Origin of the sequence: Sphingomonas trueperi (assembly GCF_011927635.1) — a bacterium.
In the GTDB taxonomy this organism is placed as follows: domain Bacteria; phylum Pseudomonadota; class Alphaproteobacteria; order Sphingomonadales; family Sphingomonadaceae; genus Sphingomonas; species Sphingomonas trueperi.
On the sequence record NZ_JAATJB010000002.1, the window covers coordinates 109,228 to 522,151 of the forward strand.

The 412,924-nt window shown below is 67.6% G+C and carries 413 protein-coding genes, 5 tRNA genes and 5 riboswitches (1 of these 423 cut by a window edge); of the genes, 222 read left to right on the plus strand and 196 right to left on the minus strand.

The features are described 5' to 3' along the window. From GGR89_RS03750 to dnaK, 4 genes are all read right to left on the minus strand, one after another. Positions 1 to 7: the beginning of a PRC-barrel domain-containing protein gene (locus GGR89_RS03750; protein WP_125974053.1), read on the minus strand. It extends 371 nt beyond the left edge of the window; only the first 7 of its 378 coding nucleotides appear in the window; it begins with the start codon at positions 5 to 7; the stop codon falls past the left edge of the window. 524 nt (positions 8 to 531) lie between these two features. Then, entirely contained in the window at positions 532 to 1,200 is a 669-nt protein-coding gene (locus tag GGR89_RS03755) for a spermidine synthase (RefSeq protein ID WP_125974051.1), read from the minus strand. A gap of 19 nt (positions 1,201 to 1,219) precedes the next feature. Beyond that, positions 1,220 to 2,338, minus strand: a complete 1,119-nt coding sequence (gene dnaJ / locus GGR89_RS03760; RefSeq protein ID WP_125974049.1) for a molecular chaperone DnaJ — start codon at positions 2,336 to 2,338, stop codon at positions 1,220 to 1,222. 123 nt (positions 2,339 to 2,461) lie between these two features. Further along, positions 2,462 to 4,384 (minus strand): molecular chaperone DnaK, encoded by a 1,923-nt coding sequence (gene dnaK / locus GGR89_RS03765; protein WP_125974047.1) that lies wholly within the window; start codon positions 4,382 to 4,384, stop codon positions 2,462 to 2,464. A gap of 243 nt (positions 4,385 to 4,627) precedes the next feature. Between dnaK and GGR89_RS03770 the strand changes: the two genes are divergently transcribed. Then, positions 4,628 to 4,999, plus strand: coding sequence for a copper chaperone PCu(A)C (locus GGR89_RS03770; protein ID WP_241213495.1), 372 nt, complete (start codon positions 4,628 to 4,630; stop codon positions 4,997 to 4,999). Between the two features lie 374 nt (positions 5,000 to 5,373). On the opposite strand, the gene GGR89_RS03775 is transcribed toward GGR89_RS03770, so the two are convergent. Beyond that, positions 5,374 to 6,114 (minus strand): TorF family putative porin, encoded by a 741-nt coding sequence (locus GGR89_RS03775; protein ID WP_125974043.1) that lies wholly within the window; start codon positions 6,112 to 6,114, stop codon positions 5,374 to 5,376. After that, entirely contained in the window at positions 6,114 to 6,539 is a 426-nt protein-coding gene (locus GGR89_RS03780; protein WP_125974041.1) for a hypothetical protein, read from the minus strand. The genes GGR89_RS03775 and GGR89_RS03780 overlap by 1 nt, the downstream gene beginning before the upstream one ends. 190 nt (positions 6,540 to 6,729) lie before the next feature. Here GGR89_RS03780 and fumC point away from each other — a divergent pair, with 190 nt between their 5' ends. From fumC to gmk, 3 genes are all read left to right on the plus strand, one after another. After that, positions 6,730 to 8,121, plus strand: a complete 1,392-nt coding sequence (gene fumC / locus GGR89_RS03785) for a class II fumarate hydratase (protein ID WP_125974039.1) — start codon at positions 6,730 to 6,732, stop codon at positions 8,119 to 8,121. Between the two features lie 65 nt (positions 8,122 to 8,186). Then, positions 8,187 to 8,405 (plus strand): hypothetical protein, encoded by a 219-nt coding sequence (locus GGR89_RS03790; RefSeq protein WP_125974037.1) that lies wholly within the window; start codon positions 8,187 to 8,189, stop codon positions 8,403 to 8,405. A 56-nt stretch (positions 8,406 to 8,461) separates the two neighbouring features. After that, positions 8,462 to 9,148, plus strand: a complete 687-nt coding sequence (gene gmk, locus GGR89_RS03795; protein WP_125974035.1) for a guanylate kinase — start codon at positions 8,462 to 8,464, stop codon at positions 9,146 to 9,148. A 6-nt stretch (positions 9,149 to 9,154) separates the two neighbouring features. Here gmk and GGR89_RS03800 read toward each other — a convergent pair whose 3' ends face one another. The 5 genes from GGR89_RS03800 to crcB (GGR89_RS03820) form a co-directional block, all read right to left on the minus strand. After that, complete coding sequence (locus tag GGR89_RS03800; protein ID WP_125974033.1) at positions 9,155 to 9,832, minus strand: ATP12 family chaperone protein; 678 nt, start codon at positions 9,830 to 9,832, stop codon at positions 9,155 to 9,157. Further along, positions 9,829 to 10,050: a hypothetical protein gene (locus GGR89_RS03805; RefSeq protein WP_125974031.1), complete on the minus strand. Its 222-nt coding sequence runs from the start codon at positions 10,048 to 10,050 to the stop codon at positions 9,829 to 9,831. Before GGR89_RS03805 ends, GGR89_RS03800 begins: the two co-directional genes overlap by 4 nt. Then, positions 10,047 to 10,706 (minus strand): HAD-IA family hydrolase, encoded by a 660-nt coding sequence (locus GGR89_RS03810; RefSeq protein WP_125974029.1) that lies wholly within the window; start codon positions 10,704 to 10,706, stop codon positions 10,047 to 10,049. The genes GGR89_RS03805 and GGR89_RS03810 overlap by 4 nt, the downstream gene beginning before the upstream one ends. Before the next feature lie 141 nt (positions 10,707 to 10,847). Next, positions 10,848 to 11,954, minus strand: a complete 1,107-nt coding sequence (locus GGR89_RS03815; protein ID WP_125974027.1) for an RluA family pseudouridine synthase — start codon at positions 11,952 to 11,954, stop codon at positions 10,848 to 10,850. Further along, a complete protein-coding gene (gene crcB / locus GGR89_RS03820) occupies positions 11,951 to 12,331 on the minus strand; it encodes a fluoride efflux transporter CrcB (protein WP_125974025.1) in 381 nt (126 codons plus the stop codon). Before crcB (GGR89_RS03820) ends, GGR89_RS03815 begins: the two co-directional genes overlap by 4 nt. Positions 12,332 to 12,942: 611 nt before the next feature. On the opposite strand from crcB (GGR89_RS03820), the gene GGR89_RS03825 reads away from it, so the two are divergent. Beyond that, the gene (locus tag GGR89_RS03825; protein ID WP_125974023.1) at positions 12,943 to 13,191 is read left to right on the plus strand and encodes a hypothetical protein; all 249 of its coding nucleotides are present in this window, start codon (positions 12,943 to 12,945) and stop codon (positions 13,189 to 13,191) included. A gap of 684 nt (positions 13,192 to 13,875) precedes the next feature. Then, positions 13,876 to 14,103 (plus strand): hypothetical protein, encoded by a 228-nt coding sequence (locus GGR89_RS03830; protein WP_125974019.1) that lies wholly within the window; start codon positions 13,876 to 13,878, stop codon positions 14,101 to 14,103. A 250-nt stretch (positions 14,104 to 14,353) separates the two neighbouring features. Here the strand turns inward: GGR89_RS03830 and GGR89_RS03835 are convergent, their stop codons facing one another. After that, on the minus strand, positions 14,354 to 14,890 hold the full coding sequence (locus tag GGR89_RS03835; RefSeq protein ID WP_125974017.1) for a glycine zipper 2TM domain-containing protein: 537 nt from the start codon (positions 14,888 to 14,890) through the stop codon (positions 14,354 to 14,356). A gap of 83 nt (positions 14,891 to 14,973) precedes the next feature. Continuing rightward, positions 14,974 to 15,816 carry a class I mannose-6-phosphate isomerase gene (locus GGR89_RS03840; protein ID WP_125974015.1) on the minus strand — a complete coding sequence of 281 codons (843 nt, stop codon included), beginning with the start codon at positions 15,814 to 15,816 and terminating at the stop codon, positions 14,974 to 14,976. Between the two features lie 123 nt (positions 15,817 to 15,939). Here GGR89_RS03840 and GGR89_RS03845 point away from each other — a divergent pair, with 123 nt between their 5' ends. From GGR89_RS03845 to GGR89_RS03855, 3 genes are all read left to right on the plus strand, one after another. Beyond that, the gene (locus tag GGR89_RS03845; protein WP_125974013.1) at positions 15,940 to 16,764 is read left to right on the plus strand and encodes an outer membrane protein assembly factor BamD; all 825 of its coding nucleotides are present in this window, start codon (positions 15,940 to 15,942) and stop codon (positions 16,762 to 16,764) included. A 43-nt stretch (positions 16,765 to 16,807) separates the two neighbouring features. After that, positions 16,808 to 18,469 (plus strand): DNA repair protein RecN, encoded by a 1,662-nt coding sequence (gene recN, locus GGR89_RS03850; RefSeq protein WP_125974011.1) that lies wholly within the window; start codon positions 16,808 to 16,810, stop codon positions 18,467 to 18,469. Between the two features lie 132 nt (positions 18,470 to 18,601). Then, on the plus strand, positions 18,602 to 18,931 hold the full coding sequence (locus GGR89_RS03855; protein WP_125974009.1) for a hypothetical protein: 330 nt from the start codon (positions 18,602 to 18,604) through the stop codon (positions 18,929 to 18,931). Between the two features lie 371 nt (positions 18,932 to 19,302). Here GGR89_RS03855 and GGR89_RS22575 read toward each other — a convergent pair whose 3' ends face one another. From GGR89_RS22575 to GGR89_RS03875, 4 genes are all read right to left on the minus strand, one after another. After that, positions 19,303 to 19,836, minus strand: a complete 534-nt coding sequence (locus tag GGR89_RS22575; RefSeq protein ID WP_125974007.1) for a hypothetical protein — start codon at positions 19,834 to 19,836, stop codon at positions 19,303 to 19,305. Positions 19,837 to 19,914: 78 nt separating this feature from the next. After that, positions 19,915 to 20,067, minus strand: a complete 153-nt coding sequence (locus tag GGR89_RS03865; RefSeq protein ID WP_164521862.1) for a hypothetical protein — start codon at positions 20,065 to 20,067, stop codon at positions 19,915 to 19,917. A 47-nt stretch (positions 20,068 to 20,114) separates the two neighbouring features. Further along, the gene (locus tag GGR89_RS03870; protein ID WP_125974005.1) at positions 20,115 to 21,293 is read right to left on the minus strand and encodes a glycosyltransferase; all 1,179 of its coding nucleotides are present in this window, start codon (positions 21,291 to 21,293) and stop codon (positions 20,115 to 20,117) included. 42 nt (positions 21,294 to 21,335) lie between these two features. Then, positions 21,336 to 21,704 (minus strand): glycine zipper 2TM domain-containing protein, encoded by a 369-nt coding sequence (locus GGR89_RS03875; RefSeq protein ID WP_125974003.1) that lies wholly within the window; start codon positions 21,702 to 21,704, stop codon positions 21,336 to 21,338. Positions 21,705 to 21,804: 100 nt separating this feature from the next. Here GGR89_RS03875 and GGR89_RS03880 point away from each other — a divergent pair, with 100 nt between their 5' ends. Both GGR89_RS03880 and GGR89_RS03885 read left to right on the plus strand, forming a co-directional pair. Beyond that, on the plus strand, positions 21,805 to 22,233 hold the full coding sequence (locus GGR89_RS03880) for a cupin domain-containing protein (RefSeq protein ID WP_241217857.1): 429 nt from the start codon (positions 21,805 to 21,807) through the stop codon (positions 22,231 to 22,233). A 432-nt stretch (positions 22,234 to 22,665) separates the two neighbouring features. Next, on the plus strand, positions 22,666 to 23,067 hold the full coding sequence (locus GGR89_RS03885) for a low affinity iron permease family protein (protein ID WP_125973999.1): 402 nt from the start codon (positions 22,666 to 22,668) through the stop codon (positions 23,065 to 23,067). A 6-nt stretch (positions 23,068 to 23,073) separates the two neighbouring features. On the opposite strand, the gene GGR89_RS03890 is transcribed toward GGR89_RS03885, so the two are convergent. From GGR89_RS03890 to GGR89_RS03905, 4 genes are all read right to left on the minus strand, one after another. After that, positions 23,074 to 23,916 carry an ABC transporter substrate-binding protein gene (locus GGR89_RS03890; RefSeq protein WP_125973997.1) on the minus strand — a complete coding sequence of 281 codons (843 nt, stop codon included), beginning with the start codon at positions 23,914 to 23,916 and terminating at the stop codon, positions 23,074 to 23,076. Beyond that, the gene (locus GGR89_RS03895) at positions 23,916 to 25,763 is read right to left on the minus strand and encodes a TonB-dependent receptor plug domain-containing protein (RefSeq protein ID WP_125973995.1); all 1,848 of its coding nucleotides are present in this window, start codon (positions 25,761 to 25,763) and stop codon (positions 23,916 to 23,918) included. The genes GGR89_RS03890 and GGR89_RS03895 overlap by 1 nt, the downstream gene beginning before the upstream one ends. Before the next feature lie 101 nt (positions 25,764 to 25,864). Next, positions 25,865 to 26,061: riboswitch (cobalamin riboswitch) on the minus strand. A gap of 37 nt (positions 26,062 to 26,098) precedes the next feature. Then, on the minus strand, positions 26,099 to 26,986 hold the full coding sequence (locus GGR89_RS03900) for a bestrophin family protein (protein ID WP_125973993.1): 888 nt from the start codon (positions 26,984 to 26,986) through the stop codon (positions 26,099 to 26,101). 37 nt (positions 26,987 to 27,023) lie between these two features. Next, positions 27,024 to 27,191 carry a hypothetical protein gene (locus GGR89_RS03905; protein ID WP_241217853.1) on the minus strand — a complete coding sequence of 56 codons (168 nt, stop codon included), beginning with the start codon at positions 27,189 to 27,191 and terminating at the stop codon, positions 27,024 to 27,026. A 282-nt stretch (positions 27,192 to 27,473) separates the two neighbouring features. Between GGR89_RS03905 and GGR89_RS03910 the strand changes: the two genes are divergently transcribed. After that, positions 27,474 to 28,091 carry a DUF4142 domain-containing protein gene (locus GGR89_RS03910; protein WP_125973989.1) on the plus strand — a complete coding sequence of 206 codons (618 nt, stop codon included), beginning with the start codon at positions 27,474 to 27,476 and terminating at the stop codon, positions 28,089 to 28,091. A gap of 18 nt (positions 28,092 to 28,109) precedes the next feature. On the opposite strand, the gene GGR89_RS03915 is transcribed toward GGR89_RS03910, so the two are convergent. After that, complete coding sequence (locus GGR89_RS03915) at positions 28,110 to 28,550, minus strand: bactofilin family protein (protein WP_125974140.1); 441 nt, start codon at positions 28,548 to 28,550, stop codon at positions 28,110 to 28,112. A gap of 299 nt (positions 28,551 to 28,849) precedes the next feature. Here GGR89_RS03915 and rpsL point away from each other — a divergent pair, with 299 nt between their 5' ends. The 36 genes from rpsL to GGR89_RS04090 all read left to right on the plus strand — a co-directional run bounded on the left by rpsL (position 28,850) and on the right by GGR89_RS04090 (position 53,896). Continuing rightward, positions 28,850 to 29,221, plus strand: a complete 372-nt coding sequence (rpsL, locus tag GGR89_RS03920) for a 30S ribosomal protein S12 (protein WP_010545715.1) — start codon at positions 28,850 to 28,852, stop codon at positions 29,219 to 29,221. 63 nt (positions 29,222 to 29,284) lie between these two features. Further along, positions 29,285 to 29,755 carry a 30S ribosomal protein S7 gene (rpsG, locus tag GGR89_RS03925; protein WP_010545716.1) on the plus strand — a complete coding sequence of 157 codons (471 nt, stop codon included), beginning with the start codon at positions 29,285 to 29,287 and terminating at the stop codon, positions 29,753 to 29,755. A gap of 66 nt (positions 29,756 to 29,821) precedes the next feature. Further along, a complete protein-coding gene (gene fusA, locus GGR89_RS03930; protein ID WP_125973987.1) occupies positions 29,822 to 31,918 on the plus strand; it encodes an elongation factor G in 2,097 nt (698 codons plus the stop codon). A gap of 81 nt (positions 31,919 to 31,999) precedes the next feature. Then, a complete protein-coding gene (tuf, locus tag GGR89_RS03935) occupies positions 32,000 to 33,193 on the plus strand; it encodes an elongation factor Tu (RefSeq protein ID WP_010545718.1) in 1,194 nt (397 codons plus the stop codon). A gap of 270 nt (positions 33,194 to 33,463) precedes the next feature. Next, a complete protein-coding gene (rpsJ, locus tag GGR89_RS03940) occupies positions 33,464 to 33,775 on the plus strand; it encodes a 30S ribosomal protein S10 (RefSeq protein ID WP_010545719.1) in 312 nt (103 codons plus the stop codon). A gap of 364 nt (positions 33,776 to 34,139) precedes the next feature. Then, a complete protein-coding gene (gene rplC / locus GGR89_RS03945; RefSeq protein WP_010545720.1) occupies positions 34,140 to 34,889 on the plus strand; it encodes a 50S ribosomal protein L3 in 750 nt (249 codons plus the stop codon). After that, positions 34,890 to 35,516 carry a 50S ribosomal protein L4 gene (gene rplD, locus GGR89_RS03950; RefSeq protein ID WP_064313339.1) on the plus strand — a complete coding sequence of 209 codons (627 nt, stop codon included), beginning with the start codon at positions 34,890 to 34,892 and terminating at the stop codon, positions 35,514 to 35,516. After that, positions 35,509 to 35,820, plus strand: a complete 312-nt coding sequence (locus GGR89_RS03955; protein WP_010545722.1) for a 50S ribosomal protein L23 — start codon at positions 35,509 to 35,511, stop codon at positions 35,818 to 35,820. Before rplD ends, GGR89_RS03955 begins: the two co-directional genes overlap by 8 nt. 4 nt (positions 35,821 to 35,824) lie before the next feature. Beyond that, positions 35,825 to 36,676 carry a 50S ribosomal protein L2 gene (gene rplB, locus GGR89_RS03960; protein ID WP_125973985.1) on the plus strand — a complete coding sequence of 284 codons (852 nt, stop codon included), beginning with the start codon at positions 35,825 to 35,827 and terminating at the stop codon, positions 36,674 to 36,676. 3 nt (positions 36,677 to 36,679) lie between these two features. After that, on the plus strand, positions 36,680 to 36,958 hold the full coding sequence (gene rpsS, locus GGR89_RS03965) for a 30S ribosomal protein S19 (RefSeq protein WP_010545724.1): 279 nt from the start codon (positions 36,680 to 36,682) through the stop codon (positions 36,956 to 36,958). Next, complete coding sequence (gene rplV / locus GGR89_RS03970; protein WP_010545725.1) at positions 36,958 to 37,335, plus strand: 50S ribosomal protein L22; 378 nt, start codon at positions 36,958 to 36,960, stop codon at positions 37,333 to 37,335. The genes rpsS and rplV overlap by 1 nt, the downstream gene beginning before the upstream one ends. Beyond that, positions 37,335 to 38,045, plus strand: a complete 711-nt coding sequence (gene rpsC, locus GGR89_RS03975; protein WP_010545726.1) for a 30S ribosomal protein S3 — start codon at positions 37,335 to 37,337, stop codon at positions 38,043 to 38,045. Before rplV ends, rpsC begins: the two co-directional genes overlap by 1 nt. 16 nt (positions 38,046 to 38,061) lie before the next feature. Next, complete coding sequence (gene rplP, locus GGR89_RS03980; protein WP_064313338.1) at positions 38,062 to 38,493, plus strand: 50S ribosomal protein L16; 432 nt, start codon at positions 38,062 to 38,064, stop codon at positions 38,491 to 38,493. A 5-nt stretch (positions 38,494 to 38,498) separates the two neighbouring features. Continuing rightward, positions 38,499 to 38,702: a 50S ribosomal protein L29 gene (rpmC, locus tag GGR89_RS03985; protein ID WP_010545728.1), complete on the plus strand. Its 204-nt coding sequence runs from the start codon at positions 38,499 to 38,501 to the stop codon at positions 38,700 to 38,702. A gap of 13 nt (positions 38,703 to 38,715) precedes the next feature. Further along, positions 38,716 to 38,982, plus strand: a complete 267-nt coding sequence (gene rpsQ / locus GGR89_RS03990) for a 30S ribosomal protein S17 (RefSeq protein WP_064313337.1) — start codon at positions 38,716 to 38,718, stop codon at positions 38,980 to 38,982. A 142-nt stretch (positions 38,983 to 39,124) separates the two neighbouring features. Next, positions 39,125 to 39,493 (plus strand): 50S ribosomal protein L14, encoded by a 369-nt coding sequence (gene rplN / locus GGR89_RS03995; protein ID WP_010545730.1) that lies wholly within the window; start codon positions 39,125 to 39,127, stop codon positions 39,491 to 39,493. Continuing rightward, positions 39,493 to 39,810, plus strand: coding sequence for a 50S ribosomal protein L24 (gene rplX, locus GGR89_RS04000; protein WP_064313336.1), 318 nt, complete (start codon positions 39,493 to 39,495; stop codon positions 39,808 to 39,810). The genes rplN and rplX overlap by 1 nt, the downstream gene beginning before the upstream one ends. Beyond that, complete coding sequence (rplE, locus tag GGR89_RS04005) at positions 39,803 to 40,384, plus strand: 50S ribosomal protein L5 (protein ID WP_010545732.1); 582 nt, start codon at positions 39,803 to 39,805, stop codon at positions 40,382 to 40,384. Before rplX ends, rplE begins: the two co-directional genes overlap by 8 nt. Positions 40,385 to 40,403: 19 nt before the next feature. Next, positions 40,404 to 40,709, plus strand: coding sequence for a 30S ribosomal protein S14 (rpsN, locus tag GGR89_RS04010; protein ID WP_010545733.1), 306 nt, complete (start codon positions 40,404 to 40,406; stop codon positions 40,707 to 40,709). Between the two features lie 12 nt (positions 40,710 to 40,721). Beyond that, entirely contained in the window at positions 40,722 to 41,117 is a 396-nt protein-coding gene (gene rpsH / locus GGR89_RS04015; protein ID WP_010545734.1) for a 30S ribosomal protein S8, read from the plus strand. Continuing rightward, positions 41,117 to 41,650, plus strand: a complete 534-nt coding sequence (gene rplF / locus GGR89_RS04020) for a 50S ribosomal protein L6 (RefSeq protein ID WP_010545735.1) — start codon at positions 41,117 to 41,119, stop codon at positions 41,648 to 41,650. The genes rpsH and rplF overlap by 1 nt, the downstream gene beginning before the upstream one ends. Then, positions 41,650 to 42,009 carry a 50S ribosomal protein L18 gene (rplR, locus tag GGR89_RS04025; protein ID WP_174539078.1) on the plus strand — a complete coding sequence of 120 codons (360 nt, stop codon included), beginning with the start codon at positions 41,650 to 41,652 and terminating at the stop codon, positions 42,007 to 42,009. Before rplF ends, rplR begins: the two co-directional genes overlap by 1 nt. 1 nt (position 42,010) lies before the next feature. Continuing rightward, on the plus strand, positions 42,011 to 42,751 hold the full coding sequence (rpsE, locus tag GGR89_RS04030) for a 30S ribosomal protein S5 (protein ID WP_064313333.1): 741 nt from the start codon (positions 42,011 to 42,013) through the stop codon (positions 42,749 to 42,751). A gap of 6 nt (positions 42,752 to 42,757) precedes the next feature. Continuing rightward, entirely contained in the window at positions 42,758 to 42,937 is a 180-nt protein-coding gene (rpmD, locus tag GGR89_RS04035; RefSeq protein WP_019369689.1) for a 50S ribosomal protein L30, read from the plus strand. A 148-nt stretch (positions 42,938 to 43,085) separates the two neighbouring features. Next, a complete protein-coding gene (locus GGR89_RS04040) occupies positions 43,086 to 44,387 on the plus strand; it encodes a cation:proton antiporter (RefSeq protein WP_125973983.1) in 1,302 nt (433 codons plus the stop codon). A gap of 137 nt (positions 44,388 to 44,524) precedes the next feature. Continuing rightward, complete coding sequence (rplO, locus tag GGR89_RS04045; protein ID WP_084583901.1) at positions 44,525 to 45,055, plus strand: 50S ribosomal protein L15; 531 nt, start codon at positions 44,525 to 44,527, stop codon at positions 45,053 to 45,055. A gap of 319 nt (positions 45,056 to 45,374) precedes the next feature. Further along, positions 45,375 to 46,739 (plus strand): preprotein translocase subunit SecY, encoded by a 1,365-nt coding sequence (gene secY, locus GGR89_RS04050; RefSeq protein WP_125973981.1) that lies wholly within the window; start codon positions 45,375 to 45,377, stop codon positions 46,737 to 46,739. A gap of 30 nt (positions 46,740 to 46,769) precedes the next feature. Further along, positions 46,770 to 47,423 (plus strand): adenylate kinase, encoded by a 654-nt coding sequence (locus tag GGR89_RS04055; protein WP_125973979.1) that lies wholly within the window; start codon positions 46,770 to 46,772, stop codon positions 47,421 to 47,423. Between the two features lie 116 nt (positions 47,424 to 47,539). Beyond that, positions 47,540 to 47,803, plus strand: a complete 264-nt coding sequence (locus GGR89_RS04060) for a hypothetical protein (RefSeq protein ID WP_125973977.1) — start codon at positions 47,540 to 47,542, stop codon at positions 47,801 to 47,803. A 449-nt stretch (positions 47,804 to 48,252) separates the two neighbouring features. Further along, on the plus strand, positions 48,253 to 48,621 hold the full coding sequence (gene rpsM, locus GGR89_RS04065) for a 30S ribosomal protein S13 (protein WP_010545744.1): 369 nt from the start codon (positions 48,253 to 48,255) through the stop codon (positions 48,619 to 48,621). A gap of 79 nt (positions 48,622 to 48,700) precedes the next feature. After that, positions 48,701 to 49,090 carry a 30S ribosomal protein S11 gene (rpsK, locus tag GGR89_RS04070; protein ID WP_019368402.1) on the plus strand — a complete coding sequence of 130 codons (390 nt, stop codon included), beginning with the start codon at positions 48,701 to 48,703 and terminating at the stop codon, positions 49,088 to 49,090. 99 nt (positions 49,091 to 49,189) lie between these two features. Then, positions 49,190 to 50,257: a DNA-directed RNA polymerase subunit alpha gene (locus GGR89_RS04075; protein ID WP_010545746.1), complete on the plus strand. Its 1,068-nt coding sequence runs from the start codon at positions 49,190 to 49,192 to the stop codon at positions 50,255 to 50,257. Positions 50,258 to 50,478: 221 nt separating this feature from the next. Further along, the gene (gene rplQ / locus GGR89_RS04080; RefSeq protein ID WP_125973975.1) at positions 50,479 to 50,901 is read left to right on the plus strand and encodes a 50S ribosomal protein L17; all 423 of its coding nucleotides are present in this window, start codon (positions 50,479 to 50,481) and stop codon (positions 50,899 to 50,901) included. A 181-nt stretch (positions 50,902 to 51,082) separates the two neighbouring features. After that, positions 51,083 to 51,211, plus strand: coding sequence for a hypothetical protein (locus GGR89_RS22580; protein WP_277600094.1), 129 nt, complete (start codon positions 51,083 to 51,085; stop codon positions 51,209 to 51,211). A 50-nt stretch (positions 51,212 to 51,261) separates the two neighbouring features. After that, the gene (locus GGR89_RS04085; RefSeq protein ID WP_125973973.1) at positions 51,262 to 53,403 is read left to right on the plus strand and encodes a prolyl oligopeptidase family serine peptidase; all 2,142 of its coding nucleotides are present in this window, start codon (positions 51,262 to 51,264) and stop codon (positions 53,401 to 53,403) included. Positions 53,404 to 53,419: 16 nt separating this feature from the next. Beyond that, on the plus strand, positions 53,420 to 53,896 hold the full coding sequence (locus GGR89_RS04090; protein ID WP_125973971.1) for a vgr related protein: 477 nt from the start codon (positions 53,420 to 53,422) through the stop codon (positions 53,894 to 53,896). 154 nt (positions 53,897 to 54,050) lie between these two features. On the opposite strand, the gene GGR89_RS04095 is transcribed toward GGR89_RS04090, so the two are convergent. Both GGR89_RS04095 and GGR89_RS04100 read right to left on the minus strand, forming a co-directional pair. Then, entirely contained in the window at positions 54,051 to 54,434 is a 384-nt protein-coding gene (locus tag GGR89_RS04095) for a VOC family protein (RefSeq protein ID WP_125973969.1), read from the minus strand. Between the two features lie 16 nt (positions 54,435 to 54,450). Beyond that, complete coding sequence (locus tag GGR89_RS04100) at positions 54,451 to 57,198, minus strand: [protein-PII] uridylyltransferase (RefSeq protein WP_125973967.1); 2,748 nt, start codon at positions 57,196 to 57,198, stop codon at positions 54,451 to 54,453. 181 nt (positions 57,199 to 57,379) lie between these two features. On the opposite strand from GGR89_RS04100, the gene GGR89_RS04105 reads away from it, so the two are divergent. The 4 genes from GGR89_RS04105 to GGR89_RS04120 all read left to right on the plus strand — a co-directional run bounded on the left by GGR89_RS04105 (position 57,380) and on the right by GGR89_RS04120 (position 59,379). After that, positions 57,380 to 57,841: a hypothetical protein gene (locus GGR89_RS04105; RefSeq protein WP_125973965.1), complete on the plus strand. Its 462-nt coding sequence runs from the start codon at positions 57,380 to 57,382 to the stop codon at positions 57,839 to 57,841. Between the two features lie 68 nt (positions 57,842 to 57,909). Further along, positions 57,910 to 58,404: a hypothetical protein gene (locus GGR89_RS22005; RefSeq protein ID WP_206431234.1), complete on the plus strand. Its 495-nt coding sequence runs from the start codon at positions 57,910 to 57,912 to the stop codon at positions 58,402 to 58,404. An 86-nt stretch (positions 58,405 to 58,490) separates the two neighbouring features. After that, positions 58,491 to 58,901, plus strand: coding sequence for a glycine zipper 2TM domain-containing protein (locus GGR89_RS04115; protein ID WP_125973963.1), 411 nt, complete (start codon positions 58,491 to 58,493; stop codon positions 58,899 to 58,901). A gap of 52 nt (positions 58,902 to 58,953) precedes the next feature. Next, entirely contained in the window at positions 58,954 to 59,379 is a 426-nt protein-coding gene (locus tag GGR89_RS04120; protein ID WP_125973961.1) for an OsmC family protein, read from the plus strand. Between the two features lie 64 nt (positions 59,380 to 59,443). On the opposite strand, the gene GGR89_RS04125 is transcribed toward GGR89_RS04120, so the two are convergent. The 3 genes from GGR89_RS04125 to GGR89_RS04135 are packed head-to-tail and all read right to left on the minus strand — an operon-like array spanning position 59,444 to position 62,537. Next, entirely contained in the window at positions 59,444 to 60,175 is a 732-nt protein-coding gene (locus GGR89_RS04125) for a hypothetical protein (protein WP_241217851.1), read from the minus strand. 11 nt (positions 60,176 to 60,186) lie between these two features. Further along, the gene (gene rlmB, locus GGR89_RS04130; RefSeq protein ID WP_125973959.1) at positions 60,187 to 60,933 is read right to left on the minus strand and encodes a 23S rRNA (guanosine(2251)-2'-O)-methyltransferase RlmB; all 747 of its coding nucleotides are present in this window, start codon (positions 60,931 to 60,933) and stop codon (positions 60,187 to 60,189) included. Continuing rightward, positions 60,933 to 62,537, minus strand: a complete 1,605-nt coding sequence (locus GGR89_RS04135) for a M20/M25/M40 family metallo-hydrolase (RefSeq protein ID WP_125973957.1) — start codon at positions 62,535 to 62,537, stop codon at positions 60,933 to 60,935. Before GGR89_RS04135 ends, rlmB begins: the two co-directional genes overlap by 1 nt. A 122-nt stretch (positions 62,538 to 62,659) precedes the next feature. Between GGR89_RS04135 and GGR89_RS04140 the strand changes: the two genes are divergently transcribed. Continuing rightward, a tRNA-Tyr gene (locus tag GGR89_RS04140) sits at positions 62,660 to 62,746 on the plus strand. A gap of 68 nt (positions 62,747 to 62,814) precedes the next feature. Here GGR89_RS04140 and GGR89_RS04145 read toward each other — a convergent pair. Then, positions 62,815 to 63,015, minus strand: coding sequence for a hypothetical protein (locus GGR89_RS04145; protein WP_125973955.1), 201 nt, complete (start codon positions 63,013 to 63,015; stop codon positions 62,815 to 62,817). 208 nt (positions 63,016 to 63,223) lie between these two features. Between GGR89_RS04145 and GGR89_RS04150 the strand changes: the two genes are divergently transcribed. Continuing rightward, positions 63,224 to 63,373: a hypothetical protein gene (locus GGR89_RS04150; RefSeq protein ID WP_164521861.1), complete on the plus strand. Its 150-nt coding sequence runs from the start codon at positions 63,224 to 63,226 to the stop codon at positions 63,371 to 63,373. Here the strand turns inward: GGR89_RS04150 and GGR89_RS04155 are convergent. The 3 genes from GGR89_RS04155 to rph all read right to left on the minus strand — a co-directional run bounded on the left by GGR89_RS04155 (position 63,336) and on the right by rph (position 65,315). After that, entirely contained in the window at positions 63,336 to 63,806 is a 471-nt protein-coding gene (locus GGR89_RS04155; protein ID WP_241213567.1) for a transcriptional regulator, read from the minus strand. The two genes, GGR89_RS04150 and GGR89_RS04155, sit on opposite strands and share 38 nt — an antisense overlap. Positions 63,807 to 63,933: 127 nt before the next feature. Then, entirely contained in the window at positions 63,934 to 64,605 is a 672-nt protein-coding gene (rdgB, locus tag GGR89_RS04160) for an RdgB/HAM1 family non-canonical purine NTP pyrophosphatase (protein ID WP_125973951.1), read from the minus strand. Then, positions 64,602 to 65,315, minus strand: a complete 714-nt coding sequence (rph, locus tag GGR89_RS04165) for a ribonuclease PH (RefSeq protein WP_125973949.1) — start codon at positions 65,313 to 65,315, stop codon at positions 64,602 to 64,604. Before rph ends, rdgB begins: the two co-directional genes overlap by 4 nt. Before the next feature lie 90 nt (positions 65,316 to 65,405). Here rph and GGR89_RS04170 point away from each other — a divergent pair, with 90 nt between their 5' ends. From GGR89_RS04170 to GGR89_RS04190, 5 genes are all read left to right on the plus strand, one after another. Next, the gene (locus tag GGR89_RS04170; RefSeq protein ID WP_125973947.1) at positions 65,406 to 65,990 is read left to right on the plus strand and encodes a DUF6438 domain-containing protein; all 585 of its coding nucleotides are present in this window, start codon (positions 65,406 to 65,408) and stop codon (positions 65,988 to 65,990) included. Between the two features lie 35 nt (positions 65,991 to 66,025). After that, positions 66,026 to 67,069, plus strand: coding sequence for a heat-inducible transcriptional repressor HrcA (hrcA, locus tag GGR89_RS04175; RefSeq protein ID WP_125973945.1), 1,044 nt, complete (start codon positions 66,026 to 66,028; stop codon positions 67,067 to 67,069). A gap of 15 nt (positions 67,070 to 67,084) precedes the next feature. After that, the gene (gene grpE, locus GGR89_RS04180; protein ID WP_125973943.1) at positions 67,085 to 67,642 is read left to right on the plus strand and encodes a nucleotide exchange factor GrpE; all 558 of its coding nucleotides are present in this window, start codon (positions 67,085 to 67,087) and stop codon (positions 67,640 to 67,642) included. A 231-nt stretch (positions 67,643 to 67,873) separates the two neighbouring features. After that, complete coding sequence (locus GGR89_RS04185; RefSeq protein WP_125973941.1) at positions 67,874 to 68,086, plus strand: cold-shock protein; 213 nt, start codon at positions 67,874 to 67,876, stop codon at positions 68,084 to 68,086. A gap of 83 nt (positions 68,087 to 68,169) precedes the next feature. After that, positions 68,170 to 68,367, plus strand: a complete 198-nt coding sequence (locus tag GGR89_RS04190) for a hypothetical protein (protein WP_125973939.1) — start codon at positions 68,170 to 68,172, stop codon at positions 68,365 to 68,367. A 10-nt stretch (positions 68,368 to 68,377) separates the two neighbouring features. On the opposite strand, the gene GGR89_RS04195 is transcribed toward GGR89_RS04190, so the two are convergent. From GGR89_RS04195 to relB, 5 genes are all read right to left on the minus strand, one after another. Next, a complete protein-coding gene (locus tag GGR89_RS04195; protein WP_125973937.1) occupies positions 68,378 to 68,824 on the minus strand; it encodes a DUF1003 domain-containing protein in 447 nt (148 codons plus the stop codon). A gap of 61 nt (positions 68,825 to 68,885) precedes the next feature. Beyond that, the gene (locus tag GGR89_RS04200) at positions 68,886 to 70,433 is read right to left on the minus strand and encodes a hypothetical protein (protein WP_167712759.1); all 1,548 of its coding nucleotides are present in this window, start codon (positions 70,431 to 70,433) and stop codon (positions 68,886 to 68,888) included. A 340-nt stretch (positions 70,434 to 70,773) separates the two neighbouring features. After that, positions 70,774 to 71,169 (minus strand): cupin domain-containing protein, encoded by a 396-nt coding sequence (locus tag GGR89_RS04205; RefSeq protein WP_125978207.1) that lies wholly within the window; start codon positions 71,167 to 71,169, stop codon positions 70,774 to 70,776. 5 nt (positions 71,170 to 71,174) lie between these two features. Then, positions 71,175 to 71,450: a type II toxin-antitoxin system RelE/ParE family toxin gene (locus tag GGR89_RS04210; RefSeq protein ID WP_206434343.1), complete on the minus strand. Its 276-nt coding sequence runs from the start codon at positions 71,448 to 71,450 to the stop codon at positions 71,175 to 71,177. Continuing rightward, entirely contained in the window at positions 71,450 to 71,626 is a 177-nt protein-coding gene (gene relB, locus GGR89_RS04215) for a type II toxin-antitoxin system RelB family antitoxin (RefSeq protein WP_125978211.1), read from the minus strand. The genes GGR89_RS04210 and relB overlap by 1 nt, the downstream gene beginning before the upstream one ends. A gap of 140 nt (positions 71,627 to 71,766) precedes the next feature. Between relB and GGR89_RS04220 the strand changes: the two genes are divergently transcribed. Together GGR89_RS04220 and GGR89_RS04225 are read left to right on the plus strand one after the other, a co-directional pair. Further along, positions 71,767 to 72,813 carry a hypothetical protein gene (locus GGR89_RS04220; RefSeq protein WP_125978213.1) on the plus strand — a complete coding sequence of 349 codons (1,047 nt, stop codon included), beginning with the start codon at positions 71,767 to 71,769 and terminating at the stop codon, positions 72,811 to 72,813. Further along, positions 72,810 to 73,439: a GTP pyrophosphokinase gene (locus GGR89_RS04225; RefSeq protein WP_125978215.1), complete on the plus strand. Its 630-nt coding sequence runs from the start codon at positions 72,810 to 72,812 to the stop codon at positions 73,437 to 73,439. The genes GGR89_RS04220 and GGR89_RS04225 overlap by 4 nt, the downstream gene beginning before the upstream one ends. Positions 73,440 to 73,494: 55 nt before the next feature. Here GGR89_RS04225 and uvrA read toward each other — a convergent pair whose 3' ends face one another. The 5 genes from uvrA to GGR89_RS04250 form a co-directional block, all read right to left on the minus strand. Further along, positions 73,495 to 76,494 carry an excinuclease ABC subunit UvrA gene (gene uvrA, locus GGR89_RS04230; protein ID WP_167712761.1) on the minus strand — a complete coding sequence of 1,000 codons (3,000 nt, stop codon included), beginning with the start codon at positions 76,492 to 76,494 and terminating at the stop codon, positions 73,495 to 73,497. Positions 76,495 to 76,603: 109 nt separating this feature from the next. Next, a complete protein-coding gene (locus tag GGR89_RS04235) occupies positions 76,604 to 78,448 on the minus strand; it encodes a transferrin-binding protein-like solute binding protein (RefSeq protein WP_167712763.1) in 1,845 nt (614 codons plus the stop codon). Between the two features lie 524 nt (positions 78,449 to 78,972). Further along, positions 78,973 to 80,349: a globin-coupled sensor protein gene (locus GGR89_RS22755; RefSeq protein ID WP_125978221.1), complete on the minus strand. Its 1,377-nt coding sequence runs from the start codon at positions 80,347 to 80,349 to the stop codon at positions 78,973 to 78,975. Positions 80,350 to 80,488: 139 nt separating this feature from the next. Continuing rightward, positions 80,489 to 81,802 (minus strand): surface lipoprotein assembly modifier, encoded by a 1,314-nt coding sequence (locus GGR89_RS04245; RefSeq protein WP_125978223.1) that lies wholly within the window; start codon positions 81,800 to 81,802, stop codon positions 80,489 to 80,491. Further along, a complete protein-coding gene (locus GGR89_RS04250; RefSeq protein WP_167712765.1) occupies positions 81,799 to 84,390 on the minus strand; it encodes a transferrin-binding protein-like solute binding protein in 2,592 nt (863 codons plus the stop codon). Before GGR89_RS04250 ends, GGR89_RS04245 begins: the two co-directional genes overlap by 4 nt. A gap of 139 nt (positions 84,391 to 84,529) precedes the next feature. On the opposite strand from GGR89_RS04250, the gene GGR89_RS04255 reads away from it, so the two are divergent. Both GGR89_RS04255 and GGR89_RS04260 read left to right on the plus strand, forming a co-directional pair. Further along, on the plus strand, positions 84,530 to 85,909 hold the full coding sequence (locus tag GGR89_RS04255; protein WP_167712767.1) for a hypothetical protein: 1,380 nt from the start codon (positions 84,530 to 84,532) through the stop codon (positions 85,907 to 85,909). Between the two features lie 168 nt (positions 85,910 to 86,077). Beyond that, on the plus strand, positions 86,078 to 86,740 hold the full coding sequence (locus GGR89_RS04260; RefSeq protein ID WP_125975599.1) for a hypothetical protein: 663 nt from the start codon (positions 86,078 to 86,080) through the stop codon (positions 86,738 to 86,740). 96 nt (positions 86,741 to 86,836) lie between these two features. Here the strand turns inward: GGR89_RS04260 and GGR89_RS04265 are convergent, their stop codons facing one another. Beyond that, a complete protein-coding gene (locus tag GGR89_RS04265) occupies positions 86,837 to 87,919 on the minus strand; it encodes a glycine-rich domain-containing protein (RefSeq protein ID WP_125975602.1) in 1,083 nt (360 codons plus the stop codon). Between the two features lie 274 nt (positions 87,920 to 88,193). Here GGR89_RS04265 and GGR89_RS04270 point away from each other — a divergent pair, with 274 nt between their 5' ends. Both GGR89_RS04270 and GGR89_RS04275 read left to right on the plus strand, forming a co-directional pair. Continuing rightward, positions 88,194 to 88,838 carry a response regulator transcription factor gene (locus tag GGR89_RS04270; RefSeq protein ID WP_125975604.1) on the plus strand — a complete coding sequence of 215 codons (645 nt, stop codon included), beginning with the start codon at positions 88,194 to 88,196 and terminating at the stop codon, positions 88,836 to 88,838. Between the two features lie 96 nt (positions 88,839 to 88,934). Continuing rightward, positions 88,935 to 89,294, plus strand: coding sequence for a response regulator transcription factor (locus GGR89_RS04275; RefSeq protein ID WP_164521804.1), 360 nt, complete (start codon positions 88,935 to 88,937; stop codon positions 89,292 to 89,294). Between the two features lie 135 nt (positions 89,295 to 89,429). Here GGR89_RS04275 and GGR89_RS04280 read toward each other — a convergent pair whose 3' ends face one another. Both GGR89_RS04280 and purL read right to left on the minus strand, forming a co-directional pair. Further along, complete coding sequence (locus GGR89_RS04280; RefSeq protein WP_125975608.1) at positions 89,430 to 91,001, minus strand: sensor histidine kinase; 1,572 nt, start codon at positions 90,999 to 91,001, stop codon at positions 89,430 to 89,432. A 280-nt stretch (positions 91,002 to 91,281) separates the two neighbouring features. Continuing rightward, a complete protein-coding gene (gene purL / locus GGR89_RS04285; protein WP_125975610.1) occupies positions 91,282 to 93,516 on the minus strand; it encodes a phosphoribosylformylglycinamidine synthase subunit PurL in 2,235 nt (744 codons plus the stop codon). 97 nt (positions 93,517 to 93,613) lie between these two features. Here purL and GGR89_RS04290 point away from each other — a divergent pair, with 97 nt between their 5' ends. Then, complete coding sequence (locus GGR89_RS04290; RefSeq protein ID WP_125975612.1) at positions 93,614 to 93,988, plus strand: PAS domain-containing protein; 375 nt, start codon at positions 93,614 to 93,616, stop codon at positions 93,986 to 93,988. Between the two features lie 3 nt (positions 93,989 to 93,991). On the opposite strand, the gene GGR89_RS04295 is transcribed toward GGR89_RS04290, so the two are convergent. The 3 genes from GGR89_RS04295 to GGR89_RS04305 all read right to left on the minus strand — a co-directional run bounded on the left by GGR89_RS04295 (position 93,992) and on the right by GGR89_RS04305 (position 95,670). After that, entirely contained in the window at positions 93,992 to 94,693 is a 702-nt protein-coding gene (locus GGR89_RS04295; protein ID WP_125975613.1) for an LrgB family protein, read from the minus strand. Further along, positions 94,690 to 95,058 carry a CidA/LrgA family protein gene (locus GGR89_RS04300; protein WP_342449830.1) on the minus strand — a complete coding sequence of 123 codons (369 nt, stop codon included), beginning with the start codon at positions 95,056 to 95,058 and terminating at the stop codon, positions 94,690 to 94,692. Before GGR89_RS04300 ends, GGR89_RS04295 begins: the two co-directional genes overlap by 4 nt. 207 nt (positions 95,059 to 95,265) lie before the next feature. Next, entirely contained in the window at positions 95,266 to 95,670 is a 405-nt protein-coding gene (locus GGR89_RS04305; protein WP_125975618.1) for a winged helix-turn-helix transcriptional regulator, read from the minus strand. A gap of 88 nt (positions 95,671 to 95,758) precedes the next feature. Between GGR89_RS04305 and GGR89_RS04310 the strand changes: the two genes are divergently transcribed. Further along, the gene (locus GGR89_RS04310; RefSeq protein WP_125975620.1) at positions 95,759 to 96,607 is read left to right on the plus strand and encodes an NAD(P)H-binding protein; all 849 of its coding nucleotides are present in this window, start codon (positions 95,759 to 95,761) and stop codon (positions 96,605 to 96,607) included. A 168-nt stretch (positions 96,608 to 96,775) separates the two neighbouring features. On the opposite strand, the gene arsC is transcribed toward GGR89_RS04310, so the two are convergent. The 4 genes from arsC to aroQ are packed head-to-tail and all read right to left on the minus strand — an operon-like array spanning position 96,776 to position 99,444. Beyond that, positions 96,776 to 97,111 (minus strand): arsenate reductase (glutaredoxin), encoded by a 336-nt coding sequence (gene arsC / locus GGR89_RS04315; RefSeq protein ID WP_125975622.1) that lies wholly within the window; start codon positions 97,109 to 97,111, stop codon positions 96,776 to 96,778. Then, positions 97,108 to 98,472: an acetyl-CoA carboxylase biotin carboxylase subunit gene (gene accC / locus GGR89_RS04320; RefSeq protein WP_125975624.1), complete on the minus strand. Its 1,365-nt coding sequence runs from the start codon at positions 98,470 to 98,472 to the stop codon at positions 97,108 to 97,110. The genes arsC and accC overlap by 4 nt, the downstream gene beginning before the upstream one ends. A gap of 10 nt (positions 98,473 to 98,482) precedes the next feature. After that, positions 98,483 to 98,965 (minus strand): acetyl-CoA carboxylase biotin carboxyl carrier protein, encoded by a 483-nt coding sequence (accB, locus tag GGR89_RS04325; RefSeq protein WP_125975626.1) that lies wholly within the window; start codon positions 98,963 to 98,965, stop codon positions 98,483 to 98,485. A gap of 44 nt (positions 98,966 to 99,009) precedes the next feature. Continuing rightward, a complete protein-coding gene (gene aroQ, locus GGR89_RS04330; RefSeq protein WP_125975628.1) occupies positions 99,010 to 99,444 on the minus strand; it encodes a type II 3-dehydroquinate dehydratase in 435 nt (144 codons plus the stop codon). Positions 99,445 to 99,523: 79 nt separating this feature from the next. Here aroQ and thiS point away from each other — a divergent pair, with 79 nt between their 5' ends. The 3 genes from thiS (at position 99,524) to GGR89_RS04345 (ending at position 101,556) form a co-directional block, all read left to right on the plus strand. Next, positions 99,524 to 100,528 carry a sulfur carrier protein ThiS gene (gene thiS, locus GGR89_RS04335; RefSeq protein ID WP_125975630.1) on the plus strand — a complete coding sequence of 335 codons (1,005 nt, stop codon included), beginning with the start codon at positions 99,524 to 99,526 and terminating at the stop codon, positions 100,526 to 100,528. Beyond that, positions 100,528 to 101,295 carry an alpha/beta hydrolase gene (locus GGR89_RS04340; RefSeq protein WP_125975632.1) on the plus strand — a complete coding sequence of 256 codons (768 nt, stop codon included), beginning with the start codon at positions 100,528 to 100,530 and terminating at the stop codon, positions 101,293 to 101,295. The genes thiS and GGR89_RS04340 overlap by 1 nt, the downstream gene beginning before the upstream one ends. Before the next feature lie 90 nt (positions 101,296 to 101,385). After that, positions 101,386 to 101,556, plus strand: coding sequence for a CsbD family protein (locus tag GGR89_RS04345; protein ID WP_066719684.1), 171 nt, complete (start codon positions 101,386 to 101,388; stop codon positions 101,554 to 101,556). 266 nt (positions 101,557 to 101,822) lie between these two features. On the opposite strand, the gene GGR89_RS04350 is transcribed toward GGR89_RS04345, so the two are convergent. From GGR89_RS04350 to GGR89_RS04360, 3 genes are all read right to left on the minus strand, one after another. Then, the gene (locus GGR89_RS04350; RefSeq protein WP_125975634.1) at positions 101,823 to 102,080 is read right to left on the minus strand and encodes a hypothetical protein; all 258 of its coding nucleotides are present in this window, start codon (positions 102,078 to 102,080) and stop codon (positions 101,823 to 101,825) included. 44 nt (positions 102,081 to 102,124) lie between these two features. Continuing rightward, the gene (locus GGR89_RS04355; RefSeq protein ID WP_125975636.1) at positions 102,125 to 103,780 is read right to left on the minus strand and encodes a thiamine pyrophosphate-binding protein; all 1,656 of its coding nucleotides are present in this window, start codon (positions 103,778 to 103,780) and stop codon (positions 102,125 to 102,127) included. 155 nt (positions 103,781 to 103,935) lie between these two features. Continuing rightward, positions 103,936 to 104,466: an outer membrane protein gene (locus tag GGR89_RS04360; RefSeq protein ID WP_125975639.1), complete on the minus strand. Its 531-nt coding sequence runs from the start codon at positions 104,464 to 104,466 to the stop codon at positions 103,936 to 103,938. Positions 104,467 to 104,707: 241 nt separating this feature from the next. On the opposite strand from GGR89_RS04360, the gene GGR89_RS04365 reads away from it, so the two are divergent. From GGR89_RS04365 to GGR89_RS04375, 3 genes are read left to right on the plus strand one after another with little or no spacing between them, the layout of a single operon-like run. Next, entirely contained in the window at positions 104,708 to 105,415 is a 708-nt protein-coding gene (locus tag GGR89_RS04365) for a CoA transferase subunit A (RefSeq protein ID WP_125975641.1), read from the plus strand. Next, entirely contained in the window at positions 105,412 to 106,287 is an 876-nt protein-coding gene (locus tag GGR89_RS04370; protein WP_206434290.1) for a 5'-nucleotidase, lipoprotein e(P4) family, read from the plus strand. Before GGR89_RS04365 ends, GGR89_RS04370 begins: the two co-directional genes overlap by 4 nt. Then, a complete protein-coding gene (locus GGR89_RS04375) occupies positions 106,287 to 106,937 on the plus strand; it encodes a CoA transferase subunit B (RefSeq protein ID WP_125975642.1) in 651 nt (216 codons plus the stop codon). Before GGR89_RS04370 ends, GGR89_RS04375 begins: the two co-directional genes overlap by 1 nt. Before the next feature lie 369 nt (positions 106,938 to 107,306). Here the strand turns inward: GGR89_RS04375 and GGR89_RS04380 are convergent, their stop codons facing one another. From GGR89_RS04380 to ispH, 5 genes are all read right to left on the minus strand, one after another. Beyond that, the gene (locus GGR89_RS04380; RefSeq protein WP_125975644.1) at positions 107,307 to 107,774 is read right to left on the minus strand and encodes a VOC family protein; all 468 of its coding nucleotides are present in this window, start codon (positions 107,772 to 107,774) and stop codon (positions 107,307 to 107,309) included. A gap of 64 nt (positions 107,775 to 107,838) precedes the next feature. Then, positions 107,839 to 108,099, minus strand: a complete 261-nt coding sequence (locus tag GGR89_RS04385; protein ID WP_125975646.1) for a hypothetical protein — start codon at positions 108,097 to 108,099, stop codon at positions 107,839 to 107,841. After that, positions 108,099 to 108,545 (minus strand): ribonuclease HI, encoded by a 447-nt coding sequence (gene rnhA / locus GGR89_RS04390; RefSeq protein WP_125975648.1) that lies wholly within the window; start codon positions 108,543 to 108,545, stop codon positions 108,099 to 108,101. The genes GGR89_RS04385 and rnhA overlap by 1 nt, the downstream gene beginning before the upstream one ends. Beyond that, positions 108,542 to 109,498, minus strand: coding sequence for a homoserine kinase (gene thrB / locus GGR89_RS04395; protein WP_125975650.1), 957 nt, complete (start codon positions 109,496 to 109,498; stop codon positions 108,542 to 108,544). Before thrB ends, rnhA begins: the two co-directional genes overlap by 4 nt. Continuing rightward, positions 109,498 to 110,451: a 4-hydroxy-3-methylbut-2-enyl diphosphate reductase gene (gene ispH / locus GGR89_RS04400; RefSeq protein ID WP_125975652.1), complete on the minus strand. Its 954-nt coding sequence runs from the start codon at positions 110,449 to 110,451 to the stop codon at positions 109,498 to 109,500. Before ispH ends, thrB begins: the two co-directional genes overlap by 1 nt. Before the next feature lie 122 nt (positions 110,452 to 110,573). Between ispH and GGR89_RS04405 the strand changes: the two genes are divergently transcribed. From GGR89_RS04405 to GGR89_RS04440, 8 genes are all read left to right on the plus strand, one after another. After that, on the plus strand, positions 110,574 to 111,212 hold the full coding sequence (locus GGR89_RS04405; protein ID WP_125975654.1) for a hypothetical protein: 639 nt from the start codon (positions 110,574 to 110,576) through the stop codon (positions 111,210 to 111,212). Positions 111,213 to 111,463: 251 nt separating this feature from the next. Next, a riboswitch (glycine riboswitch) is annotated at positions 111,464 to 111,554 on the plus strand. 166 nt (positions 111,555 to 111,720) lie between these two features. Continuing rightward, positions 111,721 to 112,881, plus strand: a complete 1,161-nt coding sequence (gcvT, locus tag GGR89_RS04410; protein ID WP_125975656.1) for a glycine cleavage system aminomethyltransferase GcvT — start codon at positions 111,721 to 111,723, stop codon at positions 112,879 to 112,881. A 1-nt stretch (position 112,882) separates the two neighbouring features. Beyond that, the gene (gcvH, locus tag GGR89_RS04415; protein ID WP_125975658.1) at positions 112,883 to 113,254 is read left to right on the plus strand and encodes a glycine cleavage system protein GcvH; all 372 of its coding nucleotides are present in this window, start codon (positions 112,883 to 112,885) and stop codon (positions 113,252 to 113,254) included. Positions 113,255 to 113,524: 270 nt separating this feature from the next. Beyond that, a complete protein-coding gene (gene gcvPA / locus GGR89_RS04420) occupies positions 113,525 to 114,883 on the plus strand; it encodes an aminomethyl-transferring glycine dehydrogenase subunit GcvPA (RefSeq protein WP_125975660.1) in 1,359 nt (452 codons plus the stop codon). Further along, on the plus strand, positions 114,880 to 116,454 hold the full coding sequence (gcvPB, locus tag GGR89_RS04425; RefSeq protein WP_125975662.1) for an aminomethyl-transferring glycine dehydrogenase subunit GcvPB: 1,575 nt from the start codon (positions 114,880 to 114,882) through the stop codon (positions 116,452 to 116,454). The genes gcvPA and gcvPB overlap by 4 nt, the downstream gene beginning before the upstream one ends. Positions 116,455 to 116,695: 241 nt before the next feature. Beyond that, the gene (locus GGR89_RS04430; RefSeq protein ID WP_125975664.1) at positions 116,696 to 119,035 is read left to right on the plus strand and encodes a S9 family peptidase; all 2,340 of its coding nucleotides are present in this window, start codon (positions 116,696 to 116,698) and stop codon (positions 119,033 to 119,035) included. Positions 119,036 to 119,153: 118 nt separating this feature from the next. Next, entirely contained in the window at positions 119,154 to 119,657 is a 504-nt protein-coding gene (locus tag GGR89_RS04435; RefSeq protein WP_125975666.1) for a CcdC protein domain-containing protein, read from the plus strand. Next, positions 119,654 to 120,283: a DUF938 domain-containing protein gene (locus tag GGR89_RS04440; RefSeq protein ID WP_125975668.1), complete on the plus strand. Its 630-nt coding sequence runs from the start codon at positions 119,654 to 119,656 to the stop codon at positions 120,281 to 120,283. Before GGR89_RS04435 ends, GGR89_RS04440 begins: the two co-directional genes overlap by 4 nt. On the opposite strand, the gene GGR89_RS04445 is transcribed toward GGR89_RS04440, so the two are convergent. The 7 genes from GGR89_RS04445 to GGR89_RS04475 all read right to left on the minus strand — a co-directional run bounded on the left by GGR89_RS04445 (position 120,258) and on the right by GGR89_RS04475 (position 126,780). Next, the gene (locus tag GGR89_RS04445) at positions 120,258 to 121,166 is read right to left on the minus strand and encodes a DMT family transporter (protein WP_125975670.1); all 909 of its coding nucleotides are present in this window, start codon (positions 121,164 to 121,166) and stop codon (positions 120,258 to 120,260) included. The genes GGR89_RS04440 and GGR89_RS04445 overlap by 26 nt on opposite strands. Before the next feature lie 57 nt (positions 121,167 to 121,223). Then, positions 121,224 to 121,736, minus strand: a complete 513-nt coding sequence (locus GGR89_RS04450; protein ID WP_167712769.1) for a hypothetical protein — start codon at positions 121,734 to 121,736, stop codon at positions 121,224 to 121,226. A 125-nt stretch (positions 121,737 to 121,861) separates the two neighbouring features. Continuing rightward, a complete protein-coding gene (gene rfbD, locus GGR89_RS04455) occupies positions 121,862 to 122,743 on the minus strand; it encodes a dTDP-4-dehydrorhamnose reductase (RefSeq protein ID WP_125975674.1) in 882 nt (293 codons plus the stop codon). After that, positions 122,743 to 123,807 (minus strand): dTDP-glucose 4,6-dehydratase, encoded by a 1,065-nt coding sequence (gene rfbB / locus GGR89_RS04460; protein WP_125975676.1) that lies wholly within the window; start codon positions 123,805 to 123,807, stop codon positions 122,743 to 122,745. Before rfbB ends, rfbD begins: the two co-directional genes overlap by 1 nt. Positions 123,808 to 123,810: 3 nt before the next feature. After that, positions 123,811 to 124,377, minus strand: a complete 567-nt coding sequence (gene rfbC / locus GGR89_RS04465) for a dTDP-4-dehydrorhamnose 3,5-epimerase (protein ID WP_125975678.1) — start codon at positions 124,375 to 124,377, stop codon at positions 123,811 to 123,813. Continuing rightward, positions 124,374 to 125,252, minus strand: a complete 879-nt coding sequence (rfbA, locus tag GGR89_RS04470) for a glucose-1-phosphate thymidylyltransferase RfbA (RefSeq protein ID WP_126001860.1) — start codon at positions 125,250 to 125,252, stop codon at positions 124,374 to 124,376. Before rfbA ends, rfbC begins: the two co-directional genes overlap by 4 nt. A gap of 115 nt (positions 125,253 to 125,367) precedes the next feature. After that, positions 125,368 to 126,780: an exopolysaccharide biosynthesis polyprenyl glycosylphosphotransferase gene (locus GGR89_RS04475; RefSeq protein ID WP_125975682.1), complete on the minus strand. Its 1,413-nt coding sequence runs from the start codon at positions 126,778 to 126,780 to the stop codon at positions 125,368 to 125,370. 577 nt (positions 126,781 to 127,357) lie between these two features. Between GGR89_RS04475 and GGR89_RS04480 the strand changes: the two genes are divergently transcribed. Then, complete coding sequence (locus GGR89_RS04480) at positions 127,358 to 129,544, plus strand: type I secretion system permease/ATPase (protein ID WP_125975684.1); 2,187 nt, start codon at positions 127,358 to 127,360, stop codon at positions 129,542 to 129,544. Then, positions 129,541 to 130,944 carry an HlyD family type I secretion periplasmic adaptor subunit gene (locus GGR89_RS04485; protein ID WP_125975686.1) on the plus strand — a complete coding sequence of 468 codons (1,404 nt, stop codon included), beginning with the start codon at positions 129,541 to 129,543 and terminating at the stop codon, positions 130,942 to 130,944. Before GGR89_RS04480 ends, GGR89_RS04485 begins: the two co-directional genes overlap by 4 nt. Positions 130,945 to 130,994: 50 nt before the next feature. Here GGR89_RS04485 and GGR89_RS04490 read toward each other — a convergent pair whose 3' ends face one another. Continuing rightward, on the minus strand, positions 130,995 to 131,759 hold the full coding sequence (locus GGR89_RS04490) for an SDR family NAD(P)-dependent oxidoreductase (RefSeq protein ID WP_125975688.1): 765 nt from the start codon (positions 131,757 to 131,759) through the stop codon (positions 130,995 to 130,997). A gap of 232 nt (positions 131,760 to 131,991) precedes the next feature. Here GGR89_RS04490 and GGR89_RS04495 point away from each other — a divergent pair, with 232 nt between their 5' ends. From GGR89_RS04495 to lysA, 4 genes are read left to right on the plus strand one after another with little or no spacing between them, the layout of a single operon-like run. Beyond that, a complete protein-coding gene (locus GGR89_RS04495) occupies positions 131,992 to 132,258 on the plus strand; it encodes a hypothetical protein (RefSeq protein WP_125975690.1) in 267 nt (88 codons plus the stop codon). A 10-nt stretch (positions 132,259 to 132,268) separates the two neighbouring features. After that, positions 132,269 to 132,781 carry an SAM-dependent methyltransferase gene (locus GGR89_RS04500; protein WP_125975692.1) on the plus strand — a complete coding sequence of 171 codons (513 nt, stop codon included), beginning with the start codon at positions 132,269 to 132,271 and terminating at the stop codon, positions 132,779 to 132,781. Continuing rightward, positions 132,778 to 133,044 (plus strand): hypothetical protein, encoded by a 267-nt coding sequence (locus GGR89_RS04505; RefSeq protein WP_125975694.1) that lies wholly within the window; start codon positions 132,778 to 132,780, stop codon positions 133,042 to 133,044. The genes GGR89_RS04500 and GGR89_RS04505 overlap by 4 nt, the downstream gene beginning before the upstream one ends. 30 nt (positions 133,045 to 133,074) lie before the next feature. Next, complete coding sequence (gene lysA / locus GGR89_RS04510) at positions 133,075 to 134,361, plus strand: diaminopimelate decarboxylase (RefSeq protein WP_125975696.1); 1,287 nt, start codon at positions 133,075 to 133,077, stop codon at positions 134,359 to 134,361. Between the two features lie 43 nt (positions 134,362 to 134,404). Here the strand turns inward: lysA and epsI are convergent, their stop codons facing one another. From epsI to GGR89_RS04540, 6 genes are read right to left on the minus strand one after another with little or no spacing between them, the layout of a single operon-like run. Next, positions 134,405 to 135,115 (minus strand): exosortase-associated protein EpsI, V-type, encoded by a 711-nt coding sequence (epsI, locus tag GGR89_RS04515; protein WP_125975698.1) that lies wholly within the window; start codon positions 135,113 to 135,115, stop codon positions 134,405 to 134,407. Further along, positions 135,099 to 135,983 carry an exosortase V gene (xrtV, locus tag GGR89_RS04520; protein ID WP_125975700.1) on the minus strand — a complete coding sequence of 295 codons (885 nt, stop codon included), beginning with the start codon at positions 135,981 to 135,983 and terminating at the stop codon, positions 135,099 to 135,101. Before xrtV ends, epsI begins: the two co-directional genes overlap by 17 nt. 10 nt (positions 135,984 to 135,993) lie before the next feature. Continuing rightward, positions 135,994 to 136,704: a CpsD/CapB family tyrosine-protein kinase gene (locus GGR89_RS04525; RefSeq protein WP_125975702.1), complete on the minus strand. Its 711-nt coding sequence runs from the start codon at positions 136,702 to 136,704 to the stop codon at positions 135,994 to 135,996. After that, complete coding sequence (locus tag GGR89_RS22760) at positions 136,704 to 138,044, minus strand: GNVR domain-containing protein (RefSeq protein WP_125975704.1); 1,341 nt, start codon at positions 138,042 to 138,044, stop codon at positions 136,704 to 136,706. Before GGR89_RS22760 ends, GGR89_RS04525 begins: the two co-directional genes overlap by 1 nt. 34 nt (positions 138,045 to 138,078) lie before the next feature. Further along, positions 138,079 to 138,960 carry an SLBB domain-containing protein gene (locus GGR89_RS04535; RefSeq protein ID WP_241217950.1) on the minus strand — a complete coding sequence of 294 codons (882 nt, stop codon included), beginning with the start codon at positions 138,958 to 138,960 and terminating at the stop codon, positions 138,079 to 138,081. 35 nt (positions 138,961 to 138,995) lie between these two features. Beyond that, positions 138,996 to 140,195 (minus strand): outer membrane beta-barrel protein, encoded by a 1,200-nt coding sequence (locus GGR89_RS04540; RefSeq protein WP_241213484.1) that lies wholly within the window; start codon positions 140,193 to 140,195, stop codon positions 138,996 to 138,998. A 363-nt stretch (positions 140,196 to 140,558) separates the two neighbouring features. On the opposite strand from GGR89_RS04540, the gene GGR89_RS04545 reads away from it, so the two are divergent. Together GGR89_RS04545 and GGR89_RS04550 are read left to right on the plus strand one after the other, a co-directional pair. Next, positions 140,559 to 140,810 carry an XrtV sorting system accessory protein gene (locus GGR89_RS04545; protein ID WP_167712770.1) on the plus strand — a complete coding sequence of 84 codons (252 nt, stop codon included), beginning with the start codon at positions 140,559 to 140,561 and terminating at the stop codon, positions 140,808 to 140,810. Between the two features lie 94 nt (positions 140,811 to 140,904). Next, complete coding sequence (locus GGR89_RS04550) at positions 140,905 to 142,296, plus strand: ATP-binding protein (protein ID WP_126001867.1); 1,392 nt, start codon at positions 140,905 to 140,907, stop codon at positions 142,294 to 142,296. A 43-nt stretch (positions 142,297 to 142,339) separates the two neighbouring features. Here GGR89_RS04550 and GGR89_RS04555 read toward each other — a convergent pair whose 3' ends face one another. Further along, positions 142,340 to 143,206 carry a glycosyltransferase family 2 protein gene (locus GGR89_RS04555; RefSeq protein WP_125975710.1) on the minus strand — a complete coding sequence of 289 codons (867 nt, stop codon included), beginning with the start codon at positions 143,204 to 143,206 and terminating at the stop codon, positions 142,340 to 142,342. After that, positions 143,203 to 144,252, minus strand: coding sequence for a beta-1,4-glucuronosyltransferase WelK (welK, locus tag GGR89_RS04560; RefSeq protein ID WP_125975712.1), 1,050 nt, complete (start codon positions 144,250 to 144,252; stop codon positions 143,203 to 143,205). Before welK ends, GGR89_RS04555 begins: the two co-directional genes overlap by 4 nt. Before the next feature lie 137 nt (positions 144,253 to 144,389). Between welK and GGR89_RS04565 the strand changes: the two genes are divergently transcribed. Continuing rightward, positions 144,390 to 145,274 (plus strand): EpsD family peptidyl-prolyl cis-trans isomerase, encoded by an 885-nt coding sequence (locus GGR89_RS04565; RefSeq protein ID WP_125975714.1) that lies wholly within the window; start codon positions 144,390 to 144,392, stop codon positions 145,272 to 145,274. A 55-nt stretch (positions 145,275 to 145,329) separates the two neighbouring features. On the opposite strand, the gene GGR89_RS04570 is transcribed toward GGR89_RS04565, so the two are convergent. Continuing rightward, entirely contained in the window at positions 145,330 to 146,283 is a 954-nt protein-coding gene (locus GGR89_RS04570) for a glycosyltransferase family 2 protein (RefSeq protein ID WP_125975716.1), read from the minus strand. Positions 146,284 to 146,509: 226 nt separating this feature from the next. Between GGR89_RS04570 and GGR89_RS04575 the strand changes: the two genes are divergently transcribed. From GGR89_RS04575 to GGR89_RS04605, 7 genes are all read left to right on the plus strand, one after another. After that, positions 146,510 to 148,528: a LamG-like jellyroll fold domain-containing protein gene (locus GGR89_RS04575; RefSeq protein ID WP_125975718.1), complete on the plus strand. Its 2,019-nt coding sequence runs from the start codon at positions 146,510 to 146,512 to the stop codon at positions 148,526 to 148,528. A gap of 108 nt (positions 148,529 to 148,636) precedes the next feature. After that, positions 148,637 to 149,887 (plus strand): oligosaccharide flippase family protein, encoded by a 1,251-nt coding sequence (locus GGR89_RS04580; protein ID WP_241213485.1) that lies wholly within the window; start codon positions 148,637 to 148,639, stop codon positions 149,885 to 149,887. Positions 149,888 to 149,909: 22 nt separating this feature from the next. Continuing rightward, positions 149,910 to 151,559 carry an O-antigen ligase family protein gene (locus GGR89_RS04585; protein ID WP_125975720.1) on the plus strand — a complete coding sequence of 550 codons (1,650 nt, stop codon included), beginning with the start codon at positions 149,910 to 149,912 and terminating at the stop codon, positions 151,557 to 151,559. A gap of 30 nt (positions 151,560 to 151,589) precedes the next feature. Next, the gene (locus GGR89_RS04590) at positions 151,590 to 153,932 is read left to right on the plus strand and encodes a hypothetical protein (protein ID WP_125975722.1); all 2,343 of its coding nucleotides are present in this window, start codon (positions 151,590 to 151,592) and stop codon (positions 153,930 to 153,932) included. A gap of 54 nt (positions 153,933 to 153,986) precedes the next feature. Beyond that, positions 153,987 to 155,519, plus strand: a complete 1,533-nt coding sequence (locus GGR89_RS04595; RefSeq protein ID WP_125975724.1) for an aminoacyl--tRNA ligase-related protein — start codon at positions 153,987 to 153,989, stop codon at positions 155,517 to 155,519. Positions 155,520 to 155,720: 201 nt separating this feature from the next. After that, on the plus strand, positions 155,721 to 157,004 hold the full coding sequence (locus GGR89_RS04600) for a glycosyltransferase (protein WP_125975726.1): 1,284 nt from the start codon (positions 155,721 to 155,723) through the stop codon (positions 157,002 to 157,004). Between the two features lie 252 nt (positions 157,005 to 157,256). Further along, complete coding sequence (locus GGR89_RS04605; RefSeq protein ID WP_125975728.1) at positions 157,257 to 158,039, plus strand: arginyltransferase; 783 nt, start codon at positions 157,257 to 157,259, stop codon at positions 158,037 to 158,039. 150 nt (positions 158,040 to 158,189) lie between these two features. Here the strand turns inward: GGR89_RS04605 and GGR89_RS04610 are convergent, their stop codons facing one another. The 3 genes from GGR89_RS04610 to GGR89_RS04620 form a co-directional block, all read right to left on the minus strand. Continuing rightward, positions 158,190 to 158,999: a transglutaminase family protein gene (locus tag GGR89_RS04610; protein ID WP_125975730.1), complete on the minus strand. Its 810-nt coding sequence runs from the start codon at positions 158,997 to 158,999 to the stop codon at positions 158,190 to 158,192. Then, positions 158,999 to 159,934, minus strand: a complete 936-nt coding sequence (locus tag GGR89_RS04615; RefSeq protein WP_206431189.1) for an alpha-E domain-containing protein — start codon at positions 159,932 to 159,934, stop codon at positions 158,999 to 159,001. Before GGR89_RS04615 ends, GGR89_RS04610 begins: the two co-directional genes overlap by 1 nt. 154 nt (positions 159,935 to 160,088) lie before the next feature. Beyond that, complete coding sequence (locus tag GGR89_RS04620; RefSeq protein ID WP_125975734.1) at positions 160,089 to 161,525, minus strand: circularly permuted type 2 ATP-grasp protein; 1,437 nt, start codon at positions 161,523 to 161,525, stop codon at positions 160,089 to 160,091. A 128-nt stretch (positions 161,526 to 161,653) separates the two neighbouring features. Here GGR89_RS04620 and GGR89_RS04625 point away from each other — a divergent pair, with 128 nt between their 5' ends. Beyond that, positions 161,654 to 162,553, plus strand: a complete 900-nt coding sequence (locus GGR89_RS04625) for a right-handed parallel beta-helix repeat-containing protein (RefSeq protein ID WP_125975736.1) — start codon at positions 161,654 to 161,656, stop codon at positions 162,551 to 162,553. A 51-nt stretch (positions 162,554 to 162,604) separates the two neighbouring features. Here the strand turns inward: GGR89_RS04625 and GGR89_RS04630 are convergent, their stop codons facing one another. Then, the gene (locus GGR89_RS04630; RefSeq protein ID WP_125975739.1) at positions 162,605 to 164,242 is read right to left on the minus strand and encodes an alkaline phosphatase family protein; all 1,638 of its coding nucleotides are present in this window, start codon (positions 164,240 to 164,242) and stop codon (positions 162,605 to 162,607) included. A gap of 80 nt (positions 164,243 to 164,322) precedes the next feature. Between GGR89_RS04630 and GGR89_RS04635 the strand changes: the two genes are divergently transcribed. Continuing rightward, positions 164,323 to 166,341 (plus strand): protein-disulfide reductase DsbD family protein, encoded by a 2,019-nt coding sequence (locus GGR89_RS04635; RefSeq protein WP_125975741.1) that lies wholly within the window; start codon positions 164,323 to 164,325, stop codon positions 166,339 to 166,341. A 135-nt stretch (positions 166,342 to 166,476) separates the two neighbouring features. Here GGR89_RS04635 and mmsB read toward each other — a convergent pair whose 3' ends face one another. From mmsB to GGR89_RS04655, 4 genes are all read right to left on the minus strand, one after another. Next, on the minus strand, positions 166,477 to 167,352 hold the full coding sequence (gene mmsB / locus GGR89_RS04640) for a 3-hydroxyisobutyrate dehydrogenase (protein ID WP_125975743.1): 876 nt from the start codon (positions 167,350 to 167,352) through the stop codon (positions 166,477 to 166,479). A 133-nt stretch (positions 167,353 to 167,485) separates the two neighbouring features. Continuing rightward, the gene (locus GGR89_RS04645) at positions 167,486 to 168,262 is read right to left on the minus strand and encodes an enoyl-CoA hydratase (protein ID WP_125975745.1); all 777 of its coding nucleotides are present in this window, start codon (positions 168,260 to 168,262) and stop codon (positions 167,486 to 167,488) included. 12 nt (positions 168,263 to 168,274) lie between these two features. Further along, positions 168,275 to 169,309 carry an enoyl-CoA hydratase/isomerase family protein gene (locus GGR89_RS04650; protein WP_125975747.1) on the minus strand — a complete coding sequence of 345 codons (1,035 nt, stop codon included), beginning with the start codon at positions 169,307 to 169,309 and terminating at the stop codon, positions 168,275 to 168,277. A gap of 323 nt (positions 169,310 to 169,632) precedes the next feature. Further along, positions 169,633 to 170,778 carry an acyl-CoA dehydrogenase family protein gene (locus GGR89_RS04655; protein WP_125975749.1) on the minus strand — a complete coding sequence of 382 codons (1,146 nt, stop codon included), beginning with the start codon at positions 170,776 to 170,778 and terminating at the stop codon, positions 169,633 to 169,635. 128 nt (positions 170,779 to 170,906) lie between these two features. On the opposite strand from GGR89_RS04655, the gene GGR89_RS04660 reads away from it, so the two are divergent. Further along, a complete protein-coding gene (locus tag GGR89_RS04660; protein WP_241217953.1) occupies positions 170,907 to 171,224 on the plus strand; it encodes a GIY-YIG nuclease family protein in 318 nt (105 codons plus the stop codon). Positions 171,225 to 171,367: 143 nt separating this feature from the next. Here GGR89_RS04660 and GGR89_RS04665 read toward each other — a convergent pair whose 3' ends face one another. Continuing rightward, entirely contained in the window at positions 171,368 to 172,867 is a 1,500-nt protein-coding gene (locus GGR89_RS04665) for a CoA-acylating methylmalonate-semialdehyde dehydrogenase (protein ID WP_125975751.1), read from the minus strand. A gap of 292 nt (positions 172,868 to 173,159) precedes the next feature. Here GGR89_RS04665 and GGR89_RS04670 point away from each other — a divergent pair, with 292 nt between their 5' ends. Genes GGR89_RS04670 through GGR89_RS04680 form a run of 3 tightly spaced genes read left to right on the plus strand, consistent with a single transcriptional unit; the run spans position 173,160 to position 174,782 of the window. Then, positions 173,160 to 173,990: a TIGR00266 family protein gene (locus GGR89_RS04670; RefSeq protein ID WP_125975753.1), complete on the plus strand. Its 831-nt coding sequence runs from the start codon at positions 173,160 to 173,162 to the stop codon at positions 173,988 to 173,990. Beyond that, positions 173,977 to 174,543 (plus strand): GNAT family N-acetyltransferase, encoded by a 567-nt coding sequence (locus GGR89_RS04675; RefSeq protein ID WP_125975755.1) that lies wholly within the window; start codon positions 173,977 to 173,979, stop codon positions 174,541 to 174,543. The genes GGR89_RS04670 and GGR89_RS04675 overlap by 14 nt, the downstream gene beginning before the upstream one ends. Then, entirely contained in the window at positions 174,522 to 174,782 is a 261-nt protein-coding gene (locus tag GGR89_RS04680) for a hypothetical protein (RefSeq protein WP_125975757.1), read from the plus strand. Before GGR89_RS04675 ends, GGR89_RS04680 begins: the two co-directional genes overlap by 22 nt. A 3-nt stretch (positions 174,783 to 174,785) precedes the next feature. Here GGR89_RS04680 and GGR89_RS04685 read toward each other — a convergent pair whose 3' ends face one another. Next, complete coding sequence (locus GGR89_RS04685; RefSeq protein ID WP_125975759.1) at positions 174,786 to 176,108, minus strand: serine hydrolase; 1,323 nt, start codon at positions 176,106 to 176,108, stop codon at positions 174,786 to 174,788. Positions 176,109 to 176,175: 67 nt separating this feature from the next. Continuing rightward, positions 176,176 to 178,152 (minus strand): DNA topoisomerase IV subunit B, encoded by a 1,977-nt coding sequence (gene parE / locus GGR89_RS04690; protein ID WP_125975761.1) that lies wholly within the window; start codon positions 178,150 to 178,152, stop codon positions 176,176 to 176,178. A 214-nt stretch (positions 178,153 to 178,366) separates the two neighbouring features. On the opposite strand from parE, the gene GGR89_RS04695 reads away from it, so the two are divergent. Further along, positions 178,367 to 179,983, plus strand: coding sequence for a catalase (locus GGR89_RS04695; RefSeq protein ID WP_125975775.1), 1,617 nt, complete (start codon positions 178,367 to 178,369; stop codon positions 179,981 to 179,983). A 65-nt stretch (positions 179,984 to 180,048) separates the two neighbouring features. Next, on the plus strand, positions 180,049 to 180,618 hold the full coding sequence (locus GGR89_RS04700) for an ankyrin repeat domain-containing protein (protein ID WP_125975763.1): 570 nt from the start codon (positions 180,049 to 180,051) through the stop codon (positions 180,616 to 180,618). Between the two features lie 78 nt (positions 180,619 to 180,696). Here the strand turns inward: GGR89_RS04700 and GGR89_RS04705 are convergent, their stop codons facing one another. Further along, positions 180,697 to 181,428 carry a GcrA family cell cycle regulator gene (locus GGR89_RS04705; protein ID WP_167712772.1) on the minus strand — a complete coding sequence of 244 codons (732 nt, stop codon included), beginning with the start codon at positions 181,426 to 181,428 and terminating at the stop codon, positions 180,697 to 180,699. 52 nt (positions 181,429 to 181,480) lie between these two features. On the opposite strand from GGR89_RS04705, the gene GGR89_RS04710 reads away from it, so the two are divergent. The 5 genes from GGR89_RS04710 (at position 181,481) to argF (ending at position 187,642) form a co-directional block, all read left to right on the plus strand. Further along, complete coding sequence (locus GGR89_RS04710; protein ID WP_125978410.1) at positions 181,481 to 182,320, plus strand: ABC transporter permease; 840 nt, start codon at positions 181,481 to 181,483, stop codon at positions 182,318 to 182,320. A gap of 59 nt (positions 182,321 to 182,379) precedes the next feature. Continuing rightward, complete coding sequence (locus tag GGR89_RS04715; RefSeq protein ID WP_125978412.1) at positions 182,380 to 183,747, plus strand: HD-GYP domain-containing protein; 1,368 nt, start codon at positions 182,380 to 182,382, stop codon at positions 183,745 to 183,747. 69 nt (positions 183,748 to 183,816) lie between these two features. After that, positions 183,817 to 185,253, plus strand: a complete 1,437-nt coding sequence (locus GGR89_RS04720) for a patatin-like phospholipase family protein (RefSeq protein ID WP_125977916.1) — start codon at positions 183,817 to 183,819, stop codon at positions 185,251 to 185,253. A gap of 120 nt (positions 185,254 to 185,373) precedes the next feature. Next, on the plus strand, positions 185,374 to 186,570 hold the full coding sequence (locus GGR89_RS04725) for an aspartate aminotransferase family protein (protein WP_125977918.1): 1,197 nt from the start codon (positions 185,374 to 185,376) through the stop codon (positions 186,568 to 186,570). A gap of 154 nt (positions 186,571 to 186,724) precedes the next feature. Continuing rightward, positions 186,725 to 187,642: an ornithine carbamoyltransferase gene (gene argF / locus GGR89_RS04730; protein ID WP_125977920.1), complete on the plus strand. Its 918-nt coding sequence runs from the start codon at positions 186,725 to 186,727 to the stop codon at positions 187,640 to 187,642. Positions 187,643 to 187,689: 47 nt separating this feature from the next. Here the strand turns inward: argF and GGR89_RS04735 are convergent, their stop codons facing one another. After that, a complete protein-coding gene (locus GGR89_RS04735; protein ID WP_125977922.1) occupies positions 187,690 to 188,445 on the minus strand; it encodes a hypothetical protein in 756 nt (251 codons plus the stop codon). 331 nt (positions 188,446 to 188,776) lie between these two features. Here GGR89_RS04735 and GGR89_RS04740 point away from each other — a divergent pair, with 331 nt between their 5' ends. The 8 genes from GGR89_RS04740 to queE all read left to right on the plus strand — a co-directional run bounded on the left by GGR89_RS04740 (position 188,777) and on the right by queE (position 192,926). Beyond that, positions 188,777 to 188,983, plus strand: a complete 207-nt coding sequence (locus tag GGR89_RS04740; RefSeq protein WP_093294641.1) for a cold-shock protein — start codon at positions 188,777 to 188,779, stop codon at positions 188,981 to 188,983. A gap of 89 nt (positions 188,984 to 189,072) precedes the next feature. Then, a complete protein-coding gene (locus tag GGR89_RS04745; RefSeq protein WP_125977924.1) occupies positions 189,073 to 189,291 on the plus strand; it encodes a hypothetical protein in 219 nt (72 codons plus the stop codon). Positions 189,292 to 189,294: 3 nt separating this feature from the next. After that, entirely contained in the window at positions 189,295 to 189,636 is a 342-nt protein-coding gene (locus tag GGR89_RS04750) for a DUF6481 family protein (protein ID WP_125977926.1), read from the plus strand. A 51-nt stretch (positions 189,637 to 189,687) separates the two neighbouring features. Continuing rightward, positions 189,688 to 189,816, plus strand: a complete 129-nt coding sequence (locus GGR89_RS22595; protein WP_277600124.1) for a hypothetical protein — start codon at positions 189,688 to 189,690, stop codon at positions 189,814 to 189,816. A 215-nt stretch (positions 189,817 to 190,031) separates the two neighbouring features. Further along, positions 190,032 to 190,958, plus strand: coding sequence for an Hsp33 family molecular chaperone HslO (gene hslO, locus GGR89_RS04755; protein ID WP_125977928.1), 927 nt, complete (start codon positions 190,032 to 190,034; stop codon positions 190,956 to 190,958). 79 nt (positions 190,959 to 191,037) lie between these two features. Continuing rightward, complete coding sequence (locus GGR89_RS04760) at positions 191,038 to 191,457, plus strand: hypothetical protein (RefSeq protein WP_164521907.1); 420 nt, start codon at positions 191,038 to 191,040, stop codon at positions 191,455 to 191,457. Positions 191,458 to 191,604: 147 nt separating this feature from the next. After that, positions 191,605 to 192,297 carry a 7-cyano-7-deazaguanine synthase QueC gene (gene queC / locus GGR89_RS04765; protein ID WP_125977930.1) on the plus strand — a complete coding sequence of 231 codons (693 nt, stop codon included), beginning with the start codon at positions 191,605 to 191,607 and terminating at the stop codon, positions 192,295 to 192,297. Further along, positions 192,294 to 192,926 (plus strand): 7-carboxy-7-deazaguanine synthase, encoded by a 633-nt coding sequence (queE, locus tag GGR89_RS04770; RefSeq protein WP_125977932.1) that lies wholly within the window; start codon positions 192,294 to 192,296, stop codon positions 192,924 to 192,926. Before queC ends, queE begins: the two co-directional genes overlap by 4 nt. A 241-nt stretch (positions 192,927 to 193,167) precedes the next feature. Here the strand turns inward: queE and GGR89_RS04775 are convergent, their stop codons facing one another. From GGR89_RS04775 to lipB, 3 genes are all read right to left on the minus strand, one after another. Continuing rightward, the gene (locus GGR89_RS04775; RefSeq protein ID WP_241213629.1) at positions 193,168 to 193,818 is read right to left on the minus strand and encodes a hypothetical protein; all 651 of its coding nucleotides are present in this window, start codon (positions 193,816 to 193,818) and stop codon (positions 193,168 to 193,170) included. 204 nt (positions 193,819 to 194,022) lie between these two features. Beyond that, the gene (locus tag GGR89_RS04780; RefSeq protein ID WP_093294052.1) at positions 194,023 to 194,250 is read right to left on the minus strand and encodes a hypothetical protein; all 228 of its coding nucleotides are present in this window, start codon (positions 194,248 to 194,250) and stop codon (positions 194,023 to 194,025) included. Between the two features lie 104 nt (positions 194,251 to 194,354). After that, a complete protein-coding gene (gene lipB, locus GGR89_RS04785; protein ID WP_125977936.1) occupies positions 194,355 to 194,999 on the minus strand; it encodes a lipoyl(octanoyl) transferase LipB in 645 nt (214 codons plus the stop codon). A gap of 100 nt (positions 195,000 to 195,099) precedes the next feature. Between lipB and GGR89_RS04790 the strand changes: the two genes are divergently transcribed. Beyond that, entirely contained in the window at positions 195,100 to 195,924 is an 825-nt protein-coding gene (locus tag GGR89_RS04790) for a hypothetical protein (RefSeq protein ID WP_125977938.1), read from the plus strand. Then, positions 195,921 to 196,664, plus strand: coding sequence for a hypothetical protein (locus GGR89_RS04795; RefSeq protein WP_125977940.1), 744 nt, complete (start codon positions 195,921 to 195,923; stop codon positions 196,662 to 196,664). Before GGR89_RS04790 ends, GGR89_RS04795 begins: the two co-directional genes overlap by 4 nt. Here GGR89_RS04795 and GGR89_RS04800 read toward each other — a convergent pair. The 3 genes from GGR89_RS04800 to GGR89_RS04810 are packed head-to-tail and all read right to left on the minus strand — an operon-like array spanning position 196,631 to position 198,514. Continuing rightward, the gene (locus GGR89_RS04800) at positions 196,631 to 197,227 is read right to left on the minus strand and encodes a GNAT family N-acetyltransferase (RefSeq protein WP_125977942.1); all 597 of its coding nucleotides are present in this window, start codon (positions 197,225 to 197,227) and stop codon (positions 196,631 to 196,633) included. The two genes, GGR89_RS04795 and GGR89_RS04800, sit on opposite strands and share 34 nt — an antisense overlap. 4 nt (positions 197,228 to 197,231) lie before the next feature. Then, positions 197,232 to 198,074: an oxygen-dependent coproporphyrinogen oxidase gene (hemF, locus tag GGR89_RS04805; protein ID WP_125977944.1), complete on the minus strand. Its 843-nt coding sequence runs from the start codon at positions 198,072 to 198,074 to the stop codon at positions 197,232 to 197,234. After that, complete coding sequence (locus GGR89_RS04810; protein ID WP_125977956.1) at positions 198,071 to 198,514, minus strand: tRNA (cytidine(34)-2'-O)-methyltransferase; 444 nt, start codon at positions 198,512 to 198,514, stop codon at positions 198,071 to 198,073. Before GGR89_RS04810 ends, hemF begins: the two co-directional genes overlap by 4 nt. 204 nt (positions 198,515 to 198,718) lie before the next feature. Here GGR89_RS04810 and petA point away from each other — a divergent pair, with 204 nt between their 5' ends. From petA to GGR89_RS04840, 6 genes are all read left to right on the plus strand, one after another. Then, on the plus strand, positions 198,719 to 199,303 hold the full coding sequence (gene petA, locus GGR89_RS04815) for a ubiquinol-cytochrome c reductase iron-sulfur subunit (RefSeq protein ID WP_206431273.1): 585 nt from the start codon (positions 198,719 to 198,721) through the stop codon (positions 199,301 to 199,303). Positions 199,304 to 199,315: 12 nt separating this feature from the next. Next, on the plus strand, positions 199,316 to 200,605 hold the full coding sequence (locus tag GGR89_RS04820) for a cytochrome b (RefSeq protein ID WP_125977946.1): 1,290 nt from the start codon (positions 199,316 to 199,318) through the stop codon (positions 200,603 to 200,605). A 14-nt stretch (positions 200,606 to 200,619) separates the two neighbouring features. After that, positions 200,620 to 201,456 carry a cytochrome c1 gene (locus tag GGR89_RS04825; RefSeq protein ID WP_125977948.1) on the plus strand — a complete coding sequence of 279 codons (837 nt, stop codon included), beginning with the start codon at positions 200,620 to 200,622 and terminating at the stop codon, positions 201,454 to 201,456. After that, complete coding sequence (locus GGR89_RS04830) at positions 201,456 to 201,998, plus strand: adenine phosphoribosyltransferase (RefSeq protein ID WP_125977950.1); 543 nt, start codon at positions 201,456 to 201,458, stop codon at positions 201,996 to 201,998. Before GGR89_RS04825 ends, GGR89_RS04830 begins: the two co-directional genes overlap by 1 nt. 94 nt (positions 201,999 to 202,092) lie before the next feature. Continuing rightward, complete coding sequence (locus tag GGR89_RS04835; protein WP_125977952.1) at positions 202,093 to 202,440, plus strand: hypothetical protein; 348 nt, start codon at positions 202,093 to 202,095, stop codon at positions 202,438 to 202,440. Between the two features lie 206 nt (positions 202,441 to 202,646). Further along, positions 202,647 to 203,318, plus strand: coding sequence for a TylF/MycF/NovP-related O-methyltransferase (locus GGR89_RS04840; RefSeq protein WP_241218073.1), 672 nt, complete (start codon positions 202,647 to 202,649; stop codon positions 203,316 to 203,318). 26 nt (positions 203,319 to 203,344) lie between these two features. Here the strand turns inward: GGR89_RS04840 and GGR89_RS04845 are convergent, their stop codons facing one another. The 4 genes from GGR89_RS04845 to GGR89_RS04860 are packed head-to-tail and all read right to left on the minus strand — an operon-like array spanning position 203,345 to position 207,232. Then, complete coding sequence (locus tag GGR89_RS04845; protein WP_125977962.1) at positions 203,345 to 203,794, minus strand: MaoC family dehydratase; 450 nt, start codon at positions 203,792 to 203,794, stop codon at positions 203,345 to 203,347. A 42-nt stretch (positions 203,795 to 203,836) separates the two neighbouring features. Then, a complete protein-coding gene (locus GGR89_RS04850) occupies positions 203,837 to 205,102 on the minus strand; it encodes an alkaline phosphatase family protein (protein WP_167712774.1) in 1,266 nt (421 codons plus the stop codon). Between the two features lie 48 nt (positions 205,103 to 205,150). Beyond that, positions 205,151 to 206,470, minus strand: coding sequence for a hypothetical protein (locus tag GGR89_RS04855; RefSeq protein WP_241217809.1), 1,320 nt, complete (start codon positions 206,468 to 206,470; stop codon positions 205,151 to 205,153). Positions 206,471 to 206,473: 3 nt separating this feature from the next. Beyond that, positions 206,474 to 207,232 carry a glutaredoxin family protein gene (locus tag GGR89_RS04860; RefSeq protein WP_126002717.1) on the minus strand — a complete coding sequence of 253 codons (759 nt, stop codon included), beginning with the start codon at positions 207,230 to 207,232 and terminating at the stop codon, positions 206,474 to 206,476. A 58-nt stretch (positions 207,233 to 207,290) separates the two neighbouring features. Here GGR89_RS04860 and GGR89_RS04865 point away from each other — a divergent pair, with 58 nt between their 5' ends. Further along, on the plus strand, positions 207,291 to 207,689 hold the full coding sequence (locus GGR89_RS04865) for a MerR family DNA-binding protein (RefSeq protein WP_125972890.1): 399 nt from the start codon (positions 207,291 to 207,293) through the stop codon (positions 207,687 to 207,689). Positions 207,690 to 207,765: 76 nt separating this feature from the next. Here the strand turns inward: GGR89_RS04865 and GGR89_RS04870 are convergent, their stop codons facing one another. Further along, entirely contained in the window at positions 207,766 to 209,532 is a 1,767-nt protein-coding gene (locus tag GGR89_RS04870) for a methyl-accepting chemotaxis protein (protein ID WP_164521906.1), read from the minus strand. Between the two features lie 236 nt (positions 209,533 to 209,768). On the opposite strand from GGR89_RS04870, the gene GGR89_RS04875 reads away from it, so the two are divergent. Beyond that, positions 209,769 to 211,208: a sensor histidine kinase gene (locus GGR89_RS04875; RefSeq protein WP_241213626.1), complete on the plus strand. Its 1,440-nt coding sequence runs from the start codon at positions 209,769 to 209,771 to the stop codon at positions 211,206 to 211,208. Positions 211,209 to 211,212: 4 nt separating this feature from the next. Continuing rightward, complete coding sequence (locus GGR89_RS04880) at positions 211,213 to 211,554, plus strand: response regulator (RefSeq protein WP_125972886.1); 342 nt, start codon at positions 211,213 to 211,215, stop codon at positions 211,552 to 211,554. A 122-nt stretch (positions 211,555 to 211,676) separates the two neighbouring features. Here the strand turns inward: GGR89_RS04880 and ychF are convergent, their stop codons facing one another. Beyond that, on the minus strand, positions 211,677 to 212,774 hold the full coding sequence (ychF, locus tag GGR89_RS04885) for a redox-regulated ATPase YchF (RefSeq protein WP_125972884.1): 1,098 nt from the start codon (positions 212,772 to 212,774) through the stop codon (positions 211,677 to 211,679). A gap of 178 nt (positions 212,775 to 212,952) precedes the next feature. Here ychF and GGR89_RS04890 point away from each other — a divergent pair, with 178 nt between their 5' ends. Continuing rightward, on the plus strand, positions 212,953 to 213,966 hold the full coding sequence (locus tag GGR89_RS04890; RefSeq protein WP_125972882.1) for a transferrin-binding protein-like solute binding protein: 1,014 nt from the start codon (positions 212,953 to 212,955) through the stop codon (positions 213,964 to 213,966). A gap of 52 nt (positions 213,967 to 214,018) precedes the next feature. Here the strand turns inward: GGR89_RS04890 and GGR89_RS04895 are convergent, their stop codons facing one another. The 3 genes from GGR89_RS04895 to GGR89_RS04905 form a co-directional block, all read right to left on the minus strand. Further along, positions 214,019 to 214,468: an NIPSNAP family protein gene (locus GGR89_RS04895; RefSeq protein WP_125972880.1), complete on the minus strand. Its 450-nt coding sequence runs from the start codon at positions 214,466 to 214,468 to the stop codon at positions 214,019 to 214,021. A gap of 96 nt (positions 214,469 to 214,564) precedes the next feature. After that, the gene (pth, locus tag GGR89_RS04900) at positions 214,565 to 215,134 is read right to left on the minus strand and encodes an aminoacyl-tRNA hydrolase (RefSeq protein ID WP_125972878.1); all 570 of its coding nucleotides are present in this window, start codon (positions 215,132 to 215,134) and stop codon (positions 214,565 to 214,567) included. 81 nt (positions 215,135 to 215,215) lie between these two features. Next, positions 215,216 to 215,818 carry a 50S ribosomal protein L25/general stress protein Ctc gene (locus GGR89_RS04905; RefSeq protein ID WP_125972876.1) on the minus strand — a complete coding sequence of 201 codons (603 nt, stop codon included), beginning with the start codon at positions 215,816 to 215,818 and terminating at the stop codon, positions 215,216 to 215,218. Positions 215,819 to 216,376: 558 nt separating this feature from the next. Between GGR89_RS04905 and GGR89_RS22600 the strand changes: the two genes are divergently transcribed. The 6 genes from GGR89_RS22600 (at position 216,377) to GGR89_RS04935 (ending at position 221,587) form a co-directional block, all read left to right on the plus strand. Next, a complete protein-coding gene (locus GGR89_RS22600) occupies positions 216,377 to 216,793 on the plus strand; it encodes an acyltransferase (RefSeq protein ID WP_280740960.1) in 417 nt (138 codons plus the stop codon). Positions 216,794 to 216,823: 30 nt separating this feature from the next. After that, positions 216,824 to 217,057, plus strand: a complete 234-nt coding sequence (locus GGR89_RS04915; protein ID WP_093294009.1) for an acyl carrier protein — start codon at positions 216,824 to 216,826, stop codon at positions 217,055 to 217,057. Further along, a complete protein-coding gene (locus GGR89_RS04920) occupies positions 217,041 to 217,799 on the plus strand; it encodes an SDR family NAD(P)-dependent oxidoreductase (RefSeq protein ID WP_206431238.1) in 759 nt (252 codons plus the stop codon). Before GGR89_RS04915 ends, GGR89_RS04920 begins: the two co-directional genes overlap by 17 nt. Positions 217,800 to 217,803: 4 nt before the next feature. After that, entirely contained in the window at positions 217,804 to 219,177 is a 1,374-nt protein-coding gene (locus GGR89_RS04925) for an AMP-binding protein (protein ID WP_125972870.1), read from the plus strand. Positions 219,178 to 219,260: 83 nt separating this feature from the next. Continuing rightward, a complete protein-coding gene (locus GGR89_RS04930; protein ID WP_125972868.1) occupies positions 219,261 to 220,334 on the plus strand; it encodes a LuxE/PaaK family acyltransferase in 1,074 nt (357 codons plus the stop codon). A gap of 32 nt (positions 220,335 to 220,366) precedes the next feature. Beyond that, a complete protein-coding gene (locus GGR89_RS04935) occupies positions 220,367 to 221,587 on the plus strand; it encodes an acyl-CoA reductase (RefSeq protein WP_125972866.1) in 1,221 nt (406 codons plus the stop codon). 20 nt (positions 221,588 to 221,607) lie between these two features. Here GGR89_RS04935 and GGR89_RS04940 read toward each other — a convergent pair whose 3' ends face one another. Then, positions 221,608 to 222,471 carry a TraB/GumN family protein gene (locus tag GGR89_RS04940; RefSeq protein ID WP_125972864.1) on the minus strand — a complete coding sequence of 288 codons (864 nt, stop codon included), beginning with the start codon at positions 222,469 to 222,471 and terminating at the stop codon, positions 221,608 to 221,610. A 297-nt stretch (positions 222,472 to 222,768) separates the two neighbouring features. Between GGR89_RS04940 and GGR89_RS04945 the strand changes: the two genes are divergently transcribed. The 4 genes from GGR89_RS04945 (at position 222,769) to GGR89_RS04960 (ending at position 228,915) form a co-directional block, all read left to right on the plus strand. Then, complete coding sequence (locus tag GGR89_RS04945; protein WP_125972922.1) at positions 222,769 to 223,608, plus strand: glycine--tRNA ligase subunit alpha; 840 nt, start codon at positions 222,769 to 222,771, stop codon at positions 223,606 to 223,608. Continuing rightward, positions 223,605 to 225,608, plus strand: a complete 2,004-nt coding sequence (gene glyS / locus GGR89_RS04950) for a glycine--tRNA ligase subunit beta (protein WP_125972862.1) — start codon at positions 223,605 to 223,607, stop codon at positions 225,606 to 225,608. Before GGR89_RS04945 ends, glyS begins: the two co-directional genes overlap by 4 nt. 161 nt (positions 225,609 to 225,769) lie before the next feature. Then, positions 225,770 to 228,433: a pyruvate, phosphate dikinase gene (ppdK, locus tag GGR89_RS04955; RefSeq protein WP_125972860.1), complete on the plus strand. Its 2,664-nt coding sequence runs from the start codon at positions 225,770 to 225,772 to the stop codon at positions 228,431 to 228,433. Continuing rightward, positions 228,433 to 228,915 (plus strand): chorismate--pyruvate lyase family protein, encoded by a 483-nt coding sequence (locus tag GGR89_RS04960; RefSeq protein ID WP_125972857.1) that lies wholly within the window; start codon positions 228,433 to 228,435, stop codon positions 228,913 to 228,915. Before ppdK ends, GGR89_RS04960 begins: the two co-directional genes overlap by 1 nt. Before the next feature lie 53 nt (positions 228,916 to 228,968). Here GGR89_RS04960 and GGR89_RS04965 read toward each other — a convergent pair whose 3' ends face one another. From GGR89_RS04965 to GGR89_RS05010, 10 genes are all read right to left on the minus strand, one after another. Next, positions 228,969 to 229,721: an SDR family oxidoreductase gene (locus tag GGR89_RS04965; RefSeq protein WP_125972855.1), complete on the minus strand. Its 753-nt coding sequence runs from the start codon at positions 229,719 to 229,721 to the stop codon at positions 228,969 to 228,971. Between the two features lie 157 nt (positions 229,722 to 229,878). Further along, complete coding sequence (locus GGR89_RS04970) at positions 229,879 to 232,515, minus strand: TonB-dependent receptor (RefSeq protein ID WP_245201568.1); 2,637 nt, start codon at positions 232,513 to 232,515, stop codon at positions 229,879 to 229,881. Positions 232,516 to 232,970: 455 nt separating this feature from the next. Beyond that, the gene (locus GGR89_RS04975; RefSeq protein WP_125972851.1) at positions 232,971 to 233,519 is read right to left on the minus strand and encodes a hypothetical protein; all 549 of its coding nucleotides are present in this window, start codon (positions 233,517 to 233,519) and stop codon (positions 232,971 to 232,973) included. A 59-nt stretch (positions 233,520 to 233,578) separates the two neighbouring features. Then, positions 233,579 to 234,571: a type II secretion system F family protein gene (locus tag GGR89_RS04980; protein ID WP_125972849.1), complete on the minus strand. Its 993-nt coding sequence runs from the start codon at positions 234,569 to 234,571 to the stop codon at positions 233,579 to 233,581. A 5-nt stretch (positions 234,572 to 234,576) separates the two neighbouring features. Further along, the gene (locus GGR89_RS04985; RefSeq protein WP_125972847.1) at positions 234,577 to 235,557 is read right to left on the minus strand and encodes a type II secretion system F family protein; all 981 of its coding nucleotides are present in this window, start codon (positions 235,555 to 235,557) and stop codon (positions 234,577 to 234,579) included. A gap of 4 nt (positions 235,558 to 235,561) precedes the next feature. After that, a complete protein-coding gene (locus GGR89_RS04990) occupies positions 235,562 to 236,836 on the minus strand; it encodes a CpaE/TadZ family protein (RefSeq protein ID WP_125972845.1) in 1,275 nt (424 codons plus the stop codon). Further along, positions 236,833 to 237,462: a CpaD family pilus assembly lipoprotein gene (locus GGR89_RS04995; protein ID WP_342449831.1), complete on the minus strand. Its 630-nt coding sequence runs from the start codon at positions 237,460 to 237,462 to the stop codon at positions 236,833 to 236,835. The genes GGR89_RS04990 and GGR89_RS04995 overlap by 4 nt, the downstream gene beginning before the upstream one ends. 26 nt (positions 237,463 to 237,488) lie before the next feature. Continuing rightward, positions 237,489 to 239,069 (minus strand): type II and III secretion system protein family protein, encoded by a 1,581-nt coding sequence (locus GGR89_RS05000; protein ID WP_125972841.1) that lies wholly within the window; start codon positions 239,067 to 239,069, stop codon positions 237,489 to 237,491. A gap of 1 nt (position 239,070) precedes the next feature. After that, positions 239,071 to 240,108: a Flp pilus assembly protein CpaB gene (gene cpaB, locus GGR89_RS05005; protein WP_125972839.1), complete on the minus strand. Its 1,038-nt coding sequence runs from the start codon at positions 240,106 to 240,108 to the stop codon at positions 239,071 to 239,073. Between the two features lie 56 nt (positions 240,109 to 240,164). Continuing rightward, positions 240,165 to 240,638 carry a prepilin peptidase gene (locus GGR89_RS05010; RefSeq protein ID WP_206434257.1) on the minus strand — a complete coding sequence of 158 codons (474 nt, stop codon included), beginning with the start codon at positions 240,636 to 240,638 and terminating at the stop codon, positions 240,165 to 240,167. Positions 240,639 to 240,686: 48 nt separating this feature from the next. Here GGR89_RS05010 and GGR89_RS05015 point away from each other — a divergent pair, with 48 nt between their 5' ends. From GGR89_RS05015 to GGR89_RS05050, 8 genes are all read left to right on the plus strand, one after another. Next, complete coding sequence (locus tag GGR89_RS05015) at positions 240,687 to 241,625, plus strand: alpha/beta fold hydrolase (protein WP_125972837.1); 939 nt, start codon at positions 240,687 to 240,689, stop codon at positions 241,623 to 241,625. Beyond that, positions 241,622 to 242,695 carry an NAD(P)/FAD-dependent oxidoreductase gene (locus tag GGR89_RS05020; RefSeq protein WP_125972835.1) on the plus strand — a complete coding sequence of 358 codons (1,074 nt, stop codon included), beginning with the start codon at positions 241,622 to 241,624 and terminating at the stop codon, positions 242,693 to 242,695. The genes GGR89_RS05015 and GGR89_RS05020 overlap by 4 nt, the downstream gene beginning before the upstream one ends. 54 nt (positions 242,696 to 242,749) lie before the next feature. Next, positions 242,750 to 243,520, plus strand: coding sequence for a FadR/GntR family transcriptional regulator (locus GGR89_RS05025; protein ID WP_125972833.1), 771 nt, complete (start codon positions 242,750 to 242,752; stop codon positions 243,518 to 243,520). A 95-nt stretch (positions 243,521 to 243,615) separates the two neighbouring features. Further along, positions 243,616 to 244,026 (plus strand): acyl-CoA thioesterase, encoded by a 411-nt coding sequence (locus GGR89_RS05030; RefSeq protein WP_125972831.1) that lies wholly within the window; start codon positions 243,616 to 243,618, stop codon positions 244,024 to 244,026. A gap of 31 nt (positions 244,027 to 244,057) precedes the next feature. After that, positions 244,058 to 244,735 carry a ferritin-like domain-containing protein gene (locus GGR89_RS05035; protein ID WP_125972829.1) on the plus strand — a complete coding sequence of 226 codons (678 nt, stop codon included), beginning with the start codon at positions 244,058 to 244,060 and terminating at the stop codon, positions 244,733 to 244,735. Positions 244,736 to 244,799: 64 nt separating this feature from the next. Next, complete coding sequence (locus GGR89_RS05040; protein WP_125972827.1) at positions 244,800 to 245,762, plus strand: bile acid:sodium symporter family protein; 963 nt, start codon at positions 244,800 to 244,802, stop codon at positions 245,760 to 245,762. Beyond that, complete coding sequence (locus GGR89_RS05045) at positions 245,762 to 246,718, plus strand: NAD-dependent epimerase/dehydratase family protein (protein WP_125972825.1); 957 nt, start codon at positions 245,762 to 245,764, stop codon at positions 246,716 to 246,718. Before GGR89_RS05040 ends, GGR89_RS05045 begins: the two co-directional genes overlap by 1 nt. A 368-nt stretch (positions 246,719 to 247,086) precedes the next feature. Further along, positions 247,087 to 250,047, plus strand: coding sequence for a TonB-dependent receptor plug domain-containing protein (locus GGR89_RS05050; RefSeq protein ID WP_206434256.1), 2,961 nt, complete (start codon positions 247,087 to 247,089; stop codon positions 250,045 to 250,047). Positions 250,048 to 250,146: 99 nt separating this feature from the next. On the opposite strand, the gene grxD is transcribed toward GGR89_RS05050, so the two are convergent. The 9 genes from grxD to leuC form a co-directional block, all read right to left on the minus strand. After that, on the minus strand, positions 250,147 to 250,479 hold the full coding sequence (grxD, locus tag GGR89_RS05055) for a Grx4 family monothiol glutaredoxin (RefSeq protein ID WP_084582175.1): 333 nt from the start codon (positions 250,477 to 250,479) through the stop codon (positions 250,147 to 250,149). A 3-nt stretch (positions 250,480 to 250,482) separates the two neighbouring features. Further along, positions 250,483 to 250,722: a BolA family protein gene (locus GGR89_RS05060; RefSeq protein WP_064313164.1), complete on the minus strand. Its 240-nt coding sequence runs from the start codon at positions 250,720 to 250,722 to the stop codon at positions 250,483 to 250,485. 1 nt (position 250,723) lies between these two features. Beyond that, complete coding sequence (locus GGR89_RS05065) at positions 250,724 to 251,047, minus strand: DUF1476 domain-containing protein (protein ID WP_125972823.1); 324 nt, start codon at positions 251,045 to 251,047, stop codon at positions 250,724 to 250,726. 219 nt (positions 251,048 to 251,266) lie between these two features. Beyond that, complete coding sequence (locus GGR89_RS05070; RefSeq protein ID WP_167712776.1) at positions 251,267 to 251,419, minus strand: hypothetical protein; 153 nt, start codon at positions 251,417 to 251,419, stop codon at positions 251,267 to 251,269. A 40-nt stretch (positions 251,420 to 251,459) separates the two neighbouring features. Continuing rightward, positions 251,460 to 251,744 (minus strand): hypothetical protein, encoded by a 285-nt coding sequence (locus GGR89_RS05075; RefSeq protein ID WP_125972821.1) that lies wholly within the window; start codon positions 251,742 to 251,744, stop codon positions 251,460 to 251,462. Between the two features lie 74 nt (positions 251,745 to 251,818). Then, positions 251,819 to 252,820: an NADPH:quinone oxidoreductase family protein gene (locus GGR89_RS05080; RefSeq protein ID WP_206434255.1), complete on the minus strand. Its 1,002-nt coding sequence runs from the start codon at positions 252,818 to 252,820 to the stop codon at positions 251,819 to 251,821. Continuing rightward, positions 252,783 to 253,412: a 3-isopropylmalate dehydratase small subunit gene (gene leuD, locus GGR89_RS05085; protein WP_125972819.1), complete on the minus strand. Its 630-nt coding sequence runs from the start codon at positions 253,410 to 253,412 to the stop codon at positions 252,783 to 252,785. Before leuD ends, GGR89_RS05080 begins: the two co-directional genes overlap by 38 nt. Positions 253,413 to 253,511: 99 nt before the next feature. Continuing rightward, positions 253,512 to 253,652 (minus strand): hypothetical protein, encoded by a 141-nt coding sequence (locus GGR89_RS05090; RefSeq protein WP_157105662.1) that lies wholly within the window; start codon positions 253,650 to 253,652, stop codon positions 253,512 to 253,514. 20 nt (positions 253,653 to 253,672) lie between these two features. Then, the gene (gene leuC / locus GGR89_RS05095; protein ID WP_125972817.1) at positions 253,673 to 255,115 is read right to left on the minus strand and encodes a 3-isopropylmalate dehydratase large subunit; all 1,443 of its coding nucleotides are present in this window, start codon (positions 255,113 to 255,115) and stop codon (positions 253,673 to 253,675) included. A 400-nt stretch (positions 255,116 to 255,515) separates the two neighbouring features. On the opposite strand from leuC, the gene GGR89_RS05100 reads away from it, so the two are divergent. The 5 genes from GGR89_RS05100 (at position 255,516) to nadA (ending at position 260,426) form a co-directional block, all read left to right on the plus strand. Further along, positions 255,516 to 255,884, plus strand: coding sequence for a BlaI/MecI/CopY family transcriptional regulator (locus GGR89_RS05100; protein ID WP_125972815.1), 369 nt, complete (start codon positions 255,516 to 255,518; stop codon positions 255,882 to 255,884). Beyond that, a complete protein-coding gene (locus GGR89_RS05105; protein WP_125972813.1) occupies positions 255,881 to 257,524 on the plus strand; it encodes a M56 family metallopeptidase in 1,644 nt (547 codons plus the stop codon). The genes GGR89_RS05100 and GGR89_RS05105 overlap by 4 nt, the downstream gene beginning before the upstream one ends. Before the next feature lie 136 nt (positions 257,525 to 257,660). Continuing rightward, positions 257,661 to 258,527 carry an MBL fold metallo-hydrolase gene (locus tag GGR89_RS05110; protein WP_125972811.1) on the plus strand — a complete coding sequence of 289 codons (867 nt, stop codon included), beginning with the start codon at positions 257,661 to 257,663 and terminating at the stop codon, positions 258,525 to 258,527. Positions 258,528 to 258,689: 162 nt separating this feature from the next. Continuing rightward, positions 258,690 to 259,373 carry a hypothetical protein gene (locus GGR89_RS05115; protein WP_241217808.1) on the plus strand — a complete coding sequence of 228 codons (684 nt, stop codon included), beginning with the start codon at positions 258,690 to 258,692 and terminating at the stop codon, positions 259,371 to 259,373. A 51-nt stretch (positions 259,374 to 259,424) separates the two neighbouring features. Then, positions 259,425 to 260,426, plus strand: a complete 1,002-nt coding sequence (gene nadA / locus GGR89_RS05120) for a quinolinate synthase NadA (RefSeq protein ID WP_125972809.1) — start codon at positions 259,425 to 259,427, stop codon at positions 260,424 to 260,426. Positions 260,427 to 260,430: 4 nt separating this feature from the next. Here nadA and GGR89_RS05125 read toward each other — a convergent pair whose 3' ends face one another. After that, positions 260,431 to 260,832, minus strand: a complete 402-nt coding sequence (locus GGR89_RS05125; RefSeq protein ID WP_125972807.1) for a helix-turn-helix domain-containing protein — start codon at positions 260,830 to 260,832, stop codon at positions 260,431 to 260,433. Positions 260,833 to 260,977: 145 nt separating this feature from the next. On the opposite strand from GGR89_RS05125, the gene GGR89_RS05130 reads away from it, so the two are divergent. The 4 genes from GGR89_RS05130 to GGR89_RS05145 are packed head-to-tail and all read left to right on the plus strand — an operon-like array spanning position 260,978 to position 263,923. Then, on the plus strand, positions 260,978 to 261,940 hold the full coding sequence (locus tag GGR89_RS05130) for a helix-turn-helix domain-containing protein (protein ID WP_241213191.1): 963 nt from the start codon (positions 260,978 to 260,980) through the stop codon (positions 261,938 to 261,940). Positions 261,941 to 261,972: 32 nt separating this feature from the next. Beyond that, positions 261,973 to 262,818, plus strand: coding sequence for a carboxylating nicotinate-nucleotide diphosphorylase (nadC, locus tag GGR89_RS05135; protein ID WP_125972803.1), 846 nt, complete (start codon positions 261,973 to 261,975; stop codon positions 262,816 to 262,818). A gap of 11 nt (positions 262,819 to 262,829) precedes the next feature. Then, complete coding sequence (locus tag GGR89_RS05140; RefSeq protein WP_125972801.1) at positions 262,830 to 263,546, plus strand: ribonuclease T2 family protein; 717 nt, start codon at positions 262,830 to 262,832, stop codon at positions 263,544 to 263,546. Then, positions 263,543 to 263,923: a putative quinol monooxygenase gene (locus GGR89_RS05145; protein WP_125972799.1), complete on the plus strand. Its 381-nt coding sequence runs from the start codon at positions 263,543 to 263,545 to the stop codon at positions 263,921 to 263,923. The genes GGR89_RS05140 and GGR89_RS05145 overlap by 4 nt, the downstream gene beginning before the upstream one ends. Positions 263,924 to 263,965: 42 nt before the next feature. Here GGR89_RS05145 and GGR89_RS05150 read toward each other — a convergent pair whose 3' ends face one another. Both GGR89_RS05150 and GGR89_RS05155 read right to left on the minus strand, forming a co-directional pair. Further along, entirely contained in the window at positions 263,966 to 264,385 is a 420-nt protein-coding gene (locus GGR89_RS05150) for a DUF4112 domain-containing protein (RefSeq protein WP_125972797.1), read from the minus strand. Between the two features lie 9 nt (positions 264,386 to 264,394). Then, positions 264,395 to 265,855, minus strand: coding sequence for an ABC transporter substrate-binding protein (locus GGR89_RS05155; protein WP_125972795.1), 1,461 nt, complete (start codon positions 265,853 to 265,855; stop codon positions 264,395 to 264,397). 101 nt (positions 265,856 to 265,956) lie between these two features. On the opposite strand from GGR89_RS05155, the gene GGR89_RS05160 reads away from it, so the two are divergent. Next, positions 265,957 to 266,460 carry an NUDIX domain-containing protein gene (locus GGR89_RS05160; RefSeq protein WP_125972793.1) on the plus strand — a complete coding sequence of 168 codons (504 nt, stop codon included), beginning with the start codon at positions 265,957 to 265,959 and terminating at the stop codon, positions 266,458 to 266,460. A gap of 94 nt (positions 266,461 to 266,554) precedes the next feature. On the opposite strand, the gene GGR89_RS05165 is transcribed toward GGR89_RS05160, so the two are convergent. The 5 genes from GGR89_RS05165 to aroA all read right to left on the minus strand — a co-directional run bounded on the left by GGR89_RS05165 (position 266,555) and on the right by aroA (position 271,166). After that, a tRNA-Leu gene (locus tag GGR89_RS05165) sits at positions 266,555 to 266,641 on the minus strand. Positions 266,642 to 266,688: 47 nt separating this feature from the next. Continuing rightward, a complete protein-coding gene (locus GGR89_RS05170) occupies positions 266,689 to 266,967 on the minus strand; it encodes an integration host factor subunit beta (RefSeq protein ID WP_066719245.1) in 279 nt (92 codons plus the stop codon). A gap of 184 nt (positions 266,968 to 267,151) precedes the next feature. Then, complete coding sequence (rpsA, locus tag GGR89_RS05175) at positions 267,152 to 268,864, minus strand: 30S ribosomal protein S1 (protein WP_121074891.1); 1,713 nt, start codon at positions 268,862 to 268,864, stop codon at positions 267,152 to 267,154. 288 nt (positions 268,865 to 269,152) lie between these two features. Further along, entirely contained in the window at positions 269,153 to 269,779 is a 627-nt protein-coding gene (locus GGR89_RS05180; RefSeq protein WP_125972791.1) for a (d)CMP kinase, read from the minus strand. A 58-nt stretch (positions 269,780 to 269,837) separates the two neighbouring features. After that, the gene (gene aroA / locus GGR89_RS05185) at positions 269,838 to 271,166 is read right to left on the minus strand and encodes a 3-phosphoshikimate 1-carboxyvinyltransferase (RefSeq protein ID WP_125972789.1); all 1,329 of its coding nucleotides are present in this window, start codon (positions 271,164 to 271,166) and stop codon (positions 269,838 to 269,840) included. Between the two features lie 104 nt (positions 271,167 to 271,270). Here aroA and GGR89_RS05190 point away from each other — a divergent pair, with 104 nt between their 5' ends. The 4 genes from GGR89_RS05190 (at position 271,271) to GGR89_RS05205 (ending at position 273,800) form a co-directional block, all read left to right on the plus strand. Next, positions 271,271 to 271,597: a TIGR02300 family protein gene (locus GGR89_RS05190; RefSeq protein ID WP_121074901.1), complete on the plus strand. Its 327-nt coding sequence runs from the start codon at positions 271,271 to 271,273 to the stop codon at positions 271,595 to 271,597. Between the two features lie 82 nt (positions 271,598 to 271,679). Further along, a tRNA-Ala gene (locus GGR89_RS05195) sits at positions 271,680 to 271,755 on the plus strand. Positions 271,756 to 272,424: 669 nt separating this feature from the next. Further along, positions 272,425 to 273,255: an alpha/beta fold hydrolase gene (locus GGR89_RS05200; protein ID WP_125972912.1), complete on the plus strand. Its 831-nt coding sequence runs from the start codon at positions 272,425 to 272,427 to the stop codon at positions 273,253 to 273,255. A gap of 128 nt (positions 273,256 to 273,383) precedes the next feature. After that, entirely contained in the window at positions 273,384 to 273,800 is a 417-nt protein-coding gene (locus GGR89_RS05205) for a flagellar basal body rod protein FlgC (RefSeq protein ID WP_125972787.1), read from the plus strand. Positions 273,801 to 274,026: 226 nt separating this feature from the next. Here the strand turns inward: GGR89_RS05205 and GGR89_RS05210 are convergent, their stop codons facing one another. Continuing rightward, a complete protein-coding gene (locus GGR89_RS05210) occupies positions 274,027 to 274,452 on the minus strand; it encodes an organic hydroperoxide resistance protein (RefSeq protein ID WP_125972783.1) in 426 nt (141 codons plus the stop codon). A gap of 140 nt (positions 274,453 to 274,592) precedes the next feature. On the opposite strand from GGR89_RS05210, the gene GGR89_RS05215 reads away from it, so the two are divergent. The 3 genes from GGR89_RS05215 to GGR89_RS05225 all read left to right on the plus strand — a co-directional run bounded on the left by GGR89_RS05215 (position 274,593) and on the right by GGR89_RS05225 (position 278,697). Further along, entirely contained in the window at positions 274,593 to 275,024 is a 432-nt protein-coding gene (locus tag GGR89_RS05215; RefSeq protein WP_125972781.1) for a MarR family winged helix-turn-helix transcriptional regulator, read from the plus strand. 228 nt (positions 275,025 to 275,252) lie between these two features. Next, entirely contained in the window at positions 275,253 to 276,863 is a 1,611-nt protein-coding gene (locus GGR89_RS05220) for an NAD(P)/FAD-dependent oxidoreductase (protein ID WP_125972779.1), read from the plus strand. 70 nt (positions 276,864 to 276,933) lie between these two features. Continuing rightward, a complete protein-coding gene (locus tag GGR89_RS05225) occupies positions 276,934 to 278,697 on the plus strand; it encodes an EAL domain-containing protein (protein WP_167712778.1) in 1,764 nt (587 codons plus the stop codon). Between the two features lie 48 nt (positions 278,698 to 278,745). On the opposite strand, the gene GGR89_RS05230 is transcribed toward GGR89_RS05225, so the two are convergent. After that, complete coding sequence (locus tag GGR89_RS05230; RefSeq protein WP_125972775.1) at positions 278,746 to 280,524, minus strand: ABC transporter transmembrane domain-containing protein; 1,779 nt, start codon at positions 280,522 to 280,524, stop codon at positions 278,746 to 278,748. 154 nt (positions 280,525 to 280,678) lie between these two features. Between GGR89_RS05230 and GGR89_RS05235 the strand changes: the two genes are divergently transcribed. Further along, entirely contained in the window at positions 280,679 to 281,911 is a 1,233-nt protein-coding gene (locus tag GGR89_RS05235) for a polyhydroxyalkanoate depolymerase (protein ID WP_125972773.1), read from the plus strand. 167 nt (positions 281,912 to 282,078) lie between these two features. Here GGR89_RS05235 and putA read toward each other — a convergent pair whose 3' ends face one another. Next, positions 282,079 to 285,087 carry a bifunctional proline dehydrogenase/L-glutamate gamma-semialdehyde dehydrogenase PutA gene (putA, locus tag GGR89_RS05240; RefSeq protein ID WP_241217810.1) on the minus strand — a complete coding sequence of 1,003 codons (3,009 nt, stop codon included), beginning with the start codon at positions 285,085 to 285,087 and terminating at the stop codon, positions 282,079 to 282,081. 157 nt (positions 285,088 to 285,244) lie between these two features. Here putA and GGR89_RS05245 point away from each other — a divergent pair, with 157 nt between their 5' ends. From GGR89_RS05245 to GGR89_RS05270, 6 genes are all read left to right on the plus strand, one after another. Continuing rightward, positions 285,245 to 285,676, plus strand: a complete 432-nt coding sequence (locus GGR89_RS05245) for a MaoC family dehydratase (RefSeq protein WP_125972910.1) — start codon at positions 285,245 to 285,247, stop codon at positions 285,674 to 285,676. A 47-nt stretch (positions 285,677 to 285,723) separates the two neighbouring features. Further along, the gene (locus tag GGR89_RS05250; protein WP_126000793.1) at positions 285,724 to 286,899 is read left to right on the plus strand and encodes an acetyl-CoA C-acyltransferase; all 1,176 of its coding nucleotides are present in this window, start codon (positions 285,724 to 285,726) and stop codon (positions 286,897 to 286,899) included. A 41-nt stretch (positions 286,900 to 286,940) separates the two neighbouring features. Continuing rightward, complete coding sequence (locus GGR89_RS05255) at positions 286,941 to 287,432, plus strand: DUF805 domain-containing protein (protein WP_241213197.1); 492 nt, start codon at positions 286,941 to 286,943, stop codon at positions 287,430 to 287,432. Between the two features lie 112 nt (positions 287,433 to 287,544). Beyond that, complete coding sequence (locus GGR89_RS05260) at positions 287,545 to 288,495, plus strand: glucokinase (RefSeq protein ID WP_125972767.1); 951 nt, start codon at positions 287,545 to 287,547, stop codon at positions 288,493 to 288,495. A 46-nt stretch (positions 288,496 to 288,541) separates the two neighbouring features. Next, positions 288,542 to 289,021 (plus strand): pyridoxamine 5'-phosphate oxidase family protein, encoded by a 480-nt coding sequence (locus GGR89_RS05265; RefSeq protein ID WP_125972765.1) that lies wholly within the window; start codon positions 288,542 to 288,544, stop codon positions 289,019 to 289,021. A gap of 42 nt (positions 289,022 to 289,063) precedes the next feature. Continuing rightward, positions 289,064 to 289,432 carry a YkvA family protein gene (locus tag GGR89_RS05270; protein ID WP_125972763.1) on the plus strand — a complete coding sequence of 123 codons (369 nt, stop codon included), beginning with the start codon at positions 289,064 to 289,066 and terminating at the stop codon, positions 289,430 to 289,432. A 141-nt stretch (positions 289,433 to 289,573) separates the two neighbouring features. On the opposite strand, the gene GGR89_RS05275 is transcribed toward GGR89_RS05270, so the two are convergent. After that, a complete protein-coding gene (locus GGR89_RS05275) occupies positions 289,574 to 290,740 on the minus strand; it encodes a mechanosensitive ion channel family protein (RefSeq protein WP_125972761.1) in 1,167 nt (388 codons plus the stop codon). A gap of 9 nt (positions 290,741 to 290,749) precedes the next feature. After that, the gene (locus tag GGR89_RS05280) at positions 290,750 to 291,766 is read right to left on the minus strand and encodes a DNA topoisomerase IB (RefSeq protein ID WP_125972759.1); all 1,017 of its coding nucleotides are present in this window, start codon (positions 291,764 to 291,766) and stop codon (positions 290,750 to 290,752) included. A 119-nt stretch (positions 291,767 to 291,885) separates the two neighbouring features. Between GGR89_RS05280 and GGR89_RS05285 the strand changes: the two genes are divergently transcribed. Beyond that, on the plus strand, positions 291,886 to 292,437 hold the full coding sequence (locus GGR89_RS05285) for a type 1 glutamine amidotransferase domain-containing protein (RefSeq protein ID WP_125972757.1): 552 nt from the start codon (positions 291,886 to 291,888) through the stop codon (positions 292,435 to 292,437). On the opposite strand, the gene GGR89_RS05290 is transcribed toward GGR89_RS05285, so the two are convergent. Genes GGR89_RS05290 through GGR89_RS05300 form a run of 3 tightly spaced genes read right to left on the minus strand, consistent with a single transcriptional unit; the run spans position 292,388 to position 294,955 of the window. After that, positions 292,388 to 293,473 carry an acyltransferase family protein gene (locus GGR89_RS05290; RefSeq protein WP_125972755.1) on the minus strand — a complete coding sequence of 362 codons (1,086 nt, stop codon included), beginning with the start codon at positions 293,471 to 293,473 and terminating at the stop codon, positions 292,388 to 292,390. The genes GGR89_RS05285 and GGR89_RS05290 overlap by 50 nt on opposite strands. After that, positions 293,470 to 294,819, minus strand: a complete 1,350-nt coding sequence (locus GGR89_RS05295) for a putative O-glycosylation ligase, exosortase A system-associated (RefSeq protein ID WP_125972753.1) — start codon at positions 294,817 to 294,819, stop codon at positions 293,470 to 293,472. Before GGR89_RS05295 ends, GGR89_RS05290 begins: the two co-directional genes overlap by 4 nt. Beyond that, positions 294,812 to 294,955, minus strand: a complete 144-nt coding sequence (locus GGR89_RS05300; RefSeq protein WP_164521687.1) for a hypothetical protein — start codon at positions 294,953 to 294,955, stop codon at positions 294,812 to 294,814. The genes GGR89_RS05295 and GGR89_RS05300 overlap by 8 nt, the downstream gene beginning before the upstream one ends. Before the next feature lie 82 nt (positions 294,956 to 295,037). Here GGR89_RS05300 and GGR89_RS05305 point away from each other — a divergent pair, with 82 nt between their 5' ends. Continuing rightward, positions 295,038 to 296,240, plus strand: a complete 1,203-nt coding sequence (locus GGR89_RS05305; protein ID WP_125972751.1) for a TIGR04063 family PEP-CTERM/XrtA system glycosyltransferase — start codon at positions 295,038 to 295,040, stop codon at positions 296,238 to 296,240. Between the two features lie 34 nt (positions 296,241 to 296,274). Further along, positions 296,275 to 296,973: a hypothetical protein gene (locus GGR89_RS05310; protein WP_125972749.1), complete on the plus strand. Its 699-nt coding sequence runs from the start codon at positions 296,275 to 296,277 to the stop codon at positions 296,971 to 296,973. 7 nt (positions 296,974 to 296,980) lie between these two features. On the opposite strand, the gene GGR89_RS05315 is transcribed toward GGR89_RS05310, so the two are convergent. Together GGR89_RS05315 and GGR89_RS05320 are read right to left on the minus strand one after the other, a co-directional pair. Beyond that, complete coding sequence (locus tag GGR89_RS05315) at positions 296,981 to 297,307, minus strand: hypothetical protein (RefSeq protein ID WP_241217807.1); 327 nt, start codon at positions 297,305 to 297,307, stop codon at positions 296,981 to 296,983. Continuing rightward, entirely contained in the window at positions 297,250 to 297,480 is a 231-nt protein-coding gene (locus tag GGR89_RS05320) for a hypothetical protein (RefSeq protein ID WP_342449832.1), read from the minus strand. The genes GGR89_RS05315 and GGR89_RS05320 overlap by 58 nt, the downstream gene beginning before the upstream one ends. A gap of 88 nt (positions 297,481 to 297,568) precedes the next feature. Here GGR89_RS05320 and GGR89_RS05325 point away from each other — a divergent pair, with 88 nt between their 5' ends. Together GGR89_RS05325 and GGR89_RS05330 are read left to right on the plus strand one after the other, a co-directional pair. Next, the gene (locus tag GGR89_RS05325; RefSeq protein WP_125972747.1) at positions 297,569 to 298,186 is read left to right on the plus strand and encodes a S24 family peptidase; all 618 of its coding nucleotides are present in this window, start codon (positions 297,569 to 297,571) and stop codon (positions 298,184 to 298,186) included. Then, positions 298,183 to 298,803, plus strand: coding sequence for a class I SAM-dependent methyltransferase (locus GGR89_RS05330; protein ID WP_125972745.1), 621 nt, complete (start codon positions 298,183 to 298,185; stop codon positions 298,801 to 298,803). The genes GGR89_RS05325 and GGR89_RS05330 overlap by 4 nt, the downstream gene beginning before the upstream one ends. Positions 298,804 to 298,833: 30 nt before the next feature. On the opposite strand, the gene GGR89_RS05335 is transcribed toward GGR89_RS05330, so the two are convergent. The 5 genes from GGR89_RS05335 to GGR89_RS22605 form a co-directional block, all read right to left on the minus strand. Next, on the minus strand, positions 298,834 to 300,861 hold the full coding sequence (locus GGR89_RS05335) for a M13 family metallopeptidase (RefSeq protein ID WP_125972743.1): 2,028 nt from the start codon (positions 300,859 to 300,861) through the stop codon (positions 298,834 to 298,836). A 134-nt stretch (positions 300,862 to 300,995) separates the two neighbouring features. Then, positions 300,996 to 302,159 carry an NF038132 family protein gene (locus GGR89_RS05340; RefSeq protein WP_125972741.1) on the minus strand — a complete coding sequence of 388 codons (1,164 nt, stop codon included), beginning with the start codon at positions 302,157 to 302,159 and terminating at the stop codon, positions 300,996 to 300,998. 314 nt (positions 302,160 to 302,473) lie between these two features. Further along, positions 302,474 to 303,886 (minus strand): type I glutamate--ammonia ligase, encoded by a 1,413-nt coding sequence (gene glnA / locus GGR89_RS05345; protein WP_125972739.1) that lies wholly within the window; start codon positions 303,884 to 303,886, stop codon positions 302,474 to 302,476. 92 nt (positions 303,887 to 303,978) lie between these two features. Continuing rightward, positions 303,979 to 304,317, minus strand: coding sequence for a P-II family nitrogen regulator (locus GGR89_RS05350; RefSeq protein WP_010544265.1), 339 nt, complete (start codon positions 304,315 to 304,317; stop codon positions 303,979 to 303,981). 167 nt (positions 304,318 to 304,484) lie between these two features. Beyond that, on the minus strand, positions 304,485 to 305,792 hold the full coding sequence (locus tag GGR89_RS22605) for a methyl-accepting chemotaxis protein (protein ID WP_125972737.1): 1,308 nt from the start codon (positions 305,790 to 305,792) through the stop codon (positions 304,485 to 304,487). Between the two features lie 167 nt (positions 305,793 to 305,959). Between GGR89_RS22605 and GGR89_RS05360 the strand changes: the two genes are divergently transcribed. Both GGR89_RS05360 and GGR89_RS05365 read left to right on the plus strand, forming a co-directional pair. Continuing rightward, a complete protein-coding gene (locus tag GGR89_RS05360; protein ID WP_125972735.1) occupies positions 305,960 to 306,199 on the plus strand; it encodes a hypothetical protein in 240 nt (79 codons plus the stop codon). Positions 306,200 to 306,326: 127 nt separating this feature from the next. Continuing rightward, positions 306,327 to 307,142, plus strand: coding sequence for a ferredoxin--NADP reductase (locus GGR89_RS05365; protein ID WP_125972733.1), 816 nt, complete (start codon positions 306,327 to 306,329; stop codon positions 307,140 to 307,142). A gap of 170 nt (positions 307,143 to 307,312) precedes the next feature. Here GGR89_RS05365 and GGR89_RS05370 read toward each other — a convergent pair whose 3' ends face one another. Both GGR89_RS05370 and map read right to left on the minus strand, forming a co-directional pair. Next, positions 307,313 to 308,365, minus strand: a complete 1,053-nt coding sequence (locus tag GGR89_RS05370; RefSeq protein WP_125972731.1) for a threonine aldolase family protein — start codon at positions 308,363 to 308,365, stop codon at positions 307,313 to 307,315. A 51-nt stretch (positions 308,366 to 308,416) separates the two neighbouring features. Continuing rightward, positions 308,417 to 308,527: riboswitch (SAM-I-IV-variant riboswitch) on the minus strand. 179 nt (positions 308,528 to 308,706) lie between these two features. After that, positions 308,707 to 309,531 carry a type I methionyl aminopeptidase gene (gene map / locus GGR89_RS05375; RefSeq protein ID WP_125972729.1) on the minus strand — a complete coding sequence of 275 codons (825 nt, stop codon included), beginning with the start codon at positions 309,529 to 309,531 and terminating at the stop codon, positions 308,707 to 308,709. A 55-nt stretch (positions 309,532 to 309,586) separates the two neighbouring features. Between map and GGR89_RS05380 the strand changes: the two genes are divergently transcribed. Together GGR89_RS05380 and GGR89_RS05385 are read left to right on the plus strand one after the other, a co-directional pair. After that, the gene (locus tag GGR89_RS05380) at positions 309,587 to 310,090 is read left to right on the plus strand and encodes a GFA family protein (protein ID WP_125972727.1); all 504 of its coding nucleotides are present in this window, start codon (positions 309,587 to 309,589) and stop codon (positions 310,088 to 310,090) included. Next, the gene (locus GGR89_RS05385; protein ID WP_125972725.1) at positions 310,090 to 310,845 is read left to right on the plus strand and encodes a competence/damage-inducible protein A; all 756 of its coding nucleotides are present in this window, start codon (positions 310,090 to 310,092) and stop codon (positions 310,843 to 310,845) included. The genes GGR89_RS05380 and GGR89_RS05385 overlap by 1 nt, the downstream gene beginning before the upstream one ends. 109 nt (positions 310,846 to 310,954) lie before the next feature. Here GGR89_RS05385 and GGR89_RS05390 read toward each other — a convergent pair whose 3' ends face one another. The 5 genes from GGR89_RS05390 to GGR89_RS05410 all read right to left on the minus strand — a co-directional run bounded on the left by GGR89_RS05390 (position 310,955) and on the right by GGR89_RS05410 (position 317,786). Beyond that, positions 310,955 to 313,864, minus strand: coding sequence for a TonB-dependent receptor domain-containing protein (locus tag GGR89_RS05390; protein ID WP_241217805.1), 2,910 nt, complete (start codon positions 313,862 to 313,864; stop codon positions 310,955 to 310,957). Between the two features lie 314 nt (positions 313,865 to 314,178). Continuing rightward, entirely contained in the window at positions 314,179 to 315,108 is a 930-nt protein-coding gene (locus GGR89_RS05395; RefSeq protein ID WP_125972723.1) for a bifunctional riboflavin kinase/FAD synthetase, read from the minus strand. Positions 315,109 to 315,352: 244 nt separating this feature from the next. After that, positions 315,353 to 316,522 carry a dipeptidase gene (locus GGR89_RS05400; protein ID WP_125972721.1) on the minus strand — a complete coding sequence of 390 codons (1,170 nt, stop codon included), beginning with the start codon at positions 316,520 to 316,522 and terminating at the stop codon, positions 315,353 to 315,355. Continuing rightward, complete coding sequence (locus GGR89_RS05405) at positions 316,519 to 316,995, minus strand: dihydrofolate reductase (protein ID WP_125972719.1); 477 nt, start codon at positions 316,993 to 316,995, stop codon at positions 316,519 to 316,521. Before GGR89_RS05405 ends, GGR89_RS05400 begins: the two co-directional genes overlap by 4 nt. Continuing rightward, a complete protein-coding gene (locus tag GGR89_RS05410) occupies positions 316,992 to 317,786 on the minus strand; it encodes a thymidylate synthase (protein ID WP_125972717.1) in 795 nt (264 codons plus the stop codon). Before GGR89_RS05410 ends, GGR89_RS05405 begins: the two co-directional genes overlap by 4 nt. A gap of 115 nt (positions 317,787 to 317,901) precedes the next feature. Here GGR89_RS05410 and GGR89_RS05415 point away from each other — a divergent pair, with 115 nt between their 5' ends. Continuing rightward, positions 317,902 to 318,294, plus strand: coding sequence for a JAB domain-containing protein (locus GGR89_RS05415; RefSeq protein ID WP_125972715.1), 393 nt, complete (start codon positions 317,902 to 317,904; stop codon positions 318,292 to 318,294). 109 nt (positions 318,295 to 318,403) lie between these two features. Here the strand turns inward: GGR89_RS05415 and GGR89_RS05420 are convergent, their stop codons facing one another. Beyond that, entirely contained in the window at positions 318,404 to 319,663 is a 1,260-nt protein-coding gene (locus tag GGR89_RS05420; RefSeq protein WP_241217804.1) for an aminotransferase class V-fold PLP-dependent enzyme, read from the minus strand. Between the two features lie 131 nt (positions 319,664 to 319,794). Between GGR89_RS05420 and GGR89_RS05425 the strand changes: the two genes are divergently transcribed. From GGR89_RS05425 to crcB (GGR89_RS05445), 5 genes are all read left to right on the plus strand, one after another. Further along, on the plus strand, positions 319,795 to 322,350 hold the full coding sequence (locus tag GGR89_RS05425) for a TonB-dependent receptor plug domain-containing protein (RefSeq protein WP_125972711.1): 2,556 nt from the start codon (positions 319,795 to 319,797) through the stop codon (positions 322,348 to 322,350). A gap of 61 nt (positions 322,351 to 322,411) precedes the next feature. Then, positions 322,412 to 322,488: riboswitch (Fluoride riboswitch) on the plus strand. A gap of 23 nt (positions 322,489 to 322,511) precedes the next feature. Beyond that, positions 322,512 to 323,924 (plus strand): voltage-gated chloride channel family protein, encoded by a 1,413-nt coding sequence (locus tag GGR89_RS05430; RefSeq protein WP_125972709.1) that lies wholly within the window; start codon positions 322,512 to 322,514, stop codon positions 323,922 to 323,924. 27 nt (positions 323,925 to 323,951) lie between these two features. Beyond that, positions 323,952 to 324,767: a universal stress protein gene (locus GGR89_RS05435; RefSeq protein WP_241217803.1), complete on the plus strand. Its 816-nt coding sequence runs from the start codon at positions 323,952 to 323,954 to the stop codon at positions 324,765 to 324,767. Positions 324,768 to 324,782: 15 nt separating this feature from the next. Further along, the gene (locus GGR89_RS05440) at positions 324,783 to 325,043 is read left to right on the plus strand and encodes a hypothetical protein (protein ID WP_125972707.1); all 261 of its coding nucleotides are present in this window, start codon (positions 324,783 to 324,785) and stop codon (positions 325,041 to 325,043) included. Positions 325,044 to 325,046: 3 nt separating this feature from the next. Continuing rightward, the gene (crcB, locus tag GGR89_RS05445; RefSeq protein WP_241213216.1) at positions 325,047 to 325,433 is read left to right on the plus strand and encodes a fluoride efflux transporter CrcB; all 387 of its coding nucleotides are present in this window, start codon (positions 325,047 to 325,049) and stop codon (positions 325,431 to 325,433) included. Positions 325,434 to 325,584: 151 nt separating this feature from the next. On the opposite strand, the gene GGR89_RS05450 is transcribed toward crcB (GGR89_RS05445), so the two are convergent. The 5 genes from GGR89_RS05450 to GGR89_RS05470 all read right to left on the minus strand — a co-directional run bounded on the left by GGR89_RS05450 (position 325,585) and on the right by GGR89_RS05470 (position 333,498). After that, positions 325,585 to 326,991, minus strand: coding sequence for an efflux transporter outer membrane subunit (locus GGR89_RS05450; protein ID WP_125972705.1), 1,407 nt, complete (start codon positions 326,989 to 326,991; stop codon positions 325,585 to 325,587). Beyond that, entirely contained in the window at positions 326,984 to 328,147 is a 1,164-nt protein-coding gene (locus GGR89_RS05455; RefSeq protein WP_125972703.1) for an efflux RND transporter periplasmic adaptor subunit, read from the minus strand. Before GGR89_RS05455 ends, GGR89_RS05450 begins: the two co-directional genes overlap by 8 nt. Further along, positions 328,137 to 331,355: an efflux RND transporter permease subunit gene (locus GGR89_RS05460; RefSeq protein ID WP_125972701.1), complete on the minus strand. Its 3,219-nt coding sequence runs from the start codon at positions 331,353 to 331,355 to the stop codon at positions 328,137 to 328,139. The genes GGR89_RS05455 and GGR89_RS05460 overlap by 11 nt, the downstream gene beginning before the upstream one ends. Before the next feature lie 123 nt (positions 331,356 to 331,478). Further along, complete coding sequence (locus tag GGR89_RS05465; RefSeq protein WP_125972699.1) at positions 331,479 to 332,834, minus strand: sensor histidine kinase; 1,356 nt, start codon at positions 332,832 to 332,834, stop codon at positions 331,479 to 331,481. After that, on the minus strand, positions 332,824 to 333,498 hold the full coding sequence (locus GGR89_RS05470; RefSeq protein WP_125972697.1) for a response regulator transcription factor: 675 nt from the start codon (positions 333,496 to 333,498) through the stop codon (positions 332,824 to 332,826). Before GGR89_RS05470 ends, GGR89_RS05465 begins: the two co-directional genes overlap by 11 nt. Positions 333,499 to 334,240: 742 nt before the next feature. Here GGR89_RS05470 and GGR89_RS05480 point away from each other — a divergent pair. Continuing rightward, positions 334,241 to 336,442 carry a TonB-dependent hemoglobin/transferrin/lactoferrin family receptor gene (locus GGR89_RS05480; protein WP_125972695.1) on the plus strand — a complete coding sequence of 734 codons (2,202 nt, stop codon included), beginning with the start codon at positions 334,241 to 334,243 and terminating at the stop codon, positions 336,440 to 336,442. A gap of 17 nt (positions 336,443 to 336,459) precedes the next feature. Continuing rightward, complete coding sequence (locus tag GGR89_RS05485) at positions 336,460 to 337,443, plus strand: DUF6607 family protein (protein ID WP_125972693.1); 984 nt, start codon at positions 336,460 to 336,462, stop codon at positions 337,441 to 337,443. A 371-nt stretch (positions 337,444 to 337,814) separates the two neighbouring features. Here the strand turns inward: GGR89_RS05485 and GGR89_RS05490 are convergent, their stop codons facing one another. The 3 genes from GGR89_RS05490 to GGR89_RS05500 all read right to left on the minus strand — a co-directional run bounded on the left by GGR89_RS05490 (position 337,815) and on the right by GGR89_RS05500 (position 341,269). After that, entirely contained in the window at positions 337,815 to 338,054 is a 240-nt protein-coding gene (locus GGR89_RS05490; RefSeq protein ID WP_209092119.1) for an Arm DNA-binding domain-containing protein, read from the minus strand. Positions 338,055 to 338,259: 205 nt separating this feature from the next. Continuing rightward, positions 338,260 to 338,333, minus strand: a tRNA-Gly gene (locus tag GGR89_RS05495). A 179-nt stretch (positions 338,334 to 338,512) separates the two neighbouring features. Next, positions 338,513 to 341,269, minus strand: a complete 2,757-nt coding sequence (locus GGR89_RS05500) for a TonB-dependent receptor (protein WP_125972689.1) — start codon at positions 341,267 to 341,269, stop codon at positions 338,513 to 338,515. On the opposite strand from GGR89_RS05500, the gene GGR89_RS05505 reads away from it, so the two are divergent. The 5 genes from GGR89_RS05505 to GGR89_RS05525 all read left to right on the plus strand — a co-directional run bounded on the left by GGR89_RS05505 (position 341,253) and on the right by GGR89_RS05525 (position 345,327). Further along, on the plus strand, positions 341,253 to 341,510 hold the full coding sequence (locus GGR89_RS05505) for a hypothetical protein (protein ID WP_125972687.1): 258 nt from the start codon (positions 341,253 to 341,255) through the stop codon (positions 341,508 to 341,510). The two genes, GGR89_RS05500 and GGR89_RS05505, sit on opposite strands and share 17 nt — an antisense overlap. Positions 341,511 to 341,650: 140 nt before the next feature. Beyond that, complete coding sequence (locus GGR89_RS05510; RefSeq protein ID WP_125972685.1) at positions 341,651 to 342,871, plus strand: NAD(P)/FAD-dependent oxidoreductase; 1,221 nt, start codon at positions 341,651 to 341,653, stop codon at positions 342,869 to 342,871. A gap of 57 nt (positions 342,872 to 342,928) precedes the next feature. Then, the gene (locus GGR89_RS05515; RefSeq protein ID WP_125972683.1) at positions 342,929 to 343,702 is read left to right on the plus strand and encodes an enoyl-CoA hydratase-related protein; all 774 of its coding nucleotides are present in this window, start codon (positions 342,929 to 342,931) and stop codon (positions 343,700 to 343,702) included. Positions 343,703 to 343,741: 39 nt separating this feature from the next. Beyond that, positions 343,742 to 344,584, plus strand: a complete 843-nt coding sequence (locus GGR89_RS05520) for a diacylglycerol/lipid kinase family protein (RefSeq protein WP_125972681.1) — start codon at positions 343,742 to 343,744, stop codon at positions 344,582 to 344,584. Continuing rightward, positions 344,581 to 345,327, plus strand: a complete 747-nt coding sequence (locus GGR89_RS05525; protein WP_125972679.1) for a metallophosphoesterase family protein — start codon at positions 344,581 to 344,583, stop codon at positions 345,325 to 345,327. The genes GGR89_RS05520 and GGR89_RS05525 overlap by 4 nt, the downstream gene beginning before the upstream one ends. Here GGR89_RS05525 and GGR89_RS05530 read toward each other — a convergent pair. The 12 genes from GGR89_RS05530 to GGR89_RS05585 all read right to left on the minus strand — a co-directional run bounded on the left by GGR89_RS05530 (position 345,324) and on the right by GGR89_RS05585 (position 356,090). Continuing rightward, positions 345,324 to 346,679, minus strand: a complete 1,356-nt coding sequence (locus tag GGR89_RS05530; protein WP_125972677.1) for a DUF1501 domain-containing protein — start codon at positions 346,677 to 346,679, stop codon at positions 345,324 to 345,326. The two genes, GGR89_RS05525 and GGR89_RS05530, sit on opposite strands and share 4 nt — an antisense overlap. A 12-nt stretch (positions 346,680 to 346,691) precedes the next feature. Continuing rightward, positions 346,692 to 348,380 carry a DUF1800 domain-containing protein gene (locus GGR89_RS05535; protein WP_125972675.1) on the minus strand — a complete coding sequence of 563 codons (1,689 nt, stop codon included), beginning with the start codon at positions 348,378 to 348,380 and terminating at the stop codon, positions 346,692 to 346,694. Positions 348,381 to 348,801: 421 nt separating this feature from the next. After that, positions 348,802 to 349,371: a 30S ribosomal protein S9 gene (gene rpsI / locus GGR89_RS05540; RefSeq protein ID WP_064310032.1), complete on the minus strand. Its 570-nt coding sequence runs from the start codon at positions 349,369 to 349,371 to the stop codon at positions 348,802 to 348,804. After that, the gene (gene rplM, locus GGR89_RS05545) at positions 349,371 to 349,850 is read right to left on the minus strand and encodes a 50S ribosomal protein L13 (protein WP_084253420.1); all 480 of its coding nucleotides are present in this window, start codon (positions 349,848 to 349,850) and stop codon (positions 349,371 to 349,373) included. The genes rpsI and rplM overlap by 1 nt, the downstream gene beginning before the upstream one ends. A 136-nt stretch (positions 349,851 to 349,986) precedes the next feature. After that, on the minus strand, positions 349,987 to 350,301 hold the full coding sequence (cutA, locus tag GGR89_RS05550) for a divalent-cation tolerance protein CutA (RefSeq protein WP_125972673.1): 315 nt from the start codon (positions 350,299 to 350,301) through the stop codon (positions 349,987 to 349,989). Further along, the gene (locus tag GGR89_RS05555; RefSeq protein WP_125972671.1) at positions 350,298 to 351,326 is read right to left on the minus strand and encodes a COX15/CtaA family protein; all 1,029 of its coding nucleotides are present in this window, start codon (positions 351,324 to 351,326) and stop codon (positions 350,298 to 350,300) included. The genes cutA and GGR89_RS05555 overlap by 4 nt, the downstream gene beginning before the upstream one ends. 42 nt (positions 351,327 to 351,368) lie before the next feature. Continuing rightward, the gene (locus tag GGR89_RS05560; protein WP_125972669.1) at positions 351,369 to 351,593 is read right to left on the minus strand and encodes a hypothetical protein; all 225 of its coding nucleotides are present in this window, start codon (positions 351,591 to 351,593) and stop codon (positions 351,369 to 351,371) included. After that, a complete protein-coding gene (locus GGR89_RS05565; protein ID WP_125972667.1) occupies positions 351,590 to 351,961 on the minus strand; it encodes a plasmid mobilization protein in 372 nt (123 codons plus the stop codon). The genes GGR89_RS05560 and GGR89_RS05565 overlap by 4 nt, the downstream gene beginning before the upstream one ends. A 225-nt stretch (positions 351,962 to 352,186) precedes the next feature. Beyond that, complete coding sequence (gene dxs / locus GGR89_RS05570; protein WP_125972665.1) at positions 352,187 to 354,112, minus strand: 1-deoxy-D-xylulose-5-phosphate synthase; 1,926 nt, start codon at positions 354,110 to 354,112, stop codon at positions 352,187 to 352,189. Between the two features lie 51 nt (positions 354,113 to 354,163). Beyond that, positions 354,164 to 354,622: a Fur family transcriptional regulator gene (locus GGR89_RS05575; RefSeq protein WP_121075235.1), complete on the minus strand. Its 459-nt coding sequence runs from the start codon at positions 354,620 to 354,622 to the stop codon at positions 354,164 to 354,166. 53 nt (positions 354,623 to 354,675) lie between these two features. Beyond that, complete coding sequence (locus tag GGR89_RS05580) at positions 354,676 to 355,062, minus strand: MerC domain-containing protein (RefSeq protein ID WP_241217802.1); 387 nt, start codon at positions 355,060 to 355,062, stop codon at positions 354,676 to 354,678. Between the two features lie 305 nt (positions 355,063 to 355,367). Then, positions 355,368 to 356,090: an RBBP9/YdeN family alpha/beta hydrolase gene (locus tag GGR89_RS05585; RefSeq protein ID WP_125972661.1), complete on the minus strand. Its 723-nt coding sequence runs from the start codon at positions 356,088 to 356,090 to the stop codon at positions 355,368 to 355,370. A 136-nt stretch (positions 356,091 to 356,226) separates the two neighbouring features. Between GGR89_RS05585 and GGR89_RS05590 the strand changes: the two genes are divergently transcribed. Beyond that, entirely contained in the window at positions 356,227 to 356,967 is a 741-nt protein-coding gene (locus GGR89_RS05590; protein WP_125972660.1) for a TlyA family RNA methyltransferase, read from the plus strand. Here the strand turns inward: GGR89_RS05590 and GGR89_RS05595 are convergent. Next, on the minus strand, positions 356,964 to 357,737 hold the full coding sequence (locus tag GGR89_RS05595) for a TSUP family transporter (RefSeq protein ID WP_125972658.1): 774 nt from the start codon (positions 357,735 to 357,737) through the stop codon (positions 356,964 to 356,966). The genes GGR89_RS05590 and GGR89_RS05595 overlap by 4 nt on opposite strands. Before the next feature lie 161 nt (positions 357,738 to 357,898). Here GGR89_RS05595 and GGR89_RS05600 point away from each other — a divergent pair, with 161 nt between their 5' ends. From GGR89_RS05600 to GGR89_RS05620, 5 genes are all read left to right on the plus strand, one after another. Continuing rightward, a complete protein-coding gene (locus tag GGR89_RS05600) occupies positions 357,899 to 358,462 on the plus strand; it encodes a TspO/MBR family protein (protein WP_125972656.1) in 564 nt (187 codons plus the stop codon). Positions 358,463 to 358,476: 14 nt separating this feature from the next. Further along, the gene (locus tag GGR89_RS05605) at positions 358,477 to 358,737 is read left to right on the plus strand and encodes an accessory factor UbiK family protein (RefSeq protein WP_125972654.1); all 261 of its coding nucleotides are present in this window, start codon (positions 358,477 to 358,479) and stop codon (positions 358,735 to 358,737) included. Positions 358,738 to 358,849: 112 nt separating this feature from the next. Then, entirely contained in the window at positions 358,850 to 359,359 is a 510-nt protein-coding gene (locus tag GGR89_RS05610; protein WP_010544228.1) for a type III secretion system chaperone family protein, read from the plus strand. A gap of 1 nt (position 359,360) precedes the next feature. Further along, positions 359,361 to 360,164 carry a pyrroline-5-carboxylate reductase gene (gene proC, locus GGR89_RS05615; protein WP_125972652.1) on the plus strand — a complete coding sequence of 268 codons (804 nt, stop codon included), beginning with the start codon at positions 359,361 to 359,363 and terminating at the stop codon, positions 360,162 to 360,164. Between the two features lie 72 nt (positions 360,165 to 360,236). Beyond that, positions 360,237 to 360,851 carry a hemerythrin domain-containing protein gene (locus tag GGR89_RS05620; protein ID WP_125972650.1) on the plus strand — a complete coding sequence of 205 codons (615 nt, stop codon included), beginning with the start codon at positions 360,237 to 360,239 and terminating at the stop codon, positions 360,849 to 360,851. A 22-nt stretch (positions 360,852 to 360,873) separates the two neighbouring features. On the opposite strand, the gene GGR89_RS05625 is transcribed toward GGR89_RS05620, so the two are convergent. Further along, positions 360,874 to 361,359, minus strand: a complete 486-nt coding sequence (locus GGR89_RS05625; RefSeq protein ID WP_125972648.1) for a MarR family transcriptional regulator — start codon at positions 361,357 to 361,359, stop codon at positions 360,874 to 360,876. Positions 361,360 to 361,428: 69 nt separating this feature from the next. Here GGR89_RS05625 and GGR89_RS05630 point away from each other — a divergent pair, with 69 nt between their 5' ends. Together GGR89_RS05630 and GGR89_RS05635 are read left to right on the plus strand one after the other, a co-directional pair. Then, positions 361,429 to 362,526: a branched-chain amino acid aminotransferase gene (locus tag GGR89_RS05630; RefSeq protein ID WP_125972646.1), complete on the plus strand. Its 1,098-nt coding sequence runs from the start codon at positions 361,429 to 361,431 to the stop codon at positions 362,524 to 362,526. A 23-nt stretch (positions 362,527 to 362,549) separates the two neighbouring features. Beyond that, positions 362,550 to 362,624 (plus strand) — tRNA-Gln (locus GGR89_RS05635). A 56-nt stretch (positions 362,625 to 362,680) separates the two neighbouring features. Here the strand turns inward: GGR89_RS05635 and GGR89_RS05640 are convergent. The 9 genes from GGR89_RS05640 to GGR89_RS05680 are packed head-to-tail and all read right to left on the minus strand — an operon-like array spanning position 362,681 to position 371,320. Then, complete coding sequence (locus GGR89_RS05640) at positions 362,681 to 364,354, minus strand: GMC family oxidoreductase (RefSeq protein ID WP_125972644.1); 1,674 nt, start codon at positions 364,352 to 364,354, stop codon at positions 362,681 to 362,683. Between the two features lie 31 nt (positions 364,355 to 364,385). Continuing rightward, on the minus strand, positions 364,386 to 365,231 hold the full coding sequence (locus GGR89_RS05645; RefSeq protein ID WP_125972642.1) for a sugar phosphate isomerase/epimerase family protein: 846 nt from the start codon (positions 365,229 to 365,231) through the stop codon (positions 364,386 to 364,388). Then, positions 365,228 to 365,791, minus strand: a complete 564-nt coding sequence (locus GGR89_RS05650) for a gluconate 2-dehydrogenase subunit 3 family protein (RefSeq protein WP_125972640.1) — start codon at positions 365,789 to 365,791, stop codon at positions 365,228 to 365,230. The genes GGR89_RS05645 and GGR89_RS05650 overlap by 4 nt, the downstream gene beginning before the upstream one ends. Continuing rightward, entirely contained in the window at positions 365,788 to 366,618 is an 831-nt protein-coding gene (locus tag GGR89_RS05655; protein WP_125972638.1) for a 3-keto-disaccharide hydrolase, read from the minus strand. Before GGR89_RS05655 ends, GGR89_RS05650 begins: the two co-directional genes overlap by 4 nt. A gap of 14 nt (positions 366,619 to 366,632) precedes the next feature. Then, positions 366,633 to 367,535, minus strand: a complete 903-nt coding sequence (locus GGR89_RS05660; protein ID WP_125972636.1) for a hydroxypyruvate isomerase family protein — start codon at positions 367,533 to 367,535, stop codon at positions 366,633 to 366,635. Next, positions 367,532 to 367,897 carry a c-type cytochrome gene (locus tag GGR89_RS05665; RefSeq protein WP_125972634.1) on the minus strand — a complete coding sequence of 122 codons (366 nt, stop codon included), beginning with the start codon at positions 367,895 to 367,897 and terminating at the stop codon, positions 367,532 to 367,534. Before GGR89_RS05665 ends, GGR89_RS05660 begins: the two co-directional genes overlap by 4 nt. Further along, on the minus strand, positions 367,894 to 369,039 hold the full coding sequence (locus tag GGR89_RS05670) for a Gfo/Idh/MocA family protein (protein ID WP_125972632.1): 1,146 nt from the start codon (positions 369,037 to 369,039) through the stop codon (positions 367,894 to 367,896). The genes GGR89_RS05665 and GGR89_RS05670 overlap by 4 nt, the downstream gene beginning before the upstream one ends. After that, positions 369,036 to 370,100, minus strand: coding sequence for a sugar phosphate isomerase/epimerase family protein (locus GGR89_RS05675; protein ID WP_125972630.1), 1,065 nt, complete (start codon positions 370,098 to 370,100; stop codon positions 369,036 to 369,038). The genes GGR89_RS05670 and GGR89_RS05675 overlap by 4 nt, the downstream gene beginning before the upstream one ends. Next, positions 370,097 to 371,320 carry an MFS transporter gene (locus tag GGR89_RS05680; RefSeq protein ID WP_125972628.1) on the minus strand — a complete coding sequence of 408 codons (1,224 nt, stop codon included), beginning with the start codon at positions 371,318 to 371,320 and terminating at the stop codon, positions 370,097 to 370,099. The genes GGR89_RS05675 and GGR89_RS05680 overlap by 4 nt, the downstream gene beginning before the upstream one ends. 175 nt (positions 371,321 to 371,495) lie before the next feature. On the opposite strand from GGR89_RS05680, the gene GGR89_RS05685 reads away from it, so the two are divergent. The 4 genes from GGR89_RS05685 (at position 371,496) to GGR89_RS05700 (ending at position 376,271) form a co-directional block, all read left to right on the plus strand. Next, on the plus strand, positions 371,496 to 372,503 hold the full coding sequence (locus GGR89_RS05685; protein ID WP_125972626.1) for a LacI family DNA-binding transcriptional regulator: 1,008 nt from the start codon (positions 371,496 to 371,498) through the stop codon (positions 372,501 to 372,503). Between the two features lie 67 nt (positions 372,504 to 372,570). Then, positions 372,571 to 373,497 carry a VOC family protein gene (locus GGR89_RS05690; RefSeq protein WP_241217801.1) on the plus strand — a complete coding sequence of 309 codons (927 nt, stop codon included), beginning with the start codon at positions 372,571 to 372,573 and terminating at the stop codon, positions 373,495 to 373,497. 123 nt (positions 373,498 to 373,620) lie between these two features. Next, positions 373,621 to 374,646 (plus strand): helix-turn-helix domain-containing protein, encoded by a 1,026-nt coding sequence (locus GGR89_RS05695; RefSeq protein ID WP_164542612.1) that lies wholly within the window; start codon positions 373,621 to 373,623, stop codon positions 374,644 to 374,646. Between the two features lie 167 nt (positions 374,647 to 374,813). Continuing rightward, entirely contained in the window at positions 374,814 to 376,271 is a 1,458-nt protein-coding gene (locus GGR89_RS05700; protein WP_125972622.1) for a carbohydrate porin, read from the plus strand. Positions 376,272 to 376,319: 48 nt separating this feature from the next. Here GGR89_RS05700 and glpK read toward each other — a convergent pair whose 3' ends face one another. Next, positions 376,320 to 377,804: a glycerol kinase GlpK gene (gene glpK, locus GGR89_RS05705; protein ID WP_125972620.1), complete on the minus strand. Its 1,485-nt coding sequence runs from the start codon at positions 377,802 to 377,804 to the stop codon at positions 376,320 to 376,322. A 112-nt stretch (positions 377,805 to 377,916) separates the two neighbouring features. On the opposite strand from glpK, the gene GGR89_RS05710 reads away from it, so the two are divergent. From GGR89_RS05710 to GGR89_RS05745, 8 genes are all read left to right on the plus strand, one after another. Beyond that, complete coding sequence (locus GGR89_RS05710; RefSeq protein ID WP_125972618.1) at positions 377,917 to 379,443, plus strand: glycerol-3-phosphate dehydrogenase; 1,527 nt, start codon at positions 377,917 to 377,919, stop codon at positions 379,441 to 379,443. After that, on the plus strand, positions 379,443 to 380,225 hold the full coding sequence (locus GGR89_RS05715; protein ID WP_125972616.1) for a DeoR/GlpR family DNA-binding transcription regulator: 783 nt from the start codon (positions 379,443 to 379,445) through the stop codon (positions 380,223 to 380,225). Before GGR89_RS05710 ends, GGR89_RS05715 begins: the two co-directional genes overlap by 1 nt. 84 nt (positions 380,226 to 380,309) lie before the next feature. Next, the gene (locus GGR89_RS05720) at positions 380,310 to 381,566 is read left to right on the plus strand and encodes an MFS transporter (RefSeq protein ID WP_125972614.1); all 1,257 of its coding nucleotides are present in this window, start codon (positions 380,310 to 380,312) and stop codon (positions 381,564 to 381,566) included. Then, positions 381,563 to 383,950: a glycoside hydrolase family 31 protein gene (locus tag GGR89_RS05725; RefSeq protein WP_125972612.1), complete on the plus strand. Its 2,388-nt coding sequence runs from the start codon at positions 381,563 to 381,565 to the stop codon at positions 383,948 to 383,950. The genes GGR89_RS05720 and GGR89_RS05725 overlap by 4 nt, the downstream gene beginning before the upstream one ends. A 113-nt stretch (positions 383,951 to 384,063) precedes the next feature. Further along, positions 384,064 to 386,358 (plus strand): TonB-dependent receptor, encoded by a 2,295-nt coding sequence (locus GGR89_RS05730; RefSeq protein WP_241217800.1) that lies wholly within the window; start codon positions 384,064 to 384,066, stop codon positions 386,356 to 386,358. A gap of 263 nt (positions 386,359 to 386,621) precedes the next feature. Beyond that, on the plus strand, positions 386,622 to 388,937 hold the full coding sequence (locus GGR89_RS05735) for a TonB-dependent receptor (protein WP_125972610.1): 2,316 nt from the start codon (positions 386,622 to 386,624) through the stop codon (positions 388,935 to 388,937). Between the two features lie 250 nt (positions 388,938 to 389,187). Beyond that, entirely contained in the window at positions 389,188 to 391,470 is a 2,283-nt protein-coding gene (locus GGR89_RS05740; protein ID WP_125972608.1) for a TonB-dependent receptor, read from the plus strand. Positions 391,471 to 391,529: 59 nt separating this feature from the next. Further along, on the plus strand, positions 391,530 to 392,849 hold the full coding sequence (locus GGR89_RS05745; RefSeq protein ID WP_125972606.1) for an alpha/beta hydrolase family protein: 1,320 nt from the start codon (positions 391,530 to 391,532) through the stop codon (positions 392,847 to 392,849). Between the two features lie 6 nt (positions 392,850 to 392,855). Here the strand turns inward: GGR89_RS05745 and GGR89_RS05750 are convergent, their stop codons facing one another. Both GGR89_RS05750 and GGR89_RS05755 read right to left on the minus strand, forming a co-directional pair. After that, on the minus strand, positions 392,856 to 394,241 hold the full coding sequence (locus tag GGR89_RS05750) for an L-serine ammonia-lyase (protein ID WP_125972604.1): 1,386 nt from the start codon (positions 394,239 to 394,241) through the stop codon (positions 392,856 to 392,858). Positions 394,242 to 394,343: 102 nt separating this feature from the next. Continuing rightward, positions 394,344 to 394,434: riboswitch (glycine riboswitch) on the minus strand. Positions 394,435 to 394,461: 27 nt separating this feature from the next. Then, entirely contained in the window at positions 394,462 to 395,139 is a 678-nt protein-coding gene (locus GGR89_RS05755) for an HAD-IA family hydrolase (protein ID WP_206434253.1), read from the minus strand. Positions 395,140 to 395,224: 85 nt separating this feature from the next. On the opposite strand from GGR89_RS05755, the gene glmU reads away from it, so the two are divergent. The 3 genes from glmU (at position 395,225) to glmS (ending at position 398,814) form a co-directional block, all read left to right on the plus strand. Next, the gene (glmU, locus tag GGR89_RS05760; protein WP_125972600.1) at positions 395,225 to 396,577 is read left to right on the plus strand and encodes a bifunctional UDP-N-acetylglucosamine diphosphorylase/glucosamine-1-phosphate N-acetyltransferase GlmU; all 1,353 of its coding nucleotides are present in this window, start codon (positions 395,225 to 395,227) and stop codon (positions 396,575 to 396,577) included. Further along, positions 396,574 to 396,885, plus strand: coding sequence for a hypothetical protein (locus GGR89_RS05765; protein ID WP_125972598.1), 312 nt, complete (start codon positions 396,574 to 396,576; stop codon positions 396,883 to 396,885). Before glmU ends, GGR89_RS05765 begins: the two co-directional genes overlap by 4 nt. Before the next feature lie 105 nt (positions 396,886 to 396,990). Next, the gene (glmS, locus tag GGR89_RS05770) at positions 396,991 to 398,814 is read left to right on the plus strand and encodes a glutamine--fructose-6-phosphate transaminase (isomerizing) (RefSeq protein WP_125972596.1); all 1,824 of its coding nucleotides are present in this window, start codon (positions 396,991 to 396,993) and stop codon (positions 398,812 to 398,814) included. 135 nt (positions 398,815 to 398,949) lie between these two features. Here glmS and GGR89_RS05775 read toward each other — a convergent pair whose 3' ends face one another. Beyond that, a complete protein-coding gene (locus GGR89_RS05775) occupies positions 398,950 to 399,099 on the minus strand; it encodes a hypothetical protein (RefSeq protein ID WP_164542611.1) in 150 nt (49 codons plus the stop codon). Between the two features lie 595 nt (positions 399,100 to 399,694). Between GGR89_RS05775 and GGR89_RS05780 the strand changes: the two genes are divergently transcribed. From GGR89_RS05780 to GGR89_RS05795, 4 genes are all read left to right on the plus strand, one after another. Further along, the gene (locus GGR89_RS05780; RefSeq protein WP_125972594.1) at positions 399,695 to 400,123 is read left to right on the plus strand and encodes a DUF983 domain-containing protein; all 429 of its coding nucleotides are present in this window, start codon (positions 399,695 to 399,697) and stop codon (positions 400,121 to 400,123) included. Between the two features lie 135 nt (positions 400,124 to 400,258). Next, positions 400,259 to 401,641 (plus strand): aminotransferase-like domain-containing protein, encoded by a 1,383-nt coding sequence (locus tag GGR89_RS05785; protein ID WP_125972592.1) that lies wholly within the window; start codon positions 400,259 to 400,261, stop codon positions 401,639 to 401,641. Between the two features lie 205 nt (positions 401,642 to 401,846). Continuing rightward, the gene (locus GGR89_RS05790; RefSeq protein WP_125972590.1) at positions 401,847 to 402,623 is read left to right on the plus strand and encodes a DUF2334 domain-containing protein; all 777 of its coding nucleotides are present in this window, start codon (positions 401,847 to 401,849) and stop codon (positions 402,621 to 402,623) included. Then, positions 402,623 to 403,792 (plus strand): glycosyltransferase, encoded by a 1,170-nt coding sequence (locus GGR89_RS05795; protein WP_125972588.1) that lies wholly within the window; start codon positions 402,623 to 402,625, stop codon positions 403,790 to 403,792. The genes GGR89_RS05790 and GGR89_RS05795 overlap by 1 nt, the downstream gene beginning before the upstream one ends. An 18-nt stretch (positions 403,793 to 403,810) precedes the next feature. On the opposite strand, the gene GGR89_RS05800 is transcribed toward GGR89_RS05795, so the two are convergent. Continuing rightward, a complete protein-coding gene (locus GGR89_RS05800) occupies positions 403,811 to 404,443 on the minus strand; it encodes a twin-arginine translocation pathway signal protein (protein WP_125972586.1) in 633 nt (210 codons plus the stop codon). A 74-nt stretch (positions 404,444 to 404,517) separates the two neighbouring features. Then, on the minus strand, positions 404,518 to 405,738 hold the full coding sequence (locus tag GGR89_RS05805; protein WP_125972584.1) for a histidine-type phosphatase: 1,221 nt from the start codon (positions 405,736 to 405,738) through the stop codon (positions 404,518 to 404,520). Between the two features lie 232 nt (positions 405,739 to 405,970). Here GGR89_RS05805 and GGR89_RS05810 point away from each other — a divergent pair, with 232 nt between their 5' ends. Continuing rightward, positions 405,971 to 408,763, plus strand: a complete 2,793-nt coding sequence (locus GGR89_RS05810) for a TonB-dependent receptor (protein WP_125972582.1) — start codon at positions 405,971 to 405,973, stop codon at positions 408,761 to 408,763. Positions 408,764 to 409,050: 287 nt separating this feature from the next. On the opposite strand, the gene GGR89_RS05815 is transcribed toward GGR89_RS05810, so the two are convergent. From GGR89_RS05815 to GGR89_RS05830, 4 genes are all read right to left on the minus strand, one after another. Continuing rightward, positions 409,051 to 409,794 carry a 3'(2'),5'-bisphosphate nucleotidase CysQ gene (locus tag GGR89_RS05815; RefSeq protein WP_125972580.1) on the minus strand — a complete coding sequence of 248 codons (744 nt, stop codon included), beginning with the start codon at positions 409,792 to 409,794 and terminating at the stop codon, positions 409,051 to 409,053. Then, a complete protein-coding gene (cysN, locus tag GGR89_RS05820; protein ID WP_125972578.1) occupies positions 409,776 to 411,689 on the minus strand; it encodes a sulfate adenylyltransferase subunit CysN in 1,914 nt (637 codons plus the stop codon). The genes GGR89_RS05815 and cysN overlap by 19 nt, the downstream gene beginning before the upstream one ends. Continuing rightward, complete coding sequence (gene cysD / locus GGR89_RS05825; RefSeq protein WP_167712780.1) at positions 411,689 to 412,627, minus strand: sulfate adenylyltransferase subunit CysD; 939 nt, start codon at positions 412,625 to 412,627, stop codon at positions 411,689 to 411,691. The genes cysN and cysD overlap by 1 nt, the downstream gene beginning before the upstream one ends. 102 nt (positions 412,628 to 412,729) lie before the next feature. After that, a partial coding sequence (locus tag GGR89_RS05830; protein WP_245201569.1) for a UDP binding domain-containing protein occupies positions 412,730 to 412,924 on the minus strand: 195 nt, incomplete at its 5' end.

Sequence of the window (412,924 nt, forward strand, 5' to 3'; positions counted from 1 at the left end):
CGGACATGGTCGGACTTCCTTCTGGGACGTGCGCCCTTCGGAATGCACGAGGCGGGGATGTCGTTCCGCAGACGGGATGACCCGAGGGTGGTTTTGGGGAGGCAAGCCGTCGGTTGTGGTTGGATTTGGTGCGAAGCGGTCTTTCACCCGCGTCGAGCTATCTCAGATTCCAACCAGTGAATGCGCTTATTCCATCGCTTTGCCATTTTAGTTGAGGGGGCAATACTTTGACGAGAGCGCGAGCGATCAAGCTCCGCGTGAAGCTCTGAGAGGCTGAGCCGCTCCAATTCCTCGTCGCGGTGTGGAACACCTGATTGCTTTCCCATCTATTCAATCTGCCGTCATTCGCGAATGACCTCAACTGGGACGGCAGCTGACAGGAGCTCACGTGTCTCCGGGAAGCCACAAGCCGTGCGCCTGCGCAAGCAGGAGCCCAGGGCGGCTAGGCCAGTGCCTTTGGCCTTTCGCAGGAGCGCGGGTGTTGCCGTCGAATAGGCGGAGACGAGGCGCGGATACCCGGCGCCGGACGTTTTACCGCCGCTTGCCGAACCAGATGACGTGCCGGGGGCCCTTGCCGTTTTGCCGGGCGCGGACGGCGACTTCTTCCACCAGGAACCCGCTGTCGCGCATGCGGCGGGCGAAGGCAGGGTCGGGCGCCGCCGACCACACCGCGAGGATGCCGCCCGGGCGGAGCGCCTGGCGCGCGGAATCGAGGCCGCGCATCGAATAGAGGCTGTCGTTGCCGACGCGGGTCAGCCCGTCGGGGCCGTTGTCGACGTCGAGCAGGATCGCGTCATAGGCATTCTGCCCGTCGGCGATCACCCGGCCGACATCGTCGAACACCAGCTTCACGCGCGGATCGTCCAGACACCCGTTGGTGAGCGCCGCCATCGGGCCGCGCGCCCAGTCGACGATCTTGGGGACCAGCTCGGCGACCGTGACCCTGGCGTTGCCGCCCAGCACCGCCAGTGCGGCGCGCAGCGTGAAGCCCATGCCATAGCCGCCGATCAGCACCCGCGCCTCGCGCTTGCCGAGCCGTTCGAGCGTCATCACCGCCAGCGCTTCTTCCGAACCGCTCATCCGGCTGTTCATCAGCTCGTTGCGTTCGAGCACGATCATGTGATCGTCGCCCCGGCGGAACAGCCGCAGCGGTTCGCCGCCGGGGACGTCGGCGGTGTCGAGCAGTTCGCGGGGGGTCATGCGAGGAAGGCGCCCGGCATCAACCGAGCGCCGCCTTCAGCTTGGCGAAGAAGCCGCTCGACTGCGGGCATTCCTCGCCCGTCTCGGTCTTGCGGAATTCCTCGAGCAGCTCGCGCTGCTTGGCGGTGAGCTTAGTCGGCGTCTCCACTTCCAGCCGCACGACCAGGTCGCCGCGGCCGCGGCCCTGGAGCACCGGCATGCCGGCGCCGCGATGGCGCATCTCGCGGCCGGACTGGGTGCCGGCATGGATCTTGATCACATGCTCCTCGCCGTCGAGGCCCGGGATGCGGATCTCGCCGCCCAGCGACGCGGTGGTGAAGCTGATCGGCGCATTGGCGTACAGCGTCGTGCCCTGCCGCTCGTAGAGCGAATGGCGCGTCACGTGGAGGAAGATGTAGAGATCGCCTGCGGGCGCCCCGCGCGCGCCGGCCTCGCCCTCGCCGGTCAGGCGGATGCGGGTGCCTTCGTCGACGCCGGGCGGAATCTCGATCTTGAGCGTCTTGGTCTTGTCGGTCCGGCCCTCGCCGCGGCAGGTGCGGCAGGGTTCGGCGATCACCTCGCCGGCGCCGTGGCAGGTCGGGCAGGTACGCTCGACCATGAAGAAGCCTTGCTGCGCGCGCACCTTGCCGTGGCCGGCGCAGGTGGTGCAGGTCTTGGCCTTGGTGCCGGGCGTGGCGCCCGAGCCGTTGCAGCTGTCGCAGGGGCCCGAGACGTCGATGGTGATGTCGGTCGAATGGCCGTGGAACGCCTGTTCGAGCGAGATTTCCATGTCGTAGCGCAGGTCCGCGCCGCGCCGCTGGGGCCGGCCGCCGCCGCGCCCGCCGCCCATGAACTCGCCGAACACGCTTTCGAAAATGTCGCTGAACGCGCCGAAATCGCCCTGGCCGCCGCCATGGCCGCCGCCGCCGTTCTGGAAGGCGGCATGGCCGAAGCGGTCATAGGCCGCGCGCTTCTGGGGGTCCTTCAGGCAGTCATAGGCTTCGCTGATCGCCTTGAACTTGGCCTCGGAATCCTTGCACCCGGCATTCTTGTCCGGGTGATACTTCATCGCGAGCTTGCGGTAGGACGACTTGATCGTCGCATCGTCCGCGGTGCGCTCGACTTCGAGCAGTTCGTAATAATCGACTTCGGTGGTCATCCAGCAAGCCCTCTCCCCATCAAGGGACAGGGAGAGAGATCAGGCCGATGCGGGATCGCATCGACCATGCCCGCTCCCCCCGTCCCCGGCCCTCTCCCGATAAGGGAGAGGGAGGGGCGTTCGTTACGCCTTGTTGTCGTCCACTTCCGAGAACTCGGCGTCGACCACTTCCTCAGCCCCGGCTTCGCCGCCGGCCGCGGCACCCGCGTTCGGCGAGGCGTTTTCGGCAGCCTGCTTCTCGTAGATCGCCTGGCCGAGCTTCATCGCCACCTGGGCGAGGTTCTGGGCCTTGGCGGTCATCGCATCGGCATCGCCGCTCTCGATCGCCGACTTGGTCTCGGCGATCGCCGCCTCGATCTCGCCCTTCAGCGCCGCGTCGACCTTGTCGCCATTCTCCTGGAGCTGGCGCTCCGTCGTGTGGACGAGGCTCTCGGCGTTGTTCTTGGCTTCCGCCGCGGCACGCCGCTTCTTGTCCTCTTCGGCGAACTTCTCGGCATCGCGCACCATCTGCTCGATGTCGGCGTCGTTCAGGCCGCCCGAGGCCTGGATGCGGATCTGCTGCTCCTTGCCGGTGCCCTTGTCCTTGGCCGACACGTTGACGATGCCGTTGGCGTCGATGTCGAAGGTGACTTCGATCTGCGGCACGCCGCGCGGCGCCGGCGGGATGCCGACCAGGTCGAACTGGCCGAGCAGCTTGTTGTCGGCCGCCATCTCGCGCTCGCCCTGGAAGACGCGGATCGTCACCGCCTGCTGATTGTCGTCAGCGGTGGAATAGACCTGCGACTTCTTGGTCGGGATCGTGGTGTTGCGGTCGATCATGCGGGTGAACACGCCGCCCAGCGTCTCGATGCCGAGGCTCAGCGGAGTCACGTCGAGCAGCAGCACGTCCTTGACGTCGCCCTGCAGCACGCCGGCCTGGATCGCCGCGCCGATGGCGACGACTTCGTCCGGGTTCACGCCGGTGTGCGGCTCCTTGCCGAAGAAGTCCTTCACGACCTGACGGACCTTGGGCATGCGGGTCATGCCGCCGACGAGCACGACTTCGTCGATCGCATCGGCCTTGACGCCCGCATCGGCCAGCGCCTTGCGGCACGGCTCGAGGGTACGCTGGATCAGGTCGTCGACCAGACGCTCCAGATCGGCGCGGGTGATCGTCTCCACCAGGTGCAGCGGGGTGGTCGCGCCACCTTCCATGCGGGCGGTGATGAAGGGCAGGTTGATCTCGGTCGTCGCAGCCGACGACAGCTCGATCTTCGCCTTCTCGGCCGATTCCTTCAGCCGCTGCAGCGCCAGCTTGTCGGTGCGGAGGTCGAGGCCTTCCTTCTTCTTGAACTGGTCGGCCAGGTAATCGACGATCTTGTTGTCGAAGTCCTCACCGCCGAGGAAGGTATCCCCGTTCGTCGCCTTCACTTCGAACACGCCGTCGCCGATTTCCAGCACGGAGATGTCGAAGGTGCCGCCGCCAAGGTCATAGACCACGATGGTCTTGTTGTTGTCCTTGTCGAGGCCATAGGCGAGCGCGGCCGCGGTCGGCTCGTTGATGATGCGCAGCACTTCGAGGCCCGCGATCTTGCCGGCGTCCTTGGTCGCCTGGCGCTGGGCGTCGTTGAAATAGGCCGGCACGGTGATGACGGCCTGCGTCACGCTCTCGCCGAGGTACGATTCGGCGGTTTCCTTCATCTTCTGCAGGATGAAGGCCGAGATCTGCGACGGGCTGTATTCTTCGCCGCCGGCCTTGACCCAGGCGTCGCCGTTCGAGCCGCGCGCGATCGTGTAGGGCACCAGCTCGGTGTCCTTCTTGGTCACGGGGTCGTCGAAGCGGCGGCCGATCAGGCGCTTCACTGCGAAGATGGTGTTGTCCGGGTTGGTCACCGCCTGGCGCTTGGCCGGCTGGCCGATCAGACGCTCGCCATCCTTGGCGAAGGCGACGATCGACGGCGTGGTGCGTGCGCCTTCGACATTCTCGATGACCTTGGGCTTGCCGCCTTCCATCACCGCAACGCAGCTGTTGGTCGTGCCCAGGTCGATACCGATAACTTTAGCCATGGTCCTCGTTGGCCCCCACAATCGAAACAAAAGGGTTCATAAGCGTTATCCGGATGCCGGCCCCAGAAGAGGCGACCGCCGTCCAGATGTCCGAGGGGGGATATAGGTGCGTCGTGCCTTGCCGCAAGACGCCCGGGTTTCTACAAGATTTCCCAAATCAAAGAGGGAGGATGCCGAATGCGCACTCTGGCGGGACTTGTAGCGGTTCTAGGGCTGGGGGCGTGTTCGCCCCAGGCGGATGGCGTGAAGGTAGACGGCGCCTGGATTCGGCTGCCCGCCGTGGCAGGCCAGCCCGGGGCGGCCTATTTCACGCTGCATGGCGGTCGCGAGGCGGAGACGCTGGTCAGCGTCTCGACTCGCGCGGCGGACAAGGCGGAGATTCACGAGAGCATCAAGGATGCCGCGGGCATGGCGAAGATGACCCAGCTCGCCAGCCTCGACCTGCCGGTCGGCGCCGAGGTGAAGTTCGCGCCGGGCGGCAAGCATGTCATGCTGTTCGGGCTGGTGCCGAACGTCCATGCCGGCGAGAAGGTGCCGCTGACGCTCCACTTCGCCAGCGGGCACGAGGCGACGGTGGTGGCCGATGTCGCCGTGCCGGGTGCCGAGCAGCGGTAGGCTTGAACGCCCTCTCCCCGCCGGGGAGAGGGAGGGCCCCGCCGCCGCAGGCGGTGGGAGGGAGAGGGGCATTGCGAGGCATTGCCTCGCGCGGCAGCTGCGCAGCCGCTCACCCTCTCCAAGCTTCGCTAGGCGCTGAAGCGCCAAGCTCATCTATCCTCCCCCTCGAGGCGGAGGGCAATCGCATATGGCCAAGGACTCCCGTCATCCCGGCGGAAGCCGGGATCCATTGGCGCTGATGCCACGGTTCTTTCCCCCATCGCACAGGGCAATGGATCCCGGCTTCCGCCGGGATGACGATGGTTTTCGATGCACCGATATCCTTCGGGTTCAAATGCGATAGCCCTGCCCTCGAGGGGGAGGATAGATGGCGCTCAGAACGAAAGCCGTGCCCGCCCCAGCACGCGGTTGCCGCTGTGCCGCAGGTCCGCATAGGGCGACGACATTGCGCGATTGGTGTCGATGTCGGTTCCGACATAGTCGACCCCCAGCGTCAGCGGCCCGCTGACATGCTCCACCCCAATCCGCCAATCGGTATAGTCGCCGGTGGGGCGCAGCCGCGCAGCGCGAAGGTCGTCGGTGCTGCCGGTGGTGTGGCCGATCGAGCCGGACACGGTGAACGGCGTCGACGGCACGCCCACCGCGGCGCCTGCATGCAGATAGAGATTGTCTCCGCCGATCGGCCCCTGGTCCGGCGCGTAGGTCGCGCCGCCGTTCAGCTGCAGCGGCCCGAGCGAGAACCTGCCGTCCGCGCCGACCTCGACATAGTCCATGTTGCGCGCTGCGCCCGTGAAGACATGGCCGGTGACGAACCCGCGCAGCTTGAACAGGCCGATGTCGAAGCCGCGACCGGCTTCCAGATCGAACACCGTGTCGGCACCGGCGTGGCGGCGCGATTCGCGCACCATCGCCACGCGCGCCGAAGCGTCGAAGCCGAGGATGCCGGCGGAGAGGTCGCCCGAGGCGCTCAGCTGGTTCTCGCTCCAGCTGAGGCCGCGGCGGCTCTCGTCGGTCGAGAGTTCGACGCCGCCCGAAACCTTGGGCAGCACCTGGGCCTGGGCCGCGAGCGGAAGGGCGAGCGCGGCGCAGGCGGCAACGGCAATGGGGATACGCATCAGGTGTTTACACGTCCTATCTGATCGAGTTCGGCGCGCAGCATCTCGGCATCCTGGCTGGCCAGCGCCTCGACCGCGCCTCGCATGTCCTTGGTGGCGCTGGCAACATCCTTCGCGATCACCGCGCGGTTGGCGGTGCACCAGCCGGGACGGCTGCCGGCCGCGACGCTTTCCTGGCGCAGCGCGCGCTGGAGCGTGCCGGCGCTGTGGCGCGCCTGGCGATCGACCACCAGATCGGCCTCCCAGCGGCAGCGCAACGTCGAGGCGCGGCCGCCGGGGCCTGCGACGCCGAGCTGCTGGTGGCGAACATCGACCCGCATGCGATAGTCGGCATGGACCGGGCCGCTGTCATGGTCGATGCGCACGCTGTGCGCGATTTCGGAAAAGGGGGCGGCGAGCAGCAGCCCCAGAATCAACGGGATCATGGCTCTTCTCCTGCGGTTGCCCCGACTGTTGTCGCCGGTGGCACGGCGTCTTTGCGCGACGCCTTCGCCGGAATGCAAGTTACCAAGTGTTTCCGGGGCCTTGGCCGGCGCCGCTGAAATGCCGACCCTCGGACGGGTTGTGGGGCGGGGCGGGAGGCTTACATCGCGCACAAACCAAGCGGAGAAGCACATGACCGGCACGCGCACCGAAACCGATTCGATCGGCGCGATCGAAGTTCCCGCCGACGCCTATTGGGGCGCACAGACCCAGCGATCGATCCAGAATTTCCCGTTCGGGCCCGAGGAGCGGATGCCGATCGGCATCGTCCATGCCCAGGCGATCGTGAAGCAGGCCGCGGCGCGGGTGAACGTCAAGCACGGGCTCGACCCCAAGATCGCCGAGGTGATCGACCGGGTCGCGCAGGAAGTGATCGACGGCAAGCTCGACGACCAGTTCCCGCTGGTGATCTGGCAGACCGGCAGCGGCACCCAGACCAACATGAACGTCAACGAGGTGATCGCCGGCCGCGCCAACGAGATCCTCACCGGCAAGCGGGGCGGCAAGAGCCCGATCCACCCCAATGATCACGTCAACATGGCGCAGTCGTCCAACGACAGCTTCCCGACCGCGCTGCACATCGCCGCCGCCCGCGCGGTGACGCTCGACCTGTTCCCGGCGCTGGAGCGGCTGCACACGTCGCTCGACCGCAAGGCGAAGGATTGGGACCACATCGTCAAGATCGGCCGCACCCATCTGCAGGACGCGACGCCGCTGACGCTCGGCCAGGAATTCTCCGGCTATGCGGCGATGCTCGCCTCGGCGCGGGCGCGGTTCCAGAGCGTGCTCGAGCTCGACATCTTCAAGCTGGCGCTGGGCGGCACCGCCGTGGGCACCGGGCTCAATTCGCCGCCGGGCTATGCCGAGGACGTGGCGGCGGAGATCGCCAAGATCACCGGGCTGCCCTTCGTCTCGGCACCCAACAAGTTCGAGATGCTGGCGACCAAGGACCAGCTGGTGAACCTGTCGGGGGTCTGCAACACGCTGGCGGTGTCGCTCACCAAGATCGCCAACGACATCCGCCTGCTAGGCTCCGGCCCGCGCTCGGGGCTCGGCGAGCTGGAGCTGCCGGCGAACGAGCCGGGCAGCTCGATCATGCCGGGCAAGGTCAACCCCACGCAGAGCGAGTCGCTGACGATGGTCGCGGCCCAGGTGATCGGCAACCACGCCGCCGTCACCGTCGGCGGCATGCAGGGCCATTTCGAGCTCAACGTGTTCAAGCCCCTGATCGGCGCCAATGTGCTGCGCTCGATCACCCTCATGTCGGTGGGCATGACCAACTTCGCCGAGCGCGCGGTGGACGGCGCGGTGGCGAACGAAGCGCGGATCAGGGAGCTGGTCGATCGCTCGCTGATGCTGGTGACCGCGCTCGCCCCGGCGATCGGGTATGATGCGGCGGCAAAGATCGCCAAGAATGCGCATGAGAAAGGCCTTACCTTGAAGGAATCGGGCCTGGCGCTCGGCCTTGTCGACAGCGCGACCTTCGATAAGTTCGTGAAGCCGGAGACGATGATCGGCCGTTGACCGGCTGCGGCGAGCGGCGGGAACGCAGCCGCCGCAACGCCGTTCTTGCGGGGAAGGAGAAGACGATGATCGGCAAGTTGATTGCAGGCTGGATCGGCAGCAAGATCGACCGGCGCGACGGCGAAGGCGGCGCAGTGGGCGCGGCGGTCGGCGTCGCGACCTGGGAAGTCGCCAAGCGGGTGGTGCCGGCGGCGTTCGTGCTCGGCGCGGGCGCGGTGGGCGCGGCCTATCTCAAGCGCAAGCTCAGCACCGAGCACGGTCCCGATACGGGCCTTGGCGCCTAAGCCGCGAAACGGTGCCCGGGCTTGACGGCCCGGGTGCCGCTACGCCAAAGGCCCGCATGGCCCATACGCACCAGAACGACCCGCATGGATTCCATCGCCGCGGGGTTTTGTTTGTCCTTTCCTCGCCCTCGGGTGCCGGCAAGTCGACCATCGCTCGCAAGCTGCTGGCAGCCGAGCCCGATCTCGCCGTCTCCGTCTCGGTAACCACGCGCGAACCGCGGCCGGGCGAAGTGAACGGGGTCGACTATACGTTCGTCAGCGTCGACCGGTTCCGCGAGATGGTCTCGCAGCACCATTTCATCGAGTGGGCGCACGTTTTCAAGCATCGCTACGGCACGCCCAAGGGCCCGGTCGACGCGGTGCTCGCCACCGGTCGCGACATGCTGTTCGACATCGACTGGCAGGGTGCGCAGCAGCTGCACCAGACGATGGGCGGCGACGTGGTCCGCGTGTTCATCCTGCCGCCGTCGATGGCCGAGCTGCACCGCCGCCTCGAAGGTCGGCAAACCGATTCGCCCGACGTGATTGCCCACCGCATGGCGCGCGCCTCGAACGAGGTGAGCCACTGGGACGGCTATGACTATGTCCTGGTCAACGACGATGCCGACAAGTGCTTCGAGGCGGTCCACACCATCCTCAAGGCCGAGCGCCTGAAGCGCTCGCGCCAGACCGGCCTGATCGGCTTCATCCGCGGCCTGATGAAGCGCGGCGACCCCACCGGGGAATCCTCGGACGTCCTTTGAGGCTTCTCAAAGGAGGCTAAGGAACCGCGCTGCCGCGTCGAAGTCGGCGCGGCGGACGTTGCGGGCGCGGGTGGCTAGTTCGTCCTCGCCCCATTGCTCGGCCTGCCAGTTCTCGTCGAGCTGGGCGGCACGCCATATCGTCTCGCGATCGGCCGCGCCTTCGAGCAGCGCGAGCGCCGCGACCAGCGAGCCGCTGATCGTCACCAGCGGGCTCAGCGCCGCCAGCCGGAACGGGTCGAGCGCGGCGACCACCTCGTTCAGCCGCGCGATCGTCGCGGGCGGTTGCGGGCGGTGCATGATGCCGGCGGTCGTCTCGAAATGCACATCGTAGCGGGTCCGCGCCCAGTCGAGCAGCGGGTCCCATTGCGCGGCCTGGCGCTCGACCAGCGGCTCGGGCAGCTCGGCGCGGTAGCAGAGCAGGTCGCTCTCGCCGTAGCGGGCGAGGTCTGCCGCGAAGGGAGCCGGGTTCGGTGCGATCTGGTCGATCGCTGCATTGGTGAGCCCGGTGAGCGGCATCGCGCGCGGATCGAGTTCCTCGCCGACACTTCGCCATTCCTCCGCCACGGCCTCGGCGAGTTGCGGCGTCGGCAGTATCAGCGGCGCGCGGTCGGGGGTGCGGACGGGGCGCCCATCGAGTTCGATTGCGCCTCCGACGATCGTCACGGTCTTCCAGAAACGTTTCATGCTTCGGGGGGTGTCCTCCAGCGGCGGGCGAGCATCCTAGGGATCGCCGCCATTACCCAGAACGCGGCGAGCATCAGCGCGATGCCCAGCATGGTCTGCTCGGTGGTTGTGGCGCGGCCCAGGATAAGCAGCGCCAGCACGGCGCCGGCGACGCCAACGCAATTCGCGCCCATCATCAGAAAATAGCGGTTGCGCGCAAGGCGATCGGCGTCGATCACAATCTCTCCAGATATGCCGGGATCGCCGACGCATGCTCCACGACCCGCACCGCGCCGGCCGCGTGCAGATCATGGGGAGTGTGGTAGCCCCATGCAACACCCAAGGGATGCGCATTGGCGGCGACCGCCATCGCCATGTCGAAGCTGGTGTCGCCGATCATCACCGTCGTCTCGGGCGCCGCGCCGGCCTCGGCGATCGCGGTCTCGATCATCGACGGGTGCGGCTTGGAGGGGTGGCGGTCGGCGGTCTGTAGCGTGACGAAGCGCTGGCGCAGCCCATGTGCCTCCAGCACGCGGATCAGCCCGCGATCGGACTTGCCGGTGGCGACGCCGAGCAGCCAGCCATTCGCATCCAGCGTCTCGATCGCCTCCAGAATGCCGTCATAGAGCGGCTCATCCTCGATATGGCCCGCGGTACGCAGTGCGAAATAGGCGCGCTTATATTCCTCGGCGAGGTGGCGGTGGAGATCGTCCTCCGCGTCCGGCAGCAGCTGGGCGATCGCCTCGACCAGGCTCAGGCCGACGATGCGACGGATCGCCGCATGCGCCGGGGGCTCGAGCTTCTGGCCGGTGAAGCAATGCTCCATAGCGAGGCAGATGCTCGCCTGGCTGTCGACCAGCGTACCGTCGCAATCGAACAAGGCGAGGCGGTTCATGCGGAGGTGCTCACCAGATCGCGGTCATCCCGGCGGAAGCCGGGATCCATTCGCCACTCGGCAACAGCAAAAGCCGTAACGGCGACCCCAATGGATCCCGGCTTTCGCCGGATGACGAAGGTAGCGGAGGCACGCGCACGCCTACTTCGCCTGTCCCCGGCCCCGCCGTTCGCCGCGGCGTTCCTTGCGGTAGTTCTTGGCGTGGGCCTTGGCCTTTTGCTTGAGCAGTTCCTTGCTCATCGGCGGCGGGCCGTCGTCGATCTCCAGCGCGTTGCCCACCGCCAGGTCGAAGCCCAGCGTGTGCATCGACTCCGCGAAATGGTGCGGCAGCTCGGCGCGGACGTCGATCCGGCCGCCATCGGGATGGTCGATGCGGATGCGGCGTGCGTGCAGATGCATCTTGCGGCTGATGCCGCCGGTGAGAAACGCCTCCTGCAGCCCGTATTTGCCATCGCCGACGATCGGGTGGCCGATCGCCGCCATATGGACGCGCAGCTGGTGGGTGCGGCCGGTGAACGGCTGGAGCTCGACCCAGGCGCAGCGGTTGCCCGCCTGCTCGATTACCCGGTAGCGGGTGCGGGCGGGCTGGCCTTCTTCGGTGTCCACCTGCATCTTCTCGCCGCCGGTGCCCGGCTGCTTGCCGATCGGCAGCTCGATGAAGCCGTCCTCGATCTCCGGCACGCCCATCACCAGCGCCCAGTAGATCTTGCGCGCGGTGCGGCTGGAAAAGCTCTTCGAGAAGAACGCCGCCGCCCGCGCCGAACGCGCGATCAGCAGCGCGCCCGAGGTGTCCTTGTCGAGCCGGTGGACCAGCTTGGGCCGGCCTTCCGCCTCGAACTGCAGCGCATCGAGCAGGCCGTCGACATGCTCGAACGTCTTGGTGCCTCCCTGCGTCGCGAGGCCCGGCGGCTTGTTGAGCACGATCGCCTGCGCATCGCGGTGGATGACCATGGACTGTGCGAGCTCGGTCTGCTCGGCGCTGAGCGGCGGACGGTTCGACTTGGGGCGCAGGGCGGTCGCGGGCTTGGCGGGCTCCGCCGGGGGGACGCGGATCGTCTGGCCTTCGGCGATGCGGTCGCCGGGCTGGGCGCGCGCGCCGTCGACGCGGAGCTGGCCGGTCCGCGCCCAACGCGAGACGATGTTGAAGCTCACGTCCGGCAGGTGCCGCTTGAACCAGCGATCGAGCCGAATGCCGTCATCGTCGAGGCCGACGACGAACTGGCGGACATCGGTCTCGGCGCCGCTCATGCCGTCACCGCCCGGGCCAGCGTCATGCCGATGGCGACCGCGCCGATCGCGCCGATCACCGAGGCGAGGACATAGCCCAGCGCCGTCAGCACGTCGCCGCGCTCGATCATCGCAAAAGTTTCGAGCGAGAAGGAGGAGAAGGTGGTGAAGCCGCCGAGCACGCCGACGCCGAGCAGCAGCCGCGCCTGTTCGGCCTCTTCGCCGAAGCGCAGCAGGCCGGCGCCGAGCAGCCCCATCAGGAAGCCGCCGACGATATTGACGGCGAGGGTCCCCCAGGGGAAGACCGGGCCGAGCAGGGCGACGCCGGCGCGGCCAACGCCGTAGCGGGCCGCGGAGCCGATGGCCCCGCCGAGCATCACGAGAAAAAGATTGGGCATGCCGCGCCCCTAGCGCGAATCGGGGCAAAGGGGAAGTTTCGGGGTGGGCGGCTATCGGTGGGCCCAAAACGGCCGCTGCTGCGGCCGCCAGTCGCAGGCCTAAGTTCACAAAGTTCACGCATATGCGCACTTCGACAAGGGGCAGATCGGGACTTGCGAGCGCGCAAAGTTGCCAAAGTTCACATGCACGCGCGTTCACCTATGCGCGCGAGCAGGTGCACTCGTACCACCAGAGCGAGCGATGCGCGCGTCCGCGAGACGTGCTCTCGCCGTGGACGGGCAGGGGAGAAGCCGGACCTTGTCAAAGAGCGGCGCCGGACTGCGGCTAACATGCGTACATATAGGGAACATTTCCAAAGGGACAAGCGTGTAATTTGAAGGCGGCCGCGCTTGTGCGGCCACCCGCAGATGCCGTTTCGCTCAGGTAATGTTCGGAGTGTCGGAGCGGGCGATCGTTAAGCAGCGCGCGGTACCAGTTACTGGTCGTCACCTTCGCGCTTTCCTGGTCGAACCTAAGAAGGATACCGGTTGGTTGCGGCAGCAATTGGATCATGCGGGGTTTCACGGAACGTACCCCAAGCGACAACCGATCTGGCGGAAGGAGTGTTGGTGTGAGTGCGAGAGATCACTCTGCGGGACGAGAGATCGTCGATTGCGTGGACGAGGGCCTGCATAGCGGCGCGACCGTCCAGCTCTATCTCCGGGCGCGCTCCGAGCCGATCGCTATCGTTCGGATCAACAAGAGCCAGTTTTCCGTCCGCGTCTACACGCAGAGCGGGGAGTTCTTCGATTTCGCGTACAGCGCCATCGAGGGCGCGAAGTACAAACGCCTGCCGACGATGGACCTGTCGGGCGTCTGAAGCGATGGGGTTGAGGCGCACGTCGCGCGGATGACGCGGATGCGGTGAATGGCAGGGATTGGGTGGAGAGCGGTCATTGGCCCGGCGGGATCGGTGCCATTGAAATCAGTCTCTCGACCACGATTTCGCGAGACGTCATTCCCATGTGGCCGAACGATCCGGGACAGAGCGAACGCCGACCCTCAAACGTTACGGCGAACTCTCGCGGCCTCTCCCCCCGCATGGATTCGGTCACAGCCTGCGGCTCATTGTTTACTTTCAACCACGTCATAGCTTTACGCGCTCCACTCGGCGATGAGCCAAAATATGACGCCTCAAGATCCGTGTACCAGAAGCCTGCAATTCGCTCAGTTTTGCTGAACGGAAAACACACTGTGTCGCCGACGTAGTGACCTGTGTTAAGATCGCCTTGATAGCATCTCTCGACAATCAGCTTAATGTTTTGGGCATCAGCGCAATTGGCGAGGCGCGGAACGGAGCCGTGGCAACCTGATAGTGCCATAATTGAAAGCGTCATGAGCCAGCGCATCTGTTGAACGTGCGGGAGATTTCGTTGGTCCGCAACTGGGCGATAGCGGACGAACGGCCTGTCTCTCCCGACGCAGATCGCGATTACACCCGCATGCAAATATCTAAATGCGTTCTACCTTGATAACACACCTCGGTCATCCCACATCCGCCCTCATGCTGAACGCACTTTCGCTGCTGATCGGGCTGGTGGCGCTGCCCTTTGCGCTGGTGGGGATCATCCCGTTCCCCTTCGTGCCGCTGGTCAACTGGATCGCCTTCCCGATCGCGGTTGCCGGCACGGTGGTGGGGATGCTATCGCGCGGGACGGCGGGGCGGAATATCAATCTGCTGATCCTGATCATCAGCGGGGTGCGGCTGATGCTGACCGGCGGGTTCATCTAATCGCTGCCCGCGGCGGGTCGATCTGCTGACCCACACGCCGTCATCCCGGCGGAAGCCGGGATCCATTTGCCTCTATGCACCCGCTCTTGCCGCGACGGCGTGCCAATGGATTCCGGCTTTCGCCGGAATGACGGTTTGATTGGAAGGGCGCGTCCATCCTGACGCGCTTCGATCTTTCTGACGCGCGTCGATCGCGCACAAACAAAAAGGGCCCGGCGAACCGGGCCCCCTTCGTGCAGGCCGTCCGACCTCAGCGGCAGCGGACGTTGCCGCGGTCGACCGAGTTACCGAGCGCTCCGCCCGCCGCTGCGCCGAGCAGCGTGCCGAGCGTCGCATTGCCACCCGAGGACAGCGCGTTGCCCAGCAGGCCGCCGGCGATGCCGCCCACGATCAGGCCGGTCGTGCCGTCGTTGCGACGGCAGTAATAGCGGCCATCGTTACCGCGGTAGATGCGGTCGTTCCGGGTCAGGCGGCGCTCCTGATAATAGCGGCCGTCGCGATAATAGCGGTCGGCATAATAGCGGCGCTCGCCCGCGGGCAGGCGGTTATAGTCGTAGTTGCGATAGCGGCGCCAATCGCGCTGCCACTGGCGGTTGTCGGCGCGCGAAGCCTGACGGATGTCCTGGCGGCAGTCGCGCAGCTCGCGGCGATATTCGCCGCGGCTATCCGCGTGCCGCAGATCGCGGCGGCAATCCTGGCGTGCATCGCGCTCGCGGGGGCCCTGCGCCATGGCGGGCACCGCGGTTACCGTCAGCGCCGCCGCAGCGGCAACGAACAACATGCGCATCGTGACATTTCCTTGTCGTTATCGATGCGTGCCGAACGTGCCGGCGCGACGGCAGGTTGCGTGAATATGAAACTACGTTCGGTTCATTCGGCGTCCATCGACGGGACACGCGTGTCGCCGGGATAGGCGAACAGCAGGTCGCTGCCCACGCCAGCCTCCAGTTCGATATGGCCTTCGACCGTCAGGCATTCGCCCGCCTTGAAGGCGATGCCGTCGACCACGCCTTCGCCCTTTACCGGGATCAGCCAGCCGGTGGTGCCTTCCGGCAGGTCGAAGCGGCGATGCCCGCCTTCCCAGCGCTCGAGCACGAACTTGGGGCCTTCGACCAGGATGGTGCGGTTGGGCGCGACCGCACCCGGCATCGGGTGCGGCACGAAGGGCACGGGCTCGGCGACCGCGATGCCCGCGTCCAGGTGCAGCTCGCGCGGGCGGCCGTAATCATAGAGGCGATAGGTGGTCTCGCTGTTCTGCTGGACCTCGATCAGGGTGATTCCCGCGCCGATCGCGTGCACCGTGCCCGAGGCCGAGTAGAAAAAGTCGCCGGCCTTGACCGGCTTCCAGTCGAGCATGTCCTCGATCGAGCCGTCGAGCGCACCGGCGCGCAGTTCCTCGCGGGTGTAGGGCTTCTTCGTGCCCAGCGCGATCGTCGAATCGGGTTGTGCGTCAAGGATCACCCAGCATTCGTCCTTGCCGCGCGGCAGGCCGGCGGCGTGCGCCTGCTCGTCGTTCGGGTGGACCTGCACCGACAATTTCTCGCTGGTGAACAGATACTTGATCAGCAGATCGGGGGTGCTGTCGCCCGGCGTCTGGAACCAGACCTCGCCGACCGGATCGCCGTCCTTGGCGGGATCGGCGAAGCCCGGATACAGGGTGTGGCGGCCCCAGGGTTTTTCGACGCGGTGGGTGGCGAGAAGCGTGGCGGGCACGGAAGATCCCCTTCGATGACGGTACGGAAATGCCAGCGCATGTGGCCCGAAGCAGGTTCCGCCGCAATCCCGCCCCGAAAAGGATTGTTTGCAGCCACGGCCCCGGTCTAAGAACCCCGCCATATGCGTAGTCCTCTGCCTCGCGCGCTTGCGTTCGCGCTCCTTCCGGTGTTCGCCCTTTCCGTCGCCGGCTGCGCCAAGCGCGGCGGGGTGAAGGATCTTCCCTATGTCGCCCGCGACGTCGGCACCCTGTACAGCACGGCCAAGCAGAAGCTGGACCAGCACCAGTACAAGCTTGCCGCCGCGCTGTTCGACGAAGTCGAGCGCCAGCACCCCTATTCGGTGTGGGCGCGGCGTGCGCAGCTGATGGGTGCGTTCAGCTATTATCTGAACCGGGATTATGCGCAGGCGATCTCGTCGGCGCAGCGCTTCCTGGCGGTCCACCCCGGCAACCGCGATGCGCCCTATGCCTATTATCTGGTCGGCATCTCCTATTACGAGCAGATCAGCGACGTCACGCGCGACCAGAAGATCACCCAGCAGGCGCTCGATTCGCTCGGCGAGCTGATTCGCCGCTATCCGAACTCGAAATACGCCGCCGACGCGCGGCTGAAGCTCGACCTGGTCCGCGACCACCTCGCCGGCAAGGAAATGGAAATCGGCCGTTTTTACGAGAAGCGCGGCCAGTGGCTGGCGGCGGCGCTGCGCTTCCGCAACGTGGTCGACAATTACCAGATGACCACCCACGTCCCCGAATCGTTGATGCGCCTGACCGAGAGCTATCTGGCGATGGGCGTGCCGGAGGAGGCCAACAAGGCCGCCGCGGTGCTCGGCGCCAATTATCCGGGCACCGACTGGTACAAGCATGCCTACGAGCTGATGCAGGAAAACCAGGACAAGGTGGCGGCTGCCGCCAAGGCCGGCCCGCCGCCCAAGCCCGCGAGCTAAAAGCACTTTCGTTCTTCTCCTGTTCCTGCGATAGGGGGCCGCGATGCTGACCGCGCTATCCATTCGCGACGTGGTGCTGATCGAGGCGCTGGACCTGGAGTTCGGCGAAGGGCTCGGCGTGCTGACCGGCGAGACCGGGGCTGGCAAGTCGATCCTGCTCGACGCATTGGGGCTGGCGCTGGGCGCGCGCGCCGATAGCGGGCTGGTCCGCAGCGGCGCGAGCCAGGCGGTGGTGGTGGCGAGCTTCGTCCCGCCCGCCGCCGACGGCGAGATCGCCAACCTTTTCGCGCAGAACGGCATGGAGCTGGAGCCGGGCGAGCCGCTGCTCGTCCGCCGGCTGGTCAAGGCCGATGGCGGCAGCCGCGCGTTCGTCAACGACCAGCCTGCGTCCGCGGGCTTCCTTCGAGAGCTGGCGCCGCACCTGGTCGAAATTCACGGCCAGCATGACGACCGCGGGTTGCTCAACCCGCGCGGGCACCGGCTGCTGCTCGATTCCTTCGGGCGCTGCGACACAGGCCCGGTGGCGATCGCGCACCGCGCCTGGCGCGCGGCCGAGGATGCGCTGGCGGTGGCGCGGGCCGAGCAAGACAGTGCCGAGCGCGACCGCGAATGGCTGGAGCATGCCGTCACCGAACTCGCCGCGCTCGCGCCCGAGGAAGGCGAGGAGGAGCGGCTCGCCGAGCGCCGTGCGTCGATGCAGCGGGGCGAGAAGATCGCGACGGATCTGCAGGGCATCGCCGATCTGCTCGAAGGCTCCGACGGCGGGCTGGCGCGGCTGCGGCAGGCGGCGCGGATACTGGAGCGTGTGTCCGACGATCACGAAGCGCTGGCGGAGGCGCTGGCGGCGATCGATCGCGCGATCACCGAAGGCAGCGAGGCGCAGGCACAGGTCGATGCCGCGGCCGAGGCGCTGGCCTTCGATCCCGCCGCGCTGGAGGCCGACGAGGCGCGGCTGTTCGAGCTCCGCGCCGTCGCCCGCAAGCATCGCGTACAGCCGGACGACCTTCCCGCGCTGCTCGCCGAGCTGTCCGGCCGGATGGAACGGCTGAGCAGCGGCGGCGCGGGCATCGCCAGGCTGGAGAAGGCGGCGGCGGCGGCCCATGCCAGCTATCGCGAGGCGGCGCAGACGCTCTCCGCGATGCGCACCATGGCGGCGGCGCGGCTCGATGCGGCGGTGGCGGCCGAGCTCAAGCCGCTCAAGCTCGATGCCGCCCGCTTCCGCACCGTGGTCGAGCCGCTCGACGAGCACCAGTGGAGCGCCGCCGGCATGGACAGGGTGGAGTTCGAGGTCTCGACCAACCCCGGCGCGCCGTTCGCGCCGCTGATGAAGATCGCCAGCGGCGGCGAACTCTCGCGCTTCATCCTCGCGATGAAGGTGGCGCTGGCGGAGGAAGGCGGGGCGCGGACGCTGATCTTCGACGAGATCGATCGCGGCGTTGGCGGCGCGGTCGCCGATGCGATCGGCGAGCGGCTGGCGCGGCTGGCCCAGGGCTCGCAGCTGCTGGTGGTGACGCACAGCCCGCAGGTCGCGGCACGCGGGGCGCGGCATCTGCTGATCGCCAAGCGCCACGACGGCATCGTCACCCGCACCGGCGTCACCCCGCTGAGCCCCGAGCAGCGGCGCGAGGAAATCGCGCGGATGCTCTCGGGCGCCGAGATTACCCCCGAGGCCCGCGCCCAGGCGGAACGGCTGCTCGCCGCCTGAACCTGAACGAAGGTTGCAGGCTTGCGACAATTGGTGACGCAAAACCGCAGGGGGTGGGACAAAATCGCGACATCGGCGTTCCACAACGGCTCTCGACCGCAGGGGCGGTCTCGTCGAAGTGAGGAGTATCCGATGAAGAAGTTCATGCTGCTGATCGCAGGCCTTGGTGTCGCCACCGCTGCCGTTCCTGCATCGGCGCAGCCGGGCTGGCAGGCCATCAACGCCCGTCAGGATCGCATCGAGCAGCGCATCAACCAGGGCATCCGCTCGGGTTCGCTGAGCCGCCGCGAGGCGACGCAGATCCGCAACGAGTATCGCGGCCTGGTGCGCCTCGAGGCCCGCTATCGCGCCTCGCGCCCCGGCCTGACCCTGCAGGAGCGCCGCGATCTCGACCGCCGCTACGACGCGCTGTCGGCCAAGATCCGCTACGAAAAGCACGATCGCAACAACCGCCGCCGCTGATCGCGGCGGCTAACCAGCGAGACGGGCCTCGCCGCATGGCGGGGCCCGTTTTCTATGGGAATTTCGGAAAACCCCTTTCCGTCATTCCGGCGAAAGCCGGAATCCATTCGCCACTCGTTAGTAGCTGGAGCCCACACGGAGACCCCAATGGATCCCGGCTTTCGCCGGGATGACGATGTGGCAAGGCGGCGCGGGTCACCCCCGCAGCGGGGCGATCCGCTGGAGCAGCAGCCGCCACAAGGGAATCGTCGCCAGCGTCATCTGCGAGGCGAAGGGCAGCACCGGCGCCACCCGGAAGAACCATAAGAACGGCACAGTGCGTCTAGCGCTTGGTTGTTATGCCGTGTCCCGGTGTCCCGGCAATCAGGCGATCAGCTCTCCGTCTTGGGCGGCGTGCGGCGGGTGCGCGGCTTGGTGGTGGTGTCTGCCTTCTTGCGGGTACGCCGCGGCGGCGGTGCCTTGGCGGGCTTGGCGGGCGCCGCCTCGGTGGCGACGGGCGCCGCGGGCGTGGCCGCGGCCTTCTCGACGGCAGCGGGCTTGCGGGGGCGACGTACCGGCGCGGGCTTGCCGGCGGCGGCAGCCTCGGGCGCGGCGGCGGGCTTGCGGATGCGCTTCACGGCCGGCTTGGCGGGGGTTGCCGCCGCTTCGGCCGCAGCCGGTGCGGGCGTGGCGTCTGGGGCGGGCGCCGGTTCGGCTGGGGTCTCGGCCTTGCCGCCGTCGCCCTTGATCCGTTGGGCGAGCGCGACCAGGCCGGAGGCGAGCAGATCGGCGATGACCGGATGCTTGGCGAGGGCGGTGAGCTGGCGGCGGGCATCCTTGGGCAGCTTGATGCCGTCGATCACCTTGGGCAGGAACGACGTCTTCTTGTCGTCCTTCTTCGCCTTCTTCTCTTTCTTGCCGGCCATGCCGCACCTCCCTCTCTGGGTGAAGCGGCCAGCTTCCGCCAAGCGATTCGCGCTGTCAACGTTTGGCGGCGGACGCGCTCAGTGCTGGGTGGGGCCGTCGGCTTCCCATTCGAAGACGATGTCGAAATCGGTCTCGGCCGGCGCGGTGGCGGCGCGACGCAGCCGGCGCGGCGGCTGCGCGGCCGGGGAGGGGCGTCGGCGCGGCGATCGATAGGGCTTGGGCTTCTGCATCACGGGCTCCTTCAGCCCCCCGCAGCTACGAACCCCTGCAGATACGCTCAGGTTCCGCGACGTCGGGCGACGAGCCGTTCGAGGTGCCGGTGCAATCGTTCGCTGTTTGCCTCCCAGGTGAACGGGGCGGCGATACGGCGAACATCCTCGGGGGCAGGGGGGGCGGCGAGCAGCTGGGCAATGCCGGCGGCGAGCGCGGCGGGGGTGCGCGCGACGATGCGCCCAGCACTGGGCGACGTCACCACCTGCCGCGCGCCGCCGACATCGGGGATGACGATCGGCGTCCCGCTTGCCAGCGCCTCGAGCCAGGCATTGGCGAGTCCTTCGGAGGCGGAGGCGAGCGCCATCACATCGGCGGCGGCGAGCAGGTCGGCGATGGAATCGGGGGGAAGCGGGCCGCACAGTCGGATGCGCTCGCCGCAGCCCAGCGCCGCTATGCGGGCGGCGAGGCGATCGGCCTCCGGTCCCTGGCCGGCGATGGCGAGATGGACGCCGGGCAGGCCGGCGACTGCGTCGATCAGCAGGTCGTGCCCCTTGAGCGGGATCAGCGCGCCGACCGAGGCGACCAGTGGTCCCGCGATCCCCAGCGCGCGCTTGGCGGCGGCGCGGTCGCGCGGGGCGAAGCGGGCGAGGTCGACGCCGGTGACGATGCAGTCGGTCCGCTCGGCCGGCATGCCAAGCGCGAGCATTTCGTCGCGCAGTGCCAGTGATACCGAGAGCAGCCCGTCGGCTGCCTGTCCCGCCCGCACGATCTGGCGGGCGATGGCGGGGCGCCGGGTCCATTGGTGGATGTCGGAGCCCCGGGCCTTGATCGACACCGGCACGCCGAACGCCTTGCCCAGCGCGATCGCGGCTGGGCCATCCGGAAAGAAGAACTCGCCGTTGATCACGTCGAAGCGGAAGGCGCGGCGCAGGTCGGTGAGCGCCGGGCGGAGCGCGCGGGCGAGCATCGCGGCATGGAAGCGGCCGCCGGTGCCGGGCAGATTGAGGAAGCGCGGGCGGTGGACGGCGAGGCCGTTCCAATCCTCGCGCGCGGGCTGATCGGCGAGCGCGGCATAGCGCGGGTGACGATCGAGCGGGAAAGGCGGCAACCCGCGGGGAGCGACCACCCGAACCTCCACCCCGTCCCGCGCCGCGAGCGCCCGGGTCTGGCGCTCGACGAAGATGCCGAAATTCGGGCGCGCGGCATCCGGGAACAGGGTGGAGAGGATCAGGACACGAAGCATGCCCCGGGGTGTCTAGCACCCCGGGGTTAATGCTTCAGCGCATCAGCGGCAGTTGCTGCCGCCCTTTTCGATCGCGCGACCGGCCAGCGCGCCGGCGACGCCGCCGAGCAGGGTGCCGGCCATGCGGTCGCCGTCGGTGTCGATGGTGCGGCCGAGCAGCGCGCCGCCGACCGCACCGACCACGGTGCCGGTGGTGCCGTCGGGCTTGCGGCAATAGCGGCGGCCGTCGCGGCCGCGCCACTCGCGATAGGCGTAGCGGCGATTGTCATGGCGATAGCGGCGGTCGTCATGGCCGCGATAATAACGGTCCTGGCCGATCGATGCCTTGGCCTCGGCCTGGGTGGCGGGCAGCACGACCGCCGCGGGAATGGCGAGCGCCGCGGCGCTGAGCGAAAGCAGAAGGGTACGCATGGGATACTCCCCGAGTTGTTGTTGATGAAACGAACGTGTCGGGTTTAATCCCGGTTGCATGAACCCAATACTACGTCGCGTTCAGGCAGGAGGCAGGCAGTTGAACGAGGCGCGGGCGATCATCGAGAGACTGGGGCTGGCGGCGCATCCCGAGGGCGGCTGGTATCGCGAGACGTGGCGGGCCCCTGCCGAGGGGGAAAGGCGCTCGCCGGGGACGGGGATCCTGTTCCTGCTGGAGGCGGGGCAGCGCTCGCACTGGCACCGGGTGGATGCCGATGAGCTGTGGCTTTGGCACGCCGGATCGCCGCTCGACCTGCTGATCGAAGATGCGGACGGGGCAATCGGACGGGTGGTGCTGGGCGGCGGGGTGCTGGAGGGTCAAGTGCCGCAGGCCCGCGTGCCCGCCGGTCGCTGGCAGGCGACCGAGGCGCCGCACGGCTGGGGGCTGGTCAGCTGCGTGGTGGTGCCGGGCTTCGACTTTGCCGGCTTCGAGCTCGCCGCGCCCGGCTGGGCGCCGCCGGGCGCCTGACTCGGATTTATCCCCGTTATCCACAGTATCAACAGGCATTACCGCTTGGTGCGACTCGCCCGCGGTGAGACCCTCAGACCTGTAAGAAGGCTGGTGCCGCGGAGGGAAACCGAAGCAATATCAGTGTCTTGCGAGCTGGTGTCGGTGCTGGTGCCGCAAGGAAACCGCTCGACCCGGCAGGTACGCGACGATCGCCCCTCCCGGTGGCGGTTCGCGTGCCGAACCGGCGATCGTCTCCCTGCCGGGGCGGTTGCCGCAGGCCGCCGATGGGCCGGGCGATGTGCTTCGGCGCACCACCCGACCGGCCGGCGACATGGGGGGCTGGCGGCAGCGCCGGCCCCCCTTTAGCGTCCTCACACCGCGGTATAGCCCCGATTGGCAAGCGCCCGCCGCGCGCGCATAGCGGCGCGGCCACGGATCGGGAGCATCGGCTTGGGACGGATTTTCGAACGGTTCGCGCAGAGCGTCGCGGCATGGGCGGGGCGCCCGCCGGCCTTCGTCCTCGCCTTCCTGGTTATCATCGTCTGGGGGGTAAGCGGGCCGGTGTTCCACTGGTCGGACACCTGGCAGCTGGTGATCAACACCGGCACCACCATCGTTACCTTCCTGATGGTGTTCCTGATCCAGAATGCGCAGAACCGCGACGCCGCCGCGCTGCAGGCCAAGCTGGACGAAGTGATCCGCGCGATCGCCGAGGCGCGCAACGAGTTCATCGGCATCGAGCATCTCAGCGAAAAGCAGCTGCTCGACATCCGCGACCGGCTGGAGCGCGAGTTCGGCGCGGCCGATCCGGCGCGGCACGAGTCGATCGAGAAGGTGCTTTCGCGCCGCTGAGGCGGCTTAGCGCACTTGCCGGCGGATCTCGGCGAGGCGGGCGAGCGCGGCGGGGATCACCGGGCCGCCGCAATTGACCAGCTGGCGCGCGAACTGCGCCTGGGTGACCTTGAGGCCGGTCTCGGCGATGGCGCGCTTGCGCAGGATCGCGGCGCGCGAATCGCTGTCGTGCCCGGCGCCTTCGGGAGCGAGCATCACGCGGGGCGGGTCAGCGATCACCCGCTCCATCGGCAGATGGCCGGTATGGGTGAGGCCATAATGCGCCGCCTGGTTGGAGAAGCCGGTAGTGGTCATCAGGTCGTCGAGCAGCGTCTGGCCGCCGGTGACGAGGTTGCCGCCGATCCACAGCAGGGCGGGGGCCTTGGGACCGGTCCAGCGGGCGGCGGCCATCGCAGCGTCGATCCGGGCGTTGAGCGCGGCGCCCTTGGCGGGTGTGCCCAGGGCGGCGGCGAGTTCGGTCACCTGCGCCTTGCTGTCGGCGATCGACGGCGGGATGCCGAGGTAGAGCACCTTCAGCCCGGCGCGGGCAAAGGCCTCGCGGGTCGAGGGCGCGGTGAAGCTGCTGGCGATCACCAGATCGGGCTTGAGGCCGATCACTTCCTCCGCCGTGCCGTTGTTGCCGCGGAAGCGGCGGGCGACGTCGAGCGGGATCGAGGTGGAGTCGGGCGCTTGCGAATAATGGCTGATCGCGGCGATCCGCGACGGCGGGACCAGTTCCAGCAGCGTCGCATCGGCGCAGGGGTTCATCGAGACGATGCCCCCGCCGCCTTGGGATGGTGGCGCCGCGCAGCCCGCCAGCCCCAGGCAGGCGAGCCCAAGGCAGACGAGGAACGCGGCGCCGAACCTCACTAGAAGCGCACCCGCACGCCGCCAAAGGCAGCGCGGCCGTAGGTGCCGTAGCCGGTGATCTGCTGGTAGCGCACGTCGCCGATATTATCGACGCGGCCATAGACCGAAAGCAGCTTCGTCACCGGCATCTCCGCCCGCACGCCGGCCAGCGCATAGCCGTCGATCGGGGTCCGGTTGCCGACATCGTTGAAGCTGTCGCCCACCATGGTCACCGTGCCGCCGATCGCCAGCCCGAAGGGGAAGCGATAGTCGGCCGAGACATTGGCGGTATCGCGCGGGCGGCGCGGCAGGTCGTTGCCGCGATAGTCGGCGCTGCGATTCTCCGAGAAGACGTGCGTCACGTTCGCCCGCACCGTCAGCGCCTGCACCGGCTGGAGCAGCGCTTCGAGCTCCACGCCCTGGGCGCGGGTCTTGTTGAGGTTGTAATAGGTCGAGGTGTCGAAGTTGTAATCGATCTGGTTGTCCGAATCGCGGTGGAACCAGGTTGCGCCCAGCGCGACTTTGCCGCCGGCCAGCGTCTGGCGCACGCCGGCTTCGTAGCTCCTGGTGGTCTCGGGGCGGAGGGCGCGATCGCCATAGGCGCTGTAGAGCTGGTAGAGCGTCGGCGCCTTGAAGCCTTCGCCGAAGCTCGCGTGCAGCACGGTGCCGGCGGTGGCGCGCACGGCGAGATCGGCGTTCCAGGTCCAGTGGCCGCCGAAGGTATCGTGGTCGTCGTGGCGGACGCCGCCAGTCAGCGTCACGGGTGCTACCGGCGTGACGATCGCCTGGCCGTAGACGCTGGTGATGCCCACCGAGTAGCGCCCCCCGCTGCCGAAGCCCTCGTCATAGCGGATGCGGCTCTGCTCATGCTCGGCGCCGAACACCAGGCGGAGCTGCTCGGCCAGCGTCGCGTCGCCCTGATAGGTGTAGCGCTCGGCGCGGCCGCGATACCGGTACGCGATCGACGAATCTTCATTGTAGCCGTCGCGGTGGATGTCGGAGAGGGTGAAGCCCAGCCGGTTGTGGAGCTTGCCGCCGAACGCCTCGTTCTTAAGCCCGGCATAGCCGTAGAGCTCCTGGGTCTTGGCATATTCGCCCGTGTCGCCAAAGGCGTAGGTTGGCGGGGCATAGCCGTCGAGATCGACCTTGCTGTCGGCATAATAGCCGCGCAGGTCGAGCGCGAGGCCGGGGGCCAGCTGCACCTCGACATTGCCGGTCGCGCCGACCTGGCGATAGCCGTCCGCCTCCTTGCCGTTCGCGGCCGCCGAAATGCCGTCGGTGGTGAGATAGCCCGCGGTCAGCCCGGCGGTGATGCGGTCGTTGCCGCCGGCGATCGCCGCGTTGCCGTTGAACGTGCCGAACGACCCGCCCTCGGCATTGCCGCGCACGTGCAGCCCCTGCGCGCCCTGCAGCGTGGTGACGTTGACCACGCCGCCGATCGCCTGGCTGCCCCAGATCACCGAATTGGGCCCGCGCAGCACCTCGACGCGCTCGACCGATCCGGCGAGCAGGCTGGCGAAGTTGTACGCCCCGCCGGTGGCGGAGGGGTCGGCCACGCGAATGCCGTCGATCAGCACCAGCGTCTGGTCGCTCTGCGCGCCGCGGATGCTGAGCGCGGTCGCGGTGCCGAGTCCGCCGTTGCGCACGGCGGTGACGCCCGGGGTTGTGGCGAGCAGGTCCGAGAGCGCGACGGTCTGGCGCTGCTCGATCTCGTCGCGGTCGATGGTGGTGATCGACCGCCCGACGGTGTCGGCGCGCTGGGCGACGCCGCTGGCGACGACGACGATGCGGTCGTCGTCGGGATCGGCATGGGCGACGAGCGGCGCGAGCGCGGCGGTGGCGAACAGGGAAAGCTTGCAGAAGTTCATTTCAGACACCCGAGATGGGGGAGCGCGATGCTCCCGCATGGTTTGGTGTCGCTCACACGGGGATTTCAGCCCCGATCACCCGGTGCACCCCGCCCGCGTGAAGGAATCGACCGTAGCGGGCAGGTCTCCTGGCTCCCGGGTCGTCGCAGGCACGCCGCCTTCCCGGAAGCATGCGGCTCCAGTGGCAGATTGGCGCGCCGGCTCACCGGCTACAGTTGCGGGGGCAGCGCCGGACTCTGGACCGGCTTCCCTTTTCACCCTCCCGTCGGGGGAAGGCACCCGTTACCCGGCGGCCTTTAGCGGCAAGCAGGGCAGGGCGGCAAGCCGCTGCGACATCACCACAGCACGCCGGCCTTGTCGGGTGTTGCCGGTTCGGGGGCGGGGTCGCCGATCGATTGCAGCAGGTCGATCTCGATCGTGCGGCACATGGAATTGAGCGGCAGGTCGTGCACGGTGTTGGCGAACGGGTCGACGAGGTCGTCGCCGATCGCGAGCACCGCCAGGAACATCAGTCCGGCGATCGTCGAGCCGAGGGGCGTCGCCACGCCCAGCGTCTCGACCAGCCCGATCGGCAGCAGCACGCAGAAGATATGGGTGAAGGCGGTCGGCACGAAGCGGAATTGCATCGGCAGCGGCGTGTTCTTCAGCCGCTCCATGCCGCCCTGGGCATTGGCGATGTCGACCAGCACGCTTTCCATCGAATGCTGCTGCATCGGATTGATCCAGCCCTTGGACCGCGCGATCTCGATCCGCCGGCCGGTGCCGTCCACGATGCCGTTGGCGATGTTGGTGCGGGCCAGCGCATAGTCGGCCTCGCCCCGCGAGAGGAAGCGCAGTACCTCCTGGTCCGCCGGCTGGCGGCGCAGCTGGCAGCGCAGCGCATTCACATAGGCGACCTGGCGCAGCACGATGGTACGCTTGAGATCCACCGCCTCGCCGTCGGGCAGGTAGTTGCGCGCCATCCGCGCCAGGTTGCGGCTGGCGTTGATCATCAGCCCCCACAGTCCGCGGCCTTCCCACCAGCGCTGATAGGCGGAGTTGGAGCGGAAGCCGAGGAACAGCGCCAGCACCGATCCGAACAGCGTCAGCGGCAACGACGGCGCGCGGAACGGCAGCACGAAATAGACGATGGTGACGATGACGTCCCAGAGGAACAGCAGCGCCAGCGGCATCCAGATTTCGCGGAGGACCTGTTTGGCGCGGGGGGCGGTGGTGACGATCATGGGCGGACTATACGCGCGAGAAGGTTTGTAGGTCCGCTCAGCCGTCGTTCCGGTCGGGCGCGGGGCTCGCCGCGTGCGACATCGCCGCGGCGGTGCCGCTCGCGGGGCGCAGGTGGAACCATTCGGGGCGATCGATCGCGATCAGGAAAGCGAGCGTGCCCAGCCCGAACAGCAGCAGCGCGATCGAGCTTCGCAGGCGTTCCATGCGGCGGGTTCGTTCATCCTGGTGCATTGTGGGCGTCCTTTTGCAGGTGAGGCGCCACAGCTAAGGATCGATTTTAACCGATAAATGGATGCAAAGTAACGTAAGTTTGCGCGCTGCATCAATCGCGCTGCGCTGCACCAATTTGTCGATGAATCGTGCGGCGCCGGCGCCAACAATTCGACGAATTTCATAACTTATGATGTTAACTCAAGCAGATAAGATGTTTGCTTCGGAACGCGGCCGGGGGCGGGGCGTTCGGTCCCGGAAACCCTGGAGGCCTGTATGATGAAGAAGCACCTGTTGATCCTGAGCGCCGCCCCGATCTTCGCGCTCGCCGCCTGCGGCGGCAACAGCAACGGCGGCACCGATGCCATGAACAGCGGCGACACCGTTACCAACGTTCCCGCCGGCGAGACCTCCATGGGCGACAATATGGGCGGCATGAACGGCATGGACGGCAACGCCATGGCCGCCACGCCGATGACCGGCCAGGACTTCGCCAACACGGTGGCGGCGAGCGACGCCTATGAGATCGCCGCCGGCAAGCTCGCCCAGCAAAAGGCGACGGCGAGCGACCTGAAGGATTTCGGCAAGCAGATGGTGGAGGACCACACCAAGTCCACCGCGATGCTGAAGACCGCAGGCAGCAAGGCCAGCCCGGCGATCACCCCGGCGCCGGCGATGACCGACGAGCAGCAGGCGAACCTGCAGACGCTGCAGTCGGCGACCGGCACCGCGTTCGATACGGCGTACAAGAGCCAGCAGGTCGTCGCGCACCAGAAGGCGCTCGCGGCGGTGCAGGCCTATGCGGGTGGCGGGGACGTGGCGCAGCTGCGCGACTTCGCGAAGGATGCGGAGCCCGTGATCTCCAAGCACTACGACATGATCAAGGGCATGTAAGAGCCGGGGGAAGCGGCCTCAGGCCGCTTCCTCGCTCGCCTTGATCAGCACCGGCGGCGCGACCGTGGCGGTCGCGCCGCCGATATGCTTGAGCCGGCCGTCGATATGGCCGCCCTGTTCGACCATGATCGTCTCATACTCGACGTCGCCGGTGATCCGTGCGGTGCGCTCGATCGTGAGCTGGCGGGCGCGCACCGATCCCTCGACGGCCCCGGCGAGCCGGGCGTCCTCGGCCTCGACTCGGCCGAAGATCTGGCTCTCGGCGCCCTGGACCAGGCTGCCGCAGCGGACGTCGCCCTCGATCCGCCCGTCGATATGCAGGTCCGAGGTGGCGACAAGGTTGCCGGTGATGACGATGTCGGCGCCGAGCACCGAGAACTGCCCGCGCCGGGCATTGCCCTGCGCCGCGCTTGCCGAGGCGCTGTTGCGATCCTCCCGATTGCGATTACCGTTGAACATGCGCGACACCCCCATGCGGAACCCATTCGGCACGCGGGCTAGCACAGCTGCCGCCGGGGATCAGCCCCTGGAAAGGGTTAACGCCGGCGCTGCGTCGGCTTGGGGGCGGCGCTGTTGACCGGATCGCCGCGCATCGGTATAGGCCGCCCGGTTCCGGGTAGGGCGATTCCTGCCTTGGGTACAAAGAGCTGAACGTTGCTGGAGACGCAATCGCCCGGGGGGCTGAGGCCTTCGGGGCTTTTTCGTATTCTGTCCAACAGGGCTCCAGCAAAGTAACCATCTGAAAGGTGAAGGGCTTCATGCCGACGATTAACCAGCTGGTCCGCAAGGGCCGCGAACCGCAGAAGGCCAAGTCCAAGGTCCCTGCGATGGAACAGAACCCGCAGAAGCGCGGTGTCTGCACCCGCGTGTACACGACGACCCCGAAGAAGCCGAACTCGGCGCTTCGCAAGGTGGCCAAGGTCCGTCTGACCAACAGCCGCGAAGTCATCAGCTACATCCCGGGCGAAGGCCACAACCTGCAGGAGCACTCGGTGGTGCTCATCCGCGGTGGCCGTGTGCGCGACCTTCCCGGCGTCCGCTACCATGTCCTTCGCGGCGTGCTCGATACGCAGGGCGTCAAGGATCGCAAGCAGAGCCGTTCGAAGTACGGCGCGAAGCGTCCGAAGTAATCAGGCCATAGTAAGCCCCGGACATGTTCCGGATCGGCTGAAGATCAGAAGGAATTAGTTGAGATGGCACGTCGTCGTCGTCCCGAAAAGCGGGAAATCCTGCCCGATCCCGTCTATGGGGATCAGGTCCTGTCGAAGTTCATGAATTCGGTCATGCTGGATGGCAAGAAGGCAGTCGCGGAAGCGATCGTCTATGGCGCCCTCCAGACCGTCGAGCAGCGCGCCAAGCGCGAGCCGATCGGCGTCTTCCATGACGCGCTGAACAACGTGAAGCCCGGCATCGAAGTCCGCAGCCGCCGCGTCGGCGGTGCGACCTACCAGGTTCCGGTCGAAGTCCGTCCGGAGCGTGCGCAGGCGCTCGCGATCCGCTGGCTGATCGCCTCGGCCCGCAACCGCAGCGAGCACACCATGGCCGCCCGTCTTTCGGGTGAGCTGATGGATGCGGCGAACAACCGCGGCAACGCGGTGAAGAAGCGCGAAGACACGCACCGCATGGCGGAAGCGAACCGCGCCTTCAGCCACTACCGCTGGTAACTTTCGACCCTACATATTGGGGAGCCGGACGGTCCGGCTCCCCAAATTTTCAAGGAAACCACGATCATGGCCCGCAGCCATCCGCTCGAGCGTTACCGCAACATCGGCATCATGGCCCATATCGACGCCGGTAAGACGACCACGACCGAGCGTATCCTTTATTACACCGGCAAGTCCTACAAGATCGGCGAAGTGCACGAAGGCACCGCGACGATGGACTGGATGGAGCAGGAGCAGGAGCGCGGGATCACGATCACGTCCGCTGCTACCACCTGCTTCTGGCGCGCCCAGGACGGCAAGGGCGAAGAGCACCGGATCAACATCATCGACACCCCCGGCCACGTCGACTTCACCATCGAAGTCGAGCGTTCGCTGCGTGTGCTCGACGGTGCGGTCGCGTGCTTCGACGGCGTTGCCGGCGTTGAGCCGCAGTCCGAAACCGTGTGGCGCCAGGCCGACAAGTACGGCGTGCCGCGCATGTGCTTCGTCAACAAGCTCGACCGCACCGGCGCCGACTTCTATTTCTGCGTGAACTCGATCATCGACCGCCTCGGCGCGCGTCCGGCGGTGCTGTATCTCCCGATCGGCATCGAGGGCGGCTTCAAGGGTCTCGTCGACCTGGTCGAGAACCGCGCGATCATCTGGCTCGAGGAGAGCCTGGGCGCGAAGTTCGAATATCAGGAGATTCCGGCGGATCTCGCCGAGAAGGCCGCGAAGTATCGCAGCGACCTGATCGAGATGGCCGTCGAGCTCGACGACGCGCTTATGGAAGCCTATCTCGAGGGCAACGAGCCGAGCGTCGCCGACCTCAAGCGTCTGATCCGCAAGGGCACGCTCGAGATGGCGTTCGTGCCGGTGATCTGCGGCTCGGCGTTCAAGAACAAGGGCGTGCAGCCCCTGCTCGACGCCGTGATCGACTATCTGCCGAGCCCGCTCGACGTTCCGGCGATCAAGGGCGTCAAGCTCGACGGCGAGACGCCGGACGAGCGTCCGTCCTCGGACACCGAGCCGTTCGCGGCGCTGGCGTTCAAGATCATGAACGACCCGTTCGTCGGCACCCTGACCTTCGCGCGCATCTATTCGGGCAAGCTCGAAGCGGCCACCACCGTGATGAACTCGGTGAAGGACAAGAAGGAAAAGGTCGGCCGCATGCTGCTGATGCATGCGAACAGCCGTGAGGACATCCAGGAAGCCTATGCGGGCGACATCGTCGCTCTCGCCGGCCTCAAGGATACCACGACCGGTGACACGCTCTGCGCGCAGAACGCCCCGATCATCCTCGAGCGGATGGAATTCCCCGAGCCCGTGATCGAGCTGTCGGTGGAGCCGAAGACCAAGGCGGACCAGGAAAAGATGGGCGTCGCGCTCAATCGCCTTGCCCGCGAGGACCCGTCGTTCCGCGTCTCGTCCGACTCGGAGAGCGGCCAGACCATCATCAAGGGCATGGGCGAGCTCCATCTCGAGATCCTGGTCGACCGCATGAAGCGCGAGTTCAAGGTCGAGGCCAATGTCGGCGCGCCGCAGGTGGCGTATCGCGAATATCTCGCGAAGCCGGTCGACATCGACTACACGCACAAGAAGCAGTCGGGCGGCACCGGCCAGTTCGGTCGCGTCAAGGTCAAGCTGACGCCGGGCGAGCGTGGTTCGGGCATCGTCTTCAAGGACGAGATCAAGGGCGGTAACATTCCGAAGGAATATATCCCCGCGATCGAAAAGGGCTTCCGCGAGACGGCGGCTACGGGCTCGCTGGTCGGCTTCCCGATCATCGACTTCGAAGTGCTGCTGTATGACGGTGCGTACCACGACGTCGACTCGTCGGCGCTTGCGTTCGAAATCACCGCCCGTGCAGCGATGCGCGAAGCGGCGCAGAAGGCCGGCATCAAGCTGCTCGAGCCGATCATGAAGGTCGAAGTCGTCACCCCGGAAGACTATCTGGGCGACGTCATCGGCGACATGAACAGCCGTCGTGGCCAGATCCAGGGCACGGACACCCGCGGTAACGCGCAGGCCGTCACTGCCATGGTGCCGCTGGCGAACATGTTCGGCTATGTGAACGCGCTTCGCTCGTTCACCCAGGGCCGTGCGCAGTACACGATGCAGTTCTCGCACTATGACGAGGTGCCCGCCAACGTCGCCGACGAAGTGAAGGCAAAGCTGGCGTAATCGGAAAACAGCCGCTATGGGGCCGCGTTCTCGCGAGTCCCCATGGCGGCACGGGAAATTGAATCAGAAGGTAGGAAGACAATGGCGAAGGCAAAGTTCGATCGGAGCAAACCGCACCTCAACATCGGCACCATCGGTCACGTCGACCATGGCAAGACGTCGCTGACGGCTGCGATCACGAAGATCCTGGCGGAGAACGTTGCGGGCAACGCAGCGGTCGATTTCGCGAACATCGACAAGGCTCCGGAAGAGCGCGAGCGCGGCATCACCATCTCGACCGCGCACGTCGAGTATGAGACGAACAGCCGTCACTATGCGCACGTCGACTGCCCGGGTCACGCCGACTACGTGAAGAACATGATCACCGGCGCAGCGCAGATGGACGGCGCGATCCTGGTGGTGGCAGCGACCGACGGTCCGATGCCGCAGACCAAGGAGCACATCCTGCTCGCCCGTCAGGTCGGCGTGCCGACCATGGTCGTGTTCCTCAACAAGTGCGACCTGGTCGACGACGAGGAAATCCTCGAGCTGGTCGAAATGGAAATCCGCGAAGAGCTCTCCAAGCGTGAGTTCGACGGCGACAACATTCCGATCATCCGTGGTTCGGCGACCGCTGCTCTGAACGGCACCGACGACAAGCTGGGCAAGGACGCCATTCTGGCGCTCATGGCCGCTGTCGACGAGTCGATCCCGGAGCCGGAGCGTCCGCTCGACAAGCCGTTCATGATGCCGATCGAAGACGTGTTCTCGATCTCGGGTCGCGGCACCGTGGTGACCGGCCGTGTCGAAACCGGCATCATCAAGGTTGGTGAAGAAGTCGAGATCGTCGGCATCCACGACACCCGCAAGACCACCGTCACGGGCGTCGAAATGTTCCGCAAGCTGCTCGACCAGGGCCAGGCCGGCGACAACGTCGGTGCGCTGCTGCGCGGCGTCGCTCGCGACGAGGTGGAGCGTGGTCAGGTTCTGGCGAAGCCGGGCTCGATCAAGCCGCACACCGAGTTCAAGTCGGAAGTGTACGTCCTGTCGAAGGACGAGGGTGGCCGTCACACGCCGTTCTTCGCGAACTATCGCCCGCAGTTCTACTTCCGTACCACGGACGTGACCGGCACCGTCGAGCTGCCCGAGGGCACCGAGATGGTGATGCCGGGCGACAACATCGCCCTCGGCGTCAAGCTGATCGCGCCGATCGCCATGGACGTCGGCCAGCGCTTCACCATCCGTGAAGGCGGTCGTACCGTCGGCGCGGGCGTGGTTGCCTCGATCGACAAGTAAGCATTTGCGGGCCTCGGCCCGCCGGTGACTGCAAAAAGGTTCCGCCCGGCACTCAGAAAATGAGTGTCGGGCGGTTGCCTTTTTATAGAAGGCCCGTTAAAGGCGCGCCCTTCGAGTTTTGAGTTCAACAGCAAGAGGCGGCCATCCAGCCGCCGTTCCGGTTCAACCGGCGCCGCCCGAATCGCTCTAGCAAGCGGATGGGGCAGGGGCCGGGGCTTCGCCGGGATGGCAATTGGGTGCGTTGCCCCGCTCTTTCGCATCGGTAGGACCATGGAAACGCAGAATATCCGCATTCGCCTCAAGGCGTTCGATCACCGCGTGCTCGATCAGGCTGCCGGCGACATTGCCGACACCGCCCGCCGTACCGGCGCCCTCATCCGTGGCCCCATCCCGCTCCCGACTCACATCGATAAGTTCACGGTCAACCGTGGCCCGCACATCGATAAGAAGTCGCGCGAGCAGTTCGAGACGCGCACCTACAAGCGCATGCTCGACATCGTTCAGCCGACCCCGCAGACCGTGGACGCGCTCATGAAGCTCGACCTGGCCGCCGGCGTCGACGTCGAGATCAAGCTGGCCTGAGCCGGCTGACGCCCCCGCGCTTCGCGGGGGCTTTTGGCGTTCACCCTTTAATGCGGTGGACATGGAAGCCTAGCTGACGTAAAGGCGCCGCTTCCACGAGATTCGCGGCTCCGCATGCGGAGTCGCCATCCTCCTCGACCGGATCGTTTCCCGATCCAACGCAAGGAGTGGCGGGCCGACCAGGTCCGCAGCGACAAGGGATACCGCCGGCGGCTTTCGAGTGGCCGGGCCTGCGTCCCCCGTCTCTTCCACCGCAAGGTGGAGGTTCAGCCCGGACGGGGGCTTCGCAGTAAAACATTCAGGGTTGGACACGCACCCGCGGGAATGGTCCCGGGGGTGCCTCTGTAATAGGAGCAACAGGCCGATGCGCACTGGCGTTATCGCGAAGAAGATGGGGATGACCCGCCTGTTCCAGGACGACGGCCGGCACGTGCCGGTGACCGTTCTGGCACTGGAAGGCGTCCAGGTGGTCGCACAGCGCACCACCGAAAAGGATGGCTATGTGGCCGTTCAGGTCGGCGCCGGCACGGCGAAGGCCAAGAACGTCGCCAAGCCGCAGCGCGGCCACTTCGGCAAGGCCGAAGTCGAGCCGAAGGCAATCCTCTGCGAATTCCGCGTCGAGGAAGATGGTCTGCTGGACGTGGGCGCCGAGATCTCGGCCGACCATTTCGTCGCGGGCCAGCTGGTCGACGTGTCGGGCCGTACCCAGGGTAAGGGTTTCGCCGGCGCCATGAAGCGTTGGGGCTTTGGCGGTCTGCGCGCCACCCACGGCGTTTCCGTCTCGCACCGTTCGCACGGTTCGACCGGTAACCGCCAGGATCCGGGTCGCGTCTTCAAGAACAAGAAGATGGCCGGTCACATGGGCGACCGCAATCGCACCCAGCAGAATCTGGAAGTGGTCGGCACCGATGCCGAGCGCGGCCTGATCTTCGTCAAGGGTTCGGTTCCGGGCTCGAAGGGCGGCTGGCTGATCGTGAAGGACGCCGTCAAGGTCGCCCGTCACGCCGAAGCGCCGTACCCCGCCGGTCTGAAGACCGTCGCGAACAGCAACGAGGCTCCCGCCGAAGCGCCCGCCGTGGCCGCTCCGGAAGCCACCGAAGGCCAGGAGGGCTAAGTGAAGGTCAAGGTTCAAACCCTCGACGCCGCCGAGAAGGGCGATATCGAGCTCAACGACGAGATCTTCGGTCTCGATCCGCGCGCCGACATCCTGCACCGCGTCGTCACCTGGCAGCTCGAGAAGCGTCGCGGCACTGCCCGTGGCACCCGCGAGCGTTCGGACGTTGCGCGTTCGGGCAAGAAGTGGGGCCGCCAGAAGGGCGGTGGTACCGCCCGTCACGGCGATCGCCGCGCGCCGGTGTTCATCGGCGGTGGTAAGGCGCACGGTGCCCGTGTTCGCGACTTCAATCCGTCGCTGAACAAGAAGATCCGCGCGCTGGGCCTGAAGATGGCGCTGTCGAGCCACGCCAAGGCGGGTTCGCTGATCGTCATGGACAGCCTGGTCGTCGAGAACGGCAAGACCAAGGTCCTGGCCGGCAACCTCGAGAAGCTGGGCTTCGGCAAGAAGGCCCTGGTGATCGATGGCGACACCATCGAGAACAGCTTCGCGCTGGCGGCAGGCAACCTGCACCAGGTGGACGTGCTGCCGGCGATCGGCGCCAACGTCTACGACATCCTGAAGAGCGACACGCTGGTCCTGACCCGCGCTGCCGTCGAGAAGCTGGAGGCGCGCTTCAATGGCTAAGCAGTCCAAGCCGGTCGACATCCGTCACTACGACGTGGTGCTCGCCCCGCACATCACCGAAAAGTCGACGCTCGTCTCCGAGGCGAACGCCGTGGTCTTCAAGGTCGCCAACGACGCGACCAAGCCGGAGATCAAGGCTGCCGTCGAGGCGCTGTTCAACGTCAAGGTCACCGGCGTGAACACCCTCGTCCAGAAGGGCAAGACCAAGAAGTGGAAGGGCGCGCCCTACCGCCGTTCGGACTTTAAGAAAGCGGTCGTGACGCTCGCCCAGGGCGAACAGATCGACGTGACCACGGGGATCTGAGACCATGGCGCTCAAGAACTATAATCCGACGTCGCCTGGCGTCCGCGGGCTGATCCTGATCGACCGCTCGCAGCTCTTCAAGGGTCGCCCCGTCAAGGCGCTGACCGAAGGCAAGACGAAGACCGGCGGCCGTAACAACAAGGGCCATGTCACCTCGCGTGGCATCGGCGGCGGTCACAAGCAGCGCTATCGCATCGTCGATTTCAAGCGCCGCCTGTGGGACGTCGAAGGCGCCGTCGAGCGGATCGAGTATGACCCGAACCGCACCGCCTTCATCGCGCTGATCAACTACGGCGCCGACGAAGCCGGCAAGGATCGTCTGGCCTACATCATCGCGCCGCAGCGTCTCGCTGTCGGCGACAAGGTGATCGCGGGCAAGAAGACCGACGTGAAGCCGGGCAACGCCATGGAGCTGGGCCAGATGCCGGTCGGCACCATCGTCCACAATGTGGAGATGAAGCCGGGCAAGGGCGGTCAGATCGCCCGCTCTGCCGGTGCGTACGTCCAGGTCGTCGGTCGTGACCGCGGCATGGTGATCGTGCGTCTGGGCTCGGGTGAGCAGCGCTACATCCACGCCGCCTGCATGGCGACGGTGGGTGCGGTGTCGAACCCCGACAACCAGAACCAGAACTTCGGCAAGGCCGGTCGTAGCCGCTGGCAGGGTGCGCGTCCGCTCACCCGCGGTGTCGCGAAGAACCCGGTCGACCACCCGCACGGCGGTGGTGAAGGCCGTACCTCGGGCGGCCGTCACCCGGTTACCCCGTGGGGCAAGCCGACCAAGGGTGCGCGCACCCGCCACAACAAGGCGACGGACAAGATGATCATCCGTTCGCGTCACGCGAAGAAGAAGGGCTGATAGATGGCTCGCTCCGTATGGAAGGGTCCGTTCGTGGACCTGCACCTTCTCAAGAAGGCAGAAGCCGCCCAGGATCAGGGCACGCGCGCTGGTCCGATCAAGACCTGGTCGCGTCGCTCGACGATCCTCCCGCAGTTCGTTGGTCTGACGTTCAACGTCTACAACGGCCGCAAGTTCGTGCCGGTGTCGGTCAACGAGGAAATGGTCGGCATGAAGCTCGGCGAGTTCGCGCCGACCCGCTTCTTCCCCGGCCACGCCGCCGACAAGAAGGGTAAGCGCTAATGAGCAAGCAGGCAGCCCCCCGTAAGGTCGGCGACAAGGAAGCCCTTGCCGTCGCCACCCAGATCCGTGGTTCGGCCCAGAAGCTGAACCTGGTTGCCGGTCTGATCCGTGGCCGCACCGCCGCGGAAGCGATGAACATCCTCGCCTTCTCGAAGAAGGCGATGGCGGTCGACGCCCGCAAGGTGCTGGCTTCGGCCATCGCCAACGCCGAGAACAACCACAACCTCGACGTCGACGCGCTCGTCGTCGCCGAGGCCTCGGTCGGCAAGTCGATCACGATGAAGCGCTTCGCGACGCGCGGCCGTGGCAAGTCCACCCGCATCCTGAAGCCGTTCAGCCGTCTGCGCATCGTCGTGCGCGAGCAGGAAGAAGCATAATGGGTCAGAAGAGCAATCCCATCGGTCTGCGCCTGCAGATCAACCGCACCTGGGACAGCCGCTGGTTCGCGGAAGGCCATGACTATGGCCGTCTGCTACTGGAGGACCTCAAGATCCGCAAGTTCATCCTCAAGACGCTGCCGCAGGCCGCGATCTCGAAGGTGGTCATCGAGCGTCCGGCCAAGCTGTGCCGCATCTCGATCTTCGCGGCGCGTCCCGGCGTGATCATCGGCAAGAAGGGCGCGGACATCGAGAAGCTGCGCAAGACGCTCGGCGCGATGACCTCGTCCGACGTCTCGCTCAACATCGTCGAGATCCGCAAGCCGGAAGTCGATGCGAAGCTCGTCGCGCAGGGCGTGGCGGACCAGCTGGAGCGCCGTATCGCGTTCCGTCGTGCGATGAAGCGCGCGGTGCAGTCGGCACTCCGTCTCGGCGCCGAGGGCATTCGTATCACCTGCGCCGGCCGTCTGGGCGGCGCGGAAATCGCCCGCACCGAATGGTACCGTGAAGGCCGCGTTCCGCTGCACACGCTGCGCGCGAACGTCGACTATGCCGAGGCCGAAGCCCACACCGCCTATGGCGTGTGCGGCGTGAAGGTCTGGATCTTCAAGGGCGAAATCCTCGGTCACGATCCGATGGCGCAGGACCGGCTGAACCTCGAGGCGCAGACCTCGGGCGTGCGCCCGTCGCGCGACGATCATCGCCGCTAAGGACTAGGACAGAACAATGCTGCAACCGAAGCGCACCAAGTTCCGTAAGGCCTTCAAGGGCCGCATCCATGGCGACGCCAAGGGTGGTACGGCGCTCAACTTCGGCTCCTATGGCCTGAAGGCGATGGAGCCCGAGCGGATCACCGCGCGCCAGATCGAGGCGGCTCGCCGCGCGATCACGCGTCACATCAAGCGTCAGGGTCGTCTCTGGATCCGCATCTTCCCGGATGTTCCGGTTTCGTCGAAGCCCGCCGAAGTCCGCATGGGCTCGGGCAAGGGTTCGCCGGAATTCTGGGTCGCCCGCGTCAAGCCGGGCCGCATCCTGTTCGAGCTGGACGGCGTTCCCGGCCCGCTCGCCGCGGAAGCGTTCGAGCGCGCCGCGATGAAGCTGCCGATCAAGACCAAGGTCGTCGCTCGCCTCGGCGACACGACGCACCTGGAGGGCTGAGAGAAATGACCAAGGCAACCGACTTTCGGGCCAACACCGACGACCAGCTCGCCGAGCAGCTGGGCAACCTGAAGCGCGAGCAGTTCAACCTGCGCTTCCAGGCCGCCACCAGCCAGCTCGAGAAGCCGACCCGCGTGCGGGAAGTGCGTCGCGACATCGCCCGTATCAAGACGCTGCAGAACGAGCGCTCGCGCTCGACTGCCAAGTAAGAGGACCGAGACCATGCCGAAGCGCGTGCTGACCGGAAATGTCGTCTCGGACAAGGGCGACAAGACCGTGGTGGTTCTGGTGGAGCGTAAGGTGAAGCACCCGCTCTACGGGAAGATCATCCGCCGCTCGAAGAAGTACCACGCCCATGACGAGGCGAATGAGTACAAGGCCGGCGAGACCGTGCGCATCGAAGAGACTGCGCCGATCTCCAAGCTGAAGACCTGGAAGGTGATCGGGCGGGTCGATACCCACGCGACGCCGAACACGGTCGACGCATAATCGTCATCTCCGCTCTTGCGGAGAACTCGAGTTGCGGTCATAGGCCGCCGCTTTGGTGCCCCGGCCGTGAGGCCGGGGTGACGCATTAGAAACGGAACCACCGGGCGCGTCCCGGCAGGCCAAACGAGAAGGAACCGGATCGATGATCCAGATGCAGTCCAATCTCGACGTCGCTGACAACAGCGGCGCGAAGCGGGTGCAGTGCATCAAGGTGCTGGGCGGGTCGAAGCGTCGCTTCGCCGGCGTGGGCGACGTCATCGTCGTCAGCATCAAGGAAGCCGCTCCCCGCGGCAAGGTTAAGAAGGGCGACGTCCACCGCGCGGTTATCGTCCGCACGGCGAAGGACATCCGCCGCACCGACGGCTCGGTGATCCGTTTCGACGGTAATGCTGCCGTGCTGGTCAACAAGAACGAGGAGCCGATCGGCACCCGTATCTTTGGCCCGGTGGTCCGCGAGCTCCGCTCGAAGGGCTTCATGAAGATCATTTCGCTCGCCCCCGAGGTGCTGTGATGGCTGCTGCCAAGATCAAGAAGGGCGACAAGGTCGTTGTCCTGTCCGGCAAGGACAAGGGCAAGACCGGTGAGGTCGTCAAGTCGCTGCCGAAGGACGACAAGGTCGTCGTTTCCGGCGTGAACATCGCCGTTCGCCACAAGAAGCCGACCCAGGGCGAGCCCCAGGGTGGCCTGGTGCGTATCGAAGCGCCGCTGCATGTCTCGAAGGTCGCGCACGTGACCGCCGACGGCAAGCCGACCCGCGTCCGCTTCGAAGAACGTGACGGCAAGAAGGTTCGCGTCGCCGTCAAGACCGGGGAGGTCATCAATGGCTGACAAGTACACGCCTCGCCTGCGCAAGCTCTATGACGAGCAGATCGTCAAGGCGATGACCGAGAAGTTCGGCTACAAGAACGTCATGGAAATTCCGCGCATCGAAAAGATCGTGCTGAACATGGGCGTTGGTGAAGCCACCCAGGACAAGAAGAAGGTCGAGCAGGCCGCTTCTGAAATGGAACTGATCGCCGGCCAGAAGCCCGTCGTGACCAAGGCGAAGAAGTCGATCGCGCAGTTCAAGCTGCGTGAAGGCATGCCGATCGGCGCGAAGGTTACCCTTCGTCGTGAGCGCATGTACGAGTTCCTCGATCGTTTCATCACGATCGCGCTCCCGCGTGTCCGCGACTTCCGCGGCCTGAACCCGAAGTCGTTCGACGGCCGTGGCAACTATGCCTGCGGCCTGAAGGAACAGCTCGTGTTCCCCGAAATCAACTATGACCGCATCGACAAGGTGCGCGGCATGGACGTGATCGTTACCACCACTGCCAAGACGGATGACGAGGCTCGCGAGCTTCTCCGTCTCTTCGGTTTCCCGTTCCCGCAGGCGGACGGCGAAACGAAGCAGGCGGCGTAAGGAAGGAAGAACTTAAGTCATGGCGAAACTGAGTTCGATCAACAAGAACGAGCGTCGCAAGCAGCTGGTGAAGAAGTATGCCGGCAAGTATGCGAAGCTCAAGGCGATTGCGAACGACGAAAGCCTGGATGAGACCGAGCGTCTCATCGCACGGCTCAAGATGGCCGAGATTCCCCGCAACGGGAACCCGACCCGCATTCGCAACCGGTGTGAGCTGACGGGTCGTCCCCGCGCTTATTACCGCAAGTTCCGTCTCGCACGTGTCATGCTGCGCGATCTGGCCAACAAGGGCCTGATCCCGGGTGTCACGAAGTCGAGCTGGTAAAGGACACGCAAGATGGCAGTGACCGATCCCCTGGGTGACATGCTCACCCGCATCCGCAACGGTCAGCGCGCGCGCAAGGACTCCGTCCTCACGCCGGCGTCGAAGTTGCGTGTCCGTGTCCTCGACGTGCTTCAGCGCGAGGGCTATATCCGTGGCTACAGCGAAGAGCAGATGGGCCCCGCGGCCGGCATCCGCATCGAGCTGAAGTATTTCGAGGGCCAGCCGGCGATCAAGCACGTCGCGCGCATCTCGAAGCCCGGCCGCCGTGTCTATTCGGGTTCGCAGGAGCTTCCGCGCGTCCGCAACGGCCTCGGCATCACGATCGTCTCGACGCCTCGCGGCGTTCTGTCCGACGCCGAAGCGCGCGAACAGAATGTCGGCGGCGAAGTGCTGGCGGAGGTGTTCTGATGAGCCGCATCGGTAAGAAGCCGGTTCCCGTCCCCGCGGGCGTGACCGCGAACATCGACGGCGGGCAGATCTCGGTGAAGGGGCCCAAGGGCACCCTCACCATGCCGCTCGCGGACGACATCAAGTACGAGCTCACCGACGGCGGCATCTCGGTGCAGCCGGCGAACGAGACCAAGCGCGCCCGTGCCTTCTGGGGCATGCAGCGTACCCTGGTGCAGAACCTCGTCACCGGCGTGACCACCGGCTTCACCAAGAAGCTGCTGATCACCGGCGTGGGCTACCGCGCTGCCTCGCAGGGCAAGGTCCTGAAGCTGCAGCTCGGCTATTCGCACGACGTCAACTTCGACATCCCGGAAGGGATCGAGATCAAGACGCCGGATCAGACCACGGTCGAGATCTCGGGCATCGACAAGCAGAAGGTCGGCCAGGTGGCCGCGGAAATCCGCCGTTGGCGCAAGCCGGAGCCCTATAAGGGCAAGGGCATCAAGTACGATGGCGAATTCATCTTCCGCAAGGAAGGGAAGAAGAAGTGATCAGCACCAAGGGTCTTTCGCTTTTCGAAAAGCGTCGTCGCCGCAACCGTACCGCGCTGCGTGCGCGGGCCGGTGGCCGTCCTCGTCTGTCGATCCATCGCTCGGGCAAGCACATCTATGCCCAGGTGATCGACGACGCCGCAGGTCGCACCGTCGCCTCGGCTTCCACGCTCGAGAAGGACGTGCGTGGCCAGACCGGCGCCACGATCGCCGCGGCACAGGAAGTGGGCAAGCGCGTTGCCGAGGCCGCCAAGGCCGCCGGCATCACCCAGGTCGTCTTCGACCGCGGTGGCTTCCTCTACCATGGTCGCGTCAAGGCGCTGGCGGATGCCGCGCGTGAGAGCGGATTGGAGTTCTAAGATGGCCGATGAAATCAACACGACCGAAGCACCGGTCGAGGCGCAGGACGCCGGCCAGGCGGCTCCCGACCAGCAGCAGCAGGGTCGTGGTTCGCGTGGCGGCCGTGGCCGTGGCGGCCCGGGCGGCGGCGGTGACAACCGCGGCCGTGGCGGTCGCGATGGCAACCGTGGTCGCCGCGACGATCGTCGCGGTGGTCCGCAGGACGACGGTGGCGAGGAGCTGATTGAAAAGCTCGTCCACATCAACCGCGTCTCGAAGACGGTGAAGGGCGGCAAGCGCTTCGGCTTCGCAGCGCTCGTCGTCGTCGGCGACGGCAAGGGCCGTGTCGGCTTCGGTCATGGCAAGGCGCGCGAAGTGCCGGAAGCCATCTCGAAGGCGACCGCTTCGGCGAAGAAGGCGATGATCCGCGTTCCGCTGAAGGAAGGCCGCACGCTCCACCACGATGGCAACGGCCATTTCGGCGCAGGCCGCGTGACCGTCCGTTCGGCGCCCCAGGGTACCGGCATCATCGCCGGCGGCCCGATGCGCGCGATCTTCGAATCGCTGGGCGTGGCCGATGTGGTGACCAAGTCTGTCGGCACCTCGAACCCGTACAACATGATCCGCGCCACGTTCGAGGCACTGGGTGAGCAGACTTCGCCGAAGTCGGTCGCGCAGCGCCGTGGCAAGAAGATCGCCGACCTGCTCGGCCGCGGTGGTTCGCAGACCGCCGAGGCGGACGCTGCGGCCGTTACGGAGTAAACGATCATGGCGAAGATCAAGATCAAGCAGATCGGCTCGCCGATCCGCCGCACCAAGGATCAGCGCGCCACGCTGATCGGCCTTGGCCTCAACAAGATGCACAAGGTTTCGGAGCTGGAAGACAGCCCCGAGGTCCGCGGCATGATCCGCAAGCTGCCGCACATGGTGGAAGTGATCGAGGGCTGAGCCTTCGGTCTGCCGAGCCAGGCGACAAAACGAAAAGGGCGGTGGGCAACCACCGCCCTTTTTCGTTGTGACCGACGGAGAGGGGCGGGGCGGCGTGCAAATCGCCGCCGGCGAGGACCGATCCGCTACCCCGATCGCTTATCCAGCGATGAACGCCACTGCTCTGTTTCCAGACCCGTACATCCTGATCCTGACGGGGTTGGGCGTGCTTATCGCGCTGGTCGCGTGGCTGCCTTTGGCGCTGCGGCGGTTGCCGTTGTCGCTTCCGATCGTCTGCATTGCCATCGGGGCGGGTATCTTCCTGCTCCCCGGCGTGACGCTGCGCCCGCTGCCCTGGCGCTATCCCGAGATCACCGAGCGCTTCACCGAGCTGATCGTGATCATCGCGCTGATGGGTGCCGGGCTGAAGATCGACCGCCTGTTCGGCGTGCGGCGCTGGGCCTGCACCTGGCGGCTGATCGGTGTAACGATGCCGCTCAGCATCCTCGCCATCGCCATGCTCGCAGGATGGGCGCTCGGCTTGCCGATCGCGATAGCGCTGCTGCTGGCGGCCAGTCTCGCGCCGACAGACCCCGTATTGGCAGCGGATGTCCAGGTGGGGCCGCCGAGGACCGGCGAGGAGGACGAGGTTCGGTTCGGGCTGACGTCGGAGGCCGGTGTCAACGACGGTGCGGCCTTCCCGTTCGTCCACTTGGCCGTCATGCTCGCTGCTGCCACCGCGTCCGGGACGCCGTGGCTCGTGGAATGGCTCACCTATCGGGTGGCCTGGGAAATCGTGGGGGGTGTGGTCGCGGGATGGCTGGTCGGCCGCGCTTTTGGTTGGGTCACCTTCCACATCCAGGCAGAGACCAAGCTGGCGAGGACCGGGGACGGTCTGATCGCCCTGTCCGCCACCTTCGTTTCCTACGGCCTCACCGAGGCGATCCACGTCTATGGCTTCCTGGCGGTCTTCGTAACCGCGCTCACCTTCCGCCATGCCCACCGGGAGCATGATCTACATCACGAGATGCACACCATCATCGAGCAGGTGGAGCGGCTAGTGATGATGATCCTGCTGATCCTGTTCGGCGGTGCCCTGGTGAGCGGCTTGCTGGCGGCGGTGACCTGGATCGATGCCGCCGTTGCCGCAGTGATCCTGCTGGTGATCCGGCCCCTCTGCGGCTGGATCGGCCTGCTGGGATATCCCGCCGATGCGGGAGAGAAATGGACGCTGGCGTTCTTCGGGATCCGCGGAGTGGGAACGATCTACTACCTCGCATATGGCCTGAATCACATGGAGGTGGCCGATGCAGGGCGGCTTTGGGGCCTGGTCGGTCTCGTCGTATTCTTCTCGATCCTGCTGCATGGCCTGACGGTGACGCCGATCATGCGCTCGCTGGACCGATGGCATGGCCGGGATCCGGATGCCGCGGGTGCCCCACCGGGGCTGCAGGGGCCTGCGCACGACTGATCGGCTGAAGCCCGTGCCCCGATCGATGCGAACCGGCTCCGCAAGGGTCAAACAAGAGTCGACATTCCCCCCGCTCGCCGCTATGAGCCCGCGCTTCCCATCAACGCGCGACAAAAGCGAAAGCGAGTGCACACATCATGAAGCTGAACGAACTCAACGACAACCAGGGCGCCCGTCATCGCCGTATGCGCATCGGCCGTGGTATCGGCTCGGGCAAGGGCAAGACCGGTGGCCGCGGCGTCAAGGGTCAGAAGAGCCGCGAAGGCGTCTCGATCAAGGGCTTCGAGGGCGGTCAGATGCCGCTCCACATGCGTCTGCCGAAGCGCGGCTTCAACAACATCTTCGCCAAGGACTATGCCGAGGTGAACCTGGGCGAGATCCAGAAGGCCGTCGATTCGGGCAAGCTGACCGGCACCGACATCGATCACGCCGCGCTGAAGGCCGCCGGCCTGGCCCGTGGCGGCAAGGACGGCGTCCGCCTGCTCGGCAAGGGTTCGCTCACCGCGAAGCTGAACTTCACCGTCGCCGGCGTTTCCGCCGGTGCGCGTGAGGCGGTCGAGAAGGCCGGTGGCTCGGTCACCGTGCCGGAGATCGTTCCGGCTGCCGAGAAGCACAAGGCGAAGCACCGCACGGCCCAGGCCGCTGCCAAGGCCGCCAAGCAGGGCTGACGACATGCGAAGGCGGGGCTCCCAAGGCTCCGCCTTCCTTCGTGCTGGGCTGGTGCGCGTCGCTGAAGACGCCGCTTCCCTCGTTTCCGTCATCCCGGCGAAAGCCGGGATCCATTCGCCGCTCCGTTGCGGCAAGCGCCGATACGGTGGCCCCAATGGATTCCGGCTTTCGCCGGAATGACGAAGGATGGGGCGAAGGTCGGTGCAGGTGCCGGTTCCCTTCCGCGCCCGCAGCCATTAGACAAGCCGCGCACAACCCCTATATGCGACTCCGCAGGGCGGGGGAGCGCCCGTCACTTATCCGGGACGAAGATACGAAATGGCATCCGCAGCCGACCAGCTGGCCTCCAGCATCAATCTGGCGAAGTTCAGCAAGGCCACCGACCTCAAGAAGCGCCTGTGGTTCACCCTCGGCGCGCTGATCGTCTTCCGCATGCTGAGCTATGTGCCGCTGCCGGGTATCGACCCGACCGCGCTCGGCCTGCTCGCGCAGCAGACCCAGGGCGGCGTGCTCGACTTCTTCAACAACTTCACCGGCGGCGCGCTGTCGCGCATGTCGATCGTGGCGATGGGCGTGATGCCCTACATCACCGCGTCGATCGTCGTGCAGCTTGCCTCGTCGCTGTCGCCGCAGCTGGCGGCGATCAAGAAGGAAGGCGAGAGCGGCCGCAAGCGGCTGAACCAGTACACCCGCTACGGCACCGTGCTGCTCACCGCCATCCAGGGCTATTTCCTGGTGCAGGGCCTCGAGGCTGCCGGCGCCGCTAACGGTCTCAGCCCGGTCGTCGAACCCGGCATCGCCTTCACCATAACCGCCGTGGTCAGCCTGATCGGCGGCACCATGTTCCTGATGTGGATCGGCGAGCAGATCACCAGCCGCGGCATCGGCAACGGCATTTCGCTGATCATCATGGCCGGCATCGTCGCCCGCCTGCCGGTGACGCTGGTCCAGCTGTTCGAGAGCGGCCGTTCGGGCTCGATCGATCCGCTGCGCCTGATCTTCGTGATCGTCTGCGTCGCCGCGCTCGTGCTGTTCATCTGCTTCATGGAGCGCGCCCAGCGCCGCATCCTGATCCAGTATCCGAAGCGTCAGACCGCGCGCGGCGTCCAGGCCGAGCGCAGCCACCTGCCGCTCAAGCTCAACACCGCCGGCGTGATCCCCCCGATCTTCGCCTCGTCGCTGCTGCTGCTGCCGCTGACGATCACCCAGTTCGCCGGCCAGGCCGCGAGCGGCGACAGCTGGTGGGGCGACCTGATCGCGAACCTGAACATCTGGCTGCGCCACGGTTCGCCGATCTACATGTCGCTCTATGCGGCCGGCATCATTTTCTTCTCGTTCTTCTACACGGCGGTGGTCTTCAACCCCGAGGAGACGGCGGACAATCTGAAGCGCTATGGCGGCTTCGTCCCCGGCATCCGCCCGGGCAAGAACACCGAGCTGTATTTCGACTATGTGCTGACCCGCATCACCGTGATCGGTGCAGCCTATCTGACCATCATCTGCCTGCTGCCGGAATGGGCGTTCTCCGCGATGAGCATCCCGTTCCTGATGGGCGGCACTAGCCTTCTCATCGTCGTCAACGTAACCATGGACACGGTGACGCAGATCCAGTCGCACCTGCTGGCCCACCAGTATGGCGACCTGATCAAGAAGGCGAAGCTCAAGGGCGGCCGCGCGCGCTGATCGGCGCGGCGGCACAAGGGGAGGTACCTGTTGAACATCATCCTGTTGGGTCCGCCGGGGGCCGGTAAGGGCACCCAGGCGAAGCGTCTCGAGACCGAGCGCGGCATGGTGCAGCTGTCCACGGGCGACATGCTGCGCGCCGCGGTGAAGGCGGGGACGCCCACGGGCCTGAAGGCCAAGGCAGTGATGGAGGCGGGCCAGCTCGTCTCCGACGCAATCGTCTCGGGGATCATCGGCGAGCGGCTCGACATGGCCGACACCGAGAAGGGTGCGATCTTCGACGGCTATCCGCGCACCTATGCGCAGGCCGAGTCGCTGGATGGGCTGCTCGCCGAGCGCGGCCGCAAGCTTGACTATGTGATCGAGCTGCTCGTTAACGAAGAGGCGCTGGTCGATCGCGTCGAGGGCCGCTTCACCTGTGCGAAGTGCGGCGAGGGCTATCACGACAAGTACAAGCTGCCCAAGGCGGACGGCGTGTGCGATGTGTGCGGTTCGACCGAGTTCAAGCGCCGCCCCGACGACAATGCCGAGACGGTGCGCACCCGCATGGCGGAGTACCGCGCCAAGACCGCGCCGATCCTGCCCTTCTACGAGGAGAAGGGGCTGGTCCGGCGAGTCGACGGCATGGCCGATATCGACGAAGTGACGCGGCAGATCGCCGCGGTGCTCGACGGGCAGGGATAAAGACAAGGGCGGGGGAAACCCCGCCCTTTTTGATTCGTGGGGGCGCTTAGTCGGCTCCCGGCCCAGAACGCGACATTGATCGAGCGGGTCTCTTCGTCGTACATTCAACCTCCGCGATGCAGAAAGAAACGATGCCGCTCTACACGTACGTCATGTCTTATGATGGCAGAACGAAGGTGTTTCAGGACAGAAGCAGCAACTATACCGGCTTCTTACTCGCACCGATTTCTTCCTCATTTCCCGAATTGAAGCCCGCCTTTGGCGATCTCGTGAGAATGACACCCAAGCCTGTGCCGGGTGTTGCAAAGGCTTGGGGTTGCACCTTGGACATCTCAGGCAAGCCGTTCAATCTCCACGTCGTGGAAACACGCGAGAAGTAGGCTCGTAACGTCCGCTTCCCACCCAAAAATCGCCGTCATCCCGGCGAAAGCCGGGATCCATTCGCCGCTCCGTCGCGGCAAAAGCCGATAGCGAGGCCCCAATGGACCCCGGCTTTCGCCGGGGTGACAGCGGGAGGGCTGCAATGCCACTCTTCCTAGCAACTTGTGTTAGCCCCATCCCCCTATCCGAAACGGGACGCGCTTCGCCGCCGCGCCCCTCACCGCGCTTGGCGCGCCGGGAACCTTGCTATATAAGGAGGGTTCAGCATTTTCCGGCTCCGCGGCGCTTGACAGTTCGCCTGCGGCCCCGTATCTCGCCCAACTTCCGGAACAGTAGATTACGGCGGCGCTCCATCGCGTGCGTCGTGCCGCTGCATTTCGGAAGGCAACGCTACGAGATGGGGCGCCGCTGCCATGCAGTGCCTCGTGGAGCTGGGAGAATATATTTCATGGCACGTATTGCGGGTGTTAACATCCCGACCAACAAGCGCGTCGTCATCGCGCTGCAGTATATCCACGGCATCGGCCCCGCAAAGGCCAAGGAACTCACCACGCAGCTCGGCATCGCGCCGGAGCGCCGCGTGCAGGACCTGAGCGACCAGGAAGTGCTGCAGATCCGCGAAGCGATCGACGCCGGCTACACCGTGGAAGGTGATCTTCGTCGCCAGGTGGCGATGAACATCAAGCGCCTGATGGACCTGGCCTGCTATCGCGGCCTGCGTCACCGCAAGGGCCTGCCGGTCCGCGGCCAGCGCACGCACACCAATGCGCGCACCCGCAAGGGCAAGGCCAAGCCGATCGCCGGCAAGAAGAAGTAAGCAGCGCTCCCCAGCGCGCACTTCTTCCCCCGAGGCCTCGCGCCTCCAGGCACCAAGCTTCTAGGTCAGGAAATTCCAAATGGCACGTGAACCGCAGCGTATTCGCCGTCGCGAACGCAAGAACATCACCGCCGGCGTCGCGCATGTGAACGCCAGCTTCAACAACACCATGATCACCATCACCGACGCGCAGGGCAACGCGATCAGCTGGTCGTCGGCGGGCATGATGGGCTTCAAGGGCTCGCGCAAGTCGACCCCGTATGCCGCGCAGGTCGCCGCCGAAGACGCCGGCCGCAAGGCCGCCGAGCACGGCGTTCGCACCCTCGAGGTCGAAGTCAAGGGTCCGGGTTCGGGCCGTGAGTCGGCGCTGCGCGCGCTGCAGGCGGTCGGCTTCCAGATCACCTCGATCCGCGACGTGACGGCGATCCCCCATAACGGCGTGCGGCCGTCGAAGCGTCGCCGCGTCTAAACGTCCTGCTTGCACCGCGGGCCCTGAGGCGGGTCTCGCGGTCTTGCAGTAAATACCTGGCGGGGAATGCCTCTTCCCCGCCCAACATGAGGAAAGCCCGTGTCGGTCAACGCTAAGAACTGGCAGGAACTCAAGAAGCCCAACGGCCTCGAGAAGAAGCCCGGTGGCGATCCCAAGCGGAAGTCGACGTTCGTCGCCGAGCCGCTGGAGCGGGGCTTCGGCCTCACCCTCGGCAACGCGCTGCGCCGCGTGCTGCTGTCGTCGCTGCAGGGCGCGGCAGTCACCTCGATCAAGATCGAGAACGTGCTGCACGAATTCTCGTCGCTCGCCGGCGTGCGCGAGGACGTGACCGACATCGTCCTCAATGTGAAGCAGATCGCGCTCAAGATGCAGGGCGAAGGCCCGAAGCGTCTGCAGCTGTCGGCCACCGGCCCGGCGGAAGTGAAGGCGGGCGACATCGCGGTTTCGGGCGACATCGAAGTGATGAACCCCGAGCTGGTGATCTGCCATCTCGACGACGGCGCGACCCTGAACATGGAACTGACCGCGGACGTGGGTAAGGGCTATGTGCCCGCTACCGCGAACCGCCCGGCGGATGCGCCGATCGGCCTGATCCCGGTCGATGCGCTGTTCAGCCCGGTGCGCCAGGTGTCCTACAAGGTCGAGAACACCCGCGTCGGCCAGGAGCTCGATTACGACAAGCTCACGCTGACCGTCGAGACTGACGGCACGGTGACCCCGGAGGACTCGCTGGCCTACGCCGCGCGGATCCTGCAGGACCAGCTGGCGCTGTTCGTCCACTTCGACGACTCGTCGATCACCCGGGCGGCCCCGGTCGGCATGGCGCCGGCAGCGGCTCCGGCGGAAGGTGGCGCAGGCGATGCCGCGCAGATCAACCGCTACCTGCTCAAGAAGGTCGACGAGCTCGAGCTTTCGGTGCGCTCGGCCAACTGCCTCAAGAACGACAACATCATCTATATCGGCGATCTGGTCCAGAAGACCGAAGCCGAGATGCTGCGCACGCCGAACTTCGGCCGCAAGTCGCTCAACGAGATCAAGGAAGTCCTCTCCAGCATGGGCTTGCGCCTCGGCATGGAAATCCCGGGCTGGCCGCCCGAGAACATCGAGGAAATGGCCAAGAAGCTCGAGCAGGAGATCATGGGCTGAGCCGCACGCGGGTAGCGCGAGCTACCCGCGAGACGGCGATAGCCCGGCCGGCGAGCCGGTAACGGCTCGACCGACGACGCGGCTTCGCCGCGTCGGGCCGGCACAGGAAGTTCGGCGCAAGCCTCGACTTCCTACACTTAGGGTTTTGGGCGGTGGCCCTTCTCGCACCGCCTGGTCTGGGGTTCCGTCGAACGGCCCCTTAACGAACGAAGGAAAGAACCATGCGCCATCGCGTCGGCGGCCGTAAGCTTCAGCGTACCTCGGCCCACCGTATTGCCCTGTTCCGCAACATGAGCGCCGCGCTCATCAAGCACGAGCAGATCACCACCACCGTCGCCAAGGCGAAGGAACTGCGCCCGTACGTCGAGAAGCTGATCACCCTCGCCAAGAAGGGTGGCCTGTCCAACCGTCGTCTGGCCCATGCGCGCCTGATGGACGACGCCCAGCTGGTGAAGCTGTTCGACGTGCTGGCAGCGCGCTACGCCGATCGCAACGGCGGCTACACCCGCATTATCAAGGCCGGCATCCGCGCCTCGGACGCGTCGCCGATGGCGATCATCGAGTTCGTCGACCGCGACGTCTCGGCCAAGGGTCAGGATTCGGGTCCGGTGCTGTCGGACGAGGAGTTCGACGACGCCGCCTGATCGGCGCTTCGTTGGGAACGAACCGGGGAAGGGCGGTCGCGATGCGGCCGCCCTTTTCTTTTGGGCAGGTTTTCTTACCGCCACCCAAGTTTCGTTTCGCTTGCAATCCATCGCACGCTCCCCATCTCCGCGCCCGAACAACAGGGTGCGCCGCCGCGTCTGGCGGCGCTGGAGAACTACCATGTCTCGCAAGTCCAACCGGGTGCGCAGGTCCGCGCCCATCGATGTCGGCGCGTGGATCGCCGCGCTGCTGGCGCTGTCGCCGCTTGCCGCCTTTGCCTGGGCGATCGAGCTTACCGGCTTTGCTTGAGCCGGGGCACCAGGCTGCCTAGGGTAGGCGCATTCTTTGGGAGCCCCTGAATGCGCCGTGCATTGATCCTGCCTTTACTCTTCGCCAGCCCCGCCTTCGCCCAGACCACCAAGCCGGAGACCAATGCGCCGATGTCCAACTTCGCCTATCCCGAAACCCGCCGCGTCGACGTGGTGGATGAACAGTTCGGGGTGAAGGTTGCCGATCCCTATCGCTGGCTGGAAAACGACGTCCGCAACGACAAGGAGGTCGCGGCCTGGGTCGAGGCCGAGAACAAGGTCACCGACGCCTATCTGGCGACGCTGCCGGGGCGTGACACGCTCAAGGCGCGGATCAAGCAGCTGTTCGATTATGAGCGCTTCGGCCTGCCCGAGCAGAAGGGCGGGCGCTATTTCTACGCGCACAATAGCGGCCTGCAGAACCAGGCGGTGCTGTTCGTCCGCGATGGCCTGAACGGCCAGGGCCGCGTGCTGATCGATCCCAATGGCTGGTCGAAGGACGGGGCCACCGCGCTCGCCGAATGGCTGCCGAGCGAGGACGGCAAGCTGCTCGCCTATTCGATCCAGGACGGCGGCACCGACTGGCGCACGATCAAGGTGCTCGACGTCGCCACCGGCAAGGACACGGGCGACACGGTCAGCTGGGCCAAGTTCACCATGGGCGTGGCCTGGGCCAAGGACGGTAGCGGCTTCTTCTACTCGCGCTATCCCGAGCCGCCGGCGGACGCCAAGTTCCAGGCGCTCAACGAGAATCACCGCGTCTATTTCCACAAGCTCGGCACCCAGCAGAGCGCCGACCGGCTGGTCTACGAAACCCCGGCGACGCCCAGGCAGAGCCATTATGCCGGCATCACCGATGACGGCCGCTATCTGGTGATCACGACCAGCGAGGGCACCGACAACAAGAACCTCGTCCACATCGTCGATCTGCAGGATCCCGCCTGGAAGGCGAAGACGGTCATCGGCACGCTCGAGCATGACTGGTCGGCGATCGGCAATGTCGGCACCAAGTTCTGGTTCGCGACCGACGATGGCGCGCCCCGCCAGCGGATCGTCACCATCGATCTTGCCGATCCGGCGCTGACCCCGCACGAGGTGGTGCCCGAGCAGAAGGAGACGCTGGCCGGCCAGTCGATCGTGGGCGACCGGCTGATCCTCAGCTACATGGTCGATGCCGCCACCGAGGTGCGCCGCTACACGCTGGACGGCAAGGCCGACGGCAAGGTGGCCCTCCCCGGCATCGGCACCGCGAGCGGGTTCGGCGGGCATCCGCACGAGGGCGAGACCTTCTTCGCCTTCACCAGCTTCAACTATCCGACCACGATCTTCCGCTACGACGTGAAGACCGGCAAGGCCGAGCCCTGGGCAAGCCCCAAGGTCGCGTTCAACCCGCAGGACTATGCGGTCGAGCAGCGCTTCTATGCCTCGAAGGACGGCACCAGGGTGCCGATGTTCATCGTCCGCAAGAAGAGCGTCACCGGCCCCGCGCCGACGATCCTCTACGGCTATGGCGGGTTCAACATCCCGATCACCCCGGGATTCTCGGCGGGCCGGCTGGCCTGGCTGGAGCAGGGCGGCGTGTTCGTCGTGGCGAACATCCGCGGCGGCGGCGAGTACGGCAAGGCCTGGCACGACGGCGGCCGCCTCGCCAACAAGCAGAACGTGTTCGACGATTTCATCGGCGCGGGCGAGTATCTGATCAAGCAAGGCATCACCGGCAAGGGCCAGCTGGCGATCCAGGGCGGATCGAACGGCGGCCTGCTGGTCGGTGCGGTGACCAACCAGCGCCCGGACCTGTTCGCCGCCGCGCTGCCGGCAGTGGGCGTGATGGACATGACCCGCTTCGACCGGTTCACCGCCGGGCGCTACTGGGTCGACGATTATGGCTATCCGTCAAAGGAAGCGGACTTCAAGCGGCTGTTTGCCTATTCGCCCTATCACAACATCAGGAGCGGCGTGGACTATCCCGCCATTCTGGTGAGCACGGCGGATACCGACGACCGCGTGGTGCCCGGCCACAGCTTCAAGTACACGGCGGCGCTGCAGCATGCCCAGATCGGCGACCGCCCGCACCTGATCCGCATCGAGACCCGCGCCGGCCATGGCTCGGGCAAGCCGACCGACAAGGTGATCGAGGAAACCGCCGACCTCTGGGCGTTCGCCGCCAAGTGGACGGGGCTTTCGATCAAGTAAGCAGGGAAGGGCGGCCATGTCCGGCGACGACGCGCGACAGGGCCGCCCCCTCACCGATGCCGAGCGCGCGCTGGCCCGCGGCATGTTCGGCGATGCGATCGACCTCGATCCGGTGCGGATTTTCCGGCGGAAATGGTTTCCCTTCCAGCCGCGGAACGTGACGATGGCGCCGCGCGGGCATCTCCACTTCCATCCGGCGGGGGAGGCCTATCGGGACTGTTTCGCCAGCGCGGGGCTGGGGCTGCAGGGGCATCTGATCCACGAGCTGGTGCATGTCTGGCAGCACCAGCAGGGCCTGAACCTGGTGCTGCGTCGGCACCCGTTCTGCCGCTACCACTACAGCATCAAGGCGGGCTGGACGCTGACGCGCTACGGCATCGAGCAGCAGGCCGAGATCGTCCGCCACGTGTTTCTGCTGCGCCAGGGTGCGACGGTGCCGGGGGCGCTGCCGTTGGCGACGCTGGAGTCGATCCTGCCGTTCGGGACGGGGTAGCCGCGGCGGGTAGCCGCGTCGAACGCTACATGCCGTCATCCCGGCGAAAGCCGGGATCCAGTCGCCTCTCCGCCTGAGCAAGAGCCGCGACGGAGACCCCAATGGATCCCGGCGTTCGCCGGGATGACGATGGTGGAGGCGGCGGCGCTTTCCGCTACTCCGCCGGCGGCTCCCACAGCTCGATCGGATTGCCCTCCGGATCATGGATTCGGGCGAAGCGGCCGGTCTCCGGCGTGTCCCATTCGGCCCGCGTCTCGATGGCGACGCCCGCGGCGTTGAGCTGCTCGAGCAGCCCGTCGAGGTCGATCACCCGCAGGTTGAGCATCACCTGTTTGTCACCGGCGTAGTAGGTGGTGTCCGCCTGGAACGGCTGGAAGATGACGCCGCCGGGCTCGGGGTACCAGAACCAGGGGCTCGCCTGGCCGCTGGGATCGGTGCCGCAGCCGCCGCCGACGCCCAGCATCTCCTGGTACCAGCTCTTCAGCCCTTCCGGATCCTGTGCGCGAAAGAAAAACCCGCCCAGCCCCACTACCGGCATGTTGGTCCCCCCCCGATCAGGCGGCCTGGGCAACCTCCTCGCCGGCCGCGGCCTCCAGCAGGCGCCGCTCGATCGTCTTGAGTCGCGACGTCGAGCTGATCTTATCGCCGATCAGGTCGGTCAGATAGAAGGTATCGACCGCGCGCTCTCCGTACGTCGCGACATGCGCCGAGTGGATCGTCACCTTCGACTGGAACAGCGCATTGGCGAGACTGTAGAGCAAGGCTGGCCGATCGCGCGCATTGACTTCGATGACGGTGAAGCGGTTCGACGCCTTGTTGTCGATGAACACATTGGGTTCGATCGAGAAGGCGTCGGCGCGCAGGCGCACCGGCGCCTTGGTCTTGAGCCGTTCGGAGAGCCGCGCGCGGTTGGCCAGCGCATCGGCGATGCCGGTCTTGAGCCGGGTAAGCCGCGCTTCCTCGTCGAAGGGCTGGCCGAACGGGTCCTGGACGAGAAAATTGTCGAGCGCCATGCCGTCGCGCGTCGTGTGGATGCGCGCGTCGATGATATTGCCGCCGGCGACGTGGATGGCGCCGGCGATGCGGTAGAACAGGCCGGGATGGTCGGCGGCATAGACCGTGACCAGCGTCGCACCGCGATCGGGATAGACCTGCGCCTCGACGTGCAGCGTCGCGTCTCCCGCCGCGGCGACCATCGCGGCGTTGCGTTCCAGCACGTCGATCGGCTCGGCGATCCAGTAGCTTTCGGTGAAGCGGCGCTTGAACGCCTCGAACTTGGCGGGCGTCCAGCCGAGGGCGGCGGCCAGCTCCTCCTGCTTGGCGGCGATCCGTTCGGTGCGGCCGCGCTGCTTGTGGCCGAGCCGCAGCACTTCCTCGGCGGCTTCGTACAGCCCGCCAAGCAGCTGGCGCTTCCAGCCGTTCCACACGCCGGGGCCGACCGCGCGGATGTCGACCACGGTCAGCGCCAGCAGCATGCGGAGGCGCTCGGCGCTCTGCACCTGGGCGGTAAAGTCGAGGATGGTCTTGAAGTCGGCGAGGTCGCGCTTGAAGGCGGTGGCGGACATCAGCAGGTGCCAGCGGACCAGCCACGCCACCATCTCGGTCTCACCCGGCGTCAGGCCGAGGCGCGGGCAAAGCCGCTCCGCCACTTCGGCACCCAGGATCGAATGGTCGCCGCTGCGGCCCTTGGCGATGTCGTGCAGCAGCACCGCCACGTACAGCGCACGGCGCGAGGCGAGCTGGTGGAGGATGCCGCTGGCGAGCGGATGGTCTTCCTTGAGCTGCCCCTTCTCGATCTTGCTGAGCAGCCCGATCGCGCGGATCGAATGCTCGTCCACCGTGTAGTGATGGTACATGTCGAACTGCATCTGCGCGACGACACGGCCGAAGTCGGGCACGAAGCGGCCGAACACGCCCGCCTCGTTCATCCAGCGCAGCACCGTTTCCGGATCGCGCGGGGAGGTCAGCACGTCGAGGAACAGCGCGTTGGCGCGCGGGTCGGTGCGGACGTCGTCGACCAGCTTGGCGTCGCGCGCGGCGGCGCGCATCGCCAGTGGGTGGATCTCCACCTCGTGCAGGTCGGCGAGCGCGAACAGCTCGATCAGGCGGACGGGATCCTCGCGGAAGAAGGTGTCGCGCGGCAGCGCCAGCCGACCGCGCTCGAGCACGAAGCCCTTGAGCTTGCGCCGCCCGCGCCACAGCGCCGGGAAGCCGAAGCGCCGGCCGCGCGCGGCGAACTTCTCGTCGAGATGAGCGAGGAACACGCCGGTGAGGTCCCCCACCACCTTCGCCTGGAGGAAATAGTAGCGCATGAAGCGCTCGACCTTGGACATGCCCGGTCGGTCGGCGAAGCGCATCCGCTCGGCGATCTCGCGCTGGACGTCGAAGGTGAGGCGATCCTCGGGGCGGTTGGTGATCAGGTGGAGCTGGCAGCGCACCGCCCAGAGGAAATTCTCGGCGCGGCGGAACTGGCGATACTCCGCCGGCGTCAGCAGCCCGGCCTCGACCAGCTCGGCAGGCTCGCGCACATTGTAGGCGAACTTGCCGATCCAGAAGAGCGTGTGGAGATCGCGCAGGCCGCCCTTGCCCTCCTTCACATTGGGTTCGACGACATAGCGGCTGTCGCCCATCTTCTTGTGGCGGGCGTTGCGTTCCTCGAGCTTGGCGGTGATGAAGCCGCGCGCGCTGTCGGCCTGGACCTCGGCCTTGAAGCGCCGCGCCGCCTCGTCATACAGCTCGGTATCGCCCCAGACATAGCGCGCCTCGACCAGTGCGGTGCAGACGGTGACGTCGGCCTTGGCCTGGCGCACCATCTCGTCCAGCGAACGCGACGAATGCCCCACCTTCAGCCGCATGTCCCACAGCGAATAGAGCATCGATTCGATCACCTGCTCGCTCCAGCCGGTGACCTTCCAGGGGGTGAGGAAGCCGATATCGATATCTGAATGCGGCGCCATTTCGCCGCGGCCATAGCCGCCCACCGCGATCAGCGTCATCCGCTCGGCGGCGGTGGGATTGGCATTGGGATGGAGCCGCTCGACGGTGAAGTCCCATAGCAGGCGCAGGATCTGGTCGGTGAGGAAGGCGCCCGCCGCGGCGGCTTCGAGGCCACGCGAGGGGTGTTCGGCGAGGCGGCGGGCAATCTCCGCCTGGCCGGTGGCGAGGACGGCCTTGAGCTCGGTGGCCCCCGCCTGGCGCAGCGCGGCGGTGTCGCGGGCCTCCAGCGCGGCGAGGCGTTCGGCGACGGCACGGCGATCGATCAGGGCGCGGCGGTGGGGCACGGAAGCGAAGCGGGTCGGCATGGGGAGTCAGATAGGAGGAATTGGGAGGAAGTTCACGCGGGAAGGGGTGGGGGGCGCATTTCTCTTCTTAAGCCCCTCCCCTGCAGGGGAGGGGCTATTGCTTGCTGTGCCGTCTAAGCGGGAACAAAAGCTGTGCTGCTCGGTAGGGCGGGGCAACCTCATGCGGAGACGCCGTTTGCCCTTGAAGACCCGCTCCATCGCTGCGGCGCTGCTGCTCCTCGCACCGCTGGCCGCCTGCAACAGCCCGCAGGTCGCCGACACCACCGCGACGGCGAACGTCGACTCACCGCTCGTCGCAACCCCCAGCCCCGCGCCGGTGCCCATCGACACGCCTGTGGCGAAGGACGAAGCCGCGCCGCGCTCCGCCGCCAGGCGATGCCGCTTCGAGGTCGACGGCAAGACGCTGCTCGACGGGCAGTGCCAGGTCTATCCGATGGGGGACGGCGGCTACACCCTCAACACCTGGAGCGCCGGCAAGCCCGCCCAGTCGCACTTCGCCGTGGTCACCACCCGCGCCGACGGCATGGCCGATGCGACCTGGAATGCCGATCCCGACGACGACAGGGCTGGCGATCCGCTGGGCACCGTCACCCGCAAGGATGGCTGCTGGGTGAACCAACGCACCCGCATTTGCGTCCGCTGATCGCGCATCGCTCGGAACACCCCCGCATCCCGGCCCGTTGACCGTGCCGTAACCGAAAGGAGATTTCGATGGCCACCGCCAGCAAGACGCCCAAGACCCCCACGCCGCGCAAGCGCACGCCCAAGGCCGCGACCGCGGCTGCGGCTGCCGGCACCAAGCCGGAGCCGGCGGCTGCAAAGCCTGCCCCCAAGGCTCGCCCGAAGCGGGCGCCCAGGGCAGCCGCGCCGGCGACCACGGTCCGGAAGCGCTCGACGCTAGGACGGACCGGCATTGCGGCCATCGCTGCCGCCGGGCTGGGCGCAGTCGGTGCGATTGCGTTCGGCACGCTGTGGAATCGCCGCGCTGGTGCGGCGGAGTCGGGCACGGTGCCGACCGACCTGATGGGCGACAGCCATCCCGATGGCAGCCAGCGCGCGATCGAGCAGTTCCGCCCCGATCCGACTGCGTCGATCCCGGCGAACGAGCGCGAGGCCTTCGCGCCCGCGCTGGCCGGTGGCTCGGCGCCGACGCTGGTCGCCGGCCAGGCCGACGAGCTTCGCCGCAACGACGCAGCACCTTCCTGATCCTCCCCGGATCGGCACGGCCGCGCAACCTTCCGCGCGGCCGCGCATTGCCCACGCACATCAACATGGATCAGGAGAGAGACAAGATGCGCATCTTCGCTCTGAGCATGGTCGCTGCGGCGACGCTGGTTTCCGGCTGCGCCGAAGGCGGCTACGGTCTCGGCAATGCCGGCGACCGCGGTTATCGCCAGTATGACTATAACCGTCCGGACCCGGCCTATAACGGCTATTATGCCGACCGTTATTATCGCGAGAATCCGCGCGCCCGCGAGCGTCGCCTGTCGCAGAATGATCGCGTCTATCGCGGCCAGGACGGCCGCTATTATTGCCGCCGCAACGACGGCACCACCGGCCTGATCGTCGGCGGCGTGGCCGGCGGCCTGCTGGGCAACGTGATCGCGCCGGGCGGATCGCAGACGCTGGGTACGCTGCTCGGCGCCGCGGCAGGCGCGGCCGCGGGGCGCTCGATCGATCGCAACAACGTCACGTGCAAGTGATACAAGCGGGCCGGGGTCGATTCCCCGGCCCGTGCCTTTTGAGGAGCCTGCCATGACCACCCGCACCGCCACCGCCCGTTATGAAGGTTTCGGCAAGGCCGGCAAAGGCCAGCTGACCAGCCCGTCGGGCGTGCTGGAGGCGACGCCCTACAGCTTCAACACCCGCTTCGGCGACGAAAAGGGCACCAATCCGGAAGAGCTGATCGCGGCGGCGCATGCCGGCTGCTTCACCATGGCGCTGAGCTTCGCGCTCGCCCAGGCGGGGTTCAGCGACGGCACGCTCGAGACGACGGCGGCCGTGAAGCTGGAGCAGGATGGCGACGGCTTCACCATCACCCGTTCGGACCTGAAGCTGCGCGCCGAAGTGCCCGGCATCAGCGAGGAGCAGTTCGAGGCGCTCGCCAAGGGCGCCGAGGCGAACTGCCCGGTCTCGAAGCTGCTCAAGGCCCAGATCGCCCTGGAGTGGGAACTGGCCTGAACCCTATCCCCAAAGGGGTGTGGAGAGGGCGGGCGGGTGCGTATCGCACCCGCCCGTTTTCGTATCAGCGCAATGGCGCCACGCGCAGCGACGCCATCGGGGCGTCCTTGGTCCGGGTGTCCACCTTCCAGATGATCACCTTCTCGCTGCCGACGGTTTCGGCACCGGCCTCGTTGTTCTGGCTGATCACCTCGGCATCGGTGGTGAGGGTGAAGGTCCCCTCCATGCGATCGGCCGCCTCCTCGCCTGCGGACATGCCGGCGCCCATGCCGCCCAGGCCCGCCGCCTCGCTCTTCTGCCGGGCGAAGCCCTGCGCCTTCACGCGCACCGCATCCTTGCCGCGCAGCTCGATTGCGATCCAGGGCAGGATGATCTCATTGTCCTGGTTGTACGGGTAGACGAACGCGTGATCGAGCACACCCGACAGCGCGAAATCGACATAGAAGATGCCGTTGCCGCGATAGTCGACGCTGCGATAGCCGGCCTCCTTGGCCAGCTCGACCGCGAGCTTGCGATATTCCTCGTCGCGCTTCACTTGCTCGGCCGCCTTGACCTTGGCCGGATCGGCCGAGCCGTTCTTGCCCTTCTTGCCGCCCTCTTCCTCGGCGATCTTCAGGAAGTCGCCGCCCAACCCCTTGAGGTCGAGGGCGACGACTTCACCCTTGTAGGTGAAGGTGAAGCTGCGATCGCGGTGGATGGTCAGCGCGGATTCGAACTTGCCGGGCACGAACAGGCAACTCGCCAGCACCAGCGGGGCGAGCAGCACCAGCGCCAGCGTCCGCAGCATCCTGGACATGCGTGTGCTCCTCAGCCGCGCGTGTTGACCGCGTAGAGCGCCACGGCCGCGGCGTTCGACACGTTCAGGCTTTCCACCTTGGGCGAGATCGGCAGGCGGGCAAGCTGGTCGCAATGCGCCTCGGTATTCTGGCGCATGCCTTCGCCCTCGGCGCCCAGCACCAGCGCCACGCGGCCTTCGCCCATCACCTCGCCCAGCGTCGCCTTGGCATGGCCGGTGAGGCCGACGCGCCAGAAGCCGGCCTCGGCAATCTCGTCGAGCGCGCGTGACAGGTTCACCACGCGCACCCAGGGCACCACTTCCAGCGTCCCCGCCGCCGACCGGGCGAGGGTGCCGGTCTCGGGCGGCGCGTGTCGGTCCTGGGTGACGATGCCGAGCGCGTCGAACGCCGCTGCCGAGCGCAGGATCGCGCCGACATTGTGCGGATCGGTCACCTGGTCGAGCACCAGCAGCGGGCGCTTGTCCTCCGCACCCTGTTCGAGAAGATCCCCGAGCCAGATCTCCTCGAGCGGATCGACCTCGGCCACCAGCCCCTGGTGCGGCGCGTCGGACGGCACGAGGCGGCCGAGATCGGCCGCGTCGGCATAGGTGATCGGGATGACCGGGGGCAGGTCCAGCGCCGACAGCGCCTCGCGCGTGCCCCAGATCTTGCGCACCGTCCGCTCGGGGTTGGCGAGCGCCGCGAGCACCGCGTGGCGGCCGTAGAAGCGCGGCCGCGATGCGGATGCCTGGCTGGGACGATGGCCTCGACGTTTCATCAGTGTGCGGACTCCGGGAAGGGATAGAATTGATCGGCCGGGGTCGGCGCGGTCGCAAGCGGCGCGCGCGGCAGCGGCTGATCGCTGTTGGCGGCGTTGATCAGGAATGCGGCGAGGATGGTTGCGCCCTGGCGCATATCGTCGGCCTTCAGATGATCGAACGTATCGACGTCCGTATGATGTACCATGGAGCCATAGTCGAGGGGGTCCTGGATGAACTGGAACGCCGGGATACCCACCGCGTCGAAGAAGACATGGTCGGTGCTGCCGGTGCGGCGCGCGGAAACCAGGGTCGCGCCCATCGTGTGGAATGGCGTGAACCACTGCTCGAAGATCGGCATCACCGCGGTGTTGCCCTGCGCATAGATGCCGCGGATCTTGCCCGAGCCGTTGTCGAGGTTGAAATAGGCGGCGAGCTTGCCGTGGTCCGGGCCGGGCGTGATCGGGAAGGCGCGGCTCCACGTCATGTAGCGAACGATGCCGCCCGCGCTGGGATCGACCGGGCGCTTGGCGATGTGCGCCTCGACATAGGCCATCGAGCCGAGCAGACCCTGTTCCTCGCCCGCCCAAAGGGCGAAGCGGATCGCGCGCTTGGTCTTGATACCCGAGGCGCGGATGATGCGAGCGGCCTCCATCACCATCGCGCTGCCGGCGGCGTTGTCGGCCGCGCCGTCACCCATCGCCCAGCTGTCGAGATGCGCGCCGGCCATCACATAGCCCGCCTTGGGATCGGTGCCGGGGATGTCGGCGAGGATGTTGTAGCCCTTGGTATCGCTGTCGTCGAAGCGGTTGACCGCGTCTATCTCCAGCGTCGGCTTGGCCCCCATCTTGGCGAGGCGGGCGAGGCGGCGATAGTCTTCCGCCGCGATCTCGATGCCCGGCAGGGTACCCGACTGGCCGACCTGGAACTGGCTGTTCTGGCCATGGACCAGCTTGCCGTTGCGGCTGGACATGATCGCATAGCCGATCGCGCCCTCTGCCTTGAGGAAGGCGTCGCGCTTGCCCGCGAAGGTGTAGCGGGCAGGGTTGAAGGGGCGTTCGCCGTCGCCGTTGGGGAGGTCGTAGAAGTCGCGCTTGGCCAGTTCCTCGACGCTCCAGCGCTTGAACGGTGCTTCGGTGGGGTCCTCGATGTCCTTGGGCTCGGTGATCAGTACCACCTTGCCCTTCAGCTTGCCCTTGTACTGGGCGAAGGCGGCCTCGTCGGCGAGCGGGGCGAGCACGACCTCGCCGGTGATCGCGCCACTGGTGCCGGGGGTCCAGGGCAGGGGGGCGGCGATCAGCTGGAGCGGGCGGGGGGCGACCATGCGCACCGCCAGTTTCTCGTTCGACCAGCCCCGACCGAACTCGAAGCCTTCCTTGTGGACGTTGACCAGGCCCCATTCGCGGAACTTGGCCTGGGTCCAGTCCTCGGCCCTGCGGATGCCAGGCGAGTTGGTGAGGCGCGCACCGATCACGTCGGTGAGGTACTGCGCGATTCGCATCACCTCCGAATGGTTGGTGCCCTGGTCGATCACGCGGTCGGTCGCGCTGGTCTGGATCGTCTGGGCGGCGATCGGTGCGCTGGCGAGCAGCGCGGCGGTAAGAGCAAGGACGGTGCGACGCATATGTTATCCCCCCAAAAAGTGAAGGCGGGACGCTATGCGCGCAAAAGAGTGCACGCAAGGCGTTGACAGGCCCGCTTCGCTTCGGCATTGGGCCCACCTCGCTCGCAAGCGGCGGTCTCCATGGATAGGTGGCCGAGTGGTTAAAGGCAGCAGACTGTAAATCTGCCGGGCTTCGCCCTACGGTGGTTCGAATCCATCCCTATCCACCACCGCCGCTGCGAGCGATACTCCCTTCGGGATCGCGAACAGTGGACCCCGCGGATCACGCCAGGCGCGATCAGCGGTTGCCGTACAGCGCCAGCGTCCGGTCGCGATACTCGATCAGCTGCAGAAGGTGATCGAGCTCGCAGATCTGCTGCGCCGGCGCGCCTTCGCGGATGGCCGTCTCAATCCGATCGAGCAGATAGCGTGCGCTGCCGGTACCATGGGTGAGGTAGATGGCTTCGGCGCGCTCCAGGAGTGTAGAAAGCGGCGTCACGGGCCTTCCTTGCGGCAAAGCAGAGTTAATATCCAAAACGGATATAGTCAGGCAATGCACAAAGGCTTGCGATCGCATTGCGCGATGCACTAGGTGTGTCCCGCGTCGGGAATATTCCTGACTTGTCCGTGCGTACCCGAAAATCCAATACGGATATAAAGATACGCGAGTTTTTGAAAAAATGGACGAACGGGGCGCAGGTATCGAGATGGTGTGCACGCACCTGGTGGACGCGATCGCGCTGCTCGACCTTCTGGGCGAGGATGCCGAGGCCGCCAACATCTCACTGTCGCTCGAGCGACTGACGACCAAATACGGGGTTACGGCGTCGTCGGGTGCGCTGCGCGATCCAGGATGAGGTCGAAATAGCGGTCCAGCGCCGCGCCCGTTTTCTCGGTCAGTTCCAAGTAGGTGAAGCGCCGGTCGGTCGCGAGGCTGCGCTTGTGGATCATGCCGCGCCGGGCGAGCGCGTTGATCCAGCGCAGTGCGGTGGTGGTCGGCACGCCGGAGGCGGTGCAAGCCGCCGAGGTCGACACGTCCTTGCCGTCGGCGCGGCTGACATAGAGCGTCAGCAGGATGTTGAACGCCGGGTCAGCGAACAGATCCTTCGCGACTTCGCGTTCCAGCAGCGAGCGGCCCCAGAGAATCATCCGGGCGAGTTGCAGGCGGCCGAACGAACCAGCCGGCGATTCGCTGGCCGCCGCAGGAGCTTCGCCGGCGAACTGCGTGAAAAGTCGCTTGATTTCGCTCAGCCGCGCATCGACTTCATCGAATAGTTCGGTGCCGCGCACCCCCAATTTTTCCTCCATCGTCGCCCGTGCTTAGGCAGCGATCGTTACTCGATCAACATATGGACGTCGTTAGGATAGCTTAAACCTTCGCTCCCATGAATATCGTCGCAGCCGAAACAGACCCGCCTCAGAAGACCGATGCGACCAATTGGCGAAATGCGTCGGCACGGTGGCTCATGCCATGTTTCGCCGCCGGCTCCATTTCGCCAAACGTTTCCGCAAACCCCTGCGGTACGAACATCGGATCATAGCCGAAGCCCTTTTCACCACGCGGCGGCCAGACGAGGTCGCCATGGACCCGCCCCTCGAACCATTCGACATGCCCGTCCGGCCAGGCAAGCGCCAGCGCGCAGACGAAATGGGCGGCGCGGCTGGTCTCGGGCGGGAGTGCCGCCAGCTTGTCCTCGACCCGCTGCATCGCCAAGCGGAAGTCGCGGCCCTCGAACGGGGCGACGGGCTCAAGCCCGTCCATCCCCGGCGCCGCCATGCCCCAGCGGGCGGAGTAAATGCCGGGGGCGAGCCCCAGCGCCTCGACGCACAGCCCCGAATCGTCGGCGAGGGCGGGGAGCCCCGACAGGTCCGCCGCTTGCAGCGCCTTCAGCTCGGCATTGGCGACGAAGCTGGTGCCGGTTTCCTCGGGCTCGGGCAGGTCGAGCTCGGCGGCCGAGACCGGCTCGATCCCATAGGGACCGAGCAGTTCGCGGATCTCACGCACCTTGCCCGCATTGTGGCTGGCGATCACCAGCTTGCCGGGGGCGAGCTTGCGAATGGCTTGGGGGGCCTCGCCCTCGCCGCTCATCCGACGGCCTTGAGCTGGGCGTCGAAGATGCGCGCGCAGCCGATGCGGGCGAGGCGAAGCAGGCGCAGCAGGCCTTCCTCGTCATAGGTCGCGCCCTCGGCGGTGGCCTGCGCCTCCGCGATGTTGCCATTGGCGAGCAGCACGAAGTTCGCGTCCGCGTCGGCCGACGAATCCTCGGGGTAATCGAGGTCGAGCACCGGCGTGCCTTGATAGATGCCGCAGCTCACCGCCGCCACCTGGGTGGTGATCGGATCGGTGGCGATCGCGCCTTCCGCCATCAGCTTGTTGACCGCGAGCCGCAGCGCAACCCAGGCGCCGGAGATCGCGGCGGTGCGGGTGCCGCCATCGGCCTGGAGCACGTCGCAGTCGAGCGTGATCTGGCGCTCGCCGAGCAGCTTGAGGTCGGTGACCGCGCGCAGCGAGCGGCCGATCAGCCGCTGGATTTCCTGGGTGCGGCCCGATTGCTTGCCCTTGGCCGCTTCGCGCTGGCCGCGGGTATGGGTGGCGCGCGGCAGCATGCCGTACTCGGCCGTCACCCAGCCCTCGCCCTTGCCCCGCAGGAACGGCGGCACGCGCTCTTCGACGCTGGCGGTGACGAGCACGCGGGTGTCGCCGAAGCCGATCAGCACCGAACCTTCGGCGTGGCGGGTGAAGTTCGGCGTGATGGTGATTTCCCGCATCTCGTCGGGGGCGCGGCCGGATGGGCGCATGCGATTCAGTCTCCCTAAAGGTCGAGCCGGGCACCTAGACCCTGGCGGCGCGTTCCGCCAGTCTTGCACGATAAGGGGAGAAAGACACGCATGCGCCTGTTGGTTGCACTGGTTTGCGGCGGAGCGATGCTCGGCGGCTGCATTCCACAGGTGACGCCGCCCGCGGGGCCTGCGCGCCCGGCGCCCGCCAGGCCCTCCCGCCCGGCGCCGCCACCGCCGCCGGTGAGCAGCGGCATCCCTGCGGCACCGTCCGCACCGATCGTGCGCGGCGAGATGATCCGCTACGCCACCAGCCCCTGCGGCGGCGCCTGCCCGGTCTATACCGTCACCGTGCGGCCAGACGGGACCGGCACCTTCGAAGGGCAGCGCTTCACCGCGGTGACCGGCGCGCGCGACTTCCGGGTGTCGCCGGCACAATATGAGGCGTTCCTCACCCGGCTCGCACCCTATCGGCCGCGCAGCGGCAGCGTCCGCACCGCGCCGGGCACCCCGGCCTGCGGCCAGCACGCCACCGACATGCCGAGCGTCGAGGTCCAGTGGGACGGGAAGGCGGGGCATCGCGCGCTCTCCTATTATTTCGGCTGCGACCGCACGCGCAGCCCCGGCGTCGCCGATGCGCTGGGGTCGGCGCCCGATCTGTTGCCGATCGCCGGCCTGATCGGCGCGCGGCCTTGAAGCCGACCCGTCGCACCGCCTAGATAACAGCTACCATGATCACGCCGCCGATCCACGAGCTGACCGACCGCGCGCGCGACGTCTTTCGCATCGTGGTGGAATCCTATCTGGATACCGGCGCGCCGGTGGGCTCGCGCACCATCTCGCGTATCTCGGCGCTCAACCTGTCGCCGGCGTCGATCCGCAACGTGATGCAGGATCTGGAGGAAGTGGGGCTGCTCGCCGCACCCCACACCAGCGCCGGCAGGATGCCGACCGAGAGCGGGCTGCGCCTGTTCGTCGACGGGATGATGCAGGCGAGCGAACCCTCGGTCGAGGAACGCGCGGCGATCGAGGCGCGCGCCGGCATCGGCGGCCCGGTCGAGGATGCCATCGCCGAAACCACCGCGGCGCTGTCCGGGCTGTCGGCTTGCGCCGGGCTGGTGCTGGTCCCCAAGGCCGAGACAGTGCTGCGCCAGTTCGGCTTCGTGCCCTTGAGCCAGGACCGTGCGCTCGCGGTGCTGGTCGGCGAGGACGGCTCGGTCGAGAACCGCGTCGTCGAGCTGCCCGGCGGCGTCGATCCGATGTCGCTGCAGCGCGCGGCCAATTACATGAGCGCCACGCTCGCCGGGCTCACGCTCGCCGAGGCGCGCGGCCGGATCGAGCGGGAGTTGCGCCAGCAACAGGCCGCACTCGACGCCGCAGCTTCGGAACTGGTCGAGCGCGGGCTCGCCGTGTGGAGCGAGGATAGCGGCCGCCGCCCGGTGCTGATCGTCCGCGGCCAGGCCCGGCTGATCGACACCGGCGCCGCCGAGGATCTCGACCGCGTCCGCCAGCTGCTCGACGAGCTGGAGGGCAAGGAGGAGATTGCCCGGCTGCTCGACAGCGCCCGCGAGGGCGAGGCGGCGCGGATCTTCATCGGCTCCGAAAACAAGCTGTTCGCGCTTTCCGGCTCGTCGGTGATCGCCAAACCGGTGCGATCGCTGGACGGCCGGGTGGTCGGCGTCGTCGGCGTGATCGGCCCCACCCGGTTGAACTATGCCCGCGTCGTGCCCATGGTGGATTTCACGGCGGCCACATTGGCCCGTTTGCTGGCCTGAAGAAAACAGGGAACCATGTCCGAGAATATCGAAAATACCGAACCGACCCAGGGCGAAACGCTGGGGCAAGAAACTGCACAGGCTGCCCCCGAGGTTGCCGAGCAGGACCGTGTCGCCGAGCTGGAGGCGCAGCTGGCCGAGGCCAAGCAGGCGCATCTCTACGTCCAGGCCGACATGCAGAACCTCCGCCGCCGCACCGAGAAGGAAGTGGCGGATGCCCGCGCCTATGCCGCGACCAGCTTTGCCCGCGACATCCTCTCCGTCGCCGACAATCTCGGCCGGGCGCTGCAGGCGATCCCCGCCGAGCTGCGCGAAGACGAGAAGATGAAGGGCCTCGTCACCGGCCTGGAGGCCACCGGCCGCGAGCTGGAGGCGATCTTCGGCCGCCACGGCATCTCCAAGGTGGTGGCGCTGGGCGAGGTGCTCGACCCCAACAAGCACCAGGCGATGATGGAAATGCCCGTCGCCGACAAGGAGCCCGGCACCGTGGTGCAGGAGATCCAGTCCGGCTACATGATCAAGGACCGGCTGCTCCGCCCGGCGCTCGTCGCCGTCGCCAAGAAGCCCGACTGACCGGCCGTCGCCCCGCTCCGAACAGGGGCGGGGCATTGCCTCGCAGCGCCGCCATGCTGCCTCCGTTCCTCGCACTGCCATTGCATTCCCTCCGCCATGCGCCCACATAGGGGCTGCTGAAGTCGCAAATCGTTGGTCTCTGGTGCTTTGCGGCTCCGTTTTCCTTCCATCCCTGCCCTGAAGCGCGAGGTCCGCCCGCACGGGGCGCGCCGACAATGTAAGGAAAACACCATGAGCATCACTGGCACCGTCAAGTTCTTCAACGCCGACAAGGGCTATGGCTTCATCGCGCCGGATACCGGCGGCAACGACGCCTTCGTCCACATCACCGCGGTGGAGCGCGCCGGCATGGTCACGCTGCAGCAGAACCAGCGCGTGACCTACGAACTGGAAGAGGATCGCCGCGGCAAGATGGCCGCGGTCAACCTCCAGGCGGCCGACTGACCTGAACCCCAAGACGGCGGTCCCATCCGGGGCCGCCGTTTTCGCATGTCCCTCCCTCCTTCCCCAGCGAGGCACCCCCGCCGATGACCGAAATCGAACTGTTCCGCGCCCGTGCCGACGAAGCCGGCAATGCCGCCGCCGGCTGCGAACTCGACAATGTCCGCGAGCGGCACCTCCGGTCCCAGGCGGCCTGGGAAGCGATGGCCGTCCGCGCCGAGCGGGTCGCCACCCAGCGCGCGCTCAACGAGGCCGAGAAGGAAGCCCGCGCCGTCGCCTTCTGAGTCGAGCGGATCAGCGCGGCGCCCGGACCTCGACCAGCCGGGCAATATCGGCGTGCAGCGAATCGATCTTCGCGTGCAGCTCCTCGATCTGCGCCTCGGCGCGCAGGTTGGTCTCATAGTCGAGCCGCGCCTCGAGCCGGTCCTTCGCCGCCTGGCGGTTCTGGCTCATCATGATGATCGGGGCCTGGAGCGCGGCGAGCATCGACAACATCAAGTTCAAGAAGATGAACGGGAACGGGTCGAAGGCGTGCGCGGCCAGCACGACCGTGTTCAGCACCGCCCAGGCGGCGAGGAACAGGCCGAAGCCGATGATGAACCCCCAGGAGCCGCCGACCGCCGCGACCCGATCGGCGAGGCGCTCGCCGAAGGTCAGGCGTTCGTCGAACACCGTGTTGAGGTCCCGCGACGCACCGCCGATCCGGCGCAGGTCGTTCAGGAAACGAATGGCTGCATTCATGGATACACCTCACTGCCGACCGGCCCCCCCGGGCCGGCGCGAGTGACGTGACCCAGCAGGATCAGTTCAGCGCGGCGGCCCTGGCAGGCGCGGTCGGTCTACTTTGATCGTTACTGGGCATGGTTCCTTCTCGGATCCGTTGGCGTTTGGACGCGCCCCTGGCGCGTGCCGGGGGCGAGATGGGCGCCTCGGCCGGAGGTGTCAAGCCGGGGGCGGCGGCGCCCGTCCCGGGATGCGACGAAGCGGGTGGGGGCGGGGAGTCCGGCGCCTTCCGCGCTGCGCTCCCCTTCCGCTTGCGGGCGGGGGCGGGGGCGGGGGAGGGGACGGGGGCGGGGGCGGGGGAGGCAGGTGCGCCGGGACCGTCGGCGGCAGAGCGCGTCAACGGCTCGGCACCACCACCGCGATCCGCCTGCGGTTCTAGCAGCCCCTCCCCTAGCCCCTCCCGCTCGCGGGAGGGGGACGCGTCGCCGGCAGGGTTCGCCGCCGTCTCGGCCTCCCCCCAGAGCGGCACGCCGTGCGTGTCGACCTCGATGATGTCCACCCCGTCCGCGAAGAACGCGTCGCGTTCCTGCGCCGCCGCAATCCGCCGGGCCTCGCGCGCCGCGCGCAGCGGGCCCTCCAGCACCTCCAGCTCCTCGGGCGACAATTCGCGCGCATAGTCCGGCTCGCCATAGTCGCCGAACTCCTCGCCGTAGAAATCCTCGGGCGGCGGGAAATGCGTGCGCCATTCGCCGACGTCGCTGTCCCACCACACCGGGTCCCCGTTCGGGTTGTCGCACCTGTTAAGTTGCCAAAGTTCACGCTCCCGCGCGTTTTCCTTCGGCGCGGGCGGCGGCGCGAGGACGAGCAGCCCCGCCGCCTCGGCACGCGCCCATTGCGCGGCGGTCCAGCCGCGCCGCTGCGCCGGATCGAGATCGGCCACCGCCACGCCTTCGCGGGCATCGGCGCCGGTGCGCAGCCAGGCATCGGCGCGGGCCAGCGCGCGCACCGCCGCCAGCTCGTCCGCCACGCCCGGCCCGTCGCCCTCGACTCCGCCCGCGCGCCGCGCGAGGAACAGCCCGGCGCGCGCCGCCCCGCCGTCGCCCGCGACCAGCGCCAGGAACTGCTCGAACTCGCCGGCGACGAGCCGCGCGGCGGCATGGTCGGCGGGGCCGCAGCCCTCCTCGGCCAGCCGGTCGAGCCGGTTGAGCATGTGCATCGCCAGCCGGTTGTCGTGGCGCTGGCGGGTGACGGTGGAGCCGTCGGGCCGGGTGATCGTATCGACCGAGCCGTGCATCGCGCGCTCGAGCAGCCGGTCCGCGAGATGCTCGCGCGCGAGCAGCAGCGCCGCCTGCCAGCCGAGCGCGAACGCCGCCCCCGCCGCCGAGCGGCGCAGCGCATAGGCCGAACTGGTCGACATGCCGAGCGCGGCGCAGCTATTGGTGATGGTGTGCCCCTCCGCCAGCATCTGGAGGAATTGGCGCTGCTTGGCCGGGGTCCAGCCGTCGTGCCGTTCGCGCCGGGCGGGCAGGCCGCCGCCGAAATCGGTGCGCGGCTCGATCATCGTGTCGAGGCAGAACAGGTCGTCGCCGTCGGGGTGGACGGTAAGCGCGTCGGGATCGGGGATCATCGGACGTCTCCTGGTTGCAGGCGACTCTCCAGATATGCCGGATCAGGTGCTGTAGGAAAGCGATTTGTTGCCGGTTTGTTCTGTGGGGCGGGGCGGGGGATCGGGCACCGTCCCCCGCCAGGGGGCGGTGGCGACGCAGGCGACGGAGGGGGCGGAAGCCGGGCCGCCCGTGCGGACCGGCGCCCGCGTCCCCAAGCCGTCATCCCCAAAGACGTCATCCCGGCGAAAGCCGGGATCCAGACGCCACGCCGTCGCGGTTCGAGCCGGAACGGAGCCCCCAATGGATCCCGGCTTTCGCCGGGATGACGGCGAGGAGGGGGGCGACAGACACCCCCCGCGCTCAGCGCGGCCGGTGGGTGGTGCCGAGGCCGGGGGTGATGAAGATCGCGGTGCAGGTCTCGCCCCGCGCGACATCGGCGGTGTGCCAGGTGCCCGGCGGATTGATGGCATAGTCGCCCGGGGCGAGCGTCACGGTCTCGGTGCTGCCGTCGGCATGTTCCTGGTGGAGCGTGCAGGCGCCCTGGGTGCAGATCACCAGCTCGGCGCCGTGCGGGTGCATCTCCCAGGAGTCCCAGCTTTCCGAAAAGGCGAACTGCGAGACCAGCCGGCCCTCCTGCCCGTCCGCGGCATGGCGGGCGGCATAGGCCTCGAACCAGTCGGGGCCGGTGAAGTCGGGCTCGACGCTGGCGCTGGCGGCGCGGCCGAGATGGGCGGGGTTGGTGGGGAGGTGGGGCATGGGGTTCAGGGATACTCCTGCCGCGCGTGGAGGACGGTGAGGACTTCGACGCTGTCGGCCAGCACCCGATAGATCAGGATATAGTTGGGATGGACCACCGCCTCGCGCGTGCCGGGCACCCGGCCAGGGCGGTGGACATAGGGATGTTCCGGCAGGCGCTCGGCTGCGTCGCGGAGTTGCGCGGAGAGGCGCTGTGCGGCCGGTGGATTGCGCTGGCGGATGAAGTCGGCGATGTCGAGCAGGTCGCGGCGGGCCTTGGGTCGCCAGACCAGCCGCAGCATCAGTTTGGCGTGCGTCCGTCGAGCACGGCCTGCAGGTCGGCCATCACCTGATCGTGCGGGATGCTGGGCTCCGGGTCGGCAAGTGCCTGCGCCACCTTCTCGCGCACCCAGCGATCATGCGCTTCGGCCGCTTCGGTCGATTCGAACTCGGACTCGATGGGCGAGAGCTTGGCCATATTGGGGAATATAGCGCGAATGGGGGTTGGTCGGAAGGCCTGTACTCAGTTGCACGACAAGCCGTGCCGGACACTAAGGTACCGGCGAAATCGCCGAGCCCCAAAGCCGTAGGTTTGAAGGCGTTGATTTTTCTCTTGAGATGCTCGACTGGTTTCTCGGGGAGGCTCACTTGTCGATACTCAAAGCATTCGCGTTTCTCGTTCCGCCTGGTAAGGGCGCCGGGGTCGGACAGCCAATTTCTGGAAAAGAAGTTGGAATTGGGGCTGGAAAGCTGTTTGAGATGCTGGATAGCATTTTCTCGGGAGATGCTTCCAAGCATGATTTCGAGATCGTGTTCAACCACTCAGCGACTGGTGAGCAATATAACGAATGCAGGCGATTATTCGTTGAATTTACGGCCGATGCTACGGTCGAAAACGGCCTAAAAATAGCGCAACGTCTGCAGAATGTGTCCGATCATCGCAGTGGGCTGGGTCTCTTGTTTTTGATAAGTGGTACAAATGGTTTGAGGCGCAGGATGGTTGTATCCCGCTTCCCTACGGATCAAGCTGTTCTTGCTGAAGTTAATGAGAAGGGGCTCAATGTAGAGTTTCTTGAGCAGGTGTTTATCAAAAGGCTCTCGTCGTACAAAGCCGTCTGTCTGCAGCATGAAAGCCCGGTTAATGGATTCTGGAAGGCGATGGCTACTGATCGCCAAGCTGGGCAATCAGGTGAGCACATTTCAGAATATTGGCTGAAAGAGTTTCTTGATGCTGATTTTTCAGAAACACCAGCTGCTGGAACGCGGCGCCTTGCGGTAGCTCTGCGAAAGGCGTTGAAGGCGCACCCTAACATAGATGTGAAGAGCGAGTTGGCGCATGCAAGCTCTTTAGCATCTGCTATATTCACAGACAAAACGATATCAATTGAAGGATTTTGCGAGTATTTTGCGCTTAGTCAATCGGCGAAAGATGCCGTGCGTGCACAGTTGTCGAAGTCCAGCCTTTTTGGTAAAAACTTCAAATTTGACCCCGAGGAGTTCAAAGTTGTCGCGCCATTTCGAACAGTCGAAATGAGCAATGGGGCGATACTCACCGCTCCCAACGACGAATTTGAAAACGTATTCTCCGAGCATAAAGCTGACAATGGGATCGTTACATACAGCACTGTTGGAAGAATAAATGATCAAAGGTTGGCTCGTAAATGACTCGTTTTCGCGAAATAATTGGCGAGTACGAATCTCGTTATAAAGTTTTGCGTGGGGTTGCTAGCGACCTGGAAGTGTATCTGAAGAGTTATTTGACGGGCGTGCAGAGGGTTGACCGCGTGGCGGCACGGGCAAAATCGCCCGAACGTTTCGCTGCGAAGGCGACTAAAGTTTATGAAGATGGTTCAGAGCGGTACCCCAACCCTTTCACCGAAATCCAAGATCAGATCGGCGCGCGAATAACAGTATTTTATCTATCTGACGTAGCAAAAGTTGAGGCTGCAATCAGAAAATACTTCAAATTTATCGAAGTGAAATCGAAGGCGCCATTGTCTGACTATGAATTTGGATATTTTGGTCTTCATTTCATAATTTGCATGCCGGATGACCTTATTCCGGATGATTCCGAAGAAATTGTTCCAGAATTCTTCGAATTGCAGATAAAGACTCTCTTTCAACATGCGTGGTCTGAGGCGCACCACGATCTCGGTTATAAATCTATCAGAGGTCTCATGCCCGAAGAAAGGCGCAAGATTGCGTTTACGGCTGCGCAAGCGTGGGGTGCAGATGAAATGTTTGATGAGCTTGCGAAGTCGTTAGTGAACGATAACGAGCCAATACCTTAAATACGGTTAGTGTAATGAAGGGCAAGCTTGGGCAACCTGCCCAAGCTGCACAATACTAATCCGCCGCCACCTTCGCCACCTTCGCCGCCTTCCGCGGCTTGAGCAACGGCGCCAGATACCGCCCGGTATAGCTGCCCGCCACCTTCGCCACCTGCTCCGGCGTGCCTTCGGCGACGATCTCGCCGCCCTTCACGCCGCCTTCGGGGCCCAGGTCGAGGATCCAGTCGGCGGTCTTGATGACGTCGAGATTGTGCTCGATCACCACCACCGTGTTGCCCTGTTCCACCAGCGCGTGGAGCACTTCCAATAGCTTGCGCACATCCTCGAAGTGCAGGCCGGTGGTGGGCTCGTCGAGGATGTACAGCGTCTGCCCGGTGGCGCGGCGCGCCAGTTCCTTGGCGAGCTTCACCCGCTGCGCCTCGCCGCCCGACAGCGTCGTCGCCTGCTGGCCGACCTTCACATAGCCGAGGCCGACTTCGGCGAGCATCGCCATGCGATCGCGGATCGGGGGGACGGCCTTGAAGAACTCGACCGCGTCTTCCACCGTCATGTCGAGCACGTCGGCGATCGACTTGCCCTTGAACTTCACCTCCAGCGTCTCGCGATTGTAGCGCGCGCCGTGGCACACGTCGCAGGTGACATAGACGTCGGGGAGGAAGTGCATCTCGATCTTGAGCACGCCGTCGCCCTGGCACGCCTCGCAGCGGCCGCCCTTGACGTTGAAGCTGAACCGGCCGGGCTTGTAGCCGCGCGCCTGCGCCTCGGGCAGGCCGGCGAACCAGTCGCGGATGTTGGTGAAGGCGCCGGTATAGGTCGCCGGGTTCGAGCGCGGGGTGCGGCCGATCGGCGACTGGTCGATGTCGATCACCTTGTCGCAATGCTCGAGCCCGGTGATCTTGTCGTGCTTGCCGGCGAGCACGCGCGCGCCGTTGAGCTGGCGCGCGGCCGAGGCATAGAGCGTGTCGAGCGTGAAGCTGGACTTGCCCGAGCCCGAGACGCCGGTGATGCAGGTGAAGGTGCCGAGCGGGATGCTCGCGGTGACGCCCTTGAGGTTGTTGGCGACGGCGTTGTGCACCGTGATCTTCTTGCCGTTGCCCTTGCGGCGCTTAGGGGGCACGGCGACCTCGCGGGTGCCGTTGAGATAGTCGGCGGTGACGCTGCCTTCGGTCGCCAGCACCTCGGCGAGCGTGCCCTTGGCGACGATCTCGCCGCCATGGACGCCGGCGCCCGGCCCCATGTCGATCACATAGTCGGCGGTGCGGATCGCATCCTCGTCATGCTCGACGACGAGCACGGTGTTGCCGAGGTCGCGGAGGCGCTTGAGGGTGGCGAGCAGCATGTCGTTGTCGCGCTGGTGCAGGCCGATCGAGGGCTCGTCGAGCACGTAGAGCACGCCCGACAGGCCGCTGCCGATCTGGCTGGCGAGGCGGATGCGCTGGCTTTCGCCGCCCGACAGCGTGCCCGAGGTGCGATCGAGGTTGAGATAGTCGAGCCCGACATTGTTGAGGAAGCCGAGCCGCTCGTCGATTTCCTTGAGGATCGCGCGGGCGATCTCGCGCTGCTGGGGCGTGAAGGTCTCGGGCAGCGTCTGGAAGAAGGCGAGCGCGTCGACCACCGAGAGGCGGGTGGCATGGGCGATGTCCTGCCCCGCCACCTTCACCGCCAGCGCCTCGGGCTTGAGGCGGGCGCCGCCGCAGACCTCGCACGGGTGGCTGGCCTGGTACTTGCCCAGCTCCTCGCGCATCCAGGCGCTTTCGGTCTGCAGCATGCGGCGGTTGAGGTTGCCGATCACGCCCTCGAACGGCTTCTTGACGTCGTAGCTCTTGCGGCCGTCGACGAAGGTGAGGGTAACCGGCTTGCCGCCGGTGCCGTGGAGGATGATCAGCTTCACCTCGCCGGGCAGGTCCTTCCACGGCGTATCGAGGCTGAAGCCGAACTCGCGGGCGAGGCTGCCCAGCACCTGCATGTAATAGGGCGAGGGCGGGTTGGACTTGGCCCAGGGCACCACCGCGCCCTTCTTGATGCTGAGGTCGTGGTTGGGGACGACGAGGTCCTCGTCGAACTCGAGCTTCTCGCCGAGGCCGTCGCACGCCGGGCAGGCGCCCTGGGGGGCGTTGAACGAGAACAGCCGCGGCTCGATCTCGGGGATCGTGAAGCCGGAGACCGGGCAGGCGAACTTCTCGGAGAAGACGATGCGGTTGTCGGGGATGCCGGTGTTCTTCATCCCCTTCTTGGCCTTGGGGGCCTCGCTTTCAGCGGCGGGAGCGTCGCCTTCCACCCGGAACGCCTGGGGCGCCTCGCGCACCGCATTGCCCTGCAGCGCCTCGACCGTGGTATCCACCAGGTCGACATAGGCCAGCCCCTCGGCCAGCTTGAGCGCGGTCTCGAAGCTCTCGGCCAGCCGCGTGCCGATATCGTCGCGCACCACCAGCCGATCGACCACCACTTCGATGTCGTGCTTGAACTTCTTGTCGAGCGCCGGGGCGTCCTCGATCAGGTACATCTCGCCGTCGATGCGGACGCGGCTGAAGCCGGCCTTCTGCCACTCGGCGAGCTCCTTGCGATACTCGCCCTTGCGCCCGCGCACCACCGGGGCGAGCAGCAGCAGCCGGGTACCCTCGGGCAGCGCCAGCACGCGGTCGACCATCTGGCTCACCGTCTGCGCGCTGATCGGCAGGCCGGTGGCGGGGGAGTAGGGCACGCCCACCCGCGCCCACAAAAGCCGCATGTAATCGTAGATCTCGGTGACCGTCGCCACCGTCGAGCGCGGGTTGCGGCTGGTGGTCTTCTGCTCGATCGAGATGGCGGGGCTGAGGCCCTCGATATGCTCGACATTGGGCTTCTGCATCAGCTCGAGGAACTGGCGCGCATAGGCCGAGAGCGACTCGACATAGCGGCGCTGCCCCTCGGCATAGATGGTGTCGAAGGCGAGGCTCGACTTGCCCGAGCCCGACAGCCCGGTGATCACCGTCAGCGTGTCGCGGGGAATGTCGATGTCGACGCCCTTGAGATTATGCTCGCGCGCGCCGCGGACGGAGATCGTGGTGAGTGCCATGGGGGAGGGTTCTATCTTTGTTCTGAAAGGTTTTCCAGAGGGGAGATAGGAACGCCGTCCCCGGTTCGCCACCCGTCCGCGGGGGACGGGTGGCGGGAGGCGGCAATGGTTACTGGCGCTTGCCGATGGCGACGCCCTGCAGCCGCAGGGTCCCGCCGAACTGTTCCGGCTTCCACGTGCCCCCGAAACTCACGCCCGCTTCCTGGGCAGAGGGGCCGAAGAATCGACCCGCAATGCCGATGGAAGCAGTGCTATTGTTCATGGGCGTCGCCCCCCCCGAGAAGGTGTTGGTGTTGGGGGCGGCCTCGATGCGGCCGGAGAGCGTCAAGCCGCCGAAGTCCTGCGTGGTTCCGCCGCCCGCCGGGGTGAATAGCGGGCGCAGCTCGCCACCAATAGTGCGGCTGACGAAGTCCACCGTGATGCTTGCGGTGCCGCGCATGTCGTACGGGGCGTCTCCCCCGCGAACCGCATAGCCGTAGATCGCTCCGGCATAGGTGGCGTTGCCGACGCGCGGCACATTGTCCGACGGCGTGTTGACGCCATAGATCGACCAGAGTCGCGCCACCGGGTCCGTGGTGCCGGTCGCCGGCTGCTGCAGCGTCATGTAATCGGCGAAGGCTGAATAGGTCAGCGCCACCGATCCATTGCTGCCGTTCGGCGTGTAGATGCGCAGCGTGGCGCTCTTGTCGCCGTCGACCTGCCGGTAGGTCTTCACCCCGTCGCTGCTTTCGGCCGAGACGGCATTGGCCGCCGTGAAGGTGCGCCCGTCGAAGGTGTAGCTCTTCGCAGCCGGATCGAAGCCCAGGCTGGACCAGGCGCCGTTGGGCCAACCGGTGAAGCTCGCCACCTTGCCGGGTTCCGTGCCGCGGCTGTTCTGCACCTCGGCCTGGATCGGGCTCACGCCGGAAGCGATCGCGAAACTCTGCGGCGATGTCAGATTTGCCAACGGGATGGCGGCGGCGGAATCCTCTGGCTTTCGCCGCCCGGTCAAGGTGCCGACGGTCGTGAGTTTGCCGCCGCTTATCCACGTGGTGGTGAAGCTCGCCCCGACTTCTTCGGCACCCGGGCCGAAGAAGCGGCCGCTGACATCGCCGCCGCCGCCGTCGATGGCCATCTGGCCCTTGAAGGACGCGGTGCCTGCGGTCAGGTTCGCGTCGCCGCGGAAGGTGAATGTGGGTAGGTAGGCATTGCCCGCCAACGTAGTCACCGGCACACGGCGACCCGTGCCGTCGAAGAGCATTCTTCCGCCCATGAAATCAACGTCCATTCGGCCGGATCCGGCGAGTGCCGCAAGCGCCTCGGGCTGCGAGTTAATACCAGATTCGATCCCGATCAGGTCGAGGGCATAGGTGCCCGTTCCGGTGCGCGGCATCGCCGAGTCCTGCGTGCGAATGCCGTAGATGAAGGCGTCCACCGAGCCCGCAATGGTGTCGGCGCCGTTTTCCGTATGCTGCCAGTAGCCGGCGCCGACATATTGGTAGGTGAACGCCCCCGAGGTGCCGATGGCGGTCAGCGCGAGCGTGTCGGTCTTGGCGCCGGCGCCGCGCTTGAACATGGTGAGCTGGGCAGTGCTGGTCGCGGCATCGCGGTCCGACGGCAGGAACGTCTGGCTGCGGGTGCCCGAGGTGATGGTATAGCTGCGCGCGCGCGCGTCATAGGCGACCGAGATCGAACCGAAGGCGATGTTGAGGGTGGGGCTGCTGGCGCCGTTGGTGGGGAAGTTTCCCACGGCGGTCGCGCCGTCGTTGGTGAAGGTTTCGCTGCTGTTCAGCGCCAGCAGCGAGGCATTCGGCGTGGGCGTGGGCGTAGGCGCTGGTGCCGGGGTGGTGCCGCTGCCCGTGCCGGGCGCGGAGCCGCCCGCCGAACCGATGCCGCCGCCACCGCCGCCGCCGCTGCACGCAGACAGAACCAAGCCAGCCGCGAGCGCGGCGGCGCTAACCGAAAATTTCAGCATGTTGCCCCCTTTTGCCGACCCTTAGCCAAGCAATCGGTGCGCGGGCAAGGCGAAGGATCGTCCTGCAATCGGACGGGTGCGGACCTGGTCGGTCGGCGCCTGCGACCCGCCATGGAGGCCGGGCCAGGCGAACCGCCCCCGAGCGGAGAAGGCGCCAATTCAACGCCGCCAGCCACACCGCCGTCCGGCTGCTGCGCGCGCGCATCCGCCGCCGCCGCGCAACATCCGCAAACGCCGAGGTCGCAGCGGCACCGAAGTGCACGCCATCCCGCCGCCCGCGACGTTCGATTCTTTTCCGGCGTGTGACGCGCGTCACACGGCTGGATTGCTGCACCGTGGCAAAGGAGTTGCAGCGCCGGAGCCGAGGGGCCGCGGCGCACCAGGTCTCCCAGGACGCCGCTTTCGGGGGAACGCGGCGTCCCGTGCGAGCGGGCATATCCAGGCCGGGGGGGCTGGGAATGCCCGCTCGCCGTCGTTTGGCGTTGGCGCGAAGACGCCCGCCCGCTCGCCGAGCGTTGCTTCGTTCAGTCCGCCAGTGCGCGCAGCGCCTGCACCGTCGCCCGTGCGCCCGCGCTCGGCCCGGGGCCGTCTGCCGCCTGGAAGCTGGTCGCCTGGCGGGCCAGCCGGTCGACCTCGCGCGCCAGGTTCTGCGCGGCGGCGGAGGTCTGCTCGACCATCGCGGCGTTCTGCTGGGTGGCGCGGTCCATCTCGCCGATCGTTGCCGAGACTTCGCTGATCGCGCCGGCCTGGGTCTGGTTGTCGCTCGCCATGCCCGAGACCAGCTGGTTCACCGTCGCGACGTCGCCGGCGATATTGGACAGCGCGCCGTCGACCTTCTCGACCATGTCGACCGCGGCGACGATATCCGCCTGGGTGGCGGTGAGCTGGTCGCGGGCGCGACCGGCCTCTTCCTCCGCGCGCATCGCCAGCGCCGAGACGAGATCGGCGACCACCGCGAAGCCGCGGCCCGCCTCGCCGGCGCGGCCCGCTTCCACCGCGGCGTTCATCGCCAAGACGCGGGTCTGGAAGGCGATCTTGTCGAGCCCCTCGATGACGTTGTCGATGCCCTTGGCGCTTTCGGAGACGCGCTCCATCGCGGCGACCGCCTGTTCGGTGATCGTGCGGCCGGTATCGACGGTGGCCTTGGCGCCATCGGCGCGCTCCACCGTGCGGCGGGCGCTCTGCGCGGTGGTCTTGAGGCGCTGGTCCATCTCCTGCACCGAGGCGGCGGTTTCGGCGAGGCTGGCGGCATTGGCTTCGGTGCGCCGGGCGAGATCGCCCGACGCCTGGGCGATCTCCTGCGAGCCGGTCCGAATCGCGTCCACCGTTTCGTTGATCGCCACGAGCAGCGACGCGAGCGATTTCTCCCGCTCCTGCAGCGCCTCCATCGCCCTGGCGCGGCCGGCCTGTTCCTGCTCGAAATAGATCGAGACCGACATTTCCAGGTCGATCAGCGCGGCGGTGACGATCGCGCGAAGCTGGTCGAAGCGCGGATCGGGCTTGCCGCGGCCGAAGGGCAGGCGGGGTCCGCGCTCCATGCCTGCGAAGCTTTCGATCATCGAATCGAGGATGATCGCGTAACTGCCGATATACCATTGCGGGGTGAGGCCGATCTGGGCGTGGCGGGCGCCGATCCGCTTCACCCGCTCGACATAATCGGCGTCGAAGGCGGCGCCCGAGAGGTGCGCCCAATGGTCGGCCTGGAGCTGCTTGGCCCTGGTGATGTGGCTGGGGCCCGAGAACATCTTCGCGGTTTCGGGATGCGCGGCGATCTGGGTGTAGAGCCGGTCGAGCGCGGGGGCGAGTGCCGCCTGGATCGTGTCGCGCGCCTGCGCCAGGGTGGCGCGCTTGTCCGCGGTATAGCCGACGAAATCGAGGCGGGTGGTGAGTTCCGAATGCACGATCCTGCTCCTGTAAAGCTGCTGGGGCGGCTTACCGGAGGTTATAGATCGGGCCGTTTTTGTTGGGCGCCGCGGCGCGTTACGAAAGCTTGCTGGACCCCCTGTATCTTGGGCCATTCAGGAAGGCCCCGGAGGCGGTTCAGAAAGCGCGGGTGAGTCCGATCGTCGCCGCCTTGCGGGTGAAGTCGTAGATGCCGACGGTCGACTGGTTGCGCTCCCAGTCGAGCCGGAGCAGCGGCGCGAAGCCGTGGACCTGGAGGCGGCGGAAGGTGGCGCCGGCGCCGAGGCTGAAATTCCAGTCCTTGCGGCGCTCGGGGAAGAGGAACAGCCGCGCATCGCCCTCCAGCCGGCGCAGGCCGGCGGTGGCATAGACGGTGGTGCGGCCGAACTCGCGCCAGGCGAGCAGGCTGCCCGCGCCCGAGGCGGTGGCATAGCCGGGATCCTCGGCATTCTGGCGGGTGGCGGAGACGGTGATGCTGCCGCCGGCGCGGGCGGAGAAGGCGCGCTCGTAGGACAGGCCGGCGTTGAGCAGCAGGCCGTCCTGCAGCGGGTTGCCGCGATAGGTGGTGTCGGCGATCGTCACGCTGGTGGTCAGCTGCGCCTTGGTGCCGAGCGGGTGCTGCCAGTCGATCGCGGCGGTGGCGGTGCGGGCATAGGGGCTGCCGCCATACCAGCGCTGGGTGCCGCCGATCGAGGGGCGCAGCCGATCGCGGCCGAGGCTCCATTCCAGCCCGACCAGTCCCGAGGCGGAGACGTCGTTGAAGCGGCCCTTGCGGTAGAAATCGCCCTGGCCCGAGACGCGCGGGACCAGCGACAAATTGGGCGCGATCGGCACGCGGGCATAGAGCTGGCCGGCGGCGCGGGCACCGATGCCCGATTGCTCGCGGGCGTCGCGCGAGAGCTGGAGCGGGGCGAGCACGGTGTCGAGCGTCGCCGCATCGGTGGCGCGGTTGACGTTGCTGTCCGGCACCAGCGCGACTTCGAGGCTGGCGCCCCAGGGCTTGCGCGAGCGCAGCGCCGCGGCGAACTGGTCGACGATCTGCGCCACCTGCGGCGGCAGCCCCCCGGCCTGGGCGGCACGCAGCTCGCGGCGGGCGGCGCTCTCGTCGCCGAGCTGGGTGAGCAGCCGCGCGAGCTCGAGCCGGACGCGGGCGGCGCCGGGCTTCTCGTCGAGCAGCGCGCGATAGGTGGTCGCCGCCTCGCGCTTGCGGCCGAGCCGCTCGAGCAGCTGGCCGAGGCGGAAGCGGGCCTCGGCGCGGACTTCGGAATCGGGATCCCTGGCGAGCGCGCGGTACATCGTCTCCGCCTCGTCCGGCCGACCGGCGCCGTCCGCCTGCGCGGCGAGCGCGAACAGCTCCACCGCCGAGACCTGACGTTGTTCGGCGGCTTGGGCGAGAGCGGGGATCGGCGCGAGCAGGGCCAGCGCCAGGGAAGTCACGATGCGGTGGGTCACGGCGCCTTCTTAGCGAGCGTCGCGCCGTTGAGAACCGCCTTGTCGCCGTTGGCGAGCGTCTGGGCTGCATCGAAGCGCGCGCCGATCTCCTGCGCCTGGGGTCCGAAGAACCAGCCGGTGAGGCTGCCGCTGCCGCTGGCGCCGCCGAGCGCCCCGGTGAAGCCGTTCGCCGAAATGCCCGCACCGGTGAAGCCGAGGCTGCCGAAGTCGCGCGTGCCCGACGCGCCGCTGCCGGTGATGGCGAGGCTGCCGCTGGCGCTCGCCCGGGCGAAGTCGACCGCGAAGCTGCTGGTGCCGCCCAGCGTATAGGATGCCGTGCCCACGGTGCCGGTGCCGAACACCTGGCCGGCATAGCTGGCGGTGCCGGTGCGCGGCATCTGGTCGGCGGTGGTGCGCTGGCCGAAGGGCAGATACCAGCGCAGCGGATCGCTGCCCGCCGCCGCGTCATTCGCCAAATAGGCGAGCTCGGCGAAGCTGGCATAGCTGAGCGCGAGCGGGCCCTTGGCGGCATCGTAGAGGCGCGCCTGCACCATGCCCGTCGCGAGCGTCTTGCGATAGACGTCGAAGCCGACATCGCTGGTGATCGCCTCGCGATCGGCGGCGGTGAGCAGCACCAGCGTCTCGGACAGGCCGGGCAGGCCGGTCACGCGGTAGCCGCCGGCCGCGTCGCCGCTGAAGTCCGGGGTGGCGAGCAGCTTGCCCGCGGCGAGCGTGCTGCTCCCCTTGCCGCCGACCAGGCTGACCGCAGCGGCCTCGCCGCTCGCATCGGTGAGTGCGGCGGCGGCGCCGACCTCGTCGGCGGCGGGGCCGTAGAAATGGCCGGTCAGCGCGCCGTCATAGCCGCCGAACAGCGCGAGATTGAGGGTGCCCGCGAAGCTGTTGGCGCTGCTCGACAGCGTCGCCGATCCGGTGAAGCTGCCGGTGGTGGTGGTGGTCGCGTTGGCCGCATCGGTGAAGGCGGCGCTGGCGCTGCCGCTGGTGGCGATCGCGCCGCTGGCGAAATTGGCGGTGAGCGTGCCGCTGCCCGTCACCGCGAAGGGCCCGGGCTTGCTGGCATCGGCGAGGCTGCCCGCCAGCCGCACGGCGTAGCTCGCCGATCCGCTGCGCGGCACGCTGCCCGCAGCCGTCATCATGCCGAAGGCGAAGGCATCGGTGACGCTGCTGGTGATGCCGTTGGCGCCGGTGGTGGTGGCCCAGCGCCCGGCGCGGACATAGCGCATGCCGTTCAGCGCATCGAGGGTCAGCTGGTCGGGCGCGCCCGCCACCGGGCTGGCCGGGAAGATGCCGGTGCGCGCGCCCGAGATGACGAGGTAATTGCCGGAGGCGGCGTCGTAGCTCACCGTCACCGGCTGCGCGGCGGCGGCGGGGGCGGCGAGCTCGCCGCTGGCATCGACATAGCGCGCGGTGAGCGTCGCCGCCTCGCCGGTGAAGATCTGGCTGGCGGTGAGGCCGGCGAGGCTGGCATTGCCGGTCTGCGCGCCCGCCTGGCGGCCGATCAGCACGCCCGCGGCGGCGCGGCCGTCGGGGTTGGTCGCGCTCCAGGCGGCGCCGACTTCCTGCGCGGCCGGGCCATAGAAGCGGCCGTCGAGCGCGCCGCTGAGCTCGCCGCCCGAAAAGGCGAAGATGCCGGCGAACACGTTGTTGCTCGCGCCGAGCTGGGCAAGGCCGACAAAGGCCGAGCTGCCGGTGGTCGCGCCGCTGGCGGTAGAGACCTGGCGCACCTCGCCGCTGGTGACGATCTTGCCGCTGGCGAAATCGACCTGCAGCGTGCCGCTGCCGACCAGGCTTTCGAGCATGCCGAAGCCCATTGAACCGACCAGGTCCACCGCATAGGCGCCGTTGCCGATGCGCGGCTGGGCGGCGTCGGTGGTCTCGACGCCATAGGTGAAGGCGTTGAAGCGGAAGGCGCTTTCGCCGCTCGCCGCGATATCCGCACGCTGCCAGAAGCCTGCGCCGACATAGCTGTAGCGGAGCGCGCCGCTGGTGCCCGGCAGGCTGAGTGTCAGCGAATAGTCGCTGGTGGCGCTCGCATGGCGATAGACGCGCAGCACCGCGTTGGACTGCGCCGAGTCGACGTCACCGGGCAGGAAGGTCTCGCTGTTGGTGCCGTCGCTGACGGTATAGCCGCCGGTGGCGGGATCGAAGCGGATGGTCAGGTCGCGCGATGCCGCGAGGCAGCCGCACGCCCGCGCATCGGGATAGAAGGTGCCGGCAAAGCCGCTGGCGTAATTGTCGAAGCTTTCGGCCTTGGTCGGCGCGAGCAGGCTGGGGTTGACCTCGGGCGTGGTCGGCTTGGCGACGATGTCCGGCACGGGGGTCGGCGTCGGCGTCGGCGTCGGCGTCGGCGTCGGCATCGGCGTCGGCGTCGGCGTCGGCATCGGCGTCGGCGTCGGCGTCGGTGTCGGCGTCGGCGTCGGCGTCGGCGCGGGCGTGGCTTCGGGTGCAGGTTGGGGGGCTGCCGGTGTGCTGGCCACGCCGCCGCCACCCCCGCCGCCGCTGCACGCGGCGACCAGCGCCAGGACCGAAACCGTCGTGGGGAGCAGGATCGCACGCCGCATGTCGAATCCCTTGAAAACCGCGTTAACCATGGTGCGGCTATGCGGCGGCCGGCGCTAAGTTTTGGTTAATTGACGATTTTTCATATTGTTGCGGGCGATCGCAGCATTGTCATGCTTTGTTCACCGCACGGGGCGGATGGTGCGGCAGGACGTTGGACAGGACCAGGATATGGCACGGATCACCCCATGGCTGCTCGGCACGGCGCTGCTCTGCGCAGGCACGCACCCGGCCGCCGCGCAGAACGGGTCGATCGTCACTGCCGGGTCGGCCGAGGTCGATGCCGAGGGCGAGAGCAGCTATCGCTGGATCGATCGCGCCCATGCGCTGTGGGACACGCTGGGCGACGCCCCGCCGGATTACAGCTTCCGCTTCGACGGCGGCACGCCGGTCGCCTGGGAATTGCGCGACGGCTATTGGGTGGTGGCGGAGGACCGGTCCGAGGGCGCGCGCACCTATTTCTTCGCGCCCGGCGAGCGCGGGCCGTTCCTGGTGCGCGAGGCCAATCGCAGCTTCGGCTATCAGGACGGCAATGTCGCTGCGGTCTATGACGGCGGCGGCAGGCTGCTGCCGCGCGACGCGGGGGTGCGCGCGATCGACGAGGGCGAGCGGCTCTACCAGCGCGGGCGGCGTCTGCGGAACGCGCTGCTCGACCGGCAATGGGACGCGGTCGACACCACCAGCTGGGGCGACATGAACCTGTTCTTCGTCGGCATCGATCCCGGCTGGGATTCGGGCTGGCAATATCGCAGCACGGGCTTCGACTTCGCCCAGCAGCAGCGCTGGGCGGCAGAGCGCGCCCGCCGCGCGGCGATGGCGGCGGCGTTCGCGCGCTGGCGGAACGGCGGCTTCCAGGGGCCGCCGCCTGCGGGCCTGGGGCCGCGCTGGCAGCATCGCCCGCCGCGGCCGGGCCGTCCGCCGAACGCGGCGCCGCCGCCCGGGGGCGGGCAGCCGGTCCCGCCGCCGGGTGCCGGCAAGCCGGGGCGACCCTGGATGTGGGGCGGGCTGCCGGGGCAGCGTCCCGACCGGCCCGGTCGTCCGCAGGGCGGCACGCGTCCCACGTCGCCGCCGCCGGGTACCGTGACGACGACGCCGGGTCCGGGCGCGGTCGTGCCGGGACAACCGCCGGCGCCTGCCGCGCCTGCGTGGAGCGCCGGTGCGCCGCGTCCGGAGGGCTGGGGTGCCCGGCCGCCGCGCGGGGACGGCAATGGTCGGCCGAACGGGCAGGGTCCGCGCCCCGGCTGGTCGGGCAGCCGCCCGAGCGTCGGCGCCCCGCAGCCCGCATCGCCCCCGGCCGCAGCACCAGCACCGGCACCGGCTACGCCCGCGACGACGGGCCCGCGCCGCGGTGGCGGCTGGATGTCGCCGGGCTGGACGCGCCAGGCCCGCCCCGAAGGCGCTGGCACCCCGCCGCCGCGCCCGGCCTTCCAGCCGCCGACGGCCCACCCCGCCGCCGCCGCGCCGAACCGCCCGAGCCCGCCCCCGGCCGCACGTCCGGCACCGCGACCGCTGGCGGCCCTGCGCGCGCGGCGGGAGGCGCGGGGAGACTGAAGCGGGCGCGCCGCGCGGGGCGCATTACGATTGCAACCGGTTGGCCGCCGGAAGACATCGCGCTGAAGCCGGGCGTGCCTATCCCCCCGTCGCTCAGGGTCGCTCGCGCATCCCGCGCGCGGAGCGACAGGGTCCGGTCGGACCATCCCTGGCGCGGTGGAGACAGCAGTGGCACTGAACACCAACGGCATTCTGACAGACCCGGCCCGCGGCGCCGAGCCGTCCGACTGGGAGCACAGCACGGTAACCCCGGCCGTGACGTTCACCTGGCATCACACCATTCCCTGGAACTGCCTCGCCGCCGTCTGGAACGGCCTGGTCGCGGGGCAACACTGGGCCGCCGTCGAGACCTTCCTGCGACTCGTCTCCGCCCAGGATCCGGCGGGCGCGGTGCGCCAAATCCGTTCGGGCACGCTGATGGACCGCGATCGCCTGCACACCCAGCTGACCTGGCAGGGCTGGAACATCGTGGAGGGCCCCGGCGGCGACTTCCGGGAGGGCGACCCCGGCGAGGGCTATGACAAATGGTCCATTCAGGGCCTCTCGAACAACCAGCGCAGCACGGTGCAGGCCGTTGACCAGCTCTACATGGCGATGCGGCCGCTCGCCGCCCGACCGCCGCGGCCCGGCTTCGCGACGAACGTGCCAAACCTCTCGGCGAACGAGGCCAAGGCGGTCGAGAAGGCGATGTTGCAGCAGATGGCTGCGTTGCGGGGCAAGCCGCCGATGCGGTGGAATCCCGATGCCTGGGAGGTGGTCCGGGAGGGGCAGGCCGATCGCAAGCTGCCGTCTCTGTGGCGGACCCCGCCGATCTGGCGGAAGCGGGCCTGAGGGCGTGCATGCGGCGGCGGATTGCCGGGAGGTTCACGTTTCAACGTGCTCCCCCCGACAAGCCGGCTAGCTCGCAACCGAGGTGCTAAACCCGGATCAGCCGTACGCGTACACGATCACGATCCCGGGCGCGCCGGCACCAGCGGAGCGTGCCGCGGTATTGGGCCCCGCCGGCGATCCGCCGCCACCCGAGCCGGGGGACACGCCAGGCGACCCCGGCGACGTCCCCGGCCCGACACCGCCGGCGCCAAAAACGGAATAGGCGCCGTCTCCGGCCATGATCGCATTGGTCGAAATCGCGATGCCTTTCCCGCCGCTACCGCCCTTCGAGTTGATGATATTGCCGCCGGTGGACGTGGCACTCGGGCCACCGCTACCGACGGTAAAGGGAGGCGCGTATAACGGCGTTGCGATCCCTGCAGTACCACCCGGGCAATTGATGATGCTGCCAAAGCTGGTCGCAGACCCAGGGTTTCCGCTGTTGGAACCGGCCGCTGGGGCCGCTCCGCCCGCACCCACAGTCACGGCAACGCCGGAAAATCCGGACGTCAGAAGTGCCTTCGCATAGGCGCCTGCGCCGCCGCCGCTGGCAGCTTGCACCGTACTGCCATTGGTTGCGCCGGCACCGCCGCCGCTACCGCCGCCGCCAACTGCCTCTACGATCACGCGTTGGGTCCCGGCAGGGGGCGTGTATGTTCCACTCGTCGTGAAGGTGGTGACGTCGATCAAGCCCCCCAGACCCTTGCTTCCGAGGGTTCCGAAGTCTCGCTCGTCGGTGATCATGCTGTTCGTGATCGCCGTGGTGCCGACCTGCAAGATGATCTGTGCGACGGGGGACGTTCCGGCAGGAATGTCCGGAGCAGAGGGGGTTGCACTTTCGGCGCCGGTAACAACCGACACCAGGCCGGTCAGATTGTCGATAACAACGCGATCGATCCGCGCGTTATTTGCCGGCGGCGTGATTGTGGACGAAATCTGCGCCGGCTTCTCCACCAAGGTCTGGCCGATCATGAAGTGACCGGCGTCGACGGCGATGGTCATGTTGGGGAAGCCGATCGCGTGGGGCGCGAAATTATCGCCAAGGCGCGTGAGTACCGAAACCGCACCATCCACGATCGCAGGATAGGAGGACGCCGACTGCGAGGAGCTTTGCGGCTGTACAAATGTCTGAACCGACATGGAAATTCTCCGTATTGACTGTCCCGGACTTGCCGGGCAGGAGGAACATAGAGAGAACATCAATCTGTAGGAAAGGGGGCGGCACGAAAATTTCTATTGCCACGGCTCCGGCGTGGCGCGCGCGGCAGTCAGCGTCCGCCCTTGCATCGCAGACAGATGCGCAGCGCCGTCACCGGCCCTTTGCCTCGCCCATTCGGGGGGCGAGTCGACACCCCCTTCGGGATTGCCCGCGTGTGCCCCTTGCGGCACCTCCGTTGCGAAAGGATCGCAACCCATGACCCGCCTCGCTCCCGCGTCCGAAGCGCAGCCCGTCGTGCTGGTCGTCGATGACGATCCGCTGGTGCGCGGATCGCTGGATTCGCTGTTTCGCTCGGTCGATTTCGCGGTGCGCAACTATGGCTCGGCGCAGGAATTTCTCGATGCGCCGCTGCCCGAGACGCCGTGCTGCCTCGTCGTCGACGTCCGGATGCCGCACATGGGGGGCTTCGAGTGCCGCGATCGGCTGGCCGAGCGCGGGGTGGACCTGCCGGTGATCTTCCTCACGGGGCATGGCGACATCCCCATGTCGGTGAAGGCGATGAAGGGCGGGGCGGTGGACTTCCTCACCAAGCCGTTCCGCGACCAGGACATGCTCGATGCGGTCAATGCCGGGCTCGCCCGCGCCGCCGAGCGACGCAGCGCGGCGCAGGAGAGCGCAGGCATGCGCCAGCGCTTCGCCACGCTCACCGCGCGCGAGCGGCAGGTGATGGAAGGCGTGGTGCGGGGCCTGCTCAACAAGCAGATCGCGGGCGAGCTGGGGATCGCCGAGATCACCGTGAAGCTCCACCGCGCCAGCCTGATGCGCAAGATGGGGCTGCGCACCGTTCCCGATCTGGTGCGGGCCGCGGAGTCGCTCGCGCCCCTCGACGGGGTTGCGTAGTTCGCCGAATAACCAAGCGTATAGCTTACAGACGCGCCGGCGCGCCCTAGCTTGGGAGCCAGTCCCGGATGCCCCGGCGACGATGGAGCGGTGCGCGTGTCGGAAAGCCTGGTTGCTGTGGTGGATGACGATGCGCTGGTCCGCGATGCGGCGGCGAGCCTGATTCGCTCCTTCGGCTATCGCACCGCGATCTACCCATCGGCCGACGCCTTTCTCGAGGCCGGCGACGATGCCGCGGACTGTGTGCTCACCGACCTGCAGATGCCCGGTCGATCCGGACTGGAGCTGCGCCAGCAGCTGCGCGAACGCGGATCGACGGTGCCGGTGATCCTGATGACCGCCTATCCCACGCCCGACCTGCGCGCCCGCGCCGCGGCGCTGGACCTGGTGGCGCTGCTCGACAAGCCGGTCGATCCGGACCTGCTGTCCGGCGCGCTGGCGCGGGCGATGGGCTGACGGTGCCGCATCTATGCATCGTCATTCCGGCGAAAGCCGGAATCCATTGGGGGCGCCGTCCCGGCTCCAGCTGGTAACGTGTGGCGTCTGGATCCCGGCTTCCGCCGGGATGACGATCTCTGGGGAGCGCTGAACCTAGGCCGCCAGCGGCAGCTCGATCGCCGCCAGCGCACCGCCATCGGGGTGGTTGCTCAGTGCGATGCGGCCGTCGTGCAGCTCGACGATCGAGCGGCAGATCGACAGGCCCAGCCCCATGCCGCCGGGCTTGGTGGTGACGAAGGTCTCGAACGGCTCGGCGATCTCCGGGGCCAGGCCCGGGCCGTGGTCGCGCAGCAGCAGCAGGACATGGTCGTCCCTGGCGTGGAGCGACAGGTCGAGGCGCTTTTCGGCCATGCCCGCGCCTTCCATCGCCTGCAGCGCGTTGGTGATCAGGTTGAGCAGCAAATGCTTGAGCAGGATTCGGTCGCCGACCACCGTCGGTTCGCCCAGCGGCGCGACATGGATCCGCGCGCCGTGCGCGTCCAGGTCGCGCGCGGCGATGGCGAGCGTGTCCGCAACCAGGCTGCCCAGTCCCAGCGGCTGCATGTCGCACTGCGATCCGCCGACCAGCGAGCGGACCCGCTGGACCACCGCATGGATGTTCGCCACCGCCTGGTTGAGCCCGGCGAGCGACAGACGCACCTCGTCGAGGTTCGGCTCCGGCCGGGCGAGCCAGCGCGCGGCGGAATCGGCATAGCTCTGCACCGCGGAGATCGGCTGGTTGATCTCGTGCGCGATCGAGGCGGACATCGCGCCGATCGCGGCGGTGCGCTGGACGCGCTCCAGCTCGATGCGCGTGCGCTCGATCGTGGTCTCCAGCCGCTTGCGCTGGCGGATGTCGAGGATGCTGCCGGGCACTTGCGCCAGGCAGGTGCCCGGCGCGAGGCTGAAGGCGACGATGATGTCGATCGGCGATCCGTCGGCGGCGATCACCTGGGTCTCGGCCTGGAACATCGGGCGGCGCTCGTCGATCGCGAGGATGCACTCGGCGAAGCTGGCATCGGTTTCGGGCAGGAAGTCGCCCAGCTTGCGGAAGAAGGCGGCCTTGCTGGCCACGCCCATCATGTCGAGCGCGGTCTGGTTGACGTCGGTGATGCGCACCTGGCGGCGGATATGGGCGACGAACTCGGGATGCGCGCGCAGATAGGCGCGCAGATCGGTGACCCCGCACGCGCGCAGGCCCTGGATGGCGGCATCGACGCAGCTGAAATCATGTTCCCAGATCGCGATCGCCAGTGTGTCGGTCATCGTCGCATAGCGGCGCTCCTCGCGCGCGACGCGCTGGTCGAGCACGATGCGGTGGAGCAGCAGCGCGGTGGTGACGGCATTGGCGGCGAGGCTCACCAGCAGGCGCAGCGCGGCTTCGGTCGACGGCGCGTTGCGGTGGACGATGACGAAGCTCGCGATGGTGAGCGCGGCGCAGGCGAGGCTCCAGCCGACCAGCTGGCGCCGATCGAGCCGCGCGCCGGCGAGCAGCAGGACCACCGCGTAGAGCGTGGCGATCGCGCTGTGGAAGCTGGTGAAGCTGTCGATCCAGAAGATGCCGAGCGCGAGCAGCGCGGCGGCGAGCGCGCGCAGCCGGACCCCGTCCAGCGCGGCGTCCAGCCGCGTCCCGCCCGGCAAGACGACGCTGCCGCCGCTCGTGGCCCGATCCCCAAAATCCGACATCGGTGAAGAATGCCGCGGCGACCGCGCTGTCACCAGCCCAAGGCGAGCGGTGGGGTACCCCCCATTTGGGGGGGGCGGCGGTGCGATTGCGTGTGGTTCGTGCAAGGCGTGGGCGACGTGCGGGCACGCCGTTATCCCGGCGAAAGCCGGGATCCAGTCGCCTCTCGTTAGCAGCAAGAGCCGCAAGGGCGACCCCAATGGATCCCGGCTTTCGCCGGGATGACGGGTGGTGGGGAGGACGCCGGATTCATCCCGACCCGGCGAACCCCCAGCCTGGCAATCAGATCGCGTTCGCTTCGCTGACCGCTTCGGCCGTGCCCATCAGCGCCGGGAAGAAGCCCTCATGCGCCTTGCGCAGGTCGTCGAGGCTCACGCAGAAATCGCCCTCCTCCATCTCGAAGATGATGCGGTTGGCGATGGTGCGGCCGATCGGATCGGCGGCGAGGCCGGCCTTGTCGGCGGCGACCAGGAAATCGGCCAGCGCCTCGTCCTTGACGGTCACCACGTACAGGCCCTGGTCCTCGCCGAACCAGCTGCCCGCCACCCCGAAGGGCTGGGGCTGGTCGAGGATCGCGCCGATGTTCGACGCCAGCGCCATTTCGGCCACCGCGACCGCCAGGCCGCCGTCCGCCACGTCGTGGCAGGCGGTGACCGCGCCGCCGCAGATCGCCGAGCGGATGAACGCGCCGGTGCGGCGCTCCATCATCAGGTCGACCGGCGGAGGCGGGCCTTCCTCGCGGCCGCAGATCTCGCGCAGCCAGATCGACTGGCCGAGATGGCCGCCGCGCTCGCCGACCGCGATGATCACGTCGCCGGTGCCCTTGAAGGCGATGGTGCAGTTCTTCTGCCAGTCCTTGAGCAGGCCGATCGCGCCGATCGCGGGGGTCGGCAGGATCGCCGAGCCGCCGCCGGTGGCCTTGCTCTCGTTGTAGAGGCTGACATTGCCCGAGACGATCGGGAAGTCGAGCGCGCGGCAGGCGTCGCTCATGCCTTCGAGGCAGCCGACGATCTGGCCCATGATCTCCGGGCGCTGCGGGTTGGCGAAGTTGAGGCAGTTGGTCACCGCCAGCGGGGTCGCGCCCACCGCCGAGAGGTTGCGCCATGCCTCGGCGATGGCCTGCTTGCCGCCCTCGACCGGATCCGCGAAGCAATAGCGCGGGGTGCAGTCGGTGGTGATCGCCAGACCCTTGTCGGTGCCGTGGACGCGGACGACCGCGGCGTCGCCGCCCGGGCGCTGCACGGTGTCGCCGCCGACCATGTGGTCATATTGCTCCCAGATCCAGCGGCGGCTGGCGATGTCCGGCGAACCCATAAGCTTGACGAGATCAGCGGCGGGATCGGTGCATTCGGGCACGTTCTGCAGCTCGGGCTGCTTGGGCGTGGGGACGTGCGGACGATCGTAGAGCGGCGCCTCGTCGGCCAGCGGGGCGAGCGGGATGTCGCACACCACGTCGCCCTTCCACTTGAGCACCATGCGGCCGGTGTCGGTGACATGGCCGATCACGGCGAAGTCCAGCTCCCACTTGCGGAAGATCGCCTCGGCGAAATCCTCGCGGCCGGGCTTGAGCACCATCAGCATGCGCTCCTGGCTTTCGGAGAGCATCATCTCATAGGGCGTCATGCCGGTTTCGCGCTGGGGCACGTCGTCCATGATCAATTCGATGCCGACGCCGCCCTTGGACGCCATCTCGACGCTGGAGGAGGTGAGGCCGGCAGCGCCCATGTCCTGGATCGCGACGATCGCGTCCGAGGCCATCAGCTCGAGGCAGGCCTCGATCAGCAGCTTCTCGGTGAAGGGATCGCCGACCTGGACGGTGGGGCGCTTCTCTTCCGAATCCTCGCCGAAGTCCGCGCTCGCCATGGTGGCGCCGTGGATGCCGTCGCGGCCCGTCTTGGAGCCGACATAGACGATCGGATTGCCGACGCCCGAGGCTGCCGAATAGAAGATCTTGTCGGTATCGGCGATGCCCACGGTCATCGCGTTGACCAGGATGTTGCCGTCATAGGCCGGGTGGAAGTTCACCTCGCCGCCCACGGTCGGCACGCCGACGCAATTGCCATAGCCGCCGATGCCGTGGACGACGCCGGCGATCAGATGCTTCATCTTGGGATGATCGGGCCGGCCGAAGCGCAGCGCGTTCATGTTGGCGATCGGGCGCGCGCCCATGGTGAACACGTCGCGCAGGATGCCGCCCACCCCGGTCGCCGCACCCTGATAGGGCTCGATATAGGACGGGTGGTTGTGGCTCTCCATCTTGAAGATCGCCGCCTGGCCGTCGCCGATGTCGACGACGCCGGCATTCTCGCCGGGGCCGCAGATGACCTGCGGGCCGGTGGTCGGCAGCTTCTTCAGATGGATGCGGCTGGACTTGTAGCTGCAATGCTCGGACCACATCACCGAGAAGATGCCGAGCTCGGTCAGGTTCGGCGCGCGGCCGAGCGCCTTGAGGACGCGGTCATATTCTTCGGGCGAAAGGCCGTGCTCGGCCACGATCTCGGGCGTGATCTGGGTCATGGCCGGACCCCTTAGCGGGGTGTTGCGCGCGCGTCACCCCGGGAGTTGCGGAGGCGGTGGACAACGAGGCGTTAACCTGGCCATGCTAACGTTTGGCATGCTCATCCAGCCTCTCCTCGGCACGGGACTGCGCGTCGGCGATCCGCTGATCCCGCTGCCGGCCGCGTGGGAATGCGATCTCGCGACGAACGCGCTGCGCTGGTCGCCGGGGGTCTATGACCTGTTCGGCATCCCGCACGGCCAGCCGCTGACCCGCGACGAGGTGGTGGGGATGTACACGCCGGAGTCCCAGGCGCTGCTGCGTGAGGTCCGCGACCGGGCGGTGGCGGAAGGGGCCAGCTTCACCATCGACGTGGCGATCCGCCGCCGCGACGGCGCGCTGCGCAAGATGCGCCTGACCGCCGACGTCGAATGCGAAAACGGCCGCCCGGTACGGCTCTACGGCACCAAGCAGGACGTGACGGACGAGTAGCGGCTACAGCACGGCCCAGAGCGTCAGCAGCAGTGCGGTCATCGCGGCATTGAGCGCCATGCCGATGCCGGCGAAGGTGCCGCCGAGCTCGTCCACCTGGAAGGCGCGGGCGGTGCCGAAGCCGTGCGCGGCGACGCCCGCGGCGAACCCGCGCACGCGGTAATCCTGAATCCGCAGGGCGTTGAGCAGCGGCGTCGCGATCATCGCGCCGAACACCCCGGCGATCAGCACCACCACCGCCGCCAGCGCCGGGATGCCCCCCAATTGCTGCGCCAGCGCCATCGCCACCGGGGTCGTCACCGAGCGGGGCGCGACGGTCGCGAGGATCTGGGCGCTGCCCCCGAAGGCCCAGACGATGCCGGTGACGCTTACGATCGCGGTCAGCGATCCGGCGAACAACGCGAGCAGCAGCGGGCCGGCGGCGCGGCGGACCAGCGCGCGGTTGCGCCACAGCGGTACCGCGAGGCCGACCGTCGCCGGGCCGAGCAGGAAGCCCAGCATCGCGGTGTTCTGCGCATAGACCGGGTAGGGGGTACGGGTCGCGAGCAGGATGGCGATCAGCACCGGCGTCGCCAGCAGCACCGGGTGGCAGAGCGGGTGGCGGTTGCTGCGCTTCGACAGGCGGTCGGCGCCCTCGAACACGAGCAGCGTCACCGCGAGCCAGAGCAGCGGCGTGCCCTGGAGCGTGTGCCACGTCGCGGTCACGCCGTCGGCTCCGTGCGCGCGAGCGCCCAGCGGAAGACCAGCGCGGTGACCGCCATCGTCAGCAGCGTCGAGGCGAGCGTGGCGACGACGATCGCCACACCATTTTTGGCCAGCACCGGCCCCTCCTCGATCAGCCCGACCGCGGCGGGGACGAACATCACCGAGAGATGCGCGGTGAGCCAAGCGGAGACCTGGACCAGGGTGGGCCGCTCGCCCGGGCGGAGCAGCAGCCAGCCGAGCAGCAGGAACATGCCGATGACGGCGCCCGGCAGCGGCAGGCCCGAGAGCAGGTGGATCCCCTCGCCGAGCAGCTGGCAGAGGAGCAGGGTGGCGATGGCGGCGATCATGGCGGGATGCCATGCCATGCCGGCGCGGCGAGGTATACTGCGGGGAAGGGAGGGCTGGTTGCGGGCGGCGTAAGCGGGAATGTTCGAGGTAAGGGACCGGGGCCACCACATCCCGGCCGTCATTCCCGCGAAGGCGGGAATCCATTTGCCAGGGCGTTGGGGATAGAGCCGCGCCACCTGCGCCAATGGATCCCCGCCTTCGCGGGGATGACGAAAGGAGAGGCGCTACTCCGCCGCCGCCTGCGCCTCCGCCGACATCAGCGCGGCGATGTTCGCCTGGATCCACTCGACCAGATCCTCGACCTTCGCCGCCGCCTGCTCGCCGAGCGGGGTGAGGCTGTATTCGACATGCGGCGGCACCACCGGCAGGCTGTAGCGGGTGACGAGCTGGTACGCCTCGAGCTGCTGGAGCGTCTGGGCGAGCATGCGTTCGCTCACCCCGTTCACCCGGCGGCGCAGTTCGCTGAAGCGGCGGGTGCCGCCCTGCAGCGCGACCAGCACGAGCAAACCCCAGCTGCTGGTGATCCGCTTGAGCACCGCGCGCGACGGGCAATCGGGGACGAACACGTCGCCGCGGTCCATCATCGCGGCGAGGGTGCGCGAGGGGGTGCGGGGCGCGTCGTCCGACATTTTTAATACTTACCTTTGTGTGCGTACTTACGATTCGTAAGTGGGGCGCTAGATCGCGCTGGTCAATCTACGATCGGAAGGAAATGCCATGTACGCCGTTACCGGAGCCTCGGGCCAGCTGGGCCGCCTTGTCCTCGAATCGCTGCTCGGCAAGGTCCCGCCGAGCGAGATCGTCGCGCTCGCGCGCACGCCCGAGCGCGTCGCCGACCTTGCCGCCAAGGGCGTGACCGTGCGTGCGTTCGACTATGATGCGGCCGAAACGCTGGCCCCGGGGCTGGCGGGCGTGACTCGGCTGCTGCTGATCTCGGGCAATGCGATCGGCAGCCGCGTGCCGCAGCACAAGGCGGTGATCGACGCGGCGAAGACGGCGGGCGTGCAGCTGATCGCCTATACCAGCCTGCTCCGCGCCCAGACCTCGCCGATGCAGATGGCGGTCGAGCACAAGGCGACCGAGGAGCTGCTGGCGGCCAGCGGTGTGCCCGCCGCGCTGCTGCGCAACGGCTGGTATACCGAGAACTACCTGATGAGCGCCGGTCCCGCGATCGCGCATGGCGTGCTGATCGGCAGCGCGGGCGAGGGGCTGGTCTCGGGCGCGGCGCGCGCGGACTATGCCGAGGCGGCGGCGGTGGTGCTGGCGCGGGGGCAGGCGGGCATTTTCGAGCTGGCCGGTGACAGCGGCTTCACCCATGCCGAGCTGGCGGCGGCGCTGGCCGAGGCGTCGGGCAAGCCGGTCGCCTATCAGGACCTGCCGCAGGCCGACTATGCCAAGGCGCTGGAAGGCGCGGGGCTGCCGGGTCCGTTCGCTGCGATCCTTGCGGACAGCGATGCGCGGGTGGCCGATGGGGCGTTGTTCGACGAGTCGAAGACGCTGTCGGGGCTGATCGGCCGGCCGACCACGCCGTGGCGCGAGACCATCGCGGCGGGGGTGCGGGGGTGATAAATTCCTCCCGGAACGGGGAGGGGGACGATTCGCGCCAGCGAATGGTGGAGGGGCCGCGCCGAAAGGCGCGGAGACCTCACCGCGGGGGATACCGCCGCGTGCGCGGCGGCCCCTCCACCACCGCCTTCGGCGGCGGTCCCCCTCCCCGTGCCGGGGAGGAACTTTTTACAGGATTTCCCGCACCTTTTCCGGCGGGCGACCCAGCCGCACGCCGCGCTCGGTGACCACCAGCGGACGCTCGATCAGGATCGGGTTGGCCGCCATCGCGTCGAGGATGGTGTCGTCGTCCGCGCCCTTGAGCGGCTTGGCGGCGTCCTCGGCGATGCGCAGGCCTTCGCGCGCGGTCATGCCGGCGCGCTTGTACAGCTCCGCCAGCGTTTCGCGCGTCGGGGGAGCCTTCAGATATTCGATCACCTCCACCTCGACGCCGGCGTCCGTGAGGATCGCCAGCGCCTCGCGCGACTTGGAGCAGCGCGGGTTGTGGTAGAGGGTGGCCTTCACGCCGCGGCTGCCTCGTCCTGGCGGGCCAGCCACTCCTCGAGCCACTTGATCGTATAGTCGCCCTTCAGGAACTCGGGATCGTCGAGCAGCGCCTGGTGAAGCGGGATCGTCGTCTTGATGCCGTCGACCACGAACTCTTCCAATGCGCGCTTCAGTCGCAGGATGCAGCCCTCGCGGGTGCGGCCATAGACGATCAGCTTGGCGATCATCGAGTCGTAGTACGGCGGGATCCGGTAGCCCGAATAGATGCCGCTATCGACGCGGACGTGCATGCCGCCCGGCGCGTGGAAATGGGTGATCGTGCCCGGCGAGGGCGCGAAGGTCCGCGGATCCTCGGCGTTGATGCGGCATTCGATCGCATGCCCGCGGAACTCGATGTCCTCCTGGCGCACCGACAGGCCGTGGCCTTCGGCGACTCGGATCTGCTCGCGGACCAGGTCCATGCCGGTGATCATCTCGGTCACCGGATGCTCGACCTGAAGGCGGGTGTTCATCTCGATGAAGTAGAACTCGCCATTTTCCCACAGGAACTCGATCGTGCCGGCGCCGCGATAGCCCATGTCGGACATCGCCTTGGCGACGATGCCGCCCATGTGCGCGCGCTCTTCGGGCGTGATCACCGGCGACAGCGCCTCTTCGAGCACCTTCTGGTGGCGGCGCTGGAGCGAGCAGTCGCGCTCGCCCAGGTGGATCGCGTTGCCGTTGCCGTCGCCGAACACCTGGAACTCGATGTGGCGCGGGTTGCCGAGATACTTTTCGAGATAGACGGTGGCGTCGCCGAACGCGGCCTTCGCTTCCGAGCCCGCCTGCTGCATCAGCGTCTCGAGCTGGTCCTCGCTGGTGCACACCTTCATGCCGCGGCCACCGCCGCCCGAGGCGGCCTTGATGATCACCGGATAGCCGGCCTTGGCGGCGATCGCCTTGGCCTCTTCCAGGTCGCTGATCGGGCCGTCCGAGCCCGGCACCAGCGGCAGGCCGAGCGCGCCGGCGGTGCGCTTCGCCTCGATCTTGTCGCCCATGGTGCGGATATGCTCGGGCTTGGGACCGACGAAGATCAGCCCGTGCGCCTCGACGATCTCGGCGAACTGGGCGTTCTCCGAGAGGAAGCCATAGCCCGGGTGGATCGCATCCGCGCCCGAGATCTCGGCCGCCGAGATGATGTTCGGGATGTTGAGATAGCTCTCCGCCGCGGCCGGCGGGCCGATGCAGATCGCCTCGTCCGCCAGGCGCACATGCATCGCATCGGCATCGGCGGTGGAGTGCACCGCCACCGTCTTGATGCCCATTTCGTGGCAGGCGCGGTGGATGCGCAGCGCGATCTCGCCGCGATTGGCGATCAGCAGCTTCTTGATCTCGGGCATGGCCGTTCCGTTACTCGACCACGACGAGCGGCTGGTCGAACTCGACCGGCTGGCCGTTCTCGACCAGGATCGCTTTCACGGTGCCAGCGGTCGGCGCGTGAATCGGGTTCATCACCTTCATCGCCTCGATGATCAGCAGCGTGTCGCCCGCGGCGACCTGCTGGCCGACCGTGACGAAGGGCTTCGCCTCGGGATTCGGCTTGAGATAGGCGGTGCCGACCATCGGCGACTTGACCGCATTGGCGGCCGGCTGGGGCGCTGCGACGATCTCGGCGGGCGCGGTGGCCGGGGCCGGAGCAGCGAGCATCGGCGCGGCCGGCGCGGCGTACTGCACCGCCGAGGGGGCCGCGGTCACCTTGCGGGCGACGCGGACGCGGCGTTCGCCGTCCTCGACTTCGATCTCGGTGAGCTGGGTGTCATCGAGCACGGCGGCGAGCTGGCGCACCAGCTCGATGTCGACCATCATTGCACCCGACTTGGTTTCTTCGGCCATACGACCCTTCTTTATGAATTCTACAAATGAAACGGCGCCCTCTGTCAGAGACGCGCGGCGGCTTCAAGCGCGAGAATATAGGATTGTGCCCCGAACCCGGCCACCGTGCCCTTCGCGGCACGGCCGACGAAGCTCACATGGCGGAAGGATTCGCGGGCGTGCGGATTGGAGAGATGCACCTCGATCACCGGCGTTTTGATGCTCTTGATCGCATCGTGTAGCGCGACCGAGGTGTGCGTGTACCCTCCCGGATTTAGTAGGACGGCGCGCGCGCCATCGGCCTGCGCTTCGTGCAGCCAGTCGATCAGATGGCCCTCATGGTTGGATTGGCGCACCTCGACCTCGAGCCCGAGCTCGCGGGCGCGGTCCTCCAGCATGCCGGCAATGTCGTCCAGCGTGTCCGACCCATAGATTTCCGGCTCGCGCAGGCCCAGCAGGTTGAGGTTGGGACCGTTCAAGACGAAGATCGTATCGGCCAAAGCAGGCGCCTTTCGGTTGCGGGCAGGATGCGGTCCTCCCTATATGAGCCGGCGTCCCCGATCAAATCCAAGGCTCTTCATGCATAGCGACGGCACCGTTTCCATCCGCGTCAACGGCGAACACAAGCGCATCACCGCCGGGCTCACCCTCGCGCAGCTCGCGAGCGAGCTGGGGCTGGTGCCCGAGAAGGTGGCGGTGGAACGCAATCTCGAAGTGGTGCCGCGCTCGACGCTGGGCGAGGTGATCGTCGAGGATGGCGACGAGCTGGAAATCGTCCACTTCGTGGGCGGCGGCGACCATGCCGGCCCGCTCGCCGACGACAGCTGGACGGTGGCGGGCAAGACCTTCCGCTCGCGCCTCATCGTCGGCACCGGCAAGTACAAGGATTTCGAGCAGAATGCGGCGGCCGTGGCCGCCTCGGGCGCCGAGATCGTCACCGTGGCGGTGCGCCGGGTGAACGTCAGCGACCCCAAGGCGCCGATGCTCACCGACTATATCGACCCGAAGAAAATCACCTATCTGCCCAACACCGCCGGCTGCTTCGATGCCGATTCGGCGATCCGCACGCTGCGCCTGGCGCGCGAGGCGGGCGGCTGGGAGCTGGTGAAGCTCGAAGTCCTGGGCGAGGCGCGGACGCTCTATCCGGACATGGTCGAGACGCTGCGCGCGACCGAGGTGCTGGCCAAGGAAGGCTTTCTGCCGATGGTCTATTGCGTCGACGATCCCATCGCCGCCAAGCGGCTGGAGGATGCGGGCGCGGTCGCGATCATGCCGCTGGGCGCGCCGATCGGATCGGGGCTCGGCATCCAGAACCAGGTGACGATCCGGCTGATCGTCGAGGGCGCCAAGGTGCCGGTGCTGGTCGATGCGGGCGTCGGCTCGGCATCGGACGCGGCGGTGGCGATGGAGCTGGGCTGCGACGGCGTGCTGATGAACACCGCGATCGCCGAGGCCAAGGATCCCATCCTGATGGCGGCGGCGATGAAGGCGGCGGTGGAGGCGGGGCGGCTCTCCTACCGCGCCGGCCGCATGGCGAAGCGCCGCTATGCCGATCCGTCGAGCCCGCTGGCAGGGCTGATCTGATGCGCGGGGCGCTGGCGGCGCTGGCGCTGGTCGCGGTGGCCGGGTGCCATCCGCGGCCGCAGACCGATCCGATGGAGAATCAGGGGCCGATCTCGGCCGAGCCGGTGACGCTGCGCGCCGCCGACGGGGTGAGGATCGCCGGCGTCTATACCAAGGCGGCCAAGCCCAAGGCGCTGCTGCTGCTGTTCCACCAGGCCGAATCGGGCAAGGACGAGTATGCGCTGCTCGCGCCCCAGCTGGCGCAGGCGGGCTATTCGTCGCTCCGGATCGACCAGCGCGCCGGCGGCACGCTGTTCGGGACCAACGAGACGGTGAAGATGCTCGGCCATTCGGCAAGCTATGCCGATGCGAAGCAGGACCTCGATGCGGCGTTTGCGTGGGGGGAGCAGCAGAAGCTGCCGATCCTCCTGTGGGGCAGCAGCTATTCGGCCGCGCTGATCTTCCCGCTCGCCGCCGAGCATCCCGGGCAGGTCAGGGCGCTGCTTGCCTTCTCGCCGGGCGAATATCTCGACGAGAAGGGGGCCGTCGCGCGCGCGGCCAAGAAGGTCTCGGTCCCGATCTTCGTCACGTCGGCGCAGGACGGGAAGGAAGAGGACGCCGCGCGGGAAATCCTCGCCGCATCGCCCTCGACCCAGAAGACGCAGTTCGTGCCCAAGCTGGGCGGGGTGCACGGGTCGTCGACGCTGCTGCGGACCAAGAATCCGGACGGCGCGCAGGAAGCATGGCGCGCGACCATGGCGTTTCTGGGCGAAGTCACGCGCAGCTGATTGGGAACGGTCCGGCCCAACCTTCGTTATTTCAGGCAAGTCGCAGGTGCCGTGTCGTGTGGCACCCGACCTTAGCCAGGAGTATCGATCATGGGCGAGCTGACCGACAAGATCAAAGGCAATCTCAACGAGCTGGCCGGCAAGGTGAAGCAGCAGAGCGGCAACCCGGAAACGCGCGACGAAGGCGCGGCGCAGGAGCTGAAGGGCAAGGCCCAGCAGCTCGGCGGCAAGGTGAAGGGCGCGCTCGGCGACGACATCTGAGTCGCGGATCAGACCGGACATTTGGACGGGTCGTACCGAAAGGTGCGGCCCGTTTTCGTTGTGGCTTCGTCTGCTTGGAGGCGTGTCCTCACGTCGCGCGTCATCCCGGCGAAAGCCGGGATCCATTCGCCTCTCCATATCAGCAGGAGCCAAGACGGCGACCCCAATGGATCCCGGCTTTCGCCGGGATGACGATCTACTGACGGCCCATGGGCTGATGGCGCACCGCAGGACTGTGCCATAGGGTTTGGCGCTTGGGCAGTTCCTCAATCCGGAACGTAGAACGCCCACATGTCCGGCTCGACCTGGGCCGCGGCGAAGCGCACCGGGGCCGAGGCCGGTCCGACCTCGCAGATCATGAACGAGAACATCCGATCGGTGTAGAGCGGGTGGGGCAGGCGGACGGTGTCCTTGTTGATCCAGCGCCACTCGCACTGCCAGATCTGCCGACCGCCCAACCGCACGCGATCCCCCCGCTTGCCGAGATGCGCCGTCTTCCACCGCTCTTTCGTCTGCTGTCCCATGCGGGCGATTCTAGGATCGGGTCGGTTAACGGGTTCCTAGCCGTTCAGCGATTTCGCAGCTTCGCAAGTGTCGTCGCCGGGCTGATCACGTCGACATTCGTCTTGCAATGCAACAGCTTGATCCCCGGCTGCGCCAGTGCGAGCGCGAGCGCGGGCGCGAACGCCTCGGTGGTCTCCACGGTGGTCGCCCAGCCGCCGAACGCGCGGGCGAGCGCGGCGAAATCGGGGTTGCGCAGGCTGGTGCCCGAAATTCGCTCCGGGAACGCGCGCTCCTGGTGCATGCGGATCGTGCCATAGGCGCCGTTGTCGACCAGGATCACCAGCAGATCGACGTCGTGCTGGACCGCGGTGGCGAGCTCCTGCCCGTTCATCAGGAAGTCGCCGTCGCCCGCGACCGCCACGACTCGGCGGTCCGGGAAGCGCAGCGCCGCCGCCACCGCCGCGGGGACGCCATAGCCCATCGCGCCCGCCGTAGGCGCGAGCTGGCTCGGCTGCGCGGCATAGGGCCAGTAGCGATGCCACCAGCCCGAGAAATTGCCCGCGCCGTTGCAGATAATCGTGTCCGCCGGCAGTTGCGCGCGCATCGCCGCGACGCAGGGCCCGAGATCGAGCGCCACGCCCATGCGCGGCTTGGGCGTCGACCATTCCAGCCACTCGGCATGCGCGGCGGCGCCGTCGAAGCGGGGCAGGTTGGCCGCTTCCGCCGTGGCCGAGGCCGCGACCGCGAACTCGAAGGGCCGCGCGCAGATCGGCAGGTCAACGCGGTAGACGCGGTGGAATTCGCTCGGGTCCGGATGGACGTGGACCAGCGTCTGGCCCGGATGCTCGGGGGTGATCAGGCTGTAGCCGTCGGTGGTCGCCTCGCCGAGCCGCGTGCCGACCACCAGCAGCAGGTCCGCCGCCTTGATCCGCTGGACCAGCTTCGGATTCGGCCCGTAGCCGAGATTGCCTGCCCAGACGGGCGACGCATTGTCGATCGCATCCTGCCGCCGGAAGGCGCAGGCGACCGGCAGGTCGATCGATTCGGCGAAGCGGGCGAAGTCCTCCGCGGTATCCGAATCCCAGCCGCCCCCGCCGACGATCGCGATCGGGCGCTCGGCGTCGCGGAGCAGGTCATAGAGCTGGTCGAGATCGAAGGCGTCGGCGGCCTGGATCGGCTCGGCGATGGCGGGGCGGTCGACCGCCTCCACCACATCGAGCAGCATGTCCTCGGGCAGCGCGATCACCACCGGGCCCGGCCGGCCCGAGGTGGCGACGTTCCAGGCGCGGGCGACATATTCGGGGATGCGCCGGGCATCCTCGATCCGCGTCGCCCATTTGGCGAGGGGCGCGAACATCGCCGGCAGGTCGACTTCCTGAAAGCCCTCGCGGTCGCGCATGCCGCGGTCGACATCGCCGATGAACAGCAGCATCGGCTGCGAATCCTGCATCGCGACGTGCACGCCGATGCTGGCGTTGGTCGCACCCGGCCCGCGCGTCACGAAGCACACGCCCGGCCGCCCGGTCATCGCGCCGTCGGCACAGGCCATGAACGCCGCGCCGCCTTCCTGGCGGCAGGTGACGAGGTCGATGCTCGGCTCGTCATGCAGCGCGTCGAGCACGGCGAGGAAGCTCTCGCCCGGTACGTGGAAGATCCGGTCGCAGCCCTGCGCCACCAGATTGTCGACGAGGATCCTGCCCCCGGTGCGGTTCGTGGTCATGCCGCATGCTAGGGGGAAATGGCGCGAGGGCCAATCCTCCTGCTTTCCCTCCCGCAAGCGGGGGAGGTGCCCACGAAAAAGCCCCGCATCGTCGCCGATGCGGGGCTTTTCGGATCAGCGAGGCGCGGGGGCGCGCCTCACCGCCATTGCGTCGCTCAGAAGCGGTAGCCGATGCCTGCCAGCACCTGGTGACGGATCACGTCCTGCGAGGCGTTGGTGTAGCGATACTCGACCTTGCCGTAATAGTGGCCGAAGCTGCGCTCGACGCCCGCGCCGAGGCGCACGCCGTCGAGGTTCTCGGCGTCGCGGAGCTGGCCCGAGCGGGCGATCACGCGGCTGTTGTCATAGCCGACCTTGCCGTACAGCAGGGTCGCCGGTGCCACGACATAGCCGATGCGAACGCCGGCATAGAGATCGCGGCCGCCCTTGATGGTGCCGAGGTCGAAGGTCTTCTTGGTGGTGGTGCCGGTGATTTCACCGTCAACGCCGACAACCAGGTTGCCGCGCTGCAGGTCGTAGCCGGCTGCGCCGCCATAGACGAAGCCCGACGCGCTGATGCCATCCGACTTGATGTTGTCCCAGCCGCCGACGGCTTCGATGCGCGGACCCTGGAAGGTCGCGTCCTGCGCCAGGGCGGGGGTTGCGGAGGCCATGAGGGCGAGCGCCGTCGCTGCGAAAATACGCATGATCAGATACCTTTGGACTTGTTACTTGTTATAACCGGATGGCCATCCAGACGCCCCAAATAGGCGCTCGGTTCGCAGGCGCAATATGACAGATGGATTACATTGGTATGTGTGGCGAACATGCAACAGTCGGCTCTGCCGTAGGGGAAGGTGGGGCAAAGTTGAAAGCTGGTTCAGGTTCGCTTGACCCCGCCGCCCCGGGAGGATTATCGCCGGGGCGAACATTCGGAGGGAATCGTCGATGGACAAGCTCTACCCCAACGCGAGCGCAGCGCTGGAAGGGCTGCTGTTCGACGGGATGATGATCTGCGCGGGCGGTTTCGGCCTGTGCGGCATTCCCGAGCGGCTGATCGACGCGATCCAGGCTTCGGGCGTCAAGGACCTCACCATCGCCTCGAACAATGCCGGCATCGACAATGAGGGCCTGGGCAAGCTGCTGCGCAGCCGCCAGGTGAAGAAGATGATCTCGTCGTACGTCGGCGAGAACAAGGAGTTCGAGCGGCAGTATCTCTCCGGCGAGCTGGAGGTGGAATTCTGCCCACAGGGCACGCTCGCCGAGCGCTGCCGGGCCGGCGGCGCGGGCATCCCCGGCTTCTACACCAAGACCGGTGTCGGCACGAAGGTGGCCGAGGGCAAGGAAGTGAAGGTCTTCGACGGCGAGGAATATATCCTCGAGCGCGGCATCCGCGCCGACATCTCGATCATCAAGGGCTGGAAGGCCGACGAGGCGGGCAACCTGATCTTCCGCAAGACCGCGCGCAACTTCAACCAGCCGATGGCCACCGCCAGCCACCTGTGCATTGCCGAGGTGGAGGAAGTGGTGCCGGTCGGCAGCCTCGATCCCGACCAGATCCACCTGCCGGGCATCTATGTGAAGCGGCTGGTCGTCGGCGCGCCCTACGACAAGAAGATCGAGTTCCGCACCGTCCGTCCGCGCGAGGCGGCGTGATCCGGGGCGGGCTGCTGCTGGCAGCCGGGCTGGCATTGTCGGGCTGCGTCGTCGATACCCATGTGGTGCAGGCGCCGCAGGCACCGGCTGCCGCATCCGGCGGCGTGCCGGGCGGCATGCAATATCTCTACGGCTCGGGCGAGGCGGCGGCGCTGAGCGTGCAGGCCTATAACGCGCTGGTCGATCAGACCCGCGCGCGCATGGCCAGGCGCGGTGGGCTGTCGGTCGTGCTGGAGCCCGGCGCGACGCTCGCGGGCCCGCGCTTCCAGCCTTGCGGCGACAAGCCGCCCGCCGCCGTGTTCGATGTTGACGAGACGCTGCTGCTCAACCTCGGGTACGAGGGTGACGATGCGCAGCGTTCGGGCGGCTGGGATTCGGCGCGCTGGGATCGCTGGGAGAAGACCGGCGCGATGAAGGTCGCCGCCGTCCCCGGCGCGCTCGACGCGGTGCAGGCGCTGCGGGCGATGGGCGTCACGGTGATTTTCAATACCAATCGCGCCGCCGCCAATGCCGAGCAGACCGAGGCCGCGCTGACCTTCGCGGGGCTGGGCCCGGCCAAGCATGGCGAGACGCTGTTCCTCAAGGGCGATGTCGACGGCAAGTCCGGCAAGGACGGCCGCCGCGATGCGATCGCCCAGCGCTGGTGCGTGGTGGCGATGGGCGGCGACCAGCTCGGCGACTTCACCGACCTGTTCGCCGGCCTCACCCCGCCCGAGCGACGCGCGGCCGCCGCCAGCCCGGCGATCGCCGCGCTCTGGGGCCACGGCTGGTTCGTGCTGCCCAACCCCGTCTACGGAACCGGGCTCGGTTCCACCTATGACCAAACCTTCCCGCCGGCGACGCGCTGGACGGATCCGCAGGAGAAGCACTGATGGCCTGGACCCGCGACGACATGGCGGCGCGCGCCGCGAAGGAGCTGCAGGACGGCTTCTACGTCAATCTCGGCATCGGCATCCCGACGCTGGTGGCGAACCATATCCCGGCCGGGGTGGAGGTGACGCTCCAGTCCGAGAACGGCATGCTCGGCATCGGCCCGTTCCCCTATGAGGGCGACGAGGATCCGGACCTGATCAACGCCGGCAAGCAGACGATCAGCGAACTGCCCAGCTCGGTCTATTTCAGCTCGGCGGACAGCTTCGCGATGATCCGCGGCGGGCATATCGACCTGACCGTGCTCGGCGCGATGGAAGTGAGCCAGGGCGGCGACATCGCCAACTGGATGATCCCGGGCAAGATGATCAAGGGCATGGGCGGCGCGATGGACCTGGTCGCGGGCGTGAAGAAGATCATCGTGGTGATGGAGCATACCGCCAAGGACGGCAGCCCGAAGTTCATCCCCGACTGCACCCTGCCGCTGACGGGCAGGAATGTGGTGGACATGATCATCACGGACCTCGCGGTGTTTTCGCGCGTGGACCATGGCTCGCCGTTCCGGCTGGTGGAGCTGGCGCCGGGGGTGACTGCGGAGGAAGTCGCGGCGAAGACCACGGCGCAGTATGAGGTGGCGCTCGCAACGGCGTAAGGTACTGATTTTATCCTCCCCCGCCAGGGGGGGGGGCGCGCCAGCGGGTCGGAGGGGGAAGATGCCAGAACGGCCGCCGTCGTGCATCCTCCCCCTCCGCCGCCTTTGGCGCCACCTCCACCTGGCGGGGGAGGATTTGGGAGCTGGCTACGGAGCTTCACAACAAGCCGTGGCGGTATTCGGGCAGGGCGTCCGTTGCGTCTGATACGTGCCCGTCTTTACAGCCTGCCTTAGCCCGTTCGTTTGCCCATTGCTGGTAATGCTCTGCAGCTTCAGGTGGCGAGCTTCTGCAAATCTCCGGTGCTTCTGCCTTGCAACCTTCCAAGCTGCAGAGTGCTGCCGACGTGATGATGATTGTGAGCGCGCCCGTCACCCTGCCGGCGTGCCCCGGCTATCCCCCACCTCCAGCCAGTACCCGTCAGGATCCTGCACATAGATCTGGCGCACCCCATCGAAGCGGAGCTGCATCTTGCGCGGCGCGCCGGTGAAGTTGGTCCAGGCGAGATGGTGCGCGTCGAGCCACGCCATCACCGTCGCGAGATCGTCGACATGGAGGGCGAGATGCTCGTCTCGGTTCGACGGCTTGGGCGCGGTGCGGCCGTCGAGAATGTGCAGCGCCATGCCATGGCCGAGATCGAGCCAGCGGCGGTTCTTGAGCGGCGTCGGGATGAGCCGCAGCCCGAACGCCTCGTGGTAGAAGGCGGCGCTGCGATCGATGTCCGACGCCTGGATCGCGACATGCTCGGCCTGCGCCGGGGCGGGCGCTGCGGCTTGGGGCGGGGCGGCCACTGCCTGGAGAGGCGCAGCAAGGATCAGCAGGACCGTGTAAGCGAGCATGGGCACCCCCTCGGTTTTGGTCGGAACGTGTCGGGCGGAGACTGAAGTGTCGCCAACCGATTGATCAGTTTCCTCGATCCGCTCCCGGCGGGAGGATCAAGCGGTCGTCCATCTCTCGGCGACGGCACTTCGCAGCGAAGGCCGCTGCAAGGACCATATCGCTCTCAAACACGACCCGCTCTGAATCCGTCAGCCGGTAATATTCTTCATAGTCTGCCAGGCGATTGCTGACAGGAATGCTCAGATAGGGTTGTCCGCTCACCATGTCGGTGCCGAGCGCGAAACGCCCCTCGCGCGATGCCATGCTGTCGACGAAGCGCGGCATCACCGCGCCGCGACCGCCGCGTCGCTCGCCAGCTTGTCCGCCCGCTCATTGTCCGGATGCCCGGCATGGCCCTTGACCCATTTCCACTCGACCCGGTGGGGCTTGGCGGCGGCGAGGAGTTCCTGCCAGAGATCGGCGTTCTTGACCGGCTTCTTGTCGGCCGTGCGCCAGCCATTCTTCATCCAGCCATGGATCCACTTGGTCAGGCCGTCCATCACATAGCGGCTGTCGGTGGAGAGCGTCACCCGGCAGGGGCGCTTGAGCGCCTTCAGCCCCTCGATCGCCGCCATCAGCTCCATGCGGTTGTTGGTGGTGTGCGCCTCGCCGCCGGACAGTTCCTTCTCGATGTCGCCCATGCGCAGCAGCGCGCCCCAGCCGCCCGGGCCGGGATTGCCCTTGCACGCGCCGTCGGTCGCGATCTCGACATGCTGGAGTTCGGCAGTCATGCGATCGCCGACAGTACGGAGGCATAGACGTGCGACCGTCGCCAGAAGGCCATCGGGTCCTTGCGCGTCACCAGCGCGTCGGCGGGGGTGTTGAGCCAGTCCCAGGCGCGCGACAGGGTGAAACGGATGCAGGCACCGGTCGCCAGCAGCGGCAGGATCGCGCGTTCCTTTTCGGTGAGCTTGTAGCTGGTCTCATAGCCCTCCAGCAGCGCCTCGGACACGTACGGATCGAACCGCTCGCCCGTCGCGTCGAACGCCCAGGCGGTGTGCATCACCGCGAGGTCGTAGAGCCGGAGGTCGGTGCAGGCGAAGTAGAAGTCGATCAAACCCGTCACCCGGTTGCCGAGCATCAGGACATTGTCCGGGAACAGGTCGGCATGGATCGCGCAGGTGTCGAAGCCTTCGCGCGGCCACAGCGCGGTGACGCGGTCGAGCGCCCGGCCGAGTTCCTCGTACAGCCCCGGGGCGATGTCGTTGAGGCTGGTGCCGCAGCGTTCGAACAGCGGGCGCCAGGTATCCACCCCCATCGAATTGGGGCGATCCTGCGGAAAGTCGGCGACCGCCTTGTGCATCCGGCCCATCGCCTCGGCCGCCGCGCGCGCCTGTGCAGGCGTCGGGTGCGAGACCGAGACCCCCGACAGGAACTGGATCAGGCACGCCGGGCGTCCTTCCAGCGTGTGGATCAGCGTGCCGTCGCGATCGGGCACCGCCGGGGGCACCGGCAGCCCGCGATCGGCGCAGTGATCGAGCAGTGCCATGAAATAGGGCAGGTCACCCTGGTCGACGCGCTTCTCGTACAGCGTCAGGATGAAGCGGCTCTTGCTCGTGTCGACGAGGTAGTTGCTGTTCTCCACCCCCTCGGCGATGCCCTTGGCCGAGACCAGCTCGCCGACGTCGAAGCGCTCGAGGAACGCCGACAGCGCCTCGGCCGAAACCTGCGTGTAGACGGCCATTACGCAGCCTCGAGCCCGCGCGGCAGCTTGAACACGACGTTCTCTTCCACCGTCTCCACCTCGCGCTCGGTCACCGCGAACCGGGTGCCGAGCTGCTCGACGACTTCGCGGACCAAGACTTCCGGGGCCGAGGCGCCGGCGCTGATACCGACGCGGGTCACGCCGTCGAACCAGGCGAAGTCGATCTCGGCGGCGCGCTGGATCAGCACCGCACGGGCGCCGCCACGCTTGGCGACCTCGACCAGCCGCAGCGAGTTGGACGAATTGGGCGCGCCGATCACCAGCACCAGCTCGGCCTGCTCGGCGATCGCCTTCACCGCCCCCTGCCGGTTCGAGGTGGCATAGCAGATGTCGTCCGCGCCCGGCGCCAGCATCGTCGGGAAGCGGCGCTTGAGAATGCCCAGCACCGCGGCGGTATCGTCCACCGACAGCGTGGTCTGGGTGAGGAAGGCGAGGTTCTCGGGATCGGGCACCACCACCGATTCGGCATCGGCTTCGGTCTCGACCAGCGTCATCGCGCCTTCGGGGACCTGGCCGAAGGTGCCGATCACCTCGGGGTGGCCCTGATGCCCGACGAACAGGATGTGGCGCCCGGCGGCGACGTGCCGCTCGGCCTGGCGGTGGACCTTGGAGACGAGCGGGCAGGTGGCGTCGAGGTACGAAAGCCCGCGTTGCTCGGCCTTGTGCGGCACCGCCTTGGGCACGCCGTGGGCGGAGAACACCACCGGCACGCCGTCCGGCACATGGTCCAGCGTCTCGACGAACACGGCGCCCTTGGCGCGCAGATTCTCGACGACGAACTTGTTGTGGACGATCTCGTGCCGGACATAGACCGGCGCGCCATATTTCTCGATCGCGAGTTCGACGATGCGGATCGCGCGGTCGACGCCGGCGCAGAAGCCGCGGGGCGCTGCGATCAGCAGCTCCAGGGGACGCTTTTCGGTGTTTGCCATCGGGTGGAGCCTCTACGCGATTGCTTGCGCGGGCGGAAGGCGGTTCCTATGGTGCGCGCCATTCCGGTCCCCGTCTCGTCGCAGATGGGGGGCGGCTGTTCGGTTCGAAAGGTTGCCCTCCCTTGTCTGTGCCTAAGTTCACCGTTCCCGCCCTGATCCTGCTCGCCGCCAGCGGTTGCGCCCGCACCGGCGAAATCACCGAAGGCGGCATCAGCGCGGTGCGCACCGCCTGCCCGACGGTGGCGATTCCGGCCGGCACCGGCGACGTGACGCTGTTCGATCCGGCGACCAGCCGCGAGGCGAGCGCGATCGACGTGGTGGCGACGATCACCAACATCCAGTCGACCTGCAACGATGCCGGCGCGCAGGTGGTGACCGACGTCAAGTTCGACGTCCTGGCCCGCCGCCGCGATGCCGGTCCGGCACGCGACGTGGTGCTGCCCTATTTCCTCACCGTGGTGCGCGGCGGGACCAATGTCGAGGCGAAGCGTGTCGCCAACGTTACGCTCCATTTCGAGGCGGGCCAGCTCCGCGCCAGCGCCGTGGGGACGGCGACCAGCAGCGTCTCGCACGCCGCCGCGACGCTCCCCGACGAAGTCCGCCGCCGCCTGACCGCCAAGCGCAAGGCAGGCGAGGAATCGGCGGCGACCGATCCGCTGAGCGATCCGAACGTCCGCCGCTCGGTGCTGTCGGCGACGTTCGAGGCGCTGGTGGGGTTCCAGCTGACCGACGACCAGCTCAAGTACAACGCGACGCGGTGATCCTACGTTAAGATCCTCCCCGGAACGGGGAGGGGGACCGCGCGGCGCAAGCCGCGTGGTGGAGGGGCGCGCCGACAGGCGCGGTTGCGCTGCCAACGCAGAACTACCGCCGCTGGCGCGGCGGCCCCTCCACCATGCTGCGCATGGTCCCCCTCCCCGTTCCGGGGAGGATCTAAAATCACCACTATCCCGATTGACTCGCGCCAGCCGTCCCGCCAAGGCTCGCGGACGTCGATGCCGGGCAACCGGCATGGGCATGCGCGGGAGAGAATCCGGTTCGCCGGATCGCCGAAGGAGCAACCGCCCCGGAATCTCTCAGGCACCGAGGACCGCGCAGGCCACGACACTCTGGAAAGCGAGACGGCCGCCGAGGCCGGGCTCCACCGAAGGGGTAAGCCGGGTACCACCCGTGCGAAAGCTCTCAGGTTCCGTGACAGAGGGGGCGATGGTGTTGCGAAGGGCTTCGGCTCCACGCGCGCCGTTGAAACCCTGATGCCCGGAGTGCCCCATGAGCGAAGCCGCCGAAGATACCGCCACCGACCTGCCGATCGAGACGCTGCCGCTCGACGCCTGGCACCGCGCGCGCGGCGGCCGGATGGTGCCGTTCGCGGGCTATGCCATGCCGGTCCAGTATGAAGGCATCATGGCCGAGCATCTCTGGACGCGCGAACATGCCGGGCTGTTCGACGTCAGCCATATGGGCCAGCTGCTCTTCTCGGGCGTCGACTTCGACGCCGGCCTCGAAAAGCTGCTGCCGGGCGACGTGAAGGGCCTGGGCGAGGGCCGGATGCGCTATTCGCTGCTGCTCAGCGAAGAAGGCGGCATTCACGACGACCTGATGATGACCCGGCTGCCCGCCGACAATGCCTTCGAGATCGGGGGCGGCACGATCTACATGGTCGTCAACGGCGCGACCAAGTGGGACGATCTGGGCGTGTTCCGCGAGTTGCTGCCAGACGAAGTGACGATCAACCATCTCGAGGATCAGGCGCTGCTGGCGCTGCAGGGGCCGGAGGCGGTGACCGCGCTCGCACGCGTGCTGCCGGGCGTCGAGACGCTGGTGTTCATGACCGCCGCCGCGTTCGAATGGAACGGCAACCCGCTCTGGGTCAGCCGCTCGGGCTATACCGGCGAGGACGGCTACGAGATTTCGCTGCCGGGCGAGGCGGCGGAGGCGTTCGCCGACGCGCTCACCGCGCAGCCCGAGGTGAAGCCGATCGGCCTGGGCGCGCGCGATTCGCTGCGCCTGGAGGCCGGCCTGCCGCTCTACGGCCATGACCTCGATCTGGAGACCACGCCAGTCGCCGCCGATCTGGGCTTCGCGCTGTCCAAGCGCCGCCGCGAAGAGGGCGGTTTCGCCGGTGCCGAGCGCATCCTCGCCGAGCGCGAGCAGGGCAGCGCCATGAAGCGCGTCGGCCTGATCGTCGAGGGCCGCCAGCCGGTGCGCGAGGGCGCGGCGGTGGTCGATGCCTCGGGCGCCGAGGTCGGCAAGGTCACCTCGGGCGGGTTCGCGCCTTCGGTGCAGAAGCCGATCGCGATGGCCTATGTGCCCTCGGCCCTTGCAGCGGCCGGTACCAAGATTACGCTTGTCCAGCGGGGCAAGCAGCATTCCGCGGAGGTCGTTGCGATGCCCTTCGTCCCCCACCGCTATGTCCGAAAGGGAGCGTGACATGAGCCGTTATTTTACCGAAGACCATGAGTGGATCGAAGTCGACGGCGACGTCGCGACGGTCGGCATCACCGAATATGCCCAGAGCCAGCTCGGCGACATCGTGTTCGTCGAAGTGCCCGACGAGGGCAAGGAACTGAGCAAGGGCGACGATGCCGCGGTCGTCGAGAGCGTCAAGGCGGCGTCGGACGTGTATGCGCCGGTGTCGGGCACCGTCGTCGAGGGCAACAGCGACCTCGCCGACAACCCCGCGCTGGTGAACGAGGATCCGGAAGGCGAAGGCTGGTTCTTCAAGATGACGCTCAGCGACGAGAGCGAGCTGGAAGGCCTGATGAACGAGGCCAAGTACCAGGCGTTCGTCGCCAAGCTGTGATCTCTTATTAGCCCCTCCCCCTCCTGGGGGGAGGGAGGGGCCCGCTGCCGGAGGCAGTGGGAGGGAGAGGGGGCGATTTGCAATAGCAAATCGCGCGGTTGCTCAGGCAACCGCTCACCCTCTCCAAGCTGCGCTAGGCGCTGAAGCGCCAAGCTCCGCTATCCTCCCCCTCGAGGGGGAGGAACGAAAGCATGATGGGATTGCCACCCTTCACGGGATCATCCCACCCCATAATCCCTCCCATTTGCGGGAGGTAGAGTAGGACAGTCGATGCGCTACCTGCCCCTTACCCCGGCCGACCGTCAGGCAATGCTTGGCACGATCGGCGCCCCGTCGATCGACGATCTGTTCGTCGACGTGCCCGAAAGCGCCCGCCTGAGCGGGCCGATCGCCGGCCTGCCGATGCATGCGTCGGAACTCGCGGTCGAACGCCACATGACCGCGCTGGCGCGCAAGAACCTCGCCGCCGGCGAGGCGCCGTTCTTCCTGGGGGCAGGGGCCTATCGCCACCATGTGCCGGCCTCGGTCGATCACCTCATCCAGCGCGGCGAGTTCCTCACCGCCTACACGCCCTACCAGCCGGAAATCGCGCAGGGCACGCTGCAGATGATGTTCGAGTTCCAGAGCCAGATCGCCCGGCTGCTCGGCTGCGACGTCGCCAATGCCTCGATGTACGACGGCTCGACCGCGTGCTGGGAAGCGATCTCGATGGCGCGCCGCGTCACCAAGCGCGGCAAGGCGATCCTCTCGGGCGGTCTGCACCCGCATTATGTCTCGGTCGCCAAGACGATGGCGCGCTTCACCGGCGACCAGCTCGTCACCGGCGTGCCGACGCTGAGCCCCGAGCCCGACACGCTCGACCTGATCAACGCGATCGACGCCGACACCTCGTGCGTCGTCGTCCAGTATCCGGACATTCTCGGCCGCATCGAGGACATGTCGGCGCTGGCCGAGGCCTGCCACGCCAAGAAGGCGCTGCTGATCGCCGTCGTCACCGAGCCGGTGGCGCTGGGGGCGATCAAGGCGCCGGGCGAGATGGGCGCGGACATCGTCGTCGGCGAGGGCCAGTCGCTCGGCGTCGGCCTGCAATTCGGCGGGCCGTATGTCGGCCTGTTCGCCTGCTCGGAAAAGCTGGTGCGCCAGATGCCGGGCCGCCTTTGTGGCGAGACGGTGGACGCCAGCGGCAAGCGCGGCTTCGTGCTGACGCTCTCCACGCGCGAGCAGCATATCCGCCGCGAAAAGGCGACGTCGAACATCTGCACCAGCTCGGTGCTGTGCGCGCTCGCCATGTCGGTGCACATGACGCTGCTGGGCGAGAAGGGCCTGCGCCAGCTCGCCGAGCTCAACCATGTCGGCGCCAGCGCCGCCGCCGATCGCCTGGCCGAAGTCGACGGGGTGGAGCTGGTCACCGACCGGTTCTTCAACGAATTCACCCTGAAGCTGTCCAAGGAAGCGCGCCCCGCCGTCCGCCAGCTGGCCGACAAGGGCATCCTGGCCGGCGTGTCGCTCGGCCGCCTCTATCCGGGCGTCGAGGCGCTGCAGAACGGCCTCGTCGTCGCGGTCACCGAAACCACCACGGAGGAGGACGTCGAGACGCTTGCCTCCGCACTCGAGGAGGTGCTGGCATGAGCACGATCAATCCGTCGGGCTGGCGCCCCACCACGCCGTCGGGAGGTAGCGAGACCGCCGAGGGCACGTTCACTGGCAACCGCGCGCTGATGCTGGAAGAGGCGCTGATCTTCGAGATCGGCTCCACCGACACCACCGGCGTCGATTTCGGTGAGGCCCCTGCGGGCAAGTCGCGCCTCGCCGGCATGGAGCGCTCGAAGGCCATCGGCCTGCCGGGCCTGTCCGAGCCCGAGACGGTGCGCCACTATACCCGCCTCAGCCGCCAGAACTATGCCATCGATCTCGGCCTGTTCCCGCTGGGCAGCTGCACGATGAAGCACAATCCGCGCCTCAACGAGCGGATGGCGCGCCTGCCGGGCTTCGCCGACATCCACCCGCTCCAGCCGGTCGATACCGTGCAGGGCGCGCTGGAGGCGATCGACCAGCTCGCGCACTGGCTGACCACGCTCACCGGCATGCAGGCGGTGGCGATGAGCCCCAAGGCCGGCGCGCATGGCGAACTCTGCGGCGTGCTGGCGATCCGCGCCGCGCTCGACGCCAAGGGCGAGACCGCGCGCCGCATCATGCTGGTGCCGGAGAGCGCGCACGGCACCAACCCGGCGACGGCGGCCTTCGCCGGCTTCGCGGTGGAGGACATCCCCGCGACGCCGGAAGGCCGGGTCGACGTGGCGGCACTCAAGGCGCGGCTGGGGCCGGACATCGCCGGCGTGATGATCACCAACCCGAACACCTGCGGCCTGTTCGAGCCGGACCTCAAGGACATTTCCGACGCGGTCCATGCCGCCGGCGGCTATGTCTATTGCGACGGCGCCAACTTCAACGCGATCGTCGGCCGGGTGCGCCCGGGTGATCTCGGCGTCGATGCGATGCACATCAACCTGCACAAGACCTTCTCCACCCCGCATGGCGGCGGCGGTCCGGGTTCGGGCCCGGTGGTGCTGTCGGCGGCGCTGGCGCCCTATGCGCCGTTGCCCTTCGTCGAGAAGACGGCCGATGGCTATCGCCTCGTCGAGGAGGAGAATGCCGAGGAGCATCATGCCGGCACCTTCGGCCGCATGACCGCCTTCCACGGCCAGATGGGCATGTTCACCCGCGCGCTGACCTATATCCTCAGCCACGGTGCCGACGGCCTGCGCCAGGTCGCCGAGGATTCGGTGCTCAATGCCAATTACGTGCTGCGCGCGATGGAGGACGTGCTCGACGCACCCTTCGCCAAGACCGGCCCGTGCATGCATGAGGCGATCTTCAGCGACAAGGGCCTGCCCGAGGGCTTCTCGACGCTCGATATCGCCAAGGGGCTGATCGACGAGGGCTATCACCCGATGACGGTGTATTTCCCGCTCGTCGTCCACGGCGCGATGCTGGTCGAGCCAACCGAGACCGAGAGCAAGGCGGCGCTCGACCAGTTCATCGGCGCGTTCCGCAACGTCGCGACCAAGGCCAAGCAGGGCGAGGCGGCGCTGAAGAGCGCGCCGCACTTCGCGCCTCGCCGCCGCCTCGACGAGACGCTCGCCGCGCGCAAGCCGTTGCTGGCGTACAAGGACGCGGCACCCGCCGAAGCGGCCGAGTAAGCGTCCGACCCGTTACCCCCCGAGAGGGTCGCACACGCCGGCTGGAAGCCCCCGCTTCCCGCCGGCGTTTTGCGTCTGGGGGAGGTGGGCGGCGCTATTGCGGTCGCTGCCGCCGCTCTGCATACAGAGCGCGCCCGCGCGCGCTGCGCCGGGTCCGCGCGGGGGGGGCAGCGGCGGAAGGACGCGCCGTAGACCCTCTTCCTTGCGGATGGCCGACTCCCCTCCTTCGGAAAGTTGCTCGATGCGCCTGATCGCCTGCTGTCTCCTGGCTTCCCTGACCGCCGGCACGGCGATCGCGCAACAACGGCCGGTGCTGACGGACGCCGACTACACACGCGCCGCGCACCAGCTGGCGCCGTGGACGGCGCCGCTGGTCGATCACGCGGTACGCTCGGCGCATTGGATCGACGCCCGCCGCTTCTGGTATGTCGACACCGATCACGGCGTGCCGACGATCATGCTGGTCGATGCGGCCAAGCGCACCAAGAAGGCCGCCTTCGAGACCAGGGCGCTGCTCGCCTCGCTCAACGCCACCGGTCTGAAGGAGCAGAACGCGGCGAAGCTGGCCATCGGCGATTTCATGCCGGACCTCGCCCGGAACCGGGCGGTGCTCAGTGTCGGCGGCAAGCGCTATGCGTGCGCGATGGTGCAGCCCTACGCTTGCACGGAATCGGCAGCGCCGAGCGCCGGGCAGATCGCCGGCTATCTGGCGCAGCAGGGCCCGGCCGATGCGGTGCTCTCCCCGGACGGCAAGCGCGCCGCCTTCGTGCGCGACTGGAACCTGTGGGTCCGCGACATGGCAACGGGTGCGGAACGGCAGCTGACGACCGACGGCGTGAAGGATTTCGGCTACGCGACGGACAATGCGGGCTGGAAGCATTCCGATCAGGCGATCGTGATCTGGTCCCCCGACTCCAGGAAGCTGGCGACCTTCCAGCAGGACCAGCGCGCGGTGGCGGACTTCTCGATCACCACGACCCAGGTCGGCCATTCGAAGGTCGACACGTGGAAATATCCGTTCGTCGGCGACAAGGAGATCATTCAGATCCAGCGCGTCATCGTCGACGTGGATGCCGGCCAGGTGATCCGCCTTAAGATGCCGGCGGAGCCGCATCGCTCCTCGCTGTGCGACGACGTGGTGTGCGGCGAGGGTCCGCAGGACATGCAGTGGGCGAAGGACGCGAAGACGCTCGCCTTCGTCTCGACCTCGCGCGACCACAAGGTGGAGACCGTGCGCATCGCCGACGCGACCAGCGGCGCGGTGCGCGACCTGTTCATCGAGAGCGTGCCGACCTGGTTCGACAGCGGCTACAATGACGAGGGGATCAACTGGCGCTATCTCTCCGAGCGCGGCGAGATCCTGTGGTGGTCGCAGCGCGACAACTGGGGCCATTATTATCTGTACAGCGCCGCCACCGGCAAGCTGATCCGCCAGGTCACCCAGGGCCAGTGGAACGTCGATCATCCCGTCTTCATCGACGAGCGAAGCGGCAAGATGCTGGTGGCGGGCGTCGGGCTGGAGCCCGGCATGGATCCCTATTATCGCAGCATCTATGCCATCGACCTGAAGGGCGGCGCACCCAAGCTGCTGACGCCGGAAAGGCAGGATCATATCGCGATCCCGTCGAGCGACGGGCGCTATTTCGTCGACATCTACTCGACCCCGCAGGAGCCGCAGACCGCCGTGCTGCGCAGCGCCGACGGATCGGTCGTCACGGGGTTGGCGAAAGGCGACGTCACGCGGCTGCGCGCGGCGGGCTGGCAGGCGCCGGAGAGCATCGCCGTCCGGTGCAGCGACGGCAAGACGCTGTGCCACGGGCTGCTGTTCAAGCCGGCCGGGCTCGATCCGCAGCGCAAGTATCCGGTCGTCGACTATATCTATCCCGGCCCGTTCATGGGGACGATCCCCTCGCGGCAGTTCTCTGCGGCCCAGGGGGATGCGGGTGCGCTGGCGCAGCTGGGCTTTGCCGTGGTCGAGATCGACGGGCTGGGCACGCCGCGTCGCTCCAAGGCTTTCCAGGACTATTACTACCGCGACATGGGCAAGCAGGCCGTGCCCGACCAGCGGAGCGGCATCCAGGATCTGGCCAAGCGCTACGCCTGGCTCGACCTCGACCGCGTCGGCATCTGGGGGCATTCAGGCGGCGGCAATGCCACCGCGGCGGCGATGTTCCTCTATCCCGATTTCTTCAAGGTCGGGATCGCCGAGAGCGGCAACCACGACAACCGCAACTATGAAGACGATTTCTACGAGAAATATCTCGGGTTGCTGGAGAGCGACGGGAAGAAGACCAACTACGACCTGCAGGCCAATCAGGACATCGCCAGGAACCTGAAGGGCAAGCTGCTGCTGGCGCACGGCATGCTCGACGACAATGTGCCGGTCTCCTCGACGCTGCTGGTGGTCGATGCGCTGGAAAAGGCCAACAAGGATTTCGACCTCGTCCTGTTTCCGCGCGCGCATCACGGCTATGGCGACCAATCCTACTATATGATGCGCCGCCGCTGGGACTATTTCGTCGAGAACCTGATGGGTGCCACGCCGCCGAAGGAGTACCGGATCGAGCGGCCGGGCAACTGAAGTCTTCTCGTTCGGCCCGTGATCGACGTCGCGGCGCGGGACAGGGCGTGAAAAGCGAGTTTTGACGCGGCGGAGCTTGCCTCTATGCTGCACTGCATCGCTCAGGGGGGACTCCGCCATGCAGTTCGATACGCCGCACCTGATCCGCTACGGCATCACCGCGCTCGTCGTGGGGCTGATCCTCGCGCTGCGCCTCCGCCGGATGTCGAAGGCGCGGCCGCTGATACTTGAACGACTGTGGATCATCCCGGCGCTCTATGCGCTGCTCGTCGCCAGCCTGTTCCTGCGGCTGCAGCCGAGCCTCGGCGGCTCGGCGCTGTGCGCCGCCGCGCTGGTGGTGGGCGGCGGGCTCGGCTGGCAGCGGGGTAAGATGATGCGGCTCTCGGTCGACCCGGAGACGCACCAGCTCAACCAGAGGGCGTCGATCGGCGGGCTGCTGTTCATCGTCGTGCTGATCGCGATCAAGCTGGTCGGCCAGGCCGAGGGCTCGGCGCTGCACCTCAACGTGGTGCTGCTCACCCAGGCCTTCGGCACGATGGCGCTAGGGCTGTTCAGCGCGATGCGGTTGGAGATGTATCTCCGTGGGCGTAGGCTGCTCGCCCAGGCGCGGGCGGCCGCATGAGCGATCGCGAGCGCAGCTGGCTGGCCCCGCCCGAAGGCGTGCGGCGCCACGCCCCCGCGACGCTGCGCAATCGCGCGGCGATCGCCACGATGCTGGGCGAGCTGCTCCCCGTCTCCGGCCGCGTGCTCGAAGTGGCCAGCGGCAGCGGCGAGCATTGCGCCTATTTCGCCGAGCATTTCCCCAGGCTGGAATGGCACCCGAGCGACCCGGACCCGGATGCGCTCGCCTCGATCGCGTCGTGGTGCGCGGGGCTGGCCAATGTCCGCCCGCCGGTCGCGCTGGATGCGGCGGCGGCGACGTGGCCGGTGAGCCATGCCGATGCGATCCTGTGCATCAACATGGTCCATATCAGCCCCTGGGCGGCGACGCTGGGGCTGATGGCGGGGGCAGGGCAGCTGCTGCCGCCGGGCGCACCGCTGATCCTTTACGGGCCCTATCGCGAGGCAGGCGTGCCCACCGCGCCCTCGAACGAGGAATTCGACCAGTCGTTGCGCGCGCGCGACTCCGAATGGGGACTCCGCCTGCTGGACGAGGTGATCGCTGCGGCCGCGGCGCAAGGGCTGGTGTTCGAGCGGCGAGTGGCGATGCCCGCCAACAACCTCATAGTGGCGTTTCGGCGTAGCTAGCGCGGCCCCGCGCCAGCTTCTGTTCGCGATAGACGATGTAGAGCCCGCTGGCGATGATCACCGGTGCGCCCAGCCAGGTCGAGAAGGTCGGGAACACGTCGAACAGCAGCCAGCCGTAGAGCGTCGCCCAGATCAGCCCCGAATAGTCCATCGGCACCACCGCGGAGACGGGGGCGAAGCGCATCGCGCCGGTGAGCGCCAGCTGGCCCACTCCGCCGACCAGCCCCGTGGCGATTAGGATCGCCCAGGTCTCGGCGTCGTGCGGGCGATAGTTGAACGCGTAGATCGCACCCAGCACCGGCACCGAGAGCAAAGAGAACCAGAACACCGTGGTGCCGGCGCTTTCGGTCCTGCCGATCTGGCGCAGCGTGATCGCGACGATCGCGACGAACAGCGCCGCCATCAGCCCGACGAACGCACCGAAGATCGGGATCGCCTGCTGGCCGGGCTGGACGACGATCAGCACGCCGACAAAGCCCAGGATCACCGCGCCCCAGCGGTGCCAGCCGGTCGGCTCGCCGAGGATCAGCGCGCCGAGCAGCGTGGCGAAGATCGGCACGGTGAACTGGAAGGTCTGCGCCTCGGCCAGCGGCAGCAGGATCACCGCGCCGAAGGTGAAGATCATGCCGGTGAGGCCCACCGCGGTGCGCCAGGCATGCGCGCCGAAGCGCTCCGTCTTCAGCGACTTGAGGCCGGGCCCCAGCGCCACCCACAGCGTGACCAGCGGCACCGCCCAGAGCTGGCGGTGGAACATCGTCTCGATCAGCGAGGCGCCGCGCAGCTCGGACATCTTGATGAGCGCCGACATCGTCGACATGCAGAAGATGGCGAAGAGACGGAGCGCCAGGCCGGTGGCGATGCGGTCGGGTCGGGCTTCGGACACGGAGGGACGGTTAGGGGCGGGGGGCATCAGCGGCAACCCCAATTGCGGTTTTTCCTGTCAATCCCGGCCCTTCCCGAAGTCGAGCGGTTCCGCGCCGACCGTCCGCAGCACGTTGTTGGCCGACTTGCGCCAAGGATCCATGCGCCGTCCGTTCGCCACTCGCCCCTCGTCCGTACTCATGTGGGTAATGATGTCGGACGAAAACCGCAGGAACTTTCGAATGCTGCGAGCCGATTCGAAATCCAGGCCCACCTTGAGCTGGAACAGGTGTTCGCTCATCCGGTCATGGCATTCTTCGCGCGCGCCAACCTCACAGCTGCGATAGAAGGTGTCGATCTCCTCGCGAATGTTGTCCAGAGCGATCTGGCGCACGAGTCGCTGCCGTTCCGCCGCCTGGCGCACTTCCTCCTGCGCGAGATGCTCCTGCAGCTTCCACTGCGCGCGATTGACGAAATAGAGCGCCACCGCGATGCCGACCTGGCCGATCGCGCCGACCGCCGCGAGGAAGGTGGGGATCGGATCGTCCGACTCCGCCGTCAGGATCAGCGTGAGCAGCACGCCGAAGAGCACGCCGCCGGACAGCCAGCGGCGTTCCTTCTCCGACAGCGAATGAATCTGTTGCATCGTTATCCCCCAGTATCTTGGAACAGGTTCCTGATACCGGGGGCGGGTAGAGGCCGGAGCTGTCGAAAGGGTTAAGCCGGGCGCCCCGCAGCGAACAGCCGGTCCACCACCACCGCGAGCGACTCCTGCCATGCCGGGGCGCGGTAGCCGAAGGTTTCGGCGAAGCGGGTGCAGTCGAGCCGGGAGTTGGCTGGGCGCTTGGCCGGGGTGGGATAGCCCGAAGTCGGGATGCCGGTCACCTCGGCGGTCGGGCCGCCATGCTTCGCGCTTTCGGCGAAGATCGCGCGGGCGAAATCCGCCCAGGTCGTCTCGCCCGAGCCGGTGAAATGGTAGAGCCCGCTGGTCGCGCCCTCGCGCTGCCAATGCTCGACCACGGTGAGGATCGCCGTCGCGATGTCGAGCGCCGAGCCCGGGCAGCCGCGCTGGTCCTCGACGACGTTGAGCGCGTCGCGCGTCTCGGCGAGGCGCAGCATCGTCTTGACGAAATTGTTGCCGAACGGGCTGTAGACCCAGGCCAGCCGCAGCACGGCGTGGGTAGCGCCCGAGGCCTGCACCGCCTGTTCCCCGGCCAGCTTGGTCGCGCCATAGACGCCGAGCGGGCCGGTGGGATCCTCCTCGCGCCAGGGACGGTCGAGGCTGCCGTCGAACACATAGTCGGTCGACAGATGGATGATCGGCGCGCCGATCTCGGCGCCCGCGCGGGCCAGCACGCCGGGGCCGTCGCCGTTGATCGCCATGGCGAGCTCGGGCTCGCTTTCGGCCTTGTCGACCGCGGTATAGGCGGCGGCCGAGACGATCAGCTCGGGCTGGATGCGCGCCACCGCGGCTTCGATCGTCTCGGGCTTGGAGAGATCGAACTCGGGATAGGCGGTGAAGACCAGCTCATGGCCCTGCGCCTGCTCGGCCAGCGCCTGGGCGACCTGGCCGTCATGCCCGGTGACGAGGATGCGCATCAGGCGGTCTGGCCCAGACGCTCGCCGGCGTACTTGCCGGAGCGGATCGGGCCCCACCACCATTCGTTTTCGAGATACCAGTCGATCGTCGCGGCGATGCCGGTGTCGAAATTCTCCTCGGCCTTCCAGCCCAGCTCGGTCTCGAGCTTGGTCGCATCGATCGCGTAGCGGCGATCATGGCCGGGACGATCGGTGACGAAGGTAATCAGCGCGCGGCGCTTCCTGCCGTCCGCCAGCGGGATCCGCTGGTCGAGCAGGTCGCAGATCGTCTCGACCACCTGCAAATTGGTCCGCTCGTTGCGGCCGCCGACATTGTAGCTCTGGCCGACCTTGCCGGTGGTCGCGATGGTCGCCAGCGCCTTGGCGTGATCGTCGACATAGAGCCAGTCGCGGATATTCTCGCCCTTGCCGTAGACCGGCAGCGGCTTGCCCTCGAGCGCGTTGAGGATGGTCAGCGGGATCAGCTTCTCGGGGAAGTGGAACGGCCCGTAATTGTTCGAGCAGTTCGACAGCACCACCGGCAGGCCATAGGTGTGACCCCAGGCGCGGACCAGGTGATCGCTCGCCGCCTTCGACGCCGAATAGGGCGAGGAGGGATCATAGGGCGTCTCTTCGGTGAAGATGCCGCTGTCGAACGGCAGGTCGCCGAACACTTCGTCGGTGGAAATGTGGTGGAAGCGGAAACCGTCGCGCTTCTCGCCTTCCAGCTCGCGCCAATATTGCAGCGCCGACTGGAGCAGCTTGAAGGTGCCGACGATGTTGGTCTCGATGAACGCGCCCGGGCCGTCGATCGAGCGATCGACATGGCTCTCGGCGGCGAGGTGCATCACCACATCGACCTGTTCTTCGCGCAGCAGCGGCGGGATCGTCGCGGTGTCGGCGATGTCGGCATGGACGAAGCGGTAGTTGGGCGCGTTCTCGATCGCGGTCAGCGAGGCCGGGTTGCCGGCATAGGTGAGCTTGTCGAGATTGATGACGCGCGCGCCTTGGCGGACGAGGTGGCGCACCACCGCCGAGCCGATGAAGCCGGCGCCGCCGGTGACGAGGAAGGTCTGCTGCTGCATGGCTCAGCCCTGATAGAAGAAGGGGGTGTTGAACGCGGCGAAGGACGGCGCGACCGCGTCCTTGCCCGAGAGCACGGGCTCGACGCCGATGTCCGGCCAGGCGATGGCGAGGTCGGGATCGTTCCAGCGGATCGCCATTTCCTCGTCGGGCGCATAGCGGGCGCTGACCTTGTAGAGGATCTCGCAATCGGGGACGAGCGTCATGAAGCCATGCGCATAGCCTACGGGCACGAGCAGCTGGTTCCACTTCTCCGCCGACAGCTCGACGCCGACCCACTTGCCATAGGTGGGCGAGCCGCGACGGATATCGACCGCGACGTCGAAGATCGCGCCGCGCAGCACGCGGATCAGCTTGGCCTGGGCGAAGGGCGGCGCCTGCAGATGCAGGCCGCGCACCGTGCCGGGCTGGGCGGAGAAGCTCTGATTGTCCTGCACCCAGCGCGCCTCGACGCCCTCGGCATCGAGCAGCGACTGCTTGAACACCTCGGAGAAGAAGCCGCGGTTGTCGCCCAGCTTGGGCGGCGTGAACTCGATCACGCCGGACAGTTCGTGGTGATGGACCTGGGTCATGCCGCGGCCACCAGCTTGCGCAGATAGGCGGCATAGCCGGTCTTGCCGAGCCCGGCGGCGCGTGCAAGCAGCGCCTCGGCGTCCAGCCAGCCGGCGTCGAACGCGACTTCCTCGGGGCAGGCGATCTTCACGCCGGTGCGGTGCTCGAGCGTGCGGACGAACGAGCCGGCATCGTGCAGGCTGTCATGCGTGCCGGTGTCGAGCCAGGCATAGCCGCGGCCGAGCCGGGTGATGTGGAGGTCGCCGCGCTCCAGATAGGTGCGGTTGACGTCGGTGATCTCGAGCTCGCCGCGGGCGGAGGGCTGGATCGACTTGGCGATGTCGACGACGTCCTTGTCGTAGAAATAGAGGCCGGTGATCGCCCAGTTGGACTTGGGCTCGGCCGGCTTTTCCTCGACGCTGGTGGCGACCCCGGTTTCGGGATCGAAGGCGACCACGCCGTAGCGTTCGGGATCGTCGACATGATAGGCGAACACGTTGGCGCCGCCCTGCGACGCCTGGTCGGCGGCGGCCTTGCAGCGCTCGCCCATCTTCTCGCCGTGGTAGATATTGTCGCCCAGAATCAGCGCGCTCGGATTGTTGCCGACGAAATCGGCACCGATCACGAAGGCTTCGGCCAGGCCGTTGGGCGAGGGCTGCTCGGCATAGCTGAGATTGATGCCGAAGGCCGATCCGTCGCCGAGCAGCGCCTGAAACATCGGCAGGTCGCGCGGCGTGGAGATGATCAGGATGTCGCGGATGCCGGTGAGCATCAGCACCGACAGCGGGTAGAAGATCATCGGCTTGTCATAGACGGGAAGCAGCTGCTTCGAGATCGACAGCGTTGCGGGGTAGAGGCGCGTGCCACTCCCACCCGCAAGGATGATTCCCTTCATTCGATAATCCCCCATGGTGCGGGCCGAGCCGCAACGACAACGAAACGAGAAACGGAAGCCGGGCCGCTGTCAATCCTTGGGCGGATCGATCGGGCGGCCCGGCGACGTGCGTGGATCAGAACGCGTTGGAGTGTACGATCACCCGCAGCGTCTTGAACAGGATGGTGATGTCGCGCCAGATGTCCCAGCCGTCGATATATTCCATGTCCGCCTGGAGCCGGTTGGTCAGGTCGACGCGGCGGTCGGTGGCGCCGCGGAAGCCGCGCACCTGGGCAAGGCCGGTCATGCCGGGCTTGAGCGTGTGGCGGTGCCAGTAGCGCTCGTCGATTTCCCAGAACAGATGATCGGCGGCGCGCGAGCCGAGCGCATGCGGGCGCGGGCCCACCACGCTCATGTCGCCGCGCAGCACGTTGAGCAGCTGCGGCAGCTCGTCGATGCTGGTCTTGCGGATGAAGCGGCCGACCTTGGTGATGCGATCGTCGTCGCGGCTGGCCGAGACGTTGCCGTTCGCATCGCACAGCGTGACGCGCATCGAGCGGAACTTGAGGATCTTGAACAGCCGGTTGCCGCGGCCGACGCGGTCCTGCGCGAACAGCACCGGGCCGGGGCTCTCCAGCTTGATCAGGATGGCGACGAGGATCATCAGCGGCGCCAGCGCCAGCACCGCGGGCACCGTGATCGCCAGGTCGAGCGCGCGCTTCTTGGCGCGGTTCGGCATGCTGAGCGGGCCCTGCGAGACGACCAGCGTGTCCTTGCCGTCATAGGAGTCAACGCCGATCGCGCCCAGCGCGTTGAACTGGGGAACGAGGATCTCGCCCTTGATGTTCATCCCCTTGAGCAGCAGCGCCCAGACCGCGCGATGCTCCTCGGTGCAGGCGACCACCACGCGATCGAACCCGATCACGGTGGTGCCGAGCCGGTGGAGCATCTGCGGGTCGCGCGGGTTCGGCGACAGGTTGATGATCCGCGCGTCGAGCGCCACCGCGTCGCCGGCAACCTCGAGCGCGACTCCGTCGACGATCACCAGCTCGTCGAGCAGCCGGCCGCCGGTCGCCGCGCGGACGTGGCGGCGGAACACCAGCCGGCCGGTGATCAGAAAGAACAGCGACAGCAAGGTGCCCTCGGCCAGCTGCACGCGCGAGAGCGGCAGTTCGGCGGTGAGCAGGTAGCTGCCGAGCAGCACGACGAAGACCGAGAAGAAGAAGGCCGAGAAGATGTTCTTCACCCCGCTCACCGGGTAGCGCAGGCAGCCCAGCGAATAGGTGCCGCTGGCGAGTGCGGTGCCCAGCGTGATCGGCAGCAGGAAGACGCCGACATTGATGCCGGCGAGCGACAGCCAATTGCCGTCGCGCGTGCAGGCGGCAAGATAGAAGGCGGCAAGGATCGCGATGCTGTCGAGCAGCAGGAGCTCGGTATAGAGCACCATGCGGAGCGTCGATCGCCGCCAGACGGGGGCGACCGATCGATCGATCCGGGCATGCGCCCGAAGCTGCTCTTCAAAGGCGCGCTGTGCTTCAAAAGCGTTCATGGCCTCACTGGGCTCCCTCAACGGAATTTGCACGCTGACAGCGGCCGAGTCGGCCTGTTGCACTGCATTATAATGAGACGGTTTGCGATGCGATAGTCTCGGTATCGATCAAATGGTCTGATTTCGGGACCGGGATTCAACAAGATCGCACCCTGGATTGTTGGCCGTGACGAGAGCCTAACCCGCACGAACGCGCGAGGCTCGGATAAATATCCCTCCGAAACCGACGTTATTTGCCGTATTTTCAGGGTTGAGCGACCGATGGCGACTTATCCCCAGGATCGTCGTCGGATCAAGGGCCGCAGGGGCGTGGGACCTGTCCGAATCATGGATTTCTTCGCGCTTGCAGCGTGATTTGGATGTGATTTTGCTGCAGTGCACCTCAAAATCCTCTCGGCCCATCGCTATGGTTTCTCCTGCAACGGTAGCGAGTCCGCCTTAAGGATCGTCTAACCGGCTCTGCAGCGCGGTCCGCCGCCTACGCATAAACCACAGAAACATTTGGCTTAATCGAGTCTTTACCAGCCTTCTTCATCATGGCGTCGACGAGTAGCGCCATGGAGGCAGAGTTCCGGAAATGACACGCGACGAAATGCAGGCCAGCCTGCAAAGCGCTTTTGCGGGCCCATCGGCCGCCGAGCGCGAGGCCGAACTGCGCGAATCCGGGCTGGTGGCGCTGTCGCTGCTGCTCGGCGTGCACAACATCGCGATCACCCCCGAACAGCTTCGCCACGCGCTGGGGCATGGCGAGACGCCGACGATCGACGACCTGATCCTGCTTGCCAAGCGTCAGCAGGGCGTGCGCGCCAAGGCGGTGGACGTGCCGCGCGGCGGCCTCGCCCGCCAGCCGCTGCCGGCGATCGCCGACGGCCCCGAGGGCTGGTTCGTGATCGGCGGGCTTACCGAGCACGGCGTGATCATCCAGCGCCCCGGCCATGCGCCCGAGCAGGTCGACCGCGAGGGGCTCGACTCGATCTGGTCGGGCACGCTGGTGCTGCTCACCACCCGCGCGGTGGCGGGGCGGCCGCTGCGGTTCGGCTTCTCCTGGTTCACCGCGCAGTTCAAGCGCTATCGCAAGCTCTTCCTCGAAGTGCTGGGCATCACCTTCGCGCTCAACCTGCTCGGCCTCGCCTCGCCGCTCCTCTTCCAGAGCGTGATCGACAAGGTGCTGATCCACAACAGCATGAGCACGCTGAGCGTGCTCGCCTTCGCCTTCCTGATCGTCTCGGTCTGGGAAGTGGCGCTGGGCTGGATCCGCACCCGGCTGTTCACCGAGACGACGCAGAAGATCGACGTCGAACTCGGCGCGCGGCTGTTCCACCATCTGCTGGCACTGCCGCTTTCCTATTTCGAGAAGCGCCGGGTGGGCGACACCGTCACCCGTGTCCGCCAGCTCGAGACGATTCGCGAATTCCTGACCAACGCCTCGCTCACCGTGCTGGTCGACCCGCTGTTCACCCTCGTCTTCCTGGCGGCGATGCTGTTCTACTCGCCGATGCTCTCGGCGATCGTCGTGGTGTCGCTGATTCTCTACGCGATCGTCTCGTTTGCTGTCGCGGGGCCGCTGCGGACGCTGGTCGAGGACAAGTTCGAGAAGAGTTCGGCCAGCAACGCGCTGCTCGTCGAGAGTGTCTCGGGCATCCACACGATCAAGGCGGCCGCGGTCGAGCCGCACTGGCAGAATGGCTGGGAGCGCCAGCTCGCCGCCTATACCGGCGCCTCGCAGCGGCTGATCAACACCGCCAATACCGGCAGCCAGGCAATCGAGATGATCTCCAAGCTGAGCTTCGCCGCGATCCTGTTCTTCGGCGCGCAGGCGGTGATCGGCGGCGCGATGAGCGTCGGCGCGCTGGTCGCGTTCAACATGTTCGCGCAGCGCGTCTCGGGCCCGGTGATCCGCATGGCGCAGCTGTGGCAGGACTTCCAGCAGGTCCGAATCGCGATCGAGCGGCTCGGCGACGTGCTCAACCATCCGGTCGAGCCGCGCCCCGCCTCGGCGGCGACGCTGCCGGTGCTGCGCGGCGCGATCCGCTTCGAGAATGTCAGCTTCCGCTATGCCGAGGACCAGCCGCCGGTGCTGAGCGACATCACGCTCGACATCCCGGAGGGGACCTCGCTCGGCATCGTCGGCTCCTCGGGTTCGGGCAAGTCGACGCTCGCCAAGCTGCTCCAGCGGCTCAACCTGCCGAGCAACGGCCGCGTGCTGGTCGACGAGGTCGATGTCGCGCAGCTTGACGCGTCCTGGCTGCGCCGCCAGATCGGCGTGGTGCTGCAGGAGAACCTCCTCTTCAGCCGCACGATCCGCGAGAATATCGCGCTGTCCAACCCCGCCATGCCGTTCGAGCATGTCGTCGCGGCGGCCCAGCTTGCCGGCGCGCACGACTTCATCCTGCGCCAGCCGCGCGGCTATGATACCGAGATCGTTGAGCGCGGCGTGAACCTGTCGGGCGGCCAGCGCCAGCGGCTCGCCATCGCCCGCGCGCTGGTCGGCAATCCGCGCATCCTGGTGTTCGACGAGGCGACCTCGGCGCTCGACGCCGAGAGCGAGGAGCTGATCCAGAACAACCTGCGCGCGATCTCCGCCGGCCGCACCCTCGTCATCATCGCCCATCGCCTGTCGGCGGTGCGCGGCTGCGACCGGATCATCACGCTCGAACAGGGCCGCATCGTCGAGAGCGGCCGCCATGACGAACTGCTGCGCCTGGGCGGCCGCTATGCCGACCTGCACCGCCGCCAAAGCGGCTTCGGGGAGATTGCCGCATGAACGCCGTCGTCACCATGGGGCCCCGCGGCCCGCGCGGCCCGCTCGCCCGGCTCCGCGGCACGGTGCTGCCCGCGCGCAGCATCGACTATGACACCACCTTCCTGCCCGCCGCGCTCGAGATCATCGAGCGGCCGGTGTCGCCCACCGCGCGGCTCACCGCCCGGGTGATGATGGCGGGGCTGGCGATCACCACGGCCTGGCTGGCGATCGGCAAGGTCGAGGTGGTCGCGCCGACGCAAGGCCGGATCGCGCCGATCGGCGAGACCAAGGTCGTCCAGTCGCCCGAATCGGGGATCGTCCGCCGCATCCTGGTGGGCGAGGGGCAGAAGGTGACCAAGGGCCAGGTGCTGGTCACGCTCGACCCCACCATGTCGGCGGCAGAGGCCAATCAGGCGAAGGTCGCGCTGCTCAGTGCCCAGCTCGACGTCGCGCGCAACCAGGCGATCGTCGACGCGCTCGATGGCAAGGGCTTCCACTTCGTCGCCCCCGCCGGGGCCAGCCCGGCCGAGGCGGCGACCCACCGCGACCTCGCCCGCGCGCGGCTCGGCCAGATCGAGGCGGCCACGGCCGGCGGCCGGTCGGACAGCGGCGCCGCCGTCTCCGCCGCCGCCGAGGCGAAGGCGCAGGTGCAGAAGCTCGAACAATCGCTGCCGCTGCTCGAGCAGCAGGTCGCCGCCAACGAGGCGATGGCCGCCAAGGGCTATGTCTCCAAGCTGCGCGTCGTCGAGCTGCGCCGCCAGCTGATCTCCGAGCGTCAGGATCTCGCGGCCGCGCGCGCCAGCGTCGCCAAGCTCGGCCAGCAGTCGCACAGCGCGAGCAGCCTCTCGGCCAGGACTCGCGAGGAAGCCCGCGCGCAGGTCCTGCAGGATCTGGTCAAGGCCGAGGGCGAGGTGCGCGGCCGCAGCGAGGATGTCGCCAAGGCGAGCCTGCGCAGCAGCTTCCGCGAACTCCGCGCGCCGGTGAGCGGCACCGTCTCGCAGCTTCAGGTGCATACCGAGGGCGGCGTGGTGGAGGGCGTTAAGCCGTTGCTCTCGATCGTGCCCGACAAGGCGCGGCTCGAGGCCGAGGTGATGATCGACAACAGCGACATCGGCTTCGTCCGCACCGGCATGCCGGTGAAGGTGAAGCTGCAGGCCTTCCCGTACACGCGCTACGGCATGATCCCCGGCACCGTGGTGGGGATCAGCCCCGAGGCGGTGCAGATGAAGGAAGGCCAGCCGCCGGTCTACAAGGCGCGGATCGCGCTCGACCGCAGCTACGTCAACGCGCACGGCGCCCAGGTGCCGCTGCGCCCGGGCATGATCGCCAGCGCCGACATCGTCACCGGCAAGCGGACGCTGCTCAGCTATCTGGTCGGTCCGGTGCTGGAGACGGGGAGCGACGCGCTGCACGAGCGGTGAGGCGAGGGGCATCCCGGCTCCGGCCGGGGTGCCGCGCGCGCCCGAGGAAATCAGTCGAGACCCGATCCGCTCAGCCAGCCGCCGTCGACGACGAAGGTCTCGCCGGTGACATAGGCTGCGGCGGGTGACGACAGGAACAAGGCCGGCCCGACGAGATCGTCGACCTCGCCCCAGCGTCCGAGCGCGGTGCGGCGGACGACGCGATCGGAGACGATCGGGTCGGACCATACCGGTGCCGACATGGCCGTCTTGTGGAACCCCGGCGCGATCGCGTTGACGCGGATGCCGTCGCGGCCGAAGCGGTGCGCCAGCGTGTGGGTCAGCCCCTTCAGCGCGGACTTGCTCGCCGTATAGGCCACCATCGCCGGGCTGCCGGTGAAGCAGATCATCGAGACGATGTTGAGGATATTGCCGCCCGAGCGGGCGAGCAGCGGCTCCCCCGCCAGCGCCAGTCGCAGCGCACCATGCAGGTTCACGTCGATCACGTCGAGATAGGTGGCCTCGTCGAACGGCGCATCGACCGAGAGGATGCCGGCAGCGTTCACCAGCACGTCGAGGCGGGGAAGCTGCGCCACCCGTTCGGCAATCGCTGCGTCGTCGCGCACGTCGAGCCGCAGGAATGTGATCCCCTGATTGGCTGCGTCCTCGCGATTGGCCTCCAGCTTCGCTTCCGACGTGCCCGTGACGAGCACGGTTCCGCCGAGCGCCGCATAGCCGCGGGCGAGCGCAAGGCCCACGCCGCTCGATCCACCTGAGACGAGGATGATCTTGCCCGCGAAAAGATCGCTGCGAAAGCTGTCGGCCGGTGCCTGCATGATAGTGCTCCTAGGGAGGGGGTGGAGCGTAGGCATGGCGGCGGCGCCTTACGGACACGTGGCGTTTCGCGCTGTTCGGTTGCAGCGGTAGGCGCGCCGCGTGCGCGGCACCCGACTTTATGCAATCCTAACGCCGCGCGGCCGGCTTCGCTCTCGAAGCTTAATGCGGGCACTGCCTAGCTTGCGAGTGCCGGCTCCACCGGGAGGCGGCGCTTGTAGGAGTGTGTTCGTCATGGCGTCCGATCTCGTTGCGGAACCCGATCCGGCGGCCACCATCCTCTGGGTGGGGCAGGACCGGGAGGGGCATTGGCTGGTCCAGGAAAATCACGGCCTGATGGAAGGCCGCTTCGTCTCGCGCGAGGCGGCGTGGCGGTTCGCGCGGGCCGAGCGGCACGGCTTTCCCGGCGCCGAATGTGCCGAGGCGGGGCAGCCGCTGGTGCCGTGGATCTCCTTCGCGCCGGTCGGCGCCGAGGAACGCACGCCGCGCCGGGCGGCCTGAGGAGGCGGCCATGGACCTCGCTTATGCCTATGCCGTCCCGCCGGTGCGATCCGGCACGCCGCTTTCCGCCATCATCCGCCACGCGCTGTGCGGCGCCGCCGAGGCCGTCGCCGCGCGCGACCTGCGCTGGCCGGCGGTGCTCGCGCAGCTGCAGATGCTGCGCGCGGCGGGGCGCCGGAGCGTCCGCATCGTCGATGCCGCGTGCGGTGACGGTGCGCTGCTGCTGCCGGCACTGGGGCGAGCCCGCGCGCTCGGCTTCGTCGCGATCGAGGCGCGGGGGGTGGACGGCGATGCCGCAGCGCTTGCGCGAGCCCGCCGCGCCGCAGCGGCGATGGCGGACCTGGCGATCGAGGTGCAGTTCGAGCGCGGCAGCGTTGAAGCGGCGTTGCGCGAGGAAGCCGCCTTTCCTGCCGATATCCTGCTCTATGCGGCGGAGCGATCGGAGATGGCACGCTTTGCCGCGCTGGCGCGCCGTGCCGGGGACATGACGCTGGGCGGTCCTCGCCGGGCGGCAGGGCAATGAGCCGTCAGGGCGATCGCCGCTGGCGCGGCGTCGGCGCCTTCCTGCTGATCGCGGGCGGGCTGGCGGGCACGCTGACCGATATCAGCGGACCGGAAGGGGCGGGGACGCTGCTGCTGCTCGGCTTCCCGCTCGCGATACTCGGCCTGGTGCTGGTGGTGCAGGGCAAGCGTGCGTCGCTGGCGATTCGCGTCGAATGCAGCCGCCACCGGCACCTACCCGAACGGCTGCAGGCGCGCCGCACCGGCCGTCCGCCGCGCGGCTGACCTGGCCGCATCCTCAACCAAGGACTCTCCATGTCTTTCCAGATGCGTGACGGCGTGCTCCACGTCGAGGGCGTGCCGCTGCCGGTGATCGCCGACGCCGCGGGCACGCCTGCCTATGTCTACGCCGCCACCGCGTTGCACGACGCGGCGCGCAGCTTCGTCGATGCGCTGGCGCCGATCGCGCGCAAGCAACTGCTGTACGCGGTGAAGGCCAATCCGCACCCGGCGATCCTGCCGACGTTGGCAGGGTTCGGGTTCGGCGCCGACATCGTCTCGGGCGGCGAGCTGCAGGCGGCACAGGCCGGCGGTATCGCGCCTGCCGACATCGTCTATTCGGGGCTCGGCAAGACGCGGGAGGAAATGGGGGCGGTGCTCGATGCCGGGATCGGCCGCTTCAACATCGAGCATGCGCGCGAGGGCGAGGTGCTCTCGGCGCTCGCCTGCGCCCGCGGGATGCGGGCGACGGCGCTGCTGCGGGTCAATCCGCTGGTCGACGCGCAGACCCATGCCAAGATCAGCACCGCGCTGACCGACAGCAAGTTCGGCATCCCCTATCCGGAAGCCATCGGGATGTACCACCGTCTCGCCGCGCTGCCGGGGCTCAACCTTCAGGGACTGGCGGTGCATATCGGCAGCCAGATCACCGACCTTTCGCCCTTGCAGGCCGCCTATCGCCGCGCGGGGACACTCGTCGCGGCGCTGCGGACCGACGGGCATTGCATCACCCATGCCGATCTCGGCGGCGGGCTCGGCGTTTCCTATCGCGCGGGCGCGCCGGGTGCGGATGTCGCGGCCTGTGGTGCCATGGTCGCGCGCGAGACGGAAGGCTGGGACGTCACCTTGCTGTTCGAGCCCGGTCGCTTCCTCGTCGCGCAGGCGGGGGTGCTGCTCACCCGGGTGTTGTGGGTCAAGCCGGGCCAGCCCCATCCGTTCGTGATCGTCGACGCGGCAATGAACGACCTGGCGCGGCCGGCGCTCTACGACGCGTGGCACGAATTCATAGCGGTACGGCCTCGCGACAGGGAGCACTTCGCCGCGCATGTCGTAGGGCCGGTGTGCGAATCCGGCGACAGCTTCGCCCATCCGCGCGCCATCGATCGCGTCGAGGAAGGCGACCTCGCGGTGCTGGCGACCGCCGGCGCGTACGGCGCGGCGATGGCCTCGACCTATAACGCCCGCGCGCTGGTATCCGAGCTCTGGGTCGATGGCGACCGCTTTGATGTCGGGTCGGACCGGATGCCGGCAGCGCTGGCCCGCCCGCAACGCGTACCGCGCTGGATGGCCGTCAGCGGCCAACGGGCAGCGGTCGGTCGCTGACGGTAGAGAGGGGCGGGCGGCACCGAAACCGCCCCCATTTCGATCAGGCCCCAGCCTGGTGGTGCGGTTCGATCGCCGCGGTCATCTGCGTGCCGAGCAGCGGGCGCAGCACCCGCGGGTCGAGCACCTTGACCAGCTCGCGCGCGAAATCCAGGTTCGCCGCCAGCCCTTCCGCCGCCTCGCTGGTGACGGTGGAGATGCGCACCAGCACGCCGTCGACGATCCAGCCGGCCATCTGGCTCTTCAGCCGCGCCATCAGCTGCTCGTTGCCCGATTGCGGCAGATATTCGCCCACCCGCGCCCAGTAGAGGATCTGCTCGGTACGGTTGTAATTGGTCGCGGTCAGCGCGCGGCCCGGAATCGCCACCGTGTCGGCAATCGGAATCATCTCCGGATGGCTTTCCAGCACGGTGAAGCCGAAGAACGGGTAGCAGACCTCAGGCCGGTGCAGCTGGAGCAGATCGGTCTGTGCGTTGCCATAGGCGATCAGCAGCATCACCGTGGTGCCGTCGGGGCGCGAAAAGGCGCGGCTGACCACCTGGTTGTACAGCTTGTCCTCCAGGCTGCCTTCGCGCGGCGGCGCGATCAGCGCGCCGGTATCCTCGGCTTTCCAGGTGCCGAATGCCTTCGGCATCAGCGTGTCGAGCTTGGTCGCGCCAAGCAGGTCCATGCGGCGCCGCGGCTTGAGGCCCAGCGAAGCGCCGGCCGCGGCGAAGCAGCCGCCCCCGATCAGCAGGTCACGCCGGTTGAACATGGGACCTCCGACGCAGGAACAGCTGGGTTTGCTCGACCGCCCAGTCGATCGCGAAGATGCAGAGCAGCGCCACCACGAACATCACCATCCCGGTGGAGACGTGGAGGAAGCTCTGCGCCGCCTCGTCGCCCATATGGTAGGTGATCAGCACCAGGATGATGATGCGCAGGATGTTGGTGAGCACCGCGACGGGGATCACGAGTGCCGCGATGAACAGCGCATAGCGCCAGGAGGGCTTGTTCTTGATGTAGATGTACAGCAGTGTTACCACGACCAGGCTGGAGAGCGAGCGGAGGCCCGAACAGGCGTCCTCGACCAGCAGCTGGTAGGGGCCGACGAACAGCGTCACGCCCTGGCGCAGGATCGGATAGTCGAGCCACGAGAGGAAGCCGGTCGCGGCATAGGAGACGAACTCCTTGAGCGGCGCGGTGACGCGGTCGACAGCCCAGCCCGGCGGCGGCACCAGGAAGAAAAGCCAGAGCACCGGGAACCAGGCGGCGCGCAGGGCGCGGCCGCCGAAATAGAGATAGCCCGCGCTGATCACCGCGCCGACAAGTCCGAGCGTCTCGATGCTGATGAAGTCGAAGATCCGGCCGAGCGAATAGAGTATCAGCGACGCGAGCAGCAGCAGCCCGCCGACCGCGAGATTGCCCGGCGCGCGCAGCGCCTCGATCGAGCTGCGCTGGCGCGCGAGCATCCAGGCGCCGGTGGCGAGCACGATCGGGCCGTGCACGCCGCCTTCGGCGCTCCACACCTGGCGGCCCAGGGTGACGAAGGTCGGGATCGCCAGCGCCAGCAGGCCGGCAATGGCAAACCAATAGCCGCCGCTCGTCCTGCTCTGCTGCCGCTCGAGAGCGGTCGCGGTCATATGGTCCAAATCAATATCCGTTCAGCACGCAACCGACGACGTTGGTACGATCTGCGCGCAGCGTACGGGTCAGCGTGTTTACATCGCGTATATAGCTGTTGTCCTTGCGCGCGACGATTATCGCATAGCCGGCGACGTTGGCGACGCGCTGCGCATCGGCGCAGGTATTGGCCGCGGTCGTGTCGAAGATGGTGATGTCGAACTCGCGGAGCAACTGCGTCGTCACGTCGCGGAACTGTTCGGACGAGAGCAGTTCCTGCGGACTGTGCTCGACATGGCCGGCGGGGATGATCGACAGCTGGTCGAGGCCGGTCGGGTGGATGATCGCGGCGAGTTCGACGTCGCCGGACGAGAGATAGTCGGCCAGGCCCGGCTTGGCCGGGTCGATCCCGAAGGCGGGGCCGACGGCGGGCGCGCGGAGATTGGCGTCGACCAGCGCGGTCTTGATGCCGATCTGCGCGAGCGCGGTCGCCAGGTTGATCGCGACGAAGCTGCAGCCGGCGCCTTCGGCGGCGGCGCAGATCGCCAGCGCGCGGCGCCCCTCGCGCAGGTGCTGCGCGATGATGCGGGTGCGCAGCGCGCGGATCGCTTCGGCCTCGATCCCCGTCGGATCGGACAGGACGAGCTGATATTCGAGCGCGGCGGTGGTGTCCGGCGTCGTCGGCACGGCGCTCGGACGATCGCCTTCGGGCAGCGGTTCGGGCGTGGTCATCGCGTCCATCAGTTTACTGCAGCTCCGTGCGGTTCGGCGGTTTCGCCGAGAGTTTCATGGGCGCGGCGAAGGCGGGCGGCGAGCGCGGCGCGGCTCTGCACCACGCCCAGCACCGGCGCGTCGACGGCGGTTTCGAGATCCTCGGGGCTGCGCACGCGGCGGCCGAGCAGCTCGACGAGCAGCGCGATCAGCAGGCCCAGGCCCAGGCCGAACGCCGCGGCGCCGCCGATGATCATCGGCACCTTGGGGGAATAGGGGCTGTCGGGCGCGCTGGCTTCGCTCAGCGTCGACATGCCGGTGTCGTTGCTGCTCGCCTCGAGACGAAGGTCGGCGACGCGCTGCGCGGCCTTCATATACTGGTCCTGCTTCAGCGTGACGTCGCGCTGCAGCTGGTTCAGCTGGTCCACGTCCTGGCGATTGCCGAGCACGCGGGCACGCTGGGCGTTGGCCGCGCTCTGAAGCTGGCTTTGCGCCGAACCCGCGCCGCCGCCGGCCTGGGCACGTTCCTGCGCCGCCGCCCGGGCATAAACCTCGCGCTGGCGCTGCAGCGCCTGGAAGGCCGGGTGGTTCGGGCCGAGATTGGTGGCGGCCTGCTGGATCTGCTGGTCGATCTGGGCGAGCTGGAGCTGCGCCGGACCCATGCCGCCGCCCGCGACCGGCGCCACCGGCACCGCCGACTGGCCGCTCAGCTGCGACAGCTTCTGGGTATCGATGTCGGTGCCGGTATCGGTGAGGACGATGCCCGATTTCTTGACGAAGGCGGTGCGCGCCTCGACCGCGGCGAGCAGCGCCTGGCGCGCCGATTCGGCCTGCTGGGCGTACCAGTCTGCCGACTTGGCGGCCGCCGACCGCTTGTTCGACAGCGACTGGGCGAGGAACGCGGTGCGGATCATGTTGGCGATCCGCTCGGCGCGTTCCGGCGAGCTGTCGGAATAGGAGATCTCGAGGATGTTGCTCCCCTCGATCACGCTCGCATTGGTATTTTCGATGATCAGCTTGGCGAGCCAGCGACGAATGTCGCCGGTCGCCGCCGCGGGCGAGGCGTTGAACGCGGCGATGTTCGCCGGATCATTGGCCCAGCCCAGCTCGTCGACCACGCGGCCGACGGTACCGTAATCCTCGATCAGCTCGGTCTGGGTCTGCACATAGGCGCGCATGAACTGCGAGTTCATGACCTGCCCGGTGACCGGGTCCGGCTTGAACGTGTCCATCACCAGCCTGGTGGTCGCGCGGTAGCGCTCGGGCAGGAACTGCACCACCAGGGTCGCGGTAGTGACGCAGACAAGGAAGGCCGGGAGGATGATCCACCGGCGTGCCCAGAGAATGCGGAAGAATTGGGTGATATTCACTGGTGCGCCTCGTCCGCTGCCAACATTGCGTGGATCAGAACAACCGTTCGCCGATGACGATCGTGTCACCCGGCTTGATCGGGTCGTCCAACTTCAACTTGATCTCCTGGCCATCGCGCGTGACCTTGATCCGCTTGATCGAGCCGGCCGGTCCAAGACCGCCGCCCTGCGCGACCGCGCGGCGGAGAGTCATATCCGCCCGAATCGGATATACCCCAGGCGCGTTGACTTGGCCATAAATGTAGAACCGCTCCACTTCGGGCACGAAAACCTTGTCGCCGGCGGCGACGGTGGGATCGTCCTCCGGGCCGCCCTGGGCGAGCTTCTTGTAGTCGAGCTTGAGGTTGGTGCCGTCGGCGCGGGTGAGCATCACGAAGTCGGCCGCATCGGGCTTGAGACCGCCGGCCCGCGCGATGATCTCCGAGACATGGTAGCCGCGGTCGACCGGCTGCAGGCCGGCGGTGCCGACCTGGCCCAGCACGGTCACATAGTTGCTGACGAAGGTGACGATGTCGACGCTGACGATCGGCTTGGCGTAATAGCCGCCCGCCTTCAGCAGATCCTGCACCTTCTTGACCAGCGTGATCGCGGTTTCGCCCTTGGCCTGCACCGCGCCCAGATAGGGCAGGGTGATCGTGCCGTCGGACTGGACGCGGGCGCGCGTCTTGAAGTCGCTCTGGCCGAGCACGTCCACCTCGAGCACGTCGTCGACGCCGATGACGTAGCCAACCGGCGCCGACCCGGAGGAGATCGGCGCGGCAGGGGTGGCGGTCTGCACCGGCGTCGCCGGCGCCTGCTGCTGCGGCTGGGCAGCGGCAGGACGCGAACGTGCCGGGGCGGCGGGACGGGTCGTGGCAATTTGCGCCGCGGCAGGCACCGCGAGCGCGGTCATGCCGGCGAACGCCGAGACAAACATAAACCTACCCTTGTCGTACATGTATGCGGCCCTTGTCAGAGCGCCAGCGAGGCCGTGAGATTGACCCGTTTGGCGTGGTATTTGAAAAGCCGGAGATTCGACGTCCGTTCGTCATAGCCCGCACCCAGCACGAAGCGGATGCGCCGAGTCGCGTCGTAGGACGCATTGGCACCCAGAGACAACATGTTGTCGTTGCCCGAAATTGGGGCACCTACGAACCGGTTCGACGAGGCATAGTCGCGCCACGTCTTGTTCGCGAAGACCGACAGCTTGGTGCGCGGGGTGAGATCGTGGGTGATCGTCGCCCCGAGGTTGGTCATGATCTCGTAGCTGACGAAATAGAGCACCGAAGGCTGCGCGGCGCGCGATCCCACCAGCTGCACCGTGAACAGGTCGGCGTTGTAGAGCGCCGAGAGATCGAAGCCGACACCCGAGAAGCTGTCCGTGCCGGAAAGCTTCGGATCCACCTTGGTGTAGTTCACCGATCCGCGGAAGTTGAGGCGGCTGGACACGCTGCGCTCCAGCTGGACGCCCGCCGCATAGCTCTTGATGCCGTCCTCGCCGCCGCCGGCCGGGGCCGGCCGATGGACGTACGTGCTGTCCGAATAGCGGCCGAACACCGAGATCGTGCCCAGCGAGGGCGATTGCAGCCCGAGCTGCGCGGTGAAGGTATCCATGTCCGAATCGGCGTATTTCCGGGTGACCTGGCTGTTGCGCACTTCGGTGCGCGAATAGCCCAGCGTCGGACGCAGCCCGTACGGGCCGCCGCAGCCGACATCGGCACTGTAGCGCCGCGATTCCTCGGTATTGCGGAAGGCGTCCGGCGAATCGAGCACGTAGAGGCTCGACAGGTCGCTGATTCGGCTCTGATAGCCGATCTCGCCATGGACGAGGCACGAGGCGAGCCGCTGGTCGGCACCGCCGGTGAGCGAGATGTTCTCGCGGTTCAGGTTGGTGTATTTGCTGTAGAACCGATAGCCGACCGAGCCGGCGAGATAGGTGGTGCCGGTCGCCCGCGGCAGCACGATGTTGAGGTCCAGCGACGGTGCCGCCAGCACGTCGTCGGTCCCGTCGCCCCTGCCGCTGATGCGCGGATCGCTGACCACGACGTTGTCGTTGTACTCGATCATCGCGCTCGCCCGCACGTCGATCTGCCGACCGCTCGTGTTCGGACGCGGCGTGAACGCCGTGCGCTGTGCCAATGCGGGATCGGTCCATGCTGCAGTCGCGAACATTGCGACCAGACCACAGGATAGGGTGAAGCGGCCAGTCAGGCGCGCATTTTCAGCCTTTTGAATGTCGTGTTCTCGCACGATGGTCCCCCCGGGTGCTCGCTTCATTATCAATGGCCTCCAATACAAGCAACCGGATCAACGCCTTGGCAAAGGCGCCGGAACCTGCCTTGGCCCTGTCCCCCGACCGTTTTTCCTTCCGGAAAAACGTCGAGCCAAGCGCAAACTCCCATTTCGAGGCGGTGGTTGCTTAACGGGCTATTATCACATTCGCGAGCATCTAGCGAGTTGCCCCGCGCACTGCTAGTGCAGGTGCGAACGCCGCGGGAAGTCCTTCGATTCCTGCGGTGAATGGAAAGGACATGCATGCAGACGCCATATGATTGGGTCGCAATCGCGATATTCGCCGGCCTGATCGTTATCTTCCTGCAACGTTCTCAGGCCGATTCGGTTGTCCGCGACACCATGATCAGCTATTTACCGCCGGCGATAGGCTGCGCCGTGGCGAACTATTTGGGGAACGAGAACTATCATGTGTTCGCGATTCTCACGATCGTTCTGGTGCTTGCGTATATAGCGTTCGTGATCAAGCCGTACGAATTCATCAAGCGTCGCTGAAAAAGTGGACGGCGATTCGTGAAGAGGATGTCCTGAGGCGCGAGCCCAGGTTCGCCCCGGCTTGCCGGCGGCATATTTTTAAAGAGGTGGTCGAGTGGCTTTAGGTTCCGCGCTGAAGTTCTTGTGGCCCTTCGGGCGCCGCGAAGTACCCGAGGACGATGGCTATCTCCCGATCGCCGCGACCGTCGTGCCGCATCGGGACGCGCACGGCACCAGCCGGCTGCGCCCCGATTTCCCGACCTTCCGTGCCTCGGCGCTGGATCGTCCGCTGGATCGCCGTCGCGAGGAGCGGCGCGAGATCACCCGTGCCCGCTTCGCGCTGGCGACCTATTTCACGCCGACCCAGCCGGTCGCCGATCGTTCCAGCTTCGCCGGGCGGCTGGGCGTGCTCGCCCGGCTGATCTCGGCGATCGAGAGCCAGCGCAGCCATGTCGTGCTCTATGGCGAGCGCGGCATCGGCAAGACCTCGCTGCTCCACGTGCTCGCCGACGTCGCGCGCGAATCCAGCTACATCGTCAGCTATGCGACCTGCGGTTCGAACGCGAACTTCTCGGATCTCTTTCGCGCGGTGCTGCAGGACGTGCCGCTGCTGTTCCACCGCGACGTGGCTCCCAATGCGGGAGAGGCCGAGAGCGGCGGCAGCGTCGCCGATCGCCTGCCCGCAGGCAAGTTCGGCGCCGGCGAGCTCGCCGATCTGTGCGCCGACATCACCGGCACGCGGGTGCTGATCATCCTCGACGAATATGATCGCGTCGAGGACACCGCCTTCCGCCAGCAGGTCGCCGAGCTGATCAAGAACCTGTCGGATCGCGCCGCACGGGTCCAGCTTGTGATCGCAGGTGTCGCTTCCAACCTTCAGGAATTGATCGGCTATGTGCCGTCGATCCGCCGTAACGTGATCGGCCTGCCGATGCCGCGGCTGGAGGAGAGCGAAGTCCAGGAAATGATCGCGCTGGGCGAAACCGCCTCGGGCGTGCGATTTGATCCGAACCTGACCAGAATCATCCATCTGCTCGCGCTGGGCTCGCCCTATTTCGCGCGGCTGCTCTGCCACCATGCCGCGGCCGAGGCGCTCGACCAGGGCCGGCTCACCGTCGACCAGGGCCATCTGCGCCGCGCGCTCGATGCCGCGATCGTCGAGATGGAAGGTCGGATGGCGCCGCGCACCGTGCTGGAGATGCGCAAGTTCGTCGGCGGCCGCTACGATCCGCTGCTCGCCGCGCTCGGCGAAGCATCCCGCTCGATTGACGGCTGGTTCGGCGGACGCGCGGTCGTGGAACTGCTCCCGGGGGCGCCGATCACCGCGCAGCAGGTCGAGCAGGAACTGGCCGGGCTCACCGTCCAGCTGGGCCTCGAGACCGAGATGCAAGACGGCGAGCGTCGCTTCCGCTTCACCGACGACACGCTGCCGATCTATCTGTGGCTGATGGTCGGCCGGTTGCGGCTCGACAGCGGCACGCTCGAGGACGTGCTCGCGACGGTGTGATGCGCGGGCGAGGGGGCCGGGTGCCCCCTCGCTGCATGCTCGTTCAGATCGGCAGCCCGATCGCCTGCAACAGTCCCGCGCCGCCGCGCCAGAAGCGGAGCGCGATCAGCGTTCCCAATGCCTTGGCGCGCGCGCCCTGGGTCGCGGGGGTGCGCAGGATCCGCGCATAGTCTCCGGGAATGAACACCGGCTGCATCGCCGAGCGCGCCACCCAGCGCAGCCGGCCGCGCGGCTGCTCCAGGCTTAGCAGGAACAGCTCGCGCTGGATGCGGCGCGTCTTCTTGAGCATCGCGTTCCAGTCGGGGCGCGGCGGATGGCCGACCGAGGCATCGCCGCAATAGTCGATCTTCATGCCCATCCGTACTGCGCGGTTGCACCATTCGATGTCTTCGGAGACGCCGGTGCGGAAGCCGCCGATCCGCTCGAAATCCGTGCGCATCACGAACAGGTTGGCGGTGACGGTGAACTGCGACTTGCGGACATAGCTTTCATTGTCGAACGCCAGCGCGAGCTCCACCGCGGCGCTGCCGGTCAGCTTGCCCTCGGGCGGCAGCACGAACATGTGGCCGCCGAGGAAGGTGCCGGGCTGCACCATTGCCGCGCCCGCCGCCAGCCAGCCCGGCTGGGCCACGCAGTCGCTGTCGATGAAGGCGAGGATCTCGCCGCAGGCCTCCGCGGCCGCGCCGTTGCGCGCCGGGCCTGCGCCCTTTTCGGTGACCGTCACCACCCGCGCGCGCCCGGCGGCCACCGCCTCGACCGCCTCGATGCCGCAGGGCGAGGCGTTGTCGCCGACGATGATCTCATAGGCGTCACGGTCGATCGTCTGCCGGTCGATCGAATCGAGGCACAGCGCCAGCCCGTGCAGATCGTTGTAGTGGGGGAGGACGACGCTGATCCGGGGCGTGCTCATTTTTTCTTCGCTCCCCAGCCTGCGAACAGTTCGCGCAGCCGGTTGGCCAGCGCGGTCTGGTCGGTGGTCGCCAACTTCGGCTCGGCCGCTTTGGCGGCGGCGACCGCCTCGCCCAGCTTGGTTTCGTCGCGGACGGACTGGAGCAGGCCGCGATCGGCGAAAGTCTGCGAGATCTCCTCCTGGTGATCGTCATAATGCTCGCCCAGATCGAAGCGGCGCGGGAAGGCGACGACGCGGCAGCCGGCGCGCAGCGCAGTGACCAGCGAGCCGCTGCCGCCGTGGCAGATCACCATGTCCGCGTCGCGCAGCAGCAGCTGCAACTCGTCGAACGGGATGGTGCGGCAGATCTCGACGCCGGGAATGCCCGGGTCCTCCAGGTCCTGGTCGCCGTGCTGCAGCACGAGCCGGCCGGGCAGCCCGCCGGCGCGCTTCAGATCGAGCACCGCCTGCACCAGCCGCGGGAAGGGCAGGGTGGCGCCGACCGTGGCGAAGGTGAGTTCCTGCTTGGGCGGCCGCGGCGTATCGAGCATCCGGAACGGATCGAACAGCTCCGCATCGGGCCAGATTTTCTTGAGCGCGGGCGATTGGACGAAGCTGATCGTTGCGACCGGCTTGGCCATCTTGCCGAAGGCGGAGGGGTGGTGGAAGCGCGCGAAGCTCTCGATGTGGACGAACTTGGCGCCCGAGAGCTTGGCGATGAGCGCGGTGAAGAACACCGCGCCGGCGCCGGTCGAGATCACCACATCGGGTTTCTGGCGGCGGACGATGCCCAGGCTCTGGCGGAAATTGCGCCAGGCACCGGCGGCCATGTGCAGCGGATGGCCGAGCCGCGCCTGGCCTAGCGCGTAATGCTCGACGAGCTCGACCGGGTGCTTCTCGCCCAGGCTGCGGCCCAGCGCGGTATCTTCGGTCACGAAGAAGTAATCATGCTCCTTCCAAACCGATTCCAGATCGAGGATCTGGCGAAGATGCCCGCCCCCCGAGGCGGCGAGGCACATCTTGAGCGGCCTGCCCGTATTTTGTTCCGTCGCGGTCGCGTCTGCCATGTCGTCCCCTTCGTACCATCTGTCTCCCGGCGGGAGCCATGCTGCACTGCCAACACTATTGCGGATGCCCGCCCGCCCGAATAGGTTCAAGTAGAAGTTTGTGCCGTGCGCAATTCCGTGCCGGCGGGGAGGTTTTCATGAAGAAATGGTTCCTGGTGACGGCGGCGGCTGCGGCTGCGCTGGCCGTATCCGGATGCGGCAGCAAGGACGGCAAGCTCGACAAGGGCCAGGTCGTCGCCAGCGTGGATGGCGACGAGATCACGATCTTCGAGCTCAACGCCGAAGTGCAGGCGGCGCCGACTCCGGCCGGGACCGACCGCAAGCTGGCCGAGCAGCTTGCGCTGCAGCGCATCATCGAGCGCAAGATCCTGTCGAAGATCGCGCGCGAGCAGAAGCTCGACAAGACCCCGGCCTTCCTGATCCAGCAGCGCCGTGCGGACGAGCTGATCCTGACGACGATGCTGCGCGACAAGATCGCCGGCGGCGTCGCCCAGCCCACCGAGGCCGAGATCACCCAGTATCAGGCGGCGCATCCGGACCGGTTCGCGCAGCGCAAGATCTACAGCATCGATCAGATCGTCTTCCCGGCACCCAGCTCGGCGGACAAGTTCAAGCAGTTTGCGCCGCTCAAGACGCTCGACCAGCTCGCTGCCAAGCTGACCGCCGACGGTACCCAGTTCCGCCGCGCGCCGACCCAGCTCGACACCGCGGCGCTGCCGCCGGAGATCGCGGGCAAGATCGCCGCGCTCCCGGCTGCGGAGATGTTCATCCTGCCGACCCAGCAGGGGCTGACCGCGAACGTGATCACCGCGACGACGGTGCAGCCGGTACCCGCCGACCAGGCCCATGCGCTGGCGCTGAACGCGCTGCGCAACGAGCGCTTCAGCAAGGCGGCCGACGCGCAGCTCAACGAGCGGCTGAAGAAGGCGCGGGCGACGGTGAAGTATCAGCCCGGCTACCAGGCTCCCCCGCAGATGCAGGGCGGCACGGCCTCGCCGGCGGCCAGCCCCGCCGCGCAGTGACAAACGAAAAGGGGTGGGGCCTCGCGGCGCCACCCCGTTTCGGACCGGCCGCGGCTCAGCTGCGGCCTTCGTTCCCGGTGCGATAGCCGTACCACCAGCGCTGCCGCTCGCGGACGATCGGCGTCCAGGCGCGGCTCACCGTCTTGAAGCGCTCGCGCTTTCCCGGCACCACCCCCGCCAGCAGCTTGCCGAGCACGGCATATTTGAGCGCGGCGAACCAGATTCCCCAGCCCGCGACGATTGCGCCCCCGGGGCTGTAATGCTTGCGGGCATAATGCATCCGGCCGATCGTCATGAACATGATCCGTCCGGCCGACAACGAATGGCCGCTGCCGGCATCGTGCATCACCTTGACCTCCGGATCGACCAGGACGGCATAGCCCTTGTCGCGGATGCGTTTGAACAAGTCGACTTCCTCCGAATAGAGGAAGAAGCTTTCGTCGAAGCCGCCGATCTCGCGCCACACATCGGCGCGGACCATCATGAAGCCGCCGTTGAGCACGTCGACCGGGCCGTGCGTGGTCGCCTCCGCGGGCAGACCGCCGCGGCGCAGGCGACCGGCGGAAACCACCGACAGCACGAAATCGCCGGGTGTCGGCAGCGCCAGGAAGTTGGCCGCGTCGAGATTGCCGGCCGGGTCGTAGGAGCGGCCGCCCCAGGCGGCGGCCTCGGGGGTCGCCCTGGCGAAGGCGACCAGCCGGTCGATCGCTCCCGGCTGCGGCACGGCATCCGGATTGACCAGCAGGAGCAGCGGCGCGCGCGCATGTGCGGCGCAGCGATTATTGCCGGCGCCGAAGCCGATATTGCCCTCGGAGGGCACGATCCGGACCTGGGGCAGCTCGGCGCGCACCAGTGCTTCGGTATCGCCGCCGCCATTGTCGATCATCAGGATCTCATGCGGCGTCGTCGGCGCGGCGGCGGCGATGCCGGCCACGCACTGCCGGATGAAATCGGTCGAGTGATAGGCGACCACCAAGACGGAGACGTGCGGCGTTGCTTCGGTGCTCATGCGCATAACTCTATCCGCAAAGCGTTGCAGCGTCGAGACGCCGCGGCAACGAAACACCTCGTTGGGGACGGTATCCGGAATGCTCCGAACAACCGCGTAACGCATGCCATTAAGTGTTTTTACACCACGCAATTACACCACTTATTTCATGGCCTTGTGACAATTCTCGCAGTGAGGGAATCGTACGTCGATTTGGGGTCGACGAGTAATGTAAGGGTAGCTCAACATGCCGGTTGTCAATACTCAGGCCGCGCTCGATGCGGCGATCAAGAACGCCAAGAGCGGCGATGTCATCCTGCTCGCGCCGGGGACGTACAGCTCGATCACGATGACGGGCATCAAGCCCGCGTCGAACATCACCATCCAGTCGCTGGACACGAACAACAAGGCGGTGGTGGGCACGGTATGGCTCACCAATTCGAGCAACATCACCCTCAAGGATTTTGACGTCGTCCGCCCGACGCGGCCGACCGACGAGTTCGCGACCGCGAACCGGGTCCTGTCGTCGAGCAACATCACCATCGACGGCGTGCATTTCAGCGGCGGCACCGGTGATCCCAGCAACGCACTCGGCTACGGCCTCGCCATTCGCGGCGGCACCAACAACAAGCTGATCAATTCCACCATCGACCATTTCGTTATTGGTCTCGACGTGCGCGGCGTCGACACGATGCTCGTGCGCGGGAACAGCTTCCTCGAAAACCGGCGCGATCACAGCAACTTTTCCGAGATGAAGAACGTCGTCATCGACGACAATCGCTTCGAGGGGCTATACCCGGTCAACGACGAGCATCCCGATGCGATTCAGTTCATGACGATGGGCCGCGCCTATGGCAGCAGCAACATCTCGATCACGAACAATGTCGTCCTCCAGGGGAACGGCCGTGGTACGCAGGGCTTCTACATGCAGGACGAAGTCGGCACGATGCCGTTCAAGAACGTCACGATCGATAACAATCTGATCTATCTGAGCGGGATGTATCACGGCATCAACCTGGAGAATACTCAGGGTGCCAAGGTCACCAACAACACGATCACGTCGATCACCGACGAGAAGTCGACCTGGATCCGCATCGAGAATGTTTCGGGCACGGTGTCCAACAACCTGACCGACGCGATTCTCATGGAAGGCACCAACAACGTCACGGCCCAGCAGAATATCGAACTGGTCAAGAATCCGGCGATCGTTCGGCAGATCGCCGATCTCAACAAGGGCAGCAAGGCGACGATCGCCGGCCTGATGTACGACAATGCGCCGTTCAAGGTGGGCTACCACACCGGCAAGAACCTGGCCGGAGCTGCCAGCCAGTTTACCAAAGAGGTCGCAGAGCAACTCGCCGCCCCGAAGCCCGCAGCATTGCCGCGGCTGCTGCTCGATCTTTCGTTCGGTGCCAAGGGCGTGGTCGACGCCTCGGAGTGGAGCACCGACGAGACGGTGGCACCGCTCGCTGCCAGCCGGATCAAAAACGGCATGCTGAGCGTCAAGACCGGGGCGGGCATGGAATTGTCGCGCGGCACGTCGCGGCAGCTCTTCAACCTTTCGGCCTTCACGCTGAACTTCGACATGAAGCGCGACGGCCAGACCGCGCCGGCCGGCCAGATCATCGGCATCTACAAGAGCTGGAACATCGCGCTGCGTGCCGACGGCGAGCTGACCTTCACGATGACCAACGACGCCGGCGTCACCTCCACCATGACGACGAGCGGTGCCAAGATCACCGATACTGCGGTGCACAAGATCGCGCTGAGCTATCAGAGCGAAGGCACCTCGACGCTCTATGTCGACGGGAAGGCGGTGGGCAGCGCCACTATGTCCGGCAGCACGCGCCAGCAGGAATATTGGGGCCTCTACGTCGGCAGCCCGTTCACCGCAGCGTTCAGCGGCGCGGTCGGCGATGTCGAGATGCGCGAGACGGCGTTCAGCCAGGCGCAGATCCTGGCGCTCAATGCCGGCGGCACGGTGAGCCAGCCGGCGACCGCGGCGGAAACGCTCAAGGCGATGGTGGCGAAGGGCGTGGCGGACACCGCCGCGACGCTGGCGGGCAGCACCGCCTGGGGCGGTGCGATGGCCTCGCCGGCGACGCTGAGCCTCGTCAGCGCCTTCGGCACGACCGGTACCTCGGTCTCGCCGCTGGCGACCGCGCTGGCCAACGCCAGTGCGAGCGGGTCGCGCTACACGAGCACGTCGCCCTTCTCGATGCTGACCACGCCGCGGCTGGCCGCGCTCGACCTGTACCACGGCTAAAAACGGGCCGTCTCTGGGTGGGTTGCCCCGTGCGATAGCTTGTCTTAAGCGCGGGGCAGTTTCTTGGGGGCGCTCGCTTTGAAGTTAGAAAACTTTCATCTGCGCGGCGTGCGCGGCCAAATGGTGGTGGGCTTCGGGGTCAAGGGCCTCGGTGCCGCCACCAGTTTTCTTTTTACTTTCCTGCTGGCGCGCATTGCCGGGGCCGCGGGCGTCGGCACCTTCGGCACCTCGCTGACCACGGTGCAGCTGTGCGTGACGCTGTCGCTGCTCGGCCTGGACGCTATCCTGGTGCGCTCGGTGTCGGTCCACCTCGCGCTCGACCAGACCGGGCGGGCGCGTGCTGCGGCGCGGCATGCGTTGCTGATGGGCACGTCCGCCGGACTCGCGCTGACGACGGTCATCGTCCTGTTCCACTGGCAGATCGCGGTCGACCTGATCGGCAGCCCGGCGATGGCGAAGAGCCTGATGGTACTCTCGCTGATCATTCCCATCATGGTCTATTGCCGGCTGCTTTCCACCGTGTTGCGCGGGGTGAAATGGATCGGTCTGTCGCAGTTCATCGACGGGCCGCTGACGACGTCGTTCGGCAGCCTGGTGCTCGCCGTCGTGCTGGTGATGGGCGTGCCGGTGAGCGCGGTGTTCCCCTCGCAGCTCTATCTGATCGGCTGGCTGATCACCGCGGCGCTGGCGACCTTCCTCTATACGCGGGCGGTGCGAAGCTGGCAGCCGCGCGTCCCGCTGGAGGAATCGCTGCTCAAGCCCGGCTTCCTGATCCTCGTCGCCAACCTCAACAACGTGTTCACCGACTGGTTCGCGACGATCATGCTCGCCGCGACGCACGGCCCGGCCGAGGCGGGGCTGTTCCGTGTCGGCTACCAGATCGCCGCGACGCTGAAGCTGTTTTCGGCGACCTCGGAAACGATTCTGCAGCCGGTATTCGCCGTCGCCTATCGGCAGGGCGACCTGCGCCGGATCGGCCGTATCCTCCGGCTGACCATCCTCGGCCTCATTCTCATCTCGGCGCCGCTCGCGCTGGCGGTGCTGGTCGTGCCGCAGTGGATCATGCGGATTTTCGGTGCACAGTTCACCGCCGGTGCCACTGCGATGCAGATCATGGTGCTGGGCCAGGTGTTCAGCCTGGTCTTCGCCGCCAGCGGCAGCGTGCTGATGATGGCGAGCCGCGAACGCCTCACCGTCGTCCTGACGACGATCTCGGCGGTGATCGGTACGGTTCTCTCGTTGATTTTCATTCCGCCTTATGGTGCGCTGGGCGCGGCGATTGCGATCCTGGGCCCGTTGCTGTTCTTGCGGCTGGCGTCCATGATAGCAGTCCGGCGCCTTGGCGTTCCGATTTTCTGAGGAGGCTTGGTTGGCAGGGGCCGTGCGACGTTCGAAGATGACCCTCGGCCGCGGTGCCCTGCGCCTGGACGCGCCATTCCGGGCGCTGCTGCGTCCGGGCCGTGACGTGCTGCCCGTCTATCATCCGGAACGGCCCGGTTGGTCGGTTGCGCTGCGCAAGCTGGCGCTGCTCACCGGCATCGTCCTGCTCGCCATCGTCTACGGCGTTCTCGTCGCGATCCTGCCGCCTTCGCTGCTGGTGGGCGCGGCGGCGCCGCTCGCGCTGCTTGCGATGCTGGTGGTATGGGCGCTGCCCGAAGCGAGGACCGCGCCGACTCGCGCGCTCACCCGTGTATACGCCGCGTTCGTGATCGTCTTCATCGCCTGGCCCAACTATCTGGCGATCGCGGTGGGCGGTCTGCCCTGGATCTCGATGCGTCGCCTTTTCGGTTTCGTGCTGACCGCGATCCTGATGATATGCCTGTCGATCTCCAAGCCCTTCCGGCAGCAGGTGGCGGAGGTGTTGCGTGCTTCGCCCTGGCTGTCGCGCCTGCTGATCGGTTTCTTCATCATCCAGTTTCTGGCGACGATCTTCTCGGTCGCGCCGGGCGAAACGATCGGGCGCTGGGTCCATATGACCTTCACCTCGACCGCGGTATGCTTCGCCACGATCTGGCTGTTCGGGCCGGGCGGCAAGAGCGTGCCGTGGCTGGTCAACCGGCTCGCCCTGGTGGTGTTCGCGCTGATGGTGATCGGCGTTCTCGAGGCGCGCACGCAGCACGTGCTGTGGCTGGGGCACATCCCCAGCTTCCTCCGCATCGAGGATGCGGTGCTGCAGCAATTGATTCAGCCGCACATCCGTGGCGCCTACCGCGTGATCACCACCTATACGACTCCGCTCGCCTATGGCGAATTGCTCGCGCTGACCACCCCCTTCATCCTGTTCCGGATTCTCAACGCGAAGACCTGGCCGATGCGGCTGATGTGGGTCGCGTTCGACGCCTTCATCCTGTACTCTGCGGTGCTGTCGACCGCACGCCTTTCGCTCGTCGGGTTCATCGCGGCGCACGCGCTGTTCGGGCTGTGCTGGGGCATCCACCGCTGGCGTAACGCCCGCGGGGACATGATCGGCATTTCCGCGACGATGATCTACCCCGCGCTGATGGTTGCGCTGATGCTGGCGGTGATATTCGTGCCGGCGATCCACATCCGCGTGCTGGGCGGCGGCGCGGCACAGGCAAGCACCGATGCGCGTAGCGCACAATTTCACATGGCCGTGCCCGTGATCGCGCGCCGGCCGCTGCTGGGCTATGGCCCGGGGCAGGGCGGTGGCGCGATCAACTGGCGCACGCCGGACGGCACGCTGACGATCGATCTCGGGCTCGTCGCGCTTTGCGCCGACGTCGGTGTTTTCGGCTTCCTCGCCTGGATGGGGACGTTGCTGCTCTCTATCGTCAGCCTGTTCCGCGCAGGCTTGCGCGACGCGACATCACCCTTTCCTGCCGAGTTCGCGATCGCGATATCGCTGGCGGTACTGATTTCGACCCGGCTCGTGCTGGCGCAGAGCGACAATGATCCGCTCTTCGTGATTCTGTTCGGCTTGTCTCTGGCGACGCTCTACAGGGCGCGCCTGCGGGATCGGGGAGATCCTATCCCAGGGGGAATGGCGGCGGCTGGTGCCGGCACGCACTGACCGTTTCTGCCCAACCATAGGGAGAAGCTAGTGATCGACGTCACGCGTAGGTCCGCGGTCGGCGGGCTGCTGATCGGCTCATTCGCGCCTGCCGCCTGTTCGGGCGCGGCAAGTTCCGCAGATCAGGGCAGCCGCGGCGGGCGCGGCAACGGTCTGCGGCCCGGGCGAAACTGGGACGGCACCGCTGGCAGCGGCGGCACGGCGCCGGCGCAGAGCGAAGTGGCGCGGGGCACGTTGGTACCCGACGAGCGCTTCATCGGCGGCTTCTCGGCGGCGCCCGGCCAGTGGATCCATGGCGAAGGCATTCGCATCACCGCGCTGGGCCTGCCGCCCCAGTCTGCCGACAGCAGCGAGATCAATTATTTCAAGGAGGCCGTGTTCTATCTGGAGGGAAACACGGTCACCGTCACCGACTGGAGCGTCAACCAGACGCCGGTTCGAATGTACGACGGGCGCATGGCGCCGCAGGGATCGATCGGCTTCTCGGTGGAGATCGGCGCCGGCGAAGGACCGGTGACGGCGGGCGACGCGATCCTGTATTGCTATCTGCGCGGCGAGCACGGGCTGGAACGGCGGATCGAGTTGCCGCTGGTCATCAATGTCGATCGCAGTCTCGATGCGAAGCGGCCGATGCGCTACGTCGATCCGGTCGACGGGGACGACAGCGCGGCCGGCACCCAGGCCGCGCCGTGGAGGACGATCGCCCGCGGCTTGACCAACCGCGGTGTGGGCAATGGCGGGTTGCTGATCCTCACACGGGCCGGTCGCTATGTGGAGGATCTCAACAGGCTGCCCGGCATGGGCCCGATCGACAATGCGCGCGTCATCGAAGTGAAGCCGGCCGAGGGGCTGCGCCCCGATCAGGTGATGATCACGCGCACCGACCGCTATCTCCCCGACCCTCGCTGGGGCATCCTGGCGCGGCGGGTGCACTTCCACGGCGTGACGGTCGACATGTCGAAATTCCCCAGGATCATGGGGGTGCCCGGCACCCAGGTGGGCTTTTTCGGATGCCAGTTGCTCGATCGCGAGCGCATGTACGGCGAAAGGAGCGCGGCGGGGCGCAGCATCGGCCTGAACCTCTTCAAGGGCGACCCGCGGCAGCGCGACATCCTCCCGCCACTGCCCTATCTCGGCCATGGCTTCTACCTGCTGGAGACGCTGTTCGAGGGGGCTGCGCCCATGGCGCCCCGTCTGTACCGGAACGTGACTGCGAAGTTGACGACGGATGCGTTCCAGGGCGGTCCGGGGTATGACGATGTCGTCATCGACGGCTATGACGCAGTGATCGGCGAGCCGGCGCCCATCCGGCTCCATCTGCCGCCGACGCTGATCGTGGAGTCGGTTGCCCGCGAGGGGCAGGGCCACACCGCCATCACCGTGCGCGATGCAGGCGGCCTGTCGCCGATGAAGAAGATCTGGGACCTCCAGGTCCGGATCGTGTCCGGTGCCAGTGCCGGACCCAAGCCCTATCAGCTGTTTCTGGCGGATCCCGTCACGCGCCGGATCGTCGTCGAGGGAGATCTCGCCGGTACGCTGTCGCCCGGCGACGAGATCATGTGCTACGCGATCTTTCATGTCGATTTTATGCAGCAGGGCGGGGTGCAACGGCCCAACCAGCGCGGCATGCGCAACACGACGGTGTTCCGCTACCATGCCGAAGGGCCGACGGCACAGCTGTTCCTGACCCAGGGGGGCGTGCGGCTGCTGCCGAATTCGGTGATCACCACCAACGGTACGGACTTCCGGATCGCGAGTCCCGCGGGCCAGAACGAGATCCTGCCCGACGACATCCTTCAGCTGCAGGGCGGGGGGCAGCCCGGAGAGTATCGCTTCGTCAAGAGCTTCGACGCGGCGAGCGGGTCGGGCGTGCTGCTCGAGCCCTTCAGCCGGGATCAGACCAGCGCACCGGTGGAGCGGGCCAAGACGATGACCGATTTCGTCATGGCGCTGTCTACCCTCCGCAAGACCGGGCATGGCTTCGAGATGGGCCAGTTTCAGCATGGCCATCGCAACTTCCTGCTCGCGCAGAACACTTTCATCAGCGAGCCCAATTGCCTGACCTTCCGCAGCAAGCTGCCGGGGCACGGTCACCGCAACCATGTCCAGCTGTTCAACCTGTGCACCCGGATCGATGCCGATCTGCCCGAGCTGCCGAGCTGGGGGCTGCGGATCGAGCATGCCCAGCTGCTGACTGGCAAGCCGCGCGGCAAATTCGGTCGGGTGCGGGAGGTTGCCCTGCGCTTCGGTGAAAAACAGCGCTACCAGCCCTCTCGGGATTTGCTGCGGATCGGGCGCAAGCCGCTGATCCCGTTCGACAGCTTCGGCAATCCGGTCGACGCCGATTCGCCGGTGGGGTCGCTCGCGGTATGAAGCCCGGGCGCGCCGGCCCTTGCGTCGGCGCGCCCAGGCGCTAAGCGCTGGGGCATGATCAAGCACGCCCTTTCCGTCACGCGCGATGGCGATTTCGCGCAATGGTACCAGACCGTCATCAGCGAAGCCGACATGGCCGAGGATTCGGGTGTGCGCGGCTGCATGGTCATCCGGCCCTGGGGCTATGGCATCTGGGAGCGTATCCAGCGCCTGCTCGACGATCGCATCAAGGCGACGGGGCACGAGAATTGCTATTTCCCGCTGTTCATCCCGCTTTCCTATTTCGAGAAGGAAGCCGAGCATGTCGACGGCTTCGCCAAGGAAATGGCGGTCGTCACGCACCACCGCCTCGTCCAGAAGGACGGCCGGCTGGTGCCCGATCCCGAGGCGAAGCTGGAAGAGCCGCTGGTCGTCCGCCCCACCTCGGAGACGGTGATCGGCGCGGCGATGTCGCGCTGGGTGCAGAGCTGGCGCGACCTGCCGGTGCTGATCAACCAGTGGGCGAACGTCGTCCGCTGGGAAATGCGCACCCGCATGTTCCTGCGCACCGCCGAATTCCTCTGGCAGGAAGGGCATACCGCCCATGCCACGGTGGAAGAGGCGCAGGAAGAGACGCTCAAGATGCTCGAGGTCTATCGCAGCTTCGCCGAGGATTGCCTGGCGATGCCGGTGATCGCGGGCGAGAAGCCGGAGAATGAGCGCTTCCCGGGCGCTGTCTCGACCTTCTCGATCGAGGCGATGATGCAGGACGGCAAGGCGCTGCAGGCCGGCACCTCGCACTTCCTCGGCACCACCTTCTCCTCGGCGCAGGACATCAAGTTCCAGAACTCGGAAGGCCAGTTCGAGCTGGCGCAGACGACCAGCTGGGGCGTCTCCACCCGCATGATCGGCGGGCTAATCATGGTGCACGGCGATGACGACGGCCTGCGCGTGCCGCCGATGGTGGCGCCGTGGCAGATCGTGATCGTGCCGATGCTGCGCGACCAGCCCGAGGACGCGGCGACGATCGACTATTGCAAGTCGCTCCAGGCCGAGCTCGCCAAGCTGAGCGCACTCGGCGAACCGGTGCGCGCGCTGCTCGATCTCAAGGCGGTCAAGGCGCAGACCAAGCGCTGGGGCTGGGTGAAGAAGGGCGCGCCGATCGTGATCGAGGTCGGCGGGCGCGATGTCGCCGGCGGCAATGTCTCGGTGATCCAGCGCAACAAGCTCTATCGCGAGGACGGCAAGCTCGATTCGCGGATCATGCCGCGCGGCGATTTCGTGGCCGAAGCGGCGGCGATTCTCGAGAGCATCCAGCAGGGCCTGTATCTCGACGCGCGCGACCGGCTGGAGAGCAACATCCGCCGCGACGTGACCGACTTCGACGGTCTGGCCGCGATGTTCGCCGATTCGGAGAAGTTCCCCGGCTGGGCCGAGGTGAACTGGGCCAAGCCGACCGGCGCCGAGCTGGACGCGGTGGTCGAGCGGCTCAAGGCGCTCAAGCTGACCTTCCGCAACGTGCCCGGCGGTGCGGTACCGGCGGAGGGTAGCTGCCTTTTCACCGGCAAGCCGGCGGTCGAGCGGATCCTGGTCGCGCGCGCGTACTAAGCTTCAGATCCTCCCCGGAACGGGGAGGGGGACCGCCGCCGAAGGCGGTGGTGGAGGGGAGCACAGCGGGGGAGTCCGGTGTGGAGGCACCCTCCACCGTTCGCTGGCGCGAATCGCCTCCCTCCCCGTGCCGGGGAGGATCTCGATTGACGCAGCGCGCGCGCCCTGCGACCCCTGCTTCCGACAGAGGGGCGCAACCACATGCGGGTGGTACTGGCAACGTTGGGCACGTTGGGCGACGTGCACCCGTTCATCGCACTGGCGCTCGGCATGCAGGCGCGCGGCCACACGCCCGTGTTCGCGGGCGCGGAGTCGGTGCGGCCGATTGCCGCGCGGCACGGTATCGAATTCCACCCCATCCGCCCCGACGGGCCGCAGCTGATCGCCGATACCGGCATGGACGAGGGCGCGATTGCGCGGGCGATTGCCACCGACTTCGATTTCATCATCAACCGGGTGCTGGTCCCCTATGCCGAGGTGACGCTGGCGGACCTTACGCCCGTAGTCGCGGGCGCGGACCTGGTGCTCGCCAGCAGCTTCTCGATCCACGCGCGGATCGCGGCGCAGGCGGCGGGGGTGCGGCTCGCCTCCGCGCTGCTCCAGCCGATCACGCTGCTCTCGGCGGAGGACCCGCCGGTGCTCACGCGCGGCGAGACGGCGCTGGTGACGTTGCGCCGCTGGTTCGGCGCGGGCGCGGTGCGGCCGCTGCTGCAGCTCGCCGAGCGGCGCTATGCCACGGGGCTCAAGCCTTTCGCTGCACTGCGCGCGGCCGCCGGCGCGCCGCCCTTCACGGGCAACGAGATGCTGTCCGGGCCGCTGGCGGTGGAGCGGGCGATCGGGCTGTGGTCGCCCGCGTTCGCACCCGCGCCCGGCGATGTGCCGCCGAGCTTCGCGCAGACCGGCTTCGTCTTCTACGATGGCGGGTTCGCAGGGGAGGGGCTCTCCGCCAAGATCGAGGCCTTTCTGGAGGCAGGGCCGCCGCCGCTCGTCTTCACGCTGGGCAGCATGGCGGTCTATGCCGAGGACGGCTTCTACGCGGCGAGCGCCGAAGCGGCGCGGCGGCTGGGGCGGCGGGCGGTGCTGCTGGTCGGCGATGATCTGCTGGAGCGGCACCGGCACCTTGCCGGCGATACCGTGCTCGTGGCGGGCTATGCACCGCATTCGCAGATCTTCCCGCGCGCAGCGGCGGTGATCGGCCATGGCGGCATCGGCACCACGGCCCAGGCAATCCGCGCCGGCGCGCCGCAACTTGTCTGCCCGATCTTCGGCGACCAGTTCGACAATGCCGCGCGGATCGTGCGCGCCGGGCTGGGCCTGTCGCTGCCGAAGCGCCGCTACACCGCCGCGCGTGCATCGGCCGCGATCGCGCGGCTGCTGGCGAGCGCCACCATTGCCGAGCAGGCGCGAGTGGCGGGGGCGGCAATCCTTGCGGAGGACGGTGTCGGGACGGCGCTCGATGCGCTGGGACTCGGCAAGCTCGACTGAGCGAATCGAGTCGCGAAGCTGCCGCGCTGCATCTGGCATCGGATGCTTTCGGCGCGCCTCCGATCCCGCTTTGCCGCGAACCATGGTTACTGCGGAACCGAATTGTCCCGTTCCGCGTCACCCGGGAAAGCCGATGGCGCGGGAATGGCCCTGATTGATGGTAAACGCGCTTTTCATCATCCAAATCCAACCCCATAACGGCGTAAGAGGGGCCGATCGGGACGGCCCGATGGAGCAGAGGACGGCTGAGCGGTGACCGCATTATCACGTTTCCCGCGTTTCTTCGTGACCAGCCCGTCGCCCTGCCCGTATCTGCCCGGGCGGCAGGAACGGAAGATCTTCACCGAACTGTCGGGCGACCATGCCGGCGAACTCAACGATGCGCTGAGCCGCATCGGCTTTCGCCGTAGCCAGTCGGTCGCCTATCGGCCGAGCTGCGCGGGCTGCACCGCCTGCGCCTCGGTGCGGGTGGTGGCCAACGGGTTCGAGCCCAACGCCACGCAGCGCAAGCTGCTCAAGCGCTACAGCGATCTCGAAGTCACCGCCTGCAAGCCTTGGGCGACCGGCGAGCAGTACGAACTCCTCAAGCGCTATCTCGATTCGCGCCACCCCGGCGGCGGCATGGCGGCGATGGACGAGAGCGACTATGCCGACATGGTCGAGCAGTCGCCGGTCAGTTCCTATGTCGTCGAATATCGCGAGCCTTCGGTCGACGGCCAGCGCGGCCGGCTGGTGGGGGCATGCATCACCGACCAGCAGGGCGACGGCCTGTCGATGATCTACAGCTTCTTCGTCACCGACGACGAGACGCGGTCCGGTATGGGCAACTACATCATCATGGACCACATCCTGCGCGCCCGCGCGGCGGGGCTGCCCTATGTCTATCTCGGCTATTGGGTGAAGGGCAGCGCGCGGATGGCGTACAAGACGCGCTATCGCCCGATCGAGGTGCTCGGGCCGACCGGCTGGTCGCTGCTCGTCGACGAAGACGCGGTGGGCGCGATGCCGAACGCGATGGCGGCGGTGCTGGCTTGACGGGCGTAGCTTGATCAAAACCGTCATCCCGGCGGAAGCCGGGATCCATTGGGGTATTCGTTGCGGCTCCTGCTGCTAGCGAGAGGCGACTGGATCCCGGCTTTCGCCGGGATGACGCTGTTGCGGGCGCCGCGAGGCCATCGCTGCTACCTATTCCTCGTTCCCCAGCCGATCGACATGCAGGTCCACCGCGAGCTGTTCCTCGCCATGGCCGATGCGGTGCCCGGCTACCGCCGCGGCACCCTCCGAATCCAGGCCGACCGCGACGCGCACATAGCCGTCATCGGGCGACAATCCGGTAACCGGATCGAACGCCACCCAGCCGAGCCCCGGCACAAAGGCCTCGCACCAGGCATGCGGCGCGCACTGGGCGTTGCCGTCGAGATGATAGCCCGAGACGTAGCGCGCCGGCGCCTCCAGCGTGCGCGCGGCGGAGACGAACATCTGCGCCACGTCGCGCGACGCTTCCGCCTTGCCGGCAAAGGCCTCGGCCGCCGTCAGCCCCTTGTCGGGCACGTCGGGCACGCAGCGGAAGCGGGCGTGGAGCGCCTGGTTGAGCCGGTGGAGCCGCTCGATCGGGTCGCTGGTGCCTGCGCTCACATCAGCCGCGAACGACGCAAGCTGCAGGCTCGGTGCGGTGCGCGGTGTCGTGCGCAGGAACAGGGCAGGGGGCAGCGGCTCGGGCGTGCCGCGCAGCACCCCGGCATTGTCCTGCGTCAGCACCTCGCCGGTGACCGCGATCTCGATCGCCTCGATCGGGCCCTCGGCGTAGAGCATGGTCACGGCGTTGCCATAGCCGTCTACCGCATCGCGCAGCCGCGCGTCGCAATCGACCCCGACCATCCAGCTCACCACCGTCTGGTGCTGGGTGTCGCACGGCGTCAGCCGCAGCATCTGGACGATCCGCGCCTGGGGCTGGGTGAAGCGGTAGACCGAGCGGTGTTCGACGGCGATGCGCATCAGAGGAACCGGAACTGGCGAGCGATCGCGCCGTCGAGCAGCGCGTTCTCGGTGATGAAATTCTCCAGATATTCGTGCAGGCCGCCGACGATGATGTCGGGCGTGCGTGCCTTCTGGACGCGGGCGAGGCGCGCGCGGGCCATGCGATCGGCCTCGCCCTGCAAGCCCGTGCGTTTGGCGAGTGCGCTGAGCAAGGTCACCGTCTCCTCCACGCAGGCCGCGAGGCTGCGCGGCAGCTCGGCGCGGCTGACCAGCAGGTCGATCACGTTGTCCGGTCGCAGCCCTTCCGAATAGAGCCAGCGATAGGCGGTGACGGCGGAAACGGTCTGGAGGATCGTCGTCCACTGGTCGCGATCCACCGCGCCGCCGACGCTCTCGCCGGCGGGCAGCAGCAGATGGTATTTCACGTCGACCAGCCGCGCGGTGTTGTCCGCCCGCTCGATCGCGGCGCCGAGCTGGATCAGCAGCGTCGCCTCGTTGCGCATCATCCGGTGGATCGCGCCTTCGAAGCCGCGCGTCTCGCCCTTGACCTGCTCGACCAGGTTGAGCGTCTCGGTGGCGCCGCCGGTCGAGGCGCGGTTGGCGAACAGCCACCAGGCGCGGTTGATCGCGGTCCACGCCTCGCGGGTGAGCGCGGTGCGCACCGCGCGGGCATTGTTGCGCGCCATCTCCAGGCAGCGGGTGATCGAGCCGGGGTTGTCGGCCTCGAGCGTCAGGAAGCGGGCGACATGCGCCTGGGTGGCCGGGTGGCCGGTTTCGGCGAAGAGTGCGTCGGTATAGCTGACGGTGAGCGCGCTCTGCCATGCGGCCTCGCCTGCCGGGCGGGCGGAGAGCGCGTCGAGGCGGATGGTGGCTTCCACCAGCCGCGCGATGAAGTCCGCGCGCTCGACATAGCGGCCGAGCCAATAGAGCGCAGCGGCGGTGCGGGAGAGCATCATCATGCGATGGTCTCTTTGAGGTTCCCCTCCCGCTTGCGGGAGGGGCTAGGGGAGAGACTGACGTGGAAGAAGCGCTGGAACGATCCCGCCCCTCCCCCGACCCCTCCCGCAAGCGGAAGGGGAGCGCAGACTGCGGCGTGCGGATACCCCCTCATGCCGCGTCCCCCAGCAGGACGAAGCTGTCCTTGGTGCCGCCGCCCTGGCTGGAGTTCACCACCAGCGATCCCTCGCGCAGCGCCACGCGGGTAAGCCCGCCGGGGACGACGCGCACCTTGTCGCTGCCGGTCAGCACGAAGGGCCGGAAGTCGACATGCCGCGGGGCCAGGCCCTTCTCGGTCAGCGTCGGTACTGTGGACAGCGCGAGTGTCGGCTGCGCGATGTAGCGGTGGGGCTCGGCGATCAGCGCGGCGCGGAAGGTCTCGATCTGCTCGCTCGTGGCCGTCGGCCCGACCAGCATGCCATAGCCGCCCGAGCCGTCGACCAGCTTCACCACCAACTCGGGCAGATGCTCGAGCACGTACTTCAGCGCCTGCGGCTCGCGGCAGCGCCAGGTCTCGACATTGGGCAGCTTGGCCTCGCCGCCCGAATAGAAGCGGACGATCTCGGGCATGTAGCTGTAGATCGCCTTGTCGTCGGCGATGCCGTTGCCCGGCGCGTTGAGCAGCGCGACATTGCCGGCGCGGTACGCGGCGATCAGCCCGGGCACGCCGAGCAGCGAGTCCGGGCGGAAGACCAGCGGATCGAGGAAGTCGTCGTCGATGCGGCGATAGATCACGTCGACCCGCACGCGGCCGGCGATCGTCTCCATATAGACCACGTCGTCGTCGACCACGAGGTCGGCGGCCTCGACCAGTTCGACCCCCATCGAATCGGCGAGGAAGCTGTGCTCGTAATAGGCGGAGTTGAAATGCCCCGGCGTCAGCACGACGCAAACCGGCCGCGCGCGGCCGAGCGGCGCCACCGAGCGCATCGTCTCCAGCAGCATGTCGGGATAGCTGTCGACGGGCGCCACGCGGAAATCGCGGAACAGCTCGGGGCAGAGCCGGATCATCGCCTCGCGATTCTCCAGCATATAGGAGACACCCGAGGGCGTGCGGGCATTGTCTTCCAGCACGTAGAATTCGTCGGCGCCGGTGCGAACCAGGTCGATGCCGCAGATATGCGCCCACACCCCGTGCGGCGGGCGGATGCCGGCGACTTCGGGGCGGAACTGCTCGTTGTGCAGGATCAGCTCGGGGGGGAGGATCCCCTCGTCGAGGATGCGGCGGGCGCCGTAAATGTCTTCCAGGAAGGCGTTGATCGCCTCCACCCGCTGGACCAGGCCCTCGCTCAGCTTCTGCCATTCGCGCTGCAGGAACATGCGCGGCACGATGTCGAAGGGGATGATGCGCTCGGCGGCGTCGCTGTCGCCATAGACGGCGAAGGTGATACCCAGCTGGCGGAAGGCGGCCTCGGCGGAGTGCTGGCGGCGTTGCAGCTCTTCGGGGGGCGTGTCCGCGATCCATTGCGACAGCGCGATGAACGCCTCGCGCGGCGCCTCCGGACCGCCATGCCCCCAAATCTCGTCGAACGCCCCCAGTGATCCCATCGAAGCTCCCAAACGCCCGCGTGACCGATTGGCTGCATGCTGCAATGCTTCGTTGCGGCGCACAAGCGGCGAATGTGCACGTTTGCGCATCGGCGTATTTTTAAGGAGCGGCGTGGCAAGGTGCGGGCATGTCGCTCTTCTTGCTCGCGCTCGCCGCCGCCGCGCCGTTCACCATCGCCGAGACGGGGCTGGGCTATCCGACGCTCGCCGCGGCGGTGGCGGCAGTGCGCGATGGCACCGCGACGATCCTGATCGCGCCCGGCACCTATCACGAGTGCGTGGTGCAGGCCGCCGGCCGGATCACCTACAAGGCGGTGCGGCCCGGCACCGCGATCTTCGAGCGCGTGGTGTGCGAGGACAAGGCGGCGTTCGTGCTGCGCGGGCGCGGATCGGCGGTGGAGGGCGTGGTCTTCCGCAAGTTCCGCGTGCGCGACGGCAACGGCGCCGGCATCCGCATCGAGATGGGCGACCTGACCGTCACGCGCTCCATCTTCCTTGACAGCCAGGAGGGCATCCTTGGCGGCGGGCACCCGACGGTGCGCAGCATCACCATCGACCGGTCGAGCTTCGCCGGGCTCGGCCAGTGCGACGAATCGCCGAACTGTTCGCATTCGGTCTATCTGTCCGTCGACGGGCTGGTGACGATCACCCATAGCCGCTTCGAGCGCGGCACCGGCGGCCATTACGTCAAGCTGCGCGCGCGCCGCGTGGCGATCACCGGCAACAGCTTCGACGACAGTGCGGGGCGCAAGACCAACTACATGGTCGACCTGTCCGAGGGCGGCACGGGCACGATCGCGCAGAACATGTTCGTGCAGGGGCGGGACAAGGAGAATCGCTCGGGTCTGATCGTGGTCGCGGCGGAAGCGCGGACCTATCCGACCGACGGGCTGCGGGTGGAGGGCAACACCGCCGGCCTGGCGCCGGGGGCGCCGGTGGATCCGGCCTTCGTCGCGGATCTGTCCGGCGGGCGGATCATGGTGGCGAACAACCGGCTGACGGGCATGCGCGCGTTCGAGAAGCGCTGACCTTCCCGCTTGGGGCCCCCTCCCGCAAGCGGGAGGGGGATTGGAGGGAGGTTATTTGCAGCTGTCCGCCACCCCAGCATCGATATCCAAACAGCGCCCGTCAATCTCCACCGGCACCGGCACCTTGATCAGCGCGGCTAGCGTCGGCGCGATGTCGACCGTCTCCACCGACAGCGGCTGTTCGAAGCCGGTCATCCCCTTGCGCCAGAACAGGATCGGCACGCGACGGTCATAGTCCCAGAAGCTGCCATGCGTCGCGACATAGCCGCCCACCGGATCGAGGATCGGCGTGACCCGCGGCTTCAGCGCGACGATCAGGTCACCCGAACGCTGCGGATCATAGGAAGCCCGGGCGCGCTCCAGCAGGCTCCAGGTCTCGGGCGGGGTGTGCGCGATCGGCGTCGCCTCGATCTGGGCGCGGGTGAACACCGCCTGCACCTGCGGGTTCGCCGTGTAGAGCTTCACCGCATCGGCCAGCACCGCGGCGCGCTTGGCCTGCGGCACCGACGGCGTGACGTACACATCGCCGCCCGGGCCGCCGACCAGCACCGGGCCGGTCAGTCCCAGCTTGCCCGCGAGCGTGCGGCTGATGCTGGTGGTGGTCACCTCGGGGGTCACGCGCTGCTCGGTCGGCGCGGCATGTTCGCGGTGGCGTTCGGGGAGGTCGTGGCCGCCATGGTCGGCGGTCAGCACCACCTGATAGTCGACCCCCGTGCGGTCGAGCGCGTCGAACAGCCGGCCCAGCGTCTGGTCGAGCGAGAGCAGCTGCAGGCACATCTCGCTGCCCTCGGTGCCATAGCTGTGGCCGATATAGTCGGTCGCCGAGGCGCCGAGGATCAGCAGATCGGTATGGCCCTGCTGGCCGAGCTTCATGTCGGTGGCGAGCTTGGCGCCCAGCGCCATCACCGCATCGTCGAACTCGGGCGAGACGCGGAACGCCCGCCCGTCACCGGCGGCACGCGCGAAGCGGCCGTCGCCGACGGTCTTGTTGCCGCCGACCGGAATGGTGCGGCTGCGCGGGCGGCAGAAGGCCGGGAGGTCGAGCGCAGGCTGCGCCTCGGCGACCCGCGCAGTGGTCGCGGCGTTGATCCGGGTGACGGCGTCGGGGGCGGTGCGGCCGGCGTACGAAACGAACGCCTTGCCGTCCCACCACCAGAGCTCGTCGACCTTGTGGCCGCCCATCATCACCGCGGCGCGGTCCTTGCCCGCGACCGAGACGACGCGCGATTGGGGATCGGCCTGCTTCATCCACTCGCCCAGCGTCGGCACCTTCAGATGCTTGTCGGAGACGGTGTAGTGGTTCGAATCGGAGCCGGGCACGGACTCGTCCTCGGCGCAATAGACGGTCTTGTCGGCGCGCGGCGCGGCGAAGTCGGTCCAGTCATTGGCGATGATGCCGGTGCGCGAAGGATGGTCGCCGGTGAGGATCGTCGAGTGGCCCGGGCAGGTTTCGGTCGCGGCGTGGCTCTGATAGCCTGCGGGGAACACCGCGCCGGTCATCAGCCGGGCGAAGCCGCTGGTGAACTGGCTGCGATATTCGGCGAACAGATCGGCCGAGAACTGGTCGACCGAAATCACGACCACCAGCTTGGGCGGCGTCGCCGGGGCGGCAGGCGCGGGCGCGCTCTGCTGGGCGAGGGCGGGGGTGGCGGCCAGCGCGAGCGCGGCGAGGGGGACAAGCAATTTCATTCGGGGCCGGCTCCGGGCACGGGGGGACGTTGGTACACCCAGCTATTGTCGAACGCGGCGAACTGGGCAAGGACGGCGCCATGGCCCAGCTTCGTTTCGCTTTGATGTCGCTCCTGCTGCTCTTCGCGTCGGGCATGCCCGCGATGGCACAGGGCTTCGCCAAGGGCCCGCACGTCCGCAGCGAGCTGGTGGCCGAAACGGCAACCCCGAAGCCGGGCAGCGAGGTGACGCTGGCGTTGGTCTCCACCCCCGATCCGAAATGGCATGCCTATTGGCAGAACCCCGGCGATGCGGGGCTACCGGCCGAGGCGCACTGGACGCTGCCCGCCGGCGCGAAGGCCGAGGATTTCCGCTATCCGGTGCCGCAGCGGCTGCTGATCGCCGGGCTGATGAACTATGTCTATGAAGGCACCTTCGTCCGGCTGACCACGCTGCAAGTGCCCGCGGACGTCAAAGGCACGCTGCCGGTCAAGCTCAAGCTCGACTATCTCGTGTGCACCGATACGCTGTGCGTGCCCGAAAAGGCTGAGCTGGAGACCAGCCTGACGATTGGCGACGGCACGATCGATCCGGCCGTGCGGGCGAAGTTCGACGGCTGGCGCGCCCAGCTGCCCAAGCCGCTGAGCACCCCGGCGACCTTCCAGGCCGAGGGCGGCGCGCTGCGGATTGCGGTGCCCTATCCGGCGGGCGCGGCCGCGAAGGACGTGTATTTCTACCCGCTGACCGCCAATGCCGTCGACTATGCCGCGCCGCAGACGGTGGTGCGCGACGGCGACCGGCTGGTGCTCCAGACCAAGGCCCGTACCGCGCCCGCCGCGCTCGAAGGCGTGCTGGCGATCGACGGGCAGGGGCTGATCGTCACTGCCAGGCCCGGCACGGTCGCGGCGGCCAAGCCGGCGGCGACGCCGTGGCTCGCGGCGATTGGCGCGTTCTTCGCGGCGGTGCTGGGCGGGCTGATCCTCAACGTGATGCCCTGCGTCTTCCCGATCCTCAGCCTCAAGGCGCTGAGCCTCGCCAAGGCCAACAACGATCAGGGCAGCCCGCGCGCCGAGGCGCTCGCCTATACCGCCGGCGTGGTGGCGGTGTGCCTCGCGCTGGGCGGGCTGCTTCTCGGGCTGCGCGCGGCCGGCGCAACGGTGGGCTGGGCGTTCCAGCTGCAGGACCCGCGCGTGATCCTCTTGCTGCTGCTGCTGGTCAGCGCGATCGCCTTCAACCTGGCCGGGCTGTTCGAGATCACCACGCCCGCCTTCGTCAACCGCGCGGCAAACAAGGGCCATGGCGGGGCCTTCGCCACCGGCGCGCTGGCGGCATTCATCGCCACGCCGTGCACCGGGCCGTTCATGGCTTCGGCCTTGGGGGCGGCGCTGGTGCTGCCCTGGTTCGCGGGGCTGGCGATCTTCGGCGGGCTGGGGCTGGGCATCGCGCTGCCCTTCCTGTTGCTCGGCTTCGTCCCCACGCTTCGCCGCAGGCTGCCCAAGCCCGGCGCCTGGATGGCGACGATGCGGCACATCCTCTCCATCCCGATGTTCCTCACCGCGCTGGCGCTCGCCTGGGTGCTGGGCAAGCAGGCCGGGGTGGACGGCATGACCATCGGCCTCGCCGCCACGCTGCTGGCGACGCTCGGCCTGTGGTGGGCGGGTGCCCGGCAGGCGAAGGGCCGCAGCCATGCCTGGCTGCCGGCGCTGCCGCTGGTGCTGTTCGCGCTCGGCGGCGTCGCGCTGGTCCATCCGATCGCGGCGGGCGCGCCGGCGGCGATGGCTGGGGCCGAGCCGTTCAGCGAAGCCCGGCTCGCCGAGCTGCGGGCGCAGGGGCGGCCGGTCTTCGCCTATTTCACCGCCGACTGGTGCCTGACCTGCAAGGTCAACGAGAAGGCGGTCATCGAGACCGCCGCGGTCGAGCAGGCCTTGGCCGACGGCAAGGTCGCGGTGCTGGTCGGCGACTGGACCAATGGCGACGCGACGCTCGGCCGCTTCATCGAGGCGCACAACCGGGCGGGCGTGCCGCTCTACCTCTGGTACAAGCCGGGGCAGGATACGCCTGACGTGCTGCCGCAGGTGCTGACCCAGGACCTGCTGGCCAGCCGGGCGAAGGGCGGGTGAACCCTTCCCGACTTCCGTCATCCCGGCGGAAGGCGGGATCCAGTCGCCTTTACGTCCCGGAAAGAGGTGTGACGTAGACCCCAATGGATCCCGGCTTTCGCCGGGATGACGCTGGTGGGGAGCGATCACCCCCCCTCACCGCAGTGTCTTGATGATCCCGGAAAAGTCGAGCCCGGCGCCTTCGCCCGCGACGAACGCGGCGTAGAGCTGCTCGGCGCGTTCGCCCATCGGGACCTGCGCGCCGACGCTGGCGGCGGCTTCCAGCGCCAGCTTGAGGTCCTTGAGCATCAGCGGGGCGGCGAACCCGCCCTGATAGTCGCGATCCGCCGGCGTTTCGGGACCGACACCCGGCACCGGGCAATAGCTCGTCATCGACCAGCTCTGGCCTGACGAGACCGAGGCGATGTCGAAGAATCGCTGCTCATCCAGCCCCAATTTCTCGGCGAGCGCGAAAGCCTCGCAGGTCGCGACCATCGTCGCGCCGAGGATCATGTTGTTGCAGATCTTCGCTGCCTGGCCCGCGCCGCTGGCACCGGCATGGATCACCGCCTTGCCCATGTCCTCAAGAAACGGCTCGGCGCGCGCGAACGCCGTCACGGCGCCGCCGACCATGAAGGTGAGCGTGCCGGCAGTCGCCGCGGCGATCCCGCCCGACACCGGCGCGTCGACCGCCAGCAGCCCGCGCTGGGTCGCGGCTTCGGCGACCCGGCGGGCGGTGGCGACATCGATCGTCGAACAGTCGATCAGGATCGCGCCCGCCTCGGCATGGTCGAGCAAGGTCTCGGCATAGAGCGCCTCGACATGGCGCCCGGCGGGCAGCATCGTGACGATCGCCTCGGCGCCGGCGATCGCTTCGGCAGCGTTGGCGGCGGGCAGGCAGCCGGCCTTCTTCGCGCGCTCCAAGGCTTCCGGCGACAGATCGAAGGCGCGGACATCGTGGCCGGCCTTGGCGAGGTTCGCCGCCATGCCGCCGCCCATGTTGCCGAGGCCGATAAATGCTACGCGTGCCATTCAGGTACTCCCCTCCCGCTTGGCGGAGGGGCTGGGGGTGGGCGCTCCCTCTCCACAAGCGATGGTGTCGCGGATGCCGGGGCCCCACCCCCCGGCCCCCTCCCGCACGCGGGAGGGGGCGTGGTTCAGTGCCTCAACGCCCCGTCCAGTTCCCCGGACGCTTCTCGACGAATGCGGTCATGCCTTCCTTCTGGTCCTCGGTGCCGAACAGCGCGTGGAACAGGCGGCGCTCGAACTGCACGCCCTGCGCCAGCGTCGTCTCGAACGCGACATTGACCATTTCCTTGTTGGCCTTCACCGCCAGCGGCGGCATCGCGGCGATGGTCGCGGCGGTCTGCACCGCTTCCTCGACCAGCTCGGCGGCGGGCAGGATGCGGCTGACCAGCCCGGCGCGCTCGGCCTCGGCGGCGTCCATCATCCGGCCGGTGAGGCACATTTCCATCGCCTTGGCCTTGCCGACGGCCCGCGTCAGCCGCTGCGAGCCGCCCATCCCCGGCGACACGCCCAGCTTGATCTCGGGCTGGCCGAACTTCGCCGTATCGGCCGCGAGGATGAAGTCGCACATCATCGCCACCTCGCAGCCGCCGCCCAGCGCATAGCCCGACACAGCGGCGATGATCGGCTTGCGGGTGCGGGTGAAGGCGTCCCAGCCGGCGAAGAAGTCATGGCCATACATGTCGGCGAAGCCCTGTGCCTGCATCTCCTTGATGTCGGCGCCGGCGGCGAAGGCCTTTTCGCTGCCGGTGAGCACCGCGCAGCCCTGGGACGGATCGGCATCGAAGGCACGCATCACGTCGAGCAGTTCGCTCAGCACCTGGCTGTTGAGCGCGTTGAGTGCCTTGGGCCGGTTGAGCGTGATCAGCGTCACCGCGCCGCGCTGCTCGACGAGGAGGGTTTCGTAGGAAGACATGGTGTTCTCCGTTCAGGGCGCCCAGGCCTGCGCGGGCGGCAGGGGGGCGAAGATGGCATCGATCGCGGCGCTGTCCACCGCTTCCGGGGTGGAAGGTGCCCAGTGCGGGGCATTGTCCTTGTCGACGATCACCGCGCGCACGCCCTCGGCGAAATCGGGCAGGCGGCAGACGCGGGTGGCGACGGCATATTCCTGGACCATCTCGGCGGCGAAATCGGGCATCTCACGGCCTTCGCGGACGATCCGCAGCGAGACCTTGCATGCCTGCGGCGACTTGGTGCGCAGTGTGGCAAGGGTGGCCGCGGCCCACTCGCTGTCCTCGGCTTCGAGCGCGGCGAAGATCTCCTCCACGCTGTCGCCCGCGAACAGCCGGTCGATGTCCGCATAGTGCGCGAGGATCCTGGCGATGGGGGCCTCGATCGACAGGTCGTTGAGGATCGCCAGCGCCTTGTCCGGCGCGGTGGTGATCTGCGCCTTGGCGGAGGCCAGCGCCTCGGCGGGGAGGTAGTGGCTGGCGAGGCCGAGCGCGAGGCATTCGGCGCCGTCGAGCCGGTGGCCGGTCAGTGCCAGATACTCGCCCATCCGCCCGGGCAGGCGCGACAGATACCAGCCGCCGCCCACGTCCGGGAAGAGGCCGATGCCGGTCTCGGGCATGGCGAATTTGGTGTTCTCGGTCGCGACCCGGAACCGCGCCGGCTGCGAGATGCCGACGCCGCCGCCCATCACGATGCCGTCCGCGAAGGCGATGATCGGCTTGGGATAGGTGAACAGCCGGTGGTTGAGCCGGTATTCGGTGCGGAAGAAGTCCGCCGCTTCGGTGCCGTCGCCTGCGCCGCTGGTAGCGATCATGCGGATGTCGCCGCCGGCGCAGAAGCCGCGGCCCTCGGCATGGTCGAGCAGGACGATGTGGACGGAATCGTCCCGTTCCCACGCATCGAGCGCGTCGAGCATCGCCTGGCACATCGCAGTGTTGAGCGCGTGGAGGGCCTTGGGGCGGTTGAGGCGCAGGCGCGCGACGGGACCTTCGATGGCGGTGAGGATGTCCACTTAAAATCCTCCCCGGCACGGGGAGGGGGACCATGCGCAGAATGGTGGGGGGGGAGCACAGCAAGGGAGTCCGATGTGGCGGCCCCCCTCCACCACGCGGCGCGCGCGGCTCGCGTCGCGAGCCGGCTCCGCGGCTGCGATGTGCCGCAGGTACATCGCTGTTCGCCGCTTCACCCCCCTCCCCGTGCCGAGGAGGAAGGGGGGCTGGCGAAAGTTCCGAAAGTTCCGGGAAAGCGACATCAACCCGGCTTCCTCCCTGGTCCGCACGCGGGACATCTGCGAACAAAGCATAAACGCGGTGCTGTAGGAAAGCATTTTCCGTCTCAGTCCTTCAGCAGATCGCGGCCGACGATCATCCGCATCACCTGGTTGGTGCCTTCCAGGATCGAATGCACGCGCAGGTCGCGCCAGAAGCGCTCGATCGGATAATCCATGAGATAGCCATAGCCGCCGTGCAGCTGCAGCGCGCGATCGACCACCGCCGAGCCGGTGTCGGTCGCCAGCCGCTTGGCCATCGCGGCGAAGCGGGTCCTGTCGGGCGTGCCCGCGGTCACCTTGGCGGCGGCGAGGTAGAGCAAAGCGCGGGCAGCCTCCAGCTCGGTCGCCATGTCGGCGAGGGTGAACTGGGTGTTCTGGAAATCGGCGATCGCCTTGCCGAACTGGCGGCGCTCCTGCGTGTAGCGCACCGCCTCGTCGAGGCAGCGCTGCGCCCCGCCCAGCGAGCAGGCGCCGATGTTGAGCCGGCCGCCGTCCAGCCCCATCATCGCGATGCGGAAGCCTTCGCCTTCGCTGCCGATCAGGTTCTCGACCGGTACCCGGACATTGTCGAGGATCACCTGTGCGGTCGGCTGCGAATGCCAGCCGAGCTTGCGTTCCTGCGCGCCGAAGCTGACGCCGGGCATGTCCTTCTCGATCACCAGCGCGGAGATGCCCTTGGGGCCGTCCTCGCCGGTGCGGACCATGGTGACGTAGAGGTCGTTCGCGCCGCCGCCCGAGATGAACTGTTTGGTGCCGCTGACGACATAATGATCGCCGTCCCGCACCGCGCGGGTCTTGAGCGCGGCGGCGTCCGATCCCGAGCCGGGTTCGGTGAGGCAGTAGCTGGCCAGCTTGTCCATGGTGACCAGGCTGGGGAGATACTTGTCCTTCACGGCCTGCGCGCCGAACCGGTCGATCATCCAGGCGGCCATGTTGTGGATCGAGATGAACGCGCTGGTCGACGGACAGCCATAGGCCATCGCCTCGAAGATCAGCGCGGACTCGAGCCGGCCGAGGCCGATGCCGCCCGATTCCTCCGAGACGTAGATCGCCGCGAAGCCGAGCTCGGCGGCGGCGCGAATCGTGTCGCGGGGGAAGATGTGCTTCTCGTCCCACTCGGCGGCGTGCGGGGTGATCGCGTCGGCGGTGAACTTCTGCGCCATCTCCTGGATCTGGCGCTGGTCGTCGGTGAGGTCGAACTGATGGGTCATGATGCCTGTTGTCTCAAGCTGTCATCCCGACGAAAGTCGGGATCCATTGGGGTCGCCGGCTGGGCTATTGCGAATACGGAGTGGCGAATGGATCCCGGCTTCCGCCGGGATGACGGTGGAGGGGTAGGGTGGACAAACTGCCCTGCGTCTACATGCTGGCGAGCGGGCGGCATGGGACGCTCTACACGGGCCTCACGTCGGACCTGATGGGGCGGATCCATCAGCACCGTAGCGGCACGGTCCCTGGCTTCACCAAGCGCAACAACGTCAAGCGGCTGGTCTGGTACGAAGTCGGCGGTGACATGGCAGCGGCGATCAAGCGCGAAAAGCAGCTCAAGGAATGGAAGCGCGACTGGAAAATCGTGCTGATCGAGAAGGAAAATCCCTTTTGGGAGGACCTTGCGATCAGCCTCGGCTTCCCGCCGCTGGACGCACCAGCCCCCTAAGCCGTCATCTTCTCTTCCGTCATCCCGACGAAAGTCGGGATCCATTCGCCACTTGGCCGGGGCTGGGGCCGCGACGGTGACCCCAATGGATCCCGGCTTTCGCCGGGATGACAGAAGAAGGGGGAGGTACGCCCGCACCCCCATCACCCCATGGTCGGAATGACGAAGGCATTGGCCGCGTCGCCCACGCCGCCGTCGGGCCAGCGTTGGGTGACGGTCTTCACCTTGGTCCAGAACCGCACCCCTTCCATGCCATGCTGGTTGACATCGCCGAACGCCGAGCGCTTCCAGCCGCCGAAGCTGTGATACGCCACCGGCACCGGAATCGGCACGTTGATGCCGACCATGCCGACATTCACCCGCGCCGCGAACTCGCGCGCGGCATGGCCGTTGCGGGTGAAGATGGCGACGCCGTTGCCGTACTGGTGCTCGCTCGGCAGGCGCAGCGCGGTCTCGAAATCGGGGGCGCGGACGATCTGGAGGACCGGGCCGAAGATCTCTTCCTGATAGCTCTTCATCGCCGGGGTGACGCGGTCGAACAGCGACGGGCCGATGAAGAAGCCCTGTTCATGCCCCTGCAGCTGGAAGCCGCGGCCGTCGACCACCAGCTCGGCACCTTCATCGACGCCGGTCTGGATCCAGCCTTCCACGCGGGCCTTGTGCGCGGCGTTGACCATCGGGCCGTACTGCGCCTCGGCATCGGTGGAGACGCCGACCCGCAGCGCCTCGATTGTCGGGATCAGCTTTTCGCGCAGGGCATCGGCGGTCTTGTCGCCGACCGGCACCACCACGGGGAGGGCCATGCAGCGCTCGCCCGCCGAGCCGAACGCCGCGCCGGAGAGGTCGGCGACGACCTGGTCGAGATCGGCGTCGGGCATGACGATGCCGTGGTTCTTGGCGCCGCCCATCGCCTGGACGCGCTTCCCCGCCTCGACGCCGCGGCGATAGACATAATGCGCGATGTCGGACGAACCGACGAAGCTCACCGCGGAGATCGCGGGATGATCGAGGATCGCGTCGACCATCTCCTTGTCGCCCTGCACCACCTGGAGGATGCCCTCGGGCGCGCCGGCCTCGAGCATCAGCTCGGCGAGGCGGACGGGCACCGACGGGTCGCGCTCGGACGGCTTCAATAGGAAGGCGTTGCCGCAGGCGATCGCCACCCCGAACATCCACATCGGGATCATCGCCGGGAAGTTGAACGGGGTGATGCCCGCGCCGATGCCGAGCGGCATCCGCATCGAATAGACGTCGATGCCGGGGCCCGCGCCCTGCGTATACTCGCCCTTGAGCGCGTGGGGGATGCCGCAGGCGAACTCGATCACCTCGAGCCCGCGCTGGATGTCGCCCTTGGCGTCGGCGATCACCTTGCCGTGCTCGGACGAGAGCAGGTGGGCGAGCGCGTCCATGTTCGCCTCGACCAGCTCCTTGAAGCGGAACATCACGCGGGCGCGGCGCTGCGGGTTGGTCGCGGCCCAGCCGGGCTGGGCGGCCTGCGCGGCGGCGACCGCGCGCTCCAGATCGGCGGCGGTGCCGAGCGCCACCTGCGCCTGCACCGCGCCGCTGTTGGGGTCGAAAACGTCCGACCGGCGGCCCGCGCCGCCGCCGGAATGGCCGACGATCACATGATCGATAACACGCATCACACTCTCCTGCGGATCGGCTGGACGCCGACTCATGCCTTGTAATTAAGTTGCGCAATGACACAGCGCGCTCGGCGTGTCACCCCGGGCGTTCGGGAGGGGATACACACCCCAAGGTCGTCATCCCGGCGGAAGCCGGGATCCATTTGCCAGGACGGTTCGGCGCCTTCCCCGGCCTAGAGGCGACTGGATCCCGGCTTTCGCCGGGATGACAGGCAGGCGTCGTGAAGCCATTTCCGCCCAACACGCTTTGGTGTAGTACGCCGCTGCAACACGCACAGGAGAGACTGAAATGCCGCCAATGAGCCCCTGGTCGCACGCGCGCCGCGAAGGCTATGCCGACGACATCGATTTCGAGATCAAGGGCCAGGAGCTGCAGTTCGTCGAGATCGAGCTCGATCCCGGCGAGAGCGCGGTGGCCGAGGCGGGCGCGATGGTGTGGAAGGACGCGCCGATCGTGATGCAGACCGTGTTCGGCGACGGCAGCAACCAGGGCGGCGGCTTCATGGACAAGCTGCTCGGTGCGGGGAAGCGGCTGGTCACCGGCGAGGGGCTGTTCACTACCGTCTTCACCCATCAGGGCAGCGGCAAGGCGCGCGTCGCCTTCGCCTCGCCCGTGCCGGGCGCGATCGTGCCGCTGCGGCTGGCCGATATCGGGGGCACGCTGATCTGCCAGAAGGACGCCTTCCTCGCCGCCGCGAAGGGCGTGCAGATGGGCATCGCCTTCCAGCGCCGGGTGATGACCGGGCTGTTCGGCGGCGAGGGCTTCATCATGCAGCGGCTCGACGGCGACGGCTGGGTATTCGTCCAGATGGGCGGCGCCATCGTCGAGCGCGAGTTGGCGCCGGGCGAGGAACTCCATGTCGACACCGGCTGCCTCGCCGCGCTGACCCCGTCGGTGGACTTCGACCTCGTCTCGGTCGGCGGCGTGCGCAGCATGGTGTTCGGCGGCGAGGGCGTGTTCTTCGCGCGGCTGCGCGGGCCCGGCAAGGTGTGGATCCAGTCGCTGCCCTTCGCGCGGCTCGCCGGGCGGATGATGGCGGCGGCGATGGGCGGCGGGCAGAATCGCGGCGAGGGTTCGGTGCTGGGCGGCTTGGGCGATTTGATCGGTGGCAATCGCTGATTTGACGGGCGCGGCGCGCGGCACGCCGGTGCTCGCCACCGCGCGGCTGCGCCTGCGGCCGCGCACCGTGGACGATGCCGAGGCGCTGTTCCCCAGCCTCTCCGATCCCGCGCTGATGACCTGGTGGAGCCACGCGCCCCACGAGACCGTCGAACAGACCCGCGCCAGCCTGTCGCGCGGCGACCCGGCCTGGCGTGTCTGGGCGATCACGCTTGCCGGGGACGATACCGCGATCGGCTATGTCGCGGTGGGCGAGAAGCGGGCGGCGGTCAGCGAGATCGGCTATCTGCTCGCCCGGCCGCATTGGGGGCGGGGGATCGCGGAGGAGGCGATCGGCGCGGTGCTCGACCAGCTCTTCCTCGCCGAAGGCCAGCGGCGGGTTTTTGCGGACACGGACCCGGACAATGTGTATTCGCGCCGGCTGCTCGAACGGCTGGGCTTCCGGCTGGAGGGGGTGCTGCGCGCCGAATGGGAGACCCATATCGGCATCCGCGACACCACGCTCTACGGGCTGCTGAAGGAAGACTGGACATGCCGACCCCGCCGAACCTGAACGATCCTGCCGAGCGCGCCGCCTACAAGGCCGAGCTGCGGCAAGTCGCGCGGCCGCTGCGGATGGGCGCGGTGTGGCTGGCGGTGCTCGGCGCGCTGCTCGCGGCGCTGCGGGCCAAGGTTTGGCCGATGCCGATCGCGGTGCCCGCGGCGGTGCTGGGCGTGGCGTTCTTCCTGATGGTGCTCGGCATCACCGTGCGGGTGAAATACCACCAGCGGCGGATGCGCGGCGAGCTGTAGGGCTCAGGGCGCCGCCGCGAGCTCGGCGGCCTTGCCGACGAGCCCGGCGAAGCGACCCTGTTCGACATCCTGCGCGGTGTCGTTCCAGCTGGCGGAGAGGACGTACCAGCCGCCGTCCTTGCCCTGCAGCAGCAGGGTCATCGCCATGACGCCCGGCTCGGAGCCGCCCTTGTAGCCCACATAGCCCCATTTGGCAGCGGCAAGCGGCGGAATGCCGGGGTTCTTCGACAGCACGGCGCGGGCATCGGCGCCCCTGGGTCCTTCGGTGTTGCGGCGGATCCAGTCCATTACCCGGACGAGATCGGCCGGGGTCTCGAACCATTCCAGCGTGTCGATCGACAGCGGCTTGCCCGCCGAGAAGAGGCCGACATCGACCTTGCTGAGCGGTGTCGCCGCCACCTCGCCCGCCAGCAGGGCGCGACGACCGGCCTCGTCGGCGACGAGGTAGCGGTCGCGCAGGGCCGGGATGGTCTTCAGCTTGAAAACCTCCGCGGTGCCGAGGAAGGGCCGGTTGCGGGCAGGATCGGCGATGCCGAGGACCGGCAGCATTGCTTCCACCTTCTCGCGCCCCAGCGTCTTGAGCAGGATGTCGGTCGCGCTGTTATCGCTGATCGAGATCATCTGCGTGGCAAGTTCGCGCAGCGTTACCTTGGTTCCCGCCGGCTTGGCGGTGTACCCGCCGCCGGGCAGCGCGCTGCCGTCCAGCGTGACCAAGTCGTCCCAGCGGCGCTCGCCGCCATTGGTCGCGCGGATCAGCTCGGCGAGGATCACCAGCTTGAATTCCGAGCCGATCGCGAAGGCCTGATCGGCATTGTGCTGCCGGAGCAGCTGCGGCCTGCCGTCGCCCAGCCTGGCCAGCACATAGCCCGTGCGGCCGTGCAGTCCCTTCAGCGTTGCCTCTACCGCGTCGAGCGTTGCCTCGCGCGCAGTCAGGCCCTGCACCAGCAGGCCGGTGATGCGGTGATCGCCGGCTGGATGGACGTCGATCGCCACGGTGGCGATCGCATCGCGATACTCGACCGTCAGCGTACCGCTCCACGGCGTCTTCGCCTCCAGCTTCTGCAGGTCGGAATAAGGCCCGGCCGCGGCCGCGATCTGCTGGAGCACCGCATCGAACTTGGCCTTCGGCACCTGTGCGCGGAAGGCGTCGGCGAAGGCGGCGTCATAGTCGCCCTTGCCCTGCAACAGATCGGGCAGCTGGTTGACCCGATCGCGGAATTCCTTGGCCGCCTGCACGGGTGCGGCGGCGGGAGCAGGGGGCGTGGTCTGCGCCAGACCGGGCGTGGCGCAGGCAAGCAGCGGCGCGAGAAAGGCGATGGCACGCATCGGAGTATCTCCCCTGTGTTAGAGGGATGGTACACATGGCCCCGCTGCGCGCAAGCCTGGGTTGGGCTCAGGCGTCGATCACCTCTTCATCCAGCCGCGCCGCATTCTCCTGGATGAACGCGAAGCGGTGGGCCGGGTTGTTGCCCATCAGCCGGTCGACCAGATCCTTCACTCCGGCACGCTCCTCATATTCCTGCGGCAGCGTCACGCGCAGCATGCCGCGCGTCTTGGGATCCATGGTGGTTTCCTTGAGCTGGTTCGGGTTCATCTCGCCCAGGCCCTTGAACCGGCTGACTTCCACCTTCTTGCCCTTGAACGCGGTCTTCTCGATCTCGATGCGGTGCGCGTCGTCGCGCGCGTAGAGGCTCTTCGAGCCCACCGTCAGGCGGTAGAGCGGCGGCTGGGCGAGGTAGAGATGCCCCTTGCGCACCAGGTCCGGCATTTCCTGGAAGAAGAAGGTCATCAGCAGCGTCGCGATATGCGCGCCGTCGACGTCCGCGTCGGTCATGATGATGATGCGTTCGTAGCGCAGCTGGGTCGCGTCGCAGTCCTTGCGGGTGCCGCAGCCCAGCGCCTGGATCAGGTCGGCGATTTCCTGGTTGGCGAGGATCTTGGCCGAGGTGGCGCTGGCGACGTTGAGGATCTTGCCGCGGATCGGCAGGATCGCCTGGGTCTTGCGGTCGCGCGCCTGCTTGGCCGAGCCGCCGGCCGAATCGCCCTCGACGATGAACAGCTCGGTGCCCTCGGGGCTGTCGGCCGAACAGTCGGTGAGCTTGCCGGGCAGGCGGAGCTTGCGGCCGCTCGTCGCCGACTTGCGCTTGACCTCGCGCTCCTGCTTGCGGCGCAGGCGATCGTCCATCCGCTCGAGCACATAGCCGAGCAGCGCCTTGCCGCGCTCCATATTGTCGGTGAGGAAATGGTCGAAATGGTCGCGCACCGCCTTTTCGACGAGCGCGGTCGCCTCTGGGCTGGTCAGCCGGTCCTTGGTCTGGCTCTGGAACTGCGGCTCGCGGATGAACACCGAGAGCATCACTTCGGAGCCGGTCACCACGTCGTCCGGGTTGAGGTCCTTGGCCTTCTTGTTGCCGACCAGGTCGGCGAAGCTGCGCAGGCTCCGCACCAGCGCCTGGCGCAGGCCCTGCTCGTGCGTGCCGCCATCGGGCGTGGGGATGGTGTTGCAGTACCAGCTATAGCTGCCATCGCTCCACAGCGGCCAGGCGACCGCCCATTCGACGCGGCCCTGCGAATCGGGGAATTCCTGGGTGCCCGCGAAGAAATCGGCGGTGGCACATTCGCGGCTGCCGACCTGTTCCTTCAGGTGATCGGCAAGACCGCCCGGGAACTGGAACACCGCCTCGGCCGGCGTATCGTCGGTGATCAGCGACGGATCGCACTTCCAGCGGATCTCGACGCCGGCGAACAGATAGGCCTTGGAGCGGGCGAGCTTGTACAGCCGCGCCGGCTTGAACAGCATCTCGCCGAAGATCTCGGGGTCGGGGGTGAAGGCGACGCTGGTGCCGCGCCGGTTGGGGGTGCCGCCGATCTTCTCCAGCGGGCCCAGCGTCTGGCCCTGGCTGAAGCGCTGGCGGTAGAGCTGCTTGTCGCGCGCGACCTCGACCACCGTGTCCACCGACAGCGCGTTGACCACCGAGATGCCGACGCCGTGCAGGCCGCCCGAGGTGGCATAGGCCTTGCCCGAGAATTTGCCGCCTGAGTGGAGCATCGAGAGAATCACCTCGAGCGCCGACTTGTCGGGGAAGCGCGGGTGCGGGTCGACCGGCATGCCGCGGCCATTGTCGACGATGGTGATGCGGTTGGGCGCGGCGAGCGTCACCTCGATGCGGTTGGCGTGCCCCGCGACCGCTTCGTCCATCGCATTGTCGAGGATTTCGGCGGCGAGATGGTGGAGCGCGCGCTCGTCGGTGCCGCCGATATACATGCCCGGGCGGCGCCGGACCGGCTCCAGGCCTTCGAGCACCTCGATCGACGAGGCGTCATAGGTGCCGGCGGGGACGGAGGGCGCAGCGAAGAGGTCTTCGGACATGCGGAACGTATAGGGGGTGCCGGGGGGCTCGCGCAAGCTGGCGGCGGCTGCGGTAAGCGGCCCGGTCGATTTCTGTGACCGCGTCTTTCCGTTTCACCTTCGCATCATCGCGGCTGCATAGTTCTGATCGGGCGATGCGGAGCGCAGGGCGCGCCGCCGCCGACCAGAAAAGGGAGTTTCCTTCATGCTTCGATCCACCCGGAGCGGCGCGGCGATGGCCGCGTTGCTCGGCGGCGCCCTCGTGCCCGCCGCAGCCGCCGCCCAGACCGAGACCCAGGTTTCCAGCCGCATGACCACCGGCCCCGCCCCGGTGAGCGCCAAAGCCGACACCCCGATCCAGGCCGAGACCGGCGCCGTCCCGGTGATGACCCGCGACAATGGCGCGCCGATCGGCGACAACCGCAACTCCAAGGCGGCGGGCGATCTGGGCCCGGTGCTGCTCGAGGATTCGCACCTGATCGAGAAGCTGGCCCGCTTCGATCGCGAGCGCACGCCCGAACGCGTCGTCCACGCCCGCGGCACCGGCGCGCACGGCGTGTTCCGCGCGACCGCCGACATTTCCGATCTCACCAAGGCGTCGCTGTTCCAGCCGGGCAAGGAAACCCCGGTGTTCGTCCGCTTCTCCAGCGTGATCCACGGCAAGGACAGCCCCGAATGGCTGCGCGATCCGCGCGGCTTCGCGACCAAATTCTACACCGATCAGGGCAATTGGGACCTGGTGGGCAACAACCTGCCGATCTTCTTCATCCGCGACGCGATGCAGTTCCCGGACATGGTGCACTCGCTGAAGCCGGATCCCGTCACCAACCGGCAGGACCCGAACCGCTTCTTCGACTTTTTCTCGGCCACGCCCGAATCGACCAACATGCTGACCCAGCTCTATTCCAACCTGGGCACGCCGGCCTCGTACCGGACGATGGACGGCAACGGCGTCCATGCCTTCAAGCTGGTCAACGCCAGGGGCGAGACGGTGTTCGCCAAGTTCCGCTGGATCAGCCGCCAGGGCGTCCGCACCCTCACCGCCGCGCAGGCGGGTGCGCAGGCGTTCGATTATCAGACCCATGATCTCTACACCGAGATCGCCAAGGGCAATTACCCGAGCTGGGATCTGATGGTGCAGGTGATGCGCGCCGAGGATTTCGCCAAGCTCGACTACAACCCGTTCGACGACACCAAGGAATGGCTGGGCGTGCCGTTCCGCAAGATCGGCGAGATGACGCTGAACAAGGTGCCGGACAATTTCTTCGAGTGGACCGAGCAATCCGCCTTCGCGCCGTCGAACATGGTGCCGGGGATCGAGGCGTCGCCCGATCGCATGCTGCAGGGGCGGCTGTTCAGCTATGCCGATACCCAGCGCTACCGGATCGGCGCCAACGCGCTGGCGCTGCCGGTCAACCGGCCGCGGGTGGCGGTGGTCAACAACAGCCAGGACGGCCAGCTGAATGCCTCCGGCCGCAGCGCGCGGGTGAACTATTTCCCCGCCGCGCTGGCGCCGAAGACCACCCCGGCCGAGGCGACCGCCTCGACCTATATGGTGGATGCAACGGTCGTCGCCCGGCCCATCGCCAAGACCAACAACTTCGCCCAGGCCGGAATCTTCTACCGCGCGCTGCCGGCGGCCGAGAAAGCCGATCTGATCAAGAACCTGTCCGGCGATCTGGGCAAGGTCGTGTCGCCGCGTACGCGGACGATCATGGTCAGCTATTTCTACCAGGCCGACAAGGACTATGGCACGCGGCTCGCCAAGGCGGTGAACGTGCCGATGGCCGAAGTGGAGAAGGCCGCGGCCGAGTATCGCGCGGCGAATCCCGAGCAGCGGGCCGCGAACTGAGATCCCCCTCGACCCGGGCCGGCGCCTAGCTACCGGCCCGGGCTTCCGCACGATCGGAGCATGTGATGCGTACCCTGTTGTTGTTGCTGGCCGGGGCCATGCTGGCCCCGGCGCCGATGGCCGCTGCCCAGACGGCGGCCGCCGAGCTGCCGTCGCCGGAGCGTCGACAGACGCTGCTGTTCGAGGCGGCGCGTGGCGGCCGGGCCGATCTGGTGCCCGGGTTGGTCCGGCTGGGTGCCGACCCTAATGCCCGCGACTCCCGCGGTTTCACGCCCGCGATCCTTGCCGCCTATAACGGCCAGGCGGCGGCGCTGGAGGCGCTGATCGCGGCGGGTGCCGATCCCTGCCTGGCCGACGGCGGCCAAGGGAACACTGCGCAAATGGGGGTGGCGTTCAAGGGCGACGACGCCATCGCCGCGCGGCTGCTCAAGGCGGGCTGCGACGTCAATGCCCGCAACAAGGCCGGCCAGACCGCGCTGATGATGGCGGCGTTGTTCGGGCGGACGCAGCAGGTGGAGATGCTGCTGGCGGCGGGTGCCGATCCCGCGATCGCCGATGCGACTGGCCGCACCGCGGCCAGCGTCGCGGCGGCGCAGGGCAATAGCGCGCTCGCGACGCGGCTGGCGCCACGCTGAGCGTCGGCGGATCGCCAAAGCAAAAGGGGTGCGTACCGGCCGGTGCGCACCCCTTTTCGTATCGATGCGGCGTTCGCCTCAGCGCGGGCGGGGCGTGCCGCCGAAGGGCATGGTCGGGGCCGGGCGACGGTCGCGGCGGGGGAGCTGTGCCTGATAGGCGTGACCGCAATGTTCGACGCAATAGGGGAAGCCCGGGTTCACCTTCTCGCCGCAGAAGTGGAAGTCGGGCTCGCCGGGGTGGCCGAGCGGCCATTTGCAGATCTTGTCGTTCAAGTCGAGCAGCGTGGTCTTGCCCGCGATCGCCTCGCTGGGCTTGGCGGGGACGAGGCGGCGCGGCGGGGCGGGGGTGCTCGGCGGGGCCTGCTCGCCGGGATTCTGGCGGATGAAGCCGCCCGGGCCGACCGAGCGGAGCACCGGCTGCGGCGCGCGCGGTGCTGCGGGCTCGGCCGCCTCGGAGTCGCTGTCGAACTCGGCATCGTCGACGGGCGCGGCAGGCGCGGGGGGCGCCGGGCGCGGGGCAGGGGCCGGGGCTGCCGCCTGGGGACGCGGCGCGGCGGGTGGCGGCGCTGGCTTGGGCGCGGGGGCCGGCTTGGGCTCGGCCGGTGCTGCGGCAGCAGGCGCCGCCGCAGCAGCGGCCTTGGCTTCGTTGGACTTCACCGGCGACGGGCGCGAGGGCAGGCCGAGGCGGTGGGCCTTGCCGATCACCGCGTTGCGCGACACGCCGCCCAGTTCCTCGGCGATCTGCGTCGCGGTCAGGCCGCTGTCCCACATCTTCTTCAGCGTCTCGATACGCTCGTCGGTCCAGCTCACTTCGGTTCCTTCGTCTTGCGGGCGGCGGCGTCAGCGGGTACGCGATCGCGCCATGAGCAGCCACCCCGAAATCGGTTCACAGCTTCCCGAGCCGGGCGTTCCGGTGATTCGCAACGTCAACTGGGGAGGCTTGCGCACCCTCTATATCAAGGAGGTGCGCCGTTTCTTCAAGGTGCAGCTCCAGACGGTGTGGGCGCCGGCCGTCACCACCCTGCTCTATCTGGTGATCTTCACGGTCGCGCTGGGCGGCGGCGGGCGGACGGTGACGCTGGGTGGTGTCTCGATTCATTACGCCGATTTCATCGCCCCCGGCCTGATCGTGATGGGCATGCTGCAGAACGCCTTCGCCAATGCCAGCTTCTCGCTGTTGGTCGGCAAGATCCAGGGCACGATCGTCGACTATCTGATGCCGCCGCTCTCCACCGGCGAGATGCTGGCGGCGCTGGCCGGCGGATCGGTGACCCGCGCCTTCTGCGTCGGCGGCACGGTGTGGCTGGCGATGGCGCTGTGGGGCGTCCACGTCTGGCCTGTTCATTTCTGGGCCGTGCTGTGGTTCGGCTTCCTCGGCTCGCTGTTCCTCGCGCTGATGGGGGTGCTGACCTCGATCTGGGCGGAGAAGTTCGACCATGCCGCGGCGATCACCAATTTCGTCGTGGCGCCGCTGTCGCTGCTCTCGGGCACCTTCTACTCGGTCGAGAATCTCTCGCCGGTGTTCCGCGCGATCAGCCATGCCAACCCGTTCTTCTACATCATCTCGGGCTTCCGCTACGGCTTCCTCGGCGTCGCCGATTCGCCGATCCTGCTCGGCACGGCGGTGATCCTTGGGCTCGACGTGGTGCTGGGGCTGTTCTGCTACGGGCTGCTGCGCCGCGGGTGGAAGATCAAGAGCTGAGCGCAACCCGGTCTTAAGCCGACTCCCGCTATGGCTGCGTTCCCCGATGGACGCCGCCCATGCTGCATTATGATTCCGCCCATTTCGATGCCCGGTCCAGCGACTCGACGTCGCTGTCCGAGATTCTGGGTGCCTTTTCCTACGCGCTCGACCTGACCGAGGGGCAGCCCGCCGGCCATTCGCTGCGGGCGTGCTGGATCGCCAGCCGGATGGCGGTGGCGCTGCGGTTATCCGCGGCGGACCGCCGGACCGTCTATTATGCGACGCTGCTCAAGGACCTGGGCTGCAGCAGCAACGCCGCGCGGATCGCCGAACTCTATCTCGCCGACGATCGCAAGGTGAAGCAGGAGCACAAGCTGCTCGCGGTCGGGCTGGGGCCGACGCTGCGCTACGTCTTCACCCGCACCGGGCAGGGCGAGCGGCTCGGCGCGCGCGCCAAGGCGATCCTCGCCATCCTGCGCGACGGCAACGCCATCGTCACCGAGCTGATCCAGACCCGCTGCACCCGCGGTGCCGACATCGCCCGCCAGCTCCGCTTCCCCGAGCCGGTGGCACAGGCGATCGCCGCGCTGGACGAGCATTGGGACGGCAGCGGCAAGCCGCTCGGCCTGCGCGGCGATGCGATCCCGCTGGCGGCGCAGCTGGCGCTGCTGGCGCAGATCGCGGACGTGTTCCACGCCGCGGGCGGCCCCCGCGCCGCGACCGAGGAAGTGGCGGCGCGCTCGGGCAGCTGGTTCGATCCGGCGCTCGCGCGGTGCTTCGCGGTGCTCGTCGCGCGCGCGCCGGGCTTCTGGGCGGACCTCGCCCATCCCGCGCTCGAGGCCCGGGTCCGCGCCTTCGAGCCGAAGGAGCAGCGCGTCGCGGTCGACGAGGACTATCTCGACGACATCGCCGCCGCCTTCGGCGCGGTGATCGACGCCAAGAGCCCCTATACCGGCGGTCATTCGGGGCGGGTGGGTGCGTATACCGAATCGCTGGGACGGGCGCTGGGCGTCGAGGGCGCCACGCTGCGCACGCTCAAGCGCAGCGCGATGCTCCACGATGTTGGCAAGCTGGCGGTGAGCAGCCGGGTGCTGGAGAAGCCGGGCAAGCTCGACGACACCGAATGGGAAGAGATGCGCAGCCATGCCGCGCACACCACCGCGATCCTCTCGCGTATCGCGCCGCTGCGCGACATGGCAGCCATCGCCGGCGCGCATCACGAGCGGCTCGACGGGCGCGGCTATCCGCTGGGGCTCGACGCGATGCGGATCGCCCGCGAGGCGCGGATCATCACCGTTTGCGACTTTTACGACGCGCTCACCGCCGATCGCCCCTATCGCGCCGCGCTGCCGGTGGAGCAGGCGCTGGACATCATGGCGGGCGAGGTCGGCAAGGCGATCGACGGCGAGGTATTCGCGGCGTTGCGCGAAATCATTACCCAGTAAAGGTAGTTTCGCGCTAAGATGACGGGAAGGGGCTCGCGGGGGCGGGTTGCCAACGGGGTGGGGTTCACGATGAAGACACTAGGCTTGCTGTTCGCGGTCGTCGCGGCAGGACTGTCGCTTGCGGGCTGTTCGCAGCCGCGACCCAAGGCGATCCTGGGCTGCAACTACAAGATGCTGCCGATCAGCGTCGGTCCGGCCTGGCAGACACGCCAGCTGCGGACGGCTGCCGGCGATGCGCTGGCGCGCGTGCCGGGCAGCGCGGAGGAGGAACTGGGTGCGGCACTGCGGGCGCGCCGTGCGCTGCGGCTGCGTACCACGGGGAGCCTCGGTGCGGCGGCCAGCACCGTCGAACCCGATCGCTTCCTCGCGCTCAGCGGCGGCGGCCAGCACGGTGCGTTCGGTGCGGGCTTCTTCTACGGCATGGGCACGCTGCCGACCTGGGACATCGTCACCGGCGTCAGCACCGGATCGCTGCAGAGCACCCTGCTGTTCCTCGCCAACCAGAAGGTGCCGGGCGACCGCGACTATGCCGCCTGGGTCGATGGCCCGCTTTCCGGCAAGGAAGGCGATACCGGGTTCGTGGTACAGCCGGGCACGTCCAATGTCGGCGACCTCGTCCTCGCCTATTCGATCCTCAAGGAGGCCGATTTGCTGCGCGTGCGCGGCGGCGGCGCAGGGCTGGGCGCGGTGCTGAAGGGATCGAGCGCGACCTTCGCGCCGCTCCGCGCGCGGCTGCTCAAGATCATGAGCCTGGGGACGCTGCAGGAAGTGGCGGAGGAAGGGCAGAAGGGCCGCAAGCTGCTGGTCGGCGTGAGCAATCTCGACGACGGCGGGGCCTATGCCGTCGACCTGACCGCGCTCGTCGCGCCGATGCTGGGGAACCCGTCGCCCGCCGATCAGGCGCGGATCCAGGGCTGCTATGTCGATGCGCTGCTCGCCTCCTCCTCGGTCCCGCCGGGCGTGCCGCCGGTGACGCTGGAGCGGCTGGTCGACGGGCCGCCGGTCCAGCCGATCGAGGAGAAGCGCATCCAGATGTACATGGATGGCGGCGCGCGCTTCGGCATGTTCCTCCAGCCCGAGGAGCGGGCGTTCGAGGCGGCAGGCCCGGGCGGCAGGGCCGAGGTCACCTTGATGGTCAACACCTCGATGGATCCCGGCACCTGGACCGGCACCGACCAGCCGATGCAGCGTTTCTCCGCGATTTCCGGGGCGCTGCGCGCCGTCGATCTGCTCGAGACGCAGGTCTACAGTTTCTCCGCCGCGCAGGTCGAGGAATTGGGGGTGCGCTATGGCTGGCTGCGGATGGCGTCGCTCACCCGGGCGCCGGGGGGCGAGAAGCCGGAGAATCACGTCTTCTACGGCAAGACCTGCAGCCAGTGGCAGGCGATCGACGCCAAGGCCAAGCCGCTGCAATTCTATCCCTGGTACATGGCCTGCACCGCCGATTACGGCCGCAGCCGCGGTGCCACCCAGCAATGGAACCACCGCGTGCCGGCACAGCCGTAAAGGCAGGTTGACCTGCGGCCCCAACCGGCCCTAAATATGCGAGAGGGCGGCCCGGATAGGTCGCCCTTTTGCGTTTCTGGAGTTTTCCCACCCCTTTTTTCGTCAAGGAGTACCGTTCCCATGACCATCACCCCGCTCATGCCCGTCTACCCGCGGTGCGGTGTGCGGCCGGTGCGAGGCGAGGGCTGCTACCTGATCGGGGAACGAGGGGAACGCTATCTCGATTTCGCCGCCGGTATCGCCGTCAACGCGCTGGGCCATGGCCACCCGCACCTGGTGCAGGCGATCGCCGACCAGGCCGCCACGCTGATGCACGTCTCGAACCTCTACGGCTCCCCCCAGGGCGAGGCGCTGGCCGAGCGTCTGCTCAAGCACAGCTTCGCCGACACGGTGTTCTTCACCAACTCGGGCGTCGAGGCGATCGAGTGCGCGATCAAGACCGCGCGCCGCTATCATTATGCCAATGGCAACCCGCAGCGGCACAAGCTGATCACCTTCAAGAACGCCTTCCACGGCCGTTCGCTGGGCGCGATCTCGGCGACCGACCAGGGCAAGATGCGCGACGGGTTCGAGCCGCTGCTGCCGGGCTTCGACTATGTGCCGTTCAACGATCTCGAAGGCGCGCTCGCCAAGATCGACGACGAGACCGCAGGCTTCCTGGTCGAGACGATCCAGGGCGAGGGCGGCATGACCGCCGGCACGGTCGAGTTCATCCAGGGCCTGCGCAAGGCGGCGGACGAGCACGGACTGCTGCTGATCCTCGACGAGATCCAGTGCGGCTATGGCCGGACCGGCAAGATGTGGGCCTATGAGCATTACGGCATCACGCCCGACATCATGACCTCGGCCAAGGGCATCGGTGCGGGCTTCCCGCTCGGCGCCTGTCTCGCCACCGAGGAAGCGGCCAAGGGCATGGTCGCCGGCACCCATGGCTCCACCTATGGCGGCAACCCGCTGGCGATGGCCGCGGGCATGGCGGTGCTCGACGTGATGGAGGAGCCCGGCTTCCTCGAGCATGTCACCCGCATGGGCGAGCGCCTGCGCCAGGCCTTCGAGCAGCTGATCCCCAACCATGATCACCTTTTCGAGGAGATCCGCGGCAAGGGCCTGATGCTCGGCATCAAGATGAAGGACAGCGTGGTAAGCCGCGACTTCGTCGCCCATCTGCGCGACCATCACGGGCTGCTGACCGTGGCGGCGGGCGAGAATGTGTTCCGCGTGCTGCCGCCGCTGGTGATCGACGAGAGCCACATCGCCGAGGCGGTCGACAAGCTGAGCGCCGGCGCGCGCAGCTTCGCGCCCGCAACCGCCAACTGAAGCGTTTCCTCCCCCGCGCAAGCGGGGGAGGGGGACCATGCGCAGCATGGTGGAGGGGGCTTCCCCCGCGCGGTGCATTGGTGGTGCGAGGCTCGCCTCCACCTCCGGCGTCGCCGGCAGTTCCTTCCCCTTTGCTGACGCGAGGGAGGAAACCATGACCCGCCACTTTATCGATCTGACCGATGCCGGCCCCGACGCGATCGCGGCGATGCTGAACGACGCGATGGCCCGCAAGACCGCGCGCGCCGGCTGGCCCAAGGGCAAGCCGGACGCCGATGCCCCGCTCGCCGGCCACACGCTGGCGATGATCTTCGAGAAGAACTCCACCCGCACCCGCGTGTCGTTCGACATGGCGATCCGCCAGCTCGGCGGCACCAGCATCGTGATGGACGCGGGCTCGATGCAGCTCGGCCGCGGCGAGAGCATCGCGGACACCGCGCGGGTGCTCTCGGGTTATGTCGACGCGATCATGATCCGCACCGACGACCACCAGAAGGTGATCGACATGGCCAAGTATGCCAGCGTGCCGGTGATCAACGGCCTTACCGATGCCTCGCATCCCTGCCAGATCATGGCGGACCTGCTGACCATCCTGGAAAGCGGCAAGGCGCTGCCCGGCCTCAAGGTCGCCTGGCTGGGCGACGGCAACAACGTGCTCGCCTCGATCATGGAAGCCGGCGGGCTGATGCAGTTCGACGTCGTCGCCGCCTGCCCGCAAGGCTATCAGCCGAGCGACGCCGACGTCGCCCGCGGGCGTGGCCGCGCCCGCGTGGTCGGCACCGCGCGCGAGGCGGTGGAAGGCGCCGACATCATCGTCACCGATACCTGGATCTCGATGGGCCAGGCGCATGCCGAGACCAAGCTCAAGGCGATGATGCCCTTCCAAGTCGACGAGGCGCTGATGGCCGCCGCCAAGCCCGACGCCCGCTTCCTCCACTGCCTGCCCGCGCATCGCGGCGAGGAAGTGACCGACGCGGTGATCGACGGGCCGCAATCGCTGATCTGGCCCGAGGCGGAGAACCGGCTGCACGCGCAGAAGTCGGTCCTGCGCTGGTGCTTCGGGCAGCTCTGAGGGACGGCGTTCGAGCCTGCATTCCCCTCCCGCTTGCGGGAGGGGCCTTAGATCCCCGCCAGCGCGCCCACCGCGGCGACATCGGCCATCGGCAGGGCCCCGACCGCCTGCTCGACCGCAGCCAATGCCTGCTCCGCCGATCGCTTGTCGCTGCCGTCGCGGGGGTCCTCGTCGCGATGCTTGTGGTCCTTGCGGCGTAGCGCGGCCTTGAGCTCGCGGGCGAGCGCGCGGGCCTCGTTCCTGAAGTCGTCATCGGCATTGGCGCGCGCGGCATCGGCGGCGCGCTTCTCGTCGGCCTGCTTGGTCGCGGCGGAACTAGCCGCTTCGGGCTGGGACGCATCGCCTTCGGCCGCCACCTTGTCCTTCTCGGCGGTCTCGGCAGTGGGCGTCGCTTCGCCCGCACCCGCACCCGCGCCCGCACCTTCGGCCTTGGCATCGCCCGCCGGTGCGGCCGCGCTGGCCGAGGCATCCCCGGCCTCCACGCCGCCCAGCTCGACCCTGCTGCCGCCGGCGCTGGTATAGCTCTTCACCGCGGCGGCGAGCTCGCGGGCGATCTGGGCGGCGGCGCGGGCGAGCTTCTTGGGATCGCCCGCATAGATCATCTTGAGCGCCTGGAGCCGCGCTTTCAGTTCCTGCACCTTCTGCGCGGCGCGCGCTTTCTGGTCGTCGCTGGTCTTGGTCTTGATCGTCTTGAGGGTTGCGACGGCGTCCTTCGCCTGCTGCAACTTGCGCGCGGCCATCTCCTCCTGCTTGGAAGATGCCGCGTTCGCCGGGGCGCCAGTGCTGGTGGCGGGGAGCTTCATCTTCCCATCATAGGAAGAGATGCGCGCCGCGGTTCGGATGCAGCCGTAAACCTACGTAGGTCCTCAGCTATCGGCGCTCGCCAAACGCCGAGATGGACGACGCAGCGAGCCGTATTCGCTCGAACCGCCAAATAATCGACGGGGTTCCGTAAAAAATTCGGGGCACGCCTTACCAATCCTTCTCTGGCACACCATATGAATAACGCTGACGTCGCATGCGACGGATATCGGGCCGCCTCGGCTCCTCCCTTTGTCCCTTTCTAGCCTCACCGAAGCCGGGATGCGCCGCTGTTGGCGCATGCCCGTCATGCCTGGGACAAAGGATGCCCATATGATCACCGGAACCGTGAAATTCTTCAATAACGACAAGGGCTATGGCTTTATCGCGCCGGAAACCGGCGGCGGCGACGCCTTTGTCCACATCTCGGCCGTCGAGCGCGCAGGCATGCACACGCTCGATAAGGACCAGCGGGTTTCCTACGAGCTGGAGACGGACCGTCGGGGCAAGACCTCGGCCGTCAATCTTCAGTCGGCCTGAAGCACAGCGGACCGGGCGGGCATGCAGATGCTCGCCCGTTTCCATTTGGACCGAGCGGGAACCACCTGCTTCAGGAAACGGAGGACAGCATGTCCAGAGCAATCAACGTCAGCGCCGCCAAGGAGCATGTCGTCGCGACCTGCGCCAAGCGGAGCATCGTCATCAGCGCGATCGAGACGCTGCAGTCCGGCGGCACGCGCGTGGTGATGAACAGCGCCGCCGATACGGCGATCATCGCCAAGGCCTATGGCAGCAAGGTGATCACCGGCGCCGTCGTCCGCGTGCCGACGCGCATGGGGAGGCTGTAACTTATGGTAGCATATACAGCCCCGGGATTTCAGGAGCGCGCGAGCGCGTCGGCATCGGCGAAGCGCAGGGCGCTGGCGATGCTGCGGGCAAGGCCCGTCGCCGATGCCGATGCGCTGGCAGCGGCCACGGCGCGCCGCGTGGCGGCCGAAACGGCCAGCGCCGAAAAGCGTGCAGCGGCGCTTGCCGAGCGCGAGGCGCTTGCGGCTGCCAAGCGCGAGAGCAAGGCGGAGGCGATCCGTGCGGTAGAAGCCGCGGCGGCCGTCCCGGTACCCACCGAGGCGGATCGCAAGGCCGCACGCGACGCGCGCTACGCCGCCCGCAAGGCCAACAAGCACGCCCGCTGACCCGATCTCGACGACGATAGGGTGGCGACGGCGCAAGCGACAGGAGTAGCCATGGCCAAGAGTCAGAAGAAGTCGAACAAGGAAGCGCGCAAGCCGAAGGCCGAAAAGGCACCGAAGCAGAACGCTTCCAATCCCAGCACCAAGGGCAAGCCGGTCGAGATGACCACGCTGAAGTCCTGACGAACGGGGGAACGCTGCGGCGTTCCCCTTGCCGTATCGGGCGACGCCCAAGCCTTTGCCGGGCGCAGCCCCGCGCCCCGCGTTGCGGCGACGGCCTACATTGTTTCCGGCCGCGAAACCCCTATTTACCCCTCCGAACCCAGAAAATGCGTTCGTCGGAACGCGCGGAGTCACCCGGACTTCTCGCGGCCGCAAACGAATGCCGGAGACGTATCGTGACTCACCCCGTTCCCGCCGCCGATCTCGATCGCGTGACCGGCTTTGCCATCCCCGAGCGCCATGTCCGCGGCCGCGTCGCGCGGCTGGGCCCGGTGCTGAACGAGATCCTCTCGGCCCATGCCTATCCGGCGCCGATCGAGAAGCTGCTGGCGGAGGCGCTGACCCTCACCGCCCTCCTTGGCAGCACGCTCAAGGATGCCGAAGGGCAGATGACGCTGCAGGCGCAGACCCAGCGCGGCATCGTCAGCCTGATGGTGTGCGACTACAAGAATGGCGAACTGCGCGGCTATGTGCAGTTCGATGCCACGCGGCTCAGCCGGCTCGGCAAGAACCCGTCGCTCAGCGCGCTGTTCAACGGCGGCTATCTGGCGGTGACCTTCGACCAGGCGCTCACCAACGAACGCTATCAGGGCATCGTTCCGCTGGAAGGCGCCTCGATCGCCGAGGCGGCGCAGAGCTATTTCCTCCAGTCCGAACAGATCCCGACGCTGGTGCGGCTCGGCGTGCGCAAGGACAAGGCGACCGGCAAGGTGATCGCCGGCGGCCTGTTCCTCCAGCATCTGCCCGAGGGCGAGGTGGGGCGCGAGCGGCTGCACGTGCGGCTCGACCATCCCGAATGGCAGCATGTCGAGGCGCTGGGCGGCACGATGGGCGCCGACGAGCTGGCCGATCCGGCGATCCCGCTGGAAGGGCTGGTGTGGCGGCTGTTCAACGAGGAGAGCGAGGTGCGCATGCTCGCCGGGCATGATCTGTCGCGCGGCTGCCGCTGCGGGGCGGACTATATCCAGCAGGTGCTCGCCAAGTTCCCCGAGGAAGAGCGTGCGGCGATGGCCGACGAGGGCGGCGTGATCAAGGTCGATTGCGCCTTCTGTTCGAAGCAGTTCCCTGTGGCGCTCGCCGATTTCGTTCCGCCGTCGTTGTAAAGCCGTAATCCTCCTATGATATGTCGTTGGCGGACGGTGCCGTGGGAGCGGCGCCGTCCCCGCTAGGGAGTTTGAACGGGTGAACAGACGCATGGTGTGGATGGCGGTGGCCGGGCTGGCGCTGGCGGCGACGGGTGCGTCTGCGCAGCAGCGGCCGGGTGCGGCGGCGGCGCGGCCGGTGGACGTGCCCGCGATCAACCTCATCCAGAAGGGCAAGTGGGTGGCCCGCGACAGCGAGGGCAATGAGCGCGTGATGTGCGTGCGCGATCCCTATCAGGTCCTCCGCCCCGAGAAGGTCACCACGCCCTGCCAGAACGTGGTGTTGGAAAGCGCCGCCAGCCGCGCGACGGTGCGCAGCGTCTGCACCGGCCATGGCACGATGCTCACCCGCATCACCACGGACACGCCGCGCCAGGTGACCGTGGAGATGCAGGGCGTGATCGACGGCCAGCCTTTTTCCGAAACCTATGATGCAAAGCGGGTCGGGGACTGTTCCTGAGCGGCTTGGTTACCATTCGTTAACCAGTAGGGGGTAGAAGGATGGGGTCCCCAGGGAGGTGTCTCTCCCTGGTTTGGTTTTCCCATTTCTATCCTTTCCGGCCGTCCCTTCGGGGGCGGCCATTTTTTTGCCGGCCTGAGCGCCTACATGCCGCCGATGACTCAAAGCATTGCCATCGCCCTGGTCTCGGGCGGACTCGATTCCATGGTCTCCGCCGCGCGTGCCCGCGAGGACGGGCATCGCCTGCTGGCGCTCTCGATCGACTATAACCAGCGCCACAAGGTCGAGCTGGAAGCGGCCGCCAAGATCGCCGCCATGCTCGGCGCCGAGCGCCATGTCGTGCTGCCGCTCGACCTGCGTGCGTTCGGCGGCTCCGCGCTCACCGCCGATATCGACGTGCCCAAGACCGGCGTCGGAGCCGACATTCCGGTCACCTATGTGCCGGCGCGCAACACCATTTTCCTCAGCCTGGCGCTCGGCTGGGCCGAGGCGGCGGGCGCGCGCGACCTCTATATCGGCGTCAATGCGCTCGATTATTCGGGCTATCCCGATTGCCGGCCCGAATTCATCGCCGGGTTCGAGAAGCTGGCCGAACTCGCCACCAAGGCCGGCGTGGAGGGCGAGCCCTTCCGCATCCAGGCACCGCTCCAGAACATGAGCAAGGCCGACATCGTCCGCGAGGCGGCGCGGCTGGGGCTCGATGCGGGCCTCAGCTGGTCCTGCTACGATCCGACGCCCGAGGGCTTGCACTGCGGGCTGTGCGACAGCTGCCGGCTGCGGTCGCGCGGGTTCGAGGAAGCCGGGCTGCCCGACCCGACCCGCTACGCCACCCACCCATGAGCTACGCCGTCAAGGAAATGTTCCTCACCCTGCAGGGGGAGGGCGTCAATGCCGGCGCGCGGGCGGTGTTCGTCCGCTTCTCCGGTTGCAACCTCTGGTCGGGCCGCGAGGAGGACCGGGCAACGGCGGTATGCCGCTTCTGCGACACCGATTTCGTCGGGATCGACGGGCTGGGCGGCGGCCGGTTCGCCGATGCCGCGGCGCTGGTCGATGCGGTGGAGGGCCATTGGGGCCCCGGCCAGGACAAGCGCTTCGTGGTGCTGACCGGCGGGGAGCCGATGCTCCAGATCGACGATGCATTGGTCGAGGCGCTGCATGCCCGCGGCTTCCGCATCGCGATCGAGAGCAACGGCACGCTGCCGGTGCATCCCGGCATCGACTGGGTGTGCATCAGCCCCAAGGCGGGGAGCGAGGTGGTGCAGCGGCGCGGCGACGAGCTCAAGCTGGTCTGGCCGCAGCCGGGCACCGAGATCGCGGCGATCGAGGGCTGGGACTTCGCCCATTTCCTGATCCAGCCGATGGACAGCGCCGAGGCCGAGGCGAATACGCGCGCGGCGATTGCGGTGGCCATGGAGCGGCCGCGCTGGCGGCTGACGCTGCAGACCCACAAACTGCTGGGCCTGCGCTGATACCAAGCTGCGAGGATGAAAACCAACCGCCGCTCCCCAACCCGTCACCCGGGCGAAAGCCGGGGTCCATTGGGGTCTCACTATCGGCGCTTGCGGAGATCGAGAGGCGAATGGACCCCGGCTTTCGCCGGGATGACGACGTTGCGGTGAGATGAGTCCCATCTCCGCGACTTGGTATCAGCAAAAAAGAAGGGGTGGCGCGGCGGCCACCCCTTCTTTTTTGTATCGGCTCAGGTTTGACTCAGCCCAAGGAGCCGCACTTGCGGGCCTGGTACTCGCCCTTGCGCCAGCATTTGTCGTTGCCGAACTGCGGCAGCGGGCGCAGGACCGGCCAGACGAAGGTGACGCGACGGGTGCGGAAATGCTGCTCGCCCCAGGCCTTGAGGCTCTCGCGCAGCTCGCGCATCCGGCGCTGCGCCACATCGCCTACCGTCCCACGCGGCGCGTACACCACGTCCTGGCCGATTGAGGCGGCCGTCTGGCAGAAAGACAGCTGACCGGAGACGGTGGAAAAGCTCGAATAGACGCGGGTCGAAAACACGTCGAGCGCGTTCTGCGCGGCCTTTTTCGTCTTCGTCGTTTTTAGGAAATATTTCTCGAGCGTATCATATGCTTTATTGAACTCGTCATCATGATCTTTGCGAGCCGCGACATAGTTGTCGTCGGCCAGCAACGTCGGCTCGAACTTGCATTGCAGTGCAGCAACGTTGAGCCCGGCGCGCAGGCTCCATACCAGCGCGGCCCGCAGCTCCGCCGGCGACGCGCCCGGCAACGCCTGGGCGATCATGCCCGGCTCGGTGCCGGTAACGGGGGGACCCGACAGATCCACCGACTTGAAGAAGAATTGCGCCGAAGCAGGCGCCGAAACGCACATTGCCGCGAGGGCAGCCATGCCCAAAGTGATACGCCGACCGAGCATCCCATCCTCTTGATACCGCTATGAGAGATGTTCGTTAGGGCGTTTCGATTCGTCGCCCAAGCCCCTTTTTTCCAAACACGACGATCCGTGGACGGCGGGGAGGAGCCGGTCCCGAAACGAGAAAGGCCGCCCGGTCGCCCGGACGGCCTTTTCGTAACGTACGCCGAAGCGCGATGATTACATCGCGTTCGAAGCGTTCATCGTGCCGTTGTCGACCATCGCACCGTTGTCGACCGGAGCAGCAACGTCAACGTTGGTGACCGAAGCGTCGGTGGTGTTTTCCGGAGCAACGACTTCGGTGGTGTTGTTGACGTTGGTTTCGGTGTTGCTGGTGCACGCCGAAGCCAGGAGGGCCGCACCGGCGATCATCGAACCAGCAACGATCTTCGAAAGGACTGCACGCATGTAATAGCTCCCTAGATAATGGATTTGGACGACGCTTGTACGCCGTTAATACCCAAACCGTGCTGGGTATTAGACGGTTCGGGGGACACCCTCAAGACTCGAATTTATCCCGCGCGATCCAGAGCGTCCAAAAATGGCAAAAATGTGGCCTGGAGCGCCTTGTCGAAGCGGTCCGTCGCAATCGTTTTGCCCAGCTTGGCGGCGCTGGTGACGGGGAATTCGGCGATTCCGCAGGGTACGATGCCGGTGAAATGGGTCAGGTCCGGATCGAGATTGATGGCGAATCCGTGCAGCGTCACCCATTGGCGGATTCGCACCCCGATCGCGCCGATCTTGGCCTCGACGCCGCGATCGAGCGTCCAGATGCCGATCCGGCCGGGGGCGCGGAACGCCTCGATGCCGCAGTCGCCGAGCGCGGCGATCACCCAGCCTTCGATGGCATGGACATAGTTGCGCACGTCGCGCAGCCGCTCGCGCAGGTCGAGCACGACATAGCCGATCCGCTGGCCTGGGCCGTGATAGGTATAGCGGCCGCCGCGCCCGGTGCGGTGCACGGGGAAGCGCGGATCGAGCATTTCGGCGGGATCGGCGCTGGTGCCGGCGGTGTAGACGGGCGGGTGCTCGAGCAGCCAGACCAGTTCCTGCGCCATGTGCGCGGTGACGGCGGCGGCGCGGGCCTCCATCGCGGCATGGGCTTCGGCATAGTCGATCGGCCGGGGCTCGACCCGCCATTCGATGGTTTCGTGCATGATCGCCGCCGCTTGCGCCCTTCCGCGCCCCAAGGCAAGCATTGGCAAGGCGGTGCCCCCCGGCTAACACCCCGGGTCCCTCATGCAAGGACTTCGCCGCATGGCAAAAATGGGTATCGTCTGGGACCGGACCACGGCGTTCGTCGGCGAGCGGCTCGGGGCACTGGCGCCGATCACGCTGGCCACGCTCGTGGCGCCCGCCGTCGCCAGCAGTTGCCTTTCCGTCGCGTTCGCGATTGCCAGCCCGGGAACCCGCCTGGGCGTGGGTGTGCTCGCCGTGCTGCTGTCGCTCGTTTCCTTCTGGGGCACGCTGGTGGTGATGGCGCTGGCGACGGGGGACGAAAGTCTGGCGGCAGCGGGCAGGGCCGCGGCCCGGCGCCTGCCGGCAACGCTCCTCGTGTCGTTGGCGCTGGGGCTCGCCTTCGTCGCGCTGGCGGTGCCGCTCGGCTTGATTCTCGTGGCGCGGGGGTATGACGTAACCGCGATGGCCGCCGGCCAGGGCGGCAGCGTCGTGGTGGATCCGCAGACCAGCGCCATGGTTGCCTTGTGGATGCTCGTGCTGGTCGCGGTGTGTCTCTTCGCCTTCGCGCGGCTGGTGCTCGTCAGCGCGGTGGTGCTGCGCGAGCGGGTGGCATTTGCCGCCATTCGCAGATCCTGGGCGCTCACCCGCGGGCATGGCTGGCGCATCTTCGGCATGCTGCTGCTGTTCCTGCTGATCGCGACCATCGCGCAGCTGGCCGCCCAGGCAGTATTCGGCAGCGTCTTCGCGCTGCTGCTCGGCAACGCGCCGGGGCTGACGGCGGCGCTGGTGCTCACCACGATCGTCACCGCATGCGTGCAGGGGGCGGCGATGCTGCTGCTCGCGGCGTTCCAGGGCAAGCTCTACGTCGCGCTGACGACGAGCGATTCGGTGTGGCCCGCATGACGCTGCGCCTTGCCGGCCTCTTCGCCGACGCAAAGACCCTGTGGCAGCGCGAGCGGACGCTGGTGCTGCCGGTCGCGGGGCTGTTCTTCCTGCTGCCGAGCCTCGGCATGCTGCTGCTGATGGTGCAGGGGGCGCCCGATCTCGAATCGCTGTCCGACCAGGCGGTGCTGCTCGCCTTCTACCAGAAGTTCGTCGAGGCGAACGTCGTGCCGATCGCGCTCGCCTATCTGGCGGTCGACTATGGCATCCTGGCGCTGTTCAGCCTGTACCTGCGCGGGCAGGGGCAGACGCTGGGGCAGGTGATGAAGGCGGCGCTGCGGCGGCTGTTCCCGTTCCTGCTCCTCGAAGTGGCGGTGAGCATCGGCTTCCAGCTCGGCTTCTCGCTGTTCATCGCGCCCGGGCTGTTCGTCTTCGCGCGGACCTGGCTGGCGGCGCCGGCCTATGCCGCCCGGCCCGAGGCGGGGTTGATCGAGGCGTTCAAGCAGGGCTGGGTACGCAGCAGCGGGGTGACCGGGCTGCTGTTCCTGCTGGTCGCGGCGATGGTGTTCGCCGGCGGCATCGGCGCGATGGCCGTCGCGAGCATCGTCACCGGCCTGATCGCGACCGCGGCGGGCGGCGGCGCGGTGCCCGAGTTCCTCGGCTATCTGCTGCTCTCGGTGATCGGCGCGGGCGTGTGGACCGCGCTGGCGATCCTGCGCGTCGCCGCCTATCGCGCGACCGAACCCAGACAGGGAATGTGAGGCGCCGCCTCCGCAGGTAGCACGCCGAGCAGGCGCGGATCGGGAAAGGTCTCGATCGTGCGCTTGAAGGGCACGAAACCGTGACGGCGGTAGAAGTCGAGCGCGGCGGGGTGGTCGAGCGTGCAGGTGTGGACCCACACGCGCGTCACGTCCTTGCGCCAGGCGAAAGCGAGCGCCTGCGCCATCAGCCAGTTGCCATGGCCCCTGCCGGTGATCTCCGGCACCAGCCCGACATAGGAGAGCTCGCAGGTGGCGTGCGTGCGGAAGTCGAGTTCGAGTATGCCGACTTCGACGCCGGCGCGATCTACCACCGCATAGACAGCGACCTGCGGATCGTCGAGAATCGCTCGCAGCCGCGCCTCGTCCATCACCAGCCGCGAGAACCATAGCCACGGCCCGCCGACCCGGCGGAACAGTGCGCGATATTTCTCGCTGTCCGGCGCGGGCCAGTGGACCAGCCGGAACGGGGCGGGCGGCACCGGCCGAGGCCTGGGCCGTTCGCGCATCTCCAGCGCGGTGACGATGGTGGCGAGATGATCGTTCGCGACGGGCAGCAGGCCCATGGGCTCAGCTCCAGGCGGCCATCGGCGGCAGGCTCATCAGGATCGCGTCGACATTGCCGCCAGTCTTGAGGCCGAACAGCGTGCCGCGATCGTAGATCAGGTTGAACTCGGCATAGCGGCCGCGCCATTCGAGCTGGCGCTGGCGATCGGCGTCATCGAACGGCTGGTTCATCCGCCGACGCACCAGCTTCGGGTAGATGTCGAGGAACGCGCGGCCGACATCCTGGGTGAAGGCGAAATCCGCCTCCCAGTCATTTTCGAGGTGATCGTAGAAGATGCCGCCGACGCCGCGATGCACCTGGCGATGGGGAATGTAGAAATACTCGTCCGCCCAGGCCTTGAAGCGCGGGTAATGGGCCGGATCGTGCGCGTCGCACGCGGCCTGCAGCCGGGCGTGGAAGTCGGCGGTGTCCTCGGCATAGGGCAAAGGCGGGTTGAGATCGGCGCCGCCGCCGAACCAGCGCTTGGTCGTCGTCAGGAAGCGGGTGTTCATATGGACCGCGGGCACATGCGGATTCGCCATGTGCGCAACCAGGCTGATCCCGGTGGCGAAGAAGCTGGGGTCCTCGCCCGCGCCGTGGATGGTCTTGGCGAAATCGCCTTCGAAGGCGCCGCCGACGGTGGAGACGTTGACGCCCACCTTCTCGAACACCCGGCCCTTCATCACGCCGCGCACGCCGCCGCCGCCCGGCGCGCCGCTCGCATCGACGCGGTCCCAGGCGAGATAGTCGAACGCGGCGTTCGAGCCGGCCTCGCGCTCGATCGCCTCGAACTCGGCGCAGATCGAATCGCGCAGGCCCTCGAACCAAATGCGGGCGCGCTGCTGCTGTTCGTCGAGTTCGATCACTGCGGGAATCCTTCGGTCTGGCGGAGCGCCTCGGCCAGACCGATGCCCGTTGCGACGGCGAGGTTCAAGGAGCGGAGCTCAGGCCGCAGCGGTATTCGCACCGCAGCATCGGCGCGGTCGTGCACGAAATCGGGTACGCCGCTGCTCTCGGCGCCGAACAGCAAGGTGTCGCCGGGCGTGAACCGCGCCTCGGGCAGGCGCGTGCCGCCGCGGGTGGTGAACAGGACGAGCCGGCCGGGGATGCGCGCCTCGAACGCGGTCCAGTCGGCGTGGCGGATCGTCTCGGGTTCATAGTCCATCGCCGCGCGCTTGCGGGCGCGATCGCCCCAGGGAAAACCCATAGGCTCGATCAGGTCCACCGCCACTCCCATGCACGCCGCCAGCCGCAAGATGGTGCCGACATTCCCAGCAATTTCAGGCTGGAACAACGCAACGCGAATTGTGGAGAGCGAAGTCATTTTGCAGTGCAACATTAAGGCCTTGGAGACGAGAAGATGAAAAACCCTGTTGGCAAAGCTGCATTGCGCCGTCTATCAAACTTGTAACGCCACCGGAAATCCGGCCGGCACTGAGCTTCGTTTCGTCCGCGTTCCTCTCTCCGCGGTTTTGGCGCGGAAGAGTTCCCGAAGTGCAAGGGCTAGAGCATGGCAACGTTTGAAGAAGGCGTTACTCCCGATCAGACCGTAGGCCCAGGCGGCGAAATCCTCGAGAATCCCCGTCGTCGCGATTATCTGCTGTACGCCGCCCCGGCCGTCGCGGCCGTCGGTGCAGGCGTGGTGGTGCTGCCGCTCGTCAATTCGATGAATCCGTCGGCCGACGTGCTGGCGCAGTCGACCACCGAGGTGAACCTCGCGGCGATCGAGCCCGGCCAGGCGATCAAGGCCAGCTTCCGCAAGCAGCCTTTGTTCGTCCGCAACCTGACGCCGAAGGAAATCGCCGAGGCCGATGCGGTGCCGGTCTCCAGCCTGCGCGATCCGCAGACGCTGGAGCAGCGGACCGCGGAAGGCCACAAGAACTGGCTGATCACGCTGGGCGTGTGCACCCATCTCGGCTGCGTGCCGCTGGGTGCGGGCGAGGGCGAGAATCGCGGGCCCTTCGGCGGCTATTTCTGCCCGTGCCACGGATCGGCCTATGATACCGCCGGCCGTATCCGCCAGGGGCCGGCGCCAACCAATCTCGAAGTACCAAAATATAATTTCACGTCCGACACGGTCGTCGTTGTTGGGTGAGGAGAGACCTGGATGAGCTTTCCCTGGGCGCGCCATTACGAGCCGAAGAACCCGGTGATGAAATGGGTGGACGATCGGCTGCCGCTGCCGCGGTTCGTCTATAACGCGATCGGTGCCGGCTATCCGGTACCGCGCAATCTCAATTACTTCTGGAACTTCGGCATCCTTGCGGGGCTGTCGCTGGTGATCCAGATCGTCACCGGCATCGTGCTGGCGATGCACTTCCACAGCTCGGCCGCCGGGGCGTTCGACTCGGTCAACGGCACGATCATGCGCGATGTGAACGCGGGCTGGTTCCTGCGCTTCGCCCACGCCAACGGCGCCAGCATGTTCTTCATCGTGGTGTACATCCACATCTTCCGCGGCCTCCACTATGGATCATACAAGGCGCCGCGCGAGATGGTGTGGCTGCTCGGCGTCGTCATCTTCCTGCTGATGATGGCCACCGCCTTCATGGGCTATGTGCTCCCCTGGGGGCAGATGAGCTTCTGGGGCGCGCAGGTGATCACCGGCTTCTTCTCGGCGATCCCCGTGGTGGGCGACTGGATCCGCGTGTGGCTGCTGGGCGGCTATGCGCCGGACGATGCCGCGCTCAACCGCTTCTTCTCGCTTCACTATCTGCTGCCTTTCGTGATCGCGGGCGTTATCATCCTGCACATCTGGGCGCTGCACATCCCGGGATCGAACAACCCGACCGGCGTGGAGGTGAAGGGCGAGCAGGACACGGTGCCGTTCCACCCTTATTACACCGCCAAGGACGGCTTCGGGGTGGGCATCTTCCTGATCCTGTTCTCGATCCTGATCTTCTTCTACCCCGATTATCTGGGCCACCCGGACAATTACATCCCGGCCAACCCGCTCTCGACCCCCGCGCATATCGTGCCCGAATGGTATTTCTGGCCCTTCTACGCGATCCTGCGCGCCTTCACCGCGGACTTCATCCTGCCGGCGAAGCTGTGGGGCGTGCTGGCGATGTTCGGCTCGATCCTGCTGCTGTTCTTCCTCCCCTGGCTGGATCGCTCGCCGGTGCGCTCGGCTCACTACCGGCCAATGTACCGCATCGCCTTCTGGCTGCTGGTGCTCGATGTGGTGATCCTCGGCTGGTGTGGCGGTTCGCCCGCGGAGCCGAAGTACGTGATCGCGAGCCAACTCGCGGCGGCCTATTATTTCGCGCACTTCCTGATCATCGTGCCGATCATCTCGCGGATCGAGACGCCGCGCCCGCTGCCCAATTCGATCACCGAAGCGGTGCTGAAGGGCGAGGGCGGATCGCGCATCACCGCCACCGCGGCGACGGCATAAGGGGGCCGGGAACCATGACGTCGATCTTCTTTCGTTCGATCAAGTTCCTGATCGGTGCCGGCTTCGTGTTCGTGCTGCTGCTGGCGCTGATCAGCAGCATCACCGGCCTGATCCAGGAGCCCCCCAAGGAAACCGCCGAGCAGGCGCTGCACAAGCATCCGAAGGAACTGGAACTCGCCTCGAACGGGCCGCTCGGCAAGTTCGATCTCGGCCAGCTCCAGCGCGGCTTCAAGGTGTACAAGGAAGTCTGCGCGGCGTGCCACTCGCTGCACATGATTTCCTTCCGCAACCTCAAGGACCTGGGGTACAGCGACGCGCAGGTGAAGAAGATCGCCAAGGAATGGGCGATGAAGCAGCCGGTGTTCGACGAGAAGGCGGGCACCTGGGGCGAGCGCGACAACATCCCGTCCGATCGCATCCCCAAGGTCTATTATGCCGGCACCGGCAACCCGCCCGACCTCAGCCTGATCACCAAGGCGCGACATGACGGCGCGGCCTATGTCCATTCGCTGCTGACCGGCTATGGCGAGAAGCCCGATCCGGCCAAGGCGGCGCAGTTCCCGGAGGCGACGAAGACGCCCGAGGGCATGTACTTCAACCCCTATTTCGCCAATCTCAACATCGCGATGCCGCCGCCGCTGACCAGCGAGGGCCAGGTCCAGTATGACGACGGCACCCGCGCGACGGTCGACCAGATGTCGAAGGACGTCTCCGCCTTCCTCGTCTGGACCGCTGAGCCGACGCTGCAGACGCGCCACCAGGCGGGCCTCGCGGTCGTGATCTTCTTGCTGTTTGCCACCGGGCTCGCCTATGGCGCGTACCTCACGGTTTGGCGCGGCATGAAGCATTGATGGACATCCAGCAAAACGAAGACATCCGCAGTCGCATTCGCACGATCCCCGACTTTCCGAAGCCGGGGATTCTTTTTCGCGACATCACCACGCTGCTGCTCGATCCCGAGGGGCTGCGGCTGACCATCGAGAAGATGGCGGCGCAGGTCGACGGCAAGGTCGACCTCGTCGCCGGCGTCGAGGCGCGCGGCTTCGTGTTCGGCGCGGCGCTGGCGGTGCGGCTCGGCACCGGCGTGCTGCTGATCCGCAAGGATGGCAAGCTGCCGGGGGCGACGATCGCCGAGGACTATGCGCTCGAATATGGCACCGACCGGATCGCCATCCACGCCGATGCGCTGGTGCCGGGTGCCCGCGTGCTGCTGGTCGACGACCTGATCGCCACCGGCGGCACCGCGCGCGCGGCGGTGCGGCTGCTGCGCAAGGCGGGGGCGGAGGTCGTCCAGGCCTCGTTCGTCGTCGACCTGCCCGATCTCGGCGGCGCCGATGCGCTGCGCAGCGACGGTATTCAGGTCGCGTCGCTCGTCGCCTTCGAAGGGCACTGACGGAACCCTAGCGGGCGCCCGTGCGCTTCTCCGCCCGAGGGGCGCGGCTGAGGGCATCGCCCCGCCGCGCGCCTCCGGTACAGGAGCGTAACCCATGCATATCGGCTTGAAATCCATCCTCGGCGCAGCCCTGCTTGGTGGAGCGGCGGCGCTCGGCGGCTGCATGGACGACGGCTATGGGTATGGCGGCACGCGCGTCGCCCTGGGGTATGGCAGCGGCTACGGTAGCGGCTATGGCAGCCCCTATTGGGGCTGGTACGGCGATTATTATTACCCCGGCACCGGCACCTATGTGTACGATCGCTACCGCCATCGCCGTGCCTGGAACGACGGCCAGCGCGCCTATTGGGAGCAGCGTCGCGGCGCCTGGCGCGGCAGCCCACGCTGGCGGAACAACTGGCGCGATTTCCGCGGACGTCCCGGCGGCTGGCGGCGGCGCTGAGCGTCACGCAGGCATGTTCCTGTCAGGCGTCGGCCTGCAGAAGCTGACGCAGGGGCGGTCGCGGGCGGTCTTCCGGCGTCCGGCCTCAATGGTGCTGTCGTAGAAGCCGCCATTACGGCCGCGCAGGAACCGGGATTCTCATCCATTGCGTTAAGAAACTATTTTTCAGAACATTTTACAGCGTGTTGTTATCATAATCGGGGGTGATGATGACGACGTATCAGCTCATGGACGAAGCCGATGTCTACGAGGCGGAGAACCGCTTCTACCTCCAGTCGCGACCGTCGCGAATGGCCAAGCTTCTCGCCCATTACGAACTCTACCGCCAGATTACGGGCTTGCCCGGAGCGGTAATCGAATTGGGGGTGTACAAGGGCGCCTCGTTCATGCGCTTTGCCAGCTTTCGCGACCTGCTCGAAAACGCGCACAGTCGCCCGCTGATTGGCTTTGATGCTTTTGGCGATTTTCCGCGGGAAGGCGTTGAAGGATCCGCCGATCGCAGCTTTATCGAACGTTTCGAGGCAGCCGGCGGCCAAGGCATCGCCCGCGGTGACTTGGAGACGCTGCTGCTTGCGAAGGGGTATGGCAATACCGAGCTGGTGGAGGGGAACATCCTCCGCACGTTGCCCGCCTATTTGGAGCGCCATCCGGCGCTGAAGGTCGCGTTTCTTCATCTCGACGTGGACGTATACGAACCTACCGCCTTTGCGCTTGAGCTGCTGCTGCCGCGCATGGTGCGCGGTGGCTTGGTAGTGTTCGACGATTATGGTCTGGTCGATGGTGCCACACGTGCCGCCGACGAGGCGTGCGAGCGGCTCGGCGTGGGCATGGCCAAGCTCTCTAACTATGTGATCCCCGGTTATTTCCGCATGCCCTGAGTCGCAATCGTGCGGATGCGGGCAGATCACGCTGCCGTGCGGCGCGCGATCAGGGCGTTGGCGATGAAGGTGAGGACCGGTTCGTCGTTTTGGTTGAAGGTCGTCAGCCGGCTGCGGACGATGCCCATGTCCGGGCGGCTCTGCGAGGCGCGGGCCTCCAGCACTTCGGTTTCGCAGCGGAGCACGTCGCCGGGATAGACCGGCTTCAGCCAGCGCAGCTCGTCGATGCCGGCCGCGCCCAGGCTGGCAATCGGGTTCGCCTCATAATGCGCGACCAGCATCGCCATCGTCATCGCATTGGTGTGCCAGCCGCTCGCCGCCAGCCGCCCGAAATGCGTCTTGGCCGCCGCTTCGTCGGAGAGGTGGAAGGGCTGGGGATCATATTTGCGCGCGAACTCCAGCACTTCCTCGCGGGTGACGGCGTAGCCACCGAAGCTGGCGCGGTCGCCGGGCTGGATGTCGTCGAAATAGCGCATGGCAACGAGTTTCATTGAGAAACCCGTTGCTGGCAAGCGGATTCAGTGGGGCCGGAGCAGCGGGCGGAAGGGCGCGTCGTCCCCGTCGAGATCGGTTCGTGACGGCAGCCCTAACAGATCGCGGAGCAGCGGGGTGACGTCGACATTGTCGAACGCGGGCAGCGTGCCGTGGCGAAAGGCGGGGCCGGCGGCGACAAACAGCGCGGCCATGTCTGCCGAGCGATTGTCATAGCCATGTTCGCCGCGGGTGAAGGGCGCGTCGGGTAGTTTCTCGGCGATCGTCCAGCGCGGTTCGGCGAGGCAGAAGAGCGCGGCGATGCGCGGATTGCTGCCGTAGCGCAAGCGCGCCGGGATCTCGGCCTTGCGCCAGCATTCCATGTGCGGATGGCGGCCGAGCAGAGTCTTCTCGACCACCGCTTCCTTGCCGGGCAGGGGGGTGAGCGCGGCGAAGGGGCCGGCTTCGATCAGATGGTAGCTGTCCCTGGGCAGGTTGAGCGGGATGACGCGGGTGTCGCGGGTCTCGGACATGCCGTGGTCCGAGACGACGACGAGGTTCGCGGGCTGGTGGAGCGCGGCGAGGCCCTCGACCAGCGCGCCGATCTGCGCGTCGACTGCGGCGGCGGCCTGGGTGACCTCGGGTGAGTTGGGCCCATGTTGATGGCCGACCACGTCCACGCGGTCGAAATAGAGGGTGACGAAGCGCGGGCGGTTGGCGGCGGGGCGGCGCAGCCAGTCGAGCACGGTATCGACGCGCTGGGTGTCGTTCACTGCCTGGTTGTACTGGAGCCAGTCGTGCGGGCGGGTGCCGCCGGCATAGTCGCCGTGATCGGGCCTGGTGACCTTGCTGCCCCAGGCGACATTCGATCCCGGCCAGAAAACCGTGCCGGTGCGGATGCCGGCCTTTTCCGCCTCGACCCAGATCGGTGCGGCGGCGTTCCACCAATAGGGCGCGTCGCTGGCGGTGGTGAAGGTCTCGCCCGGGTGGGCGGGGTCTTCCATCCGATTGCCGACGATGCCGTGATGGTCGGGGACCAGGCCGGTGACGAGCGTCCAGTGATTGGGGAAGGTCTTGCTCGGGAAGCTCGGGCGCATCGGGCCGGTGATGCCCTGCGCGGCGAGCCGGGTGAGGTTGGGGGTGACGCCGCGCTGGAGATGGTCCGCGCGGAAGCCGTCGATCGAGATCAGGATCGTGACGGGTGCGCGCGCTTCGACCGCCGCGGGGGGCGGGGGCGGGGCCTGGACCGGCGGGGTGGCACAGGCCTGGAGGACCGCGATCAGCGCGGCGGCGATTCTGGTGGTCCAGCGCATGGGGTGCGCCATGCGCCGGAATTGTTGCGGGGGGAAGACCTCGGGTGCTTACCGCCCCAGCGCCAGCCGCGCGAAGAGCGTGTAGCTCAGCGGCGCCTTGCCGTACGCCGCATCGAGCACCGACGGCTTGGCATAAGCCGCCACCGATCCGCCCAGCGCCAGCTCGGTCTGGTTTGCGAGTGGGATCCGGTACGCATAGCCGCCCTCGAACCGCGTCACCCGGAACTTGCGGTCGTGCAGCGGATCGTCGTGATCCGGGAAAAGCTCGTCATTGGCGACATTCTCCACCCGTCCGAACAGGCTGTGTCGGCTGGTCAGGTCCCAGTTCGCCTCCGCCGTGAACGCGCTCAGCACCGGACCCGGCAGCCGGTGCTTGGCGGCATAGCCGACCATCGCCGAGACCTTGCCGCTGCTATAGTGGAGGCTGGCGGTAGTGCGCTGCTCGTCCTCGCCGGCGTGGGTCACTTCGGGGTTCTTGAGGTGCCCGGTCGAGACCTGCGCCACCCAGTTGTCCGTCGGCGACCAGCTGGCGCGCACGCTCCAGCTGTCGAGCTTGATCGGGTCGATGTCCCAGCGATGCTCGTCGGGCTCGCGGCCGTTGAACCAGGATCCTTCGAGCTGCACGCGGCCAGCCTGCACGCCGCCGGTGACGACGCCATAGGTGATGTGGCTGCTGTCGAACCAGTGATGCGCGATCGGCGACAGCGCGAAATAACGGGCCGAGCGGCGGTGCATGAAGGCGCTGGGGCCGAGCGCCGGCTCGGCGACGGGGCCGCCATAGACGAACAGCTTGGTGCCCGGCGCCACCTGGGTATCGGCGCGCGCGGAGAGCTCCATGAACAGGTCGTGCGGGTGCTGGCGATCGACCAGCGGCTGGCCGTTGGCGGTCTCACCGCTCGCGAACAGATTGGGATAGCCGCGCTGGCCCATGGCGGGCTCGAGGCTGCCCATCGCGCGGAGCTGGAGCGACGTGCCGCCCCAGTCGCGCGTGGCGCTGAGCATCGCCATCGATTCGACGAACGCCTCGTCCTTGCCGCGCGGCCCGCCCTGATCGGTGTACACGCCCCAGAGATAGCCATGCGCCATCACCATCCAGTCGCCATGGCTGAGCATCACGCCGCGCATCGGCCCGTCGGCCTGGGGCAGCAGCGAGGTGCCCGAGCCGCCGGCGGCATGGTCGGAGCCGCCCATGCGCATCATCGGCATCGGCTGGTCCGCGGTCATGCCGTTCATGGTGTGGCCCATCGCGGCATGGTCCTGCGGCGTGGGCTCGGCGGGCATCGACCCCATGTCGTGCATGCTGTGATCCTCCTGCGCAAAGGCGGGCAGGGGGGCGATCAGGGCGAGGGCGGCGAAAGTGGTACGCAAGGGTCAGGCTCCCAGCAGGGGTCGCGCGAGCATCCAGAGGCCCATCGCGATCATCATCAGGTTTTCGGTGAGCGACACGAAGCCGAGCGGCACGTTGCTGTCGCCGCCGACACAGGCGCATTTGAGCTCGCGGCGATCGACATAGACCGCCTTGAACACCGACACGGCACCGATCCCGCCGATGCACAGCGCCAGCGGGGCGGAGAACCAGGTCAGCACATTGGCGGTCATCAGCAGCCCGGCGGTCGCCTCGGCAAAGGGGTAGAGCGTGGCATAGGGCACCCAACGGCGGGCGAGCAGGTCGTAGCCGAGGAACATCGTCGCGAAGCCCGCCACGTCGCGCAGCTTGAGCATCGCCAGCAGGCACATCGCGAAGCTGACGAACCACTCGCCCGCGCGCATCGTGAACGGCGTCGCATAGGCGGCATGGCTGGCGGCGAGCGCCAGCAGCGCGGCGATGGCGAACAATGCGATCACCGGGCGATAGGTCTTCGCCTTGGGATCGCGGACCTTCAGGCCGAGGAACTGGCGGAGATCGTCATGCCCGCCGATGCGGCGCTCGCCTATGAACACCTGCGGCGTTGTCGTCACGCCGTGGCGCGCCTTGAAGGCGTCGGTTTCCTCACGCGTGGTGAGGTGGCGATCGTCGACCGTGTAGCCGTGGCTTTTGAGCAGGTGCAGGGCGCGCAGGCCCCAGGGGCAGACATGCGTGCCCATCACCATGCGGTAGAGAATTGCGCTTTTTTCCGAGGCGGATGACATGGGGTTTCCTTCACTCCGCACCCCCTATAAGCTCCGTACCATGGTACGGAGTCAAGCCATGTCGCAGCTTACGATCGGAAAGCTCGCCGATGCCGGCGGGGTGGGGGTGGAAACGGTGCGCTATTACCAGCGGCGCGGGCTGCTGCCGACGCCCGAGCGGGGTGGCGGGCCCGATGCGGGCGTGCGGCGATATGGCGAGGAGGAAGTGCGACGGCTGCGCTTCATCCGATCGGCGCAGGCGGCGGGGTTCACGCTCGAGGAGATCGGCGAACTGCTCGAACTCGACGCGACCGACGATCGGGCGCGGGCACGCGAACTCGCGCGGGCACGGATCGCAGCGCTCGACGTGAAGATCGCCGAGCTGGTCCAGGCGCGCGAGGGGCTCGCCCGGCTGGCGCGGGAGTGCGGATCGGGCAAGGCGGGGCCGTGCCCGATCCTGACGGCGTTCGAGGGGTAGGGGGGCAGGTTAGGCTGGGCGAGGCGACGCCCTTTACTCTCCTCCCGCACGCGGGAGGGGGGTGTACGGGGGCAGCTCAGTACGCCATCTCGAACGCAGCTTCAGACGCGCCGCTGCGATACCCCGCCACCTCCTCGTCCACCCGGAACGCCTCGGCATTGCCGAGCAGCGTCGCCGCCTCGCGGTCGAGCGAGCGGGCGGCGGCGGAGGTCTGTTCCACCATCGCGGCGTTCTGCTGGGTGGCGGTCTCCATCTCGACCACCGACCGGGTGATGTCGGAGATCGCGCTGGCCTGCGAGCGATTGTCCTCGCGCAGCGCCTGGAGCAGTTCCTGGACGCCGTCGAAATTCTCGACGATCTCGACCAGCGCCGCATCGACCGCGCGGACTTCGCTGGCGGCGGTGGCGACGTCGATCTGGGTCTCGTTGATCAGGTCGCGGCCGCGCTTGGCCTCTTCCTCGGCGCGCAGCGCGAGCGCGGAGACGAGATCGGCGACCACCGCGAACCCGCGGCCCGCTTCCCCGGCGCGGCCCGCCTCGACCGCGGCGTTCATCGCCAGCACGCGCGTCTGGAAGGAGATCTTGTCGAGCCCCTCGACCACCGTGTCGATTGCATTGGCGCGTTCGGAGACGCTGTTCATCGCGATCGCGGCGTTCTGGGCGGTGCTGCGGCCGGCATGGACCATGGCGCCCGCCTGCTCGGCGCGTGCCATGGTGGCCTCGGCGGACTGGCTGCTGCTCTTGAGCCGGTTCTCGATCAGCTGGATCGCGGCGCTGGTTTCCTGGAGCGTATGCGCGGTCGTCTCGGTGCGGTGGGCGAGGTCTTCCGACGCGGTGGCGATCTCGCTGGAGCCGGTGCCGATGTTGCGCGCGCCATGGATCGTAGTGCGCAGCATCGCCGAGAGCGCGCTGGCGGCGCGGTTGAAGCTGACGCGCACCGGCTCGTAGACACCGGGGAAGGGGCTGGTGATGCGGTGGCGCAGGTCCCCCTTTTCCAGCGCGGCGAGCGCGGCGCCGAGCATTTCGCCGACATTCTCCTGCTCGGCGAGATGCGCCGCATCCATCTCGGCGCGACTGCGCGCGGCGGCGTGGAAGCGGGCGACGGCCTGGGCGATGTTGCCCAGCTCGTCGGTGCGGTCGCGATAGGGGATGGCGGTGTCCTGCCCGCGCGACAGCGTGGTGGTCGCCTGGGCGACCTGGGCCAGCGGCTGGGCGACGCGGCGCGTAAGCCACCAGGCGAACCAGCCGATCGTGCCGAACAGCGCGAGCGCGAGCAGGGTCAGCGCGCCGATCGAGGCCCAGAGCGACTGGGACGAGCGGTCGCCGAACGCGGCCTGCTCCTCGGCGGTGGCCTTGACCAGCGCGTCGATCGCCTTGCGGTGGGCGTCATAGGCTTGCGTCAGCACGGCGTAGCGGGCGCGGGCGGTACCCATGTCGTTCGCGGCGATCGCATCGAGGAACGATCCCTGCGCCTCCTGCCAGAAGCGCATTGCCGGCGTGTGCGTGTCGGCGAGGATCGCGCGCTTCAGATGATCGGGGAGGGCGGACTGCTCCCACACTGCATGACGGTCATCATAGGCCTTGCGCAGCTCGGCGAGGCGGGCGCGGGTGGCGTCGATCCGTTCCGGGTGATCGAGCAGCAGCGTCGCTTCGAGATAGGGCTCGATGATATATTCGGGCGGGGGCAGGATGTCGGCGTTGAGATCGGCGATCTCCATCGAGGCGCGGTGCATCGGGCCGCCCATCCGGATCGCGTGAATCCGCCAGGCCGAAACGGCGAAGGCGATGGCCAGAAGCAAGATCAGCGCAATCGCGCCGCTGCGAACCCGCGCGGTAATCGTCATGCAGTCCCCCCCGAGTGGTCTGTGCCCCCGTACCGGAACCATTGTAGAAACATTTCTAGCGCGTTGCGAGAAGAAGCGAAGATTTGTTGCGCGATCGGCCTGCGCGCGTTCTGCTGCGCGCGCTGCCGGCAAGCGCGGCTTACATAGGTTGTCGCCCCCACGCGCAGAATGAACGATTGCGGTGCAGAAACATTGTGCCCGCCGCGGGGCTGGCGTGATACGCGGTGTGGAGGCGCATGATGGGCGACGAAGGCTACCCGATCGGTGGGGGGCAGCTGGGGCAGCTAATTCGGGATTTCGACTGGGCGGCAACGTCGATCGGGCCGCTCGCGCAGTGGCCGCAGAGCCTGAAATCGGTCACCCAGATGCTGCTTCTCTCGCCGGTGCCGATCGTGCTGCTGTGGGGCGAAGACGGCGTGATGATCTACAACGACGCCTATTCCGAATTCGCCGGCAGCCGGCACCCGGCGCTGCTGGGATCGAAGGTGCGCGAGGGCTGGTCAGAAATCTCCGACTTCAACGACAACGTCATGCGGGTGGGCCTGAGCGGCCAGACGCTGGCCTATCGCGACCAGGAACTGGCGCTGCAGCGGCGCGGCAAGCTGGAGCCGGTGTGGATGGACCTGGATTATTCGCCGGTGCTCGATGAATCGGGCGCGCCGGCCGGGGTAATCGCGATCGTGGTCGAGACCACGCAGAAGGTGCTGGCCCAGCGCCAGCTGCGCGAGAGCGAGCGGCGGCTGCGCGCGTTCGTCGAGGCGACCTCGGACGCGATCTACCGGATGAGCCCGGACTGGTCCGAGCTCATCCACATGGATGGCGGCACCTTCCTCACCCATGCCAGCGCCGCCCAAACCGACTGGATGGAGGCCTATCTCCATCCCGAGGATATCCCGCGGGTGCAGGCCGCGATCGCCGAGGCGGTGGCGACGCGCCGGCCGCTCGAGCTCGAACACCGCGTCCATCAGGCCGACGGCAGCATCGGCTGGGTCGCCTCGCGCGCAGTGCCGCTCACCGACGAGGCGGGCACTCTGGTCGAATGGTTCGGGGCGGCCTCGGACATCACCGAGCAGCGGCGCACCAACGAGCATCTGCGGCTGGTGATCAACGAACTCAACCACCGGGTGAAGAACACGCTGGCGATGGTGCAGGCGATCGCGATGCGCACCTTCCGCGCCGCGCCCGATCTCGCGGTGGCGCAGGAGCAGTTCGCCGCGCGGCTGGTCGCGCTGGCGCAGGCCAACGACCTGCTCACCGGCGAGCGCTGGGCCGGGGCGTCGCTGCGCGAGGCGATCGACCAGGCAGTGCGTCCGCACCAGCATGATCCGGCGCGCTGCACGCTGGAGGGTGCCGACGTCCGCATCTCGCCCAAGACGGCGCTGGCGATGGCGCTGGCGATGCACGAGCTTTCCACCAATGCGGTGAAATACGGCGCTTGGTCGAACGAGACGGGGCGGGTGGCGATCGCCTGGTCGGTCGCGGGCGGCCAGCTGCGACTCGAATGGCGCGAGCGTGACGGGCCGATCGTGGTGGCGCCGGCGCGGCGCGGTTTCGGATCGCGGCTAATTGAACGGGGCCTGGCGGGGGAACTTGGCGGCGCGGTGACGCTTTACTTCGAGCCTGAGGGGCTGCGCTGCACCGTCCAGGCGCCGCTTGCCGCCGTGACCGTGGAGTGAGTTCGTGCGTGTCCTGATCGTCGAAGATGAAATGACGATCGCCTTCCTGATCGAGGACATGCTGGAGGATCTCGGCCACGAGGTGGTGGAGATCGCGATGCGGCTCCCCGAGGCACTGGAGGCGGCGCGGCGAGTGGAGGCCGATCTGGCGATCCTCGACGTCAATCTCGACGGCCATCGGTCGTTCCCGGTGGCGGACATTCTTGCCGAGCGCGCGATTCCCTATGCCTTTGCGACTGGGTACGGCGCGCTGGGGCTGGAGGGCGCCTATCGCGAGCGGCCAGTGCTGGCCAAGCCGTTCCTGCGCGAGCATCTGGCCGCGCTGATCGTAAAAGCGTGTGGGTAAATTCTTAAGCCCCTCCCTTTCAGGGGAGGGGGGGTGGGGCTGTGTCTCACCGAGACAAACCTTCGTTCTGGAATCCCCCCACCCCCAACCCCTCCTCCAAGGAGGAGGGGGTTGAGACCGGATCAGCTGTGCAGGAAGTGCATCACGTCGCCATCATTGACGACATAGGCCTTGCCTTCCGCGCGCAGCTTGCCGGCCTCGCGCGCCTTGGCTTCGCCGCCCAGCGCGACGAAATCGTCATAGGCAATCGTCTCGGCGCGGATGAAGCCCTTCTCGAAATCGCTGTGGATCTCGCCCGCCGCATTGGGCGCGGTGGCGCCGCGGTGAACGGTCCAGGCGCGCGCTTCCTTCGGGCCGACGGTGAAGAAGGTCAGCAGGTCGAGCAGCGTGTAGCCGGCGCGGATCACGCGGGCGAGGCCGGTCTCCTCCAGCCCCAGCTCCCGCAAGAACTCGCCGCGCTCCTCGATCGGCATGGTCGCGATCTCGGCCTCGATCGCCGCCGAGACGACCACTGCCTGCGCACCCTCGGCCGCGGCCTTGGCAAAGACCTTGGCGGAGAGATCGTTGCCGTTGGCCGCGTCTTCCTCGTTGACGTTGCACACGTACAGCACCGGCTTGGCGGTGAGCAGCTGGGCGAGACGCAGGTGGCGGGCCTCGTCCTCGTCCTTCGGCTGGGTGAGGCGCGCGGGCTTGCCGTCGCGCAGCAGGTCGAGTGCCTGGCCGAGCACGCTCGCGGCGGCCTTGGCTTCCTTGTCGCCCTGCGCCGCCTTCTTGGCGAGGTTGGGCACGCGCTTTTCCAGGCTTTCGAGGTCGGAGAGCATCAGCTCGGTCTCGACCGTCTCGGCGTCCGCAATCGGATCGACGCGGTTGTCGACATGTTGGATGTCGTCATTCTCGAAGCAGCGCAGCACGTGGACGACCGCGTCCACCTCGCGGATGTTGCCGAGGAACTGGTTGCCCAGGCCTTCGCCCTTGCTCGCGCCGCGCACCAGGCCCGCAATGTCGACGAAGCCGAGCTGCGTCTCGATGATCTTCTGCGAGCCGGCGATCTCCGCCAGCTTGTTCAGCCGCGGATCGGGCACCGCGACGTTGCCGACGTTCGGCTCGATCGTGCAGAACGGATAATTGGCCGCCTGCGCCGCGGCCGTCTCGGTCAGCGCATTGAAAAGCGTGGACTTGCCCACATTGGGCAGGCCGACGATGCCGCAACGGAAACCCATGTACTTCGATCCTGTCGTGAAGGGGCCGGCGGGCGCGCCGGCGATATGGTGTGCCCGATACGCGCAGGCGGCGGGTTTTTCCAGTGTGACGCGCGCGGCCTTGACGCAGGGGCGTTCATCTGGGGTACAGGGGGCCAAGTCTTTTGCTGCGTGCGGCAGGTTCTCGAGGAGTTTTCGTATGATTCGCCGTTATGTCATTCTGGGCAGCGCCGCGGCTGCGGCCGCGCTGGCAAGCTGCAGCGGCGGTGGAAACTCCTCCCCGACGCCGACCCCGACCCCCACCGCATCGGGCTCGGCGACGCCCACCCCGACGCCGACCGCGACCTACACCGCCTTCCCGCTGGCTGCCGCCGCCGAGTTCAGCACGCTGAACGCGACGACCAACTATACCGGCGATCCCGCTGCGGGTGCGGTGACGCTGGGCGTGACGGCGACCGAGACCTTCACCAGCCGCGTCAAGCTGGCCGCGACCACCGACCTCACCAACGGTACCTTCGTGATGGACGAGGCGACCGAGGAATCGCGCTTCGTCGGCACCAACGTCACCACCCCGGCGGCGCCGACGGTCACTGAGTTCGTCTATCGCAGCGTCAGCACCGCGACCGGCGCTGCGGCGGGCAATTTCAGCCAGCTCGAAGTGCTGAACAACATCGGCGCGGCGACCGTGACCACCAGCGACAGCCTGCTCAAGACGCTGACCGTGCTGAGCTATGCCAATTGGTGGCGCGGCGATTCGACCACCGGCCAGAAGCGCCTGACCTATGCGATCTGGGGCTATCCGACGCTGAGCTACGACATGCTCACCACCGGCACCGCCAACTATACCGCGCGGATCGTCGGTCGCTCGGTGAGCGTCGCCAATGGCGCGACGACGCTCGTCCGCGTCGGCGGCACGGCGACCGTAGCGGTCAACTTCGCCACCGGCCTCGTCACCACCACGATGAACCTGACGACGCTGCCGAGCGGCGGCGCCGAGACCACCTATGTGACGCTGAACGCCCAGGGCGCGATCCCGATCGGGCAGAACCAGTTCAGCGGCAGCCTGGTGAGCGGCGGTGCTGCGACCGGCACGATTGCCGGCGCCTTCTACGGCTCGAAGGGCGTGAACCTCGGCATCGTCTTCGGCGCCTCGGGCACGATCAACGGCGCGGACACCCGCATCGTCGGCGAAGTGGTCGGCGTGAAGCAGTAAGCGCCTACACCAAGATGAACGGAAGGGGCTCGGGAGACCGGGCCCCTTTCGTTTATCTGCCGGACGGCGCGAGCGCCGGCGAATAATCCGCCATCGTCATGAAGATGCTCTCGACCTTGGTGACGATCTTGCCACTTGCTTCGGACTCGGCGACGACCTTTTGCCATTCGGGATCGGCGCCGAACGCCTTCCAGTCCGCCTCGCGCGCTTCGCGGCTGGGGTAGGCGAGGATGTAGACCACGCGGCCCTCGGGCGCATCCGGCCGAGGCAGCTCGTTCCAATAGGCGACGTTGCGCATGCCGTGCCTGGCGAACAGCTTGAGCGTGTGGTTGCGAAAACGCGCGTTGAGCGCTTCGGCCTTGCCCGGCGCCGGATAATAGATGCGCAATTCATAGACCGGCTGCTGCGTCTGGGTGGCGGCGGTCTGGGTGGCGGCGGTCTGGGCTGCGGCGGGGGCGGCAAGCGGCACGAGAGCGAGCAGGGCGGTCAGGACCAGGCGCATCGGGCATCCTCTCATCGAGTTCGACGGGAGGATGCCACGACCGCTGCCGGTATCAAGTGGTAACCTTCTGGAAGTGTAGAGAAACTTGGCCGGCGCTCAGTCCTGCATCCGCCGCGCGACCTCGTTCATGAAGCGCACATCGTCCCCTGCCGCCAGCCAGGATGCCTCGGCGGCGATCGCGCCGAGCATGTCGGACAAGGGCTCTATCTCGGCCTTGGCATAGTTGCCGAGCACATAGCCGGTCACCCGGTCCTTGTGCCCGGGATGGCCGATGCCGAGCCGCACCCGGCGGAAGTCCGGCCCGAGATGCGCGTCGGTCGAGCGCAGGCCGTTGTGCCCGGCGGTGCCGCCGCCGCGCTTTACCTTCACCTTCATCGGTAGCAGGTCGAGTTCGTCGTGAAAGACGGTGACGTCCTCGGGCGCGAGCTTGTAGAAATCCATCGCCGATCGCACGGCGCGGCCGCTTTCGTTCATGAAGGTGCCGGGCTTGAGCAGCACGATCTTCTCGGTGCCGATGCGGCCTTCCTGGGTCCAGCCCTGGAACTGCTTCTTCGGCGCGGAGAAGCCGTGCACCTCGGCCAGCGCGTCCAGCGCCATGAACCCGACATTGTGGCGGTGCATCGCATATTGCGGCCCCGGATTGCCGAGACCCACCCATAGCTGCATCACCCACACTCCCGAAAAAGAAAATCGCCCCCGCACCTAGGGTGCGGAGGCGATCTTTTGAACCCGTGAAGGGAAGGCCGATCAGCCCTCGGCCGACTCGGCTTCCGCTTCGCCGTCTGCCGACTTCAGCGCCGACGGCGCGACGACGGTGGCGATGGTGAAGTCGCGATCGGTGATCGCGGGGGTCGCGCCCTTGGGCAGGGTCACGGCCGAGATGTGCAGCGAATCGCCGACTTCGAGGCCCTTGACCGAGATCTCGACCTGGTCGGGGATCTCGGCTGCGTCGACCACCAGCTCCAGCTCGTGGCGGACGATGTTGAGCACGCCGCCGCGCTTCAGGCCGGGGGCCAGCTCTTCGTCGACGAACACGATCGGCACTTCGACATGGACGGTCGCGTGCTCGGAGATGCGCAGGAAGTCGACATGGAGCGGGCGGTCGGTGACGACGTCGAAGGCGACGTCCTTGGCCAGCGTGCGCTCGCCATTGACCATGATCACCGAGTTGAAGAAGTGGCCGGTGTTCAGCAGCTTCTGCAGCTCACGCTCGTTGACGTGGATGCTCTGCGGATCCTGCTTGTTGCCATAGATCACGGCGGGGACGCGGCCTTCACGACGCAGCGCCCGGGAGGCTCCCTTGCCAGCCCGGTCGCGCGTTTCGGCCGACAGCGTAAGCGTGTCGCTCATGTGTCGATTTCCAATGCGCTAAATGTTTCAACGTGCATGCAGCGGCAGGCCTCCAGGGATGACCCTGCCACGGCAAGCGCGCGCCTATAGGCGAAGCGCGGCGAAATCGCAAGTCGGTCCCGCTTCGGGAAGTGCGCATGCTGCGGCGCAACATTTCCTGGGAGCCGAACCGGGTTTCGGGTGTTATACCCCGTCGCTCGCCGGCCGTCCGGCAGCGCCGCGGATAGTGACGACGAACGGTCACATTCCGCGGGTAGATGGCGCAATTAGATAATAATTGGTGAACATGGACGCTTGCGGCAGTGGAAGATCGCTGACTAAAAGGCGATAAGGCCTGGTCTCCCGCGGTCCTTGTGCATGTGCGTTGTGGCGTGGGGGCGGCGTGAACGGTTTTGTAGTAGTCTGAGCCAATCGATCGACGGAGTCGAAGGTTCGATTGGTTGAAATTGCGCTCGGGGGATTAAGATGGCGAAATTCGGGGCTGCGGCTCTCATCCGGCGGAAGCTCAGGCGCTATGCGGTTGAGATCTATCGGCTGTATCTCAACAAATTCTGGGGCATGCACATCGCAGAGGGCTGTGCGATCTCGCTGTCGTCGAAGCTGGACAAGGCGCATCCCGACGGCGTCTGGATCGGCAAGGACACGGCGGTCAGCTTCGGCGCCGCGATCCTGACGCACGACTATGTGCGCCGGATGCACCTGAAGACGATCATCGGCGAGCGCTGCCAGATCGGCGCGCATTCTATCATCTTCCCGGGCGTGAAGATCGGCGACGGCTGCATCATCTCCGCCGGCAGCGTGGTGATGCGCGACATTCCCGATGGCTGCCTCGCCGGCGGCAACCCCGCGCGGGTGATGGAAAAGGGTATCGTCACCGGACAGTGGGGCCTCATCCTGTCGCGCGCGAGCGCCGACGCAGCGGCTGCCGCGGCAGCAGCGCCCCCGGCAGCATCCACGCCCGCCGACGCGGCATAAGTTCTTTCTCTCCCCATCAAGGATCTACACATGGCCGAAGACCTGCACGAAATCGTCGCGCGCGCACTGATGCTCGATCGCTCCGCGATCACGGACGACCTGAAGTACAACTCGATCCCCGAATGGGATTCGGTGGCGCACATGGCGCTGATCGCCGAGCTGGAAGCCGCCTATGACGTGATGCTGGACACCGACGACATCGTCGCGATGTCGAGCGTCGGCACGATTCGCGAGATCCTCAAGAAGTATGATGTCGAGGCCTGACCTGCTCGCCGGCCGCGTCGCCCTGGTCACCGGGGCGTCGCGCGGCATCGGCGCGGCGATCGCCAAGGGGCTGGTCGAGGCCGGCGCCACCGTCTGGCTCGCGGCGCGGACCGAGGGGGCGCTCGATGCGACTCTCGTGACGCTCAACGCGCTCGGCGCGGGCGAGGCGCGCGCGCTCTATTTCGACGTTGCCGATCCGGCGGCGATCAAGCAGGCCTTCGGGACCATCCAGAAGGCCGATCGTCGCCTCGACGTGCTGGTCAACAATGCCGGCATCCTGAAGGCCTCGATGATCGAGATGGCCTCGGTCGAGATGATGGACGAAACCTACCAGGTGAACCTGCGCTCGGTGCTGGTCGCCTCGCAATATGCGGCGCGGCTGATGGCGCGGAACGGCGGCGGTTCGATCATCAACCTGACCTCGATCATGGGCGCGCAGGGCTTTGCCGGCCAGGCGGTCTATGCCGCCAGCAAGGCGGGCGTGATCGGCGTGACCAAGAGCCTCGCCAAGGAATTCGCCGCTCGCCAGATCCGCGTCAACGCCATCGCGCCGGGCGCGATCGACACGGCGCTGATCGAGGGGCTGTCGGAGGAGAAGCGGCAGGAGACCGTCGCGTCGATCGGCATGGGTCGCCTCGGCACCCCCGAGGACGTTGCCGGGCTCAGCGTCTTCCTCGCCAGCGATGCCGCCCGTTACATCACCGGCCAGGTGATCGGCGTCGACGGCGGGATGATGGTCTAGGCGCATGTTCGATCGGGTCTTCCAGGCATTCGCCGGCAATCCCTGCGTCGCCGACGGCGATCGCGTGCTCAGCTATGCCGAGACGCTGGCGCTCGGGCAGCGGCTGATCGCGGGGCTGCCCGCGACGCGGTCGCTGGTCGTGCTTCGGTGCAGCGTCTCGGCCGAATCGATCGCGGCCTATGTGGCGCTGCTCCACGCGGGTCATGTGCCGCTGCTCCTGGAAGCCGATCTTTCCGAGCTGCTGTCGGCGCAGCTCTACGCGGTCTACCAGCCCAACGCGATCGTCGATCCGGTGGCGGGCAGCGTGACCGTTACCGATGCACCGCCGGCCGAGCTCCATGCCGATCTGGCGCTGCTGCTCACCACCTCGGGCAGCACCGGCTCGCCCAAGCTGGTGCGCCAGCGCCTCGCCGGCATCACGGCCAATGCCGAGAGCATCGCCCAGTATCTGGCGCTGACCGCCGAAGAACGGCCGCTGCTCCACCTGCCGATGAGCTATTCCTACGGCCTGTCGGTGATCCATTCGCACCTCGCCGTCGGCGCGTGCATCTGCGTCACCCGCAAGACGGTGATGGAGCCGGGCTATTGGGATGATCTGCGCCAGCACGCGGCGACCTCGATCGCGGGGGTGCCGTTCCACTATACGACGCTCCGCCGCTTCGGCGAGGAGAAGCTGAGCCTGCCGAGCCTCAAGACGCTCACCCAGGCGGGCGGGCGGCTCGATCCGCGCATCGTGTCCTTCTTTGGTGACTGGGCGGCGCGGACCGATCGCAAGTTCTTCGTGATGTACGGCCAGACCGAGGCCGGCCCACGCGTCGCCTATCTGCCGCCCGAACATGCCGCGGCGCATCCGGACGCGATCGGCGTCGCCATTCCGGGCGTCACGATCGAGCTGGTCAAGGACGACGGGTCGTCGGCCGCGCCGGGCGAGACCGGCGAGATGCGGATCCACAGCCCCGCGGTGATGATGGGTTACGCGCTGGCGCGCGCCGATCTCGCCAAGGGCGACGAGCTGGGCGGCGTGCTGTCCACCGGCGATCTGGCGCAGCTGGGCGAGGACGGCCTGTTGCGGATCGTCGGGCGCAGCTCGCGGATCCTCAAGGTGTTCGGCCTGCGCGTGAACCTCGACGAGGTCGAGCGCCGCATCGCCACGCCCGAGGCCGAGGTGTTCTGCTTCGGCGCCGACGACAAGCTGCAGGTGCTGATCCATGGCGGCCTCGATCCTGCCGAGGTGCGCAAGACGATCGTCGATGCCTTCTCGTTGCCCCCGCGCGGCATCGAGGTGCGCAGCGGCGGCCCCGTCGAGCGCACCGCTTCCGGCAAGGTGACGGCGGCGGCGCTGCAAGCAGCATGGGAGCAGGCCTCGAAGCCTGCGTGACTTGAACAGCCCTGGCCGACGCCAGATATCGGCGCGATGCCGGGGCCGATAGCGTTGTCGGTGCGGAAAAAGGAGTTGAAGCGATGATTGAGTCCTTTTTCGAGGTTCCCGTCTACGACCTCCCCAAGGCGGAGAAGCACGCGCTGCTCCAGGCCGAGCTGCGCGAGCTGACGGCATTCCACGGGACCGAATGCGAAGGCTATCGCGCGATCCTCGACGCCTATGGCCCGGGCGACCTGCCGGGCGGGGCCGACGCGCCGCTGATCCCGGTCAGCATGTTCAAGCTGCACGATCTGTCCTCGGTGCCGCAGGACCAGGTGTTCAAGACGATGACCTCCTCGGGCACCACCGGCCAGCGCCCCTCGCGCATCTTCCTCGATGCCGATACCGCCCGGCTGCAGACCCGCGCGCTGACCAGGATCATGACCTCGTTCATCGGCCCGAAGCGGCTGCCGATGCTGATCATCGATCACCCCAGCGTGGTGAAGGACCGCCGCACCTTCAGCGCGCGCGGCGCCGGCATCCTCGGCATGATGACCTTCGGCCGCCAGCACGTCTTCGCGCTGAAGGACGAGACGATGGAGCTGGACTGGGAGGCGCTGGAGACCTTCGCCGCCGCCAATGCCGGCCAGCCGATCTTCGCCTTCGGCTTCACCTTCATGGTGTGGCGCTATTTCATCCAGCAGCTCGAGCAGTCGGGCCGCAAGCTGCCGTTCGACAATGCGATCCTGATCCATTCGGGCGGCTGGAAGAAGCTGGAGGCCGAGAAGGTCTCCAACGAGCATTTCAAGCAGCGCGCGAGCGATCTCGCCGGCTTCGGCCGCGTCCATAATTTCTACGGCATGGTCGAGCAGACCGGCTCGATCTTCGTCGAGTGCGAGGCGGGGCACCTCCATGCCCCGGTCTTCGCCGACGTGGTGATCCGCCGCCCGGTCGACTGGAGCGCGTGCGATATCGGCGAGACCGGGGTGATCCAGGTCGTCTCGGTGCTGCCGCGCAGCTATCCCGGCCACTCGCTGCTGACCGAGGACCAGGGCACGCTGCTCGGCGAGGACGATTGCGCCTGCGGCCGCAAGGGCAAGTATTTCGCGGTCCATGGCCGCCTGCCCAAGGCCGAAGTGCGCGGCTGCAGCGACACCTTCGCCAGCAACCAGTGACCCGATCGATCCATGCGAGTGAGTGCCAAGCTATGAACAGTCTCGACAAGGTGCGGTTCGTCGTCCCCGAGGGCGCGAACATCGACGCTTTGCTGGCGCAGCGCCCGCTCGCCCCGTTCGATCCGGCGGTGATCGAGTTCATCGAGCGGCTGGGCAAGGCGCTGATGGCCAGCCCGCAGGCCCGCCGCCATCCGGAACTGGTCGCGCTGGGCTTCTGGGCGCGCGGCGCCAACATCAAGCGGATGAAGGACCGGTTCGACGCGCAGTACCCGGACGCGCTGCGGCTGGCCCGCGGGCTGGCGTTCCATATCGCGCCGTCCAACGTCGACACGATCTTCGTCTATTCGCTGCTGCTGTCGATGCTCGCCGGCAATGTGAACCTGGTGCGCATGTCCTCGCGCGCGGCGCAGCAGTCGGACCTGCTCAACGACATCCTCAAGCAGGTGGTCGAGGCGGCGAGCGCGCGGCTGCGCGGGATCATCGGCATCGTCCGCTACGAGCATGACCAGTCGATCACCGACGCCTTTTCGCGCCACTGCGACGTTCGCGTCGTGTGGGGCGGCGACGGCACGGTGGAGCTGATCCGCAAGAGCCCGCTCTCGCCCGGCGGCACCGAGCTTACCTTCCCGAACAAGTATTCACTCGCGGTGGTCGACGCCAAGGCCTGGCTGGCCAACGAAAACAAGACGCCGGTTGCCCGCGATTTCGTCAACGACTCGCTGTGGTTCGGCCAGATGGCCTGTTCGTCCCCCCGCGCACTGGTGTGGCGCGGCTCGGCAGACGACATCGCGGCGGCGAGCACCGATTTCTGGCACCATGTCGAAGCCGGCGCGCGCGAGGCGAATCTGGGCTGGGAAGATGCCGGCGCGGTCGCCAAGCTGCTCGCCGAGCAGGACAATGCGGTGAGCGTCCATGCCAGCGTGGTGCCGCTGGAGACCAATTTCATCAGCGTCGTGCGGTGCCCGATCGCGCTGCTCGGCGAACCCAACGGCACCGGCGGCGGCTTCTTCCGCGAATTCCATGTCGCGGCGCTGGAGGAACTCGGCGCCAGTGCGCGGCGCAACTGGCAGACGGTGGCCAGCTTCGGCGTGCCCAAGGGCGACTGGCAGGCCTTCCTGCTGAACGCCCAGCCGCAGGGGATCGACCGCATCGTGCCTTTCGGCCACGCGCTGAACTTCAACGCGATCTGGGACGGGATCGACTTTCTGACCTCGCTCACCCGTATCGTGGTCATCGACGCGCCGCAGGACTGAGCGGCGGGCCGGGCGGCTTCCTATTGGAGCCGCTCGACCTTCAGCCCGGACTTGGTGAGCATCGCCAGCACGCTGTCGCTACCGGCGAGATGGCCTGCGCCCACCGCGACGAACACCGTGCCCGCGCGCTGCAGGCGGCCCTGGACCCAGGCCGCCCAGCGCTGGTTGCGGCGGAGCAGCAGCGTGTCGCGCAGCTCCGGATTGGGCGCGAGGTCGGCGTTGAGCAGGCGGGCCAGCGCGTCGGCATCCCCCTTGCTCCAGGCGGCGACCGCGGCGTCGATATTGGCGCCGGTCTCGGGCAGTCCGTCGAGCGTGTCGCCGAGCAGGCGGGTCTGCGCGGCGTCGGAGAGATGGTCGAAATAGCCAAATTGTTCCTCGGCGGTTTCCAGCCCGATTACCTGCTTGCCCGCCTTCGTCGCGGCGGCCTGCAGCACCTGCTCGACACCGCGCGCATCGTCATAGCCGAGCGTCTGGAGCGGCAGCAGCGACAGGGTGAGCGCGGCCAGCCACGGCTCGTCGCGGTCGAGCGATTGCGGCGATAGCCCGGCCTGGCGGAGCGCACCTTCCAGCTTGGCATGCTCGGGCGCGGGCAGGGCGGCGACGGTGGGGTCGCCCGGGGTGCGGCCCAGCTTGTCGAGCAGCGCCTGGGTTTCGGCTTGCGGCGGCATCACCAGTTCGAGGACGAGCGTGTCGCTGGCGTCGAAGGCGGTGCGCACGGGCCCCTCGAGCCAGCGCAGGTCGGGCGGGAGCAGGTGGACGGAGCCGAACAGATAGACGGTGGTGTCGCCGTCGCGTACCGCCCAGAGCGCAGGCTTGGCCTCGCGCGGCGCGGTGCCGCAGCTGCCGAGGAGGAACAGGGCGGCGAGAAGGAAGGCGCGGAACATGGCAGCGGGCTTGGCGGGGCAGGGGCGGCGGAGTCAACGGGTGCCGCTCCTCCCGAACCCGTCATCCCGACGAAAGTCGGGATCCAGACGCCACCCGGCCTGGGATGGAGCCGCGCCGGTGGCCCCAATGGATCCCGGCTTTCGCCGGCATGACGGGGGAGCGGTGCGGGGACGACCGTGAGCGAGGCGAGGGGCCAGCCCCCCCCCCCCCGGTTGACCCCCTCCGCGCCCTGCGCCAAAGCGCTCCCCAAACCTCACAGGGTGACCAACTTGTCCGAACCTCTCAGCTTCCAGCGCATGATCCTGACGCTCCATGACTATTGGAGCACGCGCGGCTGCCTGATCCTGCAGCCCTATGACATGCGGATGGGCGCCGGCACCTTCCACCCCGCCACCACGCTGCGCGCGCTGGGGCCGGAATCGTGGAACGCCGCCTTCGTCCAGCCCTGCCGCCGCCCGACCGACGGCCGCTATGGCGAGAACCCCAACCGGCTCCAGCATTACTACCAGTATCAGGTGATCCTGAAGCCGAGCCCGCCCGACCTGCAGGAGCTGTATCTCGGCTCGCTGGCCGCGATCGGCATCGATTTCACCAAGCACGACATCCGCTTCGTCGAGGACGATTGGGAATCGCCGACGCTCGGCGCCTGGGGCCTGGGCTGGGAAGTCTGGTGCGACGGGATGGAAGTCACCCAGTTCACCTATTTCCAGCAGATGGGCGGCTATGACTGCAAGCCGGTGGCGGGCGAGCTGACCTATGGGCTCGAACGCCTCGCCATGTACATCCAGAACAAGGACAGCGTGTACGATCTCGCCTTCAACGACGCGGGCGTGACCTATGGCGACGTGTTCCTGGAGAATGAGCGCGAGATGTCGAAGTGGAACTTCGAGATCGCCGATACCGATGCGCTGTTCGACCTGTTCCGCAAGGCCGCGGCCGAGTGCGAGCGCTCGCTGGAGGCGAAGCTGCCGATCCCGGCCTATGAGCAGGCGATCGAGGCGAGCCACATCTTCAACCTGCTGAACGCGCGCGGCGTGATCTCGGTGGCGGAGCGCCAGGCCTATATCGGCCGGGTGCGCGATCTGGCGAAGGGCGCCTGCACGGCGTGGATGGAAAAGAACGGGTGGGCAGCGTGACGGACTTTCTTCTCGAACTCCGCTCGGAGGAAATCCCGGCGCGCATGCAGGAAAAAGCGCGGGAGGATCTCGCCCGCCTGTTCGCCGCCGAGCTGGACAAGGCCGGCCTCAAGGCGGCCGAGGTCGTGTCCTACGCGACGCCGCGCCGGCTGGCGCTGATCCTCAAGGGCCTGCCCGAGCAGACCGCCGCGGTCTCCGAGGAGACCAAGGGCCCGCGCGTCGGCGCGCCGCCCCAGGCGCTCGAAGGCTTTCTGCGCAAGACCGGCCTGACCGCCGACCAGCTGGTCGAGCGCGACGGCGTGTTGTTCGCGATCGTCGACAAGCCCGGCCGCGCGACGGCGGACGTGCTGGCCGCCGCGATCCCCGCGGTGATCCGTGCTTTCCCTTGGCCCAAGTCGATGCGCTGGGGCGCGCCGTCGCTCTCCACCGAGAGCCCGCGCTGGGTGCGGCCGCTGCAGGGCATCGTCGCGCTGTTCGGCAGCGACGTGGTGCCGTGCGAAATCGCGGGCGTGGCGAGCGGTGCGGCGACGGTGGGGCATCGCTTCCACCATCCGGGTGTCATCACTATCGGCTCGGCCGATGACTATTTCGAGAAGCTGCGGGCCTGCCATGTCATCGTCGATGGTGCCGAGCGGCGCAACATCATCGCGCTGGGCGCGAAGATGGCGGCGCAGAAGGCCGGGCTCAGCCTGATCGAGGACGAGGGCCTGCTGTTCGAGAATGCCGGGCTGACCGAATGGCCGATGCCGCTGCTCGGCCGCTTCGACGAAGCCTTTCTGGCGGTGCCGCCCGAGGTGATCCAGCTCACCGCGCGGGTGAACCAGAAATATTTCGTGTGCCGCGATGCTGCTGGCAAGCTGGCCAACGCGTTCGTCTGCGTGGCGAACATCGACGCGGCCGATGGCGGCGAGAAGATCGTCGCGGGCAACCAGAAGGTGCTGGCGGCGCGGCTGAGCGATGCGCGCTTCTTCTACGAGACGGACCTCAAGGTGAAGCTGGCCGATCAGGTGGGGAAGCTCGAGAAGATCGTCTTCCACGAAAAGCTGGGCACGGTGGCCGACAAGGTCGCGCGTGTCGCGAAGCTGGCCGAGTGGCTGGCGGCCGAGAAAATCGTGCCGAACTGCGATCCGGCGCTGGCACGACGCGCGGCCGAACTCGCCAAGGCGGACCTCGTCACCGGCATGGTCGGCGAGTTCCCCGAGCTGCAGGGCCTGATGGGCGGCTATTACGCCGCCGCGCAAGGGGAAGACCCGGCGGTCGCCGCGGCGATCCGCGATCACTACAAGCCGGTCGGGCAGGGCGATGACGTCCCCACCGATCCGGTGACGGTCGCGGTGGCGCTGGCGGACAAGCTGGACAGCATCACCCAGTTCTTCGGCGTCGACCTCAAGCCGAGCGGCTCCAAGGATCCGTTCGCGCTTCGGCGCTCGGCGCTGGGCGTGCTCGCTATCCTGCTCGACAACGGCCTGCGCTTCCCGCTGCTGCGTTCGGTCAGCCAGGAGGTGCTCGACTTCTTCGCCGATCGCCTCAAGGTCCAGCAGCGCGAAGCCGGTGTTCGCCACGACCTGATCGACGCAGTGTTCGCGCTCGGCGGGGAGGACGATCTCGTCCGCCTGCTCGCGCGGGTGAAGGCGCTGCAGGCGTTCGTCACGACCGAGGACGGCGCCAACCTGCTCGCCGGCTACAAGCGCGCGGCGAACATCCTCAAGAAGGAGGAATGGGAAGCCGGCGCCGTGAACCCCGCGCCCGAACCCGCCGAGGCCGCGCTCGCCGCCGCGCTCGACGCCGCCGAGCCCAAGGCGACCGCCGCGATTGAAGCCGAGCAGTTCGAGGACGCCATGGCCGCGCTCGCCATCCTGCGCGCGCCGATCGATGCCTTCTTCGATCAGGTGACCGTCAACGACGCTGATCCCGCCAAGCGCGCCGCGCGCCTCGGCCTGCTCGCGCGGATGCGTGACGCAGTGCACAAGGTCGCGGACTTCGCCAAGATCGAAGGTTGAGGGGCTTAATTGTACGATTAATATCCCGTAAATTGGCCTGAAACTGCCACGGTCCCGAAATAATCGGATACCGACAACGTAGTCAGCGGTTCCGCCTTCTTCGCACCTGCGGTAGCGCCCTTTCTGTCTTGAAAGGGCGCTTCGATCGGAAGGGGATCAGAATGACGCAATATGTGTACCGCTTCGGCGGTGGTGTTTCGGACGGTGGTGCGGGCGACAAGAATCTGCTCGGCGGCAAGGGCGCGAACCTTGCCGAGATGGCCTCGATCGGGCTGCCGGTGCCGCCGGGCTTCACCATCTCCACCGCGATGTGCACGCGTTATTATGAGGAAGGCGAGACCTTCCCCGAGAGCGTGAAGGCCGAGGTGGCGAACGGCATCGCGCATATCGCCGCGATCACCGGCAAGCAGTTCGGCGATGCGGGCGATCCGCTGCTCGTCTCGGTCCGCTCGGGCGCGCGCGTCTCGATGCCGGGGATGATGGACACCGTCCTCAACCTCGGCCTCAACGACCAGACGGTGCAGGGCCTAGCCGCGACCAGCGGCGACGACCGCTTCGCCTGGGACAGCTATCGCCGCTTCATCCAGATGTATGCGGATGTCGTGCTCGGTCTCGACCATGGCCGGTTCGAGGAAGCGCTGGAGATCGCCAAGGAAGATCGCGGCTTCACGCTTGATACCGAGCTGTCGGCCAGCGACCTCCAGGCGCTGGTCGCCGAATATAAGAGCATCGTCGAGGAGCTGTGGAACAAGCCGTTCCCGCAGGACGTGCACGACCAGCTCTGGGGTGCGATCGGCGCGGTGTTCGGCTCGTGGCAGTCGGAGCGCGCCAAGGTCTATCGCCGGTTGAACGACATTCCGGCCGACTGGGGCACGGCGGTGAACGTGCAGGCGATGGTGTTCGGCAACATGGGCGACACCTCGGCGACCGGCGTCGCCTTCACCCGCGACCCTTCCACCGGCGAGCGCGCTTATTATGGCGAGTTCCTGATCAACGCGCAGGGCGAGGACGTCGTCGCCGGCATCCGCACGCCGCAATATCTGACCAAGACCGCCCGCGAGGCGGCAGGCGCCAAGCCCGCCTCGATGGAAGAGGCGATGCCCGAGGTCTATGGCGAGCTGGCGGCGGTGTTCGACCGGCTCGAAACCCATTACCGCGACATGCAGGACATCGAGTTCACCGTCGAACGCGCCAAGCTGTGGATGCTGCAGACGCGCAGCGGCAAGCGCACCGCCAAGGCGGCGCTGAAGATCGCGGTCGACATGGCGAATGAGGGGCTGATTACCCGCGAGGAGGCGATCCTGCGCGTCGATCCGGGCGCGCTCGACCAGCTGCTCCACCCGACGCTCGACCCCAAGGCGTCGCGCGACGTGCTTACCAAGGGCCTGCCCGCCTCGCCGGGCGCCGCCTCGGGCCTTGCGGTGTTCGACAGCGACACGGCGGAGAAGCGCGCCAATGCCGGCGATGCGGTGATCCTGATTCGTGTCGAGACCAGCCCCGAGGACATTCACGGCATGCACGCCGCGCGCGGAATCCTGACCGCGCGCGGCGGGATGACCAGCCATGCGGCGGTCGTCGCGCGCGGCATGGGCCGGCCTTGCGTCTCCGGTGCGGGCAGCCTGTCGATCGACGCGCGCGCGAAGGTGATGCGCGTCGGCGGGCGTGAGGTCCGCGAGGGCGACATGGTGACGATCGACGGCGCCACCGGCGAGGTGATGGCCGGCCAGGTGCCGACCGTGCAGCCCGAGCTGTCCGGCGATTTCGGCACGCTGATGGCCTGGGCCGACGAGGTCCGCCGCCTCAAGGTGCGCGCCAATGCCGAGACGCCGCTCGACTGCCGCACTGCGCGCGAGTTCGGCGCCGAGGGCGTCGGCCTTTGCCGCACCGAGCACATGTTTTTCGAGCAGTCGCGCATCACCGCGGTGCGCCAGATGATCCTCGCCGAGGACGAGGCCGGCCGTCGCGCCGCGCTGGAGAAGCTGCTGCCCGAACAGCGCAGCGACTTCCTCGAAATCTTCGAGGTGATGGCCGGCCTGCCGGTGACGATCCGCCTGCTCGATCCGCCGCTCCACGAGTTCCTGCCGCACGAAGAGGCGGAATTCGCCGAGGTCGCCACGGCGGCGGGCGTGGACGTCGACACGCTCAAGCGCCGCGCGGCCGAGCTGCACGAGTTCAACCCGATGCTCGGCCATCGCGGCTGTCGTCTGGGTGTGACCTATCCCGAAATCTACGAGATGCAGGCGCGCGCGATCTTCGAGGCTGCGATTGCCGTGGCGGAGAAGTCGGGTGCGGCGCCGGTGCCGGAAGTGATGATCCCGCTGGTCGGCACCCGGCGCGAGCTGGAGCTGATGAAGGCGGTGGTCGACAAGGCCGCGCAGGCGGTGTTCGCCGAAAAGGGCCGCACGCTCGACTATCTGGTCGGCACGATGATCGAGCTGCCGCGCGCCGCACTGATGGCGGGCGAGATCGCCGAGGTGGGCGCCTTCTTCTCGTTCGGCACCAATGACCTCACCCAGACCACGCTCGGCGTGAGCCGCGACGACGCCTCGCGCTTCCTGACGACCTATGTCGAGAAGGGCATCTACGCCAAGGATCCGTTCGTCAGCCTCGACGTGGAGGGCGTCGGCCAGCTGATCGCGCTCGCCGCCGAGCGTGGCCGGGCGACGCGGCCCGACATCAAGCTCGGCATCTGCGGCGAACATGGCGGCGATCCCGCCTCGATCGCGTTCTGCGAGAAGACGGGGCTCGATTATGTCTCGGCTTCGCCCTATCGCGTGCCGATCGCGCGGCTTGCGGCAGCGCAGGCGGCCATAAGAGGAAAGTGATGCTGGTAGTGGCGGTAGCGGCAGCGACGGACGATGCGGCGGCACTCAGCCGCGACCTTCTCGCCAGCCCCACCGCCACCGCCCTGCTGGAACGCCGCTGCGGTGCTCCGGTCGTCGCCGAGGTCGATCGGACGGCGCAAAAGGACCCGACGCCCGAGCAGCGGACGCGGCTCGGCATCGGGCCGGACGAGCGGGTCGTGTACCGCAGCGTCGTGCTCAGCTGCGCGGGCGTGGCACTGTCGGTCGCCGAGAACTGGTATGTGCCGGCGCGGCTGACCCCGGAGATGAACGCCGCGCTGGAACAGGGCGATACCCCGTTCGGCGCGGTGATCCGCCCGCTCCACCCGCACCGCAAGCCGCTGGAGCAGGTACTGGGGGGTGTAGCGCCCTATGTGCTCCGCCACCGCGCGCTGGTGCTGGACGGCGAGGGCCGGGCGCTGGCGGAAGTGGTGGAGAACTATACGCCGGCGGTGTTGCGCTAGACCGCTCGGCCTGCAAACCCCTCGCCTGAAGGGGAGGGGCTATCGTGCGCTTGCTACAGCTTCACCGCGGCATTGCCGCCATCCGCCCATAGCGACGAACCCGTCACGAAGCTTGCCATGTCACTCGCCAGGAACAGCGCGGCTTGCGCAATTTCGTCCGGGTCAGCGATCCGCTTCATCGCGTGCAGGCCCGCGGCCCATTCGCGTTGCGTGTCGTCGCCCGCCATCTCCGTTGCGGTGCCGCCGGGGAGCAACGCGTTGGCCCGGATGCCGGCGGCCGCATAGTCGGCGGTGATGCCGCGTACCAGCCCGAGCAGCCCTGCCTTGGCCGCCGCATACGCGCTCATCCCCGGCAACCCCACGCTCGCGCCAACGAAGCTGCCGGTGAACACCAGCGCGCCGCCGCCGCTGGCCAGCATCGCCGGAATCTGCGCGCGTGCGCCGAGGAACGCGGCGGTGAGGTTGGTTGCCAGCACCGCCTGCCAGTCCGTGGGGTCTATCATGGCAAGCGGCTGCATCGGGCCAACCAGTCCGGCATTATTGAAGGCAATGTGCAGCCCGCCGAATCGTGTCTGCGCAGCGGCGACGGCAGCTTCGTGGGTCGCCGCATCGGTGACGTCGCCGGTCATCGCCACCGCGCTGCCGCCCGCCGCGACGATGTCTTCCACCAGCGCCTCTAGCCGTTCCTTGCGACGCGCCACCAGCACCAGGGAGGCCCCCTGCGCCGCGAACAGCAGCGCCGCCGCGCGACCTATCCCTGAACTCGCCCCGGTGATGATGGCCGTCTTGTCCGCAAGCAACGTCATGTCCGATCTCCCTCGATGGAGCCGGGCGGGTAGCGGGGTCGGGACTGCGGCACGTCCCGTTGCTTGTCGTCAAAGCGGAATGCGCCCCCCCAAACGAGAAACGCCCCCCTTCCTTGCGGAAGAGGGGCGCCCCCGGGAACAGCCCGGTGTCGGTCGATCAGAACTTGGTCGTGGCCGACAGATAGAAGGTGCGACCGGTGCGGCTGGCCATCTGGAAGGTGTCCGCGGTGGTCTGGTAGGCGTCTTCGTGGGTGTCGTTCAGGTTGATGATGCCGCCCGTGAAGTTCAGCCACTTGTTGGGCGTGAAGCCCAGCGCCAGGTCCATCTGGGTGCGCGCGCGCACCGTGTGGATCTCGCCGCTGTTGACGAAGAAGCTGCTGGCGGCGTCCTGCTTGTACGCGCTGCGGTGGTTGACCGAGAAGCGCACGCTGAACATCTCGTTTTCCCAATAAGGCGTGATGTTGGCGGTGAACTTCGACAGGTCGCGCAGGTTGAAGCCGGTGCCCAGCGCGCTCGAATTGGTATCCACCAGCGTGACGTTGCCGGTGGCGCCGAAGCCCTTGACCGGCAGGATCGCATCGAAATTCTCGGAGGCCGAGAACTCCACGCCCTTGATGTGGATGGTGCGGCCGTCGTTCAGCACGCGGCTGAAGCTGTAATCGGCGGTTCGATCGGCCGACTGGCAATCGGTGACGATCCCGTTCAGCGCCACGCCGTTGTACGAGCTGGGGCAGTAGAACTGGGTGAAGGTGCCGTTCTTCACCGCCTTGTAGAAGCCGGCGATGCTCACCGAATTGCCGCGGCCATGGTAGAATTCCAGGCTGAGGTCGAGCTGGTTGGCGGTGAGCGGCTTCAGGCGCGATTCGCCTTCGGAGACCGAGGTGAAGCGGCGCCCCTGCGACTGGCCGGTGCTGATCGTGTCCGCCATCTGCGTCTGGCTGTTGAGCAGCGGGCGCACCAGCACCTTGGCCGCGGCGAAGCGGGCGACCAGTTTCGGCGTGAGGTCCAGGGCGAAGCTCGCGCTGGGCAGCACGTTGCCATAATTCTGGATGACATGCTGCTGCCCGAGCAGCGCGGACCCGCTGCCGGTGCCGTCGGTCACGCTGGCGGTAACGTTCTGGCGGGTGTGCTCGTAGCGCACGCCCAGATTGCCGCGCAGCGCCATGCCGCCGATCTGCGTGTCCACATTGGCCATGGCATAGACGGCCGGCACGTAGCGATCGACGCGATAGGTGCTGGGCCAATCGGGCACGTCGGGCACGGTGATGCCCTTGGACGCCAGGATGCGCTGCCATTCGTCCGCGTTGACCGAAAGGAAGGCGTGCGGGATCGACATCGCGCCGCCCAGGAAGTTGTCGACCAGCTGGCCGGTGGTGCCGAGATTGGGGATCCAGGCATATTCGGGATATTTCACCGGATCGGCCACATCGGCATCGCGATCGTGGCGATACGCGTTGGTCGCGAAGCTTTCGTGGTGATACTTGGCGCCGACGGCCAGCGACTGGATGCCGTGCCAGTCGAGATCCCTGGTGACGTCGAGCTGGGCGGCCTTGTCCTTCGCGCTTTGGATATGCGTCGCGCCATCGACGAACGCGAACCAGGTGCGGTTGGCGCTGTTCCACATCGAACCGTCGGTGAGGCTCGCGGTCGACCATTTGACGTTGCTCGGGTCCGAAACGTCGAGCGTGCCGCCATTGGCGAAGCGGATCTCGTCGATGGTCGCCCATTCGTACAGCGCCGCGTCTCCCTTGGTATAGTGGGCGACGGCGTGCACCTTCCAGCGTTCGCCCGGCTGCCAGTTGATCGTGCCGGTATAGGCCTGGGTCTTCAGGTTGCGCAGTTCGGGCTGGGTGTTGTTGTCGACGTTGAAGCTGCTGATCGAGATGTTGGTCGCCATCCCGTTCTTGACGCTGTTCACCGTCACCGCGCCCGGCTGCCAGCGGCCGAACACCATCTGGCGTGTGGTGTAGCGGGTGTGGTCGCGCGAATATTCGCCCTGGAGCAGCGCTTCGAAATTGTCGCTGGGTTTCCACTGCAGCGCGCCGCTGGCCATCAGCTGCTCGGTATCGCGATCGATGCGGCGATAGCGGATGTTGCCCGGAACGACGGCGTCCGCTACGACCTGGCCCGGCTGGTACCAGTTCTTGATGAAGACATAGTCGCCGCGATCCTTCAGCTTCTGGTAGCTGACGTTCGCCATCACGCCCAGCGTGCCGCCGGCGAAGCTGTCGATGTACGCGCCGCTGACCTTGGGCGTCCATTCCTTGCCGCGATATTCGGAATTATAGCCCTTCACGCCGACGATGAAGCGCGGGCCCTTATAGGCGAGCGGCTTCACGGTATCGATGTTGACGGTGCCCGACAGGCCGCCGGTGTCCATGTCCGCGGTGGGCGACTTGACCACCTGGATCGCGCTGGCGAGATCGGTCTGGATGATATCGTAGCGGAAGCCGTCCTTGAAGTCGGCGCTGGCGAAGGTCTGGCCGTTGATCGTGGTGCGGGCATATTGCGCGCCGAGACCGCGGATGCTGATCGTCGAGCCGCGGCCGTTGATGTTCGACATCTGGACGCCGGCGATGCGCTGGATCGCCTCGGTGATATTCTGCGCCGGGAACTTGCCGATATCCTCGGCCGAGATGCCGTCGGTGATGCGGATGTCCTTGCGCTTCGCGTCGAGCGCCGAGGCGAGGCTCGAGCGGAAGCCGGTGACGACGATGTCGCCGCCGGTATCGTCCTGAGCCTGCGCAGCGGGGGCGGCGTCGGTCTGCGCGAAGGCAGGGTCGCCTAGCGCCAACGCTGCGATGCAACCTGCGGAAAGCAATACCAACTTGGTACCGGAAACGGCGCGACGCGCCTTGGTCGTCGAAGGACTCAACATCAAACCACCCCTCATCAAAAATTGGCAAACCCTGCTGCGGTGCTCTGTTTTTTCTGTCCCGAGCTTGCTGCTCGTGGTCCGACAAATGTCCTAGAGGCCTGACCAGTTGTCAAGCCAGTCGGCTACGACCGCATGACCTATTTGAGACGTTCCGATGAAAGGTAGGGGATCGGTTATGGCACGCCAGGTAATTTTATCAGTGCCTTCGCCTTTTCATTCTTGCAAAAATAGAGCGCTAAAGGGCGGTAAAGCGGGCATTATCGCGAGAATCCGCTTAGAGTGCGGCCGAGCGCTCTCGCCGGAACGGCGCGCACAACAAAACGCCCGAGCGTTGCGCCCGGGCGACAGTCAACCTCTATTGTAAGACATTTTCAGGCGTGGTGGCCGAACCTGCGCGCGTGCTCGTCGGTCTCGCCGGCGCGGAGCAGTGCTGCCTGCTCGCGCCAGCGCTCGTCGACGATCGTGCCGTGGGGCAGGCCGAGTCGTTCCTCCAGCGGCAGCTCGTCGCCGCGGGGCAGTTCCTCGATGTCGCGGAAATGCTGGATGCCGAGCTGGTTGAGCTGGCGCTCGCGATGCTCGTCGATGCCGCGGATACGGGCAAGCACGTCGGTTCCGCCGTAGAACCAGCTGCGAACGGCCGAATCGCGCTTGGTCGGCGCCGGGTCCGCGACGGGCGTGGCCGGTCGGCGATCGGCGATGGTGCGCTCCAGCCGGGAATTGGCCGCCTCCAGATCGCGGATGCGGGTGTTGGCGGTAGCGAGTTCCTCGCGCAGCGCCTGGTGCGCGTCGCGCTCCGCCTCGTAGCGCTCGCGCCAGCGGCGCCCGGCGTTGCTGCTCGCCAGGCCGAGCAGCCAGCCGGCGACCAGCGCGAGCGCGAGGCCGATGAACTGCAAGGGGGTGGTGTAGGGCAAGTCGGTCATCAGTCGGGCTCCCGGCAACCCGCCAACAACCTGTCACCGCGCCTTCGGTTCCGTAAACGTCAATGCATCAGCGAATCATTGATCGAGCAGGCGGCGGGGCCGAGGATCACGATGAAGAGGACCGGCAGGATGAACAGAATCAGTGGAACGGTCATGATCGCAGGCAAACGCGCGGCCTTTTCTTCCGCCCGCATCATTCTTTCATTACGAAATTCTGCAGAAAGGACGCGCAATGCCGAGGCGAGCGGGGTGCCGTATTTCTCGGTTTGGATCATGGTTGTAACGACACCGCGAATTGCATCCAGATTGATGCGCATCGCCATGTTCTCGAACGCGGCGCGGCGATCGGTGAGGAAGCCGAGTTCGATCGCGGTGAGCGAGAATTCCTCACCCAGTTCGGGATAGGCGCGGCCGAGTTCCTTGGCGACGCGGCCGAAGGCGGCATCGACGGTCAGGCCCGCCTCCGCGCAGATCACCAGCAGGTCGAGCGCGTCGGGCAGGCCCTTGCGGATCGCGTCGGTGCGCTTCTGGATGCGGTTCTTGAGGTAGAGGTCGGGCGCCTTGTAGCTGAGGATGAAGCTGCCCGCGACCAGCCCATAGGCCTTGAGCGGGCTCCAGTCGGCGAACATGTCGGTGCCGTAGACGAAGTAGAGCATCGGCCCGCCGAACAGGATCGGCAGCACCAGCCGGCCGAGGATCACGCCCACCGCCCATTCCCGCCTGCGGATGCCGGCCTGGAGCAGCTTCACCTGCGCTGCCTTCACCTGCTCGTCCTGCAGCACCTTGAGCGAGCTGAGGAAGCTGCGGATGCGGTCGGTGGTGTCGCTGCGCTGGACCAGCTTGGCGCGGCGCTTGGACGGGGTGGCGACGATCCCGGCCTTGAGCTGCTCGCGGCGTTCGTTGAGCATCTTCACCCGACGCGCCATCGGGTTGCGCACCGTGGTGGCGGCATAGATGGCGACGAGCACCGCAAACGCCGCGACCGCCGACAGGATCGTCGCGACCCAGAGGACGTCGATGCCGAGCAAGGTGGGGCCTTGGGTGGGTGCCATCGCCGTCAGATCTCGAAATTGACCATCTTGGCCATGATGAAGGCGCCCAGCGCCATCCAGATCAGCCCGCCGCCGCCGGTGACGATCAGCCGCTGATCGGTGAAGAAGTGCATCATGTATTCGTTGTTGATCGACCAGATCAGCCCGAACACGATGAAGGGCAGCGCGCCGACGATGATCGCAGAGGCCTTGGCTTCCGACGACATCGCCTTGATCTTCAGCTTCATCTGCGCGCGCTTGCGCAGCACGTCGGACAGGTTGTTCAGCGTCTCGGCCAGGTTGCCGCCGGTCTCGCGCTGGATCTGGATGGTGATGGTGAAGAACTGGAACTCGGGGGTGCCGAGCCGGTCGGCGGTTTCCTGGAGTGCCGCGTCGAGTGTGCGGCCGATCTTCATCTTGTCGCTGATCGCGCGGAATTCCTCGCCCACCGGCCCCGGCATCTCGAAGCCGACCACGCCGATCGTCTCGGTGATCGGCAGGCCCGAGCGCAGGCCGCGCACCAGCAGGTCAATCGCGTCGGGGAAAGTGGCGGTGAACTTGGCGACACGCCGCTTGATCAGGAAGCCGACGACGAAATGCGGCAGCCCCAGCCCGAGGAACAACCCGAACACGATCGAGAGCAGCAGCGGCGCGCCTTCGAACAGCAGCAGCACCGCCACCGCCAGCGCGAGGCCCAGCGTGGCGAGGCCATATTGCCCCAGCGTCCAGCTCTTGCCGGTCATCGCCAGCCGCTTTTCGAGCTGTTCCTGGTTGGGCAGCAGCCGCGCGAAGGTGAGGTCGAAGCCGCTCGCCTGCGTCGTCGAGATGCGGCGCAGCTGCGCTTCCATCGCATTGGCGCCGTTGGCGCTCACCATGTGCCGGTCGCGCAGCGAGGTCAGCCGCCGTGCGCTCGCGCGCTGCGCCGAGGGGCCGGACAGCGCCAGCACCAGCAGCACGAGCACCGCGGCGACCCCCAGGCCCAGCATCAGGAGCGGCAGCAGCGGCATCGGCCTACTTCTTCTTGCTCGCCATCAGCGCCTTGAGGTCGCCCAGCTTGCTGAGCAGCGAGCCGCCCTTGGCCGCCTGCTTGCGCTCGCCTTCGGCGCCGGCATCGGTGATCTCAAGGATGCGGCCGGCAAGCTCGCCGATCGGGGCCATGGCGCGATTGGTGCGGCCCACTTCCGCCATCGGCTTGCCCAGCTTCGCGGCCTGGGCGGCGAGCTTGGGTTCGAACGGCACGACGAAATCGATCGGGCGCTCGATCGACCCTTCGAATTCCTTGCGGCTGATCTCGAGCAGCGCGGGCTGCGGCATCTTGTTGGCGACGAGGAAGATCTGCGTCTGCGGCGCGTTGGACTTGAACCAGCTGAGGATGCGGATCGTGTCGCGCGCGGCGGCCAGCGTTAGCTCCGTCACCAGCACCGCTACCTGCATGTCGGCGATCAGATGCGGGTGCTGCACCAGCATCTGGCGCGGCAGATCGGTGATCGTGCACTCGAAGGCGCCGCGAATCTCTTCCTGCAGCTGGTAGAAGGCGGCGCCGTCGCCGGTCATCGGCGCGTTGATCGGCGCTTCGGCCGAGAGTACCGCGAGCCGTTCGGAGGCGCGGACCATCGCGCGCTCGATGAACAGCCCGTCGATGCGGCTGGGATTCTCGATCGCGTCGGTCAGACCGCGGCCGGGCTCGAGGTCGAGCGCCAGCGCACCGGTGCCGAAATGCACGTCGAGGTCCAGCAGCGCGGTGGTGCGGCCCTGGCGCTCGCCCATCAGCCAGGCGAGCGACGTCGCGATGCTGGTCGCGCCGCAGCCGCCGCGGGTGCCGATCACCGCCGCCGCGCAGTGCGGCCGGCCGGCGCTCGCGTCGCTCTGCTTGGGTGCCGCCAGCGCGGTCTGCGCTTGCAGAAACGCGTCGCGCAGCATGTCCGGGTTGATCGGCTTGAGCAGGTAATCCTGGATGCCGCTGGCGATCAGGTCGCGGTAGAGCCGCACGTCGTTCACCGCGCCGGCGGTGAGCACGATCGTTCCGGGCTCGCACACTTCGGCGAGCGCGTTGATATCGTTGAGCGGATCGCCCGATTCGGACAGGTCGACGAACAGCACGAGCGGGCTGGCGGAGACGGCCAGCGTCTGCACCGCGTTGCGCAGCCCGCCCTTGTTGACCTTCTCCGGCGACCAGCCGAGTTCGACCGCAATCGGGCGCATCAGCTCGGCCGTTGCCTCGTCGCAGACGAAGGCGGTGAACGGATCGCGGCTAGCTGCGCGGCCGGGGTTGAAGGGCGCGTTCACTTCGGCCCTCCGCTCGATTCGCCCTTCACCGTGCCGCCGCCGCCGCCGCTGGGCGCGGCCGCGCGATAGGCGCCGATCGCCTTGCTGACCGTCAGCGGGTCGGCAATGGGGGCGCCGGGGGCGCCGCGGACGAGGTCGGCCGGATCGGCGACCATCGCCGCGAGGTTCGACGCAGTTGCGCAGCCGAAGTTGGAGCTGGTGCTGGCATCGGCGGTCGCGCCGCTGAAATGACGATAGTCGGGGCAGCCCGGCACCGCGGCGCTGGTGCGGGTGAGCACCACGCGGACGGTGCCCGGCGCGTCCGGCCGGCCGGTGGCGGGGGCGTGGTCGGCGAGCAGCAGGCCGTAGCCTCCGGCGGCGGCGGCGATGTCGCTGCGGCCGGTGCTGCCGTCGGCGCCGTCGTCGATCGCGATGCGGTCGCCGTAGCGCAGGTTCATCGCGCCCATCCATTCGGCGAGGCGGCGCTCTTCGCCCGGGGCGAGGCGGCTGCCGTCTGCCTGGAGGTCGAGCGTCAGGTCCTGGCGGCTGACGATCGGCTGGTGGATCGAATCGAGGTCGCCATTATAGCCCGCGCAACCGGCGAGCAGCAGCGCGGGGGCGAGCAGGGCGAGAGCGGGACGCGGCAACAAGGCGGTTCTCCTCGACGGGCGCATCACAGGCCGAAGCCCGGCGCGGCGGCGGCGTTCTTGGATTTGGCAGGACGGCTGGCCGGCGCGACCGGTGCCGGGGCCAGCGCGCCGGTGGCAGGCGCCGCGCTTTGCGGCGCCATGCTCGGCATCGGCCGTTCGCCGCCCGACTTGCCTTCGGCCAGCGAGCCCAGGAAGATGCGATCGAAGTCGTTCGGCGCCTTGTAGCCGTCGGTCGGCAGGCGGATCTGGTTCGCGTTGACCGGGCGGACGAGATAGGGGGTGATCACGATCACCAGCTCGGTCTCGTTGCGCTGGAAGGCGTTGGAGCGGAACAGCGCGCCGAGGATCGGCATGTCGCCGAGACCCGGCGTCTTGGTGATCGAGTTGTTGTGGCTGTTCTGGAGCAGCCCGCCGATCACCATGCTCTCGCCCGAGCCCATCTCCACCGTCGTCTCGCTGCGGCGGGTGGTTAGCGCGGGGATGGTCGTGTTGGCCAGCGTCACCGCGCCCGAGGAAGAGAGCTGCGACACTTCCGGGCGGACGTGGAGCGAGATGCGCCCGTCCGCCAGTACCGTGGGGGTGAAGGCGAGGCTGACGCCATACTGCTTGTATTCCACCGTGGTGGTGCCGAGCGCCTGCGCGATGGGGATCGGGATCTCGCCGCCCGCGAGGAAATTCGCGGTCTCGCCCGACAGCGCGGTGAGGCTGGGCGAGGCGAGGGTGGAAACCTGGCCGATCGTCTCGCCGAAATCGAGGCTGGCGAGTAGGTCGGTGCCGAGGAAGCGGCCCGCCGCGCCGAGCATGGTGTTGCCGGTGCTGGGCGCGGGGAAGGAGAAGATGCTGGCCCCCGGCGGCGCGCCGGTGGCGGGGTCCGCGGTGGTGCCGGTGTTGGTGGTGATCGTGCCCGCCTTGCCCTGGCTGATGCCGAACAGGAAGCTGCCGCGATCGCGGTTGGTCAGGTTGACGTTGAGGTTCTTGACGAAGCTGCGGCTCACCTCGGCGAAACGGACCTGCAGCTGCACCTGCAGCGGCGTCGCGGTGCGCAGCCGGTTGACCACGCCGATCTTGAGCGATGCATTGGCGTCGTTGATATTCACGCCCGGGTTGAGCAGGCCGGTGACCAGCCGTTGCGCTTGCTCGCTGTCCTGCGGCGAGCGGACGGTGCCGTTGAGCACCGCGATCTGGCCGACCGTGGTGACGGTGATGTCGGCATCCGGCATCGCCGCCTTCATCATCGCATCGATGCTGCTGATGTTCTGGCTGACGCGGATGTTCGCCGAATAGACGACCGCCCCGGCGGCATTGGTGGCGAACACCGTCGCCTCGCCGAACGCCTTGCCATAGAGGTGGATCTGCCGGGTGCTTGCGACATAGACGTCGGCGACGCCGGGGTTCGAGGTCCAGACATTGGCGGCAGCGGCGGGCAGGGTGACCAGCTCGCCCTCGCCGATCGAGAGCAGCACCTCGTGCGCCGGGCGCTGGCTGCCGGCGGGCAGCTGCGCCATCCGGGCGACGGGCTTGGCGCTGCGGTTCTGCGCGAGCGCGGGCGAGGCGGCGAGCAGCGCGACCAGGGCCGCGGCGCCGAGGGGAAGGGTGCGCTGCATCTCAGTTCTTTCCGCCGACGGGGACGAGGCTGGCATCGCTGCCGCGCACGACGCGGACCACGGTGCCGATCGGCTGCGCCGCGACTGGCGCGCTGTTCACCATGGCCGGCGCGGGCGCGGCCATGCCGGAGGGAGCGCCCTGGGTGGCCGGCACGGTGCGGCGCTGGAAGCGCGAGACATCGGCGCCGGTGACATAGGAGTCGCTGTCGTCCTGCGGCCGGCTGGTGGCACGGGCCAGGAACGCCTTTTCCTTCTTGGGATCATCGGGCACGCTCACCGCGCCGCTGGCGATCGCCTCGTCGAGGTCGGTCTGGGTATCGGCGAGCGAGCGCAGCGACAGCGACAGCGTGCCGACGGTCTGGGCGACCGCGATCTTCTCGGCGATCTTGGGCGTCGCCTCGACGGTGACGGTGGAATAGGCGGTGACCACGGTCTTGCCCTTGTCGTCGGTCTGCTTGTCGGTGCGCTGGTCGGTGGCGAGCACGCGCAGGTTGCGCAGCACGGTCTCGGAGGCGCGCAGCGGCGGGCCGTCGCCGCTCACCGTCTGGGTGAGGATCAGGTCGATATGGTCGCCCGGGAAGACGAAGCCGGCAACCGCGCTCTGGGCGGAGACGGGGACGGTCACCGCGCGCATGCCGGGGCCGAGCGCGGCGGCGAGGAAGCCGCGGTCGCCGGGCTTGACCAGCGCGCCCTGGGTCACCGGCTGGCCGGCGGGCACGGCGAAGCGGACGACGGCGCCTTGCAGCTTGGCGGGCTCGCTCTGGCCGCGGACATAATAGGCGCCTTCGACGAGGTCCTTGGGCCAGGGGCGGAATTCGAGTGCGGTGGCGTCGAGGATCGTACCCACCGGCAGCGCGCGCTTGGCGACCAGCACTTCGGTGGTGTTGACCGGCGCGGCGGCGGCCGCGGCGGGGGCGCCCGGTGCCATCGCCCCGGCGGCGGGTGCGGCAGATCCTAGCACCAGCGTGCGCGCCATGAACGCGGTGATGCCGGCGACCAGCAACGCGCCGACGAGCAGCAATAGCCTACGTGCGTCCATGTTGAATCACGCCTTTTCGTATTCGTTGGCCGACCCGGTTGTGGCGGCGTTAAGCATCACCCAATCCGGTTAAGAATCGGTTCGTAGAGGACAATTCCGGCGCCCAGGGTGATCGCCACGCCGTACGGCACCTCGATCGCGCCGACGCTGCGCCCGCGGAGCCGCTGGGTCAGCAGCATCGCCAGGGTCAGCGCGCCGCCGAGCAGCGACATCAGGACCAGCATGCGCAGCAGCGGCGCCAGCGGCAGCCACAGCGCGAGCGCGCCGATCAGCTTGACGTCGCCGCCGCCCATCGCGCCCATGGCGAACACGGCGATGAACAGCGCGAAGACGATCGCGGCGCATCCGATCTGGAGGGCGATGTCCGGCCACAGTGCCAGCCCACTCGCCCACCACCAGAGCGGCGCGGCGAGCGCGATCGCGGCGTTCTTGGCATTGGCGATGGTGCGGAAGCGCACGTCCTCGATCCCTGCGGAGAGCAGGAGCAGCGCCAGCGCGACGAGCAGACAGTCCTGGATGATCGCCCCCATGGGCCAAATGGGTAGACGGACCGGCTTACGAAACCGTAACCACGCGGCATGGCAGTTTCCCGGAATTTTGCGCGTGCGATACCCGACGGCGCGGTGATCGACCGCTGGAGTGCCCCCGATGGCTGGCCGCTCCGTCGCTTCCACTGGCCGGCAGCGGGCACCCCGCGCGGGAGCATTTTGTTCCAGAGCGGGCGCGGTGACGTTTTCGAGAAGTACATCGAAAGCTTTGCGCATTGGCACGGGCAGGGTTGGACGATCACCGCGTTCGACTGGCGCGGGCAGGGCGGGTCCGGGCGGCTCACCCCCAAGGCCGATTGCGGACATATCGACGATTTCGCGACCTACATCGCCGATCTCCGCGCCTTTGCCGCTGCGTGGCAGGCGGAGACGCCGGGGACGCATGTGGTGATGGGCCATTCGATGGGCGGGCATCTGGTGCTGCGCGGGTTGGCCGAGGGCGCCATTGCGCCCGACGCCGCGGTGCTGATCGCGCCGATGCTGGGGGTGCGCAGCGCCTTGGGCAAGCTGGCGCCGCCGCTCGCGCGGGTGCTGGCGCGGCTCGGCGATCCGCGGCGGCCGGCATGGAAGGGCAACGAGAAGCCCTATGCGACCGAGACTCGCGCCAATCTGCTCACCCACGATCCCGCCCGCTATGCCGACGAGCTGTGGTGGCAGGCGCGGGACCGCACGTTGCTGACCGGTGCGCCGAGCTGGCAATGGCTGGTCGCGGCGTTCCGATCGATGGCCGCGCTACAGGCGGCGTCGCTGGAGTCGGTCCGCACGCCGCTGCTGTTCGTCATCGCCGAGGCGGACGGGCTGGTCGACGCCCGCGCCGCGCTGCGGATCGCGCCGCGGCTGCCCGAGGCCGAGCTGCTGCGGTTCGGGCCCGAGAGCGCGCACGAGATCCTGCGCGAGGCCGATCCGGTGCGGAACCGCGCGCTGGCGGCGATCGACGGCTTTCTCGATGCGCGGGCGCCGCGCCGATGACCCGGTTCGACGTCGCGATCGTCGGGGCGGGCATCGCGGGCGCGAGCCTCGCCGCCGAACTCGGCCCCCATGCGCGGGTGTTGCTGCTCGAGGCGGAAGAGCGGCCCGGCTATCACGCGACCGGGCGTTCGGCGGCCTTCTGGTCCGAAACCTATGGCGGGCCGGACATCCAGCCGCTCACCACCGCCTCGGGCGCGATGCTGCGCGAGGGCGGGTTCCTCGATCCGCTCGGCGAGCTGCATCTCGCGCGGGCGGGCGACCAGGGACGAGTCGATGCCTTCCTCGCAGCCTTCGAGGGCAGCGGCGTCGCGCTCCGTGCGGCGGACCCGCACGCCATGGTGCCGGGCCTGCGCGACGATTGGGCGTTCGGCGTCCACGAGCCCGGCTGCGCCTATATCGACGTGGCCGCGCTGCATCAGTATTTCTTGTCGCGCGCCAAGGCTGCAGGGGCGGTGCTGCACTGTTCGGCCGGACTGACCGGCGCGGTGCGCGAGGCCGGCAGCTGGCGGCTGGACACACGGGGCGGGGCGTTCGCGGCCGACCTGCTGGTCAACGCCGCGGGCGCCTGGGCGGACGAAGTCGCCGCGCTGGCGGGCGCGGCGCCGATCGGCATCCGCGCCTATCGTCGCACCATGGTCCAGCTGCGCACCGATCCGGCGCCGCCTGCCGGCTGCCCGCTGGTCAGCGACCTTGGAGGCAGCTTCTACTTCAAGCCCGAGGCGGGCGGGCGACTGTGGCTCACCCCGCATGACGAAGTGGACAGCCCAGCCTGCGATGCCGCCCCCGAGGAGATCGACATCGCCACCGCCATCCACCGCTTCGAGCAGGTGGTCGACTGGCGCGTCGCCGCGCTCGAGCATCGCTGGGCGGGCCTGCGCAGCTTCGCCCCCGATCGGCGGCCGGTCTATGGCCTCGATCCGGCGGTGCCGGGCTTCTTCTGGTGCGCGGGGCAGGGCGGCTTCGGCATCCAGACCGCGCCGGCGGCAAGCCGATTGGCCTGCCAGCTGCTGCTGGGCCAGATCCCGACGCTCGATCCCGGACGTTACTTGCCTGATCGTTTTCGGGATTGATTGGTAAGGCCAAAGGCTTTGCGAAAATCCATCGCTCGCCTATGAGAGTCGGTGATGAAACTGAACCGAAGCAAGCTCTACCAGCGCGTCGCCGCGTCGATCGCCGACGGTATCGAGAGCGGCCGCTGGGCCCCCGGTACCCGCCTTCCCGGCGAGCGCGACCTCGCCGAGGAATATAAGGTCAGCCGGCCGACGATCCGCGAGGCGATGATCGCGCTGGAGATGAAGGGCTGGATCGAGGCGCGCCACGGCTCGGGCCTCTACGTCACCCATCGCGACAGCTCGGGCGGGCTGCGCGAGGACGCGCTCAACCTCGACATCGGCGCGTTCGACCTCACCGAGGCGCGGATCCTGTTCGAAGGCGAGGCGGCGGCGCTGGCGGCGGTGTCGATCACCCCCGAGCAGCTGGCCGAGCTCGACCAGATCGCCGAGGAAATGGCCGATCCCGCGACCGGCAACGCGACGCTGTTCGACGCCGATCACCGCTTCCACATCGCGGTGGCCAATGCGACGGGCAATTCGGCGATCCGCAGCGTGGTGGAATATCTGTGGGAACTGCGCACCCGCTCGCCGCTGTGCGCCAACATGTTCGATCGTGCGCGGCGCAACGGCGTCAACCCGCGCTATGACGAGCATCGCCCGATCCTCGACGCGCTCCACGCCCGCGACCCGCACGGCGCCCGCGCGGCGATGCGGCGGCACCTGCGCGGCGTGGTCGACGACCTGCTGGAGGCGACCGAGCTGGAGCTGATCGAACGCGCCCGGCACGAACTCGACGCGCGCCGCGACACGCTGGCCAAGCGGCTGGAAATCGGCCCGGCCTGATCGTCTGCCGCTACGGCACGGGCGGTTCGCGGGTTTATTGTCGATTCGAGGGCGTGCGGGTCGCTTGTTGGCCCCGTCTGGTCTATGATGACAGGGTGAGCAACACCGCGATTCCCTTCGAATTCCGGGTCGATGTCGCCCAGGACGACATCGACTTCATGGGACATGTGAACAACGCCTCCTATTTGAAGTGGGTGCAGGCGGCGGTGGTGAGCCACTGGCAGGCGCTGGCCCCGGTCGAGGCGGTGGCCGAGCATCTGTGGGTCGCGCTCAAGCACGAGATCACCTATCGCCGCCCGGCCTTCCTGGAAGACGACGTGGTCGCCACGGTGCTGCTGGAGAAGGTGCAGGGCGCCCGCGCCTTCTACGAGACGATCATCCGCCGCGGCACCGAGGTGCTGGCGGAGGTGAAATCCAGCTGGTGCTGCCTCGACGCGGAAACCAAGCGCCCGGCGCGGCTCGCCAAGGATGTGATCGACCATTTCTTTGTCAAGGGCGCCGATTGACGGACATATGGCAGACGCATAGCGTCTGGCCATGTTGTCCGCGTTCCGCCGCCGCTATCTCGACCTGCTGGCGTCGATCTACATCTACAACGAGCATCGCGGCTATACGAGCATTGACCGGGTGCTCGAGGCGGTTCGCGCGCGGGCGCCGGACGACCACGCGCTGATCGCCGCGATCGAGAAGCACCGCGCCGACGAGCGCAAGCACTACCAGATGTTCAAGCGATGGTTCGAGCTGCAGGGGCGGATGCCGCTGACGGTGGACCGGACCTGCGGCCATATCGACCGCTTCGTCGAGATCATGTTCCGTCGTCCCATCGACGCGCTCGATACCCAGAAGCTGATCGAGGACGATGCCCAGTTCGAGAAGCTGTGTCGGGTCATCTCGCTCACCGAACAGCGCGGCCATCGCCAGGTCCACATCCTGCTCAACCACCCGGCGGTACTGAGCGACAAGGTGCTCACCCGCATCTTCCGCATCATCGAGAAGGACGAGCCGAGCCACTGGGCACCCTATGACGGCTGGCTGCGCGCGCATGGCAGGCGCGAACCGCGCTGGTGGGAGCGGGCGGTCGACAGCTTCATCCACTCCGAGCTGCTGTTCGTGAAGCTGCCCTTCCTGTTCCTAAACCCCTTCGTGCGGCGTCGCACCAACTGGGCGGATGCGGGAGAGCCGTTGCACCCCGTGCGGGTGGCTGCGGCCGCCTGAGCGCTTGCGCGGGTTTGCAGCCGCGCGCATGGGGCACCGCAGTTCCCCTGATGCGAGTACCCGCATGGCTGCCCTTCGTCGCTGGATCGATCCCTATCTGCTGATGCTGCTCGGTACGGTCGGCCTCGCCGCATTGTTTCCCGCACGTGGCATGTGGGCGAGCATCGCCGACGAGGCGGTGACGATCGCGGTGGCGCTGCTGTTTTTCCTCTACGGCGCGCGACTGGCGCCCTCGGCGATCTGGGCGGGGCTCACCAACTGGCGGCTGCAGCTGACGGTGTTCCTCAGCACCTTCCTGTTGTTCCCGATCCTCGGGCTGGGGGTCTATGCGGTGGCCGGGCATGTGCTGCCGGGCGGGATCGCGCTGGGGCTGCTGTTCCTCTGCCTGCTGCCCTCGACCGTGCAGTCCTCGATCGCGTTCACCTCGATCGCGCGCGGCAATGTGCCGGCCGCCTTGTGCAGCGCTTCGCTTTCCAACCTGATCGGCGTTCTCATCACGCCGCTGCTCGCCGCCTTGCTATTGCCTAGCAATAGCGGCGCAGGCTTCTCGCTCTCCCAGCTGGAATCGATCGCGATGCAGATCCTGCTGCCCTTCGCGGCAGGGCAGGCGGCGCGGCCGCTGATCGGCGGGTTCATCCTCAAGCACAAGCTGCTGACGATGGTGGTCGATCGCGGATCGATCCTGCTCGTCGTCTACGCCGCGTTCAGCGAGGGCATGGTCGCCGGCGTGTGGAGCCGCGTATCGTTGGCCGACCTGGCGCTGGTGCTCGCGTTCAACGCGGTGCTGCTCGGCATCGTCATTGCGGTGACGATGTTCGGCAGCCGCAAGCTGGGCTTCAGCAAGGAGGACGAGATCGCCATCGTCTTCTGCGGATCGAAGAAGAGCATGGCGAGCGGCATCCCGATGGCGACCATCCTGTTCCCCGGCGGCGCGGTGAGCCTGATCGTGCTGCCGCTGATGATCTTCCACCAGCTCCAGCTGTTCGTCTGCGCGGTGCTGGCACGCAACTATGGAGCGCGTGACTGATGCGGATCCTGCTCACCGGATCGTCGGGCTGGCTGGGGCGCTTCCTGGCGCCGATGCTGCGGGGGGCGGGGCACCAGGTCGTCGGGCTCGACGTCGCGCCCGGTGTGGACACAAACGTGCTCGGTTCGGTCGCCGATCGCGCGCTGGTGGAGCGTGTCTTCGCCGAACATGGCGTCGAGGCGGTGATCCATGCCGGCGGGCTGCACAAGCCGGACATCGTGCGCTACCCGGCGCAGACCTTCGTCGACGTCAACGTGGCGGGCACGCTGAACCTCCTCGAATGCGCGAAGGCGGCGGGGCACGACCGGTTCGTGTTCACCTCCACCACCTCGCTGATGATCAGCCAGGCGATCCGCGACGAGGCGGGCGAGTCGGCGGTGTGGCTCGACGAGGCGAGCGGGCCGATCGCGCCGCGCAACATCTACGGCGTCACCAAGCTCGCCGCCGAAGGGCTGTGCCGGATTGCGTGGGCAGAGCAGGGGCTCGCGACGATCGTGCTGCGCACCGGCCGCTTCTTCCCCGAGGACGACGATACCCATGCCACGCCTTCGGGCGAGAATCTCAAGGCCAACGAACTGCTCCACCGCCGCCTGACGGTGGAGGACGCGGCGCGGGCGCATCTGGTGGCGCTGGAGCGTGCGCCGGCGATCGGCCACGGCGTGTTCGTGATTTCCGCGCCGACACCCTTTGCGCGCGCGGACTGTGCCGCGCTCAAGCAGGACGCCGCCGCGGTGATCGCGCGCGCCTTCCCCGATGCACCGGCGCTCTACGCGGCGCGTGGCTGGACGCTGCCGGCCAGCATCGGCCGCGTCTATGATTCGAGCCTCGCCGAGCGCGTGCTGGGCTTCCGCTGCGCAACCGACTTCGCCGCGGTGCTGGCGGCGCTGCGCGCGGGCGCGCCGCTGCCCTTCGCGCACGACCCCTTCTATGTCTCGCCGAAGGAAACGCTCGGCTGACTGTCCGCGAAGATCGCGAGGCGCTGGTCTGAGTTTTCACTGCCTCCCAAACGGGGCAACCCGATGTACACGGACTATTGACTTCGCCTGCCGTCAACAATAGCGTGGCAATGTTAACGTGAACATCGCTCGATAGGGGCGGGGCCGTGGTGCGCACTAGCGTGTCTCGGACACGTCTTTCGTGCGAATTGTAAGATAACCAAGGCGTTGGACTGGAGAGGAACCGATCGGTAGCCGTGGCGCACTTGCTGTGCCGCGACAGGAATGGTGTGTCTTGACGTGACCGGCATGTTCGGTGCGTCCCGCCACGCATTCGCCGTCGCCTCCCCGCCGGTCCGAACCATCGGACGCCGAAATGGGAGGTGAGGATGTTCTACGACAAGAGGGATCGCCGCCGCGCCTTGCTGCGCACCACGTCGCTCGGGCTGATCGTCGCGGGGGTGTGCCTCGCGCCGCTGTCCGCGCTGGCGCAGACCGCGCCCGCGCCGCCGCCACAGGCGAGCGAGGGCACCGTTCCGCAGGCGCGGACCGACGCGCAGGATAGCGAGATCATCGTCACCGGCTCGCGCATCGCCGTGAGCGGCTTCAACGCCCCGACGCCGACCACGGTGCTCGGCGAGGAGCAGATCGCCGCCAACGCGCAGCCCAACGTGTTCACCACCATCGCGCAGCTGCCGTCGCTGCAAGGCTCGTCGGGCACGCAGGTCAATACCTTCAGCACCTCGAGCGGGCAGCAGGGGCTCAGCTCCTTCTCGCTGCGCGGCCTGGGGACGATCCGCACGTTGACCCTGCTCGACGGCCAGCGCGTGGTCGGCGCCAACGTCACCGGCGTGCCCGACGTCAGCCTGTTCCCGCAGCTGCTCGTCAAGCGCGTCGACATCGTCAATGGCGGCGCCTCGGCATCCTATGGCTCGGACGCGGTGGGCGGCGTGGTGAACTTCATCACCGACACGCGCTTCAAGGGCATCCGCGGCAACATCCAGGGCGGCATCACCACCTATGGCGACGATGCCACCGGGCTGGTCCAGCTCGCGGCGGGCACCAGCGCGCTGGGCGACCGGCTCCACCTCGTCGGCAGCGCCGAATATGACAAGGAAGAGGGCATCGGCGGCGGCGAGTTCGGCACCAAGCTCGCCAATGGCCGCACCTGGTTCACCCAGCGGACCCTGGTCAATCGCGGCGTGCTCAACGACGGGATGCCGCAATATCTGGTGCGCGACTGGGCGCAATCGACCACCTTCACCAAATATGGCCTGATCACCGCCGGGCCGCTGCAGGGCATCGCCTTCGACCAGGCCGGCCAGCCCTTCCAGTTCCAGTACGGTTCGAACGGCGTGCCGGCGAAGAACGCCGCCGGCACGATCCTCGGCTGCTTTCCGGGCTTCTGCGAGGGCGGGGACCTGTCCGGTAACGTCGATGCCGGCCGCTCGCTCAAGTCGGCGATCGAGCGGATCAACGGCTATGGCCGCATCGGCTTCGACCTGACGCCCGACAACGAGCTTTATGTCACCGCCAATATCGGCCAGGTGAAGACCAACAACCAGCCGGTCAACGGGCAGAACCGGCCGGGCCTGACGCTGCAATGCGCCAATCCCTATGTGCCCGCGCTGGTCCAGCAGGCCTGCGCGACCGCCGGGATCACCAGCTTCCAGTACGGTACCAGCAATGCCGCGCTCGGCAATACGCGGGTCTATACCGATCGCCGGCAATATCGCTTCGTACTCGGCGGCAAGGGCAGGGTCGACGTCGCCGGCACGCCGTGGAGCTACGACATCTATGGCGAGCACGGCACCAACTATACCGATATCGACGTGCGCAACATCCTGCTGTCGCGGCGCTTCAACCAGGCGATCGACGCGACCACGCTGAACGGCACGATCGTCTGCCGCGATGCGACCGCGCGGGCGAACGGCTGCCAGCCGCTCAACATCATCGGCGGCAATCCCTCCGCGGCGGCGCTGCGCTACATCATGCCCGAAAACGGCCCGTTCCAGCGCACCCGCCAGACCCAGGACGTGGCGAGCATCAACATCTCCGGCTCCCCGGTCGATCTCTGGGCCGGGCCGCTGTCGATCGCGTTCGGCGGCGAGTATCGGCACGAATATTACAAGGTAACTGCCGACGCCTACGGCGCCGGTTTCGATGCCACCCCGCCGGGCGGCGATTATCCCAACGATCCGGTGCTGCTGGCCAGCGGCAACAACTGGTATGCCGGCAACTACAAGAACGGGCAGGGCGCCTACAGCGTGAAGGAAGCCTTTTTCGAGGCGAACCTGCCCTTCCTCAACTCGGAGAAGCTGGGCCGCGCCAACCTGAACGGCGCGGTACGCGTGACCGACTACAGCACCTCGGGTACGGTGTGGGCGTGGAAGATCGGCGGCACCTGGGACCTGCCGATCGACGGATTCCGCATCCGCGGCGTCACCTCGCGCGACGTGCGTGCGCCCAACCTTTCCGAGCTGTTCGCGGCCCCCGTCACGACGACGCTGCCCAATTTCTTCGATCCCTTCACCAACACCAACGTGCTGGTGATCCAGAACGCGATCGGCAACACCGCGCTCAAGCCGGAGATCGCGCGCAACACCACGGCGGGAATAACGCTTGCCAATCCGGGCTGGGCGCCGGGCCTGAACCTCTCGTTCGACTGGTACAAGATCAAGGTCGACGAGGTGATCTCCAGCCTCGCGGCGACCGACATCGTCCAGCTCTGCTTCCAGAAGGTGCTGCCCGAGACTTGCAGCGCGTTCAACCTGAGCAACACCGCTGGGCCGAATTTCATCAACGTCCAGGCGTTCAACCTCGCCTCGATCCGCACCGAGGGCTTCGACATCGAGGCGAGCTATCGCTGGCAGCGGCCGCTGGGCCTGCCGGGCAATTTCACGGTTCGTGCGCTGGCGACGCATGTGATCAACAACATCACCGATACCGGGCTGCCGGGCACGATCCCGGTCGATAATGCCGGCAACAATCTGGGCGCCACACCGCACTGGAAGTGGCTGGCGGTGCAGACCTATGACAGCGGCCGCTTCTCGCTGCTGGTGCAGGAGCGCTGGTTCAGCGCGGGCACGATCGGCAACCAATATGTCGTCTGCCAGAGCGGCTGCCCGGCCTCGACCGCGGCGCGCCCGACGATCGACAATGCCTATATGCCGGGATCCTTCTATCTCGACGTCGGCGCGACCTTCGACGTGATCAAGGACGTGACGCTCTACGGCAAGATCGACAATCTGTTCGATCGCGATCCGGCGCGCTCGACGATCTTCAACAATCCGGCGCTCTACGACCAGATCGGCCGGGTCTACCGCGCCGGCGTGCGGTTCAAATTCTGATCCAGGGCAGGGGAGGCGGCGACGCTGTCTCCCTTCCAACGAAAAAGGGCTCCCGCCACTGGCAGGAGCCCTTGATCGATTCCGTACGAGGGTCGCGCGTCAGGCCGAAGCCGCGACGCCCTTGTCGGCCATCAACTGGGTCAGCTCGCCGCTCTCGTACATTTCCATCATGATGTCCGAACCGCCGACGAACTCGCCCTTCACATAGAGCTGGGGGATGGTCGGCCAGTCGGAAAAGGCCTTGATGCCCTGGCGGACGCCCTGGTCCTGCAGCACGTCGACGCTGTCGAACTCGACGCCGAGATGGTTGAGGATCGCCACGGCGCGGCTGGAAAAGCCGCACTGGGGGAACAGGGGGCTGCCCTTCATGAACAGCAGCACGTCGCTGCCGTCGACCAGCTGCTGGATGCGGGCCTGGGTATCGTCGGTCATTGCTTACTCCTCGGGCGTCGCTTCGGTGGTCAGCTGGAGCGCGTGGAGCACGCCGCCCATCCGTCCACCCAGCGCCGCATAGACGGCCTGATGCTGCCGCACGCGCGGCATGCCCCGGAACATGGGGGCGACGACCCGCGCTGCATAGTGGTCGCCGTCGCCGGCCAGATCGGTGATCTCGATCTGGGCGTCGGGGATGCCGGCGCGGATCAGCGCCTCGATCTCGGCAGCGGGCATCGGCATGTTACTTGGATTCCATCAGCTGGCGGCGCGCCTCGACGGTCTGCTCCTCGATCGCGCGGCGCACGGTGGCGTCGTCGATCTCGACATTGGCGGCGAGCATGTCGCCGAGCAGCTTGCGGATCACGTCCTCGTCGCCGGCTTCCTCGAAATCGGCCTGGACGACCGCCTTGGCATAGGCGTCGGTCTCTTCGGGCGTGAGGCCCATCTTGGCGGCGGCCCACTGGCCGAGCAGCTTGTTGCGGCGCGCGGTGATGCGGAACGCCATATCCTCGTCGCGCGCGAACTTCGCCTCGAACGCCCGTTCGCGATCGTCGAATGTGCTCATTACATGCCCCTTAGCAAAACTCGGGCCCGAGATAGGAGGACGGGGCGGCGCTGGCAACGGGGGAGGTTCCGGATGGCGGGGTATCATCCATCCTCCCCCGCCAGGGGGAGGTGTCAGGCGCAGCCTGACGGAGGGGGAGGAAGCACGACGGGCGGAGAGGTTCCGGCATCCTCCCCCTCCGTCGCGCTTCGCGCGCCACCTCCCCCTGGCGGGGGAGAATTAGCCGTGTCGGAAAATCGCGATCATCCCCACGACGAGCGCGATCGGCGCGACAATGGCTGCGATTGCGCCGGGCCAGCCCCAGCGATGATAGGCGAACTCCACGCCGCCCTCCCAAAACAACCGCAAAACGATCTCTATCGCGTCCGTCATAGAATTTCAGGCGCGTCGGCGCGGGAGCGCTCGATCCATATCAAAGGTCGGCGATGGAGGCGTCGAAACGCGAGGCCAGCATCAGGAACGCGTCGCCCCAGCCGCTTTCGATGGCGACTTCCTGCAGCGAGCTTGTGGGGCCATACAAGGCCTCAAGCTCCAGCAGCCTGATCGTATCAGCGGCGTGTATTCGTCCGATGATCCCGTCGATTTCGGCGACCGCAGCCTCCGCGCTCCCCCAGCGCGACCACGCGAAGTCGTTGGAGGCGCGCGCAAGCAGAGCACGTGTGTCGGCCAACACCTGAATCAACGCTTCTACCGACACGATGCCCCCCCGTCTGTCCCGCGAGTTTATGCCGATCCCGCGGACGCGCAAGCGACAGGTTCGGGCGGGGAGACCTATTCCGCCACCCGCACCACCACCTTCCCGATCACCGCCCGCGCCGCCATCTTGGCGATCGCAGCACCGCCCTCGGCGAAGGGGAACACCTCCGTCACCCGCGGCGCGATCTTGCCCTCGCTCCACAGCCGGAACAGCGTGTCGACATGCGCGCGGTTGGCCTGGGGGTCGCGCGCGGCGAAGGCGCCCCAGAACACGCCGCACACGTCGCAGCTCTTGAGCAGCGTCAGGTTGAGCGGAAGCTTGGGGATACCAGCCGGGAAGCCCACCACCAGATAGCGCCCCTCCCAGCCGATCGCGCGCAGCGCCGGCTCGGCATAGTCGCCGCCGACAGGATCGTAGATCACGTCCGCGCCCTTGGGGCCGACCGCCGCCTTGAAGGCCTCGGCCAGCGCCTTGGAGGCCTTCTTGTCGAGGACCCCGCGCGGATAGACGAGCGTCGCATCCGCCCCCGCCGCGCGCGCGGCCTCGGCCTTTTCCTCGGAGGAGACCGCCGCCACCACCGTCGCGCCATACGCCTTGCCCAGCTCGATCGCCGCGAGCCCGACGCCTCCCGCCGCACCCAGCACCAGCAGCGTCTGGCCGGCGCTCAGCCTGCCCCGATCGAGCAGCGCATGGATCGTCGTCGCATAGGTAAGCAGCAGCGCCGCGCCGTCCTCGAAGCTGCGGCCCTCTGGCAGGCGGTAGAGCTGCGCCGGGCTCAGCACCAGCTTCTCGACCAGCCCGCCATGGCCCGGGACCGCGATCACCCGGTCCCCCGGTGCCCAGTCGGTGACGCCTTCGCCCACGGCTTCGACCACGCCGGCGATCTCGCCGCCCGGCGCGAACGGCCGGGGCGGCTTGAACTGGTAGCGGTCCTCGATGATCAGCACGTCGGGATAGTTGATCGCGCAGGCCCGCACGCCGACCAGCACCTGGCCCTTGCCCGGAATTGGATCGGGCAGCTCTTCCAGGCTTAGAGTATCAGGTCCGCCCGATGCCTTCGACAGCAACGCCTTCATGTCCGCCTCCTACAGCGATCCACGGGCGTTCGTGCGCAACCGCGGATTCGAATTTCGAAATCGCGGTATCTTGTGCCAGCGTCATGCCGATCTCGTCCAGCCCCTGCATCAGGCAGTCGCGGCGGAACGGGTCGAGTTCGAAGGCGAAGCGGTCCTGGAAGTCGGTCGTGACGGTCATCGTCTCCAGGTCGACGGTGATCTCGTTGGCGGTCGCCACCTGCACCAGCCGGTCGATCGCCTCCTGCGGCAGCACCACGGTGACGATGCCGTTCTTGAACGCGTTGCCCGAGAAGATGTCCGAGAAACTCGGCGCGATCACCGCCTTGATGCCCATATCGGCCAGCGCCCAGGCGGCATGCTCGCGGCTGGAGCCGCAGCCGAAATTCTCGCCCGCCACCAGGATCGGCGCGCCCGCATAGCGCGGATCGTCGAACAGGTTGCCCGGCTCCGCGCGGACGCTTTCGAACGCGCCCTTGCCGAGCCCCTCGCGCGTGGTGGTCTTCAGCCAGTGCGCGGGGATGATGATGTCCGTATCGATGTTCTTGGCGCCCCAGGGATAGGCGCGGCCCGAAACCTGCTGGATCGGCTCCATCAGCGGCGCTCCGCCGACACGGTGTTCAGATGCATGGACACAGCTTTCCTAACGAATGGCCGGCGGCCATCCCGAATTTCCGGCAATCGGCCGCCCGCGTCAGCGCGGTGCGACGACAGTCCGCTCGAGCGCCGGGATGGTCTTGATCGGCGTCTCCGGCCGCGGATAGGCACCCGCATAGGCAGCGGCGACACCGCTCAGGATCGTTCCGGCAATCAATGCGACGAGCGCCTTCTTCACGGCGTCTCTCCCCTTATCAGTTACGCGTTGTTCGCCATCAACTCGCGAACGTCCGTCAGGTGCCCGGTCACCGCCGCCGCTGCCGCCATTGCGGGCGAGACGAGGTGCGTGCGCGAACCCGGGCCCTGCCGCCCTACGAAATTGCGATTCGAAGTGGAAGCACAACGTTCGCCGGGCGGAACCTTGTCCGGGTTCATCGCCAGGCACATCGAGCAGCCCGGCTCGCGCCACTGGAAGCCCGCCTCCAGGAAGATCCGGTCGAGCCCCTCTTCCTCGGCCTGGCGTTTGACCAGCCCCGAGCCCGGCACGATCAGTGCCTGACGGATGCGATCGGCCACCTTGCGGCCCTGCACCACCGCGGCGGCGGCGCGGAGATCCTCGATCCGGCTGTTGGTGCACGAGCCGATGAAGATGTGCTCCACCGGAATGTCCTGCATCGCGGTGCCGGGAGTGAGCCCCATGTAGTCGAGCGAGCGCTGCGCGGCGGCGCGCTTCGAGGGATCGGCAAAGCTCTCCGGATCGGGCACGACGCCGGTGATCGGCACCACGTCCTCGGGGCTGGTGCCCCAGGTGAGCGACGGTGCGATGTCGCTGGCATCCAGCGTCACCACCTTGTCGTAGACGGCGCCCTTGTCGGTCGGCAGCGTCTTCCAATAGGCGACGGCGCGGTCCCAGGCTTCGCCGGTCGGGGCAAGCGGGCGACCCTTGAGATAGTCGAAGGTCTTCTGGTCGGGCGCGATCAGCCCCGAGCGCGCGCCGCCCTCGATCGACATGTTGGAGATGGTGAGCCGCCCCTCGATCGAGAGGTTGCGGATCACCTCGCCGGTGAATTCGATGACATAGCCGGTGCCGCCGGCCGCGCCGATCTTGCCGATGATCGCCAGCACCACGTCCTTGGCACTGACGCCGTGGCCGAGCGTGCCGTCGACGCGAACTTCCATCGTCTTCGATTGCTTGAGCAGCAGCGTCTGCGTGGCGAGCACATGCTCGACCTCGCTGGTGCCGATGCCGAAGGCCAGCGCGCCCAGCGCGCCATGCGCCGAAGTGTGGCTGTCGCCGCAGACCAGCGTGGTGCCGGGCAGCGTGAAACCCTGTTCGGGCCCGACGACATGGACGATCCCCTGCCGCGCATCGAGCGCATCGATATAGGGCACGCCGAACTCGGCGACGTTACCGCGCAGCGCCGAGAGCTGGCCCGCGCTAGCCGGGTCGGCGATCGGCAGCGGATTGCCCGCAGTGTCGACGCGCGGGGTGGTCGGCAGGTTGTGGTCGGGCACCGCGAGGGTAAGGTCGGGGCGGCGCACCTTGCGACCGGCCGCGCGAAGGCCGGCAAAGGCCTGCGGGCTGGTGACTTCGTGGACGAGGTGCCGATCGATATAGATCAGGCAGGTGCCATCGTCCCGGCGCTCGACGACATGGTCGGCCCAGATCTTCTCGTACAGGGTGCGCGGTTCACTCGACATGCGCGCGCTTTAATCGAATCGTGCGCGGATGCAAGGTTCGGGGACATTTTCTGCCGTCGCGCCCCAGGGCGCTCGACGCGCTCTTTCGATCGCATGGCGCTCCCGGTGCGGGCGGGTCGATGGCCATGCCGGTGAACCATCGACCCGCCCGGAAGCGTCTTTGGGGGACGCTGGAGCATTTTTGGGGAATGCTCCGGGTGCCTTCAACGTTGCAGGCTGCGTGCCAGTTTCGGGAACGCACGGCATTGTGCGGGGTGCGATGGTGAAACGCGGTTAACCGTGCCACGCGGGTGTAAATTCTCCCGACGGTTTGGCTGCGGCGGGTGTGGTTCATCTGGCATTCAGTGCCTTGACTACAGACGTAATCGGAGCGATTACACGCGTAGTCAGTGAGGGGTGTATGACCGAGCGAATCAGCGAAGCCGAACATGCGGTGATGGAAGTGCTCTGGGAAGAGTCGCCGCTCACTGCGCAGGAGGTGGCCGAGCGCGTGCCCGCCGATCGCGACTGGAGCGCCAACACGGTCAAGACCCTGCTCGGGCGGCTGCTCGCCAAGAACGTCATCGCGCATGAGGAAGAGGGGCGGCGCTACCGCTATCGTCCGCTCGTCGCGCGCGGCGATTATGTCATGGGCGAGTCGCGCAAGCTGATCGACCGACTGTTCGGCGGCCGGCTGACGCCGCTGGTGGCGCATCTGGCGGAACGCGACGCCATCACCGACCAGGACATCGCCGAAATCGAAGCTCTCCTGAAGGAGCTGAAGCAATGATCGGATGGTGGATCGAAACCCTGCTGGCGAGCACGCTGCTGATGCTGCTCGCGCTGGCTCTGCGCGGACCCGTGCGCAACGCGTTCGGGCCGCAGCTCGCCTATGCGCTGTGGGTGCTGCCCGCCGCGCGGATGCTGCTGCCGCCGCTGCCGGGGCAATGGCATCTGAGCCAATGGCTCGCACCGCTCACTCGCAACGCGGCCGAGGCGCCGCCGGTGGCGATGGGCCTGCTCAATCCCGACACGCTTCCGGCGACGATCGAACCGAGTGCGGTCGTCACCATCGACCTCGGCGCCGGCGGCCATCCTCTGCCCGCAGCACTGGTCGCGCCGACGCCGGTGGCCGACGGGCTGAACGTCACGCTGCTGCTGCTCGCGCTGTGGGGCGCAGGCGCGCTGCTGTTCCTCGCCTATCATCTGGTCGCCCATCGCCGCTTCTGCCGCCATCTGCTGTCGCGGGCGCGGGTCGATCGCACCGTGGCGCAGGGGCGGGTGCGGGTGATCGAGACCGATGCCGCGCACGGGCCGCTCGCCTTCGGCATCTTCCGCAAATACGTCGCCTTTCCGCGCGACTTTTCCGAGCGCTATGACGAGGTCGAACGCGATCTCGCGCTGGCCCACGAACTCGGCCACCATCTGCGCGGCGACCTGATCGCCAACTGGATCGCGCTGATCGTGCTGGCCGCCCATTGGTTCAATCCGGTCGCATGGCGGGCGTTCCGCGCCTTCCGCGCCGACCAGGAAATGGCCTGCGACGCCCTGGTGCTCGCCGGCCGCGCCCAGGCACTGCGCCATGCCTATGGCCGTGCGATCGTCAAGTCCGCGCATGGGGGCGCGGTCTCGGCGGCTTGTCACCTCCACACCATAAACGACGTCAAAGGGAGATTGCGCATGCTCTCGATCCACCGGAAGCTTTCCCCCATCCGCATCGGCGCGGGGCTGGCCGGGATCACCACCGTGTCGCTCGCCGCGCTGGCGCTGACCGCCTCGGGCAGCCAAGCCGCCGAGCGGATCCGCGATAAGGTGAGCGGGGCCATCCAGGCGCAGGACGTGCCGGTGGCACCCGTCGCGCCGGCAGCACCCGCGGCGCCGGCCGCGCCCGGTGCCCCCGCCGCGCCGCCCGCACCCCCGGCGCCGCCGGCCCCGGCTGCACCTGCGGTGCCCGAAGGCCCGACCGGCAAGCATCGCGTCGTCCGCATCGATCGCTCGGCGACCGGCGGGCACGCCATCAAGAAGATGGTCATCGTCCGGCAGGACGGGAAGCAGCAGGAAATCACCATGCCGGACATGGTGGCGATCCAGGCGAGCATCCCCGAGATCCGCAACGGCAGCTGTGGCAAGGGCAACGCGTCCACCGTCGAACATCGTGACGAGGGCGGCAAGCAGGTGATGATCATTTGCAGCGATCGCATCGCCGCGATGAGCGCCAGCGCGGCCCAAATGGCGATGCACGGCAAGGCCATGGCGATGAACACCAAGCAGATGGCGATGAACAGCGCGCTGATGAGCCTGCAGCACGCCCGCCGCACGATCGAGGTGCAGTCGAGCCTGAGCCCCCGGCAGCGTGCCGAAGCGCTGAAGGGCATCGACGAGGCGCTCGCCGAACTGCGCGACGACGCCAAGGACGACAGCGACGATTGAGTGTGGCGCGCCGCCGCAACGTCTCACGGCGGCGTGCTCGGCGGGACCGGTCGACTCCTTCGCGGCCGGTCCCGCTCCTCTTGCATCTTGCCCTCGACGCCTTGCTCTCGGGCGGCGAATGCCCAAATGCACCATCATGACCGATGACGCGCCCACGGGCCTGGCGATGACGCTCGAACCGCTGGTGGTGCGGGTGCTGGCGAACAATCCGTCGCCCTTCACCAACACGGGTACCCAGACCTATCTGGTCGGCACCACCGACGTGGCGGTGATCGATCCCGGCCCGGACGACGCCGAGCACCTCGCCGCGCTGCTGGCGGCGATCGGCGGGCGGCCCGTGCGCGCGATCCTGTGCACCCATACCCATCGCGACCACAGCCCCGCGGCGCCGGCCCTGAAAGCGGCGACGGGCGCGCCGATCATCGGCTGTGCGCCGCTGGTGCTCGACGATGCCGGTCCGCGTGCGGACGCCGCGTTCGACACCGGCTATGCCCCCGATCGGGTGCTGGCGGATGGCGAGCAGGTGGCGGGGCAGGGCTGGACGCTGACGTCGGTGGCGACGCCGGGCCACACCTCCAACCATCTCTGCTTCGCGCTGGAGGAAAGTGGCGCGCTGTTCACCGGCGATCATGTAATGGGCTGGTCGACCACGGTGGTGGCGCCGCCCGACGGCAACATGGCGGCCTATATGGCCAGCCTCGACACGCTGATGGCCCGCGTGCAGGACCGGATCTATTACCCGGCGCATGGCGACGCGATCGAGCGGCCGCAGCGCTTCGTGCGCGGGCTGGCCGGGCACCGCAAGCAGCGCGAGGGGCAGATCGTGCGGCTGCTGGCGGAGGGCGTCGGCGCGGTGCCGGCGATGGTGGCGCGGATGTATGTCGGGCTCGATCCGCAGCTGCACGGCGCGGCAGGGCGATCGGTACTCGCCCATCTGCTCGACCTGCAGGCACGCGGGCGGGTCGCCGCGGCAGACGACAGCTGGCAGCTGCTCCCCGCGTAACGCTCCGAAACGTGTATAGTAGAAGTGCGCTTGATTGTAGAATCTTCAAAGTAGAGTTATACCCTGCCCAAATTGGAGGGGTGGGTAATGGTAACGATTGTGCAGGCGCCGCTTCGGGTGCGCGCCGGGGACACGCGTTTCTTTCTGATAATGGCGTTCGTCATGGGTGCCATCGACGTCGCCGGATTCTCGCTCAACCTGGCGGCGGGGCGATCGAGCTTCGCGGTGCCGCTGATCTTCCACCTCCACGCCTTCGTCTTTTTCGGCTGGATCGTGTTGTACATCGCGCAGAACCTGCTGGTCGATGGCGGGTCGGTGGCGCTGCATCGGCGGCTGGGCTGGGTGGCGCTGTTCGGGGTGCCGCTGATGGTGGTGCTCGGCACGCTGATGACCGTGCTGTCGGTGCAGCGCGGCGCGCCTTTCTTCTTCGACGTCCGCCAGTTCCTGATCAGCAATCCATTGCAACTGCTGCTGTTCGCCGGCTTCGTCGGGGCCGCGCTGGTGCTGCGGCGGCAGACCAGCTGGCACCGCCGGCTGATGTATTGCGGCATGGCTGTCCTCTGCGGCCCCGGCCTTGGGCGGCTGCTGCCGATGCCCTTGCTCATCCCCTATGCCTGGTGGGTGACTCTGGTCGTCGTGCTGGTGTTGCTGGTGATCGGCGCGATCGCCGACCAGCGCCGCGCAGGCCGCGTCCACCCCGCCTGGCTGTGGGGAATCGGGCTAATGCTCGTGGTGCAGCTGATCGCCGACGCGATCGCGTTCAGCCCGGTGGGTACCGCCTTCACCCGCAGCATTACCGCCGGCACCGCCGGCAGCCATCGCCCGATCACGCCCGCCTTCCCTTGATCCCGCGGCGCGACCGGGCCATGTGGCGGGCGTACAATGGGAGTTTTGGGAATGGACGCGCGCAACGGCATCGGCGGCAGCCTCAGCGGACTCGATCTCCGCGCCGAGATCGAGCGGCTGCGTAAAGAACGCAACGCCGTCATTCTGGCGCATTACTACCAGAAGCCCGAGCTGCAGGACCTGGCCGATTTCGTCGGCGACAGCCTCGACCTCAGCCGCAAGGCGGCCGAGACCGACGCGGACGTGATCGCCTTTTGCGGCGTGCGCTTCATGGCGGAGACCGCCAAGATCCTCTCGCCCGACAAGATCGTCGTGCTGCCCGACATGGATGCCGGCTGCAGCCTGGAAGACAGCTGCCCGCCCGATCAGTTCGCCGCCTTCCGGGCGAAGCACCCCGATCACATCGCGCTGACCTATATCAACTGCTCGACCGAGGTGAAGGCGCTGAGCGACATCATCGTCACCAGCTCCTCGGCCGAAAAGATCCTCGCCCAGATCCCGGCGGACCAGAAGATCATCTTCGGCCCGGATCGCAATCTGGGTGGCTATCTCCAGCGCAAGACCGGGCGCGAGCTGCTGCTGTGGCCGGGCGTGTGCATCGTCCACGAAGCGTTCAGCGAGACCGAGCTGCTCAAGCTCAAGGCCGAGCATCCCGGCGCGCCGATCGCCGCGCACCCCGAATGCCCGGCCTATATCCTCGATCACGCCGATTATGTCGGCTCGACCAAGGGCATTCTCGACTTCTCCAAGACGATGCCCGGCGACACGCTGATCGTCGCGACCGAGCCGCACATCATCCACCAGATGCAGAAGGCGATGCCGGAGAAGAACTTCATCGGCGCGCCGGGGGCGGACGGCAACTGCAATTGCAACATCTGCCCCTACATGGCGCTCAACACGATGGAGAAGCTGTACCTCGCGCTGCGCGACCTGAGCCCCAGGATCGAGATCGAGGAGGGGCTGCGCGTACAGGCGAAGAAGAGCCTCGACCGCATGCTGGATCTGGCCAGCGGCACCGTTGGGCAGGGCGATCTGGGGCCGGTGCCCGCCTGATCGGCTAGCCGCGACCGTCGGAAAGCAGCGCCCCGAGCCGCGCTGCCGTGCTTGCGATGCCGAGATTGGGGATCCGCCGGCGTCGCGTTGCCGCAACCGGCGGCGCGGGCACGGGGCGGCGCGCTGCATGGCCGTCCCGGATCGCGACGAGGATCGGGGCTTCCTCCAGCGCCATCGCTCTTGCCGCCGCGCGTGCAAAGCCGATTGCATAGATCGGCGCGCCGCAGCAATCGAACCGGGCGGATTCGAGCGCGATCAGATGGTTGCGGCCGATGCAGGTGCGGTCGGCGAGCTGTTCGAGCGACCATCCCAACGCTTCGCGGCGGTCCCGCAGCGCTACCGCGGCGACAATCCAGCACTCGGGCCAGGTTCCGGCCCCATTTTCCGGCAGCATCATCTGTTTCATTTTGATACAGCGACCTCGGCTACGTCGACCAGCGCATTGATCTGGGCTAATAACGATTCGCTACTTTTGGATTACTCATTCTGGGTGGGGTGAATGAGTACTTGTGTTATTTTTCCCGCTGGGGCCGATTTTGCCGATGCAGGATATGATCCGATCCGCGCCTGTCGTCGATCGCAAGCAGATGGCGATGCCGCATGGCAGGCTGATCGCGCGGCTGATCGCGGCGCTGGAGACGACGATGGTCGCGGCCGGCGTTCGCGCGCTGGACGGCGACTTGGATCGGGCGATCATCTTCATGGTGGTGGCGCGCGCGAGCGAGATGCTGTCGCCGCACGGTGCCGGCCATGCCCGCGGCGATGGGCGCGGTGCCAAGGCGATCAGCATCAACGCGCTGGCGGCCTCGCTCGGCCGCCCCTTCGAGACGATGCGGCGCCATATCCATGCACTGTGCGCGGCGGGCCTGTGCGAGCGCGGGCCTGCCGGGGTAACGGTGCCGCAGGCGGTGCATGCCCGTCCCGAGATCGTCGCGCTGTTCCGCGGCAACCATGATGCGCTGGTCGCGATGGTCGAGGACCTGCGCAGCTTCGGCGTCACCCTGCCGGAGACGCGCGCGCATGTCGGCTATGATTGGCATACCGGGCTTGCCGCCGCGCACGACGTGCTGCTGACCGGCATCGAGTTTCACGCCCACCGCTTTCATTCCTGGACCGACCTGGTGCTGGCCAATGCGATCCTGTGCGCCAATGCGCGGCCGTTCACCGAAAATCGCGATCTGGCGCTCGCCTATGCCGAGTTCGGCACCTCGCCGCCGGATACCTTGCGCCAGCCGGTCTCGACCGGATCGGTGGCGCGGGCGCTGGGTCTGCCGCCCTCGACCGCGCATCGCCGCGTCGCCGCAATGATCGAGAGCGGCTGCCTCGCCCGCCGCGCGCGGGGGGTGGTGCTCACTGAAAAGGCGCTGACCGACCCGGAGCGGATCGAGGAACACCGGACGAGCATGCTCCACGTCCGCCAGATCCTGATCCGCCTCGCCGCCGGGGGCTTCCGCTTCGACCAGCCCGCCGCCAACTATCTCGACGGACGGCCGGCACCGCTGCAGATCGCGTAGACGCGCGCGGCCGGGGATTCTACAGCCCGGCCATGACCTTCGCGCTCCCCGGTTTCGATTGCGACTCGTTCGTCCGCGCCACGCTGGCCGAGGATCTCGGCCCCGGCGGTGACATCACCGCGGCCGCGGTGATCCCCGCCGAGGCGCGCTTCGAAGGCGTGATGGACAGCCGCGACCCGATCACCGTCGCCGGGCTCCCCATCGCCGAGGCGTTCTTCCGCGCGCTCGATCCCGAGGTGGAGATCGAACGGCTGGTCGAGGACGGCGCGCAGGTCGCGCCGGGGACCGCGTTGCTGCGGCTGCGGGGAAAGGCGCGGGCGATGCTTACCGCCGAGCGCTCGGCGCTCAACACCGTCCAGCATCTCAGCGGGATCGCGACGATGACGCGCAGCTATGTCGATGCGATCGACGGCATCGGCGCGACGTTGCTCGATACGCGCAAGACGCTGCCGGGGCTGCGCGTGTTGGAGAAATACGCGACCCGCATGGGCGGCGCGACCAACCATCGCATGGGCCTGTGGGATGCGGCGATGATCAAGGACAACCATGTCGCCGTCGCCGGATCGGTCGAGGCGGCGGTGGCGCGCGCGGTGGCGGCGGGAATCGAACGGATCATCGTCGAGGTCGACCGGATCGACCAGATCGCGCCCGCGCTCGGCGCCGGCGCGACGCATCTGCTGCTCGACAATATGGGCCCGGCGATGCTGCGCGCGGCGGTGGCGCTAGTCGCCGGCCGGGTGCCGACCGAGGCTTCGGGCGGGGTGCGGCTCGACACGATCCGCGCGATCGCCGAAAGCGGCGTCACCTATGTCAGCGTCGGCCGGCTGACCCAGTCGGCCCCGGCGGCCGATATCGGCCTCGATTTCGCGAGCGTGTGAGGGAGATGGGGATGAAGGCGATTCTGGGAGGCTTCGGCGTCATTGCGGCGCTGGTGCCGGGTGCGGCGCTCGCGCAGGCGCAGATGTGCACGGCGCCGAGCAAGGTCGAGCGGCCGCTGCCCGACCTGCCCAGCGCCAAGGAGCCGCAGCGGATCCTGCCGATCGGCAGCTACACGCTGGCGCTCACCTGGGCGCCGGGCTTCTGCCGCGCGCATGGCGACGAGCCGGCCAAGGCGTTCCAGTGCGGCGGCACCAACCGCTTCGGCTTCACCCTGCACGGGCTGTGGCCCGACGGGCGCGGCAAGCTGTGGCCGCAATATTGCAAGGCAACCCCGATCCTGCCGCCCGCGCTGATCCGCAAGACGATGTGCGCGACCCCTTCCGAGCAGCTGATCCAGCACGAATGGGCCAAGCACGGCACCTGCATGAAAACGACGCCCGAGGCCTATTTCCAGCGCTCGACGAGCCTGTACCGGGCAATCCGCTATCCGGACATGGAGACGCTGGCGCAGGGCCCGCTGACCGTTGGCGACTTCAAGCGCGCCTTCGCGGCGAAGAACCGGGCGATCCCGGCAAGCGCGATCCGGGTGACGACGACTCGCGAGGGCTGGCTGGAAGAATTGTGGCTCTGCCTCGACACACGCTTCCGCTATCGTCGCTGCGAGGCGGGGACCGGCGGGGCCGCGGATGATGCGGCGCTGAAGATCTGGCGGAGAGCGAAGGCATGACCTTGGAGCGGCGCAGCTTCTTGGCGGGTGCTGCCGCGCTGGGTGTCGCCGCGCCGGCCGCTGCCGCTGCGCCGGCGGGGCCGATGTACGGCATGGTCGGCAAGATGACGGCAAAGCCCGGCATGCGCGATGCGCTGGCGGCGATCCTGGTCGAAGGCACGGCGGCGATGCCCGGATGCCTGAGCTATGTCGTGGCGAACGATGCGAGCGATGCCGACCTGCTGTGGATCACCGAGGTGTGGGAGTCGAAGGCGGCGCATGCGGGTTCGCTCGCGCTGCCGGCCGTACGTGCCGCCATCGCCAAGGGGCGGCCGATGATCGCCGCGATGGAGACGGTTGCGGAGACGGCGCCCGTGGGTGGTGCGGGGTTGCGGTAGCGTAAGCCTCTCCGCCAAGGAGGAAGGGGTTAGCTCGTCCGCTCACCCCTCGATCACTACGCTCGCCGGGTGGTGCTTGTCGAGGTAGCGCTTGATCAGTCGCACATTGCGGGTGTTCGAGCGGAAGAAGAAATCGGGCACCGCGCCGACGAAGGGGATCATCCCCAGCGCCCAGTCGACGCCGATATTGCCCGCCATGCGCGCGATCGTCCGCTTCGGCATGCCCAGATTTCGGGCTTCCCAGGCAAGATAGGCGCCCATCGCCGCGGCGATGCTGGGGCCGACCGCCGGCACGAAATCGAGCAGCACGTCCAGCCCCACCTTGCGGCGCGTGCCGGGGATGGTGACGATGCCTTCCAGCAGATGCTCCATCGCCTCGATCCGCTGGCGCACCGCCGCGGCATCGGTGCCGATCGGCAGCCTCTGTGCGAAACCCTCATTCAACCGTGTCGCCCGTGCCATTCCCTGACCTCACTGCTTGCGCAGGTGGTTCAACGGGTGCCAGGCGCGCGCGTTCCCCTGCCAATTGGACAGGCGCAGCGCGACGATCGACCAGCGCAGCGGCTGGGCGAGCGGAATGAAGGCAACGTCGCTCGCCAGCATCGCATCGGCCTCGGCGATGCGATGGGTGCGGTTGTAGAGATCGGGCGCGTCGCGCGCCGCGGCGATCAGCGTCGCAGTGTCCTCCGAACAGGCGCGGCAGGCGTTCGCCAGATACCAGCGGCCGCTGTCATAGGGCGCCACGTCGTCGACCAGCGCGAGATCGGCGCGCGGATCGCCCAGGCCGACGCGGTGCGGGGTGAGGCCGACGGCGATCAGCGCGGAGGCGAGATGGCCCCAGAGCAGCGTTGCGCCCGCGCCGGAGGGCAATGCGAGGGTGATTTCCACCGGCCCGGGATGCACCGCCTGCCATTCGCGCACCCGCTGCCTGGCGAGCGCGCGGCGCTGGTCTGGCGCGACCGTCATCCAGCTGCCGGGGGCAGGGGGCGCGGCGGAGTCCATCTGCGCGGGCAGGATCGTCTCGGCTGCGGACCAATCGGGGGCAATCGCCTTGGTGATCGCGCTGCGATCGAACGCCATCGCGATGGCGGCACGGTTCTGCGGGGTGGAGAGGAAGCCCTCGCGATGCAGCATCGCCAGCCCGAACAGGCCCAAGGCGGAATCCAGCCGGACATTCTCGGGCGCGATTCCTGCCGCCTCGATGATCGGCCAATCCGCCAGTGATCCGCCAAGTACCAGATCGGACGCACCGGCGCGGAAGCGGGCGATGGCCGCGGCGGCGCGTTCGCCGCGCAGCCGCACATATTCCTGCGGCGTCGGTGCCGCCCTGGGGCCCTCGCCGGGCTCCTCCGCCGGACGCAGCAACAGCCCGTCGCGCTTGCCCGCCACGATGCGGAAGGGACCCGACCCGGCAAAATTGCGGCCGCGGAACACCGCCATTTCGGGCTGGGCGAACAGGTTGAGCAGATCGGGGCGGGGGCTCTTCAGCCGGACCTCGATCACCTGCGGGGTCATCTCGACGATCTCGTCGATCACCGCGAGATAGGGGGCGAGCCGGCTCTTCGTATTGGCCGCGACCGCGCGGCGCAGCACGCGGACGATCTCGCCGGCGGTGACCGGCTGGCCATCGGGCCAGGTCGCCTCGCCCAGCCGGAAGATATAGCTCCGCGCATCGTCGAACACCGCCCAGCGCTCGGCCAGCGCCGGCTCGATCTGGCCGGTACGATCGAAGCGGACCAGTCCCTGCGCAGTGGCTGCCAGCGCAACCGCCTGCGCCGTGTCGAGGGCGGTGGTGCCGGGATCGACCAGCAGCGCATCGCTGCCGATCGCGCTGACCACCACCGGCGTCGTGTCCTTGCGCTGGCCCGCGGGCCCGCCGCACGCGGTGGCGGTGAGCAGCAGGGCGAAAACGGGCAGGCGCAGGCGTGGCATCGGCGGGTCCCTGGCGGCGAAACCCAAGCTCTATGGGAGCACGCCCGTGCTGCCAACCCCGGTGGCTTCCGCGCAGGGGGTCCGAGGCCTATCAGGTGCTTATGGCATCGAATCGGCTCCATTCGAACCCGCTCACGGCGCTGGCGATCACGTTGGCGCTGCGCGGCTATCTGGCGGCGCGGACGGTGGGCTGGTTCGTCACCCGGCCGCAGACGCGCGGGGTGCGGGCGATCGCGGTGACGCCGACGGGCCAGGTGATCCTCGTCCGGCACAGCTATATCCCGGGCTGGCACCTGCCGGGCGGCGGGCATGAGGGTGGCGAGACTGCCGAACAGGCAGCGTTGCGCGAGCTTCGCGAGGAAGCCGGCATGTTGTCGCATGGCGCGGTGCGCGTACTCGGCACGCTGCAGCACCGCCCCAATTTCCGCCGCGATACGGTGACGATCGCGCTGGTGGAGCAGGTAGAATTCGCCTTCCGTCCCTCGCTGGAGATCGTCGAAGCGGGCGCCTTCGATCTGGATGCCTTGCCCGAGGGCGTCACCGCCGGCACCGTCCGCCGCCTCGCCGAGTGGCGCGAGGGGCTTCCGGTGGCGAAGGACTGGTAAGCGCGGGCTCTGCCCAATTCCCGGATGCGACAAGGTCCAGGCACCGGCTGCGATGCCGATTCCCTGGCCTTTTCAGCGTGGTACAAGCCCATGCTGGTGCGGACGGCGGGACTCGAACCCGCACGCCTCGAAAGGCAGAAGATTTTAAGTCTCCGGCGTCTACCGATTCCGCCACGTCCGCGTGGGCGGCAGGCAAGACGCTGCCGCACGCCGCGTGTCAAGCGCGCATCACATGTTGAGGCGAATGCGCATCTCCTTGCCGGGCTTGAAGTAGGGGACGCGCTTGGCATCCACTTCCACGGACTCGCCGGTTCGCGGGTTGCGACCCACGCGGGCATCGCGCGCGCGCGTCGAAAATGCACCGAAGCCGCGCAGTTCGACGCGACCATCTTCACTCAGTCGGCCGACGATCTCGTCGAAGAAGATCGAGACGATCTTTTCGACTTCCCGGACCGAAAGGCCCGGATTTTCCTGCACCAGCAATTGAACCAACTCAGACCGGATCATCCGGGCCCCTCCCTTGGCGAAACGCGCCCCCCAATGGCCGCGCAACGGCTATCCCCAAGGAAAGCTTAGCGCTTTTTCCCAATCTGCAGCAACCAGAAGATGTGGCTGATGCGGTCCTAAAATCAAAAAAGAAGGGCCCGGGAACCGCTTGCGCGGCGCCCGAGCCCCTCTTCAGGTCGAAAGATTAGTTGTTCTGGCTGCGGGCCTTGAGGGCCTCACCCAGAATGTCGCCCAGCGACGCGCCCGAGTCGGACGAGCCATATTGCTGCACGGCCTGCTTCTCTTCGGCGATCTGCATCGCCTTGACCGAGAAGGTCGGCTTCTTCGAACGATCGAAGCCGGTGACCATCGCATCGAACTTCTGGCCGACCTGGAAACGCTCCGGACGCTGCTCGTCGCGGTCGCGGCCGAGGTCGGTGCGCTTGATGAAGCCGGTCGCGCCATCGTCGCCAACCTGCACTTCGAGGCCCGCGTCGCGGACTTCGAGGACGGTGACGGTGACGACCGAGTTCTTGCCGAGACGATCGGCACCACCGGTCGAACCGGCAGCGGCGACGCCGCCACGCTCAAGCTGCTTCATGCCGAGCGAGATGCGCTCCTTGTCGGCTTCGACGGCCAGAACGATCGCGGTGACGGTCTCACCCTTGCGGTGCAGCGCCAGCGCGTCTTCCCCCGAGATGCCCCAGGCGATGTCCGACATGTGGACCATGCCGTCGACGTCGTTGTCCAGGCCGATGAACAGGCCGAACTCGGTGGCGTTCTTGACTTCGCCCTCGACGGTCGAACCGACCGGGTGCTCTTCGGCGAACTTTTCCCACGGATTCTGCTGGGCCTGCTTGAGGCCGAGCGAGATGCGGCGCTTTTCCTGATCGACCTCGAGCACGACGACTTCGACTTCCTGCGAGGTCGAGACGATCTTGCCCGGATGGACGTTCTTCTTGGTCCAGCTCATTTCCGAAACGTGGACCAGGCCCTCGATGCCGGCTTCCAGCTCGACGAACGCACCATATTCGGTGATGTTGGTCACACGGCCCGACAGCTTGGCGCCAACCGGATACTTTGCGCTCGCGCCATCCCACGGATCGCTCTCGAGCTGCTTCATGCCCAGCGAGATGCGCTGCGTGTCGCGGTTGATGCGGATGATCTGAACGCGGACGGTGTCGCCGATGTTCAGCACTTCCGACGGGTGGTTGACGCGCTTGTAGCTGAGGTCGGTGACGTGCAGCAGGCCGTCGATGCCGCCCAGGTCGACGAACGCACCGTAATCGGTGATGTTCTTGACGACGCCGTCGATCACCTGGCCCTCGGCGAGGCTCTGGATCAGGCCCGAGCGCTGCTCGGCGCGGGTTTCCTCGAGCACCGCGCGACGCGACACGACGATGTTGCCGCGCTTGCGGTCCATCTTGAGGATCTGGAAGGGCTGGGCGATGTCCATCAGCGGGGTGACGTCACGCACCGGACGGATGTCGACCTGGCTGCCCGGCAGGAAGGCCACGGCGCCGTTGAGGTCGACGGTGAAGCCGCCCTTGACGCGGCCGAAGATGACGCCTTCGACGCGGGTGTTCTGGGCGAATTCCGCCTCGAGCTTGTCCCAGGCGGCTTCGCGGCGGGCGCGGTCGCGGCTGAGCATCGCTTCGCCGTTCGCGTTCTCGACGCGGTCGACATAGACTTCGACTTCGTCGCCGACCTTGAGGTCCGCCTTCTGGCCGGGGGCTGCGAATTCGCGCAGCGGCACGCGGCCTTCGGACTTGAGGCCGACGTCGATGACGGCGAGGTCGTTCTCGATGCCGGTGACGGTGCCGATCACGACGCGGCCTTCAAAGCCGTCCGCCTGACCGAAGGTTTCGTCGAGCAGTGCCGCGAAATCGTCGCGGGATGGGGTTGCCGTAGTGGCCATAGAAAAGAGGTTCCTAACGTTCGTTTTTCCGGCCAGCCGGTTGGGTCCGGCGGTCTTGAGGGCCAGAATCGCCGCGGCGGCCGAATGCCGGTCGCGACATCCGTCGGTCGGGTTCAGGCGGGGGACGGCCGAGACGCGTCTAAACGCGAAAAGGGCGCATGGAAGCTAGGCTCCCAGCGCCATCCCCCACGAGCACCCGTCCGCAGGATGCGCGCGCCTTACTGCGGATGGGGTGGAAACGCAAGTTTTTCGGCAGATCCTGCTCCTCCCCGGCACGGGGAGGCGTTGTTACCCGGACGCCCGCTTCTTCTCGACGATCTCGACCGCGCGCTGCACCGCCGCGTCGATCGACAGGAAGCTGGTATCGAGCGTCACCGCATCGGCCGCCTGCACCAGCGGCGCCTCGCTGCGCTGCGAGTCGCGTTCGTCGCGGGCGCGGATGTCGGCGAGCACTTTGTCGAGGCTGACGTTGATGCCGTTCTTGCGCAGTTCCAGGTGGCGGCGCTGGGCGCGGATCATCGGGGTCGCCTTGACGAACAGCTTCACCTCGGCCTCGGGCGCGATCACCGTGCCGATGTCGCGGCCGTCGAGCAGCGCGCCGCCCGGCTGCTGGGCGAAGCGCTTCTGCCGGGCGAGCAGCGCCGCGCGCACCAGCGGATGCGCCGAGACGATCGAGGCGGTCTGGCCCACTTCGTCAGTGCGCAGGAAGGGGTCGGCAAGCAGCGAATCGTCAAATCCGCAGGCAGCGACGGCATCGGCTTCCTTGCTCGGATCAAGGCCCTCGCGCAGTACCGTCGCGGCGACGGCGCGATAGAGCAGGCCGGTATCAAGATGCGGCAAGTTGTACTGGCGGGCGAGGGCGCGCGCGATGGTGCCCTTGCCCGAAGCTGCCGGGCCGTCGACTGCGATAATCATGCGGTTCCCTCGCGAGACCGGCGCCGCGCGTCAAGGGACTTGCCGTGAACCTGTCGCATCAGCCGGCGGTCAGCGCGTCCAGCGTGGCGAAGAAGTTCGGATAGCTGGTCGCCACCGGCGCGACGTCGTCGATTGCGATCGGCTGTTCGGCGGCGAGCGCGGTGACGGTCATGCTCATCGCGATGCGGTGGTCGAGCAGCGTCGCGACCTTGCCGCCGCCGGCGAGCGGCGCGCCGGCCGACCCCTGGATGGCGAGGCCGTCCTCGAACTCCTCGGTGACCACGCCGCAGGCTTCGAGCGCGGTGCGCATCGCGGCGATCCGGTCCGATTCCTTGACTCGCAGCTCGTGCGCGCCGCGGGCGACGGTGCGCCCCTCGGCCAGCGACGCGGCGACAAACAGCACCGGATATTCGTCGATCATGCTCGGCGCGAGATCGGCGGGTACTTCGATCGCCTTCAAGGGCGCATGGCGGACGATCAGATCGGCGACCGGCTCGCCGCCGACGGTGCGAGCGTTGGTCTCGGCGATGTCGGCACCCATCAGGCGCAGCGCGGTGATCAGGCCGGTGCGGGTCGGGTTAATGCAGACATTGGCGATGGTGATTTCCGATCCCGGCACGATCGACGCGGCGACCATCCAGAAGCCCGCGGACGAGGGGTCGCCGGGGACGACGATGTGCTGGGGCTTCAGCTCGGCCTCGCCGGTGATCGAGATGATCTTGCCGTCGGGGCCGTCCTCGACGGTCAGTTCGGCGCCGAAGCCGCGGAGCATCCGCTCGCTATGGTCGCGGGTGGGGACGGGCTCGATCACGCGGGTGATGCCCGGCGTGTTGAGGCCGGCGAGCAGAACGGCCGACTTCACCTGCGCGGAGGCGACGGGCAGGGTATATTCGATCGGCACCGCCGGACAGAGCCCACGCAGCATCAGCGGCAGGCGACCGCCGGGGCTGGCGGTGATCTCGGCGCCCATCCGGCTCAAGGGTTCGATCACGCGGCCCATCGGGCGGCCCGAGAGCGAGGCGTCGCCGGTGAAGGTGGCGGTGATGCCATGGCTCGCCACCAGGCCCATCAGCAGGCGGGTCGAGGTGCCGCTATTGCCCATGTCGAGTGCCTGGGTCGGCTGCTGCAGCCCGCCGACGCCGACGCCGTGAACGCGCCACACGCCGTCCTCGCCACGTTCCACCTGGGCGCCCATCGCGCGCATCGCGGCGGCGGTGGCGAGCACGTCCTCGCCCTCCAGCAGCCCTTCGATCCGGCTTTCGCCGACCGCGAGCGCGGAAAACATGATCGCGCGGTGGCTGATCGACTTGTCGCCGGGAACGGTAACGGTGCCGCGCAGCGGACCGCGGGCGGCGAGGGTGAGAGGGCGGGGATCGGTGTTCGACATGGGCGCGGCTTTGACAGGCGGCTTGCAGCATGGCAAGGCGCGCCCCACTTTCCGGGATCATATCCCGAAATCTCCGAACACAGCGAAAGGCGAAGAGGCAACACATGGTGAAGCCGGAATGGGGCACCAAGCGCAGCTGCCCGAAGTGCGGTACGCGCTTCTATGATCTGACCAAGGACGAGCCGGTCACCTGCATCAACTGCGGTTTCGCCTGGGAGCCCGAGCCCATCCTGAAGTCGAAGCAGCCGCTGCCGTTCGAGGCAGTGAAGGCCAATACCGACAAGCCGGAAGCGGAAGATTCCGATCTGGTGGGCGATGACGATCTGGACATCGGTGCGGACGACGAGGAGCCCTCGCCGGACGACGACGTCGATCTGGGCGGCGACGACGACCTGGGCGTCGAGACCGTCAGCGACGACGACGAGCAGTAATTCGAAAAAATTTTGGCAAGCGCGAAAAAGGCGCTTGCCAACCCCGCAAGGCCCTTATAGAGGGGCCGCCTTCCCGGGGAATGGGGCCGTAGCTCAGCTGGGAGAGCGTCGCAATGGCATTGCGAAGGTCAGGGGTTCGATCCCCCTCGGCTCCACCATTTCCCCCGGAATTTCCGGTCTGAAATCCGCCCTTCGGGGCACCCCCCTAGCGGCGCAAGGCGCTGCTTGGTCCAGGTCGAAGACGCGCCACGCGGCGCGTGCCGCTTTCTTTTTCTTTTTCACACCTGCTCCGGCCGGCTGGCTGCCCCAAGAGCGCATCCGCTGGAGCGTCCCGCCGCGGCGAGCGCCGGGGTCGTCGATATGCCCATCCGCACCGCCGCGCGCAGAACCGGGGCGCGCGCATCGCACCGCGCCCTGGCTCCGGGGCGATGGTCTTTCGGGTCGTCGATTGCTCAGCGCGCCTAGGGGCGTTCCTAGAGCATTCCCGAACCGTACGCCGCGCGGACCGGCCGTGTCCCCGGGCACCGAAGTCGTTACGAGCGTAACCGGGTCTTTCTTCACCCGCCGGTGGGTCGCCCTATACCAGCGTTCGATTTCGCGGCCGTATCGATCCTGTCATGAGCGGCCGCAGCCGATCGGGCGCACCGCGCGCCAACATCGAATCGGCGTTGGTTCGGAGGAGTGCGGGGATGAGCGGAATCGAAACTATGCTGGGCGTCACGCGCCGCGAATTGCTGGAAGGCGCGCTGGCGGTGGGTACCGTCGCGGCGCTCGCACCGACGGCGCAGGCGATGGCCCAGGGCCACTCACATCATGGAGAAGCGAACATGGCTACCATCACGGTCAAGGACGGCACGACAATCTTCTACAAGGACTGGGGCCCCAAGACCGCCCAGCCGATCGTGTTCCACCATGGCTGGCCGCTGAGCGCGGACGATTGGGATGCGCAGATGCTGTACTTCCTGCAGCACGGCTACCGCGTGATCGCGCATGATCGCCGCGGTCATGGTCGTTCGACCCAGACCGACACCGGCAACGACATGGCGACCTATGCCGCAGACGTGATCGAACTGGCCGACGCGCTGGACCTGAAGAACGCCGTGCATATCGGCCACTCGACCGGCGGCGGCGAAGTCGCGGCCTATGTCGCGCGCTCCAAGCCGGGCCGTGTCGCCAAGGCCGTGCTGGTCGGCGCGATCCCGCCGATCATGGTCAAGACCGCCAGCAACCCCGGCGGCCTGCCGATCGAGGTGTTCGACGGCTTCCGCGCCGCGCTCGCCGCGAACCGCGCGCAATTCTACCTCGATGTGCCGTCGGGCCCGTTCTACGGCTTCAACCGTCCGGGTGCGAAGATCTCGCAGGGCATCATCCAGAATTGGTGGCGCCAGGGCATGATGGGCGGCGCGAAGGCGCAGTATGACTGCATCAAGGCCTTCTCGGAAACCGACCAGACCGAGGATCTGAAGAAGATTCAGGTGCCGGTGCTGTTCATGCACGGCGACGACGACCAGATCGTGCCGATCGCGGATTCGGCGATGCTGGGCGTGAAGCTGGTCAAGAATGGCGAGCTGAAGGTCTACAAGGGCTATCCGCACGGCATGCTGACCACGCACGCTGACGTGCTGAACCCCGATCTGCTGGCGTTCATCCGCAAGTGATGCGCTGACAAACGGGCCGCGTCTGCCAGTTCGGCGGCGCGGCCCTTTTTGCGTGTGCGGCCGGTTAAGCATGTTCGGCAACCGCTTGTTCACGTGCTGCTGCGACACTGGCGCATCGGAGTAGCGCCATGATCGCCACCAACATTGCCCTTACGGGGGCCCAGGCCAGCGTCGCGCGGATCAACGTCAGCGCGCAGAACGTCGCCAACGCCAATACCACCGGCGAGACCGTCAAGGCGGTGACGGCGGCGAATGCGATCGGCAAGACGGTCAACCACGCCTATCAGCCGATCGCGATCTATCAGGCAGCGGCTGCCGCGGGCGGCGTCAACGCCAAGCCGGTGCCGGCGGTGCCGGGCACGGGGCCGCGCTACGATCCCGAATCGCAGGATGCCGATGCGGATGGAAACATCGAAGCGCCCGACGTCGATTTCGCGAGCGAGGATGTCGAACAGCGCAAGGCGCTCTTCTCGTTTCGCGCGAACCTCTCGGTGATCAAGACCGAGGACCGGATGATGGGGGCGCTGCTGGACATGCGGGTCTGAGAGCGCCGGCCTTCTTCCCCGAACATGACGACCGTTCGCTCGAGTGGAAGCACCGACAGCGCCTCTAAATTCATCGTCATTCCCGCGAAGGCGGGAATCCATTTGCCAGGACGTCGGAGAAAAGAGCCGCGGCGTCACCACCAATGGATCCCCGTCTTCGCGGGGATGACGGGGTATTTTGTCGAGAGTAATGGCCCTCTCCCAGCAGGGAGAGGGCGTAGCGTGATCACGCCAGCGTCAGGCCGACGTTCACGTTGCCGCGGGTCGCGTTCGAATAGGGGCAGACCTGGTGCGCGGCGTCGACCAGCTTCTGGGCCTCTTCGCGATCCATGCCCGGCAGGCTGACCAGCAGATCGGCGGTGATGCCGAAGCCGCCTTCCGAACGCGGGCCGATGCCCACCGTTGCCGTGACCGTGACGTCGGCCGGAACCTTGATCTTCATGCCCGCACCGACCGCCTTGAGCGCGCCGATGAAGCAGGCCGAATAGCCCGCCGCGAACAGCTGCTCGGGATTGGTGCCGTCACCGCCGGCGCCGCCCAGTTCCTTCGGGGTCGAGAGCTTGACGTCGAGAACGCCGTCTTCCGAGCGTGCGCTGCCGTCACGGCCGCCGGTTGCAGTTGCCTTGGTGGTGTACTTCACATCGACCGACATCGGATGTCTCCTTTAAGTTCCGCGATAATCCTTATCGCGATAAGTAGTAGATAGGCGAGGCTGCTCCCCTTGTCCAGAGAAATCTTTATCGCGATATATGTTTCATCCCGCTGCGCTTTGGCGGGGAGGAGTTTCTGCCCATGCCTGCCCCGCTTCCGCTCGACGGCCAGCTCTGCTTCTCGCTCTACAGCGCGAGCATGGCGATCACACGCGTCTACAAGCCGATCCTCGATCGGCTGGGGATCACCTATCCGCAATATCTGGTGCTCCATGCGCTGTGGGAGAAGGACGGCCGCACGGTGGGCGCGATCGGCGAGCGGCTCGCGCTCGAATCGAGCACGATCACGCCACTGGTGAAGCGGCTGGAGGCTGCCGGGCTGGTCGAGCGCCGCCGCAATCCGGAAGATGAGCGCCAGGTCCAGGTGTTCCTCACCGAGCAAGGCCAAGCGATCCGCGAGCAATGCGGCTGCCTGGGGGAGGCGATCCTCGAGAAGACCGATCTGACGCTCGATCGACTGGCTGCGCTGAATAGCGAAGCGCAGGCGCTGCGCGACTCGCTGGCGCGGGAGTGAGGGCGTTTCCGTCGCCTCACACCCTGACGTCATCCCCGCGAAGGCGGAGATCCATTGGCGCTGAACCCGCGGTTCTATTCCCCAGCGCCCTGGCAAATGGATTCCCGCCTTTGCGGGAATGACAATGGGGTTTGTGGTACGGCCAGCGCGCAATCCCTGGTTTGCCGCTCCGTCCCACCACGCTAAGGGACGATCACGCCCCCCAACATCTGCTGGACCCAATTTTCGATGCTGCGCCTGTCCGGACTTTCCCTGCCGCTAGACCATCCCGCCGATGCGATTGCCCCCGCGATCGCGGCGAGGCTGGGGGTGGCGCCGGCCGAGGTGCGCGGCTTCACTGTGTTCAAGCGCGGCAACGATGCCCGGCGGCGCAATGCGATCCTGCTGGTCTACACCGTCGACGTCGACCTGACGGATGAGGCCGAGGTGCTGGCGCGCCTCGCCGGTGACAAGGACGTGCGGCCGACCCCGGACATGACCTACCGCCCGCCGGTCCACGCGCCCGAAGGCTGGCAGGGTCTCCGCCCGGTGGTGATCGGCGCGGGGCCGTGTGGGCTGTTCGCCGGCCTGATCCTCGCCCGGATGGGCTTCCGCCCGATCATCGTCGATCGCGGCAAGATCGTGCGCGAGCGCACCAAGGATACCTGGGGCCTGTGGCGACGCTCCGAGCTCAATCCGGATTCGAACGTCCAGTTCGGCGAGGGCGGGGCGGGGACCTTCTCGGACGGGAAGCTCTATTGCCGGGTCAAGGACCCGCGCTTCCTCGGCCGCAAGGTGCTCGAGGAATTTGTGAAGGCCGGCGCGCCCGACGACATCCTGTGGCAGGCCCACCCGCATATCGGCACCTTCCGCCTCGTGACGATGGTGGAGAGCATGCGCCGCACCATCGAGGAACTGGGCGGCGAATATCGCTGGCAGACCCGCGTCGACGCGATCGAGCTCGACGGCGCGCGCAAGATGCGCGGCCTGCACCTGCACGACGGCAGCTTCCTGGAGGCCGACCATGTCGTGCTCGCGGTGGGCCATAGCGCGCGGCCGACCTTCGAGATGCTCCACCGCATGGGCGTGCATCTGGAGGCCAAGCCCTTCTCGATCGGCGTGCGGATCGAGCATCCGCAGAGCTGGATCGACCAGGCGCGCTTCGGCAATTGCGCCAAGCATCCGGACCTGGGTGCGGCCGCCTATGCGCTGTCGCACCACTGCGCCAATGGCCGCACGGTCTACAGCTTCTGCATGTGCCCGGGCGGGCGGGTGGTGGCGGCAACCTCGGAGGAGGGCCGCGTCGTCACCAACGGCATGAGCCAATATTCGCGCGCCGAGTTCAACGCCAATTCGGGCCTGGTCGTCGCGATCGATCCTGCGCGCGATTATCCCGGAGGGCCGCTCGCGGGCATCGAGCTCCAGCGCAAATGGGAGGACGCCGCTTTCCTCGCCGGCGGCTCCAACTACCATGCGCCGGGCCAGCTGGTCGGCGATCTGCTCGCCGGAAGGCCCTCGACCGCGCTGGGCCAGGTGGTGCCAAGCTACAAGCCGGGCGTCACGCCCACCGATCTCTCGGCCTGCCTGCCCGATTTCGTGATCGAGGCGTTCCGCGAGGCTCTGCCGGTGTTCGGCCGGCAGATCGCGCGCTACGACCATCCCGAGGCGGTGATGACCGGGGTGGAGACGCGCACCTCCTCGCCGCTGCGGATCACCCGCGGGGCGGATCTGCAGAGCCTCAACACGCCGCGCTTGTTTCCGGCGGGCGAGGGCGCGGGTTATGCCGGCGGCATCCTCTCGGCGGCGATCGACGGAATCAAGGTCGCCGAGGCGGTCGCGAAGAGCATGACGGCCGGTTAACCACCGGATTTTCCCGGGATCCCGGATCGCCACGGCGCCGTGTCTATAATGAACGGCGAAGGGAACGATTGTGCAGGATTACCGGGAAGCCGCGCGGCTCGACGCGCTGCATCAGCTGAAGCTGCTCGACACGCCCCCGAGCGAGCATTTCGACCGCATCACGCGGATGGCGGCGCAGATCTTCGGCCTGCCAATCGCGGCGGTGTCGCTGACCGACAGGGACCGGCAATGGTTCAAGTCGCGCGTCGGCGTGGAGCATTGCAGCATCCCGCGCGACAAGGCGCCTTGCGCGGAAGTCGCCGAAACGCGCGATTTGGTCGTGATCGAGGATTTCGCGACGCACGCTTGTTACGCGGACAGCCTGCTGGCCGAACATGGCACGCGCTTCTATGCCGGGGCGCCGCTGGTGACCAGGGAGGGCTATGGGCTCGGCGCGCTGTGCGTGCTGGGCGTCGAGCCGCGCATCGCCAAGCCCGAGGAACTGGCGGCGCTGACCGATCTCGCCGCCATGGTGATGGAGCAGATCGAGCTGCAGCATTCCTTCGGTCGCATCGACCCGATCAGCGGACTGCCGACGCGCGCCCAGTTCTGCGAGGACCTGTCCGATCTGGCGCTGGACTGCCCAGGACAGGCGCGTATTGCCGTGGTCGCCGATCTTGCCCGCGACGACCAGATCGCCAAGATCGTCGGGGCGATGGGCGCCGCCCGGCTCGATGAAATGGTGCGCGAGGCAGCGCACGCGATCCAGAACGTGCTCGGTCCGAACCGGACCGCCTATCATGTCGGCACGACTCAGTTCGCCTTCCTGTCGCCCCCCGACATGGAGGTGCAGGCCTATATCACGGTGCTCGAACGCGGCTTCGAGGTAATTCGGGCGACGTCGAGCGTCCGATTCGTCACCAGCGTGGCCATCGGCGTTCGCCCGTTCCGGTTGGGCGAAGTTACACCCGAAGACGTGCTGCGCGGCGCTGCCAGCGCGGCGCAGGACGCGCGCCGCATCGATGGTGCTATCGCGCTTTATTCCGAAGCGCGCGACCATGCGATGCGGCGACACTACGATCTGCTGCAAGATTTTGGCGCGGCGCTGGAAGCGGAGGATCAGCTGCGGCTGGTCTTCCAGCCGCGTGTCGACCTCGCCACGGGGCGCTGCCTCAGCGCGGAGACGCTGCTGCGCTGGCGCCATCCGACTCTGGGCGAAGTGTCGCCGGGCGAATTCATCCCGATTATCGAGCAAACAGCGTTGGCTCGCCCGACAACGCAATGGGTGCTGGAGCACGCGCTCGACCAGCTTGCCGCCTGGCAGGCGGCCGGGCTCGACCTGACGCTGTCGGTCAACATCTCGGCCGCCAACCTTATGGAAGCGGACCTGATCCAGCGCATCCAGCTGGCGCTGATCGCCCGCCAGCTGCGCCCCTCTCAGTTGGAGGTCGAACTCACCGAAAGCGCGATGATGGCGCAGCCGGAAAAGGCGCTGGCGATGCTGCGCGAGCTGGCCGAGGCGGGGATCGCGCTGGCGATCGACGATTTCGGTACGGGGCACAGCAGCCTTGCCTATCTCCAGCAGGTGCCCGCGCATGTCGTGAAGATTGATCAGGCCTTCGTGCGGGGGCTAAGCTCCGCTTCGGGTGCCGATTTTGTGCTGGTCGAGACGATGGTCGGCCTGCTCCACAAGCTCGGCCGCCGCATCGTGGCCGAGGGGGTGGAAACCGCAGAGGCCGCCGCGATCCTGGCCGGCATGGGCTGCGAGGAAGCACAGGGCTATTGGTTCGCACGGCCGCTGGAAGTGCCGGCCTTCGCCGAATGGATCGCGTCCCGGACTGCACTGGCAGCCTGAGCATTCCTCCCCCGGCACGGCGGGAGAGGACATGCTCTTGTTTCGCTATTACGCCGCTTCGTTGAACTGCAGCGCGGCCAGCCGAGCATAGAGCCCGCCCTGCGCCACCAGTTCGGCATGGGTGCCGGTCTCGACGATCCGCCCGCCGTCCATCACGATGATCCGCCCGGCCGCGCGCACAGTCGCGAGGCGGTGCGCGATCACCAGCGTGGTGCGGCCCTGCATCAGATGCTCGAGCGCATCCTGCACCAGCTTCTCGCTCTCGGCGTCGAGCGCGCTGGTCGCTTCGTCGAGCAGCAGGATCGGCGCGTCGCGGAGCAGAGCGCGGGCGATGGCGAGACGCTGGCGCTGCCCGCCCGAAAGCCGCGCGCCGCCTTCGCCGAGGAAGGTATCGAGCCCATCCGGCAGGCTGCGCAGGAACTCGGCGGCGTTGGCCGCCTCGGCAGCGGCCCAGATCGCTTCGTCGCTGGCGTCCCAGGCGCCATAGCGGAGATTGTCGCGGGCGCTGGCGGCGAAGATCACCGTCTCCTGCGGCACCATCGCGATGCGCGCGCGCACCTCCGCCGGATCGGCCTTGGGGACGGCGACGCCGTCGATGCGAATCTCGCCGCTTTCGGGGTCGTAGAAGCGCTGGAGCAGCTGGAACAGCGTCGACTTTCCGGCGCCCGAGGGGCCGACCACCGCCACCGTCTCGCCGGGTGCGACGAACAGCGAGAAGTCCTGCAGCGCCGAAACCTCGGGCCGCGTCGGATAGCGGAAGGTCACCGCGTCGAACGCGATCGCGCCTTCGGCCGGGCTGGGCAGCGCCACCGGATTGGCGGGCGGGGCGATGTCCGATTCCTGCTGGAGCAATTCCGCGAGCCGGCTGGCGGCGCCCGAGGCGCGCAGCAGATCGCCATAGACTTCGGTCAGCGCGCCGAACGAGCCGGTGACGAGGCCGGCTGTGATCACGAACGCCGTAATCGCGCCGCCGCTGATCTGGCCGGCGGCGACACCCGAGACCGCGTCCCACATGATCAGCGTGATCGCGGTGAACAGCAGGCCGATCACCAGCGCGGTCATGATCGCGCGGAGCGCAAAGCGCTTCTGCGCGGCGGCGAAGCTGCGCACCACCGCGTCCTGGAAGCGCTGGCCCTCGCGCCGCTCCTGCCCGAAGGCCTGGACGATCCGCATCGCGCCCAGCGTTTCGGAGGCGATCGCGCCGATATCGGCGACGCGGTCCTGGCTGGCGCGCGAATATTGCCGCACGCGCCCGCCCAGCCAGACGATCGGCAGCACGGTGAGCGGCATGCCGACGATCAGATAGGCGGCAATCTTGGGCGACAGCACGAACAGATAGATCACCCCGCCGATACCGGTCAGCAGGTTGCGCAGCGCGATCGACACGGTCGAGCCGACCACCTGCTCGACCAGCGCGGTGTCCGAGGTGAGACGCGAGGCGATCTCCGAGGGCCGGTTCTCCTCGAACCATTTCGGTGGCAGGCGCAGCAGGTTGCGGTGCACTGCAATGCGCAGGTCCGCCACGGTGCGCTCGGCCACCCAGGAGATGAAGAAGAAGCGCACTGCCGTCGCGATCGACAGCACCAGGATCACCGCGAGCAGGCCCTGGAAATAGATCCCGATCCTGCTGGTATCGGCACCGGCCGAAAAGCCGTTGTCGACGATCTGTTTGAAGGTGCGCGGGATCCACAGCGTCGCGGCGGACGAGGTGAGCAGCGACACCATCGCGACGGCGATCTGCAGCGGATAGCGGCGGGTGAACTGCCAGATGACCAGCAGGCTGCTGAGCTTGCGGCGCGGCGCCGGCGGCGGGGTCGTGTCGGCCATGGGGAAAGCGACTAGCGCGGTTCGCGGGGCAGGGGAACTACCTCCGTTTGTCTCGGTTCCGCATAGGTACGACGTTGCGGCGCACAACGCCGCCGTCTATATGAGTGGTAAGACAACCCCCGCTGCAGGGATCGGGGCACGGGGAAGGAATTTTATGCTGTACGACGCTTACGAATTCCAACGTTCGATGCTCGCAGGTGCGAGTGCTCTGGCCAATTTCGGCGCGGGGCTGCTCAACAATCCGGCCAATCCGTTCGCCTATTTCGGCGGCGGGCCGGTGATGGCCTCGGCGCTGGAGGTGTTCGCGCACGCCTCCGCACCGCGCGGCAAGCCCGAATTCGCGCTCGACTTCACCGAGATCGACGGCCGCCGGGTCGAGGTGCATGAGGAGATCGTGCTGCGGAAGCCGTTTGGCCAGCTCAAGCGCTTCGTCCGCGAAGGCGTCGAGGGCGGGCCGAAGCTGCTGATCGTCGCGCCGATGTCCGGCCATTATGCCACGCTGCTGCGCGGCACGGTGCAGCGGATGCTGCCGGTGGCCGATGTGTACATCACCGACTGGCGCGACGCGAAGCTGGTGCCGACCAGCGAAGGCCGCTTCGACCTCGACGACTATGTCGATTATGTGATCGATTTCCTCGCGCATATCGGCGCGGAGGGTGCGCCCCGCCCGCACATGCTGGCGGTGTGCCAACCCTCGGTGCCCTGCTATGCCGCCGCGGCGGTGATGAGCGCGGACAATCACCCCAATCGCCCGGCGACGCTGACCATGATGGGCGGCCCGATCGACACGCGCGAGGCGCCCACCGCGGTCAACACGCTGGCGACCGAGCGGCCGTACAGCTGGTTCGAGCACAACGTCATCGCCACCGTCCCGATGACCTATGCGGGTGCGGGTCGGAAGGTCTATCCCGGCTTCCTCCAGCTCGCCGGCTTCATGACGATGAACCTCGGCAACCACCTCATCTCGCATTGGGAGATGTTCAAGCATCTCGTCCAGGGCGACGACGAGAGCGCCGACGCGACGATGAAGTTCTACGAGGAATATCGTTCGGTCTGCGACATGACCGCCGAATTCTATCTCCAGACGATCGAAGTGGTGTTCCAGACCCACGCGCTGCCCAAGGGCGAGATGCTGCACCGCGGCCGCAAGGTCGATCCGGGCGCGATCAAGGACATCGGCATCCTCGCGATCGAAGGCGAGCGCGACGACATCTCGGGCATCGGCCAGACCAAGGCGGCGCTGACGATCGCGACCAACCTGCCGGAATCGCACAAGCAATACCATCTGGCCGAAGGCGTCGGCCATTACGGCATCTTCAACGGCTCGAAATGGCGCAACCGCATTGCGCCGGTCGTCGAGCAGTGGATGGCCACGCACGGCGGGTGAGCGATTTATCCCTCTCCCCACCGGGGAGAGGGTGGGGCCCGCTGCCGAAGGCAGTGGGAGGGAGAGGGGCAGTCCGGCTATCGAACGGCTAGGCGGCGCTTGCGCGCCGCTCACCCTCTCCAAGCTTCGCTATCCCCTCCCTCAAGGGAGAGGATAGCTAGGCCAGCTCAAATCCCCCCTTCGTCCAGGCTGAGCAGGGTCGCATTGCCGCCGGCGCTGGTCGTGTCCACCGACACCGCCCGCTCCGCGCAGAAGCGGTGCAGATAGTGCGGGCCGCCCGCCTTGGGACCGGTGCCCGACAGGCCCTCGCCGCCGAAGGGCTGCGAGCCCACCACCGCACCGATCATCGAGCGGTTGATGTACAAATTGCCCACCCGCGCCTCCGCCTCGACCAGCTCGGCCGAGCGGGCGATGCGGCTGTGCAGGCCCATGGTCAGCCCAAAGCCCTTCGCATTCACCCGCGCCACCGTCTCCGCGAGCGTGCCCGCCTTCCAGGTGGCGACGTGGAGGATCGGCCCGAACCATTCGCGGGTCAGGTCCTCGGGTCGGTCGATGCGGATCATTGTCGGCGGCACGAACAGGCCGGTGGCGGGCACCGGCACGGTCTTGATCCACTGGGCCTTGGCGCTGTCGCGATAGGCCATCAGCTTGTCGTACGCCGCCTGGTCGATCACCGGGCCGATATCGGTGCGCGGATCGGCGGGGTCGCCGAGGATCAGCAGCTCCATCGCGCCGCGCAGCATCTCGATCACGCCCTCGGCGATCTCTTCCTGCAGCAACAGCAGCCGCAGCGCCGAGCAGCGCTGCCCGGCGGAGCGGAAGGCCGAGGTCAGCACGTCGGCCACCACCTGCTCGGGCAGGGCGGTCGAATCGACGATCATCGCGTTGATGCCGCCGGTCTCGGCGATCAGCGGCACCAGCGGGCGGTCGTTGCCTTCCAGCAGCGCGGCGGCGATCTTCTTGGCGGTCGGCGTCGAGCCGGTGAACGCCACGCCGGCGATGCGATGGTCGGAGGTGAGCGCGGCGCCGACTTCCGGCCCGCCGGTCACCAGCACCAGCGCATCCTCGGGCACGCCCGCCTGATGGGCGAGGCGCACCGCGGCGCGGGCGATCTCCGGCGTCTGCGGCGCGGGCTTGGCGACTACGGCGTTACCCGCGACCAGCGCGGCGGCGGTCTGGCCGAGGAAGATCGCCAGCGGGAAGTTCCACGGTGCGATCGTCGCCCACACGCCGCGGCCTTCCATGCGCAGCTCGTTGCGCTCGCCCGTCGGCCCGGGGAGGGTGATCGGCGCGAGGCCGGTGCGCGCCTGGAGCGCATAGTAGCGGCAGAAATCGGCGGCCTCGCGGACCTCGCCGAGAGCATCGGGGATGGTCTTGAAGGCTTCCTTGACGGCCAGCGCCATCAGCTCGATGCGGTTTTCCTCGAGCAGGTCGGCGAGGCGCTCGAGGATCGCGGCGCGCGTGGCGAGCGGGGTGGCCGCCCAGCCGGGGAAGGCGGCTGAGGCGCGGTCGATGGCTGAAGCAACCCCCTCCCGCGTGCGGGAGGGGGCAGGGGGTGGGCCCCCGGCTTCCACAGCCGGTTCGCTGGTGGTGAGCGTGGGCCCACCCCCCGGCCCCCTCCCGCGCGCGGGAGGGGGAGAGGCTGCAATCGCCGCCGCCGTCTCTGCAAGGATGGTCCGCTCGGCGAGATCGATCCCGCCCGAGTTCTTCCAAGCGCCGAACAGATCGACTGGCAGGGGAATGCTCGGATGCCGCGTGCCGCCAACGGCCGCGATCTTCTCCACCGGATCGGCGAGCAGCTCGGCTTCGCTCAACTGCTCGTCGGCCAGCTGGTGGACGAAGCTGGAGTTGGCGCCGTTCTCGAGCAGGCGGCGGACGAGGTACGCCAGCAGGTCGCGGTGCCCACCCACCGGCGCATAGATGCGGCAGTGATAGCCCTGTTCGTTGACCAGCCGCTCGTACAGCCCTTCGCCCATGCCATGGAGCCGCTGGAACTCGAAGTCGCGGCTGTCACCGGCCCAGTCGAGGATGGTGGCGACGGTCAACGCATTGTGGCTGGCAAAGGCAGGCACGATGTTCTTCGCCGCCAGCATGTCGCGCGCGCAGGCGAGGTACGACACGTCGGTCGCCGCCTTGCGGGTGAACAGGGGATAGTCCGCCAGGCCCTCGACCTGGGTGCGCTTGATCTCGCTGTCCCAATAGGCGCCCTTGACCAGGCGGACGTGCATCGGCCGGCCGAGATCGTCGGCCCAGCCGATCACCGCGCGGGCGCGCTTGCCATAGGCCTGTACCGCCATGCCGAAGCCGTTCCAGCCGCGCAGCTCGGGCCGCCTTGCGACCGAACCGATGATGTCGAGGCTCATCTCCAGCCGCTCGCTCTCCTCCGCGTCGACGGTGAGCGGGATGCCCTGCGCCGCCGATTCCGAGGCGAGCTGGGCCAGCATGTCGGTCAGCTCGGGCACGCAGCGATCATATTGCGCGACTTCGTAGCGCGGGTGCAGCGCGGAGAGCTTCACCGAGATCGAATGGCCCGCCTTGGGATCGCGGCCGACCGCGCGGATTGCCTCGAAATAGGCCTGGAAATAGCGTTCGGCATCGGCCTTGGTGCGCGCGGCCTCGCCCAGCATGTCGAAGCTGGCGGTGAAGCCCTTGTTCTCGGGCTTCTTCATCCGCTTCATCGCCTCGTCGATGGTGCGGCCCATCACGAACACCTCGCCCATCCGCTTCATCGCGGCGCCCACCGCCTGGCGGACGAAGGGCTCGCCGGCGCGCGAGATCAGGCGGCGGAGCACGCCCGTCTTCTCGTCGCCGACCAGCGCGCGGCCCAGCATCAGGCCCCAGGTCGCCGAATTGACCAGCACCGAGTTCGACTTGCCCGAATGCGCTTTCCAGTCGGCATCGCCGATCTTGTCGGCGATCAGCAGGTCGGCGGTTTCGGGATCGGGCACGCGCAGGAACGCCTCGGCCAGGCTGAGCAGCGCCACGCCCTCAGACGAGTTCAGCCGGTATTCCTGGAGGAACTGGTTCACCCAGCCGCGATTCTGCGCGGCGCGCAGGTCCGCCAGCAGCGCCAGCGCGTGGTCCATCACCCGCTCGCGCGAATCGGGCGTGAGTCGCGCCCGCTCCAGAAGCGGTTTTAGAACATCGGGTTCGGCCGCACGGTGCAGCTTGGCCATCGATTCGCGGTGGTGTGACGGTACGGCAGTCGGCATTTTCCAGTTTCCGGTCGGCTAAAGCTTGCAGGGAGGCCGGTGGCCCCACTAGATATGGCGTGCCTATGAAAGATAATTACGCGAGAGGATAGTCTTGGCGGCGACCGTCACCCCGCAGGAGATGGCCGAACGGGTCGGCACCGAGCATGTCTCGGACTGGGTGGAGGTCACCCAGGCGATGATCGACCAGTTCGCAGAGGCGACCGGCGACCACCAGTTCCTCCATGTCGATCCGGTGCGCGCGGCCGAGACTCCGTTCGGCGGCACGATCGCGCATGGCTTCCTCTCGCTGTCGCTGATGCCGATGCTCGCCGCGCGCACCGATGCGCCGGCGATCGAGGGCGTGCGGATGGGGGTGAACTATGGAGGGAACAAGGTTCGGTTCCTCACGCCGGTGCGCTCGGGCAAGCGGGTGCGCGGGCGCTTCACGCTCAAGAAGTTCGTCGAGCGCAAGCTCGGCGTCTGGGAACAGGTGCAGGAATATCAGCTCGAGATCGAAGGCGAGGAGAAGCCGGCGGTGATCGCCGAGTGGATCGCGCTGATTTACGTCTAATTTCCCCTCCCGCAAGCGGGAGGGGAGCGAAGAAGGAAGGACAGGAAATGCGCTCCGCAGTCATCGTTTCCACCGCCCGCACGGGCATCGGCCGGGCCTATCGCGGGGCGTTCAACGCCACGCCGGCGCCGACGCTGGGCGCGCACGCGATCCGCGCGGCGGTCGAGCGGGCAGGGCTAGAGCCGGGCCAGGTCGACGACGTCGTGTTCGGCGCCGCGCTCCAGCAGGGCAGCCAGGCGCCCAACATCGCCCGCCTCGCGCTGCTCCGCGCCGGCCTGCCGGTCGAAGTGCCGGGCATGTCGATCGACCGCCAGTGCGCCTCGGGCCTGATGGCGATCGCGACGGCGGCCAAGCAGATCGTCGTCGACAATATGGACATCACCCTTGGCGGCGGTGTCGAATCGATCAGCCTCGTCCAGACCCCGCAGATGCGCGTCGAGCCCGATCGCGAGCTGATCGCGATGCACAACGACACCTATATGCCGATGCTCCAGACCGCTGAAGTGGTCGCCGCACGCTACGGCATCGGCCGCGAGGCGTGCGACGCCTATGCCCTCCAGTCGCAGCAGCGCACCGCCGCCGCGCAGGCTGCGGGCAAGTTCGACGACGAGATCGTGCCGGTCACCGCGACGATGAACCTGGTCAACAAGGAGACCAAGGAAGTCTCGCAGAAGGAAATCACGCTTGCCAAGGACGAGGGCAATCGTCCGGAAACGACGCTGGAGGGCCTGCAGGCGCTCCAGCCGGTGGTGCCCAACGGCACCGTCACCGCGGGCAATGCCAGCCAGCTGTCCGACGGCGCTTCGGCCGCGGTGCTGATGGAGGAGAAGCTTGCCGAGCAGCGCGGCCTCACCCCGCTCGGCCGCTATATCGGCATGGCGGTGGCGGGCACCAAGCCCGACGAGATGGGCATCGGCCCGGTCTATGCCATTCCCAAGCTGCTCGAGCGCTTCAACCTGAAGATGGACGATATCGGCCTGTGGGAGCTCAACGAGGCGTTCGCGGTGCAGGTGCTCTATTGCCGCGACAAGCTGGGCATCCCCAATGAACTGCTCAACGTGAACGGCGGCGCCATCTCGATCGGCCACCCGTACGGCATGTCGGGCGCGCGGATGACCGGCCATGCGCTGATCGAAGGCAAGCGCCGCGGCGCCAAATATGTCGTCGTGACGATGTGCATCGGCGGCGGCATGGGCGCGGCGGGTCTTTTCGAGACGCTCTAAGGGGTTGACCGGAGGGTGTGCTGCGCTGCACCCTCCGGCCCATGACAGCAGCCAGCTATCGCGACGGGGTGTCGCTGCGGAACGGCCTCCGCGCCATCGGCCAGAGCTTCGTGTTCCACGGGCGCTCGACGCGCAGCGAGCTGACCAGCGCGCTGATCCTGATCGCGATCGGCGAGCTGCTGTTGTTCCTCGGCTTCCACTTCTTCCATCCGCCGACGCCGCTCAACCTCACGGTCTTCTGGCGCCGCGTCGCGGTGGAGGAGGCGCTGGCGCTGGCGCTGTTCGTGCCGCTGATCGGGCTGATCGTGCGGCGGCTGCACGATGTCGGGCTGCCGGCGATCCCGGGCCTGCTGCTTGCCGCGATCGGGGTGGCGGGCGATCTGGACCGCACCCAGGTGGCGATCGGGCTGCATCCCGGCGTGCCGATGCTGCCGCTGGCGGGGCAAGTCGCGCTCGCGATTCTGGCAGTCGCGCTCTACTGGTCGCCGGCCATCGGCGCCAATCGTTTCGGTGCGGACCCGCGAATTGTCTGAAATTCGCGTGAAAATCAAACTAATTGCGGCTTGTTTATTGCTACGGTAACCATTGTTAGCGATATCGCCTGGGCGAGCTTCGAGAAGAAGCCGGCAGGGGAGAGAGGGCTCGATGGAAGATGGCGTGGCGCTGGTGGCCGATATCGGCCGACAATCGGTTCGCTTCGGCCTGACCGGCGGCGCGGAAGGCGACGAGCCGCGCGAGATCAAGCGCTTTTCGAACGCCGACCATCAGACCTTCACCAGTGCCCTTGTGGCATATCTTTGCGGCGTCGGCCTGCGCGATGCGCGGCTGCCGAGCGTGCTTGCCGTCGCCGGTGCGGTGCGCGGCGACCTGATCAACCTCACCGGCAGCCGCTGGTACATCTCGCTTGCGGGTGTCGAAGCGGTGCTGCGCGAGAAGCCGTTGGCGCTCAACGAATGCGCCGCCAACGCGCTGGCGCTTACCCGGCTTCCGCCGACAACGTTTACCGCGCTCCCGGGCGCCGCGCCCAAGCCGATCGCGCCGGGCGGCAACTATGCCGTGATCGGGGTCGGCACGGGCCTCGGCGTCGCCGCGCTGATAGGTGCCGACGGTCGCCATGTGCCCGTTCAGAGCGAGGCGGGGCATATCGGCTTTGCTCCCCAGAACGGCGACGAGGAGCGGTTCGCGACCTTCTGCAAGGCGCGCGGCGGGCTGGTCGAGGTCGAGACCCTGCTCAGCGCCAACGGGCTGCTGCTCGCCTATGAGGCGCTGTCCGGCGGCAAGCGGCTGCCCGCGCCGGAGGATGTGACCCGCAACGCCGGCCGCGATCCGATCGCCGGCGCGGTGGTCCGCATGTTCGTCGAGCATCTCGGCGCGTTTGTCGGCGATCTGGCGCTGACCTTCGATGCCTGGGACGGCGTGTTCCTCACCGGTGCGATCGCCCGTGCGCTGGAGACTCAGCTGAAGCAGCCCGGCTTCCGCCGCCGGATGGAGGCGCGCACCGCCTTCCGCCGCCAGCTCGCCGAAACCCCGGTGGCGCTGGTCAACCGCGCCGACCTCGAACTGATCGGCGCCGCCGCCGCGATCCGGAACGCCTGAGCGGACCTGCACGTTACGGCCAGGTATCCAAACTCGGGAGACGATCATGGCCGACACGGTCGAACTGAAGAAGCATTTCTGGTCCAAGCTGGCGGATAGCCCCTTCGTGATGGCGGGCCTGCAGGACGGCCAGCACAGCGAGCCGCTGACCGCGCAGCTCGACGAGGACCAGGTCGACACGATCTTCTTCTTCATCGGCAAGGACAACCGCATGGCCAAGGGCGGCGCGGCGATGCTCCAGTTCGTCTCCAAGGGGCACGACTTTTTCGCCTGCCTATCGGGAACGGCGCGCGTCGACAACGACTTCGCGATGATCGACAAGCTGTGGAACAGCCAGGTCGAAGCCTGGTTTCCGGGCGGCAAGCAGGACCCGAACCTCGCGCTGCTCCGCGTCGACATCGACGATGCCGAGCTGTGGGAGACGGACATGTCGCTCACCGGCAAGGTGAAGATGCTGTTCGGCGGCACGATCAAGTCGGACGAGACCGGCAGCCACGCCAAGGTCGAGACCACGGCGGAGCGCTGAGCCGAGATTGACCGCGCGACGCGGCTGGGCGATCCAGGGGCCATGGGTCCTTCGCTCGCTCACCGCGTCCGCACCGAGGCGCATGCCGTATGGCTCGCCATCCGCGATCCGCGTACGCCCCTGGCGGCGCGGATCGTTGGCATCCTGGTCGCGGCCTATGCGCTGTCGCCGATCGACCTGATCCCCGATTTCGTCCCCGTGCTCGGGCTGGTGGACGATGCCATCCTGATCCCGCTCGGCGTCTGGCTGTTCGAGCGGCTGATCCCGGCCGAGCAGTTTGCCGAGCACCGCGCGGCGGCCGAGGACGCGAGCCACCGGCCGGTGAGCTGGGGCGGGGTCGCGATCGTGTTGGGCGTCTGGGCGCTTCTGGCTTGGGGCGTGTGGAGCTGGCTGGTGACGAAATATGATTGAGGGGCGGTCAACCTCACCCCCTTCGTCATTCCGGCGAAAGCCGGAATCCATTGGCGTCACCGGATCGGCGCCTGCCGCAGCCTAATGGCGGATGGATCCCGGCTTTCGCCGGGATGACGGCTGAGAGTATGTGGCTGCTCCTCAGCGCTCGCCCTCTTCCTTGTCCACCCGCATCACGGGCGTCACGTCCGGATAGGGCATGATGATCCGCCCGTCGGGTGCCGCGGTGAAGGTGGTCTGGGTCGGATAGGGGATGCTGATCCCCTCTTCCGCCAGCTTGCGGACGATGGCGATGAGGATGCGGTCGCGCGTCGGGTGGCCCACGTCCCAGTTCCCGGTCGCAACCTCGGCGATCAGTTCATAGTCGATCGAGCTCGCGCCGAACCCCACAAAGCCGTTGCGCACCGCGGTCGCGCCGTTCGCCTCGACGATCTCCTTGAACATCTCCGGCAGCCGCTCGAGCTTCTCCGGCGGCGTCTCATAGGCCACGCCGATCTTGAACGGCAGGCGGATGCGGGTGCGATCGGTAAGGTTCTGCAGCTCCTTGTCGAGCAGCTGGCGGTTCGAGATGATGTGCATCTCGCCGTCGAACGAGCGGACGCGGGTGGACTTGAGGCCGATTTCGGCGACCGTGCCGCTGGTCTGGTCGAACTTGATGTTGTCGCCGACGCGGAAGGGGCGGGTGAACAGGATCGACAGCGCCGCGATCAGGTCTCCGAAGATGCCCTGCGCGGCAAGACCGATGGCGATGCCGCCGACGCCGAGACCGGCGACCAGGCCGGTCACGTTCACCCCGATATTGCCGAGCACCATCACCAGCGCGATCGCGAACAGCGCGATCGAGATCAGCAGCCGGATGATGCCGACGGCGCTCGCCAGGCTCTCGCTGGGGCTGTCACCGCGGGTGCGGTGCTCGATCAGCCCGAAGATCACCTCGCGAACCCAGATCGCCACCTGGAACGTCACTGCGATGGTGAACAGGAAGGTGATCGTCTTGTCGAGCAGCGGCGGCGTCTCGGCGACGTTCACCACCAGCCGGATCGCGGTCATCACGATGAAGAAATTGTTGGTGCGCGAAATCGTGCGGCCGAAGATCGTGTACCAGTTGGCGCCGTTGCCGTCGCTGTTGCGGCACAGCCGCATGCCCCAGGAGCGCAGCGTGTGGAGGAACAGCGCGATGCCGATCGCGATGCCGGTGGCGACCAGGATGCTCAGCCAATGGTCGGCGATCCAATCGGGCGTGTCGCCGATGAAGGCCTGGAGCTGGCGCTCGAAATGGGAGGGCTTTGCGCGTGCGGTGATCAGCATCTTTTCTCGTCAGGCTGCCTTGGCGGGCTGTTCGGCCGGATCGGTCTCCAGGAAGACGATCAGGCCGCGTTCGTAGCGGTCGAGGTACTGCGTCGTGCGGGGCAGGCGCAACCCGGCGCGGAACAGCGCCTGCCCCGGCTTGTCGCGCGCCAGCTCGATCAGCCGCGGATGGACATAGGATTTGCGGGCAATGGCGGGGGTGTTGCCCAGCGCCTCGGTTACGGGCTCAAGCAGGGTCTTGAGGCCGATGGGCTCGGGTGCCTCCGCCAGGGTGCGATAGGCGATCACGCTCGCCCCCCAGGTGCGGAAATGCTTGGCGCTGAAATGCTCGCCCATCGCCTCGCGGATATAGGCGTTGACGTCGCTGGACGTGACCGGATGCGCCTCGCCGGAATCGTCGATCCAGCGGAACAGGTTCTGCCCCGGCAGGTCCTGGCAGCGCTTGACGAAGCGGCTGAGCGACTTGTCGGTTACCGTCATCACCCGCAGCTTGCCCGACTTGGCGCGGAACTGGAGCTTGAGCGTGCCGCCGGCGACCTTCACGTGCCGCTTGCGCAGCGTGGTTGCGCCGAAGCTCTTGTTCTCCTGCGCATAAGTCTCGTTGCCGACGCGGATCGAGCCGAGGTCGAGCAGCCGGACGACGGCGGCGACGGCCTTGTCCTTGCACAGTCCGCGCAGGCGCAGATCGGATTCCACCTTGCGGCGCAGGCGCGGCAGGCGCTCGCCGAACATGCCGCAGCGATCGTACTTCGCCGCCTCCTGGGCCTCGCGGAAACCGGTGTGATAGCGATACTGCTTGCGGCCCTTCCCGTCATAGCCGGTCGCCTGGATATGGCCGTTGGGGTCGGGGCAGAACCAGGCATTCTCATAGGCGGGCGGCAGGCCGATCGCGTTCAGCCGGTCGATCACATCGCGGTCGGTGATGCGGGTGCCGTCCGCGTGGAAATAGCCCCAGCCGTGGCGCATCTTGCGCCGGGTGATGCCGGGGGCCTGGTCTTCGACATAGACGATCTCGGCGCTGTCCATCGCGGCTCCTTGGGGCAGAGCCCAGGGAAATGCGCCGCAGCAACAATTCGTTCCGGAACAAGGAAAGGGGGCTCCGGGTTGGCCCGGCATATTCCGAACGACGGGAAAGGATGCCCCCCATGGCCAATCTGCAGAATGCGCGCGTGCTGATGCTCGCCACCGACGGCTTCGAGGAATCGGAACTGTTCGAGCCGCGCCAGGCGCTGCTCGACGCCGGCGCGCAGGTGACGCTTGCCTCGATCAAGACCGATCCGATCACCGGCGAAAGCGGCGGCGAGAAGGGCAAGAGCATCACGCCGGACACGACGCTCGATCAGGTGGAACTCGATCAGTTCGATGCGCTGGTGCTGCCGGGCGGCGTCGGCAACCCGGACAAGCTGCGGATGAACGCGAAGGCGGTCGAGATCGCCCGCAGCTTCATGGATTCGAAGCGGCTGGTCGCGGCGATCTGCCATGCGCCGTGGCTGCTCGCCGAGGCCGATGTGGTCGCCGGTCGCCGGCTGACCAGCTGGCCCTCGATCCGCACCGATCTCGCCAATGCCGGCGCCGATGTGGTCGACGAGGAAGTGGTGAGCGACGGCAACCTCATCACCAGCCGCAAGCCCGACGATATCCCCGCGTTCAACCGTGCGGTGATCGCCGCGCTGGAAGACGTGACCGCCGCGGCCTGAACCCGAGCCGGTTGATCCAGCGCTGCGCGGGGCGCTCCACCAGCCGGTGGAGCGCCACCGACGCCGCAAGGACCAGCAGCAGGTAGCACGCCGCGAGCGGCCAGCCGATCGTCGCGGTGCGGACGAAGGCGAGCTTGAAGGCGAACCACAGCAGAAAATGGCTGAGATAGGTCGCGTAGCTGATCTCGCCGAGGCGGTGGAGCAGCGCGCCTTCGAGCGGATTGCTGCGCGCGCCGCTGCAGGCCAACGCGAGCAGCAGCGCAGCGAGCATCGCGGGCGCCGCAAGCGTCTCGGGCACCCCTACCGCCCACGCCGCTCCGAACATTGCGGCGACGGCGACGCCACCAAATCCAGCCAGATGGGAGTGCCACCGCTGCCAAAGGGCTTGGACCAGCGTGCCGGTCGCGAACTCCAGCAGGCAGCGTACGACTCCGAGATGCGGGATGTCCTGCCCCAATGTATCGGTACCGCGAAGCGCGAATGCCGCGGCCAGCGCCAGCAGGAGTGCCCCGATCGCGCCCAGAAGGGCGGGCGTGGCCCGGCGGCGCCAGTCGATCGCCATCGCCCAGAGCGGGAACAGCAGGTACGCCGCCAGCTCGCACGAGATCGACCAGGCGGGGTCGTTCCAGCGTAACGGTTCGGCGAAGCCCCAGGCCTGGACGAGCAGCAGATGTGGCGGCAGCTCGGCCAGAGGGAATTCGGGCGCCGCCCGGCCGCTTGCGCGCAGGACCACCAGCAGCAGGAGCGCAAAGCCGAGCATGACCGCGTGCAGTGGCCATATCCGTGCGACCCGTCCGCGCAGGAAGTCGGGCATCACGGCAATACCGCCGCTGCGCAGCCGCTCGCCATGGCGCAGCGCCAGCACGAAGCCCGAGAGCAGGAAGAAGAAGTCGACCGCAAGATAGCCCTTGGCGAGAACGGCCTCGACCGTAAGGGGCAGGTCCGCGAGCGCGCCGCGCAGATGGTAGAGCACCACCCACCACGCCGCGACGCCGCGCGCGGAGGTAAGCGCCCGCAGCTCTACCCGCCCGCTCATGCCGCGGCAGGGTGTGCCTTGCGCAGCGGCCTCCAATCCGCCGCTGCGCGCTTTCGGGCGCAATAGGTGTCGAGCCCGATCTGCGCGCCGATCAGCATGTAGATAAAGGGCTGGAAGGCGATCGCCACGAATGCCGCGCCCAGCAGATAGACGATGTGCCCGTTCTGGAGCGCGGCGGCGAGGGGCGCGATCCATGCCTCGTCGCCCTCGGCGCGCGCATAGCGGCGGCGCAGCACCTCCATGCGGAACAGGCCGGCGAGGTTGATCGCCAGCCACAGCGAAAGCCCCGGATAGCCCTGCTCGCCCAGCATCTCGAAATAGGCGCTGTGATAGGCGCGCGCCTTGTCGAGCTCGATCGAGCGATCGACCACCGCGACGCCGCCCTGGTCCTCCACCGCCACCTTCTCGTAGCGGATCTGGTTCTGGCGATAGGCTTCGAACCCGCCGCCCAGCGGGTGCTCGCGGGCATAGTCGATCGTCCATTGCCAGACGGCGAGGCGGGTGGAGGCGGAGGCGTCGCCCTGATAGGACTTGATCGTCCCCATCCGCTCGGTGAAGGCGGAGGGCAGGAAGGGCAGGGCGACGAGCGCCAGCGCCGCCACGCCGCCCAGATAGGGCAGTTTCTTCCGGCTATCCCGCAGCATCAGCAGCGCGACCAGCCCGATGCAGAGCAGCCCGGTGCGGGTCGAGGTGCCGATGGGGATCAGCAGGCAGGCGAAGCACAGGGCATAGGCGAAGGTCTTCGTCCGCCAGTCGGGCGCGAAGATCGTGCCGTGCCGGGTGAACCACAGGATCAGCGGCAGGATCGCGATCGCGACGGTGGAGATGGTGCTGCCCTCGTACAGCCCCGAATTGTTCGAGACCATCAGGTTGAGCTCGCCATAGCCGCCGCCGGAGATCAGCGTCTTGATCGCGCCGACGATGATGATCGAGCTGGCCGAAAGCACCATGAACAGCAGCAGCGCCTCGATCCGCAGCCGCGTGCGCAGGGTGAGCGGCAGGAAGGCGGCGAAGGCCAGCGCCTTCCACACCCAGTCCCATTTGTCCTTGGCTTCCACCGGGAAATCGGCGTGGAGCGTGGTGAACCAGCAATAGCCGATCAGCGCCACGATCAGCAGCTGGCGCGGCGCCACGCGCACGTCGCGCTTGTCGTCGAACAGTAGGAACCCGGCGAGCGCCAGCGCCGCCGCCATCGCCGAGATCGGCAAGGCGTTGAGCAGCAGATAAGTCAGCCGCTGGGGTGCGACGATGTCGATATAGGCGTAGACCAGCACGAACAGGAACGGCTTGCGAAAGCCGGTGCCGAAGAACGCCGCCAGGAACAGGACGAAGACATAGTCACGCACCGCGCTTGCCCCAGCGGCCGCGCTTCTTCTCCCTGGGTGCTGCGTCCTCGCGATCGAGGTCTGGCCGGCGGAGCAGCAGGAAGGCCGCGAGCAGCATCAGCCCATGGGTGAGCGCAAGCGATAGATTGTCGATCATCGGGCGGGCCGTTCCTTCCGCGCGATTCCTAGCGCAGGTGCAGTTGACGTGCCGTTAAGCGCGGCGTGGCATGCAGGCGACCATGCGAGTCCTCCATCTTCTGGATCATGGCCTGCCGCTCCACAGCGGCTATGCCTTTCGCACCCGGGCGATCCTGAAGGCGGAATTGGCGCGGGGCTGGGAGGTGGCGGCGGTGACCGGCCCACGGCACGGCCCCGCGCCCGACGACGAGGAAGTCGTCGATGGCCTGCGCTTCTTCCGCACCCGGCCGGTCGCAGCCAAGCTGCCCGGCCTCAGCGAGTGGCGCGAGATCGATGCCTTTGTGCAGCGTATTCACCAGGTGGTGAAAATTTTCCGCCCCGACGTGCTCCACGCCCACTCGCCGGTGCTCTGCGCGCTTGCCGGGCTGCGGGTGCGGCGCTGGAGCGGAGTGCCGCTGCTCTACGAGATCCGCGCCTTATGGGAGGATGCCGCGGTCGGCAACGGCACGGGACGCGAGGGGAGTCTGCGCTACCGCGTCACCAAGGCGCTGGAGACCCATGCCGTTCGCCAGGCCGATGCGGTGGCGGTGATCTGCGAAGGCCTGCGCGGCGACCTGATCGCGCGGGGCATCGATCCGGCCAAGATCGCGGTCTCTCCCAACGGCGTCGACATGGCGCTGTTCGGCGAGCCCGTACCGCAGGATGCCGGCCTCGCCGCCCAGCTGGGTCTGGAAGGTGCCGAGACGATCGGGTTCATCGGCAGCTTCTACGATTATGAGGGGCTCGACGTGCTTATCGCCGCGATGCCTGCGCTGGTCGCGGCACGTCCCGCGATGCAACTGCTGCTCGTCGGCGGCGGCCCCGCCGAGCCGGCGTGGCGCGCGCAAGCGGCTTCATCGCCCGTCGCGGAGCGCATCCATTTCCTCGGCCGGGTGCCGCACGAGGCAGTCGAGCGCTATTACAGCCTGATCGACGTGCTGGTCTATCCGCGCAAGAAGATGCGGCTCACCGACCTCGTCACCCCGCTCAAGCCGTTGGAAGCAATGGCGCAGCAGCGGCTGGTCGCGGCGTCCGACGTGGGCGGGCACCGCGAGCTGATCGAGGACGGCGTAACCGGCACCTTGTTTCCGGCAGATGACCCGGCGGCGCTCGCAAAAGCGCTTGAGAAAGTTTTTTGTATGCGCGATCAATGGGATGTGCGCAGAAAACAGGCTCGCGCATATATCGAGGCCGAGCGCAACTGGTTTGTAAATATTGCACGCTATGACGGTTTGTATGAAAACCTTGCCATAAAGATGGCATGAGAACCACGTGGTCGCACACGTATCGGGTGAACGCATGAAGCTGCCGCTCGTCCCCATTGCCGCCCTTTTGCTCGGCGGCGTATCGGCTCTGGCCGTGGCCGCGCTGCCGGCGGCAGGGCTGCATCTACCGATGATCGATGCGGGGGCGACGCCGCGAGGGGCTGCTCTCCCGACGCTGCTGTTTGCGGTTTCTGCCGCTGCGATCGGCGCGTTCACCGCGCGCTGGCGCGTACGCCGTTCGCGCGTGGCCGCTGCGCCGTGCGACCTGGACATGCTGCCAACCCCGGTCATCCGCCGCGCCGATGCGCATCCCGATGCCCGGCCGCGCCCGCCGCTGCGCGCCAGTTACGATCTCGATATGCCCGCCTGGGCGCAGCCCAAGGCTCCGGTCGAGCAGGAAGGTGCAACCGCGGAGCGCGACCTGCCCGTCGATCTCGACCAGCCGCTCGCCGCCTTCGACCCCACCGCGATCCCGGCCGTGCCGCTGCCGCCGCCCGTACCGCCGCGCCGCGAGCGCGCGGCGAGCGCTGGCCAGCGGACGCCGGCTGGCCGCGACCCCAGCGACCGGCTGGTCCGGCCTGAGACCGACGCCTCGGTGCACGCGCTGCTCGAACGGCTCGAGCGGGGCGTCGTCCGCCGCAACCAGGCGTCGCAGGTACGCGGCCGCGTGCGGGCCGATCGCGGGCTCGACGACGCTCTTGCGGCGCTGCGCAGCCTCGCCCGCCAGGCCTGACCCCGCCTCAGCACTCCTCGACGGTCAGCGCCTCGATACCGGCGCACACTACGCCGTCGGCCGTCTCCACCATCGTCACCTGCAGATCCGCGACGAGATGGCCGCTGATCGGCAGCTCCAGCTCGGGCAGCGCGACCAGCCAAGCCTTTGCGACGATGCTTTCGTCCAGTTCCAGCGTCAACCGATGCCGGGCGCCGCTGAAGGTGACGCTCGCCCACGGCACCCAGCTCGCCTCGACGATCCGCAACACGCAGCCCTCCACCGCCGCCGCCGCGATCAGCGCCCGTTCGAGCCGCGCGCCGACATCGCGCCGCCGCGCCGCCCGGGCTTCCATGCCGGCGGGGCGGCGAGGAACGCGCGCAGGCGGGCCGTCAGCGCCGGCCCCGGTACACGGCCCTGCCGCAGATCGCCGACCAGTCGCGGATCTCCCGCCGCCAAGCGCCCGAACCGCGTCGCCGGCATCCGCGTGCGTTCCAGGAACGCTTCGATTTCCCCATGCAAGGACACCCATGTCCTCCTCCTTCGACTCGGATGATCACGATATGTTCTCATCTGAACCTTGCGTAGGAAAAATCCTATGTGTAGGAAAGGGGGTATGGAAGCCGATGTGCAACGGGCAAATTTTGCGAAGCTGGTGGCCGCCAAGGGGGTGCGTCTCGCCACGCTCTCGCGCGTACTCGGGCGCAATCCGGCCTATCTGCAGCAATATCTGATGCGCGGTTCGCCGCGCGAACTGCCCGAGCGCGACCGGGCACGGCTGGCGGAGTATCTGGGCGTCGACGAGACACTGCTGGGCGGCCGGCCGCAGGCGGCGCTGGTCACGGTCCCGCGGATCGATCTGAGTGCGTCGGCCGGCCCCGGCGGCTGGGCGGAGGATGAAAGCGTGCAGGCCCCGTTCGCCTTTCCGCCATTCCTGCTGCGCCAGCTGGGGGTGCGCCCCGAAGCCGCGTCGATGGTGCGCGTGGCAGGCGATTCGATGGCGCCGACGCTGAACGATGGCGACGAGATCCTGGTCGACCGCGATCGCTGCCGGATCGATGCCCGCGGCATCTTCGTGCTGCGGGTGGAGGGCGAGCTGCTGGTCAAGCGGCTACGCCCGGCGGTGGGTGGCGTCGAGCTGGTCAGCGACAATCCCGCCTATCCGGTGCGGCTGGCGCGCGCAGGGCGCTTCCAGCTGGTCGGGCGGGTCGCCTGGCTCGGGCGGGCGCTGTGAGCGAGGACGACGACATCGCCGCGTTCATCCGCGAGCATCTGCCGGTCGTGCCGGTACCTGGCGTGCCCGAGCTGCGCCTGCACAAGGCCGGGCCGGCAAGCGGCGTGGGCCGGCTGGGCGATGCGGCGCCCTATTGGGCCTATTGGTGGGGCGGCGGGCTGGCGCTGGCGCGGTACGTTCTTGACCATCCGGCGCAGCTGGTGGGGCGCCGCGTGCTAGATCTCGGCGCGGGATCGGGGTTGCTCGGGATCGCCGCCGCGCGCGCGGGTGCGGCCAGGGTAACGGCCTCTGAGATCGACCCGCATGCGCGCGCTGCGATTGCGCTCAACGCGGCTCTCAATCAGGTCACGCTGGCGGAGATCGTTGGGGACCTCACCGCCGGCCCGACCCCCGAGGCCGAGCTGTTGCTCGTCGGCGACGTGTTCTACGCGCCCGAGGTGGCGGTACGCGTGACCGCCTTCCTCGATCGCTGCGTGGCGGCCGGCATCACGGTGCTGGTCGGCGACCCCTGGCGGTCGCCGCTGCCGATCGAGCGCCTGACGCTGCTGGCGCGCTACGACGTCGCCGAAACCGGCGTGGCCAGGCCTGCGGGGGTATTCGCCTATCGCGCCGGGTGAGGCCGGGCGCAGGGCGCCCCCGGCGTTCGCTTACCAGACGTGCACGCGTGCTGCGGGCGCGAGGTACAACGCGTCGCTCGGCTTCACGCCGAACGCCGTGTACCAGGCGTCCATGTTCCGGACGATGCCGTTGACGCGATACTTGTCCGGGCTGTGCGGATCGGAGAGCAGCTGTGCCCGCACCGCGCCTTCGCGGGCCTTGCCCTGCCAGCTGGCGGCATAAGCGAGGAAGAAGCGCTGGTCGCCGGTGAGGCCGTCCAGCACCTTTGGCTCGCCGTGGCGGGCGACATAGCGGCGATAGGCGGCATAGGCGACTTCAAGCCCGCCCAGATCGGCCAGGTTCTCGCCGAGGGTCAGCTGGCCCTTGATGTGGACGCCGGGGATCGGCTCATAGGCATCGAACTGCTTGACCAGCGCCTGGGCGTGCGCGGTGTAGCGTTCGGCCGCTTGCGGCGTCCACCAGTCGCGCAGCTTGCCGCTGGCGTCGAACTGGCGGCCCTCGTCGTCGAAGCCATGGCCCATTTCATGGCCGATCGTGGCGCCCGTCTCGCCATAGTTCACCGCCGGATCGGCGGCCGGATCGAAAAAGGGCGGCTGGAGCTGGGCGGCCGGGAAGGTCACCTGGTTCATCACCGGGTCGTAATAGGCGTTCACCGTCTGCGGCGTCATCTCCCACAGCGTGCGATCGACCGGCTTGCCGAGCCGCGACAGCTGCAGCTTCCACTCGAACTCGTCCGAGGCGAGGTCGTTCGCCAGCGGATCGGTGGCGCTGACCGGCATCGACGCATAATCGATATACTTGTCCGGATGGCCGATCCGCGGATCGAAGGCGGCAAGCTTGGCGAGCGCTTCCTTGCGGGTGGGCGCGTCCATCCAGGCAGCCGCCTTGATCTTGTCCGCATAGGCGGCGCGCAGATCCTCGACCAGCTCCTTCGACAGCGCCTCGGCGGCCGGGCCCCAATGGCGCTCGGCGTAGATCTTGCCGATCGCCTCCCCCAGCGCGCCGTTGACGACGCGGACGCCGCGCTTCCAGCGCTCCGACTGCGCCTGCACGTCGCGGAGGGTATGGCCGTAGAAGTCGAACTGCGCGGCGTCGAACGCCTTGGGCAGCACCGCGGCATGATCGCTGATGAAGCGGAAGCGCAGCCAGTCCTTCCAGGTGGCGAGCGGCACGTCGCCCAGCCGCTTGGCGGCGGCGGTGACGGCGGTCGTCTCGCGCACCACCACGGTCGGCATCCTGCCCAGGCCCTGATGGGCGAGCACCGCATCCCAGTCGAACTGGGGCGCCAGCCTGGCGAGCTGGGCGCGATCCATTGGGTTGTAGGTCTTCTGCGGGTCGCGGCGCGCCTCGGGCGTCCACTGGTCCTTGGCGAGGCTGGTCTCGAGCGCGAGGATCGCGTCGGCCTTGGCCTCTGCATCGGCAATGCCGGCCAGCTGCTGGATCTTGACGATATAGGCGCGGTAGGCCTTGCGGATCGTCTCGTACTTCTCGCCTGGAAGCAGATAATAGTCGCGGCTCGGCAGGCCCAGGCCCGCCTGGCCGGCCATCACGGTGTAGCGGGTAGGATCCTTCTCATCGGCAGAAATGCCGATGCCGATCGGGCTGGCATAGCCGTGGTCGGCCATCAGCAGTTCCAGCGAGCGGCGATCGTGCACGGCGTCGATGCGGGCGAGATACGGCTTGAGCGGCGCGGTGCCGCGCGCCTCGATCCCGGCTTCGTCCATGAAGGCGTGATAATAGGTCGCGACCTGCCGCAGCACCGGATCGCTGGGCGAGGGGCCGGCGTCCTCGATCAGCGTGCGCACCTCGATCTCGGTCTCGTCGGGCAGGTCGTAATTATAGCCGATCCGCGCCTTGTCGGCCGGGATCGGCGCATCGCGCAGCCAGCTGCCCAGCGCATAGGCGTAGAAATCGTCGCCTGGCTTCACGCCGCGATCCATGGTGGTGAGATCGACGCCCCAGGCGCCATATTTGGCCGTTGCGGCGGTCTGGGCGAGGGCGGGGGATGCGAGCAGGGAAGTACCGAGCAGCAGGGCTGCGAGACGCGGGAGGCGCATGAATCGGGTGTCCTCGAAGTGATCTATCCCGCTACCAGGGTCGGGGGGGCGACTCAATTCTCCCGGCACATGCGGCGCATGCCCGATCGGGATAGGCGCGCCCGGCGGTGCCTGGCCCGATCGGTGCGCAGGAATCAGGCGGTCGCCGGGCTCGCGCGGCGCCGCCGCAACCCATGGCCGGCCAGCCCGAAGCCCAGTATCATCGTCGCCCAGCCTGCAGGCTCGGGCACGCCGGTGGTGGTGATGATCGGTGTCTGGGTCATCGTCACCGCGCCGCCGGCGATGAAGGTGAGCCCGGTGACGAAGGCGCCTCCATCGGTGGGGTCGAGCGCGGCGGTCAGGTCGATGCCCTTCAGCTTGAACCCGGTGACGCCCCCCGCGAACAGCGTGGTGAAATCGAAGCTGTAGACGCCGTGCGCCAGAAGCACATCGTTCAACCCGTAGACGTCATAGCCGTCCACGTCGCCGGGAACCGTGGGAAAGAGCGCGCTGGTGATGTTCGGCCCGGAAAGCACGTTGTAGATATAGCCGGTGGCATAGTCCGGATCGATGAAGATCGGCGTGGCGGGCGTTGCGACGAAATCGAAGGTGAACGCCTTGGTGACGGGGTCTTGGGGTACGCTCGGCTGAAAGGGGTTGGAGGGCGAGCTGCCGGTTTGCGTACCGTTCACGAACACGCCGGTGAACGCCATGCCGCTGTCGAGCGCGGAGTCGGACCAGTTTGCCGCCCCGAAGCGCAGCTGGTAATTGCCGGCCGTCGTGATGGTATATTCCGACTTGATCCAGCCGGTATAGCCGCAGCCGACGTCGTAACAGTCGCCGCTGCTGGGGCCGAGCGGGGTCCAGATCGGCCCGCCGCCGATGATCGGGACGACCGAAGGGGTCAGCACCGCGTTCACCGCGGGCATGCTCTGGCCGGGCACGATCGTCCCGCTCGGCTTGGTGCGGGCGGTGAACAGGTTGACCGCCAAGCTGTCGTCGGTGGCGCCGGCGGTGAGCAGTTGCGCGAAGGCATAGTCGGCGAAGCCTCCCCCGTCGGAGGTGACGTAGTTGAAGTAGAAGGACACCTTGTCCCCGACCCGCGCTGCGAACGCCGACGAGCGTAGCTCGGAGCCGTTGGTGGAGGCGCTGCTATAGCCGGTGATCTTGGCGGCGCCCTGCTGGCCGAGATAGGTCGACACCCAGCTCCAACTGGTCGCGCCACCGGGCGGCGCGGTGACGACGCCGTCCGCCGCGCTGGCGGTGCCGCAATTGCCGATGCAGGTATCCGCCCGCGCCGTGAAAGGCGCCGATACCATCACGAGCGCTGGCGCAATCCATGCGCATTTCCAATGCCGCATCAGGTCTCTCCACATCTATTCTATGAGTTTAATACCCCCTGCGAAGATATTCCAGATACGGCGGTGTTGCTATCGGTTGTGGCAGGATCTGCCCTGACTAGGTTCGGTCCGGACATTGTTATTCGACTTGTTCCGGCAGCGCGCTGATTTGTCACGCGCGGCATCATTGGCGAAGCCGCCACTTCGGCGGCATCGAAAGCACCGTCGGGGCGGCAAACGAAAAGGGCGCCCGGATCGCTCCGGACGCCCCTTTTTCAGCCGATCGCGAAGGATCAGCTCGAATAGTACATGTCGTACTCGACGGGGCTCGGGGTCATTTCCCAACGGGCCACCTCGGCGCGCTTGATCTCGATATAGGCCTCGATCTGGTCCTTCGAGAACACGTCGCCCTTCAACAGGAAGTCGAAATCGGCCTCCAGGCTGTCCAGCGCCTCGCGGAGCGAACCGCACACGGTCGGCACTTCGGCCAGCTCGGCCGGGGGCAGATCGTACAGGTTCTTGTCCATCGGGTCGCCCGGGTGGATCTTGTTCTGGATGCCGTCCAGACCGGCCATCAGCAGCGCCGAATAGCAGAGATACGGGTTGGCCAGCGCGTCCGGGAAGCGGAACTCGACACGCTTTGCCTTGCTGCCGGTGCCGTACGGGATGCGGCACGAGGCCGAGCGGTTGCGGCTCGAATAGGCGAGCAGCACCGGCGCCTCGTAGCCCGGGACCAGGCGCTTGTAGCTGTTGGTCGACGGGTTGGTGAAGGCGTTGAGCGCCTTGGCGTGCTTGATCACGCCGCCGATGAAGTAGAGGCAGGTCTCGGAGAGGCCCGCATAGCCGTTGCCGGCGAACAGGGGCTGGCCCTTTTCCCAGATCGACATGTGGGTGTGCATGCCCGAGCCGTTATCTTCCTTGATCGGCTTCGGCATGAAGGTCGCGGTCTTGCCATAGGCCTGGGCGACCTGGTGCACGACATACTTGTAGATCTGCATGCGATCGGCGGTGGTCACCAGCGTGCCGAAGGTCAGGCCCAGCTCGTGCTGCGCGGCGGCGACTTCGTGATGGTGCTTGTCGCACGGCAGGCCCATTTCGAGCATGGTCGAAACCATCTCGCCGCGGATGTCGACGGCGCTGTCGACCGGCGCGACGGGGAAATAGCCGCCCTTGGCGCGCGGACGGTGGCCGAGGTTGCCGGCTTCATACTCGCGGCCCGAATTGCCCGGCAGCTCGATGTCGTCGATCTTGTAGTAGCTGGTCGAGTAGCTGTTCTCGAACCGCACGTCATCGAACATAAAGAACTCGGCTTCGGGGCCGACATAGATGGTATCGCCGATGCCGGTGGTCTTCAGATACGCCTCGGCGCGCTTCGCGGTCGAGCGCGGATCGCGTGCATAGAGCTCGCCGGTCGAGGGCTCGACGATGTCGCACACCAGGATCAGCATCGGGGTGGCTGAGAACGGATCGACCCACACCGCGTCCAGATCCGGCTTCAGGATCATGTCGGACTCGTTGATCGCCTTCCAGCCCTCGATCGACGAACCGTCGAACATCAGGCCGTCGGTCAGCTCGTCCTCGCCGAGGACCGACGCGACCATGGTCAGGTGCTGCCACTTGCCCTTGGGATCGGTGAAGCGCAGGTCGATCCACTCGATCTCCTGGTCCTTCACCATCTTCAGGATGTCACTGGCCGAATTCGCCATCGTAATGCCCTTTCGCTCTCTTTCGTCTGCCCGACGAATCGGGCAATAAAATTTCTCGTGCGCCGGCCTCATCGCCGCCGCTTTACGCCACGTCAAACGGCGTTTTCGTTCCGCTCCCCGGTGCGGATGCGCAGCGCCGTCTCGACGGGGATCACGAAGATCTTGCCGTCGCCGATCCGGCCGGTCTGCGCGGCAGCGGCGATCGCCTCGACGACGCGCTCGGCCAGCGTGTCTTCCACCACCACTTCCAGCTTCACCTTGGGCAGGAAGTCCACGACATATTCGGCGCCGCGATAGAGCTCGGTATGGCCCTTCTGGCGGCCGAAGCCCTTGGCTTCGGTGACGGTGATCCCCGAGACGCCCACCTCGTGCAGCGCCTCCTTCACTTCATCCAGCTTGAACGGCTTGATGATGGCTTCGATCTTTTTCACATGGTCCCCCAGGCAGCGGTTTCGGGCCGCGACAGGTCTGATTCCTGGGTGTGTAGCAACCTGCATGCCAGAACGGGAATAGCCAGCGTGCCCCCCACGCGCCGAATGGATTTCGGCGCAGGAATCTGCCTGATAATCGGGCAATGGCTGCTCAATCGCGCAGCAGGTCAGGCGGCGCGGACCTCCATCAGGAAGCGGTCGACCTCGTCGGACAGTTCCTCCGCACCGCTGAGCAGGCCGGCGGAGAGATCGGCGATGGCGTGCGCGTTCCCGGAAGCTGCCTGTGCGGCGGCGCGGACCTGTTCGATGTCGGTTTGCACCGCACGGGTGCCGGAGACGCTTTCGGCGACGTTGCGGGCGATGCTGCGGGTCGCGTGATGCTGGTCGCGCACCGCGCATTCGATGCTGGAGGACAGGCCGGCAATGCCGGTGATCGCCTGCTCGACCCGCTGATGGTTGGTGGTGACTCGGTCGACCACGCCGCGGATGCCGGCGACCTTGGTGCTGACGCTCTGCGCGGCGTGCCGGACCTGGCTGGCCAGCGCCTTGATTTCGTTGGCCACCACGGTGAAGCCGCGGCCCGCTTCGCCGGCCCGTGCCGCCTCGATCGCGGCGTTGAGGGCGAGCAGGTTCACCTGCCCGGCGATCTCGCCGATCGTGGCGGTGACCGCGCCGACATTCTCGGCAAAGGCGTCGAGCTCGGCGGTGCCCAGCCGGCTGTCGTCGACCAGCGCCACGGCTTCGGCGGCCGAGGCGCGCGCGGTGACCGTGTCGCGGCCGATGGCGTCGAGCGTCGCCGCCAGCGCTTCGGATTCCCGGGCGATCGCGGCGAGATTGTCGTGGCTCTGCGCAACCGCGGCGGCGAGCGCGGTTGCCGAGGCGCTGTTGGCGCTCGCGCGCTCGACCGTCGCGGCGGCGCTGGACCGCAGCGTGCCGGCGAGATCACGCAATTGGCCCGCCATCGCGCCGACCTCCGCCTCGATCCTCTCGCTCGCCGCTTCGATGTGGCGGGCGCGGGCGGTCTGCTCGGCGGCCTCGCGCACCCGGTCCTCGGCGGCGAGCTGGATGATGCGACGGTTGCTGATCGCGGCGAACAGCTGGCCGCCGCGGGTGAGGATCATGCCTTCCTGCCCGTCGGCGGCCGAATAGGCGTCGACCAGCGCGCGGGGCGACTGGGCATAGTCGGCGACGGGGCAGGGGCGGACCATCGATTCCAGCCGTCGCCCATAGGCCGGGTTGCGCAACAGCGCGTGGCCATAGGGATTGAGCAGCAGCCGGCGCACGTCCTTCTCGAACACCGCGCCCAGCGGCTGGTGGCGGGCATCGAGCACCGGCAGCAGCCGGAGCGTCGGATCGTCCTGGAAGCAGCGCACCGCCTCGCCGAGCGGCGTCTCCAGCGTCAGCCAGGGCGGCGCGCGTTCGGCCTCGGTAAGCCACGCGAAGAGGAAGCGGAGATGGGCGGGCATGTCGAGCATCGCCGCCCCGGTACGGCAAGGCGGTAAACGAGCGATTAGTGTTTGATGACAGGTTTACGACATTCCCCCATGAAATCTTCGCACCTTTGCGGCTGTAGCTGCCCGTGAACGTTAACCGGCAAACGATCACGTGCTGGACAGGGGAAGCTTCGATGCGGTCGCCGCCGATGAATGCACCAGCCGAATTGCGGCGGCGGATCGCCGACGGCATGGCGTCGGCCGGTGCGCGATCGGTGGTGGTGGCGCGGGGCTCGCTGGTGCTGCTGGCGCATGGCCTTTCGGCGGTACAGCCCGAGCAGCGCGGCGACTGCTGGATCGAGACGGGAGGCGAGACGCTGACCGCCGAGGACACGATGGCGTTGCTGCGGCATTGGTCGACCGGCGTGCCCTTCGCACACGGCGTTTAGCGCCCCGAAGCGCTACTTTCTGGACGTGGGCGGCTTCTGGTGGCAGAGGGCCGCCTTTCATTATTTCAATCCCGGTACTGCCATGCGGGCGGCCGGGCCGACCAGAGCGTTACGAGGACCCGCTTTCATGACCGTCGACACGCGCGCGCCAGCGCTGCTCCCCGAACATCCCGCCTTCGCCACCGCCAAGGTGCTGTGGGTCCGCCACTGGAATGAGCATCTGTTCAGCTTCGCGATCGAGCGGCCGGCCAGCTTCCGCTTCCGCTCGGGCGAGTTCGTGATGATCGGGCTGGAAGGCGAGGGCGGCAAGCCTCTGATGCGCGCCTATTCGGTCGCCAGCCCGTCCTGGGCGGAGGAGCTCGAATTCCTGTCGATCAAGGTGCAGGACGGTCCGCTGACCTCCAAGCTGCAGAAGATCGTGCCGGGCGACGACATCTATCTCGGCAAGAAGTCGACCGGCACGCTGGTCGCCGACGCGTTGCTGCCGGGCCGCCGGCTGTTCCTGCTTTCCACTGGCACCGGGCTGGCGCCGTTCCTCAGCGTCGCGCGCGATCCCGAGATCTACGAGCGCTTCGAGCAGGTGATCGCGGTGCACAGCGTGCGCCGGGTGAGCGACCTTGCCTATCATGACGAACTCGCCGCCAAGCTGGCCGAGGATCCGCTGATCGGCGAGCAGGCCGCAGCGCAGTTCCACTATGTGCCTACCGTCACCCGCGAGCCGTTCCACACCAGCGAGCGGATCGGCGCGCTGCTCGAGAACGGCAAGCTGTTCGAAGGCGTGCCGGGCGACCCGGTGCTGCACCCGGAGACCGACCGCGTGATGCTGTGCGGATCGATGGACATGATCCGCGATTTCGCCACGCTGCTCGAAGGCAAGGGCTTCAAGGAAGGCTCGAACAACGCGCCCGGCGATTTCGTGATCGAGCGCGCCTTCGTCGGCTGAGGCCTTGCCGCTTCAACGAGCGTCTCCTCCCTCGGCGACGCCGGGAGGGGAACCGCCGCCGAAGGCGGTGGTGGAGGGGGAAAACCCTCCCGTCGTGGCAAGCCCCTTCCACCATTTGCTGGCGCAAATGGTCCCCCTCCCTCGGAGCTGCGCTCCGAGGGAGGAAACACTCAGGCGGCGAGGGCAGTCTCGCCGCTGACCGCGCGGATATCGGCGGCAAGCTGGTCCACCCGCCCCGGATCGGCATCCCAGGCAAACATGAACCGCGCCCCGCCGCCGATGAAGGTGTAGAAGCGCCAGCCCCGCGCGCGCAGTCCCTCCAGCACCGCCTCCGGAGCCTGGACGAACACGCCGTTGGCTTCCACCGGGAACATCAGCTCGACGCCCGGCAACCCCTGGATCTGCCCCGCGAGCCGCTGCGCGCAGGTATTGGCATGGCGCGCATTGCGCAGCCAGGCGCCGTTCTCCAGCATCCCCACCCAGGGGGCGGCCAGGAACCGCATCTTGGAGGCGAGCTGCCCGGCCTGCTTGCAGCGATAATCGAAGTCCTGCGCCAGCGCGCGGTCAAAGAACAGCACTGCTTCCCCGATCGCCATGCCGTTCTTGGTGCCGCCGAAGCAGAGCACGTCGACGCCGGCGCGCCAGGTGATGTCCGCCGGATCGCAGCCAAGCGTCGCCACGGCATGGGCGAAGCGCGCGCCGTCCATGTGCAGCTTCAGGCCCAGCTCCCGGCACACCGCCGAAAGCGCCTGCACTTCGTCCACGGTGTAGACCTGCCCGGTCTCGGTCGGCTGGGTGATCGTCACCACGCGGGGCTTGGGGAAGTGGATGTCGGAACGGCTGGTCGCCACCGCGCGCACCGCGGCGGGGGTCAGCTTGCCGTCTTCGCCCTGCGCGACGAGCAGCTTGGAGCCGTTGGAGAAGAATTCGGGCGCGCCGCACTCGTCGGTCTCGACATGCGCGGCGGCCGAGCAGATCACGCTGTGATAGGATTGGCAGAGCGCCGCGAGTGCCAGCGAATTCGCCGCAGTGCCGTTGAACGCGAAGAACACTTCGCATTCGGTTTCGAACAGCGTCCGGAAAGCGTCCGCGGCGGTGTGGGTCCAGCGATCGTCGCCATAAGCCGGCGCGTGGCCGGTGTTGGCGGCTTCCATCGCTGCCCAGGCTTCGGGGCAGATTCCGGCATAATTATCGCTGGCGAATTGCTGGGCTTCGGTCGTCACGCTCTACTGCCTTCTTCCTGTTCCAGGAGGCGGGCGACGGCGGGGAATGTGGCGTGGACACCGTGTTGCCGGGTTCGGCCACATCCCTCCACTTGCCATGGAGGCACCACCTTGCACGGGGCAGGTTGGTGCCGGGCGTCGGCCCGACTCTTGATGCTGGCGAGGCGGATAGCGGAAGTTGCTGGCGGGCGCAAGATTGTTGCGAGCCAATTCCCCTCCCGCTTGCGGGAGGGGCTGACGTGGAGGTTGCAGCCAGATGACGCCTCAAGCGACCCGCCCATCCCCTCCCCCGACCCCTCTCGTAAGCGGGAGGGGAGCGCTTGCCGTTAGCGCGGGACGCCTCAGTAGGGCGGCTGGTGCAGGCCCTTGGGGCTGGTCGTGAAGATCTCGCAGCCGGTTTCGGTGATGCCGATGGAATGCTCGAACTGCGCCGAGAGCGAGCGGTCGCGCGTTACCGCGGTCCAGCCGTCGTCGAGCAGCTTCACGTCCGGGCGGCCGATGTTGATCATCGGCTCGATCGTGAAGAACATGCCGGGGCGCAGCTCGGGGCCAGTGCCGGGGCGGCCGACATGGACCACCTCGGGCGCGTCATGGAATACTTGGCCGAGGCCGTGCCCGCAAAAATCGCGCACCACGCCGTAGCGGTGCTTCTCGGCGTGGCGCTGGATGGCGTGGCTGATGTCGCCCAGATGGTTGCCCGGCTTTGCCTGCTCGATGCCGAGCATCAGGCACTCATAGGTCACGTCGACCAGCCTGCGCGCCTTGATCGGCACGTCGCCGACCAGATACATGCGGCTGGTATCGCCATGCCAGCCGCCGAGCAGTGGGGTCACATCGATGTTGACGATGTCGCCGTCCTTCAGGACGCGGTCGCCCGGTATGCCGTGGCAGACGACATGGTTGATCGAGATGCAGCAGCTGTGCGTGTAGCCGCGATAGCCGAGCGTCGCTGGCACGCCGCCGCCGGCGATGGTCATCGTGCGGACGATATCGTCCAGCTCCTGCGTGGTCACGCCGGGCACGACGTGCGGCACCAGCGCGTCGAGAATCTCGGCGGCGAGGCGGCCGGCCTTGCGCATGCCGTCGAAGCCTTCCGGGCCATGGAGCTTGATCGCATGGCTGCGCGCCTGCGGCATGTCCGCCGTCACGTTCACATATTCGGTCATGCTTGCGATATAGGAGACCCGGGCGCAAAGGGCGAGGGGGCATGGGAGGATGCGGATGCAGGAATCGAGCGCGGCGTGGCTGGAAGGCGGGTGTGCTTGCGGCGAGGTGCGCTACCGCGTGGCCGCCGATCCGATCCTCGTCAACAATTGCTACTGCACGCTCTGCCAGCGCCAGACCGGCTCGACGAGCGTGGTCAACCTGTTCATCGAAACCGAGAAGCTGGAGTTGCTTGCGGGCGAGACCAGCAGCCATGTCGTGAAGGCAGGCTCCGGCGGCCCGCACGAGATCGTCCGCTGCGCGGCCTGCGGCACCGCGCTGTGGAGCTTCTACCCGCGGCTGGGCCGGCTGGGCGCCGGGGTGCGCGTCGCGACGCTCGACGAGCCGGCGCGCCTCCGGCCCGATGCGGCCATCTTCACCGCGGATCGCATGCCCTGGGTGACCCTCCCCGACGGCGTGCCGCAGTTCGAGGCCGCCTATGATCCGGCGACGGTCCTGCCGCCCGATCGGCTGGCCCGGATGCGCGCGCTGGCCGAGCGCAAGCGGGCGGCGGGTCTCTGATGGCGCCGCGGATCTGGACCGCCGCCCTGGTGGTGATCGGCGACGAAATCCTGTCGGGCCGCACCCAGGACAAGAATATCGCGCAACTCGCCACCTGGCTGAACGCGCAAGGCATCCGCCTCGCCGAGGTGCGGGTGGTGCCGGACCAGCAGGCGGCGATCGTCGAGGCGGTGAACGTGCTGCGCGCCCGCAACGATTACTGCTTCACCACCGGCGGCATCGGCCCGACCCATGACGACATCACCGTCGATGCGATCGCTGCGGCGCTGGGCGTGCCGGTGGTGGTGCATGCCGAGGCACGTGCGGCCCTCGCCGACTATTACGCCAGCAAAGGCGGGCTGACCGAGGCACGGCTGCGGATGGCGCGGGTGCCCGACGGTGCCGATCTGATCGTCAACCGAATGTCGGGCGCGCCGGGGATCCGCTGGGGCAATATCTTCATCCTGGCGGGCGTGCCGCATATTGCCGCGGGGATGCTCGACGCACTGACCGGCACGCTGGAAGGCGGCCTGCCCGTCGTATCGCGCACGATCGGCTGCTGGGTGGCGGAGAGCGAGATCGCCGACCTGCTCGGCGAGACCGAGCGTGCGCACGACGGCGTGTCGATCGGCAGCTATCCCTTTTTCCGCGAGGGGCGCGTCGGCGCCAATTTCGTGGTGCGCGCAACCGATGCGGCGCAGGTCGACCGCGTGACGGCCGTTCTCGCCGACGGGCTGGAAGCGCGCGGCTTCGAGGCGGTCGACGGCGGGATCTGATTGTCGGCTGCGTTACGCGGGGCGCCGCGACCGCCGACAATCTCCACAAAAAAAGAGCGGCACTCCGAAGAGTGCCGCTCCCATTCCATCCTGCCCTTGGCGGGCGTGATCAGAACTTGAAGGTCGCGCCGACGTACAGCATGCGGCCGTACAGGTCGTAGGTGTTCGCCACCGTCTGCGTGCCCGGGAAGGTCACCTGGTTGGTGTCGCCGAACACCGGCGGCTTGGTGTCGAGCAGGTTGTTGACGCCGGCATACAGCTCCATCTGCTGCTTGCCGCCGACCATCACCTTGCCCTGCAGATTGTGGTAGAAATAGGCCGAGATGCGCTGCGGGTTGGCGCTGGCGAGGTTGTCGACCAGCGGGCCCATATAGTCTAGGCGGTAGTTCAGCTGGAACTTCGGGGCGCTGAACGTGACATTGGCCACGCCCTTGTCCTTGAAGCCCGAACCGAGACGGCCGCAGCTATAGCAATCGGCCTGGCCCAGCTCGTTCTGCGGCGCGGCGCCCGGGAACGGCGTCTGCTGCTGCTTGAAGCGATGGTTGTACATCACGTCGAAGTCGAAGCGCGAGGCGCCGACCGGCACTGCGTAGCGCGCTTCGACGTCAATCCCCGACACCAGGTACGAACCGGTGTTGAAGTTGATGGCGTTGACGCGCGTGATGAAGCCGTTGCTGTCACGGATCACGTTGTTGCAGAACTGGGCGTTTCCGGTGGCAAGGCATTCGTCCGCCGAGACCTGCTGCCCGATGATGCCGATCGCGTTCTTCACCTTGATGGTGTAGTAGTCGACGGTCATGCTGAAGTTCTTGAAGAACGTCGGCGTTATCACGGCACCCGCGGTGAAGGTATCGGCGGTCTCTTCGCGCAGGTTTCGGTTGCCGCCGAGCAGGCCGTCGATCGACTGGATCTGTGCCGTCGAATAGGTGAACGATCCGCGGCTGGCGATGGTGTTCGCGCGACCCGGTACGTTCGCACAAGCTGCGGGGATCTTGTCGCTCTCGTTCGTGCCCTGGTCGCAAGGATCGTTGACCGAAGGGAAGGTCTGGCTGATCGATGCGTACAGTTCACCGATGTTCGGTGCACGGGTTGCGCGCGAGTAGACACCGCGGAAGCGGATGTCCGAAGTCGGTGCAAAGGTCGCGCCGCCCTTGAAGCTCCACACGCCGACGACGGTCGAATAGTCGGCGTAGCGCGCGGCACCTTCCAGGCCCAGATACTTCAGGCCCGGGCGGTCTTCCACGATCGGGGCGACGACTTCGACGAAGCCTTCCTTGACGTTGAAGCTGCCGCGGGTGTTGGTGATCTGGTTGCCCGCGCTCAGGCCCGCCTGGGTGAACGGGTCGAAGGTCTCGGTGCTCTTTTCGTGGCGATATTCGCCGCCGAACGACAGTGCGACCGGGCCGCCCCACAGCGAGAACAGGTCGCCGTTGATGCTGCCGGACACGACGTCCTGGTTGACCTTCGCCAGATAGTCATAGGCAACGTTGGTGCCGTTGACCAACTGCACGGTGCCGCCGTCGACGAGCGTCACGTTGCGGGTCGGGCCGGTATACTTCTGCAGGAACTGCGCGGCTGCCGCCGTGACGGTGTTGGCGCCGAAGATGTTGATCGGCACGCAGCCCGCCGCACGCGCCGCAGTATCCGAGCAGCGCACCTGGCCGTCGGGGCCGATCTCATTGCTCAGCGCCGCACCGTAGTTGGGCGTGTAGATCGACTGGGCGGTGGTGTGGTCGCGGCTTTCCGAGTGCTCGTAATAGATGTCATACGACCAGTTGGTGCCGGCAGTGAACTGCCCCTTCGCGCCGAGCACGCCGCGATAGAAATCGCGCTCGTTCTTGTTGCTGCGGCTGAAAATGTCGTTCGAACGACGAAGGAACTGGATCGTGTCCACACCGTTCGCGATGGCGGCGGCGCGGATCGCAGCCGGCACATAGGGGCTGCTGATCGGGATGCCGGCATAAGCAGAGCCATCGAAGTTCAGCGCCGCGCTCGGGCCGGTGTTCGAGATGGCTGCGGGCTCAAGCGAGGCGTTCGAGTTGGTGCGGCTGTACTGGCCCTGCGCATAAAGCTTGAAGGCATCGGAGAAGTCATAGTGCGCCAGCACTGCGCCCTGGTAGCGTTCGACCGGCACCGACAAGAGGCGATCCCCGTTTCGATTATACCCGTCGATGTTCGGACCCTGGTACCCCTTGAGGTTGTTGCCCGGACCAAAGGTGAAGGTGCTGGGGCTGTTCGGCGTGAAGGACTGCTGATTCGGCCCACTGACGTCGAACACGCCCTGCGAGGCATAGGCACTGCGGTTCGGGAGGTCGCGCGCGGAGAAGCTGCGATCACGCGAGTACAGGCCGTGATCATTGTCGTAGCTGAAGTTCGCGGTCACGTTGCCACGGCCGCCGCCGAAGTTCTGGCCACCGGTGATCGAGACATACTGGCGGGCTGCGTCGCCCTTGTCCGACAGCGTGTTCTGCGCACGGACGCGCAGGCCCTGGAAGTCGTTCTTGAGGACGAAGTTGACCACGCCCGCGATCGCTTCCGAACCATAGACGGCCGAGGCGCCGCCGGTGACGACTTCGACGCGCTGGACCAGATCGGTCGGGATGTTGTTGACGTCGACCGCCGGGCTGCCGGCGATGCCCAGCGTACGACGGCCGTCGATCAGCACCAGGGTGCGCGACGAGCCGAGATTGCGCAGGTTCACCGTCGCGGTGCCGTTGCCGGTGTTCGAGAAGTTCGAGCTGGTGCGGCTGACATTCTGGCCGACAGACGGCAGCGTGGCGAGCACGTCCTGGATGTTCGACGCACCGGTCTGCTCGATGCGCTCCGCGCTGACGACGGCGACCGGGGTCGACGACTGGAGGTCGGGACGCGCGATACGCGAGCCGGTCACGACGATTTCGGTGCCGGCACCCTGCTGGGCGGCATCGGCCGCGCCATTCTGGTCCTGTGCAAATGCGGGCGCGGCGAAAAACGCCACGGCGCCCATTCCTGCCAGCACCGTGCCGGCGCGGAGGGGCACGCGCTCTCCCTAGATGGTGTCGACAGCGCTGCTGGCGACGACACTGTGGCGGCGCATGAGCCGCTGTAACCAAGATGTAAAGAAGCTGTCCGCAGCGCGTGGCTTTGTTTTGGTGTTGTGGCTTGTACAACACAGTTGCGGTCGTTACAGGAAGGAGGAAAGAACCAAATCTATTATCTATGATGCGTTTGTGCAGCAATGTTTCACTGTTGCCTAACAGCATCAATCTGAAACGTGTCGCGACATGGTGTAACACCACGACATGACCAACTCTCACAAGAGCGGCGTGGCACGCAGGAGCAGGAACGGCGGGGTCAGGTTCGCGCTGAAAGCAGCTGGCGCGCGCGTGCGGCGTCCTCGTCCATCTGGGCGGTAAGCGCGTCGAGGCTGTCGAACTTGGCCTCGGGCCGGAGATATGCGATCAGTTCGATCTCGACCGTCTGGCCGTACAGGTCGCCGTTGAAATCGAAAAAGAAGCTCTCGAGCAATTCGGTCGGGGGATCGAAGCTCGGGCGGATTCCCAGGTTGGCTACCCCGTTCAGCACGCGCCCGTCGGGCAGCCGGCCACGGATTGCGTAGATGCCATATTTCGGACGAAGATAGCTGCTGAGGCGCATGTTCGCGGTGGGATAGCCGAGCTGGCGGCCCAGCTTGGCGCCGCCTTCGACTTCCGCGGCGATTGCGAAGGGGCGGGTGAGCAGCATCGCGGCACCGCGCGGGTCGCCGGCCTTGAGATGCTCGCGGATGCGGCTGGAGGATACGATCTGGCCGTCCAACGCTACCGCGCCCACCGTCTCTGCGGTGAAGCCTAGCTCGGCACCCAGCGCGGCCAGGGTCGCGACATTGCCCTCGCGGCCCTTGCCGAAAGTGAAGTCCTCGCCGGTCACCACCCCGGCGGCGGCGGCCGTGTCGACCAGCTGCTCGGCGAACTGGCGCGCGGTGAGCCGGGCGAGGGTAGCGTCGAAGTGGAACACCAGCATGCCGTCGGCGCCCGCGGCGGCGAACAGCCGCTCGCGTTGGTCGAGCGTGGTCAGCCGGAAGGGCGAGGCGTCGGGCTGGAAGAAGCGGCGCGGATGCGGATCGAAGGTGGCGACGATCGCCGGGCGTCCCTCGGCGCGGGCACGCGCCACCGCGCGGCCGACGACCGCCTGGTGCCCGAGATGGAAGCCATCGAAATTCCCGAGCGCGACGATCGCATCCCGGAGAGGAAGCGGAACCGCCGAGCCGCCGTCCAGCCGCTGCATGGGGTGGCTATAGGGATTGGCCGAGGGGATGCCAATGGTGTTAGAGAGTCGAGTGCGAAGCGCGCGCTTAAGCCCCTCCTCCTTGGAGGAGGGGTTGAGGTGGAGGGATTCCAGAACGAAAGTTTGGTCTCGGTGAGACACAGCCCCACCCCAACCCAGCGTCAGGTCGGTCCGCCTCCCAGGCGGACCTGAACCGCGCGGGGCGCGGTTCACCTGCCGCTCCTGAAGGGGAGGGGCTTGGGTTTTACCCTCGCTCCATCCCCGCCTTCAGTACCCGTAGCACATTACCCCCCATCACCTTGGCGATTTCCTGCTCGGAAAAGCCGCGATCGACCAGCGCCTGGGTCACCACCACCAGCTGCGATGCATCGAACCCCGTGGTCACCGCGCCGTCGAAGTCCGAACCCAGCCCGACATGGTCGATCCCCACCAGATCGCGGACATGCGCGATCGCCGCCGCCATCGCCTCGGGGCTGGTGGAGCAGACCGCCGCCTCCCAATAGCCGATCCCCACCACGCCGCCGGTGCGGGCGATGCCGCGGATCTCGGCGTCGGTGAGGTTGCGGTTGACCTTGCAGGTCGCCTGCACGCCGCCATGGCTGGAGACGACCGGCCGCCGCGCCAAGGCGAGGATGTCCGCCACCGCCGCATGGCTGGCATGGGCGACATCGACCACCATGCCCAGCGCCTCCATCCGCCGCAGCATCTGCCGGCCGAGCGGCGTCAACCCGCCCTTGGCCTGCCCATGCATCGAGCCCGCTGCTTCATTGTCGAAGAAATGTGCGAACCCGGCCACGCGGAACCCGGCCGCGTAGAGCCTATTGAGATTGGCCGGATTGCCCTCAAGGTCCTGCAGCCCCTCGATCGAGAGCAGGCCGCCGGTCACTTTCCGCCCGGCGGCGCGATCTGCGAGCAGTCGGGCGAGCTCGGCAGGCGTGCGGATCACCCGCAGCGCGCCGCCCGAGGCGGCGGCGGCGCGCTCCAGCTTCTCCGCATGCCAGAGCGAGCGCTGGAGCAGCGAGCCCCAGGTGCGCGGCGGCTGCGCTTGCGCGATGGCGAGCAGTGTGATGTTGTCGCTGTCGGCACCGTTGGCGTCGTAATTCTGGTGCCGCGGCGTCTTGGTGACCGAGGAAAAGACTTGCAGCGCGACATTTCCCGCCTGGAGCCGCGGCAGGTCGACCTGGCCGCGATTGGCGCGATCGAGCAGGTTGCGCCGCCACAGCAACGTATCGGCATGCATGTCGGCGATGGCGAGGCTGGCATGCAGCGCGCGGGTCTGCGGCGTGACATGGGGGAGACGCGTGGCCACGACGCGGTTCCTCCCCGCCTCCACCGCCGCCGGGGCGATCCCGAAAACGCCGAACGCTGCGACGGCGAGCACCGCCGCGACGCCGATCAGGATCGGGCGCTTCATCGCCGCCGGAGAAGCGTCACGAATTCATAGGCGGGGCGATCTCCTTCCGCCGGATGCGGCTCGCGCGCGGTCTCCGCCCAATCGGCGGGATCGAAGGCGGGAACGTGCGCGTCGCCCTGGGCATCGAGATGCACCTCGGTCAGCTCGACCCGATCGGCGCGGTCCAGGAACAGCGCGAAGACCTCGGCGCCGCCGATCACCGCGACATCCTCGCCTGCCAGCGCCAGCGCCTGGTCGACGTCATGCGCCACCTCGGCGCCTTCGGCCCGCCAGCCGGTGTCGCGGGTGAGGACGATATGGCGCCGGCCCGGCAGGGGGGCGGGAAAAGACTCGAAGGTCTTGCGGCCCATGATCATCGGCCGCCCCAGCGTCTGCGCCTTGAACCGCTTGAGATCGGCGGGCAGCCGCCAGGGCAGCTGGCCGTCGCGGCCGATCACGCCATTGTCCGCCCGGGCGAGGTGGAAGCTGATCATATCGCCACCGGTGCCTTGATGTGCGGCTGCGCGACATAGTCGTGGATCGCGAAATCCTCATATTCGTACGCGTCGATCGACGGCGCTTTGCGGAGGATCTCCAGTCGCGGCAGCGGCCCCGGCCTGCGGCTCAGCTGCTCCCGCGCCTGGTCGAGATGGTTGAGATAGAGGTGGCAGTCGCCGCCGGTCCAGATGAAGTCGCCGACCTCCAGCCCGGCCTGCTGCGCCAGCAGGTGGGTGAGCAGCGCATAGCTGGCGATGTTGAACGGCACGCCGAGGAAGATGTCGGCCGAGCGCTGGTAAAGCTGCAGGCTCAGCCGGCCGCCCGCGACATGGCACTGGAACAGGCAGTGGCACGGCGCCAGCGCCATCGCGCCGAGCTCGCCGGGGTTCCAGGCGGAGACGACCATGCGGCGCGAGGCGGGGTTGGTCTTCAGCGTTGCGATCAGTTCGGCGATCTGGTCGATATGGCGGCCATCGGCGGCCTCCCAGTCGCGCCACTGCTTGCCATAGACCGGGCCGAGATCGCCGTTTTGGTCGGCCCATTCGTCCCAGATGCTCACCTTGCGCTCCTGCAGCCAGCGAACGTTGGTGTCGCCGCGCAGGAACCACAGCAGCTCGACCAGGATGGAGCGGAGGTGAAGCTTCTTGGTGGTGAGCAGCGGGAAGCCCTGGCGCAGGTCGAAGCGCATCTGCGCGCCGAACACGCTGCGGGTGCCGGTGCCGGTGCGGTCCATCACCTCCACGCCATCGTTGAGCGCGCGGGCCATCAGGTCGAGATATTGGTGCATGGCTGCGAACCTAGCGGCGCGCGCTGGCCGAGTCACCCGGCTTCGCACCATTCCGGAGGTCCGGAGCGGATCGGCTTGCCGTTCAGGATGCCGGCATCGGGTGGCATGCCGGGCCATGGTGCTTGCGTGTCCGGATCCGTACATCCTCGACCTGCCGGCCGCGCGCGCGCTGTTCGGCAGACTTGCCGAGGCGCGCACCGAAATCGCTGCCTTCGCCTATCTGGCGCGGAACGGCCGCCTGCTCGGCATGCGGCACCTGCAGGGAGCGCACGGCGACATGGTCGACATCCCCGTGCGGCGGGTGGTGGCCGACGCGCTGGCCTTCGACGCGGCGGCGGTGGTGATGGCGCACAACCACCCGAGTGGCGATCCGACGCCCAGCGCCATGGACCGCGCGACCACCCGTCGGCTGCTCGTCGCACTCGAACCTGTCGAAGTGCGACTGATCGATCATCTAGTGGTCGCCCAGAGCGGCACAGCGAGCTTCCGCGCGCTGGGCTGGCTCTAGCGCGAGATGGCAGGATGTGACCCACTTCGTCGGCGAACCACGCCAGGGGCGCAACGGGATCGCGCGCCGATCGCGCCAATTCGCCGCGCGATACCGCCAGCGCCTGACCTCAAGCAAATAGGCATCGTTCCGCCTGTATTGCACGTGCCAGATGGTCGAGCTCGTCGGTGGTATTGAACAGCGACGGGGTCACCCGCAGCACCGGCCCGGAGGCCAGCCCCTGCTTGGCGACGACCAGGACGCGATGCTTGACGAGCAAGCGCTGCTGGGCCGCGCGCGCCTGTTCCCAGCTGGCTTGGCCGGGCAGCCGGAAGGCGCCGATCACTGCGCAGCGATCCGCTTCCTCGGGGTGGACGATGGTGAGGCCCGGCACGTCCCGGACGCGGTCGACCCAGTAACGGCGCTTTTCGACCAGCGTCACCAGCTTCTGCGCCGGGCCCAGGGCATGATGTTCGGCGATGGCCGCCGGGATCGTCAGCCGTGCGGCGACGTCCACGGTACCGGAAGGCACCCGCGCGCGGATGTCGTCGTCGGTGTGGATGTGGTTGCCGAGCCAGGGCGCGATGTCGCCCAGCCGGTCGGCACGGATGTACACCGCGCCCGAGCCGAGCGGCGCGGCCACCCATTTGTGCAGGCTGAACCCCATGAAGTCGACGCCCAGCGCCGCCACGTCGACGGGCAGCAACCCGACCGACTGGGCGCTGTCGAGGATCACGTCCACCCCTTGTGCCTTGGCGATCGCGGCGATTTCGCGGACCGGCAGTACCAGCCCGTTGCGATTGGAGACATGGGTGAGCAGCAGCAGCTTGAGGCGCGGCGTGTCGCGCAGGGCCTGCGCATAGGCGGCGAGGATGTTCGCCGTGGTGGCGGGCTCGGGTAGCGCGATCCGCACGTGGCGGGCATCGCGCGTTGCTGCCAGGTGCGCCATGGCGAACTGCATCTCGTCATAATCGGTATCGGCGGTGAGCACGGCCTCGCCGGCCTTCAGCGGCCGATAATTGACGATCAGCCCGTACAGCGCCTCGGTGCCGCCCGCGCACAGGGCGATCTCGCCGGGCTTCGCACCGACCAGCGTAGCGACGCTCTCGATCGCGGGTTGCAGGCGCGCGTCGCGCGAGGGGCCGGGGAGGGCGCTGCGCAGGAACAGCGCGTTGTGGCGGTTTACCCATTCGCCATGCTGCCGATAGGCGGCCGCCACCGTCTTCGTCATCGCGCCATAATAGGCCGCGTCGAAATTGGCGATGCTGCGATCGACGTCGTAGCGGCCTGCCCAGTCTTCCGCCGCAGGCTGCGCGTGCAGCGGCCCCGCGAAAAGGCTTCCTGCAGCAGCGCTACCCGCCAGGCCCAGAAAATCACGACGTCCGTTCAATGCATTGCCCCCTGCTTGACGGGTCCCCTTCGGTACTCCACAGGCATGACGATACAACATATCATCGTTGTTTGAAGGGGGGCCTGGTGATTCTTTCCGTACGTCGTGCTGCGTTCCTGATTCCTGCCGCAATGTCCATGCCCGCGCTCGCCCAGGAGCGCGCACCGGTCGCAGACGCCGAAGGGGACGCGATCATCGTCACCGGCAGCCGCTTCGGCGGGCGCAGCGCGACGCGGTCGGCGACCCCCGTCGACGCGATCGGGCGCGAGCAGTTGCAGCAGAGCGGCCGGGTCGACCTGATCCAGCAGCTGAAGGCGACGGTGCCGAGCTTCAACACCCCGCGGCCGCTCGGATCGGGGGTGGGGGACTATCTGGTTCCGCCCTCGCTGCGCGGGCTCGGGCCGGGCGAGGTGCTCGTGCTGGTCAACGGCAAGCGCCGGCACACCGCCAGCGACCTCAACACCAGCAACGGCATCGGGCGCGGCGACGTCTCGGTCGACTTCAACGCCATTCCCTCCTTCGCGCTGGCCCGCGCCGAAGTGCTGCGCGACGGCGCCTCGGCGCAATATGGCTCCGACGCGATCTCGGGCGTGATCAACCTGATCCTCGATCGTTCGGTGGGCACGCGCGCGCAGGTGACAGGCGGCATCACGACGCGCGGGGACGGTGCCTATGGCGAGGCCAGCGTCTCGTCCGGCATGCGCGTCGGCGATAGCGGCGTGCTGCGGCTGACCGCTTCGTTCCAGCAGCACGAAGGCACCAGCCGCGCCCGGGCCGATACCCGGCAGCAATATTTCGGCACCAACGCTGCCGGTCGGCCGACGGCGATCTCGGGCAATTACGGCTCCGGCACTGGGTTGACCCCGTCCAGCGGCACCCTCGATCCCCGCGAGGCGACGATCGACCGTAATGTGTTCCGCTTCGGCGACCAGCCGAGCAGCAACGTCCAGCTCTTCGCCAATTTCGCGGCGCCCGCCTCGGATCAGGTCGAGGTCTATGCGTTCGGCGGCTACAACCGGCTGGACGGCGACATCGAATATTTCTTCCGTCGCGCAGGCCAGGACGAGACGATCCGCGCGATCAATCCCGACGGCTATCGTCCGACCCTGGATTCGCGAATCGAGAACCTGTCGGTGGCGATGGGCCTGCGCGGCGACGCGCTCGCCGGGTTCGGATGGGACCTCTCGACCGTCTACGGGGTCAATACCCAGGACCTCCATTATGACAACAGCGTCAACGTCTCCTACGGCACGGCGACACCGCGGCGCTTCTACCGGCTGGGCTCGGACTTCTACCAGTGGACGAGCAACCTCGACCTCACCCGCGAAATCCCGCTGGGTGACGCCAATCCGCTGAAGCTCGCGGCGGGGCTGGAATATCGCGAGGAGACCTACCGCCTGTTCTCCGGCGATCTGGCCGGCTACCGGAACGGCGGGGTGCCGATCCTAGACGGGCCCAATGCCGGCCGCCCGGCGATCATCGGCGCGCAGCCCGGGCCGAGCAACGGGCCGGACGATCGGGCGTCGCTGGGCCGGCACAGCTGGGCAGTCTATGGCGATGCCGAAAAGACTTTGTTCGGCCGGCTGCTGCTGCAGGGCACGGTTCGCCATGAACAGTATTCGGACTTCGGCGACACCGCCAATTTCAAGGTCGCGGGGCGGCTGGAACTGGTCGGCGGGCTGGCGGCGCGTGCGTCGTACAACACCGGCTTCCGGGCGCCGGCGCTCGCGCAATCGGGCTACAACGCATCGAACACGCTGATCCTCAACGGGCACCAGGCGATCGTTCGCGTCGCCGCCGTCGACAGCGCGGCCGCGCGGTTGGCGGGGGCGACCGATCTCAAGCCGGAGACCTCGCGCAATCTCTCGGCGGGACTGGTGTTCGAAGCGGGCGCGCTCACCGCGACGCTCGACGCCTATCGGATCCGGGTGCGCGATCGGATCGCGATTTCCTCCACCTTCCAGGATGCGCGGCTGACCGCCTTTCTTGCTGCGAACGGGCAGGGCAATTTCAGCGCGATTTCCTATCTGACCAACGCGGTCGACACCAACACGCGCGGCGTGGATCTGGTGCTGCACTATCGCACCCGGCTGGCGGGGGGCGTGCTCAGCGGCACGCTGGCCGGCAACTACAACAGGACCAGCTTCGACCGGATCGCCGGCACACCGGCGCCGCTCGCCGCACTCGGCCTCACCACGCCGCTGTTCGACCTGACGCAGCAACTGCGCTTCTCGGACAGCCTGCCGCGGACCAAGGCGACGCTCGACCTCAGCTACACGCGCGGGCCGTTCGCCGTGTCGCTGACCAATACGCGCTACGGCGAGGTCTCCACCGTCGCGCTGACCAATCGCACGCCGGCCCAGATCGCGGCGCTCGTCCCCGGCTATGACGTGCGGCTGGTGCCGGTGTCGCCGACCAGCGCCAATGCGGATATCGTCCAGCGCTTCGGCGCGGCGCTGCTGACCGATCTCGAACTGTCCTGGCAGGCAACCGGCACGCTACGATTCAGCGCCGGCGCGCAGAACCTGTTCGACGTCTATCCGGCCGAGAATATCGCGTCCTCGGCAGCCTCGGTAGCGGCGGGGACCAACGGGGCCGACAATGCGGGGACCCAGCCGTACAACGCGATTTCGCCGTTCGGCTTCAACGGAAGAACGGTGTTCGTGCGAATCGGGCTTGGGTTCTAAGGCGCATTCGGTCTTTCTGCGTGCCGTCGACGTTGACGAGTCCGTGCGGCGCCCGCATATGCGCGGCAGCGGCGATGGATTTCCGCCGGGCCTTCTGGCCGAACCGCCCTCGCAAGGGCCGATGATTCCTACCAGGCGCCGCAAGGCAGCAAGGAGGAATCGTGCGCGCTACTTTCCGTACTCTGATCGATCGGTTCAACCTGGTGGCGTTCGTCCGCGACCGCCACGACCATGCGCTCTCGGTGGTGCGCTGGGCATTGCTCCTCGTCCCGATGGCGGCGATGGTCGGAACCCTGTGCGCCGCCTTCCTGTGGAGCCTGGATGCGGCGACGAAGGCGCGGCTCGATCATCCCTGGCTGCTCTATCTGCTGCCGCTGGGTGGCGCGGCGATCGCGCTGCTCTATCACCGGCTCGGCCGATCGGTGGAGGCCGGCAACAACCTCATCGTCGAGCAGATCCACGCGCCGGGCGGCGGCGTGCCGCTGCGGATGGCGCCGCTCGTCTTTCTCGGCACCATCGCGACGCACCTGTTCGGCGGATCGGCGGGGCGCGAGGGGACCGCCGTGCAGCTGGGCGGCAGCCTGGCCAGCGCGGTGGCGAGCCGCTTCCGGCTCGATCCGCCGAGCGTGCGCATTCTGCTGATGGCCGGCGTGGCGGCGGGGTTCGGCGCGGTGTTCGGCACGCCGCTGGCGGGCGCGGTGTTCGCGCTGGAGGTGCTGGCGGCGGGCCGCGTCGAATATGCGGGCATCGTGCCGTGCCTGCTCGCCGCGCTGGTTGGCGACTGGACCTGCCATGCCTGGGGCATCCACCATACCCCCTACCATATCGCCACCGCGGGCGCGGTCGGCAGCGCGCTGGTGGTCGAGCCGCTGCTGCTTGCCAAGGCCGCGCTGGCCGGCGTGTTGTTCGGCGTGGCAGGCCTGGCCTTTGCCGAGGCGAACCATGCACTGGGCGGCTTGCTCAAGGCGCGCATCCCCTACGGCCCAGCGCGCGCGGCGCTGGGCGGGGTGCTGGTGATCGCGCTGGTGTGGATCACCGGCACGCGCGGCTATCTCGGGCTCGGGGTCTGGTCCGCCGTCCCGGGCGACCCGACGATCGTGGGGTTCTTCACCGGGCCGGTCGATCCCTGGAGCTGGGCGCTCAAGATGCTGTTCACGGTCGTTACGCTCAGCGCCGGCTTCAAGGGCGGCGAGGTGACGCCGTTGTTCTTCATCGGCGCCGCGCTCGGTAATGCGCTGGGCGGATTGCTCGGCGCGCCGATCGACCTGTTCGCCGGGCTCGGCTTCGTCGCGGTGTTCGCGGGCGCGGCCAATACCCCGCTCGCCTGCACGATCATGGGCATCGAGCTGTTCGGCGCCACCCATGCGGTGCCGATCGCGGTCGCCTGCTTCGTCGCCTATATCTGCTCGGGTCATAACGGCATCTATCTGTCGCAGCGGATCGCGGTGCCCAAGCGCGCCTCGCGCCTCTCCGCCGGTGCCGTGACCCTGCGCGAGGCGCGCGCCGCGCGCCTGGCGCAGGGCGTGCGCCACCAGGATGCCGCCCCCGATCTGCTGGCCGCCCAGCCCGACTGACCGCGCATCGCCCAAGGAGAGAATGCCATGAAGCTGCTCGCCATCCTCGTCGGCGCCGACAGCGCGCCCGCCTGTCTCGATGCCGCGACCGTCGCGGCGGCGTCGCTGGGCGGCGCCTCGGTCGAAGCGCTCAACGTGATCGTCGACCCGGAGCATATCGTCGCATCGAGCGAGGAAATCGAGTTCCAGCGCCTGCGCGAGCGCGACGAAGGTACGGCGCAGGCGCGCGGTGACGCCGCGCATGCCGCCTTCGTCGCCTGGAACGCCGGGGCCGGGGAGGGCATGCCAAGGGTGGACTGGCGGTCGATCGTCGGCACCGAAGAGGCGGTCGTGACGCGGGAAGCGGCAACGGCCGATGCACTGATCGTGATCGCGCGCGAACGAACCATGGACACGGCCGATGCGCTGCACGCGGCGATCTTCTCCACCGACAAGCCTGCGCTGATCGTGCCGCCGGGATGGCGGGCCAACGGCCGCACCCGCTTCGCGCACATGGCGGTGGGGCTGAGCGACAGCGACAATGCCCGGCACGCCATCGAGGCGGCCGCACCCTGGCTGCGGATGGCCGAGCGGGTCACCGCGATCCGCATCGGCGCGGCGGACGATCCGGCGCTCCAGCTGGAGCCGCTGCTCGACAGCATCTGCGTCCGCCACGAGCGGCACATCGTCCCCCGCCTCGACGACAATCTCGGCGCGCAGCTGGTCGCCGAAGCGAAGGCGGTCGGGGCGGATCTGCTGGTGACCGGCGCCTATCGTCACAACCAGCTGATCGAATGGCTGCTCGGCGGCACCACAAGGCACATCCTCGCCGCCGCCGACATGCCGCTGTTGGTGGCGCACTAGCCAGGCTGGGCAGCGATGCGGGCGATCTTCACGCTGTTCGTCGGCGCCCATGTCGCGCGTGCAGCGACGACGGCGATCGCCAAGCATCTCGTAAAATGGGTCGTATACCAAAGGGTGGTTGTTCCAGGCGGGGCCATCTGCTCCCTTGCGACAGGGATGCGCGCCGGCACCTGGGCCGGCATGCGGTTGATGGAGCTGCTGCCCGTGGCGCGCTTTCGCCTGCCGGTCGCCGGGCTGTGGGCGAGGACCGCCGTTCAAACGCTGTGGATGGGATGATCGATGCCGTTGTGGCTTGGCTTTCTCGGCGTGTTTCTGGGTTCGGGGCTTGGCGGCATGGCCCGCTACGGCGTCGGCATTCTCGTCGCGCGGTGGACGACCACCGCATTTCCCTGGGGTACCTTCATCGTCAACGTTGCCGGCGCGGCGCTGATGGGGCTCATCATGGGCGCATTCGCTGGAAGCAAGATCGAGAACCCCGCGCTTCGCCTGTTTCTGACCACGGGCATCCTGGGCGGCTTGACCACCTGGTCGACCTTTTCGCTGGACGCGGTGGCGCTGTGGGAGCGCGGCGAGGCGCCGATGGCGGTCGGCTATGTCTTGTCCAGCCTGGTGCTTTCGCTAGGCGTGTTGGCCGCTGCCTTGGTCCTGTCGCGGCGCTTTTTCTGACGGCTTCCGGCGTAGAGCAGTCAGCCCGCCGCTTTCGACAGATCAGGACGCTCCTCGGCATGCGTTTCAACGGCAGCGCCAGTCCGAAGCTGCCGTTGAGGTTGGCGAGCGGTCGATCACCGCTACGCGGCGGCAAGCGATGCGGTGTAGATCAACGATCGCGCCATCCGCCGCCGATTGCGCCGATCAGGCGGATACAGGCATCCAGTCGGCGGGTTTGCAGATCGAGTGCCCTGCGCCGCGCCTGCAGCGCCGAGGCCTGGGCGGTCGCGACGTCGAGATAGGTGACCACGCCCTTCTCGTAGCGGTTCAGCGCCAGCTGCTCGGCCTCGTCCGACAGCCTGACGGCGTCCGCCTGGGCAGTCGCCTCGCCGCCGAAGTGATGCAGCTGGGCCAGCCCGTCTTCCACCTGCTGGAATGCCGTCAGCACCCGGCCGCGATAGTCCGCGGTGGCTTCGGTCCAGCGGGCGCGTGCCGCGGCGAGTTCCGCCCTTCGCCGCCCGCCATCGAAGATCGAGAGCAGGGCGCTGGGGCCGATCGACCAGAGCGTGTTGGGAGCAGCGACCAGCCCGGCAAGCGCGGTGTTCTGGACACCGCCGCTGCCGCCGATGCCGATCGAGGGGAAAAAGGCCGCGCGGGCTACGCCGATGCCCTGGTTCGCCGCGAACATGCGGCGCTCGGCGGCTGCGACGTCCGGCCGACGCTGCAGCAGCGTTGACGGCAGCACCGAAGGCAGCATCGGGATTGCCGGCTGACCGCCTTCGGCCGGGAGCGTGAAGCTGCTCGCAGCCTCCCCGACCAGACTGGCGATGGCATGCTCCACCAGCGCGCGAGATGCGGCGATGTCGGCAAGCTGCGCCCGCGCATCCGCAAGCAGCGCACCGGACCGGGCGACGTCGATACCCGAGGCGATGCCGCCGGCAAAACGCCGCCGGATCAGCGCATCGGCCTGGGCATAGGCGCTCACCGTGTCGCCGAGCATCTGCGCCTGCGCGTCGAGCCCCCGCAGCGCGACATAACGCTGCGCCAGCTCGATTTCGAGCGCCAGCCGGATGGCGGCGAGGTCGTCGCCGCTCGCCTGCGCTTCGGCACGGCCGGCTGCGACGCGCGCGTGGAGGCCGCCCCACAGGTCGGGCTCCCAGCTGAAGCCTGCCGAGAGGGTGTCGGCGGCATAGACATCGGGCTGGTTGCTGCCGCGCAACGGGCGGTTGTCGGACTGGCGGTTCTGGGTCACGTCCGCGCGGGCGTCGATGCTGGGCAGCAGCCCCGCGCCGGCCTGGCGGACATAGGCCTGTGCCGCCTCATAGCGGCCGAGCGCACCCTGCAAGGTGGGATTGTCGCTGGCCACCTTGCGCTCGAGGCCGTCGAGCACGGGGTCGGCGAAGATCGTCCACCAGCTGCCTTCGGCCGGCAGGGCCGGCGCCGCGGCGACCCAGGGGCCGGCTTCCTTGAAGGCCGGCGGGGCGGGGACGACCGGCGGGCGATAGGCCGGCGCCGCGCCGCAGCCCGACAGGGCAGTGGCGACAGCGAGGCAGGCGAAGGTCAGGCGGTTACGCATGGCTCTGCTGCACCCGCACCAGTTCGTCCTCGCTCACCGAGTCCGGCGGATTGTCGACGACGCGGTCGCCGGGCTTGAGTCCGCCCAGCACTTCCACCGTCGGGCCGAGATCGCGGCCGATGGTGATCGCCTGCAGGTGGACGTGCCCGTCGGCGCCGACCAGCGCGACACGCGCGCCCTCCGCCCGGAAGACCAGCGCGCTCGCCGGGACCTGTACCGTGCCCGCTTGGCCCGCGACGTTGAAGCCGACCTTGGCATAGCCGCCGGGCTTGAGCAGCGCGCCGGGATTGTCGGTGACGAGCTGCACCTGGAAGGCGCCGCTCTGCGGGCTGATCGCGCCCGATTGGCCGACCACCTGCGCGGTGAAGCTGCGGCCCGGATAGTCGGGCACGCTCAGCGTCGCAGGCAGGCCCGGATGGATCGCCGAGGAATAGACCTGCGGCACGCTCACATAGATGCGGATCTTGCGCACATCGGCGACCGAGAAGAGCGGCTGCTGGTTGCCGCTGCTCGGGCCCACGAGATCGCCGATGTCCGCGGCGCGCTGCGTCACCACGCCGGCAAAGGGCGAACGGATGGTGGCGAAGCCCTTCATCGCCAGCAACCGGTTCAGATTGGCGCGGGCGCCGTTGACCGCCGCATTGCGCACGGCGAGCTCGCCATTCTTCTCGTCCGCTTCCTGCTGTGAAACCGAATGGGTGGTGAGCAGGTCGTTCCAGCGCGCGGCCGTGCTCTTGGCGAGACCCGCATTGGCGATGGCGCTGGCGAGGTCGGCGCGCGCCTGCCCGATCTGCTGGTCGAGCTCGGGCGTGTCGATCTGGGCGAGCGGCGTGCCGGCCGCGACGGTGGCGCCGATATCCTTGTCCCAGCCGCGGACATAGCCGCCGACGCGGGCGTACAGCTTGGCGGCGTTCCACGCTTCTAGCGTGCCCGGCAGGCTGAGCGAACCGGTCGCGGCGGCGGCCTGGACGGGCACCAGATGCACCACCGGGATCGAGCGGGCATCGGACCAGTGCTGGGCCTCGCCATTGTCGTGCGCGCGGCTCATCGTGCCGAGCGCGATCACCGCACCGGCGATCACCACGGCGGCGATCCCGGCCGTCTTCAATCCACGCGGGGCGTGGGTCTGGGGGGAGAGGGGGGCTTCACTCTGCATATACGAGGTCCTCGGCTGCGAGGTCGGAGGGTTGACGGAGCTTGTCGCGGCGGTGCGCGATGCTGAACACGACGGGTACGAAGATCAGGGTGGCGAGCGTCGCGCAGATCAGTCCGCCGATCACGGCGCGGCCCAGCGGCGCGTTCTGTTCGCCGCCTTCGCCCAGGCCGAGCGCCATCGGTGCCATGCCGATGATCATGGCGAGCGCCGTCATCAGCACCGGGCGGAAGCGGGTGGCGCCCGCCTCCATCGCGGCCTTCAGCGCGTCGCCGGTCTCGGCAAGCCGCTCGCGGGCGAAGCTGACGACCAGCACCGAGTTGGCGGTGGCGACGCCCATGCACATGATCGCGCCGGTGAGTGCCGGCACCGAGAGTGGCGTGTGGGTGGCGAACAGCATCCAGACGATGCCCGCCAGCGCCGCCGGCAGCGCCGACACGATCACCGCCGGATCGATCCACGACTGAAAGTTGACGACGATCAGCAGGTAGATCAGCACCACGGCACCGGCGAGGCCGAACAGCAGGCCCGAGAAGGCGGTGTTCATCGTCTCGACCTGGCCGCGGAGCGTGACGGTGGCGCCCTTGGGCCGCTGGCCGGCGGTGTCCTTGATAACCTTCTGGATGCCGGCCGCCACCGCGCCGAGGTCACGGCCCTGGGTGGTCGCATAGACGTCGAACACCGGCTGCACCGCATAATGCGAGACCACCGCCGCGCTCGGCTCGCGGTGGAGCGTGCCGATGCCGCCGAGCAGCTGGGTGCTGCCCCGGGTGCCGGTGACCGGCAGGTTCTGCAGATCGGACAGGGTGTCCACGCGATATTGCGGCGCCTGGACGACGATGGGGTAGGAAACGCCGTTCTTCGGGTTGAGCCAGAAGGCGGGCGCCACCTGGAAGCTGCCGGCAAGATTGACCGACAGGCTCTTGGTCACGTCGTTCTCGGTGATGCCGACGCGGTTGGCCTGGGCGCGGTCCACGTCGAAGGCGAGTTCGGGATAGTCGTTCGCCTGCTGGACGCGGACGTCGGCGATGCCCGCGACATGGTTCATCTTTTCGGCGAGCAGATGGGCATAGGCCTCGTTGGCCTTCTTGTCCGGGCCGGCGACCTGCACGTCGATCGGTGCCGGGGCGCCGAAGTTCAGGATCTGGCTGATGATGTCGGCGGGCAGGAAAGAGAAGGTGGAGCCCGGGAAGGCATCCGGCAGCGCCTTGCGCAGCGCCTTCACATAGCCGTCGGTCGGCTTGTGTTCCTTGGACAGGGTGATCAGGATGTCGCCGTCCTGCGGGCCGATGCCGCCGGTGTTGGAATAGGCGCGGTTGATGCCGCTGACCGGCAGGCCGATATTGTCGACGATCGACACCAGCTGGTCGGGCGGGACCACGCCGCGGATGCGATCTTCGATCCGGTCGAACAGCGCGGCCGTCTCCTCGATGCGCGTGCCCACGGGCGCGCGGACGTGCAGGTTGATCTGCCCGGCGTCGATCGAGGGGAAGAAGGTCTGCCCCAGCATCGGGATCAGCGCGAAGGAGGCGAGCACCACCATCAGGAAGCCGGGCACGAACGCCTTGCGCCGGGCGAGCGCAAAGCCGAGCAGCGACAGATAGTAGCGGCGGATCGTCTCGAAGCGCTGCTCGAACCCGTGCTGGAAGCGGCGGAACGGGTTGCGGCTCTTTGGTGTGCCGGCCATCGAATCATGGCTGGCCATGTGCTCGGCGGTGTGCGTGCCGGCATGCTGGCGGAGCAGGAAATTGCCCATGGTCGGCACCAACGTGCGGCTCAGCACGAAGCTGGCGATCATCGCGAACACCACTGCCTCGGCCATCGGCGCGAACAGGAAGCCGGCGACGCCCGGCAGGAAGAACATCGGCAGGAACGCGATGCAGATGCAGAGCAGCGAGACGAAGGCGGGCTGCACGATCTGCCGCGCGCCGTCCAGGATGGCGTCCCGCACCGTCTTGCCCTGTTCGAGGTGCCAGTTGATGTTCTCGATGGTCACCGTCGCGTCGTCGACGAGGATGCCGACCGCGAGGGCGAGGCCGCCCAGCGTCATGATGTTGAGCGTCTGCCCGGCGGCGGCGAGGCCGGCGACCGCCGCCAGCACCGCCAGCGGGATCGACGCGGCAATGATCACGGTCGAGCGCCACGAGCCGAGGAACAGCAGGATCATCAGGCTGGTCAGCGCCGCGGCGATCGCGCCTTCGCGGACCACGCCGTTTACCGCCGCCTTGACGAACAGCGACTGGTCGGAAAGCGGCAGCACCTTCAGGTCGGGCGGCAGCGTTTCCGAAAGCTTGGGCAGCAGCGCCTTGACCCCGTCGACGATCGCGATGGTGGAGGCCGCGCCGCTCTTCAGGATCGTCATCAGCACGGCGCGGTGGCCGTCGACGCGGACGATGTTGCGCTGGGGCGGCGAGCCGTCATGGACATGGGCGACGTCGCGCATCAGCACCGTGGCGCCGTCGACGGTCTTGATCGGAAGGTCATTAAGCTGATCGATCACCTGCGGCGCGTTGTTGAGCCGGATATTGTATTCGTAGCTGCCGATCTTGGTGGTGCCGGCGGGCACGATCTGGTTCTGCTGGGCGAGCGCATTGCCCACATCGGTGGCGGAGAGATGATGCGCCTGGAGCGCGGCCGGATCGATGTCGATCTGGATCTGGCGCTCCTTGCCGCCATAGGGCGAGGGCACGGCGGCGCCCCCCACCGAGGCGAGCGCCGGGCGGATCGCGTTCTGGCCGAGGTCGAAGATCCTGGCTTCGGACAGCGTCTTGGACGAGAGTGCCAGCTGCACGATCGGCACCGTCGACGCGTTGTAGTTGAGGATCAGCGGTGGCGTGATGCCCGGCGGCATCTGCTTGAGCACGGTCTGGCTCATGCTCGTCACCTGCGCGGTGGCGGTGCGGATGTCGACGTTCGGGCGGAAGAAGATCTTGACGATGCCGATGCCGGCGAGGCTCTGGCTCTCGATGTGATCGATGTCGTTCACCGTCGAGGTAAGCTGCCGCTCGTAGTAATAGACGACGCGGCCGGACATCTCCTCGGGCGGCAGGCCGCGATAGGTCCAGACCGCGGCGATTACCGGGATCTTGATGTCGGGGAAAATGTCGGTCGGTGTCGTCAGCGCCGCCACGCCGCCGCCCAGCACGATCAGGATCGCGAGGACGACGAAGGTGAGCGGCTTGCTGAGCGCGATGCGGATGAGATGGAGCATGGGCAGCCTGCGCAACGGGAACCAGGGTGCCGGCGCTGGGCGCTAGGGGGTGGGTGGGGACGCCACAGCACCGGCGCCGCGCCATTTGCTCCCGCGCCGCAGCAATGGCGAATTAAATGAATTTCACGTCGGGTATGCGCGCAGCGCGATGCGGGCGATCAGGCCGGGCGTGGCGTCCTCGAAGGTCAGAGTGAAGCCGTGTAGATGGAGAATGGCGCTGACCACCGCGAGTCCCAGGCCGGTTCCTTCAATGCCGGCCGCCCCGCTGGCCCGATGGAAGCGGCGCAAGACCGCCTCCCGCTCTTCCGCGGGAATGCCGGGGCCGTCGTCGATCACCTCGATGACGGGCAGATCCTCGCGCTCGCGAAGCCGCAGCGTGACCTGGGATCGGGTGAACTTTATGGCATTGTCGAGTAGATTGCCCACCGCCTCGAACAGCAGTTCCGGGTCCGCCGTGATCCGGGGCAGATCCCGCAGGTCGACAGTCAGCGCAACGCCGCGCTCTTCGGCCAGCGGATCGTACAGCTCGGCGACTTCGCCCAGCAGCGTCTGGAGGTCGATGGATGCCATGCCCGCGCGGCGGCCGCTCGCCTCGAGTTCGGCGATGCGGAGCAATGCGGCAAAGCGATCTACCACGGCGTCGAGGTCCTCGATCGCTCGTTCTGTCACGCTGCGCGCCGCCGCCGGCAGCGGCGTTTCCTGGCGCATCCGGTGCAGCGTCGCGCGTACGCGGGTGAGCGGCGTGCGCAGGTCGTGCGCGATGGCGTCGGTCGCGCTCTTTACCTGCGCGACGACATGCGCGACCTCGTCGAGCATCAGGTTCACCGTCGCGGCGAACTGGTCGAGCTCGTCGCGGCGGCCGGCGATCGGCATGCGATGGTGGAGACCGCCGGCGGCAATGATGCGGCTGGTCCGTTCGAGATCGCGAACGCGCCGCAACGGGCCCAGGCTGAGCAGCATTGCCGCTGCGACGACCAGCGCCGTGCCGCCGAGCCCGCTGACCAACAGGATCTGGAGCAGCCGGACGCGCAAATCCTGGATCGGCGAGATGTCGCGGCCCATGACGATCGTCTCGCCTGCCGCGGTGCGGACCGCTAGGACGCGCAGCGGCCCGTGGACGCCCGCCGCGGCCGGAACTGCATAGGGCGCGCCGATCCGGGGCGGGGCGGGAAGATCGATGTCGCCGACCACCTGCTCGCCGTCCTGTCCGAACAGCGCGAAGTAATTGAGGCCGGGCGTGGCGTTGGCGATCTCCGCGCGCACGCGATCCGGCAGCGTCGACGGCGACGATGCGAGCAGGCTCTTCGCGCGCGTGAACAGGATCTGATCGCTACGCGCGGTGAGTTCGTGCGCGGTGAAGACATAGCTGGTCGCCAGCGTGGCCCAGAGCGCGGCGAGAAACGCCGATCCCAGCAGCAGGGTCAGCCGGAAGGGCGTCGTGGCATGCACGTCGCGCCAGCGCAGCCGGTCAGACGGCATCGAACCGATAGCCCTCGCCCTTCACGGTGGCGATCACCGAAGCGGCGCCGGGCACGTCCAGTTTGCGCCGCAAGCGGGCGACATGCACGTTGATCAGGTTGGCGCCTGGATCGAAGTGATAATTCCACACCTGCTCGAACAGCATCCTCCGGCTGACCGTGGTGCCCGCGTGTCGCATGAGAAACTCGAGCAGCTTGAACTCCATCTGGAGGAGCCGCACCGGTTGACCCGCGACCTCCACTTCGCGGCGGAGCAGGTCCAGGCGGACGCCGCCGAACTGCAGTGTCGTGTCGACGTCGGGACGGGCGCGGCGGAGCAGCACCTCTACCCGAACCGCGAGTTCTGCAGGAGAGAAGGGCTTGATCAGATAATCGTCGCCACCCGCGCGGAGGCCGGCGATGCGCTCGTCGACGTCGCCCAATGCGCTCACCATGAGAACCGGCGCCTGGATTCCCGCCTTGCGAAGATCGGCCAGCAAGGTCAAACCGTTGGTGTCCGGCAGCAGCCGGTCCAGCGTGAGGGCATCGGGGATGGCAGCGCGCGCCGACGCCATCGCCGCCTCGCCGGTTGCGGCAATGGCGACGGAATGACCATGCGCTCCAAGCTCGACCGCGATTGCTTCCGCGGTCGCCTGATCATCTTCCACTACCAGCACATGTGCCATGGCCGCACCATAGATTCACCGGCGCAATCGGCAAGATTGCCGCGTGCTGGATCTCATCCTGCGCGGCAAGGCGCGAACATGGCATTATTGGACGCGTGGCACTCGCCCAGGGGCTTCGCCAAGGGGGCAGCATCGACGAAGGGGGGCGGCAGGGTATCCGTCTGCGGCGTCGCCACATCCTGATGTATCGATGGCTCACCGCGTTGTTCACGCCTGTCTGTCAATCCGACAGCCGATTGCTCCCATTGATCCGGGACCGTGTGGTAGGTCCGCTGGCGAAACTATGGCCAGTCACCGCGATCCAAGCCGCCATGGTGAGTGGATTGGTGGGCAATCCGTTGCTGTCGCTGGGGCTGTGTGATGTCCTGGATGCCGCAGTGTCCGTTGCAGGGGCGCCTTGATCGCCCGAGCTCAGAGACCGTTTGGAAATTCGGCAGGGCGCATTTCCAACAGGCTCTCAGTGGTGATTGCCGGTGGAGACCGACGCTTTCGATCAGTTCAGGCCGTTCACGCCTAGCGCTTCGAACGGCAGGCTTTGCCAAAGCCGCTCGTTAGCACCAACTCCGGCGAAGCTCGTGAACCCAGCTGCCAGCGCGCCTTCGTGGGAGGGCTGCTTGGCGCTGAACTGACGTTGGGCGCTTATTAAGCCCACCCGCTAATCGTTACGGTGCCGTTTGACACCCTTTATTTTGTGGCTATAGCAAGTGCGAATCAGTTGCAGTAGCAAGTAAGGGGAGCCTTCGTGATCCATCCAATCGCCCGCCTGGCCGGGGCGGCGAGCCTGTTCGCCTACCTGTCGTCCGCGCCGGCATTCGCGCAGGCGCAGCAGACCGCCGCCGTCGCAGAGCAGGACGGCAAGCCCGATCCCGCCACGATCACCGTCACCGCGACTCGCCTCGCCACCGATACGCAGAAGGTGCCCGCGACGGTGACAGTCGTCACCGACGAGAAGATGGCCGACCAGTTGGTCAACGACGTGAAGGATCTGGTGCGCTTCGAGCCGGGCGTGAGCGTGCCGCGCCAGCCTGCCCGCTTCGGCGCGGCAGCGGGCACCACCGGGCGCGCAGGCAATGAGGGCTTCGTCGTGCGCGGCATCGGCGGCAACCGCGTGCTGATCCAGGTGGATGGCGTGCGTGTGCCCGATGGCTTCAGTTTCGGCGCACAGAGCGTCGGGCGCGGCGACTATGTCGATCTCGGGCTGGTCAAATCGGTGGAGATCCTGCGCGGGCCGGCCTCGGCGCTCTATGGCAGCGACGGTCTCGCTGGCGCGATCAGCTTCACCACCGCCGATCCCGGCGATTTCCTGACCGGCGGTAAGTCGGTGGGCGGGCTGGTGCGCGCCGGCTACCAGTCGTCCGACCAGGAGTGGAGCGAGACCGGCATCCTGGCGGGCAAGTCCGGCGACTGGTCGGCGATGGTCGCCTATACCCGCCGCGACTTCGCCGAGCTGGAGAACAAGGGCAGCGTCGGCGGCAGCGGGGCGGCCCGCACCAAGGCCAATCCGCAGGACGGCGATTCGAACGCCGTGCTCAGCCGGATCGTCTACGAGCCCGGCAACGGGCACAAGCTGCGGCTGACTGGCGAATATCTGGACAACCATCTCGACAGCAACGTGCTGACCAGCGTCAGCGCCAGCGTCGCCGGTACCACCGCCAACGACAAGACCAGGCGCAAGCGCGCGGCATTTGACTGGACCTGGGCCGGGCAGGGCGCGATCCAGCACACGCGACTCAGTCTCTACTGGCAGCAGGCCAAGGACAGCCAGTTCTCCGCCGAGGACCGCACCGTGCTCGCCGATCGCACCCGGCTGAACACCTTCGACAATCGCGTGTTCGGCGGATCGGGCGAGATCATGTTCGGCTATGAAACCGGCGCGCTCCGCCACCGCCTCATCCTCGGGGCCGATGCCAGCCGCACCCGGCAGGAGGGCATCCGCGACGGCACCGTGCCGCCAGCGGGCGAGACCTATCCCACCCGCGCCTTCCCGATCACCGATTTCACGCTGGCCGGCCTGTTCGTCTCGGACGAGATCAGCCTTGGCCCGGTGACGCTGTTCCCGGCGCTGCGTTTCGACCATTACGCGCTCGATCCGCGCAAGGATGCCGCGCTGCCGACGTTCAATTCGGCCAGCCAGAGCGGCTCGCGCGTCTCGCCCAAGATCGGGGCGACGGTGGCGTTGGGGAGCGGGTTGAGCCTGTTCGCCAATTATGCCCAGGGATTCAAGGCGCCCGAACCCAGCCAGGTGAACCAGTTCTTCCAGAACCTCGCCTTCGGCTATCGCTCCGAGCCCAATCCGAACCTCAAGCCCGAGACCAGCCGCAGCGTCGAAGGCGGCATCCGCTTCGCCGGCGGCGGCGTGCGCGTGCAGCTGACCGGCTTCCATGCCGATTACGACAACTTCATCTCGCAGGAAGTGGTGGGCGGCGCGTTCACGCCCGCCAACCCGGCGGTCTACCAGTTCATCAATCTCGACGAGGCGCGGGTAAACGGTATCGAGGGGCGGGTGGATGCGCAGCTCGGCCGCGGCTTCAGCGCCAACCTCGCCTTCGCCTATGCCGATGGTGACGTGATCCGCAACGGGGCGCGGGCGTCGCTCTCGACGGTCGATCCCGCGAAGATCGTGGGCGGGTTCGGCTACCGCGCGCCCGACGGGGCGTTCGGGGGGCAGCTGATCGTGACGCACAGCACCCGCAAGGAAGCGACCGCCACCACCGGCGTGTGTACCGCCGCCTGCTACCGGCCGGATGCCTTCACCATCGTCGACGCCACCGCCTTCGTGCGGGTGACGGACGGGCTCACGCTGCGCGCCGGCATCTTCAACCTGCTCGACAAGAAATATGCCTGGTGGAACGACGTGCGCGGCCTCGCCGCCAGCTCGACGATCACCGACGCCTATACCCAGCCGGGACGCAACGGCAGCGTCTCGATCAGCTACCGCTTCTGACCATCGGAGGGCACATCATGAAGTTTCGTCGTTCCGGCCTGCTGGCCCTCAGCCTCGCGGCCATGGTGCCGGCGCTTCCTGCGGCAGCAGACGGCCCGGTCAAACCGCGCAGCGCCGCCGAGGAACAGGCCTCGTTCGCGGCCGACCGGCGCGACATCCTCGCCATGGCGGGCACCTTCAAGGTGCGCTTCGACATGCAGGAGTCGACCGCCTGGCGCGCCGACTACACCCCGATCGACCGATCGATCTCCGGCGGCAACGAAGTGGTGCGGGTGATCGAAGACACCGGCCGGAGGATCGTCCTCCAGCACCTGCTGGTGGTCGAGCAGGGTGGCAAGACCATGGTGATCAAGCACTGGCGCCAGGACTGGGACTATGAACCCGCGCGCGTGCTCGTCTATGCCGGCCCGAACGAATGGAAGTGGGAAGCGGTGCCCGAGGCTATGCGGCGCGGCCGCTGGTCGCAGACCGTCTATCAGGTCGATGACAGCCCGCGCTATGGCGGCTGGGGCCAGTGGACCACCGAGGGTGGCGTGCGGCGCTGGCGCTCCGGCTGGACCTGGCGTCCACTCGCCCGGCGCGACGCGGTGCGCGGACCGGTCTATGACCGCTATCTCGGCATCAACCGGCACCAGCCGACCCCGACCGGCTGGATTCACTGGCAGGACAACACCAAGATGGGCCTGATCGACGGCACGCTGCAGCCGGTCGTCCAGGAATATGTGCTGAACAGCTACACCCGCTTCGACGGCTACGACGTGAAGGCGGCCGATGCCTATTGGGCGGCGACCAAGGGCTATTGGGCGGCGATCCGCGCGGAATGGGACCGCATCGCCAATGCCAAGAACGGTATCAGGATCACCGAGGCGGCGCAGGCGGGCACGGTGATCGCCAGTCGGCTGCTCGAGATCGCCGACGAGGTGCAGGCCGGCAAGAGGAAGGAAGCCGACGCGATCGTGCTGGCGAAGACGCTTATGGATCAGGCGACCAGGGCCGCCTGATCCTGCGCGCGGGCCGGGGAGTTCGAAGGCCACCGGCCCGCGCGCGAATTGCATGGTAGCTATGTGCCGCACATGGCGACGCAGCGGAAAATCAAGGCGCGCCTCACCGCGTGCGCGCGCGAGAGAGGACAGGGTGCGTTCACCTTTGCCTCGACCCCATATCAATGTGGAAAGCGGTGGAATGCGCCCGGTGCACTTGCTGTCATCTGCTACGCGATCACGTAGCCGAAGCTGCCGTTCGACATGGCGTTTGATGACGGCCGTCAAGGCCCACGAACCGTCGGCAGCGGCCGACCGGATAGCGTGGCGCGCCGGTTGGGCTTCGAACGGCAGCAGGGCTTGAAAGCGGACGGCGTTTATAATGCTAGGGGCTACGCATCCTTCCCCTCGGCAAAGACCTCGCGCGCGTCATCGCGCAGTTTACGCGCGTCGCGCAGGCTGACCTCCGGGTAGGAGCCGAAGCTGAGCCTCTTCTCCAGGCCACGGTGTTTGAACTTCATCCGCCAGAGGCGGGAGCTGGATGGCGACACGATGAGGTAGGGGCCCAACTCGTCATAAAGCTTGTAGGCCTTTTCGCGGGTCTTGGCCTTGCGGATCGACAGATCACTCAACGGTATGGTTCGGACCTCTCATCCCGAGGTCCCCCCGCTGTGGGGCCTCGTGCAAAAAAAAGTGGGGCCCGCGATTTTAGAGAAGGCCCCATCTGCAGTTGCGATTTGATGAGATGAGACAAGCGATCACGAACCGGACGGCCCGAAAAATACCGCAGATTTCCGTGGTTTACAAAGCTCTGTGGGATGTCGTGAGATCGAGAATTGGAGCGGGTGAAGGGAATCGAACCCTCGTCGTAAGCTTGGGAAGCTTCTGCTCTACCATTGAGCTACACCCGCAATCCGTTGAGCTGGCTCAACTTTTTGCCACTGCCGCTGGATGGTGTGCAAAGCGTTTTGCAAACCGGCGGCCTGTGGAAGTCGAAATAGCGGCGCCGCGCGTCGCTGGCAATGCCCTACATGCCCCTCGCCGCGCGACGATCCCGCCCCCTCGCCGCAGCAAGGGGGCGGGGCCGGGATCAGAACTGGACGCGGCCGCCCAGGCTGATGCGGCTGCCGGACAGTTCGTAGGTCGCCGGGAACGACGGATCCATCGTATAGCCCTTGGTCTTGGCGTTGCCGACGTTGATGCCCTGCAGCTCGACGCGGAAGTTCCTGGTCACCTGGTAGCTCGCGGCGACGTCGAACTGGCCATAGGCCGAGCGATAGACCGGATAGAAGTTGCGTTCGATCCGCTCCACATAGGCGCCCTTCCAGTTGTACGAGCCGCGGATCGAGAAAGGCCCCTTGTCGTAGAACAGCGTGGCATTGTAGGTGTTGTCCGATAGGCCGATCGGCGCGGTCGGGATCTTGAGGTCCGACTGGCCGGTCAGTGAGCTGTCGAGGAAGGTATAGTTGGCGTTGACGCCGAAGCCGTCGAGCCAGCCGACCAGCATGCCGAACGGCACCACCGCATTCAATTCGACGCCGCTCACCTTGTACGAGCCTTCGGCGTTGACCGGCTGGTAGACGTCGAATTCATAGACGCCGTCGATCGTGCCATTGGCATTGTACTTGGTGACGTTCGGCACCGTGCCGGTCAGCTTGTTGACCACCACGCCCTTGATCTTCTTCCAGAAATAGGACGCGGCGAGGATGCCGCCGTCGCCGACATATTTCTCGACGCCGATTTCCCACTGATCGGCGTAGGTCGGCTTCAGGTTCGGATTGCCGTCCGAATAGCGGAAATCGTTGAAGCTCGCGGTGCGCTTGTAGGCGAGGTTGGTCAGCGCCGGGCGGATCAGCGTCTGCGAGGCGGCGGCGCGCAGATAGAGGCTGTTGGTCAGCTCGGCACGGGCGTTCAGCGCCGGCAGCAGCTTGCTGTAGCGGCCTTCGCTGGAGACCGGCGCATCGGTGAGGCCGGTCTGGCCGTTGGGCTTCTGCACCTGGTGGAAGCCTTCGGACGTCACCGTCGTGCGGACGTAGCGCGCGCCGAGATTGACGAACACCGGCACGGCGACGTCGAATTCGAAATCGACCATGCCATAGCCGGCCCAGGTCGTCTCGCGCACCTTGTAATATTGGCCCGGATCGAACGGCGTGACGAAGCCCTGCGGGCGGAAGAAGCTGCGCGCATAGTCGTTCGAGATCTGCGACCAGCTCAGGTCCCGCGCCTGATAGGGCTTGCCGCCGGCGATGGCGATCACGTTCTCCAGCGGGCTGTCGGCCAACGTGCGCTTGTTGACATAGGCGGTGCTGCCGCGCGTCGGGCCCTGGATCTTCTCCTCGCCATATTCGCGCTCGTTGGTCTTGTTGGTGTAGCGCGCGCCGAAATTGACGCGCTTCAGCGCCTCGAACCCGCCGAAATCGGCGAGATAGGTGACGTCGGCCTGCGCTGCGTACTTGTCGTCCTTGATCCGCTCCAGCGTGGTTTCATACGCCTCGAACAGATAGGCAGACGGCGCGTTGTACATGTCGATCGACTTTGGGTTGTCGCTCTTGATCGTCTCGCCGCCGGTCGCCGTGTAGCGGGTACGCGAGGGCGCATAGGCGACATGCTTCAGATTGGCATAGTCGCGGGTCTTCTTGGCGCCCGAATAGCCGCCGAGCACGTTGATCTGCCACTGGCCGGTTTCCCAGTTCAGCTCGCCGCCGAACTGGCGATAGTCGGTGTCGTTGCGATACTGCTTGCTGAGGAATTCGTGCTGGGTGTTGGTGTAGGCGACGTCGCGCAGCACGACGATGCCCGACTGCGACAGCGTGGTCTTGTCGGCATCGTAGATCCGCTCGAGCGTCGAGTTGCTCGAAGCCGAATAGCCAGCGGCGTCATATTCGTCCTCGACCGTGTCGTAGGAGCCGACGAAGGCGTCGAAGCTGAGCGAGAATTTGTCGCTCGGCTTGTACTGCACCGCGCCCGAGACGCCGAGGCGGTCCTGGTCGTTGAAATAGACGCGGTCGCCGACCTTGTCGAGGAACACGATCTTGTTCTTGTCGGCATCCGAATAGGTGACGCCGGCGTCGCGCGCGAGGACCGCGATCGCCTGGTTGCGGTTGGTGCCGGCGCGGTCGGTCCAGCGGGAGATCGGGCGGAAGTTGATGCCGGAGTTGCTGTCAGTGCGGTTGCTGCGCTTCTGCCGCGCGACCGAGACGAGCACGCCGAAATCGCCGAAGGTGTTGCTGGCGAGCACCGAGAAATTGGGGTCGATCTTCTCCGAAATCGAGTTGTACGCACCCTCGGCGCTGCCGACGAGCCGGAAACCCGGCGTGTCGAAGGGCCGCGCGGTGCGGATCGCGACCGAGCCGGCGATGCCACCTTCCTCGTCCGAGGCGCGCGGCGACTTCTGGACCGTCACCGATTGGATCAGCTCCGAGGCGAAGATGTCGAACTCGACGTCGCGGCCGCCCGAGCCCGAGGCGGTGGCCAGCTTGTTGATCGAGACGAAGGTGAATTCGCTGGGCAGGCCGCGGACGTTGACGCGCGTGCCCAGGCCCTTGTTGCGTTCGATCGTCACGCCCGGCACGCGCTGCAGCGCTTCGGACAGGTTCTGGTCGGGGAAGTCGGCGATGTCGGTGGCGACGATCGAATCGGAGAAGCCGACATTCTCGCGCTTGAGCTCGATTGCTTCCTGCAGGCTGCGGCGATAGCCGGAGACGACGATTTCCTCGCCCGCCTCGGCCTGGCCGGCGTCGGCGGCGTCGCTGGTCTGCGCGGCGGCAGGCATGGCGAGCAGTGCGGCGATGGCGGCGCCGGCGAGCAGGCCGGCGTTGCGGCGCCAGTTGGTGACGTTCTGGTACATGGTTCCCCCTTTGGATGTCGTGGACGCGCGGGTGCCGGCACGCGATCCGTCGATTGCGCGCGGTGCCGCGCCCGTTGAATCAGTGTTGCCGATGAAGCAGCGGCGCGCGCTGTTGCTGCTGCGCCGATGCGGAATCAGCCCTGTGGCTGGGCCGCCCGAAGATCTGATGTCGCTGTGGCCAAACCCCGTTCCTCCCTGCCGGGCGCAGGTGCGCAAGACTTGTGACGCGAACATTACGTAACGAAAAAATTTACATGTCGCGGCGACGCACGGTGCGGAATGATTGGCGCGACGGTTCGCGGGCGATAGATCTTCGCGCGACCGTTGGCGCCTTGATAGGGTTGGCGGGAGAACAGGGCTGGGTCGTGTGGGGAGGACAGGTTGGACAGGTTCGATATTCTGATCGTCGGCAGCGGCCATGGCGGGGCGCAGTGCGCGGTGGCGCTCCGGCAGGCGGGGTTTGCCGGCACGCTCGCGGTGATCGGCGAGGATCCCGAGCTTCCCTATGAGCGCCCGCCGCTTTCCAAGGATTATCTGAAGGGCGAGAAGAGCTTCGAGCGCATCCTGATCCGCGCGCCGGCTTTCTGGGAAGAGCGGGCGGTGACCATGCTCGCCGGCCGGCGCGTCGTCGCGGTCGATCCCGCGGCGAAGACCGTCACCGATGCGGCGGGCGCGACGATCGGCTATGGCGCGCTGGTCTGGTCGGCGGGCGGCAGCGCGCGGCGGCTGGCGTGCAGCGGGCATGATCTCGCCGGCGTCCACGCGATCCGCACGCGGCGTGATGTCGACCAGCTGCTCGCCGAGCTGCCGACGACCCAGCGCATCGTCGTGATCGGCGGCGGCTATATCGGTCTGGAGGCGGCCGCCGCGCTGATCAAGGCCGACAAGCAGGTCGTGGTGCTGGAGGCGATGGACCGGGTGCTCGCCCGCGTCGCCGGCGAACCGCTGTCGCGCTTCTACGAAGCCGAGCACCGCGCACACGGCGTCGAGATCCGTACCGGCGCGTTGGTGGAATGCCTGGAGGAACAAGACGGGCGCGTCTGCGGCGTGCGGCTGTCGGGGGGCGAGGTGCTGCCGGCCGACATGGTGATCGTCGGCATCGGCATCGTCCCCGAAGTCGCGCCGCTGCTCGACGCGGGCGCGGCGGGCGGCAATGGCGTGCGGGTCGACGCGCAGTGCCGCACCAGCCTGCCGGACGTCTATGCGATCGGCGACTGCGCGCTGCATGTGAATGCCTATGCCGACGGCGCCGAGATTCGGCTGGAATCGGTGCAGAATGCCAACGACCAGGCGAACATGGTCGCCAAGCTGCTCACGGGGCAGGCGGCGCATTATGATGCGGTGCCGTGGTTCTGGTCGAACCAGTACGACCTCAAGCTGCAGACCGTCGGCCTGTCGATCGGGCACGACGCGACGGTGCTGCGCGGCGACCTGTCGGCGCGCAGCTTCTCGGTGATCTACCTCAAGCAGGGGCGGGTGATCGCGCTCGACTGCGTCAACGCCATGCGGGACTATGTGCAGGGCAAGCGGCTGGTCGCCGAGCGGATGATGGTCGATCCTGCGGTGCTCGCCGATCCGGCGACGGTGCTCAAGGAGCTTTGAGTTGCGCGAGCCAGCGCGCGCGGGCATCCCTTCTTCCAACCAGAAGGAGAAGTGAGGATGTCCGACGCGCCGGTGCTGCTTGCGATGGAAGGCCATGTCGCGGTGGTGCAGCTGAACCGCCCCGACCGGCTCAACGCGCTCACCCCCGACATGCTCGACCTGCTCGCGGCGACGCTACGGCGCGCGGCGGAGGACGGGGCGCGGGCGGTGCTGCTCACCGGCGAGGGTCGGGCGTTCTGCGCGGGCGCGGACCTCACCGCCAGCGTCGGCATGCGCGATTCGGGCGAGGCGCTGCGGCGGCACTATAATCCGGTGATCGCGACGATGGCCGAGCTGCCGATCCCGATCGTCGCCGCGGTCAACGGCGCGGCGGCCGGGGCAGGGGCCTCGATCGCGCTCGCCGCCGACATCGTGGTGATGGCGCAATCGGCCTATCTGCTGCTCGCCTTCGCCAATATCGGGCTGGTGCCCGATGCCGGCGCGACCTGGCTGATCGGCAAGGCGGCGGGCCGGGCGCGGCTGCTCGAGATGGCGCTGCTCGGCGAGCGGATGCTGGCCGAGGAGGCGCTGGCCAACGGCCTCGTCACGCGGGTGGTGGAAGATGGCGGGCTGATGCAGGTGTCGCACGGGCTGGCGGCGAAGCTGGCGGGGATGCCCACCGTCGCGCTGGGGCTGATCCGCAAGCAGGTGAGCGTGGCGCTCTCGGGCACGCTGGCCGAGACGATGGAGATCGAGGCCGATCACCAGAGCATCGCCGCCAGGACCGACGATTGCCGCGAGGCGATTGCCGCATTCCTCGAAAAGCGCGAGGCGCATTTCACCGGCCACTGAGCGACGCCACGAAATCGGTTCTCGGGCGTTACGAGGGCCATGCAGACGCTCTGGTTCATTACCAATCCCAATTCCGGCACCACCTCGCAGGCCAAGTGCGACGCGATGGAGGCGGTGTTCGAGGAACGCGGGCTGAGGCTCGCCGGCCGTACCGATTTCCCGCAGGACGCCCTGCCGGAGGGCGCTGCGCTCGATGCGGCGGGGGTGGATACGGTAGTGCTGTTCGCCGGCGACGGCACGATCAACGCGGCGCTGCGCGCGCTGGCCACGTGGGAAGGCGCCTTCCTGATCCTGCCCGGCGGGACGATGAACCTGCTGGCCAAGGCGCTGCACGACGAGACCGATCCGCACAAGATCATCCACGCCGCGCATGGCTGCGACCGTCGCGTGGCGCTGCCCTATATCGTCGCGGGTGAGCATCGCGCGTTCGTCGGCCTGATCCTCGGCCCGGCGGCGAGCTGGTTCCGCGCACGCGAGGTGGTCCGCAAAGGCCGGTTCGGGCGGCTGGCGGCGGCGGTGCGCGGCGCCTGGCGGAACACCTTCCACCGCCGGGGCGTGCGGGTGCAGGGCGCGCGCGCGCTCGGCGACAGCTACCAGGCAGTGTTCGTCACGCCGACGCTCGACGGACTGGAGGTCGCCGCGGTCGATGCGCGCGATTGGGGCTCCATCGCGCAGCTCGGCTGGGAATGGGTGACCGGCGACTGGGTCGCGGCGCGCGCGGTGACCGAAAGCCGAACCGAGCAGCTCACGCTCGCCGAGCGCAAGCCAGTACTCGCCTTGTTCGACGGCGAGCCCGAGACGCTCGATCCCGGCACGACGATCCGCGCCGGGCGCAGCCTGGAGACGTTCATCGCCACCCGCGCGGAGGCGACCGCCGCATGACCCGCTTCTTCCATGTCAGCGACGTGCATTTCGGCCGCGAGAATCGCGAGGCGGTCGACTGGTTCAACGCCAGGGTACGCGACGAGATGCCCGCCGCGGTGATCATGACCGGCGATCTCACCATGCGCGCGCGCGCCAGGGAGTTCGCCGCCGCCGCCGAATGGCTGGAGAGCCTGGCGGTGCCGATCACGGTGGAGGTAGGCAATCACGACCTGCCCTATTTCAATCCGTTCGCGCGGCTGGCGATGCCGTATCGCCGCTATCGCGCGCTGGAGCGGATGATCGAGCGCCCCCTCGACATTCGGGGCGTGTCGATCGTACCACTCAAGACCACCGCGCGCTTCCAGTTCCGCACCAATTGGTCGAAGGGCCATGTCAGCCGCCATGCGCTGCAGAAGTCGCTGGCGCTGGCCGAGGCCGTGCCGGCGGGCGGGGTGGTGTTCGTTGCCGCGCACCATCCGCTGGTGGAGGCGGGCACCCGCGCCACTTCCCGCACCCGCGGCGGGCGGCGGGCGCTGGAGGCGCTGGCCCAGGCCGGCGCCAATGCGGTGCTGACCGGGCATGTCCACGACCCGTTCGATATCGAGCATCCCGTCGGCGAGCGCACGGTGCGGCTGATCGGGGCGGGTACGCTTTCCGAACGTACCCGCGACCAGCCGCCCTCGTTCAACGAGATCACCGTCGACGGCACCAGCTTCTCCACCCGCGCCCGCTTCCTCGGCGAGCCGAGCGTCGCGCTCTAGCGGAACAGCGGCAAGGGGCCCCGCCCGGCGGTCGACCAGGTCTGCCAGTTGGGGAAGACATAGGGCAGGTCGGCATTGCTCACCCCGTGCCAGCGGGCGATGGCGCCGAGATATTCCTCCTGCGCGATCCCGGGGATGAAGCGGCCTTCGTTGGTGATGTCGTCGGCGCCGCCCAGCACCGGATCGGGATAGGTGCCGAAGATGCCGCCCTTGGCGACATCGCCGCCCATCACGAGGTGGTTGTTGCCCCAGGCATGATCGGTGCCGTTCTGCGCGTTGCTGGCATAGGTGCGGCCGAAGTCGCTCATCGTGAAGGTGGTGACGTTGGCGCCGACGCCCAGTGCCTTCATCGCGCGGTGGAAAGCGGCCATCGCGTCCGCCAGGGCGCCCAGCTGGTTCGCATGGTCGCCCGCAATGGGGCTGCCGGCGACTTGGTTGGCGTGATGGTCGAAGGTCGCCATGCTGAGCAGGAAGGTCTGGCGGCTATGGCCGAGCGTGCCGCGCGCCTCGATCATCTTGGCGGTGCCGAGCAGCTGCGCCGCGATGTCGCTGGTCAGCGCGCGGCCGTTCGCATCGACAAAATGGCGGGCGACGCTGTTCCCGCCCGACAATACGCTGTTGGCAAGATCGGCCTGTTCGAACGTGTCGCGCAGCGTCGTCTTGACGCCGTCCATGACCGGACCGCCCTCGCTGTCGGCCAGCAGCGCGGTTGCGAGGTTCTTCGCGGTATCCCGGGCGCTGTAGCCCGCGCGTCCGGGCAGGCCGGAGGCGGGGAGCACCAGCGGCACCGCGGTCTTGCCGATCAGCGCCAGCGTCGATCCGCTGAGCGAGATTAGCGGCGGCAGCCGACCGCCGGGCATGCGATCGGCCATGCGCCCCATGAAGCCGTCGCTGGCGGAGTCGCGGGCGCGGAGGCCCTGCCAGTGCGCCTGCTCGTCCGAATGGCTCATCAGGTTGCTAGGGCGCAGATCGGGCCGTGACAGGTACGTTGCCTTGGTCAACGGCGCGAACAGGGTCCCGGTATTGAGCACGAGCGATAGCGCGCCTTCGTCCCACACCGGGCGCAGTGCTGCCATTGCCGGGTGCAGCGCATAGCTGGCGTTGGTCAGCGGCGTCAGCGTGTTGCGGGGCAGGGCGACGGCGCCGCGCGCGGCCTGGTAGGTGGCGTGGCGGTCGTCGGTGGGCACCACCATGTTCCAGCCATCATTGCCGCCGTAGAGGAAGATGCCCACCATCGCCCGGTAGCTGCCGCTGGGAGCCGCGACGGCGGCGGTCCGGCCGAGCTGCGCCAGGGCGGCGGCCGCACCTGTGCCGGCGGTGAGGCGAACGAAATCGCGTCGGGAAAGCGTCATCGGATCGGTTCCTTACCGGTCGACCAGGAATTGCGGGCTGGAGGCGGCGATGAAGAGCAGCATCTGCGCGCGCTTGCGCGCACGGACTTGCAAATTCTTGTCGTTAATGGCGAGTGCGGCCGTGCGCAGTGCGGCACGCTGGCCTGGCGTAATGCTATTGCCTAGCAATAACACATCTACCGCGGCGACCATGGCATCGACATTGTCGCCGAAGGACGCCCAGGTGGCCCAGGCGAAGCGGGTTCCCGAAGCGGCGCCAAAACCGGTAGGGGCCTTGAACTCAGCGGTCGCTACGTCGCTGCGCACCGTCCATTCGTACATCATGTTGTGGAGGCGCAGCACCGTGCTGCTGTTGAGCAGCTTCGATGCCGGGTTGTAGAGGGTAGCGCTGCCCTGCAGCGGATAGTCGATCGGATAGAAGTTGAACACCGAGGGCGCGTTCATCACCGGCTGACCGAGGCTGGTATCGCGCATGGCAAAGGCGAAGCCGTCGGTGGTCATGCCGATCGCGCGGGCCAGCGAGACCATCGCCAGCACCGGCTCCTTCAGCTTGCCGCGATCCTGGCGAGGCGCGGTGCGCGCCTCGGGGTCGGTGAGGATCGCGCGGACGACGGCCTTCAGGTCGCCGCGGACGCCCTGACCGTTGTTGGCGAACACTGCCGCCACCCGTCCGATATAGTTGGGACTGGGGTTGGCGGTCACCAGATGGACGATCAGGTGGCGCGACACGAAGGGCGCGGTGGAAGGATGGTCGAACGCGGCGTCCACCACCGCATCGACGCTCGCTTCCTGGCTCGCGCCGGCCGGCACGCGGATGCCGAGGAACCGCTTCTCGCCGGCATCGTAGCGATCCGGCACCGGGATCATCGGCTTCACGTCGTCCCCGGCCAGCTGGTTGGTGATCGGCGCGTTGCCGATCCGGGCGCGGTCCCACCCGGTCAATGCGCGGGCGACGCCACGAATGTCGTCGGGGCCATAATTGGGGACGGTCCCCCCAGTGGCGTCGCGGCGCGGCGTGCCATTCTGGTTGAGCATGTTGGGGCCCATCGAGAACAGCTGCAACAGCTCTCGTGCGTAGTTCTCGGACGGGGCGGTCTTGTTGCTCCCCGCCATGTTGAGATAGCGGCCCATATAGGGATTGAGCGTCACCGCCTTGAGCAGCGTGCGGTAATTGCCGAAGGCGTTGTCGAGGAACAGCTGGTTGAACGCGGCGATTCCCGCGGCGGAGCGCACTTCCTGTTCGGAGGCGACGATCATCTGCGAAAGCGCGAATGCCACGCGCTGGCGCAACTGGTCCGGTGCGGAAACGGCGTTCGCGTAGAAGCGCATCGCCACCGGCGTGCGGCTGAAATAGCGGCGATTGCAGGGGACGTCCTTGCAATAGTCGATCCGCCGCGCCACGGCGAGATCGGCATAGGTGCTGCCGCTGGCGGCGAATTGCTGGTTGAGCCAGCCCTCGGTACCCAGCTTCGAGATCTGCTCGAGCACCTGCGGCGTCGGCCCGAAGGTGGTCTGTCGCGCCAGGCGGATGCCGTCGGTCACCTGCGATTGCGCCGGCGACATGCCGGCATTGGCGGCGGAAAGATCGACCAGTCCGCTGGTCATCCGGCTGTCCGCCAGGTTGATGTTGTCGCTGCTGCCGTCGCAAGCCGACAGCAGGCCCGCCGCGCCAAGCGCAGCTGCCGTCCATATCCGTCGCATGTTCTTGAATTCCCCGCCCGCAGGTTTTGCCGCGTTGCACCCAAGCTTTACGGGCTAGCGGTTTTTTAAGGAAGACCTGTCCCAGAGTGGGATATCTGCAACTCTTAGCACAATGTCGGTTTTCAGGGGAACGATGCGACATCGTATCGAAATTCGCTGCGGCGGGCCGTTGCGAGTCCACGGCGATCGTTCGGGAACTTGTGCATCCGACGCGCGTCTCACGACGTAGTCGTGTGCCGATGCGGGATCTGGCTGGCGCAGTCGAACGAGCGGGCCTTGCCCATTTTGAGCTGCGGTGCACCATTTCGGGTAAGGGCGGGCGGCCGCCCGCGACGATATCTTGGTGCCTTTCGCGGTCGCCCACGAAAAAGGGCGGCCCGTTGCCGGACCGCCCCAATTTCCTTGGCCGAAGCCGAGACGCTTAGCGCTTGGAGAACTGGAAGCTGCGGCGGGCCTTCGCCTTGCCGTACTTCTTACGCTCGACGGCGCGGCTGTCGCGGGTCAGGAAGCCGGCCTTCTTCACCGGGGCGCGCAGCACCGGCTCATACTTGGTCAGCGCCTGCGAGATGCCGTGCTTCACGGCACCGGCCTGGCCCGAGAGGCCGCCGCCCTTGACGGTGCAGATCACGTCATACTGGCCCTCACGCTCGGCGACACCGAACGGCTGGTTGATGACGAGACGCAGCGTCGGACGCGCGAAATAGATTTCCTGGTCACGACCGTTGATCGTGATCTTGCCGGTTCCCGGCTTCAGCCACACGCGGGCGACGGCGTCCTTACGACGGCCGGTGGCATAGGCGCGGCCATACTGGTCCAGCTCCTGCGCACGCAGCGGCGTGGTCGGGGCGGCCGGCTCGTCGATCTGGCCGGCGAGATAGGCGTCGGCAGCGGCGGCAGCAGCCGGAGCGGCGGCCTGGCCTTCGGTCGGCGCGGCGGGCTGCTGGCCCAGCGCTGCGCCCAGGTCGGAAAGCGACTGGCGGTTGTCAGACATTATGCACCCACCTTGTTCTTGCGGCTCATGCCGGCGATGTCGAGAACCTCGGGGTTCTGAGCTTCATGCGGATGCTCCGAACCGGCGAAGATGCGCAGGTTGCGCATCTGCTGGCGGCCGAGCGGGCCGCGCGGGATCATGCGCTCCACGGCCTTCTCCAGAACGCGCTCCGGGAAGCGGCCTTCGAGAACCTTGGCGGCGGTGACGCCCTTGATGCCGCCCGCATAGCCGGTGTGCTTGTAGTACACCTTCTGGCCGAGCTTCTTGCCGGTGAAACGGATCTTGTCCGCGTTGATCACGATGACATTGTCACCGCAGTCGACGTGCGGGGTGAAGCTGGTCTTGTGCTTGCCGCGCAGGACGTTCGCGATCACCACCGCTGCACGACCGACGACGAGCCCTTCGGCGTCGACGATGTGCCACTTCTTCTCCACCTCGGCCGGCTTGGCCGACTTGGTGGTCTTCATCAGCGCCTTCATGGCCTGTGACCTTTCGCGTAGGAAATGCATACGCGCCACCGTTGCCGGCAGCGCGATTGATGCCCCTCTGACGATTTGGGGCCTGAAAGTCAAGAAATGCGTGGGTTTGCTGACGGGTAAAATGATACCTGTCGGTTCAGCGTGTCTCGTCGGCGATCCAGCGGGCGACGGCGGCGCCCGCCTCGACCGGCCATTGTTCGATCACCGGCAGGTCATAGTCATGGATCGCGGCGATCCGCTCGCGGAGGCGCAGCGCGAGGGCAGGGCGGGTCTTGAACAGCGCGGGGACTTCCTCGCCACGCTCGATGCCACCCTGCCAGCGATAGATCGAGATGCAGGGCGCGAGGAGGTTGACGCAGGCCGCGAGCTGCTCCGCCAGCACGGTCTCCGCCACGCGCTCGGCATCGGCGCGGCTGGCGAAGGTGACGTAGAGCAGCGCGGTGTCGCTCACCGGGTGCGGCCGACGGCGTGGACGCCCCATACCGTGGCGCACACCAGCAGCGCGCCGACCAGCTGGTGGGTGGCGGCCAGGTGGAGGTTCACCCCGGTCATCACGGTCGCGATGCCGAGCAGGATCTGGATGCCGAACGCCGAGTGGATCGCGATCGAGGCGCGGCGATCACCGGCAGCCTTGGCCTTGCGGGCGAGGACGATTAGGCCGGCGACCACGACCCAGGCCCACCAGCGGTGGATGAAGTGGACGATTGCCGGATCGTAGAGCGCGGCATGGAGCGGGCTCTCGCCGATCTGGGTGACACCGGGGAAGAAATGGTCGTTCATCAGCGGCCACTGGTTGGTGACCAGCCCCGCATCGAGGCCTGCTACCAGCGCCCCGTAGAAGAGCTGGACCGCCAGCAGTACCAGCACGCCCGCGCCGAGCCCGGTCAGTCGGGCAGGGCGCTCGGCATGGTTGGCGGCAAGCGCGCGCAGGTCGAGCATCGTCCAGACGATGCCGCCCAGCGTGAACAGCGCGGTCATCAGGTGGGTCGCCAGCCAGAAATGGCTAACCGAGGTGCGGGTGTGGTTGAGCCCCGACTTCACCATCCACCAGCCGAACGCGCCCTGCAGCCCGCCTAGCGCGAGCAGCGCGACCAGCCGCCAGCCATAGCCCTGCGGGATCTGCTTGCGGACGGCGAACCACAGCAGCGGCAGCGCGAACACCATGCCGATCAGCCGGCCGAGCAGGCGGTGGATATATTCCCAGAAGAAGATGCTCTTGAACCCGCCGAGCGTCATGCCCTGGTTGAGCTGCTCATACTGGCCGATCTGCTTGTAGTGGTCGAACTCGGCCTGCCACTGCGCGTCGTTGAGCGGGGGCACGATGCCGGAGATTGGCTTCCATTCGGTGATCGACAGGCCCGATTCGGTGAGCCGGGTAATGCCCCCGACCACGACCATCGCGACGATCATCGCGGCGACGACGAACAGCCAGTGCGCGAGCGCGCGGGGGCGGGCGGTGAGGGGAAGGATGGTCATTTTCAGCACGTACCGCGATGTACGCGCTCGGGGAAGCGGGCGCTAGCTGCCGGTTTGTGGACTTTCGGGAAGCGCAGGCGGCGTAGGCGGTGCTGCGGGCTGGCGTCTCATCGCGATGTCGATCAGCGTCTCAAGCCGGATCACCCGCTCGCGCGTCTCGATTGAATGGCGGCGGGCTTCCTCGGCGGTGGTCAGCGCCTGCTCGACCTTGTGCTGGAGCAGCGCGACCTGCTGGAGCGCGCGTAGCGCATCGGTCCAGAAGCTCACTGGCGCGCCCAGCCGGAAAGGGCAGTGGACAGCGCATCCCAGTCGATTGAGGTATCGGTCAGCAGCTGTTCGCGGACCTCGGCGCGATACGCCTCCTCGTCGAACGCGGTGGCGGCGGCGCGCGCAGCTTCGAGCTGGGCAAAGGCCGCGTCCGTGCGGGCATTGGCCTGTTCGAGCTGGGCGAGCAGGTCGCGCATCAGCGCCATCTCGGCGTCGGTCGGCTCGGTATAGCGTTCGGCGGCGGTGCGCATGAAGTCGCTGACCGTCATGTCCGCCGCTTCCGCATTGGCGGAAATGCGCCGTTTTTCCTCGGGCGATACCAGCACGACAACGCGGCTGGAGCGAGTCTGGGGAAGCTGCGTAGCCATGTGCATGTACATGGCATGTGCATGTTGGAGATTCAAGGTGGGGCAGGACCCAGATCCTCCCCGGAACGGGGAGGGGGACCATTCGCGCCAGCGAATGGTGGGGGGGGCGCGCCGCAAGGCGCGGATCGCTCTCAGCCTGGGAAACCGCTGCGTGCCGCAGCGGCCCCTCCACCACCGCCTTCGGCGGCGGTTCCCCTCCCCGTTCCGGGGAGGATCTGGCGTCGTTTACGCCCGCACCCCGTCGGCCAGCTCGGCCTCGTTGTAGCGGAGCGCCTTCAGCACCGTGTCGACGATGTTGGCGGCGTTCAGCCCCGCTTCGTCATACTGCTTCTCGGGCTTGTCCTGGTCCTGGAATATGTCCGGCAGGCGCATGGTGCGCAGCTTGAGGCCGGCGTCGATCAGGCCGGTATCGCTGGCGAGCGTCAGCACATGCGCACCGAGGCCGCCGATCGCGCCTTCCTCGATCGTCACCGCCACTTCGTGGGTGGTGAGCAGGCGGCGGATCAGATCCTCGTCGAGCGGTTTGGCGAAGCGCAGGTCGGCGACGGTGGTCGAGAGGCCCTTGGCCTCGAGCGTGTCGGCGGCCTTTAGTGCTTCCGCAAGGCGCGTGCCGAGCGACAGGATCGCTACCTTCTTGCCCTCTCGGACCACGCGACCCTTGCCGATTTCCAGCCGCTCCGGAACCTTGGGCAGCGCCAGTCCGACGCCGTTGCCGCGTGGATAGCGCAGCGCGATCGGGCCGCTGTCGTGCATCGCCGCCGTGTGGGTCATGTGGACGAGCTCGACCTCGTCCGCGGCCGCCATCACCACGAAATTGGGCAGGCTGGCGAGATAGGTCACGTCGAAGCTGCCGGCATGGGTCGCGCCGTCGGCACCGACCAGGCCCGCGCGGTCGATCGCGAAGCGGACCGGCAGGTTCTGGATCGCGACGTCGTGGACGACCTGGTCGTAGGCGCGCTGCAGGAAGGTCGAGTAGATCGCGCAGAACGGCCGCATCCCCTGCGCGGCAAGGCCCGCTGCGAAGGTGACCGCGTGCTGTTCGGCAATGCCCACGTCGAAGGTGCGATCGGGGAACGTCGCCTGGAACTTGTCGAGCCCGGTGCCCGAGGGCATCGCCGCGGTGATCGCGCAGACCGACGCATCACGCTCCGCTTCGGCGAGCAGCGCATCGGCGAACACCTTGGTATAGGCGGGCGGGCCCGGGGGTGCCTTGGCCTGTGCCCCGGTGATCACGTCGAACTTCTGGACGCCGTGATACTTGTCCGCCGCCGCTTCGGCCGGGGCATAGCCCTTGCCCTTCTTGGTCACGACATGGATCAGGATCGGGCCCTGCTCGCTGTCGCGGACATTCTCCAGCACCGGGATCAGATGCTCGAGATTGTGGCCGTCGATCGGGCCGACATAATAGAAGCCAAGTTCCTCGAACAGCGTGCCGCCGGTCGCCATGCCGCGGGCGAATTCCTCCGCCTTGCCGGCTGCCGCGGTGAGGCGGCGCGAAAGCTTGCGGGTGAAGCGCTTGGCGAGCTCGCGCAGGCCGAGATATTCGGACGAGGAAATGAGGCGCGCAAGATAGGCCGAAAGCCCGCCCACCGGCGGGGCGATCGACATGTCGTTGTCGTTGAGGATCACCACCAGCCGGTTGCCGGCGGCCTCGGCGTTGTTCATCGCCTCATAGGCCATGCCCGCGCTCATCGCGCCGTCGCCGATCACCGCGATCGCCTTGCCCGGCGCCTCGTTGAGCTTGTTGGCGATCGCAAAGCCGAGTGCGGCCGAGATCGAGGTCGACGAGTGCGCGGCACCGAACGGATCATACTCGCTCTCGCTGCGCTTGGTGAAGCCGGAGAGGCCTCCACCCTGACGAATCGTGCGGATCCGATCGCGCCGACCGGTGAGGATCTTGTGCGGATAGCATTGGTGCCCGACGTCCCAGATCAGCCGGTCGTCGGGGGTGTTGAATACATAGTGGATCGCCACCGTCAGTTCGACGACGCCCAGGCCGGAGCCTAGATGCCCGCCGGTGGAGCCCACCGCACTGATGGTTTCGGCACGAAGCTCGTCGGCCAGCTGGCGCAGCTGGGCGGGGGCGAGCTTCCGGAGGTCCTGCGGCGTGTCGACCGTGTCGAGCAGCGGCGTCTTGGGTAGGTCAGCCATGGGCTTTGTTAGCGCAACGTTAGTCTCAAGTCGAACGGTCTGTTGGACAGGTCAGTCACACTTGCCGCACTTGCCGCGCACCTCGATCACCGGCCGGACCGGCGAAAAACCGGCGTGCTGGGCTGCGGACCGTACGTTTTTCGTGATCGAATCGTCGTCGATATGCGTGGTCTGGCCGCAGCTGTCGCAGACCAGGAAGATGCAATCATGCAGGCATTCGGGATGTGCATTGGCAACATAGGCGTTCGCGCTTTCCACCCGGCGGGCCAGATTGGAGCCGACGAACAGGTCGAGGATGCGGTAGACGCTGTTGGCCGCGACCCGGCGGCCTTCGGCCTTCGAGACGGCCTCGGCGATGTCATAGGCCGAGGCGGGCTTGTCGAACCCGGCCAGCGCCTCGAACACGCGCTCGCGCATCGCGGTCCACTGCTCGCCGGCCTCTTCCAGCCGGGTGCGGGCCGCCTTGGTGAGATCGGCCCCGTGGTGCTCGTGATGATTGTGCGCGGACATGAAGACGATTTAGGCGTTGCGGCCGCATCCGGCAAGCAGTGGCCGGTCTGGGCTCAATAGGTCGCGCGGCGATTGAGATCGTGGCCGAGCGCGACCAGCGACACGCCGATCAGCGTCCAGATCGTCTCGAACCCGCCATGCGGCAGGCTCAGCGCGCCGCTCATGATGCCGAGCCCGAACGCGCCGACGGCGGCGGGAGCCATATAGCCGTGATGGACGATGCCGCGGCCGAGCGCATAGATGCCGAAGCCGATCGCCAGCACCAGGCCATATTCATGGATATGCGGATCGAGCAGGCCGCCCGCGGTCGACACGATCGTCAGCAGCACGGTGGTCGCGATGCAATGAATCAGGCACAAGCCACTGATCCCGATCGCAACGCGATCGAAGGCGCCATCCAGGCCCGACCACCAGCGGCTCAGGGGGGTACTCAACGACATGGGCGCCATATAGAGCCGCGATGAAGGCGGTACAATATATCATGGCGCAATTTCGGGGTTAATCGACGCGTACATGCGGGTGCCGGACGCGCAATGCGCGCTTAAAGGCGAAGGCTTGCGATTCCGAGCGGTCTGGTCAGGAGCGACATGATGTACCGGGTTGCGATAATTGCAACAACGCATTGCCAGATCTTGTGACACTTTGGTGAAGTGAACGGCGCGTTGCAAGGGTAGGCCGGATGACGCTCTAGGGTACGCCACCCGGCCATGCCCATGCCGAGTATTATAGGTCGTCCTCCCTGTGTTTACCAGTGTGCTTGGGTCGATTTCGCCGCGTTTTGTGCGGAGCTGGCCGGGCGGCTGCCGAGATAATGCGCTTGTGCGGAATCGGTGGCGTTGATCGCGAGCAGCGAGCGCGCCTCCGCCATAGCTTGCACCGATCCGCTGCGCTCGGCGGCGGTATCGAGCAGCCGGTCGAGCAGCAGTTGGCCTTCCTCCCACCAGCCGATTCCGCTGGCGGCATTGAGGTGTCCCTGCGGCCCCGGATCGACGAACAGGCTGCCCCAGCCGCGGGCAAGATCCTCCGCACGTTCGATCGACATCCAGGGGTCGTCGCTGCTCGTCACCACCACGCTGGGGAAGGGGAACAGGGTCGCCGGCGTCGGGCGGAAAGCGTGGAGCTCCGCCGGCGCCGAGTCGCGGTCGACGTCCGCCGGTGCCACCAGCAGCGCGCCGGCGACCGGCGTGCCGAAGGTCTGGCCGGCGAGGGTGGCCCACCAGGCGACCGCCAGACAGCCCAGGCTGTGCGCGGCGAGTACCACCGGCGCCTGTGCCTGGCGGATCGCCTGGTCGAGTTTGGTCACCCAGGCGTTGCGGTGGGGCGTGTCCCACATGCCGAGCTCGACTCGGCGGGTATCGGGGCGGGACTGCTCCCACAGCGTCTGCCAGTGCGACGGCCCGGAGCCGCCGAGGCCGGGGACGGTGAGGATGATCGGCGAGCGATCATCGATCGGCGAAAAGATCGTCATTGCGTTCCTCTCCTTGTGTCCTGGGAGGGGCTGGCCGGACCTTCTCTATAACCCCTACTGGATTGATGGGCGATAAGCCTTGCGTCGAATGGAGGAGCGGTTGCGCCGGGGCGTTGGCCGCGCCTAAAGGGCGGGCATGGCAAAGCTTCGCGCCGATCAACTGCTCGTCGACCGCGGGCTCGCCGAGAGCCGCACGCGGGCGCAGGCGCTCATCATGGCGGGGCTCGTCTTTGCCGGCGAGCGCAAGATCGAGAAGGCGGGCCAGATGCTCGCAGAGGACGCGGCCCTCGAGGTGCGCGGCCGCGACCATCCCTGGGTATCGCGTGGCGGCATCAAGCTCGCCCATGCGCTCGAGCATTTCGGCTGGGACGTGACGGGCGCGGTGGCGATCGACGTCGGTTCCTCGACCGGCGGCTTCACCGACGTGCTGCTGACGAACGGCGCGGCGCGGATCTATGCGGTGGACAGCGGCACCAACCAGCTCGCCTGGAAGCTGCGGCAGGACGCGCGGGTGGTGGTCTACGAGCAGACCAGTGCGCGCATCCTCACGCCAGCGCACATCCCCGAACCGATCGACTTGGTAGTCTGCGACGCGAGCTTCATCGGGCTTTCGAAGGTGCTAGACGTGCCTTTGGGCTTTACCCGGCCCGGCGCGCGGCTGGCGGCGCTGATCAAGCCGCAGTTCGAGGCGGGGCGCGAGGAAGTCGGCAAGGGCGGGGTGGTCCGCGATCCGGCCGTGCACGATCGGGTGTGTGCCGAAGTGGCCGCTTGGCTGGAAGGCAAGGGCTGGCAGGTGCTGGGCGTGACGCGCAGCCCGATCACCGGGCCTGAGGGCAATGTGGAGTTTCTGATCGGCGCGGTGCGAGCTGCAGGCTAAAGCCACTGCCACAACGGGTTTTTGGGATCGGCCAGCAGCTTGATCGTCAGCGCGAACGACATCACCACCAGCAGCGGCCGCACGCCCTTCCCGCCGAAGCGGATGGCACACCAAGCGCCGAGCTGGTTGCCGCACACATTCGCCGCAGCCATGCCGATGCCGAGCAGCCAGAGCACCTTGCCTCCGGCAATCATTGCCAGCAGCCCGGCCAGGTTGGTCGCGAGGTTGAGGAACTTGGTGTTGGCAATGGCGCGCACCAGCCCGAGGCCGCCCAGCGCGACCAGCGCCATCGTCAGGAACGATCCCGTGCCTGGGCCAAAGAACCCGTCGTAAAAGCCGATCGCGGCGCATACGGCAGCCAGACCCCAGCGGCCGAGACGCGCATGCCGGTCGGCCTCGCTCATCTTCGGCGCCAGCAGGAAATAGAAGCCCATCGAGATCAGCAATACGGGCACGAAAGCGGCCAGAAAGCCGGGGTCGATCCGTTGAACCGCTGTTGCTCCCAGAGCGGAGCCGACAAAGGCACCGCATGCGGGTATCGCAAAGCCGCGAATGTCAACGCGGCCGGCGCGCAAATAGGCGAGCACGGCCGATCCGGTGCCGATCATGCTCTGCAGTTTGTTCGTCGCTAGCGCGGCGACCGGCGGCACTCCGGCCGTCAACAGCGCGGGGATCGTCAGCAGCCCGCCGCCGCCAGCCATCGCATCCACGCAACCAGCCAGGAAGGCGACAAAGAGCAGGAAGGCGAGCGCATCGACGGTCAGGTGCATGGCCCCGGCTAGACGAAGGCGGGGGCGGCTGACAATCGTTCGAGCGAACGAGGGGCGCATCCAGACCGGGGACAACCAAAGGCCGGCGCCTTCTCATTCGCGTTCCGATCGCCTAGGGCTGGCGAACAAGGGCCGGGCGCCCGTGCATTGGGGAGACGCGCATGAACGCACTGGCATCGAAGGCGCAACTGCGGCGCGGTTTCTGGCGGCGCGCGTTGGTGACGGTGCCGCTCGTGGTGCTGCTCGGCTTCGGATCGGCGATGGTCGCGCCCGCCGGCGACGAGAACCCCTGGTTCATGGCGCTCGCCAAGCCCGCAATCCAGCCGCCCAACATCGCCTTTCCGGTCGTCTGGACCATCCTCTACGTGCTGATGGGGCTCGCCCTGGCACTGGTGCTGAGCGCGCGCGGGGCGCGGGGGCGGGCGGCGGCGGTGGTGCTGTTCGTCCTCCAGCTTGGCGTCAACCTCGCCTGGTCGCCGATCTTCTTCCGCTTCCATATGCTCGACCTCGCGTTGATCGTGATCGTCGCGCTGGCGGTGCTCGTCGCGGTGACGATGGTCGCCTTCTGGCGCGTCCGCACGCTCGCCGGGCTGATGCTGCTGCCCTATCTGGCGTGGGTGTGCTTCGCGAGCGTGCTGTTCTCGCAGGTCCGCGATCTCAATCCCGATGCAGAAAAGATTGCGTCGGCGGCGTCGAACGCCCACATCCACCTCGAAACGCTTTGAGTGGGGTTTTTGACATGCAGACCGACAACCGCCTGTTCGACGATCTGGTGAAGATGGTGAACGGCGCCGCCGGCACCTTCGCCGGGGTGGCGCGCGAAGCCGAGGCCGGCGCCCGCGAGCGCGCCCGCGAATGGATCGGCGGGCTCGACTTCGTCAGCCGCGACGAGTTCGAGGCCGTGAAGGCGATGGCCGTCGCCGCGCGCGACGAGGCCGATGCGCTGAAGGCGCGCCTCGATGCGCTGGAGGCCAAGCTGAATCCGCAAGGGAATGCGTGACGCTGGCCGAGACTTCCTTGTCCACAGCTTTCGGCGGCGGGGCGCAGGCGCAAGCTTGTGCCCCGTCCGCGCGCTTGGCACTAGCGGGCATGGCTACACGACCGGGGGCTGAATGGGCATGCTAGACGAGGCGGAATTCGACCGCGACGCGGCCGCGCCCATCGACATGCTCGAGACCTATTTCGCCGCCCATGGCTGGACCCATGAGCGCGAGGACGACGAGATCGTCGCCAAGGTGAAGGGCAGCTGGACCCAGTACGAGCTCCGCGCGATCTGGCGCGAGGATGACGGCGTGCTGCAGTTCATGGGCTTCCCCGACGTGCGCGTCCCCGAGGAGCGGCGCGGGCTGGTCTACGAGACGATCGGGCTGGTCAACGAGCAGCTGTGGATCGGCCATTTCGAGCTCTGGTCGTCGACCGGCATCCTGCTGTTCCGCCACGCCGCGCTGATCGACGGCGACGAGGGCGCGTCGCTGACGCTCGCCCAGGCCGAGCTGCTGGTGGAAAGCGCGATCGACGAGTGCGAGCGCTTCTACCCCGTCTTCCAGTTCGTGCTGTGGGGCGGCAAGACGCCGAGCGAGGCGATCGCCGCGGCGCTGATCGAGACCCAGGGCGAAGCCTGACATGGCGCTGCTGGATCGGATCTGGCTGGTCGGTGCCGGCAACATGGGCGGGGCGATGCTCCGCCGCTGGGCAGGGGCGGGGATCGACGCGTCCGCGATCACCGTCATCGATCCGGGCAGCCCGGCCATTCCCGAGGGCGTGCGGCATGTGACCGCGCCGCCCGAGGGCGAGCGGCCGACCGCACTGGTGCTGGCGGTGAAGCCGCAGCAGCTCCACAATGTCGCGCCGGTACTCGCGCCGTTCGTCGCGGGCGTGCCGCTGCTGGTGTCCATCCTGGCGGGGGTTGAAGTTGCGACGCTGGCGGATGCGCTCGGCGCAAAGACCGTGGTGCGTGCGATGCCCAACCTCCCGGTCGCGATCGGCAAGGGTGTCGTCGGCCTCACCACCCCGAGCGACGATGCGGAGGCACGCGTTGCCGCCGAGACGCTGATGCAGCCGCTCGGGCTGGTCGAATGGGTGCCGAGCGAGACGATGCTCGATGCACTGACCGCGCTCGCGGGTTGCGGCCCGGGCTTCGTCTTCCGCTTCGTTGATGCGCTGGCGGAGGCGGGGGCCGCGCTTGGCCTGCCTGCGGGCCAGGCGCAGCGGCTGGCGCTCGCTACCGTCGAGGGTTCAGGCCTGATGGCCGCGGCTGCCAGCGAAAGCCCGGCGGTGCTGGCGGACCGTGTCGCCAGTCCCGGCGGCTCGACCCGCGAAGGGCTGAACGTGCTCGATCGCGACGAGGCGCTGAAGACGCTGCTGCGCGATACGCTGGCGGCTTCGGCTCGCCGCAACGCCGAGATGGCCGCCGAAGCGCGCAAATAGCGCGGTACGCGACGGAACGCCTGGTATGCCGGATGGTTAACCTCCCGATCCCACGTATCGACGGAGGCTATCATGGCTACCACGACCGAATCGAAGCGTAACACCAAGACCAACGCGAACAACACCGCCAAGACCAGCAGCAACGGCGCCAGCCTGGGCGTGATCGCCGGCGCGGCGGCGGGCGGGGCGGCGCTGGGCCTGCTCGCGATGCTCGGTCGCAAGGCGGCGGTGCAGGCGCCGAGCGCGCTCGCCGGCAACTGGGACGATGCATTGAAGGCCGAGCACAAGGCAGTGCTCAAGGTGTTCGACACGCTCGAAGCCACCGACGACAAGGCGACGATCCGCCGCAACATGCTGCTCGCGCACATCAAGCATGCGCTGGTGAAGCATGCGATCGAGGAAGAGAATGTCATCTACCCGGCGCTCCGCGAGGCGGGCAAGACCGAGCAGGCCGACGAGCTCAACGCCGAACATGGCTATGTGAAGCAGTTCCTCTACGAGCTCGAGAACATGCCGAGCACCTCGCCCAAGTGGCTGGAGAAGGTGAAGGAATTCCGCGCCGCGCTGGAAAAGCACATCCGCGAGGAAGAGGATACGCTGTTCCCCGAGCTCCGCGCCCAGCTGAGCGAGGAAAAGAACAAGGCGCTTACCCTTGCGATGAACAAGGAAGGCTTCAAGGTCGCCTGAACAAGGGCGGCGTCGGGCGCGCTCAGCGCCCCAGCGTCGCTACCCGGCCGCGCTCGTCCTCGGGCATCAGCCCTTCGAGCACGGCCCAGAATCCCCCGACGGCTCCCTGGCCGGCGCTCGAATAGGCGCCGGCCATTTTTTCGCGCAGCGCCTCGAACAGTTCGGACTCGAGCTTGGCGCCCGCGTCGGTGAGCCGCAGCAGCCGCTGCCGCCGGTCGCGCGTGCCCGCCCGCGTCTCGACCAGCCCGCGCTCGGCCAGTTCCCCCAGCACCCGGCCCAGCGACTGTTTGGTGATCGCCAGCAGCGAGAGCAGCTCGCTCACCGTCAGGTCGGGCTTGCGGGCGATGAAATAGAGCGCGCGGTGGTGCGCCCGGCCCAGCCCCTGGCGCGCCAGCCCGTCGTCGATCGAGCGGGTGAGGTGCGAATAGCCGAAATAGAGCAGCTCGATGCCGCGCCGGATTTCGGGCTCGCGCAGGAAGAGGGGAGAGGCAGGAATTGGGGCAGCCATGTTGACCGTTTCTGCCACCGCGCCTAGTCCTGCGCAACCCGAGCCTCTGGGGACGAGAAAGACCGAGTGATGGAAGACGCGACGATCCTGGATTTCGAATTCGAAGCCCACACCAACCCGCGCACCCGCGACGAGCGCGCGACGATCCTCGCGAACCCCGGCTTCGGCAAGGTATTTACCGATCACATGGCGGTGATCCGCTATTCGGCCGACAAGGGCTGGCACGATGCACGCATCCAGCCCTATGCGCCGCTCCAGATCGATCCCGCCTGCGCGGTGCTCCATTATGCGCAGGAGATTTTCGAGGGGCTCAAGGCCTATCGCCTGCCCGATGGCGGCGCGGGGCTGTTCCGCCCGGGCGAGAATGCCCGCCGCTTCCGCGAATCCGCCGAGCGCATGGCGATGGCGCCGCTGCCGGAGGACCTGTTCCTCGCCTCGATCCGCGCAATGGTGAAGGCCGATCGCGACTGGATTCCGGAGGGCGAGGGCGCCTCGCTGTACCTCCGCCCCTTCATGTTCGCGAGCGAGACCTTCCTGGGCGTGAAGCCGGCGAGCGAATATCTCTACCTCGTCATCGCCTCGCCCGCGGGTGCCTATTTCAAGGGCGGCGCGCCCTCGGTGACGCTGTGGGTGTCCGATCACTATACCCGCGCTGCGCCGGGCGGCACGGGCGCGGCCAAGTGCGGCGGCAACTATGCCGCCAGCCTGGTCGCCCAGGCCGAGGCGATCCGCCAGGGCTGCGACCAGGTGGTGTTCCTCGACGCGGTCGAGAACCGCTATGTCGAGGAGTTGGGCGGCATGAACGTGTTCTTCGTGTTCGACGACGGGACCATCGCCACGCCGCCGCTCTCGGGCACGATCCTGCCGGGCATCACCCGCGAATCGCTGATCACGCTGGCGCGCGGCGCGGGCGTCGAGGTGCGCGAGGAGCGCTATTCGATCGACCAGTGGCGCGAGGACGCCAAGAGCGGCCGCCTGCGCGAAGCCTTCGCCTGCGGCACCGCCGCGGTGGTAACGCCGATCGGCGCGGTGCGTGGGCAAGGCTTCGAGTTCCAGATCGGCAATGGCGGCCCGGGCCTGCTCACCGAGAAGCTGCGCGAGCAATTGGTGGGAATCCAGCGCGGGGTCGCACCGGACCCGCATGGGTGGCTTGAACGTCTGTTCTGAGGCTCTATAAGCCCGCTTCCCGTTGGGGCGTCGCCAAGTGGTAAGGCAACGGTTTTTGGTACCGTCATTCGGAGGTTCGAATCCTCCCGCCCCAGCCAGGTTCTAGAAATTCCCAGCCATAACGGAGCGCGCCACCCGGGCGCGCTCCTTCGGTTCATCCCCGCAGCTGCTTCACCGCATGGTCCGCAGCGCGCATGGTCAGGGCCATGAAGGTCAGCGACGGGTTGACGCACGAGGCCGAGGCCATCTGCGCGCCGTCGGTGACGTAGAGGTTCGGCGCGTCGTGCGCCTGGCTGAAGCCGTTGAGTACCGAATTGCGCGGATCGCTGCCCATGCGCGCGCCGCCCATTTCGTGGATGGCGTCGCCGGGGACGTGCTCGCCTTCGTTGCTCCGCACATTCTGCAGCCCCGCGGCGCGGAGCATCGCTTCGCCCTGCACCTTGGCGTCGGCGATCAGCTTGAGCTCGTTCTCGCGGAAGGTCACGTCGAAGCGCATCAGCGGCACCCCGAAGCGATCCACCTTGCTGGGGTGGAGCGAGACGCGATTGTCCTTATAGGGCAGGCACTCGCCGAACGCGCCCATGCTGAACCGCCAGGGGCCATAGCGGCGCATGCCGTGCTTCATCTCGGCGCCGAAGCCCACCGGACCTGCCGGCTGGCGCCAGGCGCTGCCCTGATAGCCATAGCCGCGCTTGAAGCCCACGCCTTCCTCGCCGCCGATGTTGCGGAAGCGGGGAATGTAGACGCCGCCCGGCCGCCGGCCATATTCGATGAAGTCGGTCATGCCCGGGATCTCGCCGTCGATGCCGACGCGGAAGATATGGTCCATCACATAGCGGCCCAGCGTGCCGCTGCTGTCGAAATGGCTGCGCTCGCTGCCCGGTGCGCGCGAGTTGAGCAGGATCTGGTTCGATCCCATCGCCGAGGCGCAGAGGAACACCAGGTCGGCGTTCACCACCTGTGCCTGACCCGTCTTGGCATCGACATAGCGCACGCCGGTGACGCGCTTCTTTGCCGCGTCATATTCGATATTGGTCACCACCGCGTCCGATTGGAGCGTCAGCTTGCCCGTGGCGCGGGCAGCGGGGAGGGTGACTGCCTGGGTCGAGAAATAGGCGCCGAACGAACAGCCATTGCCGCACTGGTTGCGGAACTGGCACTTGGTGCGGCCTTGGTCGGGCTTGTCCTCGGTCATGTTCGAGAGGCGGGTGTTGATCAGCTTGCGGCCGGGGAACTTGGACTCCAGCCGTTCCTTCAGCCACTTCTCGGCGACGTTCATCGGCATCGGCGGCTGAAAGTTGCTGTCCGGCAGATAGGGCAGGTTCTCGCGCGAGCCCGAGACGCCGATATAATCCTCTACTTTGGCATACCAGGGGGCGATGTCGTCATAGCCGATCGGCCAGGCGCCATCCACGCCCTCGCGCTTGTTCGCCTCGAAATCCTCCGGCGCCCAGCGGAAGCTCCAGCGGCCCCAGATCAGCGACTTGCCGCCCACCGCACCGGGGCGGATCCAGTAGAATTTGCTGCCCTCGTCGAACGCATAGGGGTTCATGCGGTCGTTGTTGTAGAAGCCCATGTTGCTGGGCTGCACATAGCCGCGCTTGGCGATGAAATAATCGCGCTCCTGCAGCGGCTTGGGCATGATGTTGTGCGCGGGCACCTCATAGGCGGGCTTGCCGTCGTACGGATAGTCCTCGCCATGCTCGACCATGCGGCCCCGATCTAGCATCAGCACGCGGAGGCCCTTCTCGGTGAGTTCCTTGGCGGCAAAGCCGCCGCTCACGCCCGAGCCGATGACGATTGCATCGAACCTGTTGGTTGCAGCCATTATATGTCCCTCTCCCAGGGCGTGTTGTTGGTTAGAAGCGCAGCGCTTGCAGCGTCTTGAAGCTGGTGGTGATGTCCGGAAGATAGGGCGCAGGGGCCTGATCATTCTCGACATAGAAGTGGCGGACATGCGCGCTCGACGGACGCTTGAACAACGCCGCGAAGTCGATCGTGCCGGTGCCGACCGCAGACATGCTGCCATCGGCGCGCATGTCCTTGACGTGGTACGAATAGAGCCGCTTGTTCAGCCGGTCGATCAGCGCGCCCAGATCCTGGCCCGCGCGCTTGGCCCAGTAGAGGTCGAGCTCGACCTTCACCAGCGCGGGATCGGTCGCCTTAAGCAGCCGGTCATAGAGGCTGACGCCGCCGGGCTTGTTGGTGAACTCGAAGTCGTGGTTGTGATAGGCGAAGTCGAAGCCCGCCTTCTTCAGGTCGCGGGCGAACTTGTTGAAGTTCGGCAGCGCCGCGTTCCAGCCCGCCTCGGTGCGGTGCTCGTCGGTCATATAGGGCAGCACTACGGTCTTGGCGCCGAGGGTGCGGGCCATCGCCACCGACTTGTCGAACTGGCCGAGCAGCGCGTCATAGCCGATGTGGAGCGACGGGCAGCGCAGGCCGGCCTTGTCCATGGTGGCGCGGAGCATCGCCGGATCCATGCTGTCATAGCCGCCACCGCCGAACTCGATCTCGCGATAGCCGATCTTCGCGATCGCCTGCAGCGTGCCGACCGGATCCTTCTGGAAGATGTCGCGGACGGTGTAGAGCTGGATGCCCACCGCTGGGATCTGCGCGGCGAAAGCCTGCGGAATGAGGCGATCGAAAAGCGCGAGGGCGGTGACGCCGCCCGCACCGGCGAGCAGGGTACGACGAGTGATCATCATGCGCTGTACACCTTGTTGACCTGAGCATAGGGGAAGGCGCCGTTATATTCGCCCGGCACCGGCAGATATTCGCGTTCCTGGGTGATGCCGATCTCCGAGGTGTAGTACCCGGTGATCACCAGCTGGCGGAACGCCTCGAAGAAGGTCTTGCCGCCCGCGATCTGGCCGTTCATCGCCAGGGTGAGCAGCGCGTCCTGCTGCGCCGGCGTCGCCTTGGCGGCGGCGACCTTATAGTCCTGCTGGGACCGCGCCTCGATCGCATCCAGCCCGGCGACGATCGGCACGCGGTCCTCCGGCATCGCCCAGTCGGCGAGCAGCTTCTCGATGAAGGCGGGCACGCCCGCGGCGATGGCGCCCGGCGTGTCGGTGGTGGGGATCACCCGCTCGCTGAGCGCGGTCATCAGCGCGCGCTGGGCGGGGGTGAACACCGCGACGCTGGGCGGCCCCTCCGGGATCATCTGCGTCGCGGTCATCTGCGCGGCGCGGGCGATGGGGGCAAACACGCCCGCCCCGAACAGGGCGAGGACACCGGTCAGCGCGGCGCGACGGTCGATGTTCATTTGCGGTCTCCCGGAAGGTCCTGCGCGATCGCCGTTTCGGGCAGTGGGCGCACCCAGATGTTGCGGAACGACACCGGCGAGTCATGGTCCTGCAGCTGGATCGGCAGGGCATCGGCATGCGCGGTATATTCGGCGATGTGGCGCCAGTTGGTGGTGCCGAGCATCGCCTGGTGGTTCTGCACCAGCACGCCGTTGAGGAAGGCGGTGATATAGGCCGGGCGCAGCAGCTTGCCGTCGGCGGCGAAGCGGGGGCGCTCGAAGACGATGTCGTAGCTCTGCCACTCACCGGGCTTGCGCGACGGGTTCACCAGCGGCGGCTTCCAGCCATAGACGCCGCCCACCGTGCCATCGGCATAGGTGGGATTCTGATAGCCGTCGAGGATCTGGATCTCGTAGCGCTGCATGAACCAGATGCCGCTATTGCCGCGATCCTGCGAGCTCTTGGTCGGCGGATTGGGCGAGCGGAACTCGAGGTGGAGCTGGACGTCGCCGAAATTCTGCTTGGTGATCAGCGCATTCTCGCCGCCGCTGCTCGCGCGGGTGGGCACGGTGAGCACGCCGTTCGCCACCGGCCAGAGCTTGCGCTGCGCGGTCCAGGCATCGAGCGAGCGGCCGTCGAACAATATGATCGCATCCGAGGGCGCGCCGCCGGGCTGCGCCGCAGGGGTGACGACGGTCGGGTAGGGGCGGTCCGAATCATGGACGTGCCAGTTGCCGCCGCCCGGCAGGATCGGGGTGTCCTTGAACCCCGGCTTGTCCTGTGCCGCGGCGGGCGTCGCGGCAAGCACCGCCAGACCCGCGAGCAGCACGCTTGTGCGTCTCGACATGCTTCTCTCTCCCCTCAGACGGCGTCGATCGTGCGATAGGCGGCGATCAGCCGCTCCTCGCCCGCGCGCCCTTTGACTGAATTGCCATGTTCCATGCCGATCGTTCCGGCATATTTCCGCTCGCGCAGCCAGCGGACGATGTTCGTGAAGTTGATTTCGCCGGTGCCCGGCTCGTTGCGGCCGGGATTGTCGCCGAACTGGATATAGCCGATCTCGCTCCAGCAGGTGTCGAGCACGGGGATCAGGTTCCCGGACTGGATCTGCTCGTGATACAGGTCGGCTAGGATCTTCACCCCCGGGCTGTTCGCGCCGCGCGCCACCGCATAGCCCTGCGCGATGCCCTGCATGTAGACGCCGGGATGGTTGGTACGGGTGTTGAGCGGCTCCATCACCAGCGCCATCCCGTGCGGCGCGACGAGATCGCCGGCGCGCCGCATCAGGTCGATCACCCGCGCGGTCTGGATGTCGAGCGGCACCTTGGGATCGAGGAACCCGGTCACCACCGTCATCCGCGTCGCGTTCAGCCTTTTGGCGACGTCGATCGACGCGCGGATGTCCGCCAGGAACGCCTCGCGCTCGGCGCCGTCGTTCGCGCCGAGGATCGGCCGCGACTGGCCCCACTTCGGCATCGAGGCGACGAACACGCCCATCGTCATGCCGCGGCTGGACAGCGCCTTGGCCATCGCCACCTGCTCGTCGACCGGGCGCGCGGCGGCCTCATTGTCCTCCCAGGCGGTGAAGCCCTGGTCGGCGGCGAAGGCGATCTGCTCCAGCCGGTTGCCGCGGCTGGCGAAGCTGCCCTCGTGCGGCGCGAAATGGAGCGAGAAGCGCGCCGCATTCGACTGGCCGCGCGCCGAGGATGCCACCAGGGGCATCGCCGTCGCGCCTACCAATACGGTGCGGCGCGTCAGGCTCATTTGCCGCTCATCGCCTTCAGATAGGCGATGATCTGCTGGCGCTTGGCGGGATCGGCCATGCCGATCGGCATGCGGGTGCCCGGCACCTTCTTCATCGGCGCCGCGATGAACTGGTCGAGAGTCGCCGGATCCCAGGTCAGCTTGGAATTCTTGAGCGCAGTCGAATAGTTGAAGCCGGGCGCCGAGGCCGCAGGACGGCCGACCACGCCGTTTAGGTTGGGACCGACACCGTTCCTGCCGCCCTTTTCCACGGTGTGGCACGCCTTGCATGCGGCAAAAGCGGGCGGGGCGGCGGTCTGCGCCCAGGCAGGCGCGCTCGCCGTCAACGCCGCGGTTGCGGCAAGGCCAATCCAGAACTTCATCTACGCTCTCCGGTTACAATCTCGGTCCATTTGGTGTCGGCCTTTGCATTGGCGATCATCGCCTCGACAAAAGCCATCGTCCGCAACCCGTCCGCGACGCCCGGCACTTGCGCCGAATCACCGCGAAGCAGCCTCGCGAACCCACGATAAAGGTTTGCAAACGCTTCGATATACCCTTCCGGATGTCCAGCAGGTGTACGAAGCAACGGCGTCGTGCTGTCGCCCAGTCCGGGCCCGCCGGCGCGGAGGATTTCCGCAGGGCGATCGAGCCAGCGCAGGGTGAGCGTGTTCGGCTCCATCTGCGCCCATTCCAGCCCGCCGCGCTCGCCATGGATGCGCAGGCGCAGGCCGTTTTCCTCGCCGGCGGCAACCTGCGTCGCCTTGAGCGTGCCGCGCGCACCGCCTTCGAAGCGGAGCAGCGCGCTGACATCGTCGTCCAGTCGCCGGCCGGGGAGGTGTGTCGCGAGTTCGGCGGACAGGGTCTCGACGCGGAGCCCGGATACCAGCTCGGCGAGGTGGAAGGCATGCGTGCCGATGTCGCCGAGGCAGCCGCCGAGGCCGGCGCGGGCCGGATCGGTGCGCCACTCGGCCTGTTTGTTGCCTTGGGCGTCGAGCGAACCGCTCAGCCAGCCCTGGATATATTCCACCTGTACCAGCCGGATCGCGCCGAAATCGCCGCGGGCGACACGGGCACGCGCCTCCTCGACCAGCGGGTAGCCGCTATAGGTGAAGGCGAGGGCGAACTGCTTGCCGCTCGCCTGCGCTGCGGCGGCGATGGCGCGGGCCTCGCCGCCGTTCATCGCCATCGGCTTTTCGCAGAACACGTGGAAGCCGGCGGTCAGCGCGGCGATGGCGACGGGTGCGTGGAGGTGGTTCGGCGTGACGATCGCCACCGCGTCGATGCGCTCGCCCGCCGGCAGCGCCGCTTCGCCCGCGAGCAGCGCCTCATAGGTCGCATAGACGCGTGCCGGATCGAGCCCGAGCAGGTCGCCGGTGCGCGTGTTCTTGCCGGCATCGGTGCTGAACGCGCCGGCGGCCAGCCGCCACTCGCCGTCCAGCGCCGCGGCCATGCGGTGGACGGCGCCGATGAACGCGCCTTCGCCGCCGCCGACCATGCCGAGTTTCAGCGGATGTCGGATCATGCGTCGCGGTTTCCCAACCCCAGCAGATTGCGGATCGCACCCTTGTCGACGCCGCTCGAGGCAAAGTCGTCGAACGCGCGCTCGGTGACGCGGATGATGTGGTCGCGGATGAACGGCGCGCCTTCGCGAGCGCCGTCCTCGCTGTTCTTCAGCGCGCATTCCCACTCGATCACGGCCCAGCCGCGATAACCGTACTGGGCGAGCTTGCTGAAGATGCCGATGAAATCGACCTGGCCGTCTCCGGTCGAGCGGAAGCGGCCGGCGCGGTTCACCCAGCTCTCGTATCCGCCATAGACGCCGCTGCGCCCGGTGGGGTTGAACTCGGCATCCTTCACATGGAAGCACGAAATCCGATCGTGATAGCGATCGATGAAGTCGAGATAGTCGAGCTGCTGCAGCACATAATGCGACGGATCGAACAGGATGCGCGCGCGGGGGTGATGGTTCACTGCTTCGAGGAAGCGCTCCCACGTCGCGCCGTCATGAATGTCCTCGCCGGGGTGGATCTCATAGGCGCAGTCGACGCCCGCTTCCTCGAACACGTTGAGGATCGGCAGCCAGCGGCGGGCGAGCTCGGCGAAGGCCTCCTCGACCAGGCCCGCGGGGCGCTGCGGCCAGGGATAGACATAGGGCCAGGCGAGGGCGCCCGAAAAGGTGGCATGCGCCTTCAGGCCCAGCCGGCCGCTGGCGCGGGCGGCGAGCTTGACCTGCTCCACCGCCCAGGCCTGGCGCTCGGCGGGCTTGCCGTGCAACTCGGCGGGCGCGAAGCCGTCGAACAGGGTGTCGTACGCCGGGTGCACCGCGACCAGCTGGCCCTGCAGGTGCGTCGAAAGCTCGGTCGGCTGGATGCCGAACTTGTCGAGCCGGGCGCGGAGGTCGTCGCAATAGGCCTGACTTTCGGCGGCCTGTTTCAGATCGATCAGCCGCGGGTCGCACGGGATCTGCACCCCGACATAGCCGAGGCTAGCAGCCCATTCGGCCATGTGGTCGAGCGTGTCGAACGGCGCGGTGTCGCCGAGAAACTGGGCGAGGAAGATGCCCGGACCCTGCATCGCGGTCATGCCTGCACCTCGTTACGGTTGTTCTTGAAGGTGAACTGGAAGAGCAGCGCGATCACGGCGGCGGCGATCGCCGGATACCACCAGAGATGGTGCCAGTCAGCGACGGTCGCGTTGGCCGGCAGCTGGGCATAGAGCAGGCCGCCGATCTGCGAGCCGAGCAGCATGCCCACGCCGTAGGTGAACAGCGTCAGCATGCCCTGCGCCTGGGCGTTGACGCCCTTCGGCGTGGCGATGGTGCCGGTGTAGATCGCGCCGGCAACGAAGAAGAAGTCGTAGCACACGCCGTGCAGCGCGACGCCGAGATAGATCGCCCAGATGCCCGCGCCGCCGTCGCCTATCGCGAACAGCGCATAGCGCAGCGCCCAGGCGATCATGCCGACGAGCAGCAGCGGCTTCACCCCGAAGCGGCGATAAAGGAACGGCATCGAGAACATGAAGACCAGTTCGGACATCTGCCCGATCGCCAGCGTGCCGCCGACATTCTCGATCCCCGCCGCGCCCACGTACGGCGAGGCATAGGCATAGTACATCGCCAGGGGGATCGAGATGAGCGTGGCGCAGAGAATGAAGATCAGGAACGAGCGGTTGCGCATCAGCCCGAAGGCTTCGGTGCAGAATACCTCGGCGACCAGGCTCTTGCCCTGCGGCGCATCGGGCTGAACATTGGGCAGGGTGATGCTGTACAGGCCGAGCGCGAGCGAGACGACGCCCGCCACCTGGAAGATCTGCGGACTGGCGGAGAGGCCTGCCCAGCCGATGATCAGCCCTGCGACGATCCAGCCGAGCGTCCCGAAGGCGCGGACAAAGGGAAAGCGGTCGACGCGCTCGCCGAAGCTCTTGAGCGCGATGGTGTTCGCAAGGCCCACCGTCGGCATGTAGAGGATCATGTAGCCGAGCAGCAGCCAGACGAAGCTGGCGCCGTGCTCGGGGGTGAGCAGCGTCGGCAGGATGAAGAGCAGCACGCCGCCGACGAGGTGGAGCACCACCATCAGCATCTTGGGGCTGAGGAACCGCGCCGCGGCCATGCCGAGCAGGAACGAACCGACGATCGAGGCGATCGGGCCGACCGAAAAAGCGTTGGCGATCAGGCTGCCCACGCCGACGGTCTGCATCACCAGGCCCAGTGTGACGTTCCACGCGCCCCAGACGAAGAACTGCATGAACATCAAGGCGCTGAGCCGCCCCGTGAGCAATCCCGATACGGGCTGCGTGCTGTTCATGGTGATCCCTCCAGCAGCGACCATGCGCTTCCTCTCCCCCGTACGGCTTTGCCGCTCTTCGACCAGTGCGGCTTTGCCGCTGTTCGACTCGCAGCCTATGCAGAGCCGGATACGATGTAAAGGATTACATTGGCGGGGCTCGACACGGCTCGCCGCACGCTACAAAGATATCTGCATGGCTACGATTATCGAGGTCGCCGCGGCCGCAGGCGTTTCCACCGCCACGGTGTCGCGCGTGCTCAGCCAGCCGGGGCGGGTGGCGGAAGCGACGCGGGCGCGGGTGATGGAGGTGGTCGAGGCGCTCGACTATCGGCCCAATGTCGCGGCGCGGACGCTGCGCACGCTGCGCGCCGCCAAGATCCTGCTGACCGTGCCGGACATCTCCAACCCCTTCTTCGCCAGCGTCATCCGCGGCGCCGAGGAAGCGGCGCGCGATGCGGGCTATGCGGTGGTGCTGGGCGACACCCGGCACGATCCCGAGGTGGAGGACCAATATGCCGAGATGCTGTCGCGGCGCGAGGTCGACGGGCTGGTGTTCCTCGGCCACCGGCTGCCGGCAAGCCTGGAGGCGCTGGTCGCGCGGGAGGGCGCGTCGGCGCCGATCGTCAACGGGTGCGAATACAGCCCCGAGCTTGGCGTGCCGAGCGTGCATATCGACAATGCCGCCGGCAGCGCCGACGCGATCGAGCATCTCGTCGAATTCGGCCACCGCGACATCGGCATCATCACCGGGCCACCGATCAGCCCGATCAGCCGCGACCGCCTGGCCGGCGTGCTGCGCGCGGCCGATCGCCACGGCCTCAGGGACCGGCTGCACCTGCGCGAGGGGGATTACGGCGCCGACTCCGCCCACCGCGCCGCCTGCGCGCTGATCGCGGAAGGCGTGACCGCGTTGTTCTGCTTCAGCGACGAGATGGCGCTCGGCGCGATCAGCGCGGTGAGTGCCGCCGGCCTGTCCTGCCCGGGCGACGTCTCGGTGATCGGCTTCGACGACCTGCCGCTGGCGCGCTTCTTCCATCCGGCGCTCACCACCATCGCCCAGCCCAAGGGCATGATCGGGCAGCGCGCGGTGGAACTGCTGGTCGGCATCCTGCGCGGCAGCGAGCCGGTCGAGCGGCAGCTGACGCTCGCCCATGAGCTGATTCGCCGCGCCAGCACGGGCCCCGCGCCGACCCCCCGGTGACACGCGGCACCTGCGTGCTATGCTGCAGGAAAGGCGATCGAAAGCATCGCCTGCCGGGAGAGACACGATGCCGATGTTCCGCAAGCTTGCCGCGCTCGGGCTGATCGCCGCCACGATGATCGGCGCTGCGCCGCCGGACGCGGTCCGGCCGCCGATCACCGGCATCTCGCACCTCGCCGTCTATGCGACCGACATGGCGGCGAGCGATCATTTCTACCGGGTGGTGCTCGGCGCACGGAAGGGCGCCGACCCGGAAGATCCGGCAGGCGTCCGCTATTATTTCAGCCCGCGCCAGTTCGTCGAGGTGCTGCCCGCGCCCAAGGACCATGGCCCGAGCATGCTCGCCCATGTCGGCTATATCACCGCCGATGCCGCCAAGCTGCGCGCGTGGCTCACCGTGCGCGGCGTGCGCGATCTCACCCCGGTGCAGCGCGGGCAGGGCGGCGACCAATGGTTCGGCGGGCGCGATCCCGAGGGCAACCAGGTCCAGTTCGTCCAACCCGGCAGCGCCGCCACCGCGGCGGAGAAGGGCGCGATCAGCGGCCGGATCATCCATGTCGGCCATGTGGTGCACGACCGCGCCAAGCAGGACGGCTTCTACCGCACGCTGCTCGGCTTCCGCCCCTATTGGTTCGGTGCCTTCCACGCGGACAAGGTCGACTGGGTGTCGCAGCAGCTGCCAGACGGGCGCGACTGGCTGGAATATATGATGGTGGGCGAGGGTTCGGACGTGACGCTCGACAAGGTGGATGCGCGGCAGCTGGGCGTGCTCAACCACCTGTCGCTCGGCGTGGTCAATATGCAGGCGGCGGTGACGACGCTCTACCGCGAGAACCGGCTGAGCTCGCGCCATGACGGCCCGCAAATGGGCCTCGACGGCAAGTGGCAGGCCAATTTCTACGATCCAGACGGCACGCGGGTGGAGCTGATGGAGTTCAAGCCCGCGACCAAGCCGTGCTGCTCGCCCTTCACCGCTGAGAGTCCCGACCCGTAACACGCTTGTCCACGGCTGGGACGGCAAGCCTGTGCAAAACACAACGCATGCGTTACGAATCCAAGGTAGATGGGGGAGGTGCAGGAACAGCGGAACTTACGGGTCCGGGCGGAGCCGCCCGGTGTGCCCTATTTCAACGTCTCGAACGCACCGCCCGAACTGCGCTTCGACGCCTATGCGGAATCGGTCGATCCGATCTTCGATACCCGGCGCGAGGCGGTGTCGGACGCGTTCAGCGTCGGGCTCGACGGGTTCAACGCCGGCCCGGTGCTGATCGGCCGCTCGCGCATGTGGGGCGCGGCGTTCCACTACGACCGCGACATCCGCAAGGTCGCCCAGACCGGGGTCGAGGCGGTGCTGGTCCAGATCATCACCCGCGGCGGCGACGTGCGGCTGCACGACGGCGAGGCGATAGTGACCCGCCCCGGCGACATCTGCGTCGCCGACATGACCCGCCCCTTCGCCACCCGCACCGATGGCTGCGAGAACATCAGCATGGTGGTCCACCACGGCGCGCTGGGGCTCGACGAGCCGCGGCTCGACGGGCTGCACGGGCTGGTGCTCCGCCGCGAGACGCTGGCCGCGCAGCTGCTGGGCGAGCATGCCCGGATGCTGGTCGAGCGGCTGCCGCAGGCGGGCGCGGACGATGCGCTGGCGGTGGCCCGCGCGACGGGGCTGATGATGGGTGGGCTGATCGCGCCCACCCTGCAGGAGAGCGGGCCGCGCGCCTCGGTCGCGGTGGCGGCGCTGTTCCGGATCAAGCGGTTCATCCGCGCCAATCTCGCGCATCCGGAGCTGGGGCCGGACATGGTCGCCCGCGCGATGGGCATGTCGCGCGCCTCGCTCTACCGTGCCTTTGCGCCGCTGGGCAGCATCGGCGACTTCATCCGGCGCCAGCGGCTGGAGCGGGTGCTGAGCGATCTGGGGGACGCGGCGCAGCGCGGCAAGTCGATCGCCGAGATCGCCTATGGCTGGGGCTTCGCCGACTGGTCCACCTTCTCGCGCGCGTTCAAGGCGGCGTTCGGCATCACGCCCAGCGAGGCCCGCACCGGGGCCGGGCTGGTGCTGCAACAGCCCGAGGCCGGCGCCGGCGACGTGCTGTTGCCGCACTGGATCCGCACGATGGAAACGCTCCGCCTTCCGGCCTGAGCCCTGCCGCTTAGCCCTTGGTATAGGTTTGCACCGCAGGCCTATGCGCTGGGGCGCTTCATCCCCTATGCGGCACGAATTGCGAGTCCCGAAGTTCGGGCTTGCACCGCCACGCAACCAAAAGGCCGCTCGGCTCTTTGGTGCGCCGCGAGCTAAAAGGATATGCAATGAAGCGTGGGAATTGGCGTGCGGGGCGGGGGGCCCTGCTCGCGATCATGGCGTTCGGAACGGCGATGCCGGCCTTGGCGCAGCAGGTGGACGTGGGCGCACCGCCGCCACCGGCGGACGAACTGAACAAGCCCAAGCCCGATACGGCGCAGGAAGACGCCGGCGCCGGGCCGCGCGCCGATACCCAGCGCCGCGCGCGCAGCCATATGCTCCACCCGCGCGATCCCTCGCCGTCGTCGCTGGCCGGTGACACCCAGAGTTCGCCGCCGCCGGGGCTGATCGGCGACTGGCAGGACATCCGCACCCGTCTGGGCGAGCGCGGCATCGGCCTGTCGGCGCGCTATGCCTCGGAGACCGCCTACAACTTCACCGGCGGCGACCGCAGCCTGGTGGCCGAGACCGGCCAGTTCGACGTCGGCGCGCTGCTCGATCTGGACAAGCTGCTCGGCTGGGGCGGGGCGGCGCTGCAGGGCACCGTCACCTGGCGCCGCGGCATCGACCTCACCACCACCGCGGGCCTTGGCGCGCTGCAGCAGGTGCAGGAAGTCTATGGACGCGGCCAGACGGTGCGGGTGACGCAGCTGTGGCTCCAGCAGAAGCTGGGCGACAAGGTGGAAGTGAAGCTGGGCCGCACCAATCCGGGCGACGATTTCGCTGTCTTTTCCTGCCACTTCCAGAATCTGAGCTTCTGCGGCGCGCAGCCGGGCAATCTCGTTGGCGATTACTGGTACAATTGGCCGGTCAGCCAATGGGGCGCCAACGTCCATGTCGACGTGGCGCCCGGCGTCTATATCCAGGGCGGCGCCTATGAGGTGAACCCGCGCAACCTCGAGAGCACCTTCTTCATCGGCCATTTCAAGGGCGCGACCGGCGTGCTGCTCCCCGCCGAGATCGGCTGGACGCGCGGCGGCGACGAGGGGAAGGTCGGATCGTACAAGTTCGGCGGCTGGATCTCGACTGCCGATGGCGACGATTTGGTGCTCGACGTCAACCGTCAGCCGCGCGCGGTGACGGGCCTCGCGCCGCTCCAGCATTCGAGCCGCTACGGCGTGTTCGCCAGCGTCCAGCAGCAGCTGACCGGCACCTCGAAGGACGGGCGCTCGCTGACCGGCTTCAGCATGTTCGCCAATGTCACCTTCGCCGATCGCGCGACCTCGTTGACCGACAACCAGGTGTCGGTGGGTCTGTTCTACAAGGGGCTCGCGCCGAGCCTGCCGGGGGACGTGATCGGCCTGGCGGTCGCGCGCACCAATGTGAACGGGCGGATCGACACTGCGGATCGCCTCGCGGGCAAGCCGGCGCGCGATGCCGAATATGCGGCCGAGCTCTACTACAGCGTGTCGCCGACCGAGTGGCTGGTGGTGCAGCCCAACGTGCAGTGGATCCACCAGCCCGGCGGGGTGAAGAACGCCAAGGATGTCGGCGTGCTCGGCCTGAAGTTCGCGCTGACGTTGTAGGGTACATCCAAGCCCCTCCCCTGAAGGGAGGGGCTAGAGAATGAAGTATCACCCCAGCGTCCGCCGCAGGGCGTCGTGCCAGCCGGCGAGCAGCGTGGTCCGGTGTCCGGCCTCCATCGCCGGCTCGAAGCACGCCTGGCGCGACCAGATCGCCGAGAGCTCGTCCACCCCCGACCACAGGCCTACCGCCAGCCCGGCATGGAAGGCGGCGCCGCGCGCGGTGGTCTCCAGATCGTCGGGTCGCTCCACCGCGACGTCGAGAATGTCGGCGAGGAAGCGGCACAGCCAGTCGTTTGCCGCCATGCCGCCGTCGACGCGCAGCATCGCCGGTCGCACCCCGCCATCCTGCACCATCGCCGCGACGAGGTCGTAGGTCTGGTAGGCCACCGCCTCCAGCGCAGCCCGGGCGAGATGCGCCTGGGTGGCGCTGAGCGTCAGCCCGAAGATCGCGCCGCGCGCCTCGGGGTCCCAGTGCGGCGCGCCGAGCCCGACGAAGGCAGGGACCATGTAGACGCCGTGGCTGTCAGACACGCGCGTCGCCATGTCGTTGGTCTGGCGGGCATGGGTGATCACGCCGATGCCGTCGCGCAGCCATTTGATCGCAGCACCGGCAACGAAGATCGAGCCTTCCAGCGCATAGGCGGTCCGCCCGTTGATGCGGTAGGCGGGGGTGGTGAGCATCCGATGTTCGGAGGCGACCGCCTTTTCGCCGGTGTTGAGCAGCAGGAAACAGCCGGTGCCGTAGGTCGACTTGGCGGTGCCCGGCGCGAAGCAGCATTGGCCGAACAGCGCCGCCTGCTGGTCCCCCGCCATGCCGGCGATCGGGATCGGCAGGCCGAACCATTCGGGATCGGTCCTCCCATAAATATGGGCATTGTCGTGCACCGCGGGCAGCAGCGCCATCGGAATGCCGAACAGTCGGCAAAGCTCGGCGTCCCACTCGCCGCTGTGGATGTTGAACAGCGAGGTGCGCGACGCATTGGTCACGTCGGTCGCGTGCACCGCGCCCTTGGTCAGCCGCCAGAGCAGGAAGCTGTCGATCGTGCCGAAGGCGAGCTCGCCGCGCTCGGCCCGCGCCCGTGCGCCCGGCACATGGTCGAGGATCCAGCCGAGCTTGGTCGCCGAGAAATAGGGATCGACCAGCAGACCGGTGCGTGCCCGCACCTCCGCTTCGACACCTTCGGCCTTGAGCTGCAGGCAGCGATCGGCGGTGCGGCGGTCCTGCCAGACGATCGCGCGGTGGATCGGCGCGCCGGTGGTGCGGTCCCACACCAAGGTCGTCTCGCGCTGGTTGGTGATGCCGATCGCGGCGATGCTCGCCACGCCGACGCCGCTCTTGAGCAGCGCCTCGCGCGCGGTGGTCAGCGCGTCGCGCCAGATCGTCTCGGGGTCATGCTCGACCCAGCCCTGGTCGGGATAATGCTGCTCGAACTCGGTCTGCGCGGTGGCGACGCGGCGGCCCGCCGAATCGAAGATCACGCTGCGCGTCGAGGTGGTGCCCTGATCGATCGCGAGAATGTGATTCCGGTCCACCAAGCCCCTCCTATGTTCGTTCGGACGCTCGTAGATTTTCGTTCGCGCGTCAACGCTTTCGTTTATGTTCGCTTGATGCTATAAACGAAAAATAGCGAACATGAGGCGAAGCATGGCGGCCGCACATTCCGAGGAGCGTTTCGATCTGCTGGTGGTGGGCGGCGGCATCAACGGCGCCGGCATCGCCCGCGATGCGGCGGGCCGCGGCCTGTCCGTGCTGCTCGTCGAGAAGGAGGATCTGGCGAGCCACACCTCCTCGGCCTCGACCAAGCTGATCCATGGCGGGCTGCGCTACCTCGAATATGGCGAGTTCCGGCTGGTGCGCGAGGCGCTGATCGAGCGCGAGCGGCTGTGGGGCATGGCGCCGCACATCATCTGGCCGCTGCGCTTCGTGCTGCCCCAGACCCAGTCGCCGCGCCCGGCCTGGATGGTGCGGCTGGGGCTGTTCCTCTACGACCATCTCGGTGGCCGCAAGAAGCTGCCGGGCACCGACACCATCGACCTCGCCCGCACGCCGTTCGGGCGCGGGCTGAAGACCGCCAAGGGCAAGGCCTTCGTCTATTCGGATTGCTGGGTGGAAGACAGCCGGCTGGTGGTGCTCAACGCGATGGATGCGGCGGAGAAGGGCGCGGACATCCGCACCCGCACCGCGCTGCGCGGGGCGCGACGCGAGGGGCGCGAATGGATCGCGACCATCGCCGACGACGCGGGTGAACGAACGGTGCGCGCCAAGGCGCTGGTCAACGCCGCGGGGCCCTGGGTGGCGGACGTGCTGGGCCGCGTGCCCGACGTGGTCGCCGATCGCGGGCTGCGGCTGGTGAAGGGCAGCCATCTCGTCGTGCCGAGGCTCTATCCCGGCGATCATGCCTTCATGCTGCAGAACCCCGACCGGCGGATCGTGTTCACCGTGCCCTATGAGGGCAAGTACACGCTGATCGGCACCACCGACGAGGTGTGGCAAGGCGCGCCGGGCAAGGCGCAGATCAGCGCCGAGGAAACCCGCTACCTGCTCGATACCGCCGCGCGCTATTTCGACGATCCGCCGTCCGAGAAGGACGTGGTGTGGAGCTATGCCGGCATTCGCCCGCTCTATGACGACAAAGCGGGCAATGCCTCGGCAGTGACGCGCGACTATGTCCTCGACCTCGACGGCGACGACGATCGCGCGCCGATGCTGAGCATCTTCGGCGGCAAGATCACCACCTATCGCAAGCTCGCCGAGCACGCGATGGCCGAGCTGGCGCGCTTCTTCCCGCAGGCGCCGGGTGCCTGGACCGCGGGTGCGGTGCTCCCTGGCGGCGACCTGCCCGAGGGCGATTTCGATCGCTTCGTCGCCAGCCTGCAATATGCGCGGCCGGGCATGCCCGCCGCGCTGCTGCGGCGGCTCGCCCGCGCCTATGGCACGCGGGTCCACGCGCTGCTCGGTGATGCGATGACTCCGTTCGATCTGGGCGCCGATCTCGGCGGCGGGCTGACGCTGCGCGAAGTCGACTATCTGCGCGTCAACGAATGGGCGGTGACCCCGGAGGATATCCTCTATCGCCGCAGCAAGCTGGGACTGCACGTACCCGAGGGTACCGAAGCGCGCCTCGCGGAGTATCTCGCGGGCGAGCCCCGGCGGATGGCGCGCTCGGCCTGATGGCCGAGGACCTGCCCGATCTGGTCGCGGGGCGCCACGCGCGGATCCTCGAACTCGCCCGCCGCACCGGCAGCGTGAGCGTCGAGGCGCTGGCGACGGCGCTGGGGGTGACGCCGCAGACGATCCGCCGCGATCTCAACCAGCTCGCCAAGCAGGCGATGCTGTCGCGCGTCCATGGCGGCGCGGTGGTGACCTCGGGGGTCGACAATCTCGATCGCGAGGCGCGGCGCCAGGTCGCGGCCGAAGCCAAGGCCGCGATCGGCACGGCGGCGGCGGCGCTGGTGCCCGACGGCGCCAGCCTGTTCATCAATATTGGCACCACCACCGAGGCGATCGCCCGCGCGCTGGTGCAGCACCGAAACCTGCTGGTGGTGACCAACAATCTCAACGTCGCCGATATTCTCGGCGGGGTGCCGACGATCGAGGTGGTGGTGGTCGGCGGCCGGGTGCGCGCCAGCGACCGCGCGGTGGTGGGCGCGCTGGCGATGGATTTCCTGCGCGGCTTCAAGCTCGATTATGCACTGATCGGCGCCTCGGCGATCGACGAGGAGGGCACGCTGCTCGATTTCGACATGGACGAGGTGCGCGTCTCGCAGACGATCATCGAGCAGGCGCGCACCGTGATCCTCGCAACCGACCAGACCAAGTTCGGCAGGCCAGCCCCGGTGCGGATCGCCGAGATCGGAGTCGTTGATCATTTGGTCACCGATCGCCTCCTACATCCCGGTATCGCTGCCGCCTGCGCTGCGGGGCAAGTGAAGGTTACACAGACGGACACTTGATTGGTCAGGCCAATCCGTGCAGGATTGCCGAAACCGAAGAACAGAATGGCCGGGGGGCCGTTCAGAGAGGGCAGTGAAAGGTTTATGCGGCGTATTGCCCATCTTCGCTGGTGGATCGTCGGGCTTATCTGCGCCGGCACCATTGCCAATTATCTCGCACGCAACTCGCTGGGCGTACTCGCGCCCGAGCTGAAGACCGTGATGCACATGACCACCGAGCAGTACAGCTATGTGGTCGGCGGCTTCCAGCTCGCCTATACGGTGATGCAGCCGATCGCGGGCATGATCGTCGATCGGGTCGGGCTGCGCGCCGGCTTCGCGCTGTTCGGCGCGGCGTGGTCGGTCGCCAACATGCTGCATGCGCTCGCGGCGGGATGGCTGGGGCTGATGTTCTTCCGCGGGCTGCTCGGCATGTTCGAATCCGCGGCCATCCCGTCGGGCATCAAGGCGATCGCCGAATGGTTTCCGGCCCGCGAGCGATCGGTGGCGGTGGGCTGGTTCAATGCCGGTACGTCGCTCGGCGCGCTGCTGGCGCCGCCCGTCGTTGCGGTCGTGATGATCTATACCGACTGGCGGATGGCCTTTGTGGTGACCGGGGCGGTGGGGCTGCTCTGGTCCGTCGCCTGGTGGATCTTCTATCGCAGCCCCGGCAGCCATCCGAAGATCACCGAGAAGGAACGCGCACTGATTGCCGAGGGGCGCCCCAAGCCGCTCGCCCGCCGCGCCTCGGCGCGCGAGATCCTGGGCACCGCGCGCTTCTGGATCATCGCGGTGCCGCGCTTCCTCGCCGAGCCGGCCTGGCAGACCTTCAGCTTCTGGATCCCGCTCTACCTCGCCACCGAGCGGGGCATGGACCTCAAGCAGATCGCGCTGTTCGCCTGGCTGCCCTTCCTCGCCGCCGATCTGGGCGGGGTGCTGGGCGGCTATCTCTCGCCCTTCCTGGTGCAGCGCTTCCGCCTGCCGCTGATCGCCTCGCGTGTGGCGGGTGTCGCGCTGGCGGCGGTGCTGATGATCGCGCCGGGCTGCATCGGGCTGGTGTCGAGCCCCTATAGCGCGATCGCGCTGTTCTGCATCGGCGGCTTCGCGCACCAGATGATCTCGGTGCTGATCAACACGCTTTCCGCCGACGTGTTCACCGCCGAGGAAGTCGGCGCCGCCAACGGCTTTATCGGCCAGGCCGGCTGGGTGGGCGGGCTGCTCTTCTCGCTGCTGATCGGGCAGTTGGCCGATACCGTCGGCTATGCGCCGCTGTTCGGCATGCTTTCCGTCTTCGACATCGTCGGCGCGGTCGTGCTGATCGCCGGCCTGCGCCATCTTCGCCTTCCGGAGCCTGTGAAATGAGACGCGCCACGCTTTCCAATCCCCCGCGGTTCACGGTCGCCGAGGAGGGGCAGGGGCGGATCACGCTGGAATCCGATACCGGCGCCGTCGCGCACCTGTTCGTGCTCGAGCAGGACATGGTGCGGCTGCTGCTGCTCCCCGGGGGCACCGTCACCAGCCCGCCCAGCTGGGCGATCGCGCCGGGGCAGGAGGACATCGCCGAGCCGGGCCGCGACCGGATGGACGTCTCCGGCTTCGCCTGCCCCGACTATCGGCTGTTCCACGATGCCGAGCAGCTGGTGCTGGAAACCGACCGCATCCGCCTCACCGCGCGGCTGCACGGGCTGCACTGCTGCTGGGAACAGCGCGACGGCGACGACTGGATCTTGATGGCGCAGGATCGGCCGACCCATGCCTATGATTTCGGCTGGTGGGACGGCAAGGCGCACCATTATGTCGCGCGCCGTCCGGGCGAGCGCTTCTACGGCCTGGGCGACCGCACCGGTGACGCCAATCGCGCGGGCCGCAGCTTCCGGCTGACCAATCTCGATCCGATGGGCTATGACGCGGAGACGAGCGATCCCCAGTACAAGTCGATCCCGTACGTGCTGGTGGCGGACGAGGCGGGGCGTTGCCACGGCGCCTTCTACGACACGGTGGCCGACGTCGCGTTCGATTTCGGACGCGAGCTCGACAACTACCACGGCTTCTACCGGCACATGGTCGCCGATCATGGCGATGTCGATCTGTGGATGATCGCCGGCCCCGATCCGCTGGCGGTGACCAAGCGCTTCACCTGGCTGACCGGTCGTCCGGCGCTGATGCCGCGCTGGTCGCTCGGCTATTCGGGCTCGACCATGACCTATACCGATGCGCCCGACGCGGCGGCGCAGATGGGCGGGTTCCTGGAGAAGCTGGCCGAGCACGACATCGGCTGCACTTCGTTCCACCTCTCCTCGGGCTACACCTCGATCGGTGAAAAGCGCTACGTGTTCCACTGGAACCGCGACAAGTTCCCCGATCCCAAGGCGTTCGTGAAGAGCTATGCCGACGCCGGCGTCGAGCTGGTGCCGAACATCAAGCCCGCGCTGCTGCGCAGCCACCCGCGCTATGATGAGGTCGCTGCCGCCGGTTATTTCGTCGGCGACGCCGACGGCCAGCCGGTCGAGGCGCAGTTCTGGGACGAAGTCGGCAGCTATATCGACTTCACCAATCCCGACGCCGCCGCCTGGTGGCGCGGGCAGGTGACATCGGCGCTGCTCGACCAGGGCATCCGCTCGACCTGGAACGACAACAACGAATATGAAGTGTGGGACGCACGCGCCCGCTTCGCCGGTTTCGGGACCTCGGTGCCCGCCGCGGCGATGCGGCCGGTGCAGCCGCTGCTGATGATGCGCGCCTCACGCCGCGCGCAGATCGAGGCGCGGCCGGACGAACTCCCCTATGTCGTCACCCGTGCCGGCATGGCCGGGCTGCAGCGCTACGCTCAGACCTGGACCGGCGACAACCGCACCGAGTGGAAGACGCTGCGCTACAATGCGCGAATGGCGATCGGCCTGGCGCTGTCGGGCGTGTCCAACAGCGGGCACGACGTGGGCGGGTTCGCCGGGCCGGCGCCCGACGCCGAGTTGCTGGTCCGCTGGGTGCAGGCGGGCGTGCTGATGCCGCGCTTCAGCATCCATAGCTGGAACGACGATCGGACCGTCAATGAGCCCTGGATGTACCCGGAGGCGCTGCCCGCGATCCGGGCGCTGATGCGGCTGCGTCAGCGGCTGGTGCCGTTCTTCCACGATCTGCTGCACCGCTATCACTCGGACTATATGCCGATGGTGCTGCCGACCTGGGCCGTCTTCCCCCGGGATCCGCACTGCTGGGCGGAAAGCGACGAGCATCTGCTCGGGCCCGACGTGCTCGCCGCGCCGGTGGTGGAGCAGGGCGCGACCGAGCGGCGGCTTTATCTGCCGGCCGGGGCGGAGTGGACGCATGTATGGACCGGCGAGACCTTCGCCGGCGGGGCCTGGGTGACGGTCGCCGCGCCGCTGGACGGGCCGCCGCCGCTGTTCGCGCGGGCCGGTTCGGTGATGCTGGTCGACCTGGCGGAGGGCGGCTGGCGGCCGGATGCGCCGCGCCGCGGCCTGTGGCTGTTCCCGCCGCGTGAGGGCGCGTTCCGCTGCGAAGCGATGGAAGATGCGGTCGGCGCCGATGAAGCGGTTGTGCGCTGGCAGATTGAGGGAGAGGCGCGGGCAAATCGGGTTGTGGTTCATGTTACATCGACAGGTATGCAATTGGATAGCACCGATATAACCTTGTTGCTACCAAGTAACGATTCCCGCGAGCTAGTTATCGAGGGTGGCAGCGCTGTCAGTGTGGCGTCGATGCAACAAAACGGGCAAGACGGGAACTAAAAAACGATTGCATACCGTGTTTCCCCGATATTTCTCGGAGTGTCGGGGAACCTATTGTCCGGCTGTCTAAAAAAGAAGTGCGGGTAGAACCCTGCCGGACAAGGGGAGTATTAATGAGAGGTTACCAGGTATCGGTCGCGCATGCCGCGCTGGTTGCGGCTTGCATGGCGGGCAGCGCACACGCGCAGACCCAGGCCTCGGCCGTCGACACGTCCGCCGCGGCCACGGTCGCCGCAGGCGCCGCCGCCGCGCAGTCCGCTGGCAAGATGGCGCAGGACGATGGTGAGATCGTCGTCACTACGACCGCGCAGAAGCGCTTCGAGAATATCCAGAACGTGCCGCTGCCGGTCCAGGTTCTGACGGCGGAGCAGCTCGAGGCGCAGGGCGTCCGCAACTTCCAGGATCTGACCAAGGTTGCGCCCTCCCTCGTCATTCGCCCTGCGGAGCATCCCGTCAACGCCAATGTGTCGTTGCGTGGCGTCGGTACCTTCGCCTTTGGCATCGGCGTCGAGTCCAGCGTCGCCGTGACGGTCGACGGCGTCCCGCTGGCCTTCCAGGCGCGTGCTTTCACCGACTTGCCTGACGTCGCGCAGATCGAAGTACTGCGCGGACCGCAAAGCACGCTGTACGGCAAGGCCGCCTCGGCCGGCCTGATCAAGATCATGACGGTCCAGCCGACCAAGGATTTTCATCTCAAGGCGAATACGACCGTTACCACCGACGACGAATATGGCGCCAACTTCAGCGCCACGGGCCCGATCAACGAGGATCTGGGCTATGTCGTCTCGGCAAGCTATTCCAATTGGGGCGGCAATGTCCGCAACGTGTATAATGGCAAGGACGTCAATGGCCGCGAGACGCTGAATGCCCGCGGCAAGCTCAACTGGGAGGCATCTTCCGACGTCAAGTTCCGGCTGAGCGCCAACTATCTCAACGGCAACACCACGGTGGGCCGCCCCTTCATCGCGCTCGCCGATGGCGCGCTCCTGCGCAACACCGCCGGCCAGACCGCAGCGGTGACCATGCCGGGCGTCACGCCGGGGCCGCTCAATCAGCAGGTCAGCAACGACTATCCTTCGCGCACCAAATATTGGGGCTGGGGCTCGATGCTCCGCACGGACATCAAACTCGGCAAGCTCAGCGTGCTGGGCCTGACCTCGTACGACAAATTCCGTCTCGACGACTATCTTGACCATGATGATACCGCGTCGCCGACGATCAAGAATCTACAGATCGGCGCGTTCAAGTCCCGGCTGTTCACGCAGGAAGTACGCCTGCTTTCGCCCGACGACGAGGCGTTCCGCTATGCCCTCGGCGTATATTATGCCGACGTTGCGTTCCAGCGTCCGTTCCTCCGCGGTCCGGCCTTCTCTCCGGCTGACTGGTACGCCACGTCGGGCTCCCGCCAGGTTGCCGCATTCGGCCAGATCGACTGGGAGTTCATCAGGCATCTCACCGCCACCGTCGGCGGTCGTGCGCAGAACGAGCGCGTCAAATATACCTTCCGCGACAATATCGCGAAGGGCAGCTGGGCGGGCCACGCCAGCGACAACGCCACCACCTACCGGCTGGGCCTGAGCTATCAGGCGACGCCGGACATCATGGTGTTCGGCAACTATGCCACCGGCTACAAGGGCCAGACCTACGATCTGACCACCGGCTTCAACACCGCGCGCGCCAATCTCGGCCCGATCCGTCCCGAGACCTCGAAGGACAAGGAAATCGGCATCCGCACCCAGTTCTTCAATCGCCGGATGACGTTCAACGTCACCTATTTCGACACGAACTACACGGATCTGCAGGCGCAGACGATCGAGACGATCAACGGAACCTCCAACTTCCGCCTCACCAATGTGGGTGGCCTGAACACCAAGGGCCTGGAGTTCGAGACGGCTGCCCGCGTGACGCGGGACCTGACGCTGAGCGGTTCTGCAACCTATCTCGATGCGACGTACACGTCCTTCCCGGCGGCGCCCTGTTTCCCGACCCAGACCGTTGCACAAGGCTGTATCCAGGGGCCGCCGAACTATCAGAACCTCACCGGTACCCGAGCGGTACAGGCTCCCGAGTGGAAGGGGTCGGCCAATATCGACTACGCCCCTGCCATCACGGACAAGCTGAACGGCGTGGTCCAGGCCAGCTGGCAGTACACCTCCAGCCTCTATTACGTCTCGCGGGATCCGCAGACGTTCCAGCCCGCGTTCAGCATCTTCAACCTGAACCTGGGCGTGCGCGATCACAAGCGCCGCTGGGAGGGGGTGCTCTTCGTTAACAACCTGTTCGACAAGCAATATTATCCGTCTTTGATCAACTCCGACGGCAATTTCGGCAATAAGTTGGCGACCCAGGCCGTGCTGCCGCGAGACTTCCGTCGCTATGCCGGTGTTCGCTTCGGTCTGAACTACTGAACGACCGCGCTGATCGGGCAGAGCTGAAAGGCGGAAGCAATGCTTCCGCCTTTCTTTTTTGTGCTGATGCAAACGTTTGCTGTTCTGTTGCTTTGGTGTCACGCTGCTCTCGCTATCGTGGCAGAGGCCGCTCATAATTCTCAACCAAATTTGGGAATTGCCTCGCTGGTCCTACAATTGTCAGGACAGGGCGACCGGTGGCCAGAGAGTATACCGGCGTGGGGAGAGGAGGGATGAGGTTCACCTTCCAAGGGGCATGATAGATGAGGGGTTACCAGTTTCCGCTGTGCACGCTTGCGCTCGCCGCATCGTTCATCGGCAGCGCGGCGCATGCGCATGCGCATGCGGGGGAAGAGCATCGTGATCCGGCCGCAGCGCCCGCGCCGGCCCAGGCCACGACGGCGGCGAAGGGCGATGGCGAGATCGTCGTCACCACCACCGCGCAGAAGCGCTTCGAGAACATCCAGAACGTGCCGCTCGCGGTGCAGGTGGTCACGCCTGCCCAGCTCGAGGCGCAGGGCGTTCGCCACTTCCAGGATCTCGGCAAGGTCGCGCCCTCGCTAACCGTCCGCACCGCCGAAAACCCGGTCAACGCGAACGTCTCGCTGCGCGGCGTCGGCACCTTCGCGTTCGGCATCGGTGTCGAGTCCTCGGTCGCAGTGACCGTCGACGGCGTGCCGCTCGCCTTCCAGGCGCGCGCCTTCACCGATCTGCCCGACGTGGCGATGATCGAAGTGCTCCGCGGCCCGCAGAGCACGCTGTACGGCAAGGCCGCCTCGGCCGGCCTGATCAAGATCATGACCACCCAGCCGACCAACGATTTCCACGTCAAGGCGAACCTGCTCGCCACCGACGACAAGGAATATGGCGGCAATTTCAGTGTCACCGGCCCGATCAACGAGACGCTCGGCTATGTCTTCTCGGCCAGCTATTCGAACTGGGGCGGCAACGTCCGCAACGTGTTCGACGGCAAGGACGTCAATGGCCGCGAGACGCTGAGCACCCGCGGCAAGCTGAAGTGGAAGGCGTCGCCGGACGTCGTCTTCACCGCCTCGGCCAACTATATGAACGGCAACACCACGGTGGGCCGTCCGTTCATCCGCATGGCACCGGGCGCGCTGCTGCGCGGCCAGGCCGGCCTCACCGCCGACGTGATCCTGCCGGCCATCAAGATCGATCCGCTCAACCAGAAGGTCGCCAACAACGACCGCGCCGGCACCAAATATTGGGGCTGGGGCACGATGCTCCGCACGGACATCAACATCGGCAAGATGCAGGTGCTGGGCCTGACCTCGTACGACAAGTTCCGCATGGACGATTACATCGACCATGACGACACGGTCGCGCCGGGACCGTTCGGCCGCAACATCCAGGTCGGTGCGTTCAAGTCGCGCCTGTTCACCCAGGAAATCCGCCTGCTGTCGCCGGGCACCGACGCGTTCCGCTACGCCCTCGGCGTCTATTACGCCAATGTCGGCTTCGAGCGCCCGTTCAAGCGCGGCCCGCAATTCTCCCTCGCCGACTGGTTCGCCACTTCGGGCTCGCGCCAGATCGCGGCGTTCGGCCAGATCGACTGGGAATTCGTCAAGAACCTCACCGCCACCGTCGGCGGCCGCGCGCAGAACGAGCGGGTGAAGTACACCTTCCTCGACAAGAATCTGCCGGTGCCCGCCAGCTGGGCCGGCCATGCCAGCGACAACGCCACCACCTATCGCCTGGGCCTGCAATATCAGGCGACGCGCGACGTGATGCTGTTCGGCAGCTATGCCACCGGCTACAAGGGCCAGACCTACGATCTGACCACCGGCTTCGGACAGGCGCGCGCAGATGCAGGCCCGATCCGTCCGGAAACGTCGAAGGACAAGGAATTCGGTGTCCGCACGCAGTTCTTCGGGCGGCGGATGACCTTCAACGTCACCTATTTCGACACCAACTACAAGGATCTGCAGGCGCAGTCGATCGAGACGATCAACGGCACCAGCAACTATCGCCTGACCAATGTCGGCGGGCTCAACACCAAGGGCCTGGAGTTCGAGAGCGCGGCGCGCTTCACCCATGATCTGACGATCAGCGGTGCGGCGACCTATCTCGACGCGACCTACACCTCGTTCCCGGTGGCGCAATGCTATCCGCTGCAGGGCGCGGCACAGGGCTGTGTCCAGGCGAAGCCGGCCTATCAGAACCTGACCGACACCCGCGCCATCCAGGCGCCGGAATGGAAGGGCAGCGCCAGCATCGAATATACGCCTGCGCTCACCGAGAAGCTGAACGGCGTGCTCCAGGGCAGCTGGCAGTACCAGTCGAGCATCTACTATGTCGCGCGCGATCCGGAGGCCTTCCAGCCCGCGTTCAGCATCTTCAACCTGAGCGCCGGCGTGCGCGACCACAAGCGCCGCTGGGAAGCGACGCTGTTCGTCAACAACCTGTTCGACAAGCAATATTACCAGTCGCTGGTGAACACCGCGTCGAACTTCAACACCAGCAGCGTGGCCAATGCGCCGAACACCATCGCCACCCAGGCGGTGCTGCCGCGTGATTTCCGCCGCTATGCGGGCATTCGCTTCGGCCTGAACTACTGATCTATTCGACCAGCGCGTGATCGCCGGGGGAGGGGCGGAAGCGATGCTTCCGCCCCTTTTTCACTGGGCGAACGCGGGCGCACACGTCTCGGACATGGCCGGACCAAAACATTTTCGGCTAATTTTCCGACCTGCTGGCCACACTTATCCTATAATTCTCACAAAATCAGCGTCGGCGCGCGCACGCGTAGCCGGCCGTTCCAGCTTGGGGGAGGCAGAACGATAGCATCACGCAAGGGGTTCAAGTTTCATGAGGGGTTTCCCATTCTCGGCACGCGCCGTCGCGCTCGCCGCCACGTTCCTCGCCGGCAGCGCATACGCTGCGACGCCCGAGGAAGCTGACAAGGGTGCGGGGGCACCCGCCCAGGCCGCGCCGGCCGCCGGCCAGGACGATGGCGAGATCATCGTCACCACCACCGCGCAGAAGCGCTTCGAGAACATCCAGAACGTCCCCCTCGCGGTGCAGGTGGTGACGCCCGCCGATCTCGAGGCGCAGGGCGTCCGCCACTTCCAGGATCTCGGCAAGGTCTCGCCCTCGCTGGTGATCCGCCCCTCGGAAAACCCGGTCAACGCCAACGTCTCGCTGCGCGGCATCGGCACCTTTGCCTATGCGATCGGCGTCGAGTCCTCGGTGGCGGTGACCGTCGACGGCGTGCCGCTCGCCTTCCAGGCGCGTGCCTTCTCCGACCTGCCCGACGTGGCGATGATCGAAGTGCTGCGCGGGCCGCAGAGCACGCTGTACGGCAAGGCGGCCTCGGCCGGCCTGATCAAGATCATGACGGTTCAGCCGACCAAGGACTTCCATGTGAAGGCCAATGTGCTGGCGACCGACGACCGCGAATATGGCGGCAATTTCAGCGTCACCGGGCCGATCAACGACAATCTCGGCTATGTCGTCTCGGCGAGCTATTCGAACTGGGACGGCAACGTCCTCAACGTGTTCAACAACAAGCGCGTCAACGGCCGCGAGACGCTGAACACCCGCGCCAAGCTGAAGTGGAAGGCGACGCCGGACGTGATCTTCACGCTCTCCGGCAACTATGTCGACGGCAAGACCGATTTCGGCCGCCCGTTCATCCGCGTCACCCCGGGGGCGACCTTCCTCAACACTCCGGGCCTGACCACCGACGTGGTGCTGCCGGGGATCACGATCGAGCCGGACAACCAGAAGATCGCCAACAATGATCGCGCCGGCACCAAGTTCGCCGGCGGCGGCGGCATCCTGCGTACCGACATCAACATCGGCAAGATGCAGGTGCTGGGCCTGACGTCGTACGACAAGTTCCACATGAACGACTATATCGACCAGGACGACACCGTCGCCCCGGGCGCGATCGGCCGCAACATCCAGGACGGCCGCTTCCAGTCGCGCCTGTTCACGCAGGAAATCCGCCTGCTCTCGCCGGGCGAGGACGCGTTCCGCTACGCGCTGGGCGTCTACTACGCCGATGCCGGCTTCCAGCGCCGCTTCTATCGCGGCCCGGTGACCTCGCCGCAGAACTGGTTCGCCACCTCGGGCTCGCGCCAGATCGCGGCGTTCGGCCAGATCGACTGGGAGTTCATCCAGCACCTCACCGCCACCGTCGGCGGCCGCGCGCAGAACGAGCGCGTGGAATACACGTTCGACGACCGGCGCCTGGCGACCAGCTATGGCGGCCATGCCAGCGACGACGCCACCACCTACCGCCTCGGCCTCAACTGGCAGGCGACGCGCGAAATCCTCGCGTTCGGCAGCTATGCCACCGGCTACAAGGGCCAGACCTACGATCTGACCAGCAACTTCGACAAGAACCGCGCCGCCGCCGGCCCGATCCGGCCCGAAACCTCGAAGGATTGGGAATTCGGCGTCCGCTCGCAGTTCTTCGGGCGCCGCGTGACGTTCAACGTCACCTATTTCAGCACCGACTATACCGACCTGCAGGCACAGACGATCGAGCAGCTGGCGGACGGGACCTCCAATTTCCGCCTGACCAACGTCGGCAAGATGAACACCAAGGGCCTGGAGTTCGAAGCCGCGGCACGCGTGATGCGTGACCTGACGATCAACGGCGGCCTCACCTATCTCGACGCGACTTATCTCTCGTTCCCGGCGGCGCCGTGCTACACCCAGCAGGGTCCTGCGCAGGGCTGCGTGACGCAGGGCAAGGTCAGCTATCAGGTGCTCACCGGCACGCGGGCGATCCAGGCGCCCGAATGGAAGGGGTCGATGGCGATCGACTATAGCCCGGCGCTGACCGAGAAGCTGAACGGCGTGCTCGTCGGCAGCTGGCAGTATCAGTCGAGCGTCTATTATGCGGCGCGCGATCCGGAGACCTTCCAGCCCGCGTTCAGCATCTTCAACCTGACCGCCGGCGTGCGCGACCACAAGCGCCGCTGGGAAGCGACGCTGTTCGTCAACAACCTGTTCGACAAGCAGTATTTCCCGGCGCTGGTCAACTCGGGCGGCAATTTCGGCAAGCAGATCGCCACCCAGTCGGTCCTGCCGCGCGATTTCCGTCGCTATGCAGGCCTGCGCTTCGGTGTAAATTACTGATGCACACGCGGGAGGGCGGGGGCGATGCCTCCGCCCTCTCCATCAGGAGAGGGGACCGAATGATCGGCAGAATTGGAATCGCGGCCGCAGCATGCGCAGCCGCGATTTTTGCGTTTGAGGGCCACGCGCAGCAGGCGCAGCAGGCGCCGGCACGGCCCAGCGTCGACGCGCCGGAGCTGGCGGCGCTCGGCAGCTACGGCGTCGGGGTGGCCGATCTCGAGTTCGTGGAAGCGGGCCGGGCCGATCCGCTGCAGGGCGCCGACAAGCCGGCGATCGTCGACCGGCACATCCCGATCAAGCTCTGGTATCCGGCCGCGGCAAAAGGCGCGGGCACCCGCTATCGCACCGCGCTGCCGGGCGAGAAGGGCAGCGACGTGCCGTTCGAGGTGCCGGGGCTCGCCACGCCGGGCGCGGCGGCGGCCAAGGGGCGCTTCCCGCTGGTGATCCTCGCCCATGGCTATAGCAACACCCCCGAGGTGCTGTCCTGGCTCGGCGAGAACCTCGCAAGCAAGGGCTATGTCGTGGTCGCGCCCGCCTTCCGCGATCCGCCGATCACCATCCGCACGCCGGCCGCGCGCGCCGGACCGTTGACCAGCCGCCCGCTCGACATCGCCTTCGTCGCTGCCGAGGCGCAGCGGCGGGCGCAGGCCGGGCAGGGGGCGTTCGCCGCCGCCGATGCCGCGCGCACCGCGCTGATCGGCTATTCGATGGGCGGTTACGGCGTGCTCACCGCCGGCGGCGCGCCGCTCGATCCGGCGGTGGCGGGCGCGACGCGCGGCGTGCTCGCGCCCTATGTGGCCGGGGCGGAGAAGGCGGAGCGCCTCAAGGTCGCCGATCTCAAGGCGGTGGTGGCGATCTCGCCGGCCAGCAACCTCTACGGCACGCCGCTCTGGGCAGCGCCCGGCGTGGCGGCGATCCGCGCGCCGACGCTGTTCATCGTCGGCAGCCAGGATCATGTCGTCGGCTATGATCCCGGCGTGCGCACGCTGTTCGAGCAGGCGGTCCACGCCCCGCGCTACCTGCTCACCTTCCGCGAGGCGGCGCACAGCATCGCGCTGATCGGCGCGCCGCCCGCGATGCGCGAGAGCTTCTGGGACCTCGATTGGTTCGAGGACGCGGTGTGGCGCAAGGACCGGCTGATGGCAGTGCAGGCGCACTTCATCACCGCGTTCCTCGATCGCTATGTGAAGGGCGAGGAGGCCAAGGCGTCGTACATCGACGGCTTGGTGCCGAACTCGAACGACGGGAAGTGGGCTGGCGCCCCGGGCGGCCGCTATGCCGGGTTCAGCCCCGGCGCGCCGGCCTCGACGATCTGGAAGGGCTTCCAGCCCAGCCGAATCTCGGGGATGAACTTCGAGTTCAAGCCCGCGCAGCCCTGAGCCGCGTCAGCACTCGACGACGTTGACCGCCAGGCCGCCGAGGCTCGTCTCCTTGTACTTGGAGCGCATGTCGAGGCCGGTCTGGCGCATCGTCTCGATCACCGCGTCGAGCGAGACCTTGTGCGTGCCGTCGCCGTGCAGCGCGAGCATCGCGGCGTTGATCGCCTTCACCGCGCCCATCGTGTTACGCTCGATGCAGGGGATCTGGACCAGCCCGCCGATCGGATCGCAGGTGAGGCCGAGATTATGCTCCATGCCGATTTCGGCGGCATTCTCGATCTGCGCGTTGCTGCCCCCCAGCGCCGCGGCGAGGCCCGCCGCCGCCATCGAGCAGGCGACGCCCACCTCGCCCTGGCAGCCCATCTCGGCGGCCGAGATCGACGCCTGGCGCTTGTAGAGGATGCCGATCGCCGCTGCCGTGAGCAGCAGGCGGCGGCTGCCCGCCTGGGTCGCGTTGCCGACGAAGCATTCGTAATAGCGCAGCACCGCCGGGATCACCCCCGCCGCGCCGTTGGTGGGCGCGGTGACGACGCGGCCGCCGGCGGCATTCTCCTCGTTCACCGCCAGCGCCCACAGGCTGACCCATTCGAGCACCGAGGCGGGCTCGACGCGGGGGCCCCGCGCCATCAGCTTCTGGTGGAGCTTGCGTGCGCGGCGGGGGACTTCCAGGCCGCCGGGCAGGATGCCGTCTTGCGCCATGCCGCGATCCATGCACGCGTTCATCGCATCATGGATGCCGTCGACAAAGGCGAGCGTCGCCGCATCGTCGCGCCAGCCGCGTTCGTTGGCGAGCATCAGCCCGGCGATGTCGAGCCCGAGCTCGTCGCAGCGCTGCAGCATCTCGCGGGCGCTGGCGAAGGGATGGTTGGTACCGGCGGAAAGGCCTGCCGCGGCTTCCTCGCCCTCGCGCCGGATCGCGCCGCCGCCGACCGAATAATAGGTCCGCTCCAGCACCGCGCCGTCGATCAGCGTGGCGCGCAGCTTCATGCCGTTGGGGTGGCCGGGGAGGAACTGGCGCTTGCGGAACTTGAGGTCGGCCTCGGGGTCGAAGCCTACCGACGCGGTGCCGTTCAGCAGGATGCGGCGCTCGGCGGCGATCTGCGCCAGCATCGGCTCTACCGCATCGGGATCGACACCCTCGGGCCGCTCGCCCGCCAGCCCCAGCACCACCGCGCGATCGGTGGCGTGGCCCTTGCCGGTCAGTGCCAGCGAGCCGAACAGCTCGCAGCACAGCTTGGTGACGCTGCGCCCGTCGGCGACCACCCAGGCGGCGAAGTCGCGCGCGGCGCGCATCGGCCCCACGGTATGCGAGCTCGACGGCCCGATGCCGATGGTGAACACGTCGGTGATGCTGATCGGCCCTGCATTCGGCCCGACGCCTTTGGTCGCCACGGAACCCGTCTCCTGAAACACTCGGTTGCGGGCCCCTTCTGTCCGTTTGCCTGAGATCGCTATCCCGTCGGCGGGCGCGCGCGGCGCCACTCTCCAGAATGTTATGGTCGGAAGGTCCTTTTGCCTGAGAGTTTCCGGGGCGGTTGCTCCTTCGGCGATCCGGTTGCCCGGATTCTCTCCCTTTCCGACAGCGTGTGTTTCGTCGTGCGGCCGCGCGCTGTCAAACGCTGATTGGGCGAAGGGCTTCCAGCGCGGGCAGCAGTTCGGCGAAGGAATCGATCACCGCCTCGGCGCCCAGCGTCGCCACCGGCACTTGCGAGAAGCCGAAGCTGCACGCGATCACGGGGACGGTCGCCGCCTGCGCCGCCTGCACGTCGTAGATCGAATCGCCGACGAACGCCGCCGGGTCGCCGCAGCGCCGGACCATCTCCAGGATCGGCGCGGGCGAAGGCTTGGCGGTGCCGGGGCCGAGCGTGTCGCCGCCGATCACGGTGGTGAAGCGCGGGAGCAGGCCGGTCGCCTCCAGCAGCGGCAGGCTGAGCGCCTCCAGCTTGTTGGTGACCACCGCCAGCGTGATGCCCTGCGCGGCCAGCGCATCGAGCGCGTCGAGCACGCCGGGATAAAGGCGGCTATGCTCGGCGATATGGTCGCCATAGGTCGCGACGAAGCGCGGATAGAGCCGTGCCACCACCGCCGCATCGCCGCCGCCTGTCGCCGCGACCGCCTGCTCCAGCAGCTTGTGCACGCCGCGGCCGACCATGGACAGGATGCGGTCGAGCGGCAGGGCCGGCCGGCCGTCCTCGGCGAGCACGCGGTTGAGCGTCGCGGCAAGGTCGCCGCTGGTATCGAGCAGCGTGCCGTCGAGGTCGAATCCGATGGTCCGGAAGGGCAGGGGCATGGCGTGCCGCATGGCAGCATCGTGCTGGAAAAGCCATGTCCAGCGTGGCAGGGGTTGCACCCCATTTCGACCGGAGACTGGCCACGTGACTGCACCCATCGCCGCGATCATCCTCGCCGCCGGCAAGGGCACGCGGATGAAATCCGATACCCACAAGGTGCTGCACCCGATTGCCGGACGGCCGATGCTGCTCCACCTGATCGACAGCGTGAAGGCGCTGGGCGCCGCGCGCGAGGTCGTGGTGGTCGGCGCCGGGCGCGAGCAGGTGGAGGCTGCCGTCACCCCACTGGGCGCGGAGACGGCGCATCAGGCCGAGCAGCTCGGCACCGGGCACGCCGTGCTCCAGGCCAAGGACGCGCTGGCGGGCTTCGACGGCGACGTGCTGATCCTCTATGGCGACGTGCCCCTCGTCACCACCGCGACGATGCGGCGGATGGTCGAGCGGCTGCATGGCGCGGACCAGCCCGCCGTCGTGGTGCTCGGCTTCCGCCCGGCCGATCCCGGCGCCTATGGCCGGCTGATCATCGAGGGCGGCGATCGCCTGTCGAAGATCGTCGAGTACAAGGACGCTTCGCCGGAGGAGCGCGCCGTCACCCTGTGCAATTCGGGGCTGATGGCGGTGCGGGGCGCCGATCTGTTCGTGCTGCTCGACCGGCTGAAGAACGACAACGCCGCCAGCGAATATTACCTGACCGACATCGTCGAGATCGCCAATGACGACGGCCGGGTCGCGGCGGTGATCGAGACGGGGGTCGCCGAAGTCACCGGCGTCAACAGCCGGGGCGAACTGGCGGCGGTGGAGGGGGCGTGGCAGCAGGCTCGCCGCGCCCGTGCCATGGCGGAGGGCGCGACGCTGATCGCGCCGGAGACGGTGTGGTTCGCCCACGACACGCAGATCGGCCGCGACGTGACGATCGAGCCCAACGTGGTGTTCGGCCCCGGCGTAACCGTCGCGGACGGCGTGGTGCTCCGTGCCTTCAGCCATATCGAGGGCGCGACCATCGCCAGCGGCGCGACCGTCGGCCCCTATGCCCGGCTGCGGCCCGGCGCGGTGCTGGAGGCGGACGCCCATGTCGGCAATTTCGTCGAGCTCAAGAACGCGGTGCTGGGCAAGGGCGCCAAGGCCAACCACCTGACCTATCTGGGCGATGCCAGCGTCGGCGCCGGGGCGAACATCGGCGCGGGCACGATCACCTGCAATTACAACGGCTTCCTAAAGCAGAAGACGGTGATCGGGGCGGGCGCCTTCATCGGATCGAACAGCGCGCTGGTGGCGCCGGTGGCGATCGGCGACGGGGCGATCATCGGCGCGGGATCGGTGATCACCCGCGATGTCGAGGCCGATGCGCTGGCGGTTACCCGTCCGGAAACATTGACGAAGCAGGGCTGGGCCACGACCTTCCGTGCGATAATGAAGGCACGAAAGGCCGCGAAATGACCGACCGCTATACCGACAAGCCGTTCCTCAAGCTGCTCGATGCCTATGTGCTCGACGCGATCGGCCATCTCGACGAGAAGAGCGACGCCCAGCTCACCGCCGCCGAACCCGCGCTGCGCGAAGCCTTCGGCGGGGAGAGCGATTGGCGGGGCATCGTCGTCGAGCGGATGCAGTTCCCCGAGGGGATCGCCGGGGCGATCCGCGAAGTCTGGGAAAAGGGCGCGGTGCGCTTCCGCGAGGAACAGGGGCACGAGCCCGATCCGGCCGAGTTCACCCGGATTTTCAACGACACCAACTTTCCGCACTGAGGGACAGGGCGCTTAGGAGGCGGACGCATTCAGCCATCCGTCAGTATGCCCCCGCTAGCGGCGGCCGCCCACCCGCGCTAGGGCTGGGGCAGGAGGACGGATGCGATGTGCGGAATCGTTGGAATCGTGGGCAAGGAAGACGTCGCAGAGCGTCTGTTCGAAGGCCTCAAGCGCCTCGAGTATCGCGGTTATGACTCGGCCGGCATCGCCACGGACGTAGACGGCACGATCGAGCGCCGCCGCGCCTCGGGCAAGCTGGTCAATCTGGGCAAGGAACTCGCCGCCCACCCGCTGCCCGGCACCACGGGTATCGCGCACACCCGCTGGGCGACGCATGGCGGCCCGACGACCAACAATGCGCACCCGCACGCGACCGGCGAAGTGGCCCTCGTCCACAACGGCATCATCGAGAATTTCAAGGCGCTGCGCGAGGAACTCACCGCGCGCGGCCGCACCTTCACCAGCGAGACCGACACCGAAGTCGTCGCCCATCTGGTGAGCGAGAAGGTCGAGGCGGGCATGGCCCCGGCCGATGCGGTGCGCGAGGTGCTGCCGCGCCTCCACGGCGCCTTCGCGCTCGCCATCCTGTTCCGCCAGCATCCCGATCTGCTGATCGGCGCGCGGCTCGGCTCGCCTTTGGTCGTCGGCTATGGCGAGGGCGAGACCTATCTCGGCTCGGACGCGCTGGCGCTGGCCCCGCTCACCCAGCGCATCGCCTATCTGGAAGAGGGCGACTGGGTCGTCATCACCAGGGATGGCGCCGAGATCTTCGACAAGGACAATAATCCGGTCGAGCGGCCGATCACCATCTCGGGCGTGACCGGCGAGCTCATCTCCAAGGGCAACCATCGGCATTACATGCTGAAGGAGATCTACGAGCAGCCGATCGTCGTCGCGCAGACGCTGCGCGCCTATCTCCAGCGCATGGAGGAGAAGGTGACGCTGCCGATTCCGGAGTTCGATCTCTCGGCGATCAAGCGCGTCACCATCGTCGCCTGCGGCACCAGTTATTATGCCGGCATGGTGGCGAAATACTGGTTCGAGCAGTTCGCCCGCGTGCCGGTGGACATCGATGTCGCCTCCGAATTCCGCTACCGTGCGCCGGTCATGGAAGACGGCGGGCTGATGATCGTGATCAGCCAGTCGGGCGAAACCGCGGACACGCTTGCTGCGCTCCGCCACGCCCGCAGCGAGGGGCAGACGATCGCCGCGGTGGTCAATGTGCCGACCAGCACCATGGCGCGCGAGGCGGACCTGCTGCTGCCGACCCATGCCGGGCCGGAGATCGGCGTGGCCTCGACCAAGGCGTTCAGCTGCCAGCTGGCGGTGCTGGCCGCGCTGGCGGCCAATCTCGCCAAGGCCAAGGGCAAGCTGGACGAAGCCGAGGAACGCCGCATCGTCCGCCATCTGGCCGAAGCGCCGGCTTCGCTCAACGCCGCGCTGGCCTATGACGAATCGATTCAGACGATGGCCGGGGTGATCGCGGCGGCGCGCGACGTGCTGTATCTCGGTCGCGGCACCGATTATCCGCTGGCGCTGGAAGGCGCGCTGAAGCTCAAGGAAATCAGCTATATCCATGCCGAGGGCTATGCCGCCGGCGAGATGAAACACGGGCCGATCGCGCTGATCGACGATGCCGTGCCGGTGATCGTGATCGCGCCTTCGGGCCCGCTCTTCGACAAGACCGTCAGCAACATGCAGGAAGTGCAGGCACGCGGCGGCAAGGTGGTGCTGATCTCGGACTATGACGGCATCCAGGCCGCGGGGGACGGCTGCATCGCCACCATCACCATGCCCAAGGTCCACCCGCTGATCGCGCCGCTGGTCTATGCGGTGCCGGTGCAGTTGCTCGCCTATCACGTTGCCGTCGCCAAGGGCACCGATGTCGACCAGCCGCGCAACCTGGCCAAGTCCGTCACCGTCGAGTGACGGGCTGGCGTGGCCGGGGTGTACTCGCGGCCACGCTATCCGCAGCTTCGCCTCATTCGTGCAGGAACAGGCCTGGCTGCACGTTCGGCAGATGCTGCCGGAGGTACATCGTCGTGGCGGGCGGCCGAGGCGCCGTCACATGCCGGCAGGCGCATCGGTACGGCGGGCGGGAGGCTCGTCGAACGGCATCGCCTGGGCGCGGCGCGGGCTGCGCGGCTGGGAATTGTCGAGCAGAATGCGTACCGCCCAGGGACGGCCGGCATTGCGGGCATAGTTCACGCGCATCTTCGGTCTCCTGAAGTGTTGCAGCCATAAGCATCGATCCGGGTGGCCGCTCCATCCTATGCGGGGCATGGCGCCCGCATACGTGCGTTTAGGTTCGCTGGGGGCTGGGCGGTGGCGGGGCGACAACCGGTGCGGTGAAGGGGCCATCCTCAACGCTGATCGGGGAAGGTTGTCGGGCGGCGAGGGGCAGGGGGGCAATGCCGCCCGACCCCTTTGGTGTACCGAACGACCTGCGGCGGCGTCAGTATACTGGAGTATCTGCCAACCCATCTTCCGGCGAGGCGATCCTATCCCTCGATGCGGGGATGCGCCGCGTCGACGCAGCCGACCGGGCAGGGCTTCCGAACAGGCGATCTTCTCCACCTGCCTCTTTCCGACGACGCCGGATACCCACCCTCGCGTCCCCGATGATGCGCGATGCCCTTCGCGAACGAGGGCGATGGCGTTGCAGTCGATCGGATCCCGCGCGGGCGGCCGCCGGCGCTGAGGAGACGTTTTGCATACATTGAGCAGGCAAAATTCCGTTCCTGTAAATTGTGTATGGGTTATGTAGTGACTATGTTGCAGCTGGATGGTGCGACTCAGGAGTTGGGTCATGACGGTATCGACCAAGGCAGCGTTTCCCTGGATCCTGAAATGCGGGTGGAAGGGGCTGTGCCCGCGCTGCGGCAAGGGGCGCATGTTCCGCTCCTGGCTGAAGGTGGCCGACACGTGCGAGGCGTGCGGTCTGGACTATCGCTTCGCCGCGCCGGACGACGGCCCCGCCTTCTTCTCGCTGTGCATCGTCGTTTTCCCGCTCACCTTCGTGGTGGTGTGGGTGCAGGTGGCCTTCGATCCGCCCTTGTGGGTGCATCTGTTCACCTCGCTGCCGCTGATGGCGCTGGGCAGCCTGTTGCCGCTGCGGCCGATCAAGGGCTGGCTGGTCGCCTCGCAATATGTGAACCGCGCCCGCGAGGCGGGGACCGAGCGGCTGTGGAACCGGCTCGACGGCCGCGCCGCCGGCAGCGATCCGTTCGAGGGATGATCGCCATCGCGTCGCCTGTTGCCCGGCGCGAAGCGGCGCGCGCGGCCGCGACGGCTTCGCCCAGCACCGGGATTGAGGGCGGGACCATGCGCGGAACGTCTGTAAATTTAGATGCGATCGGCTAGGCCTCGAACCATGCAAAGCTGGAAACCCGACATCGCCGGAACCCTGGGTCCGAAGTACCTCGCCATCGCTGATGCGATCGCGCGCGACATCGAGGCAGGCGCGCTGCAGCCCGGCGACCGGCTGCCGCCGCAGCGGATGCTGGCCGAGGCGCTGGGCGTGGACCTGACCACCGTCACCCGCGCCTATGGCGAGGCGCAGCGGCTGGGGCTGATCGAAGGCGATGGCCGCCGCGGCAGCTTCGTGCGCAGCAAGGCCGTCGAGCCCAGCGGCATTCCCTATACCGAGCCGGCCGATGCCGGGATGAACGCGCCCCCCCAAGCCGCGGACCGGCAGCTGGAAAAGGCGTTCGCCGCCTCGGCGGCGAACCTGCTCGGCCGGGCGGACGGGCCAGCGCCGTTCCACTATCAGCCACGCGGCGGCATGCCGCTGGCGCGTGCGGCGGGCGCCGCCCTGCTGCAGGGCCGCGGCATCCCGGCCCAGGACGATACCGTGCTGGTCAGCGCCGGCGGGCAGCACGCGCTGCATGCGGTGATCAGCACCGAGCTGCGCCCCGGCGACGTGCTGGCGGTGGGCGCGTTCGTCTATCCCGGGCTGCTCGCGGTCGCGCGGCGCTATGGCCTGACGCTGCGGGTGATCGCGAGCGACGGCGAGGGCATGATGCCCGAGGCGCTGGCGGACGCCTGTGCGGACGGGGTTGCGGCGGCCTATGTCGTTCCCACCAACGACAATCCGACTACCGCGACGATGGGCCCGGCGCGGCGCACGGCGCTGGCGGCAGTGGTGCGCCGCCACGGGCTGAAGCTGATCGAGGACGATGCCTATGGGCTGCTCCCCGAGGCGCCCTTGCCGCCGCTCGCCGCGCTGGTGCCGGAACGCTGCTGGCACATCGCCAGCGTTTCGAAGATCCTGTCGCCCGGCCTCCGCGTCGCCTGGATCGCCGCGCCCGACGTCGCGGCGGCGTGGCGGCTCGCGGCCGATCTGCACGAAACCGCGGTGATGGCGCCGCCGCTCAACGTCGCGGTGGTCGCCGACTGGCTGCACGGCGGCAGCTTCGATGCGCTGCGTGCCGCGGTGCGCGAAGAAGCACGCGCGCGGCAGGCGATCGCCCGCGCGGTGCTGCGTCCCGGCAGCTTCCACGCGCAGGAAGAAGGCTATCATCTGTGGATGCCGCTCCCGGCAGGGGCGAATGCGGCCGAAATTGTCAACGCGCTGCGGCCGCAGGGGCTGGGCGTGGTCGGCGGCGATGTGTTTGCGGTGGATCCCGGGACGGCGCCGCCCGCGTTGCGCGTTTCGATCGGAGGATCGACGCCGCGCGAGCGTGTCGAGCGTGCGCTGCGGTTGGTCGACGCGCTGACCACCCCCGAGGCGACCCGCAAAATCGCGCTCGTCTAAGCGCTGCCAACCCCAAGGTAGAGGGACCCTAGACCGAAGATGGATGTCCGCTTCGCGTCGATTATGGCAGCGTTGGTGCGGATCGAGGGGCCCCGCGTCGTTTAGTCCTTGGTATTCCGCGCGTTAGAAAAAGCCGGAATTCCGCCCGCTTGCCGCCCAGTTCCGGCGGTCTATATCGCTCGCACCTGCAGCAAAGAACGATAGCATGACCGCAACCACCCGCCCCCAAGGGCCCAAGGGCCCCAGCCTGCTCGCATCGATCCACGATGTCGGGCCCCGTTCCGAGGGCGCGGTCGACCAGCTTTCCGAGCTGTTCCTGCGGCATATCGGCGCGCCCCGCTATGCGATGCTGGTGGTGCCGGACCATTGGGGATCGGCCCCGCTGGTCCCCGGCAGCCCCTTCGCCACCCGGCTGCGCGGCTGGGCTGATTCGGGGATCGAGATGTTCCTGCACGGCTGGTTCCACAAGGACGTCTCCGAGCACGCCTCGGCCGGCGCGCGCTTCAAGGCCAGGCACATGACCGCAGGCGAGGGCGAGTTCCTCGGCCTCGACTATGCCACCGCGCGCGACCGGATGGCGCGCGGCAGGGCGCTGGTGGAGGACATTATCGGCCGCCCCGTCACCGGCTTCATCGCCCCCGCCTGGCTGTATGGCGACGGCGCCCGCGAAGCGCTGCGCGACCTCGATTTCGCGCTCGCCGAGGATCATTTCCGGGTGTGGGCGCCGCAACAGGCCGACCGCGTGCTCGCCAAGGGCCCGGTGATCACCTGGGCCAGCCGCAGCAAGAGCCGGATTGCCTCCTCGCTCGCCGTGGCCGCGCTCGCCCGCACGCTGCTGCCGCGCCGCCCGGCGATGCGGCTTGGCGTGCATCCGGGGGACATCACCGTGCCGGCGCTGCTCACGAGCATCGACAAGACGCTCGGTGCGCTGACCAAGGGCGGCCGCTTCGGCCAATATCGCGAACTGCTGGAGACGCATTGATGCGCATCCTCGACGTCTGCGCCTTCTACAGCCCCTATGGCGGCGGCGTGAAAACCTATGTCCGTCGCAAGATGGAGCTGGGTGCCAAGCTGGGCCACGAGATCGTCATCCTCGCCCCCGGCGAGCGCGAGGAGATCCTCGAGGCGCGCGACGGCGCGATCCTCGCGACGATCCCGGCCCCGTTGCTGCCGCTCGACCGCCGCTACCGCTATTTCGACGACGAGCCCGCGCTCCACGCCGCGCTGGACCGCTGGCGGCCCGATTTCGTCGAGGCCTCGTCGCCTTGGCGCAGCGCCTCGATGGTCGCGCGCTGGCAGGGATCGGCGGCGCGGTCGCTGGTGATGCACGCCGATCCGCTGGCCGCCTATGCCTATCGCTGGTTCGGCACGATTGCCAACCGCGAGACGATCGACAAGGGCTTCTCCTCCTTCTGGCAGCATCTCCGCCGGCTCGACGACGGGTTCGACCAGGTGGTGACGGCGGGGCAGGGGCTTGCGCGCCGGCTGACCGAAGGCGGTCTGACCAAGGTGGCGACGATCCCGATGGGCGTCGAGCCCGGCTATTTCAGCCCTACCCTGCGCGACGAATCGCTCCGTGCCGAACTGCTGGCGAGCTGCGGGCTGGGGCCCGAGGCGACGTTGCTGATCGGCGTCGGCCGGCTGGCGCCGGAGAAGCGCTGGCCGATGGTGATCGAGGCGGCCGAGGCGGCGGCGGGGCGGCATCCCATGGGGCTGGTCCTGATCGGCACCGGCACCGCCCGCTCCAAGGTGATCACCGCGATCGGCCGCAACCCGCACGCCCAATTGTTCGAGCCGACCAGCAACCGCGAGCAGCTCGCCCGGGTGCTGGCGAGCGCCGACGCGCTGGTCCATGGCTGCGAGGCGGAGACCTTCTGCATGGTCGCCGCCGAAGCGCGCGCCAGCGGCCTGCCGTTGATCGTTCCCGACGAGGGCGGCGCCGCCGACCAGTTCGTCGAAGGGCAGGGGATGCTCTATCGTTCGGCCGACCCGGTGTCCTTGCGCGATGCGCTGACCCACTTCGTCGACACCACCCCGATGTTCCACCGCATGCGCGCCACCGCGGACGCGCCGTCGACGCGGACGATGGACCAGCATTTCGAGGAACTGTTCGCGAGCTACCAGGCGATGGCGTACTCGCGCGCGGCGTAAGGGCGCGGCGCCTCGCGCTTACGGTCCCGGGCGCGGCCGTTTCGCTGCTTCCGCGGCAACGGCTGCGTCCCAGGTTCCCCAGTCGATCGACCGGCCGGGATAGGCCACCCGCGCGAACGGCCAGTCCGTGCGGATCCACTCGGTGACCCACGCATAGAGTTCGGCGTCGAACCCGGCGTCATGGTCCGCCTTGGTCACCCACAGCCGCACCATGGCGTCGTAGCCGGGGATCGGGCTGGGCGAGACATACACCGATCCTCGCTCGCGGCGACCATCGGGGGAGAGCACCGCATAGGCGAAGGACCGACGCGCGCGGAAGCGGGCCTGTTCCGTCTCCATGTCGCGCATGGCATCGGCATCGGTGATGCCGGGGTGCGGCCATGCGGTGCTGCGCGTGAAGGTCTTCTGGAGATGGTCGATCGACGACATATAGGCGTCGAAGTCGATCTTGACCAAAGCGGGCCCGAGCGGGACGAGCTTGAACCTTTGCGCGTCCACCAGGGTCGGTGGTGCGAATCCGGCAGGCACGAAGGGCGAAGCTCCGCCCGCTTCCTCCGCGGCGGCAGGCGCGGGCAGCTGCTGCGCCAGCGCTGCTGGCGACACCGCGGCGGCGGCCAAGGCCAGGGTCAGGCTGCGAAGTACCGTCGTCATGCGTGCAATCTCCCCGGGCTGGATCGAGCCCGCAGGTCGCTGCAACAATACGACGTTTACCCCAGCCGCGGGGTCTAGCCGCGCGCAGGTGCCGTCGCTGTCTCCAGCCGCTTCAGGAACGCCGGCAGCGCACAGCGGTGCTCGGCGCCCTCGTCGCAGCCCTTGAGGCGGAGCGGCGTCCAGACCGTGCGGTCGCGGGCGGCGCGCATGTCGGCGGCGCTCTGGCTGCGGTACCAGAGGCGCACCGCCTGGCGGCCATTGGGTGCCTTGACCAGCGCGATGGCGATGCCGCCGCCCGGCGAGGGATCGTTGGTCGCGAAGCCCGGCGCCTTGACCGGCACGCCCAGCACCGCCGCCAGTGCCGCGACGTTGGTATCGTGGCCGATCAGCACGTCCAGCTTGGGCGCGTCGGCGGCGGTCAGGTCGCGGGTGATGCGGTCGACCGTCGGCGCCATCTGGAAGGCGGCCATATAGGGCGGGCGGCTGAATATGTCGAACAGCGCGCCGTGGACCGCGCCCAGTGCTTCCAGCCGCGCCGGCGTCGCGCGGCCCCAGCCGACCTGCGCCAGCGGCAGGCCTTCGAGATATTGCAGCATCAGCACCTGCGCGGTGCCCGACGCGGCGCGGATCGGACCCTTGAGGTCGATCCCATGGCCGTCTTCGCTGGCGCGGACCGAGGAGGGCTCGACCGGGCTGCACGGCGCGGTGGGGCAGGCGAGCACCTGCTCCAGCAGCGTGAGCCCTTCGGCATGGCGCCGGGTCAGCGCCTCGCCGCCGCCGGTATAGCGGTTGATCGATTCTACCGCGCGGGCCGCGTCGAACGCGGCGGGATGGGCGCCCAGCGGCTCGAAGATCGGGTCGTTGGTGCCTTCGGGCTTGTGGCCCACCACGACCTGGCAAGCGGGCGCGAAGCCCGCCGCATAGGCCTGGCCGCTGGCGATCGTGCGCGGCGAGCTGTTGGTCCAGAGCCGCAGCGCCGCGGGATCGGGGCAGCCGTTGGCGGCGACCAGCCCGGCGGCGGCGAACCAGCGTCGATCGGCCTTGGCCAGCGCGCGGAGTGCCGCAGCGCCGTGCGGCGTCACCTGCTCGGCCGGTCCGTTCCAGCGCGGCCAGGGCTGGCCGGTGCGCGTCGCGGGCGGCACCTCGCCGTCCAGCGGCGCGCGCACGCCGTGGCGCATCAGCAGCACCAGCCGCTCGACATGCAGCGGCTTTGGCGTCGTCGTTGCCTGGACGGCGGTGGGGAACAGGGCGAGCGCAGCAAGCGCGCCGACGCGCGCGAGAGGAGAGGTGGTCATCGGCGGATGCTAGCCTTCGCGCGTGAAAGCTGTGTGACGAAAAAGAATACCAATTTAATAATTGGTATTGCTCCTGTGATTTCCGCGATTTGCGCTGCATCGCAGCAAAAATGTAACCCCGGGATACTGAAATTGCCACGGAGGCTACGCTGAATTGCCGCCAGCCGCAGCTAGCGGCGGCAGCGACCAGCAGGAACAGGCTGGCACCAATATCCAGCGAAGGACATAACCAATGGGACACTGGAACAAGCGCACCGCGCTGCTCCTGGGCGGGGGCATGGTCGCACTCATCGCACAGGGGCAGGCATGGGCCGCCACGCCGCGCGAGAACACCGTCGCGGCAGCCGCGTCGGACACCCCGACCTCGGACAATGACGATCAGACGCGCGACGGCGAGACGATCGTCGTCACCGGCCAGCGCGCCGCGATCAAGACGGTGCAGGAGGAGCAGGTGAAGAGCGCCTCGCTCGTCACCATCGTCTCGGGCGAGGAACTGCGCGCGCAGCCGCAGCAGAACCTGGCCGACCTGCTCACCCGCCTGCCGGGCGTCAGTTCCTCGGTCGACCAGTCGCGCAACGCCGCCTCGACCGGCGAGGCGCAGTATCTGTCGATCCGCGGGCTCGACACCGCCTACAACGCCTATGCGCTCGACGGCGTCCGCCTGGCGCAGACCGATGCGCGCACCCGCGCCATCTCGATGAACCTGTTGTCGCCCTTCGCGCTCTCCGAGGTTCGCGTCGACAAGGCACCGACCGCGGCGCAGGACGGCGACGCCATCGCCGGCGTGATCGACCTGCGCACCGCCTCGCCCTTCGATTTCGGCGCGCACCATTTCCAGATCCGCGCACAGGGCCAGATCGCCGGCCGCGCGGCTGCGCGCGACCAGGATCCCTGGGGCGGCACGATCGCGCTCGAAACCGCCCAGCAGTTCGGCAGTTTCGGCGTCTATGCCTCGGGCTATTACGGCAAGAAGAACGTCTTCAGCGAGTCGGTGGCGATCCACAAGGATTACACCAAGCAGAACGGCAATGTGCCGGGCGCGGTGCGCGACAACCTCGCCAACGCGGTGCCGGTCGGCGTCGAGTGGAACATCTTCCAGAACAAGATCGAGCGCTTCGGCGGCACGGTGAACCTGGAATGGAAGGGCGACAGCACCGACCTCTATGCCCGCACGACCTATGGCGAATACCGCCTCAAGAACTGGATGGACCAGACTGCCGCGCGCAGCGTGGGCCTCACCGCCGGCCAGACCAACCCGAACGCGGGCAGCAAGCTGGGTTCCAACTATGACAGCGCCGGCTATCTGGCGATGTACGGTCTCGGCGGCACCAACTATTTCCGTACCGAGCACAGCAACCAGCGGCTTTTCACCACCAAGATCGGCGGTGAGAGCCGGCTGGGCGACCTGACGCTCGACTATAACGGTGCCTATTCGCGCGGCGCGACGAGCTATCCGCTGCGCATCCAGGCCAAGTGGGGCAGCCCGACCTATATCGGGCCGAATGCGACGGGCCCGGCTACCTACAAGCTGATCACCGGCCTGGCCGATCGCACCAACCCGCAGGTGGTGCTGACCGACGACGCCCGCAACACGATCACCAATCTCGACAATTTCGGCCAGGCCTACACCACGGCGCAGTTCGAGGATTCGTGGGAATCGAAGCTCGAGGGCCGGCTGGACGGCACCTGGCGCTTCGGCGATCGCGGGCTTTCCTCGATCCAGGCAGGCACCAAGTACGAAGCCTCGAAGCGCTATTCGAACAGCCTCGGCGACGATGGTGCGCTCGAATATGATTTCACCGCCACCGACCCGAACATGACCAAGCTCACCGCGGTGCCGGGCAAGCGGCTGAACGGCTTCATGAACGACATGCAGGTGCCGTTCTACATCCCCGATCATGCCTGGATCGAGGCGCAGAACGCCAAGCTGTCGCTGTCGAAGCTGTCCGGCATCGATCCGGTGAAGCTGGAAGAGAACCGGCTCGACGGCAAGGAGCATCGCGCCAGCGGCTATATCCTCGCCAATTTCGCGTTCGGCGGCCTGACGATCACGCCGGGCCTGCGCTACGAGCACAACTGGTTCCAGGGCCGCTATTGGCAGGACAATGGCAAGACCGCAGGCTTCACCACCAGCGCGCGCAGCTACGACCAGTGGTTGCCGAGCCTGATCGCCTCCTATCGCCCGGGCGCGAACACCGTGTACCGCTTCTCGGTGCGCAAGAGCTATTCGCGCCCGGCGTTCGACCTGCTGCTCGGGCCGACCAGCGTCTCGCGCGACGACAGCGGCAAGATCACCTCGATCTTCGTGCCGAACCCCAATCTCGATGCGGTGGAGGCGTGGAACGTCGATACCTCGATCGAGCACAAGGGGGCGGGCACCGATCTGTTCTCGGCGTCGCTCTACTACAAGCGCCTGAACCATGTGATGTTCTCGACCGGCTCGACCAACGCGACCGGCGACCTCAACGTGTGGACCTCGCCCAACAGCCAGCTCTCGCCCGACGGGGTCGAGATCGAGACGCTCGACACCAGCGGCGAGGGCAGCGTCTACGGCGTGGAACTGTTCGCGCGCTACAGCCTGAAGGGCCTGCCGGGCCTGCTCGACGGGCTGGGTTTCCAGGGCAACGTGACGCTGCAGCGGGCGGATGCGACGGTGTACGTCTCGAACGGCTATCGCCGTCAGCGCATGCCGCAGGCGCCGCAGGTGATGTTCAACACCGAGCTGTTCTGGGTGCATGGCGGGTTCAACGCCGCGCTGAACTACGCCTATACCGGCAACAAGCTGTACGACCTGCGCTCGTCGCAGCCGGACACCTATGTCCAGCCGGTCTCCACGATGAACGCGATCCTCAGCTATGCGGTGAACCAGCATCTCACCGCCGGCGTGTCGGTGCAGAACCTGCTCGATTCGCACAGCTACTGGTCGACGGCCGGAGTCGGCAAGGCGCTGCTCTCGGTGGATCGCAAGGGCGGCTATGTCGAGGTGGGGCGCACCTACATGCTCAACCTGTCCTACGCGTTCTGAACAAAAAGGCCGGTCCGCCTAGGGAGGGAAGCGGACCGGCCCGTCATGCGCAAGCGATACTCTCGTACGTGGAAAACAAGTCGGCGCCCCACTGGGGGGATCGGTCGTGGAACGCCGACTTGTTCCAAACTGGCTATGCCCTGCGTCAGTTCAGGGCTGGCCGATACGCGGTTACCGGCGAAGGGAGCGGGGGGAAGCGCTGCCGTTCGCGTGCCCTCCAGATAGCCGCACGGGCCGATTCCGGCCATTCGGGGGGAGTCCGATCCGGGTTTCTCCGTAACGTTTTCTCAACGATCCAATCGATTGCAGTCGGCCACCGCGGCCAGCACGGGCTCTGCCCATTCGCGGCGGCAGATCAGCAGATCGGGCACGCTGGTGCTCGCCTGGTTGTAGACGATGGGCGCGCCGTCGATGCGCGAAGCGTGCAGCCCCGCCGCCAGCGCCACTGCTACAGGTGCGCAATTGTCCCACTGATGCTGGCCGCCGGAATGGAGGTAGATCTCGGCCTCGCCGCGCACCACCGCCATCGCCTTGGCCCCTGCCGAGCCCATGCCGACATGCACGGCGCCGATCGAACTGCCGACCTCGGCGCAGAGCTGGCTGGCGCGGGTGCGGCTGACCAGCATGCGCGGCGGCTGCTGCGGCGTGGCCAGCGCGGGCGGGGTGTCGCTGGCGAGCGTCAGCCCGAGCCGGGGCAGGGCGACCGCGCCGACCGCCGGTTCACCGTCGATGGCGAGCGCGACATGCACCGCCCAGTCCTCGCGCCGCTCGGCGAATTCGCGGGTGCCGTCGAGCGGGTCGATGATCCACACCCGGCTGCGGCCGAGGCGGACGGGGTCGTCGGCGGATTCCTCGGAGAGGATCGCGTCGTCGGGCCGGGCCGCGCGCAACCGATCGAGGATCAGCGCATTCGCCTCCGCGTCGCCCCGCGCGCCGCCGGCGCACTCGCCCTGGATGCGGAGCAGCAGCGCGCCGGCTTCCTCGGCGATGGCATGCGCGAGCTGGGCGTCGTTCACAGCATCGGGCTCCATACGCCCATGATCGCCTCGACGATCTGCTCCGCGGCCTCCTCGGGACTCGTGCGGGTGGTGTCGATGCGGATCTCCGGGGCGAGCGGCGGCTCATAGGGGCTGGAGATGCCGGTGAAATTGGCGATCTCGCCGGCGCGCGCCTTCTTGTAGAGCCCCTTTACGTCGCGGCGCTCGGCCTCCTCGATTGGGGTATCGACGAAGATCTCGAAGAACTCTCCCTCGGGCAGCAGCGAGCGCACCATCGCCCGCTCGGCGCGGAAGGGCGAGATGAAGGCGGTGAGCACGATCAGGCCGGCATCGGTCATCAGCTTGGCAACCTCGCCGATGCGGCGGATATTTTCCACCCGGTCCTGATCGCTGAAGCCGAGATCGCGGTTGAGCCCGTGGCGGATATTGTCCCCGTCGAGCAGGAAGCTGTGCTTGCCCAGCGCATGCAGCTTCTTCTCGACCAGATTGGCGATGGTCGACTTGCCCGAGCCGGACAGGCCGGTGAACCAGAGCAGGCGCGGCTGCTGGCCCTTTTGCTGGGCATGGGCCTCGCGGGTGATCTCCACCGCCTGCCAGTGGACGTTCTGCGCGCGGCGCAGCGCGAAATCGAGCATGCCGGCGCCGACCGTGGCGTTGGTCAGCTTGTCGATCAGGATGAAGCCGCCGAGATCGTGGCTCTCGGCATAGGGCTCGAAGACGATGCCGCGATCGGTGACGATCTCGGCCACGCCGATGTCGTTGAGCGCCAGCGTCTTGGCGGGCGCGCGTGCCATGGTGTTGACATCGATCGCATACTCGGGCGCGCGGATCACCGCGCTGACCGTCTGGGTGCCGAGCTTGAGCCAATAGGCGCGGCCGGGCAGCAGCTCGGCCGGGTCCATCCAGACGATGGTCGCCTTGAACTGGTCCGCGGCCTGCGGGGGCGCGTCGGCGGTGGCGATCACGTCGCCGCGCGAGCAGTCGACTTCGTCGGCGAGGGTGAGGGTGACCGATTCCCCTGCGACCGCGATGTCCTTGTCGCCGCCCATCGCGACGATGCGCGCGACGGTGCTGGTGCGGCCCGAGGGCAGGATCCGGACCGGGTCGCCCGGGCGTATGGTGCCGCTGGCGATCAATCCGGCAAAGCCGCGAAAGTCGAGATTGGGTCGGTTGACCCATTGCACCGGCATGCGGAACGGCTTGATGCGATCGATGTCGCCGTTGACTTCGACGCTTTCGAGATGGTCGAGCAGCACCGGGCCGCCGAACCAGGGCATCGCATCGCTGCGCGTCGTGACGTTGTCGCCCTGGAAGCCCGAGATCGGGATCGGCGTGAAATCCTGGATGCCGATCGACTGGGCGAACTCGGCATAGGCATCGACGATGCGGTCGAACACCGCCTGGTCATAGTCGACCAGGTCCATCTTGTTCACCGCCACCACCAGGTGCCGAATGCCGAGCAGATGCGCGAGGAAGCTGTGCCGTTTGGTCTGAGTCAGCACGCCCTTGCGCGCATCGATCAGGATGACGGCGAGGTCGGCGGTTGAGGCGCCGGTGACCATGTTGCGGGTGTACTGCTCGTGCCCGGGCGTATCCGCCACGATGAACTTCCGCTTCTCGGTCGCGAAGAAGCGATAGGCGACGTCGATGGTGATGCCCTGCTCGCGCTCGGCGGCGAGGCCGTCGACCAGCAGCGCGAAGTCGATCGCCTGGCCCTGGGTGCCGACGCGCTTCGAGTCACTCTCCAGCGCCGAGAGCTGGTCCTCGAAGATCTGCTTCGAATCGTACAGGAGGCGACCGATCAACGTCGACTTGCCGTCGTCGACCGAGCCGCAGGTGAGGAAGCGCAGCAGGGACTTGTGCTGGTGCAGCTCGAGATAGGCCGAGATGTCGGAAGCGATCAGCGCGTCGGGGCGGTAGGCGGTCATCAGAAATACCCCTCCTGCTTCTTCTTCTCCATGCTGGCTGTCTGGTCGTGGTCGATCGCGCGGCCCTGGCGTTCGCTGGTGGTGGTGAGCAGCATCTCCTGGATCACGCTCTCCAGCGTGTTCGCCGTGCTCTCCACCGCGCCGGTGAGCGGGTAGCAGCCGAGCGTGCGGAAGCGGATCGAGCGCTCGACCGGGACTTCGCCGGGGTGCAGCCGGAAGCGCTCGTCATCGACCATCAGCAGCATGCCGTCACGCTCCACCGTCGGCCGGGTGGCGGCGAAGTAGAGCGGCACGATCTCGATGCCCTCGGCGAGGATGTATTGCCAGATGTCGAGCTCGGTCCAGTTGGAGAGCGGGAAGACGCGGATGCTCTCGCCCTTGGCCTTGCGGGCATTGTACAGCCGCCAAAGCTCGGGCCGCTGGTTCTTGGGGTCCCAACGGTGGCTGGCGGTACGGAAGCTGAAGATCCGCTCCTTGGCGCGGCTTTTCTCCTCGTCGCGCCGCGCGCCGCCGAACGCCGCGTCGAAGCCGTATTTGTCGAGCGCCTGCTTCAGCCCCTCGGTCTTCCACAGGTCGGTATGGAGGCCACCATGATCGAACGGGTTGATCCCGCGCGCCTTGGCCTCGGGATTCTGGTGGACGAGCAGTTCCATGCCCGCTTTCGCTGCCGAGCGCTCGCGCAGTTCGTACATCGCCTTGAACTTCCAGGTCGTGTCGACATGGAGGAGCGGGAAGGGCGGGGGCGCCGGATAGAAGGCCTTGCGCGCGAGGTGGAGCATCACCGCGCTGTCCTTGCCGATCGAATAGAGCATCACCGGCCGCTCGGCCTCGGCGACGACTTCGCGCAGGATGTGGATGCTCTCGGCCTCGAGCCGCTGGAGATGAGTCAGCGGGGCGGGGGACGCGGTGGCGGAATCCATGGTGCTCGTTTGCAGCATGGAAGGGCATGTAAAAAGCCCCGGGCGCCCGCGCGATCTAGTAAATGTTTAGTGCGGCATACCCGCCCCCGGCCGATCCTGCGGCGGGGGCGGGCAGCGGGATCAGTCGCGGCTCGGCTTGCCGACGCCGGTATACTGCAGGCCGGCGCGCTCGAGCTCGGCCGGCGGATAGATGTTGCGCAGGTCGACGAGGACCGGTGCCTTCAGGCTGTTCTTGATGCGGGTGAGGTCGAGCGCGCGGAACGCGTCCCACTCGGTGACGATCACCAGCGCGTCCGAACCCTCGGCCGCCGCATA

What these genes read in the sequence shown, in the direction of transcription:
- GGR89_RS03755 (WP_125974051.1), bottom strand. Translation starts at nt 1,200, where the DNA reads ATGACCCCCCGCGAACTGCTCGACACCGCCGACGTCCCCGGCGGCGAA.
- dnaJ (WP_125974049.1), bottom strand. Translation starts at nt 2,338, where the DNA reads ATGACCACCGAAGTCGATTATTACGAACTGCTCGAAGTCGAGCGCACC.
- dnaK (WP_125974047.1), bottom strand. Translation starts at nt 4,384, where the DNA reads ATGGCTAAAGTTATCGGTATCGACCTGGGCACGACCAACAGCTGCGTT.
- GGR89_RS03775 (WP_125974043.1), bottom strand. Translation starts at nt 6,114, where the DNA reads ATGCGTATCCCCATTGCCGTTGCCGCCTGCGCCGCGCTCGCCCTTCCG.
- GGR89_RS03780 (WP_125974041.1), bottom strand. Translation starts at nt 6,539, where the DNA reads ATGATCCCGTTGATTCTGGGGCTGCTGCTCGCCGCCCCCTTTTCCGAA.
- fumC (WP_125974039.1), top strand. Translation starts at nt 6,730, where the DNA reads ATGACCGGCACGCGCACCGAAACCGATTCGATCGGCGCGATCGAAGTT.
- GGR89_RS03790 (WP_125974037.1), top strand. Translation starts at nt 8,187, where the DNA reads ATGATCGGCAAGTTGATTGCAGGCTGGATCGGCAGCAAGATCGACCGG.
- gmk (WP_125974035.1), top strand. Translation starts at nt 8,462, where the DNA reads ATGGCCCATACGCACCAGAACGACCCGCATGGATTCCATCGCCGCGGG.
- GGR89_RS03800 (WP_125974033.1), bottom strand. Translation starts at nt 9,832, where the DNA reads ATGAAACGTTTCTGGAAGACCGTGACGATCGTCGGAGGCGCAATCGAA.
- GGR89_RS03810 (WP_125974029.1), bottom strand. Translation starts at nt 10,706, where the DNA reads ATGAACCGCCTCGCCTTGTTCGATTGCGACGGTACGCTGGTCGACAGC.
- GGR89_RS03815 (WP_125974027.1), bottom strand. Translation starts at nt 11,954, where the DNA reads ATGAGCGGCGCCGAGACCGATGTCCGCCAGTTCGTCGTCGGCCTCGAC.
- crcB (WP_125974025.1), bottom strand. Translation starts at nt 12,331, where the DNA reads ATGCCCAATCTTTTTCTCGTGATGCTCGGCGGGGCCATCGGCTCCGCG.
- GGR89_RS03830 (WP_125974019.1), top strand. Translation starts at nt 13,876, where the DNA reads ATGCTGAACGCACTTTCGCTGCTGATCGGGCTGGTGGCGCTGCCCTTT.
- GGR89_RS03835 (WP_125974017.1), bottom strand. Translation starts at nt 14,890, where the DNA reads ATGCGCATGTTGTTCGTTGCCGCTGCGGCGGCGCTGACGGTAACCGCG.
- GGR89_RS03845 (WP_125974013.1), top strand. Translation starts at nt 15,940, where the DNA reads ATGCGTAGTCCTCTGCCTCGCGCGCTTGCGTTCGCGCTCCTTCCGGTG.
- recN (WP_125974011.1), top strand. Translation starts at nt 16,808, where the DNA reads ATGCTGACCGCGCTATCCATTCGCGACGTGGTGCTGATCGAGGCGCTG.
- GGR89_RS03855 (WP_125974009.1), top strand. Translation starts at nt 18,602, where the DNA reads ATGAAGAAGTTCATGCTGCTGATCGCAGGCCTTGGTGTCGCCACCGCT.
- GGR89_RS22575 (WP_125974007.1), bottom strand. Translation starts at nt 19,836, where the DNA reads ATGGCCGGCAAGAAAGAGAAGAAGGCGAAGAAGGACGACAAGAAGACG.
- GGR89_RS03865 (WP_164521862.1), bottom strand. Translation starts at nt 20,067, where the DNA reads ATGCAGAAGCCCAAGCCCTATCGATCGCCGCGCCGACGCCCCTCCCCG.
- GGR89_RS03870 (WP_125974005.1), bottom strand. Translation starts at nt 21,293, where the DNA reads ATGCTTCGTGTCCTGATCCTCTCCACCCTGTTCCCGGATGCCGCGCGC.
- GGR89_RS03875 (WP_125974003.1), bottom strand. Translation starts at nt 21,704, where the DNA reads ATGCGTACCCTTCTGCTTTCGCTCAGCGCCGCGGCGCTCGCCATTCCC.
- GGR89_RS03895 (WP_125973995.1), bottom strand. Translation starts at nt 25,763, where the DNA reads ATGAACTTCTGCAAGCTTTCCCTGTTCGCCACCGCCGCGCTCGCGCCG.
- GGR89_RS03900 (WP_125973993.1), bottom strand. Translation starts at nt 26,986, where the DNA reads ATGATCGTCACCACCGCCCCCCGCGCCAAACAGGTCCTCCGCGAAATC.
- GGR89_RS03905 (WP_241217853.1), bottom strand. Translation starts at nt 27,191, where the DNA reads ATGGAACGCCTGCGAAGCTCGATCGCGCTGCTGCTGTTCGGGCTGGGC.
- GGR89_RS03910 (WP_125973989.1), top strand. Translation starts at nt 27,474, where the DNA reads ATGATGAAGAAGCACCTGTTGATCCTGAGCGCCGCCCCGATCTTCGCG.
- GGR89_RS03915 (WP_125974140.1), bottom strand. Translation starts at nt 28,550, where the DNA reads ATGTTCAACGGTAATCGCAATCGGGAGGATCGCAACAGCGCCTCGGCA.
- rpsL (WP_010545715.1), top strand. Translation starts at nt 28,850, where the DNA reads ATGCCGACGATTAACCAGCTGGTCCGCAAGGGCCGCGAACCGCAGAAG.
- rpsG (WP_010545716.1), top strand. Translation starts at nt 29,285, where the DNA reads ATGGCACGTCGTCGTCGTCCCGAAAAGCGGGAAATCCTGCCCGATCCC.
- fusA (WP_125973987.1), top strand. Translation starts at nt 29,822, where the DNA reads ATGGCCCGCAGCCATCCGCTCGAGCGTTACCGCAACATCGGCATCATG.
- tuf (WP_010545718.1), top strand. Translation starts at nt 32,000, where the DNA reads ATGGCGAAGGCAAAGTTCGATCGGAGCAAACCGCACCTCAACATCGGC.
- rpsJ (WP_010545719.1), top strand. Translation starts at nt 33,464, where the DNA reads ATGGAAACGCAGAATATCCGCATTCGCCTCAAGGCGTTCGATCACCGC.
- rplC (WP_010545720.1), top strand. Translation starts at nt 34,140, where the DNA reads ATGCGCACTGGCGTTATCGCGAAGAAGATGGGGATGACCCGCCTGTTC.
- GGR89_RS03955 (WP_010545722.1), top strand. Translation starts at nt 35,509, where the DNA reads ATGGCTAAGCAGTCCAAGCCGGTCGACATCCGTCACTACGACGTGGTG.
- rplB (WP_125973985.1), top strand. Translation starts at nt 35,825, where the DNA reads ATGGCGCTCAAGAACTATAATCCGACGTCGCCTGGCGTCCGCGGGCTG.
- rpsS (WP_010545724.1), top strand. Translation starts at nt 36,680, where the DNA reads ATGGCTCGCTCCGTATGGAAGGGTCCGTTCGTGGACCTGCACCTTCTC.
- rplV (WP_010545725.1), top strand. Translation starts at nt 36,958, where the DNA reads ATGAGCAAGCAGGCAGCCCCCCGTAAGGTCGGCGACAAGGAAGCCCTT.
- rpsC (WP_010545726.1), top strand. Translation starts at nt 37,335, where the DNA reads ATGGGTCAGAAGAGCAATCCCATCGGTCTGCGCCTGCAGATCAACCGC.
- rplP (WP_064313338.1), top strand. Translation starts at nt 38,062, where the DNA reads ATGCTGCAACCGAAGCGCACCAAGTTCCGTAAGGCCTTCAAGGGCCGC.
- rpmC (WP_010545728.1), top strand. Translation starts at nt 38,499, where the DNA reads ATGACCAAGGCAACCGACTTTCGGGCCAACACCGACGACCAGCTCGCC.
- rpsQ (WP_064313337.1), top strand. Translation starts at nt 38,716, where the DNA reads ATGCCGAAGCGCGTGCTGACCGGAAATGTCGTCTCGGACAAGGGCGAC.
- rplN (WP_010545730.1), top strand. Translation starts at nt 39,125, where the DNA reads ATGATCCAGATGCAGTCCAATCTCGACGTCGCTGACAACAGCGGCGCG.
- rplX (WP_064313336.1), top strand. Translation starts at nt 39,493, where the DNA reads ATGGCTGCTGCCAAGATCAAGAAGGGCGACAAGGTCGTTGTCCTGTCC.
- rplE (WP_010545732.1), top strand. Translation starts at nt 39,803, where the DNA reads ATGGCTGACAAGTACACGCCTCGCCTGCGCAAGCTCTATGACGAGCAG.
- rpsN (WP_010545733.1), top strand. Translation starts at nt 40,404, where the DNA reads ATGGCGAAACTGAGTTCGATCAACAAGAACGAGCGTCGCAAGCAGCTG.
- rpsH (WP_010545734.1), top strand. Translation starts at nt 40,722, where the DNA reads ATGGCAGTGACCGATCCCCTGGGTGACATGCTCACCCGCATCCGCAAC.
- rplF (WP_010545735.1), top strand. Translation starts at nt 41,117, where the DNA reads ATGAGCCGCATCGGTAAGAAGCCGGTTCCCGTCCCCGCGGGCGTGACC.
- rpsE (WP_064313333.1), top strand. Translation starts at nt 42,011, where the DNA reads ATGGCCGATGAAATCAACACGACCGAAGCACCGGTCGAGGCGCAGGAC.
- rpmD (WP_019369689.1), top strand. Translation starts at nt 42,758, where the DNA reads ATGGCGAAGATCAAGATCAAGCAGATCGGCTCGCCGATCCGCCGCACC.
- GGR89_RS04040 (WP_125973983.1), top strand. Translation starts at nt 43,086, where the DNA reads ATGAACGCCACTGCTCTGTTTCCAGACCCGTACATCCTGATCCTGACG.
- rplO (WP_084583901.1), top strand. Translation starts at nt 44,525, where the DNA reads ATGAAGCTGAACGAACTCAACGACAACCAGGGCGCCCGTCATCGCCGT.
- secY (WP_125973981.1), top strand. Translation starts at nt 45,375, where the DNA reads ATGGCATCCGCAGCCGACCAGCTGGCCTCCAGCATCAATCTGGCGAAG.
- GGR89_RS04060 (WP_125973977.1), top strand. Translation starts at nt 47,540, where the DNA reads ATGCAGAAAGAAACGATGCCGCTCTACACGTACGTCATGTCTTATGAT.
- rpsM (WP_010545744.1), top strand. Translation starts at nt 48,253, where the DNA reads ATGGCACGTATTGCGGGTGTTAACATCCCGACCAACAAGCGCGTCGTC.
- rpsK (WP_019368402.1), top strand. Translation starts at nt 48,701, where the DNA reads ATGGCACGTGAACCGCAGCGTATTCGCCGTCGCGAACGCAAGAACATC.
- rplQ (WP_125973975.1), top strand. Translation starts at nt 50,479, where the DNA reads ATGCGCCATCGCGTCGGCGGCCGTAAGCTTCAGCGTACCTCGGCCCAC.
- GGR89_RS22580 (WP_277600094.1), top strand. Translation starts at nt 51,083, where the DNA reads ATGTCTCGCAAGTCCAACCGGGTGCGCAGGTCCGCGCCCATCGATGTC.
- GGR89_RS04085 (WP_125973973.1), top strand. Translation starts at nt 51,262, where the DNA reads ATGCGCCGTGCATTGATCCTGCCTTTACTCTTCGCCAGCCCCGCCTTC.
- GGR89_RS04090 (WP_125973971.1), top strand. Translation starts at nt 53,420, where the DNA reads ATGTCCGGCGACGACGCGCGACAGGGCCGCCCCCTCACCGATGCCGAG.
- GGR89_RS04095 (WP_125973969.1), bottom strand. Translation starts at nt 54,434, where the DNA reads ATGCCGGTAGTGGGGCTGGGCGGGTTTTTCTTTCGCGCACAGGATCCG.
- GGR89_RS04100 (WP_125973967.1), bottom strand. Translation starts at nt 57,198, where the DNA reads ATGCCGACCCGCTTCGCTTCCGTGCCCCACCGCCGCGCCCTGATCGAT.
- GGR89_RS22005 (WP_206431234.1), top strand. Translation starts at nt 57,910, where the DNA reads ATGGCCACCGCCAGCAAGACGCCCAAGACCCCCACGCCGCGCAAGCGC.
- GGR89_RS04115 (WP_125973963.1), top strand. Translation starts at nt 58,491, where the DNA reads ATGCGCATCTTCGCTCTGAGCATGGTCGCTGCGGCGACGCTGGTTTCC.
- GGR89_RS04120 (WP_125973961.1), top strand. Translation starts at nt 58,954, where the DNA reads ATGACCACCCGCACCGCCACCGCCCGTTATGAAGGTTTCGGCAAGGCC.
- GGR89_RS04125 (WP_241217851.1), bottom strand. Translation starts at nt 60,175, where the DNA reads ATGTCCAGGATGCTGCGGACGCTGGCGCTGGTGCTGCTCGCCCCGCTG.
- rlmB (WP_125973959.1), bottom strand. Translation starts at nt 60,933, where the DNA reads ATGAAACGTCGAGGCCATCGTCCCAGCCAGGCATCCGCATCGCGGCCG.
- GGR89_RS04135 (WP_125973957.1), bottom strand. Translation starts at nt 62,537, where the DNA reads ATGCGTCGCACCGTCCTTGCTCTTACCGCCGCGCTGCTCGCCAGCGCA.
- GGR89_RS04150 (WP_164521861.1), top strand. Translation starts at nt 63,224, where the DNA reads ATGGTGTGCACGCACCTGGTGGACGCGATCGCGCTGCTCGACCTTCTG.
- rdgB (WP_125973951.1), bottom strand. Translation starts at nt 64,605, where the DNA reads ATGAGCGGCGAGGGCGAGGCCCCCCAAGCCATTCGCAAGCTCGCCCCC.
- rph (WP_125973949.1), bottom strand. Translation starts at nt 65,315, where the DNA reads ATGCGCCCATCCGGCCGCGCCCCCGACGAGATGCGGGAAATCACCATC.
- GGR89_RS04170 (WP_125973947.1), top strand. Translation starts at nt 65,406, where the DNA reads ATGCGCCTGTTGGTTGCACTGGTTTGCGGCGGAGCGATGCTCGGCGGC.
- hrcA (WP_125973945.1), top strand. Translation starts at nt 66,026, where the DNA reads ATGATCACGCCGCCGATCCACGAGCTGACCGACCGCGCGCGCGACGTC.
- grpE (WP_125973943.1), top strand. Translation starts at nt 67,085, where the DNA reads ATGTCCGAGAATATCGAAAATACCGAACCGACCCAGGGCGAAACGCTG.
- GGR89_RS04185 (WP_125973941.1), top strand. Translation starts at nt 67,874, where the DNA reads ATGAGCATCACTGGCACCGTCAAGTTCTTCAACGCCGACAAGGGCTAT.
- GGR89_RS04190 (WP_125973939.1), top strand. Translation starts at nt 68,170, where the DNA reads ATGACCGAAATCGAACTGTTCCGCGCCCGTGCCGACGAAGCCGGCAAT.
- GGR89_RS04195 (WP_125973937.1), bottom strand. Translation starts at nt 68,824, where the DNA reads ATGAATGCAGCCATTCGTTTCCTGAACGACCTGCGCCGGATCGGCGGT.
- GGR89_RS04200 (WP_167712759.1), bottom strand. Translation starts at nt 70,433, where the DNA reads ATGATCCCCGATCCCGACGCGCTTACCGTCCACCCCGACGGCGACGAC.
- GGR89_RS04205 (WP_125978207.1), bottom strand. Translation starts at nt 71,169, where the DNA reads ATGCCCCACCTCCCCACCAACCCCGCCCATCTCGGCCGCGCCGCCAGC.
- GGR89_RS04210 (WP_206434343.1), bottom strand. Translation starts at nt 71,450, where the DNA reads ATGCTGCGGCTGGTCTGGCGACCCAAGGCCCGCCGCGACCTGCTCGAC.
- relB (WP_125978211.1), bottom strand. Translation starts at nt 71,626, where the DNA reads ATGGCCAAGCTCTCGCCCATCGAGTCCGAGTTCGAATCGACCGAAGCG.
- GGR89_RS04220 (WP_125978213.1), top strand. Translation starts at nt 71,767, where the DNA reads ATGCTCGACTGGTTTCTCGGGGAGGCTCACTTGTCGATACTCAAAGCA.
- GGR89_RS04225 (WP_125978215.1), top strand. Translation starts at nt 72,810, where the DNA reads ATGACTCGTTTTCGCGAAATAATTGGCGAGTACGAATCTCGTTATAAA.
- uvrA (WP_167712761.1), bottom strand. Translation starts at nt 76,494, where the DNA reads ATGGCACTCACCACGATCTCCGTCCGCGGCGCGCGCGAGCATAATCTC.
- GGR89_RS04235 (WP_167712763.1), bottom strand. Translation starts at nt 78,448, where the DNA reads ATGCTGAAATTTTCGGTTAGCGCCGCCGCGCTCGCGGCTGGCTTGGTT.
- GGR89_RS04250 (WP_167712765.1), bottom strand. Translation starts at nt 84,390, where the DNA reads ATGGTTAACGCGGTTTTCAAGGGATTCGACATGCGGCGTGCGATCCTG.
- GGR89_RS04255 (WP_167712767.1), top strand. Translation starts at nt 84,530, where the DNA reads ATGGCACGGATCACCCCATGGCTGCTCGGCACGGCGCTGCTCTGCGCA.
- GGR89_RS04265 (WP_125975602.1), bottom strand. Translation starts at nt 87,919, where the DNA reads ATGTCGGTTCAGACATTTGTACAGCCGCAAAGCTCCTCGCAGTCGGCG.
- GGR89_RS04270 (WP_125975604.1), top strand. Translation starts at nt 88,194, where the DNA reads ATGACCCGCCTCGCTCCCGCGTCCGAAGCGCAGCCCGTCGTGCTGGTC.
- GGR89_RS04280 (WP_125975608.1), bottom strand. Translation starts at nt 91,001, where the DNA reads ATGTCGGATTTTGGGGATCGGGCCACGAGCGGCGGCAGCGTCGTCTTG.
- purL (WP_125975610.1), bottom strand. Translation starts at nt 93,516, where the DNA reads ATGACCCAGATCACGCCCGAGATCGTGGCCGAGCACGGCCTTTCGCCC.
- GGR89_RS04290 (WP_125975612.1), top strand. Translation starts at nt 93,614, where the DNA reads ATGCTCATCCAGCCTCTCCTCGGCACGGGACTGCGCGTCGGCGATCCG.
- GGR89_RS04300 (WP_342449830.1), bottom strand. Translation starts at nt 95,058, where the DNA reads ATGGCATGGCATCCCGCCATGATCGCCGCCATCGCCACCCTGCTCCTC.
- GGR89_RS04305 (WP_125975618.1), bottom strand. Translation starts at nt 95,670, where the DNA reads ATGTCGGACGACGCGCCCCGCACCCCCTCGCGCACCCTCGCCGCGATG.
- GGR89_RS04310 (WP_125975620.1), top strand. Translation starts at nt 95,759, where the DNA reads ATGTACGCCGTTACCGGAGCCTCGGGCCAGCTGGGCCGCCTTGTCCTC.
- accC (WP_125975624.1), bottom strand. Translation starts at nt 98,472, where the DNA reads ATGCCCGAGATCAAGAAGCTGCTGATCGCCAATCGCGGCGAGATCGCG.
- accB (WP_125975626.1), bottom strand. Translation starts at nt 98,965, where the DNA reads ATGGCCGAAGAAACCAAGTCGGGTGCAATGATGGTCGACATCGAGCTG.
- thiS (WP_125975630.1), top strand. Translation starts at nt 99,524, where the DNA reads ATGCATAGCGACGGCACCGTTTCCATCCGCGTCAACGGCGAACACAAG.
- GGR89_RS04340 (WP_125975632.1), top strand. Translation starts at nt 100,528, where the DNA reads ATGCGCGGGGCGCTGGCGGCGCTGGCGCTGGTCGCGGTGGCCGGGTGC.
- GGR89_RS04345 (WP_066719684.1), top strand. Translation starts at nt 101,386, where the DNA reads ATGGGCGAGCTGACCGACAAGATCAAAGGCAATCTCAACGAGCTGGCC.
- GGR89_RS04350 (WP_125975634.1), bottom strand. Translation starts at nt 102,080, where the DNA reads ATGGGACAGCAGACGAAAGAGCGGTGGAAGACGGCGCATCTCGGCAAG.
- GGR89_RS04355 (WP_125975636.1), bottom strand. Translation starts at nt 103,780, where the DNA reads ATGACCACGAACCGCACCGGGGGCAGGATCCTCGTCGACAATCTGGTG.
- GGR89_RS04360 (WP_125975639.1), bottom strand. Translation starts at nt 104,466, where the DNA reads ATGCGTATTTTCGCAGCGACGGCGCTCGCCCTCATGGCCTCCGCAACC.
- GGR89_RS04365 (WP_125975641.1), top strand. Translation starts at nt 104,708, where the DNA reads ATGGACAAGCTCTACCCCAACGCGAGCGCAGCGCTGGAAGGGCTGCTG.
- GGR89_RS04375 (WP_125975642.1), top strand. Translation starts at nt 106,287, where the DNA reads ATGGCCTGGACCCGCGACGACATGGCGGCGCGCGCCGCGAAGGAGCTG.
- GGR89_RS04380 (WP_125975644.1), bottom strand. Translation starts at nt 107,774, where the DNA reads ATGCTCGCTTACACGGTCCTGCTGATCCTTGCTGCGCCTCTCCAGGCA.
- GGR89_RS04385 (WP_125975646.1), bottom strand. Translation starts at nt 108,099, where the DNA reads ATGCCGCGCTTCGTCGACAGCATGGCATCGCGCGAGGGGCGTTTCGCG.
- rnhA (WP_125975648.1), bottom strand. Translation starts at nt 108,545, where the DNA reads ATGACTGCCGAACTCCAGCATGTCGAGATCGCGACCGACGGCGCGTGC.
- thrB (WP_125975650.1), bottom strand. Translation starts at nt 109,498, where the DNA reads ATGGCCGTCTACACGCAGGTTTCGGCCGAGGCGCTGTCGGCGTTCCTC.
- ispH (WP_125975652.1), bottom strand. Translation starts at nt 110,451, where the DNA reads ATGGCAAACACCGAAAAGCGTCCCCTGGAGCTGCTGATCGCAGCGCCC.
- gcvT (WP_125975656.1), top strand. Translation starts at nt 111,721, where the DNA reads ATGAGCGAAGCCGCCGAAGATACCGCCACCGACCTGCCGATCGAGACG.
- gcvH (WP_125975658.1), top strand. Translation starts at nt 112,883, where the DNA reads ATGAGCCGTTATTTTACCGAAGACCATGAGTGGATCGAAGTCGACGGC.
- gcvPA (WP_125975660.1), top strand. Translation starts at nt 113,525, where the DNA reads ATGCGCTACCTGCCCCTTACCCCGGCCGACCGTCAGGCAATGCTTGGC.
- gcvPB (WP_125975662.1), top strand. Translation starts at nt 114,880, where the DNA reads ATGAGCACGATCAATCCGTCGGGCTGGCGCCCCACCACGCCGTCGGGA.
- GGR89_RS04430 (WP_125975664.1), top strand. Translation starts at nt 116,696, where the DNA reads ATGCGCCTGATCGCCTGCTGTCTCCTGGCTTCCCTGACCGCCGGCACG.
- GGR89_RS04435 (WP_125975666.1), top strand. Translation starts at nt 119,154, where the DNA reads ATGCAGTTCGATACGCCGCACCTGATCCGCTACGGCATCACCGCGCTC.
- GGR89_RS04440 (WP_125975668.1), top strand. Translation starts at nt 119,654, where the DNA reads ATGAGCGATCGCGAGCGCAGCTGGCTGGCCCCGCCCGAAGGCGTGCGG.
- rfbD (WP_125975674.1), bottom strand. Translation starts at nt 122,743, where the DNA reads ATGCGCATCCTCGTCACCGGGCATGACGGCCAGGTCGCCCAGGCGCTG.
- rfbB (WP_125975676.1), bottom strand. Translation starts at nt 123,807, where the DNA reads ATGCAGCAGCAGACCTTCCTCGTCACCGGCGGCGCCGGCTTCATCGGC.
- rfbC (WP_125975678.1), bottom strand. Translation starts at nt 124,377, where the DNA reads ATGACCCAGGTCCATCACCACGAACTGTCCGGCGTGATCGAGTTCACG.
- rfbA (WP_126001860.1), bottom strand. Translation starts at nt 125,252, where the DNA reads ATGAAGGGAATCATCCTTGCGGGTGGGAGTGGCACGCGCCTCTACCCC.
- GGR89_RS04475 (WP_125975682.1), bottom strand. Translation starts at nt 126,780, where the DNA reads ATGAACGCTTTTGAAGCACAGCGCGCCTTTGAAGAGCAGCTTCGGGCG.
- GGR89_RS04480 (WP_125975684.1), top strand. Translation starts at nt 127,358, where the DNA reads ATGACACGCGACGAAATGCAGGCCAGCCTGCAAAGCGCTTTTGCGGGC.
- GGR89_RS04485 (WP_125975686.1), top strand. Translation starts at nt 129,541, where the DNA reads ATGAACGCCGTCGTCACCATGGGGCCCCGCGGCCCGCGCGGCCCGCTC.
- GGR89_RS04490 (WP_125975688.1), bottom strand. Translation starts at nt 131,759, where the DNA reads ATGCAGGCACCGGCCGACAGCTTTCGCAGCGATCTTTTCGCGGGCAAG.
- GGR89_RS04495 (WP_125975690.1), top strand. Translation starts at nt 131,992, where the DNA reads ATGGCGTCCGATCTCGTTGCGGAACCCGATCCGGCGGCCACCATCCTC.
- GGR89_RS04500 (WP_125975692.1), top strand. Translation starts at nt 132,269, where the DNA reads ATGGACCTCGCTTATGCCTATGCCGTCCCGCCGGTGCGATCCGGCACG.
- GGR89_RS04505 (WP_125975694.1), top strand. Translation starts at nt 132,778, where the DNA reads ATGAGCCGTCAGGGCGATCGCCGCTGGCGCGGCGTCGGCGCCTTCCTG.
- lysA (WP_125975696.1), top strand. Translation starts at nt 133,075, where the DNA reads ATGTCTTTCCAGATGCGTGACGGCGTGCTCCACGTCGAGGGCGTGCCG.
- epsI (WP_125975698.1), bottom strand. Translation starts at nt 135,115, where the DNA reads ATGTTCAACCGGCGTGACCTGCTGATCGGGGGCGGCTGCTTCGCCGCG.
- xrtV (WP_125975700.1), bottom strand. Translation starts at nt 135,983, where the DNA reads ATGACCGCGACCGCTCTCGAGCGGCAGCAGAGCAGGACGAGCGGCGGC.
- GGR89_RS04525 (WP_125975702.1), bottom strand. Translation starts at nt 136,704, where the DNA reads ATGGACGCGATGACCACGCCCGAACCGCTGCCCGAAGGCGATCGTCCG.
- GGR89_RS04535 (WP_241217950.1), bottom strand. Translation starts at nt 138,960, where the DNA reads ATGTTTGTCTCGGCGTTCGCCGGCATGACCGCGCTCGCGGTGCCTGCC.
- GGR89_RS04540 (WP_241213484.1), bottom strand. Translation starts at nt 140,195, where the DNA reads ATGTTCGCGACTGCAGCATGGACCGATCCCGCATTGGCACAGCGCACG.
- GGR89_RS04545 (WP_167712770.1), top strand. Translation starts at nt 140,559, where the DNA reads ATGCAGACGCCATATGATTGGGTCGCAATCGCGATATTCGCCGGCCTG.
- GGR89_RS04555 (WP_125975710.1), bottom strand. Translation starts at nt 143,206, where the DNA reads ATGAGCACGCCCCGGATCAGCGTCGTCCTCCCCCACTACAACGATCTG.
- welK (WP_125975712.1), bottom strand. Translation starts at nt 144,252, where the DNA reads ATGGCAGACGCGACCGCGACGGAACAAAATACGGGCAGGCCGCTCAAG.
- GGR89_RS04565 (WP_125975714.1), top strand. Translation starts at nt 144,390, where the DNA reads ATGAAGAAATGGTTCCTGGTGACGGCGGCGGCTGCGGCTGCGCTGGCC.
- GGR89_RS04570 (WP_125975716.1), bottom strand. Translation starts at nt 146,283, where the DNA reads ATGAGCACCGAAGCAACGCCGCACGTCTCCGTCTTGGTGGTCGCCTAT.
- GGR89_RS04575 (WP_125975718.1), top strand. Translation starts at nt 146,510, where the DNA reads ATGCCGGTTGTCAATACTCAGGCCGCGCTCGATGCGGCGATCAAGAAC.
- GGR89_RS04595 (WP_125975724.1), top strand. Translation starts at nt 153,987, where the DNA reads ATGATCAAGCACGCCCTTTCCGTCACGCGCGATGGCGATTTCGCGCAA.
- GGR89_RS04600 (WP_125975726.1), top strand. Translation starts at nt 155,721, where the DNA reads ATGCGGGTGGTACTGGCAACGTTGGGCACGTTGGGCGACGTGCACCCG.
- GGR89_RS04610 (WP_125975730.1), bottom strand. Translation starts at nt 158,999, where the DNA reads ATGCGCATCGCCGTCGAACACCGCTCGGTCTACCGCTTCACCCAGCCC.
- GGR89_RS04615 (WP_206431189.1), bottom strand. Translation starts at nt 159,934, where the DNA reads ATGCTCTCCCGCACCGCCGCTGCGCTCTATTGGCTCGGCCGCTATGTC.
- GGR89_RS04620 (WP_125975734.1), bottom strand. Translation starts at nt 161,525, where the DNA reads ATGGGATCACTGGGGGCGTTCGACGAGATTTGGGGGCATGGCGGTCCG.
- GGR89_RS04625 (WP_125975736.1), top strand. Translation starts at nt 161,654, where the DNA reads ATGTCGCTCTTCTTGCTCGCGCTCGCCGCCGCCGCGCCGTTCACCATC.
- GGR89_RS04630 (WP_125975739.1), bottom strand. Translation starts at nt 164,242, where the DNA reads ATGAAATTGCTTGTCCCCCTCGCCGCGCTCGCGCTGGCCGCCACCCCC.
- GGR89_RS04635 (WP_125975741.1), top strand. Translation starts at nt 164,323, where the DNA reads ATGGCCCAGCTTCGTTTCGCTTTGATGTCGCTCCTGCTGCTCTTCGCG.
- mmsB (WP_125975743.1), bottom strand. Translation starts at nt 167,352, where the DNA reads ATGGCACGCGTAGCATTTATCGGCCTCGGCAACATGGGCGGCGGCATG.
- GGR89_RS04645 (WP_125975745.1), bottom strand. Translation starts at nt 168,262, where the DNA reads ATGTCTTCCTACGAAACCCTCCTCGTCGAGCAGCGCGGCGCGGTGACG.
- GGR89_RS04655 (WP_125975749.1), bottom strand. Translation starts at nt 170,778, where the DNA reads ATGACCCATCAGTTCGACCTCACCGACGACCAGCGCCAGATCCAGGAG.
- GGR89_RS04665 (WP_125975751.1), bottom strand. Translation starts at nt 172,867, where the DNA reads ATGCGTGTTATCGATCATGTGATCGTCGGCCATTCCGGCGGCGGCGCG.
- GGR89_RS04670 (WP_125975753.1), top strand. Translation starts at nt 173,160, where the DNA reads ATGCCGCCAATGAGCCCCTGGTCGCACGCGCGCCGCGAAGGCTATGCC.
- GGR89_RS04680 (WP_125975757.1), top strand. Translation starts at nt 174,522, where the DNA reads ATGCCGACCCCGCCGAACCTGAACGATCCTGCCGAGCGCGCCGCCTAC.
- GGR89_RS04685 (WP_125975759.1), bottom strand. Translation starts at nt 176,108, where the DNA reads ATGCGTGCCATCGCCTTTCTCGCGCCGCTGCTTGCCTGCGCCACGCCC.
- parE (WP_125975761.1), bottom strand. Translation starts at nt 178,152, where the DNA reads ATGTCCGAAGACCTCTTCGCTGCGCCCTCCGTCCCCGCCGGCACCTAT.
- GGR89_RS04695 (WP_125975775.1), top strand. Translation starts at nt 178,367, where the DNA reads ATGGCCGCGTTGCTCGGCGGCGCCCTCGTGCCCGCCGCAGCCGCCGCC.
- GGR89_RS04700 (WP_125975763.1), top strand. Translation starts at nt 180,049, where the DNA reads ATGCGTACCCTGTTGTTGTTGCTGGCCGGGGCCATGCTGGCCCCGGCG.
- GGR89_RS04710 (WP_125978410.1), top strand. Translation starts at nt 181,481, where the DNA reads ATGAGCAGCCACCCCGAAATCGGTTCACAGCTTCCCGAGCCGGGCGTT.
- GGR89_RS04715 (WP_125978412.1), top strand. Translation starts at nt 182,380, where the DNA reads ATGCTGCATTATGATTCCGCCCATTTCGATGCCCGGTCCAGCGACTCG.
- GGR89_RS04720 (WP_125977916.1), top strand. Translation starts at nt 183,817, where the DNA reads ATGAAGACACTAGGCTTGCTGTTCGCGGTCGTCGCGGCAGGACTGTCG.
- GGR89_RS04725 (WP_125977918.1), top strand. Translation starts at nt 185,374, where the DNA reads ATGACCATCACCCCGCTCATGCCCGTCTACCCGCGGTGCGGTGTGCGG.
- argF (WP_125977920.1), top strand. Translation starts at nt 186,725, where the DNA reads ATGACCCGCCACTTTATCGATCTGACCGATGCCGGCCCCGACGCGATC.
- GGR89_RS04735 (WP_125977922.1), bottom strand. Translation starts at nt 188,445, where the DNA reads ATGAAGCTCCCCGCCACCAGCACTGGCGCCCCGGCGAACGCGGCATCT.
- GGR89_RS04740 (WP_093294641.1), top strand. Translation starts at nt 188,777, where the DNA reads ATGATCACCGGAACCGTGAAATTCTTCAATAACGACAAGGGCTATGGC.
- GGR89_RS04745 (WP_125977924.1), top strand. Translation starts at nt 189,073, where the DNA reads ATGTCCAGAGCAATCAACGTCAGCGCCGCCAAGGAGCATGTCGTCGCG.
- GGR89_RS04750 (WP_125977926.1), top strand. Translation starts at nt 189,295, where the DNA reads ATGGTAGCATATACAGCCCCGGGATTTCAGGAGCGCGCGAGCGCGTCG.
- GGR89_RS22595 (WP_277600124.1), top strand. Translation starts at nt 189,688, where the DNA reads ATGGCCAAGAGTCAGAAGAAGTCGAACAAGGAAGCGCGCAAGCCGAAG.
- queC (WP_125977930.1), top strand. Translation starts at nt 191,605, where the DNA reads ATGCCGCCGATGACTCAAAGCATTGCCATCGCCCTGGTCTCGGGCGGA.
- queE (WP_125977932.1), top strand. Translation starts at nt 192,294, where the DNA reads ATGAGCTACGCCGTCAAGGAAATGTTCCTCACCCTGCAGGGGGAGGGC.
- GGR89_RS04775 (WP_241213629.1), bottom strand. Translation starts at nt 193,818, where the DNA reads ATGGCTGCCCTCGCGGCAATGTGCGTTTCGGCGCCTGCTTCGGCGCAA.
- GGR89_RS04780 (WP_093294052.1), bottom strand. Translation starts at nt 194,250, where the DNA reads ATGCGTGCAGTCCTTTCGAAGATCGTTGCTGGTTCGATGATCGCCGGT.
- lipB (WP_125977936.1), bottom strand. Translation starts at nt 194,999, where the DNA reads ATGCACGAAACCATCGAATGGCGGGTCGAGCCCCGGCCGATCGACTAT.
- GGR89_RS04790 (WP_125977938.1), top strand. Translation starts at nt 195,100, where the DNA reads ATGGCAAAAATGGGTATCGTCTGGGACCGGACCACGGCGTTCGTCGGC.
- GGR89_RS04795 (WP_125977940.1), top strand. Translation starts at nt 195,921, where the DNA reads ATGACGCTGCGCCTTGCCGGCCTCTTCGCCGACGCAAAGACCCTGTGG.
- GGR89_RS04800 (WP_125977942.1), bottom strand. Translation starts at nt 197,227, where the DNA reads ATGGGCCTGCTGCCCGTCGCGAACGATCATCTCGCCACCATCGTCACC.
- petA (WP_206431273.1), top strand. Translation starts at nt 198,719, where the DNA reads ATGGCAACGTTTGAAGAAGGCGTTACTCCCGATCAGACCGTAGGCCCA.
- GGR89_RS04820 (WP_125977946.1), top strand. Translation starts at nt 199,316, where the DNA reads ATGAGCTTTCCCTGGGCGCGCCATTACGAGCCGAAGAACCCGGTGATG.
- GGR89_RS04825 (WP_125977948.1), top strand. Translation starts at nt 200,620, where the DNA reads ATGACGTCGATCTTCTTTCGTTCGATCAAGTTCCTGATCGGTGCCGGC.
- GGR89_RS04830 (WP_125977950.1), top strand. Translation starts at nt 201,456, where the DNA reads ATGGACATCCAGCAAAACGAAGACATCCGCAGTCGCATTCGCACGATC.
- GGR89_RS04835 (WP_125977952.1), top strand. Translation starts at nt 202,093, where the DNA reads ATGCATATCGGCTTGAAATCCATCCTCGGCGCAGCCCTGCTTGGTGGA.
- GGR89_RS04840 (WP_241218073.1), top strand. Translation starts at nt 202,647, where the DNA reads ATGATGACGACGTATCAGCTCATGGACGAAGCCGATGTCTACGAGGCG.
- GGR89_RS04845 (WP_125977962.1), bottom strand. Translation starts at nt 203,794, where the DNA reads ATGCGCTATTTCGACGACATCCAGCCCGGCGACCGCGCCAGCTTCGGT.
- GGR89_RS04850 (WP_167712774.1), bottom strand. Translation starts at nt 205,102, where the DNA reads ATGCGCTGGACCACCAGAATCGCCGCCGCGCTGATCGCGGTCCTCCAG.
- GGR89_RS04860 (WP_126002717.1), bottom strand. Translation starts at nt 207,232, where the DNA reads ATGTCATCCGCCTCGGAAAAAAGCGCAATTCTCTACCGCATGGTGATG.
- GGR89_RS04865 (WP_125972890.1), top strand. Translation starts at nt 207,291, where the DNA reads ATGTCGCAGCTTACGATCGGAAAGCTCGCCGATGCCGGCGGGGTGGGG.
- GGR89_RS04870 (WP_164521906.1), bottom strand. Translation starts at nt 209,532, where the DNA reads ATGACGATTACCGCGCGGGTTCGCAGCGGCGCGATTGCGCTGATCTTG.
- GGR89_RS04875 (WP_241213626.1), top strand. Translation starts at nt 209,769, where the DNA reads ATGATGGGCGACGAAGGCTACCCGATCGGTGGGGGGCAGCTGGGGCAG.
- ychF (WP_125972884.1), bottom strand. Translation starts at nt 212,774, where the DNA reads ATGGGTTTCCGTTGCGGCATCGTCGGCCTGCCCAATGTGGGCAAGTCC.
- GGR89_RS04890 (WP_125972882.1), top strand. Translation starts at nt 212,953, where the DNA reads ATGATTCGCCGTTATGTCATTCTGGGCAGCGCCGCGGCTGCGGCCGCG.
- GGR89_RS04895 (WP_125972880.1), bottom strand. Translation starts at nt 214,468, where the DNA reads ATGCGCCTGGTCCTGACCGCCCTGCTCGCTCTCGTGCCGCTTGCCGCC.
- pth (WP_125972878.1), bottom strand. Translation starts at nt 215,134, where the DNA reads ATGCAGCTATGGGTGGGTCTCGGCAATCCGGGGCCGCAATATGCGATG.
- GGR89_RS04905 (WP_125972876.1), bottom strand. Translation starts at nt 215,818, where the DNA reads ATGAGCGACACGCTTACGCTGTCGGCCGAAACGCGCGACCGGGCTGGC.
- GGR89_RS22600 (WP_280740960.1), top strand. Translation starts at nt 216,377, where the DNA reads ATGCACATCGCAGAGGGCTGTGCGATCTCGCTGTCGTCGAAGCTGGAC.
- GGR89_RS04915 (WP_093294009.1), top strand. Translation starts at nt 216,824, where the DNA reads ATGGCCGAAGACCTGCACGAAATCGTCGCGCGCGCACTGATGCTCGAT.
- GGR89_RS04920 (WP_206431238.1), top strand. Translation starts at nt 217,041, where the DNA reads ATGATGTCGAGGCCTGACCTGCTCGCCGGCCGCGTCGCCCTGGTCACC.
- GGR89_RS04925 (WP_125972870.1), top strand. Translation starts at nt 217,804, where the DNA reads ATGTTCGATCGGGTCTTCCAGGCATTCGCCGGCAATCCCTGCGTCGCC.
- GGR89_RS04930 (WP_125972868.1), top strand. Translation starts at nt 219,261, where the DNA reads ATGATTGAGTCCTTTTTCGAGGTTCCCGTCTACGACCTCCCCAAGGCG.
- GGR89_RS04935 (WP_125972866.1), top strand. Translation starts at nt 220,367, where the DNA reads ATGAACAGTCTCGACAAGGTGCGGTTCGTCGTCCCCGAGGGCGCGAAC.
- GGR89_RS04940 (WP_125972864.1), bottom strand. Translation starts at nt 222,471, where the DNA reads ATGTTCCGCGCCTTCCTTCTCGCCGCCCTGTTCCTCCTCGGCAGCTGC.
- GGR89_RS04945 (WP_125972922.1), top strand. Translation starts at nt 222,769, where the DNA reads ATGATCCTGACGCTCCATGACTATTGGAGCACGCGCGGCTGCCTGATC.
- ppdK (WP_125972860.1), top strand. Translation starts at nt 225,770, where the DNA reads ATGACGCAATATGTGTACCGCTTCGGCGGTGGTGTTTCGGACGGTGGT.
- GGR89_RS04960 (WP_125972857.1), top strand. Translation starts at nt 228,433, where the DNA reads ATGCTGGTAGTGGCGGTAGCGGCAGCGACGGACGATGCGGCGGCACTC.
- GGR89_RS04965 (WP_125972855.1), bottom strand. Translation starts at nt 229,721, where the DNA reads ATGACGTTGCTTGCGGACAAGACGGCCATCATCACCGGGGCGAGTTCA.
- GGR89_RS04975 (WP_125972851.1), bottom strand. Translation starts at nt 233,519, where the DNA reads ATGACCGACTTGCCCTACACCACCCCCTTGCAGTTCATCGGCCTCGCG.
- GGR89_RS04980 (WP_125972849.1), bottom strand. Translation starts at nt 234,571, where the DNA reads ATGGCACCCACCCAAGGCCCCACCTTGCTCGGCATCGACGTCCTCTGG.
- GGR89_RS04985 (WP_125972847.1), bottom strand. Translation starts at nt 235,557, where the DNA reads ATGCCGCTGCTGCCGCTCCTGATGCTGGGCCTGGGGGTCGCCGCGGTG.
- GGR89_RS05000 (WP_125972841.1), bottom strand. Translation starts at nt 239,069, where the DNA reads ATGCAGCGCACCCTTCCCCTCGGCGCCGCGGCCCTGGTCGCGCTGCTC.
- cpaB (WP_125972839.1), bottom strand. Translation starts at nt 240,108, where the DNA reads ATGGACGCACGTAGGCTATTGCTGCTCGTCGGCGCGTTGCTGGTCGCC.
- GGR89_RS05010 (WP_206434257.1), bottom strand. Translation starts at nt 240,638, where the DNA reads ATGGGGGCGATCATCCAGGACTGTCTGCTCGTCGCGCTGGCGCTGCTC.
- GGR89_RS05015 (WP_125972837.1), top strand. Translation starts at nt 240,687, where the DNA reads ATGGCAGTTTCCCGGAATTTTGCGCGTGCGATACCCGACGGCGCGGTG.
- GGR89_RS05020 (WP_125972835.1), top strand. Translation starts at nt 241,622, where the DNA reads ATGACCCGGTTCGACGTCGCGATCGTCGGGGCGGGCATCGCGGGCGCG.
- GGR89_RS05025 (WP_125972833.1), top strand. Translation starts at nt 242,750, where the DNA reads ATGAAACTGAACCGAAGCAAGCTCTACCAGCGCGTCGCCGCGTCGATC.
- GGR89_RS05035 (WP_125972829.1), top strand. Translation starts at nt 244,058, where the DNA reads ATGTTGTCCGCGTTCCGCCGCCGCTATCTCGACCTGCTGGCGTCGATC.
- GGR89_RS05040 (WP_125972827.1), top strand. Translation starts at nt 244,800, where the DNA reads ATGGCTGCCCTTCGTCGCTGGATCGATCCCTATCTGCTGATGCTGCTC.
- GGR89_RS05045 (WP_125972825.1), top strand. Translation starts at nt 245,762, where the DNA reads ATGCGGATCCTGCTCACCGGATCGTCGGGCTGGCTGGGGCGCTTCCTG.
- GGR89_RS05050 (WP_206434256.1), top strand. Translation starts at nt 247,087, where the DNA reads ATGTTCTACGACAAGAGGGATCGCCGCCGCGCCTTGCTGCGCACCACG.
- grxD (WP_084582175.1), bottom strand. Translation starts at nt 250,479, where the DNA reads ATGACCGACGATACCCAGGCCCGCATCCAGCAGCTGGTCGACGGCAGC.
- GGR89_RS05060 (WP_064313164.1), bottom strand. Translation starts at nt 250,722, where the DNA reads ATGCCGATGCCCGCTGCCGAGATCGAGGCGCTGATCCGCGCCGGCATC.
- GGR89_RS05065 (WP_125972823.1), bottom strand. Translation starts at nt 251,047, where the DNA reads ATGAGCACATTCGACGATCGCGAACGGGCGTTCGAGGCGAAGTTCGCG.
- GGR89_RS05070 (WP_167712776.1), bottom strand. Translation starts at nt 251,419, where the DNA reads ATGACGGACGCGATAGAGATCGTTTTGCGGTTGTTTTGGGAGGGCGGC.
- GGR89_RS05080 (WP_206434255.1), bottom strand. Translation starts at nt 252,820, where the DNA reads ATGAAGGCGTTGCTGTCGAAGGCATCGGGCGGACCTGATACTCTAAGC.
- leuD (WP_125972819.1), bottom strand. Translation starts at nt 253,412, where the DNA reads ATGGAGCCGATCCAGCAGGTTTCGGGCCGCGCCTATCCCTGGGGCGCC.
- leuC (WP_125972817.1), bottom strand. Translation starts at nt 255,115, where the DNA reads ATGTCGAGTGAACCGCGCACCCTGTACGAGAAGATCTGGGCCGACCAT.
- GGR89_RS05100 (WP_125972815.1), top strand. Translation starts at nt 255,516, where the DNA reads ATGACCGAGCGAATCAGCGAAGCCGAACATGCGGTGATGGAAGTGCTC.
- GGR89_RS05105 (WP_125972813.1), top strand. Translation starts at nt 255,881, where the DNA reads ATGATCGGATGGTGGATCGAAACCCTGCTGGCGAGCACGCTGCTGATG.
- GGR89_RS05110 (WP_125972811.1), top strand. Translation starts at nt 257,661, where the DNA reads ATGACCGATGACGCGCCCACGGGCCTGGCGATGACGCTCGAACCGCTG.
- GGR89_RS05115 (WP_241217808.1), top strand. Translation starts at nt 258,690, where the DNA reads ATGGGTGCCATCGACGTCGCCGGATTCTCGCTCAACCTGGCGGCGGGG.
- nadA (WP_125972809.1), top strand. Translation starts at nt 259,425, where the DNA reads ATGGACGCGCGCAACGGCATCGGCGGCAGCCTCAGCGGACTCGATCTC.
- GGR89_RS05125 (WP_125972807.1), bottom strand. Translation starts at nt 260,832, where the DNA reads ATGAAACAGATGATGCTGCCGGAAAATGGGGCCGGAACCTGGCCCGAG.
- GGR89_RS05130 (WP_241213191.1), top strand. Translation starts at nt 260,978, where the DNA reads ATGATCCGATCCGCGCCTGTCGTCGATCGCAAGCAGATGGCGATGCCG.
- nadC (WP_125972803.1), top strand. Translation starts at nt 261,973, where the DNA reads ATGACCTTCGCGCTCCCCGGTTTCGATTGCGACTCGTTCGTCCGCGCC.
- GGR89_RS05140 (WP_125972801.1), top strand. Translation starts at nt 262,830, where the DNA reads ATGAAGGCGATTCTGGGAGGCTTCGGCGTCATTGCGGCGCTGGTGCCG.
- GGR89_RS05145 (WP_125972799.1), top strand. Translation starts at nt 263,543, where the DNA reads ATGACCTTGGAGCGGCGCAGCTTCTTGGCGGGTGCTGCCGCGCTGGGT.
- GGR89_RS05150 (WP_125972797.1), bottom strand. Translation starts at nt 264,385, where the DNA reads ATGGCACGGGCGACACGGTTGAATGAGGGTTTCGCACAGAGGCTGCCG.
- GGR89_RS05155 (WP_125972795.1), bottom strand. Translation starts at nt 265,855, where the DNA reads ATGCCACGCCTGCGCCTGCCCGTTTTCGCCCTGCTGCTCACCGCCACC.
- GGR89_RS05160 (WP_125972793.1), top strand. Translation starts at nt 265,957, where the DNA reads ATGGCATCGAATCGGCTCCATTCGAACCCGCTCACGGCGCTGGCGATC.
- GGR89_RS05170 (WP_066719245.1), bottom strand. Translation starts at nt 266,967, where the DNA reads ATGATCCGGTCTGAGTTGGTTCAATTGCTGGTGCAGGAAAATCCGGGC.
- rpsA (WP_121074891.1), bottom strand. Translation starts at nt 268,864, where the DNA reads ATGGCCACTACGGCAACCCCATCCCGCGACGATTTCGCGGCACTGCTC.
- GGR89_RS05180 (WP_125972791.1), bottom strand. Translation starts at nt 269,779, where the DNA reads ATGATTATCGCAGTCGACGGCCCGGCAGCTTCGGGCAAGGGCACCATC.
- aroA (WP_125972789.1), bottom strand. Translation starts at nt 271,166, where the DNA reads ATGTCGAACACCGATCCCCGCCCTCTCACCCTCGCCGCCCGCGGTCCG.
- GGR89_RS05190 (WP_121074901.1), top strand. Translation starts at nt 271,271, where the DNA reads ATGGTGAAGCCGGAATGGGGCACCAAGCGCAGCTGCCCGAAGTGCGGT.
- GGR89_RS05200 (WP_125972912.1), top strand. Translation starts at nt 272,425, where the DNA reads ATGGCTACCATCACGGTCAAGGACGGCACGACAATCTTCTACAAGGAC.
- GGR89_RS05205 (WP_125972787.1), top strand. Translation starts at nt 273,384, where the DNA reads ATGATCGCCACCAACATTGCCCTTACGGGGGCCCAGGCCAGCGTCGCG.
- GGR89_RS05210 (WP_125972783.1), bottom strand. Translation starts at nt 274,452, where the DNA reads ATGTCGGTCGATGTGAAGTACACCACCAAGGCAACTGCAACCGGCGGC.
- GGR89_RS05215 (WP_125972781.1), top strand. Translation starts at nt 274,593, where the DNA reads ATGCCTGCCCCGCTTCCGCTCGACGGCCAGCTCTGCTTCTCGCTCTAC.
- GGR89_RS05220 (WP_125972779.1), top strand. Translation starts at nt 275,253, where the DNA reads ATGCTGCGCCTGTCCGGACTTTCCCTGCCGCTAGACCATCCCGCCGAT.
- GGR89_RS05230 (WP_125972775.1), bottom strand. Translation starts at nt 280,524, where the DNA reads ATGGCCGACACGACCCCGCCGCCGGCGCCGCGCCGCAAGCTCAGCAGC.
- GGR89_RS05235 (WP_125972773.1), top strand. Translation starts at nt 280,679, where the DNA reads ATGCTGTACGACGCTTACGAATTCCAACGTTCGATGCTCGCAGGTGCG.
- putA (WP_241217810.1), bottom strand. Translation starts at nt 285,087, where the DNA reads ATGGCCAAGCTGCACCGTGCGGCCGAACCCGATGTTCTAAAACCGCTT.
- GGR89_RS05245 (WP_125972910.1), top strand. Translation starts at nt 285,245, where the DNA reads ATGGCCGAACGGGTCGGCACCGAGCATGTCTCGGACTGGGTGGAGGTC.
- GGR89_RS05250 (WP_126000793.1), top strand. Translation starts at nt 285,724, where the DNA reads ATGCGCTCCGCAGTCATCGTTTCCACCGCCCGCACGGGCATCGGCCGG.
- GGR89_RS05255 (WP_241213197.1), top strand. Translation starts at nt 286,941, where the DNA reads ATGACAGCAGCCAGCTATCGCGACGGGGTGTCGCTGCGGAACGGCCTC.
- GGR89_RS05260 (WP_125972767.1), top strand. Translation starts at nt 287,545, where the DNA reads ATGGAAGATGGCGTGGCGCTGGTGGCCGATATCGGCCGACAATCGGTT.
- GGR89_RS05265 (WP_125972765.1), top strand. Translation starts at nt 288,542, where the DNA reads ATGGCCGACACGGTCGAACTGAAGAAGCATTTCTGGTCCAAGCTGGCG.
- GGR89_RS05270 (WP_125972763.1), top strand. Translation starts at nt 289,064, where the DNA reads ATGGGTCCTTCGCTCGCTCACCGCGTCCGCACCGAGGCGCATGCCGTA.
- GGR89_RS05275 (WP_125972761.1), bottom strand. Translation starts at nt 290,740, where the DNA reads ATGCTGATCACCGCACGCGCAAAGCCCTCCCATTTCGAGCGCCAGCTC.
- GGR89_RS05280 (WP_125972759.1), bottom strand. Translation starts at nt 291,766, where the DNA reads ATGGACAGCGCCGAGATCGTCTATGTCGAAGACCAGGCCCCCGGCATC.
- GGR89_RS05285 (WP_125972757.1), top strand. Translation starts at nt 291,886, where the DNA reads ATGGCCAATCTGCAGAATGCGCGCGTGCTGATGCTCGCCACCGACGGC.
- GGR89_RS05290 (WP_125972755.1), bottom strand. Translation starts at nt 293,473, where the DNA reads ATGAGCGGGCGGGTAGAGCTGCGGGCGCTTACCTCCGCGCGCGGCGTC.
- GGR89_RS05300 (WP_164521687.1), bottom strand. Translation starts at nt 294,955, where the DNA reads ATGATCGACAATCTATCGCTTGCGCTCACCCATGGGCTGATGCTGCTC.
- GGR89_RS05305 (WP_125972751.1), top strand. Translation starts at nt 295,038, where the DNA reads ATGCGAGTCCTCCATCTTCTGGATCATGGCCTGCCGCTCCACAGCGGC.
- GGR89_RS05310 (WP_125972749.1), top strand. Translation starts at nt 296,275, where the DNA reads ATGAAGCTGCCGCTCGTCCCCATTGCCGCCCTTTTGCTCGGCGGCGTA.
- GGR89_RS05315 (WP_241217807.1), bottom strand. Translation starts at nt 297,307, where the DNA reads ATGGAAGCCCGGGCGGCGCGGCGGCGCGATGTCGGCGCGCGGCTCGAA.
- GGR89_RS05325 (WP_125972747.1), top strand. Translation starts at nt 297,569, where the DNA reads ATGGAAGCCGATGTGCAACGGGCAAATTTTGCGAAGCTGGTGGCCGCC.
- GGR89_RS05335 (WP_125972743.1), bottom strand. Translation starts at nt 300,861, where the DNA reads ATGCGCCTCCCGCGTCTCGCAGCCCTGCTGCTCGGTACTTCCCTGCTC.
- GGR89_RS05340 (WP_125972741.1), bottom strand. Translation starts at nt 302,159, where the DNA reads ATGGTATCGGCGCCTTTCACGGCGCGGGCGGATACCTGCATCGGCAAT.
- glnA (WP_125972739.1), bottom strand. Translation starts at nt 303,886, where the DNA reads ATGGCGAATTCGGCCAGTGACATCCTGAAGATGGTGAAGGACCAGGAG.
- GGR89_RS22605 (WP_125972737.1), bottom strand. Translation starts at nt 305,792, where the DNA reads ATGCTCGACATGCCCGCCCATCTCCGCTTCCTCTTCGCGTGGCTTACC.
- GGR89_RS05360 (WP_125972735.1), top strand. Translation starts at nt 305,960, where the DNA reads ATGAATGCACCAGCCGAATTGCGGCGGCGGATCGCCGACGGCATGGCG.
- GGR89_RS05365 (WP_125972733.1), top strand. Translation starts at nt 306,327, where the DNA reads ATGACCGTCGACACGCGCGCGCCAGCGCTGCTCCCCGAACATCCCGCC.
- map (WP_125972729.1), bottom strand. Translation starts at nt 309,531, where the DNA reads ATGACCGAATATGTGAACGTGACGGCGGACATGCCGCAGGCGCGCAGC.
- GGR89_RS05380 (WP_125972727.1), top strand. Translation starts at nt 309,587, where the DNA reads ATGCAGGAATCGAGCGCGGCGTGGCTGGAAGGCGGGTGTGCTTGCGGC.
- GGR89_RS05385 (WP_125972725.1), top strand. Translation starts at nt 310,090, where the DNA reads ATGGCGCCGCGGATCTGGACCGCCGCCCTGGTGGTGATCGGCGACGAA.
- GGR89_RS05395 (WP_125972723.1), bottom strand. Translation starts at nt 315,108, where the DNA reads ATGCAGCGGCTGGACGGCGGCTCGGCGGTTCCGCTTCCTCTCCGGGAT.
- GGR89_RS05400 (WP_125972721.1), bottom strand. Translation starts at nt 316,522, where the DNA reads ATGAAGCGCCCGATCCTGATCGGCGTCGCGGCGGTGCTCGCCGTCGCA.
- GGR89_RS05405 (WP_125972719.1), bottom strand. Translation starts at nt 316,995, where the DNA reads ATGATCAGCTTCCACCTCGCCCGGGCGGACAATGGCGTGATCGGCCGC.
- GGR89_RS05410 (WP_125972717.1), bottom strand. Translation starts at nt 317,786, where the DNA reads ATGCACCAATATCTCGACCTGATGGCCCGCGCGCTCAACGATGGCGTG.
- GGR89_RS05415 (WP_125972715.1), top strand. Translation starts at nt 317,902, where the DNA reads ATGGTGCTTGCGTGTCCGGATCCGTACATCCTCGACCTGCCGGCCGCG.
- GGR89_RS05425 (WP_125972711.1), top strand. Translation starts at nt 319,795, where the DNA reads ATGTCCATGCCCGCGCTCGCCCAGGAGCGCGCACCGGTCGCAGACGCC.
- GGR89_RS05435 (WP_241217803.1), top strand. Translation starts at nt 323,952, where the DNA reads ATGAAGCTGCTCGCCATCCTCGTCGGCGCCGACAGCGCGCCCGCCTGT.
- GGR89_RS05440 (WP_125972707.1), top strand. Translation starts at nt 324,783, where the DNA reads ATGCGGGCGATCTTCACGCTGTTCGTCGGCGCCCATGTCGCGCGTGCA.
- crcB (WP_241213216.1), top strand. Translation starts at nt 325,047, where the DNA reads ATGCCGTTGTGGCTTGGCTTTCTCGGCGTGTTTCTGGGTTCGGGGCTT.
- GGR89_RS05450 (WP_125972705.1), bottom strand. Translation starts at nt 326,991, where the DNA reads ATGCGTAACCGCCTGACCTTCGCCTGCCTCGCTGTCGCCACTGCCCTG.
- GGR89_RS05455 (WP_125972703.1), bottom strand. Translation starts at nt 328,147, where the DNA reads ATGCAGAGTGAAGCCCCCCTCTCCCCCCAGACCCACGCCCCGCGTGGA.
- GGR89_RS05460 (WP_125972701.1), bottom strand. Translation starts at nt 331,355, where the DNA reads ATGCTCCATCTCATCCGCATCGCGCTCAGCAAGCCGCTCACCTTCGTC.
- GGR89_RS05465 (WP_125972699.1), bottom strand. Translation starts at nt 332,834, where the DNA reads ATGCCGTCTGACCGGCTGCGCTGGCGCGACGTGCATGCCACGACGCCC.
- GGR89_RS05470 (WP_125972697.1), bottom strand. Translation starts at nt 333,498, where the DNA reads ATGGCACATGTGCTGGTAGTGGAAGATGATCAGGCGACCGCGGAAGCA.
- GGR89_RS05485 (WP_125972693.1), top strand. Translation starts at nt 336,460, where the DNA reads ATGAAGTTTCGTCGTTCCGGCCTGCTGGCCCTCAGCCTCGCGGCCATG.
- GGR89_RS05500 (WP_125972689.1), bottom strand. Translation starts at nt 341,269, where the DNA reads ATGTACCAGAACGTCACCAACTGGCGCCGCAACGCCGGCCTGCTCGCC.
- GGR89_RS05515 (WP_125972683.1), top strand. Translation starts at nt 342,929, where the DNA reads ATGTCCGACGCGCCGGTGCTGCTTGCGATGGAAGGCCATGTCGCGGTG.
- GGR89_RS05520 (WP_125972681.1), top strand. Translation starts at nt 343,742, where the DNA reads ATGCAGACGCTCTGGTTCATTACCAATCCCAATTCCGGCACCACCTCG.
- GGR89_RS05525 (WP_125972679.1), top strand. Translation starts at nt 344,581, where the DNA reads ATGACCCGCTTCTTCCATGTCAGCGACGTGCATTTCGGCCGCGAGAAT.
- GGR89_RS05530 (WP_125972677.1), bottom strand. Translation starts at nt 346,679, where the DNA reads ATGACGCTTTCCCGACGCGATTTCGTTCGCCTCACCGCCGGCACAGGT.
- GGR89_RS05535 (WP_125972675.1), bottom strand. Translation starts at nt 348,380, where the DNA reads ATGCGACGGATATGGACGGCAGCTGCGCTTGGCGCGGCGGGCCTGCTG.
- rpsI (WP_064310032.1), bottom strand. Translation starts at nt 349,371, where the DNA reads ATGTCTGACAACCGCCAGTCGCTTTCCGACCTGGGCGCAGCGCTGGGC.
- rplM (WP_084253420.1), bottom strand. Translation starts at nt 349,850, where the DNA reads ATGAAGGCGCTGATGAAGACCACCAAGTCGGCCAAGCCGGCCGAGGTG.
- GGR89_RS05555 (WP_125972671.1), bottom strand. Translation starts at nt 351,326, where the DNA reads ATGACCATCCTTCCCCTCACCGCCCGCCCCCGCGCGCTCGCGCACTGG.
- GGR89_RS05565 (WP_125972667.1), bottom strand. Translation starts at nt 351,961, where the DNA reads ATGGCTACGCAGCTTCCCCAGACTCGCTCCAGCCGCGTTGTCGTGCTG.
- dxs (WP_125972665.1), bottom strand. Translation starts at nt 354,112, where the DNA reads ATGGCTGACCTACCCAAGACGCCGCTGCTCGACACGGTCGACACGCCG.
- GGR89_RS05575 (WP_121075235.1), bottom strand. Translation starts at nt 354,622, where the DNA reads ATGTCCGCGCACAATCATCACGAGCACCACGGGGCCGATCTCACCAAG.
- GGR89_RS05580 (WP_241217802.1), bottom strand. Translation starts at nt 355,062, where the DNA reads ATGTCGTTGAGTACCCCCCTGAGCCGCTGGTGGTCGGGCCTGGATGGC.
- GGR89_RS05585 (WP_125972661.1), bottom strand. Translation starts at nt 356,090, where the DNA reads ATGACGATCTTTTCGCCGATCGATGATCGCTCGCCGATCATCCTCACC.
- GGR89_RS05590 (WP_125972660.1), top strand. Translation starts at nt 356,227, where the DNA reads ATGGCAAAGCTTCGCGCCGATCAACTGCTCGTCGACCGCGGGCTCGCC.
- GGR89_RS05595 (WP_125972658.1), bottom strand. Translation starts at nt 357,737, where the DNA reads ATGCACCTGACCGTCGATGCGCTCGCCTTCCTGCTCTTTGTCGCCTTC.
- GGR89_RS05600 (WP_125972656.1), top strand. Translation starts at nt 357,899, where the DNA reads ATGAACGCACTGGCATCGAAGGCGCAACTGCGGCGCGGTTTCTGGCGG.
- GGR89_RS05605 (WP_125972654.1), top strand. Translation starts at nt 358,477, where the DNA reads ATGCAGACCGACAACCGCCTGTTCGACGATCTGGTGAAGATGGTGAAC.
- GGR89_RS05610 (WP_010544228.1), top strand. Translation starts at nt 358,850, where the DNA reads ATGGGCATGCTAGACGAGGCGGAATTCGACCGCGACGCGGCCGCGCCC.
- proC (WP_125972652.1), top strand. Translation starts at nt 359,361, where the DNA reads ATGGCGCTGCTGGATCGGATCTGGCTGGTCGGTGCCGGCAACATGGGC.
- GGR89_RS05620 (WP_125972650.1), top strand. Translation starts at nt 360,237, where the DNA reads ATGGCTACCACGACCGAATCGAAGCGTAACACCAAGACCAACGCGAAC.
- GGR89_RS05625 (WP_125972648.1), bottom strand. Translation starts at nt 361,359, where the DNA reads ATGGCTGCCCCAATTCCTGCCTCTCCCCTCTTCCTGCGCGAGCCCGAA.
- GGR89_RS05630 (WP_125972646.1), top strand. Translation starts at nt 361,429, where the DNA reads ATGGAAGACGCGACGATCCTGGATTTCGAATTCGAAGCCCACACCAAC.
- GGR89_RS05640 (WP_125972644.1), bottom strand. Translation starts at nt 364,354, where the DNA reads ATGGCTGCAACCAACAGGTTCGATGCAATCGTCATCGGCTCGGGCGTG.
- GGR89_RS05645 (WP_125972642.1), bottom strand. Translation starts at nt 365,231, where the DNA reads ATGATGATCACTCGTCGTACCCTGCTCGCCGGTGCGGGCGGCGTCACC.
- GGR89_RS05650 (WP_125972640.1), bottom strand. Translation starts at nt 365,791, where the DNA reads ATGAACATCGACCGTCGCGCCGCGCTGACCGGTGTCCTCGCCCTGTTC.
- GGR89_RS05655 (WP_125972638.1), bottom strand. Translation starts at nt 366,618, where the DNA reads ATGTCGAGACGCACAAGCGTGCTGCTCGCGGGTCTGGCGGTGCTTGCC.
- GGR89_RS05660 (WP_125972636.1), bottom strand. Translation starts at nt 367,535, where the DNA reads ATGAGCCTGACGCGCCGCACCGTATTGGTAGGCGCGACGGCGATGCCC.
- GGR89_RS05665 (WP_125972634.1), bottom strand. Translation starts at nt 367,897, where the DNA reads ATGAAGTTCTGGATTGGCCTTGCCGCAACCGCGGCGTTGACGGCGAGC.
- GGR89_RS05670 (WP_125972632.1), bottom strand. Translation starts at nt 369,039, where the DNA reads ATGATCCGACATCCGCTGAAACTCGGCATGGTCGGCGGCGGCGAAGGC.
- GGR89_RS05675 (WP_125972630.1), bottom strand. Translation starts at nt 370,100, where the DNA reads ATGACCGCGATGCAGGGTCCGGGCATCTTCCTCGCCCAGTTTCTCGGC.
- GGR89_RS05680 (WP_125972628.1), bottom strand. Translation starts at nt 371,320, where the DNA reads ATGAACAGCACGCAGCCCGTATCGGGATTGCTCACGGGGCGGCTCAGC.
- GGR89_RS05685 (WP_125972626.1), top strand. Translation starts at nt 371,496, where the DNA reads ATGGCTACGATTATCGAGGTCGCCGCGGCCGCAGGCGTTTCCACCGCC.
- GGR89_RS05690 (WP_241217801.1), top strand. Translation starts at nt 372,571, where the DNA reads ATGCCGATGTTCCGCAAGCTTGCCGCGCTCGGGCTGATCGCCGCCACG.
- GGR89_RS05700 (WP_125972622.1), top strand. Translation starts at nt 374,814, where the DNA reads ATGAAGCGTGGGAATTGGCGTGCGGGGCGGGGGGCCCTGCTCGCGATC.
- GGR89_RS05710 (WP_125972618.1), top strand. Translation starts at nt 377,917, where the DNA reads ATGGCGGCCGCACATTCCGAGGAGCGTTTCGATCTGCTGGTGGTGGGC.
- GGR89_RS05715 (WP_125972616.1), top strand. Translation starts at nt 379,443, where the DNA reads ATGGCCGAGGACCTGCCCGATCTGGTCGCGGGGCGCCACGCGCGGATC.
- GGR89_RS05720 (WP_125972614.1), top strand. Translation starts at nt 380,310, where the DNA reads ATGCGGCGTATTGCCCATCTTCGCTGGTGGATCGTCGGGCTTATCTGC.
- GGR89_RS05725 (WP_125972612.1), top strand. Translation starts at nt 381,563, where the DNA reads ATGAGACGCGCCACGCTTTCCAATCCCCCGCGGTTCACGGTCGCCGAG.
- GGR89_RS05730 (WP_241217800.1), top strand. Translation starts at nt 384,064, where the DNA reads ATGAGAGGTTACCAGGTATCGGTCGCGCATGCCGCGCTGGTTGCGGCT.
- GGR89_RS05735 (WP_125972610.1), top strand. Translation starts at nt 386,622, where the DNA reads ATGAGGGGTTACCAGTTTCCGCTGTGCACGCTTGCGCTCGCCGCATCG.
- GGR89_RS05740 (WP_125972608.1), top strand. Translation starts at nt 389,188, where the DNA reads ATGAGGGGTTTCCCATTCTCGGCACGCGCCGTCGCGCTCGCCGCCACG.
- GGR89_RS05745 (WP_125972606.1), top strand. Translation starts at nt 391,530, where the DNA reads ATGATCGGCAGAATTGGAATCGCGGCCGCAGCATGCGCAGCCGCGATT.
- GGR89_RS05755 (WP_206434253.1), bottom strand. Translation starts at nt 395,139, where the DNA reads ATGCCCCTGCCCTTCCGGACCATCGGATTCGACCTCGACGGCACGCTG.
- GGR89_RS05765 (WP_125972598.1), top strand. Translation starts at nt 396,574, where the DNA reads ATGACCGACCGCTATACCGACAAGCCGTTCCTCAAGCTGCTCGATGCC.
- glmS (WP_125972596.1), top strand. Translation starts at nt 396,991, where the DNA reads ATGTGCGGAATCGTTGGAATCGTGGGCAAGGAAGACGTCGCAGAGCGT.
- GGR89_RS05775 (WP_164542611.1), bottom strand. Translation starts at nt 399,099, where the DNA reads ATGCGCGTGAACTATGCCCGCAATGCCGGCCGTCCCTGGGCGGTACGC.
- GGR89_RS05780 (WP_125972594.1), top strand. Translation starts at nt 399,695, where the DNA reads ATGACGGTATCGACCAAGGCAGCGTTTCCCTGGATCCTGAAATGCGGG.
- GGR89_RS05785 (WP_125972592.1), top strand. Translation starts at nt 400,259, where the DNA reads ATGCAAAGCTGGAAACCCGACATCGCCGGAACCCTGGGTCCGAAGTAC.
- GGR89_RS05790 (WP_125972590.1), top strand. Translation starts at nt 401,847, where the DNA reads ATGACCGCAACCACCCGCCCCCAAGGGCCCAAGGGCCCCAGCCTGCTC.
- GGR89_RS05795 (WP_125972588.1), top strand. Translation starts at nt 402,623, where the DNA reads ATGCGCATCCTCGACGTCTGCGCCTTCTACAGCCCCTATGGCGGCGGC.
- GGR89_RS05800 (WP_125972586.1), bottom strand. Translation starts at nt 404,443, where the DNA reads ATGACGACGGTACTTCGCAGCCTGACCCTGGCCTTGGCCGCCGCCGCG.
- GGR89_RS05805 (WP_125972584.1), bottom strand. Translation starts at nt 405,738, where the DNA reads ATGACCACCTCTCCTCTCGCGCGCGTCGGCGCGCTTGCTGCGCTCGCC.
- GGR89_RS05810 (WP_125972582.1), top strand. Translation starts at nt 405,971, where the DNA reads ATGGGACACTGGAACAAGCGCACCGCGCTGCTCCTGGGCGGGGGCATG.
- GGR89_RS05815 (WP_125972580.1), bottom strand. Translation starts at nt 409,794, where the DNA reads ATGGAGCCCGATGCTGTGAACGACGCCCAGCTCGCGCATGCCATCGCC.
- cysN (WP_125972578.1), bottom strand. Translation starts at nt 411,689, where the DNA reads ATGACCGCCTACCGCCCCGACGCGCTGATCGCTTCCGACATCTCGGCC.
- cysD (WP_167712780.1), bottom strand. Translation starts at nt 412,627, where the DNA reads ATGCTGCAAACGAGCACCATGGATTCCGCCACCGCGTCCCCCGCCCCG.